This is a genomic window from Shewanella rhizosphaerae (genome assembly GCF_019457655.1).
Taxonomy (GTDB): domain Bacteria; phylum Pseudomonadota; class Gammaproteobacteria; order Enterobacterales; family Shewanellaceae; genus Shewanella; species Shewanella loihica.
Window position 1 is genome coordinate 1,319,596 of sequence record NZ_CP080420.1, and the last position, 461,373, is coordinate 1,780,968.

The 461,373-nt window shown below is 52.4% G+C and carries 402 protein-coding genes, 30 tRNA genes and 1 other RNA gene (2 of these 433 cut by a window edge); 287 read left to right on the plus strand and 146 right to left on the minus strand.

Annotated features, from left to right (window positions below; translation table 11 throughout):
• Nucleotides 1-812: the end of an efflux RND transporter permease subunit gene (locus tag K0I63_RS05905; RefSeq protein WP_220082845.1), read on the plus strand. Its footprint begins 2,311 nt before the window's first position; only the last 812 of its 3,123 coding nucleotides appear in the window; the start codon falls outside the window, past its left edge; the stop codon is at nucleotides 810-812.
• Between the two features lie 104 nt (nucleotides 813-916).
• Here the strand turns inward: K0I63_RS05905 and K0I63_RS05910 are convergent, their stop codons facing one another.
• From K0I63_RS05910 to yiaY, 3 genes are all read right to left on the minus strand, one after another.
• Nucleotides 917-2,062, minus strand: a complete 1,146-nt coding sequence (locus K0I63_RS05910; protein WP_220082846.1) for a hypothetical protein — start codon at nucleotides 2,060-2,062, stop codon at nucleotides 917-919.
• Nucleotides 2,059-4,077 carry a DUF3857 domain-containing transglutaminase family protein gene (locus K0I63_RS05915; RefSeq protein WP_220082847.1) on the minus strand — a complete coding sequence of 673 codons (2,019 nt, stop codon included), beginning with the start codon at nucleotides 4,075-4,077 and terminating at the stop codon, nucleotides 2,059-2,061. The genes K0I63_RS05910 and K0I63_RS05915 overlap by 4 nt, the downstream gene beginning before the upstream one ends.
• Before the next feature lie 670 nt (nucleotides 4,078-4,747).
• Nucleotides 4,748-5,896, minus strand: coding sequence for an L-threonine dehydrogenase (gene yiaY / locus K0I63_RS05920; RefSeq protein WP_220082848.1), 1,149 nt, complete (start codon nucleotides 5,894-5,896; stop codon nucleotides 4,748-4,750).
• Between the two features lie 515 nt (nucleotides 5,897-6,411).
• On the opposite strand from yiaY, the gene malQ reads away from it, so the two are divergent.
• The 6 genes from malQ (at nucleotide 6,412) to K0I63_RS05950 (ending at nucleotide 18,688) form a co-directional block, all read left to right on the plus strand.
• Complete coding sequence (gene malQ / locus K0I63_RS05925; protein WP_220082849.1) at nucleotides 6,412-8,631, plus strand: 4-alpha-glucanotransferase; 2,220 nt, start codon at nucleotides 6,412-6,414, stop codon at nucleotides 8,629-8,631.
• 47 nt (nucleotides 8,632-8,678) lie between these two features.
• Nucleotides 8,679-10,994 carry a 1,4-alpha-glucan branching protein GlgB gene (glgB, locus tag K0I63_RS05930; protein WP_434086787.1) on the plus strand — a complete coding sequence of 772 codons (2,316 nt, stop codon included), beginning with the start codon at nucleotides 8,679-8,681 and terminating at the stop codon, nucleotides 10,992-10,994.
• Nucleotides 10,985-13,186, plus strand: a complete 2,202-nt coding sequence (glgX, locus tag K0I63_RS05935; protein WP_220082850.1) for a glycogen debranching protein GlgX — start codon at nucleotides 10,985-10,987, stop codon at nucleotides 13,184-13,186. The genes glgB and glgX overlap by 10 nt, the downstream gene beginning before the upstream one ends.
• The gene (locus tag K0I63_RS05940) at nucleotides 13,183-15,693 is read left to right on the plus strand and encodes a glycogen/starch/alpha-glucan phosphorylase (RefSeq protein ID WP_220082851.1); all 2,511 of its coding nucleotides are present in this window, start codon (nucleotides 13,183-13,185) and stop codon (nucleotides 15,691-15,693) included. The genes glgX and K0I63_RS05940 overlap by 4 nt, the downstream gene beginning before the upstream one ends.
• A gap of 78 nt (nucleotides 15,694-15,771) precedes the next feature.
• Nucleotides 15,772-17,046 (plus strand): glucose-1-phosphate adenylyltransferase, encoded by a 1,275-nt coding sequence (glgC, locus tag K0I63_RS05945; RefSeq protein WP_011864973.1) that lies wholly within the window; start codon nucleotides 15,772-15,774, stop codon nucleotides 17,044-17,046.
• The gene (locus K0I63_RS05950; protein WP_220082852.1) at nucleotides 17,039-18,688 is read left to right on the plus strand and encodes a glycogen synthase; all 1,650 of its coding nucleotides are present in this window, start codon (nucleotides 17,039-17,041) and stop codon (nucleotides 18,686-18,688) included. The genes glgC and K0I63_RS05950 overlap by 8 nt, the downstream gene beginning before the upstream one ends.
• A 129-nt stretch (nucleotides 18,689-18,817) precedes the next feature.
• Here the strand turns inward: K0I63_RS05950 and K0I63_RS05955 are convergent, their stop codons facing one another.
• The gene (locus K0I63_RS05955) at nucleotides 18,818-19,291 is read right to left on the minus strand and encodes a LabA-like NYN domain-containing protein (protein ID WP_220082853.1); all 474 of its coding nucleotides are present in this window, start codon (nucleotides 19,289-19,291) and stop codon (nucleotides 18,818-18,820) included.
• 193 nt (nucleotides 19,292-19,484) lie between these two features.
• On the opposite strand from K0I63_RS05955, the gene K0I63_RS05960 reads away from it, so the two are divergent.
• Nucleotides 19,485-21,080, plus strand: a complete 1,596-nt coding sequence (locus tag K0I63_RS05960) for a tetratricopeptide repeat-containing sulfotransferase family protein (protein WP_220082854.1) — start codon at nucleotides 19,485-19,487, stop codon at nucleotides 21,078-21,080.
• 197 nt (nucleotides 21,081-21,277) lie between these two features.
• Here the strand turns inward: K0I63_RS05960 and K0I63_RS05965 are convergent, their stop codons facing one another.
• Together K0I63_RS05965 and K0I63_RS05970 are read right to left on the minus strand one after the other, a co-directional pair.
• On the minus strand, nucleotides 21,278-22,429 hold the full coding sequence (locus K0I63_RS05965; RefSeq protein WP_220082855.1) for an aspartyl/asparaginyl beta-hydroxylase domain-containing protein: 1,152 nt from the start codon (nucleotides 22,427-22,429) through the stop codon (nucleotides 21,278-21,280).
• A 16-nt stretch (nucleotides 22,430-22,445) separates the two neighbouring features.
• Nucleotides 22,446-23,525, minus strand: coding sequence for a sulfotransferase family protein (locus K0I63_RS05970; protein ID WP_220082856.1), 1,080 nt, complete (start codon nucleotides 23,523-23,525; stop codon nucleotides 22,446-22,448).
• 324 nt (nucleotides 23,526-23,849) lie between these two features.
• Between K0I63_RS05970 and K0I63_RS05975 the strand changes: the two genes are divergently transcribed.
• The 4 genes from K0I63_RS05975 (at nucleotide 23,850) to K0I63_RS05990 (ending at nucleotide 33,239) form a co-directional block, all read left to right on the plus strand.
• Nucleotides 23,850-25,079, plus strand: a complete 1,230-nt coding sequence (locus tag K0I63_RS05975; protein WP_220082857.1) for an efflux RND transporter periplasmic adaptor subunit — start codon at nucleotides 23,850-23,852, stop codon at nucleotides 25,077-25,079.
• Nucleotides 25,079-28,183: a multidrug efflux RND transporter permease subunit gene (locus K0I63_RS05980; protein ID WP_220082858.1), complete on the plus strand. Its 3,105-nt coding sequence runs from the start codon at nucleotides 25,079-25,081 to the stop codon at nucleotides 28,181-28,183. The genes K0I63_RS05975 and K0I63_RS05980 overlap by 1 nt, the downstream gene beginning before the upstream one ends.
• Nucleotides 28,184-29,277: 1,094 nt before the next feature.
• Nucleotides 29,278-32,823, plus strand: a complete 3,546-nt coding sequence (locus tag K0I63_RS05985) for a pilus assembly protein (protein WP_258406947.1) — start codon at nucleotides 29,278-29,280, stop codon at nucleotides 32,821-32,823.
• Between the two features lie 104 nt (nucleotides 32,824-32,927).
• On the plus strand, nucleotides 32,928-33,239 hold the full coding sequence (locus K0I63_RS05990; protein WP_220082860.1) for a TapY2 family type IVa secretion system protein: 312 nt from the start codon (nucleotides 32,928-32,930) through the stop codon (nucleotides 33,237-33,239).
• Nucleotides 33,240-33,348: 109 nt separating this feature from the next.
• On the opposite strand, the gene K0I63_RS05995 is transcribed toward K0I63_RS05990, so the two are convergent.
• The 3 genes from K0I63_RS05995 to ettA all read right to left on the minus strand — a co-directional run bounded on the left by K0I63_RS05995 (nucleotide 33,349) and on the right by ettA (nucleotide 37,893).
• Nucleotides 33,349-34,479, minus strand: a complete 1,131-nt coding sequence (locus tag K0I63_RS05995) for a PepSY-associated TM helix domain-containing protein (protein WP_220082861.1) — start codon at nucleotides 34,477-34,479, stop codon at nucleotides 33,349-33,351.
• Nucleotides 34,480-34,897: 418 nt separating this feature from the next.
• The gene (locus tag K0I63_RS06000; protein ID WP_220083380.1) at nucleotides 34,898-36,016 is read right to left on the minus strand and encodes a metallophosphoesterase; all 1,119 of its coding nucleotides are present in this window, start codon (nucleotides 36,014-36,016) and stop codon (nucleotides 34,898-34,900) included.
• Nucleotides 36,017-36,228: 212 nt separating this feature from the next.
• Nucleotides 36,229-37,893 carry an energy-dependent translational throttle protein EttA gene (gene ettA / locus K0I63_RS06005; protein WP_011864985.1) on the minus strand — a complete coding sequence of 555 codons (1,665 nt, stop codon included), beginning with the start codon at nucleotides 37,891-37,893 and terminating at the stop codon, nucleotides 36,229-36,231.
• A 311-nt stretch (nucleotides 37,894-38,204) separates the two neighbouring features.
• On the opposite strand from ettA, the gene K0I63_RS06010 reads away from it, so the two are divergent.
• From K0I63_RS06010 to K0I63_RS06060, 11 genes are all read left to right on the plus strand, one after another.
• On the plus strand, nucleotides 38,205-39,830 hold the full coding sequence (locus K0I63_RS06010; protein ID WP_220082862.1) for a DUF3943 domain-containing protein: 1,626 nt from the start codon (nucleotides 38,205-38,207) through the stop codon (nucleotides 39,828-39,830).
• A gap of 342 nt (nucleotides 39,831-40,172) precedes the next feature.
• Nucleotides 40,173-41,426, plus strand: coding sequence for a serine hydroxymethyltransferase (gene glyA / locus K0I63_RS06015; RefSeq protein ID WP_011864987.1), 1,254 nt, complete (start codon nucleotides 40,173-40,175; stop codon nucleotides 41,424-41,426).
• A gap of 124 nt (nucleotides 41,427-41,550) precedes the next feature.
• The gene (nrdR, locus tag K0I63_RS06020) at nucleotides 41,551-42,024 is read left to right on the plus strand and encodes a transcriptional regulator NrdR (RefSeq protein ID WP_144203301.1); all 474 of its coding nucleotides are present in this window, start codon (nucleotides 41,551-41,553) and stop codon (nucleotides 42,022-42,024) included.
• A gap of 37 nt (nucleotides 42,025-42,061) precedes the next feature.
• On the plus strand, nucleotides 42,062-43,222 hold the full coding sequence (ribD, locus tag K0I63_RS06025; RefSeq protein WP_220082863.1) for a bifunctional diaminohydroxyphosphoribosylaminopyrimidine deaminase/5-amino-6-(5-phosphoribosylamino)uracil reductase RibD: 1,161 nt from the start codon (nucleotides 42,062-42,064) through the stop codon (nucleotides 43,220-43,222).
• A 6-nt stretch (nucleotides 43,223-43,228) separates the two neighbouring features.
• The gene (locus tag K0I63_RS06030; protein ID WP_011864990.1) at nucleotides 43,229-43,894 is read left to right on the plus strand and encodes a riboflavin synthase; all 666 of its coding nucleotides are present in this window, start codon (nucleotides 43,229-43,231) and stop codon (nucleotides 43,892-43,894) included.
• Nucleotides 43,895-43,976: 82 nt separating this feature from the next.
• Nucleotides 43,977-45,080, plus strand: coding sequence for a bifunctional 3,4-dihydroxy-2-butanone-4-phosphate synthase/GTP cyclohydrolase II (ribBA, locus tag K0I63_RS06035; RefSeq protein ID WP_144203305.1), 1,104 nt, complete (start codon nucleotides 43,977-43,979; stop codon nucleotides 45,078-45,080).
• A 123-nt stretch (nucleotides 45,081-45,203) separates the two neighbouring features.
• Entirely contained in the window at nucleotides 45,204-45,680 is a 477-nt protein-coding gene (gene ribH, locus K0I63_RS06040) for a 6,7-dimethyl-8-ribityllumazine synthase (RefSeq protein ID WP_011864992.1), read from the plus strand.
• Between the two features lie 14 nt (nucleotides 45,681-45,694).
• On the plus strand, nucleotides 45,695-46,099 hold the full coding sequence (gene nusB / locus K0I63_RS06045; RefSeq protein WP_011864993.1) for a transcription antitermination factor NusB: 405 nt from the start codon (nucleotides 45,695-45,697) through the stop codon (nucleotides 46,097-46,099).
• A gap of 131 nt (nucleotides 46,100-46,230) precedes the next feature.
• Nucleotides 46,231-47,187 carry a thiamine-phosphate kinase gene (gene thiL / locus K0I63_RS06050; RefSeq protein WP_220082864.1) on the plus strand — a complete coding sequence of 319 codons (957 nt, stop codon included), beginning with the start codon at nucleotides 46,231-46,233 and terminating at the stop codon, nucleotides 47,185-47,187.
• Between the two features lie 2 nt (nucleotides 47,188-47,189).
• The gene (locus K0I63_RS06055; RefSeq protein ID WP_220082865.1) at nucleotides 47,190-47,684 is read left to right on the plus strand and encodes a phosphatidylglycerophosphatase A family protein; all 495 of its coding nucleotides are present in this window, start codon (nucleotides 47,190-47,192) and stop codon (nucleotides 47,682-47,684) included.
• 208 nt (nucleotides 47,685-47,892) lie between these two features.
• Nucleotides 47,893-48,330 carry a GFA family protein gene (locus K0I63_RS06060; RefSeq protein WP_220082866.1) on the plus strand — a complete coding sequence of 146 codons (438 nt, stop codon included), beginning with the start codon at nucleotides 47,893-47,895 and terminating at the stop codon, nucleotides 48,328-48,330.
• 90 nt (nucleotides 48,331-48,420) lie between these two features.
• Here the strand turns inward: K0I63_RS06060 and K0I63_RS06065 are convergent, their stop codons facing one another.
• From K0I63_RS06065 to barA, 6 genes are all read right to left on the minus strand, one after another.
• On the minus strand, nucleotides 48,421-49,626 hold the full coding sequence (locus K0I63_RS06065; protein WP_220082867.1) for a hypothetical protein: 1,206 nt from the start codon (nucleotides 49,624-49,626) through the stop codon (nucleotides 48,421-48,423).
• 211 nt (nucleotides 49,627-49,837) lie between these two features.
• Nucleotides 49,838-51,499: a DNA repair protein RecN gene (gene recN / locus K0I63_RS06070; RefSeq protein WP_220082868.1), complete on the minus strand. Its 1,662-nt coding sequence runs from the start codon at nucleotides 51,497-51,499 to the stop codon at nucleotides 49,838-49,840.
• 150 nt (nucleotides 51,500-51,649) lie between these two features.
• Entirely contained in the window at nucleotides 51,650-52,618 is a 969-nt protein-coding gene (locus K0I63_RS06075; RefSeq protein WP_220082869.1) for an AEC family transporter, read from the minus strand.
• Nucleotides 52,619-52,714: 96 nt separating this feature from the next.
• Nucleotides 52,715-52,909, minus strand: coding sequence for a hypothetical protein (locus tag K0I63_RS06080; RefSeq protein WP_220073417.1), 195 nt, complete (start codon nucleotides 52,907-52,909; stop codon nucleotides 52,715-52,717).
• A gap of 3 nt (nucleotides 52,910-52,912) precedes the next feature.
• Entirely contained in the window at nucleotides 52,913-53,515 is a 603-nt protein-coding gene (locus tag K0I63_RS06085; protein WP_220082870.1) for a YjaG family protein, read from the minus strand.
• Nucleotides 53,508-56,291: a two-component sensor histidine kinase BarA gene (gene barA, locus K0I63_RS06090; protein ID WP_434086788.1), complete on the minus strand. Its 2,784-nt coding sequence runs from the start codon at nucleotides 56,289-56,291 to the stop codon at nucleotides 53,508-53,510. The genes K0I63_RS06085 and barA overlap by 8 nt, the downstream gene beginning before the upstream one ends.
• Before the next feature lie 115 nt (nucleotides 56,292-56,406).
• On the opposite strand from barA, the gene rlmD reads away from it, so the two are divergent.
• From rlmD to rpoS, 13 genes are all read left to right on the plus strand, one after another.
• A complete protein-coding gene (gene rlmD, locus K0I63_RS06095) occupies nucleotides 56,407-57,741 on the plus strand; it encodes a 23S rRNA (uracil(1939)-C(5))-methyltransferase RlmD (protein WP_220082871.1) in 1,335 nt (444 codons plus the stop codon).
• A 164-nt stretch (nucleotides 57,742-57,905) separates the two neighbouring features.
• Entirely contained in the window at nucleotides 57,906-60,110 is a 2,205-nt protein-coding gene (gene relA / locus K0I63_RS06100) for a GTP diphosphokinase (protein WP_220082872.1), read from the plus strand.
• Between the two features lie 102 nt (nucleotides 60,111-60,212).
• On the plus strand, nucleotides 60,213-61,010 hold the full coding sequence (mazG, locus tag K0I63_RS06105; protein ID WP_220082873.1) for a nucleoside triphosphate pyrophosphohydrolase: 798 nt from the start codon (nucleotides 60,213-60,215) through the stop codon (nucleotides 61,008-61,010).
• Nucleotides 61,011-61,120: 110 nt separating this feature from the next.
• Complete coding sequence (gene pyrG, locus K0I63_RS06110) at nucleotides 61,121-62,758, plus strand: CTP synthase (protein ID WP_011865006.1); 1,638 nt, start codon at nucleotides 61,121-61,123, stop codon at nucleotides 62,756-62,758.
• Nucleotides 62,759-62,889: 131 nt separating this feature from the next.
• Nucleotides 62,890-64,185 (plus strand): phosphopyruvate hydratase, encoded by a 1,296-nt coding sequence (gene eno / locus K0I63_RS06115; protein ID WP_011865007.1) that lies wholly within the window; start codon nucleotides 62,890-62,892, stop codon nucleotides 64,183-64,185.
• Nucleotides 64,186-64,284: 99 nt separating this feature from the next.
• Complete coding sequence (gene ftsB / locus K0I63_RS06120; RefSeq protein WP_144203330.1) at nucleotides 64,285-64,587, plus strand: cell division protein FtsB; 303 nt, start codon at nucleotides 64,285-64,287, stop codon at nucleotides 64,585-64,587.
• A 42-nt stretch (nucleotides 64,588-64,629) separates the two neighbouring features.
• Nucleotides 64,630-65,358: a 2-C-methyl-D-erythritol 4-phosphate cytidylyltransferase gene (gene ispD / locus K0I63_RS06125; RefSeq protein ID WP_220082874.1), complete on the plus strand. Its 729-nt coding sequence runs from the start codon at nucleotides 64,630-64,632 to the stop codon at nucleotides 65,356-65,358.
• Between the two features lie 3 nt (nucleotides 65,359-65,361).
• A complete protein-coding gene (gene ispF / locus K0I63_RS06130; protein ID WP_220082875.1) occupies nucleotides 65,362-65,847 on the plus strand; it encodes a 2-C-methyl-D-erythritol 2,4-cyclodiphosphate synthase in 486 nt (161 codons plus the stop codon).
• Nucleotides 65,848-65,856: 9 nt separating this feature from the next.
• Nucleotides 65,857-66,924, plus strand: a complete 1,068-nt coding sequence (gene truD, locus K0I63_RS06135) for a tRNA pseudouridine(13) synthase TruD (RefSeq protein WP_220082876.1) — start codon at nucleotides 65,857-65,859, stop codon at nucleotides 66,922-66,924.
• Entirely contained in the window at nucleotides 66,917-67,666 is a 750-nt protein-coding gene (gene surE / locus K0I63_RS06140; protein ID WP_220044652.1) for a 5'/3'-nucleotidase SurE, read from the plus strand. The genes truD and surE overlap by 8 nt, the downstream gene beginning before the upstream one ends.
• Nucleotides 67,663-68,298, plus strand: coding sequence for a protein-L-isoaspartate(D-aspartate) O-methyltransferase (locus tag K0I63_RS06145; protein WP_220073922.1), 636 nt, complete (start codon nucleotides 67,663-67,665; stop codon nucleotides 68,296-68,298). The genes surE and K0I63_RS06145 overlap by 4 nt, the downstream gene beginning before the upstream one ends.
• Nucleotides 68,299-68,347: 49 nt before the next feature.
• Nucleotides 68,348-69,280: a peptidoglycan DD-metalloendopeptidase family protein gene (locus K0I63_RS06150; protein WP_258406948.1), complete on the plus strand. Its 933-nt coding sequence runs from the start codon at nucleotides 68,348-68,350 to the stop codon at nucleotides 69,278-69,280.
• 77 nt (nucleotides 69,281-69,357) lie between these two features.
• Nucleotides 69,358-70,332, plus strand: a complete 975-nt coding sequence (rpoS, locus tag K0I63_RS06155; protein WP_011865015.1) for an RNA polymerase sigma factor RpoS — start codon at nucleotides 69,358-69,360, stop codon at nucleotides 70,330-70,332.
• Nucleotides 70,333-70,591: 259 nt separating this feature from the next.
• Here the strand turns inward: rpoS and mutS are convergent, their stop codons facing one another.
• Complete coding sequence (mutS, locus tag K0I63_RS06160) at nucleotides 70,592-73,159, minus strand: DNA mismatch repair protein MutS (protein ID WP_220082877.1); 2,568 nt, start codon at nucleotides 73,157-73,159, stop codon at nucleotides 70,592-70,594.
• A 330-nt stretch (nucleotides 73,160-73,489) separates the two neighbouring features.
• Here mutS and recA point away from each other — a divergent pair, with 330 nt between their 5' ends.
• From recA to K0I63_RS06230, 14 genes are all read left to right on the plus strand, one after another.
• The gene (gene recA, locus K0I63_RS06165; RefSeq protein ID WP_011865017.1) at nucleotides 73,490-74,551 is read left to right on the plus strand and encodes a recombinase RecA; all 1,062 of its coding nucleotides are present in this window, start codon (nucleotides 73,490-73,492) and stop codon (nucleotides 74,549-74,551) included.
• A 95-nt stretch (nucleotides 74,552-74,646) separates the two neighbouring features.
• Nucleotides 74,647-75,099: a recombination regulator RecX gene (gene recX, locus K0I63_RS06170; protein ID WP_220082878.1), complete on the plus strand. Its 453-nt coding sequence runs from the start codon at nucleotides 74,647-74,649 to the stop codon at nucleotides 75,097-75,099.
• Between the two features lie 243 nt (nucleotides 75,100-75,342).
• Nucleotides 75,343-77,967 carry an alanine--tRNA ligase gene (gene alaS, locus K0I63_RS06175; RefSeq protein WP_220082879.1) on the plus strand — a complete coding sequence of 875 codons (2,625 nt, stop codon included), beginning with the start codon at nucleotides 75,343-75,345 and terminating at the stop codon, nucleotides 77,965-77,967.
• 306 nt (nucleotides 77,968-78,273) lie between these two features.
• Entirely contained in the window at nucleotides 78,274-78,471 is a 198-nt protein-coding gene (gene csrA / locus K0I63_RS06180) for a carbon storage regulator CsrA (RefSeq protein WP_011865020.1), read from the plus strand.
• A gap of 213 nt (nucleotides 78,472-78,684) precedes the next feature.
• Nucleotides 78,685-78,776 (plus strand) — tRNA-Ser (locus K0I63_RS06185).
• Between the two features lie 21 nt (nucleotides 78,777-78,797).
• Nucleotides 78,798-78,874, plus strand: a tRNA-Arg gene (locus tag K0I63_RS06190).
• 37 nt (nucleotides 78,875-78,911) lie between these two features.
• A tRNA-Arg gene (locus K0I63_RS06195) sits at nucleotides 78,912-78,988 on the plus strand.
• 25 nt (nucleotides 78,989-79,013) lie between these two features.
• Nucleotides 79,014-79,090: transfer RNA gene (locus tag K0I63_RS06200), tRNA-Arg, on the plus strand.
• A 53-nt stretch (nucleotides 79,091-79,143) separates the two neighbouring features.
• Nucleotides 79,144-79,220 (plus strand) — tRNA-Arg (locus K0I63_RS06205).
• A gap of 8 nt (nucleotides 79,221-79,228) precedes the next feature.
• Nucleotides 79,229-79,320 (plus strand) — tRNA-Ser (locus K0I63_RS06210).
• A gap of 545 nt (nucleotides 79,321-79,865) precedes the next feature.
• Nucleotides 79,866-80,105 carry an OadG family protein gene (locus K0I63_RS06215; protein ID WP_258406185.1) on the plus strand — a complete coding sequence of 80 codons (240 nt, stop codon included), beginning with the start codon at nucleotides 79,866-79,868 and terminating at the stop codon, nucleotides 80,103-80,105.
• Between the two features lie 19 nt (nucleotides 80,106-80,124).
• Nucleotides 80,125-81,930: a sodium-extruding oxaloacetate decarboxylase subunit alpha gene (gene oadA, locus K0I63_RS06220; protein WP_220082880.1), complete on the plus strand. Its 1,806-nt coding sequence runs from the start codon at nucleotides 80,125-80,127 to the stop codon at nucleotides 81,928-81,930.
• Between the two features lie 8 nt (nucleotides 81,931-81,938).
• Nucleotides 81,939-83,072: a sodium ion-translocating decarboxylase subunit beta gene (locus tag K0I63_RS06225; RefSeq protein ID WP_220044658.1), complete on the plus strand. Its 1,134-nt coding sequence runs from the start codon at nucleotides 81,939-81,941 to the stop codon at nucleotides 83,070-83,072.
• Between the two features lie 362 nt (nucleotides 83,073-83,434).
• Nucleotides 83,435-83,620 (plus strand): hypothetical protein, encoded by a 186-nt coding sequence (locus K0I63_RS06230; protein WP_011865024.1) that lies wholly within the window; start codon nucleotides 83,435-83,437, stop codon nucleotides 83,618-83,620.
• 29 nt (nucleotides 83,621-83,649) lie between these two features.
• Here the strand turns inward: K0I63_RS06230 and K0I63_RS06235 are convergent, their stop codons facing one another.
• A complete protein-coding gene (locus K0I63_RS06235) occupies nucleotides 83,650-83,835 on the minus strand; it encodes a hypothetical protein (protein ID WP_011865025.1) in 186 nt (61 codons plus the stop codon).
• 131 nt (nucleotides 83,836-83,966) lie between these two features.
• Nucleotides 83,967-85,217: a dicarboxylate/amino acid:cation symporter gene (locus K0I63_RS06240; protein WP_220082881.1), complete on the minus strand. Its 1,251-nt coding sequence runs from the start codon at nucleotides 85,215-85,217 to the stop codon at nucleotides 83,967-83,969.
• A 277-nt stretch (nucleotides 85,218-85,494) separates the two neighbouring features.
• Here K0I63_RS06240 and K0I63_RS06245 point away from each other — a divergent pair, with 277 nt between their 5' ends.
• The 8 genes from K0I63_RS06245 to K0I63_RS06280 all read left to right on the plus strand — a co-directional run bounded on the left by K0I63_RS06245 (nucleotide 85,495) and on the right by K0I63_RS06280 (nucleotide 94,396).
• Nucleotides 85,495-85,917: a YqaA family protein gene (locus tag K0I63_RS06245; RefSeq protein ID WP_220082882.1), complete on the plus strand. Its 423-nt coding sequence runs from the start codon at nucleotides 85,495-85,497 to the stop codon at nucleotides 85,915-85,917.
• Between the two features lie 86 nt (nucleotides 85,918-86,003).
• Nucleotides 86,004-88,838, plus strand: coding sequence for a M16 family metallopeptidase (locus tag K0I63_RS06250; protein WP_220082883.1), 2,835 nt, complete (start codon nucleotides 86,004-86,006; stop codon nucleotides 88,836-88,838).
• A gap of 180 nt (nucleotides 88,839-89,018) precedes the next feature.
• Complete coding sequence (gene gshA / locus K0I63_RS06255) at nucleotides 89,019-90,608, plus strand: glutamate--cysteine ligase (protein ID WP_220082884.1); 1,590 nt, start codon at nucleotides 89,019-89,021, stop codon at nucleotides 90,606-90,608.
• Nucleotides 90,609-90,610: 2 nt separating this feature from the next.
• Nucleotides 90,611-91,051: a hypothetical protein gene (locus tag K0I63_RS06260; RefSeq protein WP_220082885.1), complete on the plus strand. Its 441-nt coding sequence runs from the start codon at nucleotides 90,611-90,613 to the stop codon at nucleotides 91,049-91,051.
• Nucleotides 91,052-91,149: 98 nt separating this feature from the next.
• Nucleotides 91,150-91,767 carry a transglycosylase SLT domain-containing protein gene (locus K0I63_RS06265; protein ID WP_220082886.1) on the plus strand — a complete coding sequence of 206 codons (618 nt, stop codon included), beginning with the start codon at nucleotides 91,150-91,152 and terminating at the stop codon, nucleotides 91,765-91,767.
• 308 nt (nucleotides 91,768-92,075) lie between these two features.
• On the plus strand, nucleotides 92,076-92,585 hold the full coding sequence (purE, locus tag K0I63_RS06270) for a 5-(carboxyamino)imidazole ribonucleotide mutase (protein WP_041510500.1): 510 nt from the start codon (nucleotides 92,076-92,078) through the stop codon (nucleotides 92,583-92,585).
• Between the two features lie 459 nt (nucleotides 92,586-93,044).
• Nucleotides 93,045-93,593: a sigma-70 family RNA polymerase sigma factor gene (locus tag K0I63_RS06275; RefSeq protein WP_220083382.1), complete on the plus strand. Its 549-nt coding sequence runs from the start codon at nucleotides 93,045-93,047 to the stop codon at nucleotides 93,591-93,593.
• A complete protein-coding gene (locus tag K0I63_RS06280) occupies nucleotides 93,593-94,396 on the plus strand; it encodes a hypothetical protein (RefSeq protein ID WP_220082887.1) in 804 nt (267 codons plus the stop codon). Before K0I63_RS06275 ends, K0I63_RS06280 begins: the two co-directional genes overlap by 1 nt.
• 50 nt (nucleotides 94,397-94,446) lie before the next feature.
• On the opposite strand, the gene K0I63_RS06285 is transcribed toward K0I63_RS06280, so the two are convergent.
• A complete protein-coding gene (locus K0I63_RS06285) occupies nucleotides 94,447-94,890 on the minus strand; it encodes a hypothetical protein (protein WP_258406950.1) in 444 nt (147 codons plus the stop codon).
• 147 nt (nucleotides 94,891-95,037) lie between these two features.
• Between K0I63_RS06285 and K0I63_RS06290 the strand changes: the two genes are divergently transcribed.
• Entirely contained in the window at nucleotides 95,038-98,352 is a 3,315-nt protein-coding gene (locus K0I63_RS06290; protein WP_220082889.1) for a S41 family peptidase, read from the plus strand.
• Nucleotides 98,353-98,557: 205 nt separating this feature from the next.
• Nucleotides 98,558-99,457, plus strand: coding sequence for a porin family protein (locus tag K0I63_RS06295; protein ID WP_220082890.1), 900 nt, complete (start codon nucleotides 98,558-98,560; stop codon nucleotides 99,455-99,457).
• A 50-nt stretch (nucleotides 99,458-99,507) separates the two neighbouring features.
• Here the strand turns inward: K0I63_RS06295 and K0I63_RS06300 are convergent, their stop codons facing one another.
• From K0I63_RS06300 to K0I63_RS06320, 5 genes are all read right to left on the minus strand, one after another.
• Nucleotides 99,508-100,026 (minus strand): OsmC family protein, encoded by a 519-nt coding sequence (locus K0I63_RS06300; RefSeq protein ID WP_258406951.1) that lies wholly within the window; start codon nucleotides 100,024-100,026, stop codon nucleotides 99,508-99,510.
• Nucleotides 100,027-100,117: 91 nt separating this feature from the next.
• Nucleotides 100,118-100,381: a hypothetical protein gene (locus K0I63_RS06305; RefSeq protein WP_220082891.1), complete on the minus strand. Its 264-nt coding sequence runs from the start codon at nucleotides 100,379-100,381 to the stop codon at nucleotides 100,118-100,120.
• Nucleotides 100,382-100,491: 110 nt separating this feature from the next.
• Entirely contained in the window at nucleotides 100,492-100,842 is a 351-nt protein-coding gene (locus K0I63_RS06310) for a DUF3325 domain-containing protein (RefSeq protein WP_220082892.1), read from the minus strand.
• Entirely contained in the window at nucleotides 100,839-102,551 is a 1,713-nt protein-coding gene (locus K0I63_RS06315) for a PepSY-associated TM helix domain-containing protein (protein WP_220082893.1), read from the minus strand. Before K0I63_RS06315 ends, K0I63_RS06310 begins: the two co-directional genes overlap by 4 nt.
• A 4-nt stretch (nucleotides 102,552-102,555) precedes the next feature.
• Nucleotides 102,556-102,864, minus strand: a complete 309-nt coding sequence (locus tag K0I63_RS06320; RefSeq protein ID WP_220082894.1) for a hypothetical protein — start codon at nucleotides 102,862-102,864, stop codon at nucleotides 102,556-102,558.
• A 411-nt stretch (nucleotides 102,865-103,275) separates the two neighbouring features.
• Between K0I63_RS06320 and hpf the strand changes: the two genes are divergently transcribed.
• On the plus strand, nucleotides 103,276-103,632 hold the full coding sequence (gene hpf, locus K0I63_RS06325) for a ribosome hibernation-promoting factor, HPF/YfiA family (protein WP_011865043.1): 357 nt from the start codon (nucleotides 103,276-103,278) through the stop codon (nucleotides 103,630-103,632).
• Nucleotides 103,633-103,800: 168 nt separating this feature from the next.
• On the opposite strand, the gene K0I63_RS06330 is transcribed toward hpf, so the two are convergent.
• A complete protein-coding gene (locus K0I63_RS06330) occupies nucleotides 103,801-104,217 on the minus strand; it encodes a hypothetical protein (RefSeq protein ID WP_220082895.1) in 417 nt (138 codons plus the stop codon).
• 138 nt (nucleotides 104,218-104,355) lie between these two features.
• On the minus strand, nucleotides 104,356-105,441 hold the full coding sequence (locus K0I63_RS06335) for a M35 family metalloendopeptidase (protein ID WP_220044671.1): 1,086 nt from the start codon (nucleotides 105,439-105,441) through the stop codon (nucleotides 104,356-104,358).
• A 514-nt stretch (nucleotides 105,442-105,955) separates the two neighbouring features.
• Here K0I63_RS06335 and ohr point away from each other — a divergent pair.
• Nucleotides 105,956-106,390, plus strand: a complete 435-nt coding sequence (gene ohr / locus K0I63_RS06340; protein WP_011865046.1) for an organic hydroperoxide reductase Ohr — start codon at nucleotides 105,956-105,958, stop codon at nucleotides 106,388-106,390.
• 83 nt (nucleotides 106,391-106,473) lie between these two features.
• Here the strand turns inward: ohr and K0I63_RS06345 are convergent, their stop codons facing one another.
• Nucleotides 106,474-107,415, minus strand: coding sequence for a LysR family transcriptional regulator (locus tag K0I63_RS06345; protein WP_144203383.1), 942 nt, complete (start codon nucleotides 107,413-107,415; stop codon nucleotides 106,474-106,476).
• 138 nt (nucleotides 107,416-107,553) lie between these two features.
• On the opposite strand from K0I63_RS06345, the gene K0I63_RS06350 reads away from it, so the two are divergent.
• Genes K0I63_RS06350 through K0I63_RS06365 form a run of 4 tightly spaced genes read left to right on the plus strand, consistent with a single transcriptional unit; the run spans nucleotide 107,554 to nucleotide 110,325 of the window.
• A complete protein-coding gene (locus K0I63_RS06350) occupies nucleotides 107,554-107,802 on the plus strand; it encodes a hypothetical protein (protein ID WP_220082896.1) in 249 nt (82 codons plus the stop codon).
• Nucleotide 107,803: 1 nt separating this feature from the next.
• On the plus strand, nucleotides 107,804-108,736 hold the full coding sequence (locus K0I63_RS06355; protein WP_011865049.1) for a sodium-dependent bicarbonate transport family permease: 933 nt from the start codon (nucleotides 107,804-107,806) through the stop codon (nucleotides 108,734-108,736).
• A gap of 9 nt (nucleotides 108,737-108,745) precedes the next feature.
• A complete protein-coding gene (purE, locus tag K0I63_RS06360; protein WP_011865050.1) occupies nucleotides 108,746-109,228 on the plus strand; it encodes a 5-(carboxyamino)imidazole ribonucleotide mutase in 483 nt (160 codons plus the stop codon).
• Nucleotides 109,228-110,325 carry a 5-(carboxyamino)imidazole ribonucleotide synthase gene (locus K0I63_RS06365; RefSeq protein WP_220082897.1) on the plus strand — a complete coding sequence of 366 codons (1,098 nt, stop codon included), beginning with the start codon at nucleotides 109,228-109,230 and terminating at the stop codon, nucleotides 110,323-110,325. Before purE (K0I63_RS06360) ends, K0I63_RS06365 begins: the two co-directional genes overlap by 1 nt.
• Nucleotides 110,326-110,556: 231 nt before the next feature.
• On the opposite strand, the gene ssrA is transcribed toward K0I63_RS06365, so the two are convergent.
• Both ssrA and smpB read right to left on the minus strand, forming a co-directional pair.
• Nucleotides 110,557-110,912, minus strand: a transfer-messenger RNA (tmRNA) gene (gene ssrA, locus K0I63_RS06370).
• Nucleotides 110,913-111,034: 122 nt separating this feature from the next.
• A complete protein-coding gene (smpB, locus tag K0I63_RS06375) occupies nucleotides 111,035-111,526 on the minus strand; it encodes an SsrA-binding protein SmpB (protein WP_011865070.1) in 492 nt (163 codons plus the stop codon).
• A gap of 202 nt (nucleotides 111,527-111,728) precedes the next feature.
• On the opposite strand from smpB, the gene K0I63_RS06380 reads away from it, so the two are divergent.
• Nucleotides 111,729-112,160 carry an SRPBCC family protein gene (locus tag K0I63_RS06380; protein ID WP_220044678.1) on the plus strand — a complete coding sequence of 144 codons (432 nt, stop codon included), beginning with the start codon at nucleotides 111,729-111,731 and terminating at the stop codon, nucleotides 112,158-112,160.
• Between the two features lie 28 nt (nucleotides 112,161-112,188).
• Nucleotides 112,189-112,521, plus strand: coding sequence for an RnfH family protein (locus K0I63_RS06385; RefSeq protein ID WP_220082898.1), 333 nt, complete (start codon nucleotides 112,189-112,191; stop codon nucleotides 112,519-112,521).
• A gap of 206 nt (nucleotides 112,522-112,727) precedes the next feature.
• On the opposite strand, the gene K0I63_RS06390 is transcribed toward K0I63_RS06385, so the two are convergent.
• Nucleotides 112,728-113,228 (minus strand): outer membrane protein assembly factor BamE, encoded by a 501-nt coding sequence (locus K0I63_RS06390; protein ID WP_041406523.1) that lies wholly within the window; start codon nucleotides 113,226-113,228, stop codon nucleotides 112,728-112,730.
• 396 nt (nucleotides 113,229-113,624) lie between these two features.
• Between K0I63_RS06390 and K0I63_RS06395 the strand changes: the two genes are divergently transcribed.
• From K0I63_RS06395 to K0I63_RS06420, 6 genes are all read left to right on the plus strand, one after another.
• Nucleotides 113,625-114,434 (plus strand): SAM-dependent methyltransferase, encoded by an 810-nt coding sequence (locus K0I63_RS06395; RefSeq protein ID WP_011865074.1) that lies wholly within the window; start codon nucleotides 113,625-113,627, stop codon nucleotides 114,432-114,434.
• Between the two features lie 83 nt (nucleotides 114,435-114,517).
• A complete protein-coding gene (locus tag K0I63_RS06400) occupies nucleotides 114,518-114,739 on the plus strand; it encodes a hypothetical protein (RefSeq protein ID WP_011865075.1) in 222 nt (73 codons plus the stop codon).
• 47 nt (nucleotides 114,740-114,786) lie between these two features.
• Nucleotides 114,787-116,535, plus strand: a complete 1,749-nt coding sequence (locus K0I63_RS06405; protein ID WP_220082899.1) for a tetratricopeptide repeat-containing diguanylate cyclase — start codon at nucleotides 114,787-114,789, stop codon at nucleotides 116,533-116,535.
• Between the two features lie 1,392 nt (nucleotides 116,536-117,927).
• The gene (aceB, locus tag K0I63_RS06410) at nucleotides 117,928-119,562 is read left to right on the plus strand and encodes a malate synthase A (protein ID WP_220082900.1); all 1,635 of its coding nucleotides are present in this window, start codon (nucleotides 117,928-117,930) and stop codon (nucleotides 119,560-119,562) included.
• A gap of 106 nt (nucleotides 119,563-119,668) precedes the next feature.
• Nucleotides 119,669-120,994, plus strand: a complete 1,326-nt coding sequence (gene aceA, locus K0I63_RS06415) for an isocitrate lyase (protein ID WP_220082901.1) — start codon at nucleotides 119,669-119,671, stop codon at nucleotides 120,992-120,994.
• 348 nt (nucleotides 120,995-121,342) lie between these two features.
• Entirely contained in the window at nucleotides 121,343-122,791 is a 1,449-nt protein-coding gene (locus K0I63_RS06420) for an HDOD domain-containing protein (RefSeq protein ID WP_220082902.1), read from the plus strand.
• Nucleotides 122,792-122,793: 2 nt separating this feature from the next.
• Here K0I63_RS06420 and K0I63_RS06425 read toward each other — a convergent pair whose 3' ends face one another.
• The 4 genes from K0I63_RS06425 to K0I63_RS06440 all read right to left on the minus strand — a co-directional run bounded on the left by K0I63_RS06425 (nucleotide 122,794) and on the right by K0I63_RS06440 (nucleotide 125,511).
• Entirely contained in the window at nucleotides 122,794-123,267 is a 474-nt protein-coding gene (locus tag K0I63_RS06425) for a nuclear transport factor 2 family protein (RefSeq protein ID WP_220082903.1), read from the minus strand.
• Between the two features lie 23 nt (nucleotides 123,268-123,290).
• Nucleotides 123,291-124,115, minus strand: a complete 825-nt coding sequence (locus tag K0I63_RS06430; protein WP_220082904.1) for a M90 family metallopeptidase — start codon at nucleotides 124,113-124,115, stop codon at nucleotides 123,291-123,293.
• Nucleotides 124,116-124,382: 267 nt separating this feature from the next.
• Nucleotides 124,383-124,808, minus strand: coding sequence for a CopG family transcriptional regulator (locus K0I63_RS06435; protein ID WP_220080281.1), 426 nt, complete (start codon nucleotides 124,806-124,808; stop codon nucleotides 124,383-124,385).
• A complete protein-coding gene (locus K0I63_RS06440) occupies nucleotides 124,768-125,511 on the minus strand; it encodes an AAA family ATPase (protein WP_011865083.1) in 744 nt (247 codons plus the stop codon). The genes K0I63_RS06435 and K0I63_RS06440 overlap by 41 nt, the downstream gene beginning before the upstream one ends.
• A 617-nt stretch (nucleotides 125,512-126,128) precedes the next feature.
• Here K0I63_RS06440 and K0I63_RS06445 point away from each other — a divergent pair.
• The 3 genes from K0I63_RS06445 to K0I63_RS06455 all read left to right on the plus strand — a co-directional run bounded on the left by K0I63_RS06445 (nucleotide 126,129) and on the right by K0I63_RS06455 (nucleotide 127,547).
• Entirely contained in the window at nucleotides 126,129-126,353 is a 225-nt protein-coding gene (locus K0I63_RS06445; protein ID WP_220082905.1) for a DUF3820 family protein, read from the plus strand.
• A 127-nt stretch (nucleotides 126,354-126,480) separates the two neighbouring features.
• Nucleotides 126,481-126,783 carry an NrfJ gene (locus K0I63_RS06450; RefSeq protein WP_220082906.1) on the plus strand — a complete coding sequence of 101 codons (303 nt, stop codon included), beginning with the start codon at nucleotides 126,481-126,483 and terminating at the stop codon, nucleotides 126,781-126,783.
• A gap of 263 nt (nucleotides 126,784-127,046) precedes the next feature.
• Complete coding sequence (locus K0I63_RS06455) at nucleotides 127,047-127,547, plus strand: GNAT family N-acetyltransferase (protein ID WP_220082907.1); 501 nt, start codon at nucleotides 127,047-127,049, stop codon at nucleotides 127,545-127,547.
• A 168-nt stretch (nucleotides 127,548-127,715) separates the two neighbouring features.
• Here K0I63_RS06455 and K0I63_RS06460 read toward each other — a convergent pair whose 3' ends face one another.
• Together K0I63_RS06460 and K0I63_RS06465 are read right to left on the minus strand one after the other, a co-directional pair.
• Nucleotides 127,716-129,476 (minus strand): bifunctional metallophosphatase/5'-nucleotidase, encoded by a 1,761-nt coding sequence (locus K0I63_RS06460; RefSeq protein ID WP_220082908.1) that lies wholly within the window; start codon nucleotides 129,474-129,476, stop codon nucleotides 127,716-127,718.
• Between the two features lie 141 nt (nucleotides 129,477-129,617).
• Complete coding sequence (locus tag K0I63_RS06465) at nucleotides 129,618-130,751, minus strand: CNNM domain-containing protein (RefSeq protein ID WP_220082909.1); 1,134 nt, start codon at nucleotides 130,749-130,751, stop codon at nucleotides 129,618-129,620.
• 145 nt (nucleotides 130,752-130,896) lie between these two features.
• Here K0I63_RS06465 and rlmN point away from each other — a divergent pair, with 145 nt between their 5' ends.
• The 9 genes from rlmN (at nucleotide 130,897) to K0I63_RS06510 (ending at nucleotide 140,505) form a co-directional block, all read left to right on the plus strand.
• A complete protein-coding gene (rlmN, locus tag K0I63_RS06470; RefSeq protein ID WP_144203467.1) occupies nucleotides 130,897-132,018 on the plus strand; it encodes a dual-specificity RNA methyltransferase RlmN in 1,122 nt (373 codons plus the stop codon).
• A gap of 32 nt (nucleotides 132,019-132,050) precedes the next feature.
• The gene (gene pilW / locus K0I63_RS06475) at nucleotides 132,051-132,839 is read left to right on the plus strand and encodes a type IV pilus biogenesis/stability protein PilW (protein ID WP_011865090.1); all 789 of its coding nucleotides are present in this window, start codon (nucleotides 132,051-132,053) and stop codon (nucleotides 132,837-132,839) included.
• On the plus strand, nucleotides 132,839-133,819 hold the full coding sequence (locus tag K0I63_RS06480) for a RodZ domain-containing protein (RefSeq protein WP_220082910.1): 981 nt from the start codon (nucleotides 132,839-132,841) through the stop codon (nucleotides 133,817-133,819). Before pilW ends, K0I63_RS06480 begins: the two co-directional genes overlap by 1 nt.
• Nucleotides 133,820-133,838: 19 nt before the next feature.
• Nucleotides 133,839-134,954 (plus strand): flavodoxin-dependent (E)-4-hydroxy-3-methylbut-2-enyl-diphosphate synthase, encoded by a 1,116-nt coding sequence (gene ispG / locus K0I63_RS06485; RefSeq protein WP_011865092.1) that lies wholly within the window; start codon nucleotides 133,839-133,841, stop codon nucleotides 134,952-134,954.
• Between the two features lie 153 nt (nucleotides 134,955-135,107).
• Entirely contained in the window at nucleotides 135,108-136,379 is a 1,272-nt protein-coding gene (gene hisS / locus K0I63_RS06490) for a histidine--tRNA ligase (RefSeq protein WP_220082911.1), read from the plus strand.
• Between the two features lie 14 nt (nucleotides 136,380-136,393).
• Complete coding sequence (locus K0I63_RS06495) at nucleotides 136,394-137,017, plus strand: tetratricopeptide repeat protein (protein ID WP_220082912.1); 624 nt, start codon at nucleotides 136,394-136,396, stop codon at nucleotides 137,015-137,017.
• Between the two features lie 11 nt (nucleotides 137,018-137,028).
• A complete protein-coding gene (bamB, locus tag K0I63_RS06500) occupies nucleotides 137,029-138,216 on the plus strand; it encodes an outer membrane protein assembly factor BamB (protein ID WP_011865095.1) in 1,188 nt (395 codons plus the stop codon).
• 94 nt (nucleotides 138,217-138,310) lie between these two features.
• Nucleotides 138,311-139,780 (plus strand): ribosome biogenesis GTPase Der, encoded by a 1,470-nt coding sequence (der, locus tag K0I63_RS06505; protein ID WP_220044696.1) that lies wholly within the window; start codon nucleotides 138,311-138,313, stop codon nucleotides 139,778-139,780.
• Nucleotides 139,781-139,971: 191 nt separating this feature from the next.
• Nucleotides 139,972-140,505 (plus strand): hypothetical protein, encoded by a 534-nt coding sequence (locus K0I63_RS06510; RefSeq protein ID WP_220082913.1) that lies wholly within the window; start codon nucleotides 139,972-139,974, stop codon nucleotides 140,503-140,505.
• Nucleotides 140,506-140,750: 245 nt separating this feature from the next.
• Here the strand turns inward: K0I63_RS06510 and xseA are convergent, their stop codons facing one another.
• Nucleotides 140,751-142,079: an exodeoxyribonuclease VII large subunit gene (xseA, locus tag K0I63_RS06515; protein ID WP_220082914.1), complete on the minus strand. Its 1,329-nt coding sequence runs from the start codon at nucleotides 142,077-142,079 to the stop codon at nucleotides 140,751-140,753.
• 119 nt (nucleotides 142,080-142,198) lie between these two features.
• Here xseA and guaB point away from each other — a divergent pair, with 119 nt between their 5' ends.
• The 3 genes from guaB to tadA all read left to right on the plus strand — a co-directional run bounded on the left by guaB (nucleotide 142,199) and on the right by tadA (nucleotide 146,027).
• A complete protein-coding gene (gene guaB / locus K0I63_RS06520) occupies nucleotides 142,199-143,665 on the plus strand; it encodes an IMP dehydrogenase (RefSeq protein WP_011865099.1) in 1,467 nt (488 codons plus the stop codon).
• A gap of 102 nt (nucleotides 143,666-143,767) precedes the next feature.
• A complete protein-coding gene (gene guaA / locus K0I63_RS06525; RefSeq protein ID WP_220082915.1) occupies nucleotides 143,768-145,345 on the plus strand; it encodes a glutamine-hydrolyzing GMP synthase in 1,578 nt (525 codons plus the stop codon).
• 145 nt (nucleotides 145,346-145,490) lie between these two features.
• Entirely contained in the window at nucleotides 145,491-146,027 is a 537-nt protein-coding gene (gene tadA / locus K0I63_RS06530) for a tRNA adenosine(34) deaminase TadA (RefSeq protein WP_220082916.1), read from the plus strand.
• A 46-nt stretch (nucleotides 146,028-146,073) separates the two neighbouring features.
• Here tadA and K0I63_RS06535 read toward each other — a convergent pair whose 3' ends face one another.
• Both K0I63_RS06535 and mltF read right to left on the minus strand, forming a co-directional pair.
• Entirely contained in the window at nucleotides 146,074-146,211 is a 138-nt protein-coding gene (locus K0I63_RS06535) for a hypothetical protein (RefSeq protein WP_190272411.1), read from the minus strand.
• Nucleotides 146,212-146,261: 50 nt separating this feature from the next.
• Nucleotides 146,262-147,692, minus strand: a complete 1,431-nt coding sequence (gene mltF / locus K0I63_RS06540) for a membrane-bound lytic murein transglycosylase MltF (RefSeq protein ID WP_011865102.1) — start codon at nucleotides 147,690-147,692, stop codon at nucleotides 146,262-146,264.
• 325 nt (nucleotides 147,693-148,017) lie between these two features.
• Between mltF and purL the strand changes: the two genes are divergently transcribed.
• The 5 genes from purL (at nucleotide 148,018) to K0I63_RS06565 (ending at nucleotide 158,280) form a co-directional block, all read left to right on the plus strand.
• Entirely contained in the window at nucleotides 148,018-151,899 is a 3,882-nt protein-coding gene (gene purL / locus K0I63_RS06545) for a phosphoribosylformylglycinamidine synthase (protein ID WP_220083384.1), read from the plus strand.
• Nucleotides 151,900-153,140: 1,241 nt separating this feature from the next.
• On the plus strand, nucleotides 153,141-154,697 hold the full coding sequence (locus K0I63_RS06550) for a cytochrome ubiquinol oxidase subunit I (protein WP_220073471.1): 1,557 nt from the start codon (nucleotides 153,141-153,143) through the stop codon (nucleotides 154,695-154,697).
• Between the two features lie 15 nt (nucleotides 154,698-154,712).
• Nucleotides 154,713-155,852: a cytochrome d ubiquinol oxidase subunit II gene (gene cydB, locus K0I63_RS06555; protein WP_011865105.1), complete on the plus strand. Its 1,140-nt coding sequence runs from the start codon at nucleotides 154,713-154,715 to the stop codon at nucleotides 155,850-155,852.
• 14 nt (nucleotides 155,853-155,866) lie between these two features.
• Nucleotides 155,867-155,983, plus strand: coding sequence for a cytochrome bd-I oxidase subunit CydX (cydX, locus tag K0I63_RS06560; protein WP_011865106.1), 117 nt, complete (start codon nucleotides 155,867-155,869; stop codon nucleotides 155,981-155,983).
• A gap of 608 nt (nucleotides 155,984-156,591) precedes the next feature.
• Nucleotides 156,592-158,280, plus strand: a complete 1,689-nt coding sequence (locus K0I63_RS06565) for an ATP-dependent nuclease (protein ID WP_220082917.1) — start codon at nucleotides 156,592-156,594, stop codon at nucleotides 158,278-158,280.
• A gap of 478 nt (nucleotides 158,281-158,758) precedes the next feature.
• Here K0I63_RS06565 and K0I63_RS06570 read toward each other — a convergent pair whose 3' ends face one another.
• The 3 genes from K0I63_RS06570 to K0I63_RS06580 form a co-directional block, all read right to left on the minus strand.
• Nucleotides 158,759-160,762 (minus strand): methyl-accepting chemotaxis protein, encoded by a 2,004-nt coding sequence (locus K0I63_RS06570; RefSeq protein ID WP_220082918.1) that lies wholly within the window; start codon nucleotides 160,760-160,762, stop codon nucleotides 158,759-158,761.
• A gap of 190 nt (nucleotides 160,763-160,952) precedes the next feature.
• On the minus strand, nucleotides 160,953-164,024 hold the full coding sequence (locus K0I63_RS06575; protein WP_220082919.1) for an efflux RND transporter permease subunit: 3,072 nt from the start codon (nucleotides 164,022-164,024) through the stop codon (nucleotides 160,953-160,955).
• Between the two features lie 3 nt (nucleotides 164,025-164,027).
• Nucleotides 164,028-165,146 (minus strand): efflux RND transporter periplasmic adaptor subunit, encoded by a 1,119-nt coding sequence (locus K0I63_RS06580; RefSeq protein WP_220082920.1) that lies wholly within the window; start codon nucleotides 165,144-165,146, stop codon nucleotides 164,028-164,030.
• Between the two features lie 142 nt (nucleotides 165,147-165,288).
• Here K0I63_RS06580 and K0I63_RS06585 point away from each other — a divergent pair, with 142 nt between their 5' ends.
• Both K0I63_RS06585 and K0I63_RS06590 read left to right on the plus strand, forming a co-directional pair.
• Nucleotides 165,289-165,900 (plus strand): TetR/AcrR family transcriptional regulator, encoded by a 612-nt coding sequence (locus tag K0I63_RS06585; RefSeq protein ID WP_220082921.1) that lies wholly within the window; start codon nucleotides 165,289-165,291, stop codon nucleotides 165,898-165,900.
• A gap of 221 nt (nucleotides 165,901-166,121) precedes the next feature.
• Entirely contained in the window at nucleotides 166,122-167,036 is a 915-nt protein-coding gene (locus K0I63_RS06590; protein ID WP_220082922.1) for an outer membrane beta-barrel protein, read from the plus strand.
• A gap of 150 nt (nucleotides 167,037-167,186) precedes the next feature.
• On the opposite strand, the gene K0I63_RS06595 is transcribed toward K0I63_RS06590, so the two are convergent.
• From K0I63_RS06595 to K0I63_RS06605, 3 genes are all read right to left on the minus strand, one after another.
• A complete protein-coding gene (locus K0I63_RS06595) occupies nucleotides 167,187-167,759 on the minus strand; it encodes a chalcone isomerase family protein (protein ID WP_258406952.1) in 573 nt (190 codons plus the stop codon).
• 32 nt (nucleotides 167,760-167,791) lie between these two features.
• Nucleotides 167,792-168,271 (minus strand): DUF2947 domain-containing protein, encoded by a 480-nt coding sequence (locus K0I63_RS06600; RefSeq protein WP_220080298.1) that lies wholly within the window; start codon nucleotides 168,269-168,271, stop codon nucleotides 167,792-167,794.
• Between the two features lie 107 nt (nucleotides 168,272-168,378).
• The gene (locus tag K0I63_RS06605) at nucleotides 168,379-170,859 is read right to left on the minus strand and encodes a motility associated factor glycosyltransferase family protein (RefSeq protein ID WP_220082923.1); all 2,481 of its coding nucleotides are present in this window, start codon (nucleotides 170,857-170,859) and stop codon (nucleotides 168,379-168,381) included.
• Between the two features lie 431 nt (nucleotides 170,860-171,290).
• Between K0I63_RS06605 and pseB the strand changes: the two genes are divergently transcribed.
• A complete protein-coding gene (pseB, locus tag K0I63_RS06610; RefSeq protein WP_011865119.1) occupies nucleotides 171,291-172,289 on the plus strand; it encodes a UDP-N-acetylglucosamine 4,6-dehydratase (inverting) in 999 nt (332 codons plus the stop codon).
• Nucleotides 172,289-173,455, plus strand: a complete 1,167-nt coding sequence (gene pseC, locus K0I63_RS06615; RefSeq protein WP_220082924.1) for a UDP-4-amino-4,6-dideoxy-N-acetyl-beta-L-altrosamine transaminase — start codon at nucleotides 172,289-172,291, stop codon at nucleotides 173,453-173,455. The genes pseB and pseC overlap by 1 nt, the downstream gene beginning before the upstream one ends.
• On the opposite strand, the gene K0I63_RS06620 is transcribed toward pseC, so the two are convergent.
• The 14 genes from K0I63_RS06620 to K0I63_RS06685 all read right to left on the minus strand — a co-directional run bounded on the left by K0I63_RS06620 (nucleotide 173,439) and on the right by K0I63_RS06685 (nucleotide 185,445).
• Nucleotides 173,439-174,644, minus strand: coding sequence for a class I SAM-dependent methyltransferase (locus K0I63_RS06620; RefSeq protein WP_220082925.1), 1,206 nt, complete (start codon nucleotides 174,642-174,644; stop codon nucleotides 173,439-173,441). The genes pseC and K0I63_RS06620 overlap by 17 nt on opposite strands.
• A complete protein-coding gene (locus tag K0I63_RS06625) occupies nucleotides 174,645-175,835 on the minus strand; it encodes a class I SAM-dependent methyltransferase (protein WP_220082926.1) in 1,191 nt (396 codons plus the stop codon). It lies immediately after the preceding gene.
• A 10-nt stretch (nucleotides 175,836-175,845) separates the two neighbouring features.
• A complete protein-coding gene (locus K0I63_RS06630) occupies nucleotides 175,846-176,574 on the minus strand; it encodes an SDR family NAD(P)-dependent oxidoreductase (protein ID WP_220082927.1) in 729 nt (242 codons plus the stop codon).
• The gene (locus K0I63_RS06635) at nucleotides 176,574-177,716 is read right to left on the minus strand and encodes an AMP-binding protein (RefSeq protein WP_220082928.1); all 1,143 of its coding nucleotides are present in this window, start codon (nucleotides 177,714-177,716) and stop codon (nucleotides 176,574-176,576) included. The genes K0I63_RS06630 and K0I63_RS06635 overlap by 1 nt, the downstream gene beginning before the upstream one ends.
• Nucleotides 177,716-177,961 carry a hypothetical protein gene (locus tag K0I63_RS06640; RefSeq protein ID WP_011865125.1) on the minus strand — a complete coding sequence of 82 codons (246 nt, stop codon included), beginning with the start codon at nucleotides 177,959-177,961 and terminating at the stop codon, nucleotides 177,716-177,718. Before K0I63_RS06640 ends, K0I63_RS06635 begins: the two co-directional genes overlap by 1 nt.
• Entirely contained in the window at nucleotides 177,958-178,524 is a 567-nt protein-coding gene (pseH, locus tag K0I63_RS06645; RefSeq protein ID WP_011865126.1) for a UDP-4-amino-4,6-dideoxy-N-acetyl-beta-L-altrosamine N-acetyltransferase, read from the minus strand. The genes K0I63_RS06640 and pseH overlap by 4 nt, the downstream gene beginning before the upstream one ends.
• A gap of 9 nt (nucleotides 178,525-178,533) precedes the next feature.
• Nucleotides 178,534-179,295 carry an SDR family NAD(P)-dependent oxidoreductase gene (locus K0I63_RS06650; RefSeq protein WP_220083386.1) on the minus strand — a complete coding sequence of 254 codons (762 nt, stop codon included), beginning with the start codon at nucleotides 179,293-179,295 and terminating at the stop codon, nucleotides 178,534-178,536.
• A gap of 18 nt (nucleotides 179,296-179,313) precedes the next feature.
• Nucleotides 179,314-179,547 carry an acyl carrier protein gene (locus tag K0I63_RS06655; RefSeq protein WP_220082929.1) on the minus strand — a complete coding sequence of 78 codons (234 nt, stop codon included), beginning with the start codon at nucleotides 179,545-179,547 and terminating at the stop codon, nucleotides 179,314-179,316.
• Nucleotides 179,548-179,631: 84 nt separating this feature from the next.
• On the minus strand, nucleotides 179,632-180,369 hold the full coding sequence (locus K0I63_RS06660) for a cytidylyltransferase domain-containing protein (RefSeq protein WP_220082930.1): 738 nt from the start codon (nucleotides 180,367-180,369) through the stop codon (nucleotides 179,632-179,634).
• A complete protein-coding gene (gene pseI / locus K0I63_RS06665) occupies nucleotides 180,370-181,446 on the minus strand; it encodes a pseudaminic acid synthase (RefSeq protein WP_011865130.1) in 1,077 nt (358 codons plus the stop codon).
• A gap of 1 nt (nucleotide 181,447) precedes the next feature.
• Nucleotides 181,448-182,557 carry an aromatic ring-hydroxylating oxygenase subunit alpha gene (locus K0I63_RS06670; RefSeq protein WP_011865131.1) on the minus strand — a complete coding sequence of 370 codons (1,110 nt, stop codon included), beginning with the start codon at nucleotides 182,555-182,557 and terminating at the stop codon, nucleotides 181,448-181,450.
• Nucleotides 182,554-183,624 (minus strand): UDP-2,4-diacetamido-2,4,6-trideoxy-beta-L-altropyranose hydrolase, encoded by a 1,071-nt coding sequence (gene pseG, locus K0I63_RS06675; protein ID WP_258406953.1) that lies wholly within the window; start codon nucleotides 183,622-183,624, stop codon nucleotides 182,554-182,556. Before pseG ends, K0I63_RS06670 begins: the two co-directional genes overlap by 4 nt.
• Nucleotides 183,602-184,354 (minus strand): SDR family NAD(P)-dependent oxidoreductase, encoded by a 753-nt coding sequence (locus K0I63_RS06680; protein WP_220082932.1) that lies wholly within the window; start codon nucleotides 184,352-184,354, stop codon nucleotides 183,602-183,604. The genes pseG and K0I63_RS06680 overlap by 23 nt, the downstream gene beginning before the upstream one ends.
• Nucleotides 184,354-185,445, minus strand: coding sequence for a 3-oxoacyl-ACP synthase III family protein (locus K0I63_RS06685; RefSeq protein WP_220082933.1), 1,092 nt, complete (start codon nucleotides 185,443-185,445; stop codon nucleotides 184,354-184,356). The genes K0I63_RS06680 and K0I63_RS06685 overlap by 1 nt, the downstream gene beginning before the upstream one ends.
• Before the next feature lie 132 nt (nucleotides 185,446-185,577).
• Between K0I63_RS06685 and K0I63_RS06690 the strand changes: the two genes are divergently transcribed.
• The gene (locus tag K0I63_RS06690; RefSeq protein ID WP_220082934.1) at nucleotides 185,578-186,600 is read left to right on the plus strand and encodes a ketoacyl-ACP synthase III; all 1,023 of its coding nucleotides are present in this window, start codon (nucleotides 185,578-185,580) and stop codon (nucleotides 186,598-186,600) included.
• Here the strand turns inward: K0I63_RS06690 and K0I63_RS06695 are convergent.
• The 4 genes from K0I63_RS06695 to K0I63_RS06710 form a co-directional block, all read right to left on the minus strand.
• Entirely contained in the window at nucleotides 186,583-186,846 is a 264-nt protein-coding gene (locus K0I63_RS06695; protein WP_011865136.1) for a hypothetical protein, read from the minus strand. The two genes, K0I63_RS06690 and K0I63_RS06695, sit on opposite strands and share 18 nt — an antisense overlap.
• Nucleotides 186,843-188,138, minus strand: coding sequence for a motility associated factor glycosyltransferase family protein (locus K0I63_RS06700; protein WP_011865137.1), 1,296 nt, complete (start codon nucleotides 188,136-188,138; stop codon nucleotides 186,843-186,845). Before K0I63_RS06700 ends, K0I63_RS06695 begins: the two co-directional genes overlap by 4 nt.
• A gap of 50 nt (nucleotides 188,139-188,188) precedes the next feature.
• Nucleotides 188,189-188,264: transfer RNA gene (locus tag K0I63_RS06705), tRNA-Arg, on the minus strand.
• A gap of 76 nt (nucleotides 188,265-188,340) precedes the next feature.
• On the minus strand, nucleotides 188,341-189,501 hold the full coding sequence (locus K0I63_RS06710; protein ID WP_220082935.1) for a flagellar assembly protein FlgT: 1,161 nt from the start codon (nucleotides 189,499-189,501) through the stop codon (nucleotides 188,341-188,343).
• Between the two features lie 425 nt (nucleotides 189,502-189,926).
• Here K0I63_RS06710 and K0I63_RS06715 point away from each other — a divergent pair, with 425 nt between their 5' ends.
• Both K0I63_RS06715 and K0I63_RS06720 read left to right on the plus strand, forming a co-directional pair.
• Nucleotides 189,927-190,538, plus strand: a complete 612-nt coding sequence (locus K0I63_RS06715) for a FlgO family outer membrane protein (RefSeq protein ID WP_350354956.1) — start codon at nucleotides 189,927-189,929, stop codon at nucleotides 190,536-190,538.
• Nucleotides 190,535-190,981 carry an LPP20 family lipoprotein gene (locus K0I63_RS06720; RefSeq protein ID WP_011865140.1) on the plus strand — a complete coding sequence of 149 codons (447 nt, stop codon included), beginning with the start codon at nucleotides 190,535-190,537 and terminating at the stop codon, nucleotides 190,979-190,981. Before K0I63_RS06715 ends, K0I63_RS06720 begins: the two co-directional genes overlap by 4 nt.
• Before the next feature lie 78 nt (nucleotides 190,982-191,059).
• Here the strand turns inward: K0I63_RS06720 and K0I63_RS06725 are convergent, their stop codons facing one another.
• The 3 genes from K0I63_RS06725 to flgA all read right to left on the minus strand — a co-directional run bounded on the left by K0I63_RS06725 (nucleotide 191,060) and on the right by flgA (nucleotide 192,642).
• Entirely contained in the window at nucleotides 191,060-191,485 is a 426-nt protein-coding gene (locus K0I63_RS06725; protein ID WP_220082937.1) for a flagella synthesis protein FlgN, read from the minus strand.
• A gap of 10 nt (nucleotides 191,486-191,495) precedes the next feature.
• The gene (gene flgM, locus K0I63_RS06730; protein ID WP_220073491.1) at nucleotides 191,496-191,813 is read right to left on the minus strand and encodes a flagellar biosynthesis anti-sigma factor FlgM; all 318 of its coding nucleotides are present in this window, start codon (nucleotides 191,811-191,813) and stop codon (nucleotides 191,496-191,498) included.
• 121 nt (nucleotides 191,814-191,934) lie between these two features.
• Complete coding sequence (flgA, locus tag K0I63_RS06735) at nucleotides 191,935-192,642, minus strand: flagellar basal body P-ring formation chaperone FlgA (protein WP_220082938.1); 708 nt, start codon at nucleotides 192,640-192,642, stop codon at nucleotides 191,935-191,937.
• Between the two features lie 209 nt (nucleotides 192,643-192,851).
• Between flgA and K0I63_RS06740 the strand changes: the two genes are divergently transcribed.
• The 50 genes from K0I63_RS06740 to K0I63_RS06985 all read left to right on the plus strand — a co-directional run bounded on the left by K0I63_RS06740 (nucleotide 192,852) and on the right by K0I63_RS06985 (nucleotide 241,836).
• Nucleotides 192,852-193,772: a chemotaxis protein CheV gene (locus K0I63_RS06740; RefSeq protein WP_144204188.1), complete on the plus strand. Its 921-nt coding sequence runs from the start codon at nucleotides 192,852-192,854 to the stop codon at nucleotides 193,770-193,772.
• A 137-nt stretch (nucleotides 193,773-193,909) separates the two neighbouring features.
• A complete protein-coding gene (locus K0I63_RS06745; RefSeq protein ID WP_083764348.1) occupies nucleotides 193,910-194,749 on the plus strand; it encodes a CheR family methyltransferase in 840 nt (279 codons plus the stop codon).
• Nucleotides 194,750-194,937: 188 nt separating this feature from the next.
• Nucleotides 194,938-195,336 carry a flagellar basal body rod protein FlgB gene (gene flgB, locus K0I63_RS06750; RefSeq protein WP_011865146.1) on the plus strand — a complete coding sequence of 133 codons (399 nt, stop codon included), beginning with the start codon at nucleotides 194,938-194,940 and terminating at the stop codon, nucleotides 195,334-195,336.
• 2 nt (nucleotides 195,337-195,338) lie between these two features.
• The gene (gene flgC, locus K0I63_RS06755; RefSeq protein WP_011865147.1) at nucleotides 195,339-195,758 is read left to right on the plus strand and encodes a flagellar basal body rod protein FlgC; all 420 of its coding nucleotides are present in this window, start codon (nucleotides 195,339-195,341) and stop codon (nucleotides 195,756-195,758) included.
• 10 nt (nucleotides 195,759-195,768) lie between these two features.
• Complete coding sequence (gene flgD, locus K0I63_RS06760; RefSeq protein WP_011865148.1) at nucleotides 195,769-196,551, plus strand: flagellar hook assembly protein FlgD; 783 nt, start codon at nucleotides 195,769-195,771, stop codon at nucleotides 196,549-196,551.
• Between the two features lie 63 nt (nucleotides 196,552-196,614).
• Nucleotides 196,615-197,976 carry a flagellar hook protein FlgE gene (gene flgE / locus K0I63_RS06765; RefSeq protein ID WP_011865149.1) on the plus strand — a complete coding sequence of 454 codons (1,362 nt, stop codon included), beginning with the start codon at nucleotides 196,615-196,617 and terminating at the stop codon, nucleotides 197,974-197,976.
• A 199-nt stretch (nucleotides 197,977-198,175) separates the two neighbouring features.
• Entirely contained in the window at nucleotides 198,176-198,919 is a 744-nt protein-coding gene (gene flgF / locus K0I63_RS06770) for a flagellar basal-body rod protein FlgF (protein ID WP_011865150.1), read from the plus strand.
• Nucleotides 198,920-198,929: 10 nt separating this feature from the next.
• The gene (flgG, locus tag K0I63_RS06775) at nucleotides 198,930-199,718 is read left to right on the plus strand and encodes a flagellar basal-body rod protein FlgG (RefSeq protein ID WP_011865151.1); all 789 of its coding nucleotides are present in this window, start codon (nucleotides 198,930-198,932) and stop codon (nucleotides 199,716-199,718) included.
• 24 nt (nucleotides 199,719-199,742) lie between these two features.
• Complete coding sequence (gene flgH / locus K0I63_RS06780) at nucleotides 199,743-200,417, plus strand: flagellar basal body L-ring protein FlgH (RefSeq protein ID WP_041407052.1); 675 nt, start codon at nucleotides 199,743-199,745, stop codon at nucleotides 200,415-200,417.
• An 11-nt stretch (nucleotides 200,418-200,428) separates the two neighbouring features.
• Nucleotides 200,429-201,520 carry a flagellar basal body P-ring protein FlgI gene (locus tag K0I63_RS06785; protein WP_220082939.1) on the plus strand — a complete coding sequence of 364 codons (1,092 nt, stop codon included), beginning with the start codon at nucleotides 200,429-200,431 and terminating at the stop codon, nucleotides 201,518-201,520.
• 47 nt (nucleotides 201,521-201,567) lie between these two features.
• Complete coding sequence (gene flgJ, locus K0I63_RS06790) at nucleotides 201,568-202,593, plus strand: flagellar assembly peptidoglycan hydrolase FlgJ (protein ID WP_220082940.1); 1,026 nt, start codon at nucleotides 201,568-201,570, stop codon at nucleotides 202,591-202,593.
• Nucleotides 202,594-202,657: 64 nt separating this feature from the next.
• The gene (flgK, locus tag K0I63_RS06795; protein ID WP_220082941.1) at nucleotides 202,658-204,574 is read left to right on the plus strand and encodes a flagellar hook-associated protein FlgK; all 1,917 of its coding nucleotides are present in this window, start codon (nucleotides 202,658-202,660) and stop codon (nucleotides 204,572-204,574) included.
• Between the two features lie 11 nt (nucleotides 204,575-204,585).
• Nucleotides 204,586-205,776: a flagellar hook-associated protein FlgL gene (gene flgL / locus K0I63_RS06800; RefSeq protein ID WP_220082942.1), complete on the plus strand. Its 1,191-nt coding sequence runs from the start codon at nucleotides 204,586-204,588 to the stop codon at nucleotides 205,774-205,776.
• 87 nt (nucleotides 205,777-205,863) lie between these two features.
• A complete protein-coding gene (locus K0I63_RS06805; protein ID WP_011865157.1) occupies nucleotides 205,864-206,685 on the plus strand; it encodes a flagellin N-terminal helical domain-containing protein in 822 nt (273 codons plus the stop codon).
• A 236-nt stretch (nucleotides 206,686-206,921) separates the two neighbouring features.
• On the plus strand, nucleotides 206,922-207,740 hold the full coding sequence (locus K0I63_RS06810; RefSeq protein WP_011865158.1) for a flagellin N-terminal helical domain-containing protein: 819 nt from the start codon (nucleotides 206,922-206,924) through the stop codon (nucleotides 207,738-207,740).
• A gap of 104 nt (nucleotides 207,741-207,844) precedes the next feature.
• Nucleotides 207,845-208,234 (plus strand): flagellar protein FlaG, encoded by a 390-nt coding sequence (locus K0I63_RS06815; RefSeq protein ID WP_011865159.1) that lies wholly within the window; start codon nucleotides 207,845-207,847, stop codon nucleotides 208,232-208,234.
• Between the two features lie 30 nt (nucleotides 208,235-208,264).
• Nucleotides 208,265-209,638: a flagellar filament capping protein FliD gene (gene fliD, locus K0I63_RS06820; protein WP_220082943.1), complete on the plus strand. Its 1,374-nt coding sequence runs from the start codon at nucleotides 208,265-208,267 to the stop codon at nucleotides 209,636-209,638.
• A gap of 27 nt (nucleotides 209,639-209,665) precedes the next feature.
• Nucleotides 209,666-209,986 carry a hypothetical protein gene (locus tag K0I63_RS06825; RefSeq protein ID WP_220082944.1) on the plus strand — a complete coding sequence of 107 codons (321 nt, stop codon included), beginning with the start codon at nucleotides 209,666-209,668 and terminating at the stop codon, nucleotides 209,984-209,986.
• A gap of 6 nt (nucleotides 209,987-209,992) precedes the next feature.
• Nucleotides 209,993-210,403, plus strand: a complete 411-nt coding sequence (fliS, locus tag K0I63_RS06830) for a flagellar export chaperone FliS (protein ID WP_144204202.1) — start codon at nucleotides 209,993-209,995, stop codon at nucleotides 210,401-210,403.
• A gap of 267 nt (nucleotides 210,404-210,670) precedes the next feature.
• Nucleotides 210,671-212,104 (plus strand): sigma-54 dependent transcriptional regulator, encoded by a 1,434-nt coding sequence (locus K0I63_RS06835; protein WP_220044735.1) that lies wholly within the window; start codon nucleotides 210,671-210,673, stop codon nucleotides 212,102-212,104.
• Nucleotides 212,105-212,325: 221 nt separating this feature from the next.
• Nucleotides 212,326-213,348 carry a sensor histidine kinase gene (locus K0I63_RS06840; protein WP_434086796.1) on the plus strand — a complete coding sequence of 341 codons (1,023 nt, stop codon included), beginning with the start codon at nucleotides 212,326-212,328 and terminating at the stop codon, nucleotides 213,346-213,348.
• Nucleotides 213,341-214,684, plus strand: coding sequence for a sigma-54-dependent transcriptional regulator (locus K0I63_RS06845; RefSeq protein ID WP_220082946.1), 1,344 nt, complete (start codon nucleotides 213,341-213,343; stop codon nucleotides 214,682-214,684). The genes K0I63_RS06840 and K0I63_RS06845 overlap by 8 nt, the downstream gene beginning before the upstream one ends.
• Before the next feature lie 196 nt (nucleotides 214,685-214,880).
• Nucleotides 214,881-215,213, plus strand: coding sequence for a flagellar hook-basal body complex protein FliE (fliE, locus tag K0I63_RS06850; protein WP_220082947.1), 333 nt, complete (start codon nucleotides 214,881-214,883; stop codon nucleotides 215,211-215,213).
• 58 nt (nucleotides 215,214-215,271) lie between these two features.
• Entirely contained in the window at nucleotides 215,272-216,969 is a 1,698-nt protein-coding gene (fliF, locus tag K0I63_RS06855; RefSeq protein ID WP_011865167.1) for a flagellar basal-body MS-ring/collar protein FliF, read from the plus strand.
• Complete coding sequence (gene fliG, locus K0I63_RS06860; protein WP_011865168.1) at nucleotides 216,962-218,005, plus strand: flagellar motor switch protein FliG; 1,044 nt, start codon at nucleotides 216,962-216,964, stop codon at nucleotides 218,003-218,005. The genes fliF and fliG overlap by 8 nt, the downstream gene beginning before the upstream one ends.
• Nucleotides 218,005-219,033 carry a flagellar assembly protein FliH gene (gene fliH, locus K0I63_RS06865; RefSeq protein ID WP_220082948.1) on the plus strand — a complete coding sequence of 343 codons (1,029 nt, stop codon included), beginning with the start codon at nucleotides 218,005-218,007 and terminating at the stop codon, nucleotides 219,031-219,033. Before fliG ends, fliH begins: the two co-directional genes overlap by 1 nt.
• Complete coding sequence (gene fliI / locus K0I63_RS06870; RefSeq protein ID WP_220082949.1) at nucleotides 219,005-220,345, plus strand: flagellar protein export ATPase FliI; 1,341 nt, start codon at nucleotides 219,005-219,007, stop codon at nucleotides 220,343-220,345. The genes fliH and fliI overlap by 29 nt, the downstream gene beginning before the upstream one ends.
• 29 nt (nucleotides 220,346-220,374) lie before the next feature.
• Complete coding sequence (fliJ, locus tag K0I63_RS06875) at nucleotides 220,375-220,821, plus strand: flagellar export protein FliJ (protein WP_220082950.1); 447 nt, start codon at nucleotides 220,375-220,377, stop codon at nucleotides 220,819-220,821.
• 394 nt (nucleotides 220,822-221,215) lie between these two features.
• Nucleotides 221,216-222,919: a flagellar hook-length control protein FliK gene (locus tag K0I63_RS06880; RefSeq protein WP_258406954.1), complete on the plus strand. Its 1,704-nt coding sequence runs from the start codon at nucleotides 221,216-221,218 to the stop codon at nucleotides 222,917-222,919.
• 99 nt (nucleotides 222,920-223,018) lie between these two features.
• Nucleotides 223,019-223,540, plus strand: a complete 522-nt coding sequence (gene fliL, locus K0I63_RS06885; protein ID WP_220073503.1) for a flagellar basal body-associated protein FliL — start codon at nucleotides 223,019-223,021, stop codon at nucleotides 223,538-223,540.
• 42 nt (nucleotides 223,541-223,582) lie between these two features.
• Nucleotides 223,583-224,608, plus strand: a complete 1,026-nt coding sequence (gene fliM / locus K0I63_RS06890; RefSeq protein WP_011865174.1) for a flagellar motor switch protein FliM — start codon at nucleotides 223,583-223,585, stop codon at nucleotides 224,606-224,608.
• Nucleotides 224,609-224,633: 25 nt separating this feature from the next.
• A complete protein-coding gene (fliN, locus tag K0I63_RS06895) occupies nucleotides 224,634-225,017 on the plus strand; it encodes a flagellar motor switch protein FliN (protein ID WP_011865175.1) in 384 nt (127 codons plus the stop codon).
• A gap of 27 nt (nucleotides 225,018-225,044) precedes the next feature.
• The gene (gene fliO / locus K0I63_RS06900) at nucleotides 225,045-225,404 is read left to right on the plus strand and encodes a flagellar biosynthetic protein FliO (RefSeq protein WP_434086797.1); all 360 of its coding nucleotides are present in this window, start codon (nucleotides 225,045-225,047) and stop codon (nucleotides 225,402-225,404) included.
• An 11-nt stretch (nucleotides 225,405-225,415) separates the two neighbouring features.
• A complete protein-coding gene (fliP, locus tag K0I63_RS06905) occupies nucleotides 225,416-226,168 on the plus strand; it encodes a flagellar type III secretion system pore protein FliP (protein WP_144204215.1) in 753 nt (250 codons plus the stop codon).
• Nucleotides 226,169-226,176: 8 nt separating this feature from the next.
• A complete protein-coding gene (fliQ, locus tag K0I63_RS06910; RefSeq protein ID WP_011865178.1) occupies nucleotides 226,177-226,446 on the plus strand; it encodes a flagellar biosynthesis protein FliQ in 270 nt (89 codons plus the stop codon).
• A 42-nt stretch (nucleotides 226,447-226,488) separates the two neighbouring features.
• The gene (fliR, locus tag K0I63_RS06915; protein WP_144204210.1) at nucleotides 226,489-227,286 is read left to right on the plus strand and encodes a flagellar biosynthetic protein FliR; all 798 of its coding nucleotides are present in this window, start codon (nucleotides 226,489-226,491) and stop codon (nucleotides 227,284-227,286) included.
• Entirely contained in the window at nucleotides 227,286-228,419 is a 1,134-nt protein-coding gene (gene flhB, locus K0I63_RS06920; RefSeq protein WP_220082952.1) for a flagellar biosynthesis protein FlhB, read from the plus strand. Before fliR ends, flhB begins: the two co-directional genes overlap by 1 nt.
• A 152-nt stretch (nucleotides 228,420-228,571) precedes the next feature.
• The gene (flhA, locus tag K0I63_RS06925) at nucleotides 228,572-230,671 is read left to right on the plus strand and encodes a flagellar biosynthesis protein FlhA (RefSeq protein WP_144204212.1); all 2,100 of its coding nucleotides are present in this window, start codon (nucleotides 228,572-228,574) and stop codon (nucleotides 230,669-230,671) included.
• Between the two features lie 11 nt (nucleotides 230,672-230,682).
• Nucleotides 230,683-232,107, plus strand: a complete 1,425-nt coding sequence (gene flhF, locus K0I63_RS06930) for a flagellar biosynthesis GTPase FlhF (protein WP_220082953.1) — start codon at nucleotides 230,683-230,685, stop codon at nucleotides 232,105-232,107.
• Between the two features lie 4 nt (nucleotides 232,108-232,111).
• Nucleotides 232,112-232,993 carry a MinD/ParA family protein gene (locus K0I63_RS06935; protein WP_041406542.1) on the plus strand — a complete coding sequence of 294 codons (882 nt, stop codon included), beginning with the start codon at nucleotides 232,112-232,114 and terminating at the stop codon, nucleotides 232,991-232,993.
• Nucleotides 232,986-233,705 (plus strand): RNA polymerase sigma factor FliA, encoded by a 720-nt coding sequence (locus K0I63_RS06940; protein ID WP_011865184.1) that lies wholly within the window; start codon nucleotides 232,986-232,988, stop codon nucleotides 233,703-233,705. Before K0I63_RS06935 ends, K0I63_RS06940 begins: the two co-directional genes overlap by 8 nt.
• Nucleotides 233,706-233,747: 42 nt before the next feature.
• Nucleotides 233,748-234,131 (plus strand): chemotaxis response regulator CheY, encoded by a 384-nt coding sequence (gene cheY / locus K0I63_RS06945; RefSeq protein WP_011865185.1) that lies wholly within the window; start codon nucleotides 233,748-233,750, stop codon nucleotides 234,129-234,131.
• A 13-nt stretch (nucleotides 234,132-234,144) separates the two neighbouring features.
• Nucleotides 234,145-234,882 (plus strand): protein phosphatase CheZ, encoded by a 738-nt coding sequence (locus K0I63_RS06950; RefSeq protein WP_220082954.1) that lies wholly within the window; start codon nucleotides 234,145-234,147, stop codon nucleotides 234,880-234,882.
• A gap of 15 nt (nucleotides 234,883-234,897) precedes the next feature.
• Nucleotides 234,898-237,153, plus strand: coding sequence for a chemotaxis protein CheA (locus K0I63_RS06955; RefSeq protein ID WP_220082955.1), 2,256 nt, complete (start codon nucleotides 234,898-234,900; stop codon nucleotides 237,151-237,153).
• A gap of 93 nt (nucleotides 237,154-237,246) precedes the next feature.
• Nucleotides 237,247-238,356: a protein-glutamate methylesterase/protein-glutamine glutaminase gene (locus K0I63_RS06960; protein WP_220082956.1), complete on the plus strand. Its 1,110-nt coding sequence runs from the start codon at nucleotides 237,247-237,249 to the stop codon at nucleotides 238,354-238,356.
• Nucleotides 238,357-238,420: 64 nt separating this feature from the next.
• A complete protein-coding gene (locus K0I63_RS06965) occupies nucleotides 238,421-238,972 on the plus strand; it encodes a membrane anchored protein in chemotaxis locus (RefSeq protein WP_220082957.1) in 552 nt (183 codons plus the stop codon).
• A 46-nt stretch (nucleotides 238,973-239,018) separates the two neighbouring features.
• Nucleotides 239,019-239,810, plus strand: coding sequence for a ParA family protein (locus K0I63_RS06970; protein WP_220080352.1), 792 nt, complete (start codon nucleotides 239,019-239,021; stop codon nucleotides 239,808-239,810).
• Complete coding sequence (locus tag K0I63_RS06975; RefSeq protein WP_220082958.1) at nucleotides 239,794-240,795, plus strand: chemotaxis protein CheW; 1,002 nt, start codon at nucleotides 239,794-239,796, stop codon at nucleotides 240,793-240,795. The genes K0I63_RS06970 and K0I63_RS06975 overlap by 17 nt, the downstream gene beginning before the upstream one ends.
• Nucleotides 240,796-240,802: 7 nt before the next feature.
• Nucleotides 240,803-241,297, plus strand: a complete 495-nt coding sequence (locus K0I63_RS06980; RefSeq protein ID WP_011865192.1) for a chemotaxis protein CheW — start codon at nucleotides 240,803-240,805, stop codon at nucleotides 241,295-241,297.
• A gap of 134 nt (nucleotides 241,298-241,431) precedes the next feature.
• On the plus strand, nucleotides 241,432-241,836 hold the full coding sequence (locus tag K0I63_RS06985; RefSeq protein ID WP_186300667.1) for a DUF2802 domain-containing protein: 405 nt from the start codon (nucleotides 241,432-241,434) through the stop codon (nucleotides 241,834-241,836).
• A 30-nt stretch (nucleotides 241,837-241,866) separates the two neighbouring features.
• Here the strand turns inward: K0I63_RS06985 and K0I63_RS06990 are convergent, their stop codons facing one another.
• Both K0I63_RS06990 and K0I63_RS06995 read right to left on the minus strand, forming a co-directional pair.
• Nucleotides 241,867-242,223 carry an EscU/YscU/HrcU family type III secretion system export apparatus switch protein gene (locus K0I63_RS06990; protein WP_258406955.1) on the minus strand — a complete coding sequence of 119 codons (357 nt, stop codon included), beginning with the start codon at nucleotides 242,221-242,223 and terminating at the stop codon, nucleotides 241,867-241,869.
• Nucleotides 242,223-244,142, minus strand: a complete 1,920-nt coding sequence (locus K0I63_RS06995; protein ID WP_220082959.1) for a hypothetical protein — start codon at nucleotides 244,140-244,142, stop codon at nucleotides 242,223-242,225. The genes K0I63_RS06990 and K0I63_RS06995 overlap by 1 nt, the downstream gene beginning before the upstream one ends.
• 466 nt (nucleotides 244,143-244,608) lie before the next feature.
• On the opposite strand from K0I63_RS06995, the gene K0I63_RS07000 reads away from it, so the two are divergent.
• Complete coding sequence (locus K0I63_RS07000; protein ID WP_223294805.1) at nucleotides 244,609-245,340, plus strand: MlaA family lipoprotein; 732 nt, start codon at nucleotides 244,609-244,611, stop codon at nucleotides 245,338-245,340.
• A gap of 130 nt (nucleotides 245,341-245,470) precedes the next feature.
• Nucleotides 245,471-246,574, plus strand: coding sequence for a response regulator (locus tag K0I63_RS07005; protein WP_220082960.1), 1,104 nt, complete (start codon nucleotides 245,471-245,473; stop codon nucleotides 246,572-246,574).
• Nucleotides 246,575-246,679: 105 nt separating this feature from the next.
• Here the strand turns inward: K0I63_RS07005 and K0I63_RS07010 are convergent, their stop codons facing one another.
• Nucleotides 246,680-248,149 carry a peptide MFS transporter gene (locus K0I63_RS07010; protein WP_011865198.1) on the minus strand — a complete coding sequence of 490 codons (1,470 nt, stop codon included), beginning with the start codon at nucleotides 248,147-248,149 and terminating at the stop codon, nucleotides 246,680-246,682.
• 578 nt (nucleotides 248,150-248,727) lie between these two features.
• Here K0I63_RS07010 and rfaH point away from each other — a divergent pair.
• The 29 genes from rfaH (at nucleotide 248,728) to cysC (ending at nucleotide 283,895) form a co-directional block, all read left to right on the plus strand.
• A complete protein-coding gene (gene rfaH, locus K0I63_RS07015; RefSeq protein ID WP_220082961.1) occupies nucleotides 248,728-249,255 on the plus strand; it encodes a transcription/translation regulatory transformer protein RfaH in 528 nt (175 codons plus the stop codon).
• Between the two features lie 782 nt (nucleotides 249,256-250,037).
• Nucleotides 250,038-252,800, plus strand: a complete 2,763-nt coding sequence (locus tag K0I63_RS07020) for an SLBB domain-containing protein (RefSeq protein WP_220082962.1) — start codon at nucleotides 250,038-250,040, stop codon at nucleotides 252,798-252,800.
• Nucleotides 252,801-252,885: 85 nt separating this feature from the next.
• A complete protein-coding gene (locus tag K0I63_RS07025; RefSeq protein WP_220082963.1) occupies nucleotides 252,886-253,860 on the plus strand; it encodes a Wzz/FepE/Etk N-terminal domain-containing protein in 975 nt (324 codons plus the stop codon).
• A 205-nt stretch (nucleotides 253,861-254,065) separates the two neighbouring features.
• Nucleotides 254,066-255,346: a Vi polysaccharide biosynthesis UDP-N-acetylglucosamine C-6 dehydrogenase TviB gene (gene tviB / locus K0I63_RS07030; protein WP_220082964.1), complete on the plus strand. Its 1,281-nt coding sequence runs from the start codon at nucleotides 254,066-254,068 to the stop codon at nucleotides 255,344-255,346.
• Between the two features lie 11 nt (nucleotides 255,347-255,357).
• Complete coding sequence (locus K0I63_RS07035; RefSeq protein WP_220082965.1) at nucleotides 255,358-256,302, plus strand: Gfo/Idh/MocA family oxidoreductase; 945 nt, start codon at nucleotides 255,358-255,360, stop codon at nucleotides 256,300-256,302.
• 29 nt (nucleotides 256,303-256,331) lie between these two features.
• Nucleotides 256,332-256,907: an acyltransferase gene (locus K0I63_RS07040; RefSeq protein WP_434086789.1), complete on the plus strand. Its 576-nt coding sequence runs from the start codon at nucleotides 256,332-256,334 to the stop codon at nucleotides 256,905-256,907.
• Between the two features lie 15 nt (nucleotides 256,908-256,922).
• Entirely contained in the window at nucleotides 256,923-257,987 is a 1,065-nt protein-coding gene (locus tag K0I63_RS07045; protein WP_220082967.1) for a DegT/DnrJ/EryC1/StrS family aminotransferase, read from the plus strand.
• Nucleotides 257,988-258,083: 96 nt separating this feature from the next.
• A complete protein-coding gene (locus K0I63_RS07050; RefSeq protein WP_220082968.1) occupies nucleotides 258,084-259,280 on the plus strand; it encodes a lipopolysaccharide biosynthesis protein in 1,197 nt (398 codons plus the stop codon).
• Nucleotides 259,261-259,836 carry an acyltransferase gene (locus K0I63_RS07055; protein ID WP_220082969.1) on the plus strand — a complete coding sequence of 192 codons (576 nt, stop codon included), beginning with the start codon at nucleotides 259,261-259,263 and terminating at the stop codon, nucleotides 259,834-259,836. The genes K0I63_RS07050 and K0I63_RS07055 overlap by 20 nt, the downstream gene beginning before the upstream one ends.
• Nucleotides 259,833-260,750, plus strand: a complete 918-nt coding sequence (locus K0I63_RS07060; protein ID WP_220082970.1) for a formyltransferase family protein — start codon at nucleotides 259,833-259,835, stop codon at nucleotides 260,748-260,750. Before K0I63_RS07055 ends, K0I63_RS07060 begins: the two co-directional genes overlap by 4 nt.
• A gap of 2 nt (nucleotides 260,751-260,752) precedes the next feature.
• Entirely contained in the window at nucleotides 260,753-261,766 is a 1,014-nt protein-coding gene (locus K0I63_RS07065) for a GNAT family N-acetyltransferase (protein WP_220082971.1), read from the plus strand.
• Nucleotides 261,763-263,175, plus strand: a complete 1,413-nt coding sequence (locus tag K0I63_RS07070) for a DUF7033 domain-containing protein (RefSeq protein ID WP_220082972.1) — start codon at nucleotides 261,763-261,765, stop codon at nucleotides 263,173-263,175. The genes K0I63_RS07065 and K0I63_RS07070 overlap by 4 nt, the downstream gene beginning before the upstream one ends.
• Complete coding sequence (locus K0I63_RS07075) at nucleotides 263,156-264,226, plus strand: glycosyltransferase family protein (protein ID WP_220082973.1); 1,071 nt, start codon at nucleotides 263,156-263,158, stop codon at nucleotides 264,224-264,226. Before K0I63_RS07070 ends, K0I63_RS07075 begins: the two co-directional genes overlap by 20 nt.
• Nucleotides 264,210-265,460, plus strand: a complete 1,251-nt coding sequence (locus K0I63_RS07080; protein WP_220082974.1) for an O-antigen ligase family protein — start codon at nucleotides 264,210-264,212, stop codon at nucleotides 265,458-265,460. Before K0I63_RS07075 ends, K0I63_RS07080 begins: the two co-directional genes overlap by 17 nt.
• A gap of 1 nt (nucleotide 265,461) precedes the next feature.
• Nucleotides 265,462-266,625 (plus strand): glycosyltransferase family 4 protein, encoded by a 1,164-nt coding sequence (locus tag K0I63_RS07085; RefSeq protein ID WP_220082975.1) that lies wholly within the window; start codon nucleotides 265,462-265,464, stop codon nucleotides 266,623-266,625.
• The gene (locus K0I63_RS07090) at nucleotides 266,615-267,340 is read left to right on the plus strand and encodes a WecB/TagA/CpsF family glycosyltransferase (protein ID WP_220082976.1); all 726 of its coding nucleotides are present in this window, start codon (nucleotides 266,615-266,617) and stop codon (nucleotides 267,338-267,340) included. The genes K0I63_RS07085 and K0I63_RS07090 overlap by 11 nt, the downstream gene beginning before the upstream one ends.
• Nucleotides 267,341-267,359: 19 nt before the next feature.
• Nucleotides 267,360-268,772: a mannose-1-phosphate guanylyltransferase/mannose-6-phosphate isomerase gene (locus K0I63_RS07095; RefSeq protein WP_220082977.1), complete on the plus strand. Its 1,413-nt coding sequence runs from the start codon at nucleotides 267,360-267,362 to the stop codon at nucleotides 268,770-268,772.
• Nucleotides 268,772-270,199, plus strand: coding sequence for a phosphomannomutase (locus K0I63_RS07100; protein ID WP_220082978.1), 1,428 nt, complete (start codon nucleotides 268,772-268,774; stop codon nucleotides 270,197-270,199). Before K0I63_RS07095 ends, K0I63_RS07100 begins: the two co-directional genes overlap by 1 nt.
• Before the next feature lie 359 nt (nucleotides 270,200-270,558).
• Nucleotides 270,559-271,632, plus strand: coding sequence for a UDP-N-acetylglucosamine--undecaprenyl-phosphate N-acetylglucosaminephosphotransferase (wecA, locus tag K0I63_RS07105; protein ID WP_220082979.1), 1,074 nt, complete (start codon nucleotides 270,559-270,561; stop codon nucleotides 271,630-271,632).
• A gap of 153 nt (nucleotides 271,633-271,785) precedes the next feature.
• A complete protein-coding gene (gene wecA, locus K0I63_RS07110; protein WP_220082980.1) occupies nucleotides 271,786-272,829 on the plus strand; it encodes a UDP-N-acetylglucosamine--undecaprenyl-phosphate N-acetylglucosaminephosphotransferase in 1,044 nt (347 codons plus the stop codon).
• 325 nt (nucleotides 272,830-273,154) lie between these two features.
• Nucleotides 273,155-274,036 carry a glucose-1-phosphate thymidylyltransferase RfbA gene (rfbA, locus tag K0I63_RS07115; RefSeq protein WP_220082981.1) on the plus strand — a complete coding sequence of 294 codons (882 nt, stop codon included), beginning with the start codon at nucleotides 273,155-273,157 and terminating at the stop codon, nucleotides 274,034-274,036.
• 638 nt (nucleotides 274,037-274,674) lie between these two features.
• Nucleotides 274,675-274,851: a hypothetical protein gene (locus K0I63_RS07120; protein ID WP_220082982.1), complete on the plus strand. Its 177-nt coding sequence runs from the start codon at nucleotides 274,675-274,677 to the stop codon at nucleotides 274,849-274,851.
• Nucleotides 274,852-275,399: 548 nt separating this feature from the next.
• A complete protein-coding gene (locus K0I63_RS07125) occupies nucleotides 275,400-276,563 on the plus strand; it encodes a nucleotide sugar dehydrogenase (protein WP_220082983.1) in 1,164 nt (387 codons plus the stop codon).
• A gap of 41 nt (nucleotides 276,564-276,604) precedes the next feature.
• A complete protein-coding gene (locus K0I63_RS07130; protein ID WP_220082984.1) occupies nucleotides 276,605-277,612 on the plus strand; it encodes an NAD-dependent epimerase in 1,008 nt (335 codons plus the stop codon).
• A 192-nt stretch (nucleotides 277,613-277,804) separates the two neighbouring features.
• Nucleotides 277,805-278,548, plus strand: coding sequence for a phosphatase (locus tag K0I63_RS07135; protein WP_220082985.1), 744 nt, complete (start codon nucleotides 277,805-277,807; stop codon nucleotides 278,546-278,548).
• Nucleotides 278,549-278,933: 385 nt separating this feature from the next.
• Nucleotides 278,934-279,839 carry a sulfate adenylyltransferase subunit CysD gene (gene cysD / locus K0I63_RS07140; RefSeq protein WP_220058579.1) on the plus strand — a complete coding sequence of 302 codons (906 nt, stop codon included), beginning with the start codon at nucleotides 278,934-278,936 and terminating at the stop codon, nucleotides 279,837-279,839.
• Between the two features lie 65 nt (nucleotides 279,840-279,904).
• On the plus strand, nucleotides 279,905-281,314 hold the full coding sequence (gene cysN, locus K0I63_RS07145) for a sulfate adenylyltransferase subunit CysN (RefSeq protein WP_220044783.1): 1,410 nt from the start codon (nucleotides 279,905-279,907) through the stop codon (nucleotides 281,312-281,314).
• Nucleotides 281,315-281,475: 161 nt separating this feature from the next.
• The gene (locus K0I63_RS07150; RefSeq protein ID WP_220082986.1) at nucleotides 281,476-283,203 is read left to right on the plus strand and encodes an SLC13 family permease; all 1,728 of its coding nucleotides are present in this window, start codon (nucleotides 281,476-281,478) and stop codon (nucleotides 283,201-283,203) included.
• 62 nt (nucleotides 283,204-283,265) lie between these two features.
• A complete protein-coding gene (cysC, locus tag K0I63_RS07155) occupies nucleotides 283,266-283,895 on the plus strand; it encodes an adenylyl-sulfate kinase (RefSeq protein ID WP_220082987.1) in 630 nt (209 codons plus the stop codon).
• A gap of 47 nt (nucleotides 283,896-283,942) precedes the next feature.
• Here cysC and K0I63_RS07160 read toward each other — a convergent pair whose 3' ends face one another.
• From K0I63_RS07160 to K0I63_RS07215, 12 genes are all read right to left on the minus strand, one after another.
• A complete protein-coding gene (locus K0I63_RS07160; protein WP_258406956.1) occupies nucleotides 283,943-285,244 on the minus strand; it encodes a CDP-glycerol glycerophosphotransferase family protein in 1,302 nt (433 codons plus the stop codon).
• Nucleotides 285,245-285,277: 33 nt separating this feature from the next.
• Complete coding sequence (tagD, locus tag K0I63_RS07165; RefSeq protein ID WP_220082988.1) at nucleotides 285,278-285,694, minus strand: glycerol-3-phosphate cytidylyltransferase; 417 nt, start codon at nucleotides 285,692-285,694, stop codon at nucleotides 285,278-285,280.
• A 101-nt stretch (nucleotides 285,695-285,795) separates the two neighbouring features.
• Entirely contained in the window at nucleotides 285,796-287,259 is a 1,464-nt protein-coding gene (locus tag K0I63_RS07170) for a nucleotidyltransferase family protein (RefSeq protein ID WP_220082989.1), read from the minus strand.
• A 21-nt stretch (nucleotides 287,260-287,280) separates the two neighbouring features.
• Complete coding sequence (locus tag K0I63_RS07175; RefSeq protein WP_258406957.1) at nucleotides 287,281-289,368, minus strand: WecB/TagA/CpsF family glycosyltransferase; 2,088 nt, start codon at nucleotides 289,366-289,368, stop codon at nucleotides 287,281-287,283.
• Nucleotides 289,369-289,774: 406 nt separating this feature from the next.
• A complete protein-coding gene (locus K0I63_RS07180; protein ID WP_220082990.1) occupies nucleotides 289,775-290,821 on the minus strand; it encodes a glycosyltransferase family 2 protein in 1,047 nt (348 codons plus the stop codon).
• Entirely contained in the window at nucleotides 290,818-292,116 is a 1,299-nt protein-coding gene (locus K0I63_RS07185; protein WP_220082991.1) for an oligosaccharide flippase family protein, read from the minus strand. Before K0I63_RS07185 ends, K0I63_RS07180 begins: the two co-directional genes overlap by 4 nt.
• 280 nt (nucleotides 292,117-292,396) lie before the next feature.
• Nucleotides 292,397-293,701 carry an O-antigen ligase family protein gene (locus K0I63_RS07190; protein ID WP_220082992.1) on the minus strand — a complete coding sequence of 435 codons (1,305 nt, stop codon included), beginning with the start codon at nucleotides 293,699-293,701 and terminating at the stop codon, nucleotides 292,397-292,399.
• Nucleotides 293,656-295,071: a GumC domain-containing protein gene (locus K0I63_RS07195; RefSeq protein ID WP_258406958.1), complete on the minus strand. Its 1,416-nt coding sequence runs from the start codon at nucleotides 295,069-295,071 to the stop codon at nucleotides 293,656-293,658. The genes K0I63_RS07190 and K0I63_RS07195 overlap by 46 nt, the downstream gene beginning before the upstream one ends.
• Nucleotides 295,072-295,087: 16 nt before the next feature.
• Nucleotides 295,088-296,404, minus strand: a complete 1,317-nt coding sequence (locus K0I63_RS07200) for a polysaccharide biosynthesis/export family protein (protein WP_220082993.1) — start codon at nucleotides 296,402-296,404, stop codon at nucleotides 295,088-295,090.
• 11 nt (nucleotides 296,405-296,415) lie between these two features.
• Nucleotides 296,416-296,775, minus strand: coding sequence for an STAS domain-containing protein (locus tag K0I63_RS07205; RefSeq protein ID WP_144204051.1), 360 nt, complete (start codon nucleotides 296,773-296,775; stop codon nucleotides 296,416-296,418).
• Between the two features lie 397 nt (nucleotides 296,776-297,172).
• Nucleotides 297,173-297,565, minus strand: a complete 393-nt coding sequence (locus K0I63_RS07210) for an ATP-binding protein (protein ID WP_220082994.1) — start codon at nucleotides 297,563-297,565, stop codon at nucleotides 297,173-297,175.
• Nucleotides 297,562-298,800 carry a PP2C family protein-serine/threonine phosphatase gene (locus K0I63_RS07215; protein ID WP_220082995.1) on the minus strand — a complete coding sequence of 413 codons (1,239 nt, stop codon included), beginning with the start codon at nucleotides 298,798-298,800 and terminating at the stop codon, nucleotides 297,562-297,564. The genes K0I63_RS07210 and K0I63_RS07215 overlap by 4 nt, the downstream gene beginning before the upstream one ends.
• Nucleotides 298,801-299,199: 399 nt before the next feature.
• On the opposite strand from K0I63_RS07215, the gene K0I63_RS07220 reads away from it, so the two are divergent.
• Genes K0I63_RS07220 through K0I63_RS07230 form a run of 3 tightly spaced genes read left to right on the plus strand, consistent with a single transcriptional unit; the run spans nucleotide 299,200 to nucleotide 305,112 of the window.
• Nucleotides 299,200-300,060, plus strand: coding sequence for a phosphate/phosphite/phosphonate ABC transporter substrate-binding protein (locus K0I63_RS07220; protein WP_220082996.1), 861 nt, complete (start codon nucleotides 299,200-299,202; stop codon nucleotides 300,058-300,060).
• The gene (locus K0I63_RS07225; protein WP_258406959.1) at nucleotides 300,057-303,599 is read left to right on the plus strand and encodes a PAS domain S-box protein; all 3,543 of its coding nucleotides are present in this window, start codon (nucleotides 300,057-300,059) and stop codon (nucleotides 303,597-303,599) included. The genes K0I63_RS07220 and K0I63_RS07225 overlap by 4 nt, the downstream gene beginning before the upstream one ends.
• 16 nt (nucleotides 303,600-303,615) lie before the next feature.
• Nucleotides 303,616-305,112 carry a sigma-54-dependent transcriptional regulator gene (locus K0I63_RS07230; protein WP_220082997.1) on the plus strand — a complete coding sequence of 499 codons (1,497 nt, stop codon included), beginning with the start codon at nucleotides 303,616-303,618 and terminating at the stop codon, nucleotides 305,110-305,112.
• A 34-nt stretch (nucleotides 305,113-305,146) separates the two neighbouring features.
• Here K0I63_RS07230 and K0I63_RS07235 read toward each other — a convergent pair whose 3' ends face one another.
• On the minus strand, nucleotides 305,147-306,613 hold the full coding sequence (locus tag K0I63_RS07235; RefSeq protein WP_220082998.1) for a capsule assembly Wzi family protein: 1,467 nt from the start codon (nucleotides 306,611-306,613) through the stop codon (nucleotides 305,147-305,149).
• Between the two features lie 385 nt (nucleotides 306,614-306,998).
• Between K0I63_RS07235 and cysQ the strand changes: the two genes are divergently transcribed.
• The 4 genes from cysQ to K0I63_RS07255 all read left to right on the plus strand — a co-directional run bounded on the left by cysQ (nucleotide 306,999) and on the right by K0I63_RS07255 (nucleotide 310,208).
• A complete protein-coding gene (cysQ, locus tag K0I63_RS07240) occupies nucleotides 306,999-307,793 on the plus strand; it encodes a 3'(2'),5'-bisphosphate nucleotidase CysQ (protein WP_220082999.1) in 795 nt (264 codons plus the stop codon).
• A gap of 28 nt (nucleotides 307,794-307,821) precedes the next feature.
• A complete protein-coding gene (gene mak, locus K0I63_RS07245) occupies nucleotides 307,822-308,712 on the plus strand; it encodes a fructokinase (protein WP_220083000.1) in 891 nt (296 codons plus the stop codon).
• A gap of 74 nt (nucleotides 308,713-308,786) precedes the next feature.
• On the plus strand, nucleotides 308,787-309,527 hold the full coding sequence (locus K0I63_RS07250; RefSeq protein ID WP_220083001.1) for an ElyC/SanA/YdcF family protein: 741 nt from the start codon (nucleotides 308,787-308,789) through the stop codon (nucleotides 309,525-309,527).
• 12 nt (nucleotides 309,528-309,539) lie between these two features.
• Nucleotides 309,540-310,208, plus strand: a complete 669-nt coding sequence (locus K0I63_RS07255) for a DUF2982 domain-containing protein (protein WP_220044800.1) — start codon at nucleotides 309,540-309,542, stop codon at nucleotides 310,206-310,208.
• Between the two features lie 171 nt (nucleotides 310,209-310,379).
• Here K0I63_RS07255 and K0I63_RS07260 read toward each other — a convergent pair whose 3' ends face one another.
• The 4 genes from K0I63_RS07260 to galU all read right to left on the minus strand — a co-directional run bounded on the left by K0I63_RS07260 (nucleotide 310,380) and on the right by galU (nucleotide 313,400).
• Complete coding sequence (locus tag K0I63_RS07260; RefSeq protein ID WP_011865230.1) at nucleotides 310,380-310,835, minus strand: bactofilin family protein; 456 nt, start codon at nucleotides 310,833-310,835, stop codon at nucleotides 310,380-310,382.
• A gap of 110 nt (nucleotides 310,836-310,945) precedes the next feature.
• A complete protein-coding gene (napF, locus tag K0I63_RS07265; RefSeq protein WP_220058563.1) occupies nucleotides 310,946-311,422 on the minus strand; it encodes a ferredoxin-type protein NapF in 477 nt (158 codons plus the stop codon).
• Between the two features lie 44 nt (nucleotides 311,423-311,466).
• Nucleotides 311,467-312,480, minus strand: coding sequence for a UDP-glucose 4-epimerase GalE (gene galE / locus K0I63_RS07270; protein ID WP_220083002.1), 1,014 nt, complete (start codon nucleotides 312,478-312,480; stop codon nucleotides 311,467-311,469).
• Complete coding sequence (gene galU / locus K0I63_RS07275; protein WP_220083003.1) at nucleotides 312,480-313,400, minus strand: UTP--glucose-1-phosphate uridylyltransferase GalU; 921 nt, start codon at nucleotides 313,398-313,400, stop codon at nucleotides 312,480-312,482. The genes galE and galU overlap by 1 nt, the downstream gene beginning before the upstream one ends.
• A 454-nt stretch (nucleotides 313,401-313,854) precedes the next feature.
• Between galU and phhA the strand changes: the two genes are divergently transcribed.
• The 5 genes from phhA to maiA all read left to right on the plus strand — a co-directional run bounded on the left by phhA (nucleotide 313,855) and on the right by maiA (nucleotide 318,788).
• Nucleotides 313,855-314,652, plus strand: coding sequence for a phenylalanine 4-monooxygenase (phhA, locus tag K0I63_RS07280; protein ID WP_220083004.1), 798 nt, complete (start codon nucleotides 313,855-313,857; stop codon nucleotides 314,650-314,652).
• 46 nt (nucleotides 314,653-314,698) lie between these two features.
• Nucleotides 314,699-315,037, plus strand: coding sequence for a 4a-hydroxytetrahydrobiopterin dehydratase (locus K0I63_RS07285; protein WP_011865235.1), 339 nt, complete (start codon nucleotides 314,699-314,701; stop codon nucleotides 315,035-315,037).
• 233 nt (nucleotides 315,038-315,270) lie between these two features.
• Nucleotides 315,271-316,815: a transcriptional regulator TyrR gene (gene tyrR, locus K0I63_RS07290; RefSeq protein WP_011865236.1), complete on the plus strand. Its 1,545-nt coding sequence runs from the start codon at nucleotides 315,271-315,273 to the stop codon at nucleotides 316,813-316,815.
• A 246-nt stretch (nucleotides 316,816-317,061) separates the two neighbouring features.
• Entirely contained in the window at nucleotides 317,062-318,048 is a 987-nt protein-coding gene (locus K0I63_RS07295; protein ID WP_011865237.1) for a fumarylacetoacetate hydrolase family protein, read from the plus strand.
• Nucleotides 318,049-318,143: 95 nt separating this feature from the next.
• Nucleotides 318,144-318,788, plus strand: coding sequence for a maleylacetoacetate isomerase (maiA, locus tag K0I63_RS07300; RefSeq protein ID WP_220083392.1), 645 nt, complete (start codon nucleotides 318,144-318,146; stop codon nucleotides 318,786-318,788).
• A 29-nt stretch (nucleotides 318,789-318,817) separates the two neighbouring features.
• Here the strand turns inward: maiA and K0I63_RS07305 are convergent, their stop codons facing one another.
• On the minus strand, nucleotides 318,818-319,708 hold the full coding sequence (locus K0I63_RS07305; protein WP_220044807.1) for a LysR family transcriptional regulator: 891 nt from the start codon (nucleotides 319,706-319,708) through the stop codon (nucleotides 318,818-318,820).
• Between the two features lie 200 nt (nucleotides 319,709-319,908).
• Between K0I63_RS07305 and K0I63_RS07310 the strand changes: the two genes are divergently transcribed.
• Nucleotides 319,909-321,126 carry an MFS transporter gene (locus K0I63_RS07310; protein ID WP_220083393.1) on the plus strand — a complete coding sequence of 406 codons (1,218 nt, stop codon included), beginning with the start codon at nucleotides 319,909-319,911 and terminating at the stop codon, nucleotides 321,124-321,126.
• Between the two features lie 40 nt (nucleotides 321,127-321,166).
• On the opposite strand, the gene K0I63_RS07315 is transcribed toward K0I63_RS07310, so the two are convergent.
• From K0I63_RS07315 to K0I63_RS07375, 13 genes are all read right to left on the minus strand, one after another.
• Entirely contained in the window at nucleotides 321,167-322,534 is a 1,368-nt protein-coding gene (locus K0I63_RS07315) for a sigma-54-dependent transcriptional regulator (RefSeq protein WP_011865241.1), read from the minus strand.
• 2 nt (nucleotides 322,535-322,536) lie between these two features.
• Nucleotides 322,537-324,360, minus strand: coding sequence for a sensor histidine kinase (locus K0I63_RS07320; RefSeq protein WP_220083005.1), 1,824 nt, complete (start codon nucleotides 324,358-324,360; stop codon nucleotides 322,537-322,539).
• Nucleotides 324,361-324,443: 83 nt separating this feature from the next.
• Complete coding sequence (locus tag K0I63_RS07325; RefSeq protein WP_220083006.1) at nucleotides 324,444-325,841, minus strand: TRAP transporter large permease; 1,398 nt, start codon at nucleotides 325,839-325,841, stop codon at nucleotides 324,444-324,446.
• The gene (locus tag K0I63_RS07330; protein WP_220073564.1) at nucleotides 325,841-326,479 is read right to left on the minus strand and encodes a TRAP transporter small permease; all 639 of its coding nucleotides are present in this window, start codon (nucleotides 326,477-326,479) and stop codon (nucleotides 325,841-325,843) included. Before K0I63_RS07330 ends, K0I63_RS07325 begins: the two co-directional genes overlap by 1 nt.
• An 87-nt stretch (nucleotides 326,480-326,566) precedes the next feature.
• Nucleotides 326,567-327,532 carry a TRAP transporter substrate-binding protein gene (locus K0I63_RS07335; protein WP_220045243.1) on the minus strand — a complete coding sequence of 322 codons (966 nt, stop codon included), beginning with the start codon at nucleotides 327,530-327,532 and terminating at the stop codon, nucleotides 326,567-326,569.
• Between the two features lie 308 nt (nucleotides 327,533-327,840).
• On the minus strand, nucleotides 327,841-329,073 hold the full coding sequence (locus tag K0I63_RS07340) for an MFS transporter (RefSeq protein WP_258406960.1): 1,233 nt from the start codon (nucleotides 329,071-329,073) through the stop codon (nucleotides 327,841-327,843).
• 141 nt (nucleotides 329,074-329,214) lie between these two features.
• Entirely contained in the window at nucleotides 329,215-329,442 is a 228-nt protein-coding gene (locus K0I63_RS07345; RefSeq protein WP_011865247.1) for a hypothetical protein, read from the minus strand.
• A 152-nt stretch (nucleotides 329,443-329,594) separates the two neighbouring features.
• A tRNA-Val gene (locus tag K0I63_RS07350) sits at nucleotides 329,595-329,670 on the minus strand.
• Nucleotides 329,671-329,708: 38 nt separating this feature from the next.
• A tRNA-Val gene (locus K0I63_RS07355) sits at nucleotides 329,709-329,784 on the minus strand.
• A 37-nt stretch (nucleotides 329,785-329,821) separates the two neighbouring features.
• Nucleotides 329,822-329,897, minus strand: a tRNA-Val gene (locus K0I63_RS07360).
• A gap of 38 nt (nucleotides 329,898-329,935) precedes the next feature.
• Nucleotides 329,936-330,011 (minus strand) — tRNA-Val (locus K0I63_RS07365).
• 59 nt (nucleotides 330,012-330,070) lie between these two features.
• A tRNA-Val gene (locus K0I63_RS07370) sits at nucleotides 330,071-330,146 on the minus strand.
• A 34-nt stretch (nucleotides 330,147-330,180) separates the two neighbouring features.
• Nucleotides 330,181-330,256: transfer RNA gene (locus K0I63_RS07375), tRNA-Val, on the minus strand.
• 1,052 nt (nucleotides 330,257-331,308) lie between these two features.
• On the opposite strand from K0I63_RS07375, the gene gltX reads away from it, so the two are divergent.
• The 11 genes from gltX (at nucleotide 331,309) to K0I63_RS07430 (ending at nucleotide 335,157) form a co-directional block, all read left to right on the plus strand.
• On the plus strand, nucleotides 331,309-332,718 hold the full coding sequence (gltX, locus tag K0I63_RS07380) for a glutamate--tRNA ligase (RefSeq protein ID WP_220083008.1): 1,410 nt from the start codon (nucleotides 331,309-331,311) through the stop codon (nucleotides 332,716-332,718).
• Between the two features lie 103 nt (nucleotides 332,719-332,821).
• Nucleotides 332,822-332,897: transfer RNA gene (locus K0I63_RS07385), tRNA-Ala, on the plus strand.
• 80 nt (nucleotides 332,898-332,977) lie between these two features.
• A tRNA-Glu gene (locus K0I63_RS07390) sits at nucleotides 332,978-333,053 on the plus strand.
• Between the two features lie 107 nt (nucleotides 333,054-333,160).
• A tRNA-Glu gene (locus K0I63_RS07395) sits at nucleotides 333,161-333,236 on the plus strand.
• A gap of 107 nt (nucleotides 333,237-333,343) precedes the next feature.
• Nucleotides 333,344-333,419: transfer RNA gene (locus tag K0I63_RS07400), tRNA-Glu, on the plus strand.
• A gap of 107 nt (nucleotides 333,420-333,526) precedes the next feature.
• Nucleotides 333,527-333,602: transfer RNA gene (locus K0I63_RS07405), tRNA-Glu, on the plus strand.
• A 107-nt stretch (nucleotides 333,603-333,709) separates the two neighbouring features.
• A tRNA-Glu gene (locus K0I63_RS07410) sits at nucleotides 333,710-333,785 on the plus strand.
• Nucleotides 333,786-333,892: 107 nt separating this feature from the next.
• A tRNA-Glu gene (locus tag K0I63_RS07415) sits at nucleotides 333,893-333,968 on the plus strand.
• A gap of 121 nt (nucleotides 333,969-334,089) precedes the next feature.
• Nucleotides 334,090-334,165, plus strand: a tRNA-Glu gene (locus K0I63_RS07420).
• 74 nt (nucleotides 334,166-334,239) lie between these two features.
• A tRNA-Ala gene (locus K0I63_RS07425) sits at nucleotides 334,240-334,315 on the plus strand.
• A 419-nt stretch (nucleotides 334,316-334,734) separates the two neighbouring features.
• On the plus strand, nucleotides 334,735-335,157 hold the full coding sequence (locus K0I63_RS07430) for a cytochrome P460 family protein (RefSeq protein ID WP_258406961.1): 423 nt from the start codon (nucleotides 334,735-334,737) through the stop codon (nucleotides 335,155-335,157).
• A gap of 135 nt (nucleotides 335,158-335,292) precedes the next feature.
• Here K0I63_RS07430 and K0I63_RS07435 read toward each other — a convergent pair whose 3' ends face one another.
• Nucleotides 335,293-337,122 carry an ABC transporter ATP-binding protein gene (locus K0I63_RS07435; protein ID WP_220083010.1) on the minus strand — a complete coding sequence of 610 codons (1,830 nt, stop codon included), beginning with the start codon at nucleotides 337,120-337,122 and terminating at the stop codon, nucleotides 335,293-335,295.
• A 197-nt stretch (nucleotides 337,123-337,319) separates the two neighbouring features.
• Here K0I63_RS07435 and K0I63_RS07440 point away from each other — a divergent pair, with 197 nt between their 5' ends.
• From K0I63_RS07440 to K0I63_RS07475, 8 genes are all read left to right on the plus strand, one after another.
• Nucleotides 337,320-338,912: a DNA-3-methyladenine glycosylase 2 family protein gene (locus K0I63_RS07440; protein WP_350354957.1), complete on the plus strand. Its 1,593-nt coding sequence runs from the start codon at nucleotides 337,320-337,322 to the stop codon at nucleotides 338,910-338,912.
• Nucleotides 338,913-338,942: 30 nt separating this feature from the next.
• Nucleotides 338,943-339,530 carry a methylated-DNA--[protein]-cysteine S-methyltransferase gene (locus tag K0I63_RS07445; RefSeq protein WP_220083011.1) on the plus strand — a complete coding sequence of 196 codons (588 nt, stop codon included), beginning with the start codon at nucleotides 338,943-338,945 and terminating at the stop codon, nucleotides 339,528-339,530.
• Nucleotides 339,531-339,644: 114 nt separating this feature from the next.
• A complete protein-coding gene (locus tag K0I63_RS07450; RefSeq protein WP_258406962.1) occupies nucleotides 339,645-340,970 on the plus strand; it encodes a DEAD/DEAH box helicase in 1,326 nt (441 codons plus the stop codon).
• A 33-nt stretch (nucleotides 340,971-341,003) separates the two neighbouring features.
• Nucleotides 341,004-341,474, plus strand: coding sequence for a dual specificity protein phosphatase family protein (locus K0I63_RS07455; RefSeq protein ID WP_011865254.1), 471 nt, complete (start codon nucleotides 341,004-341,006; stop codon nucleotides 341,472-341,474).
• Nucleotides 341,475-341,706: 232 nt separating this feature from the next.
• Complete coding sequence (locus K0I63_RS07460; protein WP_258406963.1) at nucleotides 341,707-343,203, plus strand: phospholipase D family protein; 1,497 nt, start codon at nucleotides 341,707-341,709, stop codon at nucleotides 343,201-343,203.
• Between the two features lie 94 nt (nucleotides 343,204-343,297).
• Nucleotides 343,298-344,191: a chemotaxis protein CheV gene (locus K0I63_RS07465; protein WP_220073570.1), complete on the plus strand. Its 894-nt coding sequence runs from the start codon at nucleotides 343,298-343,300 to the stop codon at nucleotides 344,189-344,191.
• A 300-nt stretch (nucleotides 344,192-344,491) separates the two neighbouring features.
• Entirely contained in the window at nucleotides 344,492-345,715 is a 1,224-nt protein-coding gene (sstT, locus tag K0I63_RS07470; RefSeq protein WP_220044820.1) for a serine/threonine transporter SstT, read from the plus strand.
• 372 nt (nucleotides 345,716-346,087) lie between these two features.
• The gene (locus K0I63_RS07475; RefSeq protein ID WP_011865258.1) at nucleotides 346,088-346,492 is read left to right on the plus strand and encodes a hypothetical protein; all 405 of its coding nucleotides are present in this window, start codon (nucleotides 346,088-346,090) and stop codon (nucleotides 346,490-346,492) included.
• Nucleotides 346,493-346,576: 84 nt separating this feature from the next.
• Here the strand turns inward: K0I63_RS07475 and K0I63_RS07480 are convergent, their stop codons facing one another.
• Complete coding sequence (locus K0I63_RS07480; protein WP_220083012.1) at nucleotides 346,577-347,230, minus strand: RluA family pseudouridine synthase; 654 nt, start codon at nucleotides 347,228-347,230, stop codon at nucleotides 346,577-346,579.
• Between the two features lie 248 nt (nucleotides 347,231-347,478).
• Between K0I63_RS07480 and K0I63_RS07485 the strand changes: the two genes are divergently transcribed.
• A complete protein-coding gene (locus K0I63_RS07485; protein ID WP_220083013.1) occupies nucleotides 347,479-348,399 on the plus strand; it encodes a M14 family metallopeptidase in 921 nt (306 codons plus the stop codon).
• Nucleotides 348,400-348,473: 74 nt separating this feature from the next.
• Here K0I63_RS07485 and K0I63_RS07490 read toward each other — a convergent pair whose 3' ends face one another.
• Entirely contained in the window at nucleotides 348,474-349,124 is a 651-nt protein-coding gene (locus K0I63_RS07490; RefSeq protein ID WP_220083014.1) for a LysE family translocator, read from the minus strand.
• Between the two features lie 128 nt (nucleotides 349,125-349,252).
• Nucleotides 349,253-350,092 (minus strand): AraC family transcriptional regulator, encoded by an 840-nt coding sequence (locus K0I63_RS07495; RefSeq protein WP_220083015.1) that lies wholly within the window; start codon nucleotides 350,090-350,092, stop codon nucleotides 349,253-349,255.
• Between the two features lie 208 nt (nucleotides 350,093-350,300).
• Here K0I63_RS07495 and nadE point away from each other — a divergent pair, with 208 nt between their 5' ends.
• Entirely contained in the window at nucleotides 350,301-351,134 is an 834-nt protein-coding gene (gene nadE / locus K0I63_RS07500) for an NAD(+) synthase (RefSeq protein ID WP_286670300.1), read from the plus strand.
• 101 nt (nucleotides 351,135-351,235) lie between these two features.
• On the opposite strand, the gene K0I63_RS07505 is transcribed toward nadE, so the two are convergent.
• Nucleotides 351,236-351,742, minus strand: coding sequence for a DUF6942 family protein (locus K0I63_RS07505; protein ID WP_258406964.1), 507 nt, complete (start codon nucleotides 351,740-351,742; stop codon nucleotides 351,236-351,238).
• A gap of 113 nt (nucleotides 351,743-351,855) precedes the next feature.
• On the opposite strand from K0I63_RS07505, the gene K0I63_RS07510 reads away from it, so the two are divergent.
• Nucleotides 351,856-353,457, plus strand: a complete 1,602-nt coding sequence (locus K0I63_RS07510) for an alpha/beta hydrolase (RefSeq protein WP_220083017.1) — start codon at nucleotides 351,856-351,858, stop codon at nucleotides 353,455-353,457.
• Nucleotides 353,458-353,542: 85 nt separating this feature from the next.
• On the opposite strand, the gene K0I63_RS07515 is transcribed toward K0I63_RS07510, so the two are convergent.
• The 4 genes from K0I63_RS07515 to K0I63_RS07530 form a co-directional block, all read right to left on the minus strand.
• Nucleotides 353,543-355,711, minus strand: a complete 2,169-nt coding sequence (locus tag K0I63_RS07515) for a sensor domain-containing diguanylate cyclase (RefSeq protein WP_220083018.1) — start codon at nucleotides 355,709-355,711, stop codon at nucleotides 353,543-353,545.
• A gap of 417 nt (nucleotides 355,712-356,128) precedes the next feature.
• Nucleotides 356,129-356,205, minus strand: a tRNA-Pro gene (locus tag K0I63_RS07520).
• 165 nt (nucleotides 356,206-356,370) lie between these two features.
• Complete coding sequence (locus K0I63_RS07525; protein ID WP_220083019.1) at nucleotides 356,371-358,158, minus strand: DUF3413 domain-containing protein; 1,788 nt, start codon at nucleotides 358,156-358,158, stop codon at nucleotides 356,371-356,373.
• Between the two features lie 99 nt (nucleotides 358,159-358,257).
• Nucleotides 358,258-358,473, minus strand: coding sequence for a YejL family protein (locus K0I63_RS07530; RefSeq protein WP_011865270.1), 216 nt, complete (start codon nucleotides 358,471-358,473; stop codon nucleotides 358,258-358,260).
• Nucleotides 358,474-358,550: 77 nt separating this feature from the next.
• Between K0I63_RS07530 and yejK the strand changes: the two genes are divergently transcribed.
• The 17 genes from yejK to K0I63_RS07615 all read left to right on the plus strand — a co-directional run bounded on the left by yejK (nucleotide 358,551) and on the right by K0I63_RS07615 (nucleotide 374,250).
• Nucleotides 358,551-359,582 (plus strand): nucleoid-associated protein YejK, encoded by a 1,032-nt coding sequence (gene yejK / locus K0I63_RS07535; protein ID WP_011865271.1) that lies wholly within the window; start codon nucleotides 358,551-358,553, stop codon nucleotides 359,580-359,582.
• A 230-nt stretch (nucleotides 359,583-359,812) separates the two neighbouring features.
• A complete protein-coding gene (locus K0I63_RS07540) occupies nucleotides 359,813-360,697 on the plus strand; it encodes a 6-carboxytetrahydropterin synthase (RefSeq protein WP_011865272.1) in 885 nt (294 codons plus the stop codon).
• A 129-nt stretch (nucleotides 360,698-360,826) separates the two neighbouring features.
• Nucleotides 360,827-361,639, plus strand: coding sequence for a M23 family metallopeptidase (locus K0I63_RS07545; RefSeq protein ID WP_258407002.1), 813 nt, complete (start codon nucleotides 360,827-360,829; stop codon nucleotides 361,637-361,639).
• Between the two features lie 289 nt (nucleotides 361,640-361,928).
• A complete protein-coding gene (locus K0I63_RS07550; protein WP_220083021.1) occupies nucleotides 361,929-362,603 on the plus strand; it encodes an LON peptidase substrate-binding domain-containing protein in 675 nt (224 codons plus the stop codon).
• 57 nt (nucleotides 362,604-362,660) lie between these two features.
• Entirely contained in the window at nucleotides 362,661-363,299 is a 639-nt protein-coding gene (locus K0I63_RS07555) for a sigma-70 family RNA polymerase sigma factor (protein ID WP_220083022.1), read from the plus strand.
• Nucleotides 363,292-364,044: a ChrR family anti-sigma-E factor gene (locus K0I63_RS07560; RefSeq protein ID WP_220083023.1), complete on the plus strand. Its 753-nt coding sequence runs from the start codon at nucleotides 363,292-363,294 to the stop codon at nucleotides 364,042-364,044. Before K0I63_RS07555 ends, K0I63_RS07560 begins: the two co-directional genes overlap by 8 nt.
• Nucleotides 364,045-364,105: 61 nt before the next feature.
• Nucleotides 364,106-365,050 (plus strand): YbgA family protein, encoded by a 945-nt coding sequence (locus tag K0I63_RS07565; protein WP_220083024.1) that lies wholly within the window; start codon nucleotides 364,106-364,108, stop codon nucleotides 365,048-365,050.
• Nucleotides 365,047-366,483 (plus strand): deoxyribodipyrimidine photo-lyase, encoded by a 1,437-nt coding sequence (gene phrB, locus K0I63_RS07570; protein WP_220083025.1) that lies wholly within the window; start codon nucleotides 365,047-365,049, stop codon nucleotides 366,481-366,483. Before K0I63_RS07565 ends, phrB begins: the two co-directional genes overlap by 4 nt.
• A gap of 1 nt (nucleotide 366,484) precedes the next feature.
• Nucleotides 366,485-366,928 carry a nuclear transport factor 2 family protein gene (locus tag K0I63_RS07575; protein ID WP_220083026.1) on the plus strand — a complete coding sequence of 148 codons (444 nt, stop codon included), beginning with the start codon at nucleotides 366,485-366,487 and terminating at the stop codon, nucleotides 366,926-366,928.
• 9 nt (nucleotides 366,929-366,937) lie between these two features.
• A complete protein-coding gene (locus K0I63_RS07580; protein ID WP_220083027.1) occupies nucleotides 366,938-367,660 on the plus strand; it encodes an SDR family NAD(P)-dependent oxidoreductase in 723 nt (240 codons plus the stop codon).
• Nucleotides 367,657-368,910, plus strand: a complete 1,254-nt coding sequence (locus tag K0I63_RS07585) for an NAD(P)/FAD-dependent oxidoreductase (RefSeq protein WP_220083028.1) — start codon at nucleotides 367,657-367,659, stop codon at nucleotides 368,908-368,910. Before K0I63_RS07580 ends, K0I63_RS07585 begins: the two co-directional genes overlap by 4 nt.
• On the plus strand, nucleotides 368,907-369,713 hold the full coding sequence (locus K0I63_RS07590; RefSeq protein WP_220083029.1) for a DUF1365 domain-containing protein: 807 nt from the start codon (nucleotides 368,907-368,909) through the stop codon (nucleotides 369,711-369,713). The genes K0I63_RS07585 and K0I63_RS07590 overlap by 4 nt, the downstream gene beginning before the upstream one ends.
• 102 nt (nucleotides 369,714-369,815) lie before the next feature.
• Nucleotides 369,816-371,096 carry a class I SAM-dependent methyltransferase gene (locus K0I63_RS07595; RefSeq protein WP_434086790.1) on the plus strand — a complete coding sequence of 427 codons (1,281 nt, stop codon included), beginning with the start codon at nucleotides 369,816-369,818 and terminating at the stop codon, nucleotides 371,094-371,096.
• Nucleotides 371,074-371,583 (plus strand): DUF2878 domain-containing protein, encoded by a 510-nt coding sequence (locus tag K0I63_RS07600; protein ID WP_220083030.1) that lies wholly within the window; start codon nucleotides 371,074-371,076, stop codon nucleotides 371,581-371,583. Before K0I63_RS07595 ends, K0I63_RS07600 begins: the two co-directional genes overlap by 23 nt.
• Before the next feature lie 8 nt (nucleotides 371,584-371,591).
• A complete protein-coding gene (locus K0I63_RS07605; RefSeq protein WP_220083031.1) occupies nucleotides 371,592-372,080 on the plus strand; it encodes a chalcone isomerase family protein in 489 nt (162 codons plus the stop codon).
• Entirely contained in the window at nucleotides 372,077-372,610 is a 534-nt protein-coding gene (locus K0I63_RS07610) for a DUF3833 domain-containing protein (protein ID WP_220083032.1), read from the plus strand. Before K0I63_RS07605 ends, K0I63_RS07610 begins: the two co-directional genes overlap by 4 nt.
• Before the next feature lie 254 nt (nucleotides 372,611-372,864).
• The gene (locus K0I63_RS07615; protein WP_220083033.1) at nucleotides 372,865-374,250 is read left to right on the plus strand and encodes an FAD-binding oxidoreductase; all 1,386 of its coding nucleotides are present in this window, start codon (nucleotides 372,865-372,867) and stop codon (nucleotides 374,248-374,250) included.
• A gap of 140 nt (nucleotides 374,251-374,390) precedes the next feature.
• Here the strand turns inward: K0I63_RS07615 and K0I63_RS07620 are convergent, their stop codons facing one another.
• Nucleotides 374,391-374,981, minus strand: coding sequence for a VOC family protein (locus K0I63_RS07620; RefSeq protein ID WP_220083034.1), 591 nt, complete (start codon nucleotides 374,979-374,981; stop codon nucleotides 374,391-374,393).
• Between the two features lie 86 nt (nucleotides 374,982-375,067).
• Nucleotides 375,068-375,607, minus strand: coding sequence for a L,D-transpeptidase family protein (locus K0I63_RS07625; RefSeq protein ID WP_258406965.1), 540 nt, complete (start codon nucleotides 375,605-375,607; stop codon nucleotides 375,068-375,070).
• 169 nt (nucleotides 375,608-375,776) lie between these two features.
• Between K0I63_RS07625 and K0I63_RS07630 the strand changes: the two genes are divergently transcribed.
• The gene (locus K0I63_RS07630) at nucleotides 375,777-376,604 is read left to right on the plus strand and encodes an ion transporter (protein ID WP_011865290.1); all 828 of its coding nucleotides are present in this window, start codon (nucleotides 375,777-375,779) and stop codon (nucleotides 376,602-376,604) included.
• 58 nt (nucleotides 376,605-376,662) lie between these two features.
• On the plus strand, nucleotides 376,663-378,150 hold the full coding sequence (locus K0I63_RS07635; protein WP_220083036.1) for an MATE family efflux transporter: 1,488 nt from the start codon (nucleotides 376,663-376,665) through the stop codon (nucleotides 378,148-378,150).
• A gap of 148 nt (nucleotides 378,151-378,298) precedes the next feature.
• On the opposite strand, the gene K0I63_RS07640 is transcribed toward K0I63_RS07635, so the two are convergent.
• Nucleotides 378,299-378,559 (minus strand): DUF2986 domain-containing protein, encoded by a 261-nt coding sequence (locus K0I63_RS07640; RefSeq protein WP_220083037.1) that lies wholly within the window; start codon nucleotides 378,557-378,559, stop codon nucleotides 378,299-378,301.
• 124 nt (nucleotides 378,560-378,683) lie between these two features.
• Between K0I63_RS07640 and yqfB the strand changes: the two genes are divergently transcribed.
• Together yqfB and K0I63_RS07650 are read left to right on the plus strand one after the other, a co-directional pair.
• Nucleotides 378,684-379,007 (plus strand): N(4)-acetylcytidine aminohydrolase, encoded by a 324-nt coding sequence (yqfB, locus tag K0I63_RS07645; RefSeq protein WP_220083038.1) that lies wholly within the window; start codon nucleotides 378,684-378,686, stop codon nucleotides 379,005-379,007.
• Nucleotides 379,008-379,079: 72 nt separating this feature from the next.
• Nucleotides 379,080-379,727: an esterase/lipase family protein gene (locus K0I63_RS07650; RefSeq protein WP_434086791.1), complete on the plus strand. Its 648-nt coding sequence runs from the start codon at nucleotides 379,080-379,082 to the stop codon at nucleotides 379,725-379,727.
• A gap of 15 nt (nucleotides 379,728-379,742) precedes the next feature.
• Here K0I63_RS07650 and K0I63_RS07655 read toward each other — a convergent pair whose 3' ends face one another.
• Nucleotides 379,743-380,339: a hypothetical protein gene (locus K0I63_RS07655; protein ID WP_258406966.1), complete on the minus strand. Its 597-nt coding sequence runs from the start codon at nucleotides 380,337-380,339 to the stop codon at nucleotides 379,743-379,745.
• A gap of 131 nt (nucleotides 380,340-380,470) precedes the next feature.
• On the opposite strand from K0I63_RS07655, the gene K0I63_RS07660 reads away from it, so the two are divergent.
• From K0I63_RS07660 to K0I63_RS07675, 4 genes are read left to right on the plus strand one after another with little or no spacing between them, the layout of a single operon-like run.
• A complete protein-coding gene (locus tag K0I63_RS07660) occupies nucleotides 380,471-381,205 on the plus strand; it encodes a DUF1538 domain-containing protein (RefSeq protein WP_220083040.1) in 735 nt (244 codons plus the stop codon).
• Nucleotides 381,205-381,993 (plus strand): DUF1538 domain-containing protein, encoded by a 789-nt coding sequence (locus K0I63_RS07665; protein ID WP_220083041.1) that lies wholly within the window; start codon nucleotides 381,205-381,207, stop codon nucleotides 381,991-381,993. The genes K0I63_RS07660 and K0I63_RS07665 overlap by 1 nt, the downstream gene beginning before the upstream one ends.
• The gene (locus K0I63_RS07670; protein WP_011865298.1) at nucleotides 381,983-382,333 is read left to right on the plus strand and encodes a P-II family nitrogen regulator; all 351 of its coding nucleotides are present in this window, start codon (nucleotides 381,983-381,985) and stop codon (nucleotides 382,331-382,333) included. Before K0I63_RS07665 ends, K0I63_RS07670 begins: the two co-directional genes overlap by 11 nt.
• A complete protein-coding gene (locus K0I63_RS07675; RefSeq protein WP_011865299.1) occupies nucleotides 382,330-382,734 on the plus strand; it encodes a CBS domain-containing protein in 405 nt (134 codons plus the stop codon). The genes K0I63_RS07670 and K0I63_RS07675 overlap by 4 nt, the downstream gene beginning before the upstream one ends.
• Before the next feature lie 80 nt (nucleotides 382,735-382,814).
• Here the strand turns inward: K0I63_RS07675 and K0I63_RS07680 are convergent, their stop codons facing one another.
• Nucleotides 382,815-383,171, minus strand: a complete 357-nt coding sequence (locus K0I63_RS07680) for a glutathione S-transferase N-terminal domain-containing protein (RefSeq protein ID WP_220083042.1) — start codon at nucleotides 383,169-383,171, stop codon at nucleotides 382,815-382,817.
• Between the two features lie 213 nt (nucleotides 383,172-383,384).
• Nucleotides 383,385-386,786 (minus strand): DUF748 domain-containing protein, encoded by a 3,402-nt coding sequence (locus tag K0I63_RS07685; protein ID WP_220083043.1) that lies wholly within the window; start codon nucleotides 386,784-386,786, stop codon nucleotides 383,385-383,387.
• Between the two features lie 171 nt (nucleotides 386,787-386,957).
• Here K0I63_RS07685 and K0I63_RS07690 point away from each other — a divergent pair, with 171 nt between their 5' ends.
• From K0I63_RS07690 to K0I63_RS07715, 6 genes are all read left to right on the plus strand, one after another.
• The gene (locus K0I63_RS07690; protein ID WP_220044855.1) at nucleotides 386,958-387,950 is read left to right on the plus strand and encodes a 2Fe-2S iron-sulfur cluster-binding protein; all 993 of its coding nucleotides are present in this window, start codon (nucleotides 386,958-386,960) and stop codon (nucleotides 387,948-387,950) included.
• Between the two features lie 131 nt (nucleotides 387,951-388,081).
• Nucleotides 388,082-388,513: a GNAT family N-acetyltransferase gene (locus K0I63_RS07695; RefSeq protein ID WP_220083044.1), complete on the plus strand. Its 432-nt coding sequence runs from the start codon at nucleotides 388,082-388,084 to the stop codon at nucleotides 388,511-388,513.
• 71 nt (nucleotides 388,514-388,584) lie between these two features.
• A complete protein-coding gene (locus tag K0I63_RS07700; protein ID WP_011865304.1) occupies nucleotides 388,585-389,289 on the plus strand; it encodes a DUF445 domain-containing protein in 705 nt (234 codons plus the stop codon).
• 231 nt (nucleotides 389,290-389,520) lie between these two features.
• Nucleotides 389,521-389,871 carry a VOC family protein gene (locus tag K0I63_RS07705; protein WP_144198548.1) on the plus strand — a complete coding sequence of 117 codons (351 nt, stop codon included), beginning with the start codon at nucleotides 389,521-389,523 and terminating at the stop codon, nucleotides 389,869-389,871.
• A 2-nt stretch (nucleotides 389,872-389,873) separates the two neighbouring features.
• Entirely contained in the window at nucleotides 389,874-390,221 is a 348-nt protein-coding gene (locus K0I63_RS07710) for a 5-carboxymethyl-2-hydroxymuconate Delta-isomerase (RefSeq protein WP_220083045.1), read from the plus strand.
• A gap of 89 nt (nucleotides 390,222-390,310) precedes the next feature.
• Nucleotides 390,311-391,084, plus strand: a complete 774-nt coding sequence (locus K0I63_RS07715) for a substrate-binding periplasmic protein (RefSeq protein ID WP_220083046.1) — start codon at nucleotides 390,311-390,313, stop codon at nucleotides 391,082-391,084.
• Nucleotides 391,085-391,145: 61 nt separating this feature from the next.
• On the opposite strand, the gene asnB is transcribed toward K0I63_RS07715, so the two are convergent.
• The 5 genes from asnB to purM form a co-directional block, all read right to left on the minus strand.
• Complete coding sequence (asnB, locus tag K0I63_RS07720) at nucleotides 391,146-392,804, minus strand: asparagine synthase B (RefSeq protein WP_220083047.1); 1,659 nt, start codon at nucleotides 392,802-392,804, stop codon at nucleotides 391,146-391,148.
• Between the two features lie 339 nt (nucleotides 392,805-393,143).
• The gene (locus K0I63_RS07725) at nucleotides 393,144-394,805 is read right to left on the minus strand and encodes a M28 family metallopeptidase (RefSeq protein WP_220083048.1); all 1,662 of its coding nucleotides are present in this window, start codon (nucleotides 394,803-394,805) and stop codon (nucleotides 393,144-393,146) included.
• 222 nt (nucleotides 394,806-395,027) lie between these two features.
• Entirely contained in the window at nucleotides 395,028-395,774 is a 747-nt protein-coding gene (locus tag K0I63_RS07730) for an HAD-IIA family hydrolase (protein WP_041406575.1), read from the minus strand.
• 271 nt (nucleotides 395,775-396,045) lie between these two features.
• The gene (gene purN, locus K0I63_RS07735) at nucleotides 396,046-396,690 is read right to left on the minus strand and encodes a phosphoribosylglycinamide formyltransferase (protein ID WP_220083049.1); all 645 of its coding nucleotides are present in this window, start codon (nucleotides 396,688-396,690) and stop codon (nucleotides 396,046-396,048) included.
• On the minus strand, nucleotides 396,690-397,727 hold the full coding sequence (gene purM / locus K0I63_RS07740; RefSeq protein WP_144198564.1) for a phosphoribosylformylglycinamidine cyclo-ligase: 1,038 nt from the start codon (nucleotides 397,725-397,727) through the stop codon (nucleotides 396,690-396,692). Before purM ends, purN begins: the two co-directional genes overlap by 1 nt.
• Nucleotides 397,728-397,938: 211 nt before the next feature.
• On the opposite strand from purM, the gene upp reads away from it, so the two are divergent.
• Nucleotides 397,939-398,565 (plus strand): uracil phosphoribosyltransferase, encoded by a 627-nt coding sequence (gene upp / locus K0I63_RS07745; protein ID WP_011865313.1) that lies wholly within the window; start codon nucleotides 397,939-397,941, stop codon nucleotides 398,563-398,565.
• A gap of 94 nt (nucleotides 398,566-398,659) precedes the next feature.
• Here upp and K0I63_RS07750 read toward each other — a convergent pair whose 3' ends face one another.
• A complete protein-coding gene (locus K0I63_RS07750) occupies nucleotides 398,660-399,979 on the minus strand; it encodes a Na+/H+ antiporter family protein (RefSeq protein ID WP_011865314.1) in 1,320 nt (439 codons plus the stop codon).
• A 313-nt stretch (nucleotides 399,980-400,292) separates the two neighbouring features.
• Here K0I63_RS07750 and K0I63_RS07755 point away from each other — a divergent pair, with 313 nt between their 5' ends.
• Nucleotides 400,293-400,898, plus strand: coding sequence for a peroxiredoxin (locus K0I63_RS07755; protein WP_011865315.1), 606 nt, complete (start codon nucleotides 400,293-400,295; stop codon nucleotides 400,896-400,898).
• A gap of 135 nt (nucleotides 400,899-401,033) precedes the next feature.
• Here the strand turns inward: K0I63_RS07755 and cyaB are convergent, their stop codons facing one another.
• On the minus strand, nucleotides 401,034-401,600 hold the full coding sequence (cyaB, locus tag K0I63_RS07760) for a class IV adenylate cyclase (RefSeq protein ID WP_258406968.1): 567 nt from the start codon (nucleotides 401,598-401,600) through the stop codon (nucleotides 401,034-401,036).
• Between the two features lie 296 nt (nucleotides 401,601-401,896).
• Here cyaB and K0I63_RS07765 point away from each other — a divergent pair, with 296 nt between their 5' ends.
• Both K0I63_RS07765 and K0I63_RS07770 read left to right on the plus strand, forming a co-directional pair.
• Nucleotides 401,897-402,643 (plus strand): substrate-binding periplasmic protein, encoded by a 747-nt coding sequence (locus K0I63_RS07765; protein ID WP_220083051.1) that lies wholly within the window; start codon nucleotides 401,897-401,899, stop codon nucleotides 402,641-402,643.
• A 151-nt stretch (nucleotides 402,644-402,794) separates the two neighbouring features.
• Nucleotides 402,795-403,811, plus strand: a complete 1,017-nt coding sequence (locus tag K0I63_RS07770; protein ID WP_220083052.1) for a DUF3137 domain-containing protein — start codon at nucleotides 402,795-402,797, stop codon at nucleotides 403,809-403,811.
• Between the two features lie 99 nt (nucleotides 403,812-403,910).
• Here K0I63_RS07770 and rnt read toward each other — a convergent pair whose 3' ends face one another.
• A complete protein-coding gene (gene rnt, locus K0I63_RS07775; RefSeq protein ID WP_220083053.1) occupies nucleotides 403,911-404,624 on the minus strand; it encodes a ribonuclease T in 714 nt (237 codons plus the stop codon).
• A gap of 168 nt (nucleotides 404,625-404,792) precedes the next feature.
• Between rnt and K0I63_RS07780 the strand changes: the two genes are divergently transcribed.
• From K0I63_RS07780 to K0I63_RS07855, 16 genes are all read left to right on the plus strand, one after another.
• Entirely contained in the window at nucleotides 404,793-405,653 is an 861-nt protein-coding gene (locus K0I63_RS07780) for a flagellar protein MotY (protein WP_011865320.1), read from the plus strand.
• Between the two features lie 609 nt (nucleotides 405,654-406,262).
• Nucleotides 406,263-408,416 (plus strand): prolyl oligopeptidase family serine peptidase, encoded by a 2,154-nt coding sequence (locus tag K0I63_RS07785; protein WP_220083054.1) that lies wholly within the window; start codon nucleotides 406,263-406,265, stop codon nucleotides 408,414-408,416.
• A gap of 158 nt (nucleotides 408,417-408,574) precedes the next feature.
• The gene (ybgC, locus tag K0I63_RS07790; RefSeq protein WP_011865322.1) at nucleotides 408,575-408,973 is read left to right on the plus strand and encodes a tol-pal system-associated acyl-CoA thioesterase; all 399 of its coding nucleotides are present in this window, start codon (nucleotides 408,575-408,577) and stop codon (nucleotides 408,971-408,973) included.
• A complete protein-coding gene (tolQ, locus tag K0I63_RS07795; RefSeq protein ID WP_011865323.1) occupies nucleotides 408,963-409,652 on the plus strand; it encodes a protein TolQ in 690 nt (229 codons plus the stop codon). Before ybgC ends, tolQ begins: the two co-directional genes overlap by 11 nt.
• Nucleotides 409,652-410,086: a protein TolR gene (gene tolR, locus K0I63_RS07800; RefSeq protein ID WP_011865324.1), complete on the plus strand. Its 435-nt coding sequence runs from the start codon at nucleotides 409,652-409,654 to the stop codon at nucleotides 410,084-410,086. Before tolQ ends, tolR begins: the two co-directional genes overlap by 1 nt.
• A 3-nt stretch (nucleotides 410,087-410,089) precedes the next feature.
• Nucleotides 410,090-411,025: a cell envelope integrity protein TolA gene (gene tolA, locus K0I63_RS07805; RefSeq protein WP_144198589.1), complete on the plus strand. Its 936-nt coding sequence runs from the start codon at nucleotides 410,090-410,092 to the stop codon at nucleotides 411,023-411,025.
• 9 nt (nucleotides 411,026-411,034) lie between these two features.
• Nucleotides 411,035-412,360, plus strand: a complete 1,326-nt coding sequence (gene tolB / locus K0I63_RS07810) for a Tol-Pal system beta propeller repeat protein TolB (protein ID WP_220044873.1) — start codon at nucleotides 411,035-411,037, stop codon at nucleotides 412,358-412,360.
• Nucleotides 412,361-412,394: 34 nt separating this feature from the next.
• Nucleotides 412,395-412,937, plus strand: a complete 543-nt coding sequence (pal, locus tag K0I63_RS07815; RefSeq protein WP_011865327.1) for a peptidoglycan-associated lipoprotein Pal — start codon at nucleotides 412,395-412,397, stop codon at nucleotides 412,935-412,937.
• A 19-nt stretch (nucleotides 412,938-412,956) separates the two neighbouring features.
• Nucleotides 412,957-413,679 (plus strand): tol-pal system protein YbgF, encoded by a 723-nt coding sequence (gene ybgF / locus K0I63_RS07820; protein WP_220083055.1) that lies wholly within the window; start codon nucleotides 412,957-412,959, stop codon nucleotides 413,677-413,679.
• 159 nt (nucleotides 413,680-413,838) lie between these two features.
• Nucleotides 413,839-413,914: transfer RNA gene (locus K0I63_RS07825), tRNA-Lys, on the plus strand.
• A 38-nt stretch (nucleotides 413,915-413,952) separates the two neighbouring features.
• Nucleotides 413,953-414,028, plus strand: a tRNA-Lys gene (locus K0I63_RS07830).
• A gap of 38 nt (nucleotides 414,029-414,066) precedes the next feature.
• Nucleotides 414,067-414,142, plus strand: a tRNA-Lys gene (locus K0I63_RS07835).
• Between the two features lie 38 nt (nucleotides 414,143-414,180).
• Nucleotides 414,181-414,256: transfer RNA gene (locus K0I63_RS07840), tRNA-Lys, on the plus strand.
• 38 nt (nucleotides 414,257-414,294) lie between these two features.
• A tRNA-Lys gene (locus tag K0I63_RS07845) sits at nucleotides 414,295-414,370 on the plus strand.
• Between the two features lie 39 nt (nucleotides 414,371-414,409).
• Nucleotides 414,410-414,485, plus strand: a tRNA-Lys gene (locus K0I63_RS07850).
• Nucleotides 414,486-414,524: 39 nt separating this feature from the next.
• Nucleotides 414,525-414,600 (plus strand) — tRNA-Lys (locus K0I63_RS07855).
• A 183-nt stretch (nucleotides 414,601-414,783) separates the two neighbouring features.
• Here K0I63_RS07855 and K0I63_RS19975 read toward each other — a convergent pair.
• Nucleotides 414,784-414,912 (minus strand): hypothetical protein, encoded by a 129-nt coding sequence (locus K0I63_RS19975; protein ID WP_258406605.1) that lies wholly within the window; start codon nucleotides 414,910-414,912, stop codon nucleotides 414,784-414,786.
• Between the two features lie 630 nt (nucleotides 414,913-415,542).
• Here K0I63_RS19975 and K0I63_RS07860 point away from each other — a divergent pair.
• Nucleotides 415,543-416,685 (plus strand): DcaP family trimeric outer membrane transporter, encoded by a 1,143-nt coding sequence (locus K0I63_RS07860; RefSeq protein ID WP_220083056.1) that lies wholly within the window; start codon nucleotides 415,543-415,545, stop codon nucleotides 416,683-416,685.
• A 53-nt stretch (nucleotides 416,686-416,738) separates the two neighbouring features.
• On the opposite strand, the gene K0I63_RS07865 is transcribed toward K0I63_RS07860, so the two are convergent.
• The 3 genes from K0I63_RS07865 to acs all read right to left on the minus strand — a co-directional run bounded on the left by K0I63_RS07865 (nucleotide 416,739) and on the right by acs (nucleotide 420,877).
• Nucleotides 416,739-416,996, minus strand: a complete 258-nt coding sequence (locus K0I63_RS07865) for a GrxA family glutaredoxin (RefSeq protein ID WP_011865330.1) — start codon at nucleotides 416,994-416,996, stop codon at nucleotides 416,739-416,741.
• Nucleotides 416,997-417,061: 65 nt separating this feature from the next.
• Nucleotides 417,062-418,807, minus strand: a complete 1,746-nt coding sequence (gene radD, locus K0I63_RS07870) for a DNA repair helicase RadD (RefSeq protein WP_491573758.1) — start codon at nucleotides 418,805-418,807, stop codon at nucleotides 417,062-417,064.
• A gap of 117 nt (nucleotides 418,808-418,924) precedes the next feature.
• Complete coding sequence (acs, locus tag K0I63_RS07875; protein WP_220083058.1) at nucleotides 418,925-420,877, minus strand: acetate--CoA ligase; 1,953 nt, start codon at nucleotides 420,875-420,877, stop codon at nucleotides 418,925-418,927.
• 178 nt (nucleotides 420,878-421,055) lie between these two features.
• Between acs and K0I63_RS07880 the strand changes: the two genes are divergently transcribed.
• The 5 genes from K0I63_RS07880 to K0I63_RS07900 all read left to right on the plus strand — a co-directional run bounded on the left by K0I63_RS07880 (nucleotide 421,056) and on the right by K0I63_RS07900 (nucleotide 427,867).
• Nucleotides 421,056-424,478 carry a hybrid sensor histidine kinase/response regulator gene (locus K0I63_RS07880; RefSeq protein WP_220083059.1) on the plus strand — a complete coding sequence of 1,141 codons (3,423 nt, stop codon included), beginning with the start codon at nucleotides 421,056-421,058 and terminating at the stop codon, nucleotides 424,476-424,478.
• A gap of 28 nt (nucleotides 424,479-424,506) precedes the next feature.
• A complete protein-coding gene (locus K0I63_RS07885) occupies nucleotides 424,507-425,118 on the plus strand; it encodes a fumarylacetoacetate hydrolase family protein (RefSeq protein WP_220083060.1) in 612 nt (203 codons plus the stop codon).
• A gap of 88 nt (nucleotides 425,119-425,206) precedes the next feature.
• A complete protein-coding gene (gene catB / locus K0I63_RS07890; protein ID WP_220083061.1) occupies nucleotides 425,207-425,833 on the plus strand; it encodes a type B chloramphenicol O-acetyltransferase in 627 nt (208 codons plus the stop codon).
• A gap of 322 nt (nucleotides 425,834-426,155) precedes the next feature.
• Complete coding sequence (locus tag K0I63_RS07895; protein ID WP_220083062.1) at nucleotides 426,156-427,445, plus strand: NAD(P)/FAD-dependent oxidoreductase; 1,290 nt, start codon at nucleotides 426,156-426,158, stop codon at nucleotides 427,443-427,445.
• 176 nt (nucleotides 427,446-427,621) lie between these two features.
• The gene (locus K0I63_RS07900; protein WP_011865337.1) at nucleotides 427,622-427,867 is read left to right on the plus strand and encodes an HP1242/YdcH family protein; all 246 of its coding nucleotides are present in this window, start codon (nucleotides 427,622-427,624) and stop codon (nucleotides 427,865-427,867) included.
• A 102-nt stretch (nucleotides 427,868-427,969) separates the two neighbouring features.
• Here K0I63_RS07900 and K0I63_RS07905 read toward each other — a convergent pair whose 3' ends face one another.
• Nucleotides 427,970-428,839: a LysR substrate-binding domain-containing protein gene (locus K0I63_RS07905; protein WP_220083063.1), complete on the minus strand. Its 870-nt coding sequence runs from the start codon at nucleotides 428,837-428,839 to the stop codon at nucleotides 427,970-427,972.
• A gap of 200 nt (nucleotides 428,840-429,039) precedes the next feature.
• Between K0I63_RS07905 and K0I63_RS07910 the strand changes: the two genes are divergently transcribed.
• Nucleotides 429,040-430,170: an S-(hydroxymethyl)glutathione dehydrogenase/class III alcohol dehydrogenase gene (locus tag K0I63_RS07910; protein ID WP_286670301.1), complete on the plus strand. Its 1,131-nt coding sequence runs from the start codon at nucleotides 429,040-429,042 to the stop codon at nucleotides 430,168-430,170.
• 59 nt (nucleotides 430,171-430,229) lie between these two features.
• Complete coding sequence (gene fghA / locus K0I63_RS07915) at nucleotides 430,230-431,063, plus strand: S-formylglutathione hydrolase (RefSeq protein ID WP_220083064.1); 834 nt, start codon at nucleotides 430,230-430,232, stop codon at nucleotides 431,061-431,063.
• Between the two features lie 111 nt (nucleotides 431,064-431,174).
• Here the strand turns inward: fghA and K0I63_RS07920 are convergent, their stop codons facing one another.
• The 4 genes from K0I63_RS07920 to ppsR form a co-directional block, all read right to left on the minus strand.
• Nucleotides 431,175-431,834: a response regulator transcription factor gene (locus K0I63_RS07920; RefSeq protein ID WP_220083065.1), complete on the minus strand. Its 660-nt coding sequence runs from the start codon at nucleotides 431,832-431,834 to the stop codon at nucleotides 431,175-431,177.
• Nucleotides 431,835-432,109: 275 nt separating this feature from the next.
• Complete coding sequence (locus tag K0I63_RS07925; RefSeq protein ID WP_144198630.1) at nucleotides 432,110-432,535, minus strand: acyl-CoA thioesterase; 426 nt, start codon at nucleotides 432,533-432,535, stop codon at nucleotides 432,110-432,112.
• 154 nt (nucleotides 432,536-432,689) lie between these two features.
• A complete protein-coding gene (locus K0I63_RS07930; protein ID WP_220083066.1) occupies nucleotides 432,690-433,751 on the minus strand; it encodes a 3-deoxy-7-phosphoheptulonate synthase in 1,062 nt (353 codons plus the stop codon).
• Between the two features lie 177 nt (nucleotides 433,752-433,928).
• A complete protein-coding gene (ppsR, locus tag K0I63_RS07935; RefSeq protein ID WP_011865347.1) occupies nucleotides 433,929-434,741 on the minus strand; it encodes a posphoenolpyruvate synthetase regulatory kinase/phosphorylase PpsR in 813 nt (270 codons plus the stop codon).
• A 126-nt stretch (nucleotides 434,742-434,867) separates the two neighbouring features.
• On the opposite strand from ppsR, the gene ppsA reads away from it, so the two are divergent.
• From ppsA to K0I63_RS19980, 5 genes are all read left to right on the plus strand, one after another.
• On the plus strand, nucleotides 434,868-437,237 hold the full coding sequence (gene ppsA / locus K0I63_RS07940) for a phosphoenolpyruvate synthase (protein ID WP_220083067.1): 2,370 nt from the start codon (nucleotides 434,868-434,870) through the stop codon (nucleotides 437,235-437,237).
• Between the two features lie 109 nt (nucleotides 437,238-437,346).
• Complete coding sequence (gene ydiJ / locus K0I63_RS07945) at nucleotides 437,347-440,409, plus strand: D-2-hydroxyglutarate dehydrogenase YdiJ (RefSeq protein ID WP_220083068.1); 3,063 nt, start codon at nucleotides 437,347-437,349, stop codon at nucleotides 440,407-440,409.
• A 77-nt stretch (nucleotides 440,410-440,486) separates the two neighbouring features.
• On the plus strand, nucleotides 440,487-440,936 hold the full coding sequence (locus K0I63_RS07950; RefSeq protein ID WP_220083069.1) for a DUF1285 domain-containing protein: 450 nt from the start codon (nucleotides 440,487-440,489) through the stop codon (nucleotides 440,934-440,936).
• A gap of 123 nt (nucleotides 440,937-441,059) precedes the next feature.
• The gene (locus K0I63_RS07955) at nucleotides 441,060-441,476 is read left to right on the plus strand and encodes a MarR family winged helix-turn-helix transcriptional regulator (protein WP_033540720.1); all 417 of its coding nucleotides are present in this window, start codon (nucleotides 441,060-441,062) and stop codon (nucleotides 441,474-441,476) included.
• Between the two features lie 216 nt (nucleotides 441,477-441,692).
• On the plus strand, nucleotides 441,693-442,001 hold the full coding sequence (locus tag K0I63_RS19980; protein WP_258406969.1) for a PliI family lysozyme inhibitor of I-type lysozyme: 309 nt from the start codon (nucleotides 441,693-441,695) through the stop codon (nucleotides 441,999-442,001).
• A 135-nt stretch (nucleotides 442,002-442,136) separates the two neighbouring features.
• Here K0I63_RS19980 and K0I63_RS07965 read toward each other — a convergent pair whose 3' ends face one another.
• On the minus strand, nucleotides 442,137-442,481 hold the full coding sequence (locus K0I63_RS07965) for a hypothetical protein (protein WP_220083071.1): 345 nt from the start codon (nucleotides 442,479-442,481) through the stop codon (nucleotides 442,137-442,139).
• Between the two features lie 250 nt (nucleotides 442,482-442,731).
• Nucleotides 442,732-443,763 carry a Glu/Leu/Phe/Val dehydrogenase dimerization domain-containing protein gene (locus K0I63_RS07970; protein ID WP_011865354.1) on the minus strand — a complete coding sequence of 344 codons (1,032 nt, stop codon included), beginning with the start codon at nucleotides 443,761-443,763 and terminating at the stop codon, nucleotides 442,732-442,734.
• A gap of 256 nt (nucleotides 443,764-444,019) precedes the next feature.
• Here K0I63_RS07970 and K0I63_RS07975 point away from each other — a divergent pair, with 256 nt between their 5' ends.
• Nucleotides 444,020-444,469 carry a DUF4826 family protein gene (locus tag K0I63_RS07975; protein WP_011865355.1) on the plus strand — a complete coding sequence of 150 codons (450 nt, stop codon included), beginning with the start codon at nucleotides 444,020-444,022 and terminating at the stop codon, nucleotides 444,467-444,469.
• A gap of 199 nt (nucleotides 444,470-444,668) precedes the next feature.
• On the opposite strand, the gene K0I63_RS07980 is transcribed toward K0I63_RS07975, so the two are convergent.
• From K0I63_RS07980 to rluE, 6 genes are all read right to left on the minus strand, one after another.
• Nucleotides 444,669-445,817: a ribosomal protein uL16 3-hydroxylase gene (locus tag K0I63_RS07980; RefSeq protein WP_220083072.1), complete on the minus strand. Its 1,149-nt coding sequence runs from the start codon at nucleotides 445,815-445,817 to the stop codon at nucleotides 444,669-444,671.
• A 195-nt stretch (nucleotides 445,818-446,012) separates the two neighbouring features.
• Nucleotides 446,013-447,383, minus strand: a complete 1,371-nt coding sequence (gene purB / locus K0I63_RS07985) for an adenylosuccinate lyase (RefSeq protein WP_220083073.1) — start codon at nucleotides 447,381-447,383, stop codon at nucleotides 446,013-446,015.
• Between the two features lie 32 nt (nucleotides 447,384-447,415).
• Entirely contained in the window at nucleotides 447,416-448,033 is a 618-nt protein-coding gene (hflD, locus tag K0I63_RS07990; RefSeq protein WP_011865358.1) for a high frequency lysogenization protein HflD, read from the minus strand.
• A gap of 3 nt (nucleotides 448,034-448,036) precedes the next feature.
• Nucleotides 448,037-449,152, minus strand: a complete 1,116-nt coding sequence (gene mnmA, locus K0I63_RS07995) for a tRNA 2-thiouridine(34) synthase MnmA (protein WP_220083074.1) — start codon at nucleotides 449,150-449,152, stop codon at nucleotides 448,037-448,039.
• A 178-nt stretch (nucleotides 449,153-449,330) separates the two neighbouring features.
• The gene (locus tag K0I63_RS08000) at nucleotides 449,331-449,780 is read right to left on the minus strand and encodes an NUDIX hydrolase (protein ID WP_220083075.1); all 450 of its coding nucleotides are present in this window, start codon (nucleotides 449,778-449,780) and stop codon (nucleotides 449,331-449,333) included.
• A gap of 11 nt (nucleotides 449,781-449,791) precedes the next feature.
• Nucleotides 449,792-450,604, minus strand: coding sequence for a 23S rRNA pseudouridine(2457) synthase RluE (gene rluE, locus K0I63_RS08005; RefSeq protein WP_220083076.1), 813 nt, complete (start codon nucleotides 450,602-450,604; stop codon nucleotides 449,792-449,794).
• 274 nt (nucleotides 450,605-450,878) lie between these two features.
• Here rluE and K0I63_RS08010 point away from each other — a divergent pair, with 274 nt between their 5' ends.
• Nucleotides 450,879-453,098, plus strand: a complete 2,220-nt coding sequence (locus tag K0I63_RS08010) for an NADP-dependent isocitrate dehydrogenase (RefSeq protein WP_220083077.1) — start codon at nucleotides 450,879-450,881, stop codon at nucleotides 453,096-453,098.
• A gap of 127 nt (nucleotides 453,099-453,225) precedes the next feature.
• On the opposite strand, the gene cspD is transcribed toward K0I63_RS08010, so the two are convergent.
• Nucleotides 453,226-453,432, minus strand: a complete 207-nt coding sequence (gene cspD / locus K0I63_RS08015; RefSeq protein WP_011865363.1) for a cold shock domain-containing protein CspD — start codon at nucleotides 453,430-453,432, stop codon at nucleotides 453,226-453,228.
• A 244-nt stretch (nucleotides 453,433-453,676) separates the two neighbouring features.
• On the opposite strand from cspD, the gene clpS reads away from it, so the two are divergent.
• Nucleotides 453,677-453,985, plus strand: coding sequence for an ATP-dependent Clp protease adapter ClpS (clpS, locus tag K0I63_RS08020; RefSeq protein ID WP_011865364.1), 309 nt, complete (start codon nucleotides 453,677-453,679; stop codon nucleotides 453,983-453,985).
• Nucleotides 453,986-454,020: 35 nt separating this feature from the next.
• Nucleotides 454,021-456,279: an ATP-dependent Clp protease ATP-binding subunit ClpA gene (gene clpA / locus K0I63_RS08025; protein WP_220083078.1), complete on the plus strand. Its 2,259-nt coding sequence runs from the start codon at nucleotides 454,021-454,023 to the stop codon at nucleotides 456,277-456,279.
• A gap of 156 nt (nucleotides 456,280-456,435) precedes the next feature.
• Here clpA and infA read toward each other — a convergent pair whose 3' ends face one another.
• The 3 genes from infA to aat form a co-directional block, all read right to left on the minus strand.
• Nucleotides 456,436-456,654: a translation initiation factor IF-1 gene (gene infA, locus K0I63_RS08030; RefSeq protein WP_011865366.1), complete on the minus strand. Its 219-nt coding sequence runs from the start codon at nucleotides 456,652-456,654 to the stop codon at nucleotides 456,436-456,438.
• Nucleotides 456,655-456,784: 130 nt separating this feature from the next.
• Nucleotides 456,785-457,489, minus strand: coding sequence for an arginyltransferase (locus K0I63_RS08035; protein ID WP_220083079.1), 705 nt, complete (start codon nucleotides 457,487-457,489; stop codon nucleotides 456,785-456,787).
• Nucleotides 457,479-458,189 carry a leucyl/phenylalanyl-tRNA--protein transferase gene (aat, locus tag K0I63_RS08040; RefSeq protein WP_220083080.1) on the minus strand — a complete coding sequence of 237 codons (711 nt, stop codon included), beginning with the start codon at nucleotides 458,187-458,189 and terminating at the stop codon, nucleotides 457,479-457,481. Before aat ends, K0I63_RS08035 begins: the two co-directional genes overlap by 11 nt.
• 52 nt (nucleotides 458,190-458,241) lie before the next feature.
• On the opposite strand from aat, the gene K0I63_RS08045 reads away from it, so the two are divergent.
• Entirely contained in the window at nucleotides 458,242-458,733 is a 492-nt protein-coding gene (locus K0I63_RS08045) for an outer membrane lipoprotein (protein WP_220083081.1), read from the plus strand.
• A gap of 261 nt (nucleotides 458,734-458,994) precedes the next feature.
• Here the strand turns inward: K0I63_RS08045 and K0I63_RS08050 are convergent, their stop codons facing one another.
• A complete protein-coding gene (locus tag K0I63_RS08050; RefSeq protein ID WP_220083082.1) occupies nucleotides 458,995-459,354 on the minus strand; it encodes a hypothetical protein in 360 nt (119 codons plus the stop codon).
• A 211-nt stretch (nucleotides 459,355-459,565) separates the two neighbouring features.
• On the opposite strand from K0I63_RS08050, the gene K0I63_RS08055 reads away from it, so the two are divergent.
• Nucleotides 459,566-460,318 carry a Nif3-like dinuclear metal center hexameric protein gene (locus K0I63_RS08055; RefSeq protein WP_220083083.1) on the plus strand — a complete coding sequence of 251 codons (753 nt, stop codon included), beginning with the start codon at nucleotides 459,566-459,568 and terminating at the stop codon, nucleotides 460,316-460,318.
• A 98-nt stretch (nucleotides 460,319-460,416) separates the two neighbouring features.
• Here the strand turns inward: K0I63_RS08055 and metG are convergent, their stop codons facing one another.
• On the minus strand, nucleotides 460,417-461,373 hold the end of the coding sequence (metG, locus tag K0I63_RS08060) for a methionine--tRNA ligase (protein WP_220083084.1). The gene runs 1,065 nt beyond the window's last position; the window shows 957 of its 2,022 coding nt (coding positions 1,066-2,022); its start codon lies off the right edge, out of view — the gene reads right to left on this strand; it ends in the stop codon at nucleotides 460,417-460,419.

A 461,373-nucleotide genomic window follows, 5' to 3' on the forward strand; every position in this document is an offset into this window, starting at 1 on the left:
CCGAAGGCGAGTTTCGAAATTCCGATAAGGATATCGCCAGCTTCTATGTGCGCTCGGCAAGCGGCGAGATGGTGCCCCTGAGCACACTGGTGAAGGTGACGCCTATCCTAGGGCCTGACGTGATGAACGCCTACAACATGTTCAGCTCGACCACCATCAACGGCTTCCCGGCCCCAGGCTTTAGCTCGGGCGATGCCATCGCCGCCATGGAAAGGGCGGCTCAGGAGACGCTGCCGGCGGGCTACAAGTTTGAGTGGACGGGGCAGACCTATCAAGAGATCAAGGCGGGTAACTTAGCGCCGCTGATCTTCGCCCTGGCGTTGGTGTTTACCTATCTGTTCCTGGTGGCCCAATACGAGAGTTGGAGTATTCCTTTCGCCGTCATGCTGGCGGTGCCCATCGCCATCCTGGGGGCCTTCCTCAACATCTTGTTGGTGGGAAGCGAGCTCAACCTCTATGCCCAGATAGGCCTGGTGCTCTTGATCGGTTTGGCCTGTAAGAACGCCATCCTGATCGTCGAGTTTGCTAAACAGCTGAGGGAAGAGGGTAAGAGTGTTCTGGATGCGGCAGAAACCGCGGCGCGCCTGCGTTTTCGCGCCGTACTCATGACCGCCTTCTCCTTCCTGCTGGGTGTATTACCCTTGGTGATTGCCACCGGCGCCGGCGCAGGAAGTCGTCGCGCCCTGGGTTATTCCGTCTTCGGCGGCATGATGGCGGCGACCCTGGTGGGCACCCTCTTAGTGCCTGTGTTTTACGTCATCATGCAGAAACTGCGCGAGCGCATGAAGGGAGAGAAAGGACAGGGCGTGTAGCACTCATACCATTAAAAAGGCGGCTTAGGCCGCCTTTTTCGTTTACTGCAATATGAAGCTTGAACGGAGGGCACTCCCCAAATGAGTTTGGGGAGTGCTGTCGATTAGAGACGAGAGATCTGTTTGTAGCTTTGGCTATCGAAGAAGGCAGCAACCTTCTGTGGATCCGTTTCGCTAAAGTCTTCCTGGGTTAATTTAACCTTGAACTGTAGCTGAAAGGCCCTAAAGATATGGCTGGCTTCCTGATGATGTTCTAGCTCAATGAGTCGGTTTAGGTAGATAGCATAGGCTAGGGCATCACTAGGATTACTTTGAATATATTTTACAAACTCTTGACGTGCGAAGCTCAAATCATTCTGAGTTAAGGCGTAAAGTATCCCTTCTAGAGAGAAACTGGTTTGTAGATTATTTAAATAGATCAACTCTTGTTGGCGAGTCTGTTGGTACCCTTGGTACTCATCCTTGTGCAGATAATAGTATCCCCAGAAGGCGCCTGTTCTTGGGGCCAATGGCGGTGCATCTTGGTACAGTTTATCGATTGTGGATGAGGATGGATTGTCCACTAATGCTATGGCCGCATAGACAAAGTCATTGAGTAGTGTTGGCTGTTGTTTAATTTTGGTCGGCAGCTTGTCAAAAATCGCCATAACCTCCTGCTCACTCATTTTTCCACCAGTCTGCGCCGCCTTGAGCACCTTCACATAGTCAGATTTGAGTAGCGCCTCGACATTTCTTGTATATGCAAAATAAGCGTCCAGTCCCGAGCTTATGTGATTGATTAGTTGCCAGTTAACAATTTTAAGCTCATGTTTGTCATTGCTTTTATTGTAACGATACTGCATTAGGAACGCGGTCGGGAGCTCGTCAAGATAAGTGCTAAAGACTAAGTTGTCGGCAATGACACCTTCGAAACGCCAGTATTTAGTCGATTTAAGGGTCTTTATAAACTTGGTCGTGAAAAAGCGATAGAATAGTTCCTCTTCTTTGTTGCTTAGGTCTGGATACGCCTGGTGTGCATAGTCTAATAAGGTCTTCTTATCCCACCATTTTTCGGCCAGTGCTGGATTGCTATTAGTGATGTCTTCGGCGATCAATTGTCCCTGCTGAAGAACAAACGCCAGAGAAGATTGTTCTGATTTTGCCTGCTTATTGGGCGTGATACTCCCTTGGCTCTTGGGCGTCGACTGACATCCGCAGAGTAAGAATAGGGAGGCGAAGAGCGAGAAAGCAATTACCTTAGCATGTATCATTGTGCGCCCTCCGAGCCAAGTTGTTGTTGAAGATATTCAATCCCTGGATTGATTGGCTGACTAAAGTCTCCCGTGACGCCGCCACTGTAATAGAGATCGTCGTCTATCTCTCTTAACGCATCGATAAAATCTTTACTCTCTTTAGTGCTCAGGGTTTTCTCATCGATAACCAGCTTATGGCGGCGAACAAATTGTCCGTTGATGTAGGCTTCGGTGGAACGATAGTCTATGCCTTTGCTGCTTATCTGCTTGTCATGTTCACTTATCTGATAGTCGATGTTCTCAGGCATGGAGACCTTGAGTGTCTGTTCGACCGTCACCATGCTAGGTAGGGCCAATGGCTGGCTACGATGTATCACTTTAGGTAGTTCGACGTAGTTTTTAACGTAACTGGCAAATAGGCCGAAATTGAGGGTCTGATTTTGAGGCTGCCAAAAATCACCGATACGGTAGTGCTCAGACAGGATGAGTTCGTTACTCTCATTCTTGATATCAGTAACTTGTGTCGGTGTGGCGAGCTGTATGTCGCGATAGAATTTCGCGTAATAGTTCAGGTAATGCTGCTCGATCTCACTGTGGGACACGCTAGCCAGTTGGTAACGCATGTAGTCTGCTTCGTGGCCCAAATACTTGGTGGTGATGTATAGATCCACCGGCGACTCATAATTTGAAGAGACGTAATGCTGTTCTATTTCGACCCTATCGACCTTGATGTCTGCCTTAGGCATAGCTGTGAGGGATTGGGTCTTTTCATCCAGCACCAGGGCGAAACCGAAGTCGGGTTGGGTGATGGCATTCAACCCAACCGCCTGATGGTTATTGGTGGCGTCGATGAAATATGGTGTTCCATCGTAGCTAAAATAATTGATCACGTGATTGAAAAGCATTGGTGATGCCTGTCGCTCATTCAGCGCTTCACCGCGCTCACTATTGACCAGTGCGGGAGAGCTCTTCACATCTATGGCATCGAACAGGGCAATGAGCAGACTGGCTTTGTCTTTACAGTCTCCATAACGACGTTCGAAGACGGTATTAGGGCTGTGGGGTATATGACTATTCTGACCGATTTCAATCCCAAAATAACGAACATCTTGTTGAACGAAGCGGATGAATTCGGCTATCTGTTCGGTCTTGGTTGAATACTCCTTGGTGACCTCATCGATATAATCTTGTAGTAGCTTGGATCGCTGCTCGGCAAAGTGATAATGGGCTAACGCCCAACGATTAACTTCTGCCCAGGAGCCTGTGCTGCTGACAAAGATCACTGGCGCCCAGAGGTAACTGGCCGGAATACCCTCTTCATATTTATATTTGCCGACATTCGAGAGGTTCCATTCGTAGATTTGGCCATGAACCGAATCACTCGTGGTCGGCTTGCCAATCTTGTTTTCTTGAATATAGAAGGGTTTATCGCTGGCGTTCACTATCCTTAGGTGAAGTTTATCAACCGCAATTTCCCATCCCATTGGGTAGGTGCTGCCAAATTCCTCGCCATAGACGGGGTTTCTTCCTTCGATAGTGTATTGATAACGTACCGTATCACCGACGCGCACATCCTTTAAAACGATAACCGCCGTTGCTAGGCCATTGAAAAGGTCGCTGCTAAGCTCTTGTTCTTGATGAATAACGTCTATTTTGGCGCTATCGAGTCTATCCTGCCAGGAGGATTTTCGCTCCACTTCGAGTGTATGTAGTGTCAACTTCTCGAATTCGGGATTAAAGGTCAGCTCAATTTTCGATAGCTCCTTTACCCCTTCCTGATTGAGGGCTGTCGCGGCAAAGTCTTGATAATACTCGTTACTGTTTGCCGTAAAACGTTCTTGTCGCCCAACCATACGATAATGAATTGGACTCTTGTCTTTATTGAGGCCAATCGAAGCGAGAGGCTGAGGGATGATCCATTGGCTGGTCGGGGCAATGGCTATCTGATAGTCCCCAGATCTTATTGTTTTTGCTTCGCCGTATAGAGAGATGAGGGATAGGTAGCAAACAATGAGTAATTTAATAAGTTTCACGTGGTGATACTCCTTCCATAGATGCTGGCAGAGTATCACAAGTTCGCAACATTAGAAAAATAAGCCTAACTTTCTTTGACTTAAACCATTCTATCCGCTGAAAAGAAAAAGGCTCGCCGGCAATAGTTGCCGACGAGCCTTTTAGCTAGCTGAATCTTTGCAGGGAAAAAGCGAGCTGACACCATTTTATAACACATGTATCCGAAGGGACTAGTCCAAAAGTGTGACATGAAAAGAGTATTTAGCTATTAGTGCTGGATTTTTATGATAAAAACTTCGAAAAGCTGTGTGTTTCTCCGTTAGATGAGTGATTTTGTTTGTATCACGGCCGTTTGCCGAGGCTTTGATTCGGGAGGCTTGATAAAAGTGGCCTTGCTCGACTGAGTGTAAGTCTCGACTGGCTCGCATGTCGAATGGCTAATCGCTAGCCAATAACAAGCGAACTAATAGTAAGCCAACTAGTAACAAGCGACGAATAAAAAGCGTATGAATCGAGAGCTGGCAGAAAAAAAAGCTGTGTGGGCTTAAGGAGCTGCTCGAGCCGAGTCGTGACAAATTACGATTATCACCTCCACTGGAGGTGGTTTAAGGTTGGCAATAAAAAGGCCCACCTGAGGTGGGCCTTGGAATTTCTACTTGCAGGGAGAAATTCGAAACTTGCTAGGTTAGCCTATAGCGCGTTGGTGAAGATCTGGCAGATCTCTTCGTGGGTCGCCTGTTTAGGGTTAGTCAGGCCGCAGGCATCTTTCAGTGCGTTGTCGGCAAGGGTTGGAATATCTTCCGCCTTCACGCCCAGTTTGGTGAGGTTCTCTGGGATCTTCACCGCGACAGACAGCGCCTTGATCGCATCGATTGCGGCCGTTGCGCCTTGCTCGTCAGTCATGGCGCTGACATCGACCCCCATCGCCTTGGCAACATCTTTAAGACGCGGCGCGGCAACCTGTGCGTTGTAGGCCTGAACGTGTGGCAGTAGCAGAGCGTTACAGACACCGTGTGGCAGGTCATAGAAACCGCCTAACTGGTGCGCCATGGCGTGTACATAACCCAGGCTGGCGTTGTTAAAGGCCATACCCGCCAGGAACTGAGCGTAAGCCATCTGATCGCGGGCCTCCAGGCTCTGACCATTCTCAACCGCTTCCACCAGGTTACCCTTGATAAGCTCGATCGCCTTGATGGCGCAGGCATCTGTGATAGGGTTGGCTGCGATAGAGACATAGGCCTCGATGGCGTGTGTTAGGGCGTCCATACCGGTCGCGGCGGTCAGGCCGGCAGGCTTGAGCAGCATAAGCTCAGGATCGTTCACCGACAGGATAGGTGTGGTGTGCTTGTCGACGATCGCCATCTTGATGTGACGGGTTTCGTCTGTGATGATGCAGAAACGTGTCATCTCACTGGCAGTACCGGCTGTGGTGTTGATGGCGACCAGCGGCAGTTGTGGCTTAGCCGACATATCCAGGCCTTCATAGTCCTTGATGTTGCCGCCGTTGGTGGCAACTAGGGCGATACCCTTGGCGCAGTCGTGTGGTGAGCCGCCGCCCAGTGATACCACGAAGTCACAGTCATTCGCCTTGAGCAGCGCCAGACCCGCCTCGACATTGCCTACTGTTGGGTTAGGTTGCACGCCATCGAAGATAGTCGATGTGATGCCCGCCGCGCCAAACTTCTCGACGATCTGACCAACCAGGCCGATCTCTACCAGTGGCTTGTCGGTGACGATCAGCGCGCGCTGAAAGCCTAAGGTTTTAATATCACCAATTGCGTCGTCAACAGCATTTTGTCCCAATACGTTGACTGATGGGATAAAAAATTTAGCAGCCATAAAATCACCTTTTTTATGCTTAAAGTTAAAAGTTGTTATCTTTTCTGGTAACTAAAGTACCAACGCGGTTATCGCAAAGGTGTGATCTTCCTCATAATTAGCGGCTATCCAGTCGAAAGCATGGCAAAAACTTAGATCAATACGACTAAATTTGTAAATTTATGACAAATACGAAATTTGACTGATTTTCAATTTCGAAAATCTATCACGGCAACTTTCATAAGTTGAAATTGACTCGTTGAGGCCAAATCACCCGACAATCAGCTGTTTATTTTCTGTGCATCGAATTAGGTCGTCTGCACAATATTTGTGCAGGGTGATTTTCGTCAAACGCCTGAGCGTCCAGTCAGCTCGTCTGTCTTACTCGAAAAGATTGCTTTGCAAGCTATTGATTTTTAAGCTTAAAAATGGTTCATCTGATTGACATAAATCTGTCGTCAAGCTGTTACCTGTGCTTGGCATGTTTACTGCTCAAGGAAATAGGGCAGTTTGACTGACTAGCAGGGAAATGGGCGATGGGCTTAGAAAAGTTACTCTATTTGCAGGGCGTCGGCGCCAGCTATAGCGATTACTCGGGACGCCTGGTGCACCATAGCCAGGCCGAGCGCTTAGGGCTCCTCGCTTGTCTGCTGGCTAACTGCACTCAGCCCAAGTTTCATCTGGATGATCTCAGCCCAGATGGTTTCGTCGCCGCCAATGGTGAGGCGATTGAAAAGCGTAATTTCGACCTCGATGTCGCGCCCTGGCAACGCCCGTTGGCAACCTTTCAATTTGCCTGTCTGACTGAGCCAAGTTTTATCTTATCGCTGCCAGCCGAGATGCAGCCCGACCTTAGCGTGCGCATCCTCACCGAAGGCGGCACTCAGCTCGAGATGAGTATACCTTTTGCGGCGCTGGAGCGGGTGGGCGACTATTATTGTGAGCCCCACCTCTATTACCGCTATAAGGTATCCATCGCGCCTTACCTGATTCAGGGCCAATCCCTCCCCATGGGCTATCACAAGCTGTCGGTGATTTTCAGTAAAGCCGCCGTTGATGCCGGCGTTTTAGATTGGCAAACCGAGGGCCATCACGGCACCTGGTTACTGGCGCCGCCCAAGGCTAAACAGCTACGGGAGACGGATAAACCTTGGGGGGTGAGTATTGCCCTCTATAGCCTGCGCAGCGACAGTCAGTGGGGCATAGGGGACTTTGGCGATCTGGGGGCTTTGATCGCCTGGCTCGGGGGTTATGGCTGCGACTTTATTCAGCTCAATCCGCTCCATGCCCTGGGGGACTCCTTCAATCTGGAAGAGGCTTATATCAGTCCCTACAGCCCGAGCGACAGACGCAGGCTCAACCCCCTCTATATTCATATCGAGTCTGTGCCCGAGGCCAATGAGATAGCGCCGCTGCTGCAAACCCTCGCCCTGGATCGCGAGCGTCTCAACCGCGACAACTGGCTCGATTATCCCAAGCTCACCCAGCTCAAGTATCGCCTCTTTGTCGCCCTCTATCAGGTGTTTAGCCATGATGTGCTGGGTAGCGGTGGGCCGCGCGAGCAGGCCTTCATGCAGTTTGTGGCCCAGGAAGGGGAGGCGCTGAGCAGTTTCTGCCAGCTGGAGGCAGACAAGGCCCAAGCTCAGGGAGAGCAAATGGCCGCAGATCCCCAGTTGCATAGTTACTTGCAGTTTGTTGCCCACGAGCAGCTGATCGCCTGTCAGCATCAGGCGCTCGCGGCGGGCATGAGCATTGGCCTTATCGGTGATATGGCGGTTGGCGTGCGTGGCGATGGCGCCGAAGTCCACCACAATCGAGACGCCTATTGCCAGCAGGCCAGCATAGGTGCGCCGCCGGATGATTTTGCCCCCAAGGGGCAGAACTGGGGCCTGACGCCGCCGGATCCTATCGCCATGGCCCAGTCGGGCTTTAGCCATTTTATTGCCCTGATCCGCAGCAACATGCGCTACTACGGCGCCCTCAGGCTAGATCATGTGATGGCGCTGCTGCGTCTCTGGTGGTGGCCGAGTGAACCCCAGGAGGCTCCCGGGGCCTATGTGTACTACCCCATAGATACTCTGCTGGCGATCGTGCGCCTTGAGAGCATGCGCAGCAACTGTGTGGTAATAGGCGAAGATCTCGGCATAGTGCCGGACGAGGTGCGCGCCAAGCTCTGCGATGGCGGCATCTATGCCAACGAACTCTTCTATTTCTGCAAGCAGGGCGAGGCCTTCAAGTCGCCACAAGATCACAGGGCCGACAGCCTGATGATGCTGGCCAACCATGACGTGCCTACGCTACTGGCCTGGTGGTCCCAGAGTGACCTGCATCTTAAGCGTCAACTGGAACTTCTCGAAAGTGACCAGGCGCTAGAGCAAGCCCTGGAGCGACGTGACGGCGAGCGCCAGCAGTTGCTGGCCTGGCTCGAAGCCAACGACGAAACCGCCTCGCTGGAGGAAGATTATCTGCTCCTGCTCAGCGCCTGGGTGACGGTGGCGGCACGTTCCCACTCGCGCCTATTTAGCGTGCAGCTGGCGGATCTCTGCTGCGAGCGACACGGGGTCAACATCCCCGGCACCTGGCAGGAATATGCCAACTGGCAGCGACGACTGCCCTATAGCCTGACCAGCCTGAGACAGTCGCCCTCGATCAAGCGCCTGCTACGTCGCATCGTCGAGGGGCGCAGCTCGGCCGAGGCCAGCGATCAATTTTGCCGGGCAGACGAGCGTCTTCGTCAGCCTGTTTTCAGCCGATGACACAGCTATGACACTCCTATGAAACAGACAAGCAAAGGGATAACCAGATGACTAAGCAGATACCAGTGCAGACACCAGCGCAGACATCAGTGATTGCGCAGACACCACTGATAGCGCCAAGTGAAATTGAAGCCCTGCTGGCTGCCGACTACGTGGATATCTTCGCCTTGCTCGGTATGCATGCCATCGAGATGGCTCCGGTCACTAAGTCTAGTAAGGGCATCAAGGAGGCTAAGGCGGTAAGCATGGTTAAACGCCTGGTGGTGCGCTGTTTTCTGCCGGGGGCCGAGCGTGTCGAGCTGATCGCCAAGCAAGATGGCCGCAAGGTGGCCGAGTTGGACAAGTGCCACGATGAGGGGATCTTCGCCGGACTCGCCGGGCGGCGCATCAACCCCTTCGAGTATCGCCTGCGGGTGCATTATCCCTTTAGCGTCGAGGAGCGCAGCGATCCTTACCAATATGCCAGCCTGCTGAGTGATGAGGGGCTGTACCTCTTTAGCGAGGGGCGTCAAGAGCAGGCCTATCGTTTCATGGGGGCCAACTGGCGTGAGGTCGATGGGGTGAGCGGCGTGCAGTTTTGTGTCTGGGCGCCCAATGCCAAGCGGGTCTCCTTGGTGCACGATGCTATCGACTGGGACGGCAGACGACAGGTGATGCGCCACCATCCGGCCAATGGCGTGTGGGAGATCTTCATTCCCTCGATGAAGGCGCTGACCCACTATAAATATGAGATTGTCACCCAGGAGGGAGAACGAGTGCTCAAGGCCGATCCCTTCGGCCGCGCCATGCAGGGCGCCCCGGGTAACGCCTCAATCGTACCGCCTCAACTTGATTATGCCTGGCAGGATAAGCGCTGGCTGGCGAAACGGGCCAAGCAGAGCTGGCACGATCAGCCCATCTCCATCTATGAGGTGCATCTTGGATCTTGGCGTCGCCAGGGGGAAAACGGCGAGCAGTACCTCAGCTATAGTCAGCTCATCGATCAGCTGATCCCCTATGTGGTCGAGATGGGCTACACCCATCTGCAACTGATGCCTCTGTGCGAATATCCTTTCGACGGCTCCTGGGGTTATCAACCTGTGGGTCTGTTTGCACCGACCCACAGATTCGGCCAGCCCCATGAGCTTAAGGCCTTCGTCGATGCCTGTCATCAGGCGGGCATAGGGGTGATCCTCGACTGGGTCGCGGCGCATTTCCCCAAGGATCCCCATGGGCTGACCCGCTTCGACGGCTCCTGCCTCTATGAACATGAGGATCCCCGTCAGGGAGAGCATCCAGATTGGGACACCCTTATCTACAACTATGGCCGCGGCGAGGTGCAGAGCTATCTGCTCAGCAACGCCCACTACTGGCTGCAGGAGTTTCATTTAGATGGCCTGCGCCTGGACGCCGTCTCTTCCATGCTCTATCTCGACTACAGCAGAGAGCCCCATCAGTGGCTGCCTAACGCCCATGGCGGGCGCGAGAATCTGGATGCCATCGCCTTCTTGCAGGATCTCAACACGCGCCTCTACCAAGGCTTTCCCGGCATCATGATGATCGCCGAAGAGTCCACCGCCTGGCCCGGCGTCACCAAGCGGGTCGATGACGGCGGCCTGGGCTTCGGCTTTAAGTGGAACATGGGTTGGATGAACGACAGCCTGAGCTATATCGGCCGGGACCCCATCCATCGCAGCCATCATCATAACGAGTTGACCTTCAGCCTGATGTACTGCTTCACCGAGCAGTTCATCCTGTCGTTGAGCCATGATGAGGTGGTGCATGGCAAGGGCTCCTTGCTGCATAAGATCCCCGGCGACGACTGGCAGAAGTTTGCCACCCTGCGGGCCTATCTGGGGTTCATGTGGGGGCATCCGGGTAAGAAGCTGCTCTTCATGGGCGCAGATTTTGCCCAGCGCGACGAGTGGGATCATCAGCATAGCCTCGACTGGCACCTGCTGGCGTTCGAGCCCCACCAGGGGATGCAGCGCTGGGTGAAAGATCTCAACAGCCTCTATCGTCAGAGCGTTGCCCTCTATGGCGACGATCACCACGGCGAGGGCTTTAGTTGGCTCGACTGCGATAATGCCAGCGCCGGCGTGCTGAGTTTTATCCGCCAGAGCGGCGACAAGCAGCTGATCTTTATTGTTAATATGACCCCAGAGGTCTACCGCGAGTTTCGCATCGGCCTGCCGCAGCCCGGCCGCTACCATGAGCGCCTCAACAGCGACAGCCACTACTATGGCGGCAGCGACGTGGGCAATCAGGGGGTTATCCACACCGAGCCAGAGGCCTATCAGGGCCAGGCTCAGAGTGCCTGCATCAGCGTGCCGCCGCTGGCCTGTCTGGTGCTGGAACTGGATGAGAGTGTGTCATGCGACTGACCCACGGCAAGCCTTATCCCTTGGGGGCAACCTTAGATAGCGAGGGGGTGAACTTCGCGCTGTTTTCCGCCCACGCCACTGCCGTCTACCTCTGTCTGTTTGACGAGGAGGATAGGGAGGTGGCCAGGCTACGCCTCGAGCGTCAGTCCCAGCAGATCTGGCACGGCCATGTGTCTGGGCTCAGGGCGGGTTGCCGCTACGGCTACCGGGTCGATGGCCCCTATCAGCCCTTGATTGGCCACAGATTTAATGTCAACAAGCTGCTGCTGGACCCCTATGCCAGGCGCCTGAGTGGCGCCATCGAAGATCATAAATCCCACTACGGCTATCAGTTTGGTCACGAGCAGGAAGACTTAAGTTTTTGCGAGCTGGATAACGCCGAGCGGATGCCCAAGTGTGTGGTGGTGGATCTCGACAACCTTAGGCCCATAACGCCCCTAGTGAATCCCTTCGATCAGAGTGACAGCCCGCTGTCCCTGCGTCGCAGCGTGATCTACGAGCTGCATGTGAAGGGCTTTAGCCAGCAAAATCCCGAGGTGGCCAGTGAGCGTCGTGGCCGCTTCGCTGGCCTTGGCGACCCTGCTAGCCTGCAGTACCTGAAAAGCCTCGGGGTCACAGCCGTCGAGCTTCTGCCCGTGCAGCAGTTTGTTACCGAGGCCTTCCTGCAACAGAAGGGGCTGACCAACTACTGGGGCTATAACACCATAGGCTATTTCGCGCCCCATCAGGCCTACCTAAGCGAGTCAATAAGCGAGTCTGAGGGCGATGGAGCGATAGAGGAGTTTCGCGACATGGTCAGCGCCCTGCACGGCGCCGGCATAGAGGTGATCCTGGATGTGGTCTACAACCATAGCGCCGAGGGCAATCGTCTCGGGCCCACCTACAGCTTTAAGGGGATAGACAACCTCAGCTACTACCGTCTCCACCCCAGCGAGCCGCGCTACTACATCAATGATACCGGCTGTGGCAACACCCTCAACTTGTCCCATCCCAGAGTGTTGCAGTTGGTGATGGACTCGCTGCGCTACTGGGTCGAGGTAATGGGAGTCGACGGCTTCAGGTTCGATCTGGCCAGCACCCTGGGGCGGGAGGACCACGGCTTCGATGTCGGTTCCGGCTTCTTCGATGCCATCAGCCAGGATCCTGTGCTCAGCCGGGTGCGTCTCATCGCCGAGCCCTGGGACATAGGCCCTGGTGGCTATCAGCTGGGGCAGTTCCCCATCGGCTGGAGCGAGTGGAACGACAGGTATCGCGATACGGTGCGCCGCTTCTGGCGCGGCGATGCCGGCATGTTGCCCGAGTTCGCCACCCGTTTTCATGGATCCAGCGATCTGTTCGAACACGCCGGGCGCAAGCCCGCCGCCAGCATCAATTTTATCACCAGCCATGACGGCTTTACCCTGATGGATCTGGTGAGCTATCGCCACAAGCACAATCAGGCTAACGGCGAGCAGAATCGCGACGGCCACAATGAGAACTACAGCGACAACTATGGCCACGAGGGCCAAAGCGACGAGCTGGCGCTCACCGCACTGCGTGCCCGCCAGAGCCGCAACATGCTCACCACACTGTTTATGTCTCAGGGGGTGCCCATGCTGCTGGCCGGCGATGAGGTGGGTCATAGCCAGCTGGGCAACAACAACGCCTATTGCCAGGACAACCCCGCCAGCTGGCTCGATTGGCGCATAGATATCGACAGCGACGAACTGCTGAGTTTCACCACTAACCTCATCAAGCTGCGCCGCCGCTTCCCCATGCTGTGCCACAGAGACTATATCCACGAGAGCGCCAACCATACCTCCCCAGGCCTCGACTGGTTCTGTAGGCAGGGCGAGCCCATGACCAAGGCCCACTGGGGCGAGGCGCAGACCCGCACCCTTAGCCTTGTGATCAGCGGCGAGTTGGAGGCCCAGGCCGGGTGCCGTCAGGCGCTGCTGCTGATGTTTAATGCCGATAACAGGACTCAGCAGTTCACCCTGCCGAGCCTCGAGGGGATAGTGCAGTGGCAGTGTCTGCTCAGTACCCAAGACAGCCCCCAGTATGGCGAGTCCGCCAGCTATCAGGCCTTGCTGCAAGGCGCCAGTCTGGTGCTACAGGACCGTAGCCTGATGATCTATTACGCCCAATTTACCTCGTCCGCAGGAGAGCCCTCAGCGAGAGAAATGCCCTCGGCAAAAGGAGAGTCTAGATGAGTTCGACAGCTAAGCCGGTGAAGTCCACTAAAACGAGTAAGACTAGCAGCAAGCCTGTGGTAAAGGTCGAAGCCAAGGCCGACAGCCTTATCTGCGATCCCTGTGAGACCCTGGGGGCCTGTTTCGAGCGTCATATCGACAAGAGCCTGACCCCCAAGGAGCGTGACGAGCAGGCGCTATTCTACGCCTTCGCCATGAGCGTGAAAGATCAGATGCTGCCCAAGTGGCGCGCCACCCGCCAGCTGGATCGCGACACGGGCAACAAGAAGGTCGCCTATCTGTCGCTGGAGTTCCTCATGGGGCGGGCCCTTGGCAATGCGCTGCTGAATCTGGATATGAACGACGAGAGCACCCAAGTATTGAAAGACTATGCGGTGGTGCTGGAGACCCTGGAGGCCCAGGAGCATGACGCCGGGCTGGGCAACGGCGGCCTGGGACGCCTGGCGGCTTGCTTCCTCGACAGCTGCGCCAGCCTGGATCTCAATGTCACCGGCTACGGCATAAGGTATGAGTACGGCATGTTCGCCCAGAAACTGTGCGACGGCTATCAGGTGGAGCGCCCCGACCGCTGGCTCAGGGACGGTAATCCCTGGGAGGTGAGGGTGCCAAGCCACAACGTAACTGTGCCTTTCTTCGGCCATACCGAGTCCTATATCGACCGCGACGGTAAGCGCCAATACACCTGGGTGGAGACTCAGGATGTGCTGGCGGTGGCCTACGACATCCCTGTGCCCGGCTATCGGAACGAGCGGATAAACACCCTCAGACTGTGGAAGTCTGAGGCCACCGACGATTTCGATCTCGAGGAGTTTAACCAGGGGGATTATACCGAGGCGGTGGCCCGCAAGAACCTGGCGGAGCAGATCACCATGGTGCTCTATCCCAATGACGCCAGCGAGAACGGCAAGGAGTTGAGGCTGCGCCAGCAATATTTTCTTTCCTCTGCCAGCCTGCAGGATCTGCTCAATACCTGGGTGAGCCAGCGCGGCCCCGACTTTAGGGATTTTGCCCGCCAGCATGTGATGCAGCTTAACGACACTCACCCCAGCGTGGCGATCCCCGAGTTGATGCGCCTCTTGATGGACAAGTATGGTCTGTCCTGGGATCAGGCCTGGGATATCACCAGCCAGACCATGGCCTACACCAACCACACCCTGCTGCCCGAGGCGCTGGAGCGTTGGCCGGTGCGAATGTTCGCCCACATGCTGCCCAGGCTGCTGGATATCATCTATGAGATCAACGCCCGCTACCTAGACATGGTGGCTCACCATTGGCCGGGGGATGGCGACAAGTTGCGAGCCATGTCGATCATCGAAGAGGGCGATGAGCCCCATATCCGCATGGCTTACCTGGCGATCGTCGCCAGCTTCTCGGTGAACGGCGTCGCCGGGCTGCATACTCAGCTGTTAACCTCTGGCCTGTTTAAGGACTTCTATGCCTTGTGGCCCGAGAAGTTCAACAACAAGACCAACGGCGTGACCCCGAGACGCTGGCTGGCTCAGAGTAACCCGGCGCTGGCCGAGCTGCTGGGCAAGCGATTGGGCGAAGGCTGGGTGAAAGATCTTAGCCGTCTCAGCGCGCTCAATGCCTTCACCGATGACGAGGGGCTGCTCAAGGCCTGGCAGGAGGTCAAGCATGGCAACAAGCAACAGCTGGCCGAGCTGGTGGAGCAGGAGTGCGACGTTCGCTTCGACCCTAAGATGATGTTCGATGTGCAGGTGAAACGCATTCACGAATATAAGCGTCAGCTGCTCAATATCCTGCATGTGATCCACCTTTATCACCAGATCCAGCAGGGTAAGCTGACGGATATCACCCCTAGGTGCGTGCTGATCGGCGGCAAGGCGGCCCCTGGCTATGCCATGGCCAAGCTGTTGATTAAGCTCGCTAACAATGTGGCCCACATGGTCAACTCGGATCCCCTGGTGACGCCTTATCTGCGTTTCGCCTTCTACCCCAACTATAACGTCAGCGCCATGGAACGGATCTGCCCGGCGACGGATCTCTCCGAGCAGATCTCTACCGCCGGCAAGGAGGCCTCGGGCACCGGCAACATGAAGTTTATGATGAACGGCGCCCTCACCATAGGCACCCTGGATGGCGCCAATATCGAGATGCTCGAAGAGGTGGGCGAAGATAACTTCTTCCTCTTCGGCCTGAGGGCCGACGAGGTGGAGGCGTTGAGGCCCCACTACGATCCCCAGCACTTTATCGCCAAGTCACAGGCGCTGAGCGAGGTGATGAGCCTGCTGGAAAGTGGTCACTTTAACCTGCTGGAGCCGGGGATCTTCGACCCCATCATCAACAGCATACGTTGTCCTCGGGATCCTTGGATGACCGCCGCCGATTTCGAGTCTTACCGACTCGCCCAGGTACAGGCGGCCAAGGCCTACCGGGATCCCCACCATTGGACACAGATGAGCATACGCAATACCGCCGCCAGTGGTCGCTTCTCCAGCGATGTCACCATTGGTCAATATCGAGACGAGATCTGGGGGATAGCCTAATGACGTTTATCGAGCTAAGTCGGGTCGCCGCGGCGCCCAAGCAACTGGTGTGTTTTTTATCTCAAGGAGTGAGTACCTATGCCTAACATGAATCCTAGCCCACGTTATATCAGTAATTTAACCCGAGAAACCTATGCATTAATCTTGGCCGGGGGGCGAGGTTCACGTCTGCATGAATTGACCGACTGGCGCGCCAAGCCATCGCTCTATTTCGGTGGCAAGTTCCGCATCATCGACTTCCCGCTGTCGAACTGCATCAACTCGGGCATTCGCCGCATCGGTGTGGTGACCCAGTACAAGTCGCATTCGCTGATCCGCCACGTGATGCGCGGCTGGGGCCACTTCAAGAAGGAGCTGGGGGAGTCGGTAGAGATCCTGCCTGCCTCTCAGCGTTATTCCGAGAGCTGGTATAAAGGCACCGCCGATGCGGTATTTCAGAATATCGACATCATACGCCACGAGCTGCCCAAGTATGTGATGATCCTCTCTGGCGATCACGTCTATCGCATGGACTATGCGGGCCTGCTGGCCGCCCATGCCGAGTCGGGCGCCGATATGACGGTCTCCTGCCTCGAGGTGCCGGTGGCCGAGGCGGCGGGCGCCTTTGGGGTGGTCGAGGTGGATGAGCGCAACAAGATTTTGGGCTTCGAAGAGAAGCCTGAGCTGCCCAAGCATCTACCGGAAAATCCCGAGATGTGTCTGGCATCTATGGGTAACTATGTGTTTAACACCGAGTTTTTGTTCGAGCAGCTCAAGAAAGATGCCATGAACGAGAATTCGGATCGCGACTTTGGCAAGGATATCATCCCGTCGATTATCGAGGGGCACGAGGTCTACGCCCACCCGTTTAGAAGTGGCTTCACCGATGAGGAGGCCTACTGGCGTGACGTGGGCACCCTAGACTCCTTCTGGCAGGCTAACATGGAGCTGCTGTCGCCCACTCCGGCGCTGAATCTCTATGATGCCAAGTGGCCCATCTGGACCTTCCAGGAGCAGCTGCCGCCGGCCAAGTTTGTCTTCGATGACGACGAGCGCCGCGGCATGGCGGTGGACTCCATCGTCTCCGGCGGCTGCATCATCTCAGGCTCGACCGTGAGACGCAGCGTGCTGTTTAACGAGGTGCAGGTCTGCTCCTACTCCACGGTGGAAAACGCTGTGGTGCTGCCCGATGTTGTGGTGCTGCGTCACTGCCAGATAAAGAATGCCATCTTAGACAGAGGCTGCATCATCCCAGAAGGCACGGTAATTGGCCACGACCATGATCACGACAGGGCGCGGGGCTTTAGGGTCTCGGAAGGTGGGATCACCCTGGTGACCCGTGACATGTTGGGGCTACCGGTGGGTTATGAGTAAGACGCAAGGGGAGAGCGCCATGAAGCGCGTGTTGATGGTCGCCGCCGAAAATGGCGCGCTCAAGGGCGCCAAGGTGGGCGGCATGGCCGATGTGATCCGTGACCTGCCGGGCGCCCTCTATCCGCTGGGTGTGTGTAGCGATGTGATCATGCCAAGCTATGGTTTTCTGCATCGTCAGCAGGGGGCCGAGCCGCTGGGTGAACTGGTGGTCGACTTCTATGGCCAGCCCCACTGGCTGACCCTCTACCGCGCGGCGCATCCCAGTCTGCCTGAGGTGAACCTTTTCTTGTTGGATCATCCACTGTTTAATCAGGGCGGTAAAATCTACACCCCGGGGGCGAGCGATCGCCCTTTCGCCGAGGACGCCAACAAGTTCGCCCTGTTCTGCCTCGGGGTCGCCAAGGCGGTGTTGTCCGGCTTGATGCCAAGGCCGGATTATCTACATCTGCATGACTGGCACTGCGGCGTGCTGGCGCTGCTGCGCGCCTTTGCCCCCGAATATGCAGCGCTGCAGGCGATCCCCTGTTTGCTGTCTATCCACAATCTGGCGATTCAGGGGGCGCGGCCCTTAACTCAGGAGCATTCCTCACTACAGGCCTGGCTGCCGAGTCTGATTGCCTCGCTTGGCAGTGACGCGCTCAATCAGGTGATCGACCCCAGGTACCCCCAGTGTTTCAATCCGCTGCGCGCCGCCATTGTGCTGAGCGATCGCGTGCATCTGGTGTCCCCCAGTTATGCCCAGGAGGTGCTGCGTCCCTCATCGCCCGAAAAGGGGTTTATTGGCGGCGAAGGGCTGGAGGCGGACCTTCAGCAGAAGCAGCAAGCGGGCGCGTTGCATGGCATCTTAAACGGCTGCGAGTATCCGAGTAAGTTGAAACGTTCGGGTCAGCTCAGCAAGCGTCAGGCGCTGCTCAGGGGCAACACGGATAAGCTGTTGCCGCTCATCGATAGCGCCGAGCGGGCGATACAAGGCTGGTTATGCCAGACACCTTGGGTGCGCAGCGTCGATCAGCAGGCGCTGATGACACTTGCCCGGCTGAGACGTCAGTCGGAGTTTCAGGATGCCCCCAGGCTGCTGCTGACCTCTGTGGGGCGCCTGACGGATCAGAAGATGGCGATCCTCTGCTATCGCGACCAGCAGGGTATCAGCACACTAGAACATCTGCTAAAGCTCTTGGCTGAGCATGCGCCTAACGGCCTGATGGCTATCCTGGGTAGCGGCGATCAGGCGATAGAGGCGGAGCTTGCAAAGCTTGCCGGGCGCTATCAGAACCTGCTCTTTATCAACGGCTTTGACTTGCCTCTGTCTGACACCCTGTACGAGTGCGGTAACCTGTTTATCATGCCCAGCTCCTTCGAGCCCTGCGGCATCAGTCAGATGCTGGCGATGCGGGCCGGTCAGCCCTGCCTGGTTCATGGCGTCGGGGGCCTCAAAGATACGGTGAGTCATGGCGAAGACGGCTTCGTTTTCTATGGCGACAGTCCGGTGGAGCAGTCAGCGGCCTTGTTGGACACCTTGTCGCAGACGCTGCCGCTCATCGGCAAGGAGGCCTGGCACGTTATCTGTGATAATGCCAGTCAGAAGCGTTTCAGCTGGGGCGCCTCGGCAAAGCGTTACTGTCAGCACCTCTATTGCCTGTAAGTCTCTGGCGATAATGACTGACCTTGAGGGGCTAACGTGAGTGGTTAACGTCAGGGGCTAATGTGAGGGGCTATCGTGATGGGTTAACGCCAGGAGCTAGCTTGAGCGGCTAGCTCCCGAGCTGCTCGACTAGCGCAGCAGCTCACCTTCGATGGGATGAAACTGGGTGGCGGCGTCCATCAGCGCCTTGGCACTGAGCTCAGGCACGCCGTAAACTTCAGTTTCTAGGGAATACTTGTAGCCAATATGTTCGAGCAGCAACGCGAAGTCGCCATCGCCCGAGAGCAAGATGACAGTATCCACCTCAGGGGCGTGCTCCATGATATCTATGGTGATCCCCACGTCCCAGTCTCCTTTGGCGCTGCCGTCACTGCGCTGGATAAAGGGCTTCAACTTGACCTCGAAGCCGATATGTTTCAGCGCATCCTGAAACTTTATCTGGCCATCATCACCCCGGTCGATGGCATAGGCTAACGCCGTAACTATCTCCCCCTGCTCATTAAGTCTCTGCCACAGCGCGTGGTAGTTAAACTGACGACCATAGGCCTGGCGGCAGGTGTAATAGATGTTTTGTACATCGACAAAGAGGGCGATCCGTTTCAATTTGACAGCTTAGCTTGTTGAGTCATGGCTTGACCTTAACTTAGCGACGTGGTGAGGGGAAGGGTCTGGGGGAATAAACTGACTTTGTTAACACTTCGTTGCTTTTGTCTGGGGGCGATGTTTAGAATAGGCCTGCAAACCAAGATCACAGTCGCAGTCACTTAAATAATAACGATAACAACAGGAGTATGACTTGAGTCGAGAAGCGCGCTATTTAGAAGAAGCCAGAGGCTTTTATCAGAGTGGAAAATTCTCCTCTGCCGGTATCTATGCCCGTAAGGTGATTCGCAGAGAACCCAGTAATGGTGAGGCGCAGGCGCTATTGGGTCACCTCGCTTTTCGAAGTGGTGAGCATCAAGATGCCTTGAGCTGCTACCTAAGGGCCCAAGCCGCTGGATTTCAAGATCAAGAACTGCGCCTAAATCTGGCGACCCTACATGAGCGCCGCGAGGCCTTCTTCGATGCCGTCAACTTACTCAAGGAGCTGGTTAAAGAGACGCCGCAAGATTTAAGCCTGCAGCTTCGCCTGGGGATAAACGCCAGCCGCACCGGCGATATGGCGACGGCCGAGTCGGCGCTACTTGCTGCGTTAGCGGGTGATGAGCAGGCGGCGCAAGCAAGCCTGAACCTTGGGCATGTCTATAAGGCCAAGGGGGACACAGATAAGGCCGCAGCCTTCTACCATGATTACATTCGTCTGGCGCCCAGTCAGCAGGCGACCGCCTACTGGAGCCTGGCGGATCTGAAAAACTATCGGTTCAACGAACAAGATGAAACTGCTCTAAAGGCCAATGTTGCTGCCGAGGAGTTCTCTCAGGCGAGTCAGTCGCTATTTCATTTTGCCCTGAATCGTGTCTATGAGCAGCGCAAGCAGGGTGAGCAGGCCTTCGATGCGGTGCGAATGGCCAACCAGCTGATGCGTCCACTACGCCCCTTTAAGAGAGAGGCCTTTACCCGCTTGGTCGATAGTCTCAAGTCGGCTGAGGTGAAGCCGCGTGGTGCAGAGACTAGCGGGCCTTGGACACCTATCTTTATCGTCGGCATGCCGCGCTCGGGCACCACCCTGTGTGAGCAGATCCTTGCCAGCCACTCTCAAGTTGCCGCGACAGATGAGTTGCCCTTCATGGAGCGTCTGGCATTGAGTCTGGAGATGAAGGGAGGCTATGGCGCCATGCTGCCCCGGCTGTCAGATGAGCAGATAGCCCTGATGCGTCAGCAGTATATCGAGCAGGTGGACCAGTATCTAAAGGCTCAGGGTGAAGCGTCGCCAAGCCTAGTGCCAAGCCTTGTGATAGACAAGAATCCCAACAATTTCATCCATATTGGTCTCATCAAGACACTGTTTCCTGAGGCCAAGATCATCAATGTGATCCGCGATGCCAGAGACAACGCCATGGGGGTCTATAAGCAGCACTTTAGCCATGGCCATGACTACTCCTACCATCTGGATGATATCTGCCACTACTGGCAGCTATATCTGGAGTTGATGGCCCATTGGCAGCAGGCCTATGGCGATAGCCTTTATCATCTCTGTTTCGAGCAGTTGGTGAAGGCGCCGGATCAGCAGATCCCGGCCATGGTGGACTATGTTGGTCTGGCGCTCGAGCCTGCCTGTCTTAAGTTCTATGAGTCGAAGCGCAGCGTGCTGACCCCTAGTGCCAGCCAGGTTAGGCGGCCGATGAATGTAAAGGCGATAGGTCAGAGTGAGGCCTACGCGGCATTCATTCCCAATGCCTATCGTACCCTGACCGAGATTGCCGATAGGGCCCACAAGAGCTTCTTGAGTTGATGGGGCGATGAGCTAAGGTGCGTTAAATAAGGTGTCTTAAATAAGATGCCTTAAATAAAGTGTTTTAAGTAAGCGCAGACTCAGTAAAAGGGGCGACACATTTGTGTCGCCCTTTGTGGTATGGCTGAAGCCGATTGGCTAACGTTAACAGCCATCGCGAACGGCCATTACGAACGGCCATTACTAACGGCTAGGGGTTAGTTAAGCTGACCGTGGCACTGCTTATATTTCTTGCCAGAGCCGCAGGGGCAGGGACTGTTGCGAGTCAGTCCGGGCTCGGGTTGCTGTTTCTTCATCGTGCTAGCGACTGGCGACGATGGTGCGGGTCTTGTTTGTGAAGATATGGGGGCGCTGGGTGTTGACGTAAGTTGAGGCGCGGCTATATTTACCTGAGCCAATTCAGGGCTCATGGCCGGCCCCATGATCAGATGCACCAGTATCTTCATCGCCGATGTTTGACTGTCCACCATCACCAGCTGCTCTAGCGGCGCCGCCTGCGCCAAAGTTTGTTGCCGCAGTCGATGGAAGGCGTCCCAGCCAGCCTTATCATCGCCAAATTGTGACCAGAGTGCCTGCCAATCTAGCGCGAAGTCATTGAGTAACTTGATAAAGGCCTGACTAGCCTCTGAGCCATTACCCGTCGCGCTTTGGATCTGAGCACTCAGCTCCTGGGTTAGCAGACGTACCTCGCTGGGGGGCATTACCAAGGGGAAGTTCACCTTCTCTGTGATGATCTCTGCAGGTTTTTCAGGGATGAAATTTAAGTGTTTAGGCTTAAAGCTTGGGTCATCTAAGTTGCCATAGGCCAGCGATGCCTCGTTGACCATTTGCCAAAAACGACTCGAGCCCATGGTGTCGATAACCAGATGCACCCGCATCTTGTCACTCTTGTTCACCACCTTGTGGTATTTCCAGGAGTCGAAAATCCAGCATTCTCCCTCGCCCATATGTACCTGTTTATCGTCGCAGTGAAATTGCACCGCCTCGTCTGTGACTATGGGGATATGGATACGCACCCGGTTGTGCCAATGGTAGTTGATGTCGCTGTGCAGGGGCACCTCGCAGCCGGGGGCTAGACGCATCAGACGAGAGCGGCCAATCACCTCGCCGAAGGAGGCGATCACCTGCTGGAGATACGGACTCTGCAGCAGCGCCGGAGTGGGGCTCATGGGACCCTTAAATTCGTTGTTAAAGCTGCCGCCGACCGAGATGAGGGCGATGGCCGAGTTGCCTTTAAAGCTCTCATGATGGGCGCGCCAATCATCTTCGTCGAAGGCGGCCAGCTCCTGTTGCAGGCGCTCGACATCGAAACTCAGGGGCAGGCGGTAGAACTCTTTTGCTAACTTCATAATCTCTCTTGTATCCCTATTGCAGTTTGCCGTGGCAGGCCTTGTATTTCAGCGCAGAGCCGCAGGGGCAGGGGGCGTTACGAGCGGTATTGGGGTAGCGAGTGCTCGACCCCTCGGTTGACTGGGCATTAGCTTGCTCAGGTTTGGTCTCTACCTTATTCGGGGGAGTTGACGCTGGAACCGACGCCGACGTTTGTAGGTCCTCTGGTGGCGAGGGCAGATCTGTTGCAAAAGGCAAGATATCTCGTGACGCCAGTCGCTGATTTACTTTATTCAGGCAAGCTTGTGTTTGTGGCCAGATGGTGGCGATGGCCGAATAGTTGGCCAGCCATTTATCGGCCTTAGGGGCCGAGACTGTGTAGCGTGAGTGAGGCAGCTTGGCTTCGCAGCGCTCGGCCAGTGAGGCGTCTAAAGGAAGCTGGCAGAACTCGACTATCTTCTGGGTGGTGCCCTTAGGATCGGCAACCAGATCATGATAGCTGACTAGGTGCCAACGCTCTTTCGGCAGCTTGTCCAGCGAGGCCATGATGTGCTCGTTGGCCTGACACCACTGGAAGCAGGCGACCTGTTCTAGTGGCTTTCCTCTGAGCGCCTGCCAACCCGGTGGCAGCAGGAGTGACCAGTCGCCGCCCCAGCCGGGCAGGCCAGGGTAGGTGCGAAAACGGGCGCTGCGCCAGGCCTGCATTATGCTGGCAACATTTTCCTTGGGATCCCGCACCAGATAGATGAAGCGGGCGTCGGGAAAGAGCTTAGCGAGAAAGTCGATACGCAGGCTGTTTTTTGGGGTTTTCTCCAGAAAGCGGATCGGTCCCAAGCCTTTCTGGTAGGCCTTACCCTGATGATCCCTCAGTGCGGCCTCGAAGTCTGCCTTGAGCTGCTGGTCAATATCCGCATCCCAGTCGCTGATATCCAGCGCGTTGGAGGCAAATCCCTTGGCGGTGATATTGAGCTGCCTGTGCTTTTCTATTACTGCGTGGCTCTCGCCACCAATGGTCCAGAGTGATTCGCTATGGCTTAAGAGTTCAAAAAGCAGGGTGCTGCCGGATCGCGGCGCCGAGATGATGATAATGGGTCTATCGAAACAGGATTGATGCAACAGCGCCACCTTCTGTAGGGTGTTTTGATATTGTTATGGTGGCTTTACTTTAATGTTATTGCAGAAAAACTCAAGTGGGCGGCTCGTTTGGCCGTTCCAAGTTATGGCTCTGGTAGAGGGGATGCGCAGGGTTCAACAAAAGTGAAGTCTGGGCGCCTGAATGAGTTATGGCGATAGGTAGCGGCGGGCCGACACATCTGCTTGCACTCTAACGCTTCAATGAATGTGACGCTTTGCGCAGCTTTACATTGCTTTACCCACCTAAGGGCGGCGCCATTTTACAATAGGGGCAGTCGAAAAGCCCATGGATAAGATACCGCCCCAATGGATAAAAAATACCTGTACGTTCCCCTTGGCGTGCTGGCGCTAGCCGCCTTGCTCACCTTTGCTGTTGCTGCCAATCAGGCCAAGAATCAGTCGTCAACATCTCAGCCCCAAGTTGTAAACGGCAAAGCTGCTAACGCCAATACAGCTAATGCCAACACAGCTAATGTCAAAGCTGGGGCCAGAGCCGTGCCGATTGCCAGTGCCCGGGTCGAGGCCCATGAAGTGGCTCAGCATCTCTCATTGGTGGGCAAGCTTGCCGCCAATCGCTCGGTGCAGATAGCTGCCGAGGTATCGGGTAAGGTGCAGGCGATCAACTTAAGCGACAATCAGGCGGTGTCTCAGGGGCAGGTATTGGTGCATCTCGAAGATGCCAAGGCCAAGGCAAATCTTGTAGAGGCCAAGGCCTATCTGAACGATGAGCGGCGCAAGTTAGGCGAGTACAAGCGGCTCATAGAACAACACGCCATTACCCAGACCGAGATAGATGCTCAGCTGGCCAGTGTCGATATCGCCGAGGCCAGGCTCCAGGCCGCTCAGGCGGATCTGGATTATCACACCCTCAAGGCCCCCTTCGACGGTGTGATCGGGCTGGTGGACTTTAGTCTGGGCAAGCTGGTGAGCGTGGGCAGCGAGCTGGTCAGCCTGGACGATCTCTCCAGCATGCGTCTGGATCTGCAGATCCCCGAGCGTTATCTGTCGCAGATCTACTTGGGCATGCCTGTGGTGGCCAGCAGCAGTGCCTGGCCAGGCGAGCAGTTTCATGGTCAGGTGGTGGCCATGGCGCCGCGGATCAACTCCGAGACCCTCAATCTTAAGGTGAGGGTGAATTTCGACAATCCCAGCCTTCTGCTCAGGCCAGGCATGTTGATCTCGGCGCGGCTTGATTTTGCCCCTGTAACTCAGGCGGTAGTGCCGGTTCAGGCGCTGGAATACTCAGGCACCAAACGTTTCGTCTATGTGATCGACAGCGACAATATCGCCCGCCGCACTCAGGTGACCCTGGGGGCACGTATCGATGATCAGGTGCTGATCGATGATGGCTTATCTTTGGGCGACAGAATCGTGGTCAAGGGGCTGGTCAATATGCGTGATGGCATCAAGGTGGAAGACGTTGAAACTGGCCAGCTCGCCGAGGGGCCGGGAGGCAGGCGTTTGACTCAGGCTCAGACCCAGACACAGGCCCAGACTCAGACGGGCGAGACTGAAATGGCGCGAGGGCAGAGCTAATGTTGCTGTCGGATGTGTCGGTAAAACGCCCCGTGGTGGCGATCGTTTTAAGCTTGCTGCTGTGTGTATTTGGTCTGGTGAGTTTCTCCAAGCTGGCGGTGCGTGAGATGCCGGACGTGGAGAGCCCTGTAGTGACTGTGATGACCAATTACAGCGGCGCCTCGGCCAGCATCATGGAGAGTCAGATCACCACAGTGCTCGAGGATGAGCTGACGGGGATCAGCGGTATCGACGAGATCACCTCTGTGACCCGCAACGGCATGTCGCGCATCACCATCAGCTTCGATCTGGACTGGAACCTGACCGAAGGAGTGAGCGATGTGCGCGACGCCGTGGCCCGCGCCCAGCGTCGTCTGCCCGACGAGGCCGATGAGCCCATCGTCTCCAAAGACAATGGATCGGGCGAACCCTCCGTTTACATTAACCTCAGCTCCAGCACTATGGATAGGACTCAGCTGACCGACTATGCCCAGCGGGTGTTAGAGGACAGATTTAGTCTGATCACCGGGGTGAGCTCGGTAAATATCTCCGGTGGTCTCTATAAGGTGATGTATGTGCAGCTGGATCCTAAGTTGATGGCCGGCCGCGGGGTGACCACCACAGATATTACCGATGCGCTGCGCAGCGAAAACGTGGAGAGCCCGGGCGGTGAGGTGCGCAACGACACGACTGTAATGACAGTGCGCACCGCCAGGCTCTATCTGCATCCCGAAGACTTCGATTACCTGGTGGTGCGAACTGCAAGCGATGGTAGCCCCATCTATCTCAAGGACGTGGCGCGGGTGTTTATCGGCGCCGAGAATGAAAACTCCACCTTCAAGAGTGACGGCGTGCCTAACCTCAGCTTAGGGATCGTGGCCCAGTCGGATGCCAATCCTCTGCAGGTGGCGCAGCGGGTGCGCGAGGAGGTGGATAAGCTCCAGAAATTCCTGCCCGAGGGCACTCAGCTGTCTGTGGATTATGACTCGACCGTCTTTATCGACCAGTCTATTGGCGAGGTGTACAACACCCTCTATATCACCGGGGCCCTAGTGGTCTTGGTGCTCTATCTGTTTATCGGTCAGGCGAGGGCAACGCTGATCCCCGCGGTGACCGTGCCTGTGTCGCTGATCTCGGCCTTCATCGCCGCCAACTACCTGGGTTACTCCATCAATCTCCTGACCCTGATGGCGCTTATCTTAGCCATAGGCCTGGTGGTGGATGATGCCATCGTGGTTGTTGAGAACATCTTTCACCATATCGAGCGGGGTGAACCTGCGATTCTGGCGGCCTATAAGGGGGCTAGAGAGGTAGGATTTGCCGTGGTGGCGACTACCGCCGTGCTGGTGATGGTGTTTCTGCCTATCTCCTTCATGGAAGGCATGGTGGGGCGCCTCTTTACCGAGTTTGCCGTGATGCTGGCCATGGCGGTGATCTTCTCATCGGTTATCGCCCTAACCCTGACCCCAGTGCTTGGCAGCAAGCTCCTCAAGCGTAAACACAGGCCCAATGCCCTTAATCGTCTGATGGACAGCGGTTTCGCTCGACTCGAAGCCTGGTATCGCCGCGCCGTGGCCTGGGCGGTGCGTTACCGCCTGGCGGCGCCAGTGGTGATTGTCGCCTGTGTCATAGGTAGCGGTCTGCTGATGAACCAGGTGCCGGCGCAGCTGGCGCCCCAGGAAGACAGAGGCGTGATCTTCGCCTTCGTCAAGGGCGCGGAGGGCACCAGCTACAACCGGATGACGGCCAATATGGATATCGTTGAGCAGCGCCTGATGCCGCTTCTCAGTCAGGGAGTGATCAAATCCTTTAGCGTACAGGCGCCGGCGTTCGGGGGGCGGGCCGGGGATCAAACCGGCTTTGTGATCATGCAGCTAGAGGATTGGCAGGCCCGTGATATCAACGCGCAGCAGGCGCTGGCCGTGGTGGCCAAGGCGCTTAAGGGGATCCCCGATGTCATGGTGCGGCCCATGTTGCCCGGCTTTAGGGGCAAGTCCAGCGAGCCGGTGCAATTTGTGCTGGGCGGTAGCGACTATGATGAGCTGTTTAAGTGGGCGAGCGAGCTTAAGGCGATCGCCGATGCCTCGCCAATCGTCACCGGGGCCGATCTTGACTATGCCGAGACTACCCCAGAGCTGGTGGTGAGCGTGGACAGGCAGCGCGCCGCCGAGTTGGGGATCAGCGTGGCTCAGGTGTCCCAGACGCTAGAGGTAATGCTAGGTGGACGCAGCGAGACCAGCTTTATCGAGCGCGGCGAAGAGTATGACGTGTATCTGCGGGGCAAGGAGGAGAGCTTTAACAGCATGGCGGACCTGAGTCAGATCTATATGCGCGCCGCCAACGGTGAGCTGATCACCCTAGATGCCATCACCCACATCGAAGAGGTCGCCTCGGCCCATAAGCTGAGCCATACCAATAAGCAGAAGTCGATAACCCTCAAGGCCAACCTCGGTGAGGGCTATACCTTAGGTGAGGCGCTGGACTTCCTCGATGCCAAGGCTATCGAGATCTTACCCGGCGATATCAGCATCAGCTACACGGGGGAGTCGAAAGAGTTTAAGGAAAATCAGAGCAGCGTCATGCTGGTCTTCGGCTTAGCGCTGCTGGTGGCTTACCTGGTGTTGGCGGCCCAGTTCGAGAGTTTCATCAACCCGCTGGTGGTAATGCTGACGGTTCCCATGGGGATCTTCGGCGGATTCATCGGTCTCTATCTGATGGGACTCGGGCTCAACATCTATAGCCAGATCGGGATGATCATGCTGATCGGCATGGTGACTAAGAATGGCATCCTGATCGTCGAGTTTGCCAATCAGCTCAGGGACAGGGGCGCCTCGCTGGATCAGGCGATACTGGACGCCTCGGCGCGTCGCCTGCGCCCCATTCTGATGACGGCCTTCACCACCTTGGTCGGTGCCGTGCCCTTGATTTTATCGAGTGGCGCCGGTTCTGAGAGCCGGATCGCGGTGGGCACTGTGGTGTTCTTCGGCATGGCGTTCGCCACCCTGGTGACCCTGTTGGTGATCCCCGCCATGTATCGGCTGATCTCGGGTCGCACCCGCTCACCGGGTTTCGTCGCCGCCCAGCTTGAGACCGCCATCGCCAAACAGCAGGCAAGCGGCGCCTAAGTGGCTGGATGTTCGACTAGATGACTCGATGCAAGAGTGACGCTCCTGTCTTGCCTCTGTGTGAGATAGGGGCAAGACAGAGAAAAGACAGAGACAAGACCTTCGCTGTGTTTCATCTGATCCTTAAGGGGAAAGGTAAAATGCCTTTCACAGAGAACTTGTCTCAGTGCCAATGCTGTTGAGGTGGATATTGAGCCGGTAGACCCTATAAGTTGCCAACTCTTGGCTGGTTAACTTGTTTTCTTAAATACAGAGAGTGTTATTCAAAGGCATTAGTTAGGAAGGGCAGATTTAAAGATGGAACTGACGAACTGCCGATGAAATTGAGGCGTTGGATTATCTTTTACTTATTATTGCACATCGATAATCGTTTCTAGATTTGTTGTCTTAAAGATGATTGTCATAAAAGGTGATTGTCATAAACGATGATTACCTCAAACAATTCATTAGATTAATTTCATATTTCTATGTTTGGCCTAAATAGCCATTAAGTTGAAAAATTTACATCTTAAAGAAAAAGTGAATATTTCACAGGCTTTGCTGATTAAATATTCATCAGCATAACTGAGATGACGCGAGTGTCATTAATACGACGGCTGACTCTATCTTGTTTTCATCTGGCTAGTTGTTTAATTAACGCCACCAACTTTCAAATAAATCCTTTTTATTCAGTTGTTTAATTCGTATTTGAGTTTTTGCTTTAGTCTGGGTTTGTTTGTTTATTAAACTGGTCATGCCAGTGTCAATAAAATAGCACTCCTGTTGGCTAAGTTCCCTATTCATTCAAAATTCGATGTTCCTCCTGTTTGCATGATTCAATTTGGTTAAAAATGTTGCATTTTGTATCAATGGCGTGTTAAATCCGCTTTCTATCGCACTTTTGTCTCATCTTGTATTGCCAAATTCATGCTTCCGGCTAGTTTTCTCTTGTCTGAAAGTCTGTCTTTGGTTGATAGCCTTTGTCATCTAGGATTGAGAGTTGAGCCGTAAGAGTGAGGTAGGGGGTCATTTAAAAAATTAAAAGAATTTGAAGTAGTAGGTTTAGTGAAATGGATATTTTGCGCGCTGGTCAGTCTGCTCTGGCAAATATCATAATGCAGCGAAAGGGAGGGCTTGTGAAAAGCTTTGTTGCTCTGTTGACTGCTATCATGAGTCTTCTCTCGGCTTCTTCGTGGGCCGACGATACCGAGTTATATGTCTATGAGGCGAGTGCCCGTACTGGGGCCAGGCCACAGATCCTGATCATCTTCGATAACTCAGGCAGTATGGGCACCACAGTCTATGATGTGGATGTGCCTTATAAGTCAGGGGCTGGTGGTAGTTCCAGTGTTAATAATGGCCAGCAAGGGATGCTCTATTATGTTAAGGGTGATCAGGGTAAGAATAAGTTGCCCAATCCCGATGATCCTAACGAGCGCCGTAAATTTTCCGCGTCCATTAACGGCTGCGAGAGCTCTTGGGAGTTGCTCAACGACTATGGCATCTTTACCGGTTTCTTTCGCAAGTATACCTTTAGCGGTGCCAACGGTGCCTGGCGTGAGTTTGGCGACAATAACGGCCTGAATGCCAAGGCGGTGGATTGCTATGAAGACATTCAAGATGGCAAGTATCTCAACGCCAGTGGATTGATTAAAGGGTTGCCGATCGATAGTCAAGGCTCGCTCACCACGCCAATCATATATACCCCAGCCAGCGAGGGTTCTGATGAGAGTGTCAAGGAGAGAGCCAAAGAGTTGTCGCAGCTCACAGGCTTTGGTACCGGGCGGGTGCTGACTGTGTATACCGAGGATTACCTTCGTTGGTATCACAGTAAGAAGGCAACGAAAAATATGACTCGAATGGATTTGGCCAAAAATGCAATAAAAAACGTTATCTTAACCACGCCAGGAGTGGATTTCGGCCTGGCGATTTTTAACATGAATGGCCCGGACGATACATTATTGAATGGCCGTAACGGTGGCCGTATTATCAAGGCGATTAAGACCCTATCGAGCGCAGAAAAAAAGACTCTGTTAGACGGTGTTAAGAAAATCGCGTATGGCTGGAATACCCCCCTGTGTGAAACCCTCTACGAGGCATATCTCTACTTCGCCGGAAAGCCTATGCTCTTTGGCAATCAAGATAAAAACTACCAATGGTGGTATGACGTCAATGACAACCCTAGCTTTGACTCCGATGCGCTCAAAGAGAACACGAATATCTATCAAAGTCCTTTCAAGAAGTGCCAGAACAATGCTTATATTGTCTATATTACAGATGGTGAACCGACCCTAGACAGTGCTGCTGACGGATATGTAAAGCCGTTGACCAGAGGTGTCGACAAGCACAGCACCAGTTACATGAGCGCGCTGTCGAGTTGGATGTATCGCAAAGATGTCAACCTTGACGTGGATGGCGAACAGCATGTGATCACCCACACCATTGGCTTCAGTGAGGGCGCGAAAAAGGCCGAAGATCTGCTGAAGAAGGTGGCGAGCAAGGGGGGCGGAAGCTATTTCGATGCCACCGACGCGACTAAACTGCAGGGCTCGATTCAACAGGCGGTGAATGAGGTGTTGGCCAACAGCGCCAGCTTTACCTCGCCTTCTGTGGCCAGCAACAACTTTAATCGTACCCAGACCTTTAACTATGCCTATTACTCCATGTTCCTGCCGGACAGAGGTCCGCGTTGGACGGGGAATATTAAGAAGTTCAGAGTCGACTCCGAAGGCGAGGTGCTCGACGCCGAGGGGAATCTGGCGATCGGTAAAGACGGTAATATTAAAGATAGCGCTTGCTCCTATTGGACGCCCAAGAAGCTTTGCGGCGATGGCAACGATGTGCGCAAGGGCGGTGTTTTGTCGGCCATGCAGAGCGCAGATAGCCGAACCCTCTACAGTAATCTGGTGGGCGGCATGGACAAGCTCAGTCTATCGGCGGCGGCCAGTAAGGCTGGTGGTAAGGATGACCTCGCCAATTTCATGGGGGTGGATAAGAGTCAGCTCAAGGAACTCTTCGACTGGGCCAAAGGACTGGATGTGGACAACGAGAAGAATCAGTCTAGCATTGCCAACCCTACCAAGAATTGGCGCAGCGACATCATGGGCGATGCCCTGCACTCTAAGCCTCTGGCATTGAACTTCGGCAGTAAGTCCAGCCCGGATATACGTATCCTGGTTGGCACCAACCATGGTTTCATGCATATGTTCAAGGATGACGCCACTGCCAATGAGGTTAGCGAGAGCTGGGCCTTCATGCCTTATGAACTGCTGCCAAATATTCAGACCCTGAGAAACAATGTGCCGACGGGCGTGCACTCAGTCTATGGTGTCGATGGGTCACCAGTGGCCTATGTGAAAAATGGCGCCTCAGGCATAGAAAAAGCCTGGCTCTATTTTGGCATGCGCCGTGGTGGTGGTAGTTACTATGCCCTGGATATCAGCAATCCTGATTCGCCAAGCTTCAAGTGGCGTATCGATGCGAGCTCTCCGGGCCTGAGTGAGCTGGGACAATCCTGGTCGACGCCGGTAGTGACCACGATTCGTAGCGCCAGCGGCACGGATAAGCCCGTGCTCATCTTCGGTGCCGGTTACTCGCCAGCAGGTAAGGATAGCAAGAGTGTAGGAACCAAGGACAATAAGGGACGCGGCGTGTTTATCGTCGATGCCGATACCGGCAAACTTATCCATCAGTTTGGCGCCGGTGGCGGTACTGCATTGCCAGGGGTACAGGACAGCATTCCCAGCGGTGTGGCGGTACTCGATGCCGACGGAGATGGCAATACCGACCGTATCTATGCAGTCGATACTGGCGGTAGCGTCTGGCGCATGGATATGCCAAAAGCGGATAAGGCCAGCTGGTCTGCCTTTAAGTTTGCCGATCTGGGTGGAAAGTCGCTGCCACAGAATCGTCGCTTCTACTCGGCCCCTGCTGTGGCGCAGACCTTGATTAATAACGTCTCTGTGGTTGATCATACGGTCAATGGCAAGACCACAAAGGTGACCACGAGTCAGAATGTGCCTTACGATGCCGTGGTGGTGGGCAGTGGCCACAGGGCGGCGCCGTCGGATACTTCCCGAGAGGATATCCTCTTCGTTCTGCAAGACAGAAACGTGGTGTCTCAGACCTTTGGCGGTACAGGCAGGCCTAAGGCGCCAGCGGCTTTGACTATCGGCGATCTCTATGAAAATACCAAGTCAGCAGCGGAGATCACGCCCGATAAGTTGGCTATCGGTAAGAAACTGGGTTGGTATTTCAAATTTCCCGAGGATGGTGAGAAGAACCTGTCACCGGCGACCATTATCAAGGGTAAGGTGTTGTTCACAACTTTCGTTCCAGGAAATTCCAAGAATACTAATCAGTGTTTGAGCTCAGGTAAGGGATATTTAAGAAGCTTTAATCTTCAATATGGTACCAGTACCTACACCTCAACTAAGCTCGAAGCGGGTAACTTGGTATTAGACACTCCTCAGTTGGTGATCCCTGCCGACAATAAGGGGGGGCAAGGAAAGGATGGTGATGCCTACATGTATCTGATCGGCATAGGTAACGCCGCCGAGAAGATGGAGAAGGTTGCACCCGATGACGATTGTCCTGCCGGGGATAACCGCTGCATAGGTGGTCGTCTGCGAGCCAAAAAGCTCTACTACTATAGCGAGTAGTTGATGCCGTTGGTGAGTAAGGGATGCAGTTCGAGTAGGTGATGCTGTTCGAGCAAGAGATGCCGAGGCGCGAGATGATAAAGAGAATGATTGAGAGAATTAGCGTGAATAAATTAACTTTGCTGGCGTTAGTTGCTGGTTGTGCAATGGCCGGGCCGCTTAAGGCCGAGCCTAGAGAAGACTACAAGTGTTTCATCGACACCAATAAGGGGCAGGTGCTGGTGCGTTTCTCCTGGCAGCCCAGCAAGGCGCCACAATATAAAAAGCAGCTCGTTGGTAGTCAGCTGCCCGCGTTGCCGCACACGGACGGCAAGCCAATGACGGTGAAGCGCGTCTATGAGTGTGCCAAGAAAGAAGAGGCGTTTAGTACCAGTCAGGGCCGTATGTTAGAGCACAATTGGCCCATGGAAGGTTAGTTGCCACTAAGAGTGTCATCATGAGTGTCATCCATAGTGCCAATGAGAGCGCCATCGAGGCGTCATAAAAAAGCCGGGTTATTACCCGGCTTTTTACATCTATCAATAATCAGGCCTTGGCCAAGCTTTCTTTAACGTCTCGTTTGCTAGGACTCTCGATAGTCTGTTTTGCGCGGCGCCGTGTTTGCGGTTTACGCCGCGCCCGCCACATCAGGTAACCGGAAAGGGCCATCAGGCTAGGCAAGAAGCCCACCACACACCAGATGATTTTGCTGACCAGTCCGCCGAAGTTGCCGTAATGCAGGGGACGAAAACTATCGACAAATTGATAAAGCGCGCCGGCCTTGGTGGCATCGACACTGGCGCTGAGCTGACCGGATTTATCATCGAAACTGACGATAGAGCCATAGTCGCTGCGAAGCGCGCCGCGATCTTGGGCGGCGCCAAAAAGGTGGATGCCGGCATAGCTTTTGTCGGGGAAGCGCACGTAGTGGGTCTGAAAGCCTGGGATCACCTGAGTCGCCTGTGTCAGCAGTGCATCCATATCCAGCTGCTTGTTGTAGTAACTCTGGGTGATGATTAGGGTCTTGGGGTCGGGCTCGTGCCATTCCTCGATGATGTGCTCTATGTTCCACCAGGCACCGGTGAAACCCAGGATCAGGAACAGTGGCGCGCCTATAATCCCCAGCATCTTGTGACTATCGCTGAGAAACAGGCGCAGGCTCTTGCCCCATCTAAGGGTGAAGAAGGTTCGCCAAAACTGACGGTGTAGTATAAATCCAGATAAGGACAGCAAGATCAGCAAGATAGATACTAATGCGGTAACCGCTAGTCCCAGATGATCTGCAAGCAGGGTGTAGTGCAGCTCCAGCAGCCAGTCCAGCAGGTAGTGACTCAGGCCGACAGGTTGGCTCAGTAGGCTGCCTTGGCTTGGGTCGACAAACAGGAGCTGCCAGTCATAGGTGCCTTGCTTGGCGACATAGAGCTTGTCTGCCTCGCCGGCGTGAGTCGCAAACTGCCAGCCAAGAATTTCATGTTGCGGCAACGCCTCGTCTGCCGACCTCAGTAGCTCAGTGAAACTCAGGCGGGTCTCGCTGGCGGCGAGCACCTTTTCGGGCATCAATAGGTGTTCGAGCTCGCTCTTAAACACCAACACACTGCCGGTCAGGGCGATGATAAATAGCGGTAGGGCGGCGAAGAGTCCGAGCCAGCCATGCCATTTCCATAGGAGACGACGCATTAGATTATTACCTTTCGTTATGGCGCCATTGCCATGCTCCACGCTGTGTGAGCGGCAGGGCAGAAGAATAAAAATCGCAGCTTAACACTAATGAGAATTAATTTCATTCTCAACTTGTAGCATATGGAAATGGGTCACACTTTGGCTAAAAACAGTTGGCTAAAAACAGTTGGCTAAAAACAGTTGGTGAAAGCATCTGGTGAAAGGTGAAAGAAGTGACTGCGGAATAGTTAGAAATGGAAGGATGCCAAGGTGTGAGGCTATCGAGTTAAGTCTATGTTTTTAGGCTCTTTTTTAGGCGCCGCTTTCAGAGGTTGTGTCGAGATTGCTGAAAGGCAAGAGCCTAGCCAAGTCCCTGCATGGCTAAATTAAGAAGTTGCCTAGCTAGTCGATTAGTCGCCTAGCTAGGCGGCGGATGTCATAGCGGTGTTTGACTGCCGTCATACTGACCGCGGATCAGCCGGTCTTTCTCTATGAGGAGCAGTTCACCAGACAGGCCTTTTTTGATGCTGCTGTCGATGGCGATAACCCGGTTGTCGAACAGGCCTAGTACCCGAGTCTGTGAGGTATGGCCCACAACGATGCGCTTGACCTTGAAGTAGTCCAGGATGTTGGCCAGCTCCTGGGTATCGAAGTCGGGCTTAAAGTAGCCTCGATACCAGGTGGGGCCGTTGCCGAAGAAGAGAAAGTTGAGAAGCTCATCTTGCTTCAGCTCGGCCTTACTCTTGTCGATATTTTCCCGGTAGAGGCTGTTGGCCCTAGCCAGTGTCAGGCCGCGGTCGACCCACTCCTGACTGATGCCGCCATGGAGGAAGAGGGCGTCGTTGATCTTAACGATAGTGTGCTTGCTTCTGAGCCATTGGCCGAGTTCGCTGTCTTGACCGTAGAGCGCCTCATAGCTGCGATTAAGCAGCTTACTGGCGGTCTGGTACTTGTCGTTGACGTAGCGTAGATCGCCGCGCATCACCATCTGTTCGTGGTTGCCCATCAAGAGGTGCAGCTGGCCGCCGGCGGCCTTGGCCTGCTTATCGAGTTTGTACATGAACCAGAGCACCTCGTTAACCTGAGGGCCGCGGTCGAACATATCGCCCGTCATTACCATATGACCCCTGCCGAAGGCCCAGTTGTTATTCTGGTCGATGATCTTATGGCGGCGCAGCAGCTGCCGCAGCACCTCATATTGACCATGAACGTCGCTGAGCGCCACTATCTTATCCACCCCTTGATAGCTGTCTGCCAGCACCTCTTTAGCCTGCGGATTCAGGCTGGGCTCGGGAAGTTTGCCGCAATGTTCTGGGCGGCTCAGCTGTCCCTGGTTGACGCGGGTCTGTTTATGCTGGCCTTCGCAGATCCAATCGGCTATCTCGGCCTTGGGGTTGAGAAATAGATAGGGGCCGTCACTCATGCCTGAATGAGTACTGGCTTGAGTCACTGCCTTAGTCTCTTGCTGAGTTTGCGCCTGAACGGCTAAAGGTTGTAGGGGCAGTAGACCGGCCAGGCATAAGCTGGCCGCCTTTAGCGCTGAGTCGAGTGGCATTAGCCAGAGTGATCTATTCAAGACAAATCCTTTTATTATTCTGATGTTGTTGGCGGATAGGCGTTCAATCCTAGCACGCTTTTGTTTCCATGTTTGACCCTTTTAACGAGGGAGCTGGTTTTGGGAAGATATGATAAAAAAACGGAGGCTACTGCCTCCGTTTGTATGTGCTTTGCGCTACTGAAATTGCTCGAGAGTGCGAGGTGCGCGCGTTAGCTCATGCGCTTGTACTTGAGACGGTGCGGCTCAATCACATCCGTACCCAGAGTCTCTTTCAGCCAGGTCGAGTATTCTGTGTAGTTACCCTCGTAGAAGTTCACCTGACCCTCGTCGCGGTAATCCAGGATGTGGGTGGCGATTCTGTCGAGGAACCAACGGTCATGCGAGATCACCATGGCACAGCCAGGGAATTCAAGCAGGGCTTCTTCCAGGGCGCGCAGGGTTTCGACGTCGAGATCGTTGGTGGGCTCATCGAGGAGCAGCACGTTACCGCCTGCCTGGAGCAGCTTGGCAAGGTGCACACGGTTGCGCTCACCACCGGACAGGGTGCCGATGATCTTTTGCTGATCGCCGCCGCGGAAGTTGAAGCGGCCCACGTAGGCGCGGCTCGGGATCTCAGTGTTGTTGATACGCATGATATCTTGACCGCCGGAGATCTCCTCCCATACGGTCGCCTTGTCGTTCATGGCATCACGGAACTGCTCCACCGAGGCGATCTGAACCGTATCACCCACTTCGATACTGCCGCTGTCTGGCTGTTCGGCGCCGCTGATCATCTTAAACAGGGTCGACTTACCGGCACCGTTAGCACCGATAATACCGACGATGGCGCCTTTAGGTACGCTGAAGCTCAGGTTGTCGATCAGCACGCGGTCGCCATAGGACTTGGTCAGGTTGTTCACCTCGATCACCTTGTCACCCAGGCGTGGCCCTGGCGGAATAAACAGTTCGTTGGTCTCGTTACGTTTCTGGTAGTCGTTGGTGTTCAGCTCTTCGAAACGTGCCATACGGGCCTTGCCCTTTGACTGACGGCCCTTGGCACCTTGACGAACCCACTCGAGTTCCTTGGCGATGGTCTTCTGACGGGCACTTTCGGCAGCCGATTCCTGCTTCAGACGGGCCTCTTTCTGCTCTAGCCAAGAAGAGTAGTTGCCTTCCCATGGGATACCCTCGCCACGGTCGAGTTCTAAGATCCAACCGGCGGCGTTGTCGAGGAAGTATCTATCGTGGGTAATGGCCACAACGGTACCCGTGTATTCTTGCAGGAAGCGCTCTAACCAGGCGACAGACTCGGCGTCTAAGTGGTTGGTCGGTTCGTCCAGCAGCAGCATGTCTGGCTTTTCAAGCAGCAGGCGACAGATGGCCACACGGCGACGCTCACCCCCTGATAATACCTCAATCTTTTCGTCCCAGTCCGGCAGACGCAGGGCGTTGGCGGCGCGCTCGAGAATGTTGTCCAGGTTGTGGGCATCCTGGGCCTGGATGATGGCTTCCAGCTCACCCTGTTCCTTGGCAAGGGCGTCGAAATCGGCATCTGGTTCAGCGTATAGGGCGTAAACCTCATCGAGACGGGTTAGGGCGTTCTTGGCCTCACTTACCGCTTCTTCGATCGCTTCGCGCACTGTCTGCTGAGGATCTAGTTTAGGCTCCTGGGGCAGGTAACCTATCTTAAGATCCTGCATCGGACGCGCCTCACCCTCGATCTCGGTATCGATACCGGCCATGATGCGCAGCAGGGTGGACTTACCCGAACCGTTAAGACCTAATACGCCAATCTTGGCGCCGGGGAAAAAGCTTAAGGAAATATCTTTGAGGATCTGCTTCTTCGGCGGGACTATCTTGCCCACGCGTAGCATGCTGTATACAAACTGAGCCATAAAAAAGTTTACTCACTGACGAAACAATGGGGGCAATTCTACTGTAATCGCCTTAGAACTTAAATCGGATTTTCGGTCCCTTTTCGCTGGCCTCGCCGCCATGTTCTATGATGAGAAGTTTTTGTTTTGTGACATCTTGTAAAAATTGTTAACATCCTGAGCCGCTCAAGGGGGCACAGCTAAATGCTAGGCGCCATGAATTGGGCGGATGAACACAGTTTCTGATAAAGAGCATCGATTAAAAGCTTTGACCCTAAGGGTTGAAGAAAGAACACAAGAATAAGAATAACGATAAAGATAAGGGATTGATCTTGAAAGCCACATCACCTGTTATTGCCGCCTCCCTGTTAGGTGGTGCCAGCCTGTTATTGCCACTTACCGCCCATGCCGAGCCAGCACAGGCCTATCCTGTTCAAAAAGCGCCAGCTCAAGGCCAATTGGCGTATGCCTTAGCCTCTGCGTCTCAAGTGCAGCGGCCAGCGGATAAGCCGGCGCAGATAGCGCCGGTAGAGGCCATAGACTTGCCGCTAGCGCCCAGCGAGAAGGATTGGTGGGGCGCGACACTGGAACTCTCAACCGTGCTGGTGCTTGGCGAGCTGCTGTACAAGACGGGCTCAGAGGCCATGGAAGATGATTTCGATTATGAGATCGACGGCAATGCGGCGGAGTTTTTCTATGACAGGTTGACTACGGGGGCCTCCTGGAAGTATGACGATAACGATATCGGCATGAATTGGGGCCACGCCTACGCCGGCGCCCTCTATTATCAGGCGTTTCGTAACCATGGCTTCAACTACTACGAGTCGACCCTGGGCACCTTTGCCGCCTCCACTATCTGGGAGGTGTTTGCCGAGTATAAGGAAGTGGTGAGTATCAACGATCAGATAGTCACCACCTGGGGCGGCGCCGTGCTGGGGGAGAGCCTGTTTCAGTTTTCCGAGATGCTGGCCGCCAAAGAGGGCTGGTTGCCAACCGGCCTGAGTTATCTGTTTAACCCCTCGCGCACGCTGCGGGGCTGGTTTGGTTACCCGAGTCCCAACCGATTCGATCGTAGCCAGACCCAAGACAGCTTCTCCGTCTATACCGGCGTGCGCTACGCCAGCAAAGACAAGGCGGAAGTTAGCAGCACCATGGCGATGCTGGGGATGCGGGCGGCCATCGACAGTCGCGAAGGGAAATATGACACCCTCAGCGGCACCCCCAGCCGGGTGGAGATGATGATGGAGACCGCGGTCTCCCAGGAAGGTGTGGAGGAGTGGCAGATGGCCACCCAACTGCTGCTGGCAAGCTATGGCCGCAAGCATAAAGGCGGCGGGCTCGCCAGTGACTGGTCCCATAGTTTCTATGTCGGTCCGTCGACCGGCATGGAATACACCAGCCTGGGGCTGGAGCTGGATGAAGACTTCTACGCCGTGGTCAACCTGCTGGGCCTGTCGATGGGGGCCAACTGGTCCAATCAAGATATCAGCATCGATCTGCGCGGCGATCTTTTTGGTGACTTTGCCATGGTGAAACCTTTCGCCACCAAAGATTATCTCTCCCAGGGACGGCATTTTTGGGGCACCAAGTCTGTGCTCTGGGAGGGGGAATATGGCTATGCCTGGGGCCACACCTTTAACCTGTCACTGGAGGCCAGCTATCGTAATCTCTTACTAGGCATGAAGCTTAAGTCCCAGCGCTGGAGCTCTATCGACGACAAAGAGAACGAGCGCGCCCCCCAGTGGAACCCTAACAACAGCGATCTGGACTTCGACGATGCCAGAGACAGATATGAGATCTATCTCAGCTATGGTATCAGTAAGGATCTGACTCTAAGCCTACACCACGAGCGGATCGACCGCAGCGGTGAGATCCATGGCATAGACAATCCGGGGATCTACAGCCGCCTCGATGACAGCGAGCAGCGCAGCTGGCTGCAACTCGAATACGACTACTGAGTACCATGACTGATCACGATTGCTGATTACCATTACTGATTACGATTGCTGATTACCATTACTAATGCAAAATGACGGCCCAGAGCCGTCATTTTTGTTGGGTAATTAAAACAGTGTTTTCGTTCAAAAGGCTGTAAACCAGCCATTTTGTCCCTTGCAAAAAAGGAGTCTTGGCAAATCAGGCCACCTTAACCCCACTTTTGTCCTAAGGTGCATTTTGATGAACATTTCTCAGCCTGAATCGCAACTAATTTCATGTCGCAAATGCTGGGATTGTGATCGAATGCACTGTAGAATACCGCGCAACCCTACCTTATAAGACTTTCACAGCTGGAGTGACCAATGCTGAAAAAAGAGATGAACATCGCTGACTTTGATCCGCAACTGTTTCAAGCGATCCAGGAAGAGACTCGTCGTCAAGAAGAGCACATCGAGCTAATCGCCTCGGAGAACTACACCTCTCCTCGCGTGATGGAGGCTCAAGGTTCTCAGCTGACTAACAAGTACGCCGAAGGCTATCCTGGCAAGCGTTACTACGGTGGTTGTGAACATGTCGACATCGTTGAGAACCTGGCCATCGAACGCGCCAAGGAACTTTTCGGTGCGACCTATGCTAACGTTCAGCCTCACTCCGGCTCACAGGCTAACAGCGCAGTCTACATGGCGCTACTGCAACCAGGCGATACCGTCCTGGGTATGAACCTGGCTCACGGCGGTCACCTGACGCACGGCTCTCCAGTAAACTTCTCTGGTAAGCTGTACAACATAGTTCCTTACGGCATCGACGAGTCTGGCAAGATCGACTATGACGAGATGGAGCGTCTGGCTGTAGAGCACAAGCCTAAGATGATGATCGGTGGTTTCTCTGCCTATTCTGGTATCGTCGACTGGGCGCGCATGCGTGAAATCGCCGACAAGATTGGCGCTTACCTGTTTGTCGATATGGCGCACGTTGCAGGCCTTATCGCTGCCGGTGTCTATCCAAACCCTGTGCCACACGCACACGTGGTGACTTCTACTACTCACAAGACCCTAGCCGGTCCTCGCGGCGGTATCATCCTGTCTGCGGCGAATGACGAAGACCTGTACAAGAAGCTGAACTCTGCGGTATTCCCAGGTGGTCAGGGCGGCCCATTGATGCACGTTATCGCCGGTAAGGCGGTGGCCTTCAAGGAAGCGCTGTCTCCTGAGTTCAAGGAATATCAACAGCAGGTAGTGGTTAACGCTAAGGCGATGGCTAACACCTTCATTGAGCGCGGTTTCGATGTGGTTTCTGGCGGCACCGAAAACCACCTGTTCCTGCTGGATCTGATAGCTAAAGATATCACAGGTAAAGATGCCGATGCGGCGCTGGGCCGTGCCAACATCACGGTAAACAAGAACTCAGTACCTAACGACCCACGTTCACCTTTCGTGACCTCGGGCCTGCGTATCGGTTCGCCAGCCATCACACGTCGTGGCTTCAAAGAAGCCGAAGCTGTTGAGCTGACCAACTGGATCTGTGATGTGTTAGATGACATCAACAACGAAGCCACTATCGAGCGCGTGAAGAACCAGGTGCTTGAATTGTGCGCTAAGTTCCCTGTTTACGGTTAACCTTAAGGGGTAAATCGGGTAAACTCCGATGGCCGCTACTGATTTAATATTGGTAGCGGCCATTTTTGTATCTATTTCAAGGGAAAGCTCCCCAAGATACCGATTAGCATTTGCTGGAGGCTCAATGCATTGTCCGTTTTGCAGCGCAACCGACACTAAGGTGATCGATTCTCGTCTGGTGGCCGATGGTCATCAGGTACGTCGTCGCCGCGAGTGTCTGCTTTGCCACGAGAGATTTACCACCTTCGAAGGCGCCGAGCTGGTGATGCCGCGTGTGGTTAAACAAGATGGTAGCCGCCAACCCTTCGACGAAGACAAGCTGCGCGGCGGCATGCTGAGGGCGGTAGAGAAACGCCCCGTATCGATGGACCAAATAGAGCAGGCGCTAAGCAAGATAAAATCGACCCTGAGAGCCACGGGTGAACGCGAAGTGACCTCTAAGATGATAGGTAACCTGATGATGGATCACCTGGTTAATCTCGACAAGGTGGCCTATATCCGTTTCGCCTCGGTTTACCGCGCCTTCGAAGATGTCTCCGAGTTCGGCGAGGCGATTGCCAAGTTGCAAAACGATAAGAGCAAGGCGGGTAAGTCGTAATCGATGCGTATCGGGCTTCCCCAATTATTCTCAAGAGATGGCGATGAGCATGGCCTGGTCCAAATTTGATTCCCAGATGATGGCGCGCGCCATTAAGTTGGCCCGCAAGGGGCAATACACCACCAGTCCCAACCCTAATGTCGGCTGTGTATTAGTCCAAGGGGATACCCTGGTGGGTGAAGGATTTCATATCGCCGCCGGCGGCCCTCACGCCGAGGTGCATGCCCTGCGCATGGCGGGCGATAAGGCCAAAGGCGCCACCGCATACGTGACCCTGGAGCCCTGTAGCCACTATGGCCGCACGCCGCCCTGCGCCGAGGCGCTGATCAAGGCAGAGGTGGCCCGCGTGGTGGTGGCGGTCACCGACCCTAATCCTCAGGTGTCTGGCCGTGGCATCAAGATGCTCCAAGATGCGGGGATTGAAGTTGAAGTGGGTCTGCACCAGGAAGAGGCCGCAGCCCTCAACCCTGGCTTCATGAAGCGGATGCGCAGCGGCCTGCCTTGGGTCGGTATTAAGCTGGCTGCGAGCTTGGATGGTAAGACGGCGCTCTCTAACGGCGTCTCTAAGTGGATCACAGGGCCAGAGGCGCGCCGTGACGTGCAGCGTATGCGCGCACGTTTCGATGCCGTCGTGACCGGCATAGAGACGGTGCTGGCCGACGATCCTAGCCTGAATGTACGTCATCAGGAGCTAGGCAGCCTGGCCGGGCAGTTAACCGAGGCCGACATTCGTCAGCCACTTCGCGTGGTACTCGACTCCCGTGCGCGCCTAAGTGCCAAGGCAAAACTATTTGAGACACAATCCCCCGTGTTGCTGGTGAGCTGTCAGCCCTATCCCGTGGCCGTGGCGAGCGCCTGGCCTGAGCATGTGAGTCAATTGCAACTGCCGAGCGACAATGGACAAGTGCCGCTAAAGGCGCTGCTGGAACATCTGGGATCTCAGCTTAACAGCGTGATGGTGGAGGCCGGGGCGACCCTGGCCGGCGCCTTCATGGCACAGGGGCTGGCGGACGAGCTGGTGCTGTATCAGGCACCGAAAATCTTAGGCGGCCATGGCCGTAACCTGCTGGCACTGCCGGACTATACTGAGATGGCACAGCTGCCCGCGCTCAAGCTTTGCGACGAGCGTGCGATCGGGGCCGACAGACGCCTCACCTTTCAATTGAGTCACAATCATTTACCGAGCGATAAAGAGTAGTTAGTCATGTTTACTGGGATCATCGAGGCTGTTGGCAGCCTGAGAAAAATTGAGCGTCGCGGCGATGATATTCGCTTGACGGTGGCTAGCGGCAAGCTGGATTTAAGTGACGTTAAACTCGGTGACAGTATCGCCACCAATGGCGTGTGTCTGACCGTAGTCGAGCAGATGGCCGACGGCTATGTGGCGGACATCTCAGCCGAAACCGTGGCCCTTACCGGCTTTGCCCATTATCAGGTGGGGCAGAAGGTCAACCTGGAAAAGGCGGTGACGCCGACGACCCGCCTCGGCGGTCATATGGTGAGCGGTCATGTCGACGGTGTGGCCAGCGTGGATGACAGACAGTATCGCGGCAAGGCGATCGAATTTTGGCTGACGCCCCCCAAGGGGCTGGCGCGCTATATCGCCCACAAAGGCTCTATCACCATAGATGGTGTCAGCCTGACGGTGAACGAGGTGGACGGCGAGCGTTTTCGTCTGACCATAGTGCCCCATACCGCCAGCGAAACCACGCTTATCGATTTGAAGGCGGGCGACAGGGTCAATATCGAGGTGGATCTCATCGCCCGGCACCTGGAGCGCCTACTGAGTTTTCAGGCGGCAGAGGAAAATCCAGCCAAAGGCTCAGAGGTCACCATGGATCTGTTAGCTCGCTCCGGCTTTTTAAGATAGACGCTGGCAATCCCAGCCAATAGCAGATTAAATAACTCTTACTATAAGAATATTTCAAGCTCTAATAAATCAAGGTCTAACAATGGCACTACACAGCATAGAAGCGATTATCGAAGATATCCGTCTGGGTAAGATGGTTATCTTGATGGATGACGAAGACAGAGAGAATGAAGGCGACCTGATCATGGCCGCTAACCTGGTGACGCCCGAGGCGATCAACTTCATGGCCACCTATGGCCGTGGCCTCATCTGTCAGACCATGACCAAGGCGCGCTGCGAGCAGCTCAACCTGCCGCTGATGGTGAGCAACAACAATGCCCAGTTCTCCACCAACTTTACCGTGTCTATCGAGGCGGCCGAAGGGGTGACCACAGGCATCTCTGCCTATGACAGAGCCGTTACCGTGCAGGCCGCCGTGGCCCGTGACGCTAAGCCGTCGGATATTGTGCAGCCAGGCCATATCTTCCCATTGATGGCCCAAGAGGGCGGGGTGCTTATCCGCGCCGGTCATACCGAGGCGGGTTGTGACCTGGCCCGTCTGGCTGGCCATGAGCCGTCGGCGGTGATTGTTGAGATCCTTAACGAAGATGGCACCATGGCGCGTCGTCCAGATCTTGAGGTGTTTGCCGAGAAGCATGGCCTCAAAATAGGCACCATCGCCGATCTTATCGAATACCGTAACACCAAGGAAACGACCGTGGTGCGTGAGGCCAAGTGCAAGCTGCCGACCCGTTTCGGCGAGTTCGACATGATCACCTACCGCGACACCATAGATAACCAATTGCATTATGTTCTGGTGAAGGGGGAAGTTCAGCCTAACGCTCTAGTGCGCGTGCATCTGCAAAACACCTTCAACGATCTGTTGCACTCTGAGCGCGACGAGAAGCGTAGCTGGCCGCTGGAAAAAGCCATGGCGCGTATCGCCGATGAAGGCGGCGTCTTGGTAGTGTTGGGTCATCAGCAGAGCAACGAAGAGTTGGTGGCCAAGGTGAAGGCTTTCGAGGCGGAAGACAAGGGCGAAGTCGGTGCGCCGGCGCAGTGGCAAGGCACCTCACGTCAAGTGGGTGTGGGCTCGCAGATCCTGGCCGATGTGGGCGTGACCAGCATGCGTCTGCTCAGCTCGCCTAAGCGTTATCATTCGCTGTCTGGTTTCGGTTTAGAAGTGACTGAATATATTGCAGAATAAGCTAGTCTGCTTGTAATTCATCGAATTGAGTTAAATTGCATGGGGATCAACGCGGTGGGCTGTGGTATTATACCGCCTCTTTTTTCCCGTGCCGGGTTTGTTAAGCTAATTTAGGTAAGATAAATGAACGTAGTTCAAGGTAATATCGAGTCGAAAAACGCCAAAGTGGCCATAGTGGTTTCACGTTTTAACAGCTTCGTGGTTGAAAGTCTGCTAGAAGGCGCGGTGGATACATTGAAGCGCTTCGGTCAGGTCGCCGACGACAACATTACCGTTGTCCGCGTACCGGGTGCCGTAGAGCTGCCGCTGGCAGCCCGTCGTGTGGCGGCAAGTGGTAAATTTGACGGCATCATAGCGCTGGGCGCCGTGATCCGTGGTGGTACGCCACACTTTGATTTTGTTGCAGGCGAGTGTAACAAGGGGCTGGCTCAAATAGCGCTTGAGTTCGACCTTCCTGTGTCATTCGGTGTATTGACCACAGATACCATTGAACAAGCTATCGAGCGTTCTGGTACTAAGGCGGGTAACAAGGGCGGCGAAGCGGCACTTGGTCTGCTAGAGATGGTCAATGTTCTGCAAGAACTAGAACAGCAGTTGTAAGATTAGGAACCAAGATGAAACCTTCAGAGCGCCGTAAAGCCCGTCGTCTAGCGGTACAAGCTATCTATTCATGGCAGCTAAGCGGCAATAATGTTGCCGACGTGGAGCATGAATTTCTCACCGAGCAGAAGATCGATGGCGTCGACGTTAGCTATTTCCGTGAATTGCTATCTGGCACCACGACCAAGTCGGCTCAGTTGGATGAGTTGATTATGCCTCACCTCGAGCGCCCGTTCGATGAGGTTTCGCCTATCGAGAAGGCGGTGCTGCGCATCGCGACCTACGAGCTGACCTTCCGTAAGGATGTGCCTTACAAGGTAGCTATCAACGAGGCTATCGAGCTGGCCAAGGCCTTCGGGGCCGAAGATGGTCACAAGTTCGTTAACGGCATTCTCGACAAGATAGTCGCTAAAAAGTGATACAATTAACGGCGTCCCAGGATGCCGTTTTTTATATTCAGGTTTAGCCTCGACGTCGCCTTCGTTCGCTCGATGTTGCCTTCGCTAAAAAGTGTGCTAGCTGATTAACCCTTACTATGGTTCTTAAGACTGTGAAAGAGTTTAAATTAATCGATCATTTCTTTGCTAACCTTGGCCAGACTCGCCGCGATGTGCACCTGGGGATCGGCGACGACTGCGCCCTGGTCCAGCCCGCCGAGAACAAGGTGATTGCCATCTCCTGCGACACCCTGGTTGAAAATGTACACTTCTACGCCGACATGCCGGCCAAGGCCCTGGGTTACAAGGCGCTGGCGGTTAACCTGTCGGATCTCGCCGCCATGGGCGCAGAGCCCGCCTGGATGACGCTTGCCCTTACCCTACCTGAGGTGGATGAGGCCTGGCTGGAGGAATTTAGTCAGGGGCTGAATGAGGCTGCGCAGTACTACGGCGTTGCCCTGGTGGGCGGCGATACTACCCGCGGCCCCAAGTCGATCACCATCACCATCAATGGCCAAGTGCCAGAGGGCAAGGCCCATACAAGGGGCGGCGCCAAGAATGGCGACTGGATCTATGTGACCGGCTCCCTCGGCGATTCGGCCGTGGGCTTGGCGATTCTGGGCGATAAGCTCAATATCGACGGGGAGGCGAGGGAATATTTTATTCAGCGCCACTACTTCCCCACCCCAAGAGTGCTTGCGGGTCAGTCGCTTAGAGGATTGGCCTCGAGCGCCATCGATCTCTCCGATGGCTTTGTCTCGGATATCGGTCATATCCTCAAGCGCTCGGCGGTCGGCGCCGTGGTGGATGTGGATCGTCTGCCCCTGTCGGCGCAGATGCGTGAATCTTTGGCTGAGACCGAGGCGCTGGGTTATGCCCTAACGGGTGGTGAAGATTACGAGCTGCTGTTTACCGTCCCCGAGGCCCAACGTGGCGCGCTGGAGACGGCCCTGGCCCATGCTGGGGTCAGTTTTACACAGGTTGGTCAGATCGCCACCGGTGATAAGCTACGTCTCATCAAGGATGGCGAGCCCTACACACCGTCTCAATTTGGTTTCGAGCACTTTTAAACATGCAGTTATGGTCCACCGATCCGGTTCTTAAAAAGCTTTCTCTGGTAAACCCTGTTCATTTCCTGGCCCTGGGCTTTGGCTCAGGCCTCGCCGCTAAGGCGCCTGGCACCTTCGGCACCCTGGCGGCAATTCCGCTTTATCTACTCATGGCTGGATTGCCCCTAAGCTGGTATCTGGGGCTGACGCTCCTTAGCGTGCTTGCCGGTTTCTATATCTGCGACAAAGCCTCTAAGGATATGGGGGTGCACGACCATGGCGCCATCGTCTGGGACGAGGTGGCGGGCCTGCTTATTACCCTGATCGCCGCCCCCGCAGGTTGGCTCTGGTTGGCGGTTGGCTTCGGGCTCTTTCGCTTCTTCGATATCCTCAAACCCTGGCCCATCAAGGTGCTGGATGCCAAGGTGCATGGTGGTATCGGCATCATGATTGATGACGTGCTCGCCGGCGTGTTTGCGTTTTTGTGCCTGCAGGGAATTGTCTATTTGGTAGGATAGCGATTGGCTTGTCCAATTGTCACTAAGTTCAAATTGAGTTCAAGTTAAGTTCAATTTAGTTCAAATTAGGTCCCGAGTGTCGAAGGCCACAGCGTCAAGACAGTCGGGATTTTTGTTTTTAGCACAGCAGCAAAAAATTGATTTGTTGCTGTGCTGACTGCATGCTCAGTTTAACTTTTAGTTGCTTTCAGGCAAGAGGAGACAGGTTATGGATGATGAGAGCCTTAACCAAAACAAATCGGACGTTGAGTTTAGTGGTAGTTGTCTTTGTGGTGGCGTGGCCTTTAGCTTAGTGGGTCGTTTCGATGCTTTCTATTTGTGTCACTGTAACCGCTGTCAGAAGGGCACCGGCTCGCTGCATGGGGCCAACCTGTTTTCCAATCATTTGGCCCTTGACTGGCGGCGTGGCGAGGCCTTGCTGCAAACCTTTGACGTACCGAACAGTCGTCATCGGCGTTGTTTCTGTAAGGTGTGCGGCTCGCCTATGCCTTATCGGCTGGAGGCGTTAAATCTGGTTGTGGTGCCTGCAGGCTGTCTGGATGTCGAGGTGCCCATTGCGCCAACGGCAAAGCTATTTATGGCAGAGCGGGCGAATTGGGGGAAGGAGCTCTCATCTGTGCCCGGTTTCGAACGTCTACCGGAATAGCATTTTAGCGCTGAAATTTTTGGCGTTAGACATCCCCTGAAGCCGGTCAGGGGATGAGCTGTGATGAAGGAAAAAGAAACTGTAGGCTTGTTATTCTGGTGAGCTCTCCCTAGGTTTTTCTTCATTAACTTCAGTCACCATCCCTGCCGAGATAGCAGGAGTCGTTAAGCGGGTAACAAGCTCGGCGCGCAGCGATTCCACCTTGTTAGCCGTTGCCTGGTAACTCTCGAAAGAGGAGATGCCAGAGCAGAGGATAAATTTCCCCATGGGATTGTAGGCGTACTCTTGCAGGGTCGATAGCGAGAGATCGTTAGGGCACTGCTTGATGCTTGCCTTGCCGGTTAAGATATCTGCATAACGGTTAGCGGTATCCTGTTGCTTTAACAGGGGCATGAGCAGGGTTTCGATAACCTTAGTGGTAAAATCGGCCTTTTCATCCGCCTCAAAAGTTTGTGTCATCTTAGTTAGGAAGTGCCACTCGCCTCGTTTGGCTCGATCAAGGGCTAGCACGTCTCCTGGAATAGGTGCCAGCCAGAGGCTAGGTAAGCTAGTATCTTCACCCTCTGTGCGCATTTGACTGACGAGCAGCTCACCCAGCTTCATGTGTTGTTTGAGCGCCGAGATGGCGAGGAATTTATTACCCAGCATGTTGATCCGCATCGCGGCCTGCTGCCAGAACTGCATATCTTTGTCTATGGCGGTGATGAGGGAGGCTGAATCCGTTCCATTGATGTAGGCATCGACAAGAAACAGCTGCTGTGCGGCGATCAGATGTTGCATAGGTAGCAGATCGCTATACATGTTGAAGCGGGTATCATCCTGCCATTGACCGAGGGAGAGCAGGGTGCGATAGCGCTCAATTAGCCAGGCATAGTCATCAAGTGTGGCCTTAAGGGGCTCTGGCTCGGCGAATAGGGCAGCACACTCGTCGAGATAGCCTTCTTGTTTGAGGCAAGTGGGAATAGCCCATTCGGGGCGCTTGAATTTTTCATGTGCCGTCTGTGATGGCCTTTGCATAGCCTCCAGTTGTCTGAGCACCTGATAGCGTTCAAGTCCGACCGCCATGGGGTCATCATCTTCCGGCGCATCGAAACCCATGGCATAAAGATAAGGGTTGTTTTCAAGGTGCTGACTCAAGGCGGCCTCTTCGGCATTCACCTGCTCAAGAAAGGCGCTGGCCTGCGCTGATGGCGCGCTATCTTGTAGATTGATCAGCAGCAAGATGAGATAGCCGCCGACGGGAATGAATAGCAGGGTAAATAAAATCCATTTCAGGGCACGAAAAAAGTGTCGCATTTCAAATCCTTGTGGCTTTTAACTTCTTTTAACTTAGTGTCGACGGCAAAGGCCTCAGTTTATCAGAGTCTCTTAGCGGTGCAACAGCGTTACATTAGATGAGCAATAGGCGCGTCTCAGAGGTGCTTATGAAATGAAAAGCGCGGCTAAAATATTGCCGCGCTTTGTTTGCTAACCTGCCTAATGATCGCCAATTTTTGATCTATCTGGCTTAGCTCTGCAGTAACTCCTTGGCGTTGGCCAGAGTGTTGTTGGTGATGACATCGCCACCAAGCAGGCGAGCCAGCTCTTCGATACGCTGTCCCTTATCAAGCGGCACCATCGAGGTCTCGGTTTGTCCTGCCTTGCTCTGCTTGTTAACGAACATATGTTGATGACCATTGCCGGCGACCTGGGGTAGGTGGGTCACACACAGCACCTGGGTGGACTCGCCCAGCGCGCGCAGCATCTTGCCCACCACGGCGGCGGTCGGGCCTGAGATCCCCACGTCGACCTCGTCGAAGATGAGGGTCGGGGTGGCGACCTTCTTGGCGGTGATCACCTGGATGCCCAGACCGATACGCGACAGTTCGCCGCCCGAAGCTACCTTAGCGATGGGTTGCAGCGGCTGACCCGGGTTGGTGGTGACCTGAAACTCTACCGTATCGCAGCCGTTGGGCGACATCATCTCGGGGTTGAACTGCACATCGATGATAAATTTGCCCTTGGGCATGCTGAGTTCATGGATAGAGCGGGTAACCTGCTTGTCCAGCTCCTTGGCGTAACGCTGACGGCTCTGGCTGAGCTTCTGGGCATGGGCGATGAAGCTCTCGCGGCAGCTCTCGAGCTGCTGGGCTATCTCATCGAGCTTCTCCTCATCCGAGTCCAGCTCACTCAGCTCCTGGCTCAGCGCCTGGTGATGCTGATAGAGATCTTTGGCGTTCACATGGTGCTTACGTGCCAGCATCATGATCTTCGACAGGCGCTGCTCCAGGGCGGCAAAATGATCCGGGTCCAGCTCCAACTTATCTAGGTAGCGTTGCAGCTCACTGCTGCTCTCCTGTACCTGGATCAGGGCATCGTTAAGCATGGCACCCACCCCTTTAAGTTCAGGATCGTAACCTTCGAGCTCCTGGGCCTGATCCAGACTCATGTTGAGCAGCGATTCTATGGCGCCCTCTTCATTATCCTGTAGCAGGTAGAGGGTGCGCTGGCAGGCCTGGATCAGCGCCGTGCCGTTGGCCAGCTTCTTATGCTCGGCCTCTATCTCATCGAACTCTTCTTCGCCTAGGGCGAATTCGTCCAACTCTTCGACCTGATATTGCAGCAGCTGCTTGCGGGCGATGCGCTCATGTTGCGACTGTTGCAGCTGGCTCAGCTCCTTTTGGATCAGCTTGAAGCGCTGGTAGCTGGCGCTGCAGGCCTCGAGCAGCATCTTGTGGTTGGCATAGCTGTCGAGCAGAGTAAGTTGATGCTCACTCTTTAACATGGCGTGGTGGGCATGTTGGCCGTGAATGCCGATAAGCAGCTGGCCCAGGGCGCGCATCTGGTTGAGGGGCACAGGGTTGCCGTTGATGTAGGCGCGTGAGCGACCGTCGCTGCCTATGGTGCGGCGCAGGATACATTCGTCGTCTAGCTCAAGGTCATTGTCTTCTAACCAACGTTTGGCCAGCGGGATATCGTTGAGGGCGAAGCGGGCACTGACTTCGGCCTTACTGGCGCCCGGTCTGACGGTATTGGCGTCGGCGCGATTGCCCAGACATAAGCCTAAGGCATCGATGGCAATCGATTTCCCCGCGCCGGTTTCGCCTGTAATGCTGGTCATCCCAGACTTAAAGTCGAGTTCTAAAAAGCGGACAATGGCAAAGTTATTGATGCTGAGCTGACAAAGCATGATGACATCCTTTTACAAAGTACTGTATTCATGCACAGTATATACTGAATTTTTATACAGTAAATACCTGTGTGCTTTTTACCCATGAAAATAAGTTTTAGGCTCTGTAGTCCGACAAAACAAGCTTGTCCGTTAAAACAAGCCTATCCGTTATAAAAAGCTTCCGGTGCCCGAGTCCAGCCAATGGTGCAGTAGCGGAATGGTGGCAAAGCTGATCACTATCCCCAGGCTGATGGTCTGGGCGCTACTGGTGGCGCCGACGTTGAATCTGTGGGCCAATAGGTAGACGCTGGCGGCGGTAGGCAGGGCGGCTAGAATCACCCCCATCTGTAGCAGTTGTCCGCTAACCCCTAAGGCGCCCAGTAGCAGATAGGCCAGCAGGGGCTGTAGCAGCAGCTTACTCAGGTTAAGCATGGCCAGCTCGGCAAGGCGTGACTGAATGCCTGCGGCGTTTCTGCCCCCCTGATTGGCCTTGCACAGCACCATGCCGATGGCGAACAGGGCGCAGGGGCTGGAGGTCATGCCGAACTGCCTGATGATCTCGGCGATGGGGCGGTACAGCTCTATGTGAGCGGCAGATATCGCTACGCCGGCCAGGCTTCCCAGTATGATGGGGTTTTGAATGAGGGCGAAAAATACCGTCTTGAGTGCGCTGTCAGTCTGTCCCTGAAACAGCGCCAGCTGGGCCAGCACTATGGCAAATACGGTTACCGATAAAAGGCTAGCCAAGGCGGCTGCGGCCAACGCCAGCTGATCGCCGGGAAACAGCATCATCATCAGCGGAATGCCGATAAAGGAGGTGTTACCAAAGGTGGTGTTGAGGGCGCGAATGGCCGCCAGGGGTTTATCTTTGGGCTGTAACCAGAGTGATAGCAGGCCGGTGAGCAGATAGATGAGGGTCATGGCCAGGCTGTAGCCGCCAATAAATCCCCAGTTGGCGATCTCTTCGATCGGGGTCTCGGCCAGCACTATCATCATGATCGCCGGAAAGGCGATGTAATAGACATACTGATTGAGGACGTTGTCGCTGCCCTCGGGCAGTAGCCGCGCCTTTTGCACGATAAAGCCGGTGACCATGATGCCAAACACGACAAAGAGTGGCGAGAGAGTGGTTAACATAGGGAGACGACTTCCTTGGCTTGGATCCGAGCGGTGATAAACCGAATACGCCGTTAGGGTAACACTTTGCCCGCCGCGTCCCTATAACGCTAAAGTCTAATGCTTGGGGCCGGAGCGCCGATGGAGTGGCTTAGGTGGCGGCAATATCCCCAGCTCCTGGTAGAAATGGATCTGGCGCCTGAGCTCAAACAGGGAGCCGACGCGTCGCTGCTCCCCTAGGGTGAGGCACCAGGTATTTGTTAACCCATCTGGGTTGGTGAGCACAAATCCCTGGTAGATAAGTTTGCGCATGGGTTAGGCGCCTACTGAGATCCCTATGTTAGATACGCTTGCCTGCATTAACTCCTTGCGCAACGCCTTGACGAAATCGGCGGTGATCTTAGGGTTCTCTTCGATGATCTCCAGCAAGGATGCCTGAAGCGCTTTCTCTTCCTGCATCACCTCGTGATTGAAGATATGATCATCCAGTGCTTCTTCTTCCATCTCTTCCTCGAGTGTGGCCTCGATATAGTTAGCCACTGTGGCGGAGGAGAGCTTGCTGATGTTGGTGATGTCGTCTTCCACCTTGCTCTGAATGGCGCTAAGCAGTGAGGTGAGGGCGACGGCTGCGTCCATGGCTGGGTAGACGCCGTAGACATCGAAATCGCTCGGCTCGGGCGTGTTGAGATCCAGCCGCTCGAGGTAGAGATCGATATTCAGTTTAAGCTTCTGATCGTACATGGATTGCCATAGCAGGTTGAGTACTGTATCGAGCACCTGTGGGTCGCCAAACTCGCAGACCTCGCTGAACAACTGATAGTTAGGGTACATGCGTTGGCAAAGGGCGATGGCGAACAGCTTCTTCTGTTCTGGTTCGAGGGCCTTGAGGCGCTTGAAAAACCCGGGTTTATTACTCATCGATCACATCCATAGATAACTGGGCTATTACTTGATTTGCGGCCGATTCTACCTTAGAAAGCTCGTCAAGTAACTCAAGTATTTCCGGCTCGACCAGATCGACGCTGGCATTTTGCTTGAGTGACTGTTCAATCTCTCGACAGAGTCGCTGAGTCGTCGGCACGCCGCAGTAGCAGCTGGCGCCGTGGAGCTTGTGCACATGGCTGACCATGGCCTGGCTGTCCTGACGCTCGAGGGCGCCCGAGATGTGCTCACGGGTCTCGGGCAGGGAGTCGACCAGCATCTGCAGCATCTCCAGCGCCAGACTGGTTTTCTGGTTGGCTTGGGTCAGGCAGAGATCCCAATTGAGGGTGTGCTGGTCGAAGTGGGTAAACTGTGGCCGGGTCTTCCAGCGGCTGATCACACTCTTCAGCGCCGCCTCATCGATTGGCTTGGGCAGGTAACCATCCATGCCGCTCTGATCGATGCGCTCGCGCTCCTCGGCGATGGCGTGGGCGGTCACGGCGACAATCGGCGTATTGCGATTGAGTGAATGCTCACGTATCTGCTTGGTGGCGCTAAAGCCGTCGGTGCCAGGCATCTGAATATCCATGAAGATGAGATCGAAGCTCTTGGCCTTGGCGATCTCTACCGCCTCTTGGCCGTTGTCTGTGACCGTCACCTGAGTAACCAGCTCCTTGAGCAGGGTCTTAATCAGCTTGAGGTTGGCGGGGTTATCGTCCACCGCCAGCACGCTCATGGGTTCGCGCTCCTGGGTTTCTTTGACCGCTTCCTGGAAAGGCATGGCCTCATATTGGGCGCGGTGGGGATTGATCAGGGTAACGGCCAGGGCGCGCTCACCCACCGGCGCCTGCATCACCTTGTCCACGTTGGGCTGGATCAGGCTCATCTTGGCGGCGCTGTCTGTGCTGCTACACAGGTAAAGGGTGTAGTCGCTGATCTTGGCTATCTTATTGAGCACGTTTAACAGGTTAGGACTGCTGGCCAAATCGTTGCAGCTGATGATGGCGTAGTCGAAGTGGCGGCCCTCTTCGCCGGCCACCCGGGCCAGATCTTCGGCAGTGGTGATACTGATATTTTGCATGCCCCAGTGGCTAAGCAGGTTTTCATGTACCTTGCGCGACAGCTCCCGCGGCTCGAACAAGAGCACCGTCTTGTCGATGAGGTTGTCGGTTTCCAGCGGCTGGCTGATGGGGTAGGGACTCAGCTTGAGGGGCAGGGTGAACCAGAAGGTCGAGCCTTTACCCGGCGCCGAGATACAGCCAATCTGGCCGCCCATGCGGTTGATCAGACGCTTTGTGATGATAAGCCCAAGGCCTGTGCCGCCGAAGCGACGCGAGATAGAGGAGTCTGCCTGGCCGAAGGCCTGGAACAGCTGAGCCTGGTGGGGCTTGTCTATGCCTATGCCTGTGTCGGTGATCTCGCAGCGCACATTGACCTTCTCGGCCTCTTCGCTGGTCAGGCGCATCTTGAGGTGCACGCTGCCGCTGTCGGTAAACTTGATGGCGTTGCCCACCAGGTTTGTGATCACCTGGCTGACCCGCAGGGCATCGCCGGAGACGTTGTCGTTGATGCTAGGTTCGATATCTACCACCAGTTCGAGATCTTTCTCCTTGGCGCTGTTGGCCAGCAGAGAGATAGTGTCGTCGATCACCTCACGCAGAGCAAAGGGCATGTTCTCCAGCTCCATCTTGCCCGCCTCCAGCTTAGAGAAGTCGAGGATGTCGTTGATGATCCCCAAGAGGTTGGTGGCGCTCTTCTCGATTGTCTTGATGTAGTCCTGTTGGCTGGCGTGCAGCGGCGTCTTCAATAGCTGTTTGGCGAAGCCGATCACCCCGTTGAGGGGCGTGCGCAGCTCGTGGGACATGTTGGCCAAGAACTCTGACTTGATGCGGCTGGCCTCCAGGGCGCGCTTCTTGGCGAGATCCAGCTCGACGTTTTGGATCTCTATCTGCTCCAGGGTCTCGCGCAGATCTGAAGTAGCCTGATCGATATTCTGCTGCATCTCCTCATGGTATTCCGACAAGGAGCCCGCCATGGCGTTGATGCCTCGTTTAAGCAGGTCAAGCTCACCAATCAGGTTGCCATCGACCCTAGTGTCCAGCTTGCCTTCGCGGATCTTGGCCACCACGCGCACCATCTCTGTGATGGGGTGGGTGACGTTTTTCACCAGGCGGAAGGTAAACAGTAGGTTCAGCTGCACACCGATCAGGACAATGATGAAGGCGGCCACCGCGGCCCTGTGCTGCTCCAGTAGGGCGTTTTCTTTGTTGAGCAGCACGGCGATGTAGCCGAGCTTGGCGGAGTTGACCTGCTGGGCCATGGAGTTGCTGTCGTATGGGCTGACCACAAGTTCGCGCTGGCTGGAGAAGATGGGGCTGCGCATGATGATGCTGTCGCCAAACTGCTCCACCTCTGTGGTCTGCAGCGAGTCGATGGGCTCGTTGTAGCGCATAAACTCGTGGCTCTTATAGTGATGTGAGGTCACTATCACCCTGTTGTTAGTGTCGAAGATAGCAATAAACTGCACCAGGTTGGACTTATTGAGCTGTACCGAGGTGATCAGGCGTTTGGTGGTCTCGAAGTTTTTGGTTTCCAGGCCTATCTCGGCGGAGATGGCCAGCGGCTCGATAATGTTGCCGCCACGTTCGATTAAGCTTTCTTCCAGCTCATAGAAACGATTTATGGTAAAATAGCTGCCAAGCAAAATACCAACCAAAATAGTGGGCGCTAAGGCCAGCACGAGAACCCAGGCTCTCAGGCTGTATTTAGTCATATTGTCTGCACTATTCATTGAGTTGGTATTATTTATCTACGATGGATATAGGTTACATTAGACTGCCAGACTTTGTGCAGTCTTTACTAGTATTTTTATTGTTTTAGAGGCCTAAATGGCACAATTTTATAAAGCTAAACCCCGCAAGACACAACAAACCCAGGCCAAGCAAAGTTTCCATGTTAGCCAGCTGGATCATCTGGGGGCGGGGATAGCAGAACATCAGGGAAAAATCGTCTTCATTCCCGGCGCACTGCCGGATGAAACGGTCACCGCGCAGATAGTCGAGCAGAAGAAGCGCCATGCCAAGGCCAAGCTGATTAAGGTCGAGACCGCCAGCGCCGCGCGAATAGAACCAAGCTGCCCATACTATGGTCGCTGCGGCGGCTGTGACCTGCAGCATCTTGAGCTTTCTGCCCAGCGCCATATCAAGCAGGCGGCGCTGGAGAACCTGATCAACAAGATGGGCCGCACCCAGCCTCAGGCCATGAGCGAGCCGCTAAGCGGCGAAGGCTGGCATTATCGTCGCCGAGCCCGACTGGCGACTCAGTATCTGCGTGATACAAAGCAGCTCAATCTGGGCTTTCGCGCCCTAGCCAGTAGCGAGGTGGTCAATATCGACGCCTGCCCTGTGCTGGCAAAATCTTTGTCTGAGCTTATCGCGCCGCTGAATCAATGCCTCAATCGTCTCAGTGCCAAACGCAGCCTGGGCCATGTGGAGCTGTTGTCTGTGGACTCTGGCCCTTGCGTGGTGCTGCGTATCACCAGCCCCCTGAACGATAAAGATAAGGCTCTGCTAGCTAGCTTTGGCGAGCAGCATAAGGTGAGGCTTGTCTTGCTCGATGATGACAGCAAGCTTGAGACCCTCTGGGGGGACGAGGGCCTGCCCTTCTATACCCTGGAGGATGGCAGTTCGCTTGGCTTCTCACCGGGCAACTTTATTCAGGTCAATGGTGAGATCAATCAACAGATGGTGACTCAGGCGATCGACTGGCTACAGATTCAGCCGGGCGAGCGGGTGCTGGATCTCTTCTGCGGTGTAGGTAACTTCACCCTGCCGCTGGCCAAGGCCGGTGCCCAGGTAGTGGGCGTCGAAGGAGTCGAGGCCATGGTGGCGCAGGCGAGACGCAATGCATCCATGAGCGGCGTCGAGGGGGCCGAGTTCTACCACGGCGACCTGAGCGCAGATCTCTCCGCTGCCGCTTGGCTTGGCCGCATCGACAAGTTACTGCTGGATCCTGCCAGAGCCGGCGCCTATGAGAGTCTACAATGGTTAAAGAAGATGAAGCCCAAGGCGATCGTCTATATCTCCTGTAATCCTGTGAGTCTGGCCAGAGATTGTGAGCCGCTACTGGCACAGGGTTATCAGCTTAGTCGCCTGGGCCTCATCGATATGTTCCCTCAGACCCATCACATCGAGGCCATGGCCTTGTTTGAGTTGGAGAAATAGTTAGGCCGAGCGGCCAAATAGTCGCCGACTATCAATTGACATTGGCGGGGGAATCCCCAAGATAGTGAGTTTGGTATTGGCGATGTCAGCCAGCAAGGTTTGGATGACGTAACAGGTCGAGCAATATTTAGGGGCAAGCACTTAAGTTTAAGGACATGCAGTAGATGGTATCTGTTAGAGAAGCACATTTTAAAGACACAGATTTTCAATTGACCGAATGGGTTAATCGTTATCTGAGTGACGCCGATGACGCCAGCACCTTACTTGCGCTAATAAAGCAGGTAGAGGCCCTGGTGGCGAAACATGATGCTAACGATACCTTGCTGATCGGCCGCGCTCGCGAGCTGATTGAGATCCTCGCACCGCTCAACATGGATATCGAGACCCTGCAGGCGGCGGTGATCTTCGTGGTGTTCGACGCTGGCCTCATGACTGAGGAGCAGATGCTGGAGCTGTTTGGCGACAAGCTCACCACGCTAGTGAATAGCGTGGTGACCATGAATGCCATCGGCGCTCTCAAGGTCAACGAGCAGAGCCGCAACGCCGAGCCCCAGATAGACAACATTCGTAAGATGCTGCTGGCCATGGTGGAAGATGTGCGCGCCGTGGTGATTAAATTGGCCGAGCGTATCTGCCTGCTGCGGGAAGTGAAAAATGCCGACGAGGAGACCCGTGTGCTGTTGGCGCGGGAGATTGCCGACATCTATGCGCCGTTGGCCAACCGCCTGGGCATAGGCCAGCTCAAGTGGGAGCTGGAAGATATCTCCTTCCGTTATCTGCATCCTGATACCTATAAAGACATTGCCAAGCAGCTCGATGGCAAGCGGATGGATCGTGAGATCTACATAGAGAACTTCGTCAATCAGTTGCAGCAGCGCCTAGACGAGGAGCAGATCCGCGCCAAGGTCTATGGCAGGCCCAAACATATCTACAGCATCTGGAAGAAGATGCGTGGCAAAGATCTCACTTTCGATGAGCTGTTTGACGTGCGCGCCGTGCGTATCGTCACCGAGCGCCTGCAGGACTGTTACGGCGCACTGGGTGTAGTGCATACCCTTTGGCATCATATTCCCAAAGAGTTCGACGACTATGTCGCCAACCCTAAGCCCAATGGCTATCAGTCGATTCACACCATAGTAGTGGGCCCAGAGGGCAAGACGGTAGAGATCCAGATCCGCACCGAGCAGATGCATGAAGATGCCGAGCTGGGGGTGGCCGCCCACTGGAAGTATAAAGAGGGCACTACAGGTAAGCAGAGCGGCTACGAAGAGAAGATCAATTGGCTGCGTAAGATCCTGCAGTGGCAGGAAGATGTGGCCGAGAGCGGCAACTTGGTGGATGAGGTCCGCAGTCAGGTGTTTGAAGACAGAGCCTATGTCTTCACCCCGAATGGCGACGTGGTGGACCTGCCCATGGGCTCCACAGTGCTGGATTTCGCCTACTATATTCACTCACAGGTAGGCCACAAGTGTATCGGCGCCAAGGTCGATGGCCGCATCGTGCCCTTCACCTATCAGGTGGAGACCGGCGAGCGGGTCGAGATCATCACCTCCAAGCATCCTAACCCTAAGCGGGATTGGCTTAATCCTAACCTGGGATATATCAAGGCGTCGCGTACCCGCTCTAAGATCCAGCACTGGTTCAAGCAGCAAGACAGAGACAAGAATATCGTCGCCGGGCGCGAGATGCTCGAGGCCGAGTTGGCACGTTCTGGATTGACCCTGAAAGATGCCCACAGCGCGGTGGAGCGTTTCAACATGGTGGGGATGGATGACCTGCTGGCCGGTATCGGCGGCGGGGACGTTCGCCTCAACCAGGTGGTTAACCATGTGCAGAGCCGGATGCGGGTCAACGAGGTCTCCGAAGAAGAAGCCCTTGAAGATCTGCTGAAGAAAAACCAGGCGCGTGCCACAGGCAAGGGCAAGGGCCAGGTCGAGGTGGATGGCGTCGGTAATCTGCTCAGCCATATCGCCAAGTGTTGTCAGCCGGTGCCTGGGGATGAGATCTTCGGCTTCATCACTAAGGGCAGGGGGATCTCTGTGCACAGGGCCGACTGCGAGCAAGTCAAAGAGCTGATGCGGGTGCACCCAGAGCGCAGCGTGGATGTGGTCTGGGGCGAGAACTACTCGGGCGGCTATAAACTTAAGCTCAAGGTGCTGGCTAACGATCGCAGCGGTCTGCTGAGGGATCTTACCTCTGTGCTAGCGGCGGAGAAATCTAACGTGCTGGCCATGAGCTCATCGTCGGATGTGAAGACTCAGACGGCGGCTATCGAGCTGGAGCTTGAGCTGTATAACCTGGAAGGTTTATCTCGGGTGATCGCCAAGCTGTCTCAGGTGGCCGGCGTCATCGAGGCGCGACGTCTCTAACCGCGCGGTAAGCCTGTCTATCGCAGCGCAGATAGAAAGCACAAAGTTCACAAATGATAAGAGTAAGAGGCGGCCCAGGCCGCCTTTTTGATGAGGTAAGCGATGCAGAGTAAATCAGATATCCAAAGGCTGCTGACCATCATGGAGCGGCTAAGGGACCCAGAAACGGGTTGCCCCTGGGACAAGGCTCAGAGCTATCAGACCATAGTGCCCTTCACCCTGGAAGAAGCCTTCGAGGTGGCCGATACCATAGAGCGCGGCGCCCTCGATGAACTCCCCGGTGAGCTTGGGGATCTATTGTTTCAGGTGATCTTCTATTGTCAGCTGGGCAAGGAGCAGGGCAGGTTCGACTTCGACCTGGTGGTGGAGAAGATCTGTACTAAGCTCACCGAGCGTCATCCTCACGTGTTTGGCGAGATGACTCAGGCATCCAGCGACTCGGTGCGTGAAACCTGGGAGAGCATCAAGGCCAAGGAGCGCGCCGGGCGCTCGCTGCATTCGGTGCTCGATGATATTCCGCGCTCGCTGCCGGCCCTGACCCGCGCCGCCAAGGTGCAGCGTCGGGTGGCGACCGTGGGCTTCGACTGGAATGACTTAGGGCCTGTGGTGGCCAAGATCCATGAGGAGATCGACGAGGTGATGGTGGAGGTTGCCGCCCAGGACAGAGACAAGATGGAAGATGAGCTGGGAGACCTGCTGTTTGCCGTGGTGAATCTGGCCAGACACCTCAAGCTGGACCCAGAGCAGGCGCTGCGCCGGGCGACCAATAAGTTCGAACATCGCTTTCGTGGCGTCGAGGCTTTAGCAGCCCAGTCGGGTAAAGCAATGCAGGAGCATAGCCTCACTGAATTGGACGCCTATTGGGAGCAAGTCAAGCGAAATGATCCCCTAAAAGGCTAAAATAGTTGCCGTTACCTATTTGTCGAATCCAAAGGGCTTTGATATAATAACGCCCCGTCCTAGTGCTTTCTTACAAGCACATATTTCCAACTCATTTTCTCAGGTTCAGCATGACTACAAGGTATATCTTCGTTACTGGTGGCGTGGTTTCATCACTAGGTAAAGGCATTGCAGCAGCATCATTGGCGGCAATTTTAGAGGCTCGGGGCCTTAACGTAACCATTATGAAGTTGGATCCTTATATTAACTTGGATCCGGGTACCATGAGCCCAACCCAGCACGGTGAAGTATTCGTCACCGAAGATGGCGCTGAAACTGACCTCGACCTGGGTCACTATGAACGTTTCATCCGTACCAAGATGAACCGTCGTAACAACTTCACTACGGGTCGTATCTATGAGGAAGTGCTGCGCAAAGAGCGTCGCGGCGACTACCTAGGGGCTACCATTCAGGTGATCCCACACATCACCAATGCGATTAAAGAGAAAGTGCTTGAGGGCGGAGAAGGGCACGACGTGGCGATCGTTGAGATCGGCGGTACCGTGGGTGATATCGAGTCATTGCCTTTCCTTGAGTCTATTCGTCAGTTGGGCGTAGAACTAGGCCGTGATCGTACCCTGTTTATGCATTTGACCCTGGTGCCTTTCCTAGGCGCGGCGGGCGAAGTGAAGACCAAACCGACACAACACTCGGTGAAAGAGCTGCGTTCAATCGGTATCGCACCAGACGTACTGGTTTGCCGTGGTGACCGTGCGATTCCGTCTAACGAGAAGGCGAAGATCTCGCTATTCTGTAACGTTGAAGAGCGCGCCGTGATCTCGCTGAAAGATGTCGATAGCATCTACAAGATCCCTGCACTGCTGAAGGCACAAGGTCTGGACGATTTGGTTACCAAGCGTTTCGGCCTTGAGTGCAGAGAGGCCGATCTGTCTGAGTGGGAAAACGTTATCTATCAAGAAGCCAACCCAACCGGTGAAGTCACTATCGGTATGGTGGGCAAGTACACCGAACTGCCAGATGCTTACAAGTCGGTGAACGAAGCGCTGAAACATGCCGGCCTGTTTAACCGCGTGTCGGTCAACATCAAGTATATCGATTCACAAAACATCGAAGCCAAGGGCACAGAAGTACTGGAAGGCCTTGACGGTATCCTGGTACCGGGCGGTTTCGGTGAGCGCGGCGTCGAAGGTAAGATCATGGCGGCGCAGTACGCCCGTGAGAATAACCTACCTTATTTCGGTATCTGTCTGGGTATGCAGGTTGCACTGATCGAGTTTGCGCGCCACGTGGCTGGTTTAGAAAATGCGCATTCAACCGAGTTCAACAAAGACACGCCGCATCCAGTTGTGGGCTTGATCACAGAATGGATTGACGAAAAAGGTAATATCGAGCAACGTCATGAAGAATCAGATCTCGGTGGCACCATGCGTCTAGGCGCGCAGCTGTGTCATCTGATCGAAGGTACTAAGGCGGCAGAAGCCTACAAGGGATTGACCTGTGTAGAGCGTCACCGTCACCGTTACGAAGTGAACAACACATACAGAGAACGTTTAGAGAAAGCCGGCTTGGTATTCAGCGGTCTGTCGACAGATCGTCAGCTGGTTGAAATGATTGAACTCCCTAACCACCCATGGTTCGTGGCGGGTCAGTTCCACCCTGAATTTACATCAACGCCTCGCGATGGTCAGCCATTGTTCCAAGGTTTCGTTGCTGCAGCCGTTGCGTACCAAAAACGCGATTTAGGCTAATCTTTATACAAGGGCCGCTTCCGACTCTCGGAGGCGGCTTTTTTGTTTCAGATGATGTAAATTTAGCGATAAGAATTTTAGTTTTGCATTAACTTTTAAACTTAAATCTTAAACTTAAAGTCGAGGAAATTATGGCTAAAATTATCAATGTCATTGGTCGCGAGATCATGGATTCACGCGGTAACCCAACGGTTGAAGCGGAAGTGCATCTAGATGGCGGTTTTGTAGGCATGGCAGCTGCTCCATCTGGCGCATCTACCGGTAGCCGCGAAGCACTAGAGCTGCGTGATGGTGACAAGAGCCGTTACATGGGTAAAGGCGTTTTGACTGCTGTTGCTAACATCAATGGTCAGATCCGTGATGCCCTAATGGGTAAAGATGCGACGGCACAAGCCGAGCTGGATCAGATCATGATCGACCTAGATGGCACTGAAAACAAAGACAAGCTGGGCGCGAACGCTATCTTGGCCGTGTCTCTGGCTGCCGCTAAAGCCGCTGCTGCTTTCAAAGGCATGCCGCTGTACGCGCACATCGCCGAGCTAAACGGCACTCCTGGCCAGTACTCTATGCCTGTGCCTATGATGAACATCCTTAACGGTGGTGAGCACGCCGACAACAACGTTGATATCCAAGAGTTCATGGTTCAGCCTGTTGGTGCTAAGAGCTTCCGTGAAGCGCTACGCATGGGCGCCGAGATCTTCCACAACCTGAAGAAGGTGCTGCAAGAGAAGGGTCTTAACACTGCAGTGGGTGATGAAGGTGGTTTCGCGCCAAACCTGGCCTCTAACGCCGATGCACTGGCGGTTATCAAAGTTGCGGTAGAAAAAGCCGGTTACAAGCTGGGTGAAGACGTGACACTGGCCCTTGACTGTGCAGCCTCTGAATTCTACAAGGACGGTCAATATGACCTGTCTGGCGAAGGCAAGGTATTTGACTCAAACGGTTTCTCTGACTTCCTGAAGTCTCTGACTGAAGAGTACCCAATCGTGTCTATCGAAGATGGCTTGGACGAGTCAGATTGGGATGGTTGGGCATACCAGACTCAAATCCTGGGCGACAAGATCCAACTAGTGGGTGACGATCTGTTCGTAACCAACACTAAGATCCTCAGCCGTGGTATCGAGAACAAGATCGCTAACTCTATCCTGATCAAGTTCAACCAGATTGGTTCTCTGACCGAGACTCTAGCAGCAATCCGCATGGCGAAAGACGCAGGCTACACTGTCGTTATCTCTCACCGTAGCGGTGAGACCGAAGATGCGACCATCGCAGATCTGGCGGTAGCGACTGCGGCTGGTCAAATCAAGACAGGTTCTCTGTGTCGTAGTGACCGTGTTGCTAAGTACAACCAACTGCTACGTATCGAAGAGCAGTTAGGTGAAAAAGCACCTTACAAGGGTCGTAGCGAGATCAAAGGCCAAGCATAACCGAGTTTTTACGGTTAATTTGGTAAAAGGCCACCACTTGGTGGCCTTTTTTGTTGTAATATCAGTTCAGCCTTTTAACAGAGATAAAGCCCATTAAGGATGAAGCGACTTCTTATCGCCATGTTTGTGCTGCTTGGTCTGCTCCAGTATCGACTCTGGTGGGGACAAAATAGCCTTCCCGAATCTTTTCAGCTGCAGGAACAGATCAAGTTGCAGCGCGAGAGTAACGCCAAACTCATCGAACGAAATCAGGTACTCAAAGAAGAGATTCTCGACCTTAGACGCGGTACCGAGGCGCTGGAAGAACGCGCCCGTAACGAGCTGGGGATGGTGAAACAGGGAGAAACCTTTTTTCGCGTAGTGGGTGAGCCTCAGCGTAAAGCCGAGATCGGCGAGCAGTAGGCTCGGCCGGTTTCGCCTAAAAAGTGACACGAGTTAACATCTATGATTAGTCGCATACAAGAGCTGGTTGCTATTGTGCCTGCCGCCGGGATCGGCGCGCGAATGGGCGCCGAGATCCCCAAGCAATATCTGATGTTAAATCATCAACCTATCCTGGCACACACCCTAGATCGCCTGCTGGAACATCCACGCATCGACAAGGTGATTATTGCCCTAAGCCCAGAAGATACCCATTTCGCCAAGCTGAGCCAGGCGAGCCATCCTAAATTGATGACAGTTATCGGCGGTAAAGAGCGTGCCGATTCTGTGCTGAGCGCCCTCAAGGTCGCATCTCAATCTGCCTGGGCGCTTGTGCATGACGCGGCTCGTCCCTGCTTAAGTGCGGCCGATATCGACAAGCTGATCGCCGCCTGTCAGACAGAAACAGGCCATCAGCAGGGCGCCATCCTCGCCATGCCGGTACGCGACACCATGAAGCGTTCGGGCAAAGGCGGCGCGATACAAGAGACGGTATGCCGGGAGAATCTCTGGCACGCGCTCACCCCCCAACTTTTTCCTGTGATGAGTCTCAAGCAGAATCTAGCTGATGCCCTGGCGGCGCAGGTTGCCATTACCGATGAGGCCTCGGCGATGGAGTGGGCCGGTGGCCAGCCGCTGTTGGTGAGCGGACGATTCGACAACATCAAGGTGACCCATCCAGAGGATCTGCAACTGGCGGCGCTCTATCTGCAGGTGGCCGCCAGTGACCCTAATTCCAGTACAGGTGAATAACAGATGAATATACGTATCGGCCATGGTTTCGATGTGCATAAATTTGGCGGCGAGTTGCCGCTGATCTTAGGGGGCGTTGAAGTCCCCTATGACACTGGCCTGGTGGCCCATTCGGATGGCGATGTGGTGCTGCATGCCATCTCAGATGCGATTCTCGGCGCCATGGCGCTCGGGGATATAGGTAAACATTTCCCCGATACCGACCCAGACTTTAAGGGGGCCGACAGCCGCGTGCTGCTACGTCACTGCTACCAGCTAGCGCTGGATAAGGGCTATAGACTGGGGAACCTGGATGTCACTATTATTGCCCAGGCGCCTAAGATGCTGCCGCACATTCAGGCGATACGCGAGTGTCTGAGCGCAGTTCTTGAGAGCGACATAGAGGCGATCAACGTCAAGGCCACCACCACAGAGAAGCTTGGCTTTACCGGACGCAAAGAGGGGATAGCGGTGGAAGCCGTGGTGCTGATGTGCGCCGCCCCGAGATAAGAGAGAGTTATGACCCCACTACATTATTTGCATGGCCAGCCCGAGGCGAGCGCCGACTTAAGAACCTTCAACAGCGATTTTATCGTGCAGGAGATCTTGCCATTCCTTCCGACGGGCGAGGGCGAGCATCACATGCTGCACATCCGCAAGGAGGGGTTAAATACCGCCGATGTGGCGCGCATGCTCTCAAGCTTTGCCGGCGTGCATCCAAAAGAGGTGACCTTCGCCGGCCAAAAAGACAGACACGCCATCACAGAACAGTGGTTTGGGGTGCGTATTCCCGGCAAGAGCATGCCAGACTGGCAGTCGCTCAATAGCGAGCAGCTCACCGTGCTATCAAGCGCCCGTCACGGCAAGAAGCTGCGCACTGGCGCCCTGGCGGGTAACCGCTTCACCCTGACCCTAAGGGCCGTGTCGGACATGGACGCACTGGTGCGGCGCATCGAGCTGATTAAAGCCACAGGCGTGCCTAACTATTTTGGCGAGCAGCGTTTCGGCCATGACGGAAAGAACCTGATTTTCGGTCGTCAGATGTTCTCGGGCAAGAAGAAGGTGAAAGACAGAAACAAGCGCAGCATCTATCTCTCGGCGGTGCGCTCGCATCTCTTCAATCAGGTGGTGAGTGAGCGGCTTCGCCTACACCAGCTCAAGACACTCGATGGTGACTGTGTGATGCTGGCCGGCAGCAAGAGCTACTTCGTGGCCAATCCCTGGGATGATGCGCTTTATGGTCGTCTGGCGGAAAACGATATTCAACTCTCGGTGCCCATGTGGGGTCGGGGCCAGGCATTGAGTGAGGCCGAGGCGTTAGCCTTCGAGCAGGGCGTTTGCGGTCAGTATCCTGAAGATCTTGCCGGCCTCGAGCAGGCGGGGCTCAATCAGGAGCGCCGCCCGCTGCTTCTCGCGCCGCAGCAGCTAAGCTATGAAACTCAGGATGACACCTTAGTGATAAAATTCGCCCTACCGGCTGGCAGCTTTGCCACCTCTGTGCTGCGGGAACTGGTGAATTATCAAGATGTCAAAGAGCGGGAATATCAGGCCAGAAAGGCCGCAGCGAGCGAGCAAGCCCATGATTAAGATATTGGTAAGCAATGACGATGGCATCACGGCGCCGGGGATCGCGGCGCTGTCCAATGCCCTGGCGAAGCACTATGAGGTGATGACGGTCGGTCCTGATCGCAACTGTTCGGGTGCCAGTAACTCGTTAACCTTGACTAACCCTTTGCGAATTAATAAGTTAGATAATGGTTATATTTCCGTCAGTGGCACGCCGACCGATTGCGTGCATCTGGCGATTCGCGAGTTTTATGCCCATGAACCGGATATCGTGGTTTCTGGCATCAACGCCGGGGCGAACATGGGGGATGATACCCTCTATTCCGGCACCGTCGCGGCGGCGATGGAGGGGCGTTTTCTGGGCTTGCCAGCGATTGCCATCTCTCTGGTGGGCCGAGAGCTGAAGCACTATGACACGGCGGCTTACTATGCCTGTAAGATAGTGGCGGGTCTGATCGATAGCCCTATCGCGTCGGATCAGATCTTAAATGTGAATGTGCCGGATCTGCCGCTCGATGAGATTAAGGGCATTAGAGTTACCCGTCTGGGCGCCAGACATAGAGCTGAAGGCATGGTGCGCATGCAAGACCCTGCCGGACGGGAAATATTCTGGCTCGGCCCGCCGGGTGAAGAGCAAGATGCCAGCGAAGGCACAGATTTTCATGCCGTGGCCAACGGCTACGTGTCGGTCACCCCCTTGACTGTGGACCTGACCGCGTTTGAACAAGTACCAAAGATAAAGCAATGGATAGAGCAATTATGAATGGGGTAGCCACTACGGCGGCATTGAATCTGGCGCGTCACCTTCAGGGGGCGGGGATAACTAATGCCGACGTCTTAGCTGTGGTGGCGAAAACGCCAAGAGAATTGTTTCTCGATGCGGCCCTAGGCCATAAGGCCTATGAAAATACTGCTCTGCCCATAGGACAGGGGCAAACCATCTCTCAGCCCTATATCGTGGCGCGTATGACTGAACTTTTGTTAGAGTCGCGTCCCAAAAGGGTGCTGGAGATAGGCACAGGCTCAGGCTATCAGGCGGCTATCCTGGCGCAACTGGTGGATGAACTCTGCACGGTTGAGCGCATCAAGAGTCTCCAGATCCAGGCGCGCCAGCGTCTCAAGCGGCTCGATCTGCATAATGTCTCCTTTAAGTATGGCGACGGCTGGCAGGGCTGGGCCAACAAGGGCCCCTTCGACGCCATCATGGTGACGGCGGCGGCCAGCAGTGTGCCGCAGGCATTGCTGCAGCAACTGGCGGACGGTGGCGTGTTGGTGATCCCTGTCGGCGAGGAGACACAGCAACTGATGCGTGTGGTTCGCATGGGCGATCAATTTCATTCCCAGACCATAGAGATGGTAAAGTTTGTGCCTTTGGTCAACGGTGAACTCGCCTAGTGGTGGCTGTCATCTGGTGCGCCGACGCTAAGGGAATAAGGGAGCCGCTATGCTAAGCGTCCCGAGTCGGTTGAGGTTTTGTCAAAAGCCATTAGGCATACTGTGCGCCTTACTGCTCAGCTGTCTGCTGAGCGCCTGTAGTTTTCAGGCCCATTCTCCCGCTCCCGTGGTGAACGTCAACTCGCCGGTGAAGAAAGCCTATAAAAAGGGAGGCCTCACCTCCGACCACTATAAGGTCAAGCGCGGCGATACCCTCTATTCGATCGCCTGGGCAGCCAACAAAGATTTTGCCGAAATTGCCCGATATAACGGGCTTCGCAAGCCCTATACCATCTATCCAGGGCAGGTTTTAAAGCTTAAATCGACAAACGCTGTTACAAATAGCAAAACCCAGCGTAGCACTCAGGTATCGAGTAATAAAACGCAACAAAATACAGCTAAAAATCAACCTAAACAAACAGTTAAATCTAGCCAGCAAGCTGCTGCCAGTAAAACGGCACCGGTGAAAAAATCGCTTGATCGGGGCGATAAATCTGCGTACGCTGTAACAACTGGTCAACAAAATGTTAACGGCGTTATCCACAAGCCCAGTAGCACCCTACCCAAGAAGGTCCAGCGCTGGCATTGGCCCGTTAAAGGCAAGTTGATCGGCACATTCTCTACCAAGGAACAAGGTAATAAAGGGATTAAGATCGCAGGATCCCGAGGCGATCGCATTCAGGCCGCCGCCGATGGGCGAGTGGTGTATGCGGGAAATGCGCTAAGGGGATACGGCAATCTGGTGATCATTAAGCATAGCGATGACTATCTCAGTGCTTATGCTCATGCCGATAAGATCTTAGTAAAAGAGAAGCAGTTCGTTACCGCGGGACAAACGGTGGCGAAAATGGGACAAACGGGTACCAATAGGGTGATGCTGCATTTCGAGATACGGTATCACGGCAAATCCGTCGACCCACTTAAATTTTTGCCTAAATCATAATTTTATAGGCGCCATTTTGGCAATTGGAGGACAGTAAAGTGCAGTAAATTAGCATGTAAAATTTGGGAGAGTATATTATGGGTCGTAAACAATCTACCGCCGTGGCGGAGCCCTTAGTGGACTTGTCTAAGAATGAGTCTGATCTATCAGTGACCAACAGCAAGGAGGTTTTGAAAGACGCAGAACTAGAACAGCAAGTACAAGATGACTTACAAAAGAACTTAGATGCCACTCAGCTGTATTTAAGTGAAATTGGATTTTCCCCCCTATTGAGTGCGGAAGAGGAGGTTTATTTCTCACGTAAGGCCCTAAAAGGCTGTGAAAAATCTCGCAACCGTATGATTGAGAGTAATCTCAGACTCGTCGTAAAAATTGCACGTCGTTATAACAATCGTGGTTTAGCCTTACTGGATCTGATTGAAGAAGGTAACTTAGGTTTGATCCGTGCCGTCGAAAAGTTCGATCCCGAACGCGGCTTCCGTTTCTCAACCTATGCCACTTGGTGGATCCGCCAGACCATAGAACGTGCCATCATGAACCAAACCCGTACCATTCGCCTGCCTATTCATGTGGTGAAGGAGCTGAATGTTTACCTTCGTACCGCCAGGGAACTCGCGCACAAGCTAGATCATGAGCCAACCGCAGAAGAGATCGCCGAGCAGTTAGACCTGCCAAGTAGCGATGTCAGTAAGATGCTCAAGCTTAACGAGCGTATCACTTCGGTCGATACCCCACTGGGTGGCGACAACGACAAGGCGCTGCTAGATGTATTAGCCGATGACGATTGTGTAGGCCCGGATTACAAGGTGCAAGACGACGATATGTCTAAGTCTGTTGTGCGCTGGCTCGACGAGCTGAACAGTAAGCAGAGAGAAGTACTTGCCCGTCGTTTCGGTCTGCTTGGCTATGAGCCATCGACCCTGGAAAATGTCGGTAAAGAGATAGGTCTCACCCGAGAGAGAGTACGCCAGATCCAGGTGGAAGCCCTGAAGCGGCTTAGAGATCTGCTCAGTGCTCAAGGACTATCGGTAGAAGCTATCTTCAGAGTGTAAAAGTGTATCGGGGTGTAGGCTAAAGGGTTACCGCGGCTTTCTTGTTATCGCCTTTGTGAGCGGTCGATAGAGACTGAAAGGTGGATAAGCAATGCTAGCGTCTTATGGAGAAACAAGCGGTGGTTACCTTAAGGTGTAAACCTGTGTCTTGAAGGGCCGACCCCAGAATTAAAAAAAGCGCATCCCAAAGGGGGCGCTTTTTTGCTGTCTAGATTTTGTAACTCGCTTTAGCTCTAGCTACTTTTAAGTGCTCAAAAGTTTAGCGTAGCTGCTTGAGCTCATAGAGAAGATCCAGCGCCTGTCTCGGCGTCAGGCTGTCGGGATCTATGGTATCTAACCTGTCCAGCGCCTTTGAGGTCTCCGGCATGGTCATGCTCAGCTGGGCCTGTCTCAGTTCAGGGAGCCCCTCCTCTCTATCCCGGCTCTCAAGATGATGCAGCTTGTGCTTGGCTGCCTGCACCACCTTGGCCGGAACACCAGCCAGCGCCGCGACTTGAAGGCCATAACTCTTACTCGCCGCACCTTCCTGCACCGCGTGCATGAAGGCGATGGTGTCGTCATGCTCTATGGCGTCGAGGTGCACGTTGGCCACATTTTCCATCTGATCCGGCAGCTGGGTTAGCTCAAAATAGTGGGTGGCAAACAATGTCATAGACTTTAAGTTCTGCGCCAGATGCTCAGCGGCGGACCAGGCCAGGGATAAGCCATCATAGGTCGAGGTGCCACGGCCAATCTCATCCATCAATACCAGGCTCTCGGGCGTCGCGTTATGCAGTATGTTGGCGGTTTCCGTCATCTCCACCATGAAGGTCGAGCGGCCGGAGGCGAGATCGTCCGCCGCGCCAATACGGGTAAAGATGCGATCCACAGGGCCGATGGCGGCTTTCTGGGCCGGCACGAAGCTACCTATATGGGCCATAAGGGTGATCAGAGCCACCTGACGCATATAGGTCGACTTACCACCCATGTTAGGACCGGTAACGATCAGCATGCGCCTTGCCGGGTTGAGGCTGACAGGGTTGGCAATAAACGGCGTCTGACTGACGCGCTCGACCACTGGGTGTCTTCCCGCCTCGATATGTATGCCGCTCTGGGCCGTGAGTTCTGGTCTGTGATAGTCAAGCTGCTCGGCGCGCTCGGCGAAGTTGGTGATCACATCAAGCTCCGCGGCGGCGCGGGCGAAGGCCTGTAGCTCGTGCAGGCGCGGCATTAATAGATCGAACAGTTCTTCCCACAGCTGTTTCTCTAACGCCAGCGCCTTGCCCTGACTGGACAGTACCTTCTCCTCATGCTCTTTAAGCTCGGCGACGATGTAACGCTCGGTGTTCTTAAGGGTTTGTCTGCGCTGGTAGCTCATAGGCACCAGATCCGACTCGCGGCGGCTTACCTCTATGTAGTAGCCGTGCACCCGGTTGTAGCCCACCTTGAGGGTCGAGGCGCCGGTGGCAGCCTTCTCCCGAGCTTCCAGCTCGGCGAGGTAGTCGGTTGCCCCCTGGCTGAGTTTGCGCCACTCATCCAGCTCTGCATGATAGCCCTCTTTAATCACTCCACCGTCGCGGATCAGCATGGGCGGGTTGTCGACGATGGCGCGGCTTAGAAGGGCATGCTCTTCGGGAAACTCGCCGATAGATTGCGACAGGGTACGTAGATGTGCGCTGTGACAATCGGCTAGCTGTTGCTGTATTTCTGGCAATAGGGCTAGTGCCTGACGCAGGCGGGCAAAGTCACGGGGGCGGGCGCTGCGGATGGCCAAACGCGCGGTAATACGCTCTATGTCGCCCAGGGCTTTTAGCTGCTCATGTAGACTCTCGTGATAGCCATTGTCCAGCAGCTCGTCTATGGCATCATGACGGGCGCGGATGATGTTGTGGTTGCGCAGCGGCTCGTGGATCCAGCGCTGCAACATACGGCTGCCCATGGGAGTTGCCGTGTTATCCAGTACCGAGGCCAGGGTGTTGTCGCTGCCGCCTTGCAGGTTACGGGTCAGCTCCAGATTCTTACGGGTGGCAGCGTCCAGCACTATGCTGTCGCACTGATTGAAGCGGGTGATAGCGTTGATATGGGGCAGGGCGGTCCGCTGGGTATCTTTCACATACTGGATAAGACAGCCGGCCGCCTGTAGCGATAGCCTGACTTCTCCCAGGCCAAAGCCATAGAGATCTTTGGTGCCGAACTGTTCCAGCAGTAGCTTATAGCTGGTGTCGTAGTCGAACTCCCATTCGGGACGGCGACGCTTACCCGACAGTGAGGCGATCAAAGCTGGCTCGCTGAAATCTTCGCTGTAGAGCAGCTCTGCGGGATTGGTGCGTTGCAGCTCGGCTTCCAGCGCCTCTTTGCTGGCCAGTTCGGTGACCACGAAGCGTCCGGATGAGACATCCAGGGTCGCGTAACCAAAACCCACCTTGCCGTGATAGACGGCGGCCAGCAGGTTGTCTTGCCGCTCCTGCAGCAGGGCCTCATCAGTGAGTGTCCCCGGGGTGACGATGCGGACAATCTTACGTTCTACCGGCCCCTTGGTCGTGGCGGGATCGCCTATCTGCTCGCAGATAGCCACAGATACCCTGAGCTGCACAAGCTTAGCAAGATAGCCTTCTACCGCATGGTAGGGGATGCCTGCCATGGGGATAGGATCGCCGCCACTCTTGCCGCGAGCGGTCAGGGAGATCCCCAGCAGCTCTGAGGCCCGCTTAGCATCGTCGTAGAAGAGCTCGTAAAAATCTCCCATACGATAAAAAAGCAACATATCGGGTGTTTCGGCTTTCAGCGTCAGGTATTGACGCATCATGGGGGTGTGCTTTTCAAGATGTTGAGTATCGACGGCGTTCATGAATTAACCAAGGTATCCTGCTACAAAAATGTCTGTCATAGCCCTTCGGCTAGCACAGAATGAATGGCCACAATACTAACAATAAATTGATGGCGGTTGCGCATTTATCCTGCCTGTTTGGATAAATTTAGTGCTAATGCGCCCGGGAAAATTTGACCGGCTTTGGTTAAGGCCGGATAAAAATAATCGCATACAGTACTTGATACTGTATGATTGTACAGTATACTAGGTTGCATATTGAGACAGCCTAAAGCGATGCAGAAACCGTCTGCGGGCTTTAACTTAACGGATACCCCACAGCGCAGCGTCTGTGATTGAGAGGAAAGCAGAATGAAGATTGATGCGAATAAAGAGAAAGCCCTGAGCGCGGTCCTTGGCCAGATTGAGAAGCAGTTTGGTAAAGGCTCTATCATGAAGCTAGGTGAAAACCGCTCTATGGATGTTGAGACTATCTCAACGGGTTCTCTGTCGCTTGACGTTGCATTGGGTGCAGGCGGTCTGCCACTGGGGCGTATCGTTGAGATCTATGGCCCTGAATCTTCGGGTAAGACCACTCTGACACTGGAAGTGATTGCTGCTGCCCAGCGTGAAGGTAAGGTTTGTGCATTCATCGACGCCGAGCACGCGCTGGATCCTATCTATGCACAAAAACTCGGTGTGGATATCGATAACCTGCTGTGTTCTCAGCCAGATACCGGTGAGCAGGCGCTTGAGATCTGTGACGCTCTGACTCGCTCTGGTGCCGTCGACGTGATCATCGTCGACTCGGTTGCCGCCCTGACGCCTAAGGCGGAAATTGAGGGTGAGATCGGTGATTCTCACATGGGTCTTGCGGCGCGTATGATGAGTCAGGCGATGCGTAAGCTAGCGGGTAACCTGAAGCAATCTAACACCTTGCTGATCTTCATCAACCAGATCCGTATGAAGATAGGCGTGATGTTCGGTAACCCTGAGACCACTACCGGTGGTAACGCGCTTAAGTTCTACGCCTCTGTTCGTCTGGATATTCGTCGCACCGGCGCCATCAAGGACCGTGAAGAGGTCATTGGTAACGAGACTCGCGTTAAGGTGGTGAAGAACAAGATTGCCGCGCCATTCAAACAGGCAGAGTTCCAGATCCTTTATGGTGAAGGTATTAACCGTACCGGTGAGTTGGTAGACCTTGGCGTGATGCACAAGCTGATTGAAAAGTCAGGCGCCTGGTATAGCTACAAGGGTGACAAGATTGGCCAGGGCCGTGCCAATGCCGGTAAATACCTGGTAGAGAACCCAGAGATTGGCGCCGAAATCGACCAGGCGTTACGCGCCATGTTGCTGGGCGGTGGTCAAGCGGTGGCTCAGTCGGCCACAGGCGATGAGAACGTCGACCTGGAAACCGGTGAAGTATTTTAAGCTCGCCGAGTCAACTAAGCCTTTCCTTAAGACTCTGGCTTTGTAATGGCTAGGTTTCGTAATGGCTCTGGCTTTGTAATGACTATGGTTTCTCAATGACGATGTCGGCGATGCAAGTCGCGGTGGGCCTGCTGGCTCGCCGCGATTATTCCCGCTATCAGATAAAGAGTAAGCTGAACCAGAAAGGCTTTGCTGACGGTGAGATAGAGGCTGTTCTTGGTCAATGTGAAAGCCAAGGATATCTCGATGATGCCAGGTTTGCCGGGCTCTTGTTGCGCTCTCATATTGCTAAAGGCCATGGTCAGAATAAGATACGCCAATCTATGTCCCAAAAGGGGCTGACCAAAGAGATTATCGAGTCTAGCCTCAATCAGAGTGACTGCGACTGGTTCGAGCTAGCAAGACAGAAGGCTGCTAAGAAATATGCCACTAGCGGCCCCATCCAAGATCAGAAAGAGCGCGCCAAACGAGTGCGTTATCTTCTCTCCCAAGGCTTTGGCTTCGATCAGGTCGCCTATGCCTTAGAGGTCGACCCAGACTTAGATTAATACCGCGTCTATATTCGGGCTTATGCTGGGTTCTAGTCCACTATCCTGATTTCGCTTTATCTTCTTCCGCGCGCTACCGCTATAAGACCCAATGGAAACTTAGCCTTTTTAGGCTTTCTTTGGGGATCCTCGGCTAAACCTCTGGTTGTTCATCTATAGACTGCTTATAATGCTGGGCTAACTGAGCATCGTCGGTGAGCCTTTTGCTTTCATCGCTAAAATAATCAAATTCAGGATGATTTCATGTATCAAACCACTGCAGCGCTGAGAAGTGCTTTCTTGGAGTTTTTCCGCAGAAACGGTCACCAGGTTGTGGACAGCAGTTCACTGGTACCTGGCAATGATCCCACCTTGCTATTTACCAACGCAGGGATGAACCAATTTAAAGATGTTTTCCTTGGGGAAGACAAGCGCGACTACAGCCGCGCCACCACGGCACAGCGCTGCGTGCGCGCCGGTGGTAAGCACAACGACCTGGATAATGTCGGTTACACCGCACGTCACCACACCTTCTTCGAAATGCTGGGTAACTTCAGCTTCGGTGATTATTTCAAGCAAGATGCGATTCGCTTCGCCTGGACCTTCCTGACCGAAGAACTCAAGCTGCCAAAAGAGCGCCTGTGTGTCACCGTCTATGAGACAGACGATGAAGCCTTCGAGATCTGGAACAAAGAGATTGGCGTCGCGGCCGAGAACATCATCCGCATCGGCGATAATAAGGGCGCCGCATTCGCCTCTGATAACTTCTGGCAGATGGGCGATACCGGTCCTTGTGGCCCTTGTACCGAGATCTTCTACGATCACGGCGAGCACATCTGGGGCGGCCGTCCCGGCACACCGGAAGAAGATGGTGACCGCTTCATCGAGATCTGGAACATAGTCTTCATGCAGTATAACCGTCAAGCCGACGGCACCATGGATCCACTGCCTAAGCCTTCTGTCGATACCGGTATGGGCATCGAGCGTATCGCCGCTATCATGCAGGGTGTGCACTCAAACTATGAGATCGATATCTTCCAGTCACTGATCAAGAAGACCGCCGAGATCCTCGGCGTGACCGATCTGGAGAACAAGTCGCTGCGCGTAGTCGCCGACCATATCCGTTCTTGCGCCTTCTTGGTGGCCGATGGTGTGATGCCATCAAACGAGGGCCGTGGTTACGTATTGCGCCGCATCATCCGCCGCGCCGTGCGTCATGGTAATAAGCTAGGGGCTACCGAGGCCTTCTTCTACAAGCTGGTGCCTACACTGATCGAAGTGATGGGCGATGCGGCTAAAGAGCTGGTGGCGACCCAGGCGATCGTCGAAAAGGCGCTTAAGGCGGAAGAGGAGCAGTTTGCTCGTACTCTGGAGCGTGGTCTTGGTATTCTCGATAATGCCCTGAGCCAGCTAGAGGGTAAGGAGCTTGACGGTGAGACCGCCTTTAAGCTGTACGACACCTATGGTTTCCCGGTTGATTTGACGGCTGACGTCTGCCGTGAGCGTGATATCACGGTCGATGAAGCTGGCTTCGAGGCGGCCATGGCCGAGCAGCGCAGTCGCGCCCAGGCGGCGGGGCAGTTCGATACCGATTACAACGATAGCCTGAAGATCGATGCCGAAACCGAGTTTTGCGGTTATAGCGACCTTAATGGCGAAGCCAAGGTCATCGGCCTCTATGTCGATGGTCAGGCGGTCGACGCGCTAGCCGAAGGCGACCAAGGTGTGGTGGTACTCGATAGCACGCCATTCTACGGTGAGTCAGGTGGCCAGTGTGGCGACAAGGGCCAGCTGAGCGCAGAAGGTGTCGAGTTCGAGGTGAAGGACACGCAAAAATATGGTCAGGCAATGGGCCATATCGGTCTGGTCAAGGCCGGCAGTATCGCTATGGGTCAAACCCTTAACGCGGCAGTGGACAAGAAGCTCAGACATCGCACCGAGTTGAACCACTCTGTGACTCACTTGCTACACGCCGCGCTGCGTCAGGTGCTGGGTACTCACGTGAGCCAGAAGGGCTCTCTGGTTGAGCCTGAGCGTCTGCGTTTCGACTTCTCTCACTTCGAAGCGGTTAAGCGTGAAGAGCTTAAGCAGGTCGAAGATCTGGTTAACACTCAGATCCGTCGCAACCACGAGCTGAAGGCCGAGGTGATGGATATCGACCAGGCGAAAGAGAAAGGCGCCATGGCCTTGTTTGGTGAGAAATATGACTCACAGGTTCGCGTGGTGACCATGGGTGACTTCTCTATCGAGCTGTGTGGTGGTACTCATGTGGGTCGCACTGGCGATATCGGTCTGTTTAAGATCACCTCTGAAGGCGGTATCGCAGCCGGTATCCGTCGTATCGAGGCGGTCACAGGAGCCGCAGCAATTGCCTATGTGGGTGAGCAGCAGGCGCAGCTTGAACAAGCCGCCGCGCTACTTAAGGGCGACAGCGCCTCGGTAGTGGCTAAGCTTAAGGCTCAGTTGGATAAGACTAAGCAGCTTGAGAAAGAGCTATCTCAGCTTAAAGACAAGCTAGCGGCCGCGACCAGCGCCGACCTAGCTGGTGAGGCTCAGGAGCTTGCTGGCGTTAAGGTACTGGTTAAGTTGCTCGAAGGCGTCGAAGCAGGTGCACTGCGTGGCCTGCAGGATGAGCTGAAGCAGAAGCTGCAATCTGGCATAGTTGTGCTTGGCATCGCCGGAGATGCCAAGGTGAACCTGATTGCCGGCGTCACCAAAGACTTGACCGGTAAGGTCAAGGCCGGTGAGCTGGTGGCCATGGTGGCTGCTCAGGTGGGCGGTAAGGGCGGTGGACGCCCAGACATGGCCCAGGCCGGTGGCAGCGAGCCAGAGAAGTTAGCGGGCGCACTAGATTCTGTTATCCCTTGGTTGTCAGAACGTTTGGCCTAAGTTACCTCAATAGAAAAAAGCGCTCCATGAGCGCTTTTTTTGTGCCATATTGATTGAAGCTTAAGCTGAGGTACAGTTTAAAGTGTTAAATTTAATGCTGGTTTAACTGACTGCCATTACTATCTTGGTTATCTGTCATGCCTGATCCCGATAAATCAGCGATGTGCGGCACATTTAAACGAATTAACATGCAATAAAAGGGTGTTTTTTATCAGAACACTATTAATTTGTACTAAGCTGACCGTATAATAAGGTCATAACGGAATAATGCCGTATAAGCAGAATTAGGAACTAAAGGAGCAAAAAATGCTGATATTGACTCGTCGTGTTGGTGAAACACTGATGATTGGTGATGAAGTTACTGTCACCGTTTTAGGCGTAAAGGGTAATCAAGTTCGTATTGGTGTTAATGCACCAAAAGAAGTTTCAGTTCATCGTGAAGAGATTTATCAGCGTATTCAGTCTGAAAAGTCAGGTAGCTCTTCTGAAGGCGGCAATTTTTAAGCGATAGATTTAACCGGCGTTACACTATAAGAGTCAGCAAGTTTGCTGGCTTTTTTGTTTTTGGCTGACAGCTTTTTAACCATAACGGCGACATAGCATACAGGCGCTTAGGGGAAATAGGGATAACTGCTTAAAAACAGCTCAAACAGAATTTGTTTAGGAGAAATGGTTTGACTTATTTTCTTCAAACAGTAATATGTGCGCCAAGAAAACGGAGAGGTGGCCGAGTGGCCGAAGGCGCTCCCCTGCTAAGGGAGTATGGGCTTTATCTCCCATCGAGGGTTCGAATCCCTCCTTCTCCGCCATTTCTTAACTGACAAAACAGGGCGCGTGTAGCTCAGCTGGATAGAGTACCTGGCTACGAACCAGGCGGTCAGAGGTTCGAATCCTCTCACGCGTACCATTTGTTTTTCAGTAAAAGTAGGTTATAGATATAAGATGCGCGTGTAGCTCAGCTGGATAGAGTACCTGGCTACGAACCAGGCGGTCAGAGGTTCGAATCCTCTCACGCGTACCATCTCCTAACTTACCTAAAATTCTGTGCGCGTGTAGCTCAGCTGGATAGAGTACCTGGCTACGAACCAGGCGGTCAGAGGTTCGAATCCTCTCACGCGTACCACATTTAAAAATCGACGGTTTTGGCCGTCGTTTTGTTTGAAAGCCTAGAATTTTGCGCGTGTAGCTCAGCTGGATAGAGTACCTGGCTACGAACCAGGCGGTCAGAGGTTCGAATCCTCTCACGCGTACCATTTTAGACGGAGAGGTGGCCGAGTGGCCGAAGGCGCTCCCCTGCTAAGGGAGTATGGGCTTTATCTCCCATCGAGGGTTCGAATCCCTCCTTCTCCGCCATTATTAAAACCCGCAACCTAAGTTGCGGGTTTTTTTATGCCTGTTTCCCCATGTCGTTCGAAGTTCAACGCTCAAAAACTCAAAGTTTAACGTCATCTGGCTCATGCCTAAGCCAATCCCGCTCATCTCTCAATATTACCGCGCTTATTGCCTAGGCAGATTGCATAATCTTGCATATCACTCTCGATCTCGTTCGTTTTCGTGAATTCAATTTTCAAGCAGATTAGAGCTTTTTAATCTAATTCTAGATTTGATGGCTAATTTTTTATGTGATCGTCAAAAATAGTCGCCATTTATTGTGAAATAACCGAAAGCCCCTTATCAATTAGTCGTAATTTGGTAAGACCAATTTACAAGGTGCTCGCCTTTTTGTTATAGATTGGTTAAGGTTTCCTGGCTAAAGGCGATCTTTTTGCGCCTCAATCGACGACACCTGTCATGTCACCTGTCGATTTTAATGCGTATTACCTGAATAAATAGCATGTCCTGCGGCTAGGCCGTAAGTCTGATGTGCTCGATTAACCTGAGAGGATAGTATGGATTCAATGGCTCAACAGATAATGGAAGCACTGATGATCATGGTGCTGGGTATGGGGTTGGTGTTTATCTTCCTAACTATACTCATTGGGGTCGTTAATCTGGTGGCCTGGAAATGTGCGCCTAAACCTAATCTCGCACCACTAGCCGAAGCGAGCGAAGCGCAAGTTTCACGCTTTCCTGGCGTCGACCCTAAGATGGTCGCCGTGATCACCGCCGCCGTCCATCAATATCGCGCCAAAGCATAAATAGAAGTAGGGAGTTTTTATGAGCAAGCCACTTGCATTAACCGACGTCGTCCTGCGCGACGCGCATCAATCGATTCTTGCCACGCGTCTTCGTATCGACGACATGCTTCCTATCGCCCCCTTACTCGACAAGGTGGGCTTCTGGTCGCTGGAATCCTGGGGCGGTGCTACTTTTGACGCCTGTATTCGCTATCTGGGGGAGGATCCCTGGGAGCGCATTCGCGAGCTTAAGAAGGCCATGCCCAATACGCCGCAGCAGATGCTGCTTAGAGGGCAGAACCTGCTGGGCTATCGCCACTATGGTGACGACCTGGTGCACAGGTTTGTTGAGCGTGCGCATCAAAATGGTGTGGATGTGTTCCGTATCTTCGATGCCATGAATGACGTGCGTAACCTGGAGACGGCGGTTAAGTCTGTGGTCGAGGTGGGCGGTCACGCCCAGGGCACTATCTCCTACACCATAAGTCCGGTACACACCTTAGAGACTTGGGTGGACATGGCTAAGCGTCTTGAAGATATGGGCTGTCACTCGCTCTGTATCAAAGATATGGCCGGTCTGCTCAAGCCTTTCGATGCCTTCGATCTCATCAGCCAGCTCAAGGCGCAGACCAACCTGATCATCTCTATGCAGTGCCACGCCACTACGGGCCTGAGTACGGCGACCTATCAAAAGGCGATTGAGGCTGGCATCGACGTGCTCGACACCGCTATCTCTTCGATGAGCCAAACCTATGGTCATAGCGCTACCGAGACCTTGGTGGCCATGGTGGAAGATACCGACAGGGCCACGGGTTACGACATGGCGCTGCTCGAGCAGATCGCCGCCTATTTCAGAGAGGTGCGTAAGAAATATGTCGCCTTCGAGGGGGAGCTCAAGGGGATCGATTCGCGTATTCTGCGCGCCCAGGTACCAGGTGGCATGCTCACTAACATGGAGAATCAACTAAGAGAGCAGGGCGCCGCCGACAAGTTGGATCTTGTGCTCGAAGAGATCCCTAAGGTGCGTGAAGATCTTGGCTTTATTCCGCTGGTTACTCCGACATCACAGATCGTCGGTACCCAGGCGGTGATCAACGTGCTCACAGGTGAGCGTTATAAGTCGCTCACCAAGGAAACCGAAGGTGTGCTCAAGGGCGAGTATGGCGCCACGCCTGCGCCGGTAAATAGTGAGCTGCAGGCTCGTGTGCTGGCCGGCGCTGAGGCGATCTGCTGTCGCCCCGCAGACCTGCTGCCCGCCGAGCTGGACAGCCTGAGGACCGAGCTGAGCGAGAAGGCCGCCAGTGAGCAGATAAGCCTGGCAGCTGAGCTGGACGATGATGTCTTGACCTACGCGCTCTTCCCGCAGATCGGCCTTAAGTTCCTCAAGAACCGTGATAATCCGGATGCGTTCGAGCCTAAGCCAGAGGCACCTCAAGCCAAAACTCAAGCAGCGACTGCAAGCGAGCCAGCTAGCGCGCGTCAGCCACAGGGCAAGGAGACCTATACGGTCAATGTTCAGGGCCAGAGTTTCGTGGTGGAGGTCTCTCCCGGCGGCGATATCAGTCAGATAGTGCCGAGCGAGAATGTGGTGCCCTTTGCGGCGCCAGAGCCTGCCGCGCCTGTGGTCGGCGAAGGCTCTCCCATGAACGCTCCCTTGTCGGGCAACATCTTCAAGGTGAATGTGCAGCCAGGGGATGCCGTCAAGGCGGGAGATGTGGTGATCATCCTCGAGGCGATGAAGATGGAGACAGAGATCCGCGCCGAATCCGATGGCGTAGTCGCCAAGGTGTGGGTTAAAGAAGGCGACTCTGTTGCCGTTGGCAATCAATTGCTTGCCATTGCATAGGAGCTAAGATGGACGGATTAATCGCCTTTTGGGCCGAGTCGGGTATTGCTAACTTTACCGGCGGCCAATTGTTGATGATGGCAGTGGGGGCACTCTTGCTCTATCTCGCCATCGCCAGAGGTTTCGAGCCGCTGCTGCTCTTGCCTATTGGTTTTGGCGCCATACTGGCCAACATTCCCAACGGGGGCTTCACCGAAGAGGGCGGTATGCTCTATTACGCCTACCATGTGGGGATAGAAACCGGGGTCTTCCCCTTGCTGATCTTCATGGGGGTCGGTGCCCTGACCGATTTTGGGGCCCTTATTGCCAACCCTAAGATGTTGTTGCTGGGGGCGGCGGCGCAGTTTGGGATCTTCGCCACCCTAATCGGTGCCATCGCCCTTAACGCCGTGCCGGGCTTCGAGTTCACCATGAAGGATGCGGCGGCCATCGCCATCATTGGCGGCGCCGATGGCCCGACGGCCATCTTCCTCGCCTCCAAGCTGGCGCCTGAGCTGCTCGGTGCCATCGCGGTCGCGGCCTACTCCTACATGGCGCTGGTGCCCATCATTCAGCCGCCTATTATGAAGCTGCTGACCACTGAGGCCGAGCGTCAGATCAAAATGGAGCAGCTGCGTGAGGTGAGTAAGCTTGAGAAGATCATCTTCCCGCTGGCGGTGCTGGGGCTGACCATTCTCTTTCTGCCGGCGGCGACGCCTCTGGTGGGCATGTTCTGTCTGGGCAACCTGATGCGTGAATCAGGCGTGGTCGATAGACTCTCCAACACGGCGCAAAATGAGCTGATCAACATAGTGACTATCTTCTTGGGTCTGGCGGTGGGCTCTAAGCTCTCGGCCGATAAGTTCCTGCAGCTGGAAACTTTGGGCATCCTGGTGCTGGGGGCGGTGGCCTTTGGTATTGGCACCGCGGCCGGCGTGCTGATGGCGAAGCTGATGAGCAAGCTGTCTGGCGGTAAGATCAATCCGCTGATAGGCGCCGCCGGCGTCTCGGCCGTGCCTATGGCCGCTCGCGTGGTTAACAAGGTGGGCCTGCAGGCCAATCAGCAAAACTTCCTCTTGATGCACGCCATGGGGCCGAACGTGGCTGGTGTGCTGGGCTCTGCGGTCGCCGCCGGTGTCTTGCTTGCGGTACTGGGTGGCTAGTTAAAGCTGATTACATGCACGTTGAGCTGATGAAGCGGTCGACAGTTGTGTCGGCCGTTTTTTTGACTAAGTATTTGGCTGGGTATTCTAGGACGGTATTTAAGTGCTGTTTTTAGGTTCAGTTGCTGAGCCCTGTCGTTAACTCCTGTTGTAAAGCCAGCCTTTATTAAGAGCCAACGGGTTTCCTCCGCAAGACAGCTTTCTCAAAGACAACTATCCATTCGGCTTCCCTTAATCAAGCTAATGCTAAAGCGCTTGATGCAGATCAACGCCTGGGTTGCCGATTTAGTGTCTTATAGTGTGATACAGCTCTCAATACGTCTGTTTTGGTGAGCCATGACCCAATTAGTGAGGAGTAGACGATGGAATTACGACCCAATTGCTATACCGATATCTGTGTGAACGGTAAATGGTTTCATTATGACCACGGCGATCATTCGGTATTTATGTTAAACGGCGGCGATCCGTTGACCTTCGAGTTGAGCGAGCTGCCGACTACTGAAGCCGAGCTCGAGGCACATCTGGCGACTTTCACCCAGCAGGGGTAATTTCACTTTGCAGGGTTACAGACATTGAGTTAACCGCGCAGGTTTTGCCCGGCGGTGAGCCAGAGTAGAAAGCCGAGTGAGAGCATGAGGGTAGCGCTGATCGCTATGATGTAGATAAAGCCCTTCTTGCCTTGTTTCAGTGGCACGCCGTTGAGATAGAGAAACAGCGCCCAGAACAAACTTAAGATGATTGGCAGTAAAAACAGGCGAGCCATGGCGGTTAATTGATACCTTATTGCTGGGTGCAGTTATTATATGATTTAAACTTACTATTTCAGATTTAACAAGCAATTAGCAATAAAAAAGCCGCATTAAGCGGCTTCTTTTTTATCGGGCGGAACTGAGATTAGCTGGCAACCTCAGGGGCGTCAGCGTCTTCATTGCGATAGAACTGCTCCTGGTCGAGTTGACCCTCAGACTTGCCGACCACCACGGCCGTCATCATGTCGCCGGTCACGTTAGTCGCGGTACGTATCATGTCGATCACCCTGTCGATTGAGGCGATAAAGGCGATGCCTTCGAGGGGCAAACCTACCACGCCCAGGGTGACAGAGAGCATCACCATGGCGCTACCCGGCACGCCTGCCGTACCCACAGAGGCCACAGTGGCGGTAACGGCGATCAGCATGTAGTCGGTCATCTCCAGCGGGATGCCATAGATCTGCGCGATGAAAATGGCCGCGATGGCCGGGTAGATACCGCCACAGCCGTCCATGTTCATGGTGGCGCCTAGTGGCAGCACGAAGGCGCCATATTTCTTCGATACGCCCATGGTCTCAGTGGCACGGGTGCTGGCGGGCAGGGTGCCGAAGCTAGACGCCGTGGTGAAGGCAACCAGCTGGGCTGGCATCGCCTTCCTGAAGAACTGCACCGCACTCAGGCCGGCGCCAAATCTGACCAGGCCGCCATAGACGAAGATCATGTGGATCAGCGCGGCGATATAGATGGCGCCGATAAACTTGCCCAGCGGCAACAGGGTAGAGAGACCATATTCACCTACTACCCAGGCCATAAGGCCGAATACACCGATAGGGGTCAGTTGCAGTACCATGCGGGTCAGTTGGAACATCACTTCGGCGCCCGCTTCTATGGTGCGTTTGAGCGGCTCGGCCTTCTCACCAATCTTGTTGATGGCGATGCCGACTAAGGCGGCGAAGACGATGATCTGTAGCACCTTGCCTTCGGCCAGGGAGGCAAAAGGATTGACCGGGATCATGTCCAGCAGTACCTGTGCAAAGCCTGGCACGTTACGCTCGCGCACCTCTGTGGTGGCGAGTTCTAGCGAGCCGCCCATGTCGATCAGCGAGCCGATCGCCAGGCCGATAAGCGAGGCTATGGTGCCGGTCAGCATGAACATGGCCAGGGTCTTGATACTCAGGCGCTTGAGGCTAACATCATTACCCAGAGAGGTGATGCTGACGACGATGGCGCAGAAGATTAGCGGCGCAACCAACATCTTGATTGCCGCGATAAAGAGGTCGCCCAGCGGCTTGAGTTGGGTTGCCTGCTCGCCTAGGACAACGCCCAGGCCAACCCCTAAGATGAAACCGGCGAGAACCTTCTGCCAAAAGGGGATCTGTTTAATTGTTTGCCACATGGGATCTATTCCAAATTTATTAAGTCGTTATTGTGGATGGCGTTTCGAATCAAAAATGAATTGCTTGTTCTAGCATGAGCCATCCAGGTATTTCAACCTTAGCGAGTGAGCCAGATATTGTATCTGGCTGATGCCTTGCTTACCAAAGCGATTTTGTTATAACTTATTGTGATATAAGAGTTTGTTTTAATAAGATTAAATTTTTACTTTTAGGTAACATGATCACCTTGAAAACAGCACACATAAAAATTTACTTTTTTTCATTAGGTAAGGGATCATGACGGCGTTATGGTTGATCTTTAGCGGCGCCTTTTTAGCCGCCACCTTGTTACCGGGTGGATCTGAGGTACTGCTGGCGGCGCTGATCAATCAGGCGCCCGAGACCTGGGTCTCCCTAGTGGTCATGGCGACCCTGGGCAACACCTTAGGGTCTCTGACCAGTTACTATCTTGGCGCCCTGGGGCGTTTCGCCAAGACGCCCGAGGAGATGGCCAGCGGCCGTTATCGCCATGGGCTACAGCTCATCGAGCGTTATGGTTACTGGAGCCTGCTGCTCGCCTGGGCGCCGCTCATCGGCGATATCTTATGCCTGCTGGCAGGCTGGCTAAGGATGCCACTGGTCAAGTCCAGCATAATGATTTTTATAGGGAAAGGAGTGCGCTATCTGCTGGTTGCGGCGTTGGCGTTACATTGGTTGTAAGCGGTGTGGTCTTTTGGGACGAACTTATTTTGTCAAAAGCTGTCTCGATAAAGGCAGGCCTCACTGTTTCAAATTAGGAGCAAAGAATGAAAAAATGGATATTGGCTGCGGCGATCTCGGCCGCGCTAAGCGCCTGTGCCAACGCACCGACAAACGTGGCGTTGCCTCAGGGCGTTTCGCTGATCGAAAATGTGGCCCTGGCCGAGTCGGGCGTCGGCATTCCCTACAAGAAATATCAACTGGCCAACGGCCTGACGGTGATCCTGCATCAGGATCATTCCGATCCTCTGGTGCATGTGGATGTCACCTATCATGTGGGCTCGGCAAGAGAGCTACCAGGACGCTCGGGATTTGCGCACCTGTTTGAACACATGATGTTTCAGGGCTCAGAGCATGTGGGCGACGAGCAGCACTTCAAGACGGTAACTGAAGCCGGTGGCACACTTAACGGCACCACCAACACAGACCGCACCAACTATTTCGAGACTGTGCCCAGCAATCAACTAGAGAAGATGCTCTGGCTGGAGTCGGATCGCATGGGGTACTTCTTGCCCGCGCTGACCGACAACAAGTTCGAGGTGCAGCGCGAGACGGTGAAGAACGAGCGCGCCCAGCGTATCGACAATCAGCCCTATGGCCGCATGAACGAGCGCTTCAATCAGGCCTTCTACCCCAGCGGACATCAGTATTCCTGGCCCGTCATCGGCTGGCCAGATGATCTCAATCGTGCCCAGCTCGATGACGTGAAACACTTCTTCCAGCGTTGGTACGGCCCGAACAACGCCACACTCACCATAGGCGGCGATTTCGACGAGATGCAGACCCTGGCCTGGGTGAACAAATATTTTGGTGAGATCCCAAGAGGCCCAGAGGTGAAGCCTGAGGCCAAGACGCTGGTCACGTTAGATAAGACCCGCTACATCTCCATGGAAGACAGGGTGCACCTGCCGCTGCTGCGCATGGCATTTCCAACCGTCTACGCCAGCCACGAAGATGAAGCGGCGCTGGATCTGCTTGCCAACATCATCGGCGGCGGACCTACCTCGCTGGTGTACAAGAATTTAGTTAAAGATGGCTATGCTGTGCAGGCCGGTGTGAGCCACCCTTGTCAGGAGCTGGCCTGTCAGTTCTCTATCTATGCCCTAGCGAACCCTGCCCGAGGTGGTCAACTGGCGGATGTCGAGCGTCGTATTCGCGAGTCTATCGCCGAATTTGAACAGCGCGGGGTGACAGATGACGACCTGCAGAAGGTGAAGGTGCAGTTTGAGGCAAACACCATCTTCGGCTTGCAAAGCGTCAAGGGCAAGGTATCGACCCTGGCCCTGAATCAGACCTTCTTCGGTAATCCCGATATGATAGCCCACGATCTTAAGCGCTACGCCAACGTCACCAAGGAAGATGTGATGCGGGTGTTTAACACTTACATCAAGGGCAAGCCGTCTGTGGTGATGAGTGTGGTGCCTCAGGGACAACAGCAGCTGATCGCCCACGAAGATAACTTTGTGGCGCCTGCGCCGCGGGTGGCCGCCGAAGCCGTGACCGGCATGGTTGATGTGGCAAAGGCTGGTAGTAGCTTCGATCGCAGCGTGATGCCGAGTGCCCAACAGGCACCTGTTATCACGGCGCCAAGCCTGTGGACTGATAAGCTGGCTAACGGCATAGAGGTGATGGGCACAGAGAGCGATGAGACGCCAACCGTCGAGCTGCTCATCTATCTTAACGGCGGTCATCGCCTGGCTGACGTGAAGCAGGCGGGTTTGGCCGGCCTGACCGCGGCTATGCTGAACGAATCCAGCGACAAGCGCAGCACTGAAGAGCTGGCCCAGGCGCTGGAGATGCTCGGCAGCAGCGTCAGTTTCGGCAGCAGCATCTATCAGAGCTACATCAAGGTCTCGGCCCTGACCTCGCATCTGGATGAGACCTTGGCGATCGTCGAGGAGAAGCTGTTCCATCCTGGCTTTAAAGAGAGCGATTTTGCCCGGGTGCAGCAACAACACCTGCAGAGCCTGCAGCACATGCAGTCGGACCCTAACTATGTCGCCGACAGTCAGTTCGATGCCTTGCTCTACGGCAAAGACACCGCCCTTGGGGTGAGTGAGATGGGCACGCCTGCTAGCGTGTCGCAGTTGACCCTGGATGATGTCAAAGCCTTCTACAACAAGCAGTTCCGCGCCGGAAACGCCCAGATAGTGGCCGTGACTAACCTGTCCAAGGCCCAGCTGATGCCTAAGCTGAAGGGGCTGGCTCAGTGGCAAGGGGAGGCGACACCGCTGCCGAGTCTGGCCGCCATGCCAAACCTCGATGCTGGCACCGTCTATATCCTGGATAAGCCGGGCGCGGCCCAGTCGGTGATCAAAATTGGCAAGCGCGCCATGCCCTATGACGCCACCGGTGAGTTCTTCAAGTCTTACTTGATGAACTACCCGCTCGGCGGCGCCTTTAACAGTCGCATCAACCTCAACCTGCGTGAAGACAAGGGCTACACCTATGGTGCCCGCAGTTACTTCAGCGGCGGCAGCGAGCTTGGCCTGTTCGAGGCTTCGGCCAGCGTGCGCAGCGATGTCACAGCCAAGGCGCTGACTGAGTTTGCCAAGGAGATCAACGCCTATCAGGCAGAGGGAATGACAGATAAAGAACTGGCCTTCCTGCGCAGCTCTATCTCTCAGGGGCAGGCACTGGATTATGAGACGCCATACCAGAAGGCAGGCTTCATGCGTAAGATCCAGCGCTACAAGCTTGCCGCCGATTACACCCAGCAGCAGGCCGATATCATCAAGGCCGTTGGCAAGGATGAGCTGAATCAGCTGGCGAAGGAGAAGCTGAACCTGGACAAGATGATAGTGCTGATTGTCGGCGATAGGGCGAAGATCGAACAAGAGATTAAAGCCCTGGGCTACCGGGTGAAAAATTTGCAGTTGTAATCTGTAGGTTGCGCCCCAATATAGGCCCTAGCGGTGAGCATTAACTCTGCTCACCGCTTTATTTTTTCCCTTGCCAAGGATCTAGCACAGCAGCTATTTTGTGGTGATGGCGAAAGCAAACGCGCTTTTTGCAGGTCTGACTTGCAAGGCAAACGGTTGAAGCAATGAGAGACGAAGAATTTGAACTCTTTCGATGAAGTGATAGGCCTACTCGACAACGAGCAGGGAAGCGCCGCACTGGCAGGTATGCAACGAGGTATCGAGCGCGAAGCATTGCGTATTGAGCCAAATGGTCATCTGGCCATGGATAAACATCCAAAGGCACTCGGTTCGGCACTGACCCATTCGCGGATCACCACTGACTACAGCGAATCCCTGTTAGAGTTTATCACCCCCGTCTATCAAGATATCTCAGCCTTGCTGACGGATCTTACTCAGACCCATGCCTTTTCGGTAAGGCACCTGGGTCAGCAGCAACTTTGGCCTGTGAGCATGCCCTGTTATGTCGGCGATGTAGCCGATATCCCCATTGCCGATTATGGCAGCTCCAATACCGGGCAGCTAAAGCGTCTGTACCGCAAGGGCCTCACCTATCGCTATGGCGCCCAGATGCAGATCATCTCTGGCGTGCACTTTAATTTTTCCGTATCAGATGCCCTGTGGGAGTTACTCTACCAAGCCTCGGATAAACGCCTGAGCAAAGGCGATTTCATCTCTGAATCCTATTTTGGATTGATCCGTAACTACCGCCGTCTGGTATGGGTATTGCCATATCTGTTTGGCGCCTCACCGGCGCTGTGTGGCTCCTTCATCAAAGATCAACAGACAGATCTCGCCTTCGAGAAATTAGGCAAAGGCACCCTCTATCTGCCCTATGCCACCTCGCTGCGCATGAGCGATCTGGGTTACACCAACAAGGAGCAGGAGCGACTCAACATCAGCTACAACTCTCTGGCTGAGTACCTCGAGGGGATCAATGCGGCGATCAAGATGCCATCGGCTCATTTCGAGAAGATCGGCGTCAAGGTCGACGGCGAGTTCCGTCAGTTAAATGCCAACGTGCTACAAATTGAAAACGAGTTCTACTCGCCCATTCGGGCTAAGCGGGTAACCCTCGCCGGCGAGAAGCCTTCTCAGGCCTTGGCCCGCGCCGGGGTCGAATATATCGAGGTGCGTGCACTGGACGTCAACCCCTTCAGCCCTGTGGGGATAGATGCCGATCAGGTGCGTTTCCTGGACCTCTTCCTGCTGCACTGCCTGTTGACGCCATCGCCAAAGAGCGATGCAACAGATGAGGCCGCCATCGGCGCTAACCTAAGTAAGGTGATCACCCGTGGCCGTGAGCCTGGATTGACCCTTAATCGTGGGGGCGAGCAAGTCACGCTACAGGCCTGGCTCGAGTCTCTGTTTGGAGAGCTAAACACTTTGGCTAAGCTGCTCGATGGTGAGGGGCAGGATTATCAAGACAGCCTAGCCCATTGGCTCGAGGCGGTGCGGGACCCGGCCAAGACGCTATCTGGCCGCGTGATGTCGGCACTATTGGCCGAGGGGATAGATCATAGCCAGTGGGTGAAATCCCTGGCGAAAGACTATTACCATGCGCTGCGTGAGTATCCGCTGACGCCTGAGGTTGAGGCGGCCTATGAGGCGGCGGCCGAGCAATCCTTGGCGGCCCAGGCCAAGCTCGAGGCGGAATCAGTGCAGGATTTCGAGCAGTATCTTGCCGACTATTTTGCCGAGGCGCCCGCGCCGGTAGAGCAAGTGGTATAAGCATGAAGGCTCGCGCTATTGGTGCAGGTATTGGTCTGCTGACAATGTCTATGTTGTCGGGCTGCGCCTCCGGGCCCGACAATGAGTCACTGTGCGCGACCGTGTCTGGCTATCAGATGCCGGATGAATCTCAGGGCTTGTACCGTGCCGTGGTGACCCATCTCAATGGTAAGCCTGTGATCTCAAGACCCAACTATCGCCTCGCGCCGGGGGAGTATCAATTCACCCTGGCCGAACTCATCGACTCGCCGCGACTCAAGGTGAAGCTTGCGGCGCGCCAGACCAAGACACTGACGCTGCATCTGGAGGCGAATCAGCGCTATCACCTGGCGGCTCAGTTTAATCAGGACAAGATCTATCGTGGCCTGGATACCGACTACTGGCAACCCGTGGTGTGGGCCCAGGAGTCTCATGAGTGTGAGTTCCTCAACGAATCAAACTAATGGGTTGATAGCATGGGGTAAATTTGCCGCCTAGCGATTGCTTCTGTAAAGCAAGGATGTGAAACTAGCCCAATGTGTTTAATGTTTTCGGTCTGTTGATGAGAAAGATTTCCTTAACTTTACTTGCGGTTAGCTTCCTGTCATTGGGGGGCTGCGCCACCTCACCGCCAGAGGATCCTGAAAACCTCTGCGCCATCTATCAAGAGAATCGAGACTGGTATGAGGCCGCGGTCGATACCCGCGAGAAGTGGGGCGTGCCGGTACATGTGCCCCTGGCCATGATGTATCAGGAGAGCTCCTTCAAACACAATGCGGCGCCGCCGATGGAGTACTTCTTGGGCTTTATCCCCATCGGCCGTGCCAGTGACGCCTATGGCTACGCCCAGGCTAAGACGCTGACCTGGGATGACTATGTGCGCGAGACTGGCAACTCCTGGTCGAGCCGCAGCAACTTTGACGATGCCATGGATTTCATGGGCTGGTTTATCTACAAGACCCACAAGATCAATGGGGTTTCCAAGTGGGATGCCCGCAATCAATATCTCAACTATCACGAGGGGTGGGGCGGTTATAAGCGTGGTACCTACAGGCAGAAGCCTTGGCTGATCAAGGTGGCCGATAAGGTCGACAAGCGCTCTAAGCGTTATGCCGCCCAGTACCGCAGCTGTCAGGAAGACCTAGACTCCTCCTGGTTGTGGCGTCTCTTCTTCGGTTAACCCTAGATGTGGGTTTCGTTAGCTTTTTAAGCTGCACGCGAAGCCCAAATAAAGCGCTTGTTGTCTCGTTCAGGTGCTCACTCGAGCCGTTATTCCCTCTTTGTTCCTCGAAATATTGCCTATCTTAAACTCAAGAACTCACTGTTTTTATCAGCGCACAATAACTAGCGGTTATTTTGAGGCTAAGTCAATGCTGCTTAAGCCTTTTTGTTCTACTTAGGTTAATCCCGGCGATCACTGTTATCTGCATTTAAAAATGACTATAATGCGCGCAAAACAATAGCCTTACCCTACAAAAAGGATAAAAGATGACTAAGCCATTTGTTGCCGTACTCATGGGATCGGATTCTGATCTCCCAACAATGCAAGCCACCTTAGATGTACTTAAAACTTTCGGTATTCAATACGAAGCCAAGGTGACCTCGGCGCACCGTACGCCTGCGGCGACCCACGCTTACGTTCACGATGCCGAAGAGCGTGGTTGTAAGGTCTTTATCTGCGCGGCGGGTCTGGCGGCTCACCTGGCAGGTGCCGTAGCCGGTATCACCACACGTCCAGTTATCGGTGTGCCAGTAGATTGCGGTCCACTACAGGGCCACGACGCTCTGCTATCGACAGTGATGATGCCTGGCGGCGTGCCTGTGGCTACCGTAGCTATCGGCAGTGCGGGTGCAAAGAACGCGGGTTACCTGGCGGCGCAGATGCTGGCCGTTGGTGATGACGCCCTGGCACTAGCGGTAAAAGAAGAGCGCGCCAAGTCGGCTGAAGCCGTACAGGCAAAAGATGCCAAGCTACAAGAGAAGCTGGCTAACGCTTAATGCCTGTTTAATGGCTGTTTGATGCCTGTGGGACTTCATCAGCCTGAGACGCCGCCCATTCGGGTGGCGTTTTTTTATCTCGCCTCTCGTCTATCTCTCGCTCATCTCTGATTAAATTTTCTCGTCACTTTTTTAACTGAGGCTTAACCCTTTTTCATTTCCCCAACGTCTATAGCTGTGAAGGGCGCTTTTACCTAATGGCTAGGAAGAATAGCTCGGATGAAAGGCTAGGATGACAGAGGCGTGGGATAGATTTAGTCCTAGGCGCTCGATTCGCCCGAATAGATACCCGTAAATTGCTGAAAAGCGAAGCAACTTGTTGCCAAAGCATGGACAAACCCCGTCGAGGGATGCAGACTCAGCTATTGCATGAGTTTAACGCCGCTCGAGGAGTCGGTATGAGGGAGTCCCAGCGTGGAACAGGTATCTGAAGTAACCGCAGATAGTGATCAAATCCTGATGGCGCAATATGCCCAGGGAGATCAAGGCGCCTTTGAGCAGCTTTATCATAAACACAAGGGTGGCCTGTATCGCTATTTCAAGCGTCAACTAGGCGACAGTGCCTTGGCCGAAGATCTCTATCAAGAGACCTGGAGCCGGGTGATAAAGGCCGCCGCAGGCTATGAGCAGCGCGCCAAGTTTACCACTTGGCTCTATCGCATCGCCCATAACTTGCTGATCGATCATGTCAGGGCGCTGAAACCTGTGGACAGTCTAAGCGCCCCTGCAGGCGAGGAGCAGTCCTTGGAGGCTGTCATCCCCAGCGATGAGAGCGGCCCGGACGGTCGGCTCGAGGATGAGCAGAAGGCCTTGATCTTAAAGCATTGCATCAGCCTTCTGCCCCATGTGCAGAAAGAAGCCTTTCTGCTGAATGTGGAGATGGGATTTTCCGCGGCGGCGATAGGAGAGATCGCCGGGGTTGGCATGGAGGCCACTAAGAGTCGAATTCGTTATGCTAATCAGGCGCTCAAGGCCTGTGTGCAACAAAAAATGGCAGGAGCAGTCTAATGTCAGATGAAAACGATAAAATGCTCTCGGATGCCGAGCTAAAGGCGCTCTATCTGGCTAAGGCCACAGAGCAGCCATCAACAGAGCTGGATGCCCGTATCCTGGCGATGGCCCAGCAACGCTTAAGTGAACATGCTGGCGAAAGCGAGCAGAGCGGGGCAGCCAATGTTATTCAGGTCAGCTTCTGGCGTCGCTATCGCTGGCCGCTGTCATCGGCCGCCTCGGTGCTGCTGTTATCTAGTCTATTGCTGTTGAATCTCAATGGGCCCACGCCCATAAACGATCAAGTCCGGCCCATGCTAGCCAGCGAGCCTCAGGCGATGCGAATGGCAGCGCCGCCCGAGAAGCAAGAGCCGAAAGTGCAGCAAGAGCCGATCGTTCAGCAAGAGGCGAAAGTGCAGCAGGGCCCGAGTGCCCAGGCTGATGCAGCAGATACCGAGCTGGCAAGCCCTCAAGCCGTGCCTATGATGGCGCGTAAAGCGCCTGTTGATCTGAAAACAGAGAACCAGGCCGATGGCCAAGGTGAGCTCGAATCGTTAACGGCGCAGCAAGTCGGTGCTGCTGATCTGGATACCACAACAGATGCAAAGGCAACGACTCAGGCCAAGGCGGTGATATCGGATATTCAGGCGGTGAACCATCTGCAGCAGCTGGTCGATAGCAAGCTGTGGAGTGATGCCGATACCCTGTACCAGAGACTGCTCAAGGAGCGTCCAAGGCTGGAGGATAACAGTCATCCCCAGCATGCGCAGTGGCAAGCGTTAGTGAAGCAGATTAAGGCTCACTCGCAGAGTAAAGAGTGACAGTAACTGAAACAATAGCATTGAAAACGGGGCCTTAGTGCCCCGTTTTGTTATTCAAACCAAGATTTTACCGCATCCCAAATTCCCAGCGAGTGGCCTTCGAACAGATCTATCCCCAACGCGGATTTCAGCAGATAGAGGAGGAGTAACCCCAGGCTCAGGCTGATCAGGATAAGGGCGATGATGACGCCAAACAGCGCCAGGCTGGAGAGACGTTTCTCGCGCCGGGTGAATGCCCGGCGGTTGCGCCCCAGCAGCATCACATAGTAGAAACGCCAGGGGATAAAGGGGATGGAAAAGGTGCCTCGGCTGTCTATGGCGTGTCGCTGCCAGCTGCGTCCCTGCAAGGCGTTATCTATCGCCTCGAGCTGTGCCTGACTATAGCTTGCCGCCAGCGCCTTGGGTTGGCTCGCCAGAAACTGGGCGATGCGCTGACTCTGTTCGCTAGAGGCTGGCGCCTTTTTTGTTACCTTAGTGTCGATATCCTGTCCCATAGCCACCCGAGATAGAAGGAATTTTGGCCTAAGTATAGTTGTACACATTTGCTAATACTTCTTTAGCCACAAATTACTGTAGATTTAAGGAAAGTTTGCTACCTTGTTGCCCCATAAGAATAAATCCGACTTAATTATGGGCGCTTTATGAAACTCTCTCACCTGTTTGCCTGCTGCGCGATCGCCTTGGGCACCGCTTCTTCCGCACCACTTTTTGCCGCTCAAGCTGAAAATGTAAAAGCAGAAAGCCAGGCTACTGAGCAGAACGTCGGCTACTACCGCTCGCCTGCGATTCATGGCGATACCTTGGTGTTTACTGCAGAAGGGGATCTCTGGGTTCAACAATTAGGCGATGCTCAGGCGAGAAGGCTTACCAGCCTGCCGGCGCAGGAGCTCGGGGCAGCTATCTCAAACGATGGCAAGCAGCTTGCCTTTGTCGCTAACTATGAAGGGGCGAGCGAGGTCTATGTCATGCCCATACAGGGCGGCGTCGCCAAGCGAGTCAGTTTCGAAAACAGCCGCGTGCGGGTGCAGGGCTGGACGCCAGATGGCAAGGTGCTCTACGCCACGGATAATGCCTTCGGCCCAGCCAACTATTGGGTGCTGCGCAGCGTCGACCCTAAGAGCCTGACCACGCAAGATCTGCCGCTAGCCGATGCCATCGAAGGCGTGGTGGATAACGCCGGTGAATATGTCTACTTTACCCGCTTCGGTCTGCAAGCCACCGGCGATAACGCTAAGGTTTATCGCGGCGGTGCCAAGGGAGAGCTGTGGCGCTATAAGCTTGGCAGCGACCAGGAGGCCATGCCTTTAACCGCCGAGCATGAAGGCTCAGTGCGCCAGCCAATGCTGTGGCAAAATCGTCTCTATTTCGTCAGCGACAGCAGCGGTAACGATAATATCTGGTCCATGAGCTTAGATGGCAAAGACCTGCGTCAGCTTACTCAGTTTAGTGACTGGCAGGTACGCGGTGCTCGTCTCGAGCAGGGACGTGTGGTGTTCCAGCAGGGCGCCGATATCAAGCTTTATGATATCGCCAGCAATCAGGTGTCGACCCTAGATATTCACCTGACCTCGGATTTTCCTGAGCGCCGAGAGCACTGGGTCAACAAGCCGATGAAATATGCCACCTCCACCAGCCTGGCGCCCAGTGGTGACAAGGTGGTGATCACCGCCCGCAGCCATGTGGCACTGGCGGGCACAGATGGCTCGCGTCTGGTTGAGCTGGCGCTGCCGGGAGACTACCGGGTTCGCGGCGCCGTGATGAGCCCTGATGGCAAGTGGGTCTATGGGATCAGCGATGCCTCGGGCGAGCAGGAGATCTGGCGCTATAGCGCAGATGGCAGCGATGAGGTCAAACAGCTCACCCAAGATGGCAAGGCCCTGCGTATGGCGCTGAGCCTCTCACCCGATGGTCGCTACATTGCCCACGATGATTACAACGGCGACCTCTGGCTCTTGGATCTCAAGAAGGGGCGCAACAGCAAGATATTGACCAATGGTCAGGGACTCGGCCCCTATGGCGATGTGGTCTGGTCGAACGATAGCCGCTTCATCGCCGTCACCAAGGATGAACGAGGTCAGCTAAGACCACAGATAGTGCTCTATTCTCTGGAAGAGGAGAGAGCCGAGGCGCTGACCAGCGACAAGTATGAATCTTTCTCGCCGGCCTTTAGCGATGATGGCCAGTGGCTCTATTTCATCTCTAACCGAGAGTTTAATGCCACCCCAACCTCGCCCTGGGGCGATCGCAACATGGGACCGGTTTTTGACAAGCGCGGGCAGATCTTCGCCCTGGCGCTGACGCCCAAGGCGGTATTCCCCTTCAGCAAGCCTAACGAGTTAAATCAGCCAGCGGCCAAAGAGGAAGAAGCGGCTAAAAAGCCTGCTAAGATCCAGGTTCAGTGGCAGGGGCTCAGCAAGCGTCTGTGGCAGGTGCCGGTCGCCTCTGGCAACTACAGCCAGCTGCAGGTGACCGAGAAGGGGCTTTATATGCTGGCAAATTCTGTCGATGGCGCCCAGGCTCCCAATCTGATGTGGGTCAAGTTCGACCCCCTCGGCCCTAAGGTGGAAACCTTCAGCGAAGATGTCGCCAGCTATGCGCTCTCTGGCGATGGCAGCAAGCTCTTCCTGCGTCGCCACAGTAAAGGCGGCGCAGAGATGCTAATCGTCGATGCGGGCGAATCCCTGCCCAAAGATCTTGCCCATGCCAAGGTACAGACAGAGCAGTGGCAACTGGCGATCTCGCCGCAGCTCGAGTGGCAGCAGATGTTTGAAGATGCCTGGCTGATGCACAGAGATTCCTTCTTCGACAAAAAGATGCGCGGCCTCGACTGGCAGGCGACCAAGGCCAAGTACCAGCCGCTGCTGGCCAGACTGACCGATCGTCAGGAACTGAACGATATCTTCATGCAGATGATGGGCGAGCTTGATGCCTTGCACTCTCAGGTGCGCGGCGGCGATCTGCCGCTAGATCCTAATCAGCCCCAGGGCGCTAACCTGGGTGCCCGCCTGTTACAAACCAAGCAAGGGGTCGAGATAGCCCATATCTATCAAAACGATGCCGAGTTGCCGCAGCAGGCTTCGCCACTGGCCAGAGTCGATGTTGATGCCAAGGTGGGCGACATCATCCTGGCGATCAATGGCAAGCCGGTTGCAAATGTTGCCGATGTGGCCCGCCATCTGCGCAATCAGGCGGACAAGCAGGTGCTGCTAACCCTCAAGCGCGAGGGTAAGACGCTCAAGACCATAGTCTTGCCTGTGGCAAACCGTGTCGATGCCAAACTGAGATACCTGGACTGGGTCAACAACAATAATCAGAAGGTGACTAAGGCGGCAGGCGGTGAGATAGGTTATCTGCACCTGTATGCCATGGGCTCGGGCGATATCGCCAACTTTGCCCGTGAGTTCTACGCCAACATAGAGAAGAAGGGTCTGATCATAGATGTGCGCCGCAACCGTGGCGGCAATATCGACAGCTGGATCATAGAGAAACTGCTGCGCCGCGCCTGGATGTTCTGGCAGCCGACCCAAGGCACGCCGAACACTAACATGCAGCAGACCTTCCGTGGCCATCTGGTGGTGCTAACCGATCAGCTGACCTATTCCGATGGCGAGACTTTCTCAGCCGGTATCAAGGCGTTAGGTCTGGCACCGCTCATCGGTAAGCAGACCGCCGGGGCCGGTGTCTGGCTCTCGGGTCGTAACTCGCTGACCGATAAAGGGATGGCGCGTGTTGCCGAGTATCCTCAGTACGCCATGGACGGACGCTGGATAGTGGAAGGCCGCGGTATCAGCCCAGATATCGAGGTCGACAACCTGCCACATGCCACCTTTAAGGGCGAGGATGCGCAGTTGAATAAGGCGCTGAATTACCTTAAGCAGAAGCTGGAGTTAGAACCTGTGCTACCCATTAAGGCGCAGCCTATGCCAAGCAGCGGGATGGCTCAAGACGTCAAATAACACTTTGATTTGCCCTTAAGTTAACCCAAACCATTTTAGGGGGTTACCGACCAAGCAGTTCCCAGGTCGGTAACCTCCATTTTTATGGGCGGCTGTTGCTGTTTTTTTCTGCTGTATCAGATACAAACTGTAAAAATTGTATTAGCTTATAGGTATGTCGCTGCCATAGTTTAGGTTGCTAGATCGGAATATCAGGAAGGTGAACATGAAAACCACTTATGGAGTTAGCAAAGGTCGCAACGTCACTGGTGCCCTGTTGCGACTGGGCGCTGTATTATTGAGTACGGTTTCCTTAGGTTCAGCACAGTTAGCCCATGCCGAGCAGCAGGGATTTTCCGTTACCCTCGGTGGTTTCTACGCCAACTCAGATTCAGGCATTGTGGTGCAAAACCCAGATCTCGGTAAAGATTTCACCCTAGATTTCGAGAACGATCTGGCCCTGGTCGAGAAGAAGCTCCTGCCCACGCTGGAACTGGCCTACTGGTTCAATGAAGATCACGGCGTCTATCTTGACTGGAAACGACTGGATCGCGAGGCCCGCAATCGCTCCATCTCTAAGCCCTACGAGTATACCGAGGTGAACTCGGGCCAGACCTACCTGGTGCAGGCGGGAGCGGATATCAGCACCATCTTTAACGTGGATATTCTGCGCCTGGGCTATCGCTATAACTTTTACAGTGGCGAGGATGTCGATCTTACCCTGCTTGCCGGTCTGCATATTATGTGGCTCAAGCTGCAGTTTGTGGGGGAAATTGGTGCCTGCGTCGACGACGAGTGCCAGGTGGTGGACGTTAACCCCAAGAGCAATGCCCTTACCGAGGTGACGGCGCCGCTACCCGATCTTGGTCTGCAAGGGCGCTACCGTATCAACGACCGCTGGAGTCTCTCTGGTTGGGCGCAGTATTTCTATGTCAGCCTGGGGGATACCAAGGGGCAATTGTTCGATTTCAGCGCCGGGGTCAATTACCAGCTGAGTGATTCTCTGGATGTGGAGTTGGCTTACAAATATTACAAGATAGACGTCGAGGTCGAGAAAGATCTGGCCGATTTCGATATCTATTATGGTTTCAAAGGCCCAGCTTTGTCGCTGACCTATCAGTTCTAGCCCGTACCGATACTAGCCCTTAGATACACTAGCCCTTAGAAAAATTAGTGCTAGCGCCTTTGGCGCGGCGCTATCTCAATGGCTATCTCTTTGGCCAGTGAGTTGGCGATAAAGCAGTGTTTGTGGGCGAGGGCATGCAGCTTAGCTAGCTGCTCTTCGCTCAGTGGCGGCGCCATTTCAACCTCAGGGGTAAGTGCTATGTGGGTGATAGCCATCTGCCCCTTTTCATTTCTTCCCAGCTCGGCCCTTGCCTCGTCGCGATAATTCAGCAGCGTCAGACGCTTCTTCGCAACTATGGTGAGAAAACTCAGCATGTGGCAGGCTGCTAGCGCGCTCAGCAGGCTCTCTTCTGGGTTGACCCTATCCTGGCTACCTTGATACTCGGGCGCGGCCGAGCCGGCGACGACTTGGCCGCTGGCGAAGCTAAGCTGGTGATCCCGGCTTATCTTCTCGTCGCCTGTACCAGAGTCATTAGCTAGAGGCTCTCTTTGCAGAGGCTTTGAGTTTTGTGTTGGGTATTGGCCACCATGAGTGGCTGGTGGCCAAGAGACGGTAACCGAAAAAGACATGCTATCGGGCCCACTGGAATGCAAAATAGAATGCGGCCACTATAGCAAACTTTGAAAATGTTTGGGGAAAGCTTGAAAACCTTAGAAGGCGCTATGCCGCATCCCGCTGCGCCGCTTTTTCAAGTGTGCTCTGGTCAAGACTACTGTGATTAAGAGCGCTTTGGTCGAGAGTGCTCTGGTCGAGAGCACTTAGCTTTAGCGCGAGTGGCGATAGCGTGACCCTGTCTTGAGTTAGTTCGGCGGCGTTTGCTAGTTGTCTATGGTGCTCGTCACCACTACTCTTGGTCATCGCAGCTTTATCGCTGGGGAGTTGGCGCGTCCATCTCTGATAGGCCGCCGCAGGTGAAATTCGCATGGTATCTGCCCTTGCTGTTTGGCGCCTCTCTATCAGGAGTGTTATCAGGCGCCATAGTGTTTGCTGAGCAGATAATAAACAGATGCTGCTGTATCCAGGCTGAATAAAATTTAAACAAACAGGCTAAAGTCAACCAGCGCCAGCAAGGCGGCGATGGCCATGCTAGCGGGTAGGCGTTTTGCCTGATAGCTAAGCAGTAAGATAACCGCCAGCGCCGCGGCGCTCATCACGCCAAACAGCAGAATCGTCGCGTAGGCGGCCTCATACTGGTCGAGCAGCGCGAGAAAGCTTAAGGCGAGTGAGGCCCTGCCTGTCAGGGTAAGCGCCCTCTGTTGCCTCTGTGTGGGTGGCCGCTTGAAGCAGCTTTTGAAGTGGCTGAACATGGCCAGTGCCAGGGCGCCAAAGGCGATAAAGGCCAAACATAGGGATAGGCAAAGGGCTAGGCCGATGGATAGGTTCATTGGCGCACTTCCTCTAAATCACTATCTCTTGTCTCACGAGTCATAGCCGATGTGTTGGGTCTGGTAGCTCTTACAACGCTTGCCCTGCCAGCTCTTGCCGTGTCTGTTCTCTGGCTGGTGGCACTTTGGCGCGGATTGATTAGCTTTGACTGCCTTACCTGCCTGGCGGCAAATCCCAGTGCCAGGGCAAACAGCAGGCTGACCATATCGAAGCCTACCAGAGTCCACTGATTATCAATCATGTTAGCGAGCAGACTCTGCCCCGAGGTGACGGCGCCCACTAGCGGCAACGCCGCAAAGGCCAGGGTGCCCAGCACCAGCCATTGACGCCAGCGCCGCCAGGACTGCGCGCCGCGAAGGCCATCCCATAGGGCGACCAGGGCGATGATCGCCAGCGTGATGAAGAAGACGTCCACCTCACGCTGCGCCCTGTCGCCGATATCGAGTGGCAATAGACGGTTGGCATAAAAAAAGCCAGCGGTGGCGAGGGGAAGGCCGCAGATGAAGCTGATGTTAAGCCCGTCCACTAGCCTGAGGCCGATTGTCGGCTTGGTGCCAGATTGAATCGCCTTTTGTTGTTTCTGGGCGATCTTTACCGCCCACAGCAGCGTGCCTGTGGCGACCATGGCGCAGCCCAGCAGGCCGCAGAGGAAGAAGAAGCCTCGTAAGGCCCAGCCGGCAAAGCGCGCTGTATGCAGCGCCATCAGGGTGTCGTAGGTCTTGTAGGTGGCGCTGTCCGGATTAGCCTTAGATATCAGTTCACCCGTTACTCCGTCGAAAATCAACAGATTACGCCTATCTGTCACCGTCTGCTCACTGTTGAGGGTAAAGCTGATGCGGCTGCTATCTTTCCTTGGCGCGCTGATGCTTACCTGTTTCAGTGGTGCTGAGCCCCACTGCTGTTCTGTTTGAGGTAGCAGTCTGGCGGCCTCGATGAGCGGCGCTGCTTCTTTGCCGGGCTTTGTCTGAATACGGGCAGGGTTGAGGTCGGCCCTGAAGGCGCGCACGTCGCCATCGTATTCTTGCAATGCGCCCCAAGGCATGAACATGAACATCAGAGTGATGAGACCCGTATAGGTGATGATCAGGTGATAGGGCAGAGCCATCACGGCGCTGACATTGTGGGCGTCGAGCCAGGAGCGACTGCCCTTTGCCGGCCGAAAACTGAAGAAGTCTTTAAAGATCCGTTTGTGGATCACCACGCCGCTTATCAGGGCGATCAGCATCGCCATGGTGGCCAGCCCCACTATCCAACGCGCCGCCACCACCGGCAGGTAATGCAGATCAAAATGCAGGCGGTAGAAGAAGTTGCCACCTCGGGAGTCGCGGATCTCGGTGATCATCTGCTGACCATCCTGGCTGACCACATGCTCATGGATCTTGCCGCGCCGCTCGCCCTTCTTAGGCTCGTCTGCCCAGCCGAAGCTGAGGTAAGGCTTGCGCTCACTCGGGAAGGAGATGGTCCAGCTCGCAGCGTAGGGGGCCTTGTCGGCCAGATAGGCCTGGCCCTCGGCAATCTGTTGTCCAATTCGCTGCTGGTCATAGTCTTGAAAGACAGATTGATGCAGCTCGGGTTTGCTCCACAGGCTGATCTCGTGACGAAAATAGCTCAGGCTGCCGGCGAAGAAGATAAGCAGTAGTAGCCAGCAAACGGCTAGGCCAGCCCAGGTGTGCAGCCAGGTCATTGAACGGAAAAAAGTCTCTTTCATGGGATTAACCTAAAACGAGTGTGAGGCCGTAGAGCAGGCTGCAGAGTGCCACAGGTTCCAGCACCACGCGCAGGTGAGACCTGAGGCTAAAGAGGCGGATGATCATCATGGCAAAGATGCTAAAGGAGACCATAGTGCCGACAAGCACCGCATCGAGACGGCTCAGGGGCAGAGTTTGTGCCAGCAGCATACAGGCGAGTGCCGCCACGCCGTAACCACCCAGCAGGGAGGCCAACAGGCGCAGGACAACCGAAGCTCTGGGAGAGAGGTCTCGCTCGAATGACGTTAGACGTGGAGAAATGCTTGTATTCACTATGGATAAATTTATGAACTAAGGGTTAGCTCATTCTACACTTGTTGAGATAAGTTCTCATTCGTATTTACATGTAAAGCTGTTTTCTGAAATTACTCTTAGGTTTGCCCTTTGGCCCTTCCTTAGTTTGTGGGATAGCATGAAGATGACGTCATAAAGACAGATTGATTAAATTTTGTTTACTTTGTGGGATTTATGGCCAAAACCGCCTGTTTATGCCTGATATCCTGTTTTCGCCGCTTGCTTTTAACCAGTATGGGGAGTACATATTAGTAGACACTGAATGGAGATTTACTCGGATTTCGCCCATGCTTACATAGGCGTCAATTGAAAAAAAAGTGCTTTAGCCCCTTGTTTTTTCTTTCACTCATCCCAAGTTCATTATTGAAGTCATCCTAAAAAGGAAAACCTATGAAAATAAATCTTTCTGGTCATCACGTAGATATCACCGATTCAATAAAAGAGCATGTGAATCAAAAGTTTTCCAAAATCGCGACCCATTTCCCAACGCTCATTTCACTCGATGTCATCATTGCTAAAGAGCACGGAGAGTTTCAGGTCGAACTCAGTACCAATTACGAAGGTAGCCGGATATCAGCCTCTGGGAGTGACGATATCATGTATCCTGCTATCACTAATGCCGCCAAAAAACTGGATGCGGCGTTAAAGCACAGAAAAGGCCATTTGAAGGCAGATCTGCATCAAAAGCCGGTAAGTACCACACCTGAGATTGCCCATGAGATCATCCAGGAGATGAAGTTGGTCTAAGCCTACAAGGCATAATAGACGAGAAAGCCACCCTAAGGGTGGCTTTTTTGCATCTGGGCTATTTTGAATAAGTGCTTTTGTGAATAAGTGCTTTTGTGAATAAGTGCTTTTGTGAGTAAGTGCTCTTGTGAAGGGCCGTTGCGAGTATCGGCTTATGCGTATCTGAGGCTAAGGCAGGTCGACCTCGAGTGCCGGGCATTCAAGGGCTGTGCTCTGCGCCTTGTCACTCAGGTCTTGATAGAGGGTTAAGGTGCTAAGCTTAGCCTGGTAACGACCCGGTGGGATAACAAATGCCTGGGCCAGTTCCAGCGAGACGCTTAAGGACTCGCCCGCAGGCAGCAGCAGATAGTCCTCATCAGTCGGCTCGCCGCGCTTGGCGAGTGCGCCCTGATATTCAAGCGTCTGTTGGTTATTCAGGTCGGTCAGGGTCAGAAACTTGCTAAACCAGGCATCGAAGGGGCTGTGCCAGCTCAGCAGGTACCAGTTGGTGTTTGCCGGCGCAGTTATCTCGAAGATGAGGGTATTGTCTTGCTCTGCCTTTATGAGGCGACACGTGGGTAGCGCTTGATGTGCGAGGCTATTCATACTTATGGTCCAAAGTAGCAAGAGGTTAAGTGACAGAAACCTTAGAGGCGTAAACATAGGCGTTAACCTTGGCATCAGCTAAACAAAAAAAGGGCGGATAATTCCGCCCTTAGATTGACAAGAAAGATAAGAAATAGATTAGTTTAAGTTAGGCGTGTTTTCAGCAAAATATTCATGGCTGTCAGCATTTTGAATCGCCTGTGAAGGATCGCTGATTGCCAGTGATTTCGCACCGCTCTGACCGTAAACAATATCATCTGTACCGGCTACTACGTTGAAGTGGCTGGTCTCATGGATGATGGTGCCGCCCTTAGAGTCAGTACCCGACGTTGGGGCTGTCCAGAAGGCATTACACATGTAGATCTTGTATGGCTGAGTTGGGTAAACATAAGCGTAGTATTGCTTCTTACAGCTACAGTCGAAGGTCAGTGGCTCGTTGTTGAGCGTGCTATCGATCTTGCTGAAGTTGTTGCTTACCGTGTTCCAGCGAGACGAGCTGTAGGCGCCGAACCAGGTGCTGTAACGCTGTGAGTTGCTGCTGGCCGTAGCCAGGTGCTGGTTAGCGTCGGCTGACATTGTCTTAGCCGCGGCTAGGCCGGCAAGGATATCACTCTGCTGTGAGTTGCTGCAGCGACCGGTGAAAGAGATGCCGTCAGGTGTGGTGCCGCCACCATCGCCGGTGCCTGGCTTGCCCTTGTTAGCGCCGCCTTTAAATTCGCGGCCTTCAAGGTAGAAGCTCGCTGGGGCAGAGTGTATGCCTTCTACGCCAAGGCGAGCCAGTTTCTTGGCTTGGCCTGGGTTTGGCGCAAACAGCTGCATAGAGCTGACATCATAGCTGATCTCATAGTTAGCCGTAGATGACATGTCATACAGCGACGATAGCTCTACCTGATAAGAGATGCTCTCACCGGATTTTAGCTTGATGTAGTCTTTATGGCTTGGTGCTGGACGCTTGTAATGGGCGCCAAGGTAAGGGCGCTCTTGACCGTCAGCGGTAACCTTAAATAGCGACTCTTCAACACCGTCTGCTGCGGTAAACCACTTGAGTAGTTTCACCGGAACGTTGGCTTCGTTGGTCAGGGTTAGGGTAACCATCACGTCCTGATCGCTGCTGAAGCTGTCTTGGCTCATCTGCAGTTTAGCGGCGATCCCTTCGGCGAGGGCTGATTGACTCAGTAAGGTGGTGGCAATAGCGAGTGTTGATAATTTGAATAGCTTGCTCATCAATTTGTCCTTTTGATTGAGGTTATTTTTATAGTGTTAACAAATGTTACTCAGTTGTTACATTTTGGAGTTTAATCAAATTAAGGTTTGAATAGCAAGCATTTATTGGAGCTTTATTTTGAATAACTAAAGTTGGCTAGTGCAATGTACTTTATCTGACTAACGACAGGAAATTGGCTACCCCAGCGTCAGCGGTTTAGCTGCCATGGCCAAGCGTTGCTTTAACCCTCTCCTTAGCATTTTTCTAAGTCTTAACTGCCCATCTCAGCTTCGGTCACAGGAGGTTAACGCCTCTTTGAATGGCCGTTAATTCGAATCCCTTTTCGAAAAATCGGAAAAATAGGTTGTGCACAATTTAAATTTTAGGTATAACTACAGCAAATGAATTGCGCGCAATTTAAATTGCATTCTAATTCGTATTCAAGAGTCGTACTCAAGAGTTGTATTCAAGAGTGCACTCTAAATTGCAAAAGCGCTTTGCTTTCAATGAACCTATTCGAAATGAGGAAAGACCATGAAGACTTTATATGAGACTCAAGCCACTGCGAGCGCCGGACGTAACGGACAGGTGACGACAGACGACGGCAAGCTGTCTATCGCCCTTAGCTATCCCAAAGAGATGGGCGGCAGCGGCGAGGCGAGTAACCCTGAGCAGCTATTTGCGGCGGGCTACAGCGCGTGTTTCTCCAATGCCGTTCTGCATGTGGCCAGAGAAGCCAAGGTGAAGCTGACGCAGGCGCCGGTTACCGCTAAGGTGGGCATAGGCGCTCGCGCAGAAGGTGGTTTCGGCCTAACCGTAGCCCTGAGTGTCGAGCTGGCGGTATCTGATGAGTTATCTCAGGAGCAAGCCGCGGAGCTGGTAAGAACGGCCCATCAGGTCTGCCCATACTCTAACGCCGTGCGCAACAACATAGATGTTGCGCTAACTGTGAATGGCCAGTCTCTGTAACTCGTCAGTTTGTGTAACTTGTTAGCTACTCTAGCTTATTAGCGAGTTCCAGGCTGGCAGCCCTAGGTGAAGGAGTTAACACACTAAAGCCTGTGTTTTGCCAGCTCGGTGAGTAGCATCTCGCGTCCCTCGCTTTCCACATGGGTCAAGAAGGCCTGAGCGATTGCCGAGGGACGTTTTGATTTAAGCCAGAGAAAATACCAGTTGGAGTTGATCGGCAGCTCCTTCACATTCAGCTGCGCCAGCCCGGTATTGCCGCCAAAGGCGAGGGTATGGGCCGAGAGTATGCTGACGCCCAGTCCAGACATGACCGAGTGTTTGATTGCCTCGTTGCTCTCTATGGTCATCTTAACGTTAAGCTTCACCCCCTGTTTCGCCATGAAACGCTCGATGGCCAAGCGGGTGCCCGAGCCATTCTCACGCATCAAGAAGGGCGCCTCACAGAGCTCGGCTAACGAGACGCCATCCTGACTGACTAGGGGATGATTCTCCTGGGCAATAGCCACCAGGGGATTATTGAAGAATTCGATACTCTCTGTGTTGAGATCCGCCGGTGGATGACTAAACACGTAGAAGTCGTCGATGCCCTGTTTGAGGCGCTCAATGATCTGCTGGCGGTTACCGACATTTAGCTGCACTGCGACATTGGGATAGCGCTCGCAGAAGGGGCCGAGCAGGTGGGGAATAAAGTATTTCGAGGTGGTCACCACAGCTAGGCGCAGGGTACCCGATTTGAGCTCCCCCATGTCCGAGAGCGACATCTCCAGCCTCGCAAAGCTGTCGAGGATCTCTGTGGCCGATTTAACCACCTCCAGCCCCGCCTCGGTAAACACCACCTTGCGACCCACTATGTTATACAGGGGGAAACCTATCACATCGGCGAGCTTCTTAAGCTGCATCGAGATGGTGGGTTGAGTGAGGTGCAGGGTCTCGGCGGCGCCGCTGACGCTGCCGCTATCATAGACAGCCAGCAAGATCTCCATCTGCCTGAGGGTACCAAGATGTGCCTGTAGTCTGAGGGACATAGTTGCTCCATGTATAGATTTTTATCTATATAAAAACATAAAAATATCTATTTTTATATATAAATTGTTTTTGGCAAGATCGCTCCAGCTAAAAGAACACCGAATTTTTCGCGGTATCAGTCGTAAACGGGGGATCTTATGAAACAGTTAACTCAGCTTGTCCTGGCAGAAAAACAATCACTCTTTAGCCTAGTCGTCGGCCTTGTGGTGACCACGCTGGCGTTTGCCACCATGCGGGAAGGGCACAACGGTATGGGGCTGCTGGTTGTCGGTCTTGGCCTGATCTCACTGACCTTGGTCTCCATTGCTGCCAAGTTGTCGTCTAAGCTCTCGAATAAGCGCCGCGTCGTAAAGCCTACCACTCGCCTGCAAGTAAAGGGCGCCTAAGATGCAGTTAGATATCACCATCGCCTTCTTTATCCTGGGGGCGCTAGCCACCCTGATCCGCTCCGACATTCAGTTTCCCAAGGCGCTCTATCAGAGTCTGACCCTGTTCCTCATGTTGGCCATCGGCCTCAAAGGGGGCGTGGCTCTGTCAAAATATGGCTCCATGGCACTGCTGCCACAATCCTTGCTGGTGATTGGCATGGGTCTGATTATTCCGCTGATCGCCTTCCCCATACTGCGCTATATCGGTCAGCTCAAACTTGAGGATGCGGCCTCAATTGCCGCCCACTATGGCTCGGTCAGCATAGGCACCTATGCGGTGGCCGTGGCGTTTCTCGAGGCGCAAGGCATAAGCTACGAAGCCTACTTCCCGCTGTTTGTGGTATTGCTGGAGATCCCTGCCATCGCCGTGGGTATCGCCCTGGCCAGACGCTCGGGGACTAACCTTAAGTGGCGCACGCTTATCCATGAGGTGTTCTGCAACCAGAGCCTAGTGCTGCTGGTTGGCGCACTGATCATCGGCTACTTCTGGGCTGAGCGCATCGAGGGGGTGACCCCACTCTTCTTCAACCTGTTCCATGGTGTGCTGGCCCTCTTCCTGCTGGAGATGGGGATGCTTGCCGCCAGCCGTCTAAAAGAGCTGAAGCAGATGGGCAACTTTATGTTGGCATTCGGCGTCTTCATGCCGCTAATTGGTGGCTTGCTGGGCAGTATTCTTGGCTTACAGATGGGGCTGTCGAGCGGCGGCGCCACTCTGCTGGCGGTACTGGGAGCGAGCGCCTCATACATAGCGGTGCCGGCGGCCATGCGGGTAGCGATTCCCGAGGCGAACCAGAGCCTGTCTATCACCTATTCACTGGCAATTACATTTCCGTTCAACGTATTGGTGGGCATACCTACCTATGCGCTGTTCACCTATTGGTTATCAAATTAAGAGGCACGTATGAATAAAGCAAGAGTAGCAATCATCATGGGTTCACAGAGCGATTGGCCGACCATGAAAAATGCCACCACAGTCCTGGATGCCCTGGGGATCGCCTACAGCAAACAGGTGGTCTCGGCGCACCGCACCCCTGAGCGTCTGGTGAGCTTCAGCCACGGTGCGGCCGATGAAGGGATCGAGGTGATCATCGCCGGTGCCGGCGGCGCCGCGCATCTGCCGGGCATGACGGCGGCCATGACGCATCTGCCGGTGATTGCCGTGCCCGTGATGAGCAAGGCGCTAAAAGGGATGGATAGCCTACTTTCTATCGTGCAGATGCCAAAAGGCGTGGCGGTAGCCACTCAGGCGATTGGCGATTCAGGCGCCTTTAACGCCGGCCTGATGGCGGCGCAAATTCTAGCCCTGGGTGATAGCGAACTGACCCAGCGTCTGTGTGACTGGCGTGCTAGCCAAACCTCAGGTGTGCCGCTGGAGGTGGAATAATGCGCATCGGCATTATCGGTTGTGGTCAGCTAGCGCGCATGATGGCGCTGGCGGGCATTCCATTAGGGCTGAAATTTAGCTTCGTCGCCGATGGTGGCCCAGATACGGATCTCAGCTGCGTCGAGGGCCTAGGCCCTGTGGCGCCATGGCAGCCAGGGCAGAGTGTCAGCGCACTCTATGAAGCCTTGGGCAAACCCGAGGTGATCACGGTCGAAAAAGAGCAGGTGGATCTCGAGCTTGTTCGCGCCCTCGAAGCCCACTGCACCATCAGACCGAATGTCGACAGCATCGCCAAGTGCAAGAGCCGTATTCATGAAAAGCAGCTATTAGCCGAGCTTGGTATTCCCTGCGCGCCCTTTACCTATGATGTCAGCCTCGAGGAGAGTGCCAAGACCTTAGGTTATCCTATGGTGATAAAGTCCCTCGACGAAGGCTATGACGGTAAGAACCAATGGGTGGTGCGCAGTGATGAGGATCTTGCTAGCGTTGCACCTGATCTTAAACAAGGTCATTACTTAGCCGAGCAATGGATTCCTTTCGATGCTGAGGTGTCGATTATCGGTGTGCGTAGTGCAAGCGGTGAGGTGAGTTGTTATCCCTTGACCGAGAATCAACATCAAAACGGTATTCTGGTGCGCTCAATGGCGCCCGCCAGAGGATTAAGTGCCGAGATGGTGCAGCAGGCGCAAAGCTATATGACCAAGCTGCTTGAAGCACAGCAGTATGTGGGCGTGCTCGCCATGGAACTGTTCGTGGTGAGCGATAAGCTGCTGGTGAACGAACTGGCACCGAGGGTACATAACAGTGGCCACTGGACTCAACTTGGCGCCCAGACCTGCCAGTTTGAGAACCACATTCGCGCCGTCGCCGGACTCGCGTTGGGCGCAACCTCTGCCATAGGCAAGACCGGCATGCTGAATCTACTAGGCGTAGTTGCTCCACCTATGGACGCCCTAAGCAGCAATGCCAGCCTGCACTGGTACAACAAGGCTGCCAAGCCTAACCGCAAGCTAGGACACATCAACTTCATGCTGGATGACTACGCCCAGCTGGCCAGCCAGATGCAAAGCGTCGAGCAGTCGCTGGTGAAGTGCTAGGCTAATTGATTCATGTGCAAGTATGAGATTGGTGTCTAAGATCTAGCTTCTAAGCGTCTTAAACCAATAACGAGAAAGCCCCGACAACACATGCCGGGGCTTTTTTATCTTTGATTTTAATCCGTTAAATCGACTTACTGCACGCGCTTAAAAAGCGATAGATACAAAAAAGCCGCTAAACCCATCTGGTAAGGGCTTAGCGGCCTTTGAAGGTTATCGCTAACCTGATGTTGGTGGAGGCGGCGGGACTTGAACCCGCGTCCAAAAAGCCTACATCCTCGGCGCTACATGCTTAGTCTTTCTATTGGTTAACCAACAACACTCCGAAAGACAGGATTGTTATTGGCGAGTTCAGTACTGTTTCGCGGTTCACCCCTGAACATGGTTCCCTCGCTATCAAATGTAAAGGTGACCATCTTAATACTCTGCCCATTTGAGAAACGTGAGCAAGATGGCTAGCTAGCCTAAGCTGCTAGAGCGTAGTTATCGTCGTTTGCAACTATAACTGTGCGGCTTTTTACGAGGCCAACCGCCCCTCGGCATGCTCCTAGGGTTTCGTGAATCTTGTCGAATCCAGAATCGCCCCCAGTACAAGGTCGATTGTAACCCGCGATGTCCTCGATTACCAAGGATTAATCATAGGGGTTACTATCGATTGTTCGTTATCCGTACGTTTTATGCCAGACAAGTCGCTGAATCACAGCGATTATTATCGTGCGGCGTGTTTCATGGTACGAGATTTTTCAATCTTCCATTCGCGCTCTTTGGTGTCGTCGCGCTTATCGTGCTCTTTCTTACCCTTACCCAGGCCGATCTCGAGCTTTACCCAGGCGTTTTTGCGCCAATACATGGAGATAGGCACAATAGAGTAACCTTGGCGTTCTACCAGACCCTGCAGCTTATCCAGCTCTCTGCGGTTGAGCAGCAGCTTACGATCGCGCATGGGGTCGCATACCACGTGTGTCGATGCGGTATTGAGCGGCGTGATGGTGCATCCAAACAGGTAGGCCTCACCGTCTCTGAGGAACACATAGCTCTCAGACAGGTTTACCTTACCGACTCGGATCGATTTCACTTCCCATCCCATCAGGGACAAGCCGGCTTCAAATTTCTCTTCAAATTTATAGTCGAAGTTTGCGCGTTTATTGCGTGCAATCGTCGCCGGTGGGTTCTTTGATTTTTTTGCGTTTTTCTTAGCCATAGATGGGCTATTATACGCGCGGTTAACCAATTTGGAATTGGCTCGCGCGATTATTTGTCTAATTTGCCTGCGTAAATGGGTCGAGATGGTGTTTTTTTGAGCTAGGCTTGACTGCCGGGTGAGGTGACCGGTGTTGCCTAGCATGTTAAAATCAATTTTTTGCTTTATGGTGTCAGGCCAAGGTTTCAGGTTAAACAGTCATATGCCCAAGATTTCCCGTAGCGTATTAGTGCGCTTTAGTGCCATGCAGATGTACGAGTTAGTCAACGATGTGGAGTCCTATAAGGAGTTTCTGCCGGGTTGTGTTGGCGGTAAGGTACTTGAGTTTGATGGTAAGACCATGGTGGCCTCAGTCGATGTCTCCAAGGCGGGGATCAGCAAGACCTTTACAACGCGCAATCAGGTGATCCCTGGTAAGCGGATTGAGCTGGCGCTGGAAAATGGCCCTTTTAAGCATCTGCACGGTCAATGGGAGTTTACCGAGCTGACGGAAGATGCCTGTAAGGTGGATTTCGAGCTTAATTTCGAGTTTTCCAGTTCGCTAGCGGATATGGCCTTTGGCAAGGTTTTCAAAGAGCTGATGTCTTCCATGGTGACTGCTTTCACCAGCCGTGCCAAAGTGATTTACAAATAACAGCTGTTTAATCTTTCTAGGATGTAAGATGAGCGATCAAGATAAGTTTGCCGTTGAAGTGATTTATGCGCTGCCGACCCAGCAGAAGCGCATTAGCGTCATGGTGTCGCCGGGCACTAGTTGTATCGAGGCGGTGAAGCAGAGCGAAATCTGCCGGTTCTTTCCTGAGATTGATCTGGAGAAGGTAAAACTAGGTATCTTCAGCCGCGCAGTGAAGCATGATGAGGTGCTAGAACCCGGGCAGCGAGTGGAGATCTATCGCCCCTTGATTGCCGATCCCAAAGATGTGCGTCGTCAACGCGCCGAAAAGGCTAAGAGCGAGGGCCGCGCCAACAAGACCACAGGCGCTAAGGTGAGCTAGTCAGGTCTGAGTTTCCTCTGGGAAATTATCGGGTGTTAAGTAAGGCCAGATAAGCAGTCAGACAGGATAGGCTGCAAGGCGCATTAAAGAGTTAAGAATTAAGAGAAAGCCGCTAGATAGTAAAAAGGGTCTTAAGCAATGCTTAGGACCCTTTTTTCGTTTTAAAACCCAGGCGCTTAAAACTGGCCTGGCGTTAGTTAAAGCGTTTATTCAAACTCTTTAACTTCGTTGAGTTCTTGTGCTTTCTTCTCTTCCACGAGCGGTTTGGTATCTGGACGCTGCTCTGGGTTTAGCGGCACCAGGTCGCCCTTTGCGGCACCTAGCTCTGGTAGCGAGCTCTGATCCAGCGGGGTGTTAAAGTCGGCGGCTAGTTCATAGTCGCCATCGACCTTAGAAAGCTTGTCATTGGTAAAGTGCAGCACCAGCTCTTTATGGGTGATGCTGGCGTCACGACCACTCTTGTAGTGATAAACATAGTACCAGGTATCGTCAGAGAAGCTGTCGCGCAGTACGGGACGGCCCAGGATATATTCGACCTGCTCTTTGGTCATCTCGATTCTGAGTTTCTCGACCTGTTGCGTCTCCATGTAGTTGCCTTGCGGCACATCTGGCTTATAGATCAGCCAGTCAAATACGCTACATGCGCTTAATGAAAGAGACAGCGCCGCTGCGCCTAATAGAGTAATACTATGTTTTTTGATGGTCATTGAATGCGCTACTTCCCTAAAAATCTGTCGGCCATGATACCCAAGCATTCCCCATGCTGACAAGCGCTATCGCCGTTTTCTGGATCTCGCCTGCGTATCAGCCTAGGCCTGTGTGTTTGGGGCGCCCAAGGGGAGGGCGAATAGTTCAGACAGGTGTGTTAAGGATTAGTTTCACTAGCTTGAGTGAATTTTGTCCAAGTAGCGCGGGAGAATCCCTGAGTCGTGATGAAAATGCCAGACTAATTAATTGTTAGTATTTGTTTTATCCCGAATTGTGGTAAGTTAATTTGATTTACACCTTTGCAGCATTGGCTTAATTTGTTTGATTGAAAAGTAGCAATTAGCCAAGGAGCGAAGGGTGGTTGATTACCCGAACAATGGACGGAAGCATCGATAATGGGTGAAGCCTATACAAGAGGCAGTTTGGTTTGCGTTGGCACAGGTCTTAACCTGGGCGGTCAGATAACCGTGTTGAGTAAGAGTTATATCGAGCTGGCCGACGTGGTTTTTTCTTTGGTGCCCGATGCCTTTGCCCTCCAGTGGCTTGAGAGCATGAATCAAGATGTCCGTTCATTGCATCGATACTATGCCCAGGGTGAAGAAGTTAAGAGCCGTCGTGATACCTATCAACAGATGGTCGAGGCGATATTGACCGAGGTTAGGGCGGGTAAGCGGGTCGTGTGCGCCCTGTATGGTCATCCTGGTGTGTTTGCCTGTGTGTCCCATATCGCCATTCGCCGGGCGCGCGAAGAAGGTTTCGAGGCTAAGATGGAGCCGGGGATCTCAGCCGAAGCCTGCTTATGGGCCGACGTGGGAATAGATCCGGGTCAGTCTGGCCATCAGAGCTTCGAGGCCAGTCAATTCATGTTTTACTGTCATACGCCGGACCCTGCAACCCATCTGCTGCTGTGGCAGATAGCCATCGCTGGAGAGCACACGCTCACCAAGTTTCATACTAACTCGGATTGTTTGCAGGTCTTGGTTGAGCAGCTTAGCGAGTGGTATCCGTTAGACCATGAGGTCATTCTGTATGAAGCGCCCAATTTACCGACTCAGGCGCCTCGAATTGAACGCTTATTACTCAAGGCTTTACCCCAAGCCAAGTTAACTTCTATTACTACCTTGCTAATTCCACCGGCGGCGCCGCTGAAGGTGAACCATAAGGTTTTGGCAAAACTCGGTATTTCAGAAGCTTTATTGGGCTAAAAATGAGACGGAGTTTGATTAAAGCTAGAGTGGTCAAACTTTTGTCTAGCAACTAGTGTTATTACATAGCAATGGAGAATGATATGTCTAAGCTAAGCGATTTTTTTCAGAAGTTAGGTTCGGATGCCGCGCTGTTAGAGGCTTACAAGGCTGATCCAGAAGGTGTGATGAAAGCCAATGGCCTAACGGATGAAGAGATCCAGGCGGTGTTGTCGGGTGATAAAGCGCAGCTCGATTCGCTCTCAGGTGACACCAGCGAAGTACAATCTTATTTGATCATCACTAACCCAGATGACAGTAAGTAACTCGTAGAAACTATATGTATTACCTCAGACTATTTTTGGCTTGTGTCTTGTCGATAGCGCTTTGCGGATCTGCCGTTGCGAGCGATGTCGATTATGACGCGGTTATCGATGAGCTAAAGGCATCGTTAATTGCAGAGCCGGCCAAGTCGTCTGAGGTAATTGCCTATCTTAAAGAGAATACCCAGCACTTGAGCCGCGAACAGAGGGCTCGGGTGTTGACCCTGGAGAGTAACAAGGAGATGTTTAATGGTGCCTACGAGCGCGCCTTTAATCTTCTCACTCAGGCCGAACAGCTGAGCCACTCTCCCGAGATTCAAAATTCCATCTATCTGTATCAGGCCACTGCGCTGATCGCCATGAAGAACTATCAGGGCGCCTTGGATGCTATGGCTAAGAATCTCGATCGTATCGAGCAGATAGATGATGTGACCATAAAGATGACCTCTTATCTGAGGTTGGCCAACCTCTATCTTGATCTCGAAGTCTATGACGAGGTGAAGCGCTATGCCTCGCTGGCCTATGGCCTTAGCCGCGACAGATCGCCGAAAGAGCAGTGTTATGCCCAGGTGTTATTGGCGGCAGGTGAGTTAAAGCTCTCTCATTACAATGAGGCTAAGCAGCTATTTGCCGATACCCGCACCTTCTGTAGTGAACATAATATTCCGCTTATTGTTGCCATGGCCGACAAGGGCAAGGGCACTTCACACCTTAAGCTAGGCGAGCTTGAGCAAGCGGAGAAGCTGTTCCTTTCAGCGCTTGCAAAGTACAAGACATTTAAGTTTCAGTTAGAGATTAACGATGTTAATGCCTTGCTGGCCGAAACCTACTTGATGAAGAAAGAGGTTGAGAGCGCCAAGCAATACGCCCAGCAAGTCATAGATGTTGAGGACGAGCCAAGCGTGCTCAACGCCAAGAAACGCGCCTATAAGATGATGGCCGATGCCTTGGCTTTAGAGGGAAGCTACCAGGAGGCCTATCGTTATCTGGACGAGTATATGCAGCTCAGTGAGGCCGATATCGATGAGACCAAGGCAAAGGCCTATGCGTATCAGATGGCTAAGTTTGAGAATGCCGAGAAGGCCCGTGAAATTAAGATGCTCAACCAGGATCGGGCGCTCTATACGGCGCAGCAAAAGGTAGTTGAGCTGGAGAGATACAACGAGAGTATGGCGCTGATGATTGCCATAGGTTGCTCTATCTGTCTCATTATTTTTGGTGCTTCTATGTTTGTGCAGAAGCGCAAATATAAGCGCATCTCTCAGCGGGATCCTTTGACCGGAGTATTAAATCGAGGCACGGGGCAAGACTTTGCCGAAAACCTCTTTGTCGATGTCTTGGCTCATCGCAGCGTGTTTAGTGTGGTGATGTTCGACTTAGATCACTTCAAGGCGATCAACGATACCTATGGCCATAGCGCCGGAGATTGGGCATTGCGGCGAGTAGTCGATGCCGTGACGCCAAGCCTCAAGAGCAGGGATCTGTTTGTGCGCATGGGCGGTGAAGAGTTTGCGCTCTTCTTGCCGTACACGGATGAGCAGGCGGCCCTCAAGATAGCCAAGCAGTGTCGCGTGGCGATAGAGGCGATTCAGACACGGCCTCACTATAGTGACCTGAGCATTACCGCCAGTTTCGGTGTCTGCACCAGTGTGGAGGAGGATCTTAGCCTGGATCCACTCATGAAGCGGGTCGATATCGCCATGTATCAGGCCAAGGGCAATGGCCGTAACTGCGTGGTCATGTACCGCCCAAGCATGGAGTCTACGCCCGACACCCCCATTAATGCGGTGAATGCTTAGCTCTAGCCTTAGCTTGCTGGTTTGCCGGTATTTAGTTCAAACTCGTTACCCATAGGCGAGTCACTGGCTTGCCGACACTTGTCTTTAACTCTGCTAGTCCTTCTTGTTTTCGAAAGTCCTTCTTGTCTGCGCTAGCGCTCCTCGTTGGTGTTAGTGCCTCTAGCCTATGTTTGCTGTCTAAGCTGTTCTCTTCTAGTGAAGCTTTTGTCTTTATACATACTTAGCAGTTCTCTGTTGCATCGATGGGAGCCTATCAGGCCTTCCTCCATACAGGTACTCGATATTTACCGAGTGAGTTAACCTCTTCTGGTTAGTTTTCCCGTCTTGCACAGAGCTTCCTGTCCCATGTTGTCAGTCGCTCATCTCTAGGATTTGTGCGGTTCGCCATCAGTATTTTGTTATTTGAACTCAGGTTTCCTGTCTTTCATTACTGCTGATATTAAAGCTGAGCGGCTAGTGATCGTGCGAGTTAGTCATTTTGCGCTGATTGCTTAGCGACAGAGGGAGAGCGATAGAAGGAGAGCGATAGAAGGAGAGCGATAGAAGGAGAGCGATAGAAGGAGAGCGATAGAAGGAGAGCGATAGAAGGAGAGCGATAGAAGGAGAGCGATAGAAGGAGAGCGATAGAAGGAGAGCGATAGAAGGAGAGCGATAGAAGGAGAGCGAGGCTTGTCGAATGGCCGAGTTAGATGCCTTGTCTTGGCAGCATGATAAGCGTCTCTGCTGGGTTAACTATGCAATTTATTCGGTTTTTTTTGATTTTTTTTGCAGCAAACCAAAAAAAATCGTGATGTTGATCGACAAACGTTACCGAATTGTGACAAGCCATTTAGCTTCTTGCTTATATCGTTTACGTAAACGTCAAATTAAAACGTGCGTTTGATTTTGAGTGTTTTTGGGTTGCTTGTAAGGTGTTGAAATAATTTGACTTTAATAGCCTTACTTGCAAGTAAAGCAAAACGTGCCGCCTTTTTATCTGTCAGGTTTCTAGGTGAAATATCTGTATCGATAAAATTACTATTGGTAATAAATTTTCGTAATAACTTTCAGGTGATGGGGCTTGGTTCATTTGTCAGACAACTTTCAAACCTAGTCATTTCTTGATTTGTTGTTGTTGGTATTTGTTGTTTTAAAACAATATTTTGGGTTCGAAATATCTGTTTGGTCTTACCAATTTTTTGTGATGTAACGCAGCTTTTTTCGCTGCCTTTCTCACCGCCATTATTGTTGCAATCCCAACAGTTTGTTAGTAGGTTTTGTTCAAAACGTACATTTGTAACCCCTTGCTGGTGTTTCAAGCTGTATGGCCATCATTACAAGGTATGGCGGGCCTTAGGTTAAAGGCTGGAAGAATTGAAATTAACGGTAAGTGAGCGCTTGGGAGATATCGGGATGACTGAACAGGTAATGAATAAACATCAGCTAGAGACGGGATTGTCTATCCTGGGGACGCCAGTGCCGGGGCAAGAGATAGTGCTTAACGAAGGTGCGCTGAGCTTGCTAGAGGTCTTGTGTGATCAGTTTGCGGCAGAGGTACCTAAGCTACTCGAGATGCGCAGGCAGAAGCAGGAACTGATCGATAAGGGCTCGCTGCCCGATTTCTTACCCGAGACCCGCGCCATCAGAGACGGCGACTGGCAGATCCGCGGTATTCCACAAGACCTGCAAGACAGACGCGTCGAGATCACAGGGCCTGTGGATCGCAAGATGATCATTAACGCCCTCAATGCCAACGTTAAAGTTTTTATGGCCGACTTCGAAGACTCTCTGGCGCCTAGCTGGAGCAAGGTGATTCAAGGTCAAATTAATCTGCGTGATGCCGTGCGCGGCGAGATAGAGTACACGGCGCCGGAGACAGGTAAGCATTATACGCTCGATGATGATCCTGCCGTGCTTATCGCCCGTGTACGCGGTTTGCACCTTAAAGAGAAGCATGTCGCCTTCAATGGCGAGGCGATCCCTGGGGCACTATTTGATTTCTGCCTCTACTTCTACCACAACTATCGCCAACTGCTGGAGAAGGGCAGCGGACCTTACTTCTATATTCCTAAACTCGAGAGTCATGTCGAGGCGCGCTGGTGGGCCAAGGTGTTTGCCTATGTCGAAGAGCGCTTCTGTCTGACGCCGGGCACCATTAAGTGTACCTGTCTCATCGAGACACTACCGGCGGTGTTCGAGATGGAGGAGATCCTCTATGAGCTGCGCTCTAACATAGTCGCGCTTAACTGTGGCCGCTGGGACTACATCTTCAGCTACATCAAGACGTTGAAGAAGCATAGCGACCGCATCTTGCCAGACCGTCAGGCGGTCACCATGGATAAGCCGTTCCTGAGCGCCTACTCACGCCTGCTTATCAAGACCTGTCACAAGCGAGGCGCCTTGGCGATGGGGGGCATGGCTGCCTTCATTCCGGCTAAGGATCAGGCGCAGAACGAGGCGGTACTGGTTAAGGTGCGCGGCGATAAGGAGTTAGAGGCGCGTAATGGTCACGACGGCACCTGGGTGGCCCATCCGGGTCTGGCCGATACCGCTATGGGGATCTTCAACGAATACATAGGTGAAGATCACGTCAACCAGCTGCATATCACCCGCGATGTCGATGCGCCGATTCTGGCCAGGGATCTCCTGATGCCCTGCGAAGGCGAGCGCACCGAGTCGGGCATGCGCCTCAACATTCGAATTGCGCTGCAATATATCGAGGCCTGGATCCGCGGCAATGGCTGTGTGCCCATCTACGGCTTGATGGAAGATGCCGCCACGGCAGAGATCTCACGTACCTCTATCTGGCAGTGGATCCAGCATGAGCAGAAGCTCTCTAACGGCAAGCTGGTCACCAAGGCGCTGTTTAAAGAGATGCTGGTCGAAGAGTTGGCCAACGTCAAACTTGAGGTGGGCCCAGACCGTTTCACCCACGGCAGTTTTACTCAAGCGGCAGTCTTGCTGGAAGAGATCACCACGGCCGACGAGTTGGTGGACTTCCTGACCCTGCCGGGCTACGAGATTTTGACTCAGGGCGATAACGCCTAACGAGATGATTTTATAAATGAAAGGGTAATACCCAAACCTATTTAGCGCCTTTGAATGTGAGTGGTATTGAGGGAGCTGGATGCTAACACCTGAGATGGAGAAGATTATGACTAAGGCAACTACACAGATTTCACGTCAACAACAGATTGATGCGATTAAGCAAGATTGGGCTGAAAATCCACGTTGGGCCGGCGTTCGTCGCCCCTATTCAGCAGAGGACGTAGTGGCCTTACGCGGTTCGATTGTCCCGGAAAATACCCTGGCAACCCGCGGCGCCGAGAAGCTATGGCAGCTGGTTAATGGTGGCGCTAAGAAAGGTTATGTGAACTCACTCGGCGCCCTGACCGGTGGTCAGGCGGTACAGCAGGCCAAGGCGGGTATCGAGGCCATCTACCTGTCGGGCTGGCAGGTGGCTGCCGATGCTAACCTGGCGGGCACCATGTACCCAGATCAGTCGCTCTATCCGGCAAACTCAGTACCTGCAGTGGTTCAGCGCATCAACAACTCGTTCCGCCGCGCCGACCAGATCCAGTGGAGCAACGAGATAGACACACAAGATGAGCGCTACACAGATTACTTCTTGCCTATCGTGGCCGATGCCGAAGCCGGTTTCGGTGGTGTGCTTAACGCCTACGAGCTGATGAAGAACATGATCGATGCCGGCGCGGCGGGTGTGCACTTCGAAGATCAGCTGGCTTCGGTGAAGAAGTGTGGCCACATGGGCGGTAAGGTATTGGTTCCAACTCAAGAAGCGGTACAGAAGCTGGTTTCGGCGCGTTTGGCTGCCGACGTGAGCGGCGTACCAACTCTGGTTATCGCTCGTACCGATGCGAACGCTGCGGATCTGCTGACCTCTGATTGCGACCCTTATGATCGCGACTTCATCACCGGCGAGCGCACTTCAGAAGGTTTCTACCGTGTGAATGCTGGCATCGACCAGGCTATCTCTCGCGGTCTGGCCTACGCCCCATACGCAGATCTTATCTGGTGTGAGACGGCCAAGCCTGATCTTGAAGAGGCGCGCCGCTTTGCCGAGGCTATCCATGCGCAATACCCAGATCAGCTGCTGGCCTATAACTGTTCACCTTCTTTCAACTGGAAGAAGAACCTGGATGACGCCACCATCGCCCGCTTCCAGCAGGAACTGTCGGACATGGGCTACAAGTACCAGTTCATCACCTTAGCCGGTATCCACAACATGTGGTACAACATGTTCGACCTCGCCTATGACTATGCGCGTGGTGAAGGCATGAAGCACTATGTCGAGAAGGTACAGGAAGTCGAATTCGCCGCGGCGAAGAAAGGCTACACCTTCGTAGCGCACCAGCAAGAGGTGGGTACAGGCTACTTCGATAAGGTGACCAATGTGATCCAGGGCGGTGAGTCTTCGGTCACGGCATTGACTGGTTCTACCGAAGAGGAGCAGTTCTAAAGTTTCGACTTGCTGTCCTTTAGCAGCGGTTGTTCCTCGCACTGTGTTCCTACGTGCAGTGCGAGGTTTTTCTTTCCTTTCTACTTGTTTATTTTTGCTTGCTTTGGCGGTCCCTCTTGAGCCGCCTTTTTTATTTTGTGCTTATCAATACGCTCCCGCAGCCGATAAAGAGATGAAATCCTCGCCAAGTGAGTAGCTGGCGCAGGATAAAGCCCAATTGCCACTGGCGACTGATGTAATTGTTATGTTATAAGTTTTTCTGCCTATAATTCATCAAAGACGGCGCCGGCAAGCGAGCGCTATCCTTATTTCTTCATATAAAAGAGTAGATACGCATTGAACACTGCCATGTCAGGTAAAGGTGCAGAATACTGGACCAAACGCATCAGCGAACAAGAGATGCCGGCACTTAGCTCGACGGTGAAAACCCTAGAGAAACTTGCCAAAGATGATGTTTCCTCCCTGGCGATACTCGGCCGCAGCGTGATGCATGACAACGCGCTGACCTCGCGAATTCTTAAGGTGGCCAATAGCGCCATCTATAACAAGGGGATCTCCCACGTCACCACAGTAAGCCGCGCGGCCGTGGTACTGGGCTTCGATACCATACGCAACATCTGTATTACCGCCAAACTCCTGAGTAGCCTTTTAGAAAACAAGGGCTTATCTGAGCCTGTGTATCACAGACTGCTCACCCTGATGGCCAGAGCCTTTCAGGCTGCCATGCTGGCCAAGATGATGCTTAAAGATCATGATGAAGAGCTGCAAGAAGAGGTGTTTATCGCCGCGCTGCTCTATCACCTGGGAGAGAGTGCCTTCTGGAGCATGGGCGGTGACACCACAGAGCAGCTCGATGCGCGCCTCAATCAGGTCGATGAGAAGGAAGCCAATAATGTGGTCAGAGAGGTGCTGGGCACCTCCTTTACTCAGCTTTCCATGGGCATAGCCAAAAACTGGGGCCTCGGTGAGGTGTTGGTGAAGTCCCTGTCTAACCCCAACGAGCGCACGCCAGAGATCCGCTCCATCTACCTTGCCAACAAGATTAGCGAGTTAATGGCCAGCGACAGCAAAGATATTGCCGAGCTGAATCATCGAATCAAGCAGGCGGCAGACATGCTGGATCTCGAGGTGGATGAGTTTAAGGGGCGGATGATCCAGTGCAGCCACGCCACCCGAAAGCTGGCCGATACCTATGGTGCCAAGGTGCTGGTGGCCTTTTTGCCCGATACTCATCAGCTGACACTGGCGGCGGAGCCTGAGGCCGAGCCCATTAAGGTGCGTGAGTTTAATGTCGACCTGCAACTGAAGAAATTAAGGGAGCTTACAGATTGCGCCATCAACAAGGCGAATTTTAATGAGGTGATCACCATTACTCTGAGTGGGCTGCTCGATGGTATCGGCATGGATCGCTGCGCCGTGATGCTGCTCTCACCAAACCGGAAACGCCTGCAACCTAGGGTGGTGTTAGGCGAGAACAGCGATAAGATGAAGAATGAGTTTATCGTCGAGCTTAATCACGATAAGAATGTGTTTGCCGAGAGTGTCGACCTCAAGAAACCGCTGTTTATCGACAACCCTAGCTCGGAAAAGTGGCGTCTCTATACCGACGAAGAACTCAGGCGCCACACCTCTTCCACGGGCTTCATGTTGGCGCCGATCTTGGTGGATAACAAGGTGATTGGCCTGTTATACGCCGACAGACACAGCTCGGATCGCAAGCTGGCGGAAGTGGATTTCGAGCGCTTTACCCACTTCGCGCAGCTGACCAATCTCTGCCTATCTGTCTCTGTGCATTAGCACTACTCTTTTTGACTCGCGGCGCTGATCTGCGCCGTGATCCGCTTGGCCATAGCGTTGGGGATAGGAAAACTCAGGTGGTATTGCAATATCTTCCAGCCTTCCGGCGTCAGTACCAGAGTGCCTGTGCCGCGGCAATTGCCGTAGGACTTACTGCTTAATTGTTCATCGAAGACTATCACGTCGCCGTGTTGCTCAAGCTGCCTCGAAACCAGGGTGTAGTGCCAGCCCTTTGTCGGACGGGCATAGGCGGAAAACTCCTGCATGTTCCAGTTTTCAGAGGCATCGGTACCGATAAAGTGGGCATCCTCAGTATAGAGATCGAAGTAGTTGTCCCAATCGGCGCTCGCGGCGTAGCCGTGAAGCTTGTCTAAGGTCTGGGTCGCCTCTAGCGGGATCTCGGCCAGGCAGATGCCGCTCAGCAGCAAGGCGCTGGCAGCCAAAAGCCAGGTCAGCATGGGATGTCTGACTGTCATGGTAAAACTCCTTTTTCGTTTCGTTAATGCCAGTTTACCGGATCTAGCTTGAAAAAATGACTCATCTGTTGATAGAGGGCCTGATGCTGCTGGTAAAACTCATGGGGGCGTTCGAAGAAGGTCTCGGTGATCACCGCGAAGAACTCGGCCTCGTTGGTGGCGCCGTAATAGTTAAACAGGCTTGGTTGATGCCACTTGGCATCTTCGCGTAGCCGCGTAAACTCCTGCGCCATGACGGTCGACCAAGATTGATAGTCGTTGACATGGGCTAAGATGGGCGCGCCGTTGGAGTGGCCATCTTCCTGATCCAGCTGGTGGGCAAACTCGTGGATCACCACGTTGTGGCCATCATAGGGCTGGGCAGCGTCTTCCTTGGTGGTATGCCAGGAGAGCACCACCTTGCCAAATTCCCAGGACTCGCCAGAGAGTATGTTTTTGCGCTCCCAAAAGGTGCCATCGCCATTTTGCTGAGTCTGGCTGACGATAAACAGGCTAGGGTAGACCAAGATCTGTTTCAGCTTAGGGTAGTAGTCGGTGTCGCGATTGAGCAGTAACAGGCAAGCCTGGGCGGCTATGGTTACCCGGATCTCATCATCAATCTCTATCCCCTGGCAGCCGACGAACTGCTTCTCGGCGACGAAGATCTGGATGTGACGCTTGAGCTGTAGTTGCAGGTCGCTTGGCAGAGCACGAAAATAGGGCATGCGGCGCTTGAGTATGGCACGCCAACTGGCGGGAAAGGGCCGCTTGGCGATCTGCGCGCGGCGATACCTGACATACCTTGGCTTAAACAGTATGTACCCTATGGCGGCGCTACTGACCAGCGCAAGAATAAAGATGGCTAGCATAAAAATCTCCCTATGATATAGCAAGATATGGTGCTGCTTGCCGCAAATTCAATCTTAGGGCCAGAAAAAGCGTGGAGAAAAAAGGCGTGGAGAAAAAAAGCTGGCAGCCCGTAAGTTCGGAAACTGAAATTTGTCGCTGCCAGAAAGGTTAGGGAGACGGGGCGAAAATGGCGACGCGCTGGGTGATGATGAGCCCAGCGCGTCTGGGGATATAGCTAATCGATTAATACTATCGCTCACTCAATCGACTAGTTTTAGTCGACTAATTTAATCAACTATGATGGATTGTTCCTTTTGTTGACGTTCGCTTTCCGATAACGAGTAATGGTGCTCGATGAGAAAGCGGATCAATTTCGACTTAGCCACGTCGCAGCCGCTGGCCAGTTCGGCGAGGTGCGCGATGGCAGACTCGCTCAGGGTAAAGGTCGCCTTGCGATAGGGCCCAGTGCCCTTAGGCACCACCTTAGGTGTCGCCTGAGAGGCGTGGCGATTTAGAAAATCACCATCGAAGCCCGTCTCTAAGGCGATGACCTCGGCCATCTGCTGCACATTGCTCGGCTGCCCGGCGGCATAGTGTGTCGCATCTTCGATGAAGTCATCGATCAATGCATCGAGCGAAATATTCAGCAGCTTACGGTTTTGTCTCGCGGCACTAGACTGCGTAGAGCTTTTCTTGAGATCGGCCAGACCCATAGTTACCCCTTAACTTATCCATCTGTTTTTCGGCGAGACGATTGCGAATTTCTGTAGCACTCGAAGCTTGCAGCATTTCACAGGCGATGCTGCGGATCTCCTCGGCGGCCTTGCCTTTTGGCTGAGTTTCCATGACAGACAGACCCGATTCTTCGCTGTCATCATAAATGTTTCGGCTGTAGGTGATGGCGTCGAGCACGTTGATGTCGTAAGTCTTACACACCTCTTTCGCCTCAAAGATGCGGTTAGCCTGGTTTGGTAGGCTAGGGCATTGAGTGATCACGAAAGATGCGCGCATCTTAGGGTTAATCATCATACAGGTAGCGACGATATCATCCATGTGGCTGACGGTTTTCAAGTCTCTGCGCTTAGGACGCAGTGGCATCAACACATGGGACGCAACCGACATGGTGGCGCGCAGTGCCAGGTTATCCTGACCGCCACAGTCGACGATGACATAGTCATAGTGTTGCTCCAGGCTGAGCAGATCGTTGCGTATCTTGCCGTAGAGCTGTACGCAGTTGATGCTGGCCAGTGTGCCATTGTTGTTACGAGCTTGAATCCAGTCTGAGGTGGTCCGCTGGGGATCACAATCGACCATGATGACCGACGCGCCGCATTCTACCGTGAGAAATACCGCTATGTTTTGGGCTAAACAGCTCTTTCCGCTACCGCCTTTTTCACCGCCAACTAAAATGATCATTCTATTTCCTCTCGACTGCCAATGATTGCCGATGTTTGTTGTTAGGTTCCCAAGTGATGTACTGCTGTCTCGCGACCTCACCTGTTTGGGCATGAGTCCAATTTAGGTGTTAATTAATTGTTGGTCAACTACATGAAAATTGACGTTTTTTTTGATTATGGCGCTTGTCATTAAGTTGACGTTTTGACTTGTTTGGCAGATATTTGACGCTAAGGGCTTGAGGGATAAGGTCTTACGGATAATATGTTTTAAAACATAAGGTTACTTTTAATTTGTTGGTTTTATTGCCTGGCTTGTCATGCCTATGCCTTAAAAGTGTAAGACTTTCACCCTACTTTTATTTCAAAAATTGCTATTATTTAATTTTTATATTTCTAAATGTTATATGTGTAATGACTAAAACTTTGAACTTGGTTGTCTTGCCTCTAAGGAAATTTACCTTATGTTTCAAGGCGGCGCGCGGGAAATGAACAAGTGTTACTGCTAGTTATATTAAGCTCCTTTCTATCCAAAGCACTTTTTATTCAGAGCACTTGGTTTGGCGCCAGAGGTCACGTAAGCTGGGCCCTGCACACCTTCCGATAGCCATTTAGGATAGTTAAGTTAGGATAGTTAAGATGGATCAACAGGCCTTAATCGAGGCGATTAATCAAAAAATGCCCTTTGGTAAATATGCGGGATTACGCTTACTCGAGCTGCCAGAGCCCTATTTAGTCTGGTTTCACAGTAAAGGCTTCCCCGAGGGCAAGTTGGGGCAGCAGCTGGCACTCATCTACGAGGTGAAGCTCAATGGCCTCGAGGGCATGCTCAAGCCGTTATTAGTTCCGCGCGACCAAGGATAAAACTCGGGAATGAGAGCTTGATCTAAAACTGATTCATTGAATGCTGTTTTAGGTACGCCGGGTAGAGATTTATGGCAAAGGCCATGTTTTAATGCAGGGGTTAAAGGCAAACACTTAAGGAATGACAATGATAACTAAATTAGTTCGTTTAGCCGCTGCGGCCACCTTAGCCCTGGGGATCTCGAGTGCCTGGGCGGCTGGTGTAGTGCATCAGGGCACAGTGATCGATACCATGAACGGTGGCGGTTATACCTATGTTCAGATCAAAGAAGCCGACAAGACCTTCTGGGCGGCCGGACCTCAGGCCGAGGTGAAAAAAGGTGACGTAGTTGTCGTTCAAGAGCAGATGTGGATGAATGACTTTACCAGCAAGACGCTTAACCGCACCTTCGACGAACTGCTATTTGTGGGTCGCATCGACAAGAAGTAACTCGGATGGCCATGCGGCCTGACCCAACATAAGAGCTAAACATAATAGATAGTGCCGCTAACATGTTATCGGCACTATTTTTTTGCCCGATGGACGACTAATATAAGCTGCAATTTACGATAAGTCAGTTTGCTATTTTTCGTGGCAAAGGACTGGTAGCGGCCAGCGTCATTCGGCCAATGTCATTCGGCCAGGGTCATTCGGCCAGTATTACTCGGCCAGTATCTCTTGGCAAAAGCCACTCTGCGAGATTTGATTACACAATGATTAAGATAATTCCCTACCGTAAGGGATATAGCACTCAGGTCAGTGAGGTCTATCATCTGGCGGTGCGGGCGATTGACGAGACCCATTACAGTGAGGCGCAGAAGTGGGCCTGGTCGAGGGCGCCGCGCTCTGGCTATCACTGGCATAAACGCCTGACCCGCTCACAGGCCTGGTTAGCCGTCGACACAGAAAGCCTAATTAGCGGGCTACCGCGCTGCGTCGGCTTCATCAATGTGGAGACTCACTATGCCTCGCGAGGATATATCGACAGTCTCTATATGCACCCTGAATATCGGGGGCAGGGGATCGCGCGTCAACTGCTACGCCAGCTTGTGTCATGGTCGGCGGCGCAGGGGATGCTCGAGCTGAGCGTCGATGCCTCTAGCCTGTCGCGGCCACTGTTTTTGGCCGAGGGGTTTACTCTGCGGCACAAGCGATATCAGGAAAAGGCAGGCCAAATATTTATGGCCTACTATCTGGTGAAGTCTCAGGCCTAGCCAAGCTAAATAGCTCTCCTATTTAGGTCTCCCTACTTAAGTCTGTCTACTTAATCTCCCTATATGGCCTTTCTGCATTAGCCTTGCTATGCACTCAGACAAGCCTGTTAAGCAAGCCTATAACGTCCCCGAGTTTTCAGGCCTAACTTAATTCTGATTTGGATCTAGCTACAGGCCTTCCAGGTGACTGGTATACAACACATGGGGCGGCATGATGCCGTGGAGCCCTTCTTCGCGCTGCATGTAGCGGATGAAGGCCTGGGGCAGGGTGAGCGCCTCAATCGATTCCTGTTGTTCGGCTCTGAGCAGGTCCTGATAGCCTTCCTTGCCCGATGCCGTATAGGCCGAGGATACCCCGCTATACATGCGGTCAGGCATCACGCTGTGCCACTGCATCTCGCCGGCAATTTCCGTCAAGATCTCCAATTGGAGGATGCGGGTGCCCAGCGGCTGCCTACCGTCATAACAATATTTGAGGCCATAGGTGTAGGGGAAGCTGCCGGCGCCCGTGCCGGTAATGCTGTTGTTGGTGGCCGAGTTGATGGCCGACTCCAGGGTCTGATAAAGGTAGCGACCCAAGATGCGATATTTCACCAGGGGTAGGGCGAAGGGCAGCAGGCGTCCTAGCACGTCGGCCATGGTCACTGTGCCCTTATTGAGCGACTGTCTAACGCCGCCGGCATTGTGCAGGGCAAAATCCACCTGAAGCTCGAGTCTGCGGGTCTCATGATAGATGCTCTTGCAGACCCAGGGGGCGATCTCGCTACCATGGGGCAGCGCCTTGCTCGGCAGGCGGGTGTGGATCAAGTTTTTCGGCACAAATCCCAGCACCTGGTGCTCCAGCGCGTCGATGGCCGGGCGATAGCGCTGGGCGATCACCTGATTGATCTCGCTTAGCTCTTCATCCCACAATCCTTCATTCCACAGCACGCCTGGATGCGCCATGAGCTGCTGCTTCAGCGCGTTGTAGGTCGCGGCGGTGACCTCTTGCTCCCCTTCGATGATCAGATGTTCATCGAGCATGAAGTAGTTGTGTCCGGCAAGCTTTGTAACACGCCCCTTGTCGTCAAATTCGATGTCGCACAGCCCCAGGGTTTCGGCGTACTTGCCTGCATGCAAAATAGGAGTGTCTTCCACGCGATAGCCATAGGGCAGGGCGTTGATGCCGATAGCGCTGAAATCGCCCTGTAGGGTATGTGAGTGACCGCCGACGATCAGGCTGATGCCGGGGACTTCTCTGGCTAATTCTTTATCCTTATCCCAACCTAGATGGCTCAGCACCAAGATATGATCTATGCCGTCGGCCTTGAGTTTGGCTACCGTATTGGCTGTGGTCGCGATGGCGTTGGCAAAATGGGTATCTTCATCTGGCCTGGCGATCTCTTTCATCTGATCTAGGGTGATCCCTATGATGGCGATCTGCTTGTTGCCCAGGGGCTTTAGCAGCACCTTGGCCATCTGGCGCTCGGGAATATAGTCAAATAGCTTGGGGTGGCCGGCGAGTCTATCTTGCTTTAGGGGATCTTCCTGGCTGAGATCCATGTTGCCGGCGAGTAGCGGGAAGTTAATGGTATCGAGAAACCGTTTTACCGGTTGATTGCCTGCGTCTATCTCATGGTTGCCCAGCACCATGGCATCTGGCGCGAGACGGTTGAGCAGATCGGCGTTGGCGACCCCCTTAAACTGATTGAAGTAGAGAGTGCCCTGAAAGCTGTCGCCCCCATGCAGAAACAGAAAATCTTGCCCGGCATCTACCGCTTGCTGACGCGCCTGCTGCACCTGATAGCCGATCCTGGCATAGCCACCGCTATGGCTATAGACCTCATAACTTTGTTGCTCATGGGTGAGCAGAAATTGAACGCGTGAAGGATCGAAGTGAGAGTGGGTGTCGTTGATGTGTGCAAGCTTGAGCGAATATCTGTTGGTCATGTAGGCTCCATCTGTGAAGCGGGCAAGTATACCTCAGCAGGGGTTAATGAAAAAGGGAAGCATTCGCTTCCCTTAGTTAACTTTTCTTAAGTATTTAATGAGCTGCTAATTTATATCGGCTCAGTACTTAAGTTATTTGGGTTATTTGCTCACCTTACCCAGAGGTTCTGTCTCAGAGACGCTGGCCTCTGGTTGCTCGCTCTTCGGCGCTTCGTCATCTTCCGACGAGCCCTCATCCGAGATGCGTATCCCCTTGTGAGTCATGCGGCGTTTCCACAGGCGTCTCGCTAACTGCTGCATGTCGGTCACAGGGTCGTTGCTGTCGACAATCTCAAGGCCCAGCAGGGACTCGATGATATCTTCCAGGGTGACTATACCGTGGCCACTGCCGTACTCGTCCACCACCATGGCGATCTTGGTGTTGCGCTTAATCATCAGCTGGAACAGCGGCAATATCTTGGCCGTTTCTGGCACGATAACCAAGTTACGACGCACCGCCGAAATAGGCGCCTGAGGCGTGTCCCGCTCCGACAACAGGATGGTGTTGCGGTTGACATAACCCACGATATTGTCGCGATCGCCATCGAAAACCGGAATACGGGTAAAGGGGCTCTTCTTATGCAGCTTGGCAAACTCGGTTTGAGTCATTGACGCTGGCACGCTGAACATCACGGTTCTCGGCGTCATGATGGCGGTAACCGGCATCTCCTTGACCGACAGCATCTGCGTCAGGATCATAGATTCCTGCTCATCCAGCTCACCCGATTCATGGCCTATCTTGGCCATGGCGCTCATCTCCTGGCGAATGTATTGGCCATCGTCGCCTTTACCCAGCTTGCGAGTCACCTGCTGTGACATCCAGATCAGCGGCCTAGTGATGCGCTCCATCCACAGTAGTACCAGAGACACACTCGGAGCCAGGCTGCGCCAGTAGTTTGCGCCCAGTGTCTTGGGGATGATCTCGGAGAAGAAGAGGATCAAGAAGGTCAGCACGCCCGAGAATACACCCAGCATCTCATCGCCAAACACCTTTGCGGCCTGCGCACCGGCAACAGCGGCACCCACGGTATGGGCGATAGTGTTCAGGGTCAAGATAGAGACCAGTGGCGATTCCACATTCTCCTTTTGGTGGCTCAAACGCTCGGCCGCCGCGGGATGGGTTTCTTTCAGGTTCGCGATAAAGCTAGGGGTAACAGACAGAAGCACGGCTTCGAATACACTACAGAGAAAAGAGATCCCGATAGCGACAAAGACAATAACAATAAGGGTTATCATGGGGGAGGTAAAACAACTCCAAGTAGCAAGCCAATATTAGCTTGGGAGGGATTCTAGCATAGTCTATTTCCTTACTGGCTAAAATTTATTGATATCTGTATAATTCGCCGCCCTGTGGCAGGTTTTGGTGTTGAGGTTAGTCAAAATGAGTGAAAAAAAGATCAATTTATTGGATCTCGATCGTAAGGGATTGAGAGCGCTATTTACCGAGATGGGTGAAAAGCCTTTCCGTGCCGATCAATTGATGAAGTGGCTTTACCATTTTGGCGTCAGTGACTTCGAACAGATGACCAACATCAACAAGGTGTTACGTGCCAAACTGGCCGCCCGTTGTGAGGTGGTGGCCCCTGAGATCTCCAGCTATCAGAAGTCTGCCGATGGCACCATCAAGTTCGCCATCAACGTGGGAAATGGCCAAGAAGTTGAAACCGTCTACATCCCAGAAGAGGACCGTGCCACCCTGTGTGTCTCTTCTCAGGTTGGTTGCGCCCTTGAGTGTACCTTCTGCTCGACCGCCCAGCAGGGCTTTAACCGTAACCTTACCGTGTCTGAGATTGTCGGCCAGATCTGGCGCGTATCCCATTTCCTCGGTTTCCAGAAAGAGACCGGCGAGCGTCCTATCTCCAATGTGGTGATGATGGGCATGGGTGAGCCGCTGCTGAACCTGAAAAACGTTATGCCGGCTATCGATATTATGCTGGATGACTTCGGCTTTAGCCTTTCTAAGCGCCGCGTGACCGTGTCTACCTCGGGCGTGGTGCCTGCGCTGGATATCTTGGGTGATAACCTGGATGTGGCCCTGGCGGTAAGTATTCACGCGCCAAACGATGAGCTGCGTGATGTGCTGGTACCGGTCAACAAGAAGTATCCGCTGCAGGAGTTTCTGGCGGCGATCCGTCGTTACCTGGCTAAGTCCAATGCCAACCGTGGCCGCGTGACCCTGGAATATGTGATGCTTGATCATATCAACGACAGCACAGATCAGGCACATGAGCTGGCCAAGTTGATGAAGGATACCCCTTGTAAGATCAACCTGATCCCTTTTAACCCTTATCCTGGGTCCCCATACGGGCGTTCATCGAACTCACGTATCGACAGATTCTCTAAGGTGTTGATGGAATACGGTCTGACGGTGATTGTTCGTAAGACCCGCGGAGACGATATTGACGCGGCCTGTGGCCAGTTAGCCGGTGATATTCGCGACCGAACCAAACGTTTAGCGAAAAAACGCATGCAAGATAGTCAGATTTCAGTCACAATAAACTAACTTATTGTATCTGCTACTAGATAGGCTTGCGAATGTTAAGCAAAAAGCCAACATTGACCCTGTTAGTCATCCTGACCTCGGCGCTGATGTCAGGATGCGTGACTGAAAGAACTTACAGTGGCACAGATGTGCCCGTTCAAGAGCGTACCTTCGACAATGTTTCTGCCGCCCGCCAACGGGTGCAGCTGGGTCTGACCTATCTGCAGAAAGGCAACAGCGAACAAGCCAAGTACAACCTGGATAAGGCGCTCGAGTTTGCGCCTAACATCGAAGATGTACACGTGGCATTAGCCTATTACTATCAATCGGTTGGTGAATTAGAGCTGACCGAGAAGGCGTATCGTAACGCCATCAACGCCAGCGATGCCAGCGGCGACTCCATGAATAACTTCGGCGTGTTTCTCTGCCAGCAGGCAAAGTATGATCAAGCCGAAGAGATGTTTCTTCGGGCGGTAAAAATGCCCAAATACACCCGTTCGGCCTCCAGCTATGAGAACCTGGGGATCTGTAGCCGTAAGTCGGGTGACCTGCAAAAAGCACAACGCTACTTCGAGATGGCACTCAACTATGACCCGCGTCGTGCCAACTCCCTATTAGAACTGTCTGAGATCGAATTGGATCTGGGGAACTACTCCGCCGCCAAGAAAGGCTTGGCGCGTTACCATAGAGTAGTGCCCGAATCGGCTCAGAGTCTGGCGTTGGGAATTAAAATTGAGCAAGGCCTAAATGACCCTGAAGCGATGAGAAAATTTGGCATTCTTCTCCTGGCTAAGTTTCCCGCTTCCAATGAGGCCAAGCAGTATAGAGCAAGCATGCACTAATGACTGATAATCAAATCGATATGCTCAAGGATGATGCTGAGAAACCAAAGGAAGCCGGTGAAACACTGGGCCAGTGGTTAAAGGCGGCGCGTGAGTCGCGCCAGATGACTTTAGCCAGCGTGGCCGAGCAACTCAATCTGCGCCCATCGATTGTTCAAGATCTCGAGGCGGACAACTATGACAACATAGCGTCGGCGACCTATGTCAAAGGCTATGTGAAGAATTATGCCCGTATCCTGGGGCTGGAGATGGCCAAGGTGGACGCCTACCTTGCCGAAAGCTTTCCTGTGGTCAGCGCGCCTACCATGCAGAGTTTCTCCCGCAAGACCACGCGCCAGGCCAGAGATGGCCGCCTGATGCTGGTGACTTATCTCATCATCTTCGTCTTGTTGGCCTTGTTGGTACTCTGGTGGGTACAAAAGTCCGCCATGGTGGCCGATCTGGACCTTTCCAAGCCGTCGGTGGAAGAGACCGCCGAGCTCTCGACCCTGCCGGCCTCGTCTGAGCCTATGCTAGCTCAAGACCCACAGGCGGGCACAGGTATCGAGATGCCAAGAGAGCAATCAGTGCCTGATCGAGCAGTGGCGGAGGAATCTACCAATGCACAGCTGACAGGCGAACAGGCTGAAGACCTGCCATCCGAGGCTGGCTCGACACCTGAGACTGGCGTAGCGCTGGAAGTGACTAACTCAAATTCCCAAGCAGATGAACCCCTTAAGAGCGCAGACGATGCCGTGTTGGCCCTGAGCCTGAGTGGTGATTGCTGGATCAAGGTGACCGATGCCGACGGCAAGGTGCTGGTCAATGGCCTCAAGCTGGCAGGCAAAGAGATGAATGTCTTTGGTCAGGCGCCGTTTAAGGTTATATTGGGGGCGCCTCAGTCGCTGACCATGCGTCTCAATGGTGAACAAGTTGATTTGGCCAAGTATCCCAGTGGCCGAGTTGCCAGACTGACGGTCGGTAGCGCCGTCAATCTTTGAAGTAAAAGAGTGAATTAAGATGTACAACGAGTCCCCAATCATTCGCCGCCCTTCGACACGCATCTATGTGGGCGATGTGCCCATCGGTGATGGCGCGCCAATCGCCGTGCAATCTATGACCAACACCCGCACCACAGATGTGGAGGCCACGGTGGCTCAGATCCGCGCGCTGGAGAATGTCGGCGCCGATATCGTACGTGTCTCTGTGCCCACCATGGATGCCGCCGAGGCGTTCAAGGTGATCAAGCAGCAGACTAAGGTCCCCTTGGTTGCCGATATCCATTTCGATTACCGTATCGCCCTGAAAGTGGCGGAATACGGCGTGGATTGTCTGCGTATCAATCCGGGCAACATAGGCAACGAAGAGCGCATTCGCAGCGTGGTGGAATGTGCCCGCGACAAGAATATCCCGATTCGTATCGGTGTTAACGGTGGTTCATTAGAGAAAGATCTGATGGACAAGTACAAGGAGCCGACGCCGCAGGCCTTGCTGGAATCGGCCATGCGCCATGTGGATATTCTCGACAGACTCAATTTCGATCAGTTTAAGGTGAGTGTGAAGGCATCAGATGTCTTCCTGGCGGTGGAGTCATACCGTCTGCTGGCCAAACAGATCAAGCAGCCGCTGCACCTTGGCATCACCGAGGCCGGTGGCGCCCGCGCCGGCGCCGTGAAGTCGGCCGTTGGCCTTGGCATGTTGCTGGCCGAAGGGATTGGCGACACCCTGCGTATCTCGCTGGCCGCCGATCCCGTTGAGGAGATCAAGGTCGGTTTCGACATCCTCAAATCCCTGCGTATTCGCTCACGCGGAATCAACTTCATCGCCTGCCCATCTTGCTCCCGCCAGGAGTTCGATGTGATAGCTACGGTGAATGAGCTCGAGCGTCGCCTGGAAGATGTGGTGACTCCTATGGATGTCTCTATCATAGGTTGTGTGGTCAATGGTCCGGGCGAAGCCCTGGTATCCGATATTGGCCTGACTGGCGGTAATCGTAAGAGCGGTTACTATGACGACGGTGTGCGTCAAAAAGAGCGTTTCGATAACGAGCATATCGTCGATCAGCTCGAGGCGAAGATCCGCGCCAAGGTCGCCAGCGTCGACGCGCGTATTCCGACAACCGATATCACGGAATAACCCTTTGCTTGCTGCGCAGAAGATGGGGCTTTTAGCCCCGTTTGTGGCGCAGCTCACTGGCGCGCCGCGCCGGTTTTGCGTTTATTGTTGATGCGCCTATAATGCGAGGCGCTTTTTTATTTTTTACAGCTAAATTTCGGACGAGTTGATACAGTGGCAAAACAGATTCAAGCGATTCGCGGAATGAACGATATTCTGCCGACCCAGAGCCCGCTATGGCAAAAACTAGAAGCAGTGTTGCGTGATACCGTTGCGGCCTATGGTTACAGCGAGATCCGCACTCCTATCGTGGAGAGTACCGACCTGTTCAAACGTTCCATCGGCGAAGTGACAGATATCGTCGAGAAAGAGATGTATACCTTTGCCGATCGCAATGGCGATCTGCTGACGCTGCGCCCTGAAGGCACTGCCTCTACCGTGCGTGCGGGTAACGAGCACGGCCTGCTTTACAATCAAGAGCAGCGTCTGTGGTACATGGGCCCCATGTTCCGCCACGAGCGTCCACAGAAGGGGCGCTACCGTCAATTTAACCAGTTCGGTGTCGAGGTCTATGGTATCGCCTCGGCAGATATCGACGCCGAAGTCCTGATGATGTCCCACCGCCTGTGGCAGAAGCTGGGGATCAGCGAGCATGTGAAGCTTGAGCTGAACACCCTTGGGGATGCACAGGAGCGTGCGGCCTACCGTGACGCCCTAGTCGCCTTCCTGGAGCAGCACAAGGAGAAGCTGGACGAAGACAGCCAGCGCCGCATGTATTCAAATCCGCTGCGCGTACTGGACAGCAAGAACCCAGATGTGCAGGCGCTGCTGGGTGATGCTCCGGCGCTGATGGATTACCTTGGCGAAGAAAGTCGCGGCCATTTTGCACATTTGTGTGAACTACTTGAAGCTGTTGGCATCCAATACGAAATTAACCCTCGTCTGGTGCGCGGTTTAGATTACTATAACCGCACCGTATTCGAGTGGGTCACCGACAGCCTGGGTGCCCAAGGCACAGTATTGGCCGGTGGTCGTTACGACGGCCTGGTCGGTCAGCTTGGCGGTAAAGACACCCCGGCGGTAGGTTTTGCCATGGGGCTCGAGCGCATCGTATTGATGCTGGAGACGCTGGCGCTGACCGACGATGTATCGGGTCCGGTGGATGTGTATGTTACGGCCATGGGCGATGATTGCCGTGTGGCGGCCATCAAGGTGGCGCAGCAGTTACGTGAAGTTGACGGCCTTAAGGTGATGAGTCACTGCGGAGGCGGTAACTTCAAGAAGCAGATGAAACGTGCCGATAAGAGCGGCGCCAAGCTTGCCATAGTGATCGGCGAGACTGAACTGGCCAATGGTCAGGTGGCGCTTAAATATCTGCGTGAAGAGAAAGAACAAGAATTGGTTGCACAGGATTCGTTAGCAGCTTACGTTGCAGAACTGATTTAAAGAGGAAGAGAAACGTGGAAATTTATAGCACAGAAGAACAACAAGTCGATGCTATCAAACAGTTCTGGAAAGACTATGGCAACTCGATTGTCATAGGTGCAGTGGTAGGCCTGGGTGGCCTTTACAGCTGGAACTACTATTCAGATTATAAGGTGGCTCAGGCAGAAGAAGCCTCTGAAGCCTTCCAAACTATCAGCAACTCGGTCAAAACCGATTCAAGCATGCTGGCGGCTGCAGAGAGCTTTGCTAAAGACCACGACGGTCAGCAGGGCTATCAGGCACTACTACAACTTATCGTGGCCAAGGCCGCGGTAGAAGCCGGTGAGCTGGATAAGGCCGAGCAGGCCCTTAAGCAGATCTTGGTCAGCAAGCCTGAAGAAGGTCTGGTTGCGGTTGCGACATTGCGTCTTGCCCGCGTGCAGGCAGAGCAAGGTCAGCTGGCAACGGCACTGGCAACTCTGGAGCAGCTTAACACGCCTTCGTTTGCCGTACAGCGTGATGAATTAAAAGGTGATTTCCTGGTACGCCAAGGCGATACCGACAAGGCAAAGAGCGCCTATCAGTCAGCACTGGACAATGGCGGAGCGACTTCAAGCCCAGCCTTACAGATGAAGCTAGATAACCTGAACAAGGCATAAGGAAGCTGCCCATGAAGTCTTGGTGCAAAACATTACTGGCTTGCAGCTTGAGCCTGGGGTTGCTGTCGGCCTGTTCTTCTAACGATGTTGAGGAAGAGCCGGTAAGCCCGCTGCCGCAGATCGAGGCGAGCGTCTTCCCCGAGGTGAGCTGGAGTGCCTCTGTCGGCAGTGGTGTGGGTGATTACTACTCTAAGATCCGTCCGGCGGTGCGCTACGGCAAGCTATTCGTTATGGATCGTTACGGTGAAGTTGCCGCCTACGACGAAGCCACAGGCGAGCAGGTTTGGTCGCTGGAGATCAGCTCTTGGTTCAAAGAGGGCGCCTTGTCTAAGAACAAGGGCGCGCGTCTCTCCTCAGGCATTACCGCTGCTCGTAACAAGGTGTTCTTCGGTGGTGAGAGTGGCCTGCTGGGCGCCGTCGATGCCGAAACCGGCGAGATGGTCTGGCATGTGACCGCAGGCGGTGAGCTGCTGTCGGCGCCAACTGTGGGCGAAGATGTGGTGGTGGTGCACACCAGTACAGGCGCCCTTGAAGCCTATAACGTCGATGACGGCAAACAGCTGTGGGTCTATGAGAGCAAGTTGCCAACCCTGACCCTAAGGGGCACAGGTTCAGCCGCCTATGAGGCCGGTGGCTTCTTCGTCGGCACCGCCGATGGCAAGGTCGCGGTTGTGGTGAAAAGCAACGGTCAGGCCGCCTGGGAGCAGCCTATCTATACGCCAAAAGGGGGTAACGAGTTTACCCGTATGGCCGACGTGGATATGAAGCCACTTATCGTGGGCGAGAACATCTACGCGGTGAGCTACAACGGAAACCTGGTCTCCATGGAGCTGCGTACAGGCCGTGTGGTCTGGAGCCGTAAATATTCTAGCTTCAACGAGTTGGCTTCGGCCGGTCTGAACCTTTACCTGGTCGATGACCACGGTCGTGTGTATGCGGTCGATAAGCGTAACGGCTTGGAAAGCTGGAGCAACAGCGAGCTGACAAACCGCGAATTGACCTCGCCAGTGGTCTTCAAAGACTACCTGGTGGTGGGCGACTTCGAAGGCTATCTGCATTTCATCGATCGCGCCTCAGGTAAGCTGGTGGGCCGCGTCGAAGTGGATAGTTCAGGTTTATTTAGCCAGCCACTGGTAATAGATGATAAGATCTACGTCCAGAGTCGCGGCGGCAAGGTAGCAAGAATTACGCTTCCCTAAGGCGAGCTTTAACAGTTTTTAAAGCCCCTGGACCTTGTGCTGGGGGCTTTTTATTTAAGATATTCAGATAGATTTGTAGATTAGAGGCAAAAAAATGATTCCAGTTGTGGCCCTGGTAGGCCGACCAAACGTAGGTAAGTCGACCCTGTTCAATCGTCTTACGCGCACCAGAGACGCCTTGGTAGCTGACTACCCAGGTCTGACTCGGGATCGTAAGTATGGTCGTGCACATCTATCTGGTTACGAATTTATCGTGGTGGATACCGGCGGTATCGACGGCACCGAAGAGGGGATCGAGACCCGCATGGCCGAGCAGTCGCTGGCGGCGATCGAAGAAGCCGATGTGGTGCTCTTCCTCACCGACGCCCGTGCGGGTCTGACGGCCGCCGACGAGGCGATCGCCGAGCACTTACGCCGCCGCGAGAAGACCACCTTCGTGGTAGCCAACAAGGTCGATGGTATCGACGCCGACTCTGCCTGTGGCGAGTTCTGGGCCCTGGGCCTGGGTGAGGTCTACCAGATGGCAGCCGCCCAGGGGCGCGGTGTGACCAACATGATCGAATACGCGCTGACCCCTTACGCCGAAGCCATGGGGCTGACCCGTGACGGCGAAGATGAAGAGGAAGCCGACGAGCGTCAATACACAGAGGAAGAGGCCGAGGCCGAGCAGCAGCGTCTGCAGGACTTGCCAATTAAGCTGGCGATTATCGGTAAGCCTAACGTGGGTAAGTCGACCCTGACGAACCGTATTCTGGGTGAAGAGCGCGTCGTGGTTTACGATGAGCCGGGCACGACCCGTGACAGTATCTATATTCCGCTGGAGCGCGACGGTCAGGAATATGTGATCATCGACACCGCGGGTGTGCGTCGTCGCAGTAAGGTGCACGAGACAGTTGAGAAATTCTCTGTGATCAAGACCCTCAAGGCGGTAGAAGATGCCAACGTGGTGCTCTTGGTGGTCGATGCCCGCGAGGGGATCGCCGAGCAGGACTTAGGTCTACTGGGCTTCGCCCTGAACGCGGGGCGCGCCCTGGTGATTGCGGTGAATAAGTGGGACGGTATCGATCAGGATGTGAAAGAGCGCGTGAAGAGCGAGCTCGACCGTCGTCTGGGCTTTATCGATTTTGCCCGTATTCACTTCATCTCGGCGCTGCACGGCACGGGTGTGGGTCACCTGTTCGAGTCGGTAGAGGAAGCCTACGAGAGCGCGACGCGCCGCGTGAGCACCTCTATGCTGACCCGCATCATGCAGATGGCTCAGGACGATCACCAGCCGCCTCTGGTGAACGGTCGCCGCGTTAAGCTCAAATACGCCCACGCCGGTGGTTACAACCCGCCAATCGTGGTGATCCATGGTAACCAGGTGAAGAAGCTGCCGGATTCTTACAAGCGCTTCATGATGAACTACTACCGTCGCTCACTCAAGGTGATGGGTACGCCGATTCAGGTACGCTTCCAGGAAGGGGGCAACCCGTTCGAAGGCCTGAACACCAAGAAGCTCACCGTGAGCCAGGAGCGTCGCCGCAAGCGCATGATGAGTCATATCAAGGACAAGAAGAAGTAACTTTCTCTGTCTCACTAAAAAAGGTCAGCCTAGTGCTGGCCTTTTTGTTATCTCGGTTTTTTATCCTGCCCATTCCCTTTTCTTCGGTCTTATAAGCTACCTATTGCAAGCAAATCGAGTCTTTATAGTGATGCCGACTATACTCAAGAGTGCAGTAATTAAGGTAGTTTAACTCACCTGAGGATAGTGTTATGAAACACCAACAACCCCTGCTGCTTGCCGCCACGCTGGCTCTCTTGGCCGGCGCCGCTCAGGCCGCAGATAAACAGGCCTTACTGGAAGACGCGCTCAATGCCGCGCCGCCGACCCTGAGGGATAAGGTCACAGTGATGGACTGGGACAATAATGTCCTGCAAAAAGGTAGTGTCGACTATACCTGTTTCCCGACCCCGCCTAGTCTGCAAGGCACGGCGCCCATGTGTATGGATGGGCCCTGGATGGAATGGGCCGACGCCTGGATGAACAAGAAGCCGTTTCAGGCCAAGGCTGTGGGTATTTCCTATATGCTTGCCGGTGATGGTGGCGCGAGCAACACCGATCCCTACGCCGAGGGCGAAACCAAAGACAATCAGTGGATCGTCGAAGGGCCGCACCTGATGATCATCATGCCGGATCCCACCTTGCTCGACAGCCTGCCTACAGACCCTTATGCCGGTGGTCCCTATGTGATGTGGAAGGGCACTCCCTACGCGCACATCATGGTGCCTGTGGGGCCTAGAAAGTAATGTCTTATTGCTAGGCGGCTAGTGCCTGATATCAAGAGCCTGGTTTCTAGTGGCTGATTCTAAGTGTCAGGTTTTAAGTGTCAGGTTTTAAGTGTCAGGTTTAAAGCGCCTAGCTTCAAGCATCTAGTGTTAAGCGCTTATGTTAGCTTCGGCAAGTACAGGCTCAGGCTAACTTTAGCGCTTATTTGCAGATTTTATTAGGTTTTCTATTTAACGCCCGCCAGGGCGTTTTTTTGTCGAAGGGGTTAAATCACGGTCGATTGCACCTCGCCATCGACCAGCTTAGTGGTGAGGCGATCGCCAGTGCGAATATCTTGCGCGTTGTGCAGCACCTTGCCTTCGGTGTCGAGTGTAATGCTATAGCCACGGCTCAGGGTCGCCAGTGGGCTGACGGTCTCCAGCTGGTGAGCGGCATATTGCAGCGACTTTTCTGCCGAGTTGAGTCTCGCCTGCATGGCGCTGTGTAATCTTTGGTTCTGATGGGTCAGACGGCTGGCGGCCAAGGCGAGCTGATGGCTGGGAGAGACCTGGTTTAATCTGGCGTGCAGCGATTGCTGGCGGCGCTCCATCTGATGCAGCTTACCGGTTAAGGCGGCGCCGAGCCTGAGTTGCAGCTCGTCGAAGCGCTGCTCATATTGCTGCAGGCGGCGCTTGGGATCCTGACGCTCTAACCTGTGGTGCAGTTGGCTGAAACGCTGGGCCTGTTTCAGGCCATAGTGTTGCCAGCCCTGCTTGAGGCGTGTCATGGCCATCCTGAGTTTGTCGGCCTTGCTGAGCGCATCCTGGGATAGCAGCTCGGCCGCGGCCGAAGGAGTAGGGGCACGCAGGTCGGCCACATAGTCGCTGATGGTGGTATCCACCTCGTGGCCCACCGCCGAGACTACGGGCAGGGCGCTGTTATAGATGGTATGGGCCAGGGCTTCGCTGTTGAAACACCAGAGATCTTCTAAGGATCCGCCGCCGCGGGTGAGCAGCAGCACATCTACTTCCATCCTGTCGTTGGCCTGCATGATGGCATGACACAATGACTTATCGGCGTGCTCCCCCTGTACCTGGCTAGGGTAGATGATCACCTCGATGGATGGGTCGCGTCTCTTAAGTACATGCAGCACGTCTCTGATGGCCGCGCCCGTGGCCGAGGTGACCACCCCTATGCGTTGAATGTTACTCGGCAGCGGCCGCTTGGTGTCAGCGGCAAACAGGCCTTCGGCGGCCAGCTTCATCTTGAGGGCTTCATATTGCTGAGCCAGCAGGCCATCGCCGGCGGGGAGCATGGAGTCGATGATCAGCTGATAGTCGCCCCTGGGCTCATAGACGCTGATGGCGCCCTTGACCAACACCTGCTGGCCATTGGCCGGACGGAAGGTGACGGCGCGATTGCGGCCCTTAAACATGGCGGCGCGGATCTGGGCGTAATTGTCTTTGAGGGTGAGATACCAGTGGCCCGAGCTGGGCGCCGAAAAATTGGATATTTCTGCTTCGAGCCAGACTTTACCCAGTTCACCTTCGAGTAATTGCCTCACTTCTCCGTTGAGGCGCGACACGGTGTAAACATTATTTTTCGGCATTTTCATAGGTTTTTTGCTACTAAAGCGACTTTTTTACTATTTTCCATTTACCAGACCCAATATGCAAGGTATAATCCCGCCGCAATATTTTACCTCTTATATCACCTACATGGGGAGATGTTGCCATGCTACGTTTAAAAAAAGAAGCACTAACCTTTGATGATGTGTTGCTTGTTCCTGCACACTCGACCGTACTCCCTAACACTGCCGTTCTCAAGACTCGCTTAACCCAAAAGATCGAACTCAATATGCCTATCGTGTCTGCAGCCATGGATACCGTGACTGAAGCGCGCCTTGCCATCGCTATGGCACAGGAAGGTGGTATTGGTTTTATCCATAAAAATATGAGCATAGAGCAGCAGGCCGAGCAAGTTCGCCAAGTAAAGATCTATGAAGCCGGTATCGTTCAGCAGCCTGTAACGGTCACGCCTAATACCACACTTGAGCAGCTGAAAGTCCTGACCGAGAAGAACGGCTTTGCGGGCTATCCTGTGGTTGACGAAGCCAATGAGTTGGTGGGCATCATCACGGGCCGTGACGTACGTTTCATCACCGACTGGTCTCGCACCGTCGATCAGGTGATGACGCCTAAAGAGCGTCTGGTGACTGTACCTGAAGGCACGCCGCTGGATGAAGTGCAGAAGCTGATGCACGCTCACCGCGTCGAGAAGGTACTGGTCGTCGACGGTGACTTCAGACTCAAAGGCCTGATCACAGTTAAAGATTTCCAAAAAGCGGAAGAGAAGCCAAACGCCTGTAAAGATGAGTTGGGTCGTCTACGTGTCGGCGCCGCCGTAGGTGCCGGTGCCGGAAACGAAGCCCGTGTCGACGCCCTGGTGAAAGCCGGTATCGACGTACTGCTTATCGATTCATCTCACGGCCATTCTGAAGGCGTATTGCAGCGTATTCGCGACACGCGCGCCAAGTACCCAGATCTACAGATCGTCGGTGGTAACGTAGCAACGGCCGAAGGTGCCCTGGCACTGGTCGAGGCCGGTGTTAACGCCGTTAAGGTCGGTATTGGCCCTGGCTCTATCTGTACCACTCGTATCGTCACCGGTGTAGGTGTGCCGCAGATCACCGCAGTATCTGACGCTGCAGCCGCAGTTAAGCACTTAGATATTCCAGTTATCGCCGATGGCGGTATCCGCTTCTCGGGCGACCTGGCTAAGGCACTGGCCGCCGGTGCATCATGCATCATGGCGGGCTCTATGTTCGCCGGTACCGACGAGGCACCAGGTGAGACCGAGCTATACAACGGCCGTGCTTACAAGTCATACCGCGGCATGGGCTCTCTGGGCGCCATGACACAAGGTTCTTCTGACCGTTACTTCCAGAGCGATAACGCTGCCGACAAGCTGGTACCCGAGGGTATTGAGGGTCGCGTGCCTTATAAGGGTAAGCTCAAGGAGATCATCCACCAGTACATGGGCGGCCTACGTTCATGCATGGGCCTCACAGGTTGTCCTACTATTAAAGATCTTAATGAGAAGGCGGAGTTTGTGAAGGTAACCTCGGCGGGTATGGGTGAGTCCCACGTTCACGACGTGACCATCAGCAAAGAAGCGCCTAACTATCGTAGCCGTTCGTAATTATTGAAATCAGGCAGTGTCATTGAAAAATACACTGCCTTTTCTTAAGCCGGGTCTTAATAAATGACATTGGCGAAAAATCTGAAAGATAAAAGGTAAAGCATGAGTAACATTCATGATCATAAGATCCTCATACTCGATTTTGGATCTCAGTACACGCAATTGATTGCCCGCCGTATCCGTGAGATCGGTGTCTACTGTGAGCTTTGGGCCTGGGATGTGTCTGAAGAGCAGATCAAAGCCTTTGCGCCTAACGGCATCATCTTGGCCGGTGGCCCTGAGAGCGTCACCGCCGACAACTCGCCTCGTGCACCTGAATATGTGTTTAACGCCGGCGTGCCACTACTCGGGATCTGCTACGGCATGCAGACCATGTCAGAGCAGCTGGGCGGCAAGGTGATCCAAGGCGTAGGCGAAGGTGAATTCGGTTATGCCCAGGTAGAAGTTCAAGCAGCATCTGAACTGTTCAAGAGCATCGAAGATGCGGTCAGCGACAGCGGCAAGGCGCTGCTTGACGTCTGGATGAGCCATGGTGACAAGGTTTCTGAGATCCCTGAAGGCTTCGTGACAGTGGCTAAGACAGACACCTGTCCTTACGCCGCAATGGCCAACGAAGAGAAGCGTTTCTACGGCGTTCAGTTCCACCCAGAAGTGACTCACACCCGTCAGGGCAAGCGTATGCTCGAGCATTTCGCACTGGATATCTGTCAGTGTGAGGCCAACTGGAAACCTTCTTCTATCATCGAAGATGCGGTTGCTCGTATCAAGGAGCAGGTGGGCGATGACGAGGTTATCCTGGGTCTGTCAGGTGGTGTGGACTCCTCTGTTGTGGCCATGCTGCTACACCGCGCCATCGGCAGCAAGCTGACCTGTGTATTTGTAGACAACGGTCTGCTGCGTCTGAACGAGGCCGACCAGGTACTTGAGATGTTCGGCGACCACTTCGGCCTGAATATCGTTCACGTCGACGCCGAATCACGTTTCCTCGACGCGCTGGCAGGTGAAGCCGAGCCAGAAGCCAAGCGTAAGATCATCGGTAAGGTGTTTGTCGATATCTTCGACGAAGAGTCACGCAAGTGCGTTAACGCCAAGTGGCTGGCCCAAGGCACCATCTATCCAGACGTTATCGAGTCTGCAGGCAGTGCTACCGGTAAGGCTCACGTGATCAAGTCACACCATAACGTTGGCGGTCTGCCTGATGATATGGAGCTGGGTCTGGTCGAGCCGCTACGCGAGCTGTTTAAGGATGAAGTGCGTAAGATAGGTCTGGAGCTGGGTCTGCCGTATAACATGCTTTACCGTCACCCATTCCCTGGCCCAGGCCTGGGGGTACGTGTACTGGGCGAAGTGAAGAAAGAGTACTGTGACCTGCTGCGCCGCGCCGATGCTATCTTCATCGAAGAGCTGCACAAGGCCGACCTGTACAACAAGGTGAGCCAGGCCTTTACCGTCTTCCTGCCGGTTCGCAGTGTGGGCGTGATGGGCGATGGCCGTAAGTACGACTGGGTAGTATCCCTGCGTGCGGTGGAAACCATCGACTTCATGACGGCGCATTGGGCACATCTGCCATACGATTTCCTCGGCAGAGTCTCAAACCGCATCATCAATGAGATCGACGGCATCTCTCGTGTGGTTTACGATATCTCAGGTAAGCCACCTGCAACCATCGAGTGGGAATAATCCCGGGATAAGATGCGTTGAAAGATAGAAAGGGGGCATAGCGATATGCCCTTTTTTATTTCAGTGGCATTAGGTTCCAGCTAGAAGAGTAAGCCGATAACGCTGACGAGGCAGCGGCCCTTAGGGCCGAAACGATAGAGAGCAGATGAGTAAGCTGATAGATAATCAAGCCTGCCTGGATGAGCAGGCGGTAAAAGATGAAGCCTATATGCGCCAAGCCATGGCGCTGGCCGCCCAGGCCGAGTTGCAGGGCGAGGTGCCGGTGGGCGCGCTGTTGGTGAAAGATGATAGTGTGATAGCGACAGGCTACAACCTCAGCATCTGCCGCCATGACGCCAGTGCCCACGCCGAGATGGAGTGCATTCGCGCCGCGGGCCAGGTGGTGGAAAACTATCGTCTGCTGGATACCACCCTCTACGTGACCCTAGAGCCCTGCGCCATGTGCGCCGGCGCCATGGTCCATGCCAGAATAGGTCGATTGGTGTTTGGCGCGGCGGATCTCAAGACGGGCGCGGCCGGTAGCGTGGTGGATCTGGTGCGCAGCAGCGCCTTTAATCATCAGCTCGAGGTGACCGCTGGGGTGCTGGCCGAGGATTGCGGTGAGCAGCTCAGCGCCTTCTTTCGCCGGCGGCGTCAGGAGAAGAAGGCACTTAAGATGGCAGAAAAAAAACAAGGGCATTAGGCCCTTGTTTTTTTATGAGTTGTTCGCTTGTTTGGCGTCGCCTTGATTAGTCGATTGGACTCAGGCTACCAGTTTGCTTGATGAAGGTGAAGAACTGCTTCTGTCGGTTGATGGTGTGCTGGTGGCGTATCTTAAGCAGGGTTCTTCGCCGTGAAGACAGATTGTTTAAGGTTTTTTTTCTCATGATGAACCTCCGTAGGGCCGTTACCCAGACAATCACAGGCCGCGTCATATCTAGTTGGGCTGCGCGGCGGAAATCTCGCTTTGTGATTGTTTTTCGGCCGTTTGTTGTTGCGCTTCCATCACCTCATCTTGTAGTTGTTGATTCTGATTGTCAATCCATACCAAGGTGTCGTAGTAACGCCTGATGTTATCCACGTAGTGAACCGCCTCGCTGCCGCGGGCATAGCCGTAGCGGGTCTGCTTGTAGTATTTACGCTTCTGCAGCAGGGGCAATACCTTCTTCAGATCTCGCCAGGCACTGGGGTTAAGCCCCATAGATTGTGCCAGCTTGCGGGCATCTTCCACATGGCCATAGCCTATGTTGTAGGAGGCCAGGGCAAACCACATGCGCTGATTCTCCGGAATCGACTCAGGCAGGCGGTTGAGAATGTCGCTCAGGTATTTGGCGCCGCCGCGGATGCTCTGCTCCGGGTCGAGACGGTTGTCGATCCCCATCTGCTTGGCGGTGGGCAGGGTGAGCATCATCATGCCGCGCACGCCGGTGGGCGAGCGGGCATTGGGGTTCCAATGGGACTCCTGATAGGCGGTCGCCGCCAGCTTACGCCAGTCGAGATCGCCGGCATATTCGACGAAGTTGTCGCGGTACTTGGGCAGCCGGCTATCTATGGCGCGTAGGAAGGCGCGGGTGTCCACATAGTCGAAGCGCTTCACATGGGCGAAATATTTCTCGTTCAGGTGGGCCAGGGTGCCGGCTCTTTTTTCCTGGTGCCAGAAGCTTAGCAGGTCGCTCATCAGCTGATCGCTGCCATTGGGCGGCAGCAGCCAGACCACGGCCTGTCCCTCACGCAGCACAGGACCGGCCCTAAGCTCAGGCATGTAGCGGCGGTTGATCTCGAAGGTGGTCGAATCGGCTATGGTGTAGCTGATCTCGTCGCGGGCGATCATCGCCAGCAGCTCTTCGCTGTCCTTGTCCCACTGTTGATCCCAAACCAGCTCTGGGTAGAGTTTTTGCATCTCCGCCAGGGTCTCTATAAAGGAGGAGTCTGAGATCACGGTAATGTTGTCATCCAGCTGACTCACATCCGTTGGGTACTTGGCGCCCTGTTTGTAGACCAGCACCTGATTAACATAGTAGAGCGGCGGCCCCAGCCTGAACTGCTCACGACGGCTCTGGGTGTCGGCCAGCCCGGCGGCGATCAGGTCTATCTCACCATTTCGCATCGCCTGGTAGAGATCGCTGATGGTGGGGTAGGGCTGCATGTTGAGCGTGAGCCCCTGATGTTTGGCGAAACGCTCGGCCATCTCATAGTCAAAGCCGGCGAGGCCCTGACCCGTGGTGACATAGATCTGCGCGCCGTAGAGGGTGCCCACGTTGAGCTGGGTTTTCGGCTGGGTTTCAACCGCTTTTGCTGCGTCCACGCGCTCGCCCTGACAGCCAGTCAGTAGCGATACACAGAATAGAATCAGCAGGAAACTTCTCATTAAGTTACTATTTTTTAATCCATTTTATAAAACGCGGCCGATGATTATATCACAAGCTGGTCAAAGGCAATAATGGCGATTATGTCGGCAGAGTTTGGTTGTTTTTTGTTGGATGATTTTAGCGTTTTGCCAGCTTAAGTATGGGGCATGAATTTGGCGCCGCGCCAGTTTCTTTGTTACGTAAAGCTGTTTTCGCGCTATGGTGATAATAAATCGAGGGAAACGCTGTTTTGAAGCCATGCTACGGATGATTTGTGCCCCACATTTCCCTATAATAGCGCCAGATCTGACCCTGCAATTATAAATAATAAGGTGAAAAGACGTGATGGAGATCATCCGCGGAGCCCCTGCATTATCAGCGTTTAGAGTCCAAAAGCTAATGGAGGCCTGTCAGAGTGCGGCGCTTCCAGTACAAGATATCTATGCTGAGTTCATTCATTTAGCCGATTTAACAGAGGCGTTGGACGCTGGCGAAACCCAGCAGCTAGCCAAACTGTTAACCTATGGACCTGCGATTGAAGCACATGCGCCCCAAGGCAACTTGTACTTCGTAACGCCGCGTCCGGGCACCATCTCTCCATGGTCGTCTAAAGCGACCGACATCGCTCATAACTGTGGTCTGAACAAGGTCAAGCGCCTAGAGCGCGGTATCGCCTACTATGTTCAGGCCGATAATCTGGACGACGCCCAGCAGAAGCAGCTGCTTGGCCTGCTGCACGACCGCATGGTCGAAGTGGTTCTGCCAGATTTCGAGCAGGCGAGCAGCCTGTTTGCCCGCACCGAACCTGCGGTCTTTACCAGCGTCGATGTGCTGGGTGAAGGCAAGGCGGCACTGGAAGCGGCTAACGTTAAACTGGGTCTGGCGCTGGCGCCGGATGAGATCGACTACCTGGTAGAGAACTTCCAGCGTCTGAATCGTAACCCTAATGATGTCGAGTTGATGATGTTTGCCCAGGCAAACTCAGAGCACTGCCGTCACAAGATCTTCAACGCCGATTGGACCATCGATGGCGAGGTACAGCCAAAGTCGCTGTTCAAGATGATCAAGAACACCTTCGAGAAGACCCCAGATCACGTGTTATCTGCCTACAAAGATAACGCCGCCGTGATGGAAGGTTCTGTCGCCGGTCGTTTCTTCCCCGAGCCAAACGGGGTGTACGCCTATCATACCGAGCCTATGCATATCCTGATGAAGGTGGAGACCCACAACCACCCGACGGCTATCAGCCCATACCCGGGTGCGGCCACAGGTTCTGGCGGTGAGATCCGCGACGAAGGCGCAACCGGTCGTGGCTCTAAGCCAAAGGCTGGCCTCACCGGCTTTAGCGTATCAAACCTTAAGATCCCAGGCTTCGTACAGCCATGGGAAGGCGATTATGGTAAGCCAGATCGCATCGTGACCGCGCTGGATATCATGACCGAAGGTCCACTGGGTGGCGCGGCCTTTAACAATGAATTTGGTCGTCCGGCACTGCTGGGCTACTTCCGTACCTATGAGCAGGAAGTCTCGAGCCACAACGGCGTCGAGGTACGTGGCTATCACAAGCCAATCATGCTTGCCGGTGGTCTGGGTAATATCCGTGAAGAGCACGTGCAGAAGGGTGAGATCACCGTCGGCGCCAAGCTTATCGTACTGGGTGGCCCTGCGATGAACATCGGCCTGGGCGGCGGCGCGGCATCTTCAATGGCTTCAGGCCAATCGAGTGAAGATCTCGACTTTGCCTCGGTACAACGTGACAACCCAGAGATGGAGCGTCGCTGTCAGGAAGTGATCGATCGCTGCTGGCAGATGGGCGAAGCCAACCCGATTCAATTTATCCACGACGTGGGCGCTGGCGGTCTGTCAAACGCCTTCCCTGAGCTGGTGGACGACGGTGGACGCGGCGGCCGTTTCGAGCTGCGCAACGTGCCATCGGACGAGCCGGGCATGAGCCCGCTGGAGATCTGGTGTAACGAGTCGCAGGAGCGTTATGTGCTTTCTGTGGCGCCGGAAAACCTGGAGCTATTCACCGCCATCTGTGAGCGTGAGCGCGCGCCATTTGCCGTGGTGGGTGAGGCGACTGAGGAGCGTCACCTGACCCTGTCGGATGAACACTTCGACAACAAGCCTATCGATCTGCCGCTAGAGGTTCTTCTAGGCAAGGCGCCTAAGATGAGCCGTGATGTGGTATCGCAAAAGGCGGATTCGCCTGCGCTGGCACAAGAGACCATAGAGCTGAAAGATGCGGTGCGCCGCGTACTGCGTCTGCCAACCGTTGCCGAGAAGACCTTCCTGATCACTATCGGTGACCGTACGGTTACTGGTCTGGTGAATCGCGACCAGATGGTCGGTCCTTGGCAGGTGCCTGTGGCCGACTGCGCCGTGACCGCATCAAGTTTTGATTCTTACAGCGGTGAAGCCATGTCCATGGGCGAGCGCACGCCGCTGGCACTGCTGGACTTTGGCGCCTCGGCGCGCATGGCGGTAGCCGAATCTATCATGAACATCGCCGGAAGTGATATTGGTTCACTTAAGCGTATTAAGCTGTCAGCCAACTGGATGTCTGCCGCGGGTCACCCGGGTGAAGACGCAGGCCTGTACGAGGCGGTCAAGGCCGTGGGCGAAGAGCTGTGTCCTGAGCTGGATCTCACCATCCCAGTGGGTAAAGACTCGATGTCGATGAAGACCGCCTGGCAAGATGGCGGTGAAGATAAGACGGTTACCTCGCCTATGTCGCTGGTGATCACAGCCTTCGGTGCGGTGCAAGATATTCGTAAGACGGTAACCCCAGAGCTGAGAAGCGACAAGGGTGATACCGAGCTGCTGCTGGTGGACCTTAGCCAGGGCGAGCGTCGTCTAGGTGGTTCATGTCTGGCGCAGGTATTTGGTCAGCTGGGCGATAAGGCACCAGACTTAGCCGATGCGGCATTGCTGCGCGGCTTCTTCGAGGTGACTCAGGCGCTGGTGGCCGATAAGGCACTGCTAGCCTATCACGACCGTAGCGACGGTGGTCTATTTACGACGCTGGTTGAGATGGCGTTCGCCGGCAACACGGGTCTGGATGTGGATCTCAGCGCGCTGACGGGCACTCATTTAGAGCGTCTGTTCAACGAAGAGCTGGGCGCCGTGATCCAGGTGCGCGCAGCCGATAGCCAGGCTATCAAGGCGCAGTACCAGGCGGCCGGTGTGGCTTGCCATGTGGTTGCCAAGCCAGTGGCTGGCGACAGCATCATTATCCGCGATGCAGGGGCCGAGGTATTGGCCGAATCACGCACCGAGCTGCGTACCATCTGGGCCGAGACCACCTATCGCATGCAGGCGATGCGTGACAACCCTGAGTGTGCAGAGGAAGAGTTCAAGCTCAAGCAGGTGGCAGATGCCCCAGGCTTGACCGTGGATCTCAAATTCGACCCGAGCGAAGATATCGCCGCGCCTTATATCCTCAAGGGCACAGCGCCTAAGATGGCTATCCTGCGTGAGCAGGGAGTGAACTCTCATCTCGAGATGGCCGCCGCCTTCGACCGCGCCGGCTTCGAGAGCCGCGACGTTCACATGTCTGACATCCTCTCGGGCCGTATCAGCCTGGAAGAGTTCCAGGGCCTGGCGGCCTGTGGTGGCTTCTCTTACGGTGACGTACTGGGCGCCGGTGAAGGTTGGGCCAAGTCGATTCTGTTCAACGGCCGTGCCCGCGAAGAGTTCAGCCGCTTCTTCGAGCGTAACGACAGCTTCGCCCTCGGGGTATGTAACGGTTGTCAGATGCTCTCTAACCTCAAAGATATCATTCCGGGTACCGAGCATTGGCCACACTTCGTGCGTAACCGCTCCGAGCGTTTCGAGGCGCGTTTCAGCCTGGTGGAAGTGCAGAAGAGTCCATCCTTCTTCTTCGAAGGCATGGAAGGCTCACGCATGCCGATCGCCGTGTCTCACGGTGAGGGGCGCGCCGAGTTCGCATCGCCTGAGGCATTGGCCGCCGCAGAGGCGTCTGGCACTATCGCGCTGCGCTTCGTCGATGGCCATGGCCAGGTAGCGACGCAATACCCAGAGAACCCTAACGGCTCGCCAAACGCCTTAACCGGTATCTGTAGCACAGACGGTCGCGTCACCATCATGATGCCGCACCCAGAGCGTGTGTTTAGAACCGTGGCGAACTCTTGGCATCCTGACGAGTGGGGCGAAGATAGCCCATGGATGAGAATGTTCAGAAACGTTCGCGCTAAATTAGGTTAACCTAAGCTTAGCGGTTTAATTGATGCAAAAAGGGCCTCGAAAATTCGAGGCCCTTTTTTTATACCCATAAAGAGTTAGTTTAAACCCACACAGATACATGCACTTAGCCTTACTTTATTACATTCTGAACTGCTAAACAGCCATAAAGTAGGGGTATCGATGGTTTTTTCCTTTAATTCGCGCAAATCACGCTTAATGGGATCTGCCCGGAAAATCGCTAAAAGGCGACATTATTTATTTAGCGTCTGCTAAACTAATCTAAAATCATCTAAACCAAGTCGTTAGAAAGTAAAAAGCCACCGTCTTCGAGGAGAAAACGGTGGCCGTTTTGCGCTAACAAAACTTCAAGCAATTGCGGGTTAAGGTGCTATTTACAGCTCTCTTGCAGTATAGAGTTCAACAAAAGTGCGCTTGTAGCTGTTAACTAGACGATCAAATAGGTTTTTCATAACGGATTCTCCACACAGTGATTAATGATGTGAGCGGAGTGTGGCTTGCCGGGCAACTTCACCGGGTTGATTGAGCCGTCTCCTTAACACAGGCATATAGTAAGCAAATGTCGCATAGGGAACAAACGATTAAAATTGCAAGTTCGCATTAGTATTTTTAATCTATAAAGGTTTCGTTTTGAATGGTATCTATGTTTGAATTTATATAATTACTTGATTTTATTTCCTTAAGGTGTTCGTTGTGTGATTGTTTTGGGTTATATATATTGACTCATAAATTGTTAAATCTTGTTAAATATTGCGTTTTGTATGATGTGGGCTGAAATTTGCTAAAAGTAGCCTTTTTATCAAAATTTAATGGCTCCCTATCACGTTTGCAATGTTTTGGCAAGCGTGTTGCCGGGTGAAGTGTGGCGCCGTCCGCAAAACCCACTATCCGCGCCGTGTTTGATTGATTTGAATCAATTTTGAATGGTATAAAATGCTTAGGGTACGTTTGATATGCCTTGTTGTAAGTTTTTGAAAAAAATAATTTAAATTGATTTTCTCGGCCGTTTTTTGCGACGGGGGCTTAAAAACCAAAAGGTTTTGTGAGCCGCCTCTCAAAAAGCTGGGGTGAGAGGCCTTTTTGAGCGTCAGCGACGCTTGAGCGAGGCTAAAAGTTAAAATTTGGCGGTTTGTGAGACTCGGGTCTGACAAATTACTTGAATAATAAAATTCCTAAATAGGCATTTTTCCGGGTTGATGGGGATCTAACCTTGAAGAATGATCGCACCACCTAAGGAGTCACTGATGATTGTTGAAGAGGTTGTAGAGCTCTCGCGCTTACAGTTTGCGCTGACAGCTATGTATCACTTCCTGTTTGTACCTTTGACCTTGGGGCTGGCGTTCTTGCTGGCCATTATGGAATCACTCTATGTGATGACCAATAAGCAGATCTATAAAGATATGACCAAGTTCTGGGGTAAGCTTTTTGGTATTAACTTCGCCCTGGGCGTAACCACAGGTCTGGCGATGGAGTTCCAGTTCGGGACTAACTGGTCATACTATTCTCACTATGTGGGTGACATCTTCGGTGCGCCACTGGCTATCGAAGGCTTGATGGCCTTCTTCCTCGAATCTACCCTGGTGGGTATGTTCTTCTTCGGTTGGGACAGATTCAGTAAGCGTCAACACCTGGCGGTGACCTGGTTGGTGGCCCTGGGCTCGAACATGTCGGCTCTGTGGATCCTGGTTGCCAATGGCTGGATGCAGAACCCAGTCGGTAGTGTATTCAACTATGAAACCATGCGTATGGAGATGACCAGCTTCGCCGAAGTCCTGTTCAACCCGGTTGCGCAGGTGAAGTTTGTTCATACCGTGGCTTCTGGCTATGTGGCCGGCGCCATGTTTGTTCTGGCCATCAGTTCTTACTACATCCTAAAGAAGCGTGACTTGCCGTTTGCCCGTCGCTCATTTGCCATCGCGGCAAGCTTCGGTATGGCGTCTATCCTGTCGGTCATCGTACTGGGTGACGAGTCAGGCTATAAGGTGGGTGAGGCCCAGCGCGTTAAGCTTGCGGCCATCGAAGCCGAATGGCACACAGAACCTGCACCAGCAGCCTTTACCGCTGTGGGTTTCCCGAATCAGGAAACCATGCACACCGATTACGCCATCAAGATCCCATATGCCATGGGTATCATCGCCACCCGTTCTATCGATGAAGAGGTTACCGGTATCCGCGACCTTATCGTCGAGCACGAGGAGCGTATTCGCAACGGTATGAAGGCTTATGCCATGTTGACCGAGCTGCGCGCCGGCAAGGAAACCCCTGAGCTGCGTGCCGCCTTCGAAGAGGCAAAAGTCGACCTGGGTTATGGCCTGCTGCTGAAGCGTTACACAGACAATGTGGTCGATGCGACAGAAGAGCAGATCAAGGCCGCGGCCAAAGACTCTATCCCATCGGTTGCGCCTATGTTCTGGAGCTTCCGTGTGATGGTTGGCCTGGGCGTAATCATGCTGTTCGTGTTTGCGGCGGCCTTCTGGCAGAGCACACGTCATCAGATCGAAGAGAAGCCTTGGGTACTTAAGGCGGCGCTATACAGCCTGCCACTGCCTTGGATCGCCATCGAGTGTGGTTGGTTCGTGGCCGAGTACGGTCGTCAGCCTTGGACCATCTCTGAGGTGCTGCCAACCTTCATGTCGGCGTCTAGCCTAACGGCTGCGGATCTCTGGTTCAGTATCATCTCTATCACGCTCTTCTATACGGTCCTGCTGGTGATTGAGCTGTTCTTGATGATTAAGTTCGCACGTAAGGGACCTAGCAGTCTCAAGACGGGCCGTTATCACTTTGAAAACCTAGAAGCTTAAACCGGAGATCTCATTATGTTTGATTATGAAATATTAAGATTTGTCTGGTGGGCGCTGATTGGTGTGCTGTTCATCGGATTCGCCGTCACCGACGGTTTCGACATGGGCGTGGGTGCCTTGCTGCCTATCATAGGTAAGGACGATACCGAGCGCCGTATTATGATCAACTCGATTGCTCCCCACTGGGACGGCAACCAGGTATGGTTAATCACAGCCGGTGGCGCCCTGTTTGCCGCCTGGCCTATGGTATATGCTGTCTCTTTCTCTGGCTTCTATGTGGCCATGATGTTGGTGCTGTTTGCCCTGTTCCTGCGTCCCGTGGGCTTCGATTACCGCTCTAAGATCGAAGATCCAAGATGGCGTAAGGCTTGGGACTGGGCGCTGTTTGTCGGTGGCTTCGTACCGCCGCTCATCATAGGCGTTGCCTTTGGTAACTTGCTGCAAGGTGTACCGTTTAACTTCGACGAGTACCTGCGCGCAACCTACCACGGTGGTCTGTTTGGCCTGCTGAACCCATTTGGCCTGCTGGCCGGTCTGGTGAGCGTGTCGATGATCATCATGCAGGGTGCCTCTTGGCTACAGATGAAGACAGAAGGCGAGCTGCGCGTACGTGCGGCGACGGCGACCCAGGTGGCTGCGGCCCTGGTTGCTGTGCTCTTCACCCTGGCCGGTGTATGGCTGGCCAATGGTATCGACGGTTATGTTGTAACCTCGACTATCGACACCCACGGCGCATCTAACCCAGCCCTTAAGACGGTTGCGGTAGAGGCGGGTGCCTGGCTTGCCAACTACGACAAGTATCCAGTGACCATGCTGTTCCCAATCTTGGGGATTGCCATGCCTGTACTGGCGCTGCTGGCGAGTCGTTTCAACCGCTCTGGTTTCGCCTTCCTGTTCAGCTCGCTGGCGGTGGCTATGGTGATTCTTACTTGTGGTGCGGCCATGTTCCCATTCGTGATGCCATCATCACTTGAGCCAAACGTGAGCCTGACCATGTGGGATGCCACTGCGAGTCATATGACACTGACTGTGATGACCTGGGCGGCCGCGATATTCGTGCCTATCGTGCTAAGCTACACCATCTGGACTTACTTCAAGATGTTTGGTCGCTTGAGCCGTAGCTACATCGAAGACAACAAGACGTCACTTTACTAACAGGAGCCGACACTATGTGGTATTTTGCTTGGATATTAGGCATTTTGCTGGCGTGTTCTTTCGGTATCATTAACGCCTTGTGGTTAGAGAATACTGAGAACATGGATAGGGATTCAGAGCTTAAAGATTAAGCCATGAATTCTGAAGTGAGAAACCCCGTATGAGAATGCGGGGTTTTTTATTGCCCGTGTTTGGGGCGCACGGGCTAGCGGCGAAGGGGGCTAAGAGCCCTTAAAGGTCGTTACGTCTACCAGTATTGGTATTTGCTATGGACTTGAGGGTCGCACCTTCATGGCAACCTAACGCCTGCCCGGCGGGGGTATGTGCAAACACGTTTTTGGCATGCTGTGAATATATCCCTATACGCTCCACGGCGGCGTCCATGCCGCCGAGGGCCAAAAACGTGTTTACACTGGCATCTAAACGTCTCTTCGATTTAACTTCATTTGTTTGTCACTGATACAAGTTATTATTTTTAGAGAAAAAGCGCATTTAAATGTGAAGTGACATGTTGAATGCTTACTACAAGATAGATTAAAGTGTCACCGATCAAGGACAGAGTTAGGCCAACTCGAATCAAACATCGACGACGCCATTCAGGGAACGATAAAGCCAATCAATATGCCCCAATCAACTCCCTCAAAAAGTTAACTCTGACCCTATTTATTAATAGGTTTGAAAACGCGTATGCGCAATAATAAAATTTTCGAAATCCCACACATCAGGAAGTACAGATTTAATGAAGATCGAAAAATTAGAGATTAAAAATTTCAGAACACTTGAAAATGTGACTTTAAACTTTGATGGGTACTTTGCTTCTATTAGCGGTAAAAATAATGCTGGTAAAACATCTGTTATTAAGTGTATTCGGTCTCTTTTTAAAGGGAAAGAAAGGGAGTTTTCGTTTTTTGATGATGAAGATTCTTTATCTTACATAACTTCTAAAACTCAATGGGCAAACAGCGGTGTGGCAATAGAGTTTAACTATTTCATTACCGCTTCTAGAGAAGCAGATCCAGGACTTTATAGCTTCGTTAAAAAGATCGCTGAAATAGAAGATCTAGATGATAATTTTACGCTGGATGTGAAAGTAAAAATTAAAGAGAAAGACGAAAAGGAAATATCCATACTAGTTAACGGGAATGAACTAGAAAAATATGAAACGGGTGAGATATATCAGAGGTTATCTTCATCGAATATTGTATTTCTCCACAATTCAACAGGTGGGGGTAATAAAATCTACCACCCCTCAGGAGCTAGAAGTTTCCATGAGATGATGCTCTCAAAAGATGAGAAAGAAGAGTTAAATAAAGAGCAAGAAAGAATTAGGAAAAAAGTAAAGAAATTTGCTTCAGAGCATAGAGGTGAATTGTCTGGGCTTCTAGGTAAACTAGAAGAAAAATATGAAGTCGAGCTAACCGTTTTCGAAGGACTCTTCAGGAACTCAATTCCTTTAGGAATAAACCTAAAAGATAAAGGCTTGGAAGTACCTTTAGATGATTGGGGGGCAGGAACTCAAAATCGAACTCAAATTATGATGTCTATCCTCTCCGCTAGTCGAGTTAAGCAACAAATAAACGATGAGAATAGAATCACGCCAATTATTATCATAGAGGAGCCTGAAAGTTTTCTTCATCCTTCTGCTCAAGCCGAGTTTGGAAGAGTAATTAGGGGGCTTTCAAGAGAACTTGAGATACAAATAATCATAACAACTCATAGCCCATACATGCTTTGTCAAGAGCAACCCGAATCTAACGTGCTTCTCGACAGAAAATTATTCAGACAAAGATTAAAAGAAACTGTTGTTGTCGATGTTTCATGCGATAAGTGGATGGAGCCATTTGGTGAAATATTAGGGTTGAATCATGAGTCTGTTGAACCATGGGGTGATGTCGTAAAGGCATCAAGAGACAACGCGATATTAGTTGAAGGTCCAATAGATAAAGAATATCTAGAGTTTATTTCATCATTAGGAATTAAAGGCTTTTCCATACCGGAAGGTGTTGAGGTTATTGCGTATGGTGGAAAGGATGCTCTAAAAAACTCGATCATGCTGAAGTTCGTTATTGAAAAATTTAACCGTGTTTACATTACATACGATCTAGACGCAAAAAATGAGTTGCAAAAGATTATGAGTCAGCTTAGTTTGGAAAATGAAAATGATCATATGGCTGTGGGGTTGAATGAGGCAGGTAAAGACTGTATCGAAGGGCTTTTACCTCAAGCCGTGCTTGGCAGTGTTTATGGAAAGAATACTGACATTGTAATGAAATTGACATCAACAGATACCCAGGCTAGGAAGTCGGCTAAAAATGAGCTTAAAAATAAATTACTCGAAGAGTTTAAAAAGACAAAAAACATTTCTTCTTCTGAACTAAAAGAGTTTAAGCCTTTGTTTTCAAATATCACTAAAGCATTTAACTCGTGATTTCTAACAAAGGATTGCAGCGGACAAGCCGCTGAACTCGGCGTTATCCCATAGAAATTTTTATCCGAAACTGACAGGTTAGAGTTGAGGCTTTAACTCGAAAATTTCCAAGAATGTTTTTAAAGCTAGGCAGTGCAATAACGTTAAATCGAAGAGACGATAGATACTGGTGTAAACACATTTGTGACCTTCCGAGGCATGGATGCCGAGGTAGAGCTCACAAGGAAGTGCTTGCAGCGTGTCACAAATGTGTTTGCACATAAGGCCTGCGGCAGGCAATTGATGCACCATAAAGCCATGGTTACGGTTTGCATTGCCAATACTGAATTTGGCCGAATGTTAGATAGCTTTTGCTCTCAAAATTTTACGGAAGTTAACTTCTGCCCAATTGTAGATAGCCGAAATGGCTGAGCCTAACAGACATAAAAAAGCCGCTTGATAGCGGCTTTTTTCGTTGAGATGAGCGGTTAAGCAGAGCTTATGACTTAAACACGCTGATCTTCTGTTTGATCTCGGCGGCGATGTGGGAGAGGTTTTGGGCGGCGTCGACTGTGTCGCCGGCGCGCTGTTCGCCGTCGCGGGCGAGCTCAGTGATCTCATGCAGGTTGCGGGTGATCTCGTCGGCCACGGCGCTCTGTTGCTCGGTGGCGCTGGCGATGCTGCTCGACGCTATGGCCAGCTCCCCGATACTGATGGTGATCTGGTTGAGGTTAGTCGCGGCCTCCTGTCCCTGGGCGGCGGAGGCGGTGCCCAGCTGGTGGCTCTGGCCCATCTGCTCGGCGGTGAGCTTGATCTGCTGCTGCAGTTGAGTGATGGTCTGGCTGATCTCTGAGATCGAGGTCTGAGTGCGCTGGGCCAGAGTTCTTACCTCGTCGGCCACCACGGCGAAACCGCGGCCCTGTTCACCGGCGCGGGCGGCCTCGATGGCGGCGTTGAGCGCCAGCAGGTTGGTCTGCTCGGCGATGCTGTTGATCACCTCGGTGACCTGGCTTATCGCCTCACTCTCCTTGCTGACATTCTCGACGCTCATATGGCTGGCATCTAGCTGCTCGCTGAGTTTGCCTAGGCCCTGCACCAGCTGAGCGAGCTGCTGGTGGCCATCGCGGGAGGCGTTGTCGACCTGCTGGCTCTGGCTGGCACCTTCGCTGGCGTGGTTGGCCACGTCGCGTACCGAGGTGGACATCTCTTCGATGGCGGTGGCGATCTGGTCGGTCTGCGCCATCAGCTGCTGGGCCTCTTCGCCGTTGAGTCTGGCCACTTCCTGGGCGCTGCTGGCCTGCTCCTCAAGCGTGTTGACCGAGGCGCGCAGGGCGCCGACCAGTTCGCGCAGGCTCAGTGCCATCTGGCGGGCGGCGTGGGTGATTCTGTCGACCTCGTTGTCTGTGTCTGGGCTGACCTGGTCGAACTCTTGAGTCAGGTCACCCTTGCCGAGCTCGGTAAGCTGGTGCTGCAGGTGACGCAGCGGGCGCAGTGTCTTAATCAGCACCATGGAGAGCAGCAGGGTGATCAGCAGCACGCCTACGGCGGCGACGCCGGCATTGATGCTCAGCAGTTTCAAGCTCTCTTCGTTCAGCTCACGCTTCTTGGCCTGACCCAGCAGGGTCCATTGCCAGCCGGGAATGGTGACGGCGTAGGCGTACATGGGCTCCTTGTTGCCATTGAGGTATTCGCTCTCCTGGCCGCCGCGTTTGGCCGCGTCAAGAGAGAGGCCGTCGAGTATCGCCTCGGTCAGTATGGTGCCCGACTCTTGGTTGGGCTGGGCGATGATGGCGTTGTCCACGTTGCGGATTAGGGTGAAGAAACCCGACTCCTCCAGCTTGAGCTGGTTCATGGAGCGTTGCAGCTCGGTCAGCGCCTCTGAGATATCGAAGCCGATATAGAGTATGCCAATGATGTCGCCCTGTGGGCCCGTTATGGGGCGATAGACTGTCATATAGTCTTTGCCGAACAGTCTGGCGTAGCCTTCATACTCTTTGCCCGCCATCAGCGCGCCGTAGCCTGGGTGCTTCTTTCCCAGGTAGGTGCCCAGGGCGCGTTTGCCGTCGGCTTTTTTCAGCGAGGTGGAGATGCGGATAAAGTCGTCGCCGTCGCGTACGAAGACGGTGGCGTTACCGCCGGTGAGGTTGGAGTAGCGATCCACCTTACTCTTGGAGGCATTGATCTGTTCGCGCTCGTGTACCAGCGCCGGGGTAGGTTTCCCCATGACCATAACGGTCTTATCAGGCTTGAAGAATTGACCTGGGTACATGGCTCTGAGCACATCGGCGTTGCGTCTGGCGAGAGACAGCAGGCTGTTGTATTCGAGTTCAATCAGGTCGGCGGTGCTGTGCATCTGCGCTTTTACGGCCGTCTTACCTTTATCTTCCAGCACGTTGGCGGCTGTGATGTAGGAGACGCTGCTGAGAATGGCAAATACGACGACGGTGAGGATCAGGGCAAGGGCGCCTATCTGTTTGGCGATAGGCCAGTTTTTATAGTTCATTATGGTAATCCACCTTGTGGTTAGACTTTCGCTAATGTAACTAAGGTGGTGCGAGATTGTTTTGACGCAGGTCTATTTCGGTAAAGGAAAAATTGCCCCAAGCCTCGGCAATTAGTCTAAATATGCACTGGATCACCCTGGGCGGGCGAGCCAGTGCATCTTGTGATTAGCGAGCTGATAAGGCTGCTTTCTAGCTGGGCTGCAGTGCGGGCACGGGCGCCGTCTGGCGCTTGGTCATCAGCAGCTGGTACATGGTCGGCACCCAGACCAGTGACAACAGGGTGGTGAGCGCCGTGCCGCCAGCGATGGCGATGGCAAACGGTGGCCAGAAGCCGCCACCTGCGATGATAAGCGGCAGGAAGCCGCCTATGGTGGTGATGGTGGTTGAGCCTATGTGGCGGCCGCAGCTGCTGACCACTGCCACTATGGCTGGGATGCCCGCCTCACGCTTATCTGGCATATCCTCAAGCTCCGCCAGTATGACGATGGCGGCGTTGATCGCTAGGCCCATCAGGCCCAGCAGGCCGATGATCACCGTAAAACCGAAGGGATAGCTAAACAGGTAGACGGCGAGTAGGCCAAGTCCTGCCGACTGCACTGCGCTCAGCAGTATGATGCCGGTGAGGCGGAAGGAGTTGAACGACAGCACCACGGTCGCCAGCAGCAGGGTGATCACCAAGACGATGTTGGACAACAGGTTACCCACGGCCTCGTTACGCTTGGCGCTCTCGCCGCCCACCTCGATGCGATAACCGGCGGGCAGGGTGAGGGCGTCGATGCGCGTCTTGGCCTGATTGAGCACCTGTTGGGGCAGCACATCGCTCTCCAGGTAGGCCTCTATAGTGTTGACCCGCTGGCCGTCACGTCTGGGGATGGCGCCCAGGCTGACGTCGATACGGCTGCTGGCCAGTGCCGAGAGCGGGATGCCGACGCCGTTGCTTGACAGCAGATTGATCTGTGACAGCTCGGTCTGCTGCTCGCGCATCAGATCTTGGGTGCGTACCCGGATCGGCAGGGATTCTGTCTGTTCCAGTATGCTGCCGCCGTTGATGCCGGTAGTGGCCATCTGGATCTGGTTGGCGATATCCGTCAGGCTCAGGCCGCTCATCTTGCTGGCATCTTCGTTTACCTGAAACCATACCTTAGGCGCGCCAGCGCTCAGGGTGGCGCGGGTGTGCAGCACGTGATCTGTGGTGATCAGAATACGCCGCACCTCATCGCCAATCTCCCTTAAAGTATCTAAGTTGTGGCCGTAGATGCGTAGCTCCACGGGGGCATTGAACGGCGGGCCCTGCTCTAGCTTACGCACCAGGATCTGCGCCTCGGGGAACTCGGTGTCGAGCTGTGTCTGCAATCTTGGGATCAGCTGGTTGGCGCGCTCGAAGTCGGCAACCTTGATCATCGCCTGGGCATAGTTGGCCGCCCCTTGCTGACGCTGCAGAAGGTTGTAGTAGAAGGAAGGCGCATTGCCGCCAATCACCCAGTCGAGCCTCTGCATCTCGCCGGTGGCCCTGAGCTTGGCATCGATACGCTCCACCAGGGCGCGAGTGTTTTCGATACTGGACTGGGGCGCCAGGTGCACCTCTATCTGGAACATGTCCCTGTCTGACGGCGGGAAGAATTGCTCCGTCATCTGCCCTGAGGCAATGAAGCCGCTTATGGGCAATATGCCTATCACCACGCCGGCCAGTAGGGGGCGCTTGAGGGCGATATGCAGGGTGCCGCTAAAGGCGCGGGCGATGATGGGGAAGTTGACCCCACGCTGATACCAGTGCGTAGCATCGCCCTCGGCGCCGAAGCGGCCCGCGAAACCGGCGATCAGCGTATGGGAGATGAGGTAGGAGCCTAGCAGGGCGAAGATCACCGAGATAGCGATACCGCCGACAAATTCTCCCGCGGCCCCCGGCATGAGGATGATCGGGGTGAAGGCCAGCATGGTGGTGATGGTAGAACCCGCCAGTGGCAACCAGAGGTGTTTGAGGGTCTCGCCGACGGCGCTGAGGCGATCCAGCCCCTGGCGGCGACGCTGGGCGATGGCATCGACAATGACGATGGCGTTATCCACCATGATCCCCAGCGCTACCACTAAGCCGGTCACTGACATCTGATGAATCGGCAGGCCGACATATTTCATGCAGGCCAGGGTGAAGAGGGCAGTCAGCGGCAGCGACAGGGAGACGATCACCGCGTTGCGCAGCCCCAGAGTCAACATGAGCACCACCAGGATGATGATGAAACCCAGCAGCAGGCTGGCGATAAGGTCGCTCAGGCGGGTGGTGGTATAGCCTTCTTGATCGAACAGCCACTGGATCTCCACGTTGGAGGAGAGATCCCCTTGCACTTTCTCGACCACGCGATGCACCTGCTGCAGCCAGAGGTCGACCCGGGTGTTGTTGAGCATACGCGCCGATACCATGATCCCCTGGGCCTGCTCTATGAGGGCGATGCTGGCGGCGGGGGTCTTGGGCTGGCGCTGCACGCTGGCGACCTCTCCCAGGCGTATGATCTGACCGTTTTCATCCACTTTGAGCGGCACCTGTCTGATGCGGGTGACTGAATCCAGCTCGCCGGAGACCTCCACCAGGGCGCGAAAGGCGTCGTTGGTGATCTCGCCTGCCGAGACTTTAGTATCGGCATTAGCCAGGATCTGGGCGATGGCGGCGGCGCTGAGGCCGATGCGGTTGACGTTCTGGGCGTCGATCTGCACCAGGATCTCTTCGGTGGGGGCGCCATAGAGTTTTACGAAGTCTGTGCCCGGGATCAGCCTGAGCTGACTCTGTAGCTCCTTGGCGTAGCGGTTAAGGATATCCTGGCGCGGCTCGCCCGCGCCTTGCCACACCAGACCCAGAATGGCGGTGTTGGCATAGCCCAGCTGATCATCTAGCAGGGCATTTTGCGCCGCGGGGGGGAGCAGGTTCTTGGCATCGTTGATGAGGTCCCTGGCCCTTGACCAGACGGGGTCTGTCTCTGTGATCCTGTCTTTCAGCTCTAGCTGGATGACGGAGATCCCAGGGCGTGAAGTGGACTGCACCAGTTTCAGCTCTTCCAGGCGTCTGAGCTGGTTTTCCAGCACCTCGGTGACTAGGGCTTCGACCCGCTCCGCCGAGGCGCCCGGATAATGGGTCACCACAGAGGCGAAGCGGTTGGTGATACTGGGATCTTCCATGCGGGGCAGGCTGGTGATGGCGCCAAGGCCGGCGACGATCAGCAGGGCGATCACCAGGCTGGCCAGACGACCATTTTCGACTAAGGCTTTTATCATGACTTACCTCGTCGCCACTTGGGTGTTGAGCATGACGCGCTCGCCTACCACCACCTTGTGCAGGCCCTGGGTGACGAAGCGCTCATCTTCGCTGATGGCTCCCTGAATGAAGGCCTGATCGCCACGGGTATAGAGGATCTCTATGTCGCGCCGCTCGATAAGGTATTGATCCGGATTTTGTTCAACCAGCACATACAGGTTCCACAGGCCGCGCAGGCCGTCGGTGAGCGAGGAGATGGGCACCCAGAAACCGGCGGTATCGACTGTCTTGTTGTAATGCAGATAAGCCAGCTCGCCGTTGATCACCTTGGCATCGGTAGGCAGGGTCAGGCGCACCGGTACGGTACGCGTCACAGGATTGACCTCGGCGCCTATGCCGGCCACGGTGGCCAGATAGGGAGTCTCTTTCACCGTCAGGGTCAGCTGCTGGCTGTCTTGCAAGCTTTGGGCGAGCCCTACGGGCACGCCGACGATGGCCTGGGGATTGTTGTGTTGGATCAGGGTAAATAGCGGCGCGCCCAAGGCGACAACTTCGCCTAAGTTGTTGTTACGTTTGGCGATAATACCATCAAATGGTGCGACCAGGGTGGACTTGGCGATCCGCAGCGCGTTGGCCTCTATGGCGGCGCGCAGGCGCTGCTCGGCGGCTTGCAGGCTGCTGAGTTGTCCCTTGAGTTCGTCCAGTTGCTGGGCCGAGGCGTAGCCCTGTTGTTTCAGTGCCTGGCTGCGCTTGAGGGTGCTCTGGGCCAGCTCTCTGTCGGCGCGGTTTTGCGCAAGGCTTGCCTGCAGCTCGCGCTTCTCGGCTTCAAGCAAGGAGGTGTCCAGCTGGGCCAGTAGGTCACCCTGTTTGACATGATTACCACTGTCGACCGCCAGGTGTTTTATCTTACCCGCCAGTTCGAATCCTATAGCCGTGGTATTGCCCGCGCGTATGCTGCCGGTAAATACCTGCTCCGTGTCATAGCTGATCGAGCGGATCAGCCGCTGACTGGAGACCTTGGGGAAATGTTCGCTGTCGAGGGCGCTGCTGCTGGACTCATCCTGTTGGCAGCCGCTGGCCGCGAGGCTAAGGCTGCTCCATAACAACACTCTGGCGAGGGACTTGGCGGTAAAGATCGTCATACTGATACACTTCCGTGGTTAACAGTTGGTGAATAAATCGTTAAACTAGACTTGTTAGTCTAATTTGCAAAAACTGGACTGTCTAGTCTAGTTTGTGTATAAATATGTCGTGATGAAAATGAAGACCTTATAGGACGTTTCAATGGTACAAACACCCCTTAGCCGCAGTGAACAGAAGAAGGCGCAGATATTACACGCCGCGATTGAGCTCTTCTGTGGGCAAGGATTTCCCAATACCAGCATGGATGAGGTCGCGAAGTTGGCGGGCGTCTCTAAACAGACCGTCTATTCGCATTTTGGCAGCAAAGATGATCTGTTCGTTGCATCAATCGAATCTAAGTGTGTTGTGCATCAGGTGACGGCGGAGCTGTTTACCAGCCCCCAGGACCCTGAGCAGGCGCTGCTGCATTTCGGTAACTATTTTGGCGAGATGATCGTATCACCCGAGGCGATAGAGGTGTTTAAGACCTGTGTGGCCCAGGCCGATACCCACCCGGAAATTTCGGCGCTGTTTTTTAATGCCGGCCCAGAATTCCTGCTCAATCTGCTGGAGAATTATTTTGAGCAGGTGGAGAAACTCGGCGAGTATCATTTTGGTGATCTGCGCCATGCCTCGGTGCGTCTGTGTATGATGCTGTTTGGTGAGATGCGCCTCAAGTTAGAGCTAGGCTTACCGATCGAGGATCTGGTTGCTAAGCGCCCGGCCTACATCAAAGAGACGGTGAGCATGTTCCTGCGCGCCTATCGAGTCTAGGCGCTGGCAATTTTAGTTCAGATCGCGGCTTTAATCAGAGTTTTAGCCGCGCTTTTAGTAACAAAGCTAGCCGTTTTGAAGGGAAAGTGATCTTTTCGCCAGTCTGGTCGTACTAAGCTTGAGTGTACTAACTTTATGATTGGAATTTGGACGGGGGCCCACATTGAAATCGCGCAGCCGGCCAAACCTTAAGCCCAACTGAGTAGCCCCTGGGAGAGGGTATGAAGCCAAGCCTATTATCTCGCAATAAGTTCAACGCCCTGGTTTTAGGGTTAACCTGTCTGACGGCCGTTTCCGCCCAGGCGGCCCAAGGGGGAGCGCGACAGGCGTCGCCCTTGACCCTGTCGGTATCGCGCATCGGCGTCGGTGAGGCCGATGTGGGTGACAGCGGCCTGGCATTGCAGCGCGACACCTGGCTGTTCGGCGCCAAGACCAGCTTTGCCCTAAACAGGCAATGGTCGCTCAGTGCCAATATTAGTTACGACAGGCTGGATTATGACTGGAGTGGCCGCGGCGCCTCACTGCTGGGTGGTAATCTGGCGCCCTGGTCCAATGTGGACAGGTATGGGGTTGGCCTGGGGGTCAGCTTTCGTCCCAACAATCGTTGGCTGTTCATGCTGGCGCCTAAGCTGCAGTACGCCTATAGCGAGGGCACCTCATCGTCCAATGCCCAAAGTTATGGGGTGGTCGCCTCAGGCATGTATCGCTTCAATGGTGGTAACATGTTGGGCCTCGGGGTCGCCTATCTTAATGACATCTCAGAGGTGAGAACCTTGCCTTATCTGGCGGTGAACTGGCAGATAACCGATAAGCTCAAGCTTGCCAACCCCTTTTCGGCGGGCTTTAGCGGCCCCGCGGGCCTGGAGCTGAGCTATCAGTGGTATGAGTCGCTTGATGTTGGCGTCGGCAGCTCGAAGCGTACTCAAAGATTTTTGGTAAAAGATGAAGATGTGACTTTGGAGATAGACGAGTGGGTTGGCTTTGTCAGGGCCGGCTGGCAGGCGAGCGAGCCACTCAATTTTGATGCCTATCTGGGCTATTTCTTCAGTGGTGAGATAGAGCTCTCTTCGCCGAAAACCCAGGAGTCGCTGGAGAATCAGCTGGCGTTGGCGTTTTCCGCCCAGTATCGATTCTAGGGTGCTAATGTTGAATCAGAAAACGCGATGAATAAGAGAATGTGATGAATACAAAAATGGCCTGAACATACCGTCAGGCCATTTTTTTATGATTTTTCATTTAGCTGTCATTTAGCTTTCAGTTAGCTACCGGCTAGCTTCAGCTATTGTTTATTCGCCTAGCATAGCCCGCTTGAGACTCTTCTGCGCCGGCTTGTCGCCCAGCCAGATCTTCAGCAGCGCCTTGCGAAAGGCTTCACCCTCGACCGTTGCCTGTTTTTCACCATTCTTATAGGCGGTGACGCCAAGATCTTTTATCGCCTCTAAGGTAAATTGATCCCCCTCGGCAATCGGCGCCGAAAAGAGGGCCATAAAGGCATCTATCTGGGGCTGAATCGCCTCAGGCTCTCCACCTGTGGCATCGTCAAAGCCTTCGATGATCGCATCTTGCATCTTCTCAGAGGTGATCATGCCTGAGACGATATTCAAGCGAATCGCGACCCTAGGGGCGTTGAGTACGCTGTCGAGCGTTTGGCTCGGGCTCTGGGTGTATAGGCTGCTCACATAGAGATCCATAAAGAATTTGCTGCGAATGCCGGCGCCGTTAAGCTGCAAGGCTTGTTCGCTTAGGACTATCTCATCGGCAAGGGGCACATCTGCCAATGTCTTAGCGGCCAGAGGAGTGCTGAGTATGGTACTGGTCACGGCGCTGATAAGGAGCAGGTGGCGTAGGAGGGACTTCATATAACCTCTTATAAATATTGTGATAGTAACGGTTAGCCGCGTTTACCCAGCTGATATTGACCGCTTTGATGGAAGAAGGCAGCCTGTTTCTTCTTGGGGGCGATCAGCAGTGGGCCGTCATCGAAGAAGAGAAAACATTTCCAGTTGCGCACAAAGACGTCCCAGCGGGTCTCGATGATCTGGTACTTGTCGTAGCAGAAGTAGACTTGCGTCTCGTCTTGCCAATCGAAGTGGCCCTGAAACAGCTCGGGCAGGGCGGGGGAGTCGCTGTCCCAGGCGCTCTGCCAGTGATCGGTTTCCTGCCAGGCATCGCCTTTCGCGGCCCAGTCGCCCTTGGCAAACTGCTCGCTGCGGCTGCTCTTGTTACTCACCCACTGGTTCCACACCGTCATGGATGATTTTTGATCCAGCGGCTTGATGCAGGCCTTGTCTTCATCTGTGACGGGGAGATCTTTATGGTTAAAGATCCATTTGCGTTTGTATTGTTCGAGTGGGATATAGGTGTGCGCCACAGGGCCTCGCTATCGGCTGTAAGTTATTAACGCCAGACATTATACGGCGTGCCACAGGACAAGGGAAACGGCGCCGCAGGATAATTTTGCCCTTGGCGCCGAAAAACTTAGGGCCTGAGCTGCCTCAGATAGTTGAGCGCCGCTTGATTATCTTCATCCAACATGAGGACGTTTTCGAAACAGGAGATGGCGCCGTCAATCTGACCCGCCTGGGCGAGAAAGATCCCCAATTTTAGCATCACAGGAATGTCCTGAGGATATTTATCCAAGTAATCGAGGTAGACACCCAACGCCGCCTGCGGATCGCCACTCAAGTTCAGCGCATGGGCATACTGGGGCAGATATTCGTCGCTGTACTCAACTATCTTGGCATAATGCTCTAGGGCCAGCGGGAGGTTATTGAGATTCAGAGTCAGCTGGATGGCGAGTTTACGCTCGGCCTCTTGAAAATCATTCTCAGGGATCTTCTGTAGCGTTTCTAGTGCCAACTCGGGTTGGTTTTCCAGCATGTATTGATAGCTTAAAGCGAGAAAATGCAGGCGATTGACCTCGGGATCCGTTTGAATAAAAGGCGCCGTGTATTGTGCAATTTTGGAGATACCCAGCAGATGCTTGTTGTGCAGCAATATCTGTAATTTTTTAAAGGCGTTTTCGATAAAGGGGACGGGGGCGTCATCTGTATCATCGATAAACTCTTTAACGACAAACTGTTCAAGATAGATCTCTTCACTCTTCTTAAGAAGCGATTTTTGCTCAGCAGACAAGGCCTTATAAGCCTTGGGGTGTTGCTGTTGCCAGATAATAGCCCGACCCCACTGCATATCATTGTGCCATTGCTGACATAAGGCACTTATGTCGCAGTCTGGTTTTTCCTCTTCGAGTCTTGAGTGGAGGCGTATGATGGCATCATCAATTAGCAGTGCTATTTCTTGGGCAATGCTTTCAAATGCCGAATAGTAGATTCGGGTATGTTTGTTGACATCTTCCTGGGACCAGTCTTGCTCTTTTTTGGTTGAGAAGAAATGTGAAAATTCATAGTAGCCATAGAATTTGATGAGGTTGGCTAGATCTGGGTATTTTTCATTGATTCTCTGTTCGAGTTTTTCGAGCTTCTCCGCTTGAATCGCTATACGCTCAGGCGTCTTGGCAATCTCCAGTTTGTCTATGATGCTATGAGCCTGTTTTAATTCAGCATTAAGCAAGGTGAGTTTCTCAAGGTGAGATTCAATTTCCGTTAAGGTGTCTTCTAGATAGCGCTGCTTTTCGCTTGTTGTAGTGCGGTGCTTTTGCGGTAAAAGTAGAGCGCGTTGGCTTGTGGTTAGTGGCTGGATCTCGATTTGGTCGGTAGCGAGATAGTTGACCCCTTTAACTTTCGCCGCATCAAGAGATAAGTTGATGTATTGGGTATCTGGGGTATTGCTTATTGCCTCTTCAAGGGAGGTAATGGCGTGTAGCAATTGAATTGGTGTTTCAGCCATGTCGCCGGCATTTGTTTCAACCCATTCGAACATGACTCCTATGTTAGGTCCCAGACTGGCGCCATATGTCCCTTGAGCATGGGTGACACCTGTCTGGGAATGACAGAAATCTACACCGCAAAGCAGTACCTGGCTAAAGCCCATTTCCGTGGCGATCTCTATGGCGCTGTTGGTAACTGTTGGCCCAATGGATCTTATGTTGTGGTTATCTCTCTCGTGCAGCCATGGAAGGTGATTGCCCGTATATAGAGAGGTACCTTGCCATTGACCTAAAATTTGTGGCACCACATGGTAAGAGTTGATCAATAAACTCTTATGCTCCAACTGCATAAACTCTTTATTGACATCAAAGCTGTGGGTTTGCGGATCGACGGAGACAACTATGTCGACAGAGATCTCTTGTTTGACTAGTTTGCCTACGACTCGCGATGCGGCGATGATGACTAAGTCGTCGTTGTTTTGCTTAATCCATTCTAAATGTTCATCTAGGGATGGACCTCCCCCTAACACTATACAGGTTTTATCGCGAAAGGCTTGTTTGAGTATTGATACAGGCTTTTGATTTTCACCGAGGTTTTTAAATTGCGCCTTGATGAATATTTTTTGTGTGAAACCAATGCTTTGCTCAAAATACTCGTGATCGACACTCGTTTCTACTAGTTCATTCAATGCGCAATATGCATCGAGATAGTTGCCTTCTACGGCAATGGAACGGTGAATTTTGAATTGCTTCTTAACTATGTAGAGATTGTTGTCATGGGCCGTTATTGCCTCTTGAAAATCATTCGCTGAAACGATTTGCATGTCATCTTTGAGGTGTTCAGGAATCTCTATGGTTAGCAGAGAAAGTACGTCAGCCAGCTCGACGAACAGATATTTGCTGCCTTTTGCCTGTGGTTGCGACATGAGATAGTTTGCCAGTAGGCCAGAATCCATGCCTATGATGATGTGCAGTGTATCTTCTTGCTTTAAAGCGCCCTGATATTTCTTGTTGTAAAGAGAAGCGGAGTCCAGCTTTTCAAAGGTATGTCTATTTACACTGGGTAAGTAGTACTCATTGAACTGACTGATTGCAAACGTTTTGGATATTTCTGATTGGGTGTTCAGCATTCTGGCCTCTTTGCCTTCAAAGCAAGGTGTTCGTCAAATTATTGTCAGCTAAAGTCGATGTTTTCACCAAATTTAGTCGCAAATTCTGCTTATTCGATAAAATGCGATAATTGTGCCATTAGGTTTACAAATTAGATCCTTAGGACAATTTTGTGAAAATTTGTTCAAATAGCAGACTTAGATGGCAAACAAATGAAATAAGGTTAGACAATTGATATGAAGTTACTAAGATTACAAAAGGTTAGATGAAATGTTGCAAGCGAAAAACTGCACATTTGTGAGCCTCTTGGTGATTATTCTGTCCGCATCTTAATAAGTGGTGTAATAATTGCTGTATAGCTTGCTAAGAATAAGATGACTTGGCCTCTTGGCTGTGCGAAGTTTAAAACGGCGTATGATGTAAGCCGAAAAGAGGCAACTTTGGAGAGTACATGTTTAACAATAAATCGATCCTGATAACTGGCGGTACGGGCTCCTTTGGCCAGAAATATACTAAGACGATTTTAGAGAGATACAGTCCAAAGCGATTGATCATCTTATCGCGAGATGAACTCAAGCAGTATGAGATGCAGCAAATTTATAATGCGCCTTGTATGCGATATTTTTTGGGGGATGTCCGTGATGGTGACCGTATGATGCAAGCCTTTAAGGATGTGGATTACGTGATTCATGCCGCGGCCATCAAGCAAGTGCCTGCCGCAGAATATAACCCCATGGAGTGTATCAAAACCAACATTCATGGTGCTGAGAATGTGATTAAGGCTGCAATCGCTAACAAGGTAAAGAAAGTGATCGCCTTATCAACCGATAAGGCTGCAAATCCCATTAACCTCTATGGTGCAACCAAATTAGCGTCAGACAAACTGTTTGTGGCCGGGAACAACATTGTTGGCGATGGCGAGACGCGCTTTTCTGCGGTGAGATATGGCAATGTAGTCGGCTCTCGGGGATCTGTGGTTCCTTTTTTTCAGAAGTTAATTAAGGAAGGGGCTCAGTCTTTACCCATCACTCACCCAGATATGACACGTTTCTGGATCACCTTACAAGATGGAGTCGATTTTGTTCTGAAGAACTTTTCACGTATGCAGGGGGGGGAGATATTTGTCCCCAAAATTCCATCGGTTCGAATAACGGATCTCGCTCAGGCATATGGCCCAGGGTTGAGCCACGATATTGTTGGCATCAGGCCCGGCGAAAAAATGCATGAAATCATGTGCCCTGCAGATGATTCCCACCACACCATTGAGTTTGATGATCATTTTGTGATCACGCCGAGTATCTCCTTTTTCGGTCGGGAGCATGATTATTCGTTAAACCAATTGGGTGAGAAAGGGAGTTTGGTTGAGCAAGGTTTTGAATATCATTCGGGTAATAATCCACATTTTCTTACCGTAGATGAGATTAAGCTATTAGACGGAGATAAGGCCTAATGATTCCTTATGGTCGCCAAGATATTTCGTCTTCGGATCTCGAAACCTTGAAGCAGGTGCTGCTCAGCGACTTTTTAACTCAGGGTCCCCAGGTTCCATTATTTGAAAGTAATATCTGTAAGGCGACTGATGCGTCCTTTGCGGTAGCAGGAAACAGCGCAACCTCTATGTTGCATCTTGCATGTTTGGCTTTAGGCGTCAAAGAGGGAGATCTTGTCTGGACAAGCCCCATTACCTTCGTCGCTTCGGCAAACTGTGCTCGTTACTGCGGAGCAGATGTTGACTTTATCGATGTGGATGCCCATACCGCCAATTTGAGTATTGATGCATTAGCGATGAAGCTGGTTGCTGCAGAAAAGGCTGGTCAATTGCCTAAGGTGATAATCCCCGTACATATGGCTGGCCATAGCTGCGATATGCAGGCCCTATCTGAGCTGGTAAGGCCATATGGCATTAAGATCATAGAAGATGCAGCTCACGCTATTGGAGGTCGTTACCAAGGACGTCCTATAGGTTGCTGTGAATATAGTGATATATGTGTTTTCAGTTTTCATCCTGTGAAAATTATCACTACTGGCGAAGGCGGAGTGGCGACTACAAATGACCCTGCATTGGCAAAAACTATGGCTAGTCTTCGCAGTCATGGAATCTCTAAGTTACCTCAAGAGTTGACTAGGCCTGAAGAGGGAGACTGGTACTATGAACAGGATACACTGGGTTTTAATTATCGTATGACAGATTTACAAGCAGGATTAGGCAATAGCCAGATCCAGCGATTGCAGGAATTTGTCAAACGACGTAATGAGCTAGTGCAGCGATATCATCTCTTCCTGTCTGCATTAGATATTGAGTTTATTCGGCCGAGTGAGCTGTGTTTGAGTGCTTATCATCTCTTCATCATTCGCTTGCCAAAAGAGCTTGATCGAAAGTTAGTATTTAATGCCATGAGAGCCGCCGGGATTGGCGTGCATGTGCATTATATCCCTGTATATCTACAGCCTTATTATACGGGCTTAGGTTTCAACCAAGGCCACTGTCCCGAGGCCGAATCTTATTATGCTAGCTGTTTAACTTTACCTTTGTATCCGACATTAACCGACTCAGAGCAGGACTATGTTATTGAAACTTTGGCCGCTGTGCTCGATAAAGTTAAAAGGGATCGATAACTTGTGCCGACCAACTTTGAGAAACCTGATGCATTTTTTCTCTGGTTGGTGCATATAAAGGCAACATGAAAACCGGATACCTTGTTGAGGCGATTGCCGAACTGCATCGAATAGATGAACCAACATAGGTATGTCCAGCCAGCTCATAGTCATAAAGAATGATGCTATTAGCTTGTATCAAGTCGATAAGCTTGGGATAGCTCTGGGTTAATTGGTAAAAATCACCTCCTATGCCCCATATACCAATAGTGTCATTTAACATCAATGCTTGCTGTATCTGCTTAAACAACGAATCCTGAAAGGCATGATAATCGTTAAAACGCTTGACCACAGCGACATCGGCCCCCGAGGTCACGGGAAGGACTGTGGTAGAACTTTCTTGCGTCGTCTTACTTAGCAGTATTAATAGCCGTGGAATATCACCAGTTGTCAGTTGCTGTAAAGCGTCAATCTTTAGGCCTGCCAAGCGGGCTATTTGGGCTAATGAGTCTTTGCTGTAATAGTGAATATGTTGCCCATGAACTAGATTGGTAAAGGCCAGATGTTCAATGAAGGCATCTGGGCTGCAATCAGGCACTTCGATAAAAATATGCCCGTCATCGCTTAACATTGATCTTATCTGCGTCAGAAAGTGAATGGGATCAATTAGGTGTTCCAACACATGAGTGCTAATCGCCAAAGAGATTGGCTGGGTGACAAATTCAGCTTGCAGTGCCTCAAGTTTATTAAGATCTGCACTCAGGTATTCGATGGTTTCTGATTGAATATGATTGTGAAAATCTACACTGGCTAGGGTGAGTTGCCTTTCTTTATGGGTATTTTCAATATGCTTTAATGTGGTTCCTGCACCCGCACCAAAATCTACGATATGCGCGCCATCTTGAATATAAGGGGCAATAAATTCGAGCATCTCTTCATAGGGAGATTTTTGACCATTTGGCGTTTCGCACCACATGTCGGGTTCGGCTTGGTTAGAAAAATAGAGGGAATCGAAGATACTCTGAGTGTAGGGGATTGCAACCTGAACATGATGGCACTTGGTACATTGGCCAATAGGGAAACGTAACTCTTCCCTGTTTAGCTCATCATGGCGTTTATCCCAAATGCCGGAAATTAAGGTCGCTACTAGCTCCCACGAATGCGCTTTGCACAGTTTACAGTCAGTCAGGTGTTCTTGATTGATTGGCATCTAGGCATTCCCGTCGATAAAAGGGTCAATTACATTAGGCCAGTCTCGGCTGATGACGTGCATTTTTACTCTAGTTTCAGCGAGTTGAGGCGTCATAAATACAGGATGGTTAAATTGGGGAATTTCGTCGCTGCCTAGAATGTGCTGGCGTTGTAATGCTTTACCTTTGAGAGAGTAATCAAATAATACAACCTCTCCTTTCGCTATGAGTTCGGTAAGCTCTGGGTGTTCGTTTAGCATATTATAAAAGTCAGCTCCGATCCCCCAGAGACCTACCTTACTTTGTTCATTGAGCGCTGCGTTAACCTTTCCTACCAATCGATTTCTGAGATCACGGCAGCATGATTGATAGTGAAGGATGACATCGGCGGCATTAAATAAAGAAGGAACCTGTTCCTCCAATGACCCGTTATGAGGTTCAAGTAGCATTTGTAACCTGGGGATATAGCCGGTCGTAATTTGAGCTTGCTTTACAATGGTCAATCCAGCCTGCTTAGCGGCAAAAGCCAGAGAATCTTGCGTGTAGTAATGAATGTGTTGAAGATTAACTAAATTACTCATGCCAATAGACTTTTCATCGTGACGAAGGGTGAAGTCTGGTACTTCTATGAAAATCTTTCCGCAAGGGCTGAGCCTGGCTTTCAGTTCTGCTAAAAAGCTGACAGGGTCAATAACATGTTCGAGTACATGTGATGCCATGGCAAGATCAATGCCGTCAGGCCAAAGGTGATTGGAAAGCTGGCTAAGATCATTGAGATCGAAGGCCATATAGGTGATATCTTGCTGAGAGAATCTGTCGTTAAAATCGATACCGATTAGTTTGCTCTGCTTAGCTATATCTTTTGCTGCCGCTAACAGTTTTCCCTCACCACATCCAAAGTCCACTATGGTTGTTGGGTATTGGCCATTGAAGGCAAAGTCAATCATCTCCTCGTAGGGACGTTCACTGCCTACCAATGATTCGTGCCACATTACGGCTTCTTGGGATGAATGAAAGTAGAGTTTCTCAAATAATTCCTTGGTGTAAATCAGGCTCACTTGCACGTGTCCACAGGATTGACATTTCCCCAGGGGATAATTGGAGTTTTGTCGTGAAAGCTGTTTGCTGTCCTTATCCCATATGCCAAAGGGAATTGCAGAAAATATTAGCCAATTCTGTTGTTTACAAAGTTGGCAATGCGCCTGTTTCATAACCCAGTTCCTAGTTAGTGATTCCGCCATCAATGGTGAGTGTCTGCCCGGTAATAAAGGCGGCCCCATCGGATAGCAAAAAGCTGATCGCTGGAGTGATATCGTCGACCTTACCTAACCTATGCATTGGAGTGCGGCGTATGATCTGGTCTCGTTTCTTATCTGAGAGCGTTGATGACATCTCAGTATCCAGGTAGCCAGGTGCTATGGAGTTGACAGTAATGTTTCGGCGTCCGTTCTCTCTTGCTAGTGCTCTAGTTAGACCGTCTAAGCCTGCCTTTGAGGCAGAGTAGGCGGCGAGCCCCGTGTAGCCTCTACTACCAATTATCGAGCTAATATTGATGATTCTACCGGCACTGTTTTGGCGCAAGAATACACGCAGCACTTCCCGGGCTGTATAGAGCGCCCCGTTTAGGTTTACTTGTATCAGTGCGTCAGACTCAATGTTGGGAAACGTCGCTAGTACTCCTTCTTTGGCGATCCCCGCATTGTTGATCAGCCCCCAAAGAGGCGATTCATTAGCCCAGATGCAGGCCTCTTTAACAAATCGCGATGTTTGCTCTGCGTTTCCAATTTCACAGGGAAACCATTTAAAGTTTGGATTATTCTGCTCCAGCGCCTCTATGGCTGACGTTGGTGTTCGGCTGCAAGTTGAGACTTTATAGCCTTGCGCTAAAAGGTGAGTCACTATGGCCAAACCTAGGCCTCTACTGCCACCCGTCACAATGATATGTTTCATTAATTTGTTCTCACTTTTTTACCACTGGCAGACAGGGTGATCTGCTCGCTAAAGCGAATGATGCGTGGCGTTGCAGCAGGATCGCGTCCAAGTGACCAGGTTTTAAGTGCTTCTCTGGCCTTGGTTTCATCTGTTGCACAACATTCCAGGCAGATTAGTGCCCCCGTGATTGGGTTTGACTTAGCAAATACTCGGGCATCGAAAATTTCTTCAATAGCAAGGATCTCTTGCTCGAGTGTTTCAAGGTTAACTTTAACACCGCCGACATTGACTAGATTGTCTTCTCTACCGACAAATATCACTCTGTCCTGGGTTAATCTAATGCAATCGCCGGTATCTATTTCGACTAAGCCATTGTCGAGGTGCAGTGTGTTGTTAGCCGAAATTTGCCAGCCATTAAATGTTTGCTGTAACCAGCTAAGTGGGAATCCTTCTATGCCGTCTTTTATTGAAAAGATCACGCCAGCCTCTGTCGTAGCATAGATATGCCTTAGCTGGGCCTCAGGGAAACTTTGTCTAATGCTATCTAAAGTACGCTGATCGGCAATTTCTCCCCCAAGACTGATGATGGTTAGTGGCGGCCTTGTTAGATGCCAACAAAGCAACATGGCCCGCATCATGGAGGGGGTCGCACTTATTGCATTAATATCCTGACTAATCGCCAGTTGAGCCTTGGCTTGTAGATTGGTATCAACTGATGCGACTAAAAGATCTTGGCTTACAATTGCTTGTAAGATGACCTGAAGTCCGGCAAAGCTCATTGGATGATAACAAAGTAGCCAGCGAGTGTTCTCTCTTATTTGGCTTTTTAGATTCTTGGGTAGAAGCTTTTCGAGTCGATGAAAAACTAATTTGGGCTTTCCCGTTGTCCCAGAGGTTAGTAAGCCAACGGCAAAATGTTCTGGCAGTTCATCGAGATTGATCTCCTGTTGAGTGCGATTAAAGATGACAGGAATGTTAGCGGTCTGGCCGTCGATGATAGCTTGTATCATCTCTTTGACTAACGGCTTACCGTTAGTCGTCGAACCGGCCGTAATTTCGATGAATTTTCGTCCTTGTAGGTTGGGCTGAGGCTGAAATGAGTCGCTACCGAATTGACTTCCTTGCTCAAGTAGAGTGAAACCTCGGGGGATTGTGAACATTAAGCGGCCGTATTTTCGTATAGAGTGATCAGTTCGGCGATGCTATGGAACTGCTTGAAACCGTCCCTAAATGGATCGAGCCCAGTGTTAAGCTCCAGGCTGACAATTAGGGTCGCCAGATCCAATGAGTCCATAGGAAGGTCGGACAGAAATTCAGCTTGTTGATCGAAGTCAGGACAGATTTCTCCCTTATTCTCAATGATCAGTCTGGTTTCTTTCATTATGATATCTGCAATTTTACTCATGCATTATTCCAATCGTTAAAGGCTGCTGAAATTTTTTCCAAGCTAAAATGTTGTTTCTGACTGAGCCAATCTTGCCTCAATTGTTCAAAGATATGGACGTCTAAAAACTCACCATTTTTGTAGATATGTTGTTTAAGGTGACCGACAAGCCTGGTCTTGTGTAACGTTTGTAGCTTGACCACTTTTTCATTGGCGTCGAGCACATAGTTAACTATTTTGTTTAGCTTAAGTTGGTGAAACACGTAGTTGCAGATATAAGTGTGCATGGTGACGCCATATTTAAGTCGAGCCTGACGCTCATAAATATAGGAACCTGTGCTGCAACGTTGGTGAAATCTGTCTATATCAGAGAAACATAAGAAGCCAATAGAGACACCATCATCTTGTATCATGTAGGCTCGGTAATCATCTCGCTTCGCTAAAGATTCTATCCAAGCCCGCTGCTTGTCTACCGACGGATTTTCGAGATCGGTAAACATGTGTTTAGTGATTTCCGGAGTCGTACGCCACTTAAGCAACAGCTCGGCATCGTTTACATCTACACGCTTAAAGTTTAATGCCATATCTTCTTCTTAATTTGCTAAATATCCACCTTCAACGGGCAAGGTCACTGCATTGATCCATTTAGCGGCGTCACTCAGGAGAAAGGCAACCGCATTAGCGACATCTTCGGGTTGGCCTAAGCCCATTGGATGCTGATCTAACATATGTTGAAACTGTGCTTCTGTCATGCTCTCTTGAGTACGAGTCGCCATTTCTGTTGCGACCAATGCTGGTGCGACACAGTTTACCCTGATGTTATCCCTAAGCAATTCCATGGCGAGACCTCTGGTTAGAGACATCAGTCCTGCCTTGCTTGCACCATAAAGCGTGTTTCCTGTTTGGCCTATTAATCCGGCGATGGAGGAGACAAATACTATCGCACCTTGTTTTGAACGATCACGTTTTAGTCTGAAGCCTTTGCTAATAGCCATGGCGCTAGCCAGGTTGACATGCATGGTTTCGTCAAAGAAGGCTTGGTCGAAAAGTCGGATCGGTTTGGTGATTTGTATACCTGCACAGTGTACAAAACCGTCTAAATAACCATGTTCTTTCACCAGCATTTTCACCCAGTCGGTAAGCTTATCTGTGTCGGCCATGTCGAAAGGTGCACAAACGTGGCCATTACCGCTTAATTCGGTGAGCGTTTGTTCGAGTGCTTTTGAGTTACGGCCATTGAGAATAACCTTAGCACCGAGTTGGGAAAACAATATGGCACAAGCCTTTCCTAAGCCTGCGGAGGCGCCAGTGACAAGCACTCGCTTGCCACTGAAATCCATTGGATTGACATTCATCACGGTAGTGTAATCGCCTTAGGCGGCTAGATGTTCTTCTACTAAACCGACAAGATCGCCGACAGTTTTGATCTCTTCTAACTTGTCACCTTGAATCACTATATCGAAGTGCTCATCGGCCATGGCGATGACGCTTAGAAATGCCAAAGAGTCCCATTGCTCTATGTCCATCAAGACCTCATCTCCCTTAAGCGTATTCTCGTCCAGTTCAAGGATCTCTTCTAGTGCATTTAAAAATTCTTGTTTGTTCATAATATGTTACCTCGAGTTATTTATGTTCTTTATATTAAATCTATTGTTATTTACTTTATCGGCAGCGCACAGGAATGATTTATCTTAATGTGCAATGCGCTGCGCGACATGTTTGTTGATTTGGGCGAGCTTCGGATTGTCTGTCAGCAGTTTGCAAATTGTTTTATGATCTGCTGTGAGCCAATTTTCGCCTAATAATTGGATGATTTGTTCGACCTGACGTAGGTCGTCTATTTCGTCTACGCAAAGCCTAAACTCACCCCAAGAGGCCTTTCCTGTTTCAATTGGTACTATTTGGGCGTCTGGTTGGGTATAGAGAAATAGTGTTACATGTTCTCGTTGTGCCTGAGTGTGAGCATGTTGAAATGCCAGAGTAAGGCTATGCATACTAAATACTTCTACATCAAATCCCCTAGGAAAAAAGGTCAGGCTAATGTGCGTATATTGGGCGGGATCCCCCGTTTGATGCTTACGAATGGCTTGATCGATTAATTCTGGGCAGATCAACGGACAATCACCTGTAAGGCGTATGATAATGTCTTCTTGCTCTGCACCCACTGAAAGTGCGGCCTCGTAGAACCTTTGTAAAACGTCCTGCTCATCTCCTCTAAAACACTGCAGTTGCTTGGTATGGCAATAATCGGCGATAGCCTGGTCATTATCTTCGATTGTAGTCGCGATAATATGGGTATCAATGAGATGTGATTGAGCAACTCTCTCGATGTGATATTCGAGCATAGGCTTATTGGCAATGGGAGTCAGTACTTTACCTGGTAACCGACTTGATCCCATTCGCGCTTGTGTGATGCAGATTACGCGCATTTAATCCTCTCGTTTAACCAAGGGCTTGGAGAGATAGCTCTCTCTCATTGGTTCACCAAAGGCAATATCTTGGGATGCCTTTTGTCCCAGTATTTGAGGCAGATAGCGAGTGTGCAATCCATGTGCAGGTCTTACCGAACGTACATTGTCGCGAGTGAAAGACTCTCCCTTCTTGATAGCTTGGCTAACGTATAGTGAACGACGAAAATCGCGACCACCCGCCTCACTCGGTTTAATCTCATAACCGGCATGGCCTAGGGCGAGATGGGCTTTGTCCACCTCTTGTTTCAATGTCGCAAATGCATCGGGTTCCAGAGAAAAGGCGGCATCAACAGAGCCATCGTTTCTATCGAGAGTGAAGTGTTTTTCAATAATACTAGCCCCTAGCGCAATCGCCGTTATGGCTGCCGTGGTTTCTAAGGTGTGATCGCTTAGACCGATAGGAAAATCGAAACGTTGACATAGGTCTGTGAGCGTGCGCAGATTGCAATCTTCAATAGGCGTTGGATAACCACTAATACAATGCAGCAGGGCCAGTTGGTTACCGCCCGCATCGGCAACTGCCTCAACGGCTTCTTCAATTTCGGCGAGTGTCGCCAAACCTGTCGAGATGATGAGTGGCTTACCGGTTTTCGCAGCGGCTGTGATGAGGCCGATATCATTGATCTCAAACGAAGCAATTTTATAGGCCGGGCAGTTTAGAGACTCAAGCAGTTCAATTGCCGATAGATCGAACGGAGATGAAAACAGCGCTATGTTATTTTGTTTTGCTCGTTCAAATAGTGCCTCATGCCATTCCCATGGCGTATGTGCTTCTTGATAAAGGTCATATAAGGTTCTGCCCGCCCATAAGCCTCCCTGTAGCAGGAATTCTGGGCTATCGTGATCAAGTGTAATGGTATCTGCGCTATAGGTCTGTATCTTGATGGCATCAACCCCTGTGGCTGCTGCAGCATCTATCATGCTAAGCGCTTTAGACAGACTACCTTTGTGATTCCCCGACAGTTCGGCTATCACATAAGGTTTATGTTGTGGACCTATCTGCCGGCCATTTATAGAAATGTTAGGCGTAAACATCTTAATCCCTCAATGGTAAATGGGGCTGGACATCGTGACGCCAGGCGTCATGAAAATGCAGAATTCTCTCCTCGCATTTGCCCAGTATCCCAGCAGAGTCAATGCTCTGCATATTAGCCTGACATGATTCTGCTACCAATCTATCTTCTTCTAAGATGGTATGATTGAATTCAGTAAAGTTTGCCTTGATCGCCGCCTTAACCGCATCGCTGGTAGCGCCTCCATCTACTCTTCTCATCATACGTAATTGAAAATTCAGCTGAGACTGAGTGGTTCCTTTGGGCTCATAAGTTTGCAGTGACATGAGCGAACCGTTGGTCAGTCCAATAGCTAAATTGGGATAGATGAAAAAATGATTGTATTCACTATAGGAAGTGCTTTGCTCGAGTTTGAGATGCTTCCTGGCGCCGGCCCACCATTTCTTTGGTGCATCTTGCAATGGAGTGTTGCCTGTCGTATGTCCATTAAAATGAGCAACCTCAACTTCAGGTTTGGCAAATTTGGCAAAGGTTTCGGGGTGAGTTCCGGCTACATGATAGACTTCGAGAACCGTCTCGCATGCTAGCTTCCAATTTGTTTCCCAATGATAATTGCCTTGTTGCACTGGATCGACGAAATCATTGGATATTTCTTCTAATATATTGAAATAAGGGCCTAAAAATTCATCTAATCTTGGACCTTCTTTGGCAACGCGAACAAACAACATGTTACCGCAACTAGCCAGATTAAACTGTTTTAGGGCGAGTTTTTTTTTGGCTAAATCATCCAAGCCAAAGTCGGTACGATTTTGTGGTACCCCACTAAGGGCGCCATCGCTCTTGTAACTCCAACAATGGTATGGGCAAAGCAGTGGTCTGTTACCACGTTGTGCTGTTTGAAGTTTTGCCTTGCGATGGCTGCATACGTTGAGTAGTGCACTGAGCTCGCCATTAAAGTTCTGCACCACAACAGGGGTGTTACCTACCTGTAATGTAATGAAATCATGATTTTGAGAGATCTGGTCTTTAAAACCGACAAATACCCAACTCTTTTCGAATACCTGGGTCTGTTCAACCTCAAGTGTTTTCGCGTCATAGTAGTGTTCTGGATGTAAGGATTGTTTTGCAATCATTGGTGTTTCGACTTCTCTTCTAGGCCAATAACTAATCTATCTATTACTCTTTGGCAGCCTTGGCCGTCAATCAGTTGACGAGCCTTATCACTCATTAGTTGTCGACAGCATTTATTATGCCAAAGTGCGTAGGCCTGAGTTGCTATTTCATTGATGAGCGCTAGGTTACTTTCACTCTCCGGCTCAGATTGTTCATAGTGCCGGCAATCTATTGCCTGATACCAGGTATTATTCAAGGGCGAGGTTAAGGCTGGTAGCTGGTTGTCGACGGTTACCAAGGCAAGAGTTGGTACGCCTTGGCTGGCTAGTTCTCCAAGGGTTCCTCCTGCCGCCGATATGGCTAATCCTGATAGCGTCATCACTTCAGCAACAGATTGTGGGTCGCAAATAAGTGAAAAATTTACCTGTTCTCGTGTCAGAGCTTCTAGGGCAATTTGATCTTGATGAGGTTTTCCCAACAGTAATTGTACCTGACATTGGTTTAAAGTCTTTAGTAGGGCTTTAGATAGCGGTAGGGCTAATGATTTGGTATCAGTACCACCCAACGAGATTAAAAGGTTAGGGCGCGCCATTAACGGTGTAAAATGGCAAGTCGTAAACTCTCGTCTTAAATAGGTAAAATGTGGCCCAAGGCAGTAGTTAGCATGCGGTGCCCTGCTTTGATAATCCGTTTGGGTACAGTTAGGTGCAGGGTTGATAATTAAATCGGCTAGTATTGGGTCATCATCAAGGGCATCATCCAGTTTAACGAGGTAGCTTCCAGTACTTACAAGTTGATGCCATTCGTTGCCAGTTAACTCGTAGTCATCGACTATTATTGTGTCGAATTTATGCTGTTTTAATTCGCTAGCGGTCAAGCTAGATGATATTTGGAGCAGATTAAAATTAGCCCGTTTAAGTTTACTCAGTAGCGCATCGCTGCAGGTCTTATAGACAAACCAAATATCAAATTGATTTGCGGCAGCTTCAGCGAGGGCGTAGAGGCGCATAATGTGTCCGGCGCCAATTCGGTGGGAATTGTTACCGTAAAAAGCGGCTTTAGGCTTAGCCGGCAAGGAATCCACCATCTACAGCGAGCGTGATGCCAGTAGTATTGCGACTTAGATCGCTTAATAAAAAGTAAACACTGTTTGCGACATCTTCTGGTGTGCTTAGTCCAAGTGGATGGGCTTCGATTAATCGTTGGCTTAGCTCCACGCCGAGCGTAGCAAATTGTTGTTCAGCCTTGGCACCAGATACCAGAGCCGGGGCGACGCAATTTACTCTAATCTGTTTAGCGGCTAGCTCTAAGGCCGCCGACTGTACCATAGACGAGAGTGCAGCCTTAGATGCGGCGTAGAGCGTTCTTGCTTTTAGCCCTCTCTGTCCAGCCGCAGAGCCGATGAAGATAAAACTTGCCCCTGGATTAAAGTGTCTGGCTTTGGAAAAGGCAGAGGTAAGCATAACAGCAGCAGAGAAGTTTATATCTAGGTATTGATGGATCTGCTTGGGAGTAATACCTCTTAGTGGGCTGTACCCTTGAAAGCTCGCGCTATGTACTAGCCCATCTATCGCACCATATTGCGTGACGATAGATTTTGCCCAAGTCGTAATATTTTGCAGTTCACTAAGGTCAAAAGGGCACACTATGTGTTCTTTCCCCTTCAGCATACTCAATGTCTCCTGCAGTGCGTGTTCTCGACGTCCCACAAGAATTAATTTTGCCCCACAATTATCAAGCTTTTGACAAATTGCGAGGCCAATATCTGAGTCCGCAGCAGCGCCTGTGACTATATAAAGTTTGTTGGTGAGATCCATTATGATTGCACTAAAGTTAATGGTTCAAAATCGTCAGATATTTCAATTAATTCTGGGGCTACGATGGGACCAATATCTGTGATAATGGCGCCCCAAGACCATCCGACTCCGAATCCGCCAAGCATCACTTTTTTCGTCTCATTGGTGAAGAAATTGGTGAGCTTATGACAGATCGCAAGTGGCACCGAGGCGCTGGAAGTGTTCCCAAAGTCGGCCATATCAATCAAGTATTTTTCTTCGGCCACTTTAGCTTTCTTACGTAGATGCTCAAGAATAAACTGGTTTGCCTGATGCATTACAACCATGTCTAAATCATCGGCTTCAATATTGGCTAGGGACAAGGTTTCCTTGATGAGTTTAGGAACGACTCTTAAGGTAAATGAAAATACCGCAGCTCCATTGAGGTAGAGTCTGGAATCTTTGTAGAGCCTTTCTTCTTCCTCTGTTGATCTCGGTTCTCGTTCTGGCATGGTAGGTACGCGGCGTCCACCCGCTTTTACCGCTATGTGCTGGCCGCCGGTGCCATCAGTACCATAGACGGCATAAGAATCTGGCCAATTTTCATCATATTCTAAAGCGGTAGCGACGCCTGCATCGCCGAACAGTGGCAGGGTTCCACGGTCATCAGGAAGTAGGTGACGACTAGAGGTATCTCCGCATAGAACCAAGGCTCTCTTACCGCTTGAGCTATTGAGGAGTTGACTGGCTATCCATGTGGCGTACACAAAACCAGAGCAGCCAAGACTGACATCTAAACATGCAGCAGTTTGCGGAAGCCCGAGTCTGTGTTGCATTAAACAAGCTGTTGCCGGTAGCGCATAATCTGCATCTTGAGATACATAAATTAATACATCTATTGATTCGGGGGCCCAATCAAGCCTTTCTAGTAGTCTTTGCGCCGCAGCGATACACATGTCAGATGCACAGAGGTGTTTGGGGAGTATTCGTCGGCTATGAATACCAGTACTGGCATAAATCTTATCGGCTTCTTCTTGGGTGAATATGTCGGGTGTTTCTACATATGAATGTCTATGGGGGGGAACAGCAGCTTGCATTCCTGCAATTTTAACTGACTTAATCACAGCTTCCATAAATAACCCTGTTGAATTAAACGAATAATGTTGGTTTTAACTATAACATTGAATAATATAGCTTGAAAGTGCCGAGCTTGCGCCAAAAGTGCACTAACCTTTTGCTATATAGTGAAAAATCAGGGATAAGAAATGACCATTACTTCCGTGAACAAGGTGTCGATCACAGGCATTGTCTCCGTCTTACCTGAAATTAGTTGTGAAAATATTGATGAATCTTCGAGTAGTGCAAGAGAAGAGATGGCTCGTATTGTTGCCTCGACCGGGATTCGCGCAAGACGTGTTGCTTCAGCTGACCAAACCGCGTTATCGCTTGGTAAAGTAGCATGTGAATCATTGATAGATGCAATGGATTGGAAGCCGGAGGAGATTTCGCTCGTCGTCTTTGTTACCCAAACCCCGGATTACCCTTTGCCAGGGAATGCAGTCCAGTTGCAACATCAGCTAGGCTTGAGCAAAGATACTATCGCCTATGATGTAAACTTGGGATGTTCAGGGTTTGTTTATGGTTTATGGCAAGTTGCGCAGCTAGTAGCAGGACTGTCAAAGGGTAAAGCGCTATTGGTTGTGGGGGATACAACGACACATCAATATCGTCAGGATAATCGAGCGGTATCCTCATTATTTGGTGATGCGGTTAGCGCTATCGCAATTGAAAAGTGCATGGAAAGCGATGAGATGGTGTTCTCGCTAGGAACCGATGGTGCCGGAGCGCCTTATCTTATTCAACCTAAAGGGGGAGCGCTCTGTCCCGGTGAATCCCCTGAACTCTTTATGGATGGCATGCAGGTATTTGTGTTCACCCTAAGGGAAGTTCCCTCTTCAATCACAGCCTGTTTAGCCGCTAAGGGCTGGCAAAACGCTGATGTCGATTATTGTGTAATGCATCAAGCAAACGAAATGATGCTAAAGCGATTAGGAGACAAGTTAGGTTTAACATATGAACAGCTAGTTATATCTATGGGGGAAGTCGGTAATACCAGCTCTGCATCCATACCTTTGGCATTAGGGTTAAGTTTAAGTGAACCGCTGCTAAAGGGAAGCGTAAACTTGGTATTGTCTGGATTTGGCGTTGGTTGGTCTTGGGGGACGGTTGCTTTAACACTAACCAAGCTTAAAGTTTGCCAGGTTATAGATCTAAGTCTGGCTCAATAGCGCGCTTAATTCGTGTTCTAAGTAGTCCGCAAGCCCTAACCAGTCATGGCGCTCCTGAGCTGCTAGCATATTAGGAATCAATTGAAAAATCACTTGTGCCTTTGGGTGTGAGCTGAGAAGGGGTTCTAATAGATCTAGTCCTTCGCGCAACCGCTGAGAGCCTTCTGCTTCCTGGCCTAATCGAAACGCGTGAGCGGCTTCAACAAAGTCACTTGTAATTACTGCATATGTCTCTTTTATATTCAAACTAACTCCTTGTACTGTGCGCCAATTATTCTGGCCCCTTCTAAACTCGATTGGTAGAATTTCACTTTGGGATGAATGCGAATATAGTGTTCCAGACTGCGAAGATAAGCTCTAAAGTTGAGATCTGTGGCGACACGTTTGCCATGGCCATTGAGAACCCAATGTTTTTTCTGCAATTGAGTCGAAGGTCCTAACATGCCGTCTTCCCAATGGGCGTGGGTTTTATTATTGGGGTAACAAAAATCACAGCCAAATAATGTGATTTCTTTGATTCCCAATGTTACCGCCAGATCAATCGCGGGGTGGATGACGCTGCCGTTGGTAAATAGCCTGATTTTTTGGTGGTGCTTAGCTAATTGATCGTAAATAGGGCTGGTTGAGTAGGCATTGAATTTGGGGCCTGGCCAATTAGATATCACCTCTTTTGATAGTGTAGGAAAGTAAACTAGGGTTATATCTTCCGGTATGTTTTCAGGGAAGTGTTCCAATGTTATTTTACTGTCAATAGAAACTACTATGTCTGGAATGATTTTATTTTCAGTTAACGCCTTTAATGATGTATCAACGGCAATCATCAAGGGGCGTTGCCCAATCGGCAGAGCGCGTTGCCTGAGCAGATAGGAGTAATGTGTTTCTAGCGTCGGGCCTGCTCCAATCAGATGAGCGTGAGATTGATGGTGAGTCATTTTCAGCGTTGCAGCATCTGGATCCTGTTCAATTGCCGATAGGTTTTCAAGTAAACGTTGCTGAATTTCTGGATTGTCTATCGTGTGGTGTTTGTTGGCATATGCACGATTATTTTCTAAGACCAATAGGTCTCTTAACTTTGCATTTTCATCATCAATCAGGAGTAGGTCGGGCGTAATGGCAATATAATGAGTTGCCAGCTTGTTCTGCTCGAGTTGGTGCACCAAAACGACTCTTTTATCGTTCAGCCATTCACTCTGATCTGTGTAAGAAAGCAATAAAGCAAACAGCGCGATATTTAGTGGGCAGATAAGTATTTGCTGTAATTGAGGATTATCTATCAGCAAGCTAGGTACATCGCCCATACCGATACCGTACACTGCGACATGCTTGCAGCCGCTGGGAAGCTGTTCGATAAATAGACGTGCTTCGGCCATTCTATCGTGGCGGCTACTTAGTTGAATGCCATTAACGCTAATGGTTTGAGTTTGGCCGGTAACAAGAGCGGCATCTAAATGATCGAAAGATGCGTGTTGAAGTGCAGAGGCAATGATAGGCCAACGCTGGCTGATGATGTTGAGATTGGCATTAAAAAGCTCAGTCATTGACACTGTCCCTCGAAGTCATGCTTCATCTATTAGGCTAGTTCACTAACTGGTCTCCCCACAGGGACTCGAACCCCGATCGATCGCTTAGGAGGCGACTGCTCTATCCTGTTGAGCTATAGGGAGACGCAAGTGATTATACTGTTTTTCATCGCGATGAAAAGGCTTTAGATTTAGTTGCTTAATTAGTGCACTAATTAAGTTAGATTTTAATCGCGATGTCGTTAATTTGTATGTTGATCGCGCCGTTAGCGCCTTGCAGTATGGCGGTGGCGCTTTCCTGTGTCACCTGGTCTATGGTGATCTTGGCGCGCGATTCGCTGGCGACTGCACGCATATTATCCAGTCGATCCGGCAGGTTTTGCTGCAGCACCAGTTGGAATTGGTCCCCAACTTTCACGCCATGATTGCGCCCCAGGTTGATGATAACCCGGTTGTCGACGCGGGAGACCACCTGCCCAAGTAACGGGCGGCAGTCGAGCACTTTGTCGATATCTTCGCTGGCCTGGGTCAGCAGCATTTCGATGTTCTTACCATAGCTGGATGCCCAAAAACGGTTGCTTTGGGCCGGTATCGTCGCTTGGCGTTCAAATTCCCATGGGGCAGGGGCGTCGTAGTACTCACTCCAGATCTGCTCGCCGCTGATGCCATGATACAGAGATAGACGTAGCTGAAACTGGCGCTGAGGATAGCTATCCCAGAGGCCAAACAGACTGGCTTCGACCGGCTCGGTGGAGATGTCGATAATCTCCGGCAGCAGAATGTATTGGCTGTCGGTGATCTCGCTAAGCCAGCTGGGGAGGCGATAACCGCGGATGTCGATCAATGACTGCTCGATATCGAGTCGTTCGTTGGCATGAACATGGGCGAAACTCGCCTTACCCTCGCGGGCGATGATGCTGCCGAGCTTCTCCGACAGGGCTTTCTCGAAGTTGCCAAGGTTGCCATATCTGAGTTGGCTACGATCGGCAATTTGCGCCTGGGGAACCAGGATGGCCGCCTTGAGTTGACTCATCCCACAGGTCTGCACCTTAGCGTTTTGCAGTACATCGACTCTTAGGTTGACGCTGAGGGTATCGCCCTGGATACGCTCGCTGATAAGCTCGACGCGGCCGGCCTCGGCCTGCTGCGACATCGAGAACTGGGTCTGGGTTAGCTGACCGTTCTGAGTCTGCTGCATGCTGGTAAACTGGCCACCCGATTGCAAAGTGACATAGCTCAGCGCCTGCGCTATGGCATCTTCTCGCGCCTGGGTGATATTGCCGTTGATGATCTTGGCTTCGCCCTGGGCCTCAAGCCACTGAGCCATCACCTGAGTGTTAAAGGCGGCGAGTAACAGCAATAGTAATTGAATTCGTTTCATTGTATCTGTCTCAACTGAGCCGGTTTATCTAGCGCGTAGCTGGTGCCAAAATGCTGACAGTTTTTGCGCCCATTCTCATGTTCCCATTGATTAGTTAGACTCAAAGCAATATCTATGCCTGAGTTGGTTAAAGTCAGTCAAAGTTAGCCAAAGTTAGCCAAAGTTAGCCAAAGTTGGCCACCGTCAGGTCATTTGCTGAAAAGTAGGATGACGAACGCCAATCAGTCCTTCAGGATTCGCCAAGTGTGAGCCCAATACTTGAGGTTAACCCTAATAGGTGTAAATCGAACAATGCTAAGCTTATGGCATATATATTGCTGCATAATTGCCAATAGGTTTGGTTGGCCGAAATTATGGCGCAGCCAAGTGGGTATATTGGCCTGGGTCAATATCGAAAACCATGGGACATCATGATGCGAAATGCTTTGATAATATCTTCCCTGTTGCTATTGGGGGCCTGCGCGGCAAATGAGCCCGCCACGCCAACCTTGCAGACCGGCAATAGTTTGCCAGCGAGTTCATCTGTGATGCACCTGACTCAGCAGTTGGCAAATGAATTGGTGCGCCAGAACGATCAGTTGACGCCTAAGCAGCCCCTGCTGGTGGCGACGCCTGTGTTGCTGGATAACCTCAAGTCGACTAACGCCTTGGGGTTACAGATACAACAGGGGCTGATCGCGGCTATGCATGATCATCAGTTTAATCTGGTGGATCTGAACGTGGGCGAGAACGTTAGGGTGACAGATCAAGGTGAGCTGCTGCTGACCCGCGACTGGCGCCAACTACCAGCGGATCTGCCGGTAGAGCACGTATTGGTGTCAACCATGAGCCTTAAGCCTGATGGTGTGGTGGTAAACAGCCGTATCGTTAATGTAACTAACAACCGTGTGGTTTCGGTCGCTGCGGCGAGTGTGAGTCAGGCCGAGCTGGCGGACTACCTTAGCCTGTCTGAGAGGGTGGTCGCGCATGATGGCAAGCTTATTCGTTACAGCAGCCAAGGTCAGGGAGATGTCCAGATTAAAGGGGTTAAGCAATGAGATATCTAATTAGTGTGTTGCTGCTCGTCCTGAGTGGATGTGCGTCTCAAGACAGATACATTCAATGGGAAACCCAGGCGCCGGAAAGTTTTCCTAAGTTAACCGCAATCGGCTATGCGCCGCTGGCGACTCAGCCGGCGAAAGAGGCATCTCAGCGGGTGTTGATGGCGATGCAGGCGTCGAAGATCGCCGCCTACCGTGAGCTTGCCGAGCAGGTTTACGGCCAGCAGCTATCGGCGTCTAGCAGTGTGAAAGATTGGATGCTTTCCGATGATAATATTCAGGCCTCGGTGAGCGGGGTTATCCGCGGCGCTAGAGTGGTGAAGAGCTACCCGGTCGGGGATCATTATGTGACTGAGCTGGAGCTCGACTTCCAGCAGGTGTGGGCCTTATACCAACAGCAGAATAGGCCGCAGACGGTGAAGGAAGTGACCTATTTCTAAGTGCCCGCAAATAAAAAAGCCTCTATAAAGAGGCTTTTTTAATGTCTTCAGCTTGAGCCTGTAACTCTATATTAGTGGTTAAGCTTTCAGATTATTGCCGAGCGTGGAGATAGTCGAGGTCTTGCCCTTGCCGTCATAGGTGAGGCTACTGGCATTACGACTGGCCTGCAGTGCCTGGGAGAAACGATTGACGCTGGCCATGCTGTGTTCGATAAGCGCGGCGTTTTGCTCGTTAAGCTGTTTACACTCAGCCAATGCCTGCTTGGCATTGTCGACCTGGGCAATAAGTTGAGGCTCCTGAGTGAGCCTGCCTAGGTCAGGATGCGCAGCTAATTCGGTATCACCTAGTTTGATCTCATTTAACAGCTGGGCCTTCTCATTGGCCAGACGCAACAATTGATCCGCATCTTGCGCGATCAGGGCATCCTTCTCTGCCGTGATGGTCTGCTTCAGACTGTCCAGTAATTTGTGTTGATTGGCGATGATATCGGTTATCTGCGTCATAACGTATTAGTTAAAGATCCTGAAGTTCCTTTTCAAACTGCGCTATGTTGCTGGCGAGTTTGTCGGCATCTATCTTATAGCGTCCCTCGGCGATGGCCGCCTTGATCTGTTCGACTTTCTTGATATCGATTTCAGGAATGTCATTTAGTTTGGCCTGGGCACTTTGCAGCTGCTGCGCCTGAGAGGTGATAGAGACAGAATCGCTCTTCACCGTCTGCGCTGGTGCGCTGGTGGCCGCTGCGCTACCTTTGTGCTGCGAGGCTTTCGAGCTGGCGCTGCCAACCCGACTGTTAGTGTTTGTATTTACGTGCTTAATATCTATAGGCATTGTGGGGTCCAACTTACATAAATGAGATCAACATACTTGTCTATCGGCACTCATGGTCAAAGCTTTAGAATAAAGTTTCAAAAAACAGTATAAATTTTTGCGCGTCATAAGATCATCAGGATCACATCCTGACTTCCACCTCGCCAATGCCTGTCACATGTGCATCAACTGTCTTGTTGGAGCGGCTATTGCGCACCTGTATCTTATCGCCAAGGTTACCATCTTTTAACGCTTCACCGTTGGTTTTTATCACAAAATTATCGGCCCGTGCATAGATGGCCACGATATCGCCCTTGCAGACGAAGCAGAGGTTGCTGGCAAACAGCGGCTGATTGGTGGGAATTCTGCGCTTTACCCGGGTGCCGGTCACGGCGGTAGGGTCATCAAATTGTTGACCTCTGAGTTGGCTCTGCTCGACATAGTCGAGGCGAATCTGATCCGATTCGATGAGATCGCCGGGCCCCAAGGTTTGATTGGCTACTACCACAGGAAAGAGCACCTCGACGCGAACCGAAATGTAGATCTGCCAGGGGTAATCGAGATCTGGACTGGCGCAGCTGATCTTGACCGTGTTGTTTTTACTGATGGCGCGATCGCTGGCAATTTCCGCCTTGGGTTCACCCCAACAGGCGGGAGGGTTTAGCCGGGTGTCCAGGCTTTGGGGGGTAATGATGACCTTGGCATCTTGGGGGAAGACCATTTTTTCCTGCACTGCCTCTGTAGCTAATCGCGCTATGGTCGATACAGAGGGAACGCTGGCGGTCTCAGCCGCCTTTAAGGGCAGAGAGATGAGTAGCAAAAACAGAAAATATGCAAAATTTACTTTCATAATGAATTGACTAGCTTGATTAGCCAGATTACACCTATACTTCGTTTTAAGAGCCAAGGCTTTGCCATTTTTTGTGAGAAATGAGTGTCATAAATTTGACAAAGTAAAGGTCTGGTTGTCATATAACTAGATAAAGCAATTAGTATGCCTATACTCATATTTACCATGGGAACGGCTTCGCATTCACCCGACAACAGGGCAAAGGCATTATGTCGAGTATTCTTGAATCAGTTAACAAACGCACCCAACTTGTAGGACAAAACCGCTTAGAGCTATTGCTGTTTAAGTTAAACGGGCGGCAAAGGTTTGGCATTAACGTATTTAAGGTGAAAGAGGTGCTGCAGTGCCCGCCACTGACAGGCCTGCCTAAGCTCAATCCCTATGTGAGGGGCGTGGCCCATATTCGCGGCCAGACCATTTCGGTGATCGATCTCAGCGCGGCCACCGGCGGCAGACCGATAGAAGATACCGAAGGTTGCTTCATCATCATCTCCGAGTACAACCGTAGTGTGCAGGGTTTCCTGGTTAAGTCGGTCGAGCGCATCATCAACATGAACTGGGAGGCGATCATGCCGCCGCCGCAAGGCGCGGGACGATACTCCTACCTGACCGCCGTGACCGAGATTGAGGGTGAGCTGGTGGAGATCCTCGATGTCGAGAAGATCCTCGATGAGATCTCGCCGGTGAAGACTCAGATCAGTCAGGAAGTCGACGAGCAGTTGACCATAGACAGAGACCGTCACTATCACATCATGGTGATCGACGATTCGGCCGTGGCACGCAAGCAGATCATTCGCGCACTGGAATCTCTGAGCCTGCAGATAGATACCGCCAAAGATGGCCGCGAGGCCTTAGATAAGCTGGTAAGCGTCGCCGCCGAGATGGATAACGTGGCCCATGAGATCCCGTTGATCATTTCCGATATCGAGATGCCGGAGATGGACGGCTATACCCTGACGGCAGAGATCCGCGACAATCCTAAATTGAAAGACATTAAGGTGGTGCTGCATACCTCGCTCAGCGGCGTATTTAACCAGGCCATGGTGGAGAAGGTGGGCGCTAATGACTTTATCGCGAAATTTAATCCTGATGAATTAGCGGCGGCGGTGAATAAGCATCTTAGTTTGTAATTTGTACTAAGTTGGGCCTGAGCCTAAATTTGGTAAGTTTAGGCTTGTATCAGTGAGTTAGCTAATGTATAACGCTGACCTCTGTAACGCTTGCTATAGTGTATGTTGTAGCCTGTTTTCTTTTTTGATATTGGGATATCAAGGTGCCGAATAAATCACTTGCCGAAGCCGAGTACAACCAATTTAAATTATTTCTGGAACAACACAGCGGTATTGTGTTGGGCGACAATAAGCAATATTTGGTTCGTAGTCGACTCGCGCCTCTGATGGGGAAATATAATCTTCCCTCATTATCTGAAGTGGTTAAACATTCGATGAAGCCCACCGAGCGGCAACTTCGTGCCGAGGTGATCGACGCCATGACCACCAATGAAACCTTGTGGTTTCGCGATCGCTATCCCTTCGAGTTGTTAGGCAATAACCTGTTACCCGAATATGCCCGCCTGGGACGGCCGCTGAAGATCTGGTCGGCTGCCTGTTCGTCGGGGCAGGAACCCTATTCGCTAGCCATGACCATCTTGGAATATCAGCAGCGCAAGCCAGGAGCTTTGCCCGGCAGTGCGACGATCCTGGCAACGGATCTGTCTCCTTCTATGCTAGAGCGCTGTAAGGCGGCCGAATATGACAACCTTGCCTTGGGGCGCGGTCTGTCCGAGGAGCGCAAACGTCAGTTTTTTGAACCCACGGGGAGTGGCTCCATGGTGGTGAAGGCTAACGTCAAGCGTTTGGTGAACTTCAGGGCACACAACCTGCTTGAGAGTTACACCTTACTCGGCAAGTTTGACATCATCTTTTGCCGCAACGTGCTGATCTATTTTGCCCCAGAGGCAAAGGCCAAGATATTGCGGCAATTTGCTGCCGCCCTCAATCCCAAGGGGATACTCTTTCTGGGGGCATCTGAGTCGATTGCCGGCCTGACCGACGAGTTTGATATGGTGAGGTGTAACCCTGGGATCTATTACCAGAAGCGGACCTAAGGTCGCAAACCTAGCCCTTCAAGGGGCTAACCCTCTGAGTTCGCAATCAAGTTTCAAATGCCAGCAATCGCTGGCATTTTTTATGCCTGCCATTTCTATATCTGCTTTGCCTGAGTAAGTTACCTAGAACTGATTTTATTGGCACAAGTATTGCTTTGTTTATGGCATTCGTGTGTGGAGGCAATTTTATGGCGATTAGTTTCGATAAGGCATTGGGGATACATCAGTATACCTTGGGGATACGTTCGGCGCGGGCCGAGGTGATCTCGTCAAATATCGCCAATGCCGATACTCCCCATTACAAGGCGAAAGACCTGGATTTTGATAAGGCGCTGCAGGCGGCGCGCACGGCCCAAAGCGGGCTTGCGATGAGCCGTAGCAACGAGAAGCACTTCGATTTGGCGGCGCTTTCCCAGCAACACATTAGCTATCGGGTACCCAATCAGCCTGATACAGGTGATGGCAATACGGTGGATATTCAGCAGGAGCAGTCAGAGTTTATGCAGAATGCGCTCGAGTATCAGATGTCGTTAGGTTTTCTTGACGGTAAGTTTTCCGGCCTGAAAAAAGCCCTTAAAGGAACGTAATCATGAGCCTTTTTAATATCTTCAATGTGGCAGGCTCTGGCATGTCGGCCCAGTCAGTCAGGCTAAATACCACTGCCAGTAACATCGCCAATGCCGATTCAGTTTCCAGCAGTGTGGATAAGACCTATCGTGCCCGTCATCCGGTTTTCGAGGCCGAGCTGGCCAAGGCCAGTCATCAGCAGAATACCAGCCAGGCGGTCAAGGTGGCCGGTATCGTCGAGAGCGATAAGCCGTTACAGAAAGAGTATTCACCCGATCATCCGTTAGCGGATGCCGATGGGTTTATTTATAAGCCAAATGTCAATGTGATGGAGGAGATGGCCAACATGATCTCGGCCTCTCGTTCCTACCAGATGAACGTACAGGTTGCCGACGCGGCAAAATCTATGCTTCAGCAAACCTTACGCATTGGCAATTCCTAGGGGGTAAGTCGTGAGCCTAGTTAATCCGTTAAATACTCAGGTTGCGCAAACCAGTTCGACCCAGAGCGCCAAGTCGGTGACGCCTCAGGCGTCGAGCAGTCAGGCAACCACCCAGACTACGGGAAATCCGTTTCTAGACAGCATGCGCCTGCAGGAGGAGTCCTCGATCCCTGAGGCCAAGAGTCAGGAGCTGACCCAGGAGGATTTCTTCTCCCTGCTCAGTCAGCAGCTGTCGATGCAGGATCCTTTTAAGCCGGTGGATAACGATCAGATGATTGCCCAGATGGCGTCTTTCTCCACCGTGGATGGCATCACTAAGCTTAACGAGGAGATAGTCAACCTCAATACCGTGATGACCTCGAGCCAGGCGCTGCAGGCCTCGGGGCTAGTGGGGCAGAAGGTATTGATCCCATCGGATACCGGGCATATTTCGGCGGAAGATCCCGTGCTCAAAGGGGTGATCAGTACCCCTGAGCCCATCGAGTCGATAACCGTGCGAATCGAAGACGAGAAGGGGCAGCTGGTGAAGACCTTCACCGTCGATGGTAGCGACGGCGGCAATATAGATGTCTCTTGGGATGGACTGGATAAGGATGGGGAACCCGTTGCCAGTGGTAACTATTCAATTAAGGCATCGGGCAAGGTAGATGGTAAGAGTGAAGATTTAGCCGTATCGACCTACGCTCACGTGACGAGTGTTTCGCTGGGGACGGCAAGTACCGGCGCAATTCTCAACTTGAGAGGCATAGGCGGTATCAAACTCGGTGATGTTCTGGCCGTGTCTGAAACCTAGACAAAGCAGAGCGTTAGGGCACTTAGGTCCAGAACAGATAACAAATTTTTAGTGAGGTGATTTATGTCATTTAACATTGCATTGAGTGGTATCGCGGCGGCGCAAAAAGATCTCAATACCACGGCGAATAACATCGCCAACGTCAATACCACTGGCTTTAAAGAGTCGCGCGCCGAGTTCGCCGACGTGTATGCCAGCTCTATCTTTGCCAACAGCAAGACTACTGTCGGTGGCGGTGTTACCACGGCTCAGGTGGCACAGCAGTTCCAACAGGGCAGTCTGCAATTTACCAGCAACGCGCTGGATATGGCGATCAATGGCGGCGGTTTCTTTGTGACCTCATCGGAAGTGGGTTCACAGGATCTCTCCTACACCCGCGCCGGTGCCTTCAAGGTCGATGCCGACAGTTACCTGGTGAACTCTGCAGGTAACTACCTGCAGACCTTCCCGGTGGACAAAGATGGCAACTCGACCTCTGTGAGTCTGACAACTACTCAACCGGTGAAGATCCCTGACACTGCCGGCAGCCCACAGAAAACCGACAATATCGGTATTCAGATGAACCTCAACGCGGGTGAGGGCACGCTGGATCCGGCGAACTTTAATCCGAATGACCCCGATACCTACAACAACTCGACGTCGGTCACCATGTACGACTCACTGGGTGAGCCGCATATTCTGACCACCTATTTCGTGCGTCCACCTGAGGCGGCTTACACAGGCACCAGTAACTGGGTGGCCTTCTATGCGGTTGACGGCAAGCAGGTGGATTTGGCGGGCGCCGCGGGCACCTATGGCCGTGATACTACGGGTGATGGTGTGGCCGACTCGACTGGCACTGCGGTTAACGCCAGTGGCTGGAAAGGCTCTGTGCTCTCGTTTAACGATACTGGTGCCTATACCGGCAGCGATCCTGCGGTGATCACCACAGAGACACTCGGTGTTGGCGGCGCTAATGTGTTAGGCCCAGGTACAGATGGTAGCCAGACACTCACCCTTAACTTCAACAGCCCGACTCAGTACGCCTCGCCATTTGAGGTGACCGAGTTGAGTCAGGACGGTACCACAGTGGGTCGTCTGACTAACGTGGAAGTGGGCGCCGATGGCTTGATAAACGCCAGTTACAGTAACGGCTCTACCGTGCCTCTGGCGCGTGTCGCCCTGGCACGTTTCTCCAACGAGCAGGGCCTGACTCAGGTGGGTAACACCTCCTGGAAGGAGAGCCTTGACTCGGGTCCGGCGCTGGCGGGTGAGGCCAACAGCGGCACCTTCGGTAGCATTCGCTCATCGGCACTGGAGCAGTCAAACGTCGACCTGACCACAGAGCTGGTAGATCTTATCTCTGCCCAGCGTAACTTCCAGGCGAACTCGCGTACCTTGGAAGTGAACAACACCCTGCAGCAGACGGTACTGCAGATCCGTTAAGCTGCCGCTTATAGGGACGAGTGAAATGTGTTGCCCAGGCGGCAACACATTTCCGCTTCTCTTGCCGCTTCTCCTTTCCTTCCTTAGCTTCATTTCTATCTGCTTGATTTCACCTGCTTAACCAAATCTATTGCTTGGCATGATGTTTGCTTTGTTCTGTTATTAGACAGTTTTAGTTGAAACATTGACGGAGCAGCAAGTGGATAAATTACTCTATGTCGCCATGAGTGGCGCCAAGCAGAATATGAATTCGCTGGCAGTGCGTGCCAACAACCTTGCCAATGCCAATACCGACGGCTTTAAGTCGGATCTGGAACAGGCCAGATCTATGCAGGCCTTTGGCGAAGGGTTGCCGACACGGGTGTTTTCGATGACAGAGAACCCGTCGGCCAACTTTGCCGCCGGTCCCATAAAGACCACGGGACGGGATCTCGACATCGCGGTGAAAGGTGACGGCTGGATAGCCGTGCAGGCCGTCGATGGCGGTGAGGCCTACACCCGCTCTGGCAGCCTGAGTTTCGACACTTCAGGCCTGCTGCGTAACGACAGAGGCAACCCTGTGATGGGCGATGCCGGTCCTATCGTGTTACCCCTTCCTATCGAAAAGGTCGAGATTGCCCAGGATGGCACCATCTCGGTCAGACCGCTCGGCTCAACCGCTGAGGTGATCGAGGAGGTCGGCCGTATCAAGTTGGTTAACCCTGGTAATCAAAACCTGATGCGTGGCGAGGATGGTCTGTTCCGTCAATTGTCTGGCGTTAATGCCCCGGCCGATCCCAATGTTGCCGTGGAGAGTGGCGCCATCGAAGGCAGCAATGTCAACGCCGTCGACGAGATGGTCTCTTTAATCGATCTGCAGCGCCAGTTTGAGATGCAGGTCAAGATGATGAAAACCGCCGAAGAGATGGATCAAGCCTCTTCGTCATTAATGCGCATTAGTTAGGAGATAGATTATGCATCCGGCGTTATGGATTAGTAAGACTGGCTTAGATGCCCAGCAAACAGATATCTCGGTGATCTCCAACAATGTGGCGAACGCGAGCACAGTTGGATACAAGAAGAGCCGTGCCGTTTTCGAAGATCTGCTCTATCAGACCGTCAATCAGGCGGGTGGTATCAGCGCCTCCAACACTAAGTTACCCAACGGCTTAAACATAGGCGCGGGTACCAAGGTGGTGGCGACCCAGAAGATGTTCACCCAGGGTAATATGCTTACCACTGATAACTCATTGGATCTGATGATCGAAGGCCCGGGTTTCTTCGAGGTGCAGCTGCCAGACGGCACAACCGCCTATACCCGAAATGGTCAATTTACCTTAGATGATACCGGGCAGATCGTGACCCCGGGTTCTGGCTATGTGCTGCAACCTGCGATCACCATCCCGGATGATGCGACCAGTATTACCGTTTCTGCCGAAGGGGAGGTCTCGGTGAAGACCCCTGGCGCGGCGGAAAACCAGGTGGTGGGTCAGCTGAGCATGTCAGACTTTATCAATCCGAGCGGCCTGGATCCCATGGGGCAGAATCTGTATCTGGAAACCGGCGCCAGCGGCACGCCTATTCAGGGCACCGCCTCTCTGGATGGCATGGGCGCCATTCGTCAGGGCGCGCTGGAAACTTCTAACGTTAACGTGACCGAGGAGCTGGTGAACCTGATCGAGAGTCAACGTATCTACGAGATGAACTCTAAGGTGATCTCGGCCGTCGACCAGATGCTCTCTTACGTCAATCAGAATTTGTAGAGGTTTGATATGACTAAGTTTGTTATGGCTAAGTCATCTGTCTTAGTGGTTGCGCTGGCGTTGGTGGGCTGTGCCTCAACCAACCAGAAGCCGATCGCCGATGACCCTTACTATGCACCAGTTTATCCCGAGGCGCCGCCGACTAAGATCGCCGCCACGGGCTCTATGTATCAGGATAGCCAGGCCTCTAGTCTCTATTCGGACATCAAGGCGCTTAAGGTCGGCGATATCATTACCGTGATCCTGCAAGAGTCGACCAAGGCGAAGAAGAGTGCCAACAACGAGCTGAAGAAGGGCTCAGATCTGACGCTCGATCCCATCTATGCCGGTGGTGGCAACGTCACCATCAGCGGCTCGCCCATCGACCTGCGCTATAAAGACAGCATGAACACCAAGCGTGAGTCGGATGCCGATCAGAGTAACAGCCTGTCGGGCAGCATCTCGGCCAATGTGATGCAGGTGCTCAACAATGGCAACCTGGTGATCCGCGGCGAGAAGTGGATCACCATCAATAACGGCGATGAGTTTGTCAGGCTCACCGGCATAGTACGCTCGCAAGATATCCGTCCCGACAACACCATCGACTCTCAGCGTGTGGCCAATGCCCGTATTCAATATAGCGGCACGGGCACCTTTGCCGACGCGCAGAAAGTGGGTTGGTTAAGCCAGTTCTTTATGAGCGACTGGTGGCCCTTCTAAGGAGCGATGCCATGAAGATGAAATTAATACTGGCCTGTGCCCTGATGGTGATTTCCGCAGCCAGCTCGGCCCAGCGCATCAAAGATATCGCCAACGTACAAGGGGTGCGTAGCAACCAGCTGATCGGCTATGGTCTGGTGGTCGGCCTGCCGGGCACCGGCGAGAAGACACGTTATACCGAGCAGACCTTTAAGACAATGCTGAAAAACTTCGGCATCAATCTGCCGGATAACTTTCGCCCCAAGATCAAGAATGTCGCCGTGGTGGCGGTAAGTGCCGACATGCCGGCCTTCATCAAGCCCGGTCAGACGCTTGATGTCACCGTCTCTAGCTTGGGTGAGGCCAAGAGCCTGCGCGGTGGTACTTTGCTGCAGACCTTCCTCAAGGGCGTCGACGGTAACGTGTATGCCATCGCCCAGGGCAGCATGGTGGTCAGCGGCTTTAGCGCAGAAGGACTCGATGGCTCTAAGGTGATTCAGAATACGCCGACCGTGGGGCGAATCCCCAATGGCGCCATCGTCGAGCGCACCGTGGCGACGCCATTTTCTACCGGCGATCACCTGACCTTTAACCTGCGCCGCGCCGATTTTTCGACGGCCAAGCGCCTCGCAGATGCCATCAACGATCTCTTAGGCCCTGGCATGGCCCGCCCACTGGATGCGGCTTCGGTGCAGGTGAGTGCGCCGCGGGATGTCTCCCAGCGCGTCTCTTTCCTGGCGACGCTGGAAAACATCGAAGTCGAGCCAGCGTCCGAGTCGGCCAAGGTGATCGTCAATTCCCGCACCGGCACCATAGTGGTGGGTAAAGATGTGCGCCTGCTGCCGGCGGCGGTGACCCATGGCGGCCTGACGGTGACTATCGCCGAGGCGACCCAGGTGTCTCAGCCTAATCCCTTGGCGGGGGGCGATACCGTGGTCACCAGCGACAGCACCATAGATGTGTCCGAAGCGGATAATCGCATGTTCCTGTTTAACCCTGGTACTACCCTCGATGAGCTGGTGCGGGCGGTGAATCTGGTCGGCGCCGCGCCATCTGACGTGTTAGCCATACTGGAAGCGTTAAAGGTGGCAGGTGCTTTGCATGGTGAGCTTATCATCATCTAAATTTTGTCGCAGACGATTCAGTCGTCGCCAAGGCATCGGAACTCAACATGGATAAGCTGTCAAACGCATCGCATTTCTTGGACATAGGGGGCCTAGACTCCCTACGTGCCAAGGCGCAAAAAGATGACAAGGCGGCACTCAAAGAGGTGGCGCAGCAGTTTGAAGGTATCTTCGTGCAGATGTTGATGAAAAGCATGCGCGATGCCAATGCGGTGTTTGAGTCAGACAGCCCCATGAACAGCCAGTACACCAAGTTTTACGAGCAGATGCATGATCAGCAGATGTCAGTCAATCTGTCGGACAAGGGGATGTTGGGCCTTGCAGATCTCATGGTGCAGCAGCTCTCGCCGCAGACCAGCCGGATGACGCCGGCTTCCGTGCTGCGGGGCAGCATGGTGAGTCCGGTTGCCAACAGCGGGCAACAAGTTGATAGACAATCTCTGGCCCAATCAGAGGCTCAAAGCAAGGTATCAAGTGGTGATAAGCCCTTGCCGCGGATATTTGATGAGCTAGTGAGCGGCAAGGTCTTGCCGTCTCAGGCGCCAACAGGTTTGGCTAATAAGGGCTTCGAGAGCCGTGAGGCGTTCGTCAAGGCTGTCTATCCCCATGCAGAGCAGGCGGCTAAGGCCTTGGGTACCAGCCCAGAGGTATTGATTGCCCAGTCGGCACTCGAGACAGGTTGGGGGCAGAAGATGGTGCGCCGAGCCGATGGTCAGCCTAGCAATAACCTATTTAACATCAAGGCCGATCGCCGTTGGGATGGTGAGCGAGCCGGCGTCAGTACCCTGGAGTTTGAACATGGGGTTGCGGTGAAGCAACGTGCCGATTTCAGGGTATATCAGGATATCAAACAAAGTTTTGACGATTTCGTCTCTTTCATCTCCGAAGGCGAGCGTTATCAAGATGCGATGGACAAGGCTGCTAATCCCGCCGCCTTCATCCGTGGCCTACAAGATGCCGGTTATGCCACAGACCCAGATTACGCCGACAAGGTGATCAAGGTGATGCAGGCGGTAACTCAGACAGTCGCCCAGACGGTAAACAAACAGCTTGGCGCAGCCATTGGCAAGTGACAAGTGGAGAGTGAAAAGTGATGAGTGCTCAGTTAGCAACAGGTGCAATAAGAGGTAAAGCATAATGTCGATGGATCTGCTGAATATCGCCCGTACCGGCGTGCTTGCCTCTCAGTCGCAGCTGGCGGTGACCAGTAACAACATTACTAATGCCAATACACAGGGTTACCACCGTCAGGTGGCTGAGCAGTCTAGCCTGGAGTCCCAGCGTCTGGGCAACAGCTTCTATGGCGCCGGTACCTATATTACCGACGTTAAACGTATCTATAACGAATATGCCGCCCGTGAGCTGCGTATCGGTCAGACGGCGCTGAGCCAGGCGCAGACCACCCAGACTAAGATGAATGAGCTCGACCAGCTGTTTTCTCAGATAGGTAAGGCGGTGCCGCAGAGCCTTAACGATCTCTTTGCCGGGCTCAACAGCCTGGCTGATCTGCCCGATGATATGGGCATTCGCGGCAGTCTGCTGGGTAATGCTGACCAGATCGCCAAGGCGCTCAATCAGATGCAGTCACAGCTCGATGGTCAGATGAAGCAGACTAACGATCAGATCTCGGCTATGACAGATAGGATCAATGAGATCAGTACCGAACTTGGCCATATCAATCAGGAACTGATGAAGTCTCAGGGCGCCGACATGCAGCTGCTCGATAAGCAGGATGCCCTGATCCAGGAGCTCAGCGAATACGCTCAGGTTAATGTGATCCCACTCGAATCTGGCGCCAAGAGCATCATGCTTGGCGGCGCCGTGATGTTGGTATCCGGCGAAGTCTCTATGCAGATGGGCGCGACCACGGGGGACCCATATCCTGGTGAGTTGCGTATCACCACCACGGCCGGCAATCAGACCTTAGTGGTCGACCCCAGCAAGATGGGCGGCAGCCTGGGTGCTCTGTTTCAATTTCGCGACGAAACACTGATCCCGGCGCAGCTAGAGATGGGCCAGTTGGCTCTGGGTATTGCCGACAGTTTTAATCAGGCGCAGTCCCAAGGCTTCGATCTTAATGGTGAAGTCGGCAGCGATCTCTTCTTGGATATTAATGACCCAGCCATGTCTGTGGGCCGCGCCGGCGCTTATGGCAACAACACGGGTAACGCGGCACTAAGAGTCAACATTGATGATGTCAATGCCCTGTCCGGTGGTAGCTATGAGCTAACCTTTACCGCACCAGCAACTTATGAGCTAAGAGATCAAGAAACCGGCACCGTGACGCCATTGACTCTTAATGGCAGTCAGCTGACCGGTGGCGACGGCTTTAGCATCAATATCGATTCCGGCGCCATGGCCTCGGGGGATAGGTTTGAGATCCGTCCAACATCCGGCGCCGCGGCCGGTATCAAGGTGGTGATGACAGATCCAAAGGGGATTGCCGCCGCTGCGCCAAAAATCACAGAAGATGTAGCAAACTCGGGCAACACCCAGGTGAAATTGGTGAGTATCGACAATCGCAGTGCGGCTAACTTCCCTTTAACAGGCAGCGAGTTGACCTTCGAGATAGATACCACGGCAAATACCTTCGAAGTATTCGATGCGGCGGGCAACTCGCTGGGTGCGCCGACAGCCTTTACGCCGCCGTCCATCAGTGCCTATGGCTTCACCTTCGAGGTGGATACCAGCGCGCCAGCCACTGACAGGTTTACCTTCGATCTCAGCTTCGCCGAAGGGGATAACACCAATGCAGTAGCCATGGCTAAGCTCGCGGAAACCAAACTGATGAACAATGGCAGCTCGACCCTAGCCGATGTTTACGAAGGCACCAAGTTGCAGGTGGGTGGCAAGGCCAAAGCCGCCGAGGTGGCCTTCGGGTCGGCCGAAGCCGTTTATTCTCAGGCCTATACCCGGGTGCAGAGTGAGTCAGGGGTAAACCTGGATGAAGAGGCCGCCAATTTGATGCGCTTCCAACAGTCTTATCAGGCCTCGGCGCGGATCATGACCACGGCCACTGAAATTTTCGACACCCTCTTTAGTTCGGTGAGATAGGAGCCTTTATTATGCGGATCTCAACGGCGCAGATGTTTAATCAAAACATTAATAGCGTGCTTAACAAGCAATCGGCGACCAGCAAGATCATCGATCAGATCGCCAGTGGTAAGCGGGTCAATACTGCGGGCGACGATCCTGTGGCGGCTATCGGAATCGATAACCTTAATCAGCAAAATGCACTGGTCGATCAGTTTATGAAGAATATCGACTACGCGACCAATCGCCTGGCTTTAACCGAGAGCAAGCTAGGCACAGCCGAAACCCTGACTGGCTCGGTTAGAGAGCAGATCCTGCGTGCAGTGAATGGCAGCCTGTCTGATTCTGAGCGGCAAATGATTGCCGGTGAGCTGAAAGGCACATTGGAAGAGTTGGTTTCTGTGGCCAACACCAAAGATGAATCGGGTAACTATATGTTTGCCGGCTATGAGACTGGCAATCAGCCTTTTGCTTTCGATGCGGCGGGAAATGTGGTCTATAGCGGTGACAGTGGTGTGCGCCAAGCCATAGTGGCTTCAGGTGTCACCCTGGGCACCAATGTGCCTGGCGATCAGGCCTTTATGAATGCGCCATCAGGTCTTGGCGACTTTAGCGCCAATTATTTGTCGACTCAGACGGGGGATTTTCGTGTTCTAAGCGCCGCGATCAGCGATCCCGCCACATATGTTGATGATACCTATAGCTTTACCATGAATGGCGCCAATCTTGAGATCCGCGATTCGTCCGCGACTCTGGTAACGACTGTTCCTAATTTCGATGCCGCCAATTCCATTAACTTCAACGGTATCGAGGTGAAACTCGATGGTCAGCCTGCCCCAGGGGATAGTTTTAGCATCACGCCGCAATCTCAGGTGAGCGTATTCGATACCATCAACCAGGCGATCACTCTGCTCGAAGATCCTAATAAGGTGAATACTCCCCAAGGTAAAGCTGAGTTGGCACAGATGTTGAATAATATCGATAGTGGTGTCAATCAGTTGAGCATTGCCCGGGGAGAAGCCGGTAATAGCTTGAAGCAGATTGAGCGTTACAGTTCGACCCATGTGGAAGAGAAACTGGTGAACAGTTCGGCGCTCTCAATGCTGGAAGATTTAGATTATGCCTCGGCGATAACTGAGCTCGAGAAACAACAGTTGGCCTTAAATGCCGTATCGAGTGTGTTTAGCAAAGTCGGGTCGACGACACTTTTTGATTATATCTAAACGGGCTCAGGCCTTTGACAAACTTAACTTCTAATTTATTAGCCAAGCTCAACGTCTTGGCAGTGCAACCAAGAAGAGGAAAACACAATGGCTATTAATGTTAATACCAATGTCACATCGATGAAGGCGCAGAAGAACCTAAATACTTCTTCTCAAAATCTGGCAACCTCTATGGAGCGCTTGTCGAGTGGCCTTCGTATCAACAGTGCGAAAGACGATGCCGCCGGTCTTGCGATCTCAAACCGTCTGAACTCTCAGGTTCGTGGTCTTGAGGTGGGTATGCGCAACGCGAATGATGCTATCTCTATCGCGCAGATCTCTGAAGGCGCGATGCAAGAGCAAACCAACATGTTGCAGCGTATGCGTGATCTGTCGATTCAATCTGAAAACGGAGCCAACAGCACTGCTGACTTACAAGCATTGAAAGACGAGATGGACCAGCTTGCTGAAGAGATCACGGCGATCGGTAACAGTACCGCCTTTGGTAACACTAAGTTGCTCACGGGTGAGTTTTCTGCTGGTAAGCTGTTCCAAGTGGGCCACCAGGACGGTGAAGATGTCACTATCTCAGTAGGCACATTAAACGCAGGTGTACTGTCAGTAAATAGCCTTACTGTGTTAACGTCTGCCGGCCGAGATTCCGCTATCGGTAAAATTGATGCGGCTATTAAGGTTATCGATACCCAGCGTGCCAAGTTAGGTGCGGTGCAAAACCGTCTGGCGCACAACATCAGTAACAGTGCCAATACTCAGGCTAACGTTGCCGATGCCAAGAGCCGCATCGTGGATGTGGATTTTGCCAAAGAAACCTCAACTATGACGAAAAACCAGGTGCTACAGCAGACAGGCTCTGCCATGTTGGCACAGGCTAACCAGTTACCTCAGGTTGCCCTGTCACTACTGGGTTAATCTCTCAGTTTTGGCCCACAATAAAACGGTGCAAATTAGTTTTTTGCACCGTTTTTTTCGTCTCTGCGTGATGTAAGCGTATGATATATATGTATTATAAAAAATAGCCTATTTTTTATAAAAAATTTTCTAAAGATCGAAAACCCTCTGCCGTTAAATATACTGTAACCCAGTAAGACCGGCCTGGCTTAAGTAGACAGGCTTAGTTTTAAGCCAGGTATAAAGAGGAATCGATTATGGCTATTACAGTAAACACTAACGTAACATCTCTAAAAGCACAGAAAAACCTAAACGCTTCAGGTAGCAACTTAGCGACTTCTATGGAACGTCTGTCTAGTGGTCTTCGCATTAACAGTGCAAAAGATGACGCAGCCGGTCTTGCGATTTCTAACCGTCTGAACTCTCAGGTTCGTGGTCTTGAAGTAGGTATGCGTAATGCTAACGACGCTATCTCTATCGCCCAGATCTCCGAAGGTGCGATGCAAGAGCAGACCAACATGCTGCAACGTATGCGTGACCTGTCTATTCAAGCTGAAAACGGCGCGAACAGCACTGCAGACCTTCAAGCTCTGAAAGATGAGATGGATGCACTTGCGACCGAGATCACTGCAATTGGTACTAACACTGCTTTTGGTGATACTAAGCTGCTTAACGGTGATTTCTCTGCTGGTAAGACTTTCCAGGTTGGTCACCAAGATGGCGAAGACATTAAGGTTTCTGTCGGTAAGTCTGATGCAGCTGCACTTTCAGTTAACTCACTGACAGTATTGACCTCTGCTGGTCGTGCTTCAGCTCTGACTAAAATTGATGCTGCAATCAAGAAGATCGATACTTCACGCGCTAAACTAGGTGCTGTGCAAAATCGTCTGGCACACAACATCAGCAACAGCGCTAACACTCAGGCTAACGTCGCTGACGCTAAGAGCCGTATCGTAGACGTGGATTTCGCGAAAGAAACCTCTGCTATGACTAAGAACCAAGTGCTTCAGCAAACCGGTTCAGCTATGCTAGCTCAAGCTAACCAGCTGCCACAGGTTGCCCTATCTTTACTCTAATAAAGTAATGGGTTAGACCGAGTTTGATGAAGACAAGGGAGGTTCGGCGACGGATCTCCCTTTCGTGATTTTAAGGATAAATTAACGAAGTAGAGGTATAGGTCATGGATATTAATACTGTTAATTCATCCAATGCTACAGCTGCTAAAATTGATATAGGCATGACGCCTGTTAAAGCAAATGCGGCAGAGGACGTGGAATTAGCCAAAGGTTCGATCAAGGCGGTCGAACAGAGCAATCAAGCCGAAGCGGCTCAGGCCGAAGAGCAATCGCCCGAAGCGATGCAGAAGTTGGTTGAAGAGATGTCAAATATGATGTCTGTGATGCGTAAAGGCTTGGCTTTTAAGATTGACGAAGATTCTGGCACAAATATTGTTAGCGTTATGGACATTGATTCGGGTGATGTGATCCGTCAAATTCCAAACGAAGAAGCATTGAGGTTGGCGCAGAAACTTTCTGAAGTCACTGGATTATTAATGAAAACTGAAGCCTAGGTTTCAGCTGGCGTTTGAGTAGAGGTAGTTATGGCATTAACGGCAACAGGCATAGGTTCAGGGCTTGATATCAACACGATTGTGGGGGTGCTGGTTGATGCTGAGAAGGTGCCTAAAGAAGCGATCTTTAATAAGACAGAAGACACAATCGATGCGAAAGTCTCAGCCATGGGCTCGCTAAAGAGTGCTCTGTCAAAGTTTCAGGATGCTCTTGAAAAACTCAAAGATGGCAGCAGTCTAAATCAACGTCAGGTTTCAACCGGTGACAGCAGCTTCTTTACGGCCACGGCCGATAAGAATGCGCAGACGGGTAGCTATAACATAGTCGTTGAGCAACTCGCCCAGCGTCACAAGGTGGCAGGGGCCTTCACGGCCGATGCCAGTGCAGCAGTAGGTGAGGGCAGTCTCGGCTTTACCGTAAATGGTCAGAGTTTCTCGGTCGATGTGGCCGCAGGCGACTCGCTGTCAGCCATTGCCGACAAGATTAACAGTGCCGACGACAATGTCGGGGTTACCGCAACGATAGTCACTACCGATGGTGGCAGCCGTCTGGTGATCAGTTCAGATACCGAAGGGCCGGATAACAATATCAGCGTAACAGCAACCGATACGTCTGGTACAGGTCTTAGCGACATGTTTGGCGTAGGAAATCTGAGCGAAGTGCAGGCCGCCAAAGAGTCAATCGTCTACATAGATGGTCAGAAGCTACAGTCGCAAACCAACGAAATCAAAAATGCGATAGCCGGCGTGACCCTTAATCTCACCGACGCCGATCTAAATAAGACCTCAGTGCTTAAGATTGAACTTGATGAAGATGCGGTAAAAGAGAATGTTCAGGGCTTCGTCGACGCCTATAACAGCTTAATGAGCACCATAGATAAGGTCTCTTCCTATGATGCGGAAAAGGAAGTGGCATCGGCACTCCAAGGGGATTCGATGATACGCTCAATCGAGTCTCAGATGCGTAATATGATTTCAAATCGTGTCGATCTTGGTGGTGGGCAGTCGGTCGCCCTCTATGACATAGGCATAGAGGCGGATCGCTACGGCAAACTGTCGGTCAATAGCACTAAGCTGGATAAAGCCATCAGTGACGATATGAGTAGCATCGAGAGTTTGTTTGCAACAGATACCACAGGTTTGGCCAACAGATTGGATAGTTTAGTTGAGGGTTACGTTAAGAGTGGTGGCCTGATCGATTCTCGTAATAATATCTACACCGCTGATAAGAAGCGACTCGATGCGCAGCGCGAAGCATTTTCTTTGAAGATGGAGCAATTAGAATCCCGTCTATTTAAGCAGTTTAATGCGATGGATCTGGTTGTGGGCAAGCTGAATCAACAATCTGTCGGTATCGTTAATGGGTTGAACTCGCTACCGGGCGTCGTATCTCAGAAAGCCTAGTTGAGAGTGCTGTAAGAAGGAAGAGCATTGGAGCCTTTAGATAAGCTAAACGAACAAATTACCTTAGTTATGCGGCGTCTGGAACAGTTACCTGCCGAACAGGAAGACGCCGATGAGTTGGTATCGAACTTGCTAGACTTGGTTGGGAAGCGTCAACTTTTGCTCGACGAGGTGCTCGCCTCACCTAAAGAGGAAGACAGAGCCCTATTGCAGGCTCAACTGGAATTAACCAGTAGCTTTACGACGCAGGCGGTAAGCCTGTTAAAGCATCGTCAGGAGTTACTGCATGTCGGACGTAAGAGTCAACGCCAACTTAATGTTTATAAGTCTATAGATGCAGAAAGGTAGGTTTTTATGAGAAAGTCACTGCAGTCATATCGAAAGGTGTCATTAGAGAGCGAGATCTCAGTCGCTTCGCCACACCGAATTATCCAAATGATGTTTGAAGGTGCGCTGCAACGATTGGCCCAGAGTCGTTATGCAATAGAAAACAACGATATAGAAAATAAAGGTATCTATATCGGCAAGGCAATCGGCATCATCACAGGGCTTAACAATAGCCTGAATATGGAAGCGGGTGGCGAGATCGCCAGTAATCTTAGCGACCTCTATGATTTCATGTTGCGTAAGATCTCCGAGGCCAACATGAATAACGATGTAAAGGCGATCGATGATGTGAGCGAGATCATCCGAACCATCAAGGAAGGCTGGGACGCGATTCCCCAAAATGAACACCATTTAGCATCACACACAGAGGCAATCTAATCGCCTCGACTATCTTTCTGAACAACAACTTTTTGTCAGGCGTCAAACGATTGGCGCCTGATGCTTGATACGTTGAGAATTTGCTCTAAAATCAGATGAGTTTGTCAGAAAATGAATCTGATACTTGCTAATGTGCTGCTGATAATACACTATTCCGTGTGATAGTCATTTTTTGGAAAAACTGGATTAAAACGATTATCTCGCTTTCGAAGCAACTAACACTAATAATTAATGCGAATAACACTGAGTGCTTTACGGCCTTCTTAAATGATGCATACAGATCAACGAATTCTACTTGTCGGTAATCAGTCAGAGCGAATTAATCGCTTATCTTGTGTTTTTGAGTTTCTTGGCGAGCAGGTCGAGTTGCTTGCCGTCGATAAACTCGAATCTCGAATGTCGAATACCCGCTATAGAGCACTTGTGATTGCACAAGAGGCGCAAAACAAGACCCTGTTGCAATCTATCGCCACCTCTATGCCTTGGCAGCCAATCTTGCTGTTGGGCTCTAATGGCGATGTGTCGGCAGGCAATGTGTTGGGGTGTATCGAAGAGCCGTTAAATTATCCTCAGTTGACCGAGCTGCTGCATTTTTGCCAAGTGTTTGTGCAGGCTAAGCGTCCGGATATTCCTACCAGTGGTAACCAGACAAAACTGTTTCGCAGCCTAGTGGGCCGCAGTGAAGGGATCGCCCAGGTGCGTCACCTGATCAATCAGGTCGCGGGCTCAGATGCTACTGTCTTGGTCTTAGGCCAGTCTGGTACCGGCAAAGAGGTGGTCGCGCGCAATATCCATTATATTTCTGATCGCCGTGATGGACCTTTCATCCCCGTGAACTGTGGCGCCATCCCGCCAGAGCTACTCGAGAGTGAGCTTTTCGGTCATGAGAAGGGCTCATTTACTGGTGCTATCAGTGCCCGTAAGGGACGTTTCGAACTTGCCGAAGGGGGAACCCTGTTCCTCGATGAGATAGGCGACATGCCTTTGCAGATGCAGGTGAAACTGCTGCGTGTATTGCAAGAGCGCGTCTTCGAGCGTGTCGGTGGCAGCAAGCCTATTCATACCAATGTGCGTGTCATCGCGGCGACCCACAGAGAGCTTGAAACCATGATCGCCAATGGCGAGTTTAGGGAAGATCTCTTCTATCGCCTCAATGTGTTTCCCGTAGAGATGCCGGCCCTTTGCGAGCGTAAAGACGATATCCCACTCTTGCTGCAAGAATTAGTAAGCCGCGTCTATAACGAGGGGCGTGGCAAGGTGCGTTTTACCCAGCGTGCGATTGAGTCACTCAAGGAGCATAGCTGGTCGGGTAACGTGCGTGAACTCTCTAACCTGGTCGAGCGTCTGACGATCCTCTATCCGGGTGGCTTGGTCGACGTTAATGACCTGCCGCTTAAATACCGCCATATCGATGTGCCTGAATATCAGGTGCAGGTCAGTGAAGAGGAGCTGGAACGCGATGCGTTGGCCTCTATCTTCAGCGATGAGGTAGCGGTCGATATTCCCGAGAGCCGTTTCCCCAGTGAACTGCCACCAGAAGGGGTGAATCTCAAGGACCTGTTGGCCGAGCTTGAGATCGATATGATTCGCCAGGCACTGGATCAACAAGATAATGTGGTGGCACGCGCCGCAGAAATGCTTGGCATCCGCCGTACCACACTGGTTGAGAAGATGCGCAAGTATGGCATGAGCAAAGATTAACTCCTGCTCGCCGCACTCAATAAACAAGGGCCCATTTCTGGGCCTTTGTCGTATCTGACTCATAATTCTCTGTTAATTCTGACTTTTTGTTAGTTTTTTAATTGGCATGTTACCTGCATCGGCCTGTTTAGCAGCAAATTATTGACGGAGTGGTTATGGCCGCGAATCCAAAGGTGGCATATACAGCGCAGGCGCAGGTAACACTGGCTCCTTCCCAAGTCATGGGGGGGGAGGTGGCAAACGATGCCATCTCCAGCCGCATGGAACATATACTCCAGGCCATGCCATCGGGCGTGGTGATCCTCAATGGTGATGGTGTGGTGACAGATGCCAATCCGGTTGCCGTGCAATTGCTGGGGCAGCCCCTGGCTGGCATGCGCTGGTTACAGGTGATTAACCGTGCCTTTTCGCCCCAAGATGACGACGGTCACGAGGTCTCGTTGAAGAACGGTCGTCGGGTGAAGCTGGCGATCACGCCGCTAACCCCCGAGCCTGGTCAGCTGATCGTCTTGACCGACTTGACCGAAACCCGTCTGCTGCAGAAGAATCTCTCGCATCTGCAACGCCTATCCGCCTTAGGTAAGATGGTAGCCAGCCTGGCCCATCAAGTGCGTACACCTTTGTCGGCAGCCTTACTCTACGCCGCAAATCTGGGGAGTCCTAAGCTGACTCAAGCCTCTCGGGAGCGTTTTCAGGGCAAGCTTATCGACAGGCTCAACGAACTGTCGCAACAGGTGGATGACATGTTGCTGATGGCCAAGGGGCGTCAGCAGGAATTGACCGAAGTTTGCGACATGCAGCAGGTGATGACTAGCGTGATGGCCAACTGCGAGCCTATCGCCGAGCGTAAGGGCTGCCAGCTGCATCTTAAGCTAGACACTCACTTGCGCTTTAAGGCTAATCCGGCGGCGCTCAGCTCGGCGATCAACAATCTGGTGATGAACAGTATCGAGGCCGGGGCCAGTCAGATCTGGCTTAATGCCCAAGATGAGGCGGGAATTGTCGCCTTCGAGGTGGTCGACAACGGTAAGGGGCTAGATGCGAACATGCAGGAGAAGGTGTTAGAGCCCTTCTTCACCACTAAGGCCCAAGGCACAGGTCTGGGCTTAGCGGTCGTGCAGACGGTTGTGGCAAATCATCAGGGCCGCTTGCAACTCAATTGTATCGCGGGAAAGGGATGTCGCGCCTCGTTTAACCTGCCGGCTGTTTCGGCCGATTCTGGGCTGGAGGTAAGCCATGGCTGAAGCCAAGATATTACTCGTTGAAGATGATGCGGCGCTGCGCGAAGCCTTGGTCGATACCTTGTTGCTGGCGCAGTATGAATGTGTCGATGTGGAATCGGCCGAGGCGGCCATCGTCGCGCTCAAGAGCCAGGAATTCGATATGGTGATCAGCGACGTGCAGATGGAGGGGATAGGCGGTCTCGGGCTGGTGAACTATCTTCAGCAGCATAATTCCCAGGTGCCCATCTTATTGATGACGGCTTTTGCCACCATAGACAGTGCGGTAAGTGCCATTAAACTCGGCGCGGTGGACTATCTGGCGAAACCCTTCGCCCCTGAGGTGTTGCTCAACCAGGTGTCTCGTTATCTCAAACCTAAGCTTATCGAAGATCAACCTGTGGTGGCCGACGAGCGTAGCCTGGCACTCTTGGCGCTGGCTCAGAAGGTGGCCCAATCCGATGCCTCTGTGATGATCATGGGGCCGAGTGGTTCGGGTAAAGAGGTGCTTGCCCGCTATATTCATCAACACAGCCAGCGTGCCAGCGAGCCATTTGTGGCAATCAACTGCGCGGCAATTCCTGAAAACATGCTCGAAGCCACACTGTTTGGCTACGAGAAGGGGGCCTTTACCGGGGCCTATCAGGCCTGTCCCGGTAAGTTTGAACAGGCCCAGGGCGGCACCTTGCTGCTCGATGAGATCTCCGAGATGGATCTCGGGCTGCAGGCCAAGCTACTCAGGGTATTGCAGGAACGGGAAGTCGAGCGACTCGGCGGCCGTAAGACGATCAAACTCGATGTGCGCGTGCTGGCGACCTCTAACCGTGACCTTAAGGCGATGGCGACCAAAGGCGATTTTAGGGAAGATCTCTATTACCGTATCAATGTGTTTCCACTGACCTGGCCGGCGCTGCATCAACGCCCGGCGGATATCTTGCCGCTGGCGAGGCACCTGGTGTTGCGTCATGCCAAGGCAGCCGGTTTAGCCGTGGCGCCAAGCCTAGACGATCAGGCAAGCAGGCGTCTATTGGGACACAGGTGGCCGGGTAACGTGCGAGAGCTGGATAACGTGGTTCAGCGCGCCCTGATCTTACAGACAGGCGACACCATCTGCGCCAAGGATATCGTTATCGATACTCAGGATGTGATGCTGGAGCCCACCTTTGAGAGTGAGAAGAGCGCCGAGCCCGAGGGGCTGGGGGATGAGCTTAAGGCACAGGAGCATGTGATCATCCTAGAGACCCTTAATCAGTGTAACGGCAGTCGCAAGCAGGTGGCCGAAAAGCTGGGGATCAGCGCCCGCACCCTGAGATATAAGATGGCGCGTATGCGCGACATGGGTATTCAGATCCCTGCCTGATAGGCGTAGCCGTTTTGGCCGACATGCGTTAGTGAAGGAAGCAAACCGCCGCTTTAGCGTCTCTACGGCCCATTTGAACGTTTCGAAGCCGACACCCAATCTGGGTTTGTCGGCTTTTTCTATTTTTGGCAAACATATTGCATTGGTCTGAATAAGAATAGATTTCGTCAATTTCACGACGATAGCGGAGGCCAAGATGCAGATAGGTGCCAATTCATTACTGCAAGAGATGCAGACACTCACGGGCGAAATCAAGCCTAATGGGACAACACCTAATATCACTCAGCAGGTGGCGAACACCAGTGGTAGCGATTTTGGCAGCCTCTTGTCTGAAGCCGTGGGCAATGTCAATGCGCTGCAGGCCACCTCATCTTCGCTGCAGACACGTCTGGATATGGGCGACACCCGGGTGACACTGTCAGATACCGTGATCGCCAGAGAGAAGGCCAGCGTGGCATTCGAGGCCACCGTTCAGGTGCGCAACAAGCTGGTGGAAGCCTACAAAGAGATCATGAGTATGCCTGTCTAGGCATGGACTCCCTAAAGATTAAGAAAGATAACGGCAGGTATTTATCGTGAGCACAGATATGGTAGTCGGAACTGGCGCTGGCACAACGCAGGACATGTTGGCAGGCGGCGTACAAGAAGAACATAAGCCAAGCGGCGGAATGTTTGGCGGTGTCGACATGCTCAGGCAGATCACCATGATCCTGGCGCTGGCTATCTGTCTGGCGTTGGCCGTCTTCGTCATGTTGTGGGCCCAAGAGCCCGAATACCGCCCTCTGGGTAAGATGGATACCCAGGAGATGGTGCAGGTCCTGGATGTGCTGGACAAGAACAAGGTCAACTATCAGATCGATGTCGATGTGCTCAAGGTGCCCGAAGATCAGTACCAAGACGTTAAGATGATGCTGAGCCGCGCCGGTATCGATAACTCGCCGAGTCGTGACGATTACCTCTCTAAAGACAGCGGCTTTGGCGTGAGCCAGCGCATGGAGGCCGCCAGACTGAAAAACAGTCAGGAGCAAAACCTGGCGCGCACCATCGAAGAGTTAAAGAGCGTCAGCCGCGCCAAGGTGATCCTGGCCATTCCTAAAGAGAACGTGTTTGCCCGTAATCGCTCCAAGCCAAGTGCAACCGTGGTGGTTAATACCCGCCGTGGCGGTCTGGGTCAGGAGGAGGTCGATTCCATCGTAGATATCGTTGCCTCGGCGGTGCACGGTCTCGAGCCGACTCGGGTTACCGTCACCGATGCTAACGGTCGCCTGCTAAACTCAGGCAGTCAAACTGCAGGTTCGGCTAGAGCCAGACGCGAGCTTGAGCTGGTGCAGCAGAAAGAAGCCGAATACCGCAGCAAGATTGAATCGATTCTGATGCCGATTCTGGGACCGGAGAACTTTACCGCCCAGGTCGACGTGAACATGGACTTTACCTCGGTCGAGCAGACTGCCAAGCGTTATAACCCGGATCTGCCGGCGGTGCGCAGCGAGATGACGGTTGAGAATAACTCTACCGGTGCCAGCACTGGCGGCATCGCCGGCGCGCTGAGCAACCAGCCACCGATGGAAGCCAATATTCCTCAGCAGGCTACCGGCACTAGTGCTCAGGAGCAGACCCTGCCGGGTTCTAGCCACAAGGAGGCAACCCGCAATTATGAGCTAGACACTACCATCAGCCATACCCGCCAGCAGGTGGGGGTGGTCAGACGGGTTAGCGTGTCGGTGGCGGTCGATTTCAAGACGGGGCCAGCCGGTGAAGATGGTCAGGTGACCCGCGTTGCCCGCACCGAGCAGGAGCTGAGCAACATACGCCGCCTGCTAGAAGGGGCCGTAGGTTTCAATACCCAACGTGGCGACATGATAGAGGTGGTCACCGTTCCCTTCATGGATCAACTGGTAGAAGAGGCGCCGGCACTGGCCATCTACGAGGAACCTTGGTTCTGGCGAGCCATCAAGCTGGTGATGGGCGGTCTAATCATCCTGGTGCTTATTCTGTTCGTGGTGCGCCCTATGCTCAAGCGCCTTATCTACCCAGATGGTCAGAAGATGCCAGATGCGCCATCTTTGGGTGACGAGTTAGCGGAGATTGAGGATCAGTATGCCGCCGATACCCTTGGCATGCTCAATCGTCCCGATGCGGAATACAGCTATGCCGACGATGGGTCAATTTTGATACCGGATCTGCATAAAGACGATGATATGATAAAGGCCATACGTGCATTGGTGGCCAACGAGCCTGAGTTGTCTACGCAAGTCGTCAAGGGATGGTTACAAGAAAATGAGTAAAGACAAAGAGATCGACACAGCTAACGGTGAGTTCAATACCAAAGATCTGACCGGTATCGAGAAGACAGCCATCCTGCTACTCAGCCTTAGCGAAGCCGACGCCGCCTCAATCCTAAAACACCTCGAGCCTAAGCAGGTGCAGAAGGTGGGTATGGCCATGGCGGCCATGAAAGACTTCGGCCAAAACAAGGTGATAGGTGTACATAAGCTGTTTCTGGAGGAGGTACAGAAATACTCCTCCATCGGCTTTAACAGCGAAGAGTTCGTGCGTAATGCCCTTACCGCCGCCTTGGGTGAAGATAAGGCGGGTAATCTTATCGAGCAGATCATCATGGGCGGTGGTGCCAAGGGCCTAGAATCACTCAAGTGGATGGACGCCCGTCAGGTGGCCACCATCATTCAGAACGAACACCCGCAGATCCAGACGATTGTGCTCTCCTATCTTGAGCCGGATCAGGCCGCCGAGATTTTTGCCCAGGCACCGGAAAATACCCGTCTCGATTTGATGATGCGTATCGCCAACCTCGAAGAGGTGCAACCGGCGGCGCTGCAAGAGCTAAACGACATCATGGAGAAACAGTTTGCCGGTCAGGGCGGCGCGCAGGCGGCGAAAATGGGCGGCCTGAAGGCGGCGGCCAACATCATGAACTACCTGGATACTGGCGTCGAAAGCCAGCTGATGGAGACGTTGCGCGAGACCGACGAAGAGATGGCGCAGCAGATCCAAGATCTGATGTTTGTCTTCGAAAACCTGGCAGATGTCGACGACATGGGTATTCAGACCTTGCTGCGTGAAGTGCAGCAGGATGTGTTGATGAAGGCCCTCAAGGGGGCAGACGATCAACTCAAAGAGAAGATCCTCGGCAACATGTCCAAGCGTGCCGCCGAGCTGCTTAAAGACGATCTCGAGGCCATGGGTCCAATACGGATCAGCGAAGTGGAAGTGGCTCAGAAGGAGATCCTCTCTATTGCTCGTCGCTTAAGTGATGCCGGTGAGATCATACTTGGTGGTAGCGGCGGAGAAGAGTTCCTCTAATGACCATGTCTGGCGACAAGAAGCCCCAAGAGGGCCAAGGCGTACACACACAAGCCGATTTTAGCCATTGGCAGCTGCCCGATGTAACTCCTGTGGTGCATGAGCCCAAGGAGAACATGTTCGGCCGCATCGCCCCGCAAAAGGCGGCTAAGGCGGTCGATGAGCCGGTGATGCCCCCCACCCTGGAGGAGATCGAGTCGATCCGCGCCGAGGCCGAGGCCGAAGGCTTCGCTCAGGGCCAGGAAGCCGGCATGGCCAAGGGCTTGGAAGAGGGGCGACTGAAAGGCCTTGAGCAGGGCCACGAAGAGGGCTATCGTCAAGGCCAGGCTCAGGGTATGGAGGCCGGCCTCGCCGAGGCCAAGCAGACGATTGCGAAATTTGAAGCCCTGATGCAGCAGCTATCGATGCCGCTTTCCCTACTCGACACCGAAATAGAACAAGCCCTGGTTCAACTCAGCATGACCCTGGCCAAGGCGGTGATCGGCCATGAGCTTAAGACACATCCCGAACATATTCTCGCCGCCCTGCGTCAAGGGGTCGACGCCCTACCGCTGAAAGAGCAGGGGGCGCACCTGCGTCTGCATCCGGAGGATCTCGCTATCGTCGAGCGACTCTATGAAAGCGCGCAGCTAACAAAAAATCATTGGGAGTTAGAGGCAGACCCGACCTTGAGCCGCGGCGAGTGTATCGTAAGCAACAGCCGTAGCCGGGTGGATATGGGGCTGGAGCATCGCATCAAGGCAGTGTTCGATAAGCTTATCGCCAGTGAGCAGCGCCTCGAGCAGCAAAGGCTACAACAGCTCGCCGCCATGGAGAAGGTCCCCGAGCATCAAAACCAAAACCAAAACCAAAACCAAGACCTAGACGGCGACGCTGCGCAAGCGGGCCTCGAAACAGATAGCCAGACAAGCGATCCGCAACAAACGCAAGTAGTTGACGCATCACAAGTCGCGCCGAGCGAACAGATTGCACCAGAAGCACCGCAAGAGACGAGCCCAGATGAAGACACGTCAAAACCGGCTTCTTGATAAGTTAAGGCAGCATACCCAGGCGGTCGCGTCTTTTATGCCGGAGGCCTCGGGCCAGCTGGTACGTGTGGTGGGCCTCACCCTGGAAGCCACCGGCTGCAAGGCGCCCGTGGGCAGCCTGTGTAGCATAGCCACCATGGCAGGAGATCTGATCGCCGAGGTGATAGGCTTCGATGACAAGCTGCTCTATCTGATGCCGATCGAGGAGCTAAGCGGCGTGATGCCTGGTGCCAAGGTGACGCCGCTCGGTGAGCAGACAGGGCTGAATGTCGGCATGGGCCTGCTTGGCCGAGTGCTCGACGGCAATGGTGCGCCGATTGACGGCTTGGGGCAGCTGCATACCGATCAGAAAGCTACCCGTCATGCCACCATGCTAAACCCCTTGGCGCGCCGCGCCATCAGTGAACCTTTGGATGTCGGGGTGCGCGCCATCAACGCCATGTTGACCGTGGGTAAGGGCCAACGTATGGGCCTGTTCGCTGGTTCTGGCGTGGGTAAGAGTGTGCTGCTGGGCATGATGACCCGCGGAACCACGGCCGATGTGATCGTGGTTGGTCTGGTCGGGGAACGTGGCCGCGAAGTGAAAGAGTTTATCGAGGAGATCTTGGGCGCCGAGGGACGTGCCCGCAGCGTGGTGGTGGCGGCGCCCGCCGATACCTCACCACTGATGCGTCTTCGAGCCTGTGAGACCTCGACCCGTATCGCCGAGTATTTTCGCGATCTGGGTTACAACGTATTGCTGCTGATGGACAGCCTGACCCGTTACGCCCAGGCCCAGCGTGAGATCGCCCTGGCCGTCGGTGAGCCGCCGGCCACCAAAGGCTATCCCCCCTCTGTGTTTGCCAAGCTGCCTAAACTGGTGGAGCGAGCCGGTAACGGCGGCGCCGGCCAGGGCTCAATTACCGCCTTCTATACCGTGCTCACCGAGGGCGATGACCTGCAGGATCCGATCGCCGATGCGGCGCGGGCGATCCTCGATGGTCATATCGTCTTATCGCGGGCATTAGCCGATTCGGGTCATTACCCAGCCATCGACGTCGAGGCCTCTATCAGCCGTGTGGCGCCTATGGTGATCAGCGACGCTCATCTGGAGGCGACGCGCCGGGTGAAGCAGATGTATTCTCTGTACCAACAGAATCGCGACCTCATCTCTATCGGTGCCTATACTCAGGGGAGCGACCCTCGTATCGATAACGCCATACGCCTACAGCCAGCCATGAACGCCTTCCTGCGCCAGACCATGAAGGAAGCCATCAGCTTCGATTCCAGCGCCTTGATGCTGGGTCAATTGAGCGCCCAGTGTCAGGTCTAGCCTGAGTTTTATCGGAGAGCATAACGGCCATGGCAAAGCATGATCCCTTAGAGACAGTACTCAAGTTAGCCCTCGACGCCGAGGAGGCCGCGGCGACTCAGCTTAGAGGCGTGCAGTTGACGCTGAATAAATGTCGCCAGCAGCTCGATGCCTTGCAGCAGTATCGTCTCGATTACATGAAACAGATGGAGGCCCAACAGGGGCAAGTGATTGCCGCCAGCAGCTACCATCAGTTTCATCAGTTTATCCGTCAGATCGACGAGGCGATCGAGAAGCAGGTCTTCGCAGTGTCGGAGACGGATAAGCAGCGTCAGAAGGCTCAGCAGTATTGGCAGGGTAAGCAACAGAAGCGTAAGGCGGTCGAGCTGTTACTCGCGAATAAAGCCGAAGCAAAACAAAAGTTTGAGGCCAAACAGGAACAGAAGATGATCGACGAGTTTGCCTCTCAGCAGTTTTTCCGTCAGTCCACCCGTTAATCCCCTAATAGGTACATGAGTAGAGGCTGGCGCCTCTTTATTGTCCTCAAAACCATTCTACCGTCTCGCCACTTTTTCAAGGCAAATTGTAATACCAATCACGGTAAGTAAGTGATCAAAAGTAGCGTAGGAAAAACAAAAACGGTCGAGAACAAGGCATGATTTTTCGATAACTAGTTATTTTACAATTAAAAATAATAACGCCGTTTTCGGGCATTTTAACAAGCTAGCGTGATCAGTTATTTACTAGGATTGGTATGATTAACTTGGCATTTTTATTGCTTGATATTGATTAGTAAGGGCCAATGAGTCCAAAGCTTAGCGAATAATTGACGCTCGGGTGGCACGTGACATTGACGTGCCCAAGATGAGTGTTGGAGGAAGCATGCCACAGATGACCCAAATACTCCTGTCCAATGTCGAGCCCGGCAAAGAGAAGGGCGGGGTGTTGCCCAGCGTATCAGATGCGAAATCGACCGCAGAGTCTAAGTCAGAAAACAAAGGTTTTTCAGAGGCTTTGGCTAAGGCGAGCGGCCAGGGTGAGGTGAACTCACAGGCAAAACCGCGCCCGCAATCCCAGGTCGAAAACGTGGCTCAACGCGATAACACTGCTAAGGCCGATGCTAAGCAGGAGAAGGCGCCCGCGCAGGACAAAGACAGTGACGATGTCTCCAACGTGCTGGCGCAGATCCATCTGGCGAACAAGCTGGGGGATGAGGTGGAGATTGCCGCTGACGGCGTCATTTTGCCGCCGGGTGATGCTGATGGTGAGTCATCTGCCGACAATGAGCTGTTTCCTACCTTTGTAAAAGGGGCTAAGGACAAGGTCGATACCGAAAAAGCGGACTTAGAGGGTATAGATGAGCTGCTTAAACCCGGCGCCGGAGAAGATCATATCTTACCCGTCATCAATCCAAATGGCCTGGGGAGCGAGGCGATATTGGCTCAGCTTCCCGAAGATGCTTTAAATGAGGTGATGGCGCAAACAGGTTTGTCCAAGGATGAGCTGACGGCCTTACCGCCGCAGATGCTCGAAGGGCTCATTCATGGCATAGCGGGTAAGAATAAGCCTGGAAATGGTGAGCCCAGTCAAGCCGAGGCGCTAGAGAGTGAAGCTGCCAATGCCAAGCTGGCGGCACTTATTCATGACGCCAAGCAATATCTCTCGGCCATGGCGAGTCAGTCGCAAACCAACTTTGCAGCAACTCAAACTGAGCCTTCACAAGGCGCAGGCGTGGCCAATCAGCCGGGACTAAATCAGGTTGGGTTAAATCAGATTGAGATTAGTCAAGTAGGCCTAACCTCGGCCAATAACGCGAGCGGCGTGGAAAGTGCCGTTAATGAGAAAGGCGTGAAAGCCATATTGGGTGAATCCAAGGTTGGTGAGTCTAAGTTTGGTGAAGCTAAGCTAGCTGACGCCAAGCTTGCCGCCGAGCAGGCACAAAATGGTGCTCTGAAGATGACCTCGGCTGCTGAGGGCCGCGATGGCAAAGCCGCGCAGGAGCTGCTGAAGGGCGCTAACCTTGCCGTGACCATGTCGCCAAAGGCCGGTGAAATGCCAGATGCCGCGGCAGATAGCAAGCTTAACGCATTATCGCTACAGGGTTTGCAAGGCGCAAGAAATGAGGCCCTCCCGCAATATCAAGTCTCTATCAAGCCACAGGGCGAACCTGTGACGCAGATGCAGGAGATGATCCATAAGTTCTCGCCCGTGATGCGTCAGCAGCTGGTGGCCATGGTGAGCCAAGGCGTGCAGCAGGCGGAGATTCGCCTGGATCCGCCCGAGCTTGGCCACATGATGGTACGGGTTCAGGTGCAGGGTGACCAGACCCAGGTGCAGTTTCATGTGACCCAGACCCAGACGCGGGATCTGGTTGAGCAGGCGATCCCACGTCTGCGGGAGCTACTGGCCGAGCAGGGGATGCAGCTGACCGACAGCAACGTCTCTCAAGGCGGTAAAGAGCAGGGTGGTAACGGCGAGCAAGGCGAGGGACTGGGCCATGGTCTGTCTGAGATGGATGAAATTTCGGCAGAAGAGAGCCTGTTAGTGTCGAATAACGCAACAAGTTATCGTTCGGGTATAGATTATTACGCGTAAGCAGGTAACCTATAGGTTGGTATGATTGCCCAATCGTTTGATATGCGCTAAAAAATCATGACGATGCTGAGTGTGAGCCGAGTGTGATAGGGATAAGAGATGGCGGAAGAAGAATCGTTAGAACTTGAAGAGAATGTAGAGCCTAAGAGTAAGAAGAAGCTCATTATCTTTGCGGCCATAGGGGCACTCTTGGTGGTCTTGCTGGGTGTGGGCGCATGGTTGTTCTTGTCGGGCGATGAGCCGAGCGATGAGACCATGGCGGAAGGGGAGCAAACCGAGCAGAGTGAGCCGGCAAATAGCCGTGAAGCCTTCTATGTGGGGATGCCGAGACCTTTCCTATTTAATCTGCCTGGGCAGAATCGCTCCCGTTTGGTGGAGATCAAGGTGCAGCTCATGGTGCGTGGCTCTGACGATGATGTCTTAATTAAAAAGCATATTCCGCTTATCGAGGATGCGCTGCTGACCACCTTTAGTAGTGCCGACGTGCAGAAGCTCAGCTCCCTTGCCGGTAAGGATGAGCTGCGCCAATTGGCACTGCTGAATGTACAGAATACCCTGCAACCTGTGACCGGACGTAAAGTGGTTGAAAAGGTGCTGTTTACCGGCTTCGTGATGCAGTAATGCCGATGATCCCTAAGCTAACAAGTATGATAGGACGATATTGTGAGTGATCTATTAAGCCAAGACGAAATTGATGCGCTACTTCATGGTGTCGACGACGTCGAAGAGGAAGAGGTGAGTGACGCGCTCGATGCGCGCGCCTATGACTTTTCATCACAAGATCGTATCGTCCGTGGTCGTATGCCGACCCTGGAGATCGTCAACGAGCGTTTTGCCCGCCACCTGAGGATCAGCATGTTTAACATGATGCGCCGCGCGGCCGAGGTGTCGATCAACGGCGTGCAGATGCTCAAGTTTGGCGAATATGTCCACACCCTGTTTGTACCGACAAGCCTGAATATGGTGCGTTTCAGTCCCTTGAAGGGGACTGCGTTGATCACCATGGAGGCCCGTCTGGTGTTTATCCTGGTGGATAACTTCTTCGGCGGCGACGGCCGTTTTCACGCCAAGATCGAGGGGCGGGAATTTACTCCCACCGAGCGGCGCATCGTGCAGCTGCTTTTGAAGATCATCTTCGAAGATTATAAGGAAGCCTGGGCACCTGTGATGGATGTCGAGTTCGATTATCTCGACTCCGAGGTGAACCCGGCGATGGCTAACATCGTCAGCCCCACAGAAGTCGTGGTGGTGAGCTCCTTCCACATAGAGGTGGACGGCGGCGGCGGTGATTTCCACATCACCATGCCATATTCGATGATCGAGCCGATTCGTGAACTGCTCGATGCCGGGGTACAGAGTGATACTCAAGATACCGACATGCGTTGGTCTCAGGCCCTGAAGGATGAGATCATGGACGTCGAGGTGGGCCTGGATGCCACCATAGTCGAGAAAGAGATCTCGCTGAAGGATGTGATGGGCTTTAAGGCTGGCGATATTATTCCGGTGGAGATGCCCGAATATATCGTGCTGCGGGTCGAGGACCTGCCCACCTATCGCTGTAAGTTAGGGCGTTCGCGCGAGAATCTGGCCCTGAATATCCGGGAGAAGATCCCAAGGCCCGAGACGGTAAAAACCGAGCTACAACTCGTGACTAAGAAGAGTAAGTCTCGGGATCTCAACAATATTTAATGGAATGCGTTTAAGGTAGAAATCAATGAGCACAGAAGATACAGGTGACGATTGGGCCGCAGCCATGGCCGAACAGGCGCTGGAGGAGGCTCAGGCGGTTGAACTCGACGAGCTGGCCGATAGCTCAAAGCCGCTGACCGAAGAGGAAGCGGCCAAACTCGATACCATCATGGATATTCCTGTGACCATCTCCATGGAGGTGGGCCGCAGCTTCATCAATATTCGTAACCTGCTGCAGCTCAACCAGGGCTCAGTGGTGGAGCTTGACCGGGTGGCCGGTGAGCCGCTGGATGTGATGGTAAACGGTACCCTGATCGCCCACGGTGAAGTGGTGGTGGTCAACGACAAGTTTGGTATTCGTCTCACCGACGTTATCAGCCAAACTGAGCGTATTAAGAAACTCAAATAAGGAAGGCCTATGGGGATCTCATCCTTGATGGCCGTTGCGGCCGCCGCGACGACTACTCAGGTGACCGGTGAGCGAGAGTCGGCATTGGCCACCATGACCAATATGCTGGGTGGCTTGCTGGTGGTGATCGCCTTGATCTTCCTGCTCGCCTATCTGGTCAAGCGTCTCAAGCTTGTGCCCACCTCCCACGGCGTGCTTAAGACCCTTGCAGTCACGCCGCTTGGGCAGAGAGAGAAGATGGTGTTGGTCGAGGTCGATGGCCAACAATACCTGCTGGGGGTCACGTCGCAGCAGGTTTCGCTTATCGATAAACTCGATACCCCAATCACCATAGAACAGGACTCCTTTGCCAGCCGTCTGCGTCAGGCAAAGTCATCACAGTCATGAACCCAATAAAAATCATGAAACGGATCTTGACCCCTCTCTTGTTACTCCTAGCCGTGATGGCGCCGCAACTGGCGCTGGCCCAGGATGGAATTCTTCCCGCAGTAACTGTCACCACAGGCGCCGATGGCTCGACCCAATATTCGGTGACCATGCAGATATTGCTGCTGATGACGGCGCTGAGTTTTCTGCCCGCCATGGTCATCATGCTAACCTCTTTTACCCGCATCATAGTGGTGCTGTCGATTCTGCGCCAAGCGATTGGCTTGCAGCAGACGCCGTCGAATCAGGTGCTGATCGGCATGAGTCTGTTTATGACCTTCTTCATCATGGCGCCCGTGTTCGACAAGATCTATGACCAGGCGGTCAAGCCCTATATCGACGAGACCATGACCATAGAGCAGGCCTATGACAAGGGCAAGGAGCCGCTGCGGGCCTTTATGTTGGCCCAGACCCGGCTCACGGATTTGGAGACCTTCGTCGAGATCTCTGGCTATCAGAATATTCAATCTCCGGAAGATGCGCCCATGAGCGTGCTGATCCCGGCGTTCATTACGAGTGAACTCAAGACCGCCTTCCAGATAGGCTTCATGCTGTTCGTACCTTTCTTGGTGCTTGACCTCGTGGTGGCCAGTATCCTGATGGCCATGGGTATGATGATGCTGTCGCCCATGATCGTCTCCTTGCCCTTTAAGATCATGTTGTTTGTGTTAGTGGATGGCTGGAGCCTGGTGATGGGCACCCTGGCCAATAGTTTTGGGATCTAGGAGCCGTTATGACACCCGAAGCCCTCATCGACATCTTTCGTGAAGCCCTATCGGTTATCGTGACCATAGTGTCGATGATCATCGTGCCCGGGTTGGTGGTCGGTCTGGTGGTGGCGGTGTTTCAGGCGGCGACCTCGATCAACGAGCAGACCCTGAGCTTCCTGCCGCGTCTGCTGACCACACTCTTTGCGCTGATGATCTTAGGCCATCTGCTGGTGCAGACCATGATGGAGTTTTTCCTGCAGATGGTGAACCTCATCCCTCAGGTGGTGGGCTAGGTATGAATCGCCGCGCCCGCCCGGCTATTGAGCGTCGCTGAGATGGAGATCTTGCTATCGACTATCATGCAGACGCTGTCGGCCTACATGTGGCCGCTGTTTCGAGTGTCGAGCATGCTGATGGTGATGGCGGTATTTGGCGCCAATACCACACCGACCCGTGTGCGCCTGCTGCTTTCGGTGGCGATCACCTTCGCCATCGCCCCCATGTTGCCGGTCAATACCGAGGTCGAGCTATTTTCATTAGGCGCCGTGTTCGTGACCGTGCAGCAGATCTTGATTGGCGTTGCCATGGGGTTTGTCACCTTGCTTATCATGCAGACCTTCGTGTTGACCGGGCAGATCATCGGCATGCAGACCAGCTTAGGTTTCGCCTCCATGGTGGACCCCGGCTCAGGCCAGCAGACCCCGGTTATCGGTAACTTCTTCTTGCTGCTGACGACCATGATCTTCCTGGCGGTGGATGGTCATCTGGTGATGATCCGCATGTTGGTGGCCAGCTTCGATACCATTCCTGTGTCTATGCAAGGAATAAGCATCGCCAGCTATCGGCGTCTGGCGGACTGGGGCGCCTATATGTTCGGTGCGGCGCTGACCATGTCTATTTCGGCGATTGTGGCGCTCTTGCTGATCAACCTCTCTTTCGGGGTGATGACCCGCGCCTCGCCGCAGCTTAACATCTTCGCCATCGGTTTCCCCGTGACCATGGTGAGTGGTTTGATTATTCTCTGGTTGACCTTGACGCCTATCATGGCGCATTTCGACGAGGTCTGGCGTTCGGCCCAGTTATTGCTGTGCGATCTGGTGCAGCTGCAATGTAGCACTGCTGGGAGCTTCTGATGGCCGATAACGATACCAGTCAGGAGAAGACCGAAGAGGCGACCCCCAGGCGACGCGAACAAGCGAGGGAGAAGGGTCAGGTAGCCCGTTCTAAGGAGCTGGGCACCTCTGCTGTGTTGATGTCGGCGGCGGTAGGGTTTGCCGTCATAGGGCCGAGCCTGGGCCAGTCGTTGATGAGCGTGATGACCAACCTGTTTACCATGAGCAGGCAGGAGATCTACGACACCAATAGCCTGTTCAATATCTGGATGATGGTCTTCAAGGAGCTGGCGATCCCTATGGCCAGCTTCGTGCTGTTTCTCGCCTTTGTCGCCTTCCTGGGGAATGTCGTGCTCGGCGGGATCACCTTCTCCGCCAAGGCGTTCATGCCTAAAGGCAACAAGATGAACCCCATCAGTGGCTTTAAGCGCATGTTCGGGGTGCAGGCCTTGGTGGAGCTGACTAAGGGGATCGCCAAGTTCTCCGTGGTGGCCCTGATGGCCTATCTGCTACTGAGTTATTACTTCACCGATATTCTTACCCTGTCCCAGGGGCATCTGCCGGGCAATGTCTATAACGCCCTGGATCTGCTGGTGTGGATGTTTATAGTGCTTTGCTCCTCTACCGTGATTATCGTGGTGATCGATGTGCCGTTTCAGATCTGGAACCACAATAAACAGCTGCGGATGACCAAGCAGGAGATCAAGGACGAGTACAAGGACACCGAGGGTCAGCCCGAGGTGAAGGGCCGGGTGCGTCAGATGCAGCGTGAGATGGCGCAGCGGCGCATGATGGCCGAGGTGCCCAACGCCGATGTCATCGTCGTTAACCCTGAGCATTATGCCGTGGCGGTGAAGTATGATGTGACCAAGGCCGCCGCGCCCTATGTGCTTGCCAAGGGGGTAGACGATGTGGCCTTTAAGATCCGTGAGATCGCCCGCGAGCATGATGTCGCCATCGTCTCGGCGCCGCCATTGGCCAGGGCCATCTATCACACCACCAAGATAGATCAGGAGATCCCCGAGGGGCTGTTTACTGCCTTGGCCCAGGTATTGGCTTATGTGTTCCAACTGCGTCAGTATCAGCAAAAAGGTGGTAAGCGTCCGACGCCTATCCCTATCAATCAGCCGATCCCTGATGAGCTAAAATATTAACGCTTTAAGTTGGTTAATTCTTATTTTGCGTCTGTACTGTCTGATATTTGTTCGTTTGTTATCCGCTCGAGTCGCTGCGAACTAAGCCGGCCTTAAGTTGGCGTACTTTTTGCTGAATCCTAGCTAGATGTCAAAGTTCAGGCGCTAGATTGATGGATTTGAAAGCAACGCTCGGTCAGATAAAACAGGTAAAACCCGCCAATTTTAAAGGGATAGGTACGCCCATATTGGTGCTTGCGGCGCTGGCGATGATCGTCTTGCCCATGCCGGCCTTCCTGCTGGATATCCTGTTCTCCTTTAATATCGCCTTGGCCCTGGTGGTCTTGCTAGTGGCCATCTATACCGACCGCCCCCTGGATTTTGCTGCCTTTCCCACTGTGCTGCTGGTTGCTACCCTGCTGCGTTTGGCGCTTAACGTCGCCTCGACCCGTATCGTCTTGCTCGAGGGGCACAACGGTGGCGACGCCGCCGGTAAGGTGATTGAGGCCTTCGGCTCTGTGGTGATTGGCGGTAACTATGCCGTGGGTCTGGTGGTGTTTCTTATCCTGATCATCATCAACTTCGCCGTGGTAACCAAGGGCGCCGGACGTATCTCTGAGGTGAGTGCTCGCTTTACCCTGGATGCCATGCCTGGTAAGCAGATGGCAATCGACGCCGACCTTAACGCCGGGATCCTTAATCAGGATCAGGCTCGTATTCGCCGCGCCGAAGTGACCAAGGAAGCCGACTTCTACGGTGCGATGGATGGTGCTTCTAAGTTTGTAAAAGGCGATGCCATCGCCGGTATCATGATTCTGGTGATCAACATCCTGGGCGGTTTCGTCATAGGTATGGCCCAGCATGGGCTGGACTTCTCATCTGCGGTCGAGATCTACACTCTGTTGACTATCGGTGACGGCCTGGTGGCACAGATCCCTGGCCTCTTGCTCTCTATCGCCGCGGCCTTGATGGTGACCCGTCAAAACGAATCTGGCGACATGGGACAGATGGTGATGAGCCAGATGTTCGATAACCCTAAGTCGTTGGCCATCGCCGCGGGCGTCCTGCTGACCATGGGCATAGTGCCTGGCATGCCGCATTTCGCTTTTCTCAGCTTTGGCCTGATCACCGCAGGCGGTGCCTATTTTCTGCATCGTAAGAAAGATCTCGACAGACAACGCGCCTTGGAGATCGCTAAGACCTCACCTGCGACTCCCGGCGATGCCAAGCCTAAAGAGCTTAGCTGGGATGATGTGCAGCAGGTGGACACCATTGGTCTGGAGGTGGGCTATCGTCTGATCCCGCTGGTGGATAAGGGCCAGGGTGGTGAGCTGCTTGGACGTATCAAGGGCGTGCGTAAGAAGCTCTCTCAAGAGCTGGGCTTCTTGGTGCCCGCCGTCCATATTCGCGATAACCTGGATCTGGCGCCAAACACCTATCGTATCTCCCTGATGGGCGTGGCCTCTGGTGAGGCGGATATTCGTCACGATTGTGAACTGGCAATCAACCCTGGCCAGGTCTACGGCAAGCTTGATGGTGTCGAGACCACAGATCCCGCCTTTGGTTTAGAGGCCGTGTGGATAGCCCCTGAGCTCAGAGAACATGCTCAGACGCTAGGTTATACCGTGGTGGATGCCGCCACCGTAGTGGCGACTCACCTGAGTCAGCTGTTAACCAACAACGCCTCCAAGCTGCTGGGCTACGAAGAGGTGCAGCAGCTGATGGATATGCTGGCCAAGCATTCGCCTAAGCTGGTCAGTGGTTTCATTCCCGATGTCTTGCCGTTAGGCACTGTGGTCAAGGTGATGCAGAACCTGCTTAACGAAGGTGTGTCGATCCGCGACCTGAAGACCATAGTTCAGACGCTACTCGAGTACGGGCCTAAGAGTAACGATACCGAGGTACTTACCGCCGCCGTACGTATCGCGCTTAAACGCATGATTGTTCAAGAAATAAGCGGCCCAGAGCCGGAAATTCCTGTCATTACTTTGGCGCCTGAATTGGAACAGATGTTGCATCAGTCTATGCAGGCAACGGGAGGCGAGGGGCCGAATATCGAACCTAGCCTTGCCGAGAGGATGCAAAAGTCGTTACTCGACGCATCCCAGCGTCAGGAGATGGTGGGCCAACCAGCCATCCTACTGACATCGGGTATGTTACGTTCGACGCTGTCGCGTTTTGTTAAACATACGATTCCAAATCTGCGGGTGATCTCTTACCAAGAGGTGCCCGATGAGAAACAAATTCGCATCGTATCAGCGGTCGGCCAGTAGAGGGTATTTAAGTGAAAATAAAACGTTTTTTGGCTAAAGATATGCGCTCTGCATTGGCCCAGGTGAAAGAGACATTAGGTTCGGATGCGGTGATCATGTCGAACAAGAAAGTTACCGGCGGTATCGAGATCGTCGCCGCGGTAGACTACGATGAGCCTAAGCCGAGCGTGGCGAAAAATGATGGAGCACCTCTGTCACCCAGCTTTCTCGATCTGGCCGAGGAGAAGGTTTCCATCGGTCGTCAGCCCATTAAGACAGAGTCAAAAAAACAGCCATCACCCGTGGCCGATTCGCTGCAGGCCCTGCTTGAGCGTCAACAAAATCGCGTCAGTCAGCAGCTAAGCCAATCGAATGAAGCACTCGAGATGCCTGCCTGGGCCCAGGGATTGAAGGCGCCAAGCGATGAGATGGCCGCGCCTAATATGCATGGCGGCATGCAGGCTAATCCCCATGCCAACACACATGAGAGCCAGAATTTTAACCGTGCCAAGCGCGATAAGAGCGCGCCGGCCAGCGAACTCGAGTCTATGCGTGAGGAGTTGGCATCACTTCGCAACCTGCTGACCCATCAGGTGACCTCACTGCTGACCGAGCAGAAGAGCCGCCTGGATCCTGTGGGTGCCATGTTAGAGAGCCGTCTTCTGGAAGCCGAATTTAGTCCTGAGGTTGCCGCTAAGTTGTCGGCCTTGAGCGAACACTATGTACCGGCGGATCTGGTGAAGGCGCTGCCGCGTAGCCTGGCGAACATGCTCGACAACCAAGGTGACGACATCGTTCGTCAGGGCGGAGTGGTTGCCTTTGTCGGACCGACCGGTGTCGGCAAGACGACGAGTGTCGCAAAATTAGCCGCTCGATTCGCCGCGCAACATGGTTCAGATCAAGTTGCATTAATTACAACCGATCATTATCGCATTGGAGCCTATGAGCAGCTGGCAACCTATGGCAAAATAATGGGGTGCCCGGTCAAGCAAGCTCATGATCTCAATGAGTTGGAACAAATTCTTTATCAGTTCCGCAATCGCAAGCTAGTATTGATAGATACGGCGGGCATGGGACAGAGAGATGTGAGATTGTTCCAGCAACTTGATAATTTAACTGCAAATAGCAGATTACCTATTCGTAGTTATCTGGTACTGTCATCTACAAGTCAAAGAAGAGTGCTTGAAGATGCCGTCGCGCAGTTTACCCGGATTCCATTATCCGGCGCGATTTTGACCAAATTAGATGAATCAGTGGCCTTGGCACCGGCGTTGAGTGTGTTGATTCAAAGTGGATTACCTTTGAGTTATGTCACCGATGGACAAAGAGTGCCAGAAGATATGCAAGTAGCCGACACCTTAGCCTTAGCCAACAAGGCCCTGTCGGTACTCGAAAAGAAAGTGCAACCAATACAGAATAACGAAAGGTCATATGAACAGGCCTACGCATTTGAGTAATATAATGAGTCGGGATCAAGCAAGCGGTTTACGTATGATGAATCAACCATATAATGAAAAAGTAAAAGTAATTGCCGTAACCGGTGGTAAGGGTGGCGTAGGTAAAACCAGCGTATCGATCAATACCGCCGTCTCCCTGGCCGAGAAGGGCAAGCGTGTGCTTGTGCTCGATGCCGACTTGGGGCTAGCCAACGTCGATGTCATGTTGGGCCTGAGAGCCGAGCGCAATCTCTCCCACGTATTATCTGGCGACGCTGACCTTGACGATATTATCGTACGCGGTCCAAAGGGGATTGGCATTATTCCAGCCACCTCAGGAACCCAGGCTATGGTCGAGCTGACACCGGCGCAGCATGCGGGCCTGATCCGTGCCTTCAGCGAGATGAAGACCCAGTTTGATATCCTGGTGGTCGATACCGCGGCAGGAATCTCAGACATGGTGCTCAGCTTCTCTCGCGCCTCTCAAGATGTGTTGGTTGTGGTGTGCGACGAGCCGACCTCTATTACCGATGCCTATGCTTTGATTAAGATTCTTAGCCGTGAGCACGGTGTATTCAGATTTAAGATTGTGGCGAACATGGTCAGAAGTTTGCGAGAAGGGATGGAGTTGTTTGCTAAACTTAGCAAGGTAACCGACCGTTTTCTCGACGTGGCCCTGGAGCTGGTTGCGACTATCCCCTTCGATGAAAACCTTCGCAAATCAGTTCGTAAACAAAAGTTGATCGTCGAGGCATTTCCTAAGTCGCCGGCGTCAATTGCTTATCACGGTCTGGCGAATAAGATTATTAGCTGGCCAGTGCCACAACAACCGGGCGGACACCTGGAGTTCTTTGTAGAGCGATTGGTTCAACGTCCCGAATATCAAGAGGATCGTACGAGTGAGTAAAGCCGCTGCGTATACTTGTTTAGATAACAAAGCTTCTATTGTCGAACAGTATGCACCGTTGGTAAAAAGGATTGCTCACCATTTACTCGCTCGTCTACCCGCCTCGGTGCAATTGGATGATCTGTTACAAGCAGGTATGATGGGCCTGCTTGAAGCCTCGGCCAAGTTTGATGGCAGCAAGGGCGCCAAGTTTGAAACCTTCGCCGGTATCCGAATTCGCGGTTCAATGCTCGACGAGATTAGGCGAGGAGACTGGGTACCCAGGTCGGTTCACCGTAATCAGCGACGCATCGCCCAGGTGATTGATGAGCTAGAACAAGAACTTGGACGTGACGCAAAAGACAATGAAATTGCGGATCGACTTGATATGACGCTCGATGAGTACCATCATATTCTTAATGATGTTTCCGTCGGGAAAGTAGTTGGAATTGAAGATCTTGGTGTATCGGTCGATGTAGTAAGACAGGAAGACGATCATCAGGACGACGCATTTGAGTCACTGGCAGAGACACAGTTCCACGAGGCCCTCGTCGAGGCGATTAAATTACTGCCAGAAAGAGATGGATTAGTTTTGTCGTTATATTATGACGAAGCATTAAATTTAAAAGAGATCGGTGCCGTACTTGATGTCAGCGAATCCCGGGTAAGCCAGATACACAGCCAGGCGATGCTCAGACTCAAAGCTAAACTCAAGCATTGGACCAAAATATAACGATTACATGAGCAATATAAAAACAGCTCCGCGGAGGAAACCTTGGACAAGAATATGAAGATTCTCGTTGTTGACGACTTCTCAACAATGAGACGCATCATCAAGAACTTGTTGAGAGACTTGGGTTTTAATAACACTCAGGAAGCAGATGACGGTTCGACAGCCTTGCCTATGTTGCAAAAAGGCGATTTTGACTTTGTCGTGACCGATTGGAATATGCCTGGCATGCAGGGGATCGACCTGTTAAAGGCTATCCGTGCTGATGACAACCTGAAGCACATTCCTGTGTTGATGGTGACTGCGGAAGCAAAAAGGGAACAGATCATTGCAGCGGCGCAGGCCGGTGTGAATGGCTATGTGGTGAAACCTTTTACTGCGGCGACATTGAAAGAGAAGTTAGACAAAATTTTCGAACGACTCGGTTAATCAAGGTTGAGCTATGCAGGCAGAAACTTCAGGGCTGATCAATCTAGCACAGGCCAAGCAACTCGTTGATCTGCTAGAGGCGGGTCAACAAGAGATGGCCGATGAGCTAATTCGCGATATCGCCAGCCCGATTCAGAAAGAGCTGTTTGACGAGGTGGGTCGCCTAACCCGTCAGCTTCACAGTGCCATAGTGGACTTTCAGGTGGACGGTCGCCTCGTGGAGCTGGCTAATAGCGAAATTCCCGATGCTAAAGAGCGCCTCAATTATGTCATCGACATGACGGAGCAGGCCGCTAATAAAACCATGGACGCCGTCGAAGAGTCTCTGCCCCTTGCAGATGCCCTTACCATGAACGTACAGGCCGTTAAGCCTTCCTGGGATCGCCTGATGCGTCGCGATATTCAGCTGCACGAATTTAAGGCGCTTTGCCATGATGTTCAGCAGTTTATCGAGCGCAGCGAATCCGATTCCAATCGTTTAAAAGAGTTACTCAACAACATATTGCTGGCCCAGGACTTCCAAGATCTGACCGGACAGATGATCCGCCGGGTGATCGAGCTGGTGCGAGAGGTTGAGAGTAACCTGGTCTCTATGTTGACCGTATTTGGCGAGCAGCCCCCCACGGATAAACCCCGTGCATCAGAGAAGTGCGTCGAAGCTGAAGGTCCTATTATGAACGCTGATCAGCGTGATGATGTCGTGACAGGGCAAGATGAAGTCGATGACTTGCTGTCGAGTCTAGGTTTCTAAGTAGGAGTCATATGAATGTCCTTTGATGTTGATGAAGAGATACTGCAGGACTTTTTGATTGAAGCGGGCGAGATCCTTGAGCTTCTCTCTGAACAGCTGGTGGCGTTAGAGAATAACCCCGACGACACCGAACTACTCAATGCCATCTTCCGTGGATTCCATACCGTTAAAGGCGGCGCCGGCTTCCTGAGCCTGACCCCCATGGTGGATGTTTGTCACGAAGCGGAAAACACCTTCGACCTGTTGCGTACAGGTAAACGTAGTGTCTCTGCCGAGCTAATGGATATCATCCTCCAGGCCGTCGACACCATCAACTCTATGTTTGCCGAGACCCAGGCGGGTGTCGAGCAAAGCCCTGCCGATGAAGGCCTGTTAGCTAACCTTAAATTATTGAGCTCTGGTGGCTTATTGCCATCTGAGCAGGGCGGGGCGTCAGCCGAAGCCGTTGCTGAAACGCCGGTTGAACCGGCTGTCGAAACACCAGCAGATGACGGTATCGAGCTGTTTGATATGCCGCTCGATGACGGTGTCGAACTGTTCGACGAGCCGGTAAACGATGCGTCCGTGACCTCTATCGCCGGTGAAGGCGACATAGATGAGATCGATGAATCTGAATTCGAAGCCCTGCTCGATGCCCTTCATGGCAGCGGTAAGGGCCCATCAAGTACGGCGCCTGTCGGTGCGGCGCCGATTCAGGCGAGCGATAGCGACGACATCACAGACGATGAGTTCGAGTCGCTGCTCGATGAACTGCATGGCTCGGGTAAATTTCAGGCCCCTTCGGCTCCTATTGCCAAGGTGCCAGAGCCTACCTCGCCGCCGGTGGATGCCGATGAGATCACCGACGATGAATTTGAAAAGCTGCTCGATGAGCTGCATGGCGCCGGTGCTGGCCCTGGCAGTGAGACAAGCAAACCAGTAGCTTCTGCCGCTAAGGCGCCAGCAGCCCCTGCGCCGAATAAGGTGGCCACACCTGCGCCGAGTAATGTTAAGGCTCAGAGCGTGAAGGCTCAGCCCGTTGAGGCGCCAGCTCCTAAACCTGTGGTGAAAGAGAAAGCCGCGGCCAAGGCGCCGGCGACCAATATGCCTCAGGCGGAAACTACAGTGCGCGTCGATACGGCGCGCCTGGATCAGATCATGAACATGGTCGGTGAGCTGGTATTGGTGCGTAACCGCTTGCTTAGCCTAGGGATTTCCCGCGATGATGAGGATATGTCTAAGGCGCTGGCGAACCTGGATCTGGTGACCGCCGATCTGCAGGGCGCGGTGATGAAGACGCGCATGCAACCGATCAAGAAGGTCTTCGGCCGTTTCCCTCGCGTGGTGCGGGATCTGGCGCGCAGCCTGAATAAAGAGATCGATCTTCGCATGATAGGTGAAGATACGGATCTGGATAAGAACCTGGTGGAAGCCCTTGCGGATCCTTTGGTTCACTTGGTGCGTAACTCGGTTGACCATGGTATCGAGATGCCTGACGAGCGTGAAGCCAATGGTAAGTCGCGTACCGGGACTATTACCCTTTCTGCCAGTCAGGAAGGTGACCATATCCTGCTCAAGATTGAAGATGATGGTGCGGGGATGGACCCAGAGAAGCTTAAGCAGATCGCCATCAAGCGCGGCGTGCTCGATGAAGACGCGGCGGCGCGCATGTCTGACGAAGAGGCTTATAACCTCATCTTCGCCCCGGGCTTCTCTACCAAGGTGGAGATCTCAGACATCTCAGGCCGCGGCGTCGGCATGGATGTGGTGAAGACGCGCATCACTCAGCTAAACGGTACCGTGCATATCGATTCCTTGAAAGGTAAGGGAACTTGCCTGGAGATCAAGGTGCCGCTCACCCTGGCGATTATGCCGACTCTGATGGTGGAAGTGGCTCAGCAGGTATTTGCCCTACCGCTGTCGAGCGTTAGCGAGATCTTCCATCTGGATCTGACCAAGACCAATGTTGTCGATGGCCAGCTGACCGTCATAGTGAGGGAAAAGGCGGTGCCGCTCTTCTATCTCGAGCATTGGCTGAGTCGTAAGGCGGTAAGCTTTAAGCATGGCGACAAGCAGCACGGTCACGTGGTGATAGTCCAGCTGGGTACCATGCAGATAGGCTTCGTGGTTGACTCCTTGATCGGTCAGGAAGAGGTAGTGATTAAGCCTCTGGGGACTCTACTACACGGTACCCCTGGCATGGCTGGCGCGACCATTACCTCAGACGGTGGCATTGCATTGATATTAGATGTACCCGGCTTATTGAAACATTACGCCAAGAACAAGAAATAACAGCTAGCGGCACAGCGAGCTAGAGGATCAGCGTGATGCCTAGAGGCGTCACGCTTTGTTTCGGCAGGGATCCTGTTGTAGATAGGAATTTGAATGGCCATAAAAGTATTAGTTGTCGATGATTCAAGCTTTTTTCGTCGCCGAGTCAGTGAGATTGTCACCAAGGATGCGGAGTTAGAGGTCATAGGAACGGCGTCTAATGGTGCCGAGGCGGTTAAGCTTGCTGAGCAATTAAAGCCACAAGTGATCACCATGGATATCGAGATGCCAGTGATGGACGGCATCAGCGCCGTGCGTGAGATCATGGCGAAGTGTCCGACCCCGATCTTGATGTTCTCATCCCTTACCCACGACGGCGCCAAGGCAACCCTGGACGCCCTGGAAGCGGGTGCGTTAGATTTTCTTCCTAAACGATTTGAAGATATTGCCACCAACAAGGATGAGGCGATCGCTCTGTTGCAGCAGCGCATCAAGGCACTCGGTCGCCGCCGCGTGTTCCGCCCCATATTGCCAAGAAGTGTGCCGCCAAGGCCTGCGACAACAACTGCTTCGACAGCGCCGGCACGAGAGATGGCGCCGCGTCCTGCACCGCGTCCGAGCGCGCCTGTTCCCCGCGCCAGCGGTAAGAGATATAAGCTTTTACTGATCGGCACCTCAACCGGTGGGCCTGTTGCGCTGCAGCGGATATTAACCAAGCTTCCAGCGAACTATCCTCATCCTATTCTGCTTATCCAGCATATGCCGGCGGCCTTTACGCCCGCCTTCGCCGCGCGCTTAAATGGCCTGTGTGCCATCGAGGTGAAGGAGGCGCAAAATGGCGATCAGCTCAGGGCAGGGTGCGCCTATTTGGCGCCCGGTGGCATGCAGATGATGTTAGAGCGTGGCGGCAGCTATGGACGCATCAAGATAGTGGCGGGCAGTGCCGACATGAATTATAAGCCCTGTGTCGACATTACCTTTGCCTCGGCCTCAAAGCTGAGCGGCGGTGAGACTCTGGCCGTGATATTGACAGGCATGGGGGCCGATGGCCGCGAAGGGGCCAGGATGCTTAAGAATGTCGGCGCGACCATCTGGGCTCAAGATGAGGCCAGCTGCGTCGTTTATGGCATGCCACAGGCGGTGACCGCCGCCGGGATCTCCAGTCAGTCGATAGCGCTCGATGATATGGCAGAGGCCATCATTCGCGAGAGCGGACGTGGCTAGGCAGCGACAAGGCCTCAGCACCACTGTGCTGTTGCTGTTTTTTCTATTGTTAGTTTGCTGCCTGGTGACCGGATCACTCTATCTCGACCTGAGGCATAAGAATGGTTTGCTCGAGGAGAAAATTGTCCAGCTTGAGAAGAGTCAGGTGCTGCTGATGGTGCCTGACGAGCAGGCAAAGGCCTTGGCCGATTGGATGGAGAATAATCCAGAGTTTACTCAGTCTATCATCAAGCAGGCTGAGCCTGGCAGCCAGGTGAGAGTCGAGATTGGTCCCGAGGTGCCAGAGGCGATTGCAAGGCAAGAGGCAGTTAGCCTTACAGACAGGCTTAGTGAACGAACCGATAGTCTCGATGAACAGACAGTTAATCGAAATGAACAGCAGGAGCAGACCAGGTTAACGCCCTTGTTGCCTGCGGCGGATGCTGAAGAATCAAGCCAGGGTGCACATCTGAGCGAGCATCAGAGCGAGCAAAAGGTGGCCAGCGCCACAGATAAGGCGACACAGGATGGTAAAACGCCATCGCAGCCGGTTAAGCTGTCAGAAGATAAAGATGGTGTTAAAGTAATAAGCCTGCCCCATGGCGGCATTCGAGTCACGACTCGCGAAGATAATTAAAACGATAACCTGATGGCGATACGCGCGGCGATTTAAGGGGTTTTACTTGAAGATCTGGACCATAGCAAATCAAAAAGGGGGCGTGGGTAAGACGACCACAGTGGCGAGCCTGGCTGGCGCCATGGCAAAGCGGGGCAAACGAGTCTTGATGATAGACACAGACCCTCATGCGTCTTTGGGCTATTACCTGGGCATAGATTCCGAAGAGGTGCCCGCCTCGCTCTATGATCTGTTTCTAAAACACAAAAACCTGAATAGAGATCAGGTGCTTGCCCATATAGTTCCCACAAAGGTGGAGGGGATAGATCTCTTGCCGGCCACCATGGCGCTGGCAACGCTGGATCGCTCGCTCGGTCATCAGGAAGGGATGGGGTTGATCCTTAAACGCTTGCTTGCCTTAGTTGCCGACCAGTATGACGTCGCCCTCATCGATTGCCCGCCAGTATTAGGTGTGTTGATGGTCAACGCCCTCGCGGCCAGCGAGCACATCATTATCCCGGTGCAGACTGAGTTCCTGGCGATCAAGGGGCTAGATCGCATGGTCAAGACCATGACGCTCATGGGGCGCTCTAAGAGCACCACTTACAGCTATACAATCGTTCCGACCATGTACGACAGACGCACTAAGGCCTCGCCTGCCGCCCTACAGCAGCTGGGAGAAGAGTACGGCGATGTGCTTTGGCCAGATGTCATCCCTGTGGATACCAAGTTTCGTGATGCCAGCCTGGCGCACCTGCCAGCCTCGCACTACGCCAGCCACTCTCGCGGCGTGAAGGCCTATGAGAGATTGCTCGACCACCTGCTGATCAAGGAGTTTGCGCATGTCAAACTCGGTTGACGAAGCGGTCTTTAATTATTTTTCCTTGCTGCTCTCCGAGCCCGGTGAAGAGAGCGTCACGGCCGACAAGCCTGAAGTAAAGGGCGAGCAGGCGATAGCACAAAATGGTCAAATGAGTGGCCCTTCACCTGCAGTAAAACGTCAGCCTCTTAGCGAACAGTCTAAACCACGCCCGGTAGTCACTCAGGCTACGCCGACACCGCTCAATAAGCTCGCGCTCGAGCAATTGTTGGCGCCGGTGAGTGAGTTAGATGCTCAGACAGAAACTAATACAGAAACTCAAATAGCAAGCAAGGTGGAGCTCAAAACGCTCGATACCAAACCTGCTAGCGTCGAAACGATGACGCAAGCTGTATCGGTTCAAACGAAATCTGAGTCGCAAGTTAAGCAAAAAATCGAAGAAAAATTAGAAACTTCGGCTAGTATTAAGCAAGAGGAAATCGTTAGCGACAAGGTCGATTTGGCCGCGGCGCCGCAGACGCAAACCGGCGCGACACCACCAGGGGTGACAGAGGCGCTAGTCGAGCAGCTCGACGAAGAGTTTCAGGTGCTGTTTTTCAAGGTGGCGGGGCTCACGTTGGCCGTACCCTTGGTGAGCCTTGGCGGAATTGTTAAGGTGGAGCGGATCAATCATATTATGGGGCGACCGGCCTGGTATCTTGGGGTTCAGACCCACAGGGATTCGCAACTCAATATTGTCGATTCGGGTGCCTGGGTGATGCCGGAAAAATATGATGATAAACTGGCGCAATCCGTTGATTACCAATATATTGTACTCTTAGAGGACAGTAATTGGGGACTGGCCTGTGAGTCTTTGGTGAATTCCGTCAGAATTTTAAAGTCAGAAGTTAATTGGCGTACCAAAGCGGGTAAGCGCCCTTGGCTGGCTGGCGTCGTAAAAGAACAGATGTGCGGCATTTTACATGTGCAGGCACTGATTGAATTATTAAATTTGGGTTTAGGTAGTCAGGACTCTATTGGCTGAGGTTGATATGGCAGATGCAAAAAACGTCGCGGCAGTTGCCGCAGGTAAAGATGATGAAGTGTTGCAATGGGTAACCTTCCGTTTAGACAATGAAACCTATGGTATCAATGTGATGCAGGTGCAAGAGGTGCTGCGTTACACAGAGATAGCACCTGTACCTGGGGCACCTCATTATGTGCTGGGGATCATTAACCTGCGCGGTAACGTGGTTACCGTTATCGATACCCGCTCTCGTTTTGGTTTGCCTTCTGCCGAGGTGGATGACTCTACCCGTATCGTGATCATCGAAGCAGAGAAGCAGGTGATAGGTATTCTTGTCGACAGTGTCGCCGAAGTGGTCTATCTGCGTGGCTCAGAGATAGATAACGCGCCGAATGTGGGCACAGAAGAGAGCGCCAAGTTCATTCAAGGCGTGAGCAATCGTGATAACGAATTACTCATTCTGGTGGATCTCGATAAGTTACTCTCTGATGAAGAGTGGATGGAGTTGGCTCAGCTTTAAGGGCCTAGCCGTCGACGATAGTGCATTGACGATATAGCCATTGACGATAAAAAGCCGTCGCCTCGTTCGATGGCTTTTTTCGTGTTGTAAAAGGTCGAGCGTAGAAATGAAAGTAAATGGAGTAGGCATTTATGATAGGCGATGAGATCTTAATCGCGGCATTACTGTATGTGGTTGCCTGTCTCGCACTGGTGCTGTATCAGCAGAAACAAACCAATAAGCTCAGAGCCAAGATTGACGCCCTGACGCTGCTGGTTAAAGAGAACGACAGGCAGCGCGAGGCAGTTAAGCAGGAGCTACAGGAGCTGAGATCGGGCACCATAGGCGTTGGTCGCCGCATGCTTGAGCTGGAAAAACGGGTGACCAAGCAGGAGGCGCGCATAGATGAGACGGTGGCGGATGAACCTCAGGCAAGGCTCTATACCCGAGCGATGAAGATGGTCGAACTCGGCGCCGATATCGATGAGCTGGTTAAGGAGTGTGAGCTGCCTAAGGCCGAGGCCGAGCTATTACTGCGCCTTCATGGTAAGGGGCGATAGCGCGCCTTTATTGAGCTAGTTGTCTAAACACTACACCTCTTGCATGATCCTTTTGTGCATATTGTCCCAGCGCTCAGGAAACTTACCGTCCAGCATATAGACGAAGGCGATCAGTTCGGCGATGAGCAAATATAGCTCTTTGGGGATCTCTTCACCTATCTCGAGTTTTTGCAGAAAGTTACTCAAGTTGGCATCTTGATGAATATAGATGCCAGCCTCCTTGGCGATGGCGATGATCTCCTCGGCAACTAAATCCTCCCCCTTGGCGGTGATTTGCGGAGCCGACTTTCCGTCATAGCGCAGCGCCGCGGCTTGAGTGGGCCTGCATGGTTTGTTGTCTGAACCACCTTGTAAGTCATCAGGTTTTTCGTCGTATGTGCTCATCATTAGGCCTTAATTTTTACCAAGTAGTGCTCGCCCGGTAGTAAGGAGGCGGGTACCTGAGAGACTTGGGTGTGGATCTTGTTTGGGGTTAAGCCGATTGCCTGGATCTTCTGCTCCAACCCCATGAGTCTTTGTTCGATACTGTCGAGTAGGTTTTGATCTTCTGAGGTAAAGCCCAGATTTAGCCGCCCATCTTTAACATCTGCGTTGATCAATAGACCCGCTTGACTCAGATTAAACTTAAGCTGTAGTCGCCAGTGGGGGGGTGCGTTTTTTTCCTGCGCTTCCTGGCTAAAGTGTCCCTCAAGCTCTTCATGTCTGTGCTCTATCATGTAGGGCAGGGTAAAGTACCAGTTCGTTGACTGCGGCGTATCGCTGCTCGCCTGCTGATAGAGGGAGAGGTTGGATACTAGCTTGCCAAGTGATTCGAGACCGCCGCTTTTTTCGAGCAGGCCTAGTAGCTGGCTGTTTGATGCTAGCTGCTGGAGGGCTTGTACCTGGCTTGAGGCCTTACCGCCGGCCTGGGATTTCACCTGTCTGCCAAGGAGCAGCTGGAAAAGTACCCCTATGGTGCCGGCATGGCTGGTGATGCTGGCAAGACTTGATACTGGCGTTGCTGGCGCAGCGATGCCGGCGAAGCTATCGATAAGCTCTTGTTTTAATGAGCTAGGACTCGCTAACTGAGTAAGTGGCTTGGGGAAGGCGAGTGGCAGAAGCTGTTGCATCAACTGTAGCAAGTTTCGACCCTGCGCGACTTTTGCGGTTGGTACCGTCTTGTCTGCGAGTTGACCGAGCGCGAGATTTAGCCCTCTATGACTTAGCTCTTTTGCATTAAGTTCTTTCGAGTTTAATGCTGCCGATATTTGGCCCACGTCTGTTGATTGCGGTGCTTTGCCCCTTGGCGATATTTGTCCGTCTTGTTTTCCCAAGGCGGCAAGCTGAGCGAGCGCGGCAGGGCTAGATGGCAACTGGTTGCTAGCCTTGGCGTTTCCTTGTTCACCTGATGTGGCTTGGGATATGGATTGGAGAATGGCATGGCGGATAACCAGAGCGTTAGCCTCGAGCCTAAGTCCTGTAATTATGGTGCTGACCCTCTGAAAGAGTTTGCTCTGATTTATTTGGGCAATATTTTTCAGCAACTGAGCCTGGGCATTTTTAAACCCAGTTGTAGTTACCGAACCTAGCGCTGAAGTTAGCGACTTACCATTCAGCGAATTGATAGCCGCGGCTGCCAAGTCATTGTTTTTGGCTGTTTGAAGCGGTATCTGGTTAATCTGCTGATTAGTTGATGCCTTGACTGCTGCAACTAGATTTGAAGGTGTTTGATTTGCTGGTACTTGATTTGAAACAGCCTTGTTTGGCATAAGACTAGGCCTGGGCTCACCGACCCCCTTTGGTGTGGTTAACTCTCTGATAAGACCATTTAACGATTCTGGGGTTAACGATGTTTTTGCCAAGCTGTTTATTAGCTGATGGTAAGCGCTGGCTAACTCAGGTTTGCTGATAAGCGCTTGTGAAGCTTGGGATGATAGATAGAGTGCGGGAGAGCTGGTATTGCTCAGCAGCGCCTCTTTACCCATTGGCGTCAGCAGCAGATTCACTTCTGCCAATTTAGGAGTGAGCGTCAGGGTTAACTGTCCATTATCCATGGTAATTTTGGCTAGGTACTGGCCATCAGCGATGGGAGGGCTGGGTAATCTAACCAGCTGTTGATCGCTAAAAAACAGCTGGTTTGCGGTTATTTGCACCTCACCTAAGGGGTAGCCCTGTGGGCGATTGGCGAAGTTAGTAAGCTGGGTCAGACTTATTTGGTTGGCATTGATATAGGCAACCAGCCCCTTGGGTAAGGGGAGGGCGATAGTTTCTCCATGGGCCTGCACGGTAGCACTTAACATGGAGCTTGAATTCGCGGCGGCGCTCAATTGGGTCAATACTGTAAGACGAACGGCATCTTGTTTTAGGCTTTGCTGATCTTTGCTGTCTTGATAGGTGATCGCCAGCTCACGATGATTGAGCCTGAGCTTATCGCCCTGAGGAGTCGATGCTACCTCAACCGGAATATTTTTGGCCTGAGCAGCCTTGTCTGTTTGATTGAGAAGCTCACCGCCAGATACCGCTGGGGAGGGCATGTCGATACGGGAATTACTCAATTGTTAACCTCAAATTGATGCTCCATGAATGTCTTATTACAAAATTCAATTTGACCTATCGCTTTAGCTGAGTATCCTTAGCGATCTGAAAAGGAAAACCAAACTGTGTAGTCTAGTATTAACACTTTATCGTCAACAATAGCTGGTGACTTTAGCCGTGTTAATACTAATTAGGAAACTAATTTATATGAAGTGTAAATGGATTGCGTTGAGTCTGCTATTGGTTGGTGCCCAGGCGATGGCACAGACAGACACAAGCGATGAGCGTGCAACGGATAGCACCACAGCAGAAGTCACCATTATCTATAACGATGAGCGCGATCCCCTGGAAGGCTTTAACCGCGCCATGTGGGATTTCAACTATCAGTTTCTCGACAAATATTTCTATCGCCCCGTGGCTCATGGCTACAATGATATCTTGCCCAGGCCGGTGAAGACAGGCGTTAATAACTTCGTCCTTAACTTCGAAGAACCCAGTTCCATGGTGAATAACGCTTTGCAGGGCAAGTGGGGTTGGGCGGCCAATGCCGGCGGGCGGTTTACCATTAACACCACCATCGGCCTGTTAGGGGTGATCGATGTTGCCGACATGATGGGTTTACAGCGTAAGCAGGACGAGTTTAATGAGGTGTTAGGTTACTACGGTGTGCCTAACGGTCCTTACTTTATGGCGCCGTTTTTAGGCCCCTATGTGACTCGAGAATTGGCCTCTGATTGGGTGGACGGTCTCTATTTTCCGCTGTCTGAGTTGACTATGTGGCAATCCTTGGCCAAGTGGGGGCTGAAAAACCTACACAGGCGCGCATCGGCAATTGACCAAGAAAGACTTGTCGATAATGCACTTGACCCCTACACTTTTGTTAAGGAAGCGTATTTTCAGCATCTTGACTATAAAGTTTATGATGGCGACATACCCGTGTCGACTGATGATGACGAATTGCTCGACGAATACATGACAGAGCTTGATTAACATCAGTGTCCCGCATAACCCATTGTTTCATAATAGGCGAAGGAACTAGCGATAAGATGTTGCTTATCTAGGCGTATATGGATGTACTAGATTTTGCGGCTTAGCCAGAGTGCAAGCCTGGGGAAGCTAAATGGCGTTAGAAGATCTAGTGATACTGTTAGTGGAAGACGACCCGGTATTTCGCAGTATTGTGGCCGCCTTCTTGACCAATCGCGGCGCGACCGTGATTGAGGCCGATGATGGTCAGCAGGGGTTAGAGCGGTTTAGTCAGCACGATTTTGACATCGTACTGGCGGATCTCAGCATGCCTATCCTGGGTGGGCTGGATATGCTCAAGCAGATGATAAAGCGCAAGCCAGATACCCTCTCAATCGTCATTTCTGGTAACCAGGTGATGGCCGATGTGGTCGAGGCGCTCAGAGTGGGCGCGAGTGATTACCTGGTTAAGCCGGTTAACGACCTCTGCCTTATCGAGAACGCGATCCGTCAATGTGTGGGCGGTAGCAGTCAGCAAGATGTGCAACTGGAAGATCTCGACGAATTATCCTATCAAGAGTTAGAGGAGCACCTTAATCTGCTGGAGCAGAACGCCGAGGCAGCTAAGAGCGTGCAGCAGCAGCTGTTTCCTCCCTCTGTCATCGATTATCCCAAGGCCAAGATCGACTATAGCTTGTTCAAGCATGATGAGGTGAGCGCCTACTTTATCGATAGCGTCAATGTGGGCGAAAGGTATCTCATCATGTATATGGCGCATTTTCATCCCCAAGATAACCGCTGCGCCTTTGCGAGTGTACTGCTGAAGAGCTTTGTCAATCAGAAGCTTAAACAGTTTCGCAATGACAAAACCGAAACTGTCATCGAGCCCTTTAATATGTTGAGTTACCTCAATGAGCGGATGAGTAAGTCGGGGTTAGATATCTATGTGGATATCGTCTATGCCGTGGTTGAGCTGACTCATTATCGGGCGTCTATCGCCCAGGCGGGGAAGGGATTGAGGTGTTATATTCGCAATGAGGAAGGCTTGATGCCGCTTGCGATGCCTGACGCCCTGCAGCTGGGTATTTTAGAGTGGGGCCAGCCGAGCACTCAGTTTCGCAATTTAATGCCGGGAGAGAGCCTGTGTGTGGCTTCTAGCAATACCGAGCATAGGGAGATGTTACTCAATGATGAGTTTGTCGGTTTGAGCTATAGCCCTAAGGTTGCCCCTGGTGGTTATGTGCAGATGAGCTTCTAGTTATTCCTAGAAATTTTTATATTTTTATCAAGTCTAAAAACAAAAAACGCCACATTGAGTGGCGTTTTTTATGGAGCTAAATTTTAGTTATCTAGCGATAAGCCATTAGCGCTTAATTGCTTCATGCTCGGCAGTGATAGCAATCTCTTCTTCTAAGGCTTCTTCTTCTGTGTGGTGGCTGTCTTCTGCGCCATGCATCCAGTCAACCAGTTTATCCGCCATGAAGTAGAGGATAACGCCTGACAGAGCGGCTGTGATAGCGATGCCTGCAAAGATAGACATAGCATTGGCTAGCTGCTCCTCTTTTGCACCACCGTGGCCGATGAATGAACCGATAATACCGCCAATCTTGTTAGCCGCGGCAACAAACAGGAACCATGCACCCATCATGAGTGATGCGATACGCAGTGGAGCCAGCTTGGTGACCATAGACAGGCCGATTGGAGAGAGACACAGTTCACCCATGGTGTGGAAGAAATAAGCACCTACCAACCACCACATGCTTGACTTAGCATTAGCGTCGCCGCCCATCTCGAGTACCGCACCGATCATGAACAGGAAGCCTGTTGCAAGCAGCACCAGACCTAGCGCGAATTTCACCGGAGAGTTTGGCTCTCTGTCACCCAAACGAACCCAGATAGAGGCGACTACAGGGGCGAAGATCACGATGAACATAGCGTTCAGTGATTGGAACCAGGTAGTCGGGACTTCCCAGCTGCCAATCATACGGTCGGTGAAGTCGTTGGTGAAGAGGTTCATCAGGCCACCGGCTTGCTCGAAGCCTGCCCAGAAGATAATGGTAAACAGACCCATGACCATGATCACTTTGATGCGATCGCGTTCAACTTTGGTTAGCGGCTCTTTGCGCACTTCACCTTTTTCTGCCGCTCTCTGCTTTTCAAGTTGGGCGGCTGGTACACGACCGATATCGCCTAGCAGCTTTTGTGCGAACAGGAATTGGATGATCAGTGAGAGGATCATACCAATACCGGCACAGATGAAGCCTGCTTGGAAGTTACCATCGAAGTAAGCCACGACAGAACCAACTATGATGCCCGATAGGAAGGCACCTACGTTAATACCCATGTAGAAGATGGTGAATGCACCGTCACGGCGGTGATCGCCTTCTTCATAGAGGTCTCCCACCATAGTAGAGATGTTTGGCTTGAATAGGCCGTTACCTAAGATTAGGACGCCCAGACCAACATAGAAGACTTCAGTTTCCATGCCTTGTACCCAAGCATGTGGGGTACCAAGAATAAATTGACCGGCGGCCATCAGGGCGCCACCTATCATGATGGCTTTACGTTGACCTAGGAATGTATCGGCGAGCCAGCCACCGATGAGAGGAGTTAGGTAAACAAGACCTGTGAATGTACCGTAAAGATTTAGGGCGTCTGCCTGGGTCCAACCTAGACCGTGACCACCTTGGGATTGTACTGCGTCGACGAGATAAAGTACCAGGATGGCTCGCATCGCATAGTAACTGAAACGTTCCCATAACTCAGTTGTAAACAACAGGAACAGTCCCTTAGGATGGCCGAGCATCGTACCTTGGGGTTTTGCTGCACTCATGTAAGTCTTCCACCTTCAGCTTGTGATTGCCTACATAACAAAAACTATGTAGAAAAATGGTTGTTGCTAATATAGCTCGCTTGTTGGATAGAGACGCTCAGTTTAGTGTAACTTATTGAGAATGTTACCTAATCTTCCTTGCTGCGTTCTAATCTTGTTGCGAGGATTTATTATATTTTAATATTTAGGGTATTAAATTTTATCAAACCCATCTTATATACCCTTTTCATCGCCTAAAAGTCAATTTACCTGGGTTAACTGTCCAACAAATCATCACTGGTTGGAGGGGCTAGGGCATGATTGTTTATGGCCTGTTACATGCCGCGGAAAGATTTGACCTGAGATAACAAAGCGGGTGGGTAAAATAGAGGAAAAACGCTCTTTTCTTTGACCTAGAGTATTTGCTATGATTTCGGCCGTGAATTGGATGTCACCTGAATTATCTCGTTATCTTTGCGTTGCGCGTTATTCTGAGCGTCTTGCAAAACACAGCAATTGTGAAAGTAAGTCCGCAGTGGTTTCTGTCATAGCGGTTATTAAGTGTTAGCTAACGATAAAACTAGGTTCTTAAGGAAATTATGAAGTCTTGGTATCTTGTGTATTGCAAACCTCGCGGCGAAACGCGCGCGCAGCAAAATCTTGCATTGCAACAGATAGAGACCTACCTGCCCACTCTCCCGCAACAGATCACTAAGGCCGGCAAAACCAGTGTTAAGCGTCTGCCGCTGTTTCCCTGTTACCTGTTTATCTATTTCGACCCGCTAGAGATCAGCGTCAGCAAGATTCACTCGACACGAGGCGTGTCTCGAATCATAGGGTGCCGTGAAGAGATGACGGCGATCGACGATGCCATAGTACATTCCATCAAGATGCGTGAGGCCAAGTTGCTTAATGCGTTGCAATTACCTAGTGATGATTTGTTGAGTAGCAACGCTGAGCCTAGGTTGTCTGTCGGCGATAAGGTGAAGTTTGTCGAAGGGCCATTTAAGGAGCTTGAAGGGATCTTTGAAGAGCAGAGTGGCGATAAGCGCTGCCACATTCTTTTTGAGATCATGGGGCAGCAAAAGAGGGTGTCGGTCTCGAGGGCCAGTATCAAGGGGGTTTGAGGAAGCTTGCTGATTGGGTAACCTCATATTGTTCAAATAGCACTTTGAAGCAATAGGTAGACGTTTATAAGGGATAAGAAGTAGGTCGTTGGCGCTAATCTTTGTAAGAGATCTGCTATAACGCGCGATTCATTGTTAGATTAATCTTCCCGTTTTGTTGGTGTTTTGGTTATTCGGTAACAGATTTTGGTCGTTGAAGGCCTGTATTGAGTGATTTTAAGCTGATTGTGCTTACCGCATTCGATTGTATTAAACGATTGACGAGTATATGAGCAGTAATTGTCATTTTGTTCCAGTACAATGAATCGCTTTTCTTCAAGATAGCGCAAAAGTACTTTATTTAATGTGTCATTTTGTAGTGCATATTAACCAAAGTGTTTTAGTAAAGAGTGATTTAAAAGTTAGATTTCGCGTGGCGAAGGGCATGTTGGGAGCCGTAACCTATGGGCGGTAGCGTGCCTGAAAGGCAAAAGACAGAACAGTTTCTGTCTTTTAGCGATAGCCGAAGGCCTCTGGCCGCCACGCGGATCGGTAGCGTGCCCGCGGGGCATCGAATGAACACTAAGCATTTTGAGATAGTATTCGTTAAGCGATAGCCGAAAATGATTGTCAGGAACAATCATTAACAGCTTTAGCTGGCTCGAAGAGTGAAGTACAGGATGTACTGAGTCAGGTCGCCGCCACGTCGCTAGCGTGTCCGAATGCCAGTAATTGGCTTAGATTTTATCTGCTTAATCCGGAAAGTTTTATTTAGACCTTGCCTTTATCAATGGAGATTATCGGTGTTACAACGAACCAAAAAAGTCATTATAACAGCGGTTGCCGCACTATTTTTGGTGGGGCCCCAGGCGCAGGCGATCACGCCGTCGCCGCAAATGATAGAGCAGTTTAAAAATCTGCCAGCCTCTGAGCAGCAGAGATTAGCTCGTCAGTACGGTATTGATCCTGCCATGCTTGGAGGCGCGAGTGCGTCGCAGCAAAATCTCGATAATCCGCAAGTCGTTCAGCCTCGAGTAAATGATCAATTTAGTCAGCCTCGTGCAACTAATGAAGTGGTCGATCATTCCCGCGATGCGGCAAATGAGCTTAACTTCTCACAGGATAAACAGAAGAATCAGCTAGCACGTTTTGGGTACGAGTTGTTTCAGGGCGAGCCAACGACCTTTGCGCCGGTCTCTGATGTGCCTGTTCCTAGTGAGTATTTGGTTGGTCCTGGTGACAGAATTAAGGTACAGCTCTTTGGCAAAGAGAATAAAGAATATGACCTGGTGATTAATCGAGAGGGGAGCATTCAATTCCCCGAGCTCGGTCCTATCTCGGTAGCAGGTTTAAGTTTTGCCGAGCTTCGAGAGTCTCTGAGTCATCGTATTTCTCAGCAGATGATAGGGATTGAGTCGAATATCACCATGGGTGAGCTGCGCTCTATTCGTATCTTTATAGCCGGTGATGCCTATAAGCCAGGTTCTTATACCGTCTCGAGTCTGTCTACTATCACCCAGGCATTGTTTGTCGCCGGCGGGGTGAACGAGATTGGTTCACTGCGTAACATTCAGGTCAAGCGTAATGGCAAGCTAGTCGGCAGCATGGATCTGTATGATCTACTGATGCGAGGTGATGCGTCGGGTGACATACGTTTGCGCTCTGGCGATGTAGTGTTTATTCCCCCAGTAGGTGGACTCGTAAGTATTACTGGCGAAGTGCGTCGCCCTGCAATCTATGAGTTGAAACGTAATGAGACAGTTGCCGATATTGTAGCTATGGCCGCAGGGGTAAAGCCTGGCGCTTATCCTAAGAGTAGCAGTATAGAGCGATATAACAGTAATGGCCTTCGCAGTATCGTGAATGTCGATTTAACGTCTGCGAAAGGTAAATCAACAAAGGCCCAAGCGGGTGATTTTATTCGTGTAAAAAATGCCTCTGGTCAGTTTGAAGATGCCATTACCGTGGTTGGTGCTGTCGTTCGACCAGGAAAATACCAATGGTTTGATGGCCAAAAAGTTAGCGATCTTCTGCCTTCCCTGTGGGGGGATCTTTCGATTACAGCCGATCTCAATTATGCGATTATTGTAAGAGAGGTGAATCGCTACGGTAAGGTCAAGGTACTTCAATTTTCACCTAGCCGTGCTATAGCAGAAAAAGACGTCGCGCAAGATTTGTTATTAGCCCCTCGCGATAAGGTCATGCTGTTTAACTATAGCGATGACACTCAAAATCGTTATGAACTAAACAAGTTGGTGAAACAAAGAGTTGAGAAGGTAACCTCGCTTACGGGTGATAGCCTTGTCGGTAACGATCTGTTTAAGGCTGGCTTCTCTCAGCTCGATAAGATGCAACTTTCACAACGTAGTCAAATTGGTGGTGTAGTTGTAGCTAAAGAAGCGCCTGATGATAAAGAGCAGCTTGTAAAGGGTGAAGTCAACAAGATGCTGGCTAACCTATTTGAGGACAAGGAGCTCATTAAGCTTAGTGGTGCCATGAATCGCAGTGAGCTGCTTTATCCAGTCGTTGCCCAGCTAGCCAGCCAAGGAAATTCAGATAAAGGTACGCAAGTGGTTGCCATCAGTGGCAAGGTGCGTCACCCAGGGGTATATCCCCTAACGCAAGGAGCTAAGGTTGAAGACTTAGTCGTGGCAGCCGGTGGATTAGTTGAAGGCGCTTACACAGCTCGAGCAGAGTTGACTACAACGGTGATTGGAAGCGAAGAGTCTAGCGTTAATCATTCAAGCGTTAATTTAGATGACGCATTGGCAGGTATTGATAGTGCCAATGTGACGTTAAGTTCCAGAGACATCTTGACGGTAATGACAACGCCAGATTGGCAGGAAAATAAGGCGGTTGAAATTCGTGGTGAGGTCAAGTTCCCCGGAATGTATAACATTCGCCGTGGTGAGACGCTTGCCGATGTGATCGATCGTGCGGGTGGATTTACCCAGTACGCTTATTTACCGTCCTCTGTGTTTGTTCGCGAGTCGGTGCGTCAGCAAGAGCAGCTTGAGATTAAGAAGCTTGCCGATCAACTACGCCGTGATATTGCTACACGAGGCGTTTCCAAAGATGGCAATGTGGTAAATTACAGCGATGCTCAGATGATGCTAACCGATCTAGAAAACATCAAGGCGGTAGGTCGCTTGGTTGTTGACTTATCTGCTATATCAATAGGTATCGAACAGGCTGACCTTCAATTAGAAGATCAAGATATCCTCTATGTGCCTTCGGTTAAACAGACAATTGCGGTAATGGGTGAGGTGCAGCATGCTGCAACTCATAGGTTTAAAGAGGGCTTAACGTTAGACCAGTATCTTGAAATGTCCGGAGGAGCCAGAGAGCGCGCCGATGAAGATAGAACTTATATTATAAAGGCTAATGGTTCAGTGATTCTTCCAAATCGCTCCATGTGGTTTAGCAGCAATACCGAGCTAAACCCAGGTGACACCATTATCGTACCACTGGATACAGAGTATAAAGATAACCTGACACTCTGGACTCAGGTTACCGGCATTATTTATAACAGCGCAGTTGCATTAGCCACGATTGCCAAACTATAGCCTTTACTATGAGCACTTTGATGAGCTTAGTTATCGAAGTGCTTTGTTTCTTCTTAGGATAATGAGACTCAGAGACACAAATTCTATGTCCACCGAGATAAAAAACTATAGCGATGTTCAATTTTCCGATATGCGCGCTCAAGTACAACAAGCCAATGATGAAATAGACCTTAGAGAACTCTTTTCAGTCATCTGGCAAGGCAAATGGCTAATTATTGCTATAACAGCCGTATTTGCCATTGGCTCGGTTATTTTTGCCATTATGCAACCCAATATCTATAAGTCTGAGGCGCTTTTAGCTCCAGCAAGTGAGGAGCAAGGAGGCGGTTTAAGCGCATTAGCTTCTCAGTTTGGTGGCTTAGCGAGTATGGCGGGCATTAACTTAGGTAGCGGTGGTGGTGTTGACAAGACCCAGATGGCTATTGAGGTGATGAAATCGCGTCAATTTGCGAGTGATTTCTTTCAAAAGCACCATCTTTTGCCTGATTTGATGGCCGCAGAAAAATGGAACATGGCCGATAACAGCATTGTATATGACGCTGAGTTATACAATGCTGAAGCCAAGAAATGGGTAAGAGAAGTAGATGCGCCTTTTAAGCCTGAACCATCAATGCAGGAAGCTTTTAAAGAATTTAGCAAGATAGTTAGCGTGAATTCTGCAAAGGATACTGGCATGGTAACCGTATCTGTGGAGCACTTGTCGCCAGCGATAGCTCAGCAATGGGTCAATTGGCTAGTTGAAGATATCAACAAAGTCATGAAAGAGCGTGATGTAGCAGAGGCTATCCGAAGTAGTGACTTTTTAAACAAGCAGATTGCACAAACAAATGTTGCTGATATCCGCACGATTTTATATAAGCTGATTGAAGAGCAAGCTAAAACCATCATGTTTGCAGAAGTACGTGATGAATACGTATTTAAAACGATAGACCCTGCATTAGTACCTGAAGAAAAAGCGAAGCCAAAACGTGCACTCATCTGTGTATTGGGTACCATGCTAGGTGGAATGTTAGCCGTAATGCTGGTTCTTATAAGACATTTTGTGAGAAAAGAAAGTTAGAGCAAAATTTTTATGGGCCGATGGGAACCACTGCTGTTAAATATAGAGCAGAAAAACGGTAAAACCTAGACTTTTTATAGGATTACGACAATAGATGGTCTCAAAATGGACGAACAGTGGCTCAGCTAGGCTTAAAAAGCTGAGATGAAACAATGATTTTAGTTTTATAAATTTTTACGTATTTAGTCAAGTTGGAACTCGATATATGAACAGCAGTTTTGGAAATTTAAACATTGGCATTATTGGTTTAGGGTATGTAGGTTTACCTTTAGCAGTCGAATTTGGTAAGCAATATAATACTATTGGTTTTGACATCAATGAACCTAGAGTTGCGGAGTTGAGTTCAGGTAAAGATTCAACCTTAGAGTGTACCTCCTCAGAACTGTCTGAAGCACATTTGTTGAAGTACACCTCACATCTAGAAGACATTAAAGACTGCAACTTTTATATTGTAACCGTTCCGACTCCTATTGATAGTAGTAATGCACCAGACTTGACACCGTTGAAAAAGGCTTCTGAAGCATTAGGTAAAGTTATCTCTGTAAATGATATAGTTGTATTTGAGTCGACAGTTTATCCCGGTGCAACTGAAGAGGTTTGTATTCCGATTATTGAGCGTGGATCTGGCCTAAAGTTTAATAAAGACTTTTTTGCCGGATATAGCCCTGAACGTATTAATCCAGGTGATAAGGTTAATCGTTTAACTACAATTGTTAAAATTACGTCAGGTTCAACGCCAGAAATTGCTGATTTTGTCGATTTAGTTTATCGCTCAGTTGTGACTGCAGGTACCCATAAAGCGTCATCTATCAAAGTGGCAGAAGCTGCTAAAGTCATCGAGAATACCCAGCGAGACTTAAATATTGCCATTATTAATGAGTTTGCCAAAATTTTTAATCGGCTAAATATTGATACAGAGGAAGTACTAAAGGCTGCTGGTACTAAGTGGAACTTCTTACATTTCAAACCAGGTTTAGTTGGCGGGCATTGTATCAGTGTTGACCCTTACTATCTTACTCACAAAGCCAAAGAAGTGGGGTATATGCCCGAGGTTATTTTGGCTGGTCGTCGCATAAATGACGGTATGGGAAGTTATGTTGCAACCCAAATGGTGAAGAAGCTTGCGAGCAAGAAAATTCATATTGATGAGGCAAATGTGCTTGTGATGGGAATTACGTTCAAAGGTGACTGTCCTGACGTACGAAACACCAAGGTTATTGAGATCATTAAAGAACTTCAAAGTTTTAATATCAATGTAGATGTTTATGACACATGGGCTGACCCAGCGGAAGTGAAACATGAGTATGGCATTGAGCTAATAAGCGAACTAAAAGAAAACAATTATGATGGAATAATCCTAGCTGTAGACCATAGTGAGTTAAAAGAGATGGGAATCAAAAAGGTAAGAGCACTCGGCAAACAAAATCATGTTGTTTATGATGTAAAGTATGTATTTCCTCTCGATGCTGCCGATATCCGTTTGTAAGGAATAAATTAATGAAAAAGTTTGCTTTAATTGGAGCCGGTGGTTATATCGCTCCTCGTCATCTGAATGCCATCAAAGACACTGGTAATAATTTAGTTGTTGCTATGGATGTTAATGACTCAGTAGGCATTATGGATATGCATTTTCCTGAGTCAGAGTTTTTTACTGAATTTGAAGCTTTTGCGGCATATGTAGAGGATGAAGCATTAAAAGGTAATAAACTCGATTATATTTCTATTTGTACACCGAATTACTTGCATGCCCCGCAAATGAAATTTGCGTTGAAGAATGGCATAGATGTTATATGTGAAAAACCCCTAGTTCTAAGCTCCAAAGAGATTGATACATTAAAAGTGTATGAAGAAAAATATGGCGCTAAGGTTAACAGTATTCTTCAGTTACGCTTGCACCCGTCGATTATTGCTTTACGTGAAAAGGTGAATAATAGTCCTTCAGATAAAATCTTTGATGTTGAACTTACTTATATGACATCTCGGGGGAAGTGGTATTTAAAGTCATGGAAAGGTGTTGATGAAAAATCTGGGGGGGTTGCAACCAACGTCGGGGTTCACTTCTTTGATATGCTTCATTTTATTTTTGGAGATATAAAATTTAATGAAGTTCATTACAAAGATGAACAAACAGTTGCGGGTTACTTAGTGTATGAGCGTGCACGTGTTAAGTGGTTCTTGTCAATCGATGCAAATAATCTACCTGAGAATGCTATTCAAGGTGAAAAGAAAACTTATCGAAGCATCATGATAGGTGACGAAGAACTAGAGTTTTCGGGTGGGTTTACTGATTTACATACTCAAAGTTATGAAAATGTTTTAGCCGGCAAAGGTTATGGCCTTGAGGAAAACCGCACAGCGATAGAGACCGTAGAAAAAATACGAGATCAAAAAGTGGTTGCCAATCCAGGGCACTATCACCCATTAATGGCTAAGTTAGTCTAATCATCTTGGGGCCTACAAAAATGAATTATATGAAACACGAAACAGCGATTATTGATGAAGGCGCAGTCATTGGTGATGGTTCAAGAGTATGGCATTGGGCACATGTGTGTGGTGGTGCGAGAATTGGCCAAGGGGTTTCGTTAGGTCAAAACGTTTTTGTAGGTAACAGAGTTACTATCGGTAACAAATGTAAGATTCAAAACAATGTATCAGTTTACGATAATGTGCACTTAGAAGATGGTGTTTTCTGTGGACCCAGTATGGTTTTTACTAATGTATATAATCCGCGTTCACTTGTTGAACGAAAGGATGAATACCGGAATACTTTTGTTAAAAAAGGCGCTACTTTAGGTGCCAATTGCACGGTAGTTTGTGGCATTACAATTGGTGAGTTTGCATTTATTGGAGCGGGAACGGTTGTAAATAAGGATGTTAAACCCTATGCGTTAATGGTGGGTGTACCTGCAAAACAGATCGGATGGATGAGTGCATATGGAGAGAAACTAGATTTACCACTATGTGGCAATGCAAGAGCTATATGTCCACATACAAATGATATTTATACACTCATAAATAACAAACTTGTTCGTGAAGTATTGAAATAGAATAGAGTACCGAAAATGCAGTTTATTGACCTTGAAGCACAGTATCTTCACTTAAAAGATAAAATTAACGCACGTATACAAAAAGTCCTAGATCATGGCCAGTACATTATGGGGCCTGAAGTGCAAGAGCTAGAACAAAAACTAGCAGAATATGTAGGAGTAAAGCACGCGATTACTTGTGCTAATGGTACTGATGCCTTGACTCTAGCTATGATGGTATTAGGCATAAAAGAGGGCGATGCTGTTTTTTGTCCAACATTTACCTTCTTCGCTACAGCGGAGGTAATTGCTTACGAAGGCGCAACTCCTGTATTTGTTGATTCTGATGCAGACACCTTTAATATTTGTCCTATCGATTTAGAAAAAAGAATACAAAAAGTAATTGAAGATGGTGTATTAACACCTAAAGCTATCATTGCTGTAGATTTGTTTGGTTTGCCCGCAAATTACCCCGAAATTGAAAAGGTTGCTAAAAAATATAGTCTTAAGTTAGTTGAAGATGCCGCACAAGGTTTTGGCGGTTCTATTAAAGGGAAAAGGGCAGGAAGCTTTGGCGATATGGCAACAACAAGTTTCTTTCCTGCCAAACCATTAGGTTGCTACGGAGATGGTGGGGCAGTTTTTACCAATAATGATGAATATGCCGAATTGATAAAATCTTATCGAGTACACGGTAAAGGTCATGATAAGTACGACAATGTTCGAATAGGGATGAATAGCCGTTTAGATACAATTCAGGCAGCTATTCTAATTGAAAAGCTAGCAGAGTTCCCTATTGAGTTGATAAACAGAAATAGAGCTGCAAAATGTTATGAATTAGAGCTGTCTCCAATGTATGTTACTCCTAAGGTTCCTCAACATTATGTCAGCTCTTGGGCCCAGTATACTTTGATGAGTGGAGAGCGTGATACCGTTATGGCTGCATATAAAGATAAGGGGATTCCAACTTTTGTTTATTATAAGACGTGTATGCATCAACAGACAGCATTTGAATACCTGAACTATAAAGTCGGTGATTTTCCTGTTGCAGAGCGGTTAGCAAAACAAGTATTTAGTTTGCCAATGCATGGTTATTTATGAGTAAATTTCTCGATAGAGTTTGTGTTCTTTTATTTTGCGATTACGCTGGTGTATAAAGATATATAAACCATCCACGTCAGAATAAGTGTGGTTATTTTGAAAAAATTCTTAACTGGCAATGTTTTTGCTCAAATAATACCGTTGTTGATGATGCCGGTGTTGGCTAGGTTATATAGTGTTGAAGTATTCGGTGAGTTTGCATTAAATCTAGCTGTAATCTCTATAGCTAGTATGTTTTCTACTTACAGATTGGAGTATTCGTTCTTCTCTGAAAATGAAAAGTCAGTAGATAGGGTAATTAATTATTGTTTACTGATTCTTCAGTTTAATACTGTGATGCTATTTGTTGTGCTGAGCCTTTTTTTTGAGTTGATAGATGTGTTTTTTTTGGTCTCATCTATTGTTGTTTTTTCTTTTAATAACTTGATGTGTGTTTACCTAAACAGAAAAGATTGCCTTGATGAAATCGTTAAAATAAGGATTGCTACAGTATCCATTGTTAGTATAATTCAGCTTTCTCTTTCTATTTTTCAAATTAATATTTCTGGGGCAGGTATATTTATAGGTTGGCTGTTAGGCTATCTTTTGAGCTCCTTATATTTGCTTGGCAAGTTTCGGAAGTCTTTTTGTGTAATCAGAGTAAATAAAAGAGTTTTAACAATCGTAATCGCTAGGGCAAAAAAAACATTAGCACTTTCCTTCTCGCACGGCATGAATTCCTTCGTGATTCAAATACCAAGCTTTGTTATAAGTCATTTTTATGGTAACGAAGCATTGGGTTTTTATTCCATGGCCTATAAACTCATAAGGGTTCCAACAATCTTTGTAGGTAATTCATTCGGTGAGCTGTTTAGGAGTGAAGCTTCTAAGGAGTTTCTTGAACATAAAAATTTCGAGCGTACGTATAAAAAATATTTAAAAATCCTTTCTGTTCTATCAGTATCAGGCTTCAGCTTCATCTATTTACTCCATGAACATTTAGTGATTTTGGTCCTTGGTAAAGAGTGGTTTGGAAGTGTTGTATATGTACTATCCCTATACCCATTGTTTATCATTTCCTTCGTCAGTTCACCATTGAGTTCATCGTATATTGTAGTTAAAAAATACAGTTTAGATCTTAAAGTCCAATGCGTCTTTTTCGCTGGTTCACTTTTATCGGCATCTTTAGCATTTACAATTGAAGTTGCAAGTCAGTGGGTACTAATTTATAGCATTGTGATGGCATGTATCTATCTTGGTAATGTATGGTGTACATATTCTCTTTCAAGGAATAATGATGAAAAGTTTGCTTAGAAAAATTTTATATAAATTTAGCTACTTTAATATCTGTAAAGAAACGCAGGGAACGGCTGCACCAGTAGGTATTTGGGATATAATTTGCTATCGTTTTTTTAAACACAAAACTGGAATATACTGGCCTGTGCACGTAAGCAGCAAGGTAAGCTCACCTCAAAATATTGAGATTGGGATTGGTACAGCGCCAGGTTTGTCACCTGGTTGTTATATCCAAGGGATTGGAGGCGTGAAAATTGGAGATTACACAATTATTGCGCCAAATGTAGGTATAATCAGCGCTAATCATGACGTATATAACTTTGAGGAGCACAAATGTCAAAGTGTACAAATAGGAGACTATTGTTGGATAGGTATGAATAGTGTCGTGTTGCCTGGCAGCAGGTTAGGAGAGCGAACTATTGTTGCTGCTTGTTCTGTTGTCAAGGGTGATTTTTCTCATGGTTTTTGTGTTTTAGCGGGAAATCCTGCGAGGATAGTTAAATTTTTGGACAGAGAGAAGTGTGTTAATCACGTTAATAGATTCGAATATTTAGGGTTTTTGAAAAAAGTATGACTTTAAAAATTGTTATTTTTACGCAGGGTAAGAGTCGTATAGTAGAGCACATGTTCAATAATTACTCGGTGAGTTTATTAGTTAACTCGAGAAATAGCGAACCTCCTCTGAAAAGTTTCCTTAAATCTGCTGTTAAAAGTTTATTTCCTACAAAAATACAACGTTACTGTAAAGACAATAACGTACAGTATTTTGATTATAATGGGAATAACAACGATGAATTACTTGATATGATTAACAAGTTAAATCCAGATGTTGGTATTGTTTTCTCTATGTCACAACTTATAAAGCAGGATGTAATTGACTCTTTTAAGTATGGAATCGTAAATATCCACCCGTCATACTTGCCATCTTATCGAGGTCCTAACCCACTATTTCAATATTACAAGAATATGGATGAGGTAGGTGGGGTTACTCTACATTTTATTGATAGTGCAGCGGATACCGGAAATATTATTTCTCAAGAAAAGTTTCAGATTAATAAAGGTGATAAGTCGGAAGATATACTTGACAGGGTGATTTATGAACACTCTTTAGCCATGATCGATAAATTTTTAGATAATATTTCAGCTAGCATTGAGAGCGCGAAAGTTCAACCTTCCATAGGTATTAGTTATGCGCCAAGAATTACTCGTTTTGAATTAAACTCCCTTGTTAGAAAGGAAAATATGTCGGCTGTAGAACTATGGCATTTATTACGCGGTACCGAACAATGGTTTCAAGTTTCAAAGCATCCGCTATCTGTGCTGGGGTTTTATTGGAGTGTCGGTTATTATAGCAAAAATTCCAATCATGCGAGGCAGCATAGTAACTTTGAAGTATTTAAACGCCTAGGTAGGTATTATATTCAATATAAAGAAATTTCAATAGAGCTAAATACACAATGGTCTATTCATAAGGTTTTTAAAAAGTAATTATGAATGTATTTAAATTAGGTGAACCTGATACTCTAAGCCTGTTGAGTAATTTTAATGGTGAGCTTCGGTTTAATATCGGGGAGCCCAAAATTGCAGTGCTAAGTAAATATTTTGAAGTTAACTCAATAGTGATTTATGATGGCTGCAAAGAGACTCCTGTGCTTTTCTGTCCTCTTTTTATAAAAGGCAACTCGGTCGTAATACCTATGCTTTCTCAATATACAGGTATATATATAAAGGATAATGAGAAATCATCTTACACAAGTCAATTGTCTAAACAGCATCGTTATTTGTCTTTATTTTTGGAACAATTGAGTGGTTTTAGAAGTATTGAATTTACTTTTCATTACGACTTGCAGAATATCCTACCGCTTATATGGGAAGGTTTTGATGTTAAACCTCGTATAACCTATATATTAGAACGAGATGATACTGATTTGCTTTGGGGAAAGTTGAAAAGCTCAGTTAGAGGTAAGATAAAAAAAGCTAGAAAGAATCTTACTACTATAGAAAATATTTCGGCAGAAGATTTTTATGAGGTAAATAGTAAAACCTTCCAGCGGCAAGGGATTAAAACTCCATATACTAAAAAATATTTAACGGAATTCTTCAGTTCTTTTAGTGACTATAAATGTGGCAAATCATTCGCTGCAGTGGATAAGGCTGGACAGGTAGTTTCAGTTGCATACGTTACTTGGGATGATCGATCTGCCTATCTACATCTAGCAGGAGATGACCCTGAATACAGACATTTGGGAGGGGGGATACTGGTTATATGGGAAGCCATTTTATTTGTCTTTACTAAGCTAGACGTTGATGTATTTGACTTCGAGGGCTCGATGATTAAGGGCGTTGAAGAGGTTAGAAGAAGTTTCGGAGCTAAACAAAAAATCTATTATTCTGTCCAAAAGTTCAATTCAAAAAGAGAAAGAATAAAGTATCATTTGTTACAAGAACTTAAAAGTAGCGGTATTGGTTCTATAGTACGTACTTTCAAAGGTTATATTAGATGATAGAGTTTTATGTCTGTGATGAGTTATTCAATGAATATTCTTATATCTTCGATGAATTTATCAACTCTAGTATTGTACTCAAACTTACTAAAGGAGATAGCTATTTTCTTTGTATTAAAACAGGCAAAACGCTAAACTTGGCTTTAGATGATAGATATCTAAAAAGTATTGTCGCTGGTGACGATATTTCTAGTCATTTTCATGAGGTTTTGGTAAAAAAAGATATATCTAGTGTCGTCGTTTCACATGACTTGGATTTTGATGTTGAAAAGTCGTTTTCAGTTTTGGTCAGTGATAGAACTTCTACTTATTGGAACGATGGATTTGTCAATACTCCAATTTTTTCTTTAATTCTGTATTTACTTTGTATTTTAGACGAAAAATATAGAAACCAAAAGTGTTATCAAGATTCACACGAAAGGTTTGATGCCAAATTTAGCATTCTTACAATAAAAAACGTTATAAAAGAACCTGTGGTTTATAATTTGTTGAGAATGTTTGGCTATATACTGCAGCTTGAATTTTCTTTTTCCACTAATCCTATTAATATTAAGAGGAAGGTGACAAAAGGATTACGCTTAACCGCTGATTTAGATATACCATTTAGCCCAGCTTTAAATGGCTCAACGCGTTTGTTTCGACGTTTAGCTGGTGACTTAATTTTGCGTAGGAACCCAATTAAGCCCTTTGTAACATTGTTTCATTATGTTTTCTATAAATTAACTGGTTCGTTTAGATTTGATGAGTATGTCAATGGTATACATTTGTTAAAGGATGTTGCGATTAGAAATGATAATATTTTAAAGTGTTACTTAATACTTAACCGAACAATTAAGCCTATAGACGGTGATTCAGACGTAAATAATGAAATTTTTATCGCGCTGTTGAAACTCTTAAACTCTGAGAAATTAACCTATGGTGTACATGCATCCTATAAAACGTTAGCTAATCCGACATTACTTAAATATGAGTTGAGTTTAGTTGATGGTATTTCAAATATAGTTAGTAATATTGATGGAGTACGTAGCCATTTTTTAAGAGCGCATTTTCCATGTCACTTTGATATTTTAAGTGAATTAAACGTGATTGAAGACTCTACTCTTTACTTTCACAATGAAATCGGTTTTAGAAGTGGTGTTAATTCACCTTACTATTACTATAATATTGATAGGCGGATAAAAACAGAGTTGATAGTAAATCCAATTCATGTTATGGATGGGACGTTAATAAACTATATTAAAGAGCATGGGGTTAATGCTGGCGTAGAAATAGTTATAGATATAATACGGTTTTGTAAACACTACAATACTGATTTTGATTTGCTATGGCACAACTCTTCCTTGTCTAATAATAAAGAAAGACTCATATTTAACTCTGTGGTAAATGCTTATGAAAACTTTAGTTATTAGTTACCACGATCCTTTAAGTGAAAAAGTTAAAGGAGGGTTTCATGATATTTACAAAGCAATTTTAAATCGAAATGATGTGAGCAAAATTGATTGGTTGGTTTGTGATTTGAATCTTTTTAGATTTGCTTTAGGAAAAGAGAGAAAGATTTCATTAAATAGAGCTATCCGATTGTTAAATGGCATTTCTGAGGAAAATAAAACTACAATTTACTCTTGTATTGAAGTGAGTTTGCCTAAAAGGTTCGATTTATTTGGTAAAGATTTATTTTTCTTTCATCCAAAACTAAATAAGTATAAGTATGATCTGATCATTGTTGAGTCTGTCGAGGCGCTCAGATTCACTAAAATACAAAGACTCATCTCAAACGGATGCAAAGTTATCTATAGGCCTTCAGATCCATTGTTTGCTTGGAGTAGCAAAAGTGAGGCCTGTGATTATGAAAAACTTTTGGTATCAAAATACAAAACAGCGTTTGTTAATGAAAGCTGTAGGGATGCTTTTGATGATATCAAAGAATCTGTGGTTGTGTATAATTGTCTAGACTTTAAACGTTCGAATATTGCAAGAGGCACTATTAATAAGGAGTTTGTTTATATTGGTGCGTTTCCATTGTGTAAAGTTGCATTAAATAAACTTAGTAGAAGATTTCCAGATTATAAAATTAAAGTTTATGGTCCATTCAGGATCGGAGTTATAAATAACATTGAGTATATGGGATACTTAGATTATACAAGATTTTACGATGTTGTTTCGACCGCTAGCGTGTTTATTGTCCCATATGAAAATAAAGGTAAAATTAATTGTTTATTGGAACTAACTAAAAAACTTTTAATGGTAATGGATGTTGGTGTTCCGATAGTAACAATGAATTGTTCACCAAAAGTTCGTGAGTTTGGCATATGTTATTCTAACGATGTAGATGATTTCTTAGAAAAAGTAAGCGTACAAAAAAACTTGACCTCCGTTAAATATCAAGTTCCAGAGATTAGAGGGTTCAATTTTTTTGAAAAAATGATTGGGAATTTCTTTTTTGATGACAATAAGATTTAATTATATTCTTTTTGGAACAGCTCTTTTAGTTTTCTTATTACTATTACCTGGTACATTTGAAAGTGTTTTCTTCTTTAATATATCTGGTTTTTATATTTCAATAATTGAGCTAATTATTTTTGGCTGCTTTTTACGATACGCTTGTTTACGATGTGAATTAAAAAAGCTCAATTTTATTTTGATTTTGATTGTTGTTTGTTCATTGGTTGCATCTTTTTTGTTTTTGAATTTTTCAAGATATGATTACGTTTTATTGGATGTAATTTTCTCTAATCTGACATTCATCGCTTTTTTATTTTGTTTTACTTTCACGGTGCCTGCAAAAATTGAGGCTGTATTTATAGTGAAAGCGTTAAAAGTAGTGGTCTACGGAAATTTTATTTATTTGTTGTTGACGGCGATTTTAATTCCAAATTTTCTAAGTGTTTTTTTTCCAGAACTGTTAAGTCTTCGCTCTGGCTATAGTCTAGATTACTTGTCCAGTGGGATTATCTATAGAGTGCAAAGCCTTATTGGCTCAGCAAATACAACAGGAACCTTAGTTTGCCTGATTTCTGTAGGGATTTTAATACATGAAATTAAATTAAAAAAAATAGATGTTACCTTTCATTTAATTTCATTTGTTTTGGTATGCTTAACGTTATCTCGAACGGGAATGATTTTGTTTTTCTTAGCGTACTTTGTTGCTCAGCCTAAACTTATTTTAAACTCCATTTTTACACGGAAAGGTTTAGTCGGTTTAATCTTTGGGCTTATAATGTTATTTTCAATGGGTATTTTTGAATCTATGCTGCAAAGGCTTGACGGTGAAGGGCAAACTTCGTTGAGTGTAAGAGAAGTTAAGTTGATGTCAGCAGTGAAAGCTATTGAGGAGCAGCAACCAAGTTTATTAGGCAGATCTTTAGGTACTGGAGAGTCAAGGAATCAGGCGATTTTTTTTAACAGTAAACTTGTTCCTGAATCAACGTACAATGCAGCAGATTATTATATTGGGGAGTCAGAAAATTTTATTCTAGTTTTACTCTTTGAGGGCGGACCATTAGTTTTAGTTTTATTTTTATTTTTATTGTTTTTAAAAGACTATCCTAATAATTTTACTAATATTTCATGGTTTTTAGTTATTTTTGGATATTTAATGACTGAAAGTAGTTTTAAAACCCCTCAATTTCTTCTTGTTTGCTTAGTTAGTTACTGGTGTTTTTCTTCACTAAATAAAAATAAGGTTAAATCATAGTATGAAAATTTGTTTTGTCACACCTCTAGACCCTGAAGGGTGTGAAATTAGTGGTGGTTTACTTAAGACATCAAAATTGATCCACTATTTGAAACAGTACCATGATGTAACTTTAGTTAGTTTGACCCAAGAAAAAAAGTTAGTCTCCGGGAATAAGTTTTATGTTAGTGAGCGACATAAGAAACCCTCATTACTTAATTTGTTGAAAAGTTATTTATTACGTAAGCCAGTATCTGTAATACGAAATTACAACTCTAGATTAAAAAGCGAGATTTCCGAACTGCTTGAGAATGTAGATGTTATAGTTGTTGATCATTTCTTTATGTATCAGTACATAGATAGAAGATTTGACAATAAGACTATATATCATGCTCATAATGCTGAGTTTTTAATATGGCTTAGACGCGCTAAACTAAGTAATAACTTCTTTGCTAAGATTGTTTTAGGTTTTGAGTCAATTAGGGTGAGAAATATGGAGCTCGACATTTTGAAAAGAACGCGGTTTTTTGTCGCTGCTCCTAATGACATTCAGGTAATAAAAGAGTTAGATGATGAGAATTTGGGCTTTAAATTTCGTGAAACTTATCATTTAGGTGATGATTCTTTATTAAATAAACCAGATTTACAGTATTCATCAAGTTCGCCGGCAATATGTTTTGTTGGTGGTTTGAATTGGAATCCAAATTATGATGGTATTAAATGGTTTTTAGACAGTTCATGGAGTTTGATTCTGGAAAGATTGCCAACTACTGTTCTTCACATTGTTGGTTCTGCTTCTAAAGAACAAAATGAATACCTAAAAACTTTTCCCAATGTTATTACTCATGGTTTTGTTTCGGATATTGATAGTGTTTTATCAAAGTGCACAGCTTTTGTATGTCCTCTAAAGTATGGTAGTGGAATGAAGGTAAAAAACATAACGGCTCTATACCGGGGGTTTCCTATAGTTACAACATCGGTTGGGGCAGAGGGGATTAATATTAGAGATGGTTTTACAGGTTTTATTGCTGATACTGAAGAGTTATTTGCCAATCGTGTTTTAGAAATATTAGAATCGCAGTCTATTTTTGAAACTATGTCATATAATGCCAGAGAACTTGGTTGTTCGCAATATTCTTGGGCAGCAACGCTTAACAAATTTGGGGCGGTATTAAATGAGCTTTGATGTAGTAAAGTTTTGTGGTTTATCTTTTAAAGGTGTTACTCGAAGTATTCTTCTGAGAGAGTCTGAATACCTTAAGTTGATTATTACTGTAAATGCAGAGTTTATAGTTGAAGCTTATAAAGATAAGAAATTCATGGCGATAATTAATGATAATTACTCGACATTTGACGGGCAGGTTCCTTATTTTTTTTCTAAGTTGCTAAGTCCTCATGATGCGGAGAAAATTAGTGGTTCCGATTTTATTTATGACGTTATAGATAGATGTAAGGCTACTGGTCAGACTATTTTTCTTTTAGGTGATAACAGAGTTAATAATCGAGCTGCTGTAGAATATGTAAAAGAAAAATTTGGAGTTAACTGTGTTGGTTTTTCTCCCACCTTTGAACCGTACCCATTTTCTAAGCAGAATGATATGCAAATTAGAAGTGAACTCGAGAAAGTAAATATAGATTATTTGTTTGTAGGCTTCGGGGCTAAAAAACAAGAGTTCTGGATGAGTGATAACTACGACTATCTCCAGTCCTTAGGCATTAGAGCTGCTGTGGGATGTGGAGGGACGTTCGGCTTTTTGAGTCAGAATATTAAGCGAGCGCCTGTTATTATTCAACGTATGGGATTGGAAGGTTTTTTTAGGTTTGTTAAAGAACCAAAGTTATTTCGATTTAGACGGTTGATTAAAAGCTTTGTTTTTTTTAAATATATATTTAAGAAGTGATTTAGATTAAGGTGATTTTATGATTCTACCTGTTATAATGGCCGGAGGTTCAGGAACCCGTTTATGGCCGCTTTCACGTCAACAATTTCCTAAGCAGTTTTTAACCTTATTTGGTAATGATTCCATGCTGCAAACTACAGCGCGGCGTTTAAAAGGGATTCAGCACGCACCAGCTTTGGTTATTTGTAATGAAGAACACCGTTTTTCGGTCGCTGAGCAGTTTCGAGCTAACGCCATCCAAACCAGCGGTATTATCTTGGAACCGGCCGGACGTAATACCGCTCCAGCAATAGCTTTAGCAGCTCTGCAAGCTCTAAAAAATGGTAATGACCCGCTATTACTTGTGTTAGCGGCTGATCACGTTATAAAGGACGAAGAGTCATTTTGTTCATCGGTAGAGCAAGCATTGCCGTTTGCGCAAGCGGATAAGTTAGTAACCTTTGGGATTGTGCCTACTGTTCCTGAAACAGGTTACGGCTACATCAAGCGTGGCAACGTGCAAGTTGGTAGTGCTGGTTTTAGCGTGGCACAGTTTGTTGAAAAACCTAATCTAGAAACTGCTCAGGAATATCTCTCGTCAGGTGAATACTACTGGAACAGTGGTATGTTTTTATTCAAAGCCAGTGCGTATTTGGCTGAACTTAAAACCCATCGTCCGGATATATTTAGTGCATGTGAGCAAGCCATGGCGGCAACACAAGCCGATTTGGACTTTATACGTGTTAATAAAGAGGCATTTGAAGCGTGTCCTGATGATTCTATTGATTACTCGGTGATGGAAAAAACTGGCCAAGGTGTAGTTGTGCCTATGAACTGCGGTTGGAGTGACGTAGGAAGTTGGTCTGCACTGTGGGAAGTATCAGATAAAGACGAATATGGTAATGCTTGTCGAGGTGATGTTATTAATCTCAATACTCGTAATTCGTATGTTCACGCGACAGAAAAGCTCGTTACTACAATTGGTTTGAACGACGTAGTAATAGTCGAAACCAAAGATGCGATTTTGGTGGCAAAACAATCTGAAGTACAGCAAGTAAAAAAGATCGTGGAGCAGCTAAAAACAGAAGATCGTGGCGAGTGGCAACATCACCGTGAAGTTTTCCGTCCTTGGGGGAAATACGATTCGATTGATGATGGTGATCGCTTCCAAGTCAAACGCATTACGGTTAAGCCAGGTGAGAAGCTTTCTATTCAGATGCATCATCATCGTGCTGAGCATTGGATTGTGGTGACTGGTACAGCTAAAGTCACCAATGGCAATACAGAACTTTTGCTGACAGAAAATCAATCAACTTATATCCCTGTTGGTGTCATTCATGCTCTAGAAAACCCAGGTAAAGTGCCGCTTGAGTTAATCGAAGTACAGTCAGGATCTTACCTTGGCGAAGATGATATTGTGCGTTTTGAAGACAGATATGGCAGGGCAAATTAATGACGCAGGTATGTGTTTCCCAAGTCATAAAAGAAAGTGGGGTTGCTTTTGGTACTAGTGGCGCTCGTGGTTTGGTTACAGACTTTAAATCGGAAGTATGCGCCGCCTTTACTTTAGCGTTTATTCAAGCCATGCAACAAAGCTTTAGTTTTAAGCGTTTGGCCATTGCGATTGATAATCGTCCAAGTAGTCCAGATATAGCAGCTGCTTGTATTGCAGCAGCAAAAGCGGTTGGCATAGAAGTTGATTATTATGGTGTCATTCCAACACCAGCATTAGCTGTCACTTCGCTAGCAGAGAAAATTCCAGCGATCATGGTTACCGGCAGTCATATCCCGTTTGATAGAAATGGCCTTAAATTCTACCGCCCTGACGGAGAAATCAGTAAAGAAGATGAATTAGACATCTTAGCCGTAGGCGTTAAGCTGCCCAAAGTTGAGGAATCAGATCTACCTAGAGTTCAAACTAAAGCTGCAGATTACTACCTCGCACGTTATCTCAATGTCTTTGGTGCAGATTTGCTCAAAGGTAAGCGAATCGGTATTTATGAGCACTCTAGTGCAGGGCGGGATTTATACGCAAACTTGTTTGAGCAGCTTGGTGCCACGGTTGTTAGCTTAGGTCGTAGTGATTGTTTTGTGCCGATCGACACCGAGGCTGTGGGATTAGCTGATATTGAAATGGCGAAAAATTGGCAGAATGAATACCAATTAGATGCTATATTTTCTACCGATGGTGATGGTGACAGGCCATTACTTTCAGATGAAACAGGTACTTATTTACGTGGTGATATATTGTGTTTGCTTGCGGCTAAGCACTTAAACATTGAAGCGGTAGCTGTTCCTGTTAGCTGTAACACAGCTATTGAAGCTAGTGGAGCTTTTCAAAGAGTTGAGCGGACTAAAATTGGTTCACCTTACGTGATAGCTGCATTCGATGAATTGAATCATGCATATCAGCGTGTGGCGGGATTTGAAGCTAACGGTGGGTTTTTATTAGGTTCAGACGTCTCACTTAACGGCGCACAGCTATCGGCCTTACCAACCCGAGATGCAGTTCTACCAGTCTTAGCTGTTCTAGTTATGGCTAGTAAAAGCACTATTTCTTCTTTAGTTGACCGTCTTCCTTCTAGCTATACTGCTAGTGACCGTATTCAGAATTTTCCGAGAAATAAAAGCTTGGAAATTATCGAACAAGGCCTAAAGAAGAATCAGCAATTATTATCACAATTAGGCATTACTGGTTTTAAGCTTGCAACTACAGATACTACTGATGGCTTGCGTATGACTTTTACTAATGGTGAAATTGTACATTTACGTCCTTCTGGTAATGCTCCAGAGCTTCGCTGCTATGCTGAATCAGATTCAGTTGAACGTGCAGAGTTACTAGTGAAGTTAGTGCTAAGCGCCATTGATAAGTTAAAATAGTCAAGGCTATTCGATTTAGCCTGTTTTGTGACCAATAATCAAGGGGATGCCTATGAATGAGACGGTTTTGAGACATAATCTCACGACTGTCTCATTTTTTGTGCAAATCACGGTTACTTGATTATTTTGTTAGACTTTTTACGTTATAATCGCCTAGTGATCTAATGGGATGTTATTGCGTTACCGCTTGTTTTGTTTGGTGTAAAGCTGTCTCAGGATCGATTAACTGATTGAAATTAAAGACATGGACGTTTTGTTTAGTATGCTTTTTATACTGGTTCAGTTCATGCTCTGTTAACTGAGCCTGATGAGTCCTACTTTTAATTATGATTTTGGTTTAGTAAACCATCGAGTCTAGTATGTCGACCAGTTTATCCGTAGTCAGTGTATTTTTAAGTTCGTTTGTCTTTTTGTTTGTATACCGTAAGTTAGCTAAAAAAATTGGCCTGGTCGATAAGCCTAATGAGCGCAAGTTACATGTAGGCCAAGTGCCATTAATTGGTGGTATTTCCATCTTCACCGCTATCATGCTTAACATCTGTTTGGTGTTCGATGTTACTAGTAATGTGATGCTTTACATGGTTTGCTCCACGGTACTGATTGTGCTAGGTGTGCTTGATGATCGTTTTGATCTCAGCTTTAAAGCCCGTTTGTGGGTGCAGGCAGCGATTTCGATGGCGATGATTTTGATCGGTTATAAGAGTCTATATTACTTAGGTTTTATTGCTGGTGATGAGGCGCTGATCCTACCGATCTTCGTGAGTTATGTCGTGACCATTTTTGCCGTGATCGGGGCCATTAACGCCTTTAATATGGTTGATGGCATTGACGGTTTGTTAGGTGGATTAGCCTTGGTGACCTTTGCTGCACTGGGTTATATGTTTTACGGTGCAGGGCAGATAGAGTTAGCACATTTTTGTTTGCTGCTCATGGTGGCGATGCTGCCTTATATCTTGCTGAATTTAGGCTTTCCTTTTGGTCGTCGTTTTAAAGTGTTTATGGGCGATGCCGGCAGTATGTTTATTGGTTTTACCGTTATTTGGTTGTTGATTGATGCGAGTCAGGATCAGCAAGAGGTGGTCATTCGCCCTGTTACTGCGTTGTGGTTTATCGGGCTGCCGTTAATGGATATGGTGTGTATCATGTCACGCCGCATCAAGAAAGGTCAATCACCGTTTAAGCCCGATAGAGAGCATTTGCATCACATCTGTCAACGTGTCGGGATGTCGCCGAGAGTATCATTATTGGTGATTTGTTTGATTGCGACCATGATGGCCGCTGTAGGCGTTTGGTCTGAGTATCTCGAGATTAATGAAACCGTGATGTTTGTCTCATTTTTGTTGGTGTTTGCTTTGTACTATCTCGCGATAAGTTATGTCTGGCGCATTACCGCATTCATGCATCGATGGTTTAAATTCACAAAGCCATCGTAAAATATACCAGGCTTCAGGTACAAAGTTACAGCGTTTTATGTTGAACCGTTTTTACCTTGTCATATAGAGGTTATACTGTATGACTGGTAGTTGTTGGCGGTAGGGATCGGTATGGTTCCTCGTCATTCTATATTGGCTTAGGGAAGAGAGTTTATGGAATACTTTATACCGTTTGTGACGGTGTTTTGCTTAACGTGTGCTGCGATTAAGTTGTTTCACCCAATTGCGGAAAAAGTCGGCTTAGTAGATTTACCAAATGAAAGGAAAACACATGTTGGCGCCATACCGTTAATTGGTGGGGTGGCTATTTATTGTAGTGTCCTGCTTGTTTCCAGTATTGTGTTTGAACAAAATCAGGTATTTAACCTTTACTTGATTTCTGCTGCACTGATATTGTTTTTGGGGGTATTGGACGACAAATATGATCTGTCTGTCCGCGTTAGAATCGTTGCGCAAGTGATCACTGCTTCGATTCTGGTCTTTGGTGCAGGGTTTTATCTTACATCACTGGGTCATATCACTTATTTCTTTGAGTTAAAGCTCGGATATTTAGGTGTTTTTGTCACCATACTGGCCGTTATCGGTGCAATTAATGCCTTTAATATGGTGGACGGTATTGATGGCTTAGCCGGGATGTTGAGTCTTGTCACCTTTACCTCTCTGGCATTGCTGTTTTACGCTGCCGGTAATGATTGGTTTATTCTTCCTCTGCTTTTCATTAGCGCAATCATTGGTTACTTGATATTCAATTTGAGATGGCCTTTTGAAACCGTTCAAAAAATCTTTATGGGCGACGCAGGAAGCATGTTGATTGGGTTGACAGTAGTATGGCTGCTCGTATTGGGTGTTGAAGCTGACGTTCGGGTATTTGCCCCCGTTACTGCGCTATATCTGATTGGTATTCCGTTAATGGACATGGCTGCAATCATGTACCGCCGAGTTAAAAAAGGGATGTCACCTTTTAAGCCTGACCGGGATCACCTTCACCATATATTTGAAAGAGCGGGTTACAGTCGAAAACAAACGCTGGTACGGATCTCTCTGGCTTCTATAGCGCTCGCTGCAATCGGTATTTCCGGAGAATGGATGCATTTGCCTGAATGGATCATGTTTTTGGGTTTTGTCGCCATTTTTGTTGCTTATAACTGGGCATTAGCACACATTTGGCAAATATTAACTTGGCTTCGTAAAGCTTAGGTTGTTGAGTTGTTGGGAAAATCCTCACATGAGGATTTTTTTGGGTTTTATATTATTGGATTGTTTATAAAATCGGGCACTGAGCATTAATTCTCGTTATGGTCGAGTCCACCGATGTTGAAATGAGTCAAAAGCAAGCTGAAGCGATTGCAAAGGCTGTGTCTACGGCAGGTGTTTAAAGTTTAATTTTTACTAGTTGTAGAGCTATTGATGCCACTATCCTTCCAGGTAGTGGCATTTTTATTTTAAACTTATTTTTTACACGGCTGCTGGTCTGTATTAGCGTGGTAAATTCAGTTTTAGAGCTTATTGAAGAGAGCGTACTTTGAAAGGTATTTTATTAGCTGGTGGTACTGGCACGCGGTTATATCCCATCACACGCGGCGTTTCTAAGCAGCTGCTTCCTGTGTATGACAAGCCAATGATCTATTATCCGCTCTCTGTCCTTATGCTGGCGGGGATCCGCGATATTTTGATCATCACGACCCCTGATGAACAGATGCTGTTTCAACGCTTACTCGGAGACGGCAGTGATTTTGGTATTTCGCTTTCCTATCAAGTACAGGCAAAGCCTGAAGGGATCGCGCAGGCTTTTATCATTGCTGAGGAGTTTATTGGTACCGACAGCGTGTGTTTGGTGTTGGGAGATAATGTTTTTTATGGGCAGGGTTTCAGTCTCACGCTGAAACAGACTGTAGCTGATCTCAGCAATGCAGATTCAATGGGAGCAACTATCTTTGCCTATCAGGTCGACCATGCTGAAAGGTTCGGCGTGGTGCAGTTTGACGCTGATTTCACCCCCTTGGCAATTGATGAAAAACCAGCTTCCCCCAAATCTAACTGGGCGGTAACCGGACTCTATTTTTACGACAATCAAGTCATCGATATCGCTAAAGGATTAACGCCCTCAAAACGTGGCGAGCTTGAAATTACTGAAATTAATCAATCCTATTTAAAGCGCGGCCAGCTAAAGGTCGAACTGTTGGGACGTGGCTTTGCCTGGCTTGATACAGGTACCTTCGACAGTCTGCAGCAGGCTTCATCTTTTGTTCAAACCATAGAAACTGTGCAGGGTCTAAAAGTGGCTTGTCTTGAAGAGATAGCCTGGCGTAATGGCTGGCTGACTAGTGAGGATATCCTTCGTCTTGCCAAACCTATGCTGAATAACAGCTATGGTCAGTACTTACTTTCTCTCGTGAGCCCATAGGGCTTTGCAAAGCAAGCCTGTGCGAGGTTTGTGTCAGTCATGAGGGAGCTGAGAAATAGACTGGTTAAGACTACTGGCAATGGAAATCAGTGTTTGCTTCAGTGTTTTGCATAGGACTCGTTGCAAAGCGAGCTTTGTCAGTTGCGCCACCCAAGTGCAAATCACTCATCTAGTGTTTGATGGGAGAGGGGAACCAACAGGAATAATTTCAGTTGGCCACTACAGACAGAATTAAGATTGAGTAGCTTAACGCTAGGTACCGTGATGATGTTTCTTTGGTTATTAAAGGAGAGTAAGCTGATTAAATAATCAACGGGGATTGTATGAAGTTCATAGTCATTATTGGATTGTGTATCATCACTTTACTATTATATGTGGTTCCTACAAGTGCTGAGGTCTACCGCTGCACCGATGGCGTATATCAAGCCGACCCCTGTGACGAAAAAAGTAAACCCTTAGTATTGGAAAAAGGGTCAACGGTCGACATGGTGGTACCAATCCCCTGAGACCCCATCACTCCAGTGCCTGAGAAATCTCCCCAAGTTGTAGCTGTCGATGAACACCCTTGTAAACGAGTTAAAGTCGACAAAGATGCCATCCGCTTTCGGCGTCTCACGACTTGCATGACAGAGAGCCAGATGCTCAAAGCAGCGGGTCCGCAGCAATATACTGTTTATGAATATTTTGATGAAGGTCGGCATTATCGAGAATATCGTTTTACCGAACCGCGTGCAGGCTTTGGCTCTTATGCATTAGTAGAGGGTGGCTATGTCATCGATGCAGTGAACCGCAAGAGTTATATTAATAACCAGTAATCTCAGATAGCCTTCTGCCAGGCAGAATAGACATCATGGGCTAGGTCAAACGCGTGATATCAAATTCATTTCCGCTTATCTGGTAGGGGGGAGTCAGTGGGGGAAAGTGTTAATGTCGGAAGACATATCTGGAAAAGAGGTTGCGAGCGATGTTGGAAACAATAAGTAGCATGATGCCATTTATTACCCTAGTTACCGTTGTCATTGGCGGTCTAGCGCTAGGGATTTACCACATTTTGACCTTCAACACTTCGAAAAAAAAGCACGAAGCAGCAATAGCCTATAGCCCCGAAACAAATAGAGGCTCATGAATCTGTGCTTAGTAATTTTGGGGAATAGATATTTTTCAACACCGTATCCAACTCTTTGTGTATTTCATGGCTAGAGTGAGTCCCTGCGCTGACGGATAACCTTTTACCTCTTAGAGTGATTTTAGAGCGTTTGCCTGGTTAATCTATCTGAATCATTGGTTTATATTTTTTTGCAGTAGAGTTTTATTTACGAGTGAGCTAATGTTGCTTCGAGTCAGAACTTTCTTAGGAATTTAAATGAAGATAGTGGTTGTAGGGACGGGTTATGTTGGTTTGTCGAATGCCGTTTTGTTGGCGCAGCATAATCAGGTTTGGTCGTTAGACATATCTTCGCATCGGGTGGCAATGGTGAATGCCGGGCGTTCACCTATCGCCGATGACCTTATTGAAGAATATCTGCAAAACAAAAAATTACAGTTAAAGGCTACCACTGACAAAGACGTCTATCGGGGGGCTGATTATGTCATTATCGCTACGCCAACAGACTATAACCCCAAGACCAACCACTTCGATACGACGACGGTCGATGAAGTCACACAAAACGTTATTGCCGTAAATCCTTCAGCTTGTATCGTCATAAAATCTACTGTACCAGTAGGGTTTACCAGAGTGCTAAGGAAAAAATATAACTCAGCTAATATCATATTCTCTCCCGAATTTTTAAGAGAGGGTAAGGCCTTGTACGATAACCTTTATCCATCAAGAATTGTCGTCGGTGAACGTTCAGAGCGCGCCGAGCGTTTTGCTCAGTTACTCACTCAAGCTGCACTTAAGCCTAATATTCCGCTTCTTTTTACGGGAAGTACTGAGGCTGAGGCGATTAAGTTATTTGCTAATACTTATTTGGCTATGCGGGTCGCTTATTTTAATGAGCTTGATACCTATGCCGAAACTCATGGTTTAGATCCTCGACAAATCATTGATGGTGTATGCCATGATCCAAGAATAGGAGATCATTATAACAACCCCTCATTTGGTTATGGTGGATACTGTTTGCCTAAAGACACTAAGCAGCTTTTAGCTAACTATGATCAGGTTCCCAACAATTTGATTGCTGCTATTGTTGATGCAAATCGAACTCGTAAAGACTTTATTGCAGATGCCATTATTGCCAAAAAACCTCGAGTAGTTGGCGTATATCGGTTGATTATGAAAGTGGGCTCAGATAATTTTCGAGCCTCAGCAGTGCAAGGCGTGATGAAACGAATTAAGGCCAAAGGGATCGAAGTGGTAGTTTATGAGCCTGTGCTTGAGGAAGAAGAGTTTTTTCGCTCTCGAGTTATACATGATTTAGCAGAGTTTAAAGCGACGTCTGATGTTATTATTTCCAATCGAATGGTTGACGAGTTACAGGATGTTAGCGAAAAAGTATATACCCGAGATCTTTTTGGTCAAGATTAAGCGCGTTGCGCGCAGTGGCAAAGAAGTGTGAGAAGAATAATATGAAGTACTTGGTTACTGGTGCGGCGGGTTTTATCGGCGCTAGAGTATGTGAACGTTTATGTGAGGCTGGGGTTGGCGTCCAGGGCATAGATAACCTCAATGATTATTACGATGTGAAGTTAAAGCGCGCTAGATTAGATAGGCTGGCTGGTTATCAACATTTTGCATTTAAGCGTATTGATCTGGCTGACAGGGATACCATGGCTGAGCTTTTCGCTAACGGTAGTTTCACTAGGGTCATTCACTTAGGTGCCCAGGCTGGTGTTCGTTATTCGATTGAAAATCCATATGCATACGCGGACAGTAACCTTATCGGTACACTTGCTGTGCTGGAGGGCTGTCGGTTACATGGTATAGAACATCTGGTTTTTGCCTCTTCCAGCTCGGTATATGGCCTCAACAAGAAGATGCCCTTTGCAACATCGGATTCTGTCGATCATCCTGTTTCTTTTTATGCTGCAACTAAAAAAGCTAACGAGATGATGGCCCATAGTTACGCCCATCTTTATGGCCTGCCTACAACAGGGCTGAGATTTTTTACTGTGTATGGCCCTTGGGGACGTCCAGATATGGCCCCTATGCTGTTTGCCGATGCTATAACCACTGGTAAGCCTATTAAGGTGTTTAATCAAGGAGATATGAGTCGAGACTTTACCTTTATTGACGATATTGTCGAAGGCATTCTTAGAGTGGTCGATAAAGTGCCACAGAAGCAGATTGATTGGACCGTAGAAAAGGGCTCTCCTGCTACCAGTAATGCTCCTTATCGCATTTATAACATAGGCAACGGTCAACCGGTTCGATTGCTCGATTTCATCAGTGAGCTTGAAGATGCATTAGGACAAAAAGCTGAGAAGCTCATGATGCCCATGCAAGATGGTGATGTTCAAGCTACCTGGGCAGATACCGAGGATCTCTTTAAAGCTGTGGGGTACAAGCCACAAGTGAATATACGCGAAGGGGTCAAAGCCTTTGCTGAATGGTTTAAGGGTTATTATAAGAAGTAAATGCAAACGGTTAATGGGGATTAAGAGCTAGATACTTTGTTTTAGGAGAGTTGTATGTGTGAGCCGCATTCTAAAAGACTAAGAACAAGTAGCAGGCCTCGCAGCGTTATGGAGTAATGCGGTTGAAATGAGTAGACTAGTCCCTCTATTGTTATTCTTCTCTAACCTGGTCTCATGCTAACGGAATCGCCGATGAAGTTCCTTGTTGATGTACATGCACATACTATAGCTTCGACACATGCCTATAGTACGGTTCATGATTATCTAGCTGTGGCGAAAGAGAAGGGCATTAGGCTGTTTGCCATTACTGACCATGGGCCAGATATGGCTGACGCGCCTCATTTTTGGCATTTCGTGAACATGCGTGTGTTGCCTCGAATTGTCGATGGTATCGGTGTGCTGAGAGGCATTGAAGCCAATATCAAAAACGAAAATGGTGATATTGATTTCTTTGGTAGTTATCTCGATGAGTTAGATATCGTGCTAGCGGGGTTTCATGAGCCTGTTTTCCCGCCATCGACTCAAGCTGCTCATACTAAGGCTCTCGTTAATTGCATTGAAAGTGGCAATGTCGATATCATCAGTCATCCTGGCAACCCTGCTTATCCCATCGACATTAAGCGTGTCGCTGAAGCGGCCGCGACCCACAATGTTGCCCTTGAGATAAATAACTCCTCATTTTTGACCTCGCGGCAAGGCAGCCTGAAAAACTGTACGGCAATTGCCCGTGCTGTAAAGGAGGCTGGAGGCTATTTGGTCTTGGGATCAGACTCACACGTTGCCTTTAGTCTAGGTGGCTTTGACAAAGCGATTGAGTTGATTCAAGAAGTTGATTTCCCAATTGAGCGAATTCTTAACCATAGTCCCAAAGCCCTGCTGGAGTTCTTAACGTCAAGGGGCCATAAAGGGTTGGAGGAGTATGTGAGCATTGTTTAAGGGGCGATTTTTCAATCATGAGGAAAAGTCTCGAATGAGTAAAACAGCAGTTGAACGATTGCTCATGTTTAAGTGAGGCTGCCGACCCTCGACCCTCGACCCTCGACCCTCGACCCTCGACCCTCGACCCTCGACCCTCATTCCTTAATGTCCAATCTCCAAGCATCTCGACTTCTATTCCATCTTCTCTTCGATTACTTGTTATTTCTTTTTGGTATAAATAAATTAATATTTATAACTTCTAAAACGACTCCGTGCTGGTATTATCCTGTTTAGGCCGATTTTTGGTTAACCATGCTTAGATTTTATGTTGAATGAAATGTAGAGTAGGTTGGCATCTTGGTTAATAGCAATTTGATAACATTGGAATAAAACGGAAAGCCATATGTCTACACAGCAAACCCATCTTAAACAACTCGAGGCTGAATCGATTCAGATCATGCGTGAAGTTGCCGCAGAGTTTGAAAATCCCGTGATGCTCTATTCCGTTGGTAAAGACTCTTCTGTGTTGCTGCATCTGGCGCGCAAGGCCTTTTATCCCGGCAAAATCCCGTTTCCTTTGCTGCATGTCGACACCAACTGGAAGTTCAAGGAGATGATCGAGTTTCGCGATCGCATGGCTAAACAGTATGGTTTCGATCTCATCGTGCATAAGAACCCCCGTGGCCTGGAGATGAACATCTCGCCCTTTACCCATGGCAGTGCCAAACATACGGATATCATGAAGACAGAGGGCCTTAAGCAGGCGCTGGACATGCATGGTTTCGATGCTGCCTTCGGTGGTGCCCGCCGCGACGAAGAAAAATCCCGCGCCAAGGAGCGTGTCTACTCGTTCCGCGACAGTAAGCATCGCTGGGATCCTAAGAATCAGCGCCCCGAGCTGTGGAACATCTATAACGGCAAGGTCGACAAGGGTGAGAGCATCCGGGTGTTCCCGCTGTCTAACTGGACCGAGCTGGATATCTGGCAATACATCTATCTGGAAAATATCGAGATCCCATCGCTGTATCTCGCCGAGCCTCGCCCAGTTGTGAAGCGTGATGGCACCTTGATCATGGTCGACGATGAGCGCATGGAGCTTGAGCCAGGTGAAAGCGTAGAGCAGAAGATGGTGCGTTTCAGAACCCTAGGCTGTTATCCGCTGACCGGCGCCGTCGAATCTCAGGCGACAACCCTGCCGGAAATTATTCAGGAGATGTTGTTGTGTACTACCTCAGAGCGTCAGGGACGGGTGATTGATAATGACTCCGCCGGCTCGATGGAAAAGAAGAAGATGGAAGGTTACTTCTAACTTAAGGCATCGCATTTATGGCCCATTGGCCAGGTACGCAGCAGATTACGAATACGAGAAATACCATGACGACTGAAAACACATTATTGCAGACCGACATCGAAGGTTACCTAAAGCTTCACGAAAACAAAGATATGTTGCGTATCTTGACCTGTGGCAGCGTGGATGATGGTAAGTCGACCCTGATCGGCCGCTTGCTGTTCGATAGCAAGATGATCTTCGAAGATCAGATGGCGGCTATCGAGAAAGATTCCAAGCGTTTCAACACTACAGATCAGGCCTTTGACTTGGCGCTGCTGGTCGATGGTTTGCAGTCGGAGCGCGAGCAGGGGATCACTATCGATGTGGCCTACCGCTATTTCGCCACCGAGCAGCGTAAATTTATCATCGCGGATACGCCGGGCCACGAGCAGTACACCCGCAACATGGCCACAGGTGCCTCGACATCCGATCTGGCGATTATCCTGATCGACGCCCGTCATGGGGTGCAGGTTCAGACACGTCGTCACAGCTATATCTGCTCACAACTGGGCATCAAGCATGTGATCATCGCCATCAACAAGATGGATGCGGTCGGCTACGACCAAGGGATCTATCAGGGGATCAAGAAGGCCTATCGCGAGTTTGCCAAAGATCTTGCCTTTACCGACGTGCGCTTCGTGCCGATCTCGGCGCTCAAGGGCGATAACGTAGTGAACGAGAGCGAGAACATGACCTGGTATCCAGGCTCGACGCTTATCAAGCTGCTTAACACAGTTTCTGTGGAGCAGGACAGGAGCGAATCCTTCCGCTTCCAGGTGCAATATGTCAATCGTCCAAACCTGGACTTCCGGGGTTTCTGCGGCACGGTGTCATCGGGCGAGATCCGTGTCGGCGACACCATCGCCGCCTTACCATCAGGCAAAGAGAGCCGCATCAAGTCAATCGTGACTTTCGATGGTGAGCTTGAAAAGGCAGTGGCAGGGCAGGCGGTGACACTCACTCTTACCGATGAGATAGACGTCAGCCGCGGCGACATGTTGGTGCGCCCTCACGATAAACCGAACTCGACCACTCATTTCGAGGCCGACGTGGTGTGGATGACCGAAGAGCCTCTGTGTGTCGATAGAGAATATGCGCTTAAACTTGGCAGCAAGGCGGTATACGGTTATGCCGATGCCATCAACTACAAGGTGGATATCAACCATCTGACTCAACACAGCGCCCAGCAACTGGCCCTGAACGAGATGGGCAACTGTCACTTCTCGGTGACCGAGCCAGTACAGTTTGACGCCTATGAAGATAACCGTGCCACCGGCGCCTTTATCATCATCGACAGACTCACCAATGTGACTGTGGGGGCGGGCATGATCCGCAAGGCAATCGACGCTGGCAAGGGCAAGCAACGTGAGATCTCGGCCTTCGAGCTGGAGATGAATGCCTTAGTGCGTAAGCATTTCCCGCACTGGGGAGTGAAGGATATTTCCAAGGCCTAATTACTTATATCTTAGTAGCAGATATTAGTGACAGACATTAGTCGCGGATATCAGTTATGGACACTTGAGGCCAAGGGCTAGCACTAAGTAAGGTGTTTAATATCGTTTTGATGGCGAACACCGACTTAGAAGCGTTAGCCTGAGGCTTAAGAAAGCAAACTATGACATTTAACGCTTATCTCACCATCGCCATCTTCCTCGCGACCATCGTGGGGTTGGTGCGTTTCCAAAACCGGCCGGCGCTGGTGTTTGGCGTGACCCTGCTGGTGTTGGTGGCGTTTAACCTGGTGACTAAGGAGCAACTGCTCTCCAGCATGTCTAACCCAGGCCTGGTGACCTTGGTGCTGCTGATCCTCTGCTCCTTTGCGCTGGAGAAGACCCGGCTGCTGCGGGTCATCGCCGCCAAGGTGATCATCAGTGGTTATCGTACCACCTGGCTACGCCTGTACGGCATGACGGCGCTGAGTTCGGCCCTGCTTAATAATACCGCCGTGGTGGCCACCCTGTTGTCGCCGATTCGCAATAACCCGCACCATGTGGCGAGTAAGTTATTACTCCCCCTGTCTTATGCGGCGATACTGGGCGGTACCCTGACCCTGGTGGGGACTTCGACCAACCTTATCGTCAACAGTATGGTGATTGATGCCTCAGGTCAGTCGCTCTCTTTCTTCTCTTTCACCGCCATCGGTGCCTTGCTGGTGCTGGGCTGTGGTCTGGTGCTGCGTATCGCCTCCAGATGGCTGCCGGATATCGCTCATCAGGAGACCTGCTCCAAGGGCTACTTTATCGATGCCAAGGTGGTGGCAGGTTCTGAGCTGATTGGTCGTTCGGTGGAAGATAACGGTCTGAGACACCTCGAATCCTTGTTCCTGGTCGAGGTGGTGCGTAATGGCCGCCTCATCAGCCCAGTGACGCCCACCGAGGTGCTACAGCAGGATGACAGGCTGATCTTCAGCGGCGATATCGCCAAGGTGATGCAGCTTAGCCAGTTCTCTGGCCTTGAGATGTTTGCTGAAAAAAATGGCCTGCTCGATAGCAACCTCACCGAAGTGGTGGTAAAGCAGGAGAGCGTGCTGGTGGGTAAGACCATGAAGAAGGCAGGATTTCGCGCCCTGTTTGACGCCGCCGCCGTGGCCATTCGCCGTGACGGCGAAGAGATCTCCGGCAAGCTCGGCGAGGTGCAGATCAAGGCGGGCGACTTCTTAGTGCTGGCCGTCGGTAAGGACTTCCTTACCCGCCACAACATCAGCAAGAACTTTATCGTCATCAGCGGCGTCGAGCCCGAGACTCGCAACAACGGCAAGAAGGCTTGGATCTCTATCGGCGGCTTCGTGCTGACACTGGTCCTCGCCGCCACAGGGGTGGTGGAGATGCTCCAAGGGATGTTGCTGCTGCTGGGGGTGTTGATCTTCACTCAGTGCCTTAACGTCAATGAAGTGGTGCGCCGCTTCCCGGTGGATATCTGGCTGGTGGTGGCCTCGGCCATCTTGCTCTCCCATTCCCTGGTCAATAGCGGTGTGGCCGAGCTGGTGGCCAGCTGGGTAGAGGGGACGGCGGAGAAAGAACATCTGATGCTGGCGTTATTGCTGGTTTATCTCGCCACCTGGCTGATGACAGAGCTTATTACCAATAACGCGGCGGCGGCGCTGATGTTTCCCATCGCCTACAGCATTGCCCTGGGTTTCGGGGTCGATTTTCTGCCGTTTGTGATGACGGTTGCTTTTGCCGCCAGCGGCAGCTTCATCAGTCCCTATGGCTATCAGACCAACCTCATGGTGTATAACGCAGGTCGCTATCGCCTGATGGATTTTGTTAAGGTGGGCGTGCCAGTGAGTCTGACCTATGGCGCCATAGTCCTACTGACAGTACCCTTGTTTTTCCCGTTTTAGGCGATAGATGAGATACCGAATCTATGCCAATTGTTTTGCTGTTAACCCGTTAAGGAAAGCCGATGTCCCCCTATAAGACACTCGATGTTAATGTGAAATCCAGCGATGTTCAGTGGCATCAGGCCAGCGTGACTCACGCGGAGCGCGAGCAGGCCAACGGCCACAAAGGCGCCGTACTCTGGTTTACCGGCCTGAGCGGCTCGGGTAAGTCGACGGTAGCCAACGCGGTCGACCGTTTGCTCCATGACAGAGGCTGTCATACCTATGTACTCGATGGCGATAATGTGCGTCATGGGCTCAACGGCGACCTGGGCTTTTCCGATGAGGACAGGGTCGAGAATATCCGCCGTATCGGCGAGGTGGCCAAGCTGTTTGTCGATGCTGGCACCCTGGTATCGACCGCCTTCATCTCGCCATTTGCCGCCGATCGTCAGCTGGTGAGAGATCTGCTGGCGGCTCATCAGTTTATCGAGGTCTTCATCGATACGCCGCTTGAGGTGTGTGAGCAGCGCGACCCCAAGGGACTCTACAAGAAGGCGCGCGCCGGTGAGATTAAACACTTTACCGGTATCGATTCTGCCTACGAGGCACCGATTTCCCCCGAGGTGCATGTAAAAACCGCCGAGCAGACAATAGAAGAATGTGCACAGCAGGTGATAGATTACTTAATCCGGCAGGGGCTGCTGGCCTAGCTAAAACTCTAGCTAAAACTCTGGCTGAGCACTTGGCTCGAGTAGGCCTACGCCTCTTGAGCGCCGACCCAGTGTGTCTGGCCGCTCGTTTGCCTCATCCATTGCTCCAAGGCGCCGAAACTGCTCGGCGCATCGGCCTGCCAGTAGGTTTCGACCAGCTGGCGATAATCCTCCATTTCTTCTGCCTTCACGCTAAAGTTTCCCGCGGCTAAAAATGTCAGTAGCTCGCCAAAATCCTTAAGATGCCAATGGCGGGCACGCGTCTTATCCAGCAGGGGGAGTGATGCGGCGTAGTCATACAGGCTGCGCTCGGCTGTTACCGCTTGTTCTTGTTGCTGATGCAGGCTCTGTTTGCCGCTATCCAAGTCGTACAGACGAAAAGTTAAGCCATGGTAGAGGGCATCGATAAAGAGCGATGAGGTGTCAGTGATCAAAAGGTCTATCTGGCCAAGAATATCGTACACATCCTCTCTTTGGGAGATATCTATGATGTTGGCAAAATGGCTGAAGCGCCCGGCCAGATGGGCCTCGTTGGGATGAAACCTTAGCAGCAGCACCTGCCCCTTGGCTCGCAGGCTCGCCGAAAGCTTGGCCCAGTTAAAGGCCTGGTCATAGGGACTGGTCTGGCTGGACTGCTTTTTAAGGCCAGTGTCACGCCAGGAGGGAGCGTAGAGAATCGCCTGTTTAAAGGGATGACCAATCAGCTGGCTGAGAGGCGTTGCCGCGCTTGGGTAGCGGCTAAAATAATCGGTACGTGGATAACCGGCCCTGAGGAGTTGCTCGGGCTTGAGCCGAAAGGCGCTCTGGAAGCAGTGACTCATCTGAACGCTGGGGCTGAGCATCAGATCCGGGCGAATATGCTGCTGACGGTAATTGAGCCTGGCAGGCTTGGGGGCGTGGTAGATCTCGGCCAGCGGGCCCGAGTCGATATCGAACTCAATCTTTTTCATTGGCGAGCCGTGCCAGAGGTTCACCTTTACCGCACCTTTCCCCAGATGTTGATTAATATCCCCCAGATAGCTGCTGTAAAAGTAATACTTTGCCGTCAGGCAGTGATAGATGCCTTGCAGGGAGCGGCGAGGGTAGGCCTCATGGCCCTGGGCTCTGAGGCGTTTAATGAGCGCTTTGTCGCCGCTTATCCAGATGCAGCGGATAAAGGCCTCGCGGCGCCAGTGAAGGTAGAGGTACTTGCTATTGTCGGTGAAACGATTCTTATAGCTGCCAAAGACCGCCTTGTGGCTGCGGGGGGCGAAGGCTGACAGCTGATAGATGCCCTGGGTGAACAGCGCTTTTATCAGTGACACTAGCTTGGCCCTAGACAGTCTCATGATAACCAATAGTCGCTTCATACCGCCTCCTAAGTCTCGTTAGTCTGAGCCGCTTTAATCGTTTGAGGCGTCGGGAAAGGGCCGTAAAAAGGCGAGATCGTTTTTTATTTCGGTCGTTGAGATCTCGTCGGTGCGGGGCAGGTAGATCACCTCACACAGGTGTTTAAGATGGTCGAAATGTCCCTGCCAGTCATCGCCGATAGCGAAGATATCGACATTATATTTTTCAATGTCAGTGACTTTCTGGCCCCAGTGGGTCTCGGGCAGCACGAGATCCACATAGCGGCAGGCGGCCACTATTTCGGCGCGCTGCTGGTAGCTGAAGAAGGCGGCCTTGCCCTTTTGGGCATTAAACTCGTTGGTAGAGACGCAGACGATCAGCTTGTCGCCAAGTTGCTTGAGCCTGGCAAGCAGCCGCACATGGCCATAGTGGAACAGATCGAAGGTGCCGTAGGTTATGATGGTTTTCATCTTGCGCTCCTTATCCCTATAGATATTCACGTTTTTTTGAATGAGTCATAGTGTCGGTATTTGCATCGGTCAGCTTTGCTATCGTTACTCGTAAGCCCACCCTAGGCGCTGGCGCGCGACAAGCGTGCCGGCTGGGCGAAGCAGCTCGCTATGAGCCTCAGGTATTTCAGCTTGCCCGGTTCGGCGTTAAAGCTAAGGGCGACCAGCCGCTTCTCTTCCAGCGGTGCATCGTTCGGGAGCAGTAGCTGGACGGGTCCCCATAGCCCGACGGTCGCGCCGAGTTCATGTAAATTGCCATTGTCGGTAGGATTGCAATCGGCGTTGCAATCAGGGCTGTCACCAAAGAGGGCGAGCTTACCCTTAAGCACTTGAGTCAGGCCCGGCAGGCTGGCCAGCAGTGGGTTTGTGACTTGCCAGCGCTTGAGCCTGAAACCTAACCCTCTGTCACTGGTCAGGTGCTGGCTGCTAATCAGTGGCCGCTTGGACTGAATAGTGAGGTAGGCGCCTATGGCCAGTTGTAGTGGTAGCGTCAGTAGCAGGAGTGCCAGGGCGAGCAGTCTGTCACTCAGCCTTACTCTGCTTATGTCATTGGCTTTAAAAGTCATGCCTTGGCGATGCTGCGCCGCACGATTGGGGGCGATGAGGCTTTCATCTTCTATGCTGATATAGGCCTGGTGCTCCAGATTGATCAGCAGGCTTTGGCAGACGATCGCCCTATGAAGGTTGAGGTCGCGTCCCACATAGGTGTTAGGCAGTACCAGGCTGTCACTGAGCTGGACGCCTGCGTCGATGAGACAGTGCTCGCCAATCACGAAGTCGCCATCCAGGCGCACGTTGTTATCGAGCTGGCTGCATTGTCCTATCATGCCCTGGCCATTGGCCGCGCCGTTAAACTGCACCTTCTGCGCCAGATAGCACCCGCCGCCATTTTCGTTGGCCTGAAAGCGCTGTTGGGGTTTGAGCCTCGCCAGGCGATTGCTGGCAAAGTTGAGGTTGGCGGTTAGGTAGTCATTCAGGCTGTCTAGGTGGTGCTGGTGGCCATGGAGTACCAGGGTGACCCCCTGAGGCTTGCTGGCAGTTGCGCTGGGATGGGCGATGAGCGGCCAATTGAGATGGTCCAGATTGGCGCTGGCGCCAGGGAGCATGAGCATTCCGGTTGGCATGCCGGTTATTCTGGCGCTGACCAGTTCCTTGGGAAACTGCTTGGCAAAGTCGATGAACGCCTTTATTACAGGCGTTCGCAGTATATCGCCCCTAAGCAGCAAGGCAGGCTGCTCTGGGGTTAATTGCAGACGGGAGATCACCTCGGATGCTGGCTCATCCGCCTTACAGAGAAAGTAGTCGATATCGAGTCCCCAGCGCTCACCCTTGCCAAGCAGCGCTTCGATGTCGCCGGCCTGAGGGCCCAGAACCAGTTTGACTTGGGTGATACCTGCATTGCTGAGATCGTCCAGGGTGTACTCAATCAATGCGCGATTGCCCACGGGCAGCAGCGCAGGGCAGTAGTATTGATCCAGCGGCGCTAACTCATGACCCGAACGATTGGCTAAGATGATGGCTTGCATAAGGTTGCTCTCCACAACAGATTAATAGGCGCCCCTGGCGAACAGCACGGCGGGTATGGTTTTAAGCAGTAAGCGGATGTCGGCCCACAGGGATTGCTGATAGATGTAATCCACATCCAGCAGCACCTGCTTGTCAAACGGGATGTCAGAGCGGCCGCTGACTTGCCAGATGCAGGTGATGCCGGGCTTCACCGACAGACGGCGGCGATCGCTAAGGCTGTACTGACTCACCTCGCTGGGCAGCGCCGGGCGCGGGCCGACCAGTGACATCTCCCCCTTGAGCACGTTCCACAGCTGCGGCAACTCATCGATGGAGGCCTTGCGGATCAGCTTGCCGATACGTGTGATGCGGGGATCGCGCTTCATCTTAAACAGCACGCCGCCATCCATCTCATTGCTGGCCTTGAGCGCCGCCAGTCGCGCCTCGGCATCCTGGTACATGGAACGAAACTTCCACATGGTAAAGGGCTTGTTGTTGAGGCCCGCGCGCTGCTGGCTGTAGAGGATGGCCCCAGGTGATTCGAGGCGGATCAGCAGCGCGGTGAGCAGCAGCAGTGGCGTGAGCAGAATAAGCAATATGCCTGCTCCCAGGATATCCAGCAGGCGCTTGCTGACGCGGTTTAGGCTGAGCCTCAGGGCGTGTGTGCTGCGTTTTAGCTGCGCACCTTGAGTGCGACCATCAAGTCTCGGCGTGCTTATTTGGCGAGCCAAGGCCGCCTGGCCAGCTTGAGCTCTAGCTTGAATTTGAGTTTGAGTTTGAGCTCTAGCTTGAGCAGGGCGCGGAGCACGGCGTAGCTTGATTGAGATGGTCTCAATGAGTACGTGATAGAGAAACCTGGGGTTTCCCAACAGGTAGCGGCGCCACATGCGTGCGGGCTCAGCCAGCAGGCGGGCTATCCACTCCATGCCTATCTGACGGACCCAAAGCGGGGCGCGTATGATGCGCTCCGAGTAGAAGTCGAACAAGCCGCCAACGCCTATGCCCACAGCGACATTGAGCTGAGCCTGGTGTTTGGCCAGCCACAACTCTTGCTGGGGCGCGCCCATGGCCACCAGGAGTATGCTGGCCTTGGAGGCGTTGATCTGCGCGATCACCTTAGCCGTCTCCTGCTCAGAATCTAAATAGCCATGATGGGTACCGGCGATATTGAGCGCCGGGTATCTGGCCTGCATCTTGTCGGCGGTCAGCTGGGCGATGCCGGGGCGGCCACCTAGCAGGTAGATGGCGTGGCCGGACTTGGCCAGGCGCTCACACAACAGCGGGAACATGTCGGTGCCGTTGAGGTTATCCCCAAGCGGTGTGCCCTTGAGGCGACTGGCGAGCCTTAGCCCCAAACCATCGGCCAGGATTAGATCGGCTTGGGTCAGGTTGTGATGATAGGCCTTATTATCGCGGCTGATGTTCATACAATCTGCGTTGACGAAGCAGTAGCGCTCCATAGCGCCTTGTCGCTCGCAGGCTGCAAGCATACGCTCAAGCAGCTGATTCATGCTGATATTGGCAATCTTAAGCCCAAACAGGGAGAGGCTGTGGCGACTGCCAGGCAGGCTTGGCGCCAGCAGCGTCATGGTTAGCGCGCGCACTAGCGCCAGCAGATAGCCCTGAGGAGTGGAAAAGGCGCCGTCTATCGCCGCTTCTGGTGATTCGAAACTCAGCCCCATTCTCAGGTACAGCTGCTCAAAATTGATGAGGCCTGGGCGTGAAGGTGCGTTTGGTGCCTGAGTCAATGCCAGCTGCAGGCGATCGCCTATTAGACTGACATCGCCTCTGATGAGGTTCCAAATGCTCGGCAGGGCGGCGAGGTGATTCCCCTGATAGAGTCGATAGAGTGGGCGAACCCGGCTCTGGCCATCGAAGAAGTAGATGGTCTCCAGCGCCTGGCCACGAAAGAGTCTGCAATAGGCCATTGCGAATAACAGGAGCGGCGCCCAGATGGGCAGAATTAGCATCAGCAGCATGAGGTCTATGGCGCGCACCATGTTAGGTATAGATGCAGGCACTCTGGTCGAGCTGGCCTCAGTGGATTTAGCGGCTTTGGTTGCATTCGTGTCCACATTGGCAATGCTACTGGTGGTGACCGACTGGGCGGCGCGCATCTCATTTCCCATGGTGAAGCTCCTCTTGCTGGATGGACTTGCCTGGCGCTTATTATTTGGCTCGTGTTAATGGGCTAGGCTTAATTCGATTTAAAAAATGAATCATGCCTACAGGCTAGATAGCACAAGGGGTGCCAACTTTAATATCTGTTGTAAAACAGGTGGTTAGTGTTTTTTGCTTGCTGTCTTTTCGCATCTTGAAGTGGGCGGGATTGCGCCCTGCATCGCGTATTGCAATTCTTTCTGTTTGGAATTTGCGAGGCATTGGCGAGGTATAGCCAGGCATTAGCAGACTTATCACTGTGCCTAATCCATATTGCTTTGCTCAGTTGAAAAGAAGCCGCCCACTCATGCTGGCAGTGGGCGGCGCGGTGATGAAAAAGCGCTTACTGTGAAAACAGTTACTGTGAAAACTCTGTTACTGGGAGATAAGCGACCCCTTGACCCCATCTTTGGCGATCCGCTGGCGCTGACGCCTGCCGATGATCTCCTGCCCCAGCTGCTCGCAGGCCTGGTACAGGGGCTTAGGCAGTAGCCATAACAGGTAGGCGGCGCCCAGGGTGGTGAGGGTGCGTCCCGTCTCCTTTAGCAGGATCTGTGGCGCGTGGATCAGCGCGCGGTTAACCATGTGTACCGCCATCTTGCCGTTGCCGCTACGGATCGATTGGCGCGCCAGGTAGCGCAGCTGATAGCCGCGGGCGTGACGCTCGTGCTGTTTCAGTACCTTGGGGGCAAACAGGCGCGCCTTGGTGATCATCTTCTCCCAGGAGGCCAGCTGCTTGTTGACGTCCGCCGACAGCCCGGTAGGGTTGAGACGATAGTAGGTGAGCGGCTCGGGGATCCCTGCCATCAGCCAGCTGGTGGTGGCAACGATTCGCAGCCAGCACTCGATATCTTCCGACTGGCGAAAGCTCTCGTCGAAATAGCAGCTCTGCAGGCCTTCGCCGTCGCGGATTTGAAAGCGGATGGCATTCAGGGTCTCGCGGCGGATCACTGGCGCCGAGCCGTTACCGACCGGGTTACGGCACAGGAGGTGGGCCGCGTCTATGCCGTTCAACTGGGGCATCTGATAGAAGTTTGTCGGGGTGCCGTCATGTTCCATGAAGGCGGAGCGGGAGAAACTGATCCCTACCAAGGGGTGTCTGTCCAGATGCTCCACATGGCGCGCCAGCTTGTCGGGATGCCACTTGTCGTCGGAATCGAGAAAGGCCACATACTTGCCGATGGCGTGACGCACGCCCGTGTTGCGGGCGGCGGCCAGCCCCTTGTTGATCTTGTGCTGCACTATGCGCACCCGTCTGTCTTGCACCTGCTGACAGATCTTGAGGCTGTTATCTGTGGCGCAGTCGTTGACCAAGATCAGCTCGAAGTCGGTAAAGCGCTGTGCGAGCACAGATTCGATCGCCTCACCCACGAAGGCCTGCACATTGTAGACGGGCATCACAACGGAAACGGTAGGACTCATAATGACTCTCCTTGAAGGCTAGGGCTCGACGGCGCGAAGGCGGGCAAGCTGAGGTATAGATAGAGGGAAAACAGGGGCAGCAATGTGAGGTGCAAGGCGAGCACCGCCGTGGCGATACCGACCAGCCCCCACGGACTGGCGAGCAAGATGGCCAGCATCAGCAGCGCGGTAAAGACGCCGTTGCTGATGAGGTTGAATCGGCTCTTGCCCAGGGCGATCAACAGCTGGCTGGCGGCTTCACCGAGGGGACGGGTGAGACCGCTTAGGCAGAGCAGCAGGAAGATGGGCAGGGCGCCGGCATCTATCCATTGCTGGCCATACACCAGGGGCAGATACCAGGGGGCCAGCAGCGCCTGCAGCGTGATGATCGGCAGGCTGATCCCGGCGATTAATTTCAGGGATCTAAGGTAGTGAGTGGCCTTATCCTCGCCGGCGCACAGGTGTGAGTAGAGCGCCGTGCCGTAGCTCTGGATAAGCCCCATGCTGATCCCTAGGCTGGCGTTGAAGGCAAAGAAATAGATGCCCAGCGCCTCGACGCCCAGCAGGTAGCCGATCAACAGATAGTCTATGTTCTGGCGCAAAAAGAGCAGCAGATCGCTAAGGCCTATCTGCACGCCGAAGCGCGCCATCTGCGGTGTTGTCATGCCCGCAGGTAGCGAGCTGGTTTTAATACCTTTGTGATATGGCAGTGGGTTGTCTTGCCTGTGCACCCAGATCCAGACGAGCACGGCTAACACCTTAGGCATTATGATGGCCCAGATGCCTAGGCCGAAGAGGGCAAGCAGGGCGGTGAGCGCGCCATCGAACAACGTCTGCCACAGCACGGCGCGGCCGACGATTCGCATGCGGTTATGTTTGAGGTTCTGCGCGGCGTACAGCATGCCAAAGGGCAGCAAGAGATAGCTGCTGGCCATCAATAACATGGGGGCGATGAGGCTGGGTTTGTGATAGTAGAGGCTCAGGGGAAGACTCAGCAGACACATGATGGTTAAGGCGCTCAGGCAGGCGAACCAATTGAGGCGGTTGGCGCTGCCCAGGCTGGCAATATAGTCTGAGCTATCCATCTTGATAAGGGCCGCCGAGCTGATGCGCCGCGTTGGGGTGACCAGCAGCTCGAAGCAGGTGAGTATGATGGCGACCTCACCGAACACCTCTGGGGTCAGCAGCCTGGCGATGATGATGCTGGCGCCCAGTCTGACGATACGGCCCAAGATCTGCGCCGAGCCCAGCCAGAAGAGAGCGTTGGCGAGGCGCTGCTCTGAGAGCCTGATAAAGAGGTGGGTTATGTTGTTCATCTGATTTCCCCTTGTGCGTCCTGCGCCATTTCCGCCGCTGCTGTTGTCGAGTTGACCTGCCTTGCTACGAGCTTTAGATCTCTCCTAGTCTCTTCACTATCTGTGCCAGGTTGTGTAATTACATTTTTAAAACATTAACCAGCTGTTTTTAAATGGATATTTGCCTATCAACCTAAGAGGCGCTATCGCGGCAATACTCCCTGGGAGGCATTTTGCAAAGCAGCAGACGTAGCGTTCGCATTTTGCCTTGTGTCTTCATTTTCAATTTTTCAATAAGTGCCTAGGTCGGCTGGCTAGCCGTCGCAGGCGTGGCCGCCTCTGTCTGAGAGCCGATTTGATCGTCCTTGGAGGCCTGTTTGTGGGCCAGCCCTACCAAGATGAGGCCGGGCCAGAAGAGGTAGGCCAAGATCTCCAGGTTCTCGCCGAAGGTATAGAGGAGCAACATGCTCAGAAACGCCAGGGCGGTGGCGCACAGGGGACAGTTAAGGGCGGGTCTTAGCAGGCTTAAGATGCCGATACCCAGGGGCAGGGCCAGGGCGGTGGCGCCGACTATGCCTTTGACAAACAGCAGACCATACCAGGTGTGGTGGGAGCCGATGGGCATATATTCCACCAGATGGGGGCCGCGCTCGACGATGCCATGGCCCCAGAGCACAGCCTCGTTAGCCCAGCGCTCCAGGGCGATGTTGGCCAGCTCCTGACGGACCCGGGTGGAGCCCGCTCTGGCGGCCTTTACCGCATGAATCGTATTGTCGATGGATTCGATAACCTGTGTGCCCACCATGCCGCCCAGCAGAGTGACTGGGCTGGCAAGCAGGTAGAGCCAGGGGGAGCGATGCCAGCGGATCAGGGCAAAGAAGCCCAGGATAAACAGATAACAGATGATGGCGAGGCGCGACTGGGAGATGAGGATCATCACCAGGCCGCCGCCCAGGCCATAACGGCGAAACTTAGGGGTTAACTCCTGTAAGGCCCCCAGGCTGACCAGGTTGCCCATCAGCCCGAGCGCAGGCGCCCAAGGGGTGAACAGGCGCCAGCGCGGGGTGCCGCTACCCGGGTCTATCTCATACAGGCTGACGCTGAAAAATTCGGGCCCTGGGCCGCCGACTATGCTCAGGGGCGACACGTATAGGGTGCTGGGGAGCTTTATCAGCCAGGCGATCACAAACAGCGGTAGCAGCATTAGGGTGTGTTTGCCTACCACACAGAGGGCGCGATAGATAATACTGGGGCGAATATCGAGCGCTCCCAACAGGGGAAAGATGGCGATCAGCGCCCAGCCCTTGGCCCAGCCGATGGAAGATTTTATCAGCTTAGGGATCCCCAATGCCTGCTCCAGATGGCCTATGATCAGCACCAGCAACATGACGAACATCCCCAGCAGCCAGGCCTTCTGCGCCATGGTGATGCGATAGTGGGCGCCATCGAAGGTGTAACGTTTGAGCATGCGTAGCAGCAAGACCCAGCCAACCACAGGGGCGACCAGATACATGGCGCCCAGCAACCAGAAGCCATAGGTCCAGGTGATCGCTCGGTAGACTAACTTTTCGTCACTATTCGCTGCATGATAGGTTTGCGTATCCATAATACCGCCAGGCCTCCGATTGCCATGAGAGAGCTGAGGGCGCCGCCGATCAGCGCCAGGAGTTTGTGCATGGGATCTTGCTTAAGGGGCAGGCTGGGGGCCGCCAGCAGCTGCACCAAGGGATAGGCAGAGTAGATGTCGGCCTTGCCCACATCCATCTTGGCAAGCGCCGAGGTAAACACCGCCGTGGCGAGCTGATGTTCCCGGTGGAGATCCTCGAGCTTAGCCGCATCGTCGTTGCTGTGGGCTAGGCGATCGTTCCAGTTGGCGATCTGCTCATCTAAGGTGGCGATCTCCTGGGTCAGCCCCTGCACTTCGGTGGAGAGGTTGAGTAGCTGCTGCATCAGCTGCGCCCGGCTGTCGAGATCGTCGGCGGACAGCTTGAGCATCAGCTCATCGTCGCGGTAGCCAAGCAGGTGCTGGCAGCGACGCTGCAGCGAGGCAAACAGTGTCTGTTGCTGGTGGCGCTGGGTGACCACCTGAGGGTGCTTGTTGCCGTATTGACCGTCGAATTTGGCCAGCATAGTGGTGGCGTCCGTGTAGAGCACAAGTAACTGCTGAAACAGCTGGTCATTCTTAAGCTTGAGTAAGTCCGCCGCCTGCTCCGGCGAGAGCGCCAGATGGGCCTGCAGCTGGCCGCGGCTGGCGAGCATTCCCTGCTGTTTGGCGACCATGGTCACTCGCTTGTGACGCAGCCGCTCTATGGTCAGCGCCAGCTCCTTGAATTGATCCAGCGACACCAAACCTATCTCTGACTGAAAGGCGAGGATCTTCTGCTGGCTCAGGCTCACCTTCTGGGCAAAGCCCTCGATCCCCAGCTTGATGCCGTTTTCCCGCTGGCTGATCTCATCTTCCCGCAGGGTCTCGAGCAGGCGCTGCAGCGCATGGTAGTGGGCCCAGGCCTTCTGCTGGGCGCTTTCGGCGTCGCGACTGACCAGACTAAATTCCATCAGCCCTGTCTGATTGGGCAGCTTAAGCTTAGGCTTGCCCAGCTCGCCGGGGGCGAGGCTCAGGCTGCTGGCTGCGGCGGCGAGCAGCACCTCGCTGCTGGCCAGCGCCTTGTAGTTTTCTCTGGGATCTATGGCGCTGCTGAGATAGGGGGAGCTTGATGAGCTGCTGGCGTGGCCTATGCTGTCCAGGCTCACCTGAGCCCCGGCGCCGGCGCCGGGGAGAATAAGGGTCCACTTGCTCACGTAACGCGGCGGCGCCAACAGCAGAAACAGCCCTACCAGACCCCAGATCAGCGCCAGTGCGCCCAGGGCCGTCTTGATGTAGACCCAGCGACGTCGGTTGAGGGGCATCTTGCTGCCAGTCACCAGGAAGTGCTTTAGTTTGGCAAGGCTGGAAGGGGCGGCTGGCGTGGTCATCATGGTCATCCTTTACCGGTTAAAGCAGGCCTAACAGGCTGACGGGTACCAAGAGATCCGTCAGGGTGCGGGCGACCTCGCGAAGATTGGTGACGCGGGAGTCGTAGCAGGCCAGGCCGTCACCCGGCAGCAACACGGGATTGATCTCGGGTTGATAGGAGTGGCTGATGAGGCTGCTCAGAGAGCGCTCCACCACATCTATCTGCTCGCTCATGGGATTCTTGGTGATCAGTATCACGTGGCGTGAGGCATTGGTGCTCTGGGCGCCGCCCATGCAGTTGGCGGCGATGGCACCGCTCAGCAGCCGGGTGCCATAGGGAAAGCGGGTCGCCTCGGTATCCACCGCCGACTGAGAGTTGCTGCTGGCCGGTTGGGTCAGGTTAGAGATAAACACCCGGATCCCCGGAATGGTGATCTGCGACGGGCGCGCCAGGCTGTCGTCGAAATAGTGGGTCTCAGGCACATAAATATGGTCCCCGGACATCAAGATGAGGTTGTCGACCTCCTTGCCGCTGAGGATACCGCTAAGATCCAGCCGATACTGTTTGCCCTGACGGGTAAGCACCACCTGGCGAATATCGGCGTCGGGGCGCACGCCGCCAGAGGAGCGCAGCGCCTTGGTCAGGCTGCGACCTTGGGCGTTATCGCCATGAAAGTTGGCGTGCTGCTCGGCGATATCCACCTCGCTGTGACGATTGATCTTGTGTTGCCCCGGTTCATAGACGGCGCCTGAGACGCGAATATTAATCGCCCCCCAATGCAGCGGCATTATGCTGATCCGCACCGTGCCGGCCAGCATGAGTTGCTCCTTTATCAGCTCGTCGCTGAGGGCCTGTTTCAGCTCAGGGATGGCAACGCCTTCCGCCCGAATGGCGTTGAGGTAGGGCAGATAGATGTAGCCGTCGGCATTGACCTCCACATCGCCGCTAAACTCCTCGCCGTTAAGGATCTGGATCTTGAGACGATCCCCGGCCGACAGTCTGGGAGCGCTTAGGCTGTCTAAGGAATAGAATTGGGGCAAGCCGCCTGCGGCCTCCATACCTATAAGGGTGTCTTGATTTGGGCTGCTTGGCTCTGTCTGCTCACTATAGCGGCGGCTGTAGGGCACCATGTCATCATAGTAGTGGCAATCCTGGGGCTGGCTATCAAGCTGGCGCTGACACAAAGCCTGCTGTTTGGGCTGGGCCGGGGTGACGCAGCCGCCGATCGAGGCGAGCGTTAGCAAGAAGATGAGCGAATAGGCATGGCCTCTTAATGAAAAGCAGCTTTGTTGCTCACTAGCTTGCTTACTCGCTTGCTTTTTTGGCCGATAGGCGCCGAACTGAAATGACAACATGGCGTGTCTCCCTATGAAGCCTTGGCCGCGGCAGGCGAGCAGATATATTCGCAGGCCGCCTCACGGTTTTCGAACAGGGTGAAGATCTGGTGCAGCCGGGTCAGCTCGATCAGGGCGCGCACCCCAGGGGTTGGGGAGAGCAGCACCACATCACCGCCCAGCTGCTTGGCCTTCTTCAGCACAGAGATCAGGATAGAGAGGCCGCTGGAGTCGATATATTCCACCTGACTCAGATCCATGACCAGCCTGTGGCTGCCACTCTCCAGCTGGCGGATGATGGCCATGCGCAGGGTGGCGGTTTGGGACATGATCACCTGACTCGGCAACACCACCATGGCGGCGTTGTGATGGGCTAAGGGGATAAATTTCATAGTCGACTCCTTGGCGATGCCATCTTAGTGGATAGGGTCACTCACCTTTTCGGTGGTGGACGACTAAGACAGTGCACAAGCCAGGCCAAGTTTTAAAAGTCTTTAATTACATGTGGTTAGCCTTATTTTGGCTCTTATTATACCGACGGTCAGCGCAGGCATTGGAATTGTGCATTGCAATTTGCATCGCCCCTGCGTGCTTTTGCATTAGCGATCTTGCGTCGAGCTTAGGGCGAGTTAAAGGCAAAGTATCGCTTAGGGATGCTGCAGAGGAGTGGGCTAGAGACTAGCGGGAGGTGAAGGGGGAGGTGAGGGGCAAGCCGAGCGGCTTTAAAAAAGAGGGAATTGACCTAGTTTAGGCGCGCGCTTATTCGCGCGCCTAAACCATGATCTAAAGTCAGCGGCGCAGCAGGCTAAGACGCAGGTGACTGCCCTGCACCGAAGGTTGAAACCTCACCTGATCCATCCAGCTGTTCATTATCCACAGGCCGCGGCCGGAGCCTGCCATGGGCTGAGGGCAGTTTGGCTCGCCGCTCGCTTTATGGGGCGGGCGCCTGTCCAGCAGATCTACGGTGATCTTGTCGTGGTCGCAGTGCAGGATCAACGTGATGTCACTCAGCTCGCTGCTGGCGTGTTTGATGCTGTTGCCAAGCGCCTCCAGGATGCAGGTGACCACCTTGAAGCGTTCCTGCTTGAGGACGCTGTTTTGCAACATGAATTGTTCCAGTTCCAGGCAGAGCAGATCTTGCTGCCAGGCCTTGTCGGTCAGGGTGAATGTTAGGCTGTTCATGCGCTTTTCCTCCCTTGGGTGTATGACACTGCCGGCGCCGCGGCGCGGCGATGAAAGGTGAGTAGTAGCAGTGAGGTATCGTCCTGGGGACTCGATTGCTGCCACAGCTTGGCCTTATGGATGAGATGCCTGATCAACGCCTCGGCGCTCAGGCCGCTCGCCCGATGACAGAGCCGCTTGAGCCTGGCCTGACCAAACTCGCCAAACTTGGGGTGACGACTCTCAAAGAGACCATCTGAGTAGAGTAGCAGTCGCTGATCCGGTCTCAGATAATAGCGGCTGCTGCGATACTGGAAGTTTCTGTCTATGCCTATGGGGAGCTGAGGCTCGGCGTCGAGCGTGTCGCTGCCTCGATTATCCAGCAGCAGCGGCGCGGGATGGCCGGCGTTGGTCAGGTCTAGCTCGCCACTCTGGCAATTGACTATGCCTAAGATAAGTGTGGCGAAACGGCCGCACTGCTGGGGATCATCAAATAACTGGTTGAGCCGAGTGACGAGCCTGGCGCTGTCCAGGGACTCCCAGTCGGCGCGCTGGCGTGACAGCTGCTGTGCCAGGGTGAAACCCTGCATGGAGGCGGCGATACCATGACCGGCCACATCCAAGAGATAGAACCCCAGATGGCTTTCATCTATGGCGAAACATTGAAAGATATCGCCGGCCAGGCTGGTGGCGGGTTGAAAGTGAGAGCTTATCTGCCAAAGGTTGAGGTGTTGATCCTGCGGCGGCAAGAGCGCCCGTTGCAGCTGCGCCGCGCTGGTGAGATCTTCCTTGAGTTGCCCAAGGTATCTCTCCTGGGTCTGCATCGACCTGTGCAGCTTATGATTCTGCACCGCCAGGCTGCGCTGCAGACTCACCAGACGCTTGGCCGCCAGCAGGCGCACCTTGAGCACCGAGGCCTGAAAGGGTTTGGCGATAAAGTCATCGGCGCCGGCTTCAATGCCCTGGATCATATGCTCGGTTCGGTTCTTGCCCGTGAGCAGTATGATAAACGGCGGTTGACTTAGCCCTTTGACCCTTTGGCACAGGGTGATGCCGCTCATGCCCGGCATGCGCCAGTCACTGATCATGATATCCACGCTTGTCTCTTGCAGCTTTACCAATGCCTGCTGCGCGTTATCACAGCTAGATACCGCAAAGCCGAGCTGGCGCACCAGACTCACTATCATCAGGCGCTCACAGCTGCTGTCTTCGACGACGAGTACCGAGAGTGCGGTCGGCTGGCTTGGCTGTTTCATGATGGCGACTCCTGGCCCTTGGGCAGTAGACATAGTGAAGTGGAGATAGTGCTTAGTGCTGACTAACAACTTCTGTGCCATCGCGCCTTGGTTTCATCAGCTCATCTACTTATTTATTAATTCATTCAATGTAATAGTGATTATTTGCTTGAGGGTAGCAACTTAATCATGACGGGGTTTACACCATTGGCTAAATTGCAAAATGCGAGGCTTGCATTCATAGTGAGACCTAAGGTGTTGATCTTCATCGGACAGCAGGGAGGCGCGGCGCACTTGGGTAGAGGTCACTTACTGAAGAGGGCAAGGGCTCAAAGGGACAGAGGCAAAAAGCTTTGGCATAGCGATTGCTGAGCAGGGGTTATCCCTCTCCTCGACAGTGATTGGTGTAAAGGAAATAAGATGAACATTCTGCCTCGATTCATAAGCCTATGTTTAACCCTTATCCTGCTGAGCCCTGCGCTGGCAAAGGATTTGGAGGTCAAGCCGACCCTTATCTTCGGCGTCGTGCCCCAGCAAGCCTCGGCCAAGTTGGCCCAAAGCTGGTCGCCACTGCTGGCGCTGCTGTCGCAAAATGCAAATATCAAGGTGCAATTTGCAACCGCGCCGGATATTCCCACCTTCGAAGCCAGACTCGCCGCCGGGGAGTATGACATCGCCTACATGAACCCCTATCACTATGCGGTGTTTAGCCGCGCGGATCACTACAAGGCGTTGGCGCGCGAGCGTGACAAGCAGCTGCAGGGGATCATAGTAGTGAGAAAAGATGCGCCCTATACCGAAATTACCCAGCTCGATGGTAAGACCCTGGCCTTTCCCGCGCCGGCGGCCTTCGCGGCCAGCGTGCTGCCCAGGGCCAATCTGAGTCGTCTCGGGCTGAGCAACGAGATCCGCTACATAGGCTCCCATGACTCTGTCTATCTGGCGGTGGCCAGAGGCCTAGCCGATGCCGGCGGCGGGGTGCAGCGCACCTTCGCCAACATGACGCCCAAGACCCGCGAGCAGCTCAGGGTGCTGTGGCGCACCCCGGGTTATACGCCCCATGCGATTGCCACCCATGTGCGACTCGACGAAGCCTTGAGACAGCGCCTATTAGCGGCGCTCGTCTTCCTGCCGGGCACCCAGGCGGGGCAGGCGGCGCTGGACGCCATAGGTTTTCGACCGCTCGTCGAGGCCAGTGACAGCGACTGGGACGATGTGAGGGCGCTGCAACTGGGTGAGCTGTCCCAGCCGCTGAAATCAACTGAGGGAGGCGCGCCATGATCTCATTTCGCCTCAAGACGGTACTGGGGATCGCGCTTATCGAGGGCGTGTTGTTGCTGGTGCTCGTCTACACCAGTATCGATTATCTCAAGAGCTCGAATGAGGCGGAGATCCAGCGCCGCGCCAGCTCCATCATCAGCCTGTTTGCCGCGGCGACCAAGGATGCGGTGATCAGCACAGATCTGTCGACCCTGGAGGAGCTGACTCAGGAGCTGCTGAGTAAAGATCATGTGCGTTATGTGCGCGTCTATGATCAGCAGAATCTGCTTATCGATGAGCGCGCCGCCGGGGTCAGCGAGGCCGACTATCCACATCTGTTGCCAGTAAGTCAGCCTATCGAGGTGGCGGGATTCGCTTTCGGTCGGGTGGAAGTTGGCCTGGATACCACAGATTATGAGCTGCTGGTCTCCAGCGCGACCCGGCAGTTTCTCTCTATCGCCGGGCTGGAGATGCTCTTGGTAGCGCTGTTTTCATGGCTTCTTGGTATCTACCTGACCCGTAATCTGGACTCGTTAAAGCTAGCCTCGGAGCGGATCCTGGGCGGCGAGACGGGGGTACAGGTGCAGGTGAATAGTGACGATGAGCTGGGGCAGACGGCGAAGGCCTTCAACCGCATGCTAGACAAGGTAGAGAGCAATCGCCAGGAGTTGGAGCTGGCCAATACCCAGCTGTCGACCATCTTAGAATCGGCGGTCGATGGCTTCATCATCTTCAACGTCGAGGGAGAGATAGTCGAGGTGAATCCGGCCATCGTCTCACTGTTTGGCTATGAGGCGCAGGCGCTGATAGGCCAGCCGATCGCTAACCTGGTGCCGCTAAATTATCGCGAGCAATACCATCAACAGTTGATGCAGTTTATCGCCTCTAACCGCAGCCGGTTGAGCCATAAGCAGCGTGAGCTGCTGGCACTTAGGGCCAACGGTGAGCGCTTCCCCGTGGACATGGCGATCTCTAAGATGATCATCAACAACCAGACCATGTTACTGGGCTTGGTGAAAGATCTCACCGAGATCAAGCGTAAAGAGGCGCGAATCCGCCGCAGCGAGGCTATCTTGCTGGCAACCTTGGAGGCCAGCCCGGATGCGCTGATCACCATAGATATCGCCGGCAAGATCCAGGCCTTTAACGACGCGGCCAGCAGCCTGTTTGGCTATGGACGTAAACAGGCCATCGGCGCTCAAATGGCCGACCTCTTGTTTGTCGACAGCCAGCATGAACGCTTTAGTCGCTGCCTGCAAACTTTCCGCCAGACCGGAGCCGGGCCTGGCATTAAATCTAACATTACCCTGCATGCCCGCAAGCAAGATGGTGAGGCGCTGCCGGTAGAGCTCAAGTTGGTACCTGTGCAGATGGGCGATGAGATCTTGCTCACCGCCTTCTTGCACGATATCTCCAGGCGTCTGGCCTATGAGCGCGAGCTTCAGAGCGCCAAGGAGCAGGCCGAGGCGGGCAGTCAGGCCAAGTCGCGCTTCCTGGCGACCATGAGCCATGAGATCCGCTCGCCACTCAACGCCGTGCTGGGCAGTGTTGACCTCATCTTAGGCTCGAGCCTGGATGAGGAGCAGCGCCTCTATGCCCAGACCGCCAAGGAGGCGGGCACCGCGCTACTCTCTACCATCAACGATATCTTGGACTTTTCTAAGATTGAGGCGGGTGAGATAGGCGTCGAGCTGGAGACCTTCTCGGTGCAGAAGCTGCTGGAGCAGGTGATCAATATCTTGCAGCCCAAGGCGCGGGAGAAGGGGATAGCCTTCGCCTGTTTTATCAATCGCAATGTACCCGATGAGGTGGAGGGGGATCTGCAGCATCTCAGGCAGGTGCTGCAAAACCTGGTGGATAACGCCATCAAATTTTCCCATCGCGGTTACATCACTCTGGAGGCCTGGGTGCCCGATGCGGCCCAGAGCGACGCCTCGCTCTGCTTTAGTGTGGCCGATCAGGGAATTGGGATCAGCCAGTCGGCGCAGCGCAAGCTGTTTAAGGAGTTTAGTCAGGTACATGACCAGCGCAATACTCAATATGGCGGCACAGGTCTGGGGCTGGCGATATCCGCCCAACTGGTTCGTCTCATGGGGGGCGAGCTTACCCTGGAGAGCCTGCCGGAGCAGGGCAGCTGCTTCAAGTTCGATGTCAGAGTGAAACTGAATAGCCAAGGAGCCACAATGCCCCGCCATCTGCCCGCTCACGCCAGAGTCTTGCTGCTGCATCCAGATAGCCACTTCCACAGAGTGCTGAGCAAGCAGTACAGCCAATACGGGGTAAGTTGCGTCTGTGTGGATTCACCTGAGCAGCTGTTTCAGCCCCATCTGGTTAAGGGGCGTTTCAACCTGATCCTGCTCGATGAGTCCTGCCTACATAGTTTGAGCCAAGCTGACTGTGAGCGCCTATCTCAAGGCTATCTGATCGAGCAGGGTCGCCTGTTGGCCCTGATGGATAGCCTAGTGGCACCGATCGACAGCCAGCTGAGTGAATTAAGACCGAATCTCACCGAGCTAGGCATAAGCGGCCATGTGACTAAACCGCTCATGCGCCAGCAGATGCTGCAACTGCTGCAAGATGGCGCCGCGCCAGCACAAGATACGGCCCGTCAGAGTGAGATGCCCACAGCCTCGAGTCAGAGCCAACTGCCTATCTTGATGGCCGAAGACAGCAAGTCGAATCAGCTTATCGGCGGCGCCATGCTGACCAAGGCGGGCTACCGGGTGGAGTTTGCCAACAATGGGGTCGAGGCGGTGGAGTGTGTCGCCAAGCATGACTATGGGCTGGTGCTCATGGATATGCGCATGCCGGAGATGGATGGGCTTGAGGCCACCCGGCGCATACTGGCGAGTCATCCGCACACCATCATATTGGCGATGACTGCCAATGTGCAGAAAGAGGATATCGAGGACTGCTTCGACGCCGGCATGCAAGACTTCATCGCCAAGCCGGTGAACCGGGCCGAGCTGCTCCAAAAGGTCGCCTATTGGCTCGATAAGGCGAGTCGTCAGGCGCCTGAGAACTCGACTGAGCTGGATAACCATAGAGAGCCAGAAAATGAGAGATATGGTGAGAGGCATGAAGAGAGTTATGAAGATAGATACGAAGAGAGCAGTGACCGGAGTCTCGAGACTCAGGCGGTTATTTCGCTGGCAGACCAGGACAGGCTGCTGGATAGTCAGGTGATCGCTGAGCTGACCCAGACCTTAGGTCAGGCCTCGCTGGATAACATGTATGGCGTCTATCTCAAAGAGACAGAGTCGCGCCTTAGCTGTTTGCGCGACTTGCCCTTAGATGCGTTAGATGAGTTAGATGAAGATAGTTTCGAGCAGCTGGAGACCCAGGCCCATACGCTCAAGAGTAGCTCGGGCAGCTTCGGCGCCAGCGCGCTGGCCGAGGTCGCCAAGGCGCTGGAGCAGGCGGCGCAGTGGCGCGATCGGGCGCAGGTCGAAACTTTGTTAAGTGAACTCTTTACTGTGGCCGAGCTGACGATGGCGGCCATAGCGGCTAAGATAACCCATAATCAAGATGAGGCGGTGCGGCGCGTTGCCGATGCCTGAGTTCAAAGGAGTGCATATGGAAATGAAGGAGACATTTACCGCCTTGCTGGTGGAGGACAGCCTGTCTCTCGGCGCCCTGTATACCGAGTATCTGCGCGGCGAGGGTGCCCTGGTGACTCAAGTCAACTATGGCGAGGACGCCCTGAGGGAACTGGCGCAGTGGCAGCCCGACATCTTGGTGCTGGATATCAAGCTACCCGACATGTCGGGGATGGATATCTTAACCCAGGCACAGGCCCAGTACCCAGATACTGTGGTGATCATGATCACCGCCCATGGCAGTATCGATATCGCGGTGGATGCCATGCGCGCCGGCGCCTTCGACTTTTTGGTGAAACCCTTCGATGCCAAGCGGCTCAGCATTACCCTGCGCAACGCCAGAAAACAGCGCCAGCTGGTGAGCCTGGTCAGCAAGTATGAAAACAGCCTGCCTAAGTCTAATTACATGGGCTTTATCGGCGAATCCCTGGCGATGCAGACTGTGTATAAGACCATAGACTGTGTGGCCAACAGTAAGGCCTCAGTGTTTATCGTCGGCGAGAGCGGCACCGGCAAGGAGGTGTGCGCCCAGGCGGTGCACCATGCGGGCACGCGCCGCGACGGTCCCTTCATCGCGCTGAACTGCGCCTCTATACCGAAAGATCTGATAGAGAGTGAGATCTTCGGTCACACCAAGGGGGCCTTTACCGGCGCACATGCCAGCCGTGAAGGCGCCGCCAGCCGCGCCCATGGCGGCACCCTGTTTCTCGACGAGCTGTGTGAGATGGACCTTGAGTTGCAGAGTAAGCTGTTGCGATTCATTCAGACGGGTGTGTTTCACCGGGTCGGCAGCGCCAAGGAGGAGCAGGTGGATGTGCGCTTCGTCAGCGCCACCAATCGCGATCCTTGGGAGGAGGTGAAGGCGGGGCGTTTTCGCGAAGATCTCTTCTATCGCCTGCATGTGATCCCCATAGAGCTGCCGCCACTGAGGGTCAGGGGCAAAGATATCCTCTTACTGGCAAACAAGTTGCTGGCCGAGTACTCCGCCGAGGAGGGCAAGGTGTTTACCGAGCTGAGCGATGAGGTGCGCCAGCTGCTGATAAGCTACCCTTGGCCCGGTAATGTGCGTCAGCTACAGAACGTCATTCGTCAGGTGGTGGTGCTTAACGAGGGGCCGAGTGTCACCAGGGAGATGCTGCCGATGCAGATCGTCTCGGGTGCCGCCGCGCCAGCAGAAGCTATCCATGGCAGAGTGTCTGGCGCAGCTAGCACTATTGGCCAGGAAGCTATTGCCCATGAAACTCTCGCCCAGGAAACTGTCGCAGCATGCGAGGGGGCTGACAAGGCGTTAGCCGTGGGCAATGATGAGATAGTGCCTCTGTGGATCGCCGAGAAGCAGACCATAGAGGCGGCTATCGCCCGCTGTGACGGTAATGTGCCTAAGGCAGCGGCGCTGCTGGATATCAGCGCCTCGACCATCTATCGCAAGCGTCAGAGTTGGGAGGAGATGGAGCGCGAAAGTTTAAACGCCTAGCTGAGCGCCAAGATCGAATTTGCCCAAGCTTAGGCTAGAAGCTCCTTTCCCACAGGGCATACAGGCTGGTATCCCAATCGTGACCGCCGCTATGGACAAACTGGCGATAGCTGAGGGTGCCGCCCAGTTTGAGGGTACCCTCAAACCAAGGTCTGTGGTAGCTGGTATCGAACTGATAGACCCGCTCATATTCGCCAGGAGACACTGGGTTACCACCTGCGCTATTGCCAGTATCTATACCGTCGGTGTTGAGCCTGAGCCAGCGCAACTTGTTGGTGACGCTGTGGCCATCGCCTAGCTGAGTGATGCCACCAAGGACTAAGGTCTCGGAGTCGTTATCATAGGTGCTGCCCAGGCTCCTGCCGTAGTAGCGGTAGCCACTCTGGTAAAAGCCATGCTCATACAGACAGTTATAGGCGTTTGGGTCGATGCCGCAGGCTACCTTGGTATCGGCATATTCGATGAAAACCCGGGTGCTAAGTGCATCTAGCATAAAGTCTACCCCGCCCAAGTTAGCGGCATTGATCAGCTTGTTTTTGCCGTGGTGGTAGTCTTCGTGGATCCGTTCGAAATAGATGCCATAGGGGACGCCGAAGGCGGTGTCCGACCAGCGAAAGTCATAACCGGCGAGCATGTTTTCCTGGCCGTTGGTGACTTCACCCTCAGACTGGCCACCATTAAACAGGCCATCCCACCAGTCACTCAGGCTATTGCCATAGCCTTCGCCGCCCCACTGCATGGTCCAGGAGAAGCCGACCTCTAGTTTAGAGATAGGTTTGAGGGTGCCGCGGGCGCCCCAATGTCTAGCGTCGGGCACATAGCGGTCGCTCTCCATCTGGCTGAAGCTGGTGGTAAAGGTCCAGGGGCCTATCCAGTTAAGCCAGGGCGATTCGAATGCGGCGCTGTTGTTGCGGCTTAGTGTCACGCCTGGCATGGGGCGGGCATTGGTGGTCTGAATAAGGCCGGTATCCCATCCTGGCCCCCAATATCTTTGCTGAGCACCGGCGCTGAGGATCCAGTTGCCCAGGCTCAGGGCGGCGAAGCTGTTGTCTAGTCGGCTGCTGTTGCCATCAATCGGGTCTTGATGATAGCTGGCCGAGAGGCGACCGCTAAACCACTCCTTGGTGACCTCGAAGTCCACCTTGGCCTCGGCCTTGTCTCTATAGTCATGACCAAAGCCCAGGAAGCGCGCGCTGTCGGTGGCCGCCCCCAGGCCAACGCGGCTACTAAGGTCTCTATGGTCTCTGGCATAGGCGCTCATCACCCTGTTGTAGGCCGCGGCCTGGGCCGGAGAAAGCTCGGGCAATTCGGCTGCATCGAGATCTTGCTTGAGCCCGGCCCACATCAACGGATAGGTGGTGACCGGCTGTTTGATTATCCCAGTGTCGGCGAGCAGTTGAATGTCGGCTCGCAGCGGCAGGTCGGTCGGCTCTATCCACCAGGCGGCAAATGCCGAATGGCTGCTTAAAAGTAGGAGGGGAACGGCTAGGTATCGTTTCATCGGCTCATCTTTTCGATCAGAATTTTTGCGCGAATATGATGATTAATTGGCTAATTAACAAGGGAAATATCGATAATTGCCGGATTAGTCACCCGGCTTTGTAGCTTTGTGTTGCCCAGGTGATTTCTAGGTGAATTAAGCGTGGGATTTCGGTGGTGATTTTGTACTGGCGATAGGGGGGAAAGGTTAACAGCTTGTGGGGTGCTCACCGGTTGGCTGCAAGCCTGATAAGGTGCTGAATACGAATGCAAGGCGCGGCGAAAGGCTTTTCACTGCCCCGCGCCTAGCTTAGTATCTTTTACGCAAAGTATGATCAAATTGTTATTAAATTCTTAGGCGTGGAGATGGCATACTAAGGCAATCTAGGACGAAGAGAATTTATATTGTGAGTCATATATTTAAGCAAGAATGGTTAGATGAGTTGGTCGAGATCGCCAAGAAGGCGGGCGAGGCCATCATGCAGGTCTATGGCAGCGACCAGATGGATATTCAGGCCAAGGCCGACGATAGCCCGGTGACCGCAGCCGATCTGGCCAGCCACAAGGTGATCGTCGAGGCGCTTGCGCGCTTGACGCCAGACATTCCCGTGATGTCTGAAGAGGCCGCCGACATCCCCTGGGAGACACGTAAGCAGTGGCAGCAGTATTGGCTTATCGACCCACTGGATGGCACCAAAGAGTTTATTAAGCGTAACGGTGAGTTCACCGTTAATATCGCCTTTATCGACAAGGGGCGCGCCCTGGCTGGGGTCGTCTACGCGCCCGTGTTGGATAAATGTTATTACGGCGCCCAGCATTATGGCGCCTGGTTGGCCAGCGCCGATGGGGTGACAGATTTGAACCAGCTGGCGGTTGCGGCGCCGAGTGTGCCCAGGATTGTCGGCAGCCGCTCCCATGTGAGCCCTGGGCTTGCGGCCTATCTCGAGGCCATAGGTGAGCATGAGATGACCAGTATCGGCAGCTCGCTGAAGTTTTGTCTGCTGGCCGAAGGCAAGGCGGATATCTATCCCCGCCTGGGTCTGACCAGCGAGTGGGACACGGCGGCGGCGCAAGCGGTATTGGAAAGTGTTGGCGGTCTTGTGGTGAATGCCGATAACGGCAAGCCGCTGGATTACAACCAGAAAGAAGATATTTTAAATCCCTACTTTATCGCCACCGCAAAGCATTGGCGCGATAAGTAAGAAAAAGAGAATAAGATTGGAGCAGAGTATGATGAGAATGGGTGTTGACCTGGGGGGCACTAAGATAGAGCTGGTGGCCCTGAGTGAGGCCGGTAAGGAACTGTTTAGAAAACGTATCCCCACGCCGCGTGAATACAAAGCCACCCTAGATGCCATCGAGGCACTCGTCAATGAAGCAGAGTCTACTCTGGGTCAAAAAGGCACTGTGGGTGTCGGTATTCCAGGGGTGATCTCTCCTTTCTCTGGTCTGGTGAAGAACGCTAACTCGACCTGGATCAATGGCCATCCCTTAGATCTGGACTTAGGTGCGCGTTTGGAGCGTGAGGTGCGGGTGGCCAACGATGCCAACTGTTTCGCCGTGTCCGAGGCGGTAGACGGCGCCGCGGCCGGTAAAGGCCTGGTATTTGGGGTGATCATAGGCACGGGCTGTGGCGGCGGTATTGCCATCAACGGCAAGGTCCACGGTGGCGGCAACGGTATCGGCGGCGAGTGGGGCCATAACCCGCTGCCCTGGATGACACCCGAAGAGTTCAACTCTACCGAGTGTTTCTGCGGCAACAAAGACTGCATTGAAACCTTTATCTCGGGCACAGGCTTCGTGCGCGACTATAAGGCGGCCGGTGGCGATGCGCCCAGCGGTATCGAGATCGCCCGTCGTATGGAGCAGGGTGAAGCGCTGGCGACCGCGGCGTTTGAGCGCTATATCGACCGTCTGGCCCGCTCGCTGGCCCATATGATAAATATGCTGGATCCCGACATTATCGTGCTGGGTGGCGGCGTATCCAACATAGAGGCCATCTATCCAAGATTGCCCGAGGCACTGTCTAAGTATGTGCTTGGTGGTGAGTGCCGTACCCCTGTGGTGCAGAACATGTATGGCGGCTCATCTGGGGTGCGCGGCGCCGCCTGGCTCTGGTAATGACTTCCTTGCATCCCTAGGTTACACTTGCCCCCACTTTTCAATGGGGGCAAGACTTAGGGGCAAGGATAGCCATGTTCTGGGTAAAAAAACTAATTTCACAACTCTTAATGCCGATCCCATTATCGGTATTGTGTCTGTTTATCGCGATTCTGATCCTGCGGCGACGCAAGTTCGTTAAGGCGCTGATCACACTCTCTTTTGCCATCTTATTGCTGACGAGCAGTCAATGGGGCAGTCATCAACTGACCGCACCGCTCGAGGGGCAATACCCAGTCAACAACGACCCGATAGAAAACGCCTGCGTGGTGATGGTGCTGGGCAGTGGTCACGATTCCACTATCGCCGATCGCGCCACCCTGCAGCTCTCTGCCACCGCACTGGCCCGTCTTACCGAAGGGGTGAGACAACTTAGCCTAGGGCAGGATTGCCAACTGGTGGTCAGTGGTTGGGGTGGCAGTGACGCTGTGCCTCAGGCGCAGGTGATGGCCAATGCCGCCATCGAGCTCGGGGTGAACCCTGAGCGGATCATTCAGTTTCCCCTGGCCAAAGATACCCTGGAGGAGGCACAATTTCTCAAGTGGGAGATAGGTGATAGCCCCTTCAGGCTGGTGACCTCGGCCACCCATCTGCCACGGGCCATGATGATCTTTCATCAGGCTGGCATGCACCCTCAGGGGGCGCCGGCAGACTTTATCGCCCGGGGTGGCTACTGGTGGCAGCTAGATGCCCACAACCTTTTAGCCTCCCAGCGTTCGATCCATGAATATGTGGGGCAGACTTGGCTTAAGATTAAATTTGCTTTGGCAGATTAGCGTTTGGAGATTATGGAACAAGAAGCAGTTGTCATTCGCGCGGTGACCAAGCGTAACGCGCGCACCTTTACCCTGATTGGCGGCATCGCCTTAATCAGTGCCCTGTGCATGTTTATCGCCTCCCGGGCGCTGATGGGGCCGGGCATGGTCTGTTTCATCTTCGGCATGATCTTTACCGTGCTGGGGATAGCCAAGTGGATGCAGCCCGAGGTGAGCATAGAGTTAAGGCCCAGGGGGCTGGTGTATCACCATCACAGGGGCAGCATCTATCTGGAATGGGACAATATTCAACGGGTCGATATCCCTCGCAGCATTCAGACGTTTGATAGCCATGATCTGCCCTACATTGGCGTCAGGCTGAAATCCCTGTTGCCGCTGATCGATGATATACCGCCCAGGCTGGCGACTGGTCTCCTGAGCGAGCAGCGCCCGCTGCTGATCTCCTCCCTGAATCTAGACGGTGAACTTGCGGACCTCGAGCATTATCTCAACTCTGAATTCACCCCCATCACACTAGAAGGCACAGATTTCAGTGGCGTGCAGGCGATGTTTGCCCGGCGCTGCGCTCAGCTCAATACTCAGCTGGGTTACCATGTTTACTTGCCGGAAGATTGTTTAGACAGGGCGCCGAGGGAGTTTCTCGCGCTGCTTAGGGAATATAGAAGCAACCTTAGTCAATAGTTGGTCATCCTGGCCTGTTAAAAGTTACTGCTGATCATATACTCATTATTATGAGTACAAGAAATGGGTACAAAAGACGGGTATAAATAAGGCCACACAATCCTGTGGCCTTATTTGTTAAAGCTGTCCACTTAATTTAGCCCGATAGGGCTCTCGCCAAGCTTACCTAGATTAGGCAGATTTAGTGAGTTCTTTAAAATAATTGTCTAACTGAGACTCTGCCTCAGGTTCGGCATCAGATTTGGTTTCAGGGTTAATCGCTTGGACGTCTGGTTCGCTGGCGAGCAGGGCGACCTCTTCGCGTACGCGCATCCCGATAAACTGACCCCCTTCGAAGATCTCCATCGAGTTACAGGCGATCTCACCCTCGACGCTACCTGTGCTGGTGATGTTTAGTTTTTCACACTTCATCTTGCCCTTAAACGCACCAGAGACCTTAATCTCCTTACACTGCAGCTCGCCTTCGATATAGCCATCGACTTCGATTGTCAGCTTACCGGTCGCGCTGATTTTGCCATGCAGTTCGCCGCCGATGAGGGCTTCGCCGGCAAAATGAGTTTCCCCTGATAATTTAGTCCCTTGCGCGATAAAGGTGAGACCTGCTTTGTTATTTTTCTTTCCAAACATAATGATTAACTTTTTGCCCGTTTTGCCCAATATTACCCTTAAACTTTGTGTAACAAAACCACTAATATTTGGCGCTGCCTGTCAGTTTTTTGGCAATGCTTTTCACTACATTAGCTTAGTTTTATCGATTGATTAGGGCAGGGCGCTACACAGGCGCCGCAGCCGTTACACAGCTCGGTATCGATCACAGGCTTGGGCGCCTGACCTATGCTGGCGGTAAAGCTGATGGCTCTGGGATCGCAGGCATCTTTACAGGTCTGACACCAGATGCCGCTGTTGGCCAGACAGCTCTGGTCGATACTGGCCTTGATCTGCCAGGGAGTTTCTTCGATGTCGGTAAACAGCGGCTCGGGACACACCTTGGCACAGGCGCCGCAGAAGGTGCATTCATCCTGACTGAAGCTGACCTCGGGAAAGCCACCGTCGCCACGGGAGAGGATCTTGGTCTCACAGGCATCGATACACTTATCGCAGCGGGTGCAAATATCGGTAAATTCGACATCTGTGCGGCTCCAGGGAGGGCGGATCACCTGACTCTTGCGGCGGCTGAAGAGGTTGCGGCGGCTTTGGTTGATGCGATTGCTCATAGATTCACTTGCTATCAAATGGGGGGCCTAAGCCCCCGTCTGCTTTAGGCCTTGTAGCCGCTCGGATTAGAGGACTGCCAGTGCCAGCTGCTGTTGGCCATATCTTCTATGGTGTGGGTGGCCTGCCAGTTCAGCTCTGATTGCGCCTTGTGAGGATCGGCGTAACAGGCGGCGATATCGCCGGGACGACGTGGTGCGATCTGGTAGGCGATAGTATGGCCGCAGGCCTTCTCGAACGCCTTGACCATGTCCAGTACGCTATAGCCTTGGCCTGTGCCCAGGTTATAGGTGACCAATCCTGGCTGGGTGTTGAGTTTCGCAAGCGCCTTCAGGTGCCCCTTTGCCAGATCAACCACATGGATATAGTCGCGCACCCCTGTGCCATCATGGGTGTCGTAGTCGTCGCCGAAGACGCTAAGCTTCTCGCGCTGACCCACGGCAACCTGAGCGATGAAGGGCATCAGGTTATTGGGGATATCGTTGGGATCTTCGCCTATGAGGCCGCTCTCGTGGGCACCCACAGGGTTGAAGTAACGCAGTCTGGCGATGTTCCAGCTCGAGTCCGAGTGGTGTAGATCTTTCAGGATATGCTCGACCATCAGCTTAGACTGGCCGTAGGGGTTGGTGGCACCCGTGGGGAAATCTTCGGTAATGGGCAGTGAGGCGGGATCGCCATAGACGGTGGCCGATGAGCTAAACACCAGGTTCTTCACGTTAAATTCGGCCATCACCTCGCACAGCACTAAGGTGCCGGTGACGTTGTTTTCATAGTAACGCAGCGGCTGGGCCACAGACTCGCCGACCGCCTTGAGGCCGGCAAAATGGATCACGGCATCGATATCATGGTCGGTAAAGACCTTCTGCAGGAAGGCCTTGTTGAGCACGTCGCCCTGATAGAAGGTGACCCCTTTATTGGTGATCTGCTCGACCCGTTTGAGGGCCTCGACGCTTGAGTTGCTCAGATTGTCTATGATCACTACCTGTTGATCATCATTAAGTAGCTCAACGACAGTGTGGCTACCTATGTAGCCTGCGCCACCAGTGACTAAAATCGTCATTAATCTTTATCCTGTTGTAAATCTGAAACTAATGTTTTGAGGTAGTCGGCAAAATCCCTGCCCACTTCGTGATGGCGCAGCGCGTATTCGACATTGGCGCGCATATAGCCGAGTTTGTTGCCACAGTCATGGCTCTTGCCATGCATGTAATAGGCGTTAACGGTTTGAGTGTTCATCAACATGGCGATGGCATCTGTCAGTTGGATCTCATCGCCGGCGCCGGCAGGGGTCTTGCCCAGCAGCTGCCAGATCTGCTTAGGTAGCACGTACCGGCCAACCACGGCTAAGTTAGATGGTGCCTGGCCCACCTTAGGTTTCTCCACCAACTCATTGATAGGTTTAGATTGCCCGGCCTCCAACTGATGGCCGTTCACATCGGCGATACCATATTGGTCGACGCTGCTCTCTGGTACGCCCTCAACCATGATCTGGCCCACTTCGGTTTCATCAAACAGCTTGACCATCTCGGCCAAGTTATCCCGGCTGAGATCGCAGCTGGCATCGTCTATGATGACGTCCGGCAGTAGGACCGCAAAGGGCTCGTCGCCCACGACCTTTTGGGCACATAGGATGGCGTGGCCCAGCCCCTTGGCCTGAGATTGGCGCACGCTGATCACAGTCACGTCGCTTGGGCAGATGGCCTGCACCTCGGCCAGTAGCTGACGCTTTACCCTGCGTTCGAGTTGGGCCTCGAGCTCGAAGCTGGAGTCGAAATGGTTTTCGATGGAGTTCTTACTGGCATGGGTAACCAGGACTATCTCATTGATCCCGGCGGCTATCGCCTCGTTGACCACGTATTGGATCAAGGGTCTATCGACTATGGGCAACATCTCCTTGGGGATCGCCTTGGTTGCCGGAAGCATGCGTGTGCCGAGACCCGCGACGGGAATAACGGCCTTGCGAACTTTATGCTGTTTCATCCTAATCCTAGTTGGCTGCGCAAAATGCCCTTTTATTCTAATAAAAACGCCCTGAAAAGCCAGGAGATTTAGGCGCTTTGGCCGCTAGCTTCTCGGTATCCGTCGAACTAGTCGGCGTCGGCCTTAGCCCTAATCTGACGCCATTAGAGGCGTGCTGGATACCAGAACTTGGTTTGAGCAGAGTAAGCAAAATACCTTTACATAAAAATTTGTCTCATGGGGTAAGCAGATGAAATTGATGTCAAAGTCGGCATTTGTGTCAAGAGTGTTACATGTCTGATTTGTTATAAGTATTTAAATAAAAACGATTTAATTTTTTAAAGTCTGCCTGATGTAAATTTGAGGTTACATCTTGAGCGGCGCGGCAGCCAAATTATAAAGTGTGATCCTGTTAACAAACTCTGGCGTTTAGTCAAATATGGAGGCAGGAGCAGTCATTTGTGTTGTATTTATCATGAGTAAACAAACTACGTATCAGGCCAGACTGCCTGATAGCCAAGGGGTCATCCAATACCCTGACAATGAACATGAGATCTGGCAAGCGCTGTACGACAGACAGAAGGGCAATTTGCCCCACTATGCCTGTGATGCCTATCTGAAAGGGCTCGAAGATCTTGCCTTGCCTGCAGATCGCATCCCGCAGCTCGGCGAAATCGATGCTGTGCTGCAACAGGCCACGGGCTGGAAGACGGCCGCCGTACCGGCGCTGATCTCGTTCGAGAAGTTTTTCCAGTTGCTGGCGAACCAAGAGTTTCCGGTTGCCACCTTTATCCGCAGCAAGGAGGAGTTCGACTACCTGCAGGAGCCCGATATCTTTCACGAGATCTTCGGTCACTGCCCGCTGCTGACCAATCCCTCATTTGCCCGTTTCTCTCACGAATACGGTAAGTTGGGTCTGGCCGCCTCGAAAGAGGAGCGTGTCTTTCTCGCCAGACTCTACTGGTTTACCGTGGAGTTTGGTTTGATCCGTCAGGCCAACGATGAGCTGAAGATCTACGGTGGCGGCATATTAAGCTCGCCAGGTGAGACGCTATACGCCATGAGCGACACCCCGGTGGTGAAGCCTTTCGATCTGTTGGATATCTTAAGAACCCCTTATCGAATCGATATCATGCAGCCAATTTATTACGCTATTGATTCAATTGATTATTTAGACGAAATCGTCAAAATGGACATCATGGGTGCCGTGACCAAGGCGCGTCAGTTAGGGCTACATGCCCCCATGTTTGAGCCCAAATCGAAAGCCAGTTAAGCAAGCCAGTTAATAGAGCCAGATAAGAAAATCAGAAGGAAGAAGTATGACTGAATTAGCCCAAATGAAATGCGAAGCCTGCCAGGCCGACGCGCCTAAGGTGACCGATGCCGAGTTGGCCGAGCTGATCCGCATGATCCCTGACTGGGGCGTCGAGGTACGTGACGGCATCATGCAGCTTGAGCGTGTCTATAAGTTTAAAAACTTTAAGCTGGCGATGGAATTTACCAATAAATTAGCAGACTTAGCCGAGGAAGAGTTCCATCATCCCGGCATTCTAACCGAATGGGGCAAGGTCACCGTGACCTGGTGGTCTCACTCGATCAAGGGGCTGCACCGCAACGATTTCATCATGGCGGCCAAGACAGACCAGTTATTGGACTAAGTTAAAATTTATTTAAAAACAGCGTCATAGCCTAGCTATGGCGCTGTTTTTTTGGTTGCTTTTCGAATCCGGTGTAAACAACTCTTGCCACAAATCTCATTACACTCTAACGTATAGGCGTTTTATCGGCATTTCTGCGTGGCGTGTCACACTTTTTTTGGCATGAGACGCAACCATGCTCGCGATAATCCCAAAAACCGTGAAGTAATAAATATAAAAAGGGACGAAAGGGTATGCGCTTAGAAGTAAGTTGCATCGACCGCGTGGGTCTAGCAAAAGACATTCTGGTGATCCTCGAAGGCTATGGCATTAACCTGATAGCTATCGACGCCAGTAACCAGGGATTTCTCTATCTGCAGTTTGCTGAGGTCAACTTTGATGTGCTCAGCGAGCTGCTGCCGTTAATCAGGAAGGTGGAAGGGGTGCACGATGTGCGCACCGTCTCTTTCATGCCTTCCGAGCAGGAGCATTACGCACTTAAGACCTTGTTGAAGACGCTGCCGGATTCGGTCTTCTCCATCGATGTTAAGGGGCGGATCCGTATCGTCAACGAGTCGGCGCTAATGACTGTCAACATGGGTGAGCACGAGGTGCTCGACGAACCCCTCAATCATTGGGTGCAGGGCTTTAACTTCAACCGCTGGCTCAGCGAGCCGCTGGTGTTGGCCCAGGCCACCCGGGTCAACATAGGCCAGAGCGAATACCTGGCCGAGATGCTGCCCATCTATCTGCCCGACGAGAACGACAAGACCATTTTGGCTGGCGCCGTAGTCTCCCTCAAGTCGCCCGCACGGGTCGGCAAGCAGTTTAACGCCCTACAGAATCAGACCACAGGGTTTGAGAATGTGCTGGCGGTCAGTGACAAGATGAAAGAGGTGTTAGTGCAGGCCAGACGCATGGCCCAGCTCGATGCGCCTCTGTTGATCACTGGTGAGACGGGCACAGGCAAGGAGCTGATGGCCAGAGCCTGTCACGATGCTAGCATGCGTCGTGAGCATCCTTTTATTGCGATTAACTGCGCCGCCATGCCAGACAGCGCCGCCGAAGAGGAGCTCTTCGGTTATGTCAGCGGTGGTGAGGTGGTCAAGCGTGGCTTCTTCGAGGAGGCCAAGGGCGGCACCGTCTTCTTAGACGAGATAGCGGAGATGTCCAAGGCGGCCCAGGTCAAACTGCTGCGTCTGCTGCAGGATGGCACCTTCCGCCGGGTGGGCGGCGATGTGGAGGTGCGCTCGGACGTGCGCATCATCTGCTCGACCCAGAAGAACCTGGCCGAGCTGTGCCAGACTGGAGAGTTCCGCGAAGATCTCTACTATCGCATCCATGTGCTCAGTTTCCATATGCCTTCGCTCAGAGAGCGCAAGGTAGATGTGATCCCCCTGACCGAGATGTTCCTCGAGCATTACAGTCAGCAGCTGTCTATTCCTATTCGTCGTATCTCGGCCCCATGCCGCGAGCATCTGCTGGGCTACGCCTGGCCGGGTAACGTGCGTCAGCTGAAAAACGCCATCTTCCGTGCGGTATCCATGTGGGATGGCTCGGCGGAGCTGACTGTGGATCAGCTCAAGCTACCGTCATACGCCGAGGGATTTGGCTATTTCGATCATCAGTTTGAGGGCAGTCTGGATCAGGCGATGAAACAGTTTGAGGCGAGCCTGCTCAGACGCCTCTATCCGGCGTACCCCAGTACCCGCCAGCTGGCGAAGAAACTCGGGGTGTCGCACACGGCCATCGCCAACAAGCTGAGAGAATATAAGATCAGCAAGCAAAAAGGGATGTAAAACCTTATTGCCAGTTGGCTGGCGGTTTTCTAGGCAGAGACAAGGCCGAAACCCCATGAATTTGGGGATCTCGCTGCCTGTCATGAATTGTTTACAAATTTGAATGTTAAGGGAAGGAGTGTGATTTGTATCACGCTATTCCTATCTTGAGGCGCATAGGGTATTTCTATGCCAAATTGATAGTCCCAGACCCATTAGCGGCGCGCCCCTAAGGTCTGGCAAGAGAAGAATTCGGAAGGAGTGGGTATGAAGTTAGCAAGTTATAACAACGGCCGTCGTGACGGTCAGCTGATGCTTGTGAGTAAAGATCTAACCAAGGCTGTTGCGGTACCGGCCATCGCGCACACCATGCAGCAGCTGCTCGACGCCTGGGATCTGCTTCAGCCGCAACTGCAAGAGCTTTATGAGGCCCTTAACCAAGGCGTGCTCGACAACACGGTCGACTTCGACGAGAACAAGTGTCTGTCACCGCTGCCACGTGCCTATCAGTGGGCGGACGGTAGCGCCTATGTGAACCACGTTGAGCTGGTACGTAAGGCCCGCGGCGCCGAGATGCCAGAAACCTTCTGGACAGATCCTCTGGTGTATCAGGGCGGTTCTGACAGCTTTATCGCACCTAAGGCGGATATCGAGCTGGCCAGCGAAGAGTGGGGCATTGACTTCGAATCTGAAGTGGCGGTGATCACCGACGACGTGCCTATGGGCATAGACGCAGAGTCGGCCGAGAAACATATCAAGCTGCTGATGCTGGTGAACGATGTGTCGCTGCGTAACCTGATCCCAGCCGAGCTGGCCAAGGGCTTCGGTTTCTTCCAGTCTAAGCCGTCCAGCAGCTTCTCACCTGTTGCCGTCACCCCTGATGAGCTGGGTGACAAGTGGCATGAGTCTAAGGTGCATCTGCCGCTGATCACCCATCTGAACAACGAGCTGTTTGGTAAGCCAAACTGTGGCATCGACATGACCTTTAACTTCAGTCAGTTGATTGCCCATTTCACCAAGACTCGTCCATTGGGCGCCGGCGCCATCATAGGTTCTGGCACCATCTCTAACTATGATCGTAGCGCAGGCTCTAGCTGTCTGGCCGAGACCCGTATGCTGGAGACCATCAGCGACGGTAAGCCATCGACTTCATTCATGCGTTTCGGCGATCGCGTGCGTATCGAGATGCTGGATGAAAATGAGCAATCTATCTTTGGTGCCATCGATCAGCAGGTTGTTGAGTACAAAGGTTAATTCTAAAAAACTTTTGAGACTTCGGGGCGACCAAGGTTGCCCCGTTTTTGTAACAGCCGCCGGGCAATGGGCGGAGAGAGAAAAGGAGCCATGTGATGAAATTATTGGGCTACTGGCGCTCCAGCGCCGCTTATCGGGTGCGTATCGCATTGAATTTGAAGGGACTGGATGCAGAGCTCGAATCCGTGCATTTGGTGAAGAATGGCGGCGAGCAGCACTTGCCTGAGTACGCTGCGCTCAATCCCCAAGAGCTGGTGCCAACCCTGATCGAGGGCGACAACGAATTTGTCTTGTCTCAGTCGTTGGCGATCATCGAATATCTCGACGAGCAGTATGGCGGCGCCATGATGCTGCCAAAAGATCCCAAGGAGAGAGCCGAGGTGCGCGCCATGGCACTCTCTATCGCCTGTGAGGTGCATCCGCTGAATAACCTCAAGGTGTTGCAGTATCTCACCAACACCCTTGAGCTGGATGAGGACGCCAAGAACGCCTGGTATCATCACTGGATCCACCAAGGCTTTAGCGCCTTCGAGAAGCAACTGGAAAAGCACGCCGGCACCTACTGCTATGGTGATGAGGTGACGCTGGCGGATCTCTGCCTTATCCCTCAGGTTTATAACGCCAATCGTTTCAAGGTCGACTTAGGCGCTTATCCCAACATTCGCCGTATCTGGGATAACTGCCATCAGCTCGAGGCCTTTGTGCTGGCGGCGCCCGAGCGTCAGGCCGATGCCAGTTAGATTGGTCTCATGAAGCCGTTAGCACCCCGCTAAGGGTTATTCATCAAGAACTCGACGAACGCCCTGTCGGCAAGGCCGATGGGGCGTTCTCTATTCCAGGCAATATGTAGGTCTAGATGCACCGCAGGTGAGAAGGGGATGGCGCGGATAGGATCCCTGGCCTCTATCACCATCTCCAGCACACTGGTGATGGCAAATCCTTGGGCGACCACCTGCTTGATCAGGTTGATAAGGTTAGTCTCGAAGGCGATATTCACCTCGAGATCCAGCGCCTTGGCCTGAGACAGCATCCACTCGCGGTGGAAATAGCCGGGTTTAAACATCACCAGCTCCTGCTCGAAAAACTGCTCCAGGGTGATTCCTTTGTGCTCCGCCAAGGGGTGATCTTCTCCCACGGCCACCACCATCTGCTCTCTGAGCAGCAGATGACTGTCGAAATTAGGCTGCAGATCCTGGCCCGTGATGATGGCGATATCCACCTCTTCATTTTGCAACATGCGCAGGCTGTCGCGGGTACCGCCCTCGAACAGGGAGAGCTTGAGATCCGGATACCTGTGCCTGAAGGCCATCAAGCGAGAGGGCAGGTAGTAGGAGCCCAGCATGCCGGGCACAGCGATGCGCACCTCGCCCTTGGTGAGGTTGGCCATGGACTTAATATGGGCCTCGGCCTGTTTGACCTGCTTGAGGATCAGCCTGGCGTGTTGCGCCAGCGCCTCGCCCTCGGCGGTGAGGGTGAGGCGGCTGCCATCCTGACCGCGATAGTGTTTGTTGCGGTTGACGAGTGTGACCCCGAGCGATTCTTCGAGGCGTTTTATCCCCTGACTCAGGGCGGGCTGGGCGAGGTTGAGCTGCTTGGCCGCCAGGGTAAAGCTGCCTTTGGTCGCCAGCGCCTCGAACTGCCTAAGCTGTTTGATATCCATCTTTCACCACACCTTCTTGCATTTATCTATCACGCTGAGTTAGCACCATTGTCTTAAGCGCTTTTTAGCAGACTGTTTTCAAGCATTAGTCATCGGAATTATCTATAACAAGTTATTATCGACATCATAGTTATAATCTATTTTTGTTATGTTAGCGCCGGTGCTAGCCTGTGTCTATCTATCCTATTGAGCGCGACAACATGACCGCCAGCCGTCCACTACAACTTCGCCTGATCTGGGGCCTCTCTCTGGCCTCTGTGGTGATCTACATCAACCTGTATATGGTGCAGGGGATGTTGCCGCTGATCGCGACCAGTTTTAGCGTGTCGCCGGCCCACGCCACCCTGTTGTTGTCTGTGACCAGCTTCTCCATGGCCTTCGCGCTGCTCTTCTATGCCACCCTGTCTGACAAGCTAGGCAGGCGTAAGCCGCTGCTCTGGAGCCTGGCGCTGCTTGTGGTGGCGGATCTCATGTTGATCTGGGTGCAGGATTTCTCGGCGTTGGTGGCGGTGCGTTTGTTTCAGGGGATACTGCTGGCGGCGGTGCCCGCCATCGCCATGGCTTATTTTAAGGATCTGCTCGATACCAGCGTGCTGCTTAAGGCGGGGGCCATCTATATCGGCGCCAACAGTCTGGGGGGCATCGCCGGGCGCCTGCTCGGCGGCTTGATGACAGAGTATCTGACCTGGGTAGAGGCCATGGGGCTGGTGAGTGTCTTGACCCTGGCGGGCGCGGTCGGTGTACTTATCTTACTGCCGCGACTCGACCGGGTGCGGATCCGTCGCCGCCAACACAAGAGCGGTTTTGGCCTCGCCGATCTCAAGGGCTTTGGCCTGCACCTTGGCGATGCCACCCTGGTGAAGCTCTACCTCCTGGGGGCGTTGGCCTTCATGGTGATGGTCAATCAATTTAGCTATATCCAGCTGCACCTGATGCAGGCGCCGTTTGGCTGGGGTAAGTTTCAGGTCACCCTGATCTTCCTCTGTTATCTAAGCGGCACCTACGCCTCGTTCCGCTCCGCCAAGTGGGTGACCCGCCTGGGACGTCAGCCGCTGTTTATCCTCTCTGCGGTGATGATGTGCGTCGGTAGCCTGGTGACCCTTGGGGATACCAGCAGCGCCATCGTCATAGGTTTCCTGCTGTCGAGCTTTGGTTTCTTCACCTTCCACAGCGTCTGTAATGCCTGGGTAGCCCAGCGCGCCCAGCAGCACAGGGCTAAGGCCACGGCGCTCTACCTGTGTAGCTACTATCTGGGGGCGGCGCTGGGCGGGCCTTTCCTCTTGCCCTTCTGGCAGCATTGGGGCTGGAGCGGCGTGGTGGCTGGCAGCCTGACCCTGCTTAGCGGCGTGATCCTCTTGGTGGTGATGCTGCAGCGCACCCATAGGCCGCGCACGCCGCTGTTAGATGCGGCGGGTTAATGGACTTCTGCTTAACGGCGGGCTAACGCCTAGGCTTCGATTAGTTGATGAAGGTCTTACGGTTGAGGCCGAACTTCTGCATCTTGTCATAGAGGGTTTTGCGCGGAAGTTCCAGCTGCTCCATGGTGAGCTTGATGCTGCCCTTGTTGTTACTTAGCGCCTCTTCGATTAGCAGGCGCTCGAAAAACTCCACCCGCTGCTGCAGCGACATGTTGGCGTTGAGTTGACTGCTCTGTCCTAGGGAGGTGGCAAAGGCCGCCTCTGGCCCTAAGAGCACATAACGCTCGGCCAGATTGCGTAGCTCCCTGACATTACCGGGCCAGTCGTGGGAGACCAGCTGGGCCGTGTATTCGGCCGTCAGGGGGATCAGCGCCTTGTGATAACGGGCCGAGGCGACCCGGGCGAAATGCAGAAACAGAAGACCGATATCTTCGCGACGCTCCCTGAGGGCCGGAATCGGCACTGTCACCAGATTGAGGCGATAGAGGAGATCCTGGCGAAACTCGCCGGTGTCGCACAGACTCTTGAGATCCACCTTAGTGGCGGCAATGATGCGAATATCCAGGTCTATGCTCTTATTGGAGCCGAGGCGCTCCACCTTCCTGTCTTCCAACACCCTGAGCAGCTTAACCTGCAAGGATAGCGGCGTGCTCTCAATCTCGTCGAGAAACAGGGTGCCGCCGTTGGCATACTCGAACTTGCCGATACGTGTCTTATCTGCGCCGGTGAAGGCACCAGATTCGGCGCCAAACAGCTCGCTCTCTATGATGGTCTCTGGGATGGCGCCGCAGTTGATGGCAACGAAGTTGGCTTCGGCTCGAGGGCTATGGTCATGCAGATAGCGGGCGACCAGCTCCTTGCCCGTGCCTGTCTCGCCTTCAATTAACACATCGGCGGGCATGTCGATCACCTGATGGATGATGTGGCGCATCTGCTTGATCCCCGGGCTGTGGCCCAGAATGCGCGGCCCTGGGGTGCTCTGGGATTCCAGCTCACGTTTCAGGCTGCGGTTTTCCAGGGTCAGGGCGCGTTTCTCCAGCGCGCGCTTGGCGATATCCAGCATGTGCTCATTGTTAAAGGGTTTCTCGATAAAATCATAGGCTCCCTGTTTCAGCGCCTGCACCGCCATGGCGATATCACCGTGGCCGGTCAGCAGTATGATGGGAATATCCTTGTCCTGAGCCAGCAGGGTGCGCATCAGCGACAGGCCGTCAATATCTGGCATGTTCACGTCTGAGATCACTATGCCCGGCCAGTTGTCGGGCAGGCCCAGGCCAATCTGTTTGGCGTCGGTGAGGGCCAGGGCGCGGTAGGATTCCAGTTCAAACAGCTGTACCAGCGCCGAGCCTATCAGGGGCTCGTCATCGACGATTAAGATGTCGTATTGATTAAAAACTTGATTTTGCATCGTTATCCTACTGCATGTATGGGCAAGGTGATCTGGAAGATGGCGCCGCCCTGTTTGCGGTTGGCAACGCTTATCTTACCCTGCATCGCCTCGACGATACGCCGGGAGATCGACAGCCCCAAGCCCAGCCCCTGGCGCGAGCTGGTGTAGTAAGGGTCGAAGATCTTCTGCATCTGGCTCTCGTCTATGCCAGTACCTGTATCTTCTATGGTGATCTCCAGCCGATTGCTCACCACCACACCTATGATCAGCTGTTTCGGGTTGCTGGCGCGCATGGCTACCATGGCATTGCTCATCAGGTTGATCAGCACCTGCTGTAGCCTAATCGGGTCGCCCCAGAGCAGCGTCTGACACTCTGTGTTGTTGAGCACCAGATCTATCCCCTGTTTGTCCACCTCGGGCTGGACTATGGTCAGCGCATCCCTGATGCACTGCGCCACGCTAATCGCCTTGTCGTTGCCCTGGCTCTTACGGGTAAAGCTCTTAAACTGCGAAACTATGGCTGCCAGACGGTCGGTGAGCTCTATGATGGTCATTATGTTGCTGGAGACATCGTCCCACTTGGCGCGGGAGAGCAGGGTCTGGGTGTTCTGTGCATAGCTGCGAATCGCCGCCAGTGGCTGGTTGATCTCATGGTTGATGCTGGCCGACAGGCTGCCGATCACCGTCAGCTTGGCGGCCTGGATCAACTCATCCTGGGCCTCTTTGAGCTGTTGATGGCTGGTCTCCAGCGCCTGAGTGCGTTCCTTGACCCTTTGTTCTAACTGTTCATGGGCCTGTTGCATGCGGCGGGTGTTCTTACGCTTCTCGATGGCGAATAACAGCGCCAGCGCGCACAGCAGATAGAGGGCGCCATAGAGCAGCAGCAGTGGCGGCAGCGAGCGGTAGATGGGCGTCATGGGCGAGAGGATATGCACCTGCCAGCCCGCGTCGCTCATGTAGGCGGCGTTATCCATAAACTCGGCGCCGCGCTTGTTATCGCCTATCTGATAGATCTGATAGTCTGCCGCCAGGGATGGGGCGAAGGGGGGCTCGATCGCCAGCGGACTGATCTCACGGTTGGCGTAGCGTCTCGAGGATTCGATGCGCTGCTTGAGCTGATGAGTCACAGGCGTCAGCGCGGTGAGGCGCCATTCAGGTCGGCTGGAGAGGAAGATAATATGGTCCGGGTCGCTGATGGCGAACTCATAGTTGCTGCCCCTGGCCATGCCTGTGCTCTGCTGCTCTATCTCGGTAACATCGACCTTGACCACTATCGCCCCTAACACCTTGGCCTCGCCCTGGCTGGGGGTGACCGGATAGCCGTGGCTGTAGATGGGGTAGGAGAAGTAGTAGCCGCGTTTGTTCGAGCTGGTGCCGACGGCGAAATAGCGGCCCATCTTGCCCTCGATGGCATCCTTGAAATAGGGTCTGAAGGCGTAATTCTTGCCGATAAAGGAGTAGCTCTGCTGCCAGTTGCTGGCGGCGATGGCATCGCCGTCGATATTGACCAGATAGATATCCAGCGCCTCTGTGATGCTCTGGATCTCCTCCAGATAGCGGTTGAGTGGCGTGATGGTATCGGGATCGTCCTGTTTTAACAGGGCACTGGCCAGCAGCGGGTTGGTGGAGAGCACATGGGGGATGCTCTCATAGCGACTGAGGGAGCCCGAGAGGAAGCTCAGCAGCTCCTTCATCTGGGCGTTGGATTGTTGCCGCGTCATCTCATAGCCATGTTCCAGATGGAACCAGTAGGCGACCCGTAGGGTAAAGGCGAGGCCCAGGAGTATGATGAAGCCGACGCCGAGGTATTTTCTTCTTGTTATAATTTTCGACATATAAGGCATGTCCAATTGAAAAAGCGAATCTGAAAGGGGACCGATTAGATCCCGTTTCAGACTCGCCCAATTGTTAAGCAAAATCAAGTGATTTAATAACCGTTTAACTTATCAATATATTCCGGTAGGAACAGAGAGATCTGCGGAATATAAGTGATCAGCGCCAGGAAGAAGAGCAGCAGCGCCAGCCAAGGAATACAGGAGTGGATAACCCATCCCATGCTGCGGCCGGTGATCCCTGCGGTCACAAACAGGTTGAGCCCCACAGGCGGCGTCAACATGCCTATCTCCATGTTCACCACCATGATGATCCCCAGGTGGATAGGGTCTATTCCCAGCTGGGTGGCGATAGGGAACAGGATGGGCGCCATGATCAGCAAGATGGCCGATGGCTCCATAAAGTTACCCGCTGCTAGCAGCAGCAAGTTGACTATGATGAGGAAGCCCCATACCGGCAGTCCCATGCCCACTATGGTCTCGGCAATAAGATGCGGAATGCGCTCTGTGGTGAGCACGTGGGCGAACAACATGGCGTTGGCTATGATGAACAGCAGCATGATGCTGACCTTGGCACCATCGCGCACCACGTGGCGGATCTCCTTGTCGGCCGGGGTCTTGAAAACCGCCAGCACCATGAAGCCAAGGTTACGCAGCACGGCTCTGATCAGCGGTTCACCGCTGTCGCGCCAGCTGACATTTTTCAGCGGGCCGATATCACGATAACCAAATACCGCGATGAAATAGGCGTAGACGCAGGCAACGGCCGCCGCCTCGGTCGGGCTGGCGATACCGCCGTAGATGGAGCCGAGCACGATAACGATAAGTGCTAGGCCGCCCATCGCCTTGGCGCTCGATATGGCCAGGGGCCGAAAGCCAGGGAAGGGACGGGAAGGCAGCTTCTTGATGCGGGCCACGATATAGATGGCGAGCATCAACAAGAGTCCCATCATCAGGCCGGGGATAAGCCCCGCCATGAACATACGCGCCGCCGAGACTTCCGTTGCCGCCGCGTAGACCAGCATAACGATAGAAGGCGGAATCAAAATTCCCAGGGTGCCCGAGGTGGTGATCACCCCTGCGGCAAACTTCTCAGGATAACCAGCACGAACCATGCCGACGATAACGATAGAGCCAATCGCGGCAACCGTGGCGGGGGATGAGCCAGATACCGCGGCAAACAACATACAGGCCATCACAGAGGCCATGGCGAGACCACCGCGAATATGACCTACGCTGTCCATGGCAAAGTCGATAATACGACGGGCGACGCCGCCGGTGGAGAGAAACGCCGACGACAGAATGAAGAAGGGGATCGCCAGTAGTGTGTAGTGCTCCGAGGTGGACTCATAGAGTTTCAAGGCAACCGATGCCAGTGAGTCATCGGAGAAGAGCAATATGGTCAACATGCTGGAGAAGCCGAGGGCGATGGCGATCGGCATGCCCAGCAGCATACAGAGAAACAGGCTGATAAAGAGGGTTGCTATAGTCATTATTTTTGGTCTCCCGGCTGCTTGTCGTCGGCCTGGGCCTCTTGATCGATAAGGTGCATGCTCTCCTTGGCCTCATCGGCAAAGGCAAAGCCGTCTGTTTTATTGGTGATGATGGCAAGAGCCAGCTGCAAGAAGCGCCAGGTAAGCAGAATAAAGCCGATGAGCAGTATGCTTTGAGAGATCCACAGCGGCACAGCAGGCTCTTCGACGTCGATGCGCAGGTATTCCCAGGCAAAGTCGCCGTCCAGTCCGCCAATCAGAAAATGAGGGAAGTCGATATCTTCCATGGGCACGCCAATTTGATACATCTTGGCCAGGTAATCCCAGCTGCCGACCAGGAACATGCCGCAGTAGATAAGGCAGATGGCCACGGCCAGTATGGCTGTGTACTTACGTCCCTGGGCGGGGAGTTTTTTCACGAAGGCATCGACGCCTATGTGGGCGCCGACCTTGACGCCATAGGACATGCCAAACAGCACGAACCAGCCGCAGATGGTGAGCGTTAGCTCCTGGATCCACAGGAAACCTGTGTTAAAGAAGAAACGAGCGATCACTTCGACAAAGACCAATAGGGTCATGGCGGTGATCAAGGCGTTAAGTACCACCTCTTCGATATGAGAAAAAAAGCGAGACATCATCTCTAAGACTCCTTAGATAGGAAAGAGGCCGAATGCCATGGAAACGGCCTCAATGCTTTCCTATTAAGTTTAGTGGGTTAGCGCTTATTATTCGTTTGAGGCAACGGCGGCATCGATAAGATCTTTACCTATCTTATCTTCGAACTGTGCCCATACTGGTTTCATGGCGTTGACCCAGGCGGCGCGCTGCTCTGGCGTCAGGTAGGTGACCTCAGAACGCTTAGAGTCAATGATGGCCTGCTTGTCTTTGTTCACCTTGGCCGCGGCGATCTCGTTACCATAGGCAATGGCTTCATCCAGTGACGCCTTGATCACCTTGCGCTTGTCGGCGGGTAGCGACTTCCAGAAGGTGTTTGAGGTGACCACCATGTAGTCGAGCACACCGTGGTTACTCTCTGTGATGTTGCTCTGTACTTCGTAGAACTTCTTCGAGTAGATGTTAGACCAGGTGTTTTCCTGACCATCGATGGCGCGGGTTTGCAGTAGGGTGAAGACCTCAGAGAAGGGCTTCTTCACCGGAATAGCTTCGACCGCTTGGAACTGGGCCGCCAACACATCTGAGGCCATGATGCGGAACTTCTTACCCTGGGCATCTTCCGGCAGGACAAGCGGGCTACTGGCCGAGAACTGCTTCATACCATTGTGCAGGTAACCCAGGCCGACGACGCCCTTACGCTTCATCGAGTTCAGCAGTTGCTGGCCGGCGTCGCTCTGTTGGAAACGGTTAACGGCGTCCATGTCTTTGAAGAGGAAAGGCAGATCGAATAGCTGCAGCTTCTTGGTGTAGCGCTCGAACTTGGAGAGTGATGGTGCCACAAACTGCACGTCGTTCAGTAGCAGGGCGGAGAGCTCGTTGTTGTCACCAAACAGCTGAGAGTTTGGGAACACGTTTACCTGGTACTCACCGGGTAGACGCTCTTCTACTAGTTGCTTGAACTTCAATGCCATCTGGCCTTTAGGGGTGTTTTCGGCCACCACATGGGAAAACTTAATTTCCGTTGGTGCCGCCCAGCTGTTTAAGCTGGCACCCAGAAGGGCCGCGATTGAGGTCATCTTGACGATCTGTTTGATAAAGGTACAGGTGTTGAGTCTGGTCATTTTGTTATCCCTATTATTGTTAATCCTTCAGTGCCTTAGGGCGACTGCCGGTCACAGTGTGCTTAACTCATAGAAATTATAGGCAAGGACCAGGCCAAAGATGTTTAAATTATGTAAATTGTCTTATATCAACATGTTGCGACCTGTTGGTTGATTAGTAAACAGCTGTGCTTGGGGAGGATATCGCCCATTGGTCTTATTTCAATGGGTGGGAATCCACCCATTTTGCGGGGTTAAAGTTTGAGCTGAGTCCCGTTATCGGGTTAATTGTGCGCTGGCCAGTATTCACGTTTGAAGTGACCGTGATATAGGATGGCGCCGGCAGCCGCCGCGCACAGGGCTCCGATTAACAGCACAATCTTGACATCGAACACGGCTAACAGGCCGCCGAAGAGGGCGGCGAGCAGGTTGCCGACGCAGAAAATGGTTACCAGCATGCCCATAAGCTGTCCCTGGGGTCTGTCTTGATAGGCATGGGACAGGTAGGTCGGCAGGAAGCTGTTGTAGATAGCGATGCCCGCGCCTATGGTCATGAAGGTGAGCAGATAGCTGTCATTGGTGAGATAGGGAAAGCAGGCCAAAGAGGCGCCAAACAGCAAGATCCCCACCAGACTCGCGCTGGCGTGGTTGAGCCTGCGCTGAAGCACAGGGGTAAACCAGATGCTGGTGGCGATCATGCAGCCGGTGAGCAGCACGGTTACCCAGCTGATCTGCGCCGGGGTGAAGTCTGCCTGTTGCACCAGGTGCAGCGGATAGAACTCATAGTAGAAGTTAACCCCCATGGTCAGCAGCAGGTAGAGCAGAAAGAAGCGTCTCAGGGCCGGCTCTCTGAGCAGCACCAGGCTGGAGCCTTTATCGGCGTTGGCCTGGGTTTCATCTAGCTGACGGGGCAGGAGATGATGGCTCAAGAGGGCACACAGAATACAGGCAAGTGCCGCCGCGCCAAACACTGTCTCCATCCCCCAGTCGATGAGGTAGCCGCCGGCTAACGGCCCAAGCAGATAGCCGCCATAGCCCATGGCGCTGATCAGCGAGAAGCTGCGGGTCTTATTGATTTGCGGATGGAGATCGGCCGCTATCGCCCTGGCGATGGCGATGTTGCCCTCGCAGATCCCCGTCAGTAAACGCGCGAGACAGAAAAGCACAAATTGTTCCGAGTGCGCCGCGAAGGCCGTGAGTCCATAACCCATCGCGCTGCCGAGTAGGGTGAGGCTGAGCATACGCTTGCGCCCATAGGTGTCAGACAGGCTACCGATGAAGCTGCCGCCTATGATGATCCCCAGTGGATAGATGCCTAAGACGATGCCCATTAAAAATTCGCTGGGTAGGCCCATGAAATGGGTAAGCGGAGAGCTGTTGTCGTGAAATAGTGGTGCCAGCACAGGATATGGCAGTGCAATGCCCGCCACACTGATCAGGGTAACGATTAGGGTGACGCCGAGAATGCGCTGGGCCGTCTGCTTCGGAGCGGCTTGTAGGGAGTCGGTGGCCTTCATGACAGCCTTCAAAAGAATCAATAGGTAGGACAACTCTACCTCAGCGATTAATTAAGTAAAGTGTTTTGTTTATTTAATTGAGTGGAGGGAAAGAGAGATTTAGGTAAGCTATTTATTTTATTGGTAATAACATCAGCATTATTATTTTGGCGGGTTGATGCGTTTTAGAATTGCTTCGCTGGGCAGCAGCTCCAGGTGGCCCTGAGCATCGAAATACCAACCTGTGATGAAACCTTTTTGTCGCATGGCGACTAGGTTTTGCATCACCTCCTTGGCTTCGATCATCGCTTCCTGCTCATCGCATTCATGGGTGAGTTTGAGGTACGCGGCAATGCTTGCCAGCGACGCAGATTGAGTAACATCGGCCATGTTCAACCACCTTGAGTCGTACTTGGTTTGAGCAAAGTCTTAATGAAGAATAGTTGAGGCTAAGGGATTCGCAATAGCGAGAACCGGGCGCAATGGTTTGCTGCTAGGCTGTTTGATTATAAATAGGGGAGTGAAGCAATAAAGAGGAAATATGGTGGTCGATACTGGGCTCGAACCAGTGACCCCCTCCTTGTAAGGGAGGTGCTCTCCCAGCTGAGCTAATCGACCTGGGACTGTCTGTGATTTATCGTTTCATAGCCATGCTATGGTGGTCGATACTGGGCTCGAACCAGTGACCCCCTCCTTGTAAGGGAGGTGCTCTCCCAGCTGAGCTAATCGACCTGGGATAAATACAGCATATTACATATTTTGATAACAATGGTGGTCGATACTGGGCTCGAACCAGTGACCCCCTCCTTGTAAGGGAGGTGCTCTCCCAGCTGAGCTAATCGACCTGGGACATTATTATATTCGATATTCTCTCGTGAAGAGATGGTGGTCGATACTGGGCTCGAACCAGTGACCCCCTCCTTGTAAGGGAGGTGCTCTCCCAGCTGAGCTAATCGACCTGGGAATATCTCACAACATTAAACTCGATGCACCACATATTTCAACCTAGGATAAAATATGGTGGTCGATACTGGGCTCGAACCAGTGACCCCCTCCTTGTAAGGGAGGTGCTCTCCCAGCTGAGCTAATCGACCTGGGACACATCAAATTTTTCAGCCATACAGTGTATGGTGGTCGATACTGGGCTCGAACCAGTGACCCCCTCCTTGTAAGGGAGGTGCTCTCCCAGCTGAGCTAATCGACCTCGCTGTGTGGGGCCGTATTATAGGGGGGAACGATCTACTGTCAACGCTTTTTTCGAGAAAATAATGAGTCCGGTTCAAATTTGTTCGGATCGTCTTAATGTTAAACAAATCAGGATGATTTCCGGTGTCGCCCTGGCGAAAGCCTGAGCAGAAGGGGGCTCTAGCTTGCCGACCAGAGTTAGGACTTGGCAGCGACAAGCGGTGTAAAACTGGGCTGCCCGATAAAAACATTCGGTAAAAAGGGGCGAGCATAGGGGGGCTTGCTGGTTTTTAACGCGTTGTTATTCACCTTTCTCTATCACTAGGCTGGCAAATCAATGTAGTACTTGGTTAAGCTCGGTGGCTTAACTGTCTGCACAATATCCTTCGCTATGTCTTTCGCCATTTTTTCTGCACCATCTTATTCTGCACCATATATAGTCGCTGCAAATGATTAGAAGAGGAGCAGGTTGCTTTGGATCTTATCATTTAGGCCTCATCACTTGGGCTCTCTAATTGCTGCTGACTAATAGCCGCTTTCTATTTTTTGCTTGCTATCTATTCTTCTATAGGTCCTTAACCTTAAATAAGGGAGCTTAAATAAGGGAGCTTAAATAAAGGAGCTTATTATGAGTGCCGTGTAACAGCAGCCTGAAGCGCGCAGCACTTTATGCCTATGATCATCTCTATCTGATCATGTAACCTCTTTTAATCATCGCTTCTATTATCTATGTTTCCTCTATTTCTAGTATTCCCACTTTTATCCTCATTGACCTTAGCTATATAATAGAGGAAGACTTTCATACCGGAAGATGTCATCTATATCGAGAAGCGGGTAGGTGGGTCAGGTGACTATCTCGCGCCGGCACATTCCTAGCGTTGCTTTTATCTATTGAGTATCTGCCGAGGTAAGCCGCGTATCCTGTAATGGGGCGATCACCTTTTCGGGGCGTCGGGCAAGCTGCGGTTGTTCAGGCTATTTTCTCTTATCCCATTTGGCTGTTAGAATAGCGGCCACATTAAATAGCTCAGTCTATATTTAGACCATTCGATAACAGGTTACTGTCCCATTATGACGATTAAGACGCGTTTTGCTCCAAGTCCTACCGGTTTTCTTCACGTAGGTGGTGCTCGTACTGCACTCTATTCATGGCTCTATGCCCGCGCTAACCAAGGTGAATTTGTCTTGCGTATCGAAGATACGGATCTCGAACGTTCAACTCCTGAAGCCTGCGCAGCTATCTTAGAAGGTATGGAGTGGCTTGGACTGAACTGGGATGAGGGTCCGTACTACCAGACTAAGCGTTTCGATCGCTACAACGAGATCATCGCGCAGATGCTAGAGCAGGGTACCGCTTATAAGTGTTACTGCAGCCGCGAGCGTATCGAGGCAATGCGTGAAGAGCAGGCCGCCAAGGGCGAACAACAAAAGTATGATGGTTGTTGCCGTGACAAGGCGCCGCGCGATACCGACGAGCCTTTCGTGGTGCGTTTTAAAAACCCAACCGAAGGTAGCGTGGTGTTCGACGATCACGTACGTGGCCGTATCGAGATCTCAAACGAGTTGCTGGACGACCTAATCATCGCCCGTACCGACGGTACGCCTACTTATAACTTCTGCGTCGTGGTTGACGATTGGGATATGGGCATTACCTGTGTGGTACGTGGTGAAGACCATATCAACAACACTCCGCGCCAAATCAACATCCTTAAGGCACTCAATGCGCCTGTACCTGAGTATGCCCACGTGGCGATGATCTTAGGTGACGATGGTGCCAAGCTGTCTAAGCGTCACGGCGCAGTTGGTGTGATGCAGTATCGTGATGACGGTTATCTACCTGAAGCGCTGCTTAACTACCTGGTGCGTCTAGGCTGGTCACATGGCGATCAGGAGGTATTCTCTATCGAGGAGATGAAGCAGTACTTTAAGCTAGACGACATCAACAAGGCGGCGTCTGCCTTTAATACCGAAAAACTGATCTGGTTGAATCAGCACTATATGAAGGAGCTGGCGCCTGAATATGTGGCCAAGCACCTCGAGTGGCACATGCAAGATCAAAACATAGATACAGCAAACGGTCCTGCGTTGGCAGAAGTGGTCTCAGCATTGGCCGAACGCGCCAAGACCCTAAAAGAGCTAGCTGCTTCTAGCCGTTACTTCTATGAAGACTTTGCCGAGTTCGATGAAACCGCCGCTAAGAAACATCTGCGTGGGGTTGCCTTAGAGCCGCTACAACTGTTGCAGAAGAAATTTGCCGAGCTGAGTGAGTGGAAAGTAGAAGCGATTCACCAGGCTATCGAAGCGACTGCTGCAGATTTAGAGCTGGGCATGGGTAAGGTCGGTATGCCACTGCGTGTTGCGGTAACCGGTGCGGGTATGTCGCCTGCTGTAGATTTAACCGCTTTCCTCGTCGGAAAGGCCCGTTGTGAGCAAAGAATCTCCAAAGCGATTGAATTTGTAGCAAATAGAATAAATTCCTAAAAAACGAGTTGACACTTTTGGGTGTGCTGCATAGAATGCGCCTCGCAGTTGAGACACAGCCGGCAGATGCTCGCAGTGCACTCAAAGGTGACAAGTTAGGTAAGGGGCCTTAGCTCAGCTGGGAGAGCGCAACACTGGCAGTGTTGAGGTCAGCGGTTCGATCCCGCTAGGCTCCACCATCTAATTTGGAAGCGTTGAAGCAATAGCCTACTGGCTTTAACGAGTATTCACTCGATACAGAGTATAACGTATCAACAGTGTCCCATTCGTCTAGAGGCCTAGGACACCGCCCTTTCACGGCGGTAACAGGGGTTCGAATCCCCTATGGGATACCACTTTCTTGAGTGGTTGACTGCGAAGTTGACGATTCGATAGCGTTGAAGCAATAGCCTACTGGCTTTAACGAGTATTCACTCGATACGGAGTATAACGTATCAACAGTGTCCCATTCGTCTAGAGGCCTAGGACACCGCCCTTTCACGGCGGTAACAGGGGTTCGAATCCCCTATGGGATACCACTTTTTTGAGTGGTTGACTGCGAAGTTGACGATTCGATAGCGTTGAAGCAATAGCCTACTGGCTTCGACGAGTATTCACTCGATACAGAGTCTAACGTATCAACAGTGTCCCATTCGTCTAGAGGCCTAGGACACCGCCCTTTCACGGCGGTAACAGGGGTTCGAATCCCCTATGGGATACCACTTTTTTGAGTGGTTGACTGTAAAGTTGACGATTCGATAGCGTTGAAGCAATAGCCTACTGGTTTCAGCGAGTATTCACTCGATACAGAGTATAACGTATCAACAGTGTCCCATTCGTCTAGAGGCCTAGGACACCGCCCTTTCACGGCGGTAACAGGGGTTCGAATCCCCTATGGGATACCACTTTTTTGAGTGGTTGACTGCGAAGTTGACGATTCGATAGCGTTGAAGCAATAGCCTACTGGCTTCGACGAGTATTCACTCGATACAGAGTCTAACGTATCAACAGTGTCCCATTCGTCTAGAGGCCTAGGACACCGCCCTTTCACGGCGGTAACAGGGGTTCGAATCCCCTATGGGATACCACTTTCTTGAGTGGTTGACTGTAAAGTTGACGATTCGATAGCGTTGAAGCAATAGCCTACTGGCTTTAACGAGTATTCACTCGATACGGAGTATAACGTATCAACAGTGTCCCATTCGTCTAGAGGCCTAGGACACCGCCCTTTCACGGCGGTAACAGGGGTTCGAATCCCCTATGGGATACCACTTTTTGAGTGGTTGACTGCGAAGTTGACGATTCGATAGCGTTGAAACATTTCTCTTATGAGATGGCCTACTGGTTTCAACGAGTATTCACTCCCTTACGGAGTCTAAATGTAAGACCGGCGTCCCATTCGTCTAGAGGCCTAGGACACCGCCCTTTCACGGCGGTAACAGGGGTTCGAATCCCCTATGGGATACCACAACTTATTTTGAGAAATTTTGAAATAAGATGTTGTGTTTGTTCAGGTTTTACTGTATAGTCACAATCAGTTTCGGGGCCTTAGCTCAGCTGGGAGAGCGCAACACTGGCAGTGTTGAGGTCAGCGGTTCGATCCCGCTAGGCTCCACCAAATAAGCGTTTAGTTACGCGGAAAAAACCACCCAATAGGGTGGTTTTTTTTCATCTATAGTTTATTCACATTTCAGGCTGTTCTCACTTAAGTTTGTTTCCAGTATTGTCTGTTTCATTTGGGGCTCTCAATTTAGGTTCGCCCATTTGATTCTCTGTCATTAAGTTTTTGTCTTACCTCAGCTTTCTCCAACCAAGGGAGATCTCTTCATCATAGATCCTTAAGTCCTCATTGATGAGAAAATCCTACCCTTCGGCAAAGCTCATCTATTGCGTCTACACTGACAAAACTAACTGCTAGGCGAGTGGCTAGTGTATTTAGACAACAGAGTGAGTCAGACCATGAAGAGATCCCTTTTTCTGCTGTTAACAGTAATTTCATTAATTTCATCAGTAAGTTATGCAGAGGATACGACACCTTTGCCGTCCCATAAGATCGCCTATCCTCAAGGCTGGCAAACCTGGTCGAGCATTGCCGTGTCCCATCGCACCGATAACAACACGGTCAGGGCGATCCTGGGTAACGAGATTGCGGTCAATGCGGCCCGTAGTGGCAACCATATGCCTTGGCCTGATGGCGCCATCTTTGCGAAGGTAGTGTGGAAGGCGGGCGAATTAACTCATTGGCCGCAGGCGATAGGCCCCAAGGCCTTCGTTCATGCCGAGTTTATGTTTAAAGACTCGGTGAAGTACGCCGACACCTATGGCTGGGGCTGGGCGCGTTGGGTAGGGGAGGAGCAGACCCCTTTCGAGGGCGGTATGCAGGTCTGTATTAGCTGCCATACACCGGTTAAAGACAATGACTGGGTCTTTACCGAACCGGCCTGGTTTCCGAATAAGTGATAGAGGTTGCCGTTTTATAGGCTGATAGTGGGATTAAAGGCATCTGGTGGTAAGCCTGAGAAGCGTATCGACTGGCGCAGCGTGCAGAAATGGCGGCCGTGCCAGTCGATAGATTGGTGTCTTGGTAGACTTCTTTTACTCTATGCCGAGGAAGCCACCTGTTTGATGGGCCCAGAGCTGGGCGTATATCCCACCCTGTTTGATCAGTTCCTGGTGTGTGCCTTGCTCGACGATTTTACCCTGGTCTAAGACGATCAACCTGTCCATGGCGGCAATGGTCGACAGGCGATGGGCGATGGCGATCACCGTCTTGCCCTCCATCAGCTGATAGAGACTCTCCTGAATGGCGGCCTCGATCTCAGAGTCCAGCGCCGAGGTTGCCTCATCCAGCAAGAGGATAGGGGCGTTCTTTAGCAGTACCCGTGCGATAGCGATACGCTGGCGTTGACCGCCTGAGAGTTTCACACCGCGCTCGCCCACCTGAGCATCGAGCCCGTGATTGCCCTCGGGATCGCTAAGTCCTTGAATAAATTCGTAGGCCTGGGCCTGGCGGATCGCATTTTCCAGTTCTTCCTCGCTCGCTTCCGGCTTGCCGTAGCGTATGTTGTCGCGGATGGAACGATGCAGCAGGGAGGTATCCTGAGTCACCATGCCTATGTTGGCCCGCAGCGAGTCTTGTTCCACCTCGCGAATGTTCTGCCCATCTATGGTGATGCTGCCTTGTTCCACGTCGTGAAAACGCATCAGCAGGTTCACCAGGGTGGACTTACCGGCGCCCGAGCGGCCCACCAGGCCGACCTTCTCGCCGGGTTTTATCTTGAGATGGAGATCTTCAATAACGCCGCTGGCCTCGCCGTAGTGGAAGCTGACCCGGTTAAAGGCGATCTCGCCCTTTGATACGGTGAGTTGGCTGGCGTTGTCGCTGTCCTGCACACTGGTGGGGCGCGACAGGGTATTCATGCCGTCGGCGACCGTGCCGATATTTTCAAACAGTGAGCTGATCTCCCACATGATCCATTGGGACATGCCGTTGAGCCTGAGAGAGAGACTGACCGCCACTGCGATAGCGCCTATGGTGATGGCGTTGTCGCGCCACAGCCAGATGGAGACGGCGGCAACGCTGAAGGCGAGTAAGTAATTAATCACCTGCACGCTGACGTTGATGCCGGTTACCAGACGCATCTGGCGATAAACCGTATCGAGGAAGCCTGTCATGCTCTCCTTGGCATACTGAGCCTCTTTCTGGGTGTGAGAAAACAGCTTCACAGTAGCGATGTTAGTGTAGCTGTCGACGATGCGTCCCGTCATGGTGGAGCGGGCGTCGGCCTGTTCGGTCGAGACCTGTTTCAGCTTAGGCAGGTAGTAAAATTGCAGCCCCACATAGATCATCAGCCAGACCAGCATGGGCAGCATGAGGCGCAGGTCGGCATCGGCGATGATCACCAGCATGGAGAGGAAATAGACCAGAATATAGACTAAGACATCCAGCAGTTTAGTGACCGTCTCACGCACGGCCAGAGAGGTCTGCATCACCTTGGTGGCGATGCGCCCGGCAAAATCGTTCTGATAGAAGGCGATGCTCTGTTTAAGCAGATACCTGTGGGCGAGCCAACGGATCGACATGGGGTAGTTACCCAAAAGCCCCTGGTAGATCACCAGGGCGTGCAGCAACACCAGCACTGGGATCACCACGAGCACCAAGACGGCCATCAGCAGTAACTTGTCACCCTGCTCGGCAAACAAGGTCTCTGGGCTGTGGCTGGCGAGCAGATCCACCAGGTCGCCCATAAACGCAAACAGTGAGACCTCGAGGATCGCCAGCAGCGCAGTCAGTATCGACATTAACGCGAGCGGCAACTCGAAGCCGCGCGTGTAATGCCTGCAAAACTGATAGATACCACGGGGTGGCTGTACCGCTTCTTGGTCGGGTAGGGCGGAAACCCATGATTCGAAACGCTTAAACATTTAAGTCCTTATAAAATTTAGGCTTATTAGGATGATAGTCGATCTGATTGCTATCACTCATCATATAGCAGGCGTCATCCGAGTGCGACGAATTGTTGCGTCGATAGTTATTCTCACCATGAGTGCCGTTTTCCGCTAGTATCCAATCCCAGGCTGCATTAGAGTGGCTTTATCAAAGCAAAACGAGTCATCTTCAAGTGAGTCAGCAAACACAAGAGTCTAGTGCAAAAGCGTGCAAAGCCATCCAGGCCGAGGCGCAACATCCCAAGGCGGAGCAGTATCGCACCGCGCGTCTGTCACGGGACGCCAGATTCGATGGCCTGTTCTTCGTCGGCGTCTTCTCCACCGGCATCTATTGTCGTCCTATCTGCCCGGCGGTGCCTGCCAAGGAGGCCAATGTCAGGTATTTCGACGATGCCCTGTCGGCGGCTCAGGCGGGACTTAGACCCTGTCTGCGTTGTCGCCCCGACAGCGCGCCGGGATCAAACCCCTGGCTTGGTAAGCAGACCAGCCTGAATCGCGCCATGAGTCTCATCGACGCCGGCGTCTTGTGCGGCCCCCAGGCGATCCCCATTACTGGGCTTGCCGAGCGATTAGGGATCAGCGAGCGTTATCTGAGGCAACTGTTTCACGACAGCCTGGGCACTTCGCCCAAGCAATATGCCCTGTATCAACAGCTGATGTTTGCCAAACAGTTGCTGCATCAGACCAAGATGCCGATCACTCAGGTGGCCTTTGCCGCCGGGTTTAACAGCGTGAGACGCTTCAACGAGATCTTTCGCCAGCAGCTGCAGTTGACCCCGAGTGAGATCCGTAAGGCCACGTGCCAGCCGTCGCTGCCAGTCCAGGGCCTGACACTCAAGCTTGCTTATCGTCCGCCCTATGATTGGCAACATCTGCGCAGCTTCTTTGCCCAGCGCGCCGTGCCCGAGATGGAGTGGCTAGATGAACAGAGCTATGGCCGCAGCTTCGTGCTCGGCGCCGCCAAGGGCTATTTCTGCGCTGTCCATCGCGAGCAAGAGGCCTGCTTTCATGTCACCATTCATCTCGCCGAGGCGGACTCACTCAGTCAGCTCAAGGGGATCATCAGCCATATTCGTCGCATTCTGGATCTCGACGCCGACATGCTCACCATAGGCGATAAGCTGCAAGCGCTTGGGCAGGCATTGCCCCAAGTCTCGGCAGGTCTACGTTTGCCCGGCGTCTGGTCACCTTTCGAGGCGGCCTGCCGTGCCATCTTAGGCCAGCAGGTGAGCGTGACCCAGGCGATCAAGCTCTTGGGGCAACTGGTGGCCGATTATGGCGAGACGATTAGCCTAAATGAAAAAACGGTGCGTCTGTTCCCGACTCCTGCGGCGCTAGTGAATGCCAGCCTGGATGGGCTTAAGATGCCGGGGATCAGAAAAGAGGCGATTCGCGCCCTGGCAGCCTTTGTGATGGCTAACCCCGCGGCGGAGATAGACGACTGGCTGCAGATCAAGGGGATAGGGCCCTGGACCCTGGATTATGTGCGCCTGCGGGGGCTGAGCCTGCCAGACGTTCTGCTGGTTGGGGATCTCGTGGTTAAACAGCAACTGCTGGTGAACCTGTCGCCCGAGCCGTCCAGTCGTGATGGAGAGCCTGCTGAAGATGAAGATCCCAAGGCGGCGAAGAAGCGAGCGCAGGCACAATATCAAGAGCTCAGCCAAGAGGTGCTACGGCAGGTCGCCCCCTGGGGCAGTTATCTCACCCTGCAGCTCTGGAATCAGCAGTGGAGAAAGCCGCCCACAATGCATTTAGAAATAACCTAATGAATCTAGAAGTAAACTAGGGAATTTAAAATGATCCAAAAGACCAAAGATCTTCAGTACATTCCCCTAAGCCGGGACGCCGGATTAAGCGGCTATCAGGCGCTTGCCGAGCGAGTCATAGACACGCCGCTGGGAAAGGTTAGTCTGGCGGCCAATCAGTTTGGTCTGTCGCACCTGAGCTTTCTGCCCGGGCAAGATGACGACTTTGCTGCGCGTGAGGTGACCCTGGTCGCGCGCGAACAGCAGGCGCTGGAGCAGGCCGAGGCGCATCTCGACCAGGCAGAGCGCGAGTTATCCGCCTATTTTGCCGGTAAGCTGACCACCTTTAGCCTGGCCTTAGCCCCTGTGGGCACGCCGTTTCAGCATCAGGTGTGGCAGGCGCTGCTCGCTCACCCTTTTGGCGATGCGGCCAGTTATTCCGATATCGCCAGCGCGATAGATAACCCCAAGGCGGTGCGGGCGGTGGGCAGCGCCAACGGCGCTAACCGAATCGCCATTATCATTCCCTGTCATCGCATCATAGGCAAGGGCGGGGCGCTGACGGGTTACGCCTATGGCCTGGGGATTAAGCAGCAACTACTGGCCCTGGAAGCCGAGGCCGTGGGCGAAAGCCTCTAAGCGATTAGAGATAAGATTGACACCTAAGTCGATTAGGCAGTAAAAATTAGGTGTTCGGCGGCAAACTTAGGTACAATGCGCGGCTCTATTTTGTACGGTTAGCTAAATCTTATCATGACAACTAATGCGCTCGACCCATCTGCTCTTGAGCCCTCTGCGCCATCGGACCTGTCGCTGTCGACGACCGATTTCAGTCAGTTAAACCTGGTCAAGGCGCTGCAGGCCAGACTGCATCACCTCGGTTATCAGCAGGCCACGCCGATTCAGGCCAAGGCGATCCCCGCCATCTTGGCCGGTCGCGATCTGCTGGCCGGTGCCAAGACAGGTTCGGGTAAGACCGCCGCCTTCGCGCTGCCCTTGCTGCAGAAGCTGGTGGGACAGAGAGCCGGTGGCGGCAATCATGTTGGCGCCCTGGTATTGGTGCCGACTCGTGAGCTTGCCCAGCAAGTTGCCGACAGCTTCATCAGTTATGGTGCCGAGCTGGCGCCAAGAGCCAAGGTAGTCGCCGTATTCGGTGGCGTCTCGGCGAACAGCCAGATGCTGGCCCTGCGTGGCGGCGCCGATATTCTGGTGGCGACCCCGGGCCGCCTGCTGGACCTGCTCGGCAGTAATGCCGTTAAGCTCTCTCAGCTTAAGGCCTTAGTGCTCGACGAAGCCGATCGCATGTTGAATCTGGGCTTCACCGAGGAGCTCGGCGAGATCCTCAAACAACTGCCCGACCAGAAACAGACCCTGCTATTTTCCGCGACCTTCCCCGAAGAGGTGCTTAGCCTCACCGCCAAGCTGCTGACCGACCCTGTCGAGATCCAGCTGCAGGAAGCGCAGAGCGCAGATATCGAGCAGCGCGTCTACACAGTTAATCGTAGCAACAAGACGGCGCTGCTTGCCGAGCTTATCAAGGCGGGTCAGTGGCGTCAGGTACTGGTATTTGCCAGCGCCAAGCGTAGCTGCGATCACCTGGCGCAGAAGCTTGAGAAGCGTGGCATCAGCGCCCAGGTCTTTCATGGTGATAAGGCCCAGGGTACCCGTAGTCGTGTGCTCGATGGCTTAAAGAACGGTGAAATTACCGTACTTATCGCCACCGACATCGCGGCCCGCGGCATCGACATCGACAAGCTACCCGTGGTGATCAACTTCGAATTGCCAAGAAGCCCCGCCGACTATCTGCACCGTATCGGTCGTAGTGGCCGCGCCGGTGAGACAGGTGAGGCTATCTCTCTCATCAGCCACGACGAGTATCATCATTTCAAGGTGATCGAGAAGAAGAACAAGCTGCGTCTGCCAAGGGAGCAGTATCCAGGCTTTGAGGCCGATGCTGAGGCGCCGCTGGATTGTCCTTCGCGTCAGGAGAAGCCTATGGCGAAACCCGAGGGCACGGGCAAGAAAAAACGTAAAAAGTTACCCAAGATCAATGACGCGATCTGGAAGCGTCCCTCATAGTAGGGCGCGTTTATCTAACAGAGTGAAACAGAGATGCAGCAGCTTTTTTGGTTAGTCGAAGGCGAACTTGCCGGTCGTTGTGGCCCCAACCTAGTGCCTTGGGATCTGAGTGAACTCAAGGCGCAGGGCGTCGGCGCTATACTCTCGGTCAATGGCGGCGATCTCTGTGATCCTGATGAGATGGCGCGGTTGGCGCTGCGCTACGCCTGCATTCCGCTGTCGGGCAATATTCCCCCCATGGAGGGCGACGAGGCGCACTGCGTGGCCCAGCTGCCCAAGGCGCTGGCCTTTATTCGTCAGTGTGAGGCCGATGGCCTGCCAGTGATGATCCATTGCCGCTCTGGCAAAGACAGGACCGGGCTCTTGATGGCCTACTACCTGATGGAGAATGGCGCCGCGCCGCTACATGCTGTGAGCCAGGTGAGGGCGGTGCGTGATATCGCCTTTAGCGCCGAGGGCTGGGATCAATTCGTCTACGACGTCTTATACGCTTTACAGGAGTAAGGCTAACGCCTATGTTAGTGACTAGGCGTATAAATTCATGGTGTTAGGGCAAGTGATGAACCTCTCTGTGATAAGTAAAAGCATGATGCGATTGGCCTCGAAGTTGATGGCTTTGCCCTCGAAGTTGATGGCTTTGCCCTCGAAGTTGATGACTTTGCCCTCGAAGTTGATGACTTTGCCCTCGAAGTTGATGACTCTGCCTTCAAAGTTGATGACTCTGCCTTCAAAGTTGATGACTCTAGCCTTGACCCTGAGCCTAGTGTCGGCCTGCAGCAGTTTACCGCCGCCCCAGCAACTTACCCCCAGCCATAAGCTGGCTGCGCCGACCGATTCTGGCCTGTATCGTTACCTCGAAGGCGATCTCAAGGCGCATCCAAACAAGACGGGCTTTCTGCCACTCTCATCCGGTGTCGATGCCTTCGTGGCTCGCCTGGCGATAGTCGATGCCGCCAGCCAGAGCATAGATCTGCAATACTACATTTATCACGACGATGAAACCGGCCGCTTGTTGATCTGGCACCTGATCGACGCCGCCGATCGCGGCGTGCGGGTGAGGGTGTTGCTCGACGACCTCACCACCAAGACCCTAGACGATGGCCTGGTGCTGCTGGCCAGTCACCCCAATATCGAGATCCGCCTGTTTAATCCCTCCTATGAGCGCACCTTTCGCAGCTTCGCCATGTTGACCGGCTTCTCCCGCCTCAACCATAGGATGCACAACAAATCCCTTACCGTGGACAACCAGATAACCATTGTGGGTGGGCGCAACATAGGCAACGAATATTTCTCCAAGAATGACGATGTGGATTTTGGCGATTTCGACCTCCTGACCATAGGCGATGTGGTCGATGAGGTATCGGATCAATTCGACCGCTACTGGAACAGCGAGCAGGTCGAGAGTGTGGTCAACCTGGTGCCGCCACCGACCAGTGAGATGTACAAAGAGGCGGCCAAGATCATGGCCAGAAACAAGCAGAACTTCCTCCACGATGAGTACCTTAATCGCCTCGAGTTGAGCGAGCTGCTGACACAGATCACCTCCAAGGGGCTCGTCTGGTATTGGGGCGATGCGCAGCTGCTGTACGATCCGCCCCAAAAGGCGAGCAGACAGGGTCATCAGGAGTGGTTGCTAACTGATCTTAGCCAATTCCTAGGCAAGGCGCGCAAGGAAGTACTAATCGTCTCGCCTTACTTTGTGCCTACCGACGGCGGATGTCAGGCCTTGATAGACGCGGCTAAGCAGGGGATCAAGATCACCATTATTACCAATAGCCTGGCGGCCACCGATGTGTTGGCAGTGCATGCCGGCTACAAGGCTTATCGCGAGCGGTTGCTGGAAAACGGCATCGCCCTGTATGAGGTGAAGGTGGATATCAACAACCGTCCCAGCGCCTGGAAGGGCAGTTCGCGCACCAGCTTGCATGCCAAGACCTTTGTGCTGGACAGGGCCTCAGTGTTTGTCGGTTCCTTCAATTTCGACCCCAGATCGGCCTGGATCAACACTGAGATGGGGCTGATTGTCGACCAGAGTGAGTTTGCCGGCGAATTAGTGGATGAGATTCAAAAGTCCCTCAAGCGCAGCAGCTACCGCCTGGATCTCAAAGATGGCGAGCTGATCTGGCATGACGATCTTAAGGGCCTGGTCTATTACGCCGACCCCGATGCCAGCTTCTGGCGTCGCTTCATGGCCGATTTTATCGGTCTGCTGCCGATAGAGTCACAGTTGTAAGGCCAATTTATCAAGGCTTGAGCATCGTCAATTTAATCTGGCTATGCTAGGGTTAAACTTATCGCTAATTAAGCATTTACGTGTCGGTAAGAATATGAAAAGTAAGGCGAGCCAATCTCAAGGCCTATTATTGTTCCGCTTGTCCCATACTCAGTTGTTTGCCCTCGGCACGCTCAAGATCCGTGAACTGGTTCCCTTCTCAAAACTCAGCGCGATCCCTCAGTCTCATCCCGCTATTTTGGGCGCCGCGACCGTCAGGGGCCACACCATTCCCATCATAGACATGGCCGCGGCCGTGGGCTATGCGCCCATCACGCCCGAAGAGTGCGCCAACGCCTATATCATCATCACAGATTGTCAGCGCATGGTGATGGGGTTTCTGGTGCGCAGCATAGATAAGATCATCGAGTGTAACTGGCGGGATATAGAGTCGCCGCCAGATAACCTAGGCAAGAACGCCTTTCTCACCGGGGTGACCCGGGTCGATGACAAGTTAGTGCAGCTGCTGGATGTGGAGCTGTTATTGTCCAAAATATTCCCTGCCAGCCCGGAAACCACCCGGGCAATACTGACAGATGTGCAGCGGGAGATCCTAAAACCGCTCAATATCTTGCTGGTGGACGATTCCATGGTGGCGCGCAAGCAGCTTAGCGACGCGCTGGACAGCATCAATATTCCCTATCTGGTGACCTCAGATGGCAGGGACGCGCTCTCCATCATGGAGGAGGCTGCCAAGGAGGGAAGGCCGGTGGATCTGCTGGTGAGCGACATCGAGATGCCGGGACTCGACGGCTATGAGTTGGCGTTCGAGGTGAAGAACACGCCTGCCTTGGCCGACGCCTATATCATATTACACACCTCGCTCTCGAGTGAGATCAGTGTGAGTCAGGCCCATCAGGTGGGCGCCAACGAGGCGCTGACCAAGTTTGACGCCCATGAGCTGATCGACGCCATGCTCAGGGGGGCTAAGCGGCATCAGGCCAGTTAAAGATTAGATTTTTGTTATCTTTATGATGCTAGTGGGTAATATCTAAAGCGAAATCGAGCGGTTTGCTAGACAAGACGGGGGAGTTTCTATAAAACACAGGATGAAGGAAGTTTAACCTTGGGCCAGATCCTGTGTTTGACACCAGCTTTTACTCTCATCCTTAGTACGTTTCGGTCATAACGGCCATACGTGACCAAGGCGAGAGACGATAAATAACATAAAGAAAGCTGTTCTGCTCAGCGAACGTTGACGGCGATGAGCAAAGGTTAAATTCAATTAATTATAATGATAGGTCAATCAATGAATCAAAATCGTTCCTTATTTGCCAAGTTGGCAGATGGCAGCTTAGTGCTGCAAATTATCTTGGGGATCATTGCCGGGGTTGCCCTGGCGAGTTTTTCACCTTCTTCGGCAGAGAGTGTCGCCTTTCTAGGTGATCTGTTTGTCGGCGCGCTAAAGGCGATTGCGCCGATCTTAGTGTTTATTCTGGTGGCGGCCTCGATTGCCAATCAGAAGAAAAACACCAAGACCAATATGCGACCTATCATAGTCCTCTACCTCTTTGGTACCTTTGCCGCGGCGATCACCGCAGTGACCATGAGCTTCCTCTTCCCCACCTCTCTGGTGCTGGTGAGCGGCGCCCAAGGTGCGACGCCGCCGGAAGGGATTGGCGAAGTCCTCAATACCTTGCTCTTCAAGGTGGTCGATAATCCGGTTAACGCCCTGATGACGGGTAACTACATTGGCATCCTGGCCTGGGGTGTGGGCCTGGGCATCGCTCTGCATCACGCCTCTGAGAACACTAAGACGGTATTTGCCGATGTAAGCCACGGCATCTCTCAGATGGTGCGTTTCGTGATCCGTCTGGCGCCTATCGGTATCTTCGGCCTGGTGGCTAACACCTTCGCCGCAACCGGTTTCGAGGCGATTGCTGGCTATGCTCAACTGCTTGCCGTGCTGCTGGGTTCTATGTTGATCATCGCGCTGATTATCAACCCGCTTATCGTCTGGTTTAAGATCCGTCGTAACCCTTATCCACTGGTATTTACCTGCCTTAGAGAGAGCGGCGTGACCGCCTTCTTTACCCGCTCGAGCGCGGCCAACATCCCGGTGAACATGGCCCTGTGCGAGAAACTGGATCTGCATGAAGATACTTTCTCGGTATCTATCCCACTGGGCGCGACCATCAACATGGCGGGCGCGGCGATCACTATTACCGTATTGACCCTGGCGGCGGTGCATACAGAAGGGATCCAGGTCGATATCCTGACTGCGATTCTGCTGAGCGTCGTAGCGGCGGTTTCGGCCTGTGGCGCCTCAGGGGTTGCCGGTGGCTCACTGCTGCTTATCCCGCTGGCCTGTAGTCTGTTTGGTATCTCTAACGATGTCGCCATGCAGGTGGTGGCCGTGGGCTTCATCATTGGGGTGATTCAAGACTCGGCGGAGACCGCCCTTAACAGCTCCACCGACGTGCTCTTTACCGCGGCGGCCTGTGAGGCGGCCGAGCGTCAGGCGGAGATTTAAGCCTGCGTTAGCCTGATTAATAAGTTTTCGAATTGAAAAGGAGCCGCTTGGCTCCTTTTTTGTGTCTGGCTTTTTTAACTGGTTTTCGTGCCTGAATTGTTTGTCTAGATTTGTGTTTGGGCCGATTTTGGCCTCATGGCATGAGCCGATGCGGCCGATAAGGTTTAGAGAGTGACGGCTTTGGCGTGTTGAAAAAAATTTGTATTACACTTTACTTAAATAATGCATTAAAAGTGATTTAGATCGCGTTTTTATTTCCGCTCTAGGTTACAATTTCACACAAAGGAGACGACAAGTCGGTTTAACTTGTTGGTTTATGGTTGCTTTTTCACAATGTTGTAACATTTGCGGTAATTTAGAGGTTAAATAAATATGAGTTCTGAGCTTAGGGTAATGTTAGGCAATGCCAGTGCTAACGGTTCACAGTCATTACTTCAAGTTATCGAAATGTCGGTTGTCGAAAAGCGCAAACGTTTACGTTGGCAGGAGCAAGATATGGAAACACGCGAAATTATTGGCCAGTGGATAGATGAGCGCCCCTCTCTGGGCGACAAGATCACCCTTTATCGTCAAGGCGATAAGCTGTTTCTAGAGACCTGGTATAACGATGGTTGCCATAGTTTTGATGAGATGCAGGCAACTAGGCTCGATAACGGTCTCAAGCTAGAAGATCTCGGTGGTAACCTGTTCGGCGAATATTTCCTGCTCTCCGACGACAACAACCTGCAATTCTGCAACAGCAGTGAATGCTTCTATACCGCTAAACGCGCGGCATAAGCTAAGAAGAAAGGCGCCAGATAGGCGCCTTTTTTGTGTCTAGCTTTACCGCTCTTGAGAGTCGCCTCCTGAAAAGCAAAGGCTTTAGAAGGGATGCAGACTCGAGAAGCTCAGTCTGCTCTGCTTGTAGGGATGAGTGATACTCAGGTGCTCGGCATGCAGGTGCAGACGCGGCGCGGCGGCAATAATGGCTTCGTCGCCATAGAAATCGTCACCCAGTATGGTGTGGCCCAGCGCCTTCATGTGTAGCCTGAGCTGGTGGGTTCGCCCCGTGATCGGCTTGAGCTTCACTAGAGTGCTGTTGCTACGTCGCTCCAGCACCTCAAAATAGGTGGTCGCCGGTTTGCCATCCTCGGCAATCTTCTGTAGTGGCGGTTGCTCGCTATCGGGCTTCATCGCCAACTCTATTTTGCCACTGTCCTGGCTCATCAGGCCCGCAACCTCGGCCACATAATATTTTTCTGTGGTGCGGTTTTGAAACTGGGTCTTGAGGTGAGACTCGGCCTTCTTGTTGAGGGCGAACACCATGATGCCTGAGGTGGCGCAGTCGAGCCTGTGCACCAGGATGGCTTCGGGAAAACGTTGCAACAGACGGTTGATGGCGCAGTCATGGGTCTCCGCGGCGCGGCCGGGATTAGACAACAGGCCAGATGGCTTGTTGATTATGATGATGTCGCGATCTTGGTAGCGTATGTCTAGCCAGGGAATAGCCGGGGGCTGGTAACTAAAAATTTTCATCGTCTCTCCTCGGCGGCGATCCTAACAAAGAATCCCGGTTCTGCCTATCCTATGGGCATCTGTTTGCGACCCTGTTGACGTCTTCCATTTCACCTTGGCTGCGATTTTACGGCTGGGTTTACAAAGCCTGGCGAGTTGAATTTCCTTAAGCTTGCTCACAGGCACGCCGAGTTTAGGTATCATGGGGGAATGTGGTCCCGCCAACAAAGGGCGGCTTGGCCGAGGCAGATAACAAGATGGAAGATAAGATGACAGAGCAACAAGGTTATTGGATTGGTGAGGCGGGTAAGCCCTGGGGCGATGCGGAAAAAGCAAAGTGGCGCGCCGCGCAGCAGAAGAAGCGCTCCTATGAGCAGGAGGTGCTGAGCAAATTCAACCAGGTGAGCGAGAGCTTTGAGGCGCAGCACTATGGCGAGCTTAACTATGCCGAGGGCCTGTATCCGCTCTATGGCTTTAAATCCCGCGACTGGGACCAGGCCAAGCCCACTATCTTAGTTACCGGCGGCGTACACGGCTACGAGACCAGTGGCGTGCAGGGCGCGCTACGTTTTTTGATCGCTAAGGCCGCCGAGTACAGCCAGGATTTCAATATCCTAGTGGCTCCCTGTGTCAGCCCTTGGGGCTATGAGACCATCAATCGCTGGAATCCCGAGGCAATTGACCCTAACCGTTCCTTCTATGCCGACAGTCCGGCTCAGGAGTCCCGCGCACTGATGCAGTGGGTAGCGAGCTTTAACCTGCCCTTGATGGCGCATATCGACCTGCATGAGACCACTGACACAGATAACAGCGAGTTTCGTCCAGCTTTAGCTGCAAGAGATGCCAAGGTGCAGACCAACTGGAATATTCCTGACGGTTTCTATCTGGTGGGTGATAGCGAGAACCCCAACGATGAGATGCAGGCGGCCATCATAGCAGCAGTGGGCAAGGTGACCCATATCGCCCCCGCCGATGACCAGGGACGATTGATAGGCGAGCCTATCACTCAGTTTGGAGTGATCAACTATGCGACCAAGGCGCTGGGCCTGTGCAGCGGCTTTAGCGATGCCAGATACAACACCACAACCGAGGTCTATCCAGATAGTCCGTTGGTGGACGATGAAAACTGTATTCAGGCCCAGGTGATGGCGGTAAGCTCGGCGCTGGATTATATCCGCAGCCAGGGCTGAGCTAGTCAATCAGCTTCACCCGAGTGAGCCCCAGCGCCGCTGTATTGACGGTTGAGGGCTTCACGGCCAAGGTGTTAGCGGCCAAGGGCGCCGGTGAGGATCACTCCGGCGACGAAGATAAAGAGCAATCCGGTCAATAGGTTGATCAGTGGGGTTGCTCTTTTCATTTTGAGCTGCATCTTGGGATGAGACAGCACCAGGGCGATCAGGCTAAACCACCCCAAAGAGAGGGCGAACATCATGGCGGTGGCGGCCACCTTAGTGCTTAGGGTTACCTCTGGGGTGATCAGGGTCGAGAACAGTGTGATAAAAAACACCAGCGCCTTGGGGTTGAGCAGGTTGGTGGAGACGCCCTGCATGAAGCCCTGTGCCGCGCCGAGACCGCGCCCCGTGATGCTTGCCGCATTCAGATGGGCCTCATCTCGCCAATGGGCGATGGCGGCGCGTATGGCGCCAATGCCCATCCAGCCCAGGTAGCTGGCGCCAATCAACTGCACCGCCATGAAGAGGTTGGGTGAGCCCTTGATGAGCAGGCTAACCCCGGTAAGGCTCAGTAGCGTGTGCAGCGTGATGGCCACAGCAAGGCCCAGTGCGGCGGCGACCGCCGTGCGCCTGTGCTCCTGAGCGGCGAGCCTGACCACCAAGGCGAAATCTGGGCCTGGGCTGGCCAGGGCGACCGTGTGTATGACGGCCAAAGAGAAAAGCAGTTGCAGCTGTAATTCCATCAGTAATTGAACTCTCACGCGTTAAATTTAAATCGATGTTGCCATATTAAGCCTATCCCCGGCGCCGGGATTGTAAAATATTGCGCGTTTGCTTTTAGGTTAGATGTTTTTGCCTGTGGGCTAACCTATCAGGGCGTGACCCGTTTCTGAAAATGGGCCGGGGTGATCAAAAACGCTCGCTTGAACGCCTTATTGAAATGGCTCTGATCGAAGAAACCTAAGTCATAGGCGGTGCTGATGGCGCTGTCGCCCCGCATCAGCGCCTTCTTGGCGTACTCCAGGCGCAGGCGTTTCAGGTAGGCGTGGGGCGTCATGCCGGTGGCCGCCTTGAATTGACGCAAGAATTGAAACTTACTCAAGCCGACGGAGAGCGCCAGCTGCTCCAGCTCGAACTCCTGATCCAGCCCTTGGTGGAACTGCTGTTTGATATTGTCCAGCTGGGCACCGCTCAACCTGGCCTGGCTGCTCGGCAGGTTACGCAGCTTGCCATGGCGATAAAACAGCTCGCTGATAAAACCAAGCAGCAAGGTCTCCGCCTCCAGCGGCGTGATGTTGGCCTGATGCAGGGTAAGCTGGCTGTGCAGGCGGATGAAATAGGCCCTCAGCTTAGGGTCGTCTAGGATAGGCGTGCTGAAATAGAGCTCGCCCTGGTTGAGCGCCTCGCCCACTTGCTGCACATAGCTAGTGGGCAGTGACATCACCAAGGCCTCGTAGCCGCCATCGGCGATACTCTGGCCGTTGTGGCTCTCGTCTGGGTTGAGGGTGGATATGTTGCCCGGCGTCAGTCGATACTCGCTGCCCCTGTGGTGATAGCGTTGGCCGCCATGGCAGACCACGCCTATGTGGTAGTCCAGATGCACATGTTTCTCGAAGGCAAAATGGGTAAATTGCGCGCGGCTCAGCTCCATCTCTTTCAAGATGCTCGCCTGCCAATAATCTATCTTCTCTACCGCGCTTGTTGCCATCATCTCGCTTCGCTTGACTCCTGATCGGACCCTCCGATCGTCTGATTAGCCAGTGTAGATCAGGGCGTTTTCCCCTGACTAGTAAATAATTGCAGCCTCTCGACCCATTTATTGGATTGGGGTGAGCTTAGGTCGTGAATTTCCCGAGGAATTGGCTCATAATGGTCAGCTTAGAATCATGCTGACAGTTAACCTAAGTGGAGTCGGACCAGTGAAAGGACAGATCATACGTGAAATGAAGGTGCAGCCGCATATCGAGGTGGAATATGAGGTGCAAAGACGTATCGCCTTTATTAAAGCGAAACTCAAAGAGGCGCGTGCCACCAGTCTCGTGTTGGGGATCAGCGGTGGGGTAGACTCCTCACTGGCGGGCCGTCTGTGCCAGCTGGCGGTGGATGAGCTGAACAGCGACGGCGAATATGAAGGCAGTTATCAGTTTATCGCGGTGCGTCTGCCCTTCAAGGTGCAGAAGGATGAAGATGAGGCGCAGATGGCCTGTCAGTTCATTCAGCCTAGCAAGCTGGTAACGGTTAATATAGGTGAAGGGGTCGAAGGGATCCATCATCAAACCCTGGCGGGCCTCGAAGTGGCAGGCGTCATCTCTCATCCACACAGTAATGTCGACTTCGTGAAGGGTAACGTGAAGGCCAGAATGCGTATGATCGCCCAGTATGAGATTGCCGGCCTGACCGGTGGCCTGGTCGTGGGCACCGACCACAGCGCCGAGAACATCACCGGCTTCTATACCAAGTGGGGCGATGGTGCCTGCGATCTGGCGCCGCTGTTTGGTCTGAGCAAGCGTCAGGTGCGTCAGCTGGCGGCGGCACTGGGCGCACCTAGCGTGCTGGTCGATAAGGCGCCGACGGCGGATCTCGAGTGTGACAAGCCACAGCTCGAAGATGAGGTCGCCCTGGGGCTGACCTATGATCAGATTGATGATTTCCTCGAAGGTAAGCCGGTAGACGCCGCGGTCGAGGCGCGCCTGATCGCCATCTACAACGCGACCCAGCACAAGCGGAAGCCTATTCCGACGCTATACGACTGACTCTGAATCTGTCATAGCAAAGTAAAATAGCAAACAGAATCGATAAAGGCGCCTAGGCGCCTTTTTCTTTGGTGAGGCCTGGTGGCTTCAGGACTAATCGGCTAGTCGGTGAGCGATTCGCGAAGCTTACGCAAATCCGCTATCAGGGCGTTGGGACACTGGCGATAATCAAGATAGGGCAGCAGGTAGATTTGATTATCGTTATCTTGCTGCTGTGTAAAGGTCTTGGGCTCACTCAAGGGCGTTAAGCCTAGGGCGGTGGCGCTCTGCTGGCCGCAGACATAATGTTCCTTGGCCTGGGGGGAGAGGGTATCGGCGCCGAAACGTATCTGCTCGTCATTTTTTAATAGCTTGTCCATGTAACCGCGCCAGTCGTCGTCCGGCGCGCTCAGTTTGGCCATGATCACTAAGATCTTGCGCCAGTTATTGCCGTTGAGGGCGATCAGACTCTCTAAACTGCCTATATTTAAGCTAGCGCTTTCTATGTCAGTTTTATTTAAGTCGGCTGGCTGGGCATGCTGCCAGTCGGCAGGCAGAAGGGGAGGCGTTGGCAGATAAAAGCAGCGCTTGGCGCATTCCTGCCCTAAGGGCTTCACATTCTTAGACATATTATTCATTCCTTGGGCTTTGAGGCTGGAGTTTACGCAATAAAGCCGTGTATGTTAATGGTTAACGGACTTGCAGCGCGTGCGCGCGCACATGGAGCCTAGCGGTCATTCTCATGAAAACATTGCTCATTCACTCGACAAAACATCTTTCCATCGCTGTCACCTATGCCTGTCTCGGCATTGTCGCGGCCGCGCTCGCCTTTGGGGTCTGGTTTTTAAATGCCCGTCCAGACCTGTCCATCTGGCATTCGACCATGCTCGAGCATCAATTTCGCCTCGATAGCGAGGTAGACGATTTCCCTGCCTATCAGGCGCTGGAGGCCAAGCTGTTCGAGGAGGTGGAGAGTAAGATCTACCGCCGCACCCAACACCTGGATCAGCCCCTCAATCGCTATTGGCATGGCAGCTTTGCCGACCCAGACAACTGGCCTAAGGCCTGGAATCGCAGCTATGAGTGGGCCAAGCCTGGTGCCGAATTTGGCGTCCTGTTGCTGCACGGCATGTCAGACTCTCCCTATGCCTTGTCGCACTTTGCCGAGCATTTTAAGGGGCGTGCCCACTTGCTGGGGCTAAGATTGCCGGGCCACGGCACCATACCCTCTGGCTTGGTGGAGCTTAAGTGGCAGGAGATGGCCAGGGCGGTGGAGCTGGCGACCCAGCATCTCAAGCAGCAGCTGGGTGATAAGCCGCTCTATGTGGTGGCCTTCTCTACCGGTGCGGCGCTGGCGTTAAACCATGAGCTCGAGCGGCTCGCGCATAATTCGACACTGAGTTACCGCGGCATGATCTTCCTCTCGCCGGCCATAGGCCTGTCGCCGGTGGCGGCCGGTGCCAAGTGGCAGGACAGGTTAGGGCGGCTGTTGGGGCTGGAGAAGCTGAGCTGGAACTCGATTCAGACCGAGTACGATCCCTTTAAATACAACTCCTTCGCTGTCAATGCCGGTGATGTGGTCTATCAGCTGGCAGAGCGCAATCAACAGCTGATGCAGGCGATGCCCCAGGCGCAATTGGCCGAGCTGGCCGACATCTTAACCTTTCAGTCGGTGGCCGACGCTACTGTCTCGACCCCGGCAGTGGTGAGTAATCTCTATGGGCGTCTGCCTTCGAAACAGCATCAGCTGGTGCTGTTTGATATCAATCGCCAACCCCTGAGCCTGGCCCTGGTGGTGAGCGATCCGCTGACCGCCTTGTTGCCTTCCCTTAGTCTCGATGCCCCCAGGTTCGATCTGACTCTGGTGCAGAATCGCCAAACTGTTCCGGAGCGAAATCAGGAGAGAGAGCAGGAGTTGATTGCGCAAAGCGAGCCGTCTCAAAATGAGCTGCAAAAGAGCCTCGACGAGGTCGAGGCCAACAGGTATCGGCCTGGGAAAGTGGTTGTTCATCAGCCCTTGGGGCTCAATTGGCCGGCGGGCATCTATTCGCTCTCCCATGTGGCCCTGCCTTATCCCGCGAGCGATAACCTGTACGGCACTGCGTTCGTCAAGGGGAGTCACAGGGTGCAGATTGGCGCGGCGGCTACCCGCGGGGAGCGCGGCGTGCTGGGCGTGTCGGCAGCAGAGGTGCTCAGGCAGAAATGGAATCCTTTCTTCCCTTATCTGTTAGCGCGGGTGGATAGCTTTATCCAAGTTCGCCAAGGGGACAATGTCACGCCTTCAAACGAGCCAGCTGCCAATGCGGCAAGGCTTGAGTCTTTAACAGAAGGCTTGGCTCGGTAAGAGAAACTAGGTTAATAAAGCCTAGGAGCTAAAAGCGCGTGAGTTAAAACTGAGTGAATTAAAACTGCATAAGTGAAAACCGGCGTTAGCTTAGCTGATCTTCGGCCGACAGCAGGGAGCAGATCACCCGGTTGCGACCATTTTCCTTGGCCTCGTAGAGGTTAAGGTCGGCCATCTTAAACCAGTGATCTATGTCGTTCATGTAGCCGGCATTGCTGATCACCGCGCCGATACTCACGGTTAGGCTGATCGCTTCCTGGCCCGGCACCTCTATCTGATGCTCCGCGACCAGCTCCTTAAACTGATTCAGATGTTGCTCTACCTGCAGGGCGTTGCACTGGGGCAGCACCACCAAAAACTCTTCACCGCCATAACGAGAGACAATATCCGTGTCCCGCTTAAAGAACTGCTTCATTAGTTCGGCCAGGGCGATGAGGGCGCTATCGCCTATCTGGTGGCCATAGGTGTCGTTGATCTTCTTAAAGTGGTCGATATCTATGATGCAGAACGCCAGCGCCGCATAGCTGCGCTTGCACATGTCGTGAATATTACCGAAATGATTTTCCACATAGCGACGATTGTAGAGTTGGGTCAGCTCATCGCGCTCCGCCAGCGCCTGTAGCTTGAGGTTGGCATCTTCCAACTCAACCGTGCGCATCGCCACCTTTTCCTCCAGCTCCAGCTGGTAGCTGATCAGCTCCTGCTTACTCTTCTGAATGCTGCTGGATAGGGCGTAGATCTCCTGGGGTGTGGTGTCAGCCATCGCCTCATCCTGATGTTCGGCCATGCCCCATTGGCTAAATTTCTTGGCGATGGTCTCAAGCGGTTGGGTCAGGCGATTACTGATCACCTTGATCAGTAATATGGTGATGATAAAGGCAATAAACAGCAGGCTGAAGGTGGTCAGGTACTGCTGCTCCACCTGCTTCACCAGTGGCGAGAAGGGCATCACCACATAGAGTGACCAGCCATTTTTCAGCACATATTTGGCGTAGGCGAACTCAGGGTTAAAGCTGTCGAGATTACGAAAGTTGATCATGTTCAGGCTGGTGCGATAGCGTTGCCCCGAGGTGGAGACCTTAAGCGGGGTCAAGGGCGCCAGGTCGAGCATCTCAGAGGCGTAGATCACCAGGCCGTTCTCGTCGGTGAGCACCATGGCCTGCTCGTGAAACTCACGGTTGCGCTCATCGATACTGGCGAACTTTGTAAGGTTCAGCGAGCCTTCGATGATCCCTATGGGGCTGACCGGGTTGTCCTTGGAATAGAGCGGCGCGCTGATGGCGACTATGGGATCTGTGCCAAACCCCCGCCCGAGGAAGGCCGGGGAGATAAAGGTCAGCTGATTGTAGAAGGCCTCCTGAAAATAGTGCCTGTCGCTGATGCTGAGATCTTTGTTTTTAACTGTCTCCTTACCTAGGCGTGAGATGGGGCTGGCCGCCGAGATAAGCCCCTTGTCATCGGCTATCAGCATAGAGATAAAAAACGGGTAGCTCTGGTGCAATTTAGATAACAGGCTCTGCCACTGGGCCGCATCATAGTTAGACAGGCTCAACCAGCGCGCCGCGTTGTCTATGGCGCTGATGTGCCCCTCGATAAAGCTCTCTGTGGCCTTGCCAAGGTGGGCGGCCGAGTCTTCCAGGTTGAGCTTCACATCCCGCTGCTGCTGATCGATGGAGTTGTTGTTGAAGATCAGCGCCGATACCAACAGTGCCAAGGTCAACACCTGGGTAAAGGTGTAGGTGAGCTGGGCGTTGAAGCTCTTGCGCTTCTTATTCATCAGCTTGCCGTCGATATGCAGCTGGCTGGGCAGCATGGTGACGCAGATGGCGCCGAGCGCCGTATAGAGCATGCCGTTAATTCCCTGCTTGAGAGTGATAAAGGTCATGTAGCTGTTGGGCATCTGAAACACCAGGTTGGCGTACAGATAGAAGAGCGGCATGCCCAGCAAGAGCCAGAAGGTGATGTCCGCATACAGGGTGTAGAACTCTTTGCGCCGCGCATAGCCCAGCCACAGCGCCTCTAACGGAAACAGCAGGAACATGTGCCAGCTGTCCCAGGCGATATAGAGGCCGGTGGCACAAAGCAGCGAGGTTAACAGGGCATACCAGGGGCCGAGGAAGATGGCCACGATCACGAAGAAGAGGTTACCAATGATCAGCTGTTGGTTTCCAAACAGGGGAATAGGTGCCAGGTTGACCAGCAAGCCCAGTAAACCCAGTAGCACGGCAAACCCAAGGTGATTCTTATTGATCAATTACTTTCTTCCCTAATCTTTCATTGATGACGCAGTTGATGCAGAAAATGCAGCCAGAACTGCGACAGCGGATGCTCTCTGTCCGCGACCCGAATAGGCTTTCATCGGCTGCTTCTGACCCTTTTTCAAGGCCTGTATCGATACTGACACGCTTAAATAGGAGTGTAAGGGAATCCCCAGTTAAATGCTAACCAAATGTTTCTTATCACTCTTTTGTGGTTGAAGATGCTGCTTGTTCGCGTTAGGGAACGCTTTTGTACTACTTGGTGTTGGCGAGAAAATCTGAAAAATTATGGGATGGTTGGAGATTGGTCTTTAGGTTGCGAACCTGGGAGGCAATAATTGAAGCAGAAGTATTTTCGGTCAACAAATCTCAGACAGCAAAAAGCCAGCTTGTCAGCTGGCTTTTCTAGTATTTGGTCGGTATGAGAGGATTCGAACCTCCGACCCCTGACACCCCATGACAGTGCGCTACCGGGCTGCGCTACATACCGATTTTATCCAAAGCAGCAAAGACTTGGGGTCTGCTTCGAACAGGCTGAACTTTATCAAGTCGTTTGCCCCTGTGCAAGTGTTTCGGCGGTTGAGCCCGATCGACTGGCTAGTTTATAGTCGCTGTTGGCTCAACCTAAGTACTTGGTGCTTAATGACTCAAGTTTCTAGTGATTGTAGAAGCGTCGTCCTTCGCGCATCACCTGGATCAGCTCGGGCGCGCTGATCTTCTTGTTGCGCAGACGCTGGCTATAGTCACGGTTATAGATACGGTATTTGCCGTGTCTGTCGATCACTGTGATCTCATCTTCCTGATAGATGCCAAACACCAGGTTGTCGCCGATATAGGTCCAGTTCTCGCTTTGGGGTTGCAGTATGTTGCGCCCGGCGCTGTAGTCGCTTGGCTTATTGGTGCAGTCGAGCAGCTGAGTCATCAGGGTCGGCACCACGCCGTAGTGGCTGCTGGGGTAGGTGACCGTCTTGTCATACTCCATGCCGGGCCAGTGGATGATCAGCGGCACATGCACGTTGGCCGGTGACAGGTTGCCGCGCTGGTTGTCGTTGTCGCCGGTAAACACCTTGCCCGACACGCCGGTGACCATCACGAAGGTGCTGGCTGGCAGACTTTCGATAAGCTTTTGCAGCTGCTTGTCAACAAAGTTGAGCGACTGACGATATTGGTTGAACAGCACCTTCTGCGCCGGCTTGAGCGGCGTGCTCGGCTTCACCGTCTCGATACCCAGGAAACCGATAGGTGTGTCGTAGCTGTCAGGGCTCTGCAGGTTGAGTAGGGCAAACCAAGGCTTGTCTTGCTGCATACGCCACTGGTTAAAGCTGTCGATGGATTGAATATCGGCATCGGCCACGCCGTTGGTGAGGGGCTGAATGTGCGAGGTCATATCCTGATAGATGGCCTGTGGCTCGATATTGCTGGTTTCAGGGGCGAAACGCGCCAGGATGTAGCCTTGTTTAGCCAGCTCCTGGGTGAACACAGGCGAGCGATAGCTAAGGTCGCTGGCGGCGATATAGCTGCCCTGCAGGCCATAGAGCAGGGAGAACATGCCGCTGTTGTGCATATTGCCGCCACTTAGGTGCTGCTTAAATTCATGGTTGTGTTTGCCGTATTCGTACAGGAACGGCATGGTCTCTTTGTCCACCAGATCGGCCCTGAAGCCATCGATGGCGATCATCAAGATGTTGAGCTCTGGGTCGGCGCTACACTGCAGTGGCGATATTGGGTAGTTGAGACTCGGTTGCAGCTTGCTCAGGTCTTGTGCCTTGCTGCTCTTCTCTATGCCGTGGCTCTCCATAAAGGAGCGCGCGGTGGCAGGATAGGAGAGCGGATAGGCGTCATCCAGGCGAGTGATCTCTGTGATATCGGCGGCGTCGGCCCAGATATGGATCAGGTGGCTGCTGACGAAACAGAGGCCGATAACCAACACCACCTTAGGGCCGTAGTTAGACTTGCGGATCTTCTCTATGCGTTTCCACAGGTAGTTGGCGGCGGTCAGCTCCAGGATGATGATCCCCAGCGGCGTGACGATATAAGAGGTGCCTTGCAGCAGGGCATTGAGATCGGCCCAGGCGATGTCGAACACAAATGGACTAAGGTGCAGACCATAGTCGTCGTAAATCAGGGTGTCATACAACAAGATACATAGGCCAAGGGTGGCGGCAAAGGCCGCGAGCCCGCGCAATATCTTGGAGTAGGGCAGCAGTAGGGTGATGGGAAACAGCACCACCAGATAGACGATGAAGGCGAGGAAGCTAAAGTGGCCCAGGGTGCTGATGGCCAGATAGCCCCAGCCAATCCACGACTCGGGCGCGCCCACGGTTTCAATATAACGGACGCCGACTATCATCGCCAAGAAGCCGTTGAAGAAGGCAAACCAATGCCCCCAACTGACTAAGCGTGACACACGATCACGGCCCATCTCTTTTTTACGCTCGATCATAGGGATCCGTTATTTGTTGAAATACTTGTCTATCTTAATTTTTTTTAAGGCGGATTGGCCAGTTTTTTGCGCACAAAAACCGCTTTATAGCCGTTAGTGTTAGCTTTTTACCGACTGGGTAAGCGCCTTGGCAAACTGCTCGGCCACTTGGGCGCGCGCTTCTTCAGGCACCTTACGTAGCAGCAGATCTGTGACACAGTTGCCCAGTACCATGAGGCTGAGGTCGGTCGGCGCCTGGTGCTTGTCGAGTACTGCCAGGATCTCGGCGATAACGGCTTCGACCTGGGCGTTTGAATATTTAGATTGGATAGCCATATTTAAAAATTTTTTCACTTTAATTTGAAATAGCGGCATATAATAACGGATTTCTACCAACATCACTATCGAGGCTTATGAGTATTAACGTCGAACAAGCAATTATTCACGCGATATCCCAAGATGGCGAAGGCCAGCTCAGCTGTAGATTGCGTCCACAACCGCTACTAAATAGTCAAGCCGTCGAAGCCATGCTCGAAGAGCTGCATCAAACCTACACCAGTAAGTCGGGGAAAGGGTTTGGTCATTTTGGTACCCACGGCGAAGATGGTGAAGCCAACCCACAGTTTAAAGAGGCCCTGAGCCAGTATCTGGGTGGCGAGCTTGGGTTCGTCGAGTTCTCAGGCATGGCGGGTAAGCTTCTCCAGGAAGAGCTCGCCAAGTATGACTTCAGCCAGGGCGGCTTCCTGCTGCTGGCCTGTTATACCTATATGACCAGCGACTACCTGTTTGTCTCTCTGCTCAACGCCAAGTCGTCGATGACGGTATTGGATGATATGGAGCTGTCGCAAAACACTCACCTGGATCTCAACAATGTGCAGCTGGCAGCCCGTATCGATCTGACCGAGTGGCAGGCCGATCCGGACTCGCTCAAGTATATCTCCTTCGTGCGCGGCCGCGCCGGACGTAAGGTGGCCGATTTCTTCCTCGATTTCATGGGCTGTGTCGAAGGGGTAAACACCAAGGCGCAAAACAAGTCGCTGATGAACGCGGTAGAAGATTTTGTGGCCAGCAGCGAGCTGACCAAAGATGAGCGCCAGCAGTGCCGCGAGAAGGTGTTCGAGTACTGCACCGAGCGGGTCGATAGCGGCGCCGACATTCAGCTAAAAGACCTGGCCGATGAACTGGCCGATGCGGGCATGGACTCCTTCTACGATTTCGCCCAGGGCGGCGACTATGAGCTGGAAGAGGAGTTTCCCGGCGACAAGCCGACTTTGCGTCAGCTGAAAAAGTTCTCCGGTACCGGCGGTGGCGTGACCATCAGCTTCGACGGTCAGCATCTGGGCGAGCGGGTGATCTATGACCCCATCTCAGATTCTATCTTGATCAAGGGCGTGCCGGCTAACCTGAAAGATCAGCTGGATCGTCGCCTCAAGGGCGGTCAATAACCCTATTAACGGGCTATTCAGCGCCAGAAAAAAGCGTCTGTGTTAGACGCTTTTTTCGTTTATGATGCTTTAAATAGCTTGTAATGGTCAGGCGGCGAACGCTTAGGCCCTGTGCGACTTGCTAAAATATCGCAGATGAGTTGAAATTATCTGTTGAAACTAGAGTGTCCTCCGGCCGTTTGCCGATGGGATCAATTAAGGTGGACTGTTTTTCTGCCGACGGAGCGTAAATGCAACTATTTGTTAGAGATTTAACCGTAATCGATTTTTCTTACCTGTGTCCTATCCGTGGCATGGTGGGAGAAAGTTGGATCGTCGATGTGCTGCTCGATGGCGGCCTGGACGATCAGAACATGGTGCTGGATTTTGCCAAGGTGAAGCGCACCATCAAGAACACCATTGACGATGTGGCCGATCACCGCCTGCTGATCCCCACCGCCTGCGCCGAGGTGAGATGGCAGCAACAGGGCGATCGTGTTTGGATGGATTTCAACAGCCTACAGGGAGATATCCATCTTGCCTGTCCTGCCCAGGCCTTTGCCCTGATCCCAACGGAAATTATCGATTTCGACAGTGTTAATGCTTTCTTGCAGAAAGCCTTGAAAGAGGTGCTGCCTGACAACGTGCAAGGCATTGCGCTGACACTGCGTAACGAGCTGCATGAAACGCCTTATTATCATTATTCACATGGCCTGAAGAAGCACGATGGTAACTGCCAGCGCATCGCTCACGGTCATCGCAGCCCGATCAACGTGTTTGAAAATGGTATCGCCGCGCCTAAGTGGGACGAGTATTGGGCCCGCCGCTGGAAAGATATCTATCTCGGCAGTGAAGATGATCTGGTCGAGGTGGACGAGCTGGACCTGTCACCGCAGACAAGCGTGAGCGATGAGACCCACTACGGTTTCCACTATGTGGCGCCACAGGGGGATTTCCAGCTGGCCATGCCTAAGAAGCGCTGCGAGATCATCCCCCACGACACCACGGTAGAGCTGCTGGCCGACTTTATCGCCACCACCCTGGCGAGCGAAAACCCAGAGAGCGAATTTAAGGTGATCGCCTATGAAGGCGTGGGTAAGGGTGCCATCGCCTCTAAAGGCGAGCGCAACGTTTAGCAGCGTGTCAGACGTTTTAGTTAGCCTTAGTCCTTTATTAGCCTGAATCGATAGGAGTCGAATTTGAACTTGTTGCGCTTAGTTGTGGCTGTACTCAGTCTTGGTGGCGCCGTGGGCGCTCAGGCCGAGATGAACCTGAGCGAGGTTAACTTGAGTGGCAAGATGGAGCAGGGCGCGCTGATCCGCGGCCAGGCTCAGGCGGGAACCCAGGTATGGCTCAACGGTGAGCCAGTAAAAGTCAGTCCCGAGGGGTTGTTTGCCTTCGGCTTCGAGCGGGAAGCCACGCTCAATCAAGAGCTTAAACTTGTCTACCCAGATGGCCTGACCCAGCTTATGCCCCTCAAGATTAGCGAGAAACAGTACAAGATAGACAAGGTCAACGGCATCGCCAAGAAGATCATGAAGCCGGATCCTAAGGGCCTAGAGCGTGCGGCCAAAGACAGCAAGCAGGTCAAGGCGGCCAGAGCCACCTTCTCGGGGCAGACCGCCTTTGCTCAAGACTTCATCTGGCCGCTGACCGGGCGCATCTCGGGCGTGTATGGCAGCCAGCGCGTCTATAACGGCAAGCCGGGCAATCCCCACTATGGCGTGGATGTCGCCGCCAAGACGGGCACTGTGGTGGTGGCGCCCGCCGATGGCGTGGTGACCCTCTCGGTACCCGACATGTTTTATTCTGGCGGCACTATGATCATCGATCACGGCTATGGGGTGAGCTCCAGCTTTTTGCATCTGAGCAAGCTGTATGTGAAGCCGGGCGAGACCATTAAACAGGGCCAGCCGGTTGCCGAGGTGGGCGCCACCGGACGCGCCACCGGGCCACATCTTGACTGGCGTCTCAACTGGTTCCAGATGCGGCTGGATCCCGTGACTGTGGTACCGTCCATGGCGAGTGTGCTTGAGCGTCAAACCCAGGCCAAACAGACCAAACAGGCCAACAAGTAGGGAAGTAGGGAAGTAGGGAAGTAGGGCGAGTAGGGAAAAGCGCTCTCTGACAAGGAGAGTGAAACGAGATATCAGTTAAGGCGGCCAAGGGTCGCCTTTTTCATGTCTCTTGCTATTAACTCATTTCTTTATTTATCTCTTTCTTAACTCATCTGGCGATTGGGTGATCGATTCTTGGTATCACTGCGTAATCAAGTTATAGGTTATGCAGATATCGTAAGCAGCAAAGCTACTGCGCTTTGATTTCTGTGTCGGAAAGCATTTAAGCAGAAGAGTCGTGTAAGTCAGTATGAAGATCACCCATGAAACCAGCCCTGCTACCGGGGCGCAGCAAGCGGATCATACAGAGTCGCGGCAACAGCAGCCTACTAGGCTAGCGGAGCAGACCCTGGCGGTCTTTCCCCTGCCGCTGTTCGTGCTGCCGGGGGGCGTGCAGCGCCTGAGGATCTTCGAGCAGCGCTATCTTGCCATGGTTTCAGAATCCTTGGTGGCCGAGTCAACAGGTAGAGGCTTTGTGATCGCCCGCTACGATAAGGCGTTTGACTTCAATGTGCCCGACTGGGGCACTAAAGTGCAGATAATCGATTTTCACCACGGCGAAGATGGCCTGCTGGTGATAGATGTTAGGGCTAGCCATCTGGTGAGCCTGGACTGTTTCGATGTGCGTGGCGATGGGCTCTTGATGGCTCGCTGTCATTACCGCGACCACTGGCCGACGCTTGCCGCCAGTGCCAAGCGCGGCGAACTGGGGCTCGCCCTGAGCGCCCTGTTTGCCAAGCATCCACAATTGGCCGTACTTTACCTGCAACCAGAATTTAATCGGCTGGATTGGGTCTGCGCTCGCTTTTTAGAGATATTGCCTTTATCTTTGAATGAGAAGGAGAAATTCATCTTGCCCGGCAGTTTTCCTCAGGCAAAATCGTTTCTCGATACATTCATTTTGGGTCAGGATAAAATTAATTGATCCTCGCCGCGCACACCTGCGTATAGGCCTTTATGTTAGGGTCATACGTGAGTACAGATGCAGACATTTGTTAGCGCAGGCGCCCCGGATAAAGGGAGTGCGAATATCAAGAGTCATCCAGAGACGCAGGTGCCCGCCGAGCTGTCGACCTGGCTGGTGCGGGTTGCCGATGCAAGGGACAAGCAGGCGTTTACCCGCCTGTTTCAATTCTTTGCACCTAAGATCAAACGCTTTGGTATCAAGCAGCTAGGCAACGAGGCTCAGGCACACGAGTTGGTGCAGGAGACCATGAGTAACGTCTGGCGCAAGGCGCACCTCTATGACGGCGACAAAGGCGCGGCCACCACTTGGGTCTATACCGTGATGCGCAACGCCGCCTTCGATATGCTTAGGCGCGTCAAGGCCAAGGCCGAGATGAACCTGGGTGACGATATCTGGCCATTGGAACAGGCGCAGGTCCAGAGCGATGAAGATCCGCTGCATTTCGCCGATCATCTGATGGAGAAGCAGATGCTGGCCTATGTCGACAGCCTGCCAGAGGCCCAGCGCGCCGTGGTCAAGGGTGTCTACTATCAGGAACTCTCCCAGGAGCAGCTGGCCCAGCAATTTGGCGTGCCAATCGGCACCATCAAATCCAGACTCAGGCTCGCCCTGGCAAAACTCAAGCAGCAGATGGGAGACCAGCAGCATGATTAATCACCATCCCAACTCTGACGTACTGGCGCAGTTTGTCGCAGGTACCTTGCCAGCATCCGTATCAGTCGTGGTGGCCAGCCATGTGGAGCTTTGCAGTGAGTGTACCCGTGCGGTGCAGGCCCTCACCGAGCAGGCCGCCATCGACGCCTTTGGCGAGTCTATCAAAGAACAAGGCTTACGAGATGAGCCTCAGGCCGCTGGCTTAGCGGATATTTCTGCCTTGGACGATTTTGATGGCTTGGACGATTTTGATACTTGCGACCAGTTCGGCGACTCAGACGAGTTTGCTGATTGCATTAACGCCATCACGGCCCTGGAGCGTGACGATGCGCAGCAGTTGCCGCAGACCGTCACCGAGATTGCCGTGGGCGGTGAGCGCATCCCGCTGCCGACGGCGCTTAAGTCTATTGCCCTCAAGGAGTGGCAGGGCATGGGCAAGCTATCCCGCTCGCGCCTGGCGCTGGACGATGGCGATCTCAGGATGAGCCTGCTGCACATAGACAAGGGTGGCAGCGTGCCTTGTCACACCCATAAAGGCTTCGAGATCACTTTGCTGCTGCAGGGCAGCTTCACCGATGAGATGGGCGAATACCGCAAGGGCGATTTCATCTGGCTCGACGGTCAGCATACCCATCAGCCGGTGACCGAGGAGGGCTGTGTCTGTCTCACGGTATCGAGTGACGCCATTCGTTTCACCCAAGGGATGAGCCAGCTGCTTAACCCAATCGGACGTTTTATCTATTAATCCGAGTACTAATTCGAGTACTAATTCGAGTACTAATCCGAGTCTGCCAACTGGAGGCGCCATGAAGAAGAAATTGAAGATTGGCATCAGTGCCTGTGTGATGGGCGAGCCGGTGCGTTTCGACAGAGGCCATAAGAAATCGGGCTTCTGTATGGAGCAGCTGGCGGAGTTTGCCGAGTTTAAACCTGTGTGTCCCGAGATGGCGATCGGCCTGCCGGTGCCGCGCCCGACCATTAGGCAGATAGTGCGGGATAACATCATTACCGTGTCCCGCCCCGACGGCAGCGGCGATGTGACCCAGGCCCTTAAAGACTTCGGTGCCAAGGTCGCCCAGAACTATCAGGATCTGGCAGGTTTCGTGTTTTGCGCCAAGAGTCCAAGCTGTGGCATGGAGCGGGTCAAGGTGTATCATCACCACGGCAAGGGCTCAGAGTCTACCGGTGTCGGCATCTTCGCCGAGCAGGTGATGAAGGCTAATCCGCTCTTGCCCTGTGAGGAGAATGGCAGGTTGAATGATCCCATCATTCGCGAAAACTTCACCACCCGCATCTTCACCTATCAGAAGTGGCTGGATCTCAAGGCCGAGGGGCTGACCCGGCACAAGTTGATCCAGTTTCATAGCGCTCACAAGTATCTGGTGATGAGCCATCATGTCGAGAGCTATCGCGAGCTGGGCCGTCTGTTGGGCCGCGCCGACATTGACCTCGAGGAGCAGAGTGAGCGTTATATCTCGGGGCTGATGGAGGCGCTTAAATATAAGGCGTCCCGTCGCAGTCACACCAACACGCTGCAACATCTGCAGGGCTACTTTAAGCGTCAGCTTGACGAGAATAAGCGCCGCGAGCTGACCCAGGAGATCGCCGCCTATCGCGAGGGGCTGTCCCCACTCCTGGTGCCGCTGACCCTGATAAAACATTATCTTATTGAGTTTCCAAACGAATACCTGCTGCAGCAGGCCTATCTGAACCCACATCCTAAGGAGCTGAGATTGAGGTACGGCTATTGAGCGCACTCTTGTGGCTGAGACGGGATTTCCGTCTCCATGATAATCCCGCCTTGAGTGAGGCGGTGCGGCTCGGGGTGAAACAGGCGCTCTTTATCGCCACCCCGGCCCAGTGGCAGCAACATGAGATGGCGCCGATAAAGGTCGATCTCATTCGTCGTCACCTCGAGTTGATGGCAGGTGGGTTAGCTGAGTACGGAATCGAGCTGGTCATCTTATCCGCCACAGATTTTGGCGATCAGGTGAGGGCGTTATGCGACCACTGCCGCGACCATGGCGTCAACCTGCTGCTGGCCAACAGCGAGCCTGAGCTCGATGAGCAGGAGCGCGACAAACAGGTGATGGCGGCGGGGATCGATCTGCGCCTGTGGCAAAACGATACCATCTTGCCGCCGGGCAGCGTGCTCAACCAGCAGGGGGAGATGTTTAAGGTCTTTACCCCCTTTAAGAAGGCCTGGCTCAAGTGTGTGGCGGCGAAGGGCATAGAGTGTGTGCCGACGCCGGCAAAATCGACGCCGGCTAAATTGGTCGGTGATGCTCAAGCAGCGTCTCAGCTTCCCCAACAGCCAACACTACAATCATCAAGCATCAACCTAGATTATCCCCTGGAGGACTCCAGCCGCTGGCCCGACAGTGAGCAAGTGATGAGCCAGCTGCTGCCCCATTTCTGGCAAGACAAGCTGCTCAATTATGGTGAGCGGCGCGACTTTCCGGCCATCAAGGGAACATCAGGCTTGTCGCCTTATCTGGCCATAGGGGCGATTAGCTCGCGCTGGCTGGCGCTGCAATTGGTGCAGCGTCATCCCGAGGTGATCTACGACACTCTGCACGGCGCCTTCACCTGGCTCAACGAGCTGATCTGGAGGGATTTTTACAAACATCTATTGTTTCACTATCCAGAGCTTATCAAGGGCAGAAGCTTTCAGTCCAAGTACGAGTCGCTGCCCTGGCCCAATAACGAGGCACACTTTCAGGCCTGGTGTGAGGGGCGCACCGGCTACCCCATAGTCGATGCGGCCATGAAACAGCTCCGCCGTACCGGCTGGATGCACAATCGCCTGCGTATGATAGTGGCGAGTTTTCTCACCAAGCACTTGCTGGTGGACTGGCACAAGGGCGAGCGCTTCTTCATGCAGCAGCTGATCGACGGTGATTTCAGTGCTAACAACGGCGGCTGGCAGTGGGCCGCCAGCACGGGCTGCGATGCCCAGCCCTATTTTAGGATCTTTAACCCCATCACCCAGAGCCAAAAGTTTGATCCTCGGGGTGACTTCATCCGTAAGTATCTACCAGAGTTGAGAGAGGTGCCCGACAAGCAGATCCACTTCCCCCACGACTACTTAGCGAGTCAGGGCAAGGCTGAGATCTACCCTGCGCCGATAGTGGACCATAAGGCGGCGCGCCAAAGGGCCCTGGCATTTTATAAGGTGGAATAGGATGACGAAGATGATGGCTAGCGCCCTGTGGTTACAAAACTTCACGGCCGTATACCGCGAGCTGGGTACGGATAATCTGGAGGCGCTGCGCAAGATCTATCATCCCGAGGTGGTGTTCTGCGACCCTCTGCATCGCGTCGAGGGGCTGGATAACCTGCTGGGCTATTTTCAGGGCCTTTATCGCCAGGTGATCAGCTGTGAATTCACTATTGAGCATGTGTTTGAGCATCAAGGTGAAGCCGCCGTCTACTGGACCATGACCTTCAGGCACAAGCAGCTCAACGCCAGCCAGCCCATCGTGGTCGAGGGACATTCTCGACTGAAGGCCAAAGACAACAAGGTTGTCTATCACAGGGATTATTTCGATGTCGGCGCCATGTTGTATGAGCAGCTGCCGCTGCTCGGCGGCCTTATCCGCGCGGTCAAACGCCGCGCCGTGAACTAGGAGGCCGGGATGAAACTCATGATAACGGGCGCCACCTCCGGGATAGGCAAGCAGCTGGCCCTTGGCTATGCCAAGGCCGGGCATCAGGTAGTGGCCTGCGGTCGCAGCCAGACAAAGCTAGATGCACTAACAGAGGCGCAGCCTAACATCAGCACCCTGTGTTTCGATCTGATGCAGTACGATAGCTATCCTGCGCTCGCTGCCGACCATGGGCCGCTTGATCTGCTTATCCTTAACGCCGGCGACTGCGAATATATCGACGATGCGCTTAATTTCGATGCCAAGCGTTTCGACAAAATTATCAATATCAACCTTATCGCCATCGGCTACGCCCTGCAGGCTTGGTTACCCAATTTGAAGCCTGGTGGTCGCCTGGTGTTGGTCAGTTCCAGCGCACAGCTTTTGGCGCTGCCACGAGCCGAGGCCTACGGCGCCTCCAAGGCGGGGCTGAGCTACCTGGCCAAGGTGCTGGCGATCGATCTGGCTAAGCATCAGATAGAGGTAACCTTGGTGCATCCAGGCTTCGTGCAGACGCCGCTAACGGATAGAAACACCTTTGCCATGCCCATGATGATCGGTGCCGAGGAGGCCGCCTCGACCATAATGCGCGGTATCGCCAAGGGCAAGCGCGATATTCGCTTCCCGCGCCTGTTTATCTGGCTGATGCAGAGCCTCTCACTGTTACCTTTTTCGCTTTGGCGCCGTCTCGCCATGAGGATGGTGTCTCCATGAAAAAAATTGCCATTATTGGCTCGGGCATCTCGGGCCTGACCTGCGCCTATCTGCTGGACAAGCATTATGAGGTGACCCTGTTTGAGCAAAATGATTACGTGGGCGGACACACGGCCACGGTCGATGTGCACCATGAGGGGCGCGACTATGCCATAGATACCGGCTTTATCGTGTTCAACGACCGGACCTATCCCAATTTCAATCGTCTGCTGGCCATGCTCGGCATCGAAGGGCAGGCTACCGAGATGAGCTTTAGCGTGCACAACCGCCAGACGGGTTTCGAGTACAACGGCCACGGCCTCAATAGCCTGTTTGCCCAGCGGCGTAACCTGTTTCGTCCCCGTTTCTGGCGTCTGCTGAGTGAGATCTTAAGCTTCAATCGTCTCTGCAAGGAGTGTTACGGCCAGGATACTGTGCCTGATGGGATGACCCTGGGGGAATTTCTGCAGCAACATGGTTTTTCTCGCTTTTTCAGCGAACACTACATTCTGCCCATGGGGGCGGCCATCTGGTCGACCAGCCTGAAAGAGATGCAGGCCTTCGAGCTTAGGTTCTTCATCCGTTTCTTCTACAACCATGGCCTACTCAACATCAGCGACAGGCCCCAGTGGTATGTGGTGCCCGGCGGCTCCCGTCAGTATGTTGAGGCGATCCTCGCCGGCCTCTCTTGTCCGGTACATTTAGGTAGCCAGATTGAGGGCGTGTATCGCCAGGAGGGTGAGGTGAAGCTGGTGCTGCAAGGGGGCGAGACCCAGGTTTTCGATGAGGTGATCTTCGCCGGTCATTCGGACCAGGCCCTAGCCCTGTTAGGAGACGCCACGGTCGATGAGCAAGAAGTGCTGGGCGGCATTCCCTATAGCCGTAACGAGGTGGTGCTGCACACAGACATCAGTCTGTTGCCTAAGCGGCCACTGGCCTGGGCGAGCTGGAACTATATGCTGGATGATAATCTCGAGCGCGCCGCCTGTGTCACCTACAACATGAATATCCTCCAAGGGATCGATAGCGACACCACCTTCTGCGTCACCCTGAATCAGAGTGAGGAGATAGCCGAAGACAAGGTACTGCGCCGCTTCGTCTATCACCATCCGGTACTGAACGAGGCCAGCTGCCGCGCCCAGCAGCGACGCCTGGATATATGCGGTAAGGCCCACACTCACTTTGTCGGCGCCTACTGGTACAACGGCTTCCATGAAGATGGGGTGCGCAGCGCCCTGGATGTGACCAAGCGCTTCGGGATGAGCCTATGAGCGTCAATCGCCAGACAATTGCTGTCTCTCAAGCGAGTAGAGCGCAGCAGGAGCCAAAAGCGCCAGTGGAGCACAGCGGTATCTATACCGGACAGGTGCGCCATCGCAGGTTTGGCGAGATCCCACACGCCTTTGGCTATCGTCTCTACATGATGGGGCTGGATCTCGACGAGCTCTCGGCAGTGACCTCCCGTAGCTGGCTGTTTGGCCTGCGTTGGTTCAACCCCATACGTTTTAATGAAAAAGATTACCTCAAAAATGAACCCGGCAGCCTTAAGCAGCGTATTGCCCAGAAAGTCGCCGCACTCGGTGGAAGTTGGCAGACAGAAAACAGGGTAGTGATGCTGGCTCAGTGCCGCTGCTTAGGGGTTTATTTCAGTCCCATCAACTTCTACTTCTGTTACGACGCGCAGCAGGTTTGCCGCTACATGTTGACCGAGGTGAGTAACACCCCCTGGAACCAGAGGCATTACTACCTGCTGAGCCTGGAGGGCGAGATGAAGCTCAAGAAGGCATTTCATGTGTCGCCCTTTATGGCGATGGAGATGACCTATCATTGGCGAGTTTCGCCGCCGGCGGCCAAGGCGTTGGTGCATATCGAGAACCATCAGGAGGCTAAGGTGTTCGATGCCACCCTGGCGCTCGACAGGCAGGGGATAACCCCGGCTAATCTGCTAAGCACCTGGGTCAGGATCCCTGCCATGACGGTGAAGATGCTGCTCGGGATCTACTGGCAGGCGCTTAAGCTGTTTCTCAAGCGGGTGCCCTTTATCGCGCACCCAGATGCCGATAGCGCGAGTTAAACCAGTAGCCAGTCACGCTGAATATGAAATTAGCGCAGGCGGACAGCAGCAGAGCATGGCGACAACCCGGATGCAGACTGTATTTCATTTAGCGAGGTAGAGATGGAACAGACAATCAAACAAGTAAATGGTGTAAGGCCTCGCGCTGTGGCAGTGGAACTGGGCACAATGCAGAAGTATCGCGCCCTGGTCATTCGCCTCTTGGGCCAGCTCAAAGGCGGCTTTATCACCCTTATCGAAGGTGATACGCAGCAGCAGTTTGGTGAGCGAAGTGCAAGCCTCAGCGCCCAGATAAATGTGTTGGATCCCAGCTTCTATCGCGACCTTATCCAGGGGGGCAGCATAGGCGCCGCAGAGGCCTTTCTCGATGGCAAGTGGAGCACTCCAGATCTCACCCGCCTGATTCAGGTGATGGCCCGTAATCAAACCCGGCTGGATGCGCTGGAGCAGAAGATGGCCTGGCTGACTCGCATCAAGCATCTGCTGCTAAGGCTGAGTCAACGCAACACAGAGCAGGGTGCCAAGCGTAACATCCTGGCCCACTACGACATAGGTAACGAGCTCTACGAGCGCTTTCTCGATGACTCTATGCTCTACTCCTGCGCCCTCTATGATGGAGCGGCGCAGAGCCTGGCCCAGGCGCAGCAAAATAAGCTGCGTACCATCTGCGAAAAGCTGGAACTCAAGCCCGGCGAGCATGTGCTGGAAATCGGCACAGGCTGGGGGGCGCTGGCCATCTATATGGCGCAGCACTATGGCTGCCGCGTTACCACGACCACCATATCCGATGCCCAGTATCAATATGCCAAGAAGCGCATTGAGCAGGCGGGCCTTAGCGACCAGATAACCCTGCTCAAGCAGGACTATCGCCGCCTGACAGGCCAGTACGACAAGCTGGTGTCGATAGAGATGATTGAGGCGGTGGGCCACGAGTATCTGGGGACATTTTTTGAGACCTGCTCGGGCCTGCTCAAGGATGATGGCAAGATGCTGCTGCAGGCGATCACCATCAGTGATGGCCGCTACGATAAATACCGTAAAGGCGTCGACTTCATTCAGAAATATATCTTCCCCGGTGGCTGTCTGCCGTCTGTGGCCGTGATGAGTGAGCAGCTGGCCAAGCGAACCGACATGGTGATCTGCGATCTGGAGGATATCGGTCTGCACTATGCCAGAACCTTGTACGACTGGCGTCAGGCATTCGAGCAGGCCTGGCCGGAACTGGAGGCGCTTGGCTATGACGAGCAATTTAAGCGTCTCTGGCTGTTTTACTTCTGCTACTGCGAAGGGGCATTTAAGGAGCGACTGATCGCCACCCATCATCTGGTCGCCCGTAAGCCCAGGTATTTTGGTGCTCAGGATGAAAGCGTTCTGGCTTATTAATCTTGGCCTGTTTCAGCTGGCCTGGTGGTCGGCGGCCTGGTTAACAAACTCGGCCAGCTACATCATCTCTGGGCTGATCGTGCTGCACTGTCTGCTGTCCCCCTGCGTGAAGGCGGATCTTAGGCTGATGGCGCTTTTACCGCTCGGGCTGCTGGTGGATGGGGCGCTCATCGCCCTCGGCACCTTTCGCGGTGTCGAGTCTGCGTTTCCCCTCTGGCTAGCCCTGCTGTGGGTGATCTTCCTGATGAGCCTCAATCACAGCTTACGCCTGCTATCCGGGCTCAGTCTTCCCTGGCTGATGCTCATCGGCGCCTTTGGCGGGGCGGGCAGCTATTGGGCCGGCGTGAGTCTGGGCGCCTTAACGACCCAAGTCTCGGCTATCAGTTTTTGGTTGATCGCGGCACCTGTTTGGGCAGTGCTCCTGCCCTTGTTGGTGTGGGGGCAGGGGATGTTATCGGCGCAGCAAGTGAGTCAGGTAAGAAAGTGAGGTGAGTCATGGGTAAATATCTATTGCTATTACTCTTAAGCCTGAGTGCTCAGGCCGCGGATCTCGACAGGCTACATAAGATAGGTAGCGCCGAGATGCAGTATCTGTTTTGGACCTTGTATCGCGCCGAGCTGTATAGCGCTCAGCCTGACTATGAGGCGAGTGCTGATAAGGCGCTGAAGATAAACTACTATCGAGATATCGAAAGCGATCAGCTTATCGAGGCCACGCTAGAACAATGGCGTCACCTGGGGTACTCAGACCAGCAGATAACCTCTTGGCAGCGGCATATCCAGGGGCTCTGGCCCAATGTGCGCGAGGGCGACAGCCTGACCCTATGGGTGAACAGTCAGGGCGACAGCTATTTTTACTTCGGTGACAAGCCGCTTGGGCAGATCCAGGATCGCACCTTCGGAGAGGCGTTTCTGGCCATCTGGTTATCTGAGCGCACCTCAGAGCCTGAGTTAAGGCAGGGCCTATTGGGATTAAGACAATGAAAAAGTTCGTTTTAGCATTTGTGACCTCCTTAGTTATCTTGCTGCTTAGTGCCTGTGGCAGCGCCTCACTTGAGGACTATAGCGACACCAACCCAGAGCTGCATCTGGACAGCTTTTTTGACGGTAAGCTAAAGGCCTACGGCATAGTGCTGGATCGCTCCGGCGCCCTGATAAGGCGCTTCGAGGTGGATATGCTGGCTCACTGGCAGGGGGATAGGGGCGAGATCCAGGAGTGGTTTGTGTTCGATGACGGCGAGAAGAGCGAGCGCACCTGGCAGCTCACCAAGCTTGATGATAATTCCTATCAAGGCAGCGCCCAAGACGTGGTAGGCACAGCCCTTGGCCAAACCCGAGGAGCGGCGCTGTTCTGGCAGTATGAACTCGAGATCCCGGTCGATGGAGAGATCTATCGGGTGACCTTAGATGATTGGATGTTTCTGCTCGATGATAAGCGCCTGTTCAACAAGACAGAGATGAGCAAGTTTGGCTTTAAAGTGGGGGAAGTTATCCTCTACATCGAGAAAATTTAGGGCTAAACCGCCAACCCGTTTGCTGTCGTCATTTTAAATCGCGTTTGAGCATGGGTCTGGTTATCCAAACCCCATGGTTTCTACTAACATAAAGACTGATGCTCTTTTGATACGCCGTATTTATATCCGTGAATGAATTCCATTACTCCAACTAGAACCAAGCATTATTGACGTTACACTTGAGGGAATGAGCATAGCACTTATTGGCACATACATTGTTTGCGCGGCGATGTGACGCTTAAGAGGCAGCTTATATGAAAGATTTACAACAATCTCAGGTGGACAGTTTTAAGGTTGGATTTGGTGGCGATGTTATTTTGCCCGAAGACAGCAACTATGACGAAGTGCGACAGATCTGGAATGCCATGATAGATCGAAAACCGGGGATGATCGCCCGTTGCACCTCGGCGGAGGATGTGGTCAAGGCCGTCAACTTTGGCCGGGAACATGAATTACTCATCTCGGTTCGCGGCGGTGGCCACAATATCGCGGGTAAGGCCCTTTGTGACGATGGCCTGTTGATCGATCTGTCCTTGATGAAACAGGTCAAGGTCGACCCCGACAAACAACTGGCTTTGGTTGAGCCGGGTTGTACCTTGGCGGATGTGGACGCCGCCACCCAGAAACATGGCCTGGCGGTACCCGTGGGGATCAACTCCACCACAGGGATCGCAGGATTAACCTTAGGTGGTGGCTTTGGCTGGTTAAGTCGCAAATTGGGCATGACAATCGATAACCTGGTGTCGGCCAATGTCGTGACCGCCGAAGGCAAGCAGCTCGTTGCCAGTCAGGCCAGCGAACCAGAGCTCTTCTGGGGACTGCGCGGCGGCGGTGGTAACTTCGGTATAGTCACTCAATTTGAGTTTAAGCTGCATCCCCTCGGGCCCGACGTCCTTAGCGGCCTCATCGTTTTCCCCTTCGAGCAGGCAAAGTCTGTTATCAGCCAGTTCGTTAACTTTACCGCTAATGCGCCCGAGGAGTTAAGTGTCTGGATGGTGGCTCGTAAGGCGCCGCCATTGCCATTTCTCCCCGAGTCGGTTCACGGCAAAGAGGTGATAGTGCTGGCGATCTGTTATGCCGGCGATCCCGCCGAAGGTGAGAAACTGATCGCGCCGCTTCGTCAATTTGGCACGCCTGTGGGTGAGCATGTGGGCGTTCAACCCTTTGCAGCATGGCAGCAGGCCTTCGATCCACTGTTGACGCCCGGCTCGCGTAACTATTGGAAGTCCCATAATTTTACCCAGCTTAGTGAAGCGGCTATCGATACGGCCATCGAATATGCTGGTACCCTGCCCACAGAGCAGTGTGAGATCTTTATCGCCTCAATCGGTTGCGCCACCTGTCTTCCGGCCGCCGATGCCATGGCTTATTCAGCCCGGGATGCCCAGTACGTATTGAACGTGCATGTGCGCTGGGAGTCTGCCGACGATGATAAACGCTGTATCGCCTGGGCGCGGGAGTTCTTCGATAAGACCAAGCCTTTTGCCAGCGGCGGAGCCTATATCAACTTCCTGACCGATGATGAATCCGATCGTACCGAGTCGGCCTATGGGGAAACCTACGGGCGATTACGTCAGCTGAAGAAGCAGTACGATCCGAACAACCTGTTTAGGGTAAATCAGAACATTAAGCCCGCTTAGATTGGGGCTTTGCTTTGAAGCAGTAACCAAGTGACTGTTTATTTGCAAGATAACAGTCACTTGGCTATAACCTGGCAGTGGCCAGGCTTTGGTTACTGGATTAGTTTGCTATTTGGCTATTTGGCTATTTGGCTATTTGGCTATTTAGCTTCTGAGGCGATAACCGCCTTTATGCCGTGGGGGTGGACCTTGATGCAAAGGTTGCCCCGCTTGAAGGCGATGGTGGGGTTAGCCAGGCGCTCATGTTCCCCCTGGGGCGAACTCATCTTCACCTTCACATCCGTTTCCTGAGCCAGCACTCTGGCAAGTGTGGGTACCCGCTCGAGCAGCTGCTCGCTCAGTGTCTCTGTGGTGGTAGCGCCGCCCGGCAGCACCAACTCGATATGTTCCCAGCCCTCGACCGGGTAGCGTTTATCGCCGGGGTAGGGCAGCTCGATACATTCTATCGTCAGCTCGCCTAGTATCAAGGGAGTGTCGAGGGCGATGATGAGAATGGGGCGGCCGTTGATCATATTATCTGAGATGATCTCACCCTGACGGCAGAAGGCCTCTCTTAGGCTGTCGGCGCCTTGGCTGGTGTTGACTCTGAGGGCGGCATGGTCGCACTCGAGACCTAAGCGATCCAGCCCTAGCTCCTTCATGAAATCTAAAATCGCTTGGCTGAAGGTAGGCCACTGCAGCTTGAGCGCGTCAAAAGTCAGCTCATCGGAAACTTGAGATTCAGTCATCATATTTATCTTGTGTGGACTCAAAATTGGGTATTGATGCCATGCTAGCGGTGCTGGCACCGAGTTCGGCACTGGTGGCGGCACTGGTCTTATGGCCAGATCTCTATGGGGGTGCCGCTATCGACGGCGCGCCACAACTCGTCTATCTCTTCGTTCTTGATGGCGATACAGCCGTCGGTCCAGTTGAGGCGCTGGGCTTCATCCGGGGTGAGCGAGGAGTTAGGATTCTGGCCGTGGATCATGATCTGTCCGCCAGGGTTGATCCCTAGCGCAGCGGCCCTGAGTTTATCTTCGTCGTTGGGGTAGGAGATATGGATAGCGCGGTAGTAGGCGCTGTCGGCCTTCTTGTAATCCAGAATGTAGCGCCCCTCTGGGGTGCGTTGATCTCCCTCTTGCAGCTTGTGGCCGACCGGGCGATCCCCCAGGGCAATCTTGTAGCGTCTCAACACTTTACCTTGACGCATCAACAACATGCTGGCTTCAGACTTATTAACCACCACGAGATCTACCTTGCCAATCTGGCTCTTACTGGCACTGTGGGGCGAGCTGAGGCCACTCGATTGCGCCCAGGTAACCCCTAACGGGGCGAGCAGGCAGAGTAGCAGGAGTTGTTTAAAAAATGTCTGCATCGTCTTGGTTCGGTAAAATAAAGCCACTACTTGGGTGTTCATCATACCTTATTTTAGATTAAGCTGGATCGGTTAATTCCATGTTGCATCAAAGCGCATGGGGTTGGCACGTTTTTATGGTATGAGAGATGGCAAAAGATATAGCAAGCGATAAGGATTGTTGATTTAGATGGATGAGACCCCGCAAGAGGCACGTAAACAGAAACTCAGAGAGATTATCTTCGGTACAGACACGCCGGCCGGTCGCTATTTCGACCTTAGCCTGATCGTCTGTATCGTGTTGAGTGTCGCCCTGGTATTTGTCGACACCATAGACAGCGTGCATAACCGCTACGGCGACTGGATCCGCATCGCCGAGTGGGGCTTTACCGGCATCTTTACCCTGGAGTATCTGCTTAGGCTCTATTGCTCAGCTCATCCGGTGCAATACGCCCGCAGCTTCTATGGCGTGGTGGACCTGCTTTCCATTCTGCCCAGTTACCTGGCGCTCATCTTCCCGGGTGCCAACTTCACGCTGGTGATCCGTGTGCTGCGACTGTTCCGTATCTTCAGGGTGCTCAAGTTGCTGCGTTATCTCAGCGAGGGCAACATACTGCTGCGGGCCATGATGCAGTCGAGCCGTAAGGTATTTCTGTTCTTCTTCTCCGTCAGCCTGATCGTCATGGTGCTTAGCGCTATCATGTATGTGGTAGAAGGGCCCGAGCATGGCTTTACCTCCATGCCGAAATCTATCTACTGGACAATCGTGACCATCACCACTGTAGGTTATGGCGATATCACCCCGCAGACCACCTTAGGGCAGGGGATCGCCGCGCTGACCATGCTGATCGGTTACTCCATCATCGCCATCCCGACCGGCATCCTAACCTCGGAGATCTCCCAGGAGATGGTGCGCAAGAAAGATCTGCGCCGCTGCAGCAACTGTCTCAAGATGGGTCACGAAGTCTCGGCGCTCTACTGTGACAAATGCGGCAACGAGCTGGAAACCGACCTCTAGGGAGCCTTATGTTTGCAATCTATTCGGCAGTAAGCGTGATTGACCGTGAGGGAGCGCTATGACCACGGCTAAGTTTGTCCAGGGCTCCATCATGCGCCACATACTGGTGATGAGCTCCACCGCCGCCATCGGCATCTCGGCGCTGTTTGTGGTGGATCTGATCGACATCTTCTTCCTTAGTCTGCTGGGGGAGCAGGAGTTGGCCGCGGCCGTGGGCTACGCGGGCACCATCTCCTTCTTTACTACCTCTATCGGTATCGGCCTCTCTATCGCCCTCGGCGCCCTGGTGTCTCGCGCCGTGGGGGCCAAAGAGTTTGAGCTGGCCAAGCGTTTGCTGCTCAACAGCGCCGTGGTTACCGTGCTGGTGGCCTCTGTTGTCGCCATCATAGTCACCTGTTTTATCCCCGAGTTACTCACCTTGGTGGGTGCCACGGGCCGCACAGGTGAGCTGGCCGCCGGTTACCTCTATATTCTGGTGCCCTCCATGCCCATCATCTGTCTGGCGATGGCCCTGGGGGCCGCGCTCAGGGCGGTGGGCGATGCCAAGCTCTCCATGGTGTCGACCCTCACGGGGGGCGGGGTCAATTTGGTGTTCGATCCTATCTTCATCTTCCTGCTGGCAATGGGCATAGAAGGGGCGGCGCTCGCCTCTGTGCTGGCGCGTCTCGCCGTGCTGTTGGTGGCCGCCAGGGGCGTGGTGGTCAAGCACAAGCTGTTTGGCCGTTTCGATTTGACCGCCTTCAAGGAAGATATCAAGCCGATCTTTGCCATCGCGGGCCCCGCGATGATGACCAACATCGCCACTCCCATAGGCAACGCCGTGGTGACCCGCGCCATCGCCGAGTTTGGTGACAGCTATGTGGCCGCCTGGGCCGTGCTGGGCAGGTTGACGCCCGTGGCCTTTGGCATGATCTTCGCGCTAAGCGGCGCCATAGGCCCGATAGTCGGGCAGAACTTCGGCGCGCGGGAGTTTGCCCGTGTGCGTCAGAGTCTCACCAAGGCGCTGCAATTCTGCGCCCTGTATGTGGTGACTGTGTCCCTGCTGCTGATGCTGCTGCAGGAGCAGATAGTGGCCCTGTTTGCCATGCAGGGGGAGAGCGCCGAGCTGATCCGCTTCTTCTGTCGCTACATCGCCGTTTTCTTCGTCTTCTCCGGCGCCCTGTTTGTGGCAAACGCCTCCTTCAATAACCTGGGTAAGGCCAAGTACTCGACCCTGTTTAACGTGGGTAAGGCAACCCTGGGCACCATTCCCTTCGTCTACTATGGCGGCCAGCTCGGAGGCGTCGAAGGTGTGTTGATTGGCCAGGTGCTGGGGGCGATCCTCTTCGGCGTACTCGGGGTGTTAACCGCTTATCGTCTGGTAGATAAGGTGCAGGCGAGCGCCGTACCTGCGGTCAGTCAGGAGGCGCTGGACGAGGAGCTTAGCCCCAGCAGTCCTAATCCGCTGTCATCCTCCTGTGCTCAGATGGCGCAGATCAGCGAAGAGCAAGATTGCGAGGAGAGTAATAGAGTGAGTGAGCTGGTTACAGGCCCGGGCCGCGACTAGGTACACTTGGTTTTTAACAAGAATTGATGAAAACCGCTCTGATAGTGAGATACAAAAACGGCGCCCATGATGGCGCCGCTTGGGGGAGGACTAAGGGTTGGGCTTAATCCTAATTCAAAAGCCGAGAGCCTTATTACTCTGACGCTTGTTAGTCAGAAGCTTTTGCCTCTGCGCCTTGGGTCGCCTCTTCTTGCTCAGCTGTTTCAACAGCGACTTCCTGCCCGTCCTCGACCTTAGCGGCCTTCTCGGCGGCATTAGCCTTGGCGGCCATCTCGGCCTGCTCCTGAGCCAGCATCTTGGCGCGATCGCCCTTAGAGATATATTTCTTTACGGTCGGCGGCGTATGTTTGTTGTGACGGGCCTTGGCGCGCTTTGCCGTCTTCTTCAGCATCTTTTGTTTCTTGTTCATACTTCCACCAGGGTGTTTGATTCAGATAAAATAAGGGCTTAAACCTAGTTAGCTTAAACCGGGGGCGGATTTTAACCTAATCTGTGCCAAGCGGCTATAGGCAAAAATAGCAGATAGAGGAAATATGACCCTGTTAACCTATGATGGCAAGATCACCTTCTTCGAGCGATTCGAAGCCGATATCCTCAGCGGAGCGAAAACCATCACCCTCAGGGATGAGAGCGAGTCACACTTTCGCGTCGGCGACCGCTTGTCGGTATCCACCTTTGAAACCGGGCGACACTTTTGCGATATTCAGGTGGTGCGGGTCGAAACGCTTGCCTTCGAGGCATTAAACTCCCGGCACGCCGCGCAGGAGAACATGACGCTTGAGCAGTTAAAGGCGGTGATCACCGAGATATATGGCGAGATAGATACTCTCTATCTTATCGAGTATCGCCTGCTCTAGCTTGTTTGACCTAGGATGGATAAGGACAAGTTGGAATAACAAGGACAAGCCAGAATGACAAGGAGCCAGCAAGTGACATCCCCCCACAATGAGTCAGTGATCTTACTCCATGGCTTGGCCCGCACTCGAGGCTCGATGGAGAAGATGGAACATGCTCTGTCGGCTAAGGGCTATCAGTGTGTGAATCTGGGGTACCCCTCGACTCAGTTCGATATCGAGAACCTGGCCGGCGAGCATATCGACAAGGCGCTGTCACAGTGCCGGGGCGAGAGAGTGCACTTCGTGACCCACTCCATGGGCGGCATCCTGGTGCGTCAGTATCTGAGCCAGCATACCTTGCCTGCACTTGGGCGCGTGGTTATGCTTGGGCCGCCCAATCGCGGCAGCGAGGTGGTGGATAGCCTCAAAGATTTTCCCGGGTTTAAGTGGATAAACGGCCCGGCGGGTCTGCAGCTGGGCACGGATGAAGAGAGCGTGCCCAATCGCTTGGGCAAGGCGCACTTTGAAGTGGGAGTCATTGCCGGCAGTCGCAGCGTGAATTTGCTGCTCTCGACCCTTTTGCCGGGACCCAACGATGGTAAGGTCTCTGTGGCCCGCACCCGCCTGGAGGGGATGCGGGATCATATCAGCCTGGCGGTCACCCATCCCTTCATGATGAATAACCCCAGTGTCATCGCCCAGACGGCGCATTTCCTGGCCCATGGACGCTTTCAGCGCTGAGACGTGACTCGGCGCTTATTTGTTGGCAAACTTGCTGATGTCGGCGTCGGTGGCGCCGTCGTTACACTCGCCGCGGATCTCACCGCGTCCTTCCTCTATGATACGGCTCAGCTCCAGGTAGCCTTCGCGGCAGTAGCCTGTCATGGCGATGGTCTTCTCAAGGCCTAACTCTATCTGCTGTGTCCAGCGGGTCAGATCTGGCTCATAGACAGAGCGTTTCTTGCTGCCAGAGCGTTTCATCTTCTCTATCTGGCGTACCCGCTGCATGTGGGGCTGCTCAAGCGTCGGTAGATCGGCGTACTTCACCCTGTAGGTAAACAGCTTGATGCCGTTGCCCTTGATCGAGGTATGGAAGGTATCTTCAACGCGCACCTTAAAATCATCGACGTCGCGTTTTCTGGCGCAGCCGCCAAGGCCAAGGGTTACTGTAAGCAGCAGTGTGGTGGTAAGCAGTGGGGAGCGTATCGGCATCTTGTTGTTATCTTTATTTTTCGTCGAGGTTAACATTCGTTGCAGGGTCAGCATAACCCAATCGTCGGGGGAGATCACCCTAGGTAACCTGACTTTACTTAATTGACTCTGGCTGAGTAACTTGGGCTGAGTAACTTGCATTAGCCGAGTAACTTGAACTGGCTCACGTAAATGGGGCGGGATGTGAGAAAATTGTTGTTATTTGTTAGCGTCTTGGCACACTCAAGGTAAGGGGAAATGTGTTAGGAGATCCCCAGTGCTAAGGAGTATGCATGTCGGCCTTGATCAGCCTGTTTCGTTCATTACTCGGCAGTTTTCGGGATCTGATCCCCATCATCTGTGTGGTCGCCTTCTTCGAGATCTTCGTGCTGCATCAGGCCCCGGCTAATCTGGCCGAGATCCTGCTCGGGCTGGTGTTTATTGTCTTCGGTTTGACCTTCTTCGTCTTTGGGCTCGAGATGGGCCTGTTTCCCATAGGTGAATCTCTGGCCCAGGCGCTGGCGCGTAAGGGCAGCGTCTTCTGGTTGGTGGTCTTCTCCTTCTCCTTGGGTTTTGGCACTACTTTAGCGGAGCCCGCGCTGACGGCGGTGGCCAACGAGGCGGCCGAGGTCGCGGCAAATTCAGGGGCCATTGCAGCAAGCCAGGATGCCATGAATAGCTATGCCATGGGGCTCAGACTGACGGTGGCCATCTCGGTGGGGCTGGCGATTCTGCTCGGGGTGATCCGTATTCTTAAGGGCTGGCCCATTCATTATCTGATCATCGGCGGATACCTGTGTGTCATGGTGCTCACGGCCTTTGCGCCTGAGAACATCATAGGGATCGCCTATGACTCAGGCGGCGTGACCACCTCCACCATTACCGTGCCGCTGGTGACCGCCTTGGGAGTCGGCTTGGCCAGCGTGATCAAGGGACGTAACCCCATGTTGGATGGCTTTGGCTTGATCGCCTTTGCCAGCCTGACGCCGATGATCTTCGTATTACTCTATGGCATGTGGGTGTTGTGATGACTTACCTGAGTGAGATGCTAGACACCCTCTTATTGACCATGCGTGATGTGGTGCCCATCGCCGCCATCTTGTTTGGTTTTCAGCTCGGGGTACTTAAACGTGCCATTGCCAATTGGCGCCGGGTGCTGCTGGGCTTTGTCTATGTGATCATCGGCCTCAGCCTGTTTTTGGTGGGGCTGGAGCTGACGCTGTTTCCCATCGGCCAGAGCATGGCCAGTCAGCTCACCTCACCCGATTTTCTTCACCCTGAGGGCGGCGATACCCCCTTTATCTGGCAAGATTATCTTTGGGTCTACCTGTTTGCCGCGGCTATTGGTTTTAGCACTACGATTGCCGAGCCTTCCTTGATTGCCGTGGCGATAAAGGCCAACGAAGTCTCGGGCGGTGCCATCGGTATTCAGGGGCTGAGGATCTCTGTGGCGATCGGGGTGGCCATGGGGATTGCGCTTGGCTGTTTTCGTATCGTGGTGGGTGACCCTATTCATTACTACATCATGGCCGGCTATGTGCTGGTGGTGATCCAGACCTATTATGCCCCTAAGATGATAGTGCCACTGGCCTATGACTCGGGTGGGGTGACCACCTCGACCGTGACTGTGCCGCTGGTGGCGGCGCTGGGGTTGGGGTTGGCAACCAATGTGGCGGGGCGCGACCCGCTTATCGATGGCTTTGGTTTGATTGCCTTTGCCAGCCTGTTTCCTATGATCACAGTAATGGGCTATGCCCAGTTAGTCGAATTCTTAAGTCAGCGAAAATCCGCTAAGGAGCGAGACCATGCGCTTTAAACTTATCGTCGCCTTCGTCGATGAAACCTGTACCGATACCGTGCTCGATGCGGCGAGAGAGGCGGGCGCCACGGGAGCGACAGTCATCAACCATGCCCGCGGAGAGGGGCTGGAAAAGAAGAAGACCTTCATGGGCCTGGGCCTGGATATACAGCGCGACGTGATCCTCTGGTTGGTGGAGGAGCACATGAGTCGCAGCATTCTGGAAACCATTTGCCGGGTAGGGGAGTTTGACACTAACCCGGGGCAGGGGATTGCCATACAGATAGATGTGGAGGACGCCGTGGGCGTCGCCCATCAGGTGGAAAAACTCAGCAAAGAGATTGAGGATCAACTATGAAACCAAGCAGGCTAATTAAGAACAGCGACGTCATGAAAGACAGCTATGTGATGGTCGATGGTCTGCATACCGTGGCCGAGGCGATCAAGCTGGCTGTGGGTAACGATGTCAGCATGTTGCTGGTAAACAAGCGTCATGAACACGATGAATATGGCATGGTGCTGATGAGCGATATCGCCCGAAAGGTGCTGGCAAAAGACAAGTCGCCGGAGCGGGTCAATGTCTATGAGATCATGATAAAACCTGTGCTTTCTGTGCATGCCGACATGGACATTCGCTATACCGCCAGGCTGTTCGAACGCTTCGGCATCAACAAGGCGCCGGTGATCGAGGCGGGTAAGATCTTAGGCGTGGTGACCTATCATGACATAGTGCTCAAGGGGATGATGCCCCATCTCTAATGACTTGAGCCAGGCAATAAAAAGGGCACCCTAGGGTGCCCACTGCGCTTAAGCAATCGCTAAGGTGCCTAGGTTACACCTTAGGCGAAACGCTTGTTGAGATAATCTATGATATCTGAGGACTCATACATCCACTGAGTCTCTCCCGCCTGGTCGATACGCAGGCAAGGCACCTTGGCCAGTCCACCCTGTTCTACCAGCATCTGTTGATGCTCGGCTTGTTTGGCGTCGACAGTGACGATATTTAGCCCTTGGCGACGAATGGCGCGGCGTACCTTAACGCAGAAGGGGCAGGCGGCGTATTGATAAAGCTGGAGCCCTTGTGTCTGCTCGTCGACCTTTGCCTGCTCGGCCAGCGGACGCTGACGCTTCTTAGGGGTAAAAACAAAATTCAAAAACAGGATAATGCGGCCTAATACCCAGCGAACAATAAACATTAACGACTCCAAGATAATTTTGATGGGGCGGATTCTAACGCAAGCGTGATGGAGATCAAAGCCTCGGTGCAAACTGAGCGCTGGTAAGCGGGATTTCGCCCTGTTTGGCGCCAAGTATGTTGTAAAGACGCTATGGCCTGTAGCGGCAAATAAAAAAGCGGCCAAGCTGTCCATAAACTGGAGCCTGGCCGCTTGATGAGGTTAACGCCTTGGCTATTCGGCGCTTAGGGTCAGCAGGGCCTGTGGGGCGCTGGTGTCGAGCGCGGCCTGGCTGTCGAGCACGAATACCCGGCCAGGTTCAATCTTGGCCTCTTCAATCAGGTACTGCTTCACGGCCAGGGCCCGGCTCTGAGCCAGCTGACCCAGGGCGTTATCGTCGAGCTGCTGGGCCGAGACCAGATAGTTGTACAAGGCAATATGCCAGCGGGTCTGCAGCTCCTCGTCGCTCAGCTTCTCGGCACTCTTATTCCCGGCACTATTGTCCTGCTGGGATTGCTGCTGTTTGATCTCCTTGAGCACTTCGCCGGGATCTTTTTGCAGCGTCTTCTCATAGAGGGACTTAAGCGCATCGGAGAGTAGTCCCGTGGTCGGGAAGGTGCTGGCGGTGAGTTCAGCCGGCATCTGCGCCTCGGTGAACTTGGCATCATCAAGCTGCGCCTGGGCAATCAGCGCCTGGTGTAACTTGGCCGTCATCAAGGCCTGACTGTCGCTTACCGGATCCACCGCGCCCTTGGCGCTGACGGTGAGTTTAGGCCTGTCGGCTAAGCCCTTGGCCAGCTTGCTCAGTAGTGACTGGCTCTCCTCTGGCAGCGTCGCCAGACCTGGGGTAAAGGCCACCTTATCCAGCTCATCGTCTGAGCCCAAGAGGCCGGCTAACAGGCTGAAGGGCGCGGTCACCGCCTTAGTGATCACATTGGTAAAGGCGGTAGCGATGATGCTGCCGAAGCTAAAGCTTGGCTCGTTGAGATCGCCAGAGACCTGCAGGCCTAGGTCGATCACGCCGTGTCTGTCTTGTAACAGGGCGATGGCCAGGGTGACAGGCAGAGAGGTCGCCAGGCTGGAGTTACTCTTCTTACCCAGCTGCAGCTGATCGACCACCAGATGGTTGTCGCCCACCAACTGGTTGTTCTCCAGTTGATACTTAAGATCCAGCGACATCAAGCCTTTGTCTATGTAGTAACCCGCGTAGGTGCCAGAATAAGGGTTCACCGAGGTCAGCTCCACATGCTTGAAGCTGAGGTCGAGGTCCAGATAAGGCTGCTCTAGCAGGGGATTGATCTCACCCTTGAGGACGACCGGGGCATATCTGTCTATCTTGCCCTTGATATCGACCTTGGCGGCCTTCTCGCTGCTGGAGGAGAGGTTGGCGATATTGCCTTCGAGCTGCTCTATGCTGGCGGCAAAGTTAGGGGTGAGAGAGTTATCGGCAAAGAAGGTCGAGCCATCTTTAAACACTATCTTGTTGATGCTAAGGGCCATCGGCTTGGCCGCATCGACGGTTTGCGCTACGGCCTTTTTCTTGGCAGCTTGTTGTTCCTGTTTGTCATTTTCCTGTTTGTCATTTTTCCGGGTGGCAGGCTTAGCTGCGCCTGATGGATCGGCATCGGCCGCCGCTTCGTTTGCAACAGCATCATCCGTCGCAACGACAAGTAGATCTTGGAAGTTAGTGGTGCGATCTTCGTTGATCAGAATGCGTCCGTATGGCTTGTTTAACGTGACTTGATCGATTGCCAGTTTATTGGCCTCTTTATCGAAGTCGAGCTGGTTGAGATCCAGCTGCTGCCATTTCACCAGTGTCTTGTTGGCCTTAAGGTCTTTGATCTGAAGATCGTCAACCTGAAGTGTGCCCTTATAATTTAGTTTGCCGTTGGCATCGGCAAGCAGTTGTCCCGATGTCGCCAAGCGGCCATCGTCAATCTTGATGTTCACAATAGGCGCAATGTAGTTCTGGAACCAGTTAAGGCTCAGCCCCTCGAGTGAGAGCTCGGCGCTGACCTGCTTGGCCAGGACGTCGATCTGCCCCTGACTCTGCACCTTGGCACCTTGGTTGATGGCTAATGCCAGCTGATAGTCGATGGGTTGACTCAGGCTCTCATCTACCGCGCCTGTGGTAAGTTGCAGCTGGCCTATCTGCCAGAGGTTCTCCTCTTTAAACAGCTGCTCGGTGAGGTTTAGCTGATAGTTGCTCAGGCTGATCTTCTCAAGCTTAGCGTGCCAGCTCGGTGCCTGACTGTCTGTCTTTGTTTCGGTATTAGAGCCGGTCTCACGGTCTGCTTTAGAGTCGGTATTAGTCTCAGTGCTAGTATCTGTCTTGGTCACCTGTTCACTAGCGGTTGGCTCACTTGAGGCTTGCTCGCTTGAGGTTTGCTCATTTGCGTTTTGATTGGCGGCAGCGTCTGACGATGTTGCGTTATCAGTCTTTGCTTCGGTCGGAGACTTGTCACCACTGGCCTTTGGTGCCAGCAGGGTGGCGAGATCGACCCCTTTACCATCTAGGCGTGCGTTAACCAAGAGGTCGCTCGAGGTCAGGGCGGCCACATCGACCTGCTGCTGACCCAGGTCGGCTGCGATGCCCGAGAGGGCAAAACGTCCCAGGGAGATAAGCTCTCGCTGCTCGTGGGTGATCAGTAGGTCGCTGAAACTCAGCTCGCCGGCGTTGGTGCTGGCCTCAAGCTGGTCGTCATCCATGGCGATGCGGTACTCGGTGGCGAAATCCACATAGCCCTTGTCCAGAGACACATGGAAGACCTTATCGACAAAGGCCCACAGCTGCGGCAGATCGATATGGCTCAGGCGGACATCGCCGACAAGCTCGAAGGGCGTGAGCTGTACCTGGCCCTTGAGGGCGATTTTGCCGCCGCGATCGCTATGAAACTCCATGTGGTAGCGGTTGGCCTTCTGCGCCGCGTCATTTTTGGCATCAACACTCTGGCCTTGTTGATGTTTCGCATCGGCGGTATCGCTGCTTACCTTAGTGGCAACTATGGGGTTATGGGAGTCGAAGCTGGCTACCTTGAGGTTAACCTTGGGATAGCTGACTTCCCCTTGAGTGATCTCATCGAGCAGATGCAGATTGGCATCGACGATCGCCAGATTCTTGAGGATAAAGTGGGGAATAGTCTTAGCGCCCTCCGGCTCGGGTTCAGACTCAGGTTGCGCCTCGCTGTTTTTCGCCAGGGTCTCCAGGATGTCGGAGAAGTTAAACCTTAGCGCCTCTTTGCTATCTAAGCGCTTTACCTCGGCGTGGGGATTTTCCAGTGTGATATCCGTGAGACTCAGCCCCTGCTGAAACAGGGAGTCCCAAAATTGGATGTTCAGGCCGAGGCGTTTAAAGCCGACAAAGGGCTGGTCGTCTTTTTCTTTGATGGCAAAGTCTGTGAGCTCGATCTCGAGGGTAAAGGGGTTGATCTTCACCTGGGTGAGGGAGACGGGTCTTTGGATCTGGTTCGACAGCTGCTTAGGGATTTGCTGGGTCAGCAGATAAGGAAGCAGTAGACCCAATAACAGGGTCCATGTTAAATACAGGGTAATTGAGATACCAATATATCTTTGATATTTGGGCAGCTGTTTGTATTTTTGTCCGAGTTTTGCGAAAAATGATGGGACGGAAGACATAATGACCTTAATGACGTTGTAGACGAACTGAAAAGATTCAAGGAAGGGGGGGACGGCGAGTCCAATCCGCACGTTTGTGAACCAGTCGCTATAATTTTAGTAGGTTTATTATCGATAATGAACGGCTAAAGATTAAATTTATTTAAATTTTTACGAGATAAATCGACATATATGACAACATTTTACCTCGACGGTCAGGCATTTGAGGCCAAGGCCGGTGAGTCGGTATTGGACACCCTGATACGCCATGGTCAGCGGGTCAATTACTCCTGTAAGAAGGGGGTGTGCAAAACCTGTCTGCTACAACATGTCGATGGCGAGATGGCGATCGGCGCCCAGCGCGGCCTGACCTTGGGGCTAAAGCAGCGTCACTATCTCTGCTCCTGTCAGTGTAAGCCCACTCCAGCCTTGCGCCTCAAGTCTATCTTGCCTCAGGACCTCTTTATCGGCGCCAAGATCCAGGAGAAGCAGTTTATCAATGAGGCCGTGGTGCGTGTTCGCTTGGCACTCGATGAGCCTTTGGCGCACCATCCGGGGCAGTATATTAATTTACGTCGCTTCGACGGCCTGACCCGCAGTTATTCACCCACCAGCCTGCCGGGGGAACCCTTTCTCGAGCTGCATGTGCGGCGCAAATACAATGGCCAGTTCAGTGACTGGCTGTATCACCACGCGGGGATAGGTGAGAGCCTGCTGGTGCAGGGGCCGCTGGGCAGTCGCTATTATCGCACCGCCTATCGCGATGCCAAGCTGATCATCGTCGCCTTCGGCAGCGGCCTGGGAGTGGCCCACGGCATGTTGATGCAGGCGTTGGCCCAGGGTCATCAGGGAGAGATCTTCCTCTATGTCGGCGCGCGGGACGATAATGACCTCTATCTGCACCCTAAATTGCTCAAGATGATGCTGGAGCATCGACAGTTTCATTATCAGGCCTGTATCACGGGGCAGAGTGAGAGCAAAGGGCGGCGGGTGATCCACGCCAACCCTTTTAGCGAGGCGCTCAAGTGTCATCAATTCGACCGTCAACAGCACCTGTTTCTCTGCGGTGAACCTGGCCTGGTCAACGAGAGCCGGGAGATCGCCTTTCTTAACGGTTTCCCCATCGAGCGGATCCACAGCCTGTCGTTCGAGTATAAAGATCTGCGTAAACGTCCAAGGGGCTAGCCTAGACTTATGTAGTATTCACAATGGACTGTTATTTTAATCTTAGTGTGATAACATCAACTAAATCATAAGGATGTAACTGTATTTGTCGCCCCTCATTCCCAGGGCAATACAGATTTCAAGGACGGAATATGCTGATACGAATTGCAATTGAAGATGACTTGACCCTGCTGGCCCCCCTGTTTGACCGTTATCGTCAGAGCCTGGGACAAACCTCCGCACTGTCCGACAGTGGTGACTTTCTGCAGGCTCGTCTGCATGAGAATGATTCGGTGATCTTCATTGCTCAGCTGGACCAGGCGATTGTCGGTTTCATTCAGCTCTATCCCTCTTTCTCCTCGCGTCTGCTAAAACCCGTCTGGTATTTTGATGACCTCTATGTCGAAGAGGCCTTCCGCCATCAAGGCATCGCTACTCGTCTGGTTGAGAAGGCCAGGGAGCTGGCAGACGAGACCAATGTGATGGCGGTGCGCCGCGAGCACCTCGGCGGCGATGGCTTTATCTTCGTCGATGACTGCGACACCCGAGCCCTGTTTGCCGAGCAGGCGGTTAACCAAAGCTGATAGGCTGTCTTCAGGGTTTTTGCTTGTGGTAAGATAGCGCGGTTTTTTGTCTTATCCTTGGAGATAAATCGGTGAATAAGAGTCTTATCACTAATTTGCTGGCCGCCGCGTTGGTGGTCTGTGGCTATCTTTTTCAGCACGCTATCCTGTTTAGCATTGGCCTGTTTGCCCTGTCGGGGGCGGTGACCAACTGGCTGGCGATCCACATGTTGTTTGAGAAGGTGCCCGGCCTCTATGGCAGTGGCGTGGTGCCGGCCCGCTTCGAGGAGTTTAAGGCGGGGATCGCCCATCTTATGATGGAGCAGTTTTTCACCAACGAAAATATCGATAAGTTCCTGTCACAGCAGGGTGGCAGCGTGGCGCACATCAACCTGGAGCCCGTTATCGAGAAGGTGGATATGTCACCGGCCTTCGATGCCCTGGTGACCACGGTGGAGCAGTCTTCGTTTGGCGGCATGCTGGCCATGTTTGGCGGCACAGAGGCGATAGCCCCACTGAAAGAGCCATTTATCAATAAGATGAAGGCCTCCTTAGTGGAGCTGTCCCAGAGCGATGATTTCTATGAGCTGCTGAAGAATGAGATAGAGCAGCCGGACGTGTTAGCCGATCTCAGGGCGAAGGTAAAGAGCATAGTAGACCAGCGCCTGGCCGAACTCACGCCGCAATTGGTGAAAGAGATAGTGCAGGAGATGATCAAGCAGCACCTTGGTTGGCTGGTGGTTTGGGGTGGCGTCTTCGGTGGCCTCATCGGTCTGCTGGCGGCCTTGCTGGACTAAGCTCTCAAGACTTACTGCTCATAAGCTTTGTTTCATAAGCTGTATTTTATAACCGCGATGATTCAGAAGGGACCTTTGGTCCCTTTTTGTTGGCTAAAATCTAGGCTATGTCGGCGGCTGGGGAGATTTAACACTCGCTTTACTTTTAGAACGAGGGTAGATTGAAAAGTGATACTTGGCTCACGTTTATGGGCCAAAACCTAATAACGATTATCCCTGCAAGGAAATGCAATGAATCAAGACCAGACCATTAACTATATCGAGATCCCGGTTAAGGATATTGCCGCGACTAAGGCCTTCTTTGGCAAGGTGTTCGGCTGGCAGTTTGAAGATTATGGTCCAGAGTACAGCTGCTTTACCAATGCCGGTATTGCCGGTGGATTTTTTCTGTCGGATAAAGGATTCGATATTGCCTCTGGCTCACCCTTGATCGTCCTCTATGCCAAGGCGCTAGAGGTATGCCTAACCTCGGTTGCCGATGCGGGCGCCGTGATCACCCAGGAGATCTTCTCCTTTCCTGGCGGTCGTCGTTTTCATTTTAAGGACCCAAACGGTAACGAGTTTGCGGTATGGTCTGAGTAAGAATGCCTCATTGTATCGTCGAATATAGCGCGCCGCTGGCGCAGCAGATTGCCATCGATAACCTGGTTGAGCAGGTGCATCGCGGCGCCATCGAGAGTGAGCTGTTTGAGCCTGCCAGTATCAAGTCTCGCGCCTATAGCGCCGAGCATTACTGGGTTGGCGAGGCAAAAGCTGCTAGCTTTATTCATATCAGCTTCAAAATTATGCCGGGGCGCAGCAGCGAGCAGAAACTGCACCTGATGCAGTGTGTCGATCGTCTTATCGCGCCGCTGTGTGCTTCTGTATCCAGCATCACCATGGAGGTGCTGGATATCGAACGAGAGCATTATTTTAAAAGGTTAAACGATTAAACGGCTAAATGATTAATCGGCTGATAAGCCTGGCTTTTATCTGGAGCAGTATGGTCAACGGGAGATGGAGTCCCAGGAGTCATTCTTGAATGCAGCTTATTAGGGCCTTGATGTTGGCGGCGGGCTTGCTCGCCGCGCAGCCCATCTACGCCGGCGAGATCAAAGACGAGCGAGTGATGCGGGTCTGCGTCGACCACTATCCGCCGTTTCAGATCCTACAGCCTGAGCACCCACCCATAGGTGAGAATATCGCCGCGCTCGAGCTGTTTGCCAGCCTGTTACAGCGCCAGTTAACCTTTATTGCCAGCCCCAACTTCGCCCGTTGCCTGCATATGCTAGAGCAGGGTAGCGTCGATGTGTTGGCCGGAATATACGCCAAGCCTGAGCGGGCCGCCTTTAGCTATTTTCTACCTTATCGCAATGACGGTCGCTTCGTCTTCATCAGCCAGCAGACGCTGGCGAACGTGAATGACTATGAGGATCTCAGCGCGCTTTCTATCGGCGTGTCGCGGGAGACAGAGTATTTCGATCGTTTCGACAGCGATGCCGGGCTGAATAAGGTGCAGACCAATGATGTGATCTCGGCGACCAACATGCTACTCAAGGGGCGCTTCGATCTGCTTATTGTTTCTGAGGTGGTACTGCCTAGCCTGAGGGCCCGTTTCAGTGATTTCGACGACAAGCTTAAGGTGCATCCCTATACCCACGAGGAGCAGCGCCTGGTCTATTTCGGCGTGAGTAAACGACATCAGATGGCGATCCCCTTGAGTGAGATGCAGGCGATTATCGGCCAGGCCTATGAAGAGGGTCGCTTCATGCAAGTGGTTGAGGAGTTTGCCACACATCATCTCGAGCATTACTGATTCGCAGATCGTTAAAAAAGAGACCCTGTGGTCTCTTTTTTATGGTTTTCATATGCAGTGACTAGTAGGCGCTCTCGTGCACCGATTGTACCGCACGGCCCGAGGGGTCGATGATCCCTTGCAGGCTCTCATCCCAGGCTAGCGCCTCGGGGGTAGAGCAGGCGACCGACTTGCCCCCTGGCACTGTCTCGGCGGCCGATGGCAGCGGGAAGTGCTCTTCGAAGAAGCAGCGGTAGAAGTAGGCTTCCTTGGTTTCCGGCGTGTTGTAAGGGAACCTGAACTTGGCGTTGGCCAGTTGCAGATCGTCCACCTGGGCCGCGGCATGTTCCTTTAGACCATCGATCCAGGAGTAGCCGACGCCATCGCTAAACTGCTCCTTCTGACGCCATGCCACCTCTTGCGGCAGCTTGTGTTCGAAGGCCTGACGCAGGATATGCTTCTCGATACGGCCATCTTTGGACATCTTGGCCTCAGGGTTGATACGCATCGCCGTGTCGATAAAGGCCTTGTCGAGGAAGGGCACGCGCGCCTCTAAGCCCCAGGCCGCCATCGCCTTGTTGGCGCGTAGGCAGTCGAACAGGTGCAGCTTATCTAGTTTACGCACCAGCTCCTCGTGGAAGGCCTGGGCGTTTGGCGCCTTGTGGAAATAGAGGTAGCCACCAAACAGCTCGTCGGCGCCTTCGCCAGACAACACCATCTTGATCCCCATCGCCTTGATCTTACGGGCCATCAGATACATGGGGGTTGCCGCACGTATGGTGGTGACATCGTAGGTTTCTAGGTGATAGATCACATCCTTAAGCGCATCTAGGCCTTCCTGGAAGCTGAAGGTGATCTCATGGTGTATGGTGCCTATGGCATCGGCGACCTTCTGCGCCGCCGCCAGATCCGGCGCGCCGGTCAGGCCAACGGCGAAGGAGTGCAGCTGCGGCCACCAGGCATCGCTGGCACCGTCATCTTCGATGCGGCGCTTGGCGAAAGTCTGGGTGATGGCCGATACCACGGAAGAGTCCAGTCCGCCGGAGAGCAGCACGCCATAGGGCACATCTGACATCAGCTGACGCTTGACCGCGGCTTCTAGTGCCTCGCGCAGTTCTTCCACGCTGGCCGCGTTGTCCTGTACCGCCTCGAAAGACTGCCAGTCGCGCTGGTAGTAGTGGCTCTCACCGCTCTTGGTCAGGTAGTGGCCTGGTTTGAAGGTCTCGACCGTCTTACAGACGGGCATCAGCGCCTTCATCTCCGAGGCGACATAGAAGTTACCTTCTGCATCATGGCCTGTGTAGAGGGGGATGATCCCCATGTGATCCCGGCCAATTAGATAGCTGTCGCTGCGCTTGTCGTAGAGGACGAAGGCGAAGATACCGTTGAGCTTGTCCAGAAACTCGGTGCCATATTCCTGATACAGGGCGAGGATCACCTCGCAGTCTGAGTTGGTCTGGTAGCTGTACTTGTCACCCAGTTCGGCCTTGAGCTCCTTGTGGTTGTAGATCTCACCGTTGACCGCCAGGATCAGGCTTCCATCTTCTGACAACAGTGGCTGGGCGCCATGTTCGATATCGACGATGGCCAGACGCTCATGGGCGAGGATCGCCTTGTCGCTGGCATAGATCCCTGACCAGTCGGGGCCGCGATGGCGCAGCAACTTAGACATCTCCAGGGCAACCTGGCGTAGCGGCGTGGCATCGGTTTGGATGTCGAGAATCGCAAATATTGAACACATAATGAAAGCTCCAGAAACCGGTATAAATCTCAATTGCCAATCACTTTGACAGCATTTTCTTCATCTGCCAAGTCTGAAAATTATCAAAACATCATAAAATTCGCTTTTTTGGTGTTGTTTTTGTGGTTTTAATGGTGGTGATTTTGAGGTTTGTTTTGCTGTTTGCGGTTTTAATTATGGAATCTCTATTTATAGTCCCTTATCTGAGTTTGGAATTATGCATTCTTAATCTCAGTTTGGATTTTAGTCGAGCAGGTAAAAAATGGCGTGACTGGCGGATAAATAAACAAAAAGGCTTCCGATGGAAGCCTTTTATCCATGTGTTGCCGAAAACCTTAGTTACTCGGCGGTAGTGGTCTCATTTGTGGTTGCCGGGCGCAGTTGGTGGAACTCGGTGCCGGCAAAATAGCCGGGCCAGTCGCCGTTGTTACCCAGGCGTTGAGCGGCCTGATAGTAGACCCCAAGATCTTCCAATGCGCCGGAGAGATCCCAGTCGGCGCGATATTCGTCGCAGACATTGTGGTAACAGCCCTTCATCTGCGCTTTCATATCGGCTTTGTACTTGGCCGTGGCGTCATCGACGGGGTTGTTGCCGCCACCGGCAAATACCGCAGGCACACCATACTTGGCGAAACTGAAGTGGTCTGAGCGGAAGAAGCCGCCAGATTCAGGACGTGTCTCACTCACCGCGGTGCGCTGCTGGCCGCTAGCCGCCTCGACCAGATAGGTTTCCAGCTGCGATTTGCCTTTGCCCACGATAGTGTAATCCGACGTACGGCCATAGATATTGGTGCTGTCTAGGTTGAAGACGGCCACTGTCTTGTCCAAAGGATAGACGGGGTTGGCGGCGTAGTAGCGCGAACCTAACAATCCCTGCTCTTCACCTGTGGTGGCGACGAAGGTGAGCGAGCGCTTGAGCGGCTTACCTTGCTTGGCTTGGGCGGCGAACTGGCGGGCGATCTCCAGGATCCCTGCGGTGCCCGAGGCATTGTCCAGGGCGCCGTTATAGATCTGATCGCCCTGCTTGCTGCTGTCCAGGCCGATATGGTCCCAGTGGGCGGTAAAGAGGATCTGTTCATCACTGGCGCCTTGACCGGGGAGAGTGGCCACTACGTTGTAGCTGTCGGCATATTCCGCCTTGTTGGCGAAGGCGATGTTGGCAGATTTTTGCAGTGCGACATTTACCGGGCTGCTGGCGGCGCGATCGCTTAAGGTCGCCAGCGACAAGCCTGCGCTGTCGAACAACTCGCTGGCTTTCTCCTTGGTGATCCAGCCTTCGACCTGTACACGACTGTCCTGTGTGGCCTTATCCAGTACCAAATCTTGCTGAGCGCCTGTCCAGCTGTTTTCAACGACAGACCAAGGATAGGAAGCCGGCTTGGTATCGTGGATGATGATGGCGCCGAGCGCGCCTTGGCGGCTGGCTTCCTCAAACTTATAGCTCCAGCGGCCGTAGTAGGTCATCGCTTTGCCATTAAACTTGCCTGACTCGGGCAGGGCAAAGCCGGGGTCGTTCACCAGGATCAGGGCTATTTTGCCCTTCATATCCAGGCCTTGATAGTCGTCCCAATTATATTCAGGCGCCTTGATGCCATAGCCCACGAAGACCAGCGGCGCATCTTTAATCTCCACCCCTTGATTGTCGTGGCGACTGCCCAGGACGATATCCTGACGGTAGTGCATCGGCAGATCGCCCAAGGTAACGGTTTGCGACTCGCTGGCGGTATAGCTGACCATAGGCACAGGCTGCAAGAAGCTGCCATCGTTGGCACCGACCAGTCCTGCGGCGGCAAAGGCCTTGCTGAGATAATCCAGCGTTAGCGTCTCACCTTGGGTCGTGGGGGCGCGGCCCTCAAATTTATCTGAGGAGAGGGTCTGAATATCTAGCCTGAATCTGGCTTCGTTGAAGGCGGGAACTTGCTCCTCGCTACTTAGCTGGGGAGCATGCTGGCTACAGGCACTGAGGAGCACCAGAGCACAGGTGGGTAGGGCAAAACGCATGGGACTTCCTATTTGTTTTTGTTATTTATTAATCGCGACCACATGATGAATAAGATGACCGGCATTATCAAGGGAGGCGGGGCGATTAAATGTTACGCTTTATGTTTGGTGAAAGGCTGATGTCACCTGGGATGACAGGGATAAATCTTGTGCAGGCAGAGGATAAAAAAACGCGCGGTCTGAACCGCGCGTCTTGGCTAGTGAATTCGTTGGCTAAACAGGCTAGATGACGTCGATATCACCGGCGCAGTCGAACACATGGTTGGGCCTGAATGGCTCCTTGTCGATATCTTTTATCTGGCTGACGCCGCTGGTGACTAAGATGGTCTCCAGACCCGCCTGGAATCCTGCCAGGATATCGGTGCGCATGTTGTCGCCGATGATCACGGTATTTTCCGAGTGGCCGCCGATATGGTTCAGGGCGCTGCGGATGATCCAGGAGCTGGGCTTACCCACGTAGAAGGGCATGCGACCCGAGATGCGCTCGATAGGCGCGCACAGGGCACCACAGGCAGGGCTGTGGGCCGGGCCGTGAGTATCCGGGTTGGTGGCGATGAAGCGGGCGCCGGCGGCGACAAACTGGGCGGCCTTGTGGATCATGTCCCAGTTGTAGGAGCGGGTCTCACCGACGATAACAAAATCTGGGTTGATGTCGGTAATGGTAAAGCCGGCCTTGTAGAGCTCGTGAGTGAGGGCGCCTTCGCCGATCACAAAGGCCTTGTCACCCGTCTGATGCTTGAGGAAGTCTGCCGTGGCCATGGCCGAGGTGTAGAAACACTCCTCTGGTACCTGAATCCCGGCGGCACCGAGGCGGTTTTGGAGATCTTTACCCGTCTGTACCGGGTAGTTGGTCAATATGACCAGTGGGTTTCCCTGCTCGAGAATGCGATGGATGAACTTATCGCTGCCAGGGATCAACTTATTGTCATGTAGCAGTACACCATCAATATCACAAATTACGTTTTTCATCTTAGGTCTCATCTTGCTAGCAGAAAGTCAACTGCCTTCATCTAAAACCAATTGTGTTTTAAAAACAACGTAATTTGGTGAATTATTTAGTCTGACCAGCATTAAAGGGATGCTTTGGGCTTAGTGGTTAAGTTGGCCGGGAGGTTCTGCTGTGGCTCAAGGTATGTCGCCAAAGAGGTAAGGCATAAGAAACAGCTATTCAAGAATGCGCTTACGCCAATAAAAAAGAGACCCTGAGGTCTCTTTTTTAGATAGCTGACAATAGGCCGGGTCAGTCGGCGGCGTAGCCCATGGGGCTTAGCAGTTGATCGTCAAGGAAGGCCTTGCCGTCAGTCATACGCAGGCGCTGCTGGCTAAACCACTTCACTACCAGGGGATAGATGGCGTGTTCCTGCTCATGCACCCTTTCTGCCAGCAGGCTGGCATCATCCTCAGGATAGACCGGGACCTTGGCCTGCAGGATCACAGGGCCGGCATCCAGCTCTGGGGTCACGAAGTGTACGCTGGCGCCATGCTCGCTGTCACCGGCGTCGATCGCCCGCTGATGGGTATGCAGGCCTGTGTATTTCGGCAGCAGCGAAGGATGAATGTTGATCATTCGTCCCTCGAACTGCTTGACGAAATCGTCGCTCAGGATACGCATAAAGCCCGCCAGCACGATAAGATCTGGCTGGTACTTGTCGATAGCCGCCTTGAGTCGCAGATCATAGTCGCTGCGAGACTCGCCCTCATGGGGGATCACGCAGCTGGTATCGATCTCACTCTGATGCGCGCGCACCAGGCCATAGGCATCGGGCTTATTGCTGATTACCCCAACGACTTCGGCGTCCAAGTTATCGTCACAACCGTCGATGATGGCTTGCAGATTGCTGCCATTACCAGAGACCAGGACGAGAACGCGACAGCAGTTGGACATTAGCAAATCTCCACTTGCTCTTCGTCGCCATTGCGGCTGGCAATGTCACCGATGAGCCAAGCGTTTTCACCTTCGGCCTTAAGCAGGGTTAGCGCCGCATCGACCTGATCCTGTGGTAGGGCGATGATCATGCCAACACCACAGTTAAAGGTACGGTACATTTCAAACTCGGCGATATTACCGTTTTCCATCAACCAGTTGAAAACGGTAGGCCATTGCCATGAGTCGCCTTTTACCACGGCCTTGGCATCATCGGGTAGCACGCGTGGGATGTTTTCCCAGAAGCCGCCGCCAGTGATATGCGCCATGGCATGGATGTCATGCTTCTCAAGCAGCTTAAGCAGCGGCTTAACATAAATCTTGGTCGGTTCCAGCAGGTGATCGATCAGCGGCTTGCCTTCGAGGTCTTGCTGAGGATCAGCCTTGCTCACTTCCAGTACCTTGCGGATCAGCGAGTAACCGTTTGAGTGTGGACCGCTTGAGCCCAGGGCGATCAGCGCGTCACCGGCAACTACTTTAGAACCATCGAGCACATCTTCTTTTTCGACCACGCCGACGCAGAAGCCTGCTAAGTCGTAGTCTTCGCCTTCGTACATGCCAGGCATTTCGGCGGTTTCACCACCGATCAGGGCGCAACCTGATTGAGCACAACCTTCGGCAATGCCGTTAACCACAGAGGTCGCTGTCGCAACATCTAGCTTGCCAGTGGCGTAATAGTCGAGGAAAAACAGGGGCTCTGCACCGGCAACAATCAGATCGTTGACACACATGGCAACCAGGTCGATACCTACGCTGTCATGTTTCTGATAATCGATAGCCAGTCTAAGCTTGGTACCAACACCATCGGTGCCAGACACAAGAACTGGATGTTTGTACTTAGTTGGCAGCTCGCAAAGTGCGCCAAAACCACCTAGGTTGCCCATGACTTCGGGGCGGTGGGTACGTTTAACGGCAGATTTAATATTGTCTACAAGGGCATTGCCTGCGTCGATATCAACACCTGCATCTTTATAGCTTAGCTGGGTAGGAGTGCTCACGGAGGATCCTCTCGGGTACATCGTTATTGGATTTTTATGCGGCGCTATTCTATCAGCTTGTGTAGGCACTCGAAAGGGATGATTTTGAATATTCAAACGGACTTAGGTCACGATTTACCGTGTTTGTAAAACTTTATGTTTTCGATTGTGAACAAATCTACTAGAATCGGTACAATTTGCTGGAAAAACTGGAATAGATCAGGAGAAAACGATGAAAGTGGTCGAAGTTAAGCATCCTCTGGTACGTCATAAGATTGGCTTGATGCGTGAAGGAGATATTAGTACTAAGCGTTTCCGTGAGTTAGCGGCTGAAGTGGGTAGCCTGTTGACCTATGAAGCGACCGCTGACTTTGAAACCGAGAAGGTCACTATCGAAGGATGGAACGGTCCAGTAGAAGTTGAGCAGATCAAGGGTAAGAAGGTTACCGTAGTGCCTATCCTGCGTGCGGGTCTTGGTATGATGGATGGCGTGCTTGAGCACGTACCGAGTGCACGTATCTCTGTTGTTGGTATCTACCGCGACGAAGAGACGCTGGAACCTGTGCCTTACTTTGAGAAGCTTGCCAGCAATATGCATGAGCGTATCGCATTGGTGGTCGACCCTATGTTGGCAACTGGCGGCTCTATGATCTCAACTATCGATCTGCTTAAAGAGCGTGGTTGCACCTCAATCAAGGCGTTGGTATTAGTAGCGGCGCCTGAAGGCATCGCGGCACTTGAGAAGGCCCATCCTGATATTGAGCTTTACACCGCCTCTATCGATAAGTGCCTTAACGAGAACGGTTACATCCTGCCTGGTCTGGGTGATGCTGGCGATAAGATCTTCGGGACTAAGTAACGCGCGCGAAGATTGTAAGACGCCATCGTTATATGATGAGCAGTAAAAAAGGAGCCTTAAGGCTCCTTTTTTTATGGATCTTTATCAGTGTTGGTTAGAGCACCATGGCCGCTATCCAACCCGAGATCAACAAGGGGATGTTGTAGTGGATAAAGGTTGGGATCACGCTGTCACGGATGTGATCATGCTGACCATCGGCGTTAAGACCGGCCGTTGGGCCCAGGGTCGAATCCGATGCCGGTGAGCCCGCATCCCCCAGCGCCGCGGCCGTGCCGACGAGCGCTATGGTGGCCGGTACCGAGAAGCCAAAGCTGATGGCCAGCGGCACATAGATGGTGGCAATAATCGGGATGGTCGAAAACGATGAGCCGATTCCCATGGTGATGAGCAGACCGACCACCAACATCAGGAAGGCCGCCAAGGCGCGGTTGTCACCGATGAGATGGCTGAGAGAGTCAACCAGGGTGCCCACATCGCCTGTGGCCTTGACCACGGCGGCAAAACCGGCGGCCGAGATCATGATAAAGCCGATGTTGGCCATCATGCGCACGCCTTGGTTAAAGATATCCTGATCGGCCACATGCTTGAGGGCACCAGAGAAGCTAAAGATGATAAAGCCGATGAGGGCGCCGAAGATCATCGAGCCGGTATAGAGCTGTACCGCCAGGGTAGAGGCAATAGCGACCAGGGCGATGATGATGTTACGACGGTTGAGGGTTTCCTCCGGCTCGGCGGCGAGGATCAACTCCTCCTTATACTCTCTTGGCTTGCGATAGCTGATGAACACGGCGATGAATAGCCCCACCACCATGCCTAGGGCCGGGATTAACATGGCAGATGGGATCTGCTCGCGCACCGCATCTAAGTTGTTGCTGGTGAGGTTAGAGAGCAAGATGTCGTTGAGGAAGATACCACCAAAGCCTACAGGCAGGATCATATAGGTGGTCACCAGGCCGAAGGTGAGCACACAGGCCACCAGACGTCGGTCGAGCTTGAGCTTAGACATCACATGCAACAGCGGCGGAATTAAGATCGGAATGAAGGCAATATGAATCGGCAGAATGTTTTGTGACGATACCGCCATGGCCAGGATAGCCAGCAAGAGGAACCAGCGCACCTTGTTGACGTTGCCAGGGCTTTCTTCCTGTCCTAACTGGGCGATCACCTTGCGGGAGATAAGCGTGGTGAGTCCCGAGTGTGAAAGGGCCACGGCAAAGGCCCCCAACAGGGCATAGCTCAGGGCGATCTGCGCGCCGCCGCCAAGGCCGGTATTAAAGGCATCGACCGTCTGATCTAGGTTCATGCCGCCGACGAGTCCGGCGACCAATGCACTCACAGTGAGTGCGATAACGACGTTTACCCGGGCAAGGCTAAGGCCCAACATCAAGCAAACGGCAATAACAACTGCATTCATATTGATTCAATCTGATTTTTTAATCTGTAATGGGAAGCTATTTTTGCCAGCAATAGCCCGTGTTGTCCAGCGCCATGGCGTTTTATCTAAGAATTTTGCAAGAGATGTAACCGAACTGTATTCAAGTTTACTGCGTAAGTGTAAATAAGCCTAACCGGCCGGGAAGAAGACGGTGATAACTTGGGCAACTCGATGAATATTTATTAAAAAAAGTGACAATGATCCCAAATTACTTGTGTCCCGCTGGTGACTGCCTATAATGCTTTTGAGTTCAGAATTAAAAGCTTTTTCAATCCATAGATGGAGATAAAAAATGAGCGTATTAGTAGGCCGTCCGGCTCCTGATTTTACAGCTGCAGCAGTGCTAGGTAATGGCGAAATCGTTGATAGCTTTACCCTAAGCGAAGCGATTAAAGGAAAGCCAGCTGTAGTATTCTTCTACCCACTTGATTTCACATTCGTATGCCCATCTGAGTTGATTGCTTTCGACCACCGCATGGAAGAGTTCAAGAAGCGTGGCGTAGAAGTTATCGGTGTTTCTATCGATTCTCAGTTCACTCACAACGCATGGCGTAACACCCCAGTAGACAAGGGTGGTATCGGCCAGGTGCAATACACGCTAGTGGCTGACGTGAAGCACGATATCTGTAAAGCCTACGATGTTGAGCATCCAGAAGCCGGTGTGGCTTTCCGTGGTTCTTTCCTGATCGACAAAGAAGGCCAGGTTCGTCACCAAGTTGTTAACGATCTGCCACTAGGCCGTAACGTTGACGAGATGCTACGTATGATCGACGCACTTCAGTTCCACGAAGAGCACGGTGACGTTTGCCCAGCTGGTTGGGAAAAAGGTGACAAGGGTATGGACGCAAGCCCAGAAGGCGTTGCTTCTTACCTGACTGACAACGCTGACTCACTATAAGCGATTAATATCGTTAGTAAAAGCGTTAGTACAAATGTTAGTAAAAAGCTGCCTTAAGGCAGCTTTTTTTATGGCTGATTTTTCATGAGCCTAATGCCGTGAGGGCTCATTTACCGTCTTCCTTGCCGTCTGCCTCTAAGCGGGCGAGGGCACAGTTTGGAGTGTCTGCATCAGCTCGCGATAGGAGCGGGTTTCCCTGTCATCCTGGGTAAGACCAAGCTGCTGGGCAAGCTTGAGCAGGCCTTGTTCGTGATATTCCAGCTGGGTCTCATCGTCTGTCATGATCGCCAGCTCGGCAAAATCCCCCAGGCCTTCGAGATTGTCGACCGTCACATGGTACTGGTCGATAAAATAGATGCTGCGAGTCTTGGTAAGCTGCAGCACTACCTTATAACCTAAGGTTTGTAGCATATCGGCGGCGCTGTCGATATTGTCGATGCGAGTCGCCTGACACTGCTTGTCACCAGGGCCTTTAACTATCCACAGTTTGATGTTTGATGGGTGCATCTGCCTGATACACAGATGCTTGCTCTGCTGAGCCAACTGCCCCGAAGGGGTGTCGTAGTAGCGATCAAACTCGACATTGTCTTTTAGCATAGTCTCGTGGGGGAGACTCTCTAGCCTGCTAAAGAAGGCGTCTCTATCTTGGAGCCTGTATTTATGCTCGACTTCATACTTGCCGTCAAAATGGGATTGGCTCATGGGGGATTCGCTCATGGAAATTGTTGTAACCTAGGTTAAAAAGCTGGGCCGACTATATCATCTTTCCTTCTCATCGGGGTGAGGCGAGCGGCGGGTTTTGGCTCTTTTACTCTTGGCTATTTGATCTAGGCCATTTAATCCGGGTAGTTTCAAAGGAAAAATGTTAATGAATTGATCATTTTGTTTACCACTGATATACCTAGAGCAACTCCCTGTGAATTATCGCCCAAGTGGCTTATCCAGGGAGTAAGAAGTCAGCTACTAAACATAGGGTATTAGACGTGCGGTATAACTCGATGCGAATCTCTCTAGCCTTTATCTCTTGCCTGATGTTAGCGGCGCCGCTTCGCGCCGAGACAGTGCTCTCCTATGACGTCAACGGATCTAGCAGTTGGTACCCTTACTTTATTCCCGAGACCACCAAAGACCCAGGGATCCTGGCCGAGTTGGTGCCGCAGATCTTCGCCTTAACCCCAGTGAGGTTAGATGCAAAACATTATCCGCCTAAGCGGACCAATCAAGCATTGGCAACCGGCGGGCTGGATTTCGATGTGGTCAGCCCCAGCTGGTTCGAGGGAGGGGAGCTTGGCGATGCCTTCGTGCAGTCGCAACCGATTTTTGCCATAAAGGAGCATGTGGTAGTTCTGGCCGGGAACCAGGAGCAGTGGATGGATATCAACAAGATCCGCGGCCAGGAGATAGGCACGGTGCGTGGCTACCTCTACCATGATGACAGTGAATATACGCGTATCGATTTCAAGTCCGAACGTGAGCTGATCATCGCCTTGCAGAAGGGGCGAATTCAGGCGGCCATCGCAGGCGATCTTACCGCGTTATATTGGGCCAAGGAGCTGGAGGTGCCCATCGCCCTGGCGGCGGTGCATTCCGATGGCGTGTTGGTGATCCGCCTGCGTAAGGAGCATCAGGCCTTACTTGGACAGATTAACCATGCGATCAGCCTGCTAAGATCCCAGGGCGTCATAGATGCGCTTTTGGCTAAATATACCTCGGGGCAGTCTGTGGCCAGCCGGTTGAGTAAATAATCTTTCGCCGAAATCAAGATTTTCTATCTCGAAGCAAATTAAACCGAGTAAACTAAACGATTGTTTTTCAATCGATCGAATCATCATCTCTTGACGTGGGCCGCAAGATATCCGCTAATTGTCGCTCAAGGACATTAGCAAGGATAGATGTATGAATCCAATGGAGTTTGCGATTCCGGCCGAGGACAAGCAGGCCTTTAGTCAATATTACGCGAAACAGATAGCCCCTAGGTGTCGGCGTTATGAGTCGGCTCGTCAGGCGGCGGCTGCTAAATATCTGGCCCGCAGAAAAATAAGCGCTCCCGTCACCCTGATAGGATTACCTGTCTTTTTGGCATTTTTTGCCCTGAGTTTTTATGGCGCAATAGTGCTCGATTTTGAAGATGGCGTATTTTATATCGGCTTTGCCGGCGCCTTTTTATCTATCGTCGCGGTGGCAAGCGTTATCATCTGGGCGAGTAGCGAGATAAATCAATTGCGCACTAAGATAGTCGATGAGATCTATCCACTGCTGCTCGGCTATTTTGGCAAGAGCTTTGAGTTGAATCCGTCGAACTTACCCGAACTGGATGCTTATAAGGACTATGGTCTCTTTCCAAAATATGACAAGGGCTACTTTGACGATTCGGTTAAGGGCAAATACCACAATGTGCCTTTCCTGATGAGAGAGCTGACGCTACTAGAGTATAAAGGGACTAAAGACAATAAACCCCAATACAAGACCCTGTTCGAAGGGGTTTTGATTGAGTTTACGCTATTAAAGAAATTCTCTGGTAATACCCTGGTGCGTCAGGATAAAGGGGTTATTGGCAACAGCTTAGTGCAGTTTAAACAGAAGCTGACACGGGTAAAGCTGGAAGACCCAACCTTTGAGCGAGAGTTTCAGGTGTATAGCGACGATCAAGTCGAGGCGAGATATTTGCTAAATACGGCGACCATGGAGCGTATGCTCTCACTGTCTCGTTTCTATCGTGGCGAACTAGAGGCGAGTTTTAAAGATGGACGACTGCTGATTAAGATCGCCTGCAAGCATAATTATTTTGAACCTAAACTGGATCTGTTAAAGCCACTGGATTTTGTCGATGACATAGAGCAGGTGTTTAAGGAGATCTATGAGGTGTTTGACTTAATTAAAGCCCTGAATCTGGACAGTCGTACAGGGCTGTAAATATCGCTTTATCTATTGATAGCTCGCCGCATCCGCTACGAGCTATCAAGCTCTCACTATCAAGCTCTCATAAGAGTAAAGATTGATACTCGCTATTTGTTAGCCGTTAGCACTCGTATCTGTGTCTTGCCCGCTAGCCGGCTCGCTGGCTGCTTCATCGCTACCTGTTTCTTCGCTAGGCGTGGCCACCGGCCAGCCGCCTAAGGCCTTCCACTTGTTGACGATATGACAAAACAGCTCGGCGGTGCGCTCGGTATCATAGAGGGCGGAGTGAGCCTCTTTGTTGTCGAAGGGGATACCGGCAATCTCACAGGCCTTGGCCAAAACCGTGTGGCCCAGCGCCAGCCCCGAGAGGGCGGCGGTGTCGAAGGTAGCAAAGGGGTGAAATGGCGTGCGCTTGAGGGCGTTGCGCTCAATCGCCTGCGTGACGAAGCCGTGGTCGAAGGCGGCGTTGTGGGCCACTATGATGCTGCGGTGACAATTTGATGCCTTCTGGTGCTTCTTGACCTCTTTAAAGATCTCTAAGAAGGCTTCCTTCTCGCTGACGGCGCCGCGCAGTGGATTGCTTGGGTCTATGCCATTAAAGGCCAGGGCTTCTGGCTCTAGGTTGGCGCCCTCGAAGGGCTCGATATGATAATGTAGCGTCTTGTCCAGTACCAAGTCGCCATTATCATTCATCTTCAGCAGGGTGACGGCGATCTCTAGCAACGCATCGGTTTGAGCATTAAAACCCGCGGTTTCAACATCTATGACGACGGGAAAGTAGCCACGAAATCTATGCTTAAGTTTGTGTGCGTCGCAAATATCGCTCATTAAAATATCCAAAGTGAAGAGTGGGGGGCTATTATGAAGTATCCGATGGGAGCTTGTCATGTTTGATTGGTCAATATATGGGCTAAAGGAATGCTAAATTAGGCCGATAGGGATAAGTAACGTAATTAACAAGAGTGACTGTCTATGTGGGTTAGGGTGCTATGTGCGATGACATTCGGGATCGGCTTGAGTCTGGCGACGACGGCGCAGGCCGAGTTGCGTCACTATGTGGCCTCCCTGGAACAGTCCTCCTGGCGCCTGAGCGGCAATACCCCCATCATCTGTCGCTTGGAACATGAGATCCCATCCTATGGCAAGGCGGTGTTTACCAGCCGCGCCGGTAAAGATCATGATTTAAACTTTAGCCTGGATATGTGGGTGAAGCCTGACGAGGTGACCAGCGCCAAGTTGATGAGCATGGCGCCCGCCTGGCGACCTGGTGTGGTATCCCGACCGATAACCGATCTCACCTATCAGAAATATTTCAGTGGCGAGGTGCCTAAGAAGGCGGCCTGGTCCATGCTCAATGAACTCGAACGTGGCATGCAGCCGACCTTCTATTATGCCGACTGGTATAACCGTTCCAGCAAGGTAGCCGTGGGGTTGTCGGCTGCCAATTTTGGTCGTCGCTACGCCGAGTTTAAATCCTGTCTGGCTAATCTATTGCCCTATAGTTTCGATGATATCGCCTTTACCGTGCTGACCTATGAGTTTGGTGGTTCAGAGCTGACCCGTTACTCCAAGGCGCAGATCGCTAAGGTGCAGGAGTATCTCTCTTATGATCCTGAAGTCGAGCTGGTGTTGATCGATGCCTATACCGACAGCTTCGGTGGTCGCTCGGTGAACAAGAAGGTATCGGAGAAGCGCGCCAATTCGGTCAAACAGCTCTTCCTGTCGGCGGGTATCCCCAATGAGCGTATCCATACCTATGGTCACGGCGAGCGTCGCCACGTAGCATCTAACGACACCATAGATGAGCGGGCGCGTAACAGACGCGTGGTGATCCGCCTCAGCAAGCCGCTGGATTAGAGTAGCTTTAATGAGTTAATAATATTTATGGAAACCGGCCAACAAGGCCGGTTTTTTGTTATCGGCCCGGGATAGAAAGAGAGCGGTGGCAAAAGCCTGGTAAAAAACAGGCAAAAAAAAGCCCACTTAATCTTAAGTGGGCCGCAAATAAATCATTGCAATCAACAAATTGAAGGAAGGAAGTCAAGCATAAGAACCAGGGATGAATTCACGTGACTGGCACGGGAACTCGGAGTTCTTGTTTCCCATCTACCAGCGGGGTAGACACTTCCGGAAAACGAGGTGAATTATAGGGTCAGACCATTTGTCCTACAAACTAGAAAAATTCCCGCCTTAGATTAGTATTTCTAATGACAGGAGAGAGTGTTTAAAGGGCCGAATTCACACATTTTGGGTATTTGCGCTTGATTACGCAAAATTGCTGCATAATTTCACGATTTATATAATTCATCCATGTTGTTTTTTTATTAACAAGTCAATTTCGCAAATGCCGGATTCGTTTATTTGTAGCCATTGCACGGTTTTTTTTTACTTGTATAGTACGAGGTTATTGGGCGCTAGCTCACAGGTTTACCATTAATAATAACGAGATATCCAGGACGGCTACAGATGGCTCTTAAGACGATTTTATCCAAGCAAACCCTTTTGCTTGCCGGATTAGGTTTAACACTCATGGGTTGCCAGTACCATGCCAATGAAACGGCAGCGGCGCAGGCAGCGGTTCAGCCCCAGGGCGTGGTCGAAACAATTCACGGCGTACAGGTTGCCGACCCTTACCGTTATCTTGAGGAAGAGAGTGATGCAACCCATGCATGGGTGAAGCAGCAACAACAGGCTGGCCATGATTTTCTGGCGCAGCTGGAAAACAAGCAGGCGATCGTCGATCGCATCACCGAGTTGTGGAACTTCGAGAAGGTCACAGCCCCAACCGAGCGTGGCGACAACACCTTCTATTACCGCAACGACGGTCTGCAGGCGCAATCTGTCCTCTATGTGAAGAACAAGGCCGGTGAAGAGAAGGTCGCCCTTGACCCTAACAGCTTCTCAACCGATGGCACAGTTGCCCTGAGCGGCGTCTCTGTCAGCGGCGACGGTAAGATCATCGCCTATGGCGTCTCTAAGTCGGGCTCAGATTGGCAGCAGTGGCAGTTTGTCGATGTGGCGACCGGGGCCAAGCTAGGCGATGAGCTTAACTGGATTAAGTTCTCCAGCGCCGAGTGGAGCAAAGACAACAAAGGTGTCTACTATTCTCGTTATGATGCGCCCGAAGGCGGTAACTTGCTGGCCGATGTTAACTTTAACCAGAAGGTCTACTATCACCAGCTGGGCACAGACCAGTCGCAAGACAAGCTGATCTACGAGCGTCCACAGAATAAAGATTGGGGCTTCGGTGCCGAGGTGTCGGAAGCAGGGGATTATCTGTTGATCTCCATCTCGCAGGGCACAGATAGCCGTAACCGTTTCTTCTATAAGTCACTGAGCGACGCCAACGCACCAGTAGTCGAGCTAATCAGCGAGCTTGAGGCCGAGTACAGCTTCCTGGGTAACGACAAGTCTGTCTTCTACTTCAAGACAGATCTCGATGCGCCAAATGGCAAGATAGTGGCGGTGGATGTTAATCGTCCAGCCAAGGCAAACTGGAAGACGGTGGTCCCTGAGTCGAGCGACCCTATCGCCAGCGTGGCCATCATCAACGATCACCTGGTGGTCAGCTACCTGCACGACGTGCTGGGTAAGCTCACTATCTTCAGCATGAATGGCGTGAAGCGTCAGGATGTAGAGCTACCGGGTAAGGGTAAGATTGCCGGTCCATATGGTAAGCGCAGCAAGGATTACTTCTATTACACCTTCAACAGCTATGTGCAGCCACAGACTACTTATAAGTTTGACTTTAAGACGGGCCAGTCGAGCCTGTACGCAAAGCCTAAGGTCGCCTTTAACCCGGACAACTATGTCTCTGAGCAGGTGTTCTACTCCAGCAAGGATGGCACGCGCGTACCTATGATGATCTCGTACAAGAAGGGATTGACCCTTAACGGTGAAAACCCAACCCTCTTGTATGCCTACGGTGGATTCTCTATCTCGCTGACGCCAAGATTCAGCCCGGCTAACATCGCCTGGATGGATATGGGCGGCGTATACGCAGTGCCAAACCTGCGCGGTGGTGCAGAATATGGTGAGAGCTGGCACCAGGCAGGCATGTTCGACAAGAAGCAGAACGTGTTCGATGACTATTTTGCCGCGGCCGAGTATCTGATCGATAACAAGTACACTAATCAGAGCAAGCTAGGTGCCTATGGTCGCAGTAACGGCGGCCTGCTGATGGGCGCGGCCGTGACTCAGCGTCCGGACCTTTTCGCCGCCATACTGCCAGCGGTAGGCGTGCTGGATATGCTGCGTTTCCATAAGTTCACCATAGGCTGGGCCTGGACCAGCGAATATGGCAGCGCCGACAATGCCGAGCAGTTCCCAGCGCTATTGGCCTACTCGCCTTATCACAACATTAGTGAGCGCGATTACCCGGCGACCATGGTGATGACGGCGGATCATGACGATCGTGTGGTGCCGCTTCATAGCTTCAAGTTTGGCGCCTTGCTGCAGGACAGACAGACGGGAGATGCACCTATCATCATGCGAATCGAGTCAAAGGCTGGTCATGGCGCCGGTAAGCCGACGGCGATGAAGATTGATGAATTTGCCGACATTTACAGTTTCTTAATGCATAGCTTCGGCCTTGCGGTGCCGAGCAAGATAGGCGGTTAAGTAAACCAACCTAAAAAGGGAAGTGAATAACTTCCCTTTTTTATTAACAAAATTTTATGCACTTAGTCCCGGCAACAGGGGCGTCAAGCATTCACAATTGCCTGGGCACTCGGTATAGTAGGCCTCTATTTAATCTGAATGTTGAGCCGTTTCTAGCTATGTTTCGTTGGCCTATATCCGTTTACTACGAAGATACCGATGCCGGTGGAGTGGTGTATCACTCTAACTACCTCAATTTCTTCGAGCGTGCCCGCACCGAGTGGTTGAAACAGATAGGGGTAAAACAGACGCAGCTGTTGGCCGACGATATCGCTTTCGTGGTCAAACACGCCGATATCGATTTTAAGGTGGCCGCGCGTTTCGAGCAGGACCTTTTGGTCGAGTCTGAGGTCATAGAGATGAAGAAGGCCTCTATGGTGTTCCGCCAGCGTCTATTGGATCAAGATGGAACCCTCTATTGTGAAGCACACATTCAGGTGGCCTGTGTGGCATTATCGCGCATGCGGCCAAAAGCCATTCCCCATCATATTGTTCAGGAGTTAAAGGGTGGAAGCTGATATCTCTTTTATCGGGCTGTTTTTACAGGCCAGTCTATTAGTTAAATTCGTCATGTTGACGCTACTGGCATTGTCCGTGGTGTCCTGGGCGGTGATTATTCAACGTAGACGCCTGCTGACCTCGGCTCGTCAGCGTTCGCTCAAATTCGAAGACAAGTTTTGGTCCGGTGTCGATCTCAATAAACTCTATAAGGAACTCTCAGCCAGACAAGAGAGCAATACCGGTTTAGAGGCGATGTTTTACGCCGGCTTTAAAGAGTATGCCCGCCTGAGTAACCTTAACGGCAAGGTGCCAGCTGCAGTGATGGACGGATGTTATCGCGCCATGCGCGTCTCGCTCTCCAGAGAACTTGAGAAGCTGGAAACCCATCTGCCATTGCTGGCAACGATTGGCTCGACCAGCCCTTATATCGGTCTGTTTGGTACCGTGTGGGGGATCATGAACTCCTTTATCGCGTTGGGCGCCGTTGAAAACGCGACACTTGCCATGGTGGCACCGGGTATCGCCGAGGCACTTATCGCTACGGCCATGGGCCTGTTTGCAGCGATCCCAGCGGTTATCGCCTACAACCGCTTCTCGACTCAGGTGGAGAAGATAGAGATGTCTTACGCTAACTTCATGGAAGAGTTCTCTAGCATCCTGCACCGTCAGGCCTATAGCGAGAAGGAAGTCGGCTAATGCAGCAGGGTTATCAACGCAAGAGGCGTCGTCCGGTTGCCGAGATCAACGTTGTCCCCTATATCGACGTGATGTTGGTTCTGCTCATCATCTTCATGGTGACCGCGCCAATCGTGACCCAGGGCGTTAAGGTGGATCTGCCCCAGGGAGAGGCCGAGAGCCTGCCCGCCGACAGTAAGCCGCCCGTGGTGGCCTCTATCGATGCCGACGGCGATTATTACTTGGATATTGGCAGCGCCAGCAGCAAAGAGGTGCTGGATCTCGAGGAGATCGCCGTCAGAGTCAGTGCCATAGTGCAGCTGGAGCCTGAGCGCCCAGTGGTGGTTAAGGCCGACAGAAGCATTCCCTATGAGCGGGTGATCCAGTTAATGGTGACGTTACAAAAAGCAGGCGTACCTTCGGTAGGCCTGATGACAGATTCGCCTGAGGAGTAGCAGGTGGCAGGGAAATCAGAATTTACCGTTCCACTCATTATTTCAGCCAGTATTCATGTTGGCGTGATAGTTGTTTTGGCCATGGGCGTCGATTTTAGTGAGAAGCCCAAGGTGGTGCCTCAGGCCAGTGCCCCGGCGGTGCAGGCCGTGGTGGTGGATCAAAAGCGGGTTAACGAACAGGTTGAGAAGCTAAAAGCCGAGAAGCTGGCCGCCGAGCGCAAGGAGAAGGCGCGTCAGGAGGAGCTGGACCGTAAGGCCAAAGAGGCTCGCCAGGCACGCGAGCGTGAGCAGGAGCGTATCAAGAAGCTTGAGCAGGAGCGCAAGCAGAAAGAGCTAGAGACGCAAAATGCGGCCAAGGCTGCAAAGGCTGCCAAGCTCAAAGAACAGCAGGAGAAGGAGAAGGCCGCGAAGGCCGAGGCCCAGCGTAAACAGAAAGAGGCCGAGCGCAAGGCCGCCGAAGAAGCCGCAGCTAAAGCCGAAGCCAAGCGTAAGGCTGAAGAGGCTGCTGCAAAGAAGGCCGCCGAAGAGCGTAAGCGTAAGGCAGAAGCCGAGGCGAAACGTAAGGCCGAAGAGGCCGCGCGCCGCGAGCAGGAACGTATGATGCAAGAGGCCTTAGCCGCCGAGCAGGCCGCGCTGTCGCAGACTCGCAACAAGCAAGTGATGAGTGAGGTGCAGCGTTATACCTCGATGATTCGCGCCACGATTCAGCGCCACCTGGTGGTAGATGAGTCGATGCGAGGCAAGAGCTGCCGCGTCTTTATTCGTCTGGCTAAAGATGGCTTTGTGACTGGCAACGAGATAGTGTCTGGCGATCCCGTAGTGTGCCGTGCGACTAAGGCGGCGATTAACAAGGCGGGACGTCTGCCTGTTTCACCCGAGGCCGATGTTTATAACAAGCTAAAAGAGATTAATCTCACCGTACAACCGGAGTTTAATTAAAGGAGTTCCATGAAAAACTTGGGAAGATGGCTCATCTTGGGGCTGGCATTTTTAACCATTCCGGCCAAGGCGGCATTGGATATAGTGATCACCGAAGGTGTCGATGCGGCGCGTCCTATCGCCGTGGTGCCTTTTGTGTGGCAGGGTAGCACGCCTATGCCGCAACAGATCTCTGATGTGGTGATGTCGGATCTGACCCGCAGCGGCACCTTTAAGCCGATGGACGAGTTGGGTCTGCCCCAGCGCAATTTAGGCTCGCTGGCGCAGATGGATTTGAAGGCCTGGTCGAATGTGGCCGCCGAGGCTGTGGTCATGGGCACGGTTAAGCCTTATGGTCCAGATCAATACCTGGTTAACTTCGAGCTTATCGATCTGGTTAAGGCGCAGATGCAGTCTGGGGGCCCTCAGTCGGCCAGCGAATACCTGCTCGATAGCCGCGAGACAGTGATCAGCAGCGCCCAGTTCAGGCAGTATGGTCACAGAATCAGCGATATCGTCTATGAGAAGCTTACCGGTATTCGCGGTGCCTTCTTGACCCGCATCGCCTACGTGGTGGTGGATCACAAGGCGAAATCACCCTATAAGTTGATGATTGCCGATTACGATGGCTATAACGAGCAGATGTTGCTGCGCTCGCCCGAGCCGCTGATGTCGCCGGCCTGGTCACCAGATGGTCGCCGCTTGGCCTATGTGAGTTTTGAGAACAAACAGGCCGAGGTTTTTGTTCAGGATATCTATACTCAGCAAAGAACCAAAGTGACCAGCTTTCCTGGGATCAATGGTGCGCCTTCCTTCTCGCCCGATGGCAAGAAGTTAGCGCTAACCCTGTCGAAAGATGGTCAGCCTGAGATCTATGTGGCGGATATTGCCACCAAGGCGATAAAACGTGTTACCAACCATTATGCCATCGACACCGAGGCCTCATGGACACCCGACGGTAAGTCGCTGATCTTCACCTCAGAGCGTGGTGGTCGTCCGCAGATATATCAGGTGGCATTGGCATCGGGTAAGGTTACACGCTTGACCTTCGAAGGGGAATGGAACCTGGGCGGCTCTATCTCGCCAGATGGTCGTAGCATGGTGTTTGTGAATCGCACCAACGGCAAATTCAATATTGCCCGCATGGATCTTGAGACGCGTTTTATGCAGGTGCTGACGACCACACGTTTGGATGAGTCGCCAAGTATAGCGCCTAACGGTACTATGGTTATCTATGGCACCACCTATCAGGGCCAACAGGTGTTGGCGGCTGTCTCTATGGATGGACGATTTAAGGCAAGATTGCCAGTGGGTCAAGGGGAAGTGAAGTCTCCTGCTTGGTCACCTTTCTTATAAATTTACTACTGAGAACAAGATTAAGGATTACAAAATGGATCTGAATAAGCTGTTTAAAGCTATGGTTGTTGCCCTGCCGATTATGGCGATCAGCGCGTGTAGCTCAACCTCTGAGTCACAAACCGATGCGACAAGCTCTATGAGCGGCAGCGAAAGCAGCGAAATGAATGCCGGTGGTGGCGTTGAGACGGGCGGTGTAGCTCCTATCCTGACACCAGAAGAGCAGCAACGCATTAAGTACCAGGAACTGCGTAAGGAACATATCATCTACTTCGATTTCGACCGCAGCTCGGTATCCTCTGATTTCTCAGAAGTGCTTAATGCCCACGGTGAATACCTGCTCGAGCATCCAAATGTTCGCGTGATGATCGAAGGCCATGCCGATGAGCGTGGTACGCCAGAGTACAACATCGCGCTGGGTGAGCGCCGTGCTAAGGCCGTTGCCAAGTACCTGCAAAGCATGGGCGTGCTACCGAGCCAGATGAGCATAGTGAGCTATGGTGAAGAGAAGCCACAAGATTTCTCTCGCACCGATGATGGCTTTGCTAAGAACCGTCGTGCGGTATTGGTTTACTAAGCGTTAGATAGGGTTAACTATGAAGACTGCCGTTTTTACCGCGGCAATTCTGATGAGTGTTGGCGTCGCAGTAGCGGCGCCTGCGCCCGTTGAGGATGTTGTCGGTGGTTCCTCCGAAGATAGAGTTGCGCGCCTTGAGCGTATCATAAAGGCCAAACAAGCGGCCGAGTTTGAGATGCAACAGCGCCTTGACACCCTCCAACAGGAGGTACTTGACCTGCGTGGCCTGACTGAGCAGCAAAGCTATCAAATCAATCAGATGCTGCAGCGCCAGCGCCAGCTCTATGACGATATCGCTAACCTGAGTAAGGCTAAGTCAACGCCTGTGGCCGCAACCCCTGTGGCGACCAGTTCAGAGACCTCTTCTCTGGGAGAAACCGCCAGCTATGAGCGCGCGGTTAATCTGGTGCTGAAAGAGCGTCAGTACGATGAGGCGATCCCGGCGTTTCGTGAGTTTATCGCGCAATACCCCAATTCGACCTATGCGGCGAATGCTAACTATTGGTTAGGTCAGCTACTCTATAACAAGGGTGAGCTTGCTGAGGCGGGCAAGGCTTTTAATACTGTAGTGAACCAGTTTAAAGAGTCGAATAAGCGTGGTGATAGTTTGGTTAAACTTGGCATGATCGCCCAGAAGCGTAACGATAACGCCGCTGCGAAACGTTACTATCAGCAAGTCGTTAGCGAATATGCCAATAGCGCTGCGGCGCGTATCGCCAAACAGCAGATGGTGGGGCTTTAATCTCTATTTAACCAAAAAACATACTCTTAGTCTGTTTTTCATGCAAACAAAAAAAAATGGGGAATTTGCACTTGCATGAGAAGATGAAAAAGGTATTATAGGCGCCCTCGAAGCGACGTAGTCGTTTGGGCGCTAAATCAAAGAGATTTAGTTGGAAATGGGTCGTTAGCTCAGTCGGTAGAGCAGTTGGCTTTTAACCAATTGGTCGAAGGTTCGAATCCTTCACGACCCACCACTTTTCTGACAGTGGTTAAACAGTTAGGCATCTAAGATGGGTCGTTAGCTCAGTCGGTAGAGCAGTTGGCTTTTAACCAATTGGTCGAAGGTTCGAATCCTTCACGACCCACCACTTTTCTGGCAGTGGTTAAACAGTTAGGCACCTAAGATGGGTCGTTAGCTCAGTCGGTAGAGCAGTTGGCTTTTAACCAATTGGTCGAAGGTTCGAATCCTTCACGACCCACCACTTTTCTAGCAGTGGTTAAACAGTTAGGCATCTAAGATGGGTCGTTAGCTCAGTCGGTAGAGCAGTTGGCTTTTAACCAATTGGTCGAAGGTTCGAATCCTTCACGACCCACCACTTTTCTGACAGTGGTTAAACAGTTAGGCATCCAAGATGGGTCGTTAGCTCAGTCGGTAGAGCAGTTGGCTTTTAACCAATTGGTCGAAGGTTCGAATCCTTCACGACCCACCACTTCTCTAGCAGTGGTTAAACAGTTAGGCATCCTAAGATGGGTCGTTAGCTCAGTCGGTAGAGCAGTTGGCTTTTAACCAATTGGTCGAAGGTTCGAATCCTTCACGACCCACCACTTTTCTGACAGTGGTTAAACAGTTAGGCATCCTAAGATGGGTCGTTAGCTCAGTCGGTAGAGCAGTTGGCTTTTAACCAATTGGTCGAAGGTTCGAATCCTTCACGACCCACCACTCTCTTGCCATTTAATTCCTTCACTGCATTTTCCTATTTGATATAGTTTTAACTGAGTAGATTTTAGTTCTTCGAGATTAGAATTCAGTCAATTGACTTTACTTTTTACCTCTATGTTGATTTAAGACTTGAATCCTTAGCGATCCACCACTTTTTCTGGGTGGTTAAATCATGATAGGAATTTAGAAAGTTGTTAGCTCAGTCGATGCTTTTAAAGCGAAGAGGCAGTTGGCTTTACTTTTTAACTCCACATTGGTCGAAGGTTCGAATCCTTCACGACCCACCACTTTCTTGCCATTTAATTCCTTCACTGCATTTTCCTATTTGATATAGTTTTAACTGAGCAGAATCTAGTTCTTCGAGATTAGAATTCAGCCAGCTGACTTTATTTTTTACCTCTATTTGGGGTTAAGGCTTGAATCCTTAGCGATCCATCACTTTTTCTGGGTGGTTAAATCATGATAGGGATTTAGAAAGTTGTTAGGTCAGTCGATGCTTTTAAAGCAGAGAGGCAGTTGGCTTTACTTTTTAACTCCACATTGGTCGAAGGTTCGAATCCTTCACGACCCACCACTCCCCTTGATATTTAGTTCCTTCACTACCTAGTATTCCTCTTGCTATTCAATCCTAAGTGGTTCAATTAATAAGTTACTCAATTCCTAAGCTATTTAAATATTGATCTATTCTCTCTTATTTCTAATTTTATATGTTTCTGATCTGGTGCTAAGTCGCTAAACATTAACTGCCTTTATCAGCTGCATAACTGTGAGTTAGGCTTGATGATTAGATTGCATTTGCCCAAACCTAGACTAATTCACTAGCTACTTCTCAAATATTAGGCATGGCTTTTAGACCTTGGTCTTATAGACGTTTTGCTAATGTTACTTGTTTGTTAACTCCGTCATATTCGTTGCGATAATAATGAAAAAGGGAGAGGACAGATGAAAAACGCAAAAGTGTCTTTGCTGGCTGCGGCGACCTTACTCGCGCTAGGTTCCAGTGCCGCTATGGCCGAGACAGAGTTCAAGTTTGGTGGCTATGTGAAGGCCGATGTCATGTTCAGTGACTACAGCAATGGTGCACCGGACTCAGGCAATCTTTCTCGCCAGTTTTATGTTCCAGGTACCATTTATGGTACGCCGGGCAATGGCAAACAAGTCGTAGATTTCCAAGCGAGAGAGTCTCGCTTTAATTTTAAGACAACGACAGATCTCGACGGTCACAAGCTGACTGGTTTCATCGAGTTGGACTTCATGACCCATACAGACGGCAACGAAAGGGTATCGAACAGTTACTCTCCTCGTATTCGTCATGCATTCGTGAGTTACGACAACTGGACCGTGGGTCAGACCTGGAGTACCTTCATGAATCCAGGCTCTTTGCCCGAGAACCTCGATTTTGTAGGGGCGGCCGACGGTACGCCGTTCGTGCGCCAGACGCAGGTCAGGTACACCAATGGCGGCTTCCAGTTTGCCTTGGAAAATCCTGAAACTACGGTAACTCCTAATGGCGGTGGTTCACGTATCACCAGCGGTAGCGGCATAGTGCCAGATTTCGTGGCGCGTTATAACTTCAAGACCCAAGGCGGTGCAAAGTTCACGCTGGCTGGTATTGCGCGTCAACTTAACCTTGAGAAGAACGGTATAGACTCTCAGACCATGGGCTATGGCGTGAACTTTACCGGGGTGATCCCTGTTGGTGATGATGATCTTAAACTATCGGCGACTGCCGGTGATGGCTTAGGGCGTTACATGGCGCTTAACTATGCCAATGCCGGTGTGCTGGATGCCGACGGCGACATCAAGAGCATCAGCTCTTACGGCGGCTTTGCCTCTTATCGCCATTGGTGGAACGATAAATGGCGTTCAAGTTTTACCCTGTCAGGCTTCAAGGCGGATAACGATGTGGCCTTGACTGGCGGCGCGGTGAACGAAGAGTCTTACTCCGGCTACATTAACCTACTCTATTCGCCAGTGAAGCCTATGACGGTTGGGGTGGAATATATGTATGCTGAGAACACTAAACAAAATGGGGACAAGGGCGAGTTGAATCGCGTGATGTTCTCGGTGAAATATGTGCTTTAGGGCGTGAAGTGAGCATAAAAAAGGAGGCTAAGCCTCCTTTTTCTTTGCCTCAATTACAGCAAATTGTTGTCGCGAACATATTGTTCAAATTCGGTGCAGCCACCGATATGCTCTTGATCGATGAAGATCTGTGGCACGGTTTCAACTGGCTTGCCTACCGTCTTTTCCAGATCGGCCTTAGTGATACCCTCTGCATGAATATCGACATACTTAAATTTGAAATCATCGCGAGATTCAACCAGTTGCTCTGACAGTTGAACGGCTCTAACGCAGTATGGGCAGCCTGGACGGCCGAAAATTACAACAAACATATTCGCTCCAGAAGTAAATGTTGGTGACTTTATACCATAGGCCGGCTGGGTTTGCATATGACAGATCATACAAACTTATGCTGGCTATCGAATCGGCCCCGATAGTCGAAGAAACGCTCGACAAGTTCCCAGCCGCGTTTGCCCTTCTTGAGGAGCAGCAGATCCGGCATACGAAAATGGTCCCGCGCGGCGATCACCTGGTCGACCTTGCTAAAGGTGGGTTGTTTCTGGCCTGGTGTGCGTGTGTGTTGATGCACAAAGACGCCATAGAAGGCGCGGATCTGCGCCTTGGTGGCAAAATTGAAGTAACAGCAGAAATCGTTGCCCTCGATATCCAGGTAACGCACCCTGAGCCTGTCGTTGTCGGCCTCAAACAGCATCTCCTGGCAACGGAACAGGTGATGATGTTTCTGTTGTAGCACCTCTTTAAGACGCTTGTCGGGGTCTATAAGCGTTGACTGACAATGTTGGCACACTTTGGCGGCAATATCGTTCTCTTCGCCGCAATTTGGGCAGGCCTTGGAGCGAAATCGAAAGTCGCATTGGTGCTTGCCGTCGCCGTCATCGACCACGGCCTTACAGCGTCGTCCGAAGTGTTCGATAATATCGCCATCATCATCGACCAGCCCCCAGAAGATGTTGGCAAAGCCACAGACCGGGCAGGGCACCTGCACCGGCACGCTCTTGCTGTCGGGTTTGGGACGGCCAACTTCGGGAAAGAAGAGGTCAAAGCCGTTGGCGGCGTAGTCGATCACTAAGCAATCCCGCTTGCCTTCGCAGATCCTCAAGCCCCGGCCGACCATCTGCTGGAACAGACTCACTGAAGCCGTGGGCCTCAAGATGGCGATAAGATCCACATGGGGGGCGTCGAAACCTGTGGTGAGCACTGCAACATTGACCAGGTAGCTGAGCTCGCGGCGTTTGAAGGCATCAATAATGGCATCGCGCTCCTGGCTTGGTGTATCTGCGGTGATTAGTCCCGCCTCGGGGCTGTCCAGCAGGGTCATGATCTCTTTGGCATGACGCACGGTCGCCGCGAAGATGATAGTGCCGGCGCGGGTATTGGTGAGCTGTTTTATCTGCTCCACAATTGCCTTGGTGGCGCGGCCCGCGTGATGCAGCAGAGAGTCGACTTCGGCCTCATTGTATTCACCGTTGGTATTGGGTGAGAGATCGCTGAAATCATACTGGGCCGACAGGCCATCAAGTACCTTGGGCGGCGTCAGAAAGCCCTGTTTGATCAGCGGGCGCATCGGCAGCTCGAAGATGCAGTGCTCGAACACCGGCTGCTCGGTATTGCCAATCTTGCCATGGTAGTGATAGCGATAGATCCAACCGCTGCCCAATCGGTAGGGGGTTGCCGTCAGGCCCAGGAGCCTGAATTTTGGATTCTGGGTCCTGAGATGGCTCAGGAGCTGCTGATACTGGCTCTCTTTCTCATTGGAGACCCGGTGACACTCATCGATGATCACCAGCGAATAGGGCTCATCAAACTGCTTGGGGTTACGCACCGCCGATTGAATGCTGGCCACCACCGTCTTGTTGCGGGTCGATTTTTGTTTCAGGCCGGCGGAAAAGATACTGGCCTCATCTGTCAGTAATCCAACCTTCTCGGCGTTTTGCGCCACCAGTTCTTTTACGTGGGTGAGCACCAGGGTGCGCCCCTTGGCGATGCGAGCAAGCTCTGCGATGACGATACTCTTGCCAGCCCCAGTTGGGAGGACGAGCAGGGCGGAGTCATCGCTGCGCTTAAAGTGGTTGATGGCCGCATCGACGGCTTGGCGTTGATAATCTCTGAGTTGCAAGGCAATTGATGGTCTGTGATTGGGGCAGTCAGGATAGCAGCGCAGCTTGGTAGCGGCTAGGGGAGATATAAAAAAAGCCCCTCGAAGAGGGGCTAGAAGAGAGAATCTAATTCAGCAAAAAGGTTATTCGCTGCGGTTGAGACGCGTCTCAATCAGGGTGTCGATCACCGCTGGATCGGCGAGTGTCGACGCATCACCTAAGTTGGTCACTTCGTTGGCGGCGATCTTACGCAGGAAGCGGCGCATGATCTTACCCGAACGTGTCTTAGGCAGACCGCCGGCCCACTGGATCAGATCCGGCGTCGCCAGGGCGCCAATCTCTTTTCTGACCCATTGACGCAGCTCCTGACGCAGCTCTTCGCTTTCCTGAGTGCCCTTGGTCAAGGTGACATAGGCATAGATGCCTTGGCCCTTGATGTCGTGAGGGTAGCCCACCACGGCTGCCTCGGCGACATGCTCATGAGCCACCAGGGCGCTCTCGACCTCGGCGGTACCCAGTCGGTGGCCCGATACGTTGATCACGTCATCGACACGGCCTGTGATCCAGTAGTAGCCATCTTCATCGCGGCGAGCACCGTCTCCGGTAAAGTACATGCCACGGAAGGTCTTAAAGTAGGTGAGGGCGAATCTGTCATGGTCGCCATACACGGTGCGCATCTGTCCTGGCCAGGAGTCGAGGATCACCAGGTTACCCTCGGCAGCGCCATCTATGATGTTACCCATGTTGTCCACCAGGGCCGGCTGCACGCCGAAGAAGGGGCGAGTGGCTGAACCTGGCTTAGTATCTGTGGCGCCCGGCAGTGGCGAGATCAGGATGCCACCGGTTTCGGTTTGCCACCAGGTATCGACGATAGGGCAGTTCTCATGGCCGATCACCTCGTGATACCAGCGCCAGGCCTCTGGGTTAATAGGTTCACCCACAGAGCCCATGATGCGCAGCGAGCTGCCATCGAAGCCATCGAACTGCTCCTTGCCTTCTGCCATCAGGGCGCGAATAAGCGTCGGCGCCGTGTAGAGGATGTTGACCTTATGACGGTCGATCATCTCACCCAGACGGGCTGGGCTTGGGTAGTTAGGGATACCTTCGTGGATCAATATGGTCGCGCCGTTAGCCAGAGGGCCATAGACCATGTAGGAGTGGCCGGTGATCCAACCCACATCGGCGGTACACCAGTAGATCTCACCCTCTTTATAATCAAACACATATTCGTGAGTCATCGAGGCATAGACCAGGTAACCCCCCGTGGTGTGCAGCACGCCCTTAGGGTTACCGGTAGAGCCAGATGTATAGAGCAGGAAGAGGGGATCTTCGGCGCCCATCTCTTCGGCCACGCAGTGCTCAGAGGCTGTTTCCATCAGTGAATCCCACTTGATGTCGCGTCCCTCAACCCAGTTGACTGGATTGCCGGTACGCTCAAGCACGATCACCTTCTCGACACAGGTTACGTCTGGGTGAGACAGGGCGGCATCTATGTTAGCTTTTAATGGAATGGTACGGCCACCGCGCACGCCTTCGTCGGCGGTGATCACGACCTTGGACTTGCCATCGATCACCCGTGAGGCGATAGAGTCAGGTGAGAAGCCGCCGAACACCACAGAGTGGATGGCGCCGATGCGGGCACAGGCCAGCATGACCACGGCTGCCTCGGGCACCATTGGCATGTATACGGTGACCACGTCACCACGACGCACGCCTTGGCTGCGTAGGGCGTTGGCAAACTTACACACCTCTGTATGGAGCTCTCCATAGGTGAGGGTGCGTTGATCGGCCGCGTCATCACCTTCCCAGATGATGGCCAGCTTGTCTGCGTTGTCGGCCAGGTGTCTATCGAGACAGTTGACCGAGGCGTTTAGGGTACCGTCATAGAACCAGTTGATCGACAGGTTGTGATCGTCGAAGGAGGTTTTCTTGACCTTAGTAAAAGGCTTCATCCAATCGATGCGCTGGCCATGCTCTCTCCAGAAACCTTCGGGGTTAACCACAGATTCCTGATACATCTTCTTATATTTCTCGTCATTAATATGGGCATTCGCCGCGATTTCGCTTGGAACTTTGTAGAGAGACTGGGTGCTCATCTGACTTCCTTTTATTTCTAATTGTGCGTAGATAAAGTATGGAATGCTTAGGCTATTTACCTCTATTAGACCTTGGTCTAGTAAAAAAATATCCTTTATTTTTAGTCTGTTGTGATTATATTTGCACGAGATTTAAGCTAGTATTTAGCGCAGAATAATTAAAAGAATTGGAATTACTATGAATCTGACTCTGGTTGTCGGCGTGATCGCCCTGTTATACGTGTCGCTACTCTTCCTGTTGGCCTGGGGAGCAGAGCGCTGGTTTGGGCGGATCACCAAGAAGATACAGACCTGGATTTATGGTTTAAGTTTAGCGGTTTACTGCTCCTCCTGGAGCTTTCTCGGTACAGTTGGTCAGTCGGCTCAGGATCTCTGGTCCTTCCTGCCCATCTTCGTCGGTCCCATACTCATCTTTACCTTCGGCTTCGGTTTGCTGCGCAAGATGGTGATCGTCTCCAAGGCGCAAAACATCACGTCGGTGGCCGACTTTATCGCCGCCCGTTACGGCAAGTCGCAGACCATAGCCGCCATCGTTACCCTGATCGCCCTGTTTGGCATCATGCCCTATATCGCTTTGCAGCTTAAGGCCATGGTGTTCAGCCTCAACCTGTTTCAGCCCGAAGACGCCCAATACGATGGCGCCTGGGTCTCGCTGATCGTCACCGGCATACTAGCGATGTTTGCCATCCTGTTTGGTACTCGCAAGCTGGATGCGACCGAACACAACCCGGGCATGATGCTGGCAATCGCCTTCGAGTCATTGGTGAAGCTGGCGGCCTTCCTCTTGGTGGGGGGCGTGATCAGCTTTGGCTTCTTCGATGGCTTCGGCGATATCTGGGCCCAGGCCACCGAGCGTCAGCTGATCAATAATCCCGAGCTGCGGCTGGAAAACCTGATGCCTCAGCTGTTGGTGGGCATGGCGGCGTTTCTCTGCATGCCGCGCCAGTTCCACGTGATGATGGTGGAGTGCAAGGATGAGCGAACTTTAGTTAAGGCCAAATACCTGTTTCCCCTCTATCTGATTCTGTTTGGCATGTTTGTGGCGCCGCTCGCCCTGGCGGGTAAGCTGATGCTGGGGGATAGCGTATCGGCCGATACCTATGTGATCAATCTACCTTTGGCGCTGGATCAGCCCATGCTGGCGGTGATTGCCCTGCTTGGAACGCTGTCGGCGGCCACCGGCATGGTGATCGTTGCCGTGGTGACCATCAGCGTCATGGTGAGCAACGAGTGGCTGGTGCCTCTGATGTTGCACTCGGGCAAGATCCGTCAGAAGAACTTCAGCCAGTTTTCGCAGTTCCTGCTCAATGCCCGTCGCATCGCTATTGTCCTTATCTTGGGGCTGGGGTATTTCAGTTACCTCTCCTTCATGAACAGCGATTCGCTCTCGGCGCTGGGCATGCTCTCTTTCGGTGCCTTTGCCCAGCTCGCGCCTGCGCTGATTGGTGGTATGTACTGGAAGCACGGCAACCGCGGTGGGGTGTATCTGGGGCTTATCGTCGGCTTCGGCCTTTGGTGTTACATACTAGTGCAGGGGATGAGCGACAGTCAGGGAGTATTCGGCGGCGAGCTGGCGCTGCTTGACAGTATCAACCCCAACATTCGTGACATTCTCACCGCGCTGCTGGCAAATCTCGCCTGTTATGTGCTTGGCTCTATCTGGTTTCGCGCCGGGGTGGCCGAGCGCATCCAGGCCAGCGCCTTCGTGACGCCAGGCGAGCTGAAAAACACCAGTAACCGCAAGGCATCGCCCATCTCTCAGCAGGATCTCTTGATCCTGGCCAGCCGCTTCGTCAGTCCCACCCGGGCCTACGAGAGTTTCTCCCGCTTCTCCGATGAGGCGGTGCGCAGCGACAGCTGGCATAAGGTGGCCTCGCCGGAACTGATTGCCCATACCGAACATATGTTGGCTGGGGTACTGGGGGGCTCCAGCGCCTCCTTGGTGATGGACTCAGTGCTGCAGGGGCGAGATCTCGCTTTGGATGAGGTGTTCAGCCTGGTGGATGAGGCCTCATCGAAGATCATCCTCAGCCAGGATATGCTCAGGGGGGCCATAGAGCACGCCTATGAGGGGATGAGCGTGGTGGACAAGGAGCTGAATCTGGTGGCGTGGAACTACAAGTATGTGGAGCTCTACGACTATCCCGAAGATTTTCTGCAGGCCGGCATGCCCATCGCCGATGTGGTGCGTTTCAACGCCGAGCGTGGCTACTGCGGCCCCGGGGATGTAGAGGAGCAGGTGGGCAAGCGGGTGCAGCATATGCGTAACGGCACCCCACATGTGTCCGAGCGTGAGCGCCAGGATGGCAAGGTAATTAAGATCCAGGGCAATCCTATGCCCAGCGGCGGTTTCGTGATGACCTTTACCGACATTACTCAGTACCGCGAGCAGGCCAGAGCGCTGCAGGAGGTCAATGAAACCCTGGAGGCCAGGGTGAAGGAGCGTACCTATGAGCTGGCGCTGCTCAACAGTCAGCTACTTGAGGCCAAGGCTCAGGAGGAGATAGCCAACGCTTCCAAGAGTCGTTTCCTGGCCGCAGTCGGCCACGACCTGATGCAGCCACTTAACGCCGCTCGTCTGTTTACGGCCTCCTTGGCGCAATATCCAAATCTGGATCAGGAGGGGCGCACCACGCTCTCTCACGTCAACAGCTCACTCAAAATCGCCGGCGAGCTGCTGACGGATCTACTGGATATCTCTAAGCTGGATTCCGGCATGGTGGAGGTTAACCGCCGCGACTTCTCGGTGGCCGAGCTACTGGAAGGCTTAGCGGTGGAGTTCGATGCCATGGCTAAGGATTACGGCATCAAGTTTTCCATGGTGGCCAGCTCAAGTATTATCAGCTCAGATCTCAGCCTGCTCAGGCGGGTGCTGCAGAACTTTCTCACCAACGCCTATCGATATGCCAAGGGCAATCGGGTACTGCTGGGCTGTCGTCACCGCGCCGGGGCGCTGGAGATCCAGGTGATCGATACAGGTTGCGGCATCGACGAGCAGGAGCTGGGAGAGATCTTTAAGGAGTTCAAGCGCCTTGAAAACCCTGAGAGTAAGAGCGTTAGCGGTTTAGGCTTGGGGCTAGCCATCGCCGATCGCATCGCCCGTGTGTTAGGCCATGACATTAAGGTGGTCTCCAAGCTAGGGTTAGGCTCGATGTTTTCCATCACAGTGCCGCTAGGGGAGAAGGCTAAGGTAGCCCTGCCTAAGAAGGCCAATCCCGTCATGCAACCGCTGGCCGGGGTAAAGGTACTCTGTATCGATAACGAAGAGGCGATCCTGGCAGGACTCGAGAGCCTGCTCAGCCGCTGGCAGTGCGAGGTTATCTGCGCCAGCGATCTGGCCGATGCCCGCATCAAGCTGGGGCTCAAGGGGGTGGCACCCGATATCGTGCTGGCCGACTACCATCTGGATCATGGCCAAAACGGCGTCGATGCCATGGACGGGATCCGTGCCCTCTATGGCGCTCATCTGCCGGGGATCTTGATCACCGCCAATACCCGTAAAGACTTGGTGGAAGATGTGCAGCAGCGCGGCTATCACTACATGGCCAAGATGGTTAAACCCGCGGCGCTGCGAGCGCTGATATCCAGTTTAGTAAAGTAAGAATACATCAACAGCGAAGGAGTGAAGATTGCGCTTGGTTAAATATCTAGAGCAACAGGTGACGCCGAGTAAGATAGTCTGCGTCGGGCGAAACTATGCCGAGCATATCAAGGAGCTTAACAATGAGATGCCCGAAGAGATGGTGCTGTTCGTTAAGCCTAACTCGGCAATATCCGAGACGTTACTCAGCACAGATCAAGAGCCGCTACACTATGAGGCCGAGCTCTGTTTCCTTGTGAAGGCGGGCGGGTTTGAGGCTGTGGGCGTCGGTTTAGATCTCACCAAACGTCAGCTACAGAGCCGTCTTAAGGCCAAGGGACTACCCTGGGAGCGGGCCAAGTCTTTCGATGGCGCCGCGCTGTTTGGCGAGTTTGTGCCTTTTGATGGCGAACTCGACTCACTCTCGTTTCGCCTGATTATCGACGGTGAGCTGCGCCAGCAGGGGGATGTAGCATTGATGCTTAATCGCCCCGAGGCCATGTTGGCCGAGATAGCCAGCTTCATGACCCTCGAAGATGGCGACATCCTGATGACGGGGACGCCCAAGGGCGTAGGGCAGATAGTTAAGGGTGAGCACTTTACCCTGGAGCTCTATCAAGGGGAAAAGCAGCTTGTCAGCCAAAGCTGGGTGGCACAGTAAAGTGCGAATGCCCTAGTGCCATCTTCTGGAACACGCTAATGCACGCCAGCTTGGGAAGGTGTGAGGACAAGTAACAACAGGTTTTAAGATGAAAAATTATTTCGATAGCCCTTTTGCCGGCCAATCGCTAAAGGAGCTGGTCACTAATCCCAATATTATCGTGGGCGAGCATAGCTACTATTCGGGCTATTATCATCAACACAGTTTCGATGACTGCGCCCGCTACCTGGCGCCCGATAGGGACGATGTCGACCGGCTTATCATAGGCAACTACTGTTCCATTGGCTCTGGCGCCGTGTTCATGATGGCAGGTAATCAGGGCCATAGAACAGACTGGGTCAGTAGCTTTCCCTTTTTCTATCAACAGGGTGATAGCTTCTCGGGCGCCCAGGATGGTTTTGTCCGCGCCGGTGATACCCTGATAGGCAACGATGTCTGGATAGGCTCCGAAGCGATGATCATGCCAGGAGTCACTGTGGGGGATGGCGCCGTTATTGCGAGTCGCGCCGTGGTGACCAAAGATGTGCCAGCCTACGCCATAGTAGGCGCCAACCCAGCGAAATTGATCCGCTATCGTTTTTCGGATGGAGAGATAGCCATGTTAATGGAGATGCAATGGTGGCACTGGAGTGATGACAAGGTGAGAGCGGCGATGCATCTGCTCTGTAGCAAGGATATTGCCGGCCTTTACGCCTATTGGCAGCAGACCCGTTAACGTCTGCAGCGCGCCGCAGTTAGCGGCGCGCCTCTGCTTTTATATTTACCCGTAAATTCATATCAATAATCATTTTTACTCTCTAGCAGTAACGCCCCTTTCATACTCCCTGCTTCCTTATTCCTTGTTTTCTTACGCCCTGTTTTCTTACCTCCTGTTTTCTTATTCTCTTTTTTCTTAGCTTGGTTTTTTACGTGCGCGAGCCTAGTGAACTAGTTGACCTGACATTGCACCTAGGTATACTCGAATATCAAACGTGTTGTAAAAAATATAAAACAAAGCCGCATCATGGCGGCGCAACCTAACGATTAAGGAAAGCCGGATGTCACTCGCTCGCTGTAACTCTTATTACAATGCCACCATCAAGCAGGAGACCCATTACCCAAGCCTAGAGGGGGAGTTGGATGTTGATGTAGTGATTATAGGTGCCGGTTTTACCGGTGTGGCGACCGCACTGGAACTTGCCGAGCGTGGTGTCAAGGTGGCCGTCGTGGAGGCAAATAAGGTGGGCTGGGGGGCAACCGGTCGTAACGGCGGTCAGGTGACCGGCAGTCTATCTGGCGATAACGCCATGGTGAAACAGCTGCGTAATCGTATCGGCCATGACGCAGAGGAGTTTGTCTGGAACCTGCGCTGGCGCGGCCATGAGATCATCAAAAAGCGGGTAGAAAAATATCAGATAGATTGTGACCTTAAATTCGGTCATCTGCACACCGCCTATAAGCCGGCCCATATGGCCGAGATGCAGACCACCTATGAAGAGGGGCTAAGACGCGGCATGGGCGATGAGCTAACCTTGCTGAGTAAGGCCGACATTCCCGACTATCTGGACACCCCGCTGTACCACGGTGGCTTATTGAATCGCCGCAACATGCATCTGCACTCGGTCAATCTCTGTATCGGTGAGGCGCGGGCCGCCGAGGCAAACGGCGCCTTGATCTTCGAGGGCTCACAGGTTTTGGACATTTCTGATAATGAGCGGGTTACCGTCACAACCGACAAGGGGCGGATCACCGCCAACTGCGCCGTTCTGGCGGGCAATGCCTACCATAGGTTGGCGCGTCATAAGTTAAGGGGCATGCTGTTTCCCGCATCTTTGGGCAACTGCGCCACGGTGAGACTGGACCCACAACTGGCCAAGCAGCTCAACCCCCATGATTTAGCCGTATATGATAGCCGTTTCGTGCTCGACTATTACCGCATGACCGCCGATAACCGCTTGATGTTTGGCGGTGGTACCAACTATTCGGGCCGTGATTCTAAGGATGTGGCCGCCGAGCTGCGCCCGGCGATAGAGCGCACCTTCCCCCGCCTCAAGGGGGTGGAGATAGAGTTCGATTGGACCGGCATGGCGGGCATAGTGGTTAACCGTATCCCCCAACTTGGCAAGGTGTCTGAGCATCTGTTCTATTGCCAGGGCTACTCGGGTCATGGGGTCGCCACCTCGCATATCATGGGCGAGATCATGAGTCAGGCGGTGCAGGGGCAATTGGAGGAGTTCGACCTCTTTGCTCAGATGAAACAGATAAGATTGCCGGTGGGTGATTGGCTCGGTAATCAGGGGATGGCGCTGGGCATGCTCTATTACCGCATGATGGAACATTTTAGGTAGCGAATGACTGGGCAAATCTCAGGTGTAAAGGCTTGTAAACAGCGCACTAAAACTTAAATTATCAACTCTTTGCAGTATTTTGTGAGGTGGATGCTGATCAGGGGCGTGATGGCGTGCTACATTTATGAACAAGGCATAAAATTTATCCATTTATCTGCTCAAGTAAAGGGGGCCTTATGCTAGGTGAAAACCACTCGCTCATTAACGACTTTCCTGATTATCAAGACCTGATCCTCAAACTCACCGAATCCGATGATGGGTTCGCGCAAGACAACAAGAAGTACAGTTCGTTAGACAAAGAGATCCGAACCTTAGAGCTTAACGATGCGCCTATCGACGATAGCGCCATGCATCAGCTTAAGCACGATAGAGCCGAGCTGAAAGACGCCCTCTATCAACGTCTGCTCGACGCCAGTAACTGACACGCCAGCAGCCGGAGAGCTGGCGTTAAGCGTTAAAAAAGAGAAACGCGCCTTCATACCAGATGAAGGGGCGTTTTTTATTGTCTTAAAACCTTGAAAGGTTTAGGGCAGGGCGCGGTCGAGAAACTCTACCATTAACTTCACCTTAGGTGACAGGTGACGGTTTTGGGGATAGAGGGCCCAGACCCCTTCGTTTGGCTCCTGATAGGCGTTGAGCACTGACACTAAACGGCCCGCCTTAAGGTCCTGGCCTATATAGTAGTTGGGCAGCTGCACCAGTCCCAGTCCCTTGAGCGCCGCGTCTCTCAGGCCGTGGCCGGTATTACACCTCAGATTGCCCTTTATCTTAAGCTGTCGCTCGCGCCCCTGTTCGAGGAAACGCCAGTAGTCATGGTTGCCGATCAGGCAGTTGTGCCGGCTCAGCTCAGACAGGCTGTGTGGCTCGCCGAACCGCTTGAGATAGTCCGGTGAGGCGCACACATAGTTGATCCGCTGACTGATCCGTTTAGCGATCAGGCTCGAATCGGCCAACTTGCCGATGCGAATGGCCAGGTCTATGCCCGCATCTACCAGTCTCACCTGACGGTTGGTGAGGGCGATATCCACCTCCACGTTAGGGTAGGTGAGCAGGAAGTCGTTGACGACAGGCAGGATATATTTCTCGCCATAGGCCACCGGCGCCGTCATCCTCAATAGCCCCTGGGGCAGGCCTCTTAAGCTGCTCAGTGCGCGCTCGGCTTCTTCCAGGCCATCGAGCACCTGACGGCAATGCCGGTAGTAGAGCTGTCCCTCCTCCGTCATGGAGACCTTGCGGGTGGTACGATAGAGCAGCTTGGTATCCAGCCTCTGTTCCAGCGCGCCTACCTGGCGACTCACCTGGGCGGTAGAGATCCCTAAGCGTTTGCCCGCTTTAGTAAAACTCTCTGTCTCCGCCACCGCGACAAATTCGCTGACCCCTTCCCATTCCTGCATGGCTTTAAACCTATTATTACTATTTGGTAAAAATGATTTGTATAAAACGGAGATTATCATCTCATATGAAATAAATAAAATAGGCTCAAGTGATCAAATCCACCGTGATGTAACTGCTGGCGAGACAAGGTAATGGTCAGCGACTACATTGAAGTGGGCAGACAGATACACAGATACAGACACTAAATGGAGCAAGCGAGATGACAGACAAGTTTATTAAATCTAAGGCCGCCATCGCCTGGGGACCGGGCCAGCCATTATCGGTAGAAGAGGTGGATGTGATGTATCCCAAGGCTGGTGAGGTGTTGGTGAAGATAGTCGCAACCGGCGTCTGCCATACCGATGCCTTTACCCTCTCGGGTGACGATCCTGAAGGTGTCTTCCCGGCGATCCTGGGCCACGAAGGCGGCGGTATTGTCGAGGCGGTCGGTGAAGGTGTCACCAGTGTGGCGGTGGGGGATCACGTGATCCCGCTTTATACCCCTGAGTGCGGCGAGTGTAAGTTCTGTAAGTCGGGTAAGACTAACCTGTGTCAGAAGATCCGCGAGACTCAAGGCAAAGGCTTGATGCCAGATGGCACCACACGCTTCTTCAAAGATGGTCAGCCTATCTTCCACTACATGGGCTGCTCAACTTTCTCTGAATATACTGTGCTGCCAGAGATCTCACTGGCCAAAGTCAATCCTGCGGCGCCGCTGGAAGAGGTGTGTCTGCTGGGCTGCGGTGTGACCACAGGCATGGGCGCGGTACTCAACACGGCAAAGGTTGAGCCGGGTGCCAGCGTCGCCATCTTCGGGATCGGCGGCATAGGCCTGTCGGCCATCATAGGCGCGACCATGGCGGGCGCTAGCCGCATCATCGCCATCGATATCAACGAGAGCAAGTTTGAGCTGGCCCGTCAGTTAGGGGCAACCGACTGCATCAACCCTAAAAACTATGACAAGCCTATCCAGGAAGTGATTGTTGAGCTGACCGATGGCGGCGTGGATTACTCTTTCGAGTGTATCGGTAATGTGGATGTGATGCGCTCGGCGCTGGAGTGCTGCCATAAGGGGTGGGGCGAGTCTGTGATCATTGGTGTCGCCGGTGCCGGTCAGGAGATCTCGACCCGTCCCTTCCAGCTGGTCACCGGCCGAGTCTGGCGCGGCAGTGCCTTCGGCGGCGTGAAGGGACGCTCAGAGCTGCCTGAGATCGTTGAGAAATACCTGCGCGGCGAATTTAAGCTCAGCGACTTTATCACTCACACCATGGCGCTGGAGGAGATCAACACTGCCTTCGACCTCATGCATGAGGGTAAGAGTATCCGCTCTGTGGTGCACTTTAACCGATAGGCATCATTTGGCTTAGCTTAGGCGCAGACGCCGCGTCTGCGCCCTTTAGGAATGAGAGTATGACCATAGAAAATATTAGCAGCAACAAGTGCTTCGGTGGTTGGCATAAGCAGTATCAGCATCAGTCTCGGGTGCTAAATTGCGCCATGCGCTTCGCCATCTACCTGCCGCCTCAGGCCAGCGAGCAGAAGGTGCCAGTGCTCTACTGGCTATCGGGTCTGACCTGCACGGATGAAAACTTCATGCAAAAGGCTGGCGCCATGCGCATCGCGGCTGAACTTGGAGTAGCCATCGTCGCGCCCGATACTAGCCCAAGAGGGATGGAGGTGGCCGATGACGCTGCCTACGACCTGGGCCAAGGCGCGGGGTTTTATCTCAACGCGACTCAGGAGCCCTGGCAGGCGCACTATCAGATGTATGACTATGTGGTTGAGGAGCTCCCCGAGCTTATCGAGGCCCATTTTCCTGTGACCGAGGCGCGCTCACTGGCCGGTCACTCCATGGGAGGCCACGGCGCCTTGACCATAGGCCTTAAGCATCCAGATCGTTATCGCTCTGTCTCGGCTTTTAGCCCTATCGTCAATCCTATCAACTGCCCTTGGGGGCAGAAGGCCTTTAGCGAGTATCTGGGTAAGAACCGTGACGCTTGGCTGGCCTATGATGCCTGTGAGCTGATGAAACAGGCCAGCTGCGATCTGCCGATTTTTATCGATCAGGGCAGTAGTGACAACTTCCTCGAGGAGCAGTTAAGGCCTGAGGCCTTGATTGCGGTGGCCAAGGAGAAGGAGTATCCGCTGATCCTGCGTATGCAGGAGGGGTACGATCATAGCTATTATTTCATCGCCACCTTTATCGAAGATCATCTGAGATTCCACGCCAGTCATCTTTTATGACAGCTTCAGGCATTAAGTGAGCAACAAAAAGGGCTGTGAAAACAAACAGTCGGGAATAAAAAAGCCGAACGAGAGTTCGGCTTTTTTGTGCTGGCTTATCCTTGTTTTCTGCTATAGCTCGACCTTTTCCATCTCCAGCTGCTGCAGGGCGATAACTGCCTGGGTGCGATTTCTCACCCCGAGTTTTCTAAAGATGGCGGTGGCGTGGGCCTTGATGGTGGCCTCGGATACGCCCAGGTCATAGGCGATCTGCTTGTTGAGCAGACCTTCGGCAAACATCTGCAGCACCTTATATTGCTGCGGCGTGAGATCGGCGAGCTTGGCCGCCATCTGATCCGTAGCATCTTCGTTGATCTCTTGCAGCTCTATGTTGTCTGGTAGCCAGATATCGCCATAGAGCGCGGCCGTGAGCGCCTCCGAGAGGGTCTCCATGGAGGCAGACTTGGGAATAAACCCGGCGCTACCATAGTGAACGGCGCGGCTGATGGTCATGGCATCTTCGTGAGCGGAGATCACCACCACAGGCAGTTCGGGGAAATGGGTTCTTAGGTGTATTAAGGTGGAGTAACCATGGGAGCCGGGCATCTGTAGATCCAGCAACACTAAGTCATAGGCGGTGTTGCCCTGTTCCAATAGGCCTTGTAGGGCTTCGGCGCTGTCGGCCTCAAACCATTGGGTGTCGGCAAAGGCGCCGCTCAATGCCTGTCGCAGCGCATTCCTAAATAATGGATGATCATCTGCGATGATGATGTGCAAGTTTTCGAGCTTCATTGCTTTTTGATTATCTTTGTTGCACTTGAAGGTAAAGTCAATGTAACAGATAAATGACTCAGTATTCTATTGCTTTTGTGTCTGGGCGACGGGATTTTTTCGTTTTTACAAACAATTATTAGACTTAAGTCTAATGAGTCTTCGGCTGAGAGCGGGAGATACGAGGTGCGAGGTTAGGGAAGGTAAGAGGCGAGAGGCGAGAGGTGCGAGGTTAGGGAAGGTGAGAGGCGATAAGTCGGCAGGTGTGCGCCCGCCGACAGGAGACCTTCTTAAAATCAGTCGCCGCTCCACACCTTAGTGGGTTTACGATCTTCATCCAGCGCCACAAAGGTAAAGACGCCGCGTATGGCATGCTCACGATGATCTTGGTACATATCTTCGACAAAGATGTTGACCTCAACCTTGAGGGAGGTGTTACCCACATAGATCACGTTGGCGATGATCTCTGCCAGGGTACCGGCAGGAATCGACTTATTGAAGTCGATACGGTCTGAACTGACGGTCACTAGTGTCTTGCGGCAGAAGCGGGTAGCGGCGATAAAGGCGGTCTCATCCATCCAGGCCAGCGCCTCGCCACCAAAGAGGGTGTTGTGATGGTTGGTGATTGAGGGAAAAATCGCTTTGATCACCCGGGCTTCTGACTGCGCGATGCGCGCGCGAATGGCGTCAGAATACTGAGTTTCTGTATCGGTTAGGGGCATACGGCAACCTTAAGGTTATGCATTGAAAAAAAACCGGCGGATTATACTGATAATCGCGGCGTAATGACAGCGCTGTAGCCCGGGAATGTGGTGGGTTTCATGACATTAAAAAAGGCTTCACGAGGAAGCCTTTTTAAAATATGCATATTAGGTATTAGCTAAGCTTTGCCATGCGCGCCTTAGAGGCTGCAGCAAGGTCTCGCAGTAGCTTTTCCGAGTCGGCCCAGTCGAGGCAGGCATCCGTGATGCTCTTACCGTAAACCAGTGGTTCACCGGCAACCACCTTCTGGTTGCCCTCTTCGATAAAGCTCTCTGCCATGATGCCGGCAATCGCGGTCGAGCCTGAGGCGACCTGCGTCATGATATCTTTGGCGACTTCGAGTTGACGCTTATGCTGCTTTTGGCTGTTGCCGTGGCTAAAATCCACCACCATGCGGTGAGACAGGCCCACCTCTTTAAGCTTCTGCGCCGCAGCCTGAATGTCGGCCTCATGGTAGTTCGGCTGCTTGCCGCCACGCAGTATGATGTGGCCATAAGGGTTACCGCTGGTGCGATAAACGGCCATGGCGCCATCTTTATCTGGCGAGTAGAAGATGTGCGGTTCCTTGGCGGCGCGGACCGCGTCGATGGCGATGTTGATGTTGCCGTCGGTACCGTTTTTAAAGCCGACCGGGCAGGAGAGCGCCGAGGCCATTTCACGGTGGATCTGACTCTCAGTGGTTCGGGCGCCAACCGCGCCCCAAGTGATGAGGTCGGCAATATACTGACCGTTAACCATATCCAAAAATTCGGTGGCGATAGGCAAGTTTAGCTCGGTGATCTCTTGCAGCAGGTGACGCGCCAGGCGCAGGCCCTTGTTCGCATTAAAGCTACCGTCGAGATCCGGATCTGAGATCAGTCCCTTCCAGCCAACCGTGGTACGAGGTTTCTCGAAATAGACGCGCATCAGGATGCAGAGTGAGTCTTTGAGTTCTTTGTGTAGCACGGCCAGACGCTTAGCGTAGTCGATGGCAGCCTGGGTGTCGTGGATAGAGCAGGGGCCGATGATCACCAGAAGACGTTTGTCTTCACCTGTGAGAATGGCTTCAACTTCACGTCTCTGTTGAACCAGGTAGTCGGCGGCGTCTTGAGTAAGCGGGTATTCAGATGCGAGTTTAGCAGGTGAAATGGCCTTACATAGTAATGTGGTGCGTAGTTCGTCTGTTTTAATGGTCATTCAATATACCGAGCGTTTGTCTTGGCTTTCGCCTGATTGCCTCGGATTATAACCAATAGTTGCTAGCTGCACAGGGGTAAACAGATGAAAATTTCCGGTATTTGTCTACATCTGTGCAGTTAGCTTGCCATTTGGGGCGCTTAACTTGCCTCTATATAGGCAGAGGTAAGCGCAGTTTTAGAACATATGACGTTCCAGACCTGTGACATCCAGAATCTTGGTGGCGATCTCTTCTACCGAGTGGTTGGTGGTGTTGACGAAGGGAATGCGCTCGCGCTTATACATCATCTCAACCTCTTTCACCTCGATACGGCACTGTCTCAGCGAGGAGTAACGGCTGTTTTCCATGCGGCTCTGACGGATCTCATGCAGGCGCACAGGGTCGATAGTCAGACCAAACAGCTTATGTTTGTTCTTCTTTAACACCTCGGGGAGCTTAAGGTTGTCCATGTCATCTTCGATGAAGGGATAGTTGGCCGCCTTGATGCCAAACTGCATCGACAGATAGAGGCTGCTGGGAGTCTTGCCGCAACGGGAAACACCCAGAAGCACTATGTCGGCCTTGTCGATATGTTTGAGGGTCTGGCCGTCATCGTTTTCCATGGCGTAATTGATGGCGTCGATACGTGCCTCATAGCTGTGGTTTGCCTTGCCGTGAGTTCTGTGGGTGACCGGAACCGCCTTGACGCCTAACTGATCTTCCAGGGGGGCAACGAAGGTGTTCAAGAAGTCATAGTCGATACACTCACTGCTGTAGATGATGTCTCGGATCTCGGCTTTGACGATAGAATGGAACACAAGTGGTCGTTCGCCTGTTGTAATAAAACAATCATTAATTTGTGCTTTTACCGCCTCGGCTTTCTGAGTCGTCTCGACAAATGGAATAGTAAGTGCTTCAAACTCAACTGGAAATTGAGACAGTACCGCATGGCCAAAAACCTCGGCCGTGATCGCCGTCCCATCTGAGATATAAAAGACTTTACGTGACATTTTGACCTCTTGTAGTAATAAAATTACAAATAAAATTATAGATTTACGCGTCTTGCTGTGGAGTGTAAAATGCCGCTGCCCTCGTGTGAAGGGGCCACACTGAAATAAACTTGCGGAGATAGAACTGTGCAGCAATATGTACTCTGGTATCAAGAATTAGGCATGGGTGACGTCAACAAGGTAGGCGGTAAAAATGCCTCTCTTGGGGAGATGATCAGCAATCTAGCTAATGCAGGTGTTCAAGTGCCTGGTGGCTTTGCGACCACTTCCTTTGCGTTCAATGAATTTCTTGAACAAAGCGGACTTAACCAGAAGATATACGAGACGCTAGAAGCTCTAGACGTCGACGACGTGAATGCACTCGCCACCGCAGGTGCACAGATCCGACAGTGGGTTATCGATACCCCATTCCATAGCGAATTTGAGCAGGTTGTACGTGAGTCGTACGACAAGCTTTCCTCAGAAACTAAGGATGCATCGTTCGCAGTACGCTCTTCAGCGACTGCTGAAGATATGCCAGATGCTTCATTTGCCGGCCAACAGGAAACTTTCCTGAACGTTAAAGGCTTCGACGCAGTACTGGTTGCTATCAAGCACGTATTCGCCTCTCTCTTTAACGACCGAGCTATCTCATACCGTGTACACCAAGGTTATGACCACAAAGGCGTTGCGCTTTCAGCTGGCGTACAGCGTATGGTTCGTTCAGACACCGCCGCTTCAGGTGTAATGTTCACCATGGACACCGAGTCAGGTAACAACGATGTGGTCTTCGTGACCTCTTCATTCGGCCTGGGTGAGATGGTCGTACAAGGCGCGGTGAACCCAGATGAGTTCTATGTTCACAAGCCAAGCCTGACCGCAGGTCACAAGGCCGTTGTTCGCCGCAACATCGGTAGCAAGTTGATTCAGATGGTTTACTCTGACGACCTGAGCCACGGTAAGCAGGTGAAGATTGAAGATGTACCTGCCGACATGCGTCGTCAGTTCTCTATCAGCGATGCAGAGGTGATGGAGCTGGCTAAGCAAGCCATGATCATCGAGAAACACTACGGTCGTCCAATGGACATCGAGTGGGCTAAAGATGGTAACGACGGCAAACTGTATATCGTACAGGCGCGTCCAGAAACCGTACGTTCACGTGAAGATGTACAGCTGATCGAACGTTTCCACCTCAAGACTAAGAGCGAAGTGATTGGCGAAGGTCGTGCCATCGGTCATAAGATCGGTAACGGTACCGCTAAGGTACTGGCTTCTATCGAAGATATGGACCAGATCCAAGAAGGTGACGTACTGGTTACCGATATGACTGACCCAGATTGGGAGCCAATCATGAAGCGCGCCAGCGCTATCGTTACTAACCGTGGTGGCCGTACTTGTCACGCGGCGATCATCGCCCGTGAACTCGGTGTACCAGCGGTAGTAGGTTGTGGCGACATCACAGACAAGATCAAGCACGGTCAGCAGGTAACTGTTTCTTGTGCCGAAGGCGACACAGGTTACATCTACGAAGGTATCCAAGAGTTTGACGTCATGTCTTCTCGCGTCGATTCTATGCCTGAACTACCGATGAAGATCATGATGAACGTGGGTAATCCAGATAGAGCGTTCGACTTCGCTCGTCTGCCTAACGAAGGTGTGGGTCTGGCCCGTCTCGAGTTCATCATCAACCGTATGATCGGTATTCACCCTAAGGCGCTGCTTGAGTTCAACGACCAAAGCGCCGAGCTGCAGCAAGAGATCCACGAGATGATCGCCGGCTACGAGTCACCAGTAGAATACTACGTGGCGCGTCTGGTTGAAGGTATCGCGACTATCGCATCTGCCTTCCATCCGAAGAAAGTTATCGTACGTATGTCAGACTTCAAGTCTAACGAGTACGCTAACCTGGTTGGTGGTGACCGTTACGAGCCGGAAGAAGAGAACCCAATGCTGGGCTTCCGCGGTGCGAGCCGTTACATTTCTGAGTCGTTCCGTGACTGTTTCGCCCTAGAGTGTGAAGCCATCAAGCGTGTACGCAATGAGATGGGGCTGACGAATGTAGAGATCATGATCCCATTCGTACGTACACTGGAAGAAGGCCGTCAGGTTATCGAACTGCTGAAAGAGCAAGGCTTGGAGCGTGGTAAAGATGGTCTACGCGTCATCATGATGTGTGAGCTGCCGTCTAACGCCCTGCTAGCCGACCAGTTCCTCGAGATCTTCGACGGTTTCTCAATCGGTTCGAACGACTTGACCCAGCTAACCCTAGGTCTGGACCGTGACTCTGGCATCATCAGTCACCTGTTCGACGAGCGTAACGAAGCCGTTAAGGCTCTGCTGGCAATGGCTATCAAGGCCGCTAAGGCGAAAGGCGCTTACGTGGGTATCTGTGGTCAAGGTCCTTCTGACCACGCCGACTTTGCGGCTTGGTTGGTAGAGCAAGGCATCGATACCGTATCGCTTAACCCAGATACAGTGATCGATACCTGGTTATACCTGGGTGAAGCTCACGCTTAATTATTCTTTAGATAGAATAAGCTAATTGACGAAAGCCGCTTTTTAGCGGCTTTTTTTTGTTTATAATGGCAACATTATTTTAATAAACACCAATTGAAAAGAAGTCATCATGCTCCCTAAGTTATCCCATCAACAGACCCTAGAGCCTGTCTATTTGGCGTTTCTCGACGCCCTTGCCCAGAGCAATTATTGTGGCGATATCGATAAGCGTTACAGCGCGCGTCTCGCCCAGGCAACGGATAACTCTGTCTACCAGTTTCTGCCTCAGGCGGTCTTGTATCCCAAGACTCAGGCCGATGTTAAGCTGATCATGACCCTGGCGACTAAGCCAGAGTTTAAACAGGTAGTCTTTAGTGCGCGCGGGGGCGGCACAGGCACTAACGGTCAGTCGTTGACCCATGGCCTCATTTTGGATCTGTCGCGTTATTTCAATCAGGTGATTGAGATCAACGAGAAGGAGCGCTGGGTGAGGGTGCAGGCCGGTGTGGTCAAAGATGCACTTAACGATGCACTGCGCCCCCATGGTTTCTTCTTTAGTCCAGATCTCTCAACCTCTAACCGCGCTACCATGGGCGGCATGATCAACACAGACGCCTCAGGCGCCGGCTCGCTGGTCTATGGCAAGACTTCTGATCATGTGCTCGAGCTGACCAGCGTACTTTACGACGGTAGCGTGTTGGAGACCAAGCCGCTGGACTTAAAAGCGCTCGAAGCCTTAGATGCGCTGGAGTCCCCAAGCCTGGGGCAGGCGCTGCAGCGTGATATCGCTCGCATGACACGGGAGCACAGAGGCGAGGTGGAGAGCCGTTTTCCCAAGCTCAACCGTTTCCTGACGGGTTATGATCTGAAAAATGTCTGGAACGAGGCTGTCGATGAGTTCAACCTGTCGCGCATTCTTACCGGCTCCGAAGGCACGCTGGCGGTGGTCACCGAGGCCAAGCTGGATATAACGCCACTGCCCAAGACCCGTATGATGGTCAACATCAAGTATGACTCTTTCCAGTCGGCGCTGCGTCACGCGCCGGACTTGGTTAAGGCCAAGGCGACCGTGGTGGAAACAGTGGACTCTAAGGTTCTAAATCTGGCCAAGCAGGATATCATCTGGCATTCGGTGTCATCTCTGATTGAAGATGTGCCGCGCGCCTCCATCGATGGCCTCAACATGGTGGAGTTCGCCGGTGAGCCAGAAGAGGTGGAAGCCAAAGTTAAACAATTAGAGGCGATGCTCGATACTCAGCTTGCCGCTAAGCAGGCTGGCCTGCTGGGTTATCAGGTCACATCGGATAAGGCGAGCATCAACACCATCTACGCCATGCGCAAGAAGGCGGTGGGGCTGCTTGGCGCCACCAAGGGAAGCCGTAAACCTATCGCCTTCGCCGAAGATACCGCTGTGCCGCCTGAGAAGCTGGCCGACTTTATCTTGGAGTTCAGGGCGCTGCTGGACAGCCATGAGCTGCAATATGGCATGTTCGGTCACGTAGATGCCGGCGTGCTGCATGTGCGTCCGGCGCTGGATATGTGCGATCCGCAAGATGAGCGACTGCTCAAGACGGTATCGGATCAGGTGGCGGCCTTGACCCTCAAGTATGGCGGCCTGATGTGGGGCGAGCATGGTAAGGGGGTGCGTGGCGAGTATGGCCCATCTGTGTTCGGCGAGACTCTGTTTGGTCTGCTCGAAGAGGTCAAAGGTTATTTCGACCCCAATAACAAGCTTAACCCCGGCAAGCTGGTGGCGCCCAAGGGCAGCGGACCTCTGCTCTATAATGTCGACAGCGTTAAGCGCGGAGCCTTCGATCGTCAGATCCCGGTCAACACCCGCGAGGCCTTCCCCGATGTGATGAACTGTAACGGCAATGGCCTCTGTTTCAACTACAGCGTCTATTCGCCCATGTGCCCCTCATTTAAGGTGACCGGAGACAGGGTACAATCGCCGAAGGGGCGCGCGGGTCTGATGCGCGAATGGCTGCGCTTATTAGAAGCCGAAGGCGTGGATGTCGAGGCCTTAGCAAAGGCCAAGCCTCTGGGCTGGCTGCAGCGCACCCAGAACACCCTGAAGAAAGAGCGCGAATATGATTACTCCCACGAGGTGATGGAGTCGTTGAAGGGCTGTCTCGCCTGTAAGGCGTGCTCGTCTCAGTGTCCTGTGAAGGTGGATGTGCCCAAGTTCAGGGCGCAGTTCTTTAACATCTATTACCAGCGCTATCTTAGACCTGTGAAAGACTATCTGGTGGCGGGGATTGAAGAGAGTCTGCCATTGATGGCCAAGGTGCCTCAGATCACCAACTTTGCCTCACAAAACAAACTGAGTCAGTGGGTGATTAAACAATCTATCGGCTATGTGGATGCGCCGGCGCTGTCAGTACCGACGCTTAAGCAGCGTCTGGAGAATCACGCCTGCCGTGGCTATGACCTGAATGCCTTGCAGCAGATCCCACAAAGTGAGCGTGACCAATATGTGCTGGTAGTGCAAGACCCGTTCAACAGCTTCTACGAGGCCGAGACGGTTTATCACTTTATTAAGCTCATCGAGAAGCTGGGCTTCAAGCCAGTGCTGCTTCCCTTTAAACCAAATGGCAAGCCGATTCATATTAAAGGTTTCCTGGATAAGTTTGCCAAGACGGCTCAGTCCAGCGCCGATTTCTTGAATCAGGTGCACGCCCTTGGCATGTCTATGGTGGGGGTAGATCCTGCCATGGTGCTCTGCTATCGCGATGAATATAAAGAGATCTTGGCTGAAAATCGTGGCGACTTTAATGTGCTGCTGGCCAACGAATGGCTGCTCAAGGTGATCGAGACCGTCGCGCCAAAAGCTAAGTCAGCTAATGCGACTAATGCGAATAGGCAGTTTACCTGGTTCAGCCACTGCACCGAATCGACGGCCAAGCCCAATACGGCTAAAGAGTGGCAGGCGATCTTTAGCGCATTTGGCGCCGAGCTGAGCACAGTCAGCCTTGGCTGCTGCGGCATGGCGGGCACCTATGGTCATGAGAGTGATAACCTAAAGCGCTCCAAGGCGCTGTATGAGATGTCCTGGGAGAAGGCCATAGAATCGCTGCCGCATGAGCAGATATTGATCTCAGGTTATTCTTGTCGAAGCCAGGTGAAGCGTTTCGGTGGCTTCAAACCTAAGCATCCGGTGCAGGCGCTGCTGAGTCTTATCGACAATGGTTAGTAAATGCATGGCTAATCTGTTCATGGCTAGTCTGTTCATGGTTAATCAGTGCATGGCTAATGAGCTAACGAGAGACTATGCCTGACCTCGAGCCCGCCGCGCAGCTGCGGCAAATCACTCAAGGGGCGCCGCTATGCGATGAGGCGCCGCTGTTTCATATCGATAACAAGGGACGCTGGTTTTATCGCGGCGAGCCTCTGCCCGATAAATTTTGCCGCCTGTTTGCCACCATTTTGCACCATAAATCTGAGGGATATTTTCTGATGACGCCGGTGGAGACGGTGAGGGTAGAGGTTGCCGAGTTTCCCTTTATTATCAATGATTATGAAGAGACGCAAGACGGACATTTTACCCTGACCAGCTCGATAGGTACCCAGCTCCAGGTGGCAAGCAGAGATATGTTTGTAGTGGATGAGGCGGTAATATCAGTCTCCTTAGCCAGGGGATTATCGGCTAAACTTGGAAGAGCCTGTTATTATCGTTTTATCGAGCAATACCTGCTAAATCAAGACGGCGACGCGAATTAAGAGTTAAGCCTTTATTAGATAAGGCAATTGGTTTTTCGTTACGAATTAGCGTTAGCCGAGCCCTAGTTTCTTTAGGACCAGATGTTAGTATTAATGCATGACCGCTGTATCTGGAGGTGCTGATTGAAACATTATGAAAGCTTGGGATACTTGGTGTCTCATCTTAATATCGAGCTTCAGAAGGCCTTGGATGAGAGGCTAAAGCGCTATGAGCTAGACATTAAGCTCTGGCCCGTTCTGTTTGCCCTGTGGCAGGAGGAGGGGATCACCCAGACAGAGTTGTCTAAGCGCTGTGACGTGGCTAACTACACCATGACCCGCCTGTTAGATCAGCTGCAGGTACAGGGCTATATCACCCGTCATCAGGAGGCGGACAATCGCCGCGCCTTTAAAATTTTCTTAACCGACAGTGCCAAGGCGTTGGAGCAAGACCTTATCTGCGAGGCCGAGCGGGTCAACGAGCAGTTTCTCGGTAATCTGTCTGAATTTGAATCGCAACAATTTATCTATCTACTCAATAAGATCAATGGCCTATCTTAGGCAATCTGACCTATTATCAAACCTCACCTAAATCAACGGATGATCAAAATGCTGAAACCTCTGCTTACTGCTGCGCTTGTAATGAGCCTGTCTGCTTGTATGGTCAATATCGAGAAATCGCCCAAGTCTTCAACCCAATCCTCAACCCAATCCTCAACTCACTCTTCCACATCTCAAGCTACTGCCTCCGAGCCAGAAGCGGTTGGTGCATCGAGTGTGAGCAGTGATAGCTACGCCAAAGCCTTTACGCTGGCAAACGGCTACAGCCTGGTGGTGGTCGAGGGGGCGCTGGAGCCAAGATCTATCGGCAGCGTGCAGGTGAGTCTTTATCGCAACTTGGATGTGGGGGATTTTGCCGCTAGTCTGGCCTTCGTGCGAGACGGCACCATCCTAAAGGCCGAGCTGGTGGATAATAGCCAGAAGCAACAGAAGCTTGTGGTTACCATGGTAACGGCGGGCAGCGGTAACTATCAGAGCACTCAAGCCGTCTGTGTGGTGGGGGAAAGCCTGACGCTTTGCCAATAAGCTGAGCTTTATTTTGGTGTCTTGGCGCGGATGGTCACAGAATCTTGAATACTTGTCTGCGCTATTGTGTCTGTCTAGTTAGATCTGTTTTTTTATTTGAATAGGCGATTAAGCTCGGGATGTCGTCACTTTGAGTTACACCACCAGCAACATGCCCAGGCTCGAGACGGCCATCACTATGATGACAGATTGCAGCAAAAGACGACTCTGCATCAGGTTTTCCTTTCCCTGTTTGATGCTGGTGATCAGGCGATTTTGCTTGTAGATGCGGCAGATCATCTGCTCGCTGTTGGGATCGATTAACAGTTGAAACTTACAGGGAGCACCACTGTGCAGCTGCACCTCATGTTCGCTCTTGGGGCCGAAATTAAGCTTACGCGAGACCCGCTTGCCGTTAACAAATACCTGCTCCAGACCTATCCAGTTACTGGCCTGTAACTCCACCAAATCCTGATTAAAGTGGTACTTGAAACTTATCATAATGCAATCCTAGCGAAGATGATGAGCCTCTAAGTCAAGCAGAGGAATATGACATTTTCCAGTACGCCTTTGTGAAAAATCTGTGTCTGAAAATTATCTCTTTGGCGCTAAAAGAAAAATTGAATCAGAAAATTTTTGTGCTGTTTTTTATCGGTTGATTAGGCTATGACTTGGTGAAAAACTCGGGTTGCAGGCAATAAAAAAACCACCGAACTTGTCGGTGGTTTTTCAATCCGGCTAGCACCAGAAATTATTTTTCGCCGTTGATGATGGCGCGAGCCAGTTCGTCGGCAACATCCGCTGTGGTGCGGTTTTGCGCGTCAGACTGCTCGAAGATCTTCAGCAGTGTGTTGTAGATCTCTTCTACCTTGGCGGTAGATTTTTGTGCGTCGTAATCTTTTTCGAACGAGACGTTGATGATACCGCCGGCGTTGATCACATAGTCTGGCGCGTACAGGATGCCCAGCTCTTTAAGCTTCTCGCCATGGCGCAGTTCGGCAAGCTGGTTGTTGGCACAACCTGCCACAATTTTAGCCTTCAACAGCGGAATCGTGGTGTCGTTGATGGTAGCACCCAGGGCACATGGTGCGTAGATATCGACATCTTGATGATAGATATCTTGAGGCGCAACCACGGTAGCACCAAACTCGGTAGCGACCTTGTCCAGTGAAGACTGGTGAATGTCGGTTACGATCAGCTCGGCGCCTTCTTCGTGCAGGTGACGACACAGGTAGTAACCTACGTGGCCAACGCCCTGAACGGCAATCTTAAGGCCCTTGAGGCTGTCCAGGCCACGTTGATGCTTAACGGCAGCCTTGATACCCAAGTAGGTGCCAAGCGCAGTAAATGGTGATGGGTCACCGCTCTGACCTTCAAGACCCGCCATGTATGGGGTTTCCTGGTGAGCAATCATGATGTCGCTGGTAGACACGCCCACATCTTCTGCAGAGTAGTACTTACCACCCAGAGTATGAATACAACGACCGAAGGCGCGGAACAGGGCTTCACGGTTTTCCACTTTAGGATCGGCGATGATCACCGACTTACCGCCACCCATTGCCAGACCGGCGAGGGCGTTCTTGTAGGTCATGCCACGAGACAGACGTAATACGTCGGTCAGTGCTTCGTCATCAGACTCATAGTTCCACATTCTGCAACCGCCGACCGCTGGGCCCAGGTTGGTGTTGTGAATGGCTATGATTGCACGTAAGCCACTTTCTTTATCATGACAAAATACGACCTGTTCGTGGTCATCAAATGAGATATGATTAAATACTGCCACTTTATGAGTTCTCCGCTTGGGAATTAAAACGCCGAATGCCAAAGAGGCGCCTTCGACGGCTTGTTATATTTATTGCAGAACGATAGCATTTAGCGATACTCTCAACAAAGCAAAGATTGGGATTAATTGTGATCGGTGTGGCAATTTTGCTTTCCACTTTACGTTAACGTAAAGTTGTGTGTGAATTTTCACGCAATATGCAGTTTGTCAGCTCCATTTCGCCCTTCACAGCATAACTATAACAATAGGAAGCAGTATGACGGAACAAGCAGTCGAGAACACTAAAGCACTCACTCCAGAAGAACAAGAAGCCCTCACACAACAATGGGTTAAAGAGCATTTTCAGAAGGCAAACCGCTTTCTGGCGGAAAAAGGGGTGATCCCAAGTAAAGTGATTGCCGAAGAGAGCCGTTACCTTGCGCCTTTCCTCGCGGTATGGAAGATGGAGTCTAAGCAGCCAAAGCCACAGACCTTCTGGGTGATGTCTGGCGATCTGCCTTCAGACTATGTGGATGTTAAGGTCGCCGCCACCGCGCGCGACGCGATTCGCCATTTCTCTATGATGTGGCAGCTTAAGGCGGAAAACCTGGTGAAATCTGGCGCCGTAAAAGACAAGACTCAGGCTCAGTTTGCGCAGCTGTTGGTGTCACGTGCCGAGAGCCTGTATCAGATCCACAACGACGAAAAATTGTGGAAAGAAGGCTAAGCGTTTTAAACAGCCACCGCTGTTAGGAGTGTCTTTAAAAAGCGCTTGAACGAGAGCCTAAAGCCCAATAAAAAGCCGCCCATCTGAGGCGGCTTTTTTGTGTTATCAGCTTCGACGCTTTCTTGAAACCAGATACAGAATATCAGCTACTTGGCATTAGCTACAGGGCATCAGTGACTGGAGACTCGCATCTGCCAGCTTATGCCAGGTAGGCGTAGCCAGAGTTAAGCAGCCAGATAAAGTATTGGCCTATGGCCTCACGCTGACACAGGTCCAGTGCCTGCTCGCCCTCGAAGCTAAATGCATTAGCCAGCAGCATAAGTTCGTCATCTAGCTCATCTGCATCGTCATCATCAACAGCATCAAAGCCGTAGATCTCACCATTGATAAAGAGCCTAGCGTGTTTATCGCCTTCGAGACGAATCACCTTAAGCCCGCCGATGCGTTGTAGACAGGCGCCATCTTCCAGGGCTTCCATCAGCTCTTCCTGGCTGTAACTTTCCCCTTGCTCTGCCAGATCAAGTTCGAAGCGGTTCTGACTCAGGGTCTGACCCAGTACGGTTTGATAGTGATCCGGCTGCGATAAGATCTCTGAGACCAAGGCTAGCATGCCCGTTTGCTGCTCGACGCTCAGTAGCCCTGGGCTGGCGGGTTCCTGATTCGAGATAAAGCGCTTATTGCCGCCGTTGGTGTCGATCAAGTGATCGGCGATGCTGCTAAAGAGCTCCTGCTGGCTCGGCGCGCGAAAACCTATGGAGTAACTCAGCGCCGTCTCCAATGTCTCACCTCGGTGAGGGAAGCCTGGCGGGATATAGAGCATGTCGCCGGCCTCGAGTACCACATCCAGGATGGGCTCAAAATCATCGATCAGCGCCGTGTGGGTATTGCCGCCGCGGGGCGAGTATTGTCCCTTGGGACCGACTTTCCAGCGGCGTCTGCCTTCGCCCTGCAGCAAGAAGACATCATAGTTGTCTATGTGAGGTCCTACGCCACCACCGGGCGTGGCGTAGGAGACCATAAGATCGTCGAAGCGCCAGTCGGGGATGAAACGAAAGGCGTTAACCAGGGGCTCCACATCCGGGTACCAGTGGTTGACGGCCTGGACCAGTAGCTGCCAGTTGGCATCGCCAAAGGGGGAGTAATCTTGGATGGGGCCCTGGATGATCTCCCAGTTATCTTTTTTGGTCAGGACGATGCGCGAGGCGACCTCCTCTTCGCAGGCGAGTCCCGCCAATTCATCGGGGGCGATAGGATCTTGAAAGTGCGCGAAGGCGCCTTTGATCACCAGAGGCTGCTTCTGCCAGTGATGGGCTAAAAACTCTTGGGTATCGAAGTTGGGAGTATACATTGCGTCGGTCATCAGGCCTGAATAATAGGGGGCAGTATATGCCGAAATAACATAATCCGGAAATCACATAATCCGGAAATAATATAGTCAGAAAATCGCATCTTCCTGAAACTAGGTATTGCGGAAACTAGATATTCCAGAAATAAAAAGGCGGTAAGCTGCTGCCTACCGCCTTTCATAAGGTGTTAGGGATGATTACTTGAGATCATCCACAAAAGCTTCGGCGCGGCCAATGTAGTTGGCAGGCGTCATCTTTTTCAGCTCAAGTTTCACATCATCTGGTAGCTCGAGAGTGTCGATGAACTGTGCCAGTTGCTCGCCATCGATACGCTTACCACGAGTCAGCTCTTTTAGCTTCTCGTAAGGCTTCTCGATGCCGTAGCGGCGCATAACGGTTTGTACAGGCTCGGCCAATACTTCCCAGTTTTGGTCCAGCTCTTCATGCAGGTGAGCCTCGTTCACTTCGAGCTTGCTGATGCCTTTCAGAGTTGCCTGATAAGCGATCAGCGAGTGCGCCATGCCCACACCCAGGTTACGTAGTACGGTTGAGTCGGTCAGGTCGCGCTGCCAGCGAGACACAGGCAGTTTAGCCGCCAGGTGCTGCATCAGGGCGTTAGCGATACCCAGGTTACCCTCTGAGTTTTCGAAATCGATAGGGTTAACCTTGTGCGGCATGGTCGATGAACCGATTTCACCGGCAATCGTCTTCTGCTTGAAGTGACCCAGGGCGATATAACCCCAGATGTCACGGTCAAAATCGATCAGTACGGTATTGAAACGGGCGACGGCATCGAACAGCTCTGCGATGTAATCGTGTGGCTCGATCTGAGTGGTGTATGGGTTCCAGTTAAGGCCCAGGCTAGTCACGAAACGCTCTGACAGTGTATGCCAGTCAACTTCAGGGTAGGCTGACAGGTGAGCGTTGTAGTTGCCCACGGCGCCATTGATCTTACCCATGATCTCAACCGCTTGGATCTGCTTAAGCTGACGCTCTAGACGTACGGCAACGTTGGCCATCTCTTTACCTAGGGTAGAAGGCGAGGCTGGTTGGCCATGGGTACGTGACATCAGTGGTACAGAGCGATATTCATGGGCCAGTTTCTTCACGCCATCGACGATCTGCTGGCAGTATGGTACCAGTACTTGCTCGCGAGCTTCGCTCAGCATCAGGCCATGAGACAGGTTGTTGATATCTTCTGAGGTACAGGCGAAGTGAACAAACTCGCCGATGGCGGTAAGTTCGCTGTTGTCTGCGATCTTCTCTTTGATGAAGTATTCAACGGCCTTCACATCGTGGTTAGTGGTGGCCTCGATGGCCTTCACGCGCAGCGCGTCTTCTTCGCTGAAGTTGTCTTTGATCTGGTCGAGCAAGGCCAGTGCGGCTTCGCTAAAAGGAGGAACTTCTTCAATTTCTGGGCAGCTGGACAGCAGCTTTAGCCAGTTTATTTCGACTTGAACACGGTATTTGGTCAGGCCGTACTCGCTGAAAATCCCTCGCAATGAGGCGGTTTTACTACCATAACGACCGTCTACCGGAGAGATAGCAGTTAGTGCGGAAAGTTCCATTAGAAGCTCCTTTAATGAACTTAACTTATTATTTATAGGGTGAGGCTTTTCTTAGCTGTATCAACTATTGTTTTTCGCGAGAAGACAAGGTGCCTGCGCTTGCCTCCAAGTTGGCGCCACAGGACTGCGCTGCGCATGGCAGCTAGCAGCAGGGCGCGTATCTTATGTTGCACCATAGGTTGTTTCAGGTACTCGGGATTGCCCGAGATCTGTATCTTGGGGCCTAAGGTGCTGATTATATCGCTGTAGATGCCGGCGAAGTTGGCAACCACCTGCTCGTCGGTAATGGCAAAGTGGTGCAGCTGGCGGTGTACTTGATTGATGCGCTCGGCCAGCATGCCCATGGCGTTTGAGCTGCGTGACAGCTTGCGTTCCAGGGCCAGGATACCGATAAGGTAGCGGGTCACCTCGACATCTTTCTGCTTGTCATCGCCCAGCTGGTTCAACACCAGTTGGTAGCCGCGATTCAGCGCGACCTTGTCTTGATATACATCGGCAGTGCTGTCTGGGTTGGTCACCATTATGGTACCCAGACAGGCGCCAAGCATCTCATCGTCTGCCTGGCCGTGTCTGGCAACCTTTTGTACCTGACCTATCGCCTGCAATATACCGGCAAAGGCCATGGTTCTGTCGAAAATCGGCTCGCTCACGGCTTATTCTCTAATCAGACTGTCTATGATGCCGCCGCCAAGGCAGACTTCGCCGTCATAAAACACGGCAGACTGACCAGGAGTTACGGCGGCAACTGGCTCGTCGAAGATCACCTTGATGCGATCGTCCCCTTCATAGGTGAGGGTACAGGCCACGTCCTGCTGACGGTAACGTGTCTTGACCGTGATCTTGGCGCCATCAACGGGCCCTTTTCTATCGACCCAGTGTAGCTGATCGGCGTAGAAACCCACCGACATGAGGCGAGGGTGCTTGCCACCTTGACCGACAACCAACACGTTACGTTCGAGATCTTTATCGACCACATACCAAGGATCGTCGTTGCTGTTCTTCATGCCGCCGATCCCCAGCCCCTTGCGCTGGCCCAGGGTGTGGTACATCAAGCCTTGGTGCTCACCTATGACTTCGCCTTCGGCGGTCTCTATCTTGCCGGGCTGCGCGGGCAGGAAGGTGCGCAGAAAATCGGTGAACTTACGCTCGCCGATAAAGCAGATGCCTGTGCTGTCCTTCTTGTCATGGGTAATCAGCCCCATCTCCTTGGCGATTTCACGCACTTCGCTCTTCTCCAGTTCACCCACGGGGAACAGGGAGCGGGCGATCTGCTCATGGCTCAAGGTGTAGAGGAAGTAGCTCTGATCTTTGTTGCCGTCGACGCCACGTAGCATTTGGCTTTGACCCGAGGCATCGCTTCGGCGCACATAGTGGCCCATGGCGATGTAGTCGGCGTCCAGGATGTCGTCGGCAAACTCGAGAAACGCCTTAAACTTGATCTCTTTGTTGCACATGATATCTGGGTTAGGTGTGCGCCCCGCTTTGTATTCGGCGAGGAAGTACTCGAACACGTTGTCCCAGTATTCGGCGGCAAAGTTAACCGTGTGCAGCTTGATCCCCAGTTTGTCACAAACGGCTTGGGCATCTTTAAGATCTTCGGCGGCGGCGCAATACTCGTCGGTATCGTCCTCTTCCCAGTTTTTCATGAACAGGCCTTCAACCTGATAGCCCTGTTTCATGAGGAGATACGCCGAAACAGATGAGTCGACACCGCCGGACATACCGACGATCACTTTTTTACCGTTTGGATTGGGTTCGATTGCTGCCATAAATCCTAAAAACCATTAAATTCGTGTAGCTATGGTGGCTGTTTTCGGCGGTTGAGCAAGCAGGTTTGCCTGCTTAGCCCTGTGTCTAATTGCGCGTTGATCGCGCATCACTGGCCTGGAAAATCATCACCATAATATGCGGGGGCATATTCTATCATGCATTGTGACTTTGGGCTAACTAGAGAAAGCGGCTATTGACCACCTCAGTCGAAAAGAGTTTTCCCTGACGAAAGTCGTCAATACATTGCAGTACCAGGGGGCTTCTGAGCTGGCTCTTGAGCTGGGTTATCTCATCGAGCGTCATCCACAGGGCGCGGCGAATCGCGCTGTCTTGGGGCTTGGGCGTGAGCGGCTCATCTAGGACACAAGCATAGGTGAAGCGCAGGAAAGCCAGATCGTCTCTAGCCTGAAATTGATAGATGTTGATCAGCGACTGCGCCTTAATGCTAAGGCCTGTCTCTTCCCATACCTCGCGCTCGCAGGCCTGATTAAGGCTCTCAAAGGCTTCTAGGTGACCTGCGGGCTGGTTGTAGGTGAGCTTGCCATCGATGAGCTCTTCGACCATCAGGTATTTGTCGTCACAATTGATGACGCAAGCGACGGTGACATTGGGTTTATAACGTTCCATCTATTACCTCGTTAGGATTGGGGCAACACCTTGTATTCGCCATTTGCGATACCATCCAGGCTCCATTGACCTATTTTATAACGAATCAGTCTTAACGTTGGGTAGCCCACATGGGCGGTCATGCGCCTGACCTGACGATTACGTCCCTCGCAGATGGTGATCGCCAGCCAACTGGTGGGGATTTGTTTGCGCTCTCTCACCGGTGGATTACGGGGCCAGACATCCGGCTCGGCGATACGTTCTACCTTGGCCGGCAGGGTCGGACCATCTTTGAGGCTGACGCCATCTCTTAGTGCCTGAATTGCCTCGTCGCTGGGAATGCCTTCGACCTGCACCCAGTAGGTCTTATCGGTTTTCTTCTTGGGCTCTGTGATACGTGATTGTAGCTGGCCGTCGTTGGTCAGTAGCAGTAAGCCTTCGCTGTCTCTGTCGAGCCTGCCAGCGGCGTAGACATCTTGAATCGGGATGAAATCCTTCAAGGTCTGGCGGCCCTGCTCATCGGTGAATTGACACAAGACATCGAAGGGCTTGTTAAACAGCACTATGACGGGGTTCTGCGGCCTTTGCTTTGGCTTAGGTTTGGACTTAGGCTTAGGTTTGGACTTAGGTTTAGATTTAAGCTTAGTTTTGTGTTTGACACCCTCTGCCGCGGTGGCGCTCACTCTTCGTTTTGGCTGATAAGAATTGCCTTTGGATTTAGTGGCTGGGGCGTTGTTTTTCGCTCCCTGACGACGAGAAGCTAGCTTATTGGCGCTGGGTGTTTTTGGACTCACAAGGCAAACTTTTGGCTGAGTGTATGCTAATGCTGACATTGTACTGTGCATTCGCCATTAGTGGAATTTGAATATTGGCGTGAATGATTTATGATGTCGGCCAACTAAATGTGATCGATAGCAAAACGTGAACAGATTTTGAGATGTTAACCGCGCTTTGTTTTGCATTAAATCGGTTTAAGTGTCAGGGGAGAGCCCCAGGGCGTTCACCCTTACGATTTATCCTTTTCATGCCTCGCATTCGCCATCGTAAAATTATAATAATGACATCATAGTGGTTTGATTAATAAACGATTTATTTTACAAAAAAACGTAGGAAGTAATAATGAACGACAATCCAACGATCATCTATACGGAGACAGATGAAGCTCCGGCTCTCGCGACCCTATCTCTGTTGCCTATTATCAAGCATTTTACCGCAGCCGCCGGAGTTGGCGTTGAGACACGCGACATCTCTTTATCTGGCCGTGTTATTGCCAATTTCCCTGAATTCTTAAAGCCAGAACAGCAGATCTCTGACGCGCTCGCCGAGCTGGGTGAGCTGGCCACTAAGCCAGAAGCAAATATCATCAAGCTGCCAAACATCAGCGCCTCGATTCCACAGCTAAAAGCTTGTATCAAAGAGCTGCAAGATAAGGGTTATGCACTGCCTAACTACCCTGATGAGCCGCAAAATGATGCAGAAGCCGATATCAAGTCGCGTTATGACAAGATCAAAGGGAGTGCCGTTAACCCAGTGCTGCGTGAAGGTAACTCAGATCGCCGCGCGCCGACTTCTGTAAAAAACTACGCCAAGAAGAACCCACACTCAATGGGTGCCTGGAGCAGCGATTCTAAGTCTCATGTTGCGCACATGGAAGCCGGCGATTTCTACGGTAGCGAGCAGTCGGTGACGGTTGCCGAGCCAACCAGCATAGATATCCTGTTTGAAGGTAAAGATGGTAGCAGCAAGACACTGAAAGCTGGCCTTAAGTTACTGGCTGGTGAGGTGATTGACGCTTCGACCATGAGCAAGAAAGCTCTGGTTGCCTTCATGGAGCGCGAAATCGAGGCCGCTAAGGCCGAAGATGTATTGCTGTCTCTGCACCTTAAAGCGACCATGATGAAGGTTTCTGACCCTATCATGTTCGGTCACGCGGTTAAGGTGTTCTACAAGTCACTGTTTGAAAAGCATGGCCAGCTGTTTGAAGAGCTGGGCGTCGATGTAAATAACGGTTTCGGTGACGTCTATGCCAAGATAGCCAGCCTACCAGCCGACAAGAAGGTCGAGATCGAAGCTGACATCGCCGCTATCTACGCCGAGCGTCCAGCCCTGGCGATGGTTGATTCAGACCGTGGTATCACCAACCTGCACGTGCCAAGCGATGTGATCATCGATGCTTCTATGCCTGCGGCGATCCGCTCATCAGGTCAGATGTGGGGCCCTGATGGCAAGCTAAAAGACACCAAGGCGCTGATCCCAGATCGTTGCTATGCAGGTGTTTACCAGGAAACTATCCAATTCTGTAAAGAAAATGGCGCCTTCGATCCAACCACCATGGGCAGCGTGCCAAACGTGGGCCTGATGGCGCAGAAGGCCGAAGAATATGGTAGCCATGACAAGACCTTCGAAATCGCCGCCGACGGTGTGGTCAAGGTTGTCGATGCCGCCGGTAACCTCTTGATGTCTCACGACGTCGAAGCCGGTGATATCTGGAGAATGTGTCAGGTTAAAGATGCGCCTATTCGTGACTGGGTTAAGCTTGCCGTTAATCGTGCGCGTCTGTCATCTACGCCAGCCGTGTTCTGGTTAGACGAGAACCGTGCCCACGACGCACAGCTGATTGCCAAGGTGAAGCAGTATCTGCCTGAGCATGATACCGATGGACTCGAGATCCACATCATGGCGCCTGTGGCGGCGACTCGTTTCTCACTGGAGCGCATCAAGCAAGGTCTGGATACCATCTCGGTAACCGGTAACGTGCTACGTGACTACCTTACCGATCTCTTCCCAATTCTTGAGCTGGGGACCAGCGCAAAGATGCTGTCAATCGTGCCTTTGATGAGTGGTGGTGGATTGTTCGAGACAGGTGCCGGTGGTAGTGCCCCTAAGCATGTTCAACAGGTAGAGAAAGAGGGTCACCTACGTTGGGATTCTCTGGGTGAGTTCCTGGCACTGGGCGCGTCACTCGAGCACCTGAGCCAAAACTACGGCAACCCTAAGGCGCAGGTATTGGCCGATGCGCTGGACAATGCTATCGGTAAGTTCCTCGATGAAAACCGTTCGCCTTCACGTCGTGTGGGAGAGCTGGATAACCGTGGTAGCCATTTCTACCTGGCGATGTACTGGGCAGAGGCTCTGGCCGCACAGGATAGCGATGCTGAGCTAAAAGCGCAGTTCGCGCCACTTGCCGAAGCGCTAACCAATAACGAAGCCAATATTGTTGCCGAGTTAAATGGTGCGCAGGGCCCTGCGGTTGATTTAGGCGGTTACTATCGCCTGGATGCCGCTAAGGCGGAAGCGGCGATGCGTCCAAGTGCGACGCTGAACCAGCTGATTGGCTAATTTAGCCATCTAATGAAAGAGGGCGCCACGGCGCCCTTTTTTATTGCTTTAAAGGTACCTGTTAGCGATTAAAAATCAGCAATAAAAAAGGCAGGGATCACCCTGCCTTTTTTGTTTTTTTGACCCACTATTTAGTGGGCGATATCGCTGACGCGTGCATCCCTTTAGGCCCCTGTTCCACCTCGAATTGGACTGATTGGCCTGCTTTTAGAGTTCGATAGCCTTCCATTTCAATGGTAGAATAGTGTGCGAAAACGTCTTCACCACCAGCTTCAGGGCAGATAAACCCGAATCCTTTGGCGTTGTTGAACCATTTCACAGTTCCGTTTGCCATACTTCCACTTCCTTCTGTTGTTTACTGACCAGTAAGATAGTAAAACTTATGAGGCGGGGTAAATTCACCGCTCGATGAACAGAATGAAACCAGTAAAAGCGGATGTCAAGACCAATTTAACAAAAAGGCAACATTTACGCTAAATTCGTCAGCAATTGGTTCTAATGGTCGGATGAGTAACAGGTTTATCCCGGGTGGTCAGCAACTTTTGGAAGAAGCCAAAACTAGAGGCTAATATTGAAATATGGGTAAAGTAGGTAATATTGAGCATATCGAAGAGCGCGCGGAAACTGAACTCATGCCGCCTTCGATGTACAAAGTGATCTTAAACAACGATGACTATACCCCGATGGACTTTGTCATCGAGGTGTTACAACTCTTTTTTAATAAAAATGAACAAGAAGCCACAGATATCATGTTGGCGATTCATCACCAGGGTAAGGGAATTTGCGGCGTTTTCCCTTTCGGCATTGCAGAAACCAAGGTCGCACAAGTAAATCAGTTTGCAAGACAAAACCAACATCCGTTACTGTGTTCATTAGAGAAAGCCTGAATATCGAAGTTTTGTGATTATTTTAGGGGGTGCTTATGTTAAATAAAGATTTAGAGGTCACCTTGAATCTGGCGTTCCAACAAGCCAGAGACGCGCGACACGAATACATGACCGTAGAGCATCTGCTATTGGCGTTAATCGATAATCCTGCGGCTCAAGAGGCGCTGCTCGCCTGCGGTGCAAACCTCGATAAGTTAAGAGAAGAGGTGTCGAGTTTCATCGAACAGACCACACCTATCATCAGCGATCCCAACGACGACAGAGAAACCCAGCCTACCTTAGGTTTTCAGCGCGTGCTGCAGCGCGCCGTCTTTCATGTGCAATCCTCGGGTCGCAACGAGGTGACGGGTGCCAACGTCTTGGTGGCCATTTTCAGCGAGCAGGAGTCTCAGGCGGTTTATCTGCTGCGTAACGGTGAGATCACCCGCCTAGATGTGGTGAACTACATCTCCCACGGCGTGTCACGTGATGAGCTGGATAATGCTCAGGAACCCGAACAGATTGAAGATCACAGCGAATCGGAAGAGCGCAGCAAGCTGTCGCAATTTACCGCCAATCTCAACGAAGAGGCCCGTAAGGGCAATATCGATCCCCTGATCGGCCGCTCCGATGAGATAGAACGCTCGATTCAGATCCTCTGCCGACGCCGCAAGAATAACCCGCTATTGGTGGGTGAGGCGGGCGTCGGTAAGACGGCGATTGCTGAGGGGCTTGCCTATCGCATCGTCAACGACGAGGTTCCAGAGGTGATGGCCGATGCCACAGTCTACTCGCTGGATCTCGGCGCCTTGCTGGCGGGCACCAAATATCGTGGCGACTTTGAGAAACGCTTTAAGAGTCTGCTCAAGGAGCTTTCGCAAGATAAACACGCCATCTTGTTCATCGATGAGATCCACACCATTATTGGCGCGGGAGCGGCATCTGGTGGCGTGATGGACGCGTCTAACTTGCTCAAACCGCTGCTCTCTAGCGGTCACCTGCGCTGCATGGGCTCGACCACCTTCCAGGAGTATCAGAGCATCTTCGAGAAAGATCGCGCCCTGGCCAGACGTTTCCAGAAGGTGGATATCAACGAGCCGTCGGTGGCGGAGACCACCAAGATCCTGCAGGGCCTCAAGAGTAAGTATGAGGAGCACCACGGCGTGCGCTATACCATGGCGGCCTTGTCGGTGGCGGCGCGTCTGGCGGATAAGCATATCAACGACAGACATCTTCCCGACAAGGCGATCGATGTGATCGACGAGGCGGGCGCGCGCATGGCGATGCAGCCGGCGAGCAAGCGCAAGAAGACCATAGGTCAGGCGGAGATTGAGTCTATCATAGCTAAGATGGCGCGGATCCCAGAGAAGACGGTATCGGCCACCGATAAGGATATGCTGAAGAATCTCGAGCGTAATCTCAAGATGGTGGTGTTTGGCCAGGATAAGGCTATCGAAGCCCTAAGCTCGGCGATTCGCCTGTCACGCTCTGGCCTCAGCGGCGCCCACAAGCCTGTGGGTAGCTTCCTGTTTGCCGGTCCGACCGGTGTGGGTAAGACAGAGGTCACCAGTCAGCTGGCATCTTGTCTCAGCCTCAAGCTGGTGCGTTTCGATATGTCCGAGTATATGGAGAGTCATACTGTGTCTCGCCTTATCGGTGCGCCGCCAGGCTATGTTGGCTACGATCAGGGGGGCCTGTTAACCGATGCGGTGATCAAGAACCCACATTGCGTGGTGCTGCTCGATGAGATCGAAAAAGCCCACCCCGATGTCTATAACCTGCTGCTGCAGGTGATGGACCACGGTACCTTGACCGACAACAATGGTCGCAAGGCGGACTTTAGGCACGTGACCCTGGTTATGACCACCAATGCGGGCGTGCAGGAGACGGTGCGTAAATCCATCGGCTTCAAGCAGCAAGATCACAGCCAGGACGCTTTGTCTGAGATCAACCGCGTCTTCTCGCCCGAGTTCAGAAACCGCTTGGATGAGATCATCTGGTTCAACCATTTGGATATGACGGTCATTGCCAAGGTGGTCGACAAGTTCCTGGTCGAGCTGCAGGCGCAACTGGATGAGAAATCTGTGGTGCTGGATGTGAGCGATGACGCCAGAACCTTACTGGCCGAGAAGGGCTATGATAAGGCGATGGGGGCAAGGCCTATGGCCCGAGTGGTCACCGAGATGATCAAACGACCACTTGCCGATGAGATCCTCTTCGGTAAGCTGGAGAAGGGCGGTGTTGCCCATGTGGATGTCGACGGTGATAAGCTGACCATCAAGATTGAACAGTCTGAGCGGCTGACACAGGCGTAATACTCTGACGTAATAAAAAAGGCTGCAGATGCAGCCTTTTTTCATGATTTGGACTATGTGTCAGATCCTGCGTAGGTGCCAGTCTCTGCCATTGTCGCTATCGATTAGGAACAAAAAAACCGGCACTGCCGGTTTTTATTATTCGCAAGCTAACGATTAGCGTGAACGGAAGACGATGCGCCCTTTGCTCAAATCATAAGGGGTCAGCTGAACTGTGACCTTATCACCCGTTAGAATACGGATGTAGTTTTTACGCATTTTGCCTGAGATATGGGCGATTACTACGTGACCATTCTCTAGCTCTACTCGAAACATTGTATTTGGCAAGGTTTCAAGAATAGTGCCTTGCATCTCAATGTTGTCTTCTTTCGCCATTAATCAGTTATCCTGTTAGCCTTCAAATATTAAAAACGGGCGTATCATGCCGCAAATTAGCGCTTCTGTAAAGAGGTGTTCGTTATCTGGGCAAATATCTGTTTGCTTTATTTTTTCTAATTAAGCGTGCTTATTCACTGCGTTGCCAACCATTTGCGGTCAATATCTCGTAGGGATGGTAGGCGGTCTTGTAATTCATCTTACGAGACTCATGGATCTGATAGCCCAGATAGACATGCGCCTTGTGCATCTGCCTGGCGAGATCGCACTGCAATAGAATCATAAAGGAGCCCAGAGAGCGTTTATCCAGCTCGGGAGCAAAGAAGCTGTAGATGGCCGACAGGCTGTTTGGCAACACGTCAGTGACCGCTACGCCTATTAGCTCACCCTCGAGCCGCAGTTCGAGCAGCTTCGGTGGATGCCAGCTGCACTGCACGAAATGATCGTATTGCTCTCGTGAGGGGGGATACATGGGACCATCGTGGTGGCGCGCCTTGATGTACCTGTCATAGAGCGCGTAGTGCTCGTCGGTGCAGTTGTCGACCAGGCGCCAGCTAACATCCTGATTCTGTTTCAGGGTGCGTTTCTGCCGTCGTGACGGCATAAATAGTTCCACCGGAATACGTATCGGCAGGCAGGCCTGGCAGTGGGGGCAATGTGGCTTATAGATGGTCTCACCGCTGCGGCGAAAACCCAAGGCCAAGAGCTTCTCAAACAGGGTGAGGTCGAGAGACTCCTCCTGCAGCACTAACAGTTGTTCCTGCTTGCCCGGCAGGTAGCTGCAGTCGAAGGTATGTGTCATACCCACCTGTATGGTGTCGGATCTAGAGTTCAATCTGCACCTCTTGTGGGTGCCAGGCGTCGCTGGCGACCTCGATATCGCGAAAACGCTTCAATAGTTTGATGAAATCCGCTCGCTTTAATGCCTTGGCCCCCAGGGATGCCAGATGAGGATTCATGACCTGGGCGTCGATCAGCCGGTATCTGTGTGATAGCAGGTGTTGGTGTAGCATGACCATGGCTGCCTTGGAGGCATTGCTCTGGAGGTGAAACATGGACTCGCCGCAAAATACCTGGCCGATGGCCACCCCATAGAGGCCGCCAATCAGTTTATCGCCATCCCATACCTCAATCGAGTGGGCCTTGTTGTACTGGTGTAGTGCCTTATAGGCCTGCTGTATCTCTAAGGTGATCCAGGTACCCTCCTTGCTTTGGCGGGTGAGGGCGCAGTGCTCGATCACGCTGTTAAAGGCGCGATTGACGCTGAAGCGCCACTGACGGCGTTTGATATCGCGCTTCAGGCTGCGACTGACCTTGAGTGAACCGGGCACAAACACGGCGCGGGGGTCGGGGGACCACCAGAGGATTGGGTCGTTTTCATTAAACCAGGGGAAGATCCCCTCATAATAAGCGTTGAGCAGACGCTTAGGGTGTAGATCGCCGCCGATGGCCAAGAGTCCGTTTGGATCGGTTAGGGCAAACTCCGGCGAAGGGAACTTTGCCAGCTCATGATTTAAATAGGACAGTGAGTTCACAATTGAGTAAAATTAGTTATCGGCCTCTTTATAAGTTAGCGGAAAACCTCTTATGTTGAAACCTACCCCCCGCCTCTTTCGCTTTATTTGGTCAGTTTTTATCTTGCTTTCCAGCCTGGGCCTGAGTGCTGGTGTCAGTGCCGCCTACGAGCGCAATCAAGCCGTTCCCGTCGAGAAGGTAGAGTATGGTTATGTGACCTCGGTACGTAACATTACCCAGACTCAGTTAGTGGAAGATCGTAACCAGGGCTGGCGCACATTTGGTGGCGCCTTGATAGGTGGCGTCATAGGGCATCAGTTTGGTGGCGGTAGCGGTCAGGACGTTGCCACAGTATTGGGGGCCCTCATTGGTGGCGGCATAGGCCATAATGCGGGCGGCGATTACTATCAGCAGTTGAAGCTGGTGGAGCTGATGATACGTTATGAAGACGGTCGGGAGGTAATGGTGATTCAAGACCTGGATCCCGGCATGATTTTCAACGTCGATGATGAGGTGCGCGTGGTCTACCTGCAGGGGGGCGTGCGAGTCGACCTGGCGATGTAGTAATACCAATCGTAGTAAATAACTGATCATGCTAGCTTGTTAAAACGTCCGATAACCGTGTTATTATTTTTGACTGTAGAATAACTACTTATCAAAAATCATGCCTTGTTCTCGAACGTTTTTCCTGCGCTATTTCTGATCACTTACTTACTGTGATTGGTATAATTGTACTGCAACTCGACATATAGCGTTTTCAACAAAAAAGGAACCATGGGGCTCCTTTTTTATGACGATACGTTCTTATAACGATAAGTGGCTTGATTAGAAGCCGCGGGGAAGTTGTCCTTTACCCGCCAGCTTTGCACGCCAAAGCTCTTTCGGTGTCATGCCACCAGAGGTTGATTTGCTGGCTTTCGCCTCTGCTTTAGGCTTGGCTACTTTCGCAGGTGCGGCTTTCTTAGGCGCTGCCTTAGGTTTTTCCGCTTTTGCAGGAGCCTTAGCAGCAGGTGCTTGCTCACCTTGTTCAGCCAACATGGCTTCTAAATCACTAAAACGAAGAGATTTACCACCATCGATCTTGTACCAGCTTCCTTTTTGCTCGATGGTAACGCTCTTACCCTGCGCCTTGCTCAATGCAGCCTCGAGTGTGCTGATCACCTCTTCTTTGGTCAACTTTGACATAGTATTAACCTATTTCTTTTAATGTGTAATTGAAGGTTTGGCCTAATTTTATAGCTGAAACGCCTGAATTGTCCAATTTTCACAGAAATTCAACGTATTTCTATGAACTGAGGCCCAGATATGGCTAAACTAGGCGCTATCGTCACGGTCATTTTTTCAGCCCTTGAGCGCTGGAATGGCCAAAGTTATCTGATTCATATGAGGAGCTTAGATGAATCGCACAGCATTGACTCGATACCTCACGGAATTTCTGCAGGTAGGCAGCTACAAGGATTATGCCCCCAACGGGTTACAGGTCGAGGGCAAGGAGCGAATTAAGACGATTGTCACCGGGGTGACCGCCTGTCAGGCATTGATCGACAGGGCGGTTGAGCTAGATGCCGATGCCTTGCTGGTGCATCATGGTTTCTTCTGGAAGGGTGAGCCTGAGACCATCACAGGGATGAAGTATCGTCGCATCAAGTCATTGATCAATAATGATATCAACCTCTATGGTTATCATCTGCCGCTCGATGGTCATCCTATGCTGGGGAACAACGCCGAGTTGGCGCGAGAGCTTGGGATCATAGATACCGAGTCGGTGGAGGGGGTTGCCCAGGGGCTGGTGTGGCAGGGGCGTCTCGATGAGCCTATGGCGCCGAGTGCGTTTGCCGAGCACTTGGCGGGCGTTCTGGGCCGTCAGGCATTACACCTAGGTGAGAGCGACAAGCCGATTCATCGCCTAGCCTGGTGCAGCGGCGGGGCGCAAGACTACATAGATATTGCCGTGGATTTGGGCGTCGATGCCTTTATCAGTGGCGAGGTGTCTGAGCGTACCTTCCATAGCGCAGTCGAGCAGGATATTCACTACTTTGCTGCGGGTCATCACGCCACGGAAAGATTTGGCATCAAGGCATTGGGCGAGCATTTGGCCAGTGAGTTTGGTCTGACTCACCATTTCGTGGATATCGACAATCCGGTGTAACGAATCGATTGTTAAAGCTGACTCGAGTATCTAAAAGAAAAGGCCGCTAGTTAGCGGCCTTTTTTGTGTCATCTCGGCTGAGTGCCGAGCATAGCGGTTTATTTCACGCGCATGCCAGGTTGGGCACCTTCATGTGGCTCTAGGATCCACAGATCTTTTTTACCAGGACCGGCCGCAAGCACCATGCCTTCAGACATGCCGAAACGCATCTTACGCGGTGCCAGGTTAGCGACCATTACGGTCAGCTTGCCTTCCAGATCTTCTGGGGCATAGGCAGACTTGATGCCGGCAAACACCTGCTTAGTCTCGCCACCTAGGTCCAGCTGCAGCTTAAGCAGCTTGTTGGCTTCAGGCACATGTTCCGCCTTGGCGATACGGGCGATACGCAGATCTAACTTGGCGAAGTCGTCGAAGCTGATCTCTTCGCTGATAGGATCGAGATCCAGCTGGCTCTTAGGCGCCTCGGCTACCTGCAGGTTCTCGGTCGATGCTTCGATAATGGCTTCGATGTTCTTCATCTCGACACGTTGCATCAGTGCCTTGAACGGTGCGATTTCGTGACCGCTTAGATCTTTTGCCAGGTCATCCCAGGTCAGCTCAAGTTGTAGGAAGGCCTCCACATCCTGGGCCAGCTTAGGCAGGACAGGCTTGAGGTAGGTCACCAGGATGCGGAACAGGTTCAGCGCGTTACTACATACCTGATGGGCTTCCTCTTGCTTATCTTCCTCTTTCACCAGCTGCCATGGGGCGGCATCGGCGACAAAGGCGTTGGCGATATCGGCCAGGGCCATGATCTCGCGCATCGCCTTACCAAATTCACGGGTCTCGTAAAACTCGGCGATGGCATCTGCCTTGGCGAGGAAGGTCTCGGCCAGGCTGGTGTCGGCAACCTTGGCCAGCTTGCCGTCGAAACGCTTGCTGATGAAGCCTGCGGTGCGAGAGGCGAGGTTAACCAGTTTACCCACGAGATCTGAGTTGACGCGCTGGGCGAAGTCTTCCAGGTTAAGGTCGAGATCGTCGATACGGCTGCTGAGCTTCGCCGCGTAGTAGTAACG

Bases quoted from the DNA above. Each gene is read 5' to 3' on its own strand.
- K0I63_RS05910 (WP_220082846.1), bottom strand. From the start codon at position 2,062: ATGATACATGCTAAGGTAATTGCTTTCTCGCTCTTCGCCTCCCTATTC.
- yiaY (WP_220082848.1), bottom strand. From the start codon at position 5,896: ATGGCTGCTAAATTTTTTATCCCATCAGTCAACGTATTGGGACAAAAT.
- malQ (WP_220082849.1), top strand. From the start codon at position 6,412: ATGGGCTTAGAAAAGTTACTCTATTTGCAGGGCGTCGGCGCCAGCTAT.
- glgB (WP_434086787.1), top strand. From the start codon at position 8,679: ATGACTAAGCAGATACCAGTGCAGACACCAGCGCAGACATCAGTGATT.
- glgX (WP_220082850.1), top strand. From the start codon at position 10,985: ATGCGACTGACCCACGGCAAGCCTTATCCCTTGGGGGCAACCTTAGAT.
- K0I63_RS05940 (WP_220082851.1), top strand. From the start codon at position 13,183: ATGAGTTCGACAGCTAAGCCGGTGAAGTCCACTAAAACGAGTAAGACT.
- glgC (WP_011864973.1), top strand. From the start codon at position 15,772: ATGCCTAACATGAATCCTAGCCCACGTTATATCAGTAATTTAACCCGA.
- K0I63_RS05950 (WP_220082852.1), top strand. From the start codon at position 17,039: ATGAGTAAGACGCAAGGGGAGAGCGCCATGAAGCGCGTGTTGATGGTC.
- K0I63_RS05965 (WP_220082855.1), bottom strand. From the start codon at position 22,429: ATGAAGTTAGCAAAAGAGTTCTACCGCCTGCCCCTGAGTTTCGATGTC.
- K0I63_RS05975 (WP_220082857.1), top strand. From the start codon at position 23,850: ATGGATAAAAAATACCTGTACGTTCCCCTTGGCGTGCTGGCGCTAGCC.
- K0I63_RS05980 (WP_220082858.1), top strand. From the start codon at position 25,079: ATGTTGCTGTCGGATGTGTCGGTAAAACGCCCCGTGGTGGCGATCGTT.
- K0I63_RS05985 (WP_258406947.1), top strand. From the start codon at position 29,278: ATGCAGCGAAAGGGAGGGCTTGTGAAAAGCTTTGTTGCTCTGTTGACT.
- K0I63_RS05995 (WP_220082861.1), bottom strand. From the start codon at position 34,479: ATGCGTCGTCTCCTATGGAAATGGCATGGCTGGCTCGGACTCTTCGCC.
- K0I63_RS06000 (WP_220083380.1), bottom strand. From the start codon at position 36,016: ATGCCACTCGACTCAGCGCTAAAGGCGGCCAGCTTATGCCTGGCCGGT.
- ettA (WP_011864985.1), bottom strand. From the start codon at position 37,893: ATGGCTCAGTTTGTATACAGCATGCTACGCGTGGGCAAGATAGTCCCG.
- glyA (WP_011864987.1), top strand. From the start codon at position 40,173: ATGCTGAAAAAAGAGATGAACATCGCTGACTTTGATCCGCAACTGTTT.
- nrdR (WP_144203301.1), top strand. From the start codon at position 41,551: ATGCATTGTCCGTTTTGCAGCGCAACCGACACTAAGGTGATCGATTCT.
- ribD (WP_220082863.1), top strand. From the start codon at position 42,062: ATGGCGATGAGCATGGCCTGGTCCAAATTTGATTCCCAGATGATGGCG.
- K0I63_RS06030 (WP_011864990.1), top strand. From the start codon at position 43,229: ATGTTTACTGGGATCATCGAGGCTGTTGGCAGCCTGAGAAAAATTGAG.
- ribBA (WP_144203305.1), top strand. From the start codon at position 43,977: ATGGCACTACACAGCATAGAAGCGATTATCGAAGATATCCGTCTGGGT.
- ribH (WP_011864992.1), top strand. From the start codon at position 45,204: ATGAACGTAGTTCAAGGTAATATCGAGTCGAAAAACGCCAAAGTGGCC.
- nusB (WP_011864993.1), top strand. From the start codon at position 45,695: ATGAAACCTTCAGAGCGCCGTAAAGCCCGTCGTCTAGCGGTACAAGCT.
- K0I63_RS06055 (WP_220082865.1), top strand. From the start codon at position 47,190: ATGCAGTTATGGTCCACCGATCCGGTTCTTAAAAAGCTTTCTCTGGTA.
- K0I63_RS06060 (WP_220082866.1), top strand. From the start codon at position 47,893: ATGGATGATGAGAGCCTTAACCAAAACAAATCGGACGTTGAGTTTAGT.
- K0I63_RS06065 (WP_220082867.1), bottom strand. From the start codon at position 49,626: ATGCGACACTTTTTTCGTGCCCTGAAATGGATTTTATTTACCCTGCTA.
- recN (WP_220082868.1), bottom strand. From the start codon at position 51,499: ATGCTTTGTCAGCTCAGCATCAATAACTTTGCCATTGTCCGCTTTTTA.
- K0I63_RS06075 (WP_220082869.1), bottom strand. From the start codon at position 52,618: ATGTTAACCACTCTCTCGCCACTCTTTGTCGTGTTTGGCATCATGGTC.
- K0I63_RS06080 (WP_220073417.1), bottom strand. From the start codon at position 52,909: ATGCGCAAACTTATCTACCAGGGATTTGTGCTCACCAACCCAGATGGG.
- K0I63_RS06085 (WP_220082870.1), bottom strand. From the start codon at position 53,515: ATGAGTAATAAACCCGGGTTTTTCAAGCGCCTCAAGGCCCTCGAACCA.
- barA (WP_434086788.1), bottom strand. From the start codon at position 56,291: ATGACTAAATACAGCCTGAGAGCCTGGGTTCTCGTGCTGGCCTTAGCG.
- rlmD (WP_220082871.1), top strand. From the start codon at position 56,407: ATGGCACAATTTTATAAAGCTAAACCCCGCAAGACACAACAAACCCAG.
- relA (WP_220082872.1), top strand. From the start codon at position 57,906: ATGGTATCTGTTAGAGAAGCACATTTTAAAGACACAGATTTTCAATTG.
- mazG (WP_220082873.1), top strand. From the start codon at position 60,213: ATGCAGAGTAAATCAGATATCCAAAGGCTGCTGACCATCATGGAGCGG.
- pyrG (WP_011865006.1), top strand. From the start codon at position 61,121: ATGACTACAAGGTATATCTTCGTTACTGGTGGCGTGGTTTCATCACTA.
- eno (WP_011865007.1), top strand. From the start codon at position 62,890: ATGGCTAAAATTATCAATGTCATTGGTCGCGAGATCATGGATTCACGC.
- ftsB (WP_144203330.1), top strand. From the start codon at position 64,285: ATGAAGCGACTTCTTATCGCCATGTTTGTGCTGCTTGGTCTGCTCCAG.
- ispD (WP_220082874.1), top strand. From the start codon at position 64,630: ATGATTAGTCGCATACAAGAGCTGGTTGCTATTGTGCCTGCCGCCGGG.
- ispF (WP_220082875.1), top strand. From the start codon at position 65,362: ATGAATATACGTATCGGCCATGGTTTCGATGTGCATAAATTTGGCGGC.
- truD (WP_220082876.1), top strand. From the start codon at position 65,857: ATGACCCCACTACATTATTTGCATGGCCAGCCCGAGGCGAGCGCCGAC.
- surE (WP_220044652.1), top strand. From the start codon at position 66,917: ATGATTAAGATATTGGTAAGCAATGACGATGGCATCACGGCGCCGGGG.
- K0I63_RS06145 (WP_220073922.1), top strand. From the start codon at position 67,663: ATGAATGGGGTAGCCACTACGGCGGCATTGAATCTGGCGCGTCACCTT.
- K0I63_RS06150 (WP_258406948.1), top strand. From the start codon at position 68,348: ATGCTAAGCGTCCCGAGTCGGTTGAGGTTTTGTCAAAAGCCATTAGGC.
- rpoS (WP_011865015.1), top strand. From the start codon at position 69,358: ATGGGTCGTAAACAATCTACCGCCGTGGCGGAGCCCTTAGTGGACTTG.
- mutS (WP_220082877.1), bottom strand. From the start codon at position 73,159: ATGAACGCCGTCGATACTCAACATCTTGAAAAGCACACCCCCATGATG.
- recA (WP_011865017.1), top strand. From the start codon at position 73,490: ATGAAGATTGATGCGAATAAAGAGAAAGCCCTGAGCGCGGTCCTTGGC.
- recX (WP_220082878.1), top strand. From the start codon at position 74,647: ATGACGATGTCGGCGATGCAAGTCGCGGTGGGCCTGCTGGCTCGCCGC.
- alaS (WP_220082879.1), top strand. From the start codon at position 75,343: ATGTATCAAACCACTGCAGCGCTGAGAAGTGCTTTCTTGGAGTTTTTC.
- csrA (WP_011865020.1), top strand. From the start codon at position 78,274: ATGCTGATATTGACTCGTCGTGTTGGTGAAACACTGATGATTGGTGAT.
- K0I63_RS06215 (WP_258406185.1), top strand. From the start codon at position 79,866: ATGGCTCAACAGATAATGGAAGCACTGATGATCATGGTGCTGGGTATG.
- oadA (WP_220082880.1), top strand. From the start codon at position 80,125: ATGAGCAAGCCACTTGCATTAACCGACGTCGTCCTGCGCGACGCGCAT.
- K0I63_RS06225 (WP_220044658.1), top strand. From the start codon at position 81,939: ATGGACGGATTAATCGCCTTTTGGGCCGAGTCGGGTATTGCTAACTTT.
- K0I63_RS06230 (WP_011865024.1), top strand. From the start codon at position 83,435: ATGGAATTACGACCCAATTGCTATACCGATATCTGTGTGAACGGTAAA.
- K0I63_RS06235 (WP_011865025.1), bottom strand. From the start codon at position 83,835: ATGGCTCGCCTGTTTTTACTGCCAATCATCTTAAGTTTGTTCTGGGCG.
- K0I63_RS06240 (WP_220082881.1), bottom strand. From the start codon at position 85,217: ATGTGGCAAACAATTAAACAGATCCCCTTTTGGCAGAAGGTTCTCGCC.
- K0I63_RS06245 (WP_220082882.1), top strand. From the start codon at position 85,495: ATGACGGCGTTATGGTTGATCTTTAGCGGCGCCTTTTTAGCCGCCACC.
- K0I63_RS06250 (WP_220082883.1), top strand. From the start codon at position 86,004: ATGAAAAAATGGATATTGGCTGCGGCGATCTCGGCCGCGCTAAGCGCC.
- K0I63_RS06260 (WP_220082885.1), top strand. From the start codon at position 90,611: ATGAAGGCTCGCGCTATTGGTGCAGGTATTGGTCTGCTGACAATGTCT.
- K0I63_RS06265 (WP_220082886.1), top strand. From the start codon at position 91,150: ATGAGAAAGATTTCCTTAACTTTACTTGCGGTTAGCTTCCTGTCATTG.
- purE (WP_041510500.1), top strand. From the start codon at position 92,076: ATGACTAAGCCATTTGTTGCCGTACTCATGGGATCGGATTCTGATCTC.
- K0I63_RS06275 (WP_220083382.1), top strand. From the start codon at position 93,045: ATGGCGCAATATGCCCAGGGAGATCAAGGCGCCTTTGAGCAGCTTTAT.
- K0I63_RS06280 (WP_220082887.1), top strand. From the start codon at position 93,593: ATGTCAGATGAAAACGATAAAATGCTCTCGGATGCCGAGCTAAAGGCG.
- K0I63_RS06285 (WP_258406950.1), bottom strand. From the start codon at position 94,890: ATGGGACAGGATATCGACACTAAGGTAACAAAAAAGGCGCCAGCCTCT.
- K0I63_RS06290 (WP_220082889.1), top strand. From the start codon at position 95,038: ATGAAACTCTCTCACCTGTTTGCCTGCTGCGCGATCGCCTTGGGCACC.
- K0I63_RS06295 (WP_220082890.1), top strand. From the start codon at position 98,558: ATGAAAACCACTTATGGAGTTAGCAAAGGTCGCAACGTCACTGGTGCC.
- K0I63_RS06300 (WP_258406951.1), bottom strand. From the start codon at position 100,026: ATGTCTTTTTCGGTTACCGTCTCTTGGCCACCAGCCACTCATGGTGGC.
- K0I63_RS06305 (WP_220082891.1), bottom strand. From the start codon at position 100,381: ATGCGAATTTCACCTGCGGCGGCCTATCAGAGATGGACGCGCCAACTC.
- K0I63_RS06310 (WP_220082892.1), bottom strand. From the start codon at position 100,842: ATGAACCTATCCATCGGCCTAGCCCTTTGCCTATCCCTATGTTTGGCC.
- K0I63_RS06315 (WP_220082893.1), bottom strand. From the start codon at position 102,551: ATGAAAGAGACTTTTTTCCGTTCAATGACCTGGCTGCACACCTGGGCT.
- hpf (WP_011865043.1), top strand. From the start codon at position 103,276: ATGAAAATAAATCTTTCTGGTCATCACGTAGATATCACCGATTCAATA.
- K0I63_RS06330 (WP_220082895.1), bottom strand. From the start codon at position 104,217: ATGAATAGCCTCGCACATCAAGCGCTACCCACGTGTCGCCTCATAAAG.
- K0I63_RS06335 (WP_220044671.1), bottom strand. From the start codon at position 105,441: ATGAGCAAGCTATTCAAATTATCAACACTCGCTATTGCCACCACCTTA.
- ohr (WP_011865046.1), top strand. From the start codon at position 105,956: ATGAAGACTTTATATGAGACTCAAGCCACTGCGAGCGCCGGACGTAAC.
- K0I63_RS06345 (WP_144203383.1), bottom strand. From the start codon at position 107,415: ATGTCCCTCAGACTACAGGCACATCTTGGTACCCTCAGGCAGATGGAG.
- K0I63_RS06350 (WP_220082896.1), top strand. From the start codon at position 107,554: ATGAAACAGTTAACTCAGCTTGTCCTGGCAGAAAAACAATCACTCTTT.
- K0I63_RS06355 (WP_011865049.1), top strand. From the start codon at position 107,804: ATGCAGTTAGATATCACCATCGCCTTCTTTATCCTGGGGGCGCTAGCC.
- purE (WP_011865050.1), top strand. From the start codon at position 108,746: ATGAATAAAGCAAGAGTAGCAATCATCATGGGTTCACAGAGCGATTGG.
- K0I63_RS06365 (WP_220082897.1), top strand. From the start codon at position 109,228: ATGCGCATCGGCATTATCGGTTGTGGTCAGCTAGCGCGCATGATGGCG.
- smpB (WP_011865070.1), bottom strand. From the start codon at position 111,526: ATGGCTAAGAAAAACGCAAAAAAATCAAAGAACCCACCGGCGACGATT.
- K0I63_RS06380 (WP_220044678.1), top strand. From the start codon at position 111,729: ATGCCCAAGATTTCCCGTAGCGTATTAGTGCGCTTTAGTGCCATGCAG.
- K0I63_RS06385 (WP_220082898.1), top strand. From the start codon at position 112,189: ATGAGCGATCAAGATAAGTTTGCCGTTGAAGTGATTTATGCGCTGCCG.
- K0I63_RS06390 (WP_041406523.1), bottom strand. From the start codon at position 113,228: ATGACCATCAAAAAACATAGTATTACTCTATTAGGCGCAGCGGCGCTG.
- K0I63_RS06395 (WP_011865074.1), top strand. From the start codon at position 113,625: ATGGGTGAAGCCTATACAAGAGGCAGTTTGGTTTGCGTTGGCACAGGT.
- K0I63_RS06400 (WP_011865075.1), top strand. From the start codon at position 114,518: ATGTCTAAGCTAAGCGATTTTTTTCAGAAGTTAGGTTCGGATGCCGCG.
- aceB (WP_220082900.1), top strand. From the start codon at position 117,928: ATGACTGAACAGGTAATGAATAAACATCAGCTAGAGACGGGATTGTCT.
- aceA (WP_220082901.1), top strand. From the start codon at position 119,669: ATGACTAAGGCAACTACACAGATTTCACGTCAACAACAGATTGATGCG.
- K0I63_RS06420 (WP_220082902.1), top strand. From the start codon at position 121,343: ATGTCAGGTAAAGGTGCAGAATACTGGACCAAACGCATCAGCGAACAA.
- K0I63_RS06425 (WP_220082903.1), bottom strand. From the start codon at position 123,267: ATGACAGTCAGACATCCCATGCTGACCTGGCTTTTGGCTGCCAGCGCC.
- K0I63_RS06430 (WP_220082904.1), bottom strand. From the start codon at position 124,115: ATGCTAGCCATCTTTATTCTTGCGCTGGTCAGTAGCGCCGCCATAGGG.
- K0I63_RS06435 (WP_220080281.1), bottom strand. From the start codon at position 124,808: ATGGGTCTGGCCGATCTCAAGAAAAGCTCTACGCAGTCTAGTGCCGCG.
- K0I63_RS06440 (WP_011865083.1), bottom strand. From the start codon at position 125,511: ATGATCATTTTAGTTGGCGGTGAAAAAGGCGGTAGCGGAAAGAGCTGT.
- K0I63_RS06445 (WP_220082905.1), top strand. From the start codon at position 126,129: ATGGATCAACAGGCCTTAATCGAGGCGATTAATCAAAAAATGCCCTTT.
- K0I63_RS06450 (WP_220082906.1), top strand. From the start codon at position 126,481: ATGATAACTAAATTAGTTCGTTTAGCCGCTGCGGCCACCTTAGCCCTG.
- K0I63_RS06455 (WP_220082907.1), top strand. From the start codon at position 127,047: ATGATTAAGATAATTCCCTACCGTAAGGGATATAGCACTCAGGTCAGT.
- K0I63_RS06460 (WP_220082908.1), bottom strand. From the start codon at position 129,476: ATGACCAACAGATATTCGCTCAAGCTTGCACACATCAACGACACCCAC.
- K0I63_RS06465 (WP_220082909.1), bottom strand. From the start codon at position 130,751: ATGATAACCCTTATTGTTATTGTCTTTGTCGCTATCGGGATCTCTTTT.
- rlmN (WP_144203467.1), top strand. From the start codon at position 130,897: ATGAGTGAAAAAAAGATCAATTTATTGGATCTCGATCGTAAGGGATTG.
- pilW (WP_011865090.1), top strand. From the start codon at position 132,051: ATGTTAAGCAAAAAGCCAACATTGACCCTGTTAGTCATCCTGACCTCG.
- K0I63_RS06480 (WP_220082910.1), top strand. From the start codon at position 132,839: ATGACTGATAATCAAATCGATATGCTCAAGGATGATGCTGAGAAACCA.
- ispG (WP_011865092.1), top strand. From the start codon at position 133,839: ATGTACAACGAGTCCCCAATCATTCGCCGCCCTTCGACACGCATCTAT.
- bamB (WP_011865095.1), top strand. From the start codon at position 137,029: ATGAAGTCTTGGTGCAAAACATTACTGGCTTGCAGCTTGAGCCTGGGG.
- der (WP_220044696.1), top strand. From the start codon at position 138,311: ATGATTCCAGTTGTGGCCCTGGTAGGCCGACCAAACGTAGGTAAGTCG.
- K0I63_RS06510 (WP_220082913.1), top strand. From the start codon at position 139,972: ATGAAACACCAACAACCCCTGCTGCTTGCCGCCACGCTGGCTCTCTTG.
- xseA (WP_220082914.1), bottom strand. From the start codon at position 142,079: ATGAAAATGCCGAAAAATAATGTTTACACCGTGTCGCGCCTCAACGGA.
- guaB (WP_011865099.1), top strand. From the start codon at position 142,199: ATGCTACGTTTAAAAAAAGAAGCACTAACCTTTGATGATGTGTTGCTT.
- guaA (WP_220082915.1), top strand. From the start codon at position 143,768: ATGAGTAACATTCATGATCATAAGATCCTCATACTCGATTTTGGATCT.
- tadA (WP_220082916.1), top strand. From the start codon at position 145,491: ATGAGTAAGCTGATAGATAATCAAGCCTGCCTGGATGAGCAGGCGGTA.
- K0I63_RS06535 (WP_190272411.1), bottom strand. From the start codon at position 146,211: ATGAGAAAAAAAACCTTAAACAATCTGTCTTCACGGCGAAGAACCCTG.
- mltF (WP_011865102.1), bottom strand. From the start codon at position 147,692: ATGAGAAGTTTCCTGCTGATTCTATTCTGTGTATCGCTACTGACTGGC.
- purL (WP_220083384.1), top strand. From the start codon at position 148,018: ATGGAGATCATCCGCGGAGCCCCTGCATTATCAGCGTTTAGAGTCCAA.
- K0I63_RS06550 (WP_220073471.1), top strand. From the start codon at position 153,141: ATGATTGTTGAAGAGGTTGTAGAGCTCTCGCGCTTACAGTTTGCGCTG.
- cydB (WP_011865105.1), top strand. From the start codon at position 154,713: ATGTTTGATTATGAAATATTAAGATTTGTCTGGTGGGCGCTGATTGGT.
- cydX (WP_011865106.1), top strand. From the start codon at position 155,867: ATGTGGTATTTTGCTTGGATATTAGGCATTTTGCTGGCGTGTTCTTTC.
- K0I63_RS06565 (WP_220082917.1), top strand. From the start codon at position 156,592: ATGAAGATCGAAAAATTAGAGATTAAAAATTTCAGAACACTTGAAAAT.
- K0I63_RS06570 (WP_220082918.1), bottom strand. From the start codon at position 160,762: ATGAACTATAAAAACTGGCCTATCGCCAAACAGATAGGCGCCCTTGCC.
- K0I63_RS06575 (WP_220082919.1), bottom strand. From the start codon at position 164,024: ATGATAAAAGCCTTAGTCGAAAATGGTCGTCTGGCCAGCCTGGTGATC.
- K0I63_RS06580 (WP_220082920.1), bottom strand. From the start codon at position 165,146: ATGACGATCTTTACCGCCAAGTCCCTCGCCAGAGTGTTGTTATGGAGC.
- K0I63_RS06585 (WP_220082921.1), top strand. From the start codon at position 165,289: ATGGTACAAACACCCCTTAGCCGCAGTGAACAGAAGAAGGCGCAGATA.
- K0I63_RS06590 (WP_220082922.1), top strand. From the start codon at position 166,122: ATGAAGCCAAGCCTATTATCTCGCAATAAGTTCAACGCCCTGGTTTTA.
- K0I63_RS06595 (WP_258406952.1), bottom strand. From the start codon at position 167,759: ATGAAGTCCCTCCTACGCCACCTGCTCCTTATCAGCGCCGTGACCAGT.
- K0I63_RS06605 (WP_220082923.1), bottom strand. From the start codon at position 170,859: ATGCTGAACACCCAATCAGAAATATCCAAAACGTTTGCAATCAGTCAG.
- pseB (WP_011865119.1), top strand. From the start codon at position 171,291: ATGTTTAACAATAAATCGATCCTGATAACTGGCGGTACGGGCTCCTTT.
- pseC (WP_220082924.1), top strand. From the start codon at position 172,289: ATGATTCCTTATGGTCGCCAAGATATTTCGTCTTCGGATCTCGAAACC.
- K0I63_RS06620 (WP_220082925.1), bottom strand. From the start codon at position 174,644: ATGCCAATCAATCAAGAACACCTGACTGACTGTAAACTGTGCAAAGCG.
- K0I63_RS06625 (WP_220082926.1), bottom strand. From the start codon at position 175,835: ATGAAACAGGCGCATTGCCAACTTTGTAAACAACAGAATTGGCTAATA.
- K0I63_RS06630 (WP_220082927.1), bottom strand. From the start codon at position 176,574: ATGAAACATATCATTGTGACGGGTGGCAGTAGAGGCCTAGGTTTGGCC.
- K0I63_RS06635 (WP_220082928.1), bottom strand. From the start codon at position 177,716: ATGTTCACAATCCCCCGAGGTTTCACTCTACTTGAGCAAGGAAGTCAA.
- K0I63_RS06640 (WP_011865125.1), bottom strand. From the start codon at position 177,961: ATGAGTAAAATTGCAGATATCATAATGAAAGAAACCAGACTGATCATT.
- pseH (WP_011865126.1), bottom strand. From the start codon at position 178,524: ATGGCATTAAACTTTAAGCGTGTAGATGTAAACGATGCCGAGCTGTTG.
- K0I63_RS06650 (WP_220083386.1), bottom strand. From the start codon at position 179,295: ATGAATGTCAATCCAATGGATTTCAGTGGCAAGCGAGTGCTTGTCACT.
- K0I63_RS06655 (WP_220082929.1), bottom strand. From the start codon at position 179,547: ATGAACAAACAAGAATTTTTAAATGCACTAGAAGAGATCCTTGAACTG.
- K0I63_RS06660 (WP_220082930.1), bottom strand. From the start codon at position 180,369: ATGCGCGTAATCTGCATCACACAAGCGCGAATGGGATCAAGTCGGTTA.
- pseI (WP_011865130.1), bottom strand. From the start codon at position 181,446: ATGTTTACGCCTAACATTTCTATAAATGGCCGGCAGATAGGTCCACAA.
- K0I63_RS06670 (WP_011865131.1), bottom strand. From the start codon at position 182,557: ATGATTGCAAAACAATCCTTACATCCAGAACACTACTATGACGCGAAA.
- pseG (WP_258406953.1), bottom strand. From the start codon at position 183,624: ATGGTGGATTCCTTGCCGGCTAAGCCTAAAGCCGCTTTTTACGGTAAC.
- K0I63_RS06680 (WP_220082932.1), bottom strand. From the start codon at position 184,354: ATGGATCTCACCAACAAACTTTATATAGTCACAGGCGCTGCTGCGGAC.
- K0I63_RS06685 (WP_220082933.1), bottom strand. From the start codon at position 185,445: ATGGAAGCTGTGATTAAGTCAGTTAAAATTGCAGGAATGCAAGCTGCT.
- K0I63_RS06690 (WP_220082934.1), top strand. From the start codon at position 185,578: ATGACCATTACTTCCGTGAACAAGGTGTCGATCACAGGCATTGTCTCC.
- K0I63_RS06700 (WP_011865137.1), bottom strand. From the start codon at position 188,138: ATGACTGAGCTTTTTAATGCCAATCTCAACATCATCAGCCAGCGTTGG.
- K0I63_RS06710 (WP_220082935.1), bottom strand. From the start codon at position 189,501: ATGAAACGAATTCAATTACTATTGCTGTTACTCGCCGCCTTTAACACT.
- K0I63_RS06720 (WP_011865140.1), top strand. From the start codon at position 190,535: ATGAGATATCTAATTAGTGTGTTGCTGCTCGTCCTGAGTGGATGTGCG.
- K0I63_RS06725 (WP_220082937.1), bottom strand. From the start codon at position 191,485: ATGACGCAGATAACCGATATCATCGCCAATCAACACAAATTACTGGAC.
- flgM (WP_220073491.1), bottom strand. From the start codon at position 191,813: ATGCCTATAGATATTAAGCACGTAAATACAAACACTAACAGTCGGGTT.
- flgA (WP_220082938.1), bottom strand. From the start codon at position 192,642: ATGAAAGTAAATTTTGCATATTTTCTGTTTTTGCTACTCATCTCTCTG.
- K0I63_RS06740 (WP_144204188.1), top strand. From the start codon at position 192,852: ATGTCGAGTATTCTTGAATCAGTTAACAAACGCACCCAACTTGTAGGA.
- flgB (WP_011865146.1), top strand. From the start codon at position 194,938: ATGGCGATTAGTTTCGATAAGGCATTGGGGATACATCAGTATACCTTG.
- flgC (WP_011865147.1), top strand. From the start codon at position 195,339: ATGAGCCTTTTTAATATCTTCAATGTGGCAGGCTCTGGCATGTCGGCC.
- flgE (WP_011865149.1), top strand. From the start codon at position 196,615: ATGTCATTTAACATTGCATTGAGTGGTATCGCGGCGGCGCAAAAAGAT.
- flgG (WP_011865151.1), top strand. From the start codon at position 198,930: ATGCATCCGGCGTTATGGATTAGTAAGACTGGCTTAGATGCCCAGCAA.
- flgH (WP_041407052.1), top strand. From the start codon at position 199,743: ATGGCTAAGTCATCTGTCTTAGTGGTTGCGCTGGCGTTGGTGGGCTGT.
- K0I63_RS06785 (WP_220082939.1), top strand. From the start codon at position 200,429: ATGAAGATGAAATTAATACTGGCCTGTGCCCTGATGGTGATTTCCGCA.
- flgJ (WP_220082940.1), top strand. From the start codon at position 201,568: ATGGATAAGCTGTCAAACGCATCGCATTTCTTGGACATAGGGGGCCTA.
- flgK (WP_220082941.1), top strand. From the start codon at position 202,658: ATGTCGATGGATCTGCTGAATATCGCCCGTACCGGCGTGCTTGCCTCT.
- flgL (WP_220082942.1), top strand. From the start codon at position 204,586: ATGCGGATCTCAACGGCGCAGATGTTTAATCAAAACATTAATAGCGTG.
- K0I63_RS06805 (WP_011865157.1), top strand. From the start codon at position 205,864: ATGGCTATTAATGTTAATACCAATGTCACATCGATGAAGGCGCAGAAG.
- K0I63_RS06810 (WP_011865158.1), top strand. From the start codon at position 206,922: ATGGCTATTACAGTAAACACTAACGTAACATCTCTAAAAGCACAGAAA.
- K0I63_RS06815 (WP_011865159.1), top strand. From the start codon at position 207,845: ATGGATATTAATACTGTTAATTCATCCAATGCTACAGCTGCTAAAATT.
- fliD (WP_220082943.1), top strand. From the start codon at position 208,265: ATGGCATTAACGGCAACAGGCATAGGTTCAGGGCTTGATATCAACACG.
- fliS (WP_144204202.1), top strand. From the start codon at position 209,993: ATGAGAAAGTCACTGCAGTCATATCGAAAGGTGTCATTAGAGAGCGAG.
- K0I63_RS06835 (WP_220044735.1), top strand. From the start codon at position 210,671: ATGATGCATACAGATCAACGAATTCTACTTGTCGGTAATCAGTCAGAG.
- K0I63_RS06840 (WP_434086796.1), top strand. From the start codon at position 212,326: ATGGGGGGGGAGGTGGCAAACGATGCCATCTCCAGCCGCATGGAACAT.
- K0I63_RS06845 (WP_220082946.1), top strand. From the start codon at position 213,341: ATGGCTGAAGCCAAGATATTACTCGTTGAAGATGATGCGGCGCTGCGC.
- fliE (WP_220082947.1), top strand. From the start codon at position 214,881: ATGCAGATAGGTGCCAATTCATTACTGCAAGAGATGCAGACACTCACG.
- fliF (WP_011865167.1), top strand. From the start codon at position 215,272: ATGGTAGTCGGAACTGGCGCTGGCACAACGCAGGACATGTTGGCAGGC.
- fliG (WP_011865168.1), top strand. From the start codon at position 216,962: ATGAGTAAAGACAAAGAGATCGACACAGCTAACGGTGAGTTCAATACC.
- fliH (WP_220082948.1), top strand. From the start codon at position 218,005: ATGACCATGTCTGGCGACAAGAAGCCCCAAGAGGGCCAAGGCGTACAC.
- fliI (WP_220082949.1), top strand. From the start codon at position 219,005: ATGAAGACACGTCAAAACCGGCTTCTTGATAAGTTAAGGCAGCATACC.
- fliJ (WP_220082950.1), top strand. From the start codon at position 220,375: ATGGCAAAGCATGATCCCTTAGAGACAGTACTCAAGTTAGCCCTCGAC.
- K0I63_RS06880 (WP_258406954.1), top strand. From the start codon at position 221,216: ATGACCCAAATACTCCTGTCCAATGTCGAGCCCGGCAAAGAGAAGGGC.
- fliL (WP_220073503.1), top strand. From the start codon at position 223,019: ATGGCGGAAGAAGAATCGTTAGAACTTGAAGAGAATGTAGAGCCTAAG.
- fliN (WP_011865175.1), top strand. From the start codon at position 224,634: ATGAGCACAGAAGATACAGGTGACGATTGGGCCGCAGCCATGGCCGAA.
- fliO (WP_434086797.1), top strand. From the start codon at position 225,045: ATGGCCGTTGCGGCCGCCGCGACGACTACTCAGGTGACCGGTGAGCGA.
- fliQ (WP_011865178.1), top strand. From the start codon at position 226,177: ATGACACCCGAAGCCCTCATCGACATCTTTCGTGAAGCCCTATCGGTT.
- fliR (WP_144204210.1), top strand. From the start codon at position 226,489: ATGGAGATCTTGCTATCGACTATCATGCAGACGCTGTCGGCCTACATG.
- flhB (WP_220082952.1), top strand. From the start codon at position 227,286: ATGGCCGATAACGATACCAGTCAGGAGAAGACCGAAGAGGCGACCCCC.
- flhA (WP_144204212.1), top strand. From the start codon at position 228,572: ATGGATTTGAAAGCAACGCTCGGTCAGATAAAACAGGTAAAACCCGCC.
- K0I63_RS06935 (WP_041406542.1), top strand. From the start codon at position 232,112: ATGAGTCGGGATCAAGCAAGCGGTTTACGTATGATGAATCAACCATAT.
- K0I63_RS06950 (WP_220082954.1), top strand. From the start codon at position 234,145: ATGCAGGCAGAAACTTCAGGGCTGATCAATCTAGCACAGGCCAAGCAA.
- K0I63_RS06955 (WP_220082955.1), top strand. From the start codon at position 234,898: ATGTCCTTTGATGTTGATGAAGAGATACTGCAGGACTTTTTGATTGAA.
- K0I63_RS06960 (WP_220082956.1), top strand. From the start codon at position 237,247: ATGGCCATAAAAGTATTAGTTGTCGATGATTCAAGCTTTTTTCGTCGC.
- K0I63_RS06975 (WP_220082958.1), top strand. From the start codon at position 239,794: ATGTCAAACTCGGTTGACGAAGCGGTCTTTAATTATTTTTCCTTGCTG.
- K0I63_RS06980 (WP_011865192.1), top strand. From the start codon at position 240,803: ATGGCAGATGCAAAAAACGTCGCGGCAGTTGCCGCAGGTAAAGATGAT.
- K0I63_RS06990 (WP_258406955.1), bottom strand. From the start codon at position 242,223: ATGATGAGCACATACGACGAAAAACCTGATGACTTACAAGGTGGTTCA.
- K0I63_RS07000 (WP_223294805.1), top strand. From the start codon at position 244,609: ATGGCACAGACAGACACAAGCGATGAGCGTGCAACGGATAGCACCACA.
- K0I63_RS07005 (WP_220082960.1), top strand. From the start codon at position 245,471: ATGGCGTTAGAAGATCTAGTGATACTGTTAGTGGAAGACGACCCGGTA.
- K0I63_RS07010 (WP_011865198.1), bottom strand. From the start codon at position 248,149: ATGAGTGCAGCAAAACCCCAAGGTACGATGCTCGGCCATCCTAAGGGA.
- rfaH (WP_220082961.1), top strand. From the start codon at position 248,728: ATGAAGTCTTGGTATCTTGTGTATTGCAAACCTCGCGGCGAAACGCGC.
- K0I63_RS07025 (WP_220082963.1), top strand. From the start codon at position 252,886: ATGTCCACCGAGATAAAAAACTATAGCGATGTTCAATTTTCCGATATG.
- tviB (WP_220082964.1), top strand. From the start codon at position 254,066: ATGAACAGCAGTTTTGGAAATTTAAACATTGGCATTATTGGTTTAGGG.
- K0I63_RS07035 (WP_220082965.1), top strand. From the start codon at position 255,358: ATGAAAAAGTTTGCTTTAATTGGAGCCGGTGGTTATATCGCTCCTCGT.
- K0I63_RS07040 (WP_434086789.1), top strand. From the start codon at position 256,332: ATGAAACACGAAACAGCGATTATTGATGAAGGCGCAGTCATTGGTGAT.
- K0I63_RS07045 (WP_220082967.1), top strand. From the start codon at position 256,923: ATGCAGTTTATTGACCTTGAAGCACAGTATCTTCACTTAAAAGATAAA.
- K0I63_RS07055 (WP_220082969.1), top strand. From the start codon at position 259,261: ATGATGAAAAGTTTGCTTAGAAAAATTTTATATAAATTTAGCTACTTT.
- K0I63_RS07060 (WP_220082970.1), top strand. From the start codon at position 259,833: ATGACTTTAAAAATTGTTATTTTTACGCAGGGTAAGAGTCGTATAGTA.
- K0I63_RS07065 (WP_220082971.1), top strand. From the start codon at position 260,753: ATGAATGTATTTAAATTAGGTGAACCTGATACTCTAAGCCTGTTGAGT.
- K0I63_RS07070 (WP_220082972.1), top strand. From the start codon at position 261,763: ATGATAGAGTTTTATGTCTGTGATGAGTTATTCAATGAATATTCTTAT.
- K0I63_RS07075 (WP_220082973.1), top strand. From the start codon at position 263,156: ATGAAAACTTTAGTTATTAGTTACCACGATCCTTTAAGTGAAAAAGTT.
- K0I63_RS07080 (WP_220082974.1), top strand. From the start codon at position 264,210: ATGACAATAAGATTTAATTATATTCTTTTTGGAACAGCTCTTTTAGTT.
- K0I63_RS07085 (WP_220082975.1), top strand. From the start codon at position 265,462: ATGAAAATTTGTTTTGTCACACCTCTAGACCCTGAAGGGTGTGAAATT.
- K0I63_RS07090 (WP_220082976.1), top strand. From the start codon at position 266,615: ATGAGCTTTGATGTAGTAAAGTTTTGTGGTTTATCTTTTAAAGGTGTT.
- K0I63_RS07095 (WP_220082977.1), top strand. From the start codon at position 267,360: ATGATTCTACCTGTTATAATGGCCGGAGGTTCAGGAACCCGTTTATGG.
- K0I63_RS07100 (WP_220082978.1), top strand. From the start codon at position 268,772: ATGACGCAGGTATGTGTTTCCCAAGTCATAAAAGAAAGTGGGGTTGCT.
- wecA (WP_220082979.1), top strand. From the start codon at position 270,559: ATGTCGACCAGTTTATCCGTAGTCAGTGTATTTTTAAGTTCGTTTGTC.
- wecA (WP_220082980.1), top strand. From the start codon at position 271,786: ATGGAATACTTTATACCGTTTGTGACGGTGTTTTGCTTAACGTGTGCT.
- K0I63_RS07120 (WP_220082982.1), top strand. From the start codon at position 274,675: ATGCTCAAAGCAGCGGGTCCGCAGCAATATACTGTTTATGAATATTTT.
- K0I63_RS07125 (WP_220082983.1), top strand. From the start codon at position 275,400: ATGAAGATAGTGGTTGTAGGGACGGGTTATGTTGGTTTGTCGAATGCC.
- K0I63_RS07130 (WP_220082984.1), top strand. From the start codon at position 276,605: ATGAAGTACTTGGTTACTGGTGCGGCGGGTTTTATCGGCGCTAGAGTA.
- K0I63_RS07135 (WP_220082985.1), top strand. From the start codon at position 277,805: ATGAAGTTCCTTGTTGATGTACATGCACATACTATAGCTTCGACACAT.
- cysD (WP_220058579.1), top strand. From the start codon at position 278,934: ATGTCTACACAGCAAACCCATCTTAAACAACTCGAGGCTGAATCGATT.
- cysN (WP_220044783.1), top strand. From the start codon at position 279,905: ATGACGACTGAAAACACATTATTGCAGACCGACATCGAAGGTTACCTA.
- K0I63_RS07150 (WP_220082986.1), top strand. From the start codon at position 281,476: ATGACATTTAACGCTTATCTCACCATCGCCATCTTCCTCGCGACCATC.
- cysC (WP_220082987.1), top strand. From the start codon at position 283,266: ATGTCCCCCTATAAGACACTCGATGTTAATGTGAAATCCAGCGATGTT.
- K0I63_RS07160 (WP_258406956.1), bottom strand. From the start codon at position 285,244: ATGAAGCGACTATTGGTTATCATGAGACTGTCTAGGGCCAAGCTAGTG.
- tagD (WP_220082988.1), bottom strand. From the start codon at position 285,694: ATGAAAACCATCATAACCTACGGCACCTTCGATCTGTTCCACTATGGC.
- K0I63_RS07170 (WP_220082989.1), bottom strand. From the start codon at position 287,259: ATGCAAGCCATCATCTTAGCCAATCGTTCGGGTCATGAGTTAGCGCCG.
- K0I63_RS07175 (WP_258406957.1), bottom strand. From the start codon at position 289,368: ATGGGAAATGAGATGCGCGCCGCCCAGTCGGTCACCACCAGTAGCATT.
- K0I63_RS07180 (WP_220082990.1), bottom strand. From the start codon at position 290,821: ATGAGTCCTACCGTTTCCGTTGTGATGCCCGTCTACAATGTGCAGGCC.
- K0I63_RS07185 (WP_220082991.1), bottom strand. From the start codon at position 292,116: ATGAACAACATAACCCACCTCTTTATCAGGCTCTCAGAGCAGCGCCTC.
- K0I63_RS07190 (WP_220082992.1), bottom strand. From the start codon at position 293,701: ATGGATACGCAAACCTATCATGCAGCGAATAGTGACGAAAAGTTAGTC.
- K0I63_RS07195 (WP_258406958.1), bottom strand. From the start codon at position 295,071: ATGATGACCACGCCAGCCGCCCCTTCCAGCCTTGCCAAACTAAAGCAC.
- K0I63_RS07200 (WP_220082993.1), bottom strand. From the start codon at position 296,404: ATGTTGTCATTTCAGTTCGGCGCCTATCGGCCAAAAAAGCAAGCGAGT.
- K0I63_RS07205 (WP_144204051.1), bottom strand. From the start codon at position 296,775: ATGAAATTTATCCCCTTAGCCCATCACAACGCCGCCATGGTGGTGTTG.
- K0I63_RS07210 (WP_220082994.1), bottom strand. From the start codon at position 297,565: ATGAACAGCCTAACATTCACCCTGACCGACAAGGCCTGGCAGCAAGAT.
- K0I63_RS07215 (WP_220082995.1), bottom strand. From the start codon at position 298,800: ATGAAACAGCCAAGCCAGCCGACCGCACTCTCGGTACTCGTCGTCGAA.
- K0I63_RS07220 (WP_220082996.1), top strand. From the start codon at position 299,200: ATGAACATTCTGCCTCGATTCATAAGCCTATGTTTAACCCTTATCCTG.
- K0I63_RS07225 (WP_258406959.1), top strand. From the start codon at position 300,057: ATGATCTCATTTCGCCTCAAGACGGTACTGGGGATCGCGCTTATCGAG.
- K0I63_RS07230 (WP_220082997.1), top strand. From the start codon at position 303,616: ATGGAAATGAAGGAGACATTTACCGCCTTGCTGGTGGAGGACAGCCTG.
- K0I63_RS07235 (WP_220082998.1), bottom strand. From the start codon at position 306,613: ATGAAACGATACCTAGCCGTTCCCCTCCTACTTTTAAGCAGCCATTCG.
- mak (WP_220083000.1), top strand. From the start codon at position 307,822: ATGATGAGAATGGGTGTTGACCTGGGGGGCACTAAGATAGAGCTGGTG.
- K0I63_RS07250 (WP_220083001.1), top strand. From the start codon at position 308,787: ATGTTCTGGGTAAAAAAACTAATTTCACAACTCTTAATGCCGATCCCA.
- K0I63_RS07255 (WP_220044800.1), top strand. From the start codon at position 309,540: ATGGAACAAGAAGCAGTTGTCATTCGCGCGGTGACCAAGCGTAACGCG.
- K0I63_RS07260 (WP_011865230.1), bottom strand. From the start codon at position 310,835: ATGTTTGGAAAGAAAAATAACAAAGCAGGTCTCACCTTTATCGCGCAA.
- napF (WP_220058563.1), bottom strand. From the start codon at position 311,422: ATGAGCAATCGCATCAACCAAAGCCGCCGCAACCTCTTCAGCCGCCGC.
- galE (WP_220083002.1), bottom strand. From the start codon at position 312,480: ATGACGATTTTAGTCACTGGTGGCGCAGGCTACATAGGTAGCCACACT.
- galU (WP_220083003.1), bottom strand. From the start codon at position 313,400: ATGAAACAGCATAAAGTTCGCAAGGCCGTTATTCCCGTCGCGGGTCTC.
- phhA (WP_220083004.1), top strand. From the start codon at position 313,855: ATGAGTAAACAAACTACGTATCAGGCCAGACTGCCTGATAGCCAAGGG.
- K0I63_RS07285 (WP_011865235.1), top strand. From the start codon at position 314,699: ATGACTGAATTAGCCCAAATGAAATGCGAAGCCTGCCAGGCCGACGCG.
- tyrR (WP_011865236.1), top strand. From the start codon at position 315,271: ATGCGCTTAGAAGTAAGTTGCATCGACCGCGTGGGTCTAGCAAAAGAC.
- K0I63_RS07295 (WP_011865237.1), top strand. From the start codon at position 317,062: ATGAAGTTAGCAAGTTATAACAACGGCCGTCGTGACGGTCAGCTGATG.
- maiA (WP_220083392.1), top strand. From the start codon at position 318,144: ATGAAATTATTGGGCTACTGGCGCTCCAGCGCCGCTTATCGGGTGCGT.
- K0I63_RS07305 (WP_220044807.1), bottom strand. From the start codon at position 319,708: ATGGATATCAAACAGCTTAGGCAGTTCGAGGCGCTGGCGACCAAAGGC.
- K0I63_RS07310 (WP_220083393.1), top strand. From the start codon at position 319,909: ATGACCGCCAGCCGTCCACTACAACTTCGCCTGATCTGGGGCCTCTCT.
- K0I63_RS07315 (WP_011865241.1), bottom strand. From the start codon at position 322,534: ATGCAAAATCAAGTTTTTAATCAATACGACATCTTAATCGTCGATGAC.
- K0I63_RS07320 (WP_220083005.1), bottom strand. From the start codon at position 324,360: ATGCCTTATATGTCGAAAATTATAACAAGAAGAAAATACCTCGGCGTC.
- K0I63_RS07325 (WP_220083006.1), bottom strand. From the start codon at position 325,841: ATGACTATAGCAACCCTCTTTATCAGCCTGTTTCTCTGTATGCTGCTG.
- K0I63_RS07330 (WP_220073564.1), bottom strand. From the start codon at position 326,479: ATGATGTCTCGCTTTTTTTCTCATATCGAAGAGGTGGTACTTAACGCC.
- K0I63_RS07335 (WP_220045243.1), bottom strand. From the start codon at position 327,532: ATGACCTCAATCGCGGCCCTTCTGGGTGCCAGCTTAAACAGCTGGGCG.
- K0I63_RS07340 (WP_258406960.1), bottom strand. From the start codon at position 329,073: ATGAAGGCCACCGACTCCCTACAAGCCGCTCCGAAGCAGACGGCCCAG.
- K0I63_RS07345 (WP_011865247.1), bottom strand. From the start codon at position 329,442: ATGGCCGATGTTACTCAATCTGCGTCGCTGGCAAGCATTGCCGCGTAC.
- gltX (WP_220083008.1), top strand. From the start codon at position 331,309: ATGACGATTAAGACGCGTTTTGCTCCAAGTCCTACCGGTTTTCTTCAC.
- K0I63_RS07435 (WP_220083010.1), bottom strand. From the start codon at position 337,122: ATGTTTAAGCGTTTCGAATCATGGGTTTCCGCCCTACCCGACCAAGAA.
- K0I63_RS07445 (WP_220083011.1), top strand. From the start codon at position 338,943: ATGATCCAAAAGACCAAAGATCTTCAGTACATTCCCCTAAGCCGGGAC.
- K0I63_RS07450 (WP_258406962.1), top strand. From the start codon at position 339,645: ATGACAACTAATGCGCTCGACCCATCTGCTCTTGAGCCCTCTGCGCCA.
- K0I63_RS07455 (WP_011865254.1), top strand. From the start codon at position 341,004: ATGCAGCAGCTTTTTTGGTTAGTCGAAGGCGAACTTGCCGGTCGTTGT.
- K0I63_RS07460 (WP_258406963.1), top strand. From the start codon at position 341,707: ATGACTCTAGCCTTGACCCTGAGCCTAGTGTCGGCCTGCAGCAGTTTA.
- K0I63_RS07465 (WP_220073570.1), top strand. From the start codon at position 343,298: ATGAAAAGTAAGGCGAGCCAATCTCAAGGCCTATTATTGTTCCGCTTG.
- sstT (WP_220044820.1), top strand. From the start codon at position 344,492: ATGAATCAAAATCGTTCCTTATTTGCCAAGTTGGCAGATGGCAGCTTA.
- K0I63_RS07475 (WP_011865258.1), top strand. From the start codon at position 346,088: ATGAGTTCTGAGCTTAGGGTAATGTTAGGCAATGCCAGTGCTAACGGT.
- K0I63_RS07480 (WP_220083012.1), bottom strand. From the start codon at position 347,230: ATGAAAATTTTTAGTTACCAGCCCCCGGCTATTCCCTGGCTAGACATA.
- K0I63_RS07485 (WP_220083013.1), top strand. From the start codon at position 347,479: ATGACAGAGCAACAAGGTTATTGGATTGGTGAGGCGGGTAAGCCCTGG.
- K0I63_RS07490 (WP_220083014.1), bottom strand. From the start codon at position 349,124: ATGGAATTACAGCTGCAACTGCTTTTCTCTTTGGCCGTCATACACACG.
- K0I63_RS07495 (WP_220083015.1), bottom strand. From the start codon at position 350,092: ATGATGGCAACAAGCGCGGTAGAGAAGATAGATTATTGGCAGGCGAGC.
- K0I63_RS07505 (WP_258406964.1), bottom strand. From the start codon at position 351,742: ATGTCTAAGAATGTGAAGCCCTTAGGGCAGGAATGCGCCAAGCGCTGC.
- K0I63_RS07510 (WP_220083017.1), top strand. From the start codon at position 351,856: ATGAAAACATTGCTCATTCACTCGACAAAACATCTTTCCATCGCTGTC.
- K0I63_RS07525 (WP_220083019.1), bottom strand. From the start codon at position 358,158: ATGATCGAGCGTAAAAAAGAGATGGGCCGTGATCGTGTGTCACGCTTA.
- K0I63_RS07530 (WP_011865270.1), bottom strand. From the start codon at position 358,473: ATGGCTATCCAATCTAAATATTCAAACGCCCAGGTCGAAGCCGTTATC.
- yejK (WP_011865271.1), top strand. From the start codon at position 358,551: ATGAGTATTAACGTCGAACAAGCAATTATTCACGCGATATCCCAAGAT.
- K0I63_RS07540 (WP_011865272.1), top strand. From the start codon at position 359,813: ATGCAACTATTTGTTAGAGATTTAACCGTAATCGATTTTTCTTACCTG.
- K0I63_RS07545 (WP_258407002.1), top strand. From the start codon at position 360,827: ATGAACCTGAGCGAGGTTAACTTGAGTGGCAAGATGGAGCAGGGCGCG.
- K0I63_RS07550 (WP_220083021.1), top strand. From the start codon at position 361,929: ATGAAGATCACCCATGAAACCAGCCCTGCTACCGGGGCGCAGCAAGCG.
- K0I63_RS07555 (WP_220083022.1), top strand. From the start codon at position 362,661: ATGCAGACATTTGTTAGCGCAGGCGCCCCGGATAAAGGGAGTGCGAAT.
- K0I63_RS07560 (WP_220083023.1), top strand. From the start codon at position 363,292: ATGATTAATCACCATCCCAACTCTGACGTACTGGCGCAGTTTGTCGCA.
- K0I63_RS07565 (WP_220083024.1), top strand. From the start codon at position 364,106: ATGAAGAAGAAATTGAAGATTGGCATCAGTGCCTGTGTGATGGGCGAG.
- K0I63_RS07575 (WP_220083026.1), top strand. From the start codon at position 366,485: ATGACGAAGATGATGGCTAGCGCCCTGTGGTTACAAAACTTCACGGCC.
- K0I63_RS07580 (WP_220083027.1), top strand. From the start codon at position 366,938: ATGAAACTCATGATAACGGGCGCCACCTCCGGGATAGGCAAGCAGCTG.
- K0I63_RS07585 (WP_220083028.1), top strand. From the start codon at position 367,657: ATGAAAAAAATTGCCATTATTGGCTCGGGCATCTCGGGCCTGACCTGC.
- K0I63_RS07590 (WP_220083029.1), top strand. From the start codon at position 368,907: ATGAGCGTCAATCGCCAGACAATTGCTGTCTCTCAAGCGAGTAGAGCG.
- K0I63_RS07595 (WP_434086790.1), top strand. From the start codon at position 369,816: ATGGAACAGACAATCAAACAAGTAAATGGTGTAAGGCCTCGCGCTGTG.
- K0I63_RS07600 (WP_220083030.1), top strand. From the start codon at position 371,074: ATGAAAGCGTTCTGGCTTATTAATCTTGGCCTGTTTCAGCTGGCCTGG.
- K0I63_RS07605 (WP_220083031.1), top strand. From the start codon at position 371,592: ATGGGTAAATATCTATTGCTATTACTCTTAAGCCTGAGTGCTCAGGCC.
- K0I63_RS07610 (WP_220083032.1), top strand. From the start codon at position 372,077: ATGAAAAAGTTCGTTTTAGCATTTGTGACCTCCTTAGTTATCTTGCTG.
- K0I63_RS07615 (WP_220083033.1), top strand. From the start codon at position 372,865: ATGAAAGATTTACAACAATCTCAGGTGGACAGTTTTAAGGTTGGATTT.
- K0I63_RS07620 (WP_220083034.1), bottom strand. From the start codon at position 374,981: ATGATGACTGAATCTCAAGTTTCCGATGAGCTGACTTTTGACGCGCTC.
- K0I63_RS07625 (WP_258406965.1), bottom strand. From the start codon at position 375,607: ATGCAGACATTTTTTAAACAACTCCTGCTACTCTGCCTGCTCGCCCCG.
- K0I63_RS07630 (WP_011865290.1), top strand. From the start codon at position 375,777: ATGGATGAGACCCCGCAAGAGGCACGTAAACAGAAACTCAGAGAGATT.
- K0I63_RS07635 (WP_220083036.1), top strand. From the start codon at position 376,663: ATGACCACGGCTAAGTTTGTCCAGGGCTCCATCATGCGCCACATACTG.
- K0I63_RS07640 (WP_220083037.1), bottom strand. From the start codon at position 378,559: ATGAACAAGAAACAAAAGATGCTGAAGAAGACGGCAAAGCGCGCCAAG.
- yqfB (WP_220083038.1), top strand. From the start codon at position 378,684: ATGACCCTGTTAACCTATGATGGCAAGATCACCTTCTTCGAGCGATTC.
- K0I63_RS07655 (WP_258406966.1), bottom strand. From the start codon at position 380,339: ATGCAAGTTACTCAGCCCAAGTTACTCAGCCAGAGTCAATTAAGTAAA.
- K0I63_RS07660 (WP_220083040.1), top strand. From the start codon at position 380,471: ATGTCGGCCTTGATCAGCCTGTTTCGTTCATTACTCGGCAGTTTTCGG.
- K0I63_RS07665 (WP_220083041.1), top strand. From the start codon at position 381,205: ATGACTTACCTGAGTGAGATGCTAGACACCCTCTTATTGACCATGCGT.
- K0I63_RS07670 (WP_011865298.1), top strand. From the start codon at position 381,983: ATGCGCTTTAAACTTATCGTCGCCTTCGTCGATGAAACCTGTACCGAT.
- K0I63_RS07675 (WP_011865299.1), top strand. From the start codon at position 382,330: ATGAAACCAAGCAGGCTAATTAAGAACAGCGACGTCATGAAAGACAGC.
- K0I63_RS07680 (WP_220083042.1), bottom strand. From the start codon at position 383,171: ATGTTTATTGTTCGCTGGGTATTAGGCCGCATTATCCTGTTTTTGAAT.
- K0I63_RS07685 (WP_220083043.1), bottom strand. From the start codon at position 386,786: ATGTCTTCCGTCCCATCATTTTTCGCAAAACTCGGACAAAAATACAAA.
- K0I63_RS07690 (WP_220044855.1), top strand. From the start codon at position 386,958: ATGACAACATTTTACCTCGACGGTCAGGCATTTGAGGCCAAGGCCGGT.
- K0I63_RS07695 (WP_220083044.1), top strand. From the start codon at position 388,082: ATGCTGATACGAATTGCAATTGAAGATGACTTGACCCTGCTGGCCCCC.
- K0I63_RS07705 (WP_144198548.1), top strand. From the start codon at position 389,521: ATGAATCAAGACCAGACCATTAACTATATCGAGATCCCGGTTAAGGAT.
- K0I63_RS07710 (WP_220083045.1), top strand. From the start codon at position 389,874: ATGCCTCATTGTATCGTCGAATATAGCGCGCCGCTGGCGCAGCAGATT.
- K0I63_RS07715 (WP_220083046.1), top strand. From the start codon at position 390,311: ATGCAGCTTATTAGGGCCTTGATGTTGGCGGCGGGCTTGCTCGCCGCG.
- asnB (WP_220083047.1), bottom strand. From the start codon at position 392,804: ATGTGTTCAATATTTGCGATTCTCGACATCCAAACCGATGCCACGCCG.
- K0I63_RS07725 (WP_220083048.1), bottom strand. From the start codon at position 394,805: ATGCGTTTTGCCCTACCCACCTGTGCTCTGGTGCTCCTCAGTGCCTGT.
- K0I63_RS07730 (WP_041406575.1), bottom strand. From the start codon at position 395,774: ATGAAAAACGTAATTTGTGATATTGATGGTGTACTGCTACATGACAAT.
- purN (WP_220083049.1), bottom strand. From the start codon at position 396,690: ATGTCCAACTGCTGTCGCGTTCTCGTCCTGGTCTCTGGTAATGGCAGC.
- upp (WP_011865313.1), top strand. From the start codon at position 397,939: ATGAAAGTGGTCGAAGTTAAGCATCCTCTGGTACGTCATAAGATTGGC.
- K0I63_RS07750 (WP_011865314.1), bottom strand. From the start codon at position 399,979: ATGAATGCAGTTGTTATTGCCGTTTGCTTGATGTTGGGCCTTAGCCTT.
- K0I63_RS07755 (WP_011865315.1), top strand. From the start codon at position 400,293: ATGAGCGTATTAGTAGGCCGTCCGGCTCCTGATTTTACAGCTGCAGCA.
- cyaB (WP_258406968.1), bottom strand. From the start codon at position 401,600: ATGAGCCAATCCCATTTTGACGGCAAGTATGAAGTCGAGCATAAATAC.
- K0I63_RS07765 (WP_220083051.1), top strand. From the start codon at position 401,897: ATGCGAATCTCTCTAGCCTTTATCTCTTGCCTGATGTTAGCGGCGCCG.
- K0I63_RS07770 (WP_220083052.1), top strand. From the start codon at position 402,795: ATGAATCCAATGGAGTTTGCGATTCCGGCCGAGGACAAGCAGGCCTTT.
- rnt (WP_220083053.1), bottom strand. From the start codon at position 404,624: ATGAGCGATATTTGCGACGCACACAAACTTAAGCATAGATTTCGTGGC.
- K0I63_RS07780 (WP_011865320.1), top strand. From the start codon at position 404,793: ATGACATTCGGGATCGGCTTGAGTCTGGCGACGACGGCGCAGGCCGAG.
- K0I63_RS07785 (WP_220083054.1), top strand. From the start codon at position 406,263: ATGGCTCTTAAGACGATTTTATCCAAGCAAACCCTTTTGCTTGCCGGA.
- ybgC (WP_011865322.1), top strand. From the start codon at position 408,575: ATGTTTCGTTGGCCTATATCCGTTTACTACGAAGATACCGATGCCGGT.
- tolR (WP_011865324.1), top strand. From the start codon at position 409,652: ATGCAGCAGGGTTATCAACGCAAGAGGCGTCGTCCGGTTGCCGAGATC.
- tolB (WP_220044873.1), top strand. From the start codon at position 411,035: ATGAAAAACTTGGGAAGATGGCTCATCTTGGGGCTGGCATTTTTAACC.
- pal (WP_011865327.1), top strand. From the start codon at position 412,395: ATGGATCTGAATAAGCTGTTTAAAGCTATGGTTGTTGCCCTGCCGATT.
- ybgF (WP_220083055.1), top strand. From the start codon at position 412,957: ATGAAGACTGCCGTTTTTACCGCGGCAATTCTGATGAGTGTTGGCGTC.
- K0I63_RS07860 (WP_220083056.1), top strand. From the start codon at position 415,543: ATGAAAAACGCAAAAGTGTCTTTGCTGGCTGCGGCGACCTTACTCGCG.
- K0I63_RS07865 (WP_011865330.1), bottom strand. From the start codon at position 416,996: ATGTTTGTTGTAATTTTCGGCCGTCCAGGCTGCCCATACTGCGTTAGA.
- acs (WP_220083058.1), bottom strand. From the start codon at position 420,877: ATGAGCACCCAGTCTCTCTACAAAGTTCCAAGCGAAATCGCGGCGAAT.
- K0I63_RS07880 (WP_220083059.1), top strand. From the start codon at position 421,056: ATGAATCTGACTCTGGTTGTCGGCGTGATCGCCCTGTTATACGTGTCG.
- catB (WP_220083061.1), top strand. From the start codon at position 425,207: ATGAAAAATTATTTCGATAGCCCTTTTGCCGGCCAATCGCTAAAGGAG.
- K0I63_RS07895 (WP_220083062.1), top strand. From the start codon at position 426,156: ATGTCACTCGCTCGCTGTAACTCTTATTACAATGCCACCATCAAGCAG.
- K0I63_RS07900 (WP_011865337.1), top strand. From the start codon at position 427,622: ATGCTAGGTGAAAACCACTCGCTCATTAACGACTTTCCTGATTATCAA.
- K0I63_RS07905 (WP_220083063.1), bottom strand. From the start codon at position 428,839: ATGCAGGAATGGGAAGGGGTCAGCGAATTTGTCGCGGTGGCGGAGACA.
- K0I63_RS07910 (WP_286670301.1), top strand. From the start codon at position 429,040: ATGACAGACAAGTTTATTAAATCTAAGGCCGCCATCGCCTGGGGACCG.
- fghA (WP_220083064.1), top strand. From the start codon at position 430,230: ATGACCATAGAAAATATTAGCAGCAACAAGTGCTTCGGTGGTTGGCAT.
- K0I63_RS07920 (WP_220083065.1), bottom strand. From the start codon at position 431,834: ATGAAGCTCGAAAACTTGCACATCATCATCGCAGATGATCATCCATTA.
- K0I63_RS07925 (WP_144198630.1), bottom strand. From the start codon at position 432,535: ATGCCCCTAACCGATACAGAAACTCAGTATTCTGACGCCATTCGCGCG.
- K0I63_RS07930 (WP_220083066.1), bottom strand. From the start codon at position 433,751: ATGACCATTAAAACAGACGAACTACGCACCACATTACTATGTAAGGCC.
- ppsR (WP_011865347.1), bottom strand. From the start codon at position 434,741: ATGTCACGTAAAGTCTTTTATATCTCAGATGGGACGGCGATCACGGCC.
- ydiJ (WP_220083068.1), top strand. From the start codon at position 437,347: ATGCTCCCTAAGTTATCCCATCAACAGACCCTAGAGCCTGTCTATTTG.
- K0I63_RS07950 (WP_220083069.1), top strand. From the start codon at position 440,487: ATGCCTGACCTCGAGCCCGCCGCGCAGCTGCGGCAAATCACTCAAGGG.
- K0I63_RS07965 (WP_220083071.1), bottom strand. From the start codon at position 442,481: ATGATAAGTTTCAAGTACCACTTTAATCAGGATTTGGTGGAGTTACAG.
- K0I63_RS07975 (WP_011865355.1), top strand. From the start codon at position 444,020: ATGACGGAACAAGCAGTCGAGAACACTAAAGCACTCACTCCAGAAGAA.
- K0I63_RS07980 (WP_220083072.1), bottom strand. From the start codon at position 445,817: ATGTATACTCCCAACTTCGATACCCAAGAGTTTTTAGCCCATCACTGG.
- purB (WP_220083073.1), bottom strand. From the start codon at position 447,383: ATGGAACTTTCCGCACTAACTGCTATCTCTCCGGTAGACGGTCGTTAT.
- mnmA (WP_220083074.1), bottom strand. From the start codon at position 449,152: ATGGCAGCAATCGAACCCAATCCAAACGGTAAAAAAGTGATCGTCGGT.
- K0I63_RS08000 (WP_220083075.1), bottom strand. From the start codon at position 449,780: ATGGAACGTTATAAACCCAATGTCACCGTCGCTTGCGTCATCAATTGT.
- rluE (WP_220083076.1), bottom strand. From the start codon at position 450,604: ATGCACAGTACAATGTCAGCATTAGCATACACTCAGCCAAAAGTTTGC.
- K0I63_RS08010 (WP_220083077.1), top strand. From the start codon at position 450,879: ATGAACGACAATCCAACGATCATCTATACGGAGACAGATGAAGCTCCG.
- cspD (WP_011865363.1), bottom strand. From the start codon at position 453,432: ATGGCAAACGGAACTGTGAAATGGTTCAACAACGCCAAAGGATTCGGG.
- clpS (WP_011865364.1), top strand. From the start codon at position 453,677: ATGGGTAAAGTAGGTAATATTGAGCATATCGAAGAGCGCGCGGAAACT.
- clpA (WP_220083078.1), top strand. From the start codon at position 454,021: ATGTTAAATAAAGATTTAGAGGTCACCTTGAATCTGGCGTTCCAACAA.
- infA (WP_011865366.1), bottom strand. From the start codon at position 456,654: ATGGCGAAAGAAGACAACATTGAGATGCAAGGCACTATTCTTGAAACC.
- K0I63_RS08045 (WP_220083081.1), top strand. From the start codon at position 458,242: ATGTTGAAACCTACCCCCCGCCTCTTTCGCTTTATTTGGTCAGTTTTT.
- K0I63_RS08050 (WP_220083082.1), bottom strand. From the start codon at position 459,354: ATGTCAAAGTTGACCAAAGAAGAGGTGATCAGCACACTCGAGGCTGCA.
- K0I63_RS08055 (WP_220083083.1), top strand. From the start codon at position 459,566: ATGAATCGCACAGCATTGACTCGATACCTCACGGAATTTCTGCAGGTA.